We start from the raw sequence: 356,826 nt of genomic DNA on the forward strand, positions 1-356,826 counted from the left end.
CATAAGTAGGTGGAGGGTCCGAATCCGGCATCCAGCGCACCACCTTCACGCTGTCCCCGTCCTGGCTGACCTTGAGATCCGCGTTCATATGCACGCGGGCGTTGCCGCCTATGGTCTTGAGGTGCACATAGCCCAGATGGCTCAGGTCCAACAGGTTGTCGTGAATCAGCTGATACGGAGCGTCGTAGTGATAGACGCCGCCGCCAAAACGATATTGCGGGTCGCTGTGCACGGCATAGGCCGGCGGCTCCGTGCCCGGCGCGGAATCCGGTGTCGCGCCCATCCAGATCCAGAGAATCTGGTCGCGCTCGCGCAGCTCGAAGGACTTCACGCAGGCCTTGGCCGGAATCCGTTCCTGGCCCGGTATTTCGAGGCACTGCCCCTCATGGCTGAAGAGCAGGCCATGGTAGCCGCAGCGCAGACCCGCAGCTTCCACCGTGCCGCAGGACAGCGGCAGCTCGCGGTGGCAGCAGCGATCCTCCAGCGCCGCGACCCGGCCATCTTCCGTGCGGAACAGGACCACCGGCTGGCCCAGCAAGGTACGCGCCACCGGCTGGTCCTTCAGCTCCCAGGCAAAGCCCGCTACATACCATTGATCCAGCGGAAAGGCCGGCAGGGCCGCGCTCATGGGTTGAGAAATCTGGTTCATCGAAGTCTCCCTGGTCAATGAGCGGCAGCCACTGTCTCGGATGCAGCGCGCCTGTCCGCAGCCTGCGGGCCTGCAATACGATGCATGGACACGATGACGGCAGCCAGGACAAACGCCAGGCCATAACCCAGGTACAGCTGATCGGGCGACCAGGCCGCATCCAGCAGGCCACCGGCCACCAGCGGCGACACAATCGCCCCGATGCGACCGATGCCTATGCCCCAGCCCACACCGGTGGCGCGCACATCGCTGCCGTAGACCACCGGCGCAATCGCATAGAGGCCAGCCACGCAGGCATTCACAAACACGCCGATCAGGAAGGCCAGCGTGTATGACATCCACAGCGCACCGGAGCTACCCACCAGAAAGCACAGCAGCACTGCCGTCACCAGCATGAAGACCGCCAGCGCACGGTGAATCGCGAAACGCGCCGCCAGCAGGCCCAGCAAGGTCGCGCCCAGAATGCCGCCCAGGCTCAGCAGCACGCCCGTGGTCACGCCCTGCTCGGGCGTCAGCCCCGAGGCCGCCAGCAGTTTGGGAGTCCAGCTCATCACGAAATAGAAACCGAACATCACCGAGAAGAAGGACAGCCAGACCAGCAAAGTGGGGCGCAGCAGCTTGGGAGACAGCAGCTGCAAAGGGCCCATGCGCTTGCCTTCACCGCTGCCTGCCGCCACGGCCTGAGGCAGGGAATCCAGTGCCGGCAGGCCCATCTTGCGGATCAGTCCATTGAGACGCTGCAGCGCATTGGCGGGTCGCTTGACCAGCAGAAAGTCCAGGGACTCGGGCAAGGCAAACCAGGCCAGAACCAGCACCGCCAGCGTAGAGCAACCGCCGAACAGGAAGACGGAACGCCAGCCATGGTGCGCGAGCAGCCAGACCGCGATACTGCCGCCAATGGTCGCGCCCAGCGCATAGCCGGTCGATTGCAGCGTGACCGCCAGACTGCGCCAGCGCAGCGAGGCATATTCGCTGGCAATCACATTGCTGCACGCCAGAATGCCGCCCACGCCCAGGCCCGTGATCACGCGCAGCACGGCCAGCTGCGTGGGCGTCTGGCTCCAGGCCGAAGCCAGCATGCCCAGCCCGGACACGGCCAGGCACAGCAGGATCAGGGGACGGCGCCCCAGCTTGTCGGCCATGGGCGCCAGCAGCAGCGAACCTGCGGCCATGCCGAAGAGGCCGGCACTGAGCAAAAAGCCCAGCTCCGAGCCGCTGAGCTTCCAGTGCGCCGATACCGCGGAAGCCGTGAAGGCCATCACCAGCACGTCAAAGCCATCGATCATGTTCAGGGCCATGCATACCGCGATGACCGACCATTGGAAGGTCGTCATGGGCCGCTGGTCCAGATGCGCGCGCAAATCCTGTTCCATCGTTGTCTCCTTGTTTTTTATCGTTCATTCAGCATACTGAATCACATTCAGTTTACTGAATGAAATCTTGATCCAGCACAAGTGAATTCCCTAGTCGTGCCGGTTCACAGCCGGCGCTGGCCGGCGTGATCGTGATGAAGCCGCCGCGTCAGGGCGAGCTGCTAGCCGTTGATCGCCGCTTGCTCGCCGGTTTCAGTGCTGTCGTGCAACTGCACGAACTTGCGCAGCAGACGCTTGAACTCCGTCTGCTCCTCGGGCTCCAGCGCCGAGAGCATGCGCTGCTGCAGCTCGTAGACATTGGGCACAAACGCGGCCAGCATGGCTTCGCCCTCGGTGGTCAGACTCAAGCGGCGTTGACGCCTTGGCAGCAGCTCCCGATGAATCCAGCCCTTGCTTTCCAGACGCGCAGCGATATCGGCCGTAGTCGAGTTGTCCAGCGCGACAAGACGCGCCAGCGTCACCTGGTCGATGCCGGGAGACTCTTGCAGCATGCGCAGGATGGCGTACTGAACCGGCGTCACATCGGGGCCCAGCACTTCTCGAAACAGCAGCGCAGCAATCTGCTGGGCTCGTCGAATCAGGTGACCTGGCTGGTCGTAGAGATCCAGGGAAAGCGGGTTGGGTGTGGTGGGCGATTCCATGCAGCAGCGTAGCAAGGGCAGCGTTGCCTATGGGCATCGCTGACTCCGATTCGGGGAGCTGCAAGATTACTCCATCTACAGACATGATCTGCCCCGCCTGCGGCCGTTCAAGCCAGCGCCGCAACGCGCGACTCGCTTTTCTCTTCATCGATCAGGCGCTCGATGATCTTGCGCGACTGCACGCCGCCGGCATCGATATTGAGCTTGAGCAGCTGACGCTGCGGATAGTCCTCGAGGTTGCGCTGCTGCAGCTCCAGCATCTCCAGGTCTTCGCTGAAGATTTTGTGCTGGCCCTGCTTGATGGCTGCCGTCACCGATGCATCGCCGGGATTGAACTTGCGCGCCATGCCCCAGAAGTACCACATGCTGCCGTCGGTCTCCGGAGTGATGAAGTCCACCACCATGCTGTAGACCTTGTGCTCGTCAGCGGCGTCATAGCCGCCCTTGCCGGCATGCGCCACACCGACCTCGATCAGCACATGGCTGGGAGGAGTGAAGCGGCAGACCTGCCAGCGGTCCACAGGCACGTCATCGGCCAGACCATTGCTGCGCAGAGCCATCTTCCAGAACGGAGGTGCCTCGATGTTCTCCATGAAGCGGCTGGTGACCACCTCGCTGTCGCCCATGACCTCGGTCTTGCAGGGCGTCTCGTCGATCTCGGCCTGACCGATGCTGCTGGCATGCACATAGGTCTCATGGGTCAGGTCCATGAGGTTGTCTATCATCAGTCGATAGTCGGCCTTGATGTGGAACAGCCCGCCGTCATAAGCCCACTCGGGGTTGTCATGCCATTGCAGATCCGGGATCAGCGCTGCATCGGCTGCATCCTTGTCACCCGGCCAGACCCAGACAAAGCCGTAGCGCTCTTCCACCGGATAGCTCTTGATGGCAGGAAAGCCGCGCACACGCTGACCGGGCATGGCAACCGTCTTGCCGTCGCAGCCCATCTCCAGCCCGTGATAGCCGCAGACCAGCTTGCCTTCGCAGACGCGGCCCAGCGACAGCGGTGCGCCGCGATGCGGGCAGAAGTCCTCGACGGCGGCCATCTTGCCTTCCAGGGCGCGGTAGAAAACCATGCGCTCACCACAGATCTGGCGCCCCAGCGGCTTGTCCGTGACTTCGGCCGCCGTGGCAGCAACATACCAGGTGTTGCGAGGATAGGTGGGCTGTGCTTGCTTGCTCATCGTGGGTGTCTCCTTGTATTTATCGGTCGGGGTCGGGCGCAGCCTGCTGCGCTACGGGCCGGCCATTAGCGGCTGGCGCGAATCAGTTGCGCACCGGGAACGCGCGTGGTCTCGGGCGAGCGCATGGCTTCGCGCAGATTGCGCCGCGCAATGCGCGAGTGCTCTTTCATCAGCGCCTCGGCACGCGCGCCTTCGCGGTGCTCGATCGCGTCTATCACTTCGCGGTGCTGCTCCTGCGCGAGGATCAGGCTGCGAAGCGCACGTGGAGACTCGGAGTCGGCCACCACAAAGCCCGAGGGGGACGCGAACGGCAGGCGCTTGACCCGGTCCAGCTCGCGCTGCATGAAGCTGCTGCCCGACATCTCCAGCAGGATGTCGTGAAATTCGGAGTTCAGGGCCACGTAGGCGGAAAACGCTTCGTCACCCCAGTTCTGGGCATCCAGCACACGGTCGATGGCATCCAGGCAGCGCGCGGCTCTCGCCAGCAGGGCTTCATCCACCCCGCGCTCTGCCGCCATGCGCGCCGCCAGACCTTCCAGCGTGCCGCGCAGCTCGATGGCGTCCGAGACATCTGCTTCGGACAGCACGCGCACCTTGTAGCCGCGCCCGCCGGACGTGGCCTCCAGCATGCCCTCCTGCTCAAGTCGCATCAGCGCTGCGCGTATGGGAGTGCGGGAGATGCCCAGACGCTCGGCCAGCACCAGCTCGGAGATGCGCTCTCCGGCCGCCATCTCGCCGGCAAGAATCATTTCGCGCAGCTGCAGCTGCGCCTTCACGACCTGGGAATGGTTTTCTTCCGCTGCAGCAGCGGGGGCAATGGAGGGTGGCATGTCTCGCGGGTATTTAGTTTTTGGTAGATGGAAGAAATGTATACATAAAAATCAAAAAACAGCTATTTAATTGGAAAATAAAGGGTAAACACCTAGCAACATGTATACATACAAGCAATGCAGGCGAGAAAAAAGCCACCCTGAGGTGGCCTGTGAGAAGTCTGGCTAAAAGTGGTCGAACTCAGGCGGGGATCTCCGATGACTCCTGCTGATTGAGCTGCATATTCCACATGCTGGAGTAGCGCCCGCCGGCGGCCAGCAGCTCCTCGTGCGTGCCGCGCTCGATGATGCGGCCGCTGTCCATGACCAGGATTTCATGCGCTTCGACCACGGTGGACAGGCGGTGGGCAATGACCAACGATGTCTTGCCCTGCGCCGCGCTGCGCAGCTCGTTCTGGATGGCGCGCTCGTTGGCGCTGTCCAGTGCCGAAGTCGCTTCGTCAAAGATCAGGATCGGCGGGTTCTTGAGCAGGGTGCGCGCAATCGCCACACGTTGCTTTTCACCGCCCGAGAGCTTGAGGCCGCGCTCACCCACCCGCGTGGCATAGCCCTGGGGCGTGCGCTCGATGAAGTCATGGATGCGCGCAGCCTTGGCCGCTGCAACCACCTGCTCCTGCGTGGCGCCCGGTTGCCCATAGGCGATGTTGTAGGCCACTGTGTCGTTGAACAGCACCGTGTCCTGCGGAACAATGCCCACGCAGTGACGTACGCTGCTCTGGGTCACCGTGCGTATGTCCTGCCCGGCAATGCGCACATGGCCGCCCTGCACGTCGTAGAAACGAAACAGCAGACGCGCCAGCGTGCTCTTGCCCGAACCCGAGGGACCGACCACGGCCACGGTCTTGCCCGCAGGAATGGTGAAGCTCACATCATGCAGTATGGGCCGCGCGCTATCGTAGGCGAACTGCACGTTTTCAAAGCGCACTTCAGGCGGCGGATTGTCGATCTGCAAGGGCTGGGCACCGGGCGCATCGGACACTTCGCGCTCCTTGTCCATGAGGGTGAACATGCGGTTCAGGTCGGTCAGGCTCTGCTTGATCTCGCGGTAGATCACGCCCAGAAAGTTCAGCGGGATATAGAGCTGAATCATGAAGGCATTGATCATGACCAGATCGCCCAGCGTCAGCCTGCCGTCGACCACGCCTTGCGTGGCCCGCCACAGAATGGCCACCAGCGCCGCACCGATGATGAGTTGCTGGCCGCAGTTGAGCATGGACAGCGTGGTCTGGCTTTTGAGCCGCACGCGGCGCAGGTTTTCGAGGTTCTCGTCGTAGCGCGCTGACTCGAACTGTTCGTTGTTGAAGTACTTGACGGTCTCGTAATTGAGCAAGGAATCGATGGCCTTGGTATGGGCCGCCGACTCCTGGGCATTGGCCTCTTTTCTGAAGCGGGTGCGCCACTCCGTCACGGTGACCGTGAAGCCGATATAGAACACCAGCGCTGCCAGCGTGATCACGGCAAACCAGATGTCGAAACGCACGGCCAGAATGCCCAGCACCAGCGCCATCTCAATCAGCGTGGGCAAGATGGAGTAGAGCGAATACGAGATCAGCGACTCGGTGCTGCGCACGCCGCGCTCGATGTCGCGCGTCATGCCACCGGTCTGGCGCTCCAGATGAAAACGCAGGCTCAGTGCATGCAGATGCTCGAAGGTCGACAGCGCGATCGAGCGCGATGCCCCTTGCGTGGCCTTGGAAAAGACCAGATCCCGCAGCTCGGTGAACATGGTGGAGGAAAAGCGCAGCAATCCATAGGCCGCCAGCAGACCCACGGGGACCACCAGCACGGCCTGCGCCTGCCCGGGCTTGATATCCAGCGCATCGACCAGATGCTTGAGCAAGATGGGCACGCCCACATTGGCCAGCTTGGCGCAGATCATGAACGCCAGCGCCGCCAGCGCATGCCATTTGTAGCGCCAGATATAGGGAAAAAGGCGACGCAGCGTGGCGCCGTCTGACTGGTTTGCCGCTACTGCGGCTTCTTCTGGGGTTGCAGGTAACTGTGAACGCATTGTGGGGCTGTGTCGCCCTGCAGGCAGTCGGAGCCGCGGTAGAGGGCGTCTATTTCTATGACGGGAATCTGGGTACCCACGAATTCTGCCTGTCCCGTCACTTTTGCGCTCACCCAGACCAGGGTGAAGGGCTGCAGCAACTGTCTGTCATACGGGCCTGCACCGCAGGCCTTGAAGAAGCTTGCCTCGCGCGGCCAGGACAGAAAGCCCTGCTCGCTGAACTCGGCATGCATCAGAACCATGCAATCGCGCTGCTCGCCGACCGCCTCTATGCTGCGCAGCCCGCCAGCCCAGCAGACACGCGCATTCAGCGCACCGGCCTGCAAGGCCTGCCTGGGATTCATTGCAGTGAAAGGTCCGGCCAGCGCTGCCGCGCCGGTCAAGGGTTCCGGATGGCAAGAGGGCTGCACGGCCTGCATAGGCGGCTTGAGCGACCTTGCCGATATCACATCGTCTCTGCCCGATATTGGGGCTTTTACCGGATGGCTGCTGCAGGCCGCCAGCACGACACTCAGGCATCCACAGATCCACCACAAACACCGTCCCATAGTTACCCCCTACTTACTTGCCCGAACCGTCGTTAGTGGCTTTCTCTCGCCAACATGGTAGAAACCCCATGTTGAGGGACAATTCAATCTTTCCATTCGTGTCACAGATTTCCATGCCTCCCCGTTCGCCCGACCTTCCCAGCGTTGCCCTGCCCGCCGACAAGGAACTGGTTCTCAAAGTCGTGCCCATGCCTGCCGATGTCAATGCCAATGGCGACATCTTCGGTGGCTGGGTCATGGCGCAGGTGGACCTGGCCGGCTCGGTGCTGCCTCAGCGCATCAGCCACACCCGCATGGTGACCGTGGCCGTCAACGAGTTCATCTTCAAGCAGCCCGTGCGCGTGGGCGACATTCTGTCCTTTTATGCCGGCGTGCAGCATGTGGGTCGCACCTCGGTCGCCGTGGATGTGGAAGTCTTTGCCGAGCGCTTTTCCGACCAGGGTAAATATGTGAAGGTGACCGAGGCCCGCCTGACCTATGTGGCCATTGATGCCACCGGCAAGCCCCAGTCTCTGCCTGATACCGAGCAGACACGTGCCTGGCGCGAGAAACTCCAGGCTCAGGCGGCCGCCAAGAGCTGATCCACGCGTCGAGCATGAAAAAAGCGACCTCTAGAGGTCGCTTTTTTCATGGGCTGTGCGCAGAGATTCAGGCGACTGCAGCGCTACCCGTCGTTTCATTGCTGCTGGCCACAGCCGCCGCCTGGCTGCTGGTGCTGCCGGCACTGCTCTTGCTCCAGGCGGAAGCGGAAGCATTGCTGGAACTGCTGGTGCCGGAACGGGTTCCCGCTTCGATCTGCCCCGTCAGCTCGCCACCCTCTTCGATCACCACCTTGCCATAGCGGATCGTGCCGCTGACCTTGCCGGAGCCATAGATCACCAGCTTTTCGCGCACCGTGAGAGTGCCGTCGAACTTGCCGTGGATTTCTGCAATATCGATCTCGGCCGTACCGTGAAACGCCCCCTGCTCGGCAATCTTGATGACGCGGGAGTTCATGGTCGCCTCAACCGTTCCCTCCACGACCAAGGTGTCGCAGTCCGTAATTTCCACGCCCTTGAGCTTGATGTTCGGGCCGACGGTCAGCTTGCTGCCGCCGTTTTCCTCCGCAAGAGGCGCGGTGGGAGCGGCAGTCGAAGCCGCACGCATGGTGCTGGATGGTGCCGTGCCAAGACCCGCGTTGCTCAGAGAGCTGGCGCCAGATGTCGCAGCAGTATTCGCTGTCGAAAGCCCGGTGACGGAACTGCGTGAAGGAAAGTTATCGTTATCGCGTTTGCCGAAGAACGGGTTTTGCACAGCCATGGCAGGAATCTCCTAGTCAGAAAGTGCCATCCTATGCAGCATAAGTAGCAACATTTACCGCCATCTCGCAATAACGGTAAGCAAAGCTTTCATAAGTTTCAGTTACTTGCATGCATTGCCTGATCTCACACAATGAAAGATTTGGCAGCATCCGGGCAAGCGTTCACTTGCCCGTCTTTGAGGCACGTTTTGCTGCCCGTCCATATTTCGCTGGCGCTTTATGCTCTCGTTTCAGAGATCGTCAAGAGACGATATAGGCCGCTGTGCCGGTAGAGAGCAGCTCGCCATCCACCGACAGAAACTCCATCTGAGTATTCGCCACCCGCGAGCCCAGGCGCAGCACTCTGGCAGTGAGCAGAAATTCCTTGCCGATGCCGGGGCGCATGTAGTCCACACGCAGATCGATTGTGCCCAGCCGGGAAAAACGATGCAGTCTTTGTGCGGGCGTATCGTCCATATGCTTGGCCGCAATGGCCGCCATCACAGCCAGCCCGCCCATGGAGTCCAGGCCGGCGCTGATCACGCCGCCATGAATGCGCTGGTAGGCCGAATGCCCGACCAGATCAGGTCGCATGGCGATATGCCCCTGCACCAGCGTGGGCGTGATCTCGCCGATCTTGAGCCCTATGGTCTGGTTGAAGGCCACGCGCGTTTCAAAGATCTCGCGCAAGCCGGAGATGAACTCAGGCTCGAACTGCACGGACTCGGCAATTTCCTGCGCTGAATTACGGGACGGTACGGACCTGGATGTCATAGGCAACCCTGAAAAGAGGTCAAAGAAAAATCGCCCGGCAAGGGGCGATTCTCAGATCGGCACTGGTACACGCTGGCGAAGCTGGCCCGGATTCGACACATGCCGAAATCCGGCTGGTGCTTTGGGTAGCACCGCCACCCATCGCTTCGCTCATCTTGCTTCCGCAATGTCTGACTTCAGCACTGGCTGAAGTCGGGGTGGCGTTTTTGGCGAAATCGCCACCCATCGCTTCGCTCATCTTGCTTCCGCAATGTCTGACTTCAGCACTGGCTGAAGTCAGGGTGGCGTTTTTGGCGAAATCGCCCCCCATCGCTGCGCTCATCTTGCTTCCGCAATGTCTGACTTCAGCACTGGCTGAAGTCGGGGTGGCGTTTTTGGCGAAATCGCCACCCATCGCTTCGCTCATCTTGCTGCCGCAATGCCTGACTTCAGCACTGGCTGAAGTCGGGGTGGCGTTTTTCCATGAAGGCCGTCAGTGCTTCCTTGGCCGCTGGCTCGCGCAGCATGCGGGCGAAGACAGCACCCTCTTCCACGATACGCTCGCCCACTGCCTTGGCCTGGCCGCCCTTCATCAGGCGCTTGGTCTCGATCAGCGAGGACAGGGGCTTGCGCGCCAGCTTCCTGGCCTGGGCCTGTGCCACGGCATTGCATTCACTGGGCGGCACCACGCGGTTGATCAGGCCCACCTCCAGCGCGGCTTCTGCCATGAAGGGCTCGCCCAGCAGCAGGGCTTCGGCGGCGCGGTGATAACCCAGCATCTGGGGCAAAAGCAGGCTGGATGCCGCTTCGGGGCATACGCCCAAGTTGATGAAGGGCAGCGAGAATGCAGCGTTATCGCCGGCATAGACCAGATCGCAGTGCAGCAGCAGCGTGGTGCCAATGCCCACGGCCGGACCACAGACGGCAGCAATCAGAGGCTTGGGGAAGGCCGAGACTTCCTGCAGAAAACGCCACACGGGCGCATCGGCCCCCATTGCACCGGGGGTTGAGGCCTGCTTCAGGAAGTCCGCAATATCGTTGCCCGCGCTGAAGATGGCGATGTCGCCCTGAAATACCACCACGCGCACGCCTGCGTCGACCTTGGCGGCGGCCAATGCATCCGCCATCTGGGTATACATGGCCTCGGTGAAGGAGTTCTTCTTCGCCGCACGGTTGAAGGTGATGGTGCACACGCCCTCTTCGGTGTGCACCAGGATGTCCTGGCTATCCTGGGTATTGCTCATGGTCTTGCCTTGTAAATGATGTGAACAGCTCGCTGGTTTCGGCGCGCTATTCCTTGTAGTAAACAATCTGGTGGCTGGTCGCCAGCATCTGACCGGACTGGCTCCACAACTGAGCCGTCTGGTCAAAAAAGCCGTTGCGGAACTCCTGCCCTCGCGCCTGCGCCAGCAGCAATCCGTCACCTGCTTCAGCCAGCTCCTCGCGTCCGGCATGGAAGTAGACAGTGATGGACACCGTACCCGCCGGCACGCGCTTGGCGCGGCGCAACCACGCCCGTGGAAAGAACACATCGGAGACCGCAGCCAGCGACGCGAAATCCAGCGGACGCGGCGGATTGTCCCTCACCCAGAGTCGCGTCAGACTGTCGCGCTCGGCCCCGTCCTCATCACGCGGCAGGATGCCGTCCACAAATCGCATCTCGTAGCGGGTCAGCCACTCGGAGGCCTTGAACAACGGCGGCACGCGCTCCACCTCCGCTGCAGCCCGGACCTCGGGCATGGGCATATCGCTGACGCTCCAGGTCTGGCGACGCACCGCCGTCACGGCCGTGGCCGTGGTCACGATCTGCGGCTGGCCTTCGGCATCGGGCTGGGTGATGGTCAGCAGCCAGTGCTGGGTGGAGCGGTTGGTACGCACCGGCCTGGCCTCGATCTCGAAAGCGCCCGGCCCCACGGCTGCCGCATAGTTGACGGTGATGGACAGCGGATCGCCCAGGCACTGCGGGTGCTGCTGAATGGCCTGCACCAGGCTGGCCGCCGTGATGCCGCCATAAGGGCCGACCATATTCCAGTAATCGGGCGAAGCCGTTCCCTGGTACTGATTGGGCACGCCCGTAGCGCTCAGCGCCACGGCACGATCAAAGGGGTGGAGGTCTGTGCTCATGATTGGCAGTGTTGCCCAAGGGCGGGAATGAAAGCCGTCAAACAGGTGACTCAAGCGGCCCGAACAAGGGTTTGCCTGGGCCACGGTCACCGTCGCGCCAGCTCTGCAGCAAGGGCAACAGGGGCTGCCACAGTAGCTCACGCATCTCTTCCTTGAAATACCCCAGATGGCCTATGCGTCCGGACGGAGCCAGGCCCGGATCGACACGCTCCAGCGTGCTGGGCGCACTTTTGTACCAGTCCACCAAAGATTGCACGCTGGCCAGCGACATCATTTCGTCGTCCTCGAAATACAGCGCATGCAAGGGATAGTGGGCTGCCGCATAGGCCTCGGCCGCCCAGCGGCCTTCCGCGCCCATGGCGTACAGAGGATTCAGGCACCAGCGACGCCATTGCCAGATCACGCCTGCCGGCAGATCGCCCACAATGCCCAGCTTGCGCCCCGGAAACGCGCCGTACAACGCAGTGACCAACGGAGCGACGCCCCACCAGAACAGCCTGACCATGCGCCTGGTTGGCGCAGCGTTATCGCGCCAGTAGCCGCTGCCGCTGCCAACAGACAGCAAGCCGTTGATGGGCAGGGGAATGGAGGCCAGGCCCGGCAATTGCGAGCCCACGCTATGACCGATCCAGATCAGCGGCTGCTGCGGAAACTGCTGCTTGAGATGCGCTGCCACCAGCTCGCAGTCCTTGGCCCAGTCCAGTAGGTCGGCCCTGGCGTCACGCAGCGGCACTTGCAGCGACAGGCCATGGCCACGATAGTCGAAGGTGGTGACGCCATAGCCCTGCTCCGCCAGCCAGCGGGCAAAGGCCTGGTAATAGCTTTGCTGCACGCCCATGGCGCCAGCCACCACCACCTGCGCCAGCGGCGCTGCCGCTCTGGGCTGACACTGGCGCAGCACCAGATGGGCCGAACCCACGGAGATGGGCAAGGCCATCTCCGTCCATTGCACGGCAGCTTGCACCGGAACTTGCACGGAGGCTTGCGACTGGGCGGTCTGCATGGCGGCTGCGGCGCTCAGACGCGCTCGAAGATGCCAGCCGCGCCCTGACCCATGCCCACGCACATGGTCACCATGCCGTACTTGAGCTGCTTGCGTTGCAGCGCATGGACCACGGTGGCGGCACGGATGGCACCGGTCGCACCCAGGGGATGGCCCAATGCAATCGCACCGCCCATGGGGTTGACCTTGCTCTGGTCCAGCCCCAGGGTGTTGATGACAGCCAGGGACTGGGCTGCAAAGGCCTCGTTGAGCTCGTACCAGTCGATATCGTCCTGCTTGAGACCCGCATAGCGCAGCGCGGCGGGAATGGCCTCGATAGGGCCAATGCCCATGATGGCGGGCGGCACGCCCTTGCTGGCATAGCTGACGAAGCGCGCCAGCGGCGTCAGACCAAAGCGCTTGACGGCATCGCCGCTGGCAATGATCAGCGCGCCCGCACCGTCGCTGGTCTGCGAGCTATTGCCCGCCGTGACCGTGCCGCGCGCCGCAAAAACGGTGCGCAGCTTGGCCAGGCCTTCGATGCTGGTATCGGGGCGCGGGCCTTCGTCCAGACTCACGGTGCGCGTGCTGGCCACGGTCTCGCCGGTGGCGATGTTCAGCGTGCGGTCGGTGACTTCGATCGGCGTGATCTCGGCAGCGAAATCGCCGGCCTGCTGCGCGGCAATCGCGCGGCGGTGCGATTCGAGTGCAAACGCATCCTGCGCCTCGCGCGAGACCTTCCACTGCTGGGCCACCTTCTCCGCCGTCAGGCCCATGCCATAGGCAATTCCCACATCACCATCGCGCTCGAAGATGCTGGGCGAGAGGCTGGGCGCATTGCCCATCATGGGCACCATGCTCATGCTCTCCACGCCGGCAGCAACCATCACATCGGCTTCACCGACGCGGATACGGTCCGCCGCCATGGCCACGGCCGACAGACCGGAGGCGCAAAAACGGTTGACGGTGATGCCGCCGATGCTGGTGGGCAGTCCCGCCAGCACGGCACCGATACGCGCCACGTTCAGGCCCTGCTGGGCTTCGGGAATCGCGCAGCCGCAGACGATGTCCTCGATCGCCTTGGGGTCCAGGCCAGGCACCTGGGCCAGCGCCGCCTTGAGCGTGGTGGCCAGCAGATCGTCGGGACGGTAGTTGCGAAAAAAACCCTTGTGCGAGCGACCGATGGGTGTGCGCGTGGCAGCAACGATATAGGCGTCTTGTACTTGCTTCATTTTTGTTTCTCCTCGCTTCGCCTTAGTTGCGAACCGGCTTGCCGGTGTTCAACATGCCCAGGATTCGCTCATGGGTCTTGGGGTGGGCAATCAGATGACAGAAAGCCTTGCGCTCCAGGCTCATCAGATAGGCCTCATCCACCAGCGTGCCGGCATCGACATCGCCGCCGCAGACCACATTGGCGATCAGGCCCGCAATATGCTGGTCGAACTCGCTGATGAAGCCGCCGTCGCGCATATTGACCAGCGAACCCTTGATCGTGGCCTGGCCGCTACGGCCCGCCACGGGGAAGCTGCGCTTGTGCGGCGCACGCCAGCCGCCGGCCGCCATGGCCTTGGCCTCGTTGATGGCGACAAACAGCACCTCGTCCTTGTGGGCCACGACGATGTCGCTGTCCAGCAAATAGCCGAGCTTGCGCGACTCCAGCGCGCTGGTGCCCACCTTGGCCATGGCGGCAGCCGTGAAGCCTTCGGTCAGGAAGGGCAGCAAATCCTTGCCGGTGCTGGTGGCTGCATTTTCGGCAGCGCGACGCGCGATATAAGTCAGGCCGCCGGCACCGGGCACCAGGCCCACGCCGACTTCCACCAGACCGATATAGCTTTCCATATGGGCCACGCGGCGCGCCGAATACACCGCCATCTCGCAGCCGCCGCCCAGCGCCAGCCCGTGAATGGCAGACACCACGGGCACCTGTGCATAACGCAGGCGCAGCATCAGGTTCTGCAGCTCCTGCTCGATGCTCTCGATGGCGTCGGCACCACCGATCACAAAGGCAGGCATGGTGGCCTCCAGGTCGGCGCCCACGCTGAAGGGCGCATCGCCGGACCAGATGACCATGGCGTCGAAGTCGCTCTCTGCCGTATCCACCGCCTCCATCAGGCCTTCCATGACTTCGGGGCTGATGGCATGCATCTTGTTCTTGATGCTGGCAATCAAGACCCGCTTACCGGAGGAGCTTTCATCCTCGTCCAGCGTCCAGGTACGCAGAGCCCTGGTTTCGGCAATCGTCGTGCCAGCCGTCTGCCAGTCGGGCAGATCGGTTTCACCCAGCAGTTTCTCGGGGAACAGCTGACGCTCGTACACGGGCAGCACACGGCGCGGCACGAACTTATTCTGCGCGGGGCTCCACGAACCATTGCCCGTATGCACGCCGCCGGCCTCGGCCACCGGACCTTCGAAAACCCATTGAGGCAGCGCTGCCTTGCACAGCGCCTTGCCGGCATCGATGTCCTCCTGGACCATCTTGGCCACCTCCAGCCAGCCGGCTTCCTGCCACAGCTCGAACGGGCCCTGCTTCATGCCGAAGCCCCAGCGCATGGCCTGGTCCACATCGCGTGCGCAATCGGCAATGGATTGCAGGTGCACGGCGGCATAGTGAAAGCTGTTGCGCAAAATGGCCCAGAGGAACTGGCCCTCCTTGCCCTCGGCATTGCGCAGCAGCTTGAGGCGCTCTGCAGCGGGCTTTTTGAGCATGCGGCCGTAGACCTCGTCGGCCTTGCCGCCTGCGGGAATGTAGTCCTCGCTGTCGAGCTCGAACTGGAAGATGTCACGGCCGACCTTTTTGTAGAAGCCCTTCTTGGTCTTCTGGCCCAGGTTGCCCAGCTCGATCAGCTTGGCCAGCACGGGCGGCGTGCCGAAGCTGCCGTAGAAGGGGTCGGTCTCCAGGCTCAGATTGTCCTGCAGGGTCTTGACGACATGGGCCATGGTGTCCAGGCCCACCACGTCGGCAGTGCGGAAGGTGCCCGAGGAGGCTCGGCCCAGCTTCTTGCCCGTGAGGTCGTCCACCACGTCAAAGGACAGACCGAAGTTCTCGACCTCCTTCATCGTGGACAGCATGCCGGCGATGCCGATACGGTTGGCGATGAAGTTGGGCGTGTCGTGCGCGCGCACCACACCCTTGCCCAGCGTGCTGGTGACAAAGGCTTCGAGCTGATCCAGCACCTCGGCCTGCGTGGTGGGCGTGTTGATCAGCTCCACCAGCTGCATATAGCGCGGCGGGTTGAAAAAGTGGATGCCGCAAAAGCGCGGCTTGATGGCGTCGGGCAAGGCCTCGGACAGCTTGGTGATCGACAGGCCCGAGGTATTGGACGCCAGCAGCGCGTGCTTGGCGACGAAGGGAGCGATCTTGTGATACAGATCCAGCTTCCAGTCCATGCGCTCGGCAATGGCCTCGATCACCAGATCGCAGCCCTTGAGCAGCTTCATATGCTCTTCGTAGTTGGCCGCCTGGATCAGCTCCACATCATCGGCCACGCCGATAGGCGAAGGCTTGAGCTTCTTCAGATTGGCAATGGCACGCTCTGCAATGCCGCTCTTGGGGCCTTCCTTGGCCGGCAGGTCGAACAAAATGACCGGCACCTTGACGTTGACCAGATGAGCCGCAATCTGCGCACCCATCACGCCCGCGCCCAGCACGGCGACTTTTTTCACATTGAATCGGGACATGAGCTATGTTCCATTAAGGGCCAGCGGCCTTGCCACGGACAAAGCATGGGACTGAGGCGCTGGCTGTTTTCTGTCTTGAGATTTACTGAACGCGGATCCAGGTCTGGGTACGCCAGAAAGGACCGATGGAGCCGCGCACTTCCAGCTTCTGGCCTGCGTCTACGGGCGTCAGGCGTACGGTATAGGTCTTGCCGTTTTCGGGATCGAGAATCTTGCCGCCCTCCCAGACCTCCTTGCCCTCGACCTTTTTGACGCCGCTGATCAGCGTCATGCCCACCACGGGCTTGTCCTTGAGCTCGTCCTTGCACTCGGTGCACAGCGCATTCGGGTCCGCGCCCTTGCGCAGCAGGGCCTCGACCTTGCCCGTGACCACGCCGCCGGCCTCGGTGATCTTCACCTGCGCCTTGGGCGTGTTTTCCTTTTCATCCATGCTGCGCCAGGTGCCCACGGGCGACATCTGCGCCCAGGCGGCGGACATGCTGCCCGATATCAATACCAGAGCTGCTACCGCTTTGATTTTCTTCATTTCCAAGTCCTTTATATTCAAAACAAGGGATGAATAGGCGCATACAGCTACTCTTTAAATAGCATCGCAGCATGTGCCTGCGGAACATCAGGCCAGGGCCGCGTCGCTGTCCATCAGCGACTGGCTGCCGGCGCGCGCGGTGCGCATCAGCGTCGCCGTCTCGGGGAACAGCTTGGCGAAGTAAAAGCGCGCGGTCTGCAGCTTGCCTTGATAGAAAGGATCGGCATTGCCGGCTGCGATCTCGCGCAGCGCCACCTGGGCCATGCGGGCAAACAGGTAGCCGAAGACCAGATGACCGGCCACACGCAAATAGTCCACGGCGGCTGCGCCGACTTCGTCGGGGTTCTGCATGCCCTTGAAGCCGACCTCGGTGGTGAACTTGGTCATTTGCTCGCCCAGCATGGCAATGGGCGTGATGAACTCACTCATCTTCTCGTTGACGCCTTCTTCCTCCACCAACTGGGCGATCAGCTTGCCGAACTTCTTGAGCGTCGCGCCCTGGTTGCCCAGGATCTTGCGGCCCAGCAGATCCAGCGCCTGGATGCCGTTCGTGCCTTCATAGATCATGTTGATGCGCGCATCGCGCACAAACTGCTCCATGCCCCATTCCTTGATGAAGCCGTGGCCGCCGAAGACCTGCTGGCTCAGGGTTGTCGCCGTCCAGCCGTTGTCGGTGATGAAGGCCTTGACGATGGGCGTCAGCAGCGCCACCAACTCGCCGCTGTCCTTGCGCACCTTCTCGTCGGGATGGTGCAACTCCTTGTCCAGCAGCAGGCCGCAGAAGGTGGACAGCGCGCGGCCGCCTTCTGCATAGGCCTTGGCCGTGAGCAGCATGCGGCGCACATCGGGATGGACGATGATGGGGTCGGCCGGCTTGTCCTTGGCCTTCACGCCCGACAGGCTGCGCATCTGCAGGCGGTCCTTGGCATAGGCCAGCGCATTCTGGTAGGCCACTTCGGTCAGCCCCAGCGACTGGTTGCCCACGCCCAGACGGGCCGCGTTCATCATCACGAACATGGCCTGCAGACCCTTGTTGGGCTCGCCCACCAGGGTGCCGATGGCACCGTCGATATTGATCTGGGCCGTGGCATTGCCGTGAATGCCCATCTTGTGCTCCAGCGCACCGCAGAAAATCGGGTTGCGCTCGCCCAGCGTTCCATCGGCCTTCACCTTGAACTTGGGCACGACGAACAGGCTGATGCCCTTGGAGCCGGCAGGCGCATCGGGCAGACGCGCCAGCACCAGGTGCACGATGTTGCTGGTGAAGTCATGCTCGCCGGCCGAGATGAAGATCTTGTTGCCGGTGACACGATAGCTGCCGTCCGCCAGCGGCTCGGCCTTGGTGCGCAGCAGGCCCAGGTCAGTGCCGCAGTGCGGCTCGGTCAGGCACATGGTGCCGGTCCACTCGCCGCTGGTCAGCTTGCCCAGATAGGTCTTCTTCTGCTCCGGCGTGCCGTAGGCATGCAGGGCCTCATAGGCTCCATGCGACAGACCGGGATACATGGTCCAGGCCTGATTGGCGCTGTTGAGCATTTCATAAAGCGCCGAATTGAGCACGAACGGCAAACCCTGGCCGCCATACTCCGGATCGCAGGACAGTGCCGGCCAGCCGCCCTCGATGAACTGCGCATACGCCTGTTTGAAGCCCTTGGGCGTGGTGACCTCGTGGGTCTCCTTGTTCAGCGTGCAGCCCTCTTCGTCGCCGGAGATATTCAAGGGAAAGGTGACATTGGCCGCAAATTTGCCCGCCTCTTCGACCACCGCGTTGATGGTGTCGGTATCGACCTCCGCGTACTTGGGAATCTGCTGATAGGTCTCGGTGACCTTGAAGACCTCGTGCATGAGGAATTGCATGTCACGCAGTGGCGGGTTGTAGCTGGGCATTTGTCGTCTCCTGTGATGGTTGCGCGTTGAACGGTTTGCTTTTTTGGGGTTGGAACTGACGCGAGTTGTGAATGGCGTCAGGCGGCTGGCGGCTCGCTGGCATAGCGCGCCAGAATGTTGTTGAAGCCTGCATGAGCCCGCTCTATCGAGCCCTCGCTATGCAGAAAGCGCGCCTCGTAATGCAGGGCAAGAATCAGGCCGTGAATTTCAAACAGCAACTGGCTGGCATCGGCATCGGCACGCAGATCGCCGCATTCCTGGCTTTGCACAATGGTGCGGCGCATGGCAGCCAGCCAGGTGCCGACGGACTCGGCCAGCGCATCGCGCACCGGACCCGTGCGATCGTCGAACTCCACTGCTCCGCTGATATAGATGCAGCCGGAGTCGATCTCTATGGAGGTGCGCTTCATCCAGTTGCCAAACAGCGCTCGCAGACGCGGAATGCCGCGCGGCGCCTCGATGGCGGGGTAGAAGACTTCCTGCTCGAAACGGTCGTGGTACTCGTGCACCACGGAAATCTGCAATTCCTCACGCGAGCCGAAATGGGCAAACACCCCTGATTTGCTCATGCCCGTGAGTTCGGCAATCGCGCCAATGGACAGCCCTTCCAGCCCGATATGGGTGGCCAGATTGAGCGCAGCCTCGACAATCGTGGCCTTGGTTTGCTGACCTTTTGCGAGCGATCGGCCCGCAGACTTGGTGGCAGCCCCCTCCACGGCCTTACTGGGGCTAACCGCAGCTTGCGCCTCGGCGTGCAGCTTGCGAGACTTTGCGCTGATCTTCCTGCTCGCAGCCCCCCCGCGGCCAGCCGGGTGCGCCACATCCCGACCTGCGGGCGAAGTTGAAGAACGGGAAGCGGAGGACGAGGCCATGAAACTCTCAATAAAACGAACGTTCGTTCTATTTTGCACAATTTCCGGCCGATTTTGAATCCATCCAGGGTAAATACTTAGCCTTTCCCCGCCAGGACTTTTGCCGACTCAGCTGCCTCGATGCGCAATAAAAAACGCCGCCAGTCCTGAGACTGCGGCGTTCCTGAAAGAGTGCCCGACGAGCGACTCAGACCACGACCATCATGGCCAGGCTGGCATCCAGGTGTTCGGTGGGCAGGCGGCGAAAGCCCGAGCGGGCATAGCGCTGCAGACGTCCCAGCGCAAACGAGGTCAGCACACTGGCAGCAACCGATGCTTCGGCCGTCGGTGCAGCAGAGCCCATGGCGCCGGCGGCAGGGCGCAGGCATTGGCGCAAGGTGGACTCGATGCGGTCAAAGAACTGGTTCATGCGGGTCTGCAGACGCTCGTGCTCGAAAACGATGGCATCGCCGACCATCACGCGCACCATGCCGGGGTTTTTTTCGCCAAACTGCAGCAGCAATGCCACCACGCGGTTGGCATTGCGCACGCTAGTGACCGGATCATGCGCGGCCTCGGGCACATCGCGGCCCACAATCTGCTGCACCAGCGTGAAGACGGACTGCTCGATGAACTCGATCAGTCCCTCGAACATCTGGGCCTTGCTGGCAAAGTGGCGGTACAGGGCCGCCTCGCTCACGCTCAGATGGGCAGCCAGAGCTGCCGTGGTGATACGGTCGGCACCCGGCTTTTCCAGCATGGAGGCCAATGCCTGCAGGATTTGCTCGCGGCGTTCGCCGGGCTTGGGGCGCTTGCGCGCAGGAGCCATGGCAGGAGCGGCAGGACTGTCCTCCGCGGGATTTTCAATATTGGAAACAGGCGACAGGACTTCAGACTCAGACATAGGCGACTCAGTATTTATTAGCAATTTTCTCACAGCCAGTTGCACTGTTAAGCACACGACTATCCTTACCGGTAGGTGTCAGGTGCGTCAAACCAACCTTAATACACAGCAGGCTTGCGGTCTCCACCCCGAACTTTCACCCCCGCTCTCACCAACACGCAAGCGTAACCGAGAAATTAACCTTTGAGAGCTTCAGATACCTCATGACTGCCTTCTGAAACTGATTGAACCGGAATTTCAAGTCTTACTAATAGGCCTTTACCGAAACTTCCATCTGAAAAACTCAGTACACCTTGATGCAATTGCGTTATTTCATCGGCAATTGCCAGGCCCAGACCGGTTCCCTCTTCAATCACTCCCTGGGCGCGATAGAAACGCTGGGTAATCTGGCTGCGCTCTTCTTCGGGCACGCCGGGCCCGTCATCGTCAACCTCGACAAAAGCCCATTGCTGCACACCCGCCATCTGCAGCAGGGTTGCATCGTCCGTGCCCACGGGCCGGGGGCGCAGACCGCAGCGCAAGGTGACACTGCCGCCTCTGGGCGTGTACTTGATGGCGTTTTCCACCAGGTTGGAAACCAGTTCGCGCAGCAACCAGCTATGGCCCCAGACCGATGCAGGCTCGACCTCGAGGCCAAAGTCCAGATGCTTGATCGAGGCACGATCGATAAAGGTCTCGAGCATGCTCTCGCAAAGTTCCTTGAGGTCCACCTCCTGCAGCGGCTGCACCTCGGCATTGCGCGCATCGGCACGCGACAGGGCCAGCAACTGACGCGCCAGCTGGGAGGTGCGCCGGGTTGCATCGCGCAACTGCTCGATCTGCTCCACCGTAAGCACGACCTGCGCCTGCTCCCCTGTCCGCTTGGCCAGGCGCCTGGCCTCCTGCCCGCTCAGGGCCCAGGCCTCCACCTGGGTCTGCAAGGCCGCCAGCGGCGTGCGCAGCTGATGGGCTGCATCGGCGACGAAACGGCGCTGGCCTTCGGCCTGGGCATTGACCAGGGAGAACAGGCGATTGAGCGAGCGCACCAGCGGGCGGACCTCGGCTGGCGAGGTCTGCTCGTCGATCGGGCTCAGATCGCGCGGCGAGCGGCGCTCCACCGCCTGAGTCAGCTTGTGCAGCGGCTTGAAGGCCCGGCTCACCGACCAGTAAATGGCCACGGCCGCGCCCGCAATCAGCAGCAGATTGGGCAGCAGCACATGCATCAGCAACTGGCGCACCCATTGCTGACGCACATCGCTGCTGTCGGCCAGCATGACGACCATCTCGCCGGCGCCATAGGTTTCGGCCTTGAGCACGGCAACGCGATAGGTCACACCGTCGTGCTCCTGGCTGTGGAATTCCGCCGTGCCGGTCGCCGGCACATCGAAGTTGATCCAGGTATCGCCTGCCACCACATTGCCCTGCAGATCGCCCACGGCATAGCCTGCTTCATCGCCCTGATTGCGCAAAAAGTCTTCGACGCTTGGCGTCAGCGACACCAGCGGCGGCGTGCCGTCCGCAATCGAGGGCGCGAGCACCGAATCGGCCAGGGCCGGCAGCAAGCGCAGCAAACGCTGGTCATGCTGGGTGGAGGCCTCATCGGCGGCGCTGTAGCTGAACCAGCCACCCATGGCCGCCAACAGCATCAGCGGCACCAAAAGCAGAACCAGCAGCCGAAAACGCAGATTGGCGGTCATTAATGTTTATTTAATAAGAACTCGGAGTATTCAATTTTCATAGCTGCAAGCGCTTCATTAATAACCGATTCAGATATATAAATAACTGAATTCCATATCAATCAATCGCTGACAGCTATCAAATAGAGAATCAAACAGATTCAGGCATCAACTCCAGCCGATAACCGAAACCGCGAATGGAGCGCAGGGCCACGCCATGCGGCTCCAGTTTGCTGCGCAGGCGAGACACATAAACTTCCACGGCATTTGGCGTGATTTCACGGTCCCAACCGGTCAGGGCCTGCAGCAGCTTTTCCTTGCTGGCGGGCTTGGGGGCATTGAGCAAAAGATACTCCAGCACCGTCCATTCACGTGGCCCCAGATCGATGGGCAGCAGCTTGCCTTCAGTTTCGCCCTCCTGCGGCAGCTGGCGTGCGCCGGCGCGGCGGCCCGCCGTATCCAGTTCGATACAGCCAAAGTTCAGGACAGCAGAAGTTGCTGCCTGGGAGCGGCGCATCAGCGCCCGCAGGCGCGCCAGCAACTCGGGCAGCTCGAAAGGCTTGACCATATAGTCGTCGGCGCCCCAGTCCAGGCCTTGCACCCGGTCCTGCAGCGCATCGCGCGCCGTGAGGATCAACACCGGCATGGCCTTGCTTTCCACATCGCTGCTGCGCAGGCGACGCGTCAGCTCCAGGCCGTTGATGCCCGGCAGGCCGATATCGATCACCGCCACATCGAACGCTTCCTGGGCCAGCACTTCCAGTGCACGCTCGGCACTGCCCACCCAGTCCACGGCATAACCAGCATCGGAAAGACCCAGCTTGATACCGCTGGCCACCATCACATCATCTTCCACCAGAAGCAAACGCATAAAGTCCTACCTCGCTCAAAAACAAAAGCCGCCCAAAGGCGGCTTGCAGCGGAGTCCTGAGCGCGACTCCACCCGGGAAAGCCCTGCGGCGATGTTAACGCCATATGTGAAAAGTCACTCGAGAAGAGCAACCACATGTCAGGGCCAGACAGGCTCATCAATGGCTGCGAATCATCGTGCCATACGCCTGGTCCGTCAAAATTTCCAGCAGCATGGAATGCGGCACGCGTCCATCGATGATGTGCACCGCATTCACACCCGCCTTGGCAGCGTCCAGAGCGCCCGAAATCTTGGGCAGCATGCCGCCGGAAATCGTACCGTCGGCAAACAGCGCATCAATCTCGCGTGCCGTCAGATCCGTCAGCAGATTACCGGCCTTGTCCAGAACGCCTGGAGTGTTGGTTAAAAGCACCAGCTTTTCAGCTTGCAACACTGTTGCGAGTTTGCTTGCAACCACGTCGGCGTTGATGTTGTAACTTTCGTTCTCCTCACCAAAACCGATAGGGCTGATCACTGGAATGAAAGCATCGTCCTGCAGCGCCTTCACCACACTGGGATCGATGGCAACGATATCGCCCACCTGACCCACATCGTGCTCGATGCTCGGATCCTTGTTATCCAGCATCTTGAGCTTCTTGGCACGAATCAAGCCACCATCTCGCCCCGTCAGGCCCACGGCCTTGCCGCCGGCCTGATGGATCAGACCCACGATGTCCTGCTGCACCTCGCCGGCCAGCACCCACTCCACCACTTCCATGGTCTCTTCATCCGTGACACGCATGCCCTGAATGAATTCACCCTTCTTGCCTAGACGACCCAGCGCCGCTTCAATCTGAGGCCCACCACCATGAACCACCACAGGGTTAATCCCCACCAGCTTGAGCAACACCACATCTTCCGCAAAGTCCGCCTGCAGGGCAGGATCGGTCATGGCATTGCCGCCATACTTGATGACCATGGTCTTGCCATGGAACTTGCGGATGTAGGGCAGCGCTTGCGCGAGGATTTCGGCTTTGTCGCGGGGGGCGATCTGGGTGGTGGGGTCAATGGTGGTCATAGATCAAGGCTCTGTCCCATGGGACAATGTTCAAGTCAGATGGGCTGCATTGTGCCGCAAATGCTCTTGGAGACGAGCAAGATGCCAACTTCCCCGAGTCAGCCTCCCACGATATAAAACAATTCCACGTCCACTCACTCCATGAATTCGATTATTTTCTCTGTTCAAGAGTTATTCAGGTACGACGCGTTCCTTGCAGGTTTTGCCTCCTTTATCACCTGCGTGTTGCTGGTTACCACCAAGAAATGGCATGGCAGTCTATCCATGGATACAACAGACGGCTTGCAAAAATTCCATACCAATCCCACACCTCGAATCGGCGGTATTGCGATTGCCATTGGAGTATTCGTAGGCTATGCAGTATCCAGCCACGGCATCGCTGCAGCAGAAAAACGCGCCATTCTCAGTGCCATACTGCTTGCAGGCATACCAGCCTTTGTTTTCGGCCTCATGGAAGACATCACAAAAAAAGTCTCCGTCAAGGTGCGCCTGCTCGCCACCATGGCTTCCGGTGTGCTGGGCTGGGGTATTACAGGCACATCACTGACACATGTGGATATCTGGGGGATAGACTGGCTTTTGAGCTTTACTCTGATTTCCGTCATATTCACCGCCTTTGCTGTCGGCGGCGTTGCCAACGCCATCAATATCATCGATGGCTTCAATGGCCTAACGGCGGGTACAGCCATTATCATGCTTGCTGCCTTTGGATTTATCGCACGCCAAGTGGGAGATATCCCACTGGCCTTCACCTGCCTCATTATTGCAGGTGCCGTCATGGGATTTTTTTTAGTGAATTGGCCGGCAGGAAAAATATTCCTGGGTGACGGCGGCGCCTATTTTCTGGGTTTCATGCTGGCATGGATTTCAGTTCTCCTACCCGAGCGCAACACCTCTGTTTCACCCTGGACCAGTCTGTTGATCTGCTCCTACCCGATTATTGAGGTCGGATTCAGTTTTGTCAGAAAGACGATTCGAGAAGGCTACCACCCCAGCCAGCCCGATGGCGTGCATCTGCATATGCTGGCCAACAAGCGCTGGGCCAAGAAAGCATTCTCCAGCTTTTCCAAACCTATCCAGAATGGCTTGACTTCACCCTTCCTCTGGATGTATGCGGCCGTGCCCTGCCTGATGGCGGTATTAACCTACCAAAACAAATGGCTGACGGCCAGTTGCTTTTTCATTAGCGTTATTTGCTATCTGGCGTTCTACAGCAAGCTGGCCTATTTCCGCTGGATTCCGCCTCGTCGCAATTAATCAAGCAACATCTGGATAAGCCGGGCATTGACCTTTTCGGCGTCGAACCGCTGCTCTGCAAGACGCCGACTTTCCTCACCCATTCTTGCGACCAGAGCAGGATCGCGGACAAGGCAAAGCATTTTCTGCGCCAGAGCCTCGGCATCCCAACGCGGAACCAGATAGCCGTTGACACCATCGACAACGGTTTCGCGGCAGCCCGGCACATCGGTGGTAATTACTGCACGCCCAACAGCCATGGCCTCCTGAGTGCTGCAGGGAACGCCTTCACGATAGGAGGGCAGTACAAAAATGCTGGCATCTGTCAGCCACTGTATTACGCTGCTCACATGGCCCGGATATTCGACGACGCCGGATGCAATCAAATCGTCCAGCTCCAGGCGTGAAAGCCCACCCGGATTTTCCTCGTCCAGACCGCCCAGCACCACAAAGCGGGCCTCTGGATGCAGGTTCTTCACCTTTTTGGCGGCAGCCACATATTCGTTGATACCCTTTTCCGCCAAAAGCCTGCCTACAAAGATGAAGCTTGGCGATTTTTGGGAGTCCAACGGTATATATGGATACTTTTCCAGATCCACTCCGATACCGCCCAAAATGCTGACATTCTTTGCCTTTAGGCCGTTGCGACTCAACAGGTCTGCTGAGTCATCTGGATTCAGGAAAATCAGGCGGTCCAGTCCGGGGAGAGCCAGGCGATAAAGAAATACCTGTACCCAGCGCAGGATTCTCTGCTTGCGCTTCAGCCCGGTCGGTAGATCGGTGAATACATATCCCAGACCCTCAAGCATGCCGATATTGCGAGGAACCGCAGCCATTCGGGCAGCAATGGAGCCGAAGATCACCGGCTTGACAAAATAGGACAGCACCACATCGGGGGCGATCTTCTTCAGTTGCCTAAACAGCTTCCAGGTATCAACGAGATCCCTGATCGGATTGAGTCCTGCTCTGTTGAGAGAGTAGTCCACAGGTATGGCTCCAAGAGCCACAATTTTTTCTCGGGAGACATCGTCATAGTCCACACAGAGCACATATACCGTGTGATTTCTCGCCACCAACTCCTTGATCAGGGATGTGCGGAAGTTGAAAACACTGGCAGAAACCGTACCAAGCAAGACCAATTTCACACGCGTCCTTCCCATGCATCCCGATAGGATGCCAGCATACGATCCAGACCAAAGCTGTTTGATACATGGGCTCTGGCGGCAGCCTGTCTTAGAAGCCAGGCTTCAGCCTGCGCCATGGCCGACACAGCGTCCTGAATGCCTGCAGCCAGAGCCTGCGGATTGCCCGGCGGCACCACCCAGCCCGTATCGCCTACCATCAAAGCGGCATCGCCAACATCTGTGGTCACACAAGGAGTCTCGCATGCCATGGCTTCGGCAATCACATTAGGGAAAGCCTCGGCTGAGCTGGAAAGCACATGCAGATCCAGCGCGCTCATCACGGCAGGAATATCGCTTCGCTGGCCCAGCAGGTGCACATGCTCTTGCAAGCCATTGAGCAGAAGCTTGCTTGTGACCTCCTGATTGGCGGCATCCATGCCGCGCCCCACCAGCACACACCGGAACTCTAGGCCCTGACTCCTCAAAAGAGCCAATGCCTTGATCAGATTCTCATGATCCTTTTGTGGGTCAAAGCGGCCCACCATCCCCAGCAAAGGCATGTTTTCAGGAATACCCCACTCCTGCCTCAAAAGCTTGGCGTCTACAGACTTCGGTGAGAATTTCTGAAGATCGTAGCCATTGGGTATGACCTTCATCTTTCTCGAAGAAAATCCTATTTTCTCGTGAATGACCCGTGATTTTTCTGCGCAACAAACAATGACTTCTGGAACCCAATAGGACAACAGGGCATTGATTTTAGCAATCAATCTTGTCGATGCCTTGGTCTTTCCCTTTTCCAGAATGCTGTGATGAATCCCCCAGACTATGTTCTTGATGCCTGAAGTCTTTGCGACTACTCCACCCACCAGATCGGCATGGTACATCCAGGTCTGAACAGCCAAATCAGTTCCGGCATGCACCTTCTTTTCATTTCGTAAAAGTTTCCACAGAAGCTTCACCCCCCCCGGAGTCAAACTTCCGGCTGGCATATTCAAGCACTCTACCTCGACACCAGCTTCCTTTAGCAGAACCCCATATTTACCCCCATCCATTAAAGAAATTACCTTGTGGCAGTTTCCTTTATCAGAGGTGCATAGGCGATAAAGAACAGCTTCTGCCCCGCCATCTCCAAGACCAGTAATTATGTGAATAATTAGCATTCTATAGAACTCTTAACCAAAAAAGCCACTGAAGAGTTATATAAATAACAAAAATCGAGACCATGCATATCTTCCACCAGCGCTCAAAATCAAATATTGTCAAAATAAAAATAGGCAACGTGGCTGCAAGAAATCTGGTGGAGTATCCACCGTGCAAAACGTTGAATGTAACTATAGACAGAACAACATAGCTGTACTTACCAAAGAAAGACTTCATCATTTCTTTATAATTGAATATCATTGCAAAAAGCATCAACATCCCAAAAAGCGAGTATTGAAATGAGCTTCGCATATCAGGATATTCAGCTCTTCTATCACCCAAAAGGATGAGTATCCACTCCCTCAAAGGCCCTAATGCAATGGAAATCATTGCGCCAAACATTAATATAAAAATCAAATATATCGATTTCCCCAATCTGAATTTTTGGGAAAATCCATCCATAAAAACTATAAATATATAAATAGATAGAAAAATAACGGATGCAGTATGAATCAGCATGGCCACAAGTACCACTCCGATCGCAATATATTTATACCTATCCTTCAAAATAAATGCCAAAATCAGAATAGCTACAGCTAAAGCAGATCTCAGTTGCGAAAATGAAAAATCAACGACTAATGGATTAATGAGAAATATCAGCATCCATGGCTTCCCATATTTCAAAACCAGCATAGCCGGCATGAGCAATGAAAAGAAAGAAACACAAAAGAAAATTATTTCAAGACCAACCCCATGCTTCATCAACGAAATAACAGAATAATGCCATAAAAATTCATTGATGAAATAATCCTTGACTCCTGAAAACTTTACATAACTCAAAACGCTTTCTTCAAACAGAAAGTAATGTGAATAAACACTTCTATCCTCATACGGGAATTGATATATTGATTCATATATCGACACCCATGGAACAGCACACATGAATAGCATGAATAAAGCCAGCGCCAGGAAACCGCCAAAACTCTTCCTAGTATCATTCATATTCATATGTAAAAGGTCCATCAGGATGATAATATTTTGATGAATTGCATGTACTTCAGCACAGACTTCTTGACACTAAAATCCTGCGCCCTTGCAAGACCGGGGTGACGATCAGCGTCCAGAATCGATGCATCCATGGCTTCAGCCAAGGCAGCGCCATCGCCCACAGCAACCAGCCGCCCCCATTTTCCATTTTCAAGGATCTCTGCTGGCCCACTGGGACAGTCCGTGCTGACAATAGGAGCACCGCATGCCATGGCTTCAATCAATACCGTCGGAAGCCCCTCCCAGCGCGAGGACATCACGAAAAGATCTGCCGACGCCATCCACGCATAAGGATTACTCACGAATCCAGGTAGAGCCACATCCTCCCCCAACTCATACTGAGCGATCTTTTGCTCAAGCATGCCACGCTCTTCACCCTCTCCCAAAATAAGCAGCTTGGCCGACCTTTTCTTTCTCAGAATGGAGAATGCCTTCAGCAAAGTGGAAAAATCCTTAGCTGCAGCCAAACGGCCTGTTGCCAAGATAAAAGGGATTCCCTCAACCCGGGGCCATGGCCACTGCACTTCTTGTGCCGCCAGCATGCTCAATTGCTCGGTCACAACAGGGTTATATGCCACAGCAATCTTGGAACGTTTGATATTCAGCTTGTTCGCCAGATCATCGGCCACACCTTGGGATACCGCCAATATCTGGTCTGCCCAAGGATAGGTCAGCTGCATCAGCGTAGGCAACAGCCTGCCTCTGCCGCGAAAATCTTTTTCGCTTGCGATGGACAAAGTACTGTGCTCAGTAATTATCAGCTTGGTCGACACACAAGCCAAACGTGTCGCCAGCAATGCAACCACATTGGCGTAGTCCAGCGCAGAAATCATGACACGTGGCTTCTCGCGGCGCAAATAAGCTATCAAGCCGGGCATTGCTGCAAGCACCCTAGGTTTATGAAGATCCATCAGCCGCACTTGTGCCGACAATGCATCGCGATGGCTGCCATGGGCATTGACCACGACTAGGTCCACCTCATAGCCAGCATCAGCCAGACCATTGGCGAGGAGAACCATGACCCGCTCAGCCCCTCCGCCTCCCAAGGAAGGGACAAAAAGCGCTACTTTTTCAGATGTTTTTTGCATACCCCATCCTCTTGAGCAGAAAGGTTCTAGCATCCATAAAATTCATTCCGATCAAAGCCAAGAGATAGATGACTCCACTTGATATAACTGCAACCCAGAAAAAATAACCAGAGAATTTACTTGCTCCAAACAGCACAATTAAAAAAAGAGCATTAGCGCATAACACCTGAAATGACTCCTTGTTCAGGATAGGAATTTTCAGAATATTTCTCCCCAGATAGAAGCTCAAAACAAAGGAGAACATATAAGCGATCAAGGTAGCATAGGCAGAACCCAGAACTCCGAAGGCGGGAATCCACCAGAAATTCAGGCCTATATTCAATAGCGCCGTCATCCCAACAATCACCACCTGATATTTGGTACGCGCCTTGATCTGAAAAGCCAGATCAAAATGGTATGCACGTATCCCAGCCAAAACAGCGGCAGCGGCAATCCATGGAGCGATCGCGCGCCCCACATCCCTGAAGGAGCTGCCCAGCACCAACTCGCTCCATTGAGGCGCAAGCATGCCTAGCGCACACGCCAATGGCAAGGAAACCGCCAGCAACAGCGGACCATTGCGAGCCAACTGAGTCTGGGCTCCGGCATCGCCCTGCTTTGCATACGCATTGAGCGTGAGGGGATAGACAGCCAGATTGATGACCACCATCGCCAAAGTAATCAGTTGCCAGATGAAATCAAAGCCAGCTGCATAGCTACCCGCATCCGACTCGCTCAGCAGACTGCCAATCATCAATCTGTCAGTGCCGGCAATCACCATGGCCAAGGCAAATGTCAAAGTGAGCGGAAGCCCGTAATGAAGATAAGAAGCCACATCCAGGCGCGAGCCCGCATGAATATTCATCTTGCCGCGCATGGACTGCATTCCAAAGGCCAAGGCTGCAGCGCAGGATCCCAGAGCAAGCCCGGTCAAGGGGCCGTAATAAACACCCCCCATCATGACCATCGCCACACCCACACCCAGGCTGAGCATGGAACGTGTGAAAGCCATTGCACCATAGCGCAGGGGTTCCAGCTTCACGCGCGCTATTTCCGCCGCAAGGTCGAACCAAGCCTGCGCCACCGCCAAGGCGACCACCAAAGCCAGAACCGGCCATGACTTCAGTGAAGGAAGGAATACGTAGATTACCGGAGCCGCGACAATCAAAGGCAGGGCCGAAATGAAAAAGCAGTAGAAAATCGTTCTAAGGAACTTATCTTCCTGATGAATATTTTCTGCATAGAATCTCAAAAGAGATAGCTGCACCCATTGAAAACAGACCAATGCCAGAAAGGTGGATGTAATCAGCGCAATGGAGTAGACGCCATAATCATGAGGCGAAAGGATTCGCGTGTAGATGGCAATTGCGGAAAAGTTGATTATTCCCGGAACTGCCTTCGAGAGAAAATACTGAAATATTTGTTTTGCTATCAATTTCAGCCTTTATATCCAATTCAGCCTGTGAAGACCTTATTGCTCCTGCCATTTTTCAATGAATCTATTATTTTTCGCAGCACTCGCTAACAACAACCTTATGAACTTTCATTTCATAAAATAAAAAGGAGATGCCCCATTATCGGCATCTCCTCGTTGATAGCTCAAAAAGCCACGTTCAAACAGCTAGCCTCGCCAAATCCGCCACCCGATTCATGGCCTCATGGAGCAAAGCCAGCAAGCCCAGTCTGTTTGCCTTGAGAGCCGGGTCTTCGGCATTGACCATGACTTGCTCAAAGAATGCATCGACCGAGGCACGCAATGCTGCCAGGGTTTGCAGGCTGGCGGTGTAATCACCTGCTGCAAACTGTTGCTGGGCTTTGGGTGCCACTTGCTGCAGCACCGCATACAGGTCTTTTTCGGCTTGCTCTGCCAGCAGACCCTCATTCACATGGGGCTGAACGTCGGTCTCGGCCTTCTTCAGGATATTGCCCACACGCTTGTTGGCCGCGGCCAGGGCCGCTGCTTCGGGCAGAGTCGCAAAGGCTCGCACGGCTTCCAGGCGCTTTTGCACGTCGGACAGGCGCTGGGGCTGCAGGGCCAGCACGGCTTCCACTTCCTGGGCGCTGTAGCCTTGTTCGCGGAACATATTGGCCAGGCGGTCGTAGATGAATTCGACCAGCTGGGGCGTGGCGTCCTGGATCTTGTCGCCAAAGGCCGGCAGCGTGCTGACCAGCAGGGTTTCCAGATCCAGCTCCAGATCCTTTTCGACCAGCATGCGGATCACGCCCAGCGCATGACGGCGCAGGGCGAAGGGATCGCGGTCGCCGGTGGGCAGGTTGCCGATACCGAACATGCCGACCAGGGTTTCGAGCTTGTCGGCCAGGGCCACGATCACGCCTACATCGCCGCGCGGCAGTTCGTCGCCGGCAAAGCGGGGCTTGTAGTGGTCTTCGATGGCATCGGCCACAGCCACATCCAGGCCGTCGTTCTGGGCGTAGTAGCGGCCCATGATGCCTTGCAGCTCGGGGAACTCTCCCACCATGTCGGTGACCAGATCGGTCTTGGCCAGCATGGCGGCCTGATCGGCCAGACGGCCCAGTTCGGAGTTGCCCAACTGCTGGGCAATGCTCTTGGCGATGGCGCGTACGCGGGCAATGCGCTCGCCCTGGGTGCCCAGCTTGTTGTGATAGACCACCTTGTCCAGTTGCTCTACGCGGCTGGCCAGGGTCTTCTTGCGGTCCTGGTCGAAGAAGAACTTGGCGTCCGCCAGGCGGGGGCGCACCACACGTTCGTTGCCTCCGACCACGGCCGACGCGTCCTGGGGCTGGATGTTGCTGACGATCAGGAATTGATGAGTCAGCTTGCCATTGGCGTCCAGCAGCGGGAAGTACTTCTGGTTGGCCTTCATGGTCAGGATCAGGCATTCCTGGGGCACGGCCAGGAATTCCTTCTCGAATTCGCAGACCAGCACATTGGGGCGCTCGACCAGGGCCGTCACCTCGTCCAGCAGGGCCGGGTCGTCGATGGGGCGCACGTCGCCGCCAATGCGTTCGGCAGCCGCCTGCAGTTGGCGGGCGATATCGGCACGGCGCTCGGTAAAGCTGGCGATCACGGCGCCTTCTTCACGCAGTTGCTCGGCATAGCTGTCAGCGTTCTGGATGACCACGGGGTCCACAGCGGCTTCAAAGCGGTGACCATGCGTGGCAGCGCCGGCGGTCAGGCCCAGGGCCTTCACGCCGATCAGCACCTGGGTGCCATGCATCACGACCAGGCCGTGGGCCGGGCGCACAAAGTGCACGCTGGTCCAGCCGTCCTGCAACTGGTAGCGCATGACCTTGGGGATGGGCAGCTTGGCCAGCGCTTCGTCCAGCGCCTTTTGCACGCCGTCGGTCAGCAGCACGCCCTTGGCTGTGGATTCGTAGAACAGGGCTTCGGCCTTGCCTTCGCCCTGGCGCTTCAGAGCGGCCACAGCGGATTCGTCGGCCCCCAGGGCCGCCAGTTTCTTGAGCAGTGCCGCCGTGGGCTTGCCCTCGGCATCCAGCGCCACGGAGACAGGCATCAGCTTTTGCGAGACAGCCTTGTCTTCGGCTTGGGGCAGCACTTCGGTGATGTGCGCGGCCAGACGGCGGGGAGAGGCGTAGGCGGTCAGGCGCGACTCGGTCGATGCCAACAGTCCCTGGGCCTTGAGCTGCTCGAAGATGACAGCGGCAAAAGCATCGCCGAGCTTTTGCAGTGCCTTGGGCGGCAGCTCTTCGACAAACAGTTCAACCAGTAGATTCGATGCGTTCATGATGATCTTGATAGCCGCCAGCGCTTGCTAGATCCAGGCTGGCCGCTGAAATTTTGGGATATGGGTCGGAATGAGGCCTGAAGCCGCTTATGCGGCTTTCTTGGCTGCCTGCTCTGCGGCCTTGGCCAGCTCGGCCAGCACCTCGTCGGCATGGGCCTTGGGCGCCATGGGGAAGCCTAGGCGCGCGCGGCTGTCCAGATAGCTCTTGCCCACGGCGCGGGCCAGGTTGCGGATGCGGCCGATATAGGCAGCGCGCTCGGTCACCGAGATGGCGCCACGGGCGTCCAGCAGGTTGAAGGTGTGGGCGGCCTTGAGCACCTGCTCATAGGCGGGCAACGCCAGCTGGGCGTCAATCAGCTGATTGGCAGTGCCTTCATGAGCTGCAAAGGCGCTGAACAGGAACTCGGCATTCGAATGCTCGAAGTTGTAAGTGGACTGCTCCACCTCATTCTGGTGGAACACGTCGCCATAGGACAGGCCGTCGGTATAGACCAGGTCGTACACCGATTCCTTGCCCTGCAGATACATGGCCAGACGTTCCAAGCCGTAGGTGATTTCGCCGGTGGCAGGCTTGCAGTCGATGCCGGCGACCTGCTGGAAATAGGTGAACTGGGTCACTTCCATGCCGTTGAGCCAGACTTCCCAGCCCAGGCCCCAGGCGCCCAGCGTGGGGTTTTCCCAGTCGTCCTCGACAAAGCGGATGTCGTTCTTCTTCAGATCGAAGCCCAGGGCTTCAAGCGAGCCGAGGTACAGCTCGAGAATATTGTCGGGTGCGGGCTTGAGCACAACCTGGAACTGGTAGTAGTGCTGCAGGCGGTTGGGGTTCTCGCCATAGCGGCCGTCCTTGGGACGACGGCTGGGCTGCACATAGGCGGCCTTCCAGGGCTCGGGGCCGATGGCGCGCAGAAAGGTCGCGGTGTGCGAGGTGCCGGCGCCGACTTCCATGTCATAGGGCTGGAGCAATGCACAGCCCTGTTCGGCCCAGTAGGACTGCAGTTTCAGAATGATTTGTTGGAAGGTCAGCATGACTTGTATACGTTCGCACGTCAGCAATCACTGGCGATTGCGGGCGGCATCTTCATTAAGAGGTGTTCTGGGCGGTATCGACCGCATAAGCGGTAGATTCTAAGTCTGTGCCACTGATCACGGGCGTAGTCTGTCTGCGCGGCCCCACAGCGGGCATATTCACGAAAGGGCTCCAGCCGGTGATTTCAAAATGTGGAAAAGCAAAACGCTAGCACTTACCAACCGTGAATAGACAGTTTCAGCATCAATTGACCCTGAAACCATTGGATAGCGAGTGCAGTGCGCTCACTTTTTAACAATTTCCGCGCAACTGCCATGCATCCCGGAACCGGCTGCTGCGGTTTGCCTCCTAGAATGATTCCTTTCCCGTCATCCTCATTCGGAGCACGTCATGGATTTCATGAAAATCATCACCAAGCAACTGATCGAAATCATCGAATGGAGCGATGATTCGCGCGACACGCTGTCGTATCGCTGGCCCGATGAAGACAAGGAAATCAAGAACGGCGCCCAGCTCATCGTGCGTGAGTCGCAGCAGGTGCAGTTCGTCTCCGAAGGCCAGTTCGCAGACCTGTTCAATCCGGGCCGCTATCTGCTGACCACGCAGAACATCCCGGTTCTGTCCACGCTGCGCGGCTGGAAGTACGGCTTCAACTCGCCCTTCAAGTGCGATGTCTACTACATCAACACGCGCCTGTTCACGGGCAACAAATGGGGCACCTCCAACCCCATCATGATGCGCGACAAGGACTTTGGCGTGATCCGTCTGCGCGCCTTCGGTACCTATGACTTCCGCATCACCAACGCCGCCCTGTTCCTCAAGGAAGTGGCGGGCACGGACCAGAACTTCCGCATCGACGAGTTTGCCGACACCATGCGCTCGCGCATCGTCAGCATCTTCTCCGAGGCCCTGGCCAAGGCCCAGGTGCCGGCACTCGATGTGGCCCAGCGCTACAGCGAGCTGGGCGACGCGCTGCTGCAGCTCATCAACCCGGCCGTCAGCGAGAAATACGGCCTGGAAATCACCAGCTTCCTGCTGGAGAACGTTTCCGTGCCGCCCGAGGTGGAGCAGGCCATCGACAAGCGCTCCAGCATGGGCGCCATCGGCAACCTCAACGACTATGTGAAGTACCAGATGGGCCAGGCCATGGCCAATGGCGGCGAAGGCGCTGCCGCAGCCACTATTCCTGCCACCATGGCCATGGGCTTCGGCATGGCCCAGGAAATGATGAAGGGCATGCAAGGCGGTGGCGCTGCAGGCGCCCCGGCCGCTGCTGTGGCAGACCCCTTCTCGCCGGCCGCGGCGCAAGCCGCACAGACGCCTGCCGCCCCGGCCGCCGCCGGTCTGCAGGTGCTGACTCCCGCCCAGGCGGCCCAGGTGCTGGGCGTGGCCGAGGCCGACGTACTGGCCGAAATCCAGGCCGGCAACCTCAAGGCCCGCCAGATCGGCAGCCAGTGGCGCATCGCCCAGGCTGCGCTGGACGAGTTCCTGCGCGGCTGATCCGCAATCCATGACATCGGGGTGCACGTCATGAATGAACACAAACCGGTTTTCATCAGCACCACTCCGGTGCTGGCATCGCTGGACATGGCGCGCACCGTGGCTTTCTACGCCCGCGTGCTGGGCGCCAGAACCGTCCACGCCCAGCCCGGCGAGTACGCCATCGTCTCGCTGGGCGGGCTGGAGCTGCACTTCTGGGCCTGCCAGGACCCGGAGATTCCCAGGCAGACCAGCTGCCGCATCCAGGTGGCGGGAATTGCCGCCCTTCATGCGCAGTGCCTGGCCGAGAATGCGGTTCACCCCAATGGCGGTCTGCGCCAGCAGCCCTGGGGCACCCAGGAATTCAGTCTTCTCGACGAAGATGGCAACTGCGTGACCTTCTACGAAGCCCATCCCGCCGCCGCTGCCGCCTGAACCCGTTTTTGCCGTGGCCACACCCGCTTCCTCTTCCCGCTCTTCCGGTTCTGCATTCACCCCTGTCTCCGAGACGGCGCCTCCCTCCATGGTGGGCCGACATGTCTGCCCCGAATGCGGCGGCAATCTGGAGTGGAATGCCAAGGCCCAATCGCTCAGATGTCCATACTGCGGCACCGTCGTTCCCTGGAGCGAGCAGACGCAGCCCGAGCCGGGGCGCTCCGTGGTGGAGCAGGATCTGGCCGATGCCTTGCGCAACCCGGCCAGCGGTCGCGGCTGGGGCTCGGACGAGCGCTACGAGGTGCAATGCCAGAACTGCCGCGCCATCTCTGTGTTTCTCGGCAAGAACGTGGCCCAGCGCTGCGACTTCTGCGGCTCGCCGGCCATCGTCGCCCATGAGGAGCGCAGCGACGCCATCACGCCGCAGAGCATCCTGCCGTTCAAGATCAGCGACGGACAGATTCGCGACAAGATCCGCCAGTGGTATGGCAGCCGCTGGTTTGCGCCCAGCAAGCTCAAGAGCGCCGCGCTGACGGATACGCTGCACGGCGTCTATCTGCCCTACTGGACCTTTGACGCCCATGCCAGCGCCCAGTGGTGGGCAGAGGCCGGCTATTACTACTACACCACCGAGTCCTATCGCGACGGCAACGGCAATCTGCAGACCCGCCAGGTCCAGCATGTGCGCTGGGAGCCGGCATCGGGCAGCCTGCAGCATTTCTTCGACGATGAGCTGGTGCCGGGCACCGTGGGCGTGCACGCCCATCTGCTGCGCCAGGTGGAGCCCTTCCCGACCACCACCGATCTCAAGCCCTACAGCCCGGAGTTCGTGCGCGGCTGGACGGTGGAGCGCTACCAGGTGGACCTATCCAAGGCCGCCAGGATCAACGAGGAAGACATGGACAGTCAGCTGCGCAGCATGTGCTCGCGCGAGGTGCCGGGAGACACTCAGCGCAATCTGCAGGTCCAGCGCCAATACTCGGGCCGCAGCTTCAAGCACACGCTGGTGCCGGTCTGGCTGGTCGGCTACACCTATGGCAGCAAGACCTACCAGATCGTGGCCAATGGCTATACCGGTCAGATTGCGGGCGAGCGGCCTTACAGCTGGGTCAAGATCATGTTTGCCGTACTGGCCGCCATCCTGCTCGTCATGCTGATTGCGCCGCTGTTCGTGCAGCAGTGATGCTCATTTTTCGATAGCTATTTGCGCTTGATAGATATAGCTTTTGATTTTATTTTCTTGAAATTCGAGAACCTACAAGCGCCAGCAGCTATTCAATCCGTAGCAGCTACCAGGCCTTCCACACCTCTTCGGCCAGACCAAACGCCGTACTCGCGCCCGAGCCGCTGGTCACAGCCACCACACGTGTCGCTGCATCTGGCGCCTTGACAAAACAAGGGGCTTCGGCACTGGAGGGATAGATGCCCGTCCAGCGCTCCACAACCTGGGCCTTGTCGATATGCAGCGCCTCGTGCATATGCCGCAGCATGAGCTGGTCGACAGCTTCGCTGGCAAAAGGCTGGGGTGCGCTGCCGTAGTGGTGCGAATCGCCGACCACCAGCGAACCATCGGCGCTTTGCACGGCGATCAGGTGGATGCCGTGCTTCAGGCTTTCGGCCTCCTCGCGCTCCAGCTCGGCGCGCAATGCAGTGGCTTCGGGCAGCGCGCTATAGCCTTCGTAGCGCACCAGGCTCAGATCCCCCATGACCGATCCTTCGAGCTTGAAGCCCGCTTGCGGCTTGACGCGCAGCATCTGCAACTGGCACAGCTGCACTTGGTTGTCAGTCCATTCGCCTGCAAACAGTCCACCTGGATCGGCGTTGTTGCAGACCACCACACGTTCGGCGTGATAGCGGCCACGCGAGGTGGTCACGCGCGGCGTTGCCACCTCCGTCACGCTTTCGCTATAGGCGAAATCCACTCCCAGATCCTGCTGCAACCACAGGGCCAGTTGCGGGATGGCTGTGCGCGACTCCACGCGCAGCTCGTGCGGGCTGTAGAGCACGGACTGCAGCCCGTCGGTGCGCAGCGCCGGGTGGCGCGCCGCGGCCTGGGCTGGCGTCAGCAGCTCGCAGTCCGAGCCCATCTCGGTTTGCATGAATGCCTCGAGCACCGCTGCCGCAGCAGGGCGGCGCGCCGTCAGCCACAGGCCGGAATGAAGGACATCGATACCGGCCTTGGGTGCAATCTCTGCCCAGACATCGCGTGAGCGCATGGCGCGCCGCCAATGGGCGCCAGCGCGCTGGCCCGTGATGGTGACAAAACCGAAGTTGCGAATCGATGCCCCTAGGCAGGCGCCGTCGCGCTCTATCACCAGCACGGAGCGGCCGCGCGTGGCAGCGGTATAGGCATGGGCCAGGCCGACAATGCCGGCGCCGACGACGATCAGATCGTAGTTTTTCATAGCGTTACAGAAAAAGCAGACAAGCCAAGTCCTTGCCGCAGCGCCAAGGCGATGCAGCAAGAGACGTTCGGAGAATCAAGTGATGTGGAGAAAGTCCTCAGCGCTGGCGCCAGTGCTGGGTACGCCGCTGCAGCCAGGCATCCAGCAGCGCAATCAGCAGGCGACCGGCGGCTGCAGTCGCAAAGATCAGCGTGGCCATGGCGGCGGCGGGAGCGATATCGCCCGCGTCATCCATGGCCAGCACAGCCACCGAGGCCAATGTGGTTTCGGGCGAGTACAAGAAGACCACGGCCGACACCGTGGTCATGGCATTCACGAAGAAGTAGCCCGCCACCTGCATCACCGCAGGCAGGCACACGGGCAGATGCACGCGCCACAGCAGCGTCCAGAACGGCAGGCCCATGGAATCGGCCACGCGTTCGTATTCGGCATCCAGCTGCTGCAAGGCGGTGAGCTGGGTGATGTGCGCCACCGAGAAAAAATGCGCGACCGTGCACAGCACCAGAATGCCCATGGACCCGTACAGAAAGTGCAGTGGATTGCTGCCCGCATTGAAGAACAAGATATAGCCCAGACCCAGCGCCAGCCCGGGCACCGCCATGGGCAGCGTGGCCACCGCGTGCAGCCACTGGCGCGCGCTGCCCCAGCCTGTGGGCCTGGCCACCAGATAAGCGCTTAGAAAGCTCAGCAACGCGCCTGTCGCCGCCGTGGCCACGGCCATGGTCAGCGAGTTGGCGTAACTGGCCCAGCCGCCGCCATCCATCAGGTCGAACTGGTAGTTCCTGAAGGTCAGCGTCAGGTTATAGGGCCAGAAGCTGACCAGGGATGCCAGCACGGCCACTCCCATCACCGCCAGCAACGCCAAAGCCATCAGGCTGCAATACACCAGCAGCGCACGGTCGAGCGGCGCACAGGGCTGCGGCACCAGAGGCACGGCCCGCACGCTCATGGCAGCGGCCTGCCGGGCACGCAAATGGCGCTCGGCCGCAAAGGCCAGGCCCGCAGGCACCAGCAGCAGCATGGCCACCACGGCACCCATGGACAGGTTTTGCTGGCCAATCACCTGCTTGTAGATATCGGTGGCCAGCATCTGTGTGTTGCCGCCAATCACCTTGGGCACGCCAAAGTCGGTGACCACCAGAACGAACACCACAATCCAGGCGATCATCAGCCCATAGCGGCTGGCTGGCAGCGTGACCTGGCAGAAGCTGCGCCAGCGGCCTGCGCCCAGCGTGGCGGCGGCCTCATACAGGCGCGCATCGCCCGAGGCCAGCGTGGTGCAAAGAATCATCAGCGCATGCGGAAACGTCCACAGCACCGAGCCGAGAATGATGCCGAACGGGCCGTAGGCCGTGCCGCCCAGCAGCCAGCTCTTGAGCAGACCCTGGGCGCCAAACAGATAGATCAGGCTGATGGCCATGAGCAGCGACGGCGCCAGCAGAGGCACCAGGGCAATGGCGCGAAAGAACTTGGCCAGCGGCATGCAACTGCGCATCACGCCATAGGCATAGCCATAGGCCAGGGCCACACACAAGGTGCTGCTGACGGCCGACAGCCACAGGCTGTTGAACAGCGACTGGCCTACGCCCGGCATTTGCGCATAGGCGAGGTACTGTGCCAGGCCCGAGAACCTGCCATCGGCCGACACAAAGCTGTGCCCCAGCAGCGCCCCCACGGGCAGTGCAATGGCCACCAGCAGCGCGCCCAGCAGGCCCAGCACCAGCGCGCCCAGCCACAGCTTTTCCCAATCGAAAAAGCGCGTTTGTCGTGGCGCCACAGGGCCGGTGCCTTGCTGCCGACGTGATTCCGCTGCAGGCGCATAGCTCCCCACGGGCATCGCAGAAGAAGAGGCATTCATGCTTATGCCGCCTTTCGCAAAATCTCTGGCGCTGCCAGCGACTGCAGAGCGGCAGCCGGCAACTCCACCAGCACCTCGCCCTGCAGCCAGTCGGGCAGACGCGCGTCATGGCGCAGCGGCCACTGCACATCGATCTGGCATTGCAGCGTGGGGCTGAACACGCGCACCAGGACCAGCGAGCCCAGGAATGAGGTCTCGACCACCCGCGCGCGAAACAAATTGGGCAGTGCTGCGGGCTGGGCCGGGTGCAGCACCACGCTCTCGGGCCTCACGCCCACCAGCAAGGCTTCACCGGCCTCAAAGCCGGCAGTGCTGCATTCAAGCCGTCCCTCGCCCACGCGCACCGCGTCGCCCGACTCGGCCACGGCGGGCAGCAAATTCATGCGGCCCACAAAACCGGCCGCAAAGTGGCTGACCGGCTTGGCGTAGAGCTGCTCTGGCGAGCCCTGCTGCTCGATACGGCCCTGGTGCATCAGCACCACGCGGTCGGCCATGGAGAGCGCTTCTTCCTGGTCGTGCGTGACCATCACGCAGGCAATGCCCAGCTGACGCTGCAACTGGCGGATTTCGCTGCGCAGTTCGGTGCGCACCTGGGCATCGAGCGCGGACAGCGGCTCGTCCAGCAACAGCAGACGCGGGCGCGGCGCCAGTGCGCGGGCCAGCGCAATGCGCTGCTGCTGGCCGCCCGACAATTGCGCCGGATAGCGCTGCGCCTGCGCGCCCAGGCCCACCAGAGCCAGCATCTCCTGCACCCGGGCCTGCACTTGCGCCGCAGGCTGGCCCTTGAGACCAAACGCCACATTCTGGGCCGCCGTCAGGTTAGGAAACAATGCGTAGCTCTGGAACACCACGCCAAAGCCCCGACGCGCGGCAGGCCAGCGCGTGATGTCCTCGCCCTGAAACAGAATGCGGCCCGCGTCGGCCTGCTCGATGCCGCACAGAATGCGCAGCAGCGTGGTCTTGCCGCAGCCCGAAGGGCCCAGCAGGCTGACGAACTCGCCGCCCTCCACCACCAGGCCAATGTCGCGCAGCACCGGCTGGTCCCTGTACTGCTTGGCGATATGGTCAATGCGCAGCATGTATCTCTTTCAACGTGCAAACAATCCGAAGGTCGTTCCGATCTGTATCGCTCGAAATGCCCACCGCTGCATGTGCAGACCCGTTTCGCCAGTGACAGCGAGCAAGGGCAGCCCCGCAGCGAGGCTGTCGTCCCCCTCCGGCGCTCAGCGCCAGAGAGGGGGAAGGCGCGAAGCGCCTCAGGGGGTGTTATTTCTTCTCCGCCTTGGCTTCGTACCGGCGCGACCATTCGGCCAAGATACGATCGCGGCTAGCCGCTGCCCAGTTGAAGTCGTTCCTGGCCAGGCGCTTTTCCAGATCGGCCGGAATGAACTCGTGCTTTTCCTGGGCCTCGGGAAGGGCCAGCACGGCAAAGTTGGCGGCGTAGAGCTTGTTGGCGTCAGGCGTCACCGCCCAGTCGGCCAGGGCCTTGGCCGCGTCCTGCTTTTTGCTGGTCTTCAGAATGGCCGTGGCTTCCACATCCCAGCCCAGGCCTTCCCTGGGGAAGACGATGGCTATGGGCGCGCCATCCTTCTTGGTCTTGTTGGCCCGGTATTCAAAGCTCAGGCCCACGGGGAACTCGCCCGCGCCGGCCTGGCGGCAGGGCTTGGAGCCGCTGTGCGTGTAGACGCCGATGTTCTGGTGCAGCGCATCCATATAGGCCCAGCCCTTGTCCTCGCCCATCATCTGCAGCCAGGCGGCCACCATCAGATAGCCCGTGCCGCTGGACGCCGGGTGGGGCATGGTGATCGAGCCCTTGAATTCGGGCCTGGTCAGGTCGGCCCAGCTGGCAGGCGTGGGCAGCTTGCGCTTTCCGCCTTCCACGGTGTTGAAGCAGACGGCGGACGACCACAGGTCCATACCCACCCAGGTCGGCGTGGCTGCCGGATCGCGCATGGTGGAGCGCACCTTGGCCAGGTTTCTGGGCGCATAGGGCTGCAGCATGCCTTGCTTGTCCAGCAGCATCAGCGAAGTGGCGGCCACGCCCCAGATCACATCGGCCTGGGGATTGGCCTTTTCGGCCAGCAGACGGGCAGTGATGATGCCCGTGCTGTCGCGCACGAACTTCAGCTCGATCTCGGGATGGGCTTTTTCAAAAGCCGCTTTGTAGGCCTTGATCTGGTCGGCCTCCAGGGCCGAATACACCAGCAGATCGGTCCTGGCGTGGGCCGCGGAGGCCAGGCCCAGCAAAGCCGTGGCAACCGTGGCAAAGGCGATCAAGGTGAAGCGGCGAGTGGCGGGTGCAAAAGCGTGGCGCATGGATAACAGTCCCTTGGATTGATCGTTGCCGCCCGACCAACGCGGCCGTTTGCGACATGAGGGAACTGTAGAAATTCACTGTGAAACGCCTGTGTCACAGAACTGAAATCTGGCAAAGGCGTCATCAGCAAACTTTGTAGTCATCGCGCTACGCCAGCGTCCGCCATCGAAATGCTATTAATTCAAAAGCAACTTACTCCTTATCTGTCTCATATTTCTTTATAAAACCACCTAAAAGACATTGCTTATATGCGCAAGAAGCTATTGAAATCAAAGCTGCTCATCCGCATTACCGGCTGCAGCGTTCATGTTGAAATCCGGGCACCGCTTTCTTGAAGACCTTGTCATGTTTGCCACACAGCTCAAATCCTTTTTCTGGGTTGCCCGCCTCGGCAGCATCACCCAGGCAGCGCGCCAGCTGGGGCTGAGCCAGCCCACGGTCACGGCGCAGATCAAGGCCTTGGAGGAGCAATATGAAGTCGAGCTGTTCACGCGCCAGAGCGGAAGACTGGCCATCACCGATGCGGGCCTGAAGCTGCTGCCGGAAATAGAAAAGCTGCTGCTGCAGTCGGCCCAGATCGAATCGGCGCTGCGCCAGTCGGGCCATGTCAATCAGGGCCAGCTACGCATAGGCGCCACCGCCCCCTACTATGTGCTGGACATCGTCAAGCGCTATCAGCAGCAATATGCGCTGGTGGAGGTGAGCATCGTCAACGGCAATTCGCGCCAGATGATTCAGGCGCTGGCCGAGTACCAAGTGGATCTGGCAACCTCTTCGCACCTGGACACCGATCCGCGCCTGCTGCGCCTGGAGCTGGGGCGCGACCCGTTGGCCCTGGTCGTGCACCGGCAGCATGCGCTGGCCCGGCAGAAGTCCGTAACCATCAAGGATCTGGCAGAAAACACGCTGATCCTGCGCGAGCGCGGCTCCATGACCCGGCAGCTGACCGAGCAGATGCTGGAAGCCGCCCAGGTCAGCCCGCAACGCGTGCTGGAAATTGCCAGCCGCGAGTCCATACGTGAAGCCGTGATCCGTCAGATGGGCATCAGCATTTTTGCGCGGCACGAAGCATCGGCCCATCCGGACCTCGTCGTTCTCGACCTGCAAGGCGAGGTTCCCTGTCTTCCCGAATACCTGTACTGCCTGCGCGAGCGGCGCGATGCACAGCTGATTCAGCCGTTTCTGCAGATGGCCGAATCAGACCAGACTTAATCGAACAGTTCGGCCTGCTTGAATGCAGGCTGATGCTGATCTTTTTCGGACAAGGAAAAGTCGATATCGAGCTGTGGCCACGCAATAGCTATGTCGGGGTCATTCCAGAGCAGGCCCCGATCCGACTCGGGCGCGTAATAGGCTGTGGCCTTGTATACAAGGTCCGCCGTATCGCTGAGCACCACAAAGCCATGGGCAAAGCCCGGCGGAATCCAGAGCTGGTGGTGATTCTCGGCACTCAGCTCGGCTCCCACCCATTGGCCAAAGCTGGGCGAGCTGCGGCGAATATCCACTGCCACATCAAACACCGCACCGGAGATCACACGTACCAGCTTGCCCTGGGCATGGGGCGGCAGCTGGTAGTGCAGCCCACGCAGCACGCCCTTGCTGCTGCGACTGTGGTTGTCTTGAATGAACTCGTGGTTCGTGCCCGTGGCCTGGTTGAAGATATCCTGGCGAAAGCTTTCCACGAAAAGCCCTCGCCCATCCCGATGAATCGTGGGTTTGAACAGCTTGATCTCGGGGATCGCAGTCGGAACGACCTTCATCGCACTCCAGCCTCCAGACATTGCATCAGATACCGCCCGTAGCCGTTCTTGAGCAACGGCTTTGCCAGTTCGGCGAGCTGAGCGGCGTCAATCCAGCCGGCACGAAATGCGATTTCTTCCGGGCACGCCACCTTCAACCCCTGACGCTGCTCGAGGGTGGCAATGAATTGACCTGCCTCCAGCAGACTGTCATGGGTGCCAGTGTCGAGCCAGGCATAGCCTCGCCCCATCAGTTTCACATTGAGCTGACCTCTTTCCAGATAAATACGATTGATGTCTGTGATTTCCAACTCGCCTCTGCCAGAGGGCTTGAGAGTCTTTGCAATCTCGACCACTTGCGAATCGTAGAAATACAGCCCCGTCACTGCGTAATTGGATTTTGGCTCGACCGGCTTTTCCTCTATCGAGAGCACCTGCCCTTGCTGGTCAAACTCCACCACCCCGTAGCGGCTGGGCTCCTGCACATGATAGGCAAACACCGTCGCTCCACCCTGGGTCTGATTGGCAACTTTGACCAAGGTCTGCAAATCATGGCCGTGGAAAATATTGTCTCCAAGCACCAGCGCGCAGGAGCCCCCTCCCAGAAAAGACTCGGCAATCAAAAAAGCCTGGGCCAAACCATCAGGGCTGGGCTGCACCTCATACTGAAGGTTCAGGCCCCACTGGCTGCCATCGCCCAGCAGTTGCTGGAAGCGCGGCGTGTCCTGCGGGGTACTGATGATCAGAATGTCCCGTATGCCCGCCAGCATCAGCGTGCTCAGCGGGTAGTAGATCATGGGCTTGTCGTAGATCGGCAGCAGCTGTTTGCTGATGGCCAGGGTGGCGGGGTGCAGACGGGTGCCGGAGCCGCCAGCCAGAATGATGCCTTTGCGCTGTGTCGTCATGATGAATCAATGGATGGCTTCCAACGCCTTGCAGATAAGCGCTTGAAGCGAGTTATTTGAAAATTACAGAATTTCGCGCAGCATGCGCTCCACGCCTTGCTGCCATGCGGGCAGATGCAGTTGCATGGCCGCTTGCAGCTTTTGCGTATCCAGACGCGAGTTCAAGGGCCGCACCGCCGCTGTCGGGAAGGCCGTGGTCGGCACGGCGGCAATGCTTTGCACCTTCCAGCCCAGATCAGGACGCAGGCTTTTAGCGCGCTCAATCACATGGCTGGCATAGGCATGCCAGTTGGTCTCCCCTGCCGCAACCAGATGGTAGAGACCTCCATCGCCTTCGTGGGCGCTCACATGGCGCACTGCATGGGCCGTGACATCGGCGATCAGATCGGCGCCGGTGGGGGCACCCCATTGATCGTTGATCACGCTGAGCGCTTCGCGCTCCTGCGCCAGGCGCAACATGGTCTTGGCAAAGTTGCCGCCACGCGCTGCATAGACCCAGCTGGTGCGAAAAATCAGATGACGGCAATGCGTGGCCGCAATCCGCTGCTCGCCCTCCAGCTTGGTGCGGCCGTAGACCGATAGCGGCCCGGTCGCATCACCCTCCTTGCGTGCCGCACTGCCGGAGCCGTCGAAGACATAGTCGGTGCTGTAGTGCACCAGCAGGGCTCCCAGGCTTTTGGCTTCCAGCGCCATGGCTTCAGGGGCTTCGGCGTTCAGGCGCCAAGCCAGATCCGGCTCGCTCTCGGCCTTGTCCACTGCCGTATGCGCTGCGGCATTGACGATCACATCCGGGCGTACGCTGCGAATGGTCTGCGTCAGTGTCTGCAGATCGCCGACATCGCCGCACAGGCCATTTCCATCCACATTCACGTTCTGGCGATCCAGCGCAATCACCTCACCCAAAGGGGCGAGACTGCGCTGCAGCTCCCAACCGACCTGACCGTTCTTGCCCAGCAGCAGCAGCTTCATGTTTAAGTCTCGCCGGTGTACTGCTTCTGCACCCAGTCACGGTAGGCGCCCGACTGCACATTGGCCACCCACTCGGGGTTGGCCAGATACCACTGCACGGTCTTGCGAATGCCGGTCTCGAAGGTCTCGGCAGGCTTCCAGCCCAGCTCGCGTTCCAGCTTGCGCGCATCGATCGCATAGCGGCGATCATGGCCAGGACGGTCGGTCACATAGGTGATCTGCTCGGCATAGGCCTTGCCATCGGCGCGCGGGCGCAACTCGTCGAGCAAGCTGCACACGGTCTTGACGATATCGATATTGGCCTTCTCGTTCCAGCCGCCCACGTTATAGGTCTCGCCCAGTTGGCCGGCCTCCAGCACACGGCGGATGGCGCTGCAATGGTCGCGCACATACAGCCAGTCACGCACCTGCATGCCGTCGCCGTAGATGGGCAGCGGCTTGCCGGCCAGCGCATTGACAATGACCAGCGGGATCAGCTTTTCGGGGAAATGCAACGGGCCGTAGTTGTTGCTGCAGTTCGTCATCAGCACCGGCAGGCCGTAGGTGTGATGCCAGGCTCGCACCAGGTGGTCAGAAGCCGCCTTGCTGGCCGAGTACGGGCTGTTGGGCTCGTAATTGTGCTCTTCGGTAAATGCAGGATCGGTCGGCGCAAGCGTGCCATAGACCTCGTCGGTGGAGACATGCAAAAAGCGAAAACCGGACTTGGCCTCGCCTTCCAGGCCATTCCAATAGGCACGCACCGCCTCCAGCAGGCGGAAAGTGCCCACCACATTGGTCTGGATGAAATCCTCGGGGCCATGAATGGAGCGGTCCACATGCGACTCTGCCGCAAAGTTCACCACGGCGCGAGGCTGGTGCTGCGCCAGCAATTGCGCCAGTTGTGCACTGTCGCCGATATCGGCCTGCACAAACACATGACGGGCATCACCCTTCAAGCTGGCCAGATTCTCCAGATTGCCCGCATAGGTCAGCTTGTCGATATTGATCACGGGCTCATTCACATGCGCCAGCCAATCGAGAACAAAGTTGGCGCCGATAAAGCCTGCACCGCCGGTTACGAAAATCATAGAGAACTGCCTCTAAATTTCAGTGATAGCGATAGAAGAGCCCAACCCACGGCCATCAAGCCAGCACACTCAACCCCAGCGCTTTTCAGCCATCACCAGCAGGCCATCAAAGATCAGGTTGTTGATCAGCTCAAAAGGCCTGGTCATGCTGGGAGACATTTTCCAGCCGGCGCCGCCCGCCATGATGCACATCGGCTCTGCACCGCAGTGTTCTGCCAGATGCTGGTACATGCGCTCCACCGCACCTGCGATGGCATAGGTACCGCCGCTGGTCAGCGCATCGCTGGTGTTCTTGGGAAAGCACCTGACTTCACCCGTAGGCACGTGCAGGCCCGCAGTGCCGCCTTCCAGGGCCCTGAGCATGATGCCATGCCCGGGAATGATCAGGCCGCCCAGAAATCGGCCTTGCGCATCCATGGCATCGACCGTCACTGCCGTACCCACCATAACCGTGATCAAGGGCCGGGCATCGCCCAATTGCAACATGTGGTGACGTGCACCAATCATGGCCACCCATCGGTCCGCACCCAGCCTGGAAGGATGGTCATAGCCATTGGTCACCCCTGCTTCTGCGATGGAGGGGACTACCCATTGAGGCTCGAGATTCCATCCCAGCATGAGTTCGATCTGCTCGTGCACCCTGCGCCTTGCCGTCTCACCGGCAACCACGCAGCCCAGCATGCGCTCGGGAGCTGGCAGCCCGGCCCAGGCACCTTCTGCCAGGCGCTCTATATGCTCCAGGAACTCCGCTCCATGGGCCAGCAAGGCAGCACCAGGGCGATGATCTTCATACATGGCCCACTTCAAACGGGTGTTGCCAATGTCTATGGCCAAAAATGTCATGCGGCGGATTATCAGCACTTTTCTCTGTGACAGACAGCCGCTTGTCACATTCATTACAAGTGCGCAGGAAATTGTCAAAGAAAGCGCTCAGTCCATCTCCTGCAAGAAATCATTTCGATTTCCCGTTAAAGTGAACTGCTTTCTTCCACTACTTTTGAGGAGTCGAAACCATGGGTCTGTTCAGTTTCATCAAGGAAGCCGGAGAAAAACTGTTTGGCGGCAGCGACGCACATGCAGCCGCACCGGCCGAAGACTTGAATGCCAAGGCGGCTCAGGCGATCGCCAGCTATATCAACACCCAGAATCTGGGCGTATCCGATCTGCAGGTTCAATTCGATGCTTCTCAAGGCAAGGTAACAGTCAATGGCACGGCTCCCACTCAGGCTGTCAAGGAAAAAGTGACGCTGTGCTGCGGTAATGTGGCCAATGTCCAGTCCGTGGACAACCTGATGGCGGTCACCAACCCCGAGCCAGAAGCCCAGTACCACGATGTGGTACGCGGTGACACCCTGTCGGCCATCTCCAAGAAGTACTATGGTGATGCCAACAAGTACAACGTGATTTTTGAAGCCAACAAGCCCATGCTCAGCAACCCGGACAGGATCTATCCTGGCCAGAAACTGCGCATTCCGGCGCTCTGAATCAGGCTCTGTAAATACAGCCGCAAAAAGCGCTCGCATGAGCGCTTTTCTCATTTGACTCGAAGTTAGACTGCAGCTTATGAAAACTCTGCTCACAGGCGGTGCCGGCTATATCGGCAGCCATACAGCCATCGAACTGATCAGCCACGGTCATGAAGTCGTGATTTTCGACAACTTCAGCAACAGCCATCCTGAAGCAATCCGCCGCGTGGAGCAAATCACTGGACGCACCATTGCCGTGATCAATGGCGATGTCCGCGATCAAGCTGCGCTTGAGCAGGCCTTGCAGGAGCATGGCATTGACAGTGTCGTGCACTTTGCCGGCAAAAAAGCAGTGGGCGAGTCCGTTGCCCAGCCTGTGGACTACTACGACAACAACGTCAACGGCACCCTGGTGCTGCTGCGCGCCATGAAAAAGCACAATGTGCGCAATCTGGTGTTCAGCTCTTCGGCAACAGTCTATGGCTCGCCACAATATTTGCCTCTCAATGAGGTGCACCCTACTTCGGTCACCAATCCCTACGGCCGCAGCAAACTGATGGTGGAAGAGATTCTGTCGGACCTCTACCACTCCGACGCCCAATGGTCGCTGGCCGTGCTGCGCTACTTCAATCCCATTGGTGCCCATGCCAGCGGCCTGATTGGTGAAGACCCTTCGGACATTCCCAACAACCTGCTGCCTTTTGTGGCACAGGTCGCCGTGGGCCGTCGTGAAAAGCTGCAGATCTTTGGCGGCGACTACGACACCGTGGACGGCACCGGCGTACGTGACTACATCCATGTCGTCGACCTGGCCCGAGGTCATGTCAAGGCACTCGAGAAGCTGGCCGGCCTGGCCAAGCCCGAGTTGCTGACCATCAACCTGGGCACGGGCAATGGCTACAGCGTGCTCGAAGTGCTGCATGCCTTCGAAAAAGCCTGCGGCAAGACCCTGCCCTATACGATTACAGACCGCCGTCCAGGGGATGTGGCCAGTTGCTATGCAGACCCCGACCACGCCCTGAAAACCCTTGGCTGGCAAGCCGAGCATGATCTGGACACCATGTGCGCCGACACATGGCGCTGGCAAAGCCAGAACCCCAACGGCTATCGCTCGGTCTAGAAGCTGCAGGCCAAGCCCTGCGCATTACTGATGCCAGGGCAGGCCGCGCTTGCGCCAGCCACCCAACTGGCCTCGCTGGCCGTTGGCGTCAACGTCGCCTTCGAAACCTTCAAGAATGTTGTAGGCCTCGATTCCCAGGCCCGCGGCACGCTGGGCAGCCGCAACAGAGCGCACACCGCTGCGGCATAGCAGCACCACTTTCTTGCCCTCGGGTACCGCTGCTCGCAGCTCGGCGTCAAAGTTCTGGTTGGCTGCCATGCCGGGCCACTGCTTCCAGGCCACGGCAACAGCGCCTGGCACCTTGCCCACCCACTCGCGCTCGGCATCGGTGCGCACATCGACCAGAACCGCTTCACCAGCCTGCAGCCATTGCCAGGCCAGCTCCGCCGGCACATCGCCGGCATAGCCGGCAGCGGGTTGGATTTGGGTTGTATTGCTCATTTCATTCCTCGTCTCGATCATTGCCACTATTCCCAAGCGGGCAGAGGCCTGTCTCTCAATGCTCTGCGCAAATGCTTCCAGTCGGGCAGCACCTGAGCCACCACGGCCCAGAACTGCGGGCTGTGATCCATATGATGCAGATGGGCGAGCTCATGCACCACCACATAGTCGATGATTTGCGGGCTGTGCTGCATCAACCGCCAGTTCAGACGAATGATCCCGCTGCTGTTGGCACTGCCCCAGCGCGTGCTGGCACTTGTCAGGCGCAGCGCATTCCAGCGCACGCCCATGAGTGCGGCATAGTGCAGCATGCGGGCCGTGAAATAGCTGCGCGCCTCCCGCAGTATCCAGGCCTGAACGGCCGCGCGCACCTGGGCAGGCGGTGCCCCTGTCGGCAAGGGCAGATGCAGGCTTTGCGAGCCATCGACCCCCTGCTCTCTATGCGTCTGGCGCGTACGCAGCAGTTGTGACGCATCCCCGGTCAGCCGCAAACTCATGGGCTGGCCCAGATAGTCCAGCACGCCTCCATCCTGCCAGAGAATGCGCGCTTCCTGCTTGATCTGCTGTCGCTGTCCGGCTTCCTGCAGCTTGCGCACAATCCAGCCGGCCTTGGTCTGCAGCGCTGATTCGATCTCGCGCATGGCAACCCATTGCGGAGCGGTGACTTCAAGCCCTTGCAGCCCTACGCTGAAGCCTATGCTGCGGCGCGCCGAACGGCGCAGCAGATAAGCCACCTCACGCCCTTGCAAGCGGGCGCTGTGGCTAGCTTCCGGATGCACCAGAAGTGTGGGCTCTGCAGGCAGCTCATTCTCTTCAGAATCAATAGCACCCACTGAAATATTGACGGGTGCTACAAGCTGACTATTCTCAAATTCCAGCTCGGACTGATCCAAACGCTGCTCAATGGCTTCAGGGCCGCTGCGCCGGCGCTTGCGCGGCATCAACCCGCCCCGCCCATCCCCCACCACAGGCGGCACCAGCCATTGCCAAGCTTGCTGCAAGCTATCGCCTGTGGACATGGGCAGTTTTGCCTTATCTGCGATAAGCCTCTGGGTCCAGGCGCTGCATTTCGGACTCGATCCATGCCTCGACCTCGACCATCAGCTCGTCATGCTTGCGGCCCACCGAAGAAATGGGCTTGCCAATGGAAACATCCACCACGCCGGGCTTTTTGATGAAGGCCTTGCGCGGCCAGCACTTGGCCGAGGTAACAGCGATGGGTACCACGGGCGCACCCGTCATGATGGCCAGACGGGTGGCGCCGGTCTTGTACTCGCCCACCTCTCCACGATTCACACGTGTACCTTCGGGAAACATGATGACCCAGATGCCTTGATCGAGCAGGCGCTTGCCTTGCTCCACCACCTTGTGAAAGGCGCGCGAGCGCTGGGCCCGGTCGATGTGGATCATGTCCAGTGCACCGATGGACCAACCGAAGAATGGCACCTTCAGCAGCTCCTTCTTGAACACATAGGCCAGCGGGCGCGGCATGATGGCAGGCATGAGAAAGGTCTCGTAAGTGGACTGGTGCTTGACCAGCAGCACCACCCCCTGATTCGGGTCCGCAGGCAGGTTCTCCATGCCCTGCACCTGATACCGGACCCCCATGATCACGCGGGCGCTGTCCACCGAGAGCTTGAGCCAGGCGCGGGCAGCGCTGTATGCCTTGGCCGATGAGCCGCTGGTCCACTTGGCCAGCAGCACCGCGAAAGTGTAGGGAATGACGGTAATAGCCATCCACAACATGTGGAGGACGGAGCGAATCAGGGACATGACAGCAATCGAATGACGTGAGCACAGACCTGAAGTCTGGCCCATTGATTTGGCACGGTTATCAACAAGAAACATAGCAGCTTGCGCTGCTCTTTCAAGCAGTTGAGTCTATTTTGACCTGAAACCCAGGCTCAATGCGGGGCAGGCGCCGAATCCAGGGGCTGAGCATCCTCATCCCCTCCCAGCGGCAACAGCATATTCACCACAGCCTCCAGATCTGGATAGCGCTCGCTGCCTTCAGGCAGGTCGGCATCGCTGCTGCACTCGGGCCTGGCGGTGGACTCCACAAACACCAGATGGGCGCCCAGAGCCTTGCCCGCCTGCAAATGCTCGACACCGCTGCCAATGGCCCAGATTTCATGGCCTTCCGCGCCGTAGCGATCGGCAATCTGCTCGAACAGCGCTACGCCTGGTTTACGGCACTGGCAGTCTTCATCGGGAGCGTGCGGACAAAAAAACACTGCCTCCACCCGCGCCCCGACGGCTGCCATCTCCCGGTGCATCTTGGCGTGCACGGCGTTGAGCTCGATCACATCGAACAGCCCGCGACCCAGCCCAGGTTGATTGGTGGCGACCACCACATGCCAGCCGGCACGGTTCAGGCGCGAAACCGCCTCCAGCGCACTGGGGACTGCAATCCACTCATCGGGCCGGCCAATGAAACCTTGAGCTCCCCACTGGTTCAGGGTGCCATCACGGTCAAGAATTGCGATCTTCATGGGGGAGACAGTAGTCGACGACAGAAAAAAGCCCGCTTACCTCAAGGCCAAGCGGGCTCGCGATCCAAGACTCCGGCGCTTACTGCCCTTCCCAGCGCTTGAGCACCAGGGAGGCATTGGTGCCGCCAAAGCCAAAGCTGTTGGACAGCACGGTCTTGAGTTCGGCATCGCGGGTCTGGGTGACCAGAGGCATATCGCCCAGCAGCGGATCGGGCGTCTCCACGTTCACGGACCCTGCGATGAAGCCCTTGTTTAGCATGATCAGGCAGTAAATCGCCTCCTGCACACCGGTCGCGCCCAGCGAGTGGCCGGTCAGCGACTTGGTGGACGAGAACGGAGGCACCTGGTCACCGAACAGCTCGCGCATGGCACGCACTTCCTGCATATCGCCCACAGGGGTCGATGTGCCGTGGGTGTTGATGTAGTCGATGGGCGCATCCACGGTTTCCATGGCCTGCTTCATGCAGGCGATGGCGCCGTCGCCCGAAGGAGCGACCATGTCCTCACCGTCGCTGGTGGCACCAAAGCCCACCACTTCGGCCAGGATGTTGGCACCGCGGGCCAGCGCATGGTCCAGGCTTTCCAGCACCACGGCACCGCCGCCGCCAGCGATCACGAAGCCGTCACGGTTGGCATCGTAGGCACGCGAGGCCTTATCAGGCGTCTCGTTGTACTTGCTGGACATGGCACCCATGCCGTCGAACAGCAGCGACATGCCCCAGGACAGCTCTTCGCCGCCGCCGGCAAACATCACATCCTGCATGCCCCAGGCGATCTGCTGGGCCGCAGCTCCGATGCAGTGGGCCGAGGTGGAGCAGGCCGAGGTGATGGAGTAGTTGATGCCCTTGACCTTGAAGTTGGTTGCCAGGCAGGCCGACACCGTGGAGCTCATGCATCGTGTGACCTGGTAAGGGCCGACGCGGCGGATGCCTTTTTCGCGCAGCGTATCGGCTGCCTCGATCTGGTTGGCGGGTGATCCGCCGCCAGAGCCCATGATCAGACCGGTGCGCGGGCTGCTCACCTGCTCGGGCGTGAGGCCCGCTTGCTTGATCGCGTCTTCGAGGGCGATCTGCGAATAAGCAGCAGCATCGCCCATGAAGCGTAACTGCTTGCGGTCGATGCGCGCCTCGATATCGATCTCGGGAATGCCTGCCACCTGCGAGCGCATGCCCAGCTCCGTGAACTGGGGCATGGCCTTGATGCCGCTCTTGCCCTCGCGCAGCGAGGCCTCCACGGTTGTCAGGTCATTGCCGATGCACGAGACAATGCCCGCGCCGGTGATCACTACCCGCTTCTTGCTCATGCTGCCGTTCCCTTGGCATCACCTTCACGCAGGAACAGACCCACGCGCAGGTCATTGGCCACGTAAATTTCCTTGCCGTCGGCCAGCAGGCGTGCGTCGCCAATGGCCATGTTCAGCTTGCGCTTGATTACTCGCTTGATATCAATTTCATATGTCACGAGTTTGACATCAGGACCTACTTCACCTGTAAACTTGACTTCGCCTGCACCCAGGGCACGACCGCGACCCGGCAAACGCAGCCAGGTCAGGTAAAAGCCGATCAGCTGCCACATGGCGTCCAGGCCCAGGCAACCGGGCATGACGGGATCGCCCTGGAAGTGGCAATCAAAGAACCACAGGTCGGGCTTGACGTCCAGTTCCGCAACAATCTTGCCCAGACCGTGGGCACCGCCGTCCTCGGAGATATGTGTGATGCGATCGAACATCAACATGGGAGGCAGGGGCAGACGTCCGCTATCGGCACCAAACAGCTTGCCTTCGCCGGACGCGATCAGTTGTTCGTAGGAAAAAGATTCAGCCATTCTCTCAATTGCTCCGCGGCAGCCTGTGCAAGCTACCTGTTACTCTGTATTTTGGGTGACGGGACCCGCGCCCGCTGCGCGCGCCCACTGCGGGCGGTACAACCAGGGATTATCAAGGCTCACGCCCCTACCCAGGACACAATACCCGTTTTCAGGCCCAAGACTCTGCCACAAATGCCACAGCCGCTGATGCCGAGGTGGCTTATTCCGTGCGGGACACTACGCCTTCCTCGGTCTTTCTCAAGGAGATCCAGGCCAGCGCGCAGAACACGAGGCACAACAGGGTCAGAGGCAACAGACCCAGAGCATGCACCCAGCGCGCATAAGGCGTCAGCCCGTCGCGCCCCTGAACCCGGCCCTGCAGCACCGCGCGCTCGAAAGGCGCCAGTGCTTTCACCACTTGCCCTTTGTGATCGATCACCACCGTGGCTCCGGTGTTCGTTGCGCGCAACATGGGGCGCTCGAACTCCAGCGCGCGCATGCGGCTGATGGACAGATGCTGATCAATGGCCACGGAGTCGCCAAACCAGCCGATATTACTCAGATTGACCAGCACCGTGGGTGCCGTCGCCGCATTGCCGAAATGGGCCGCAAGCTCTTCGCCAAACAGGTCTTCGTAGCAGATATTGGGCGACAGGCGCTCACCCGCCCAGCTCATGGAGGGCTGGCCCAGTGCGCCACGATTGAAGTCGCCCAGCGGAATATTCATGAGTTCGGTGAACCAGCGGAACATGGGCGGAATGAACTCACCAAACGGCACCAGATGGTGCTTGTCGTATTGATAGGCCCGGGTCTGCCCCGGCAGCCAGCCTTCGACCGTATTGGTGAAGCCCTTGTCCCAGTTGCCCAGCGGAAGGCCCACCAGAGCCGCGCGGCTGGATTCCTTGGCGACAAAAGGTGCGCGCACAAAGTCCAGATAGCCTTCAGGAAGCTGCTGAGGCAGCAGTGGAATGGCTGTCTCGGGTGCCACGACCAACTGGGCCCTGGCGTCATGCAACTGCTGGGCATACCAGCGCAGTGCCACCACCACGCCCGAACCCATTTCAAACTTTTCATCCTGCGGAATATTGCCCTGCAGCAGCTCTACGCTCATGCCGGGCAGCTGACCAGGTGCTTCAATGGCGGCATCACGCGACCACCACAGCCCGCCCCAGACCAGACCCAGGGCCACAGCAGATGCCAGGGCCGGCTTGAATTTCAGCAACGCCGACCTGGTCTGCATACGCCAGACCAGCAGCGCCAGCCAGGCTGCAGCCCAGGCCGCCACAAACCCCGTGCCGTAGACGCCAATCCAGCGCGGCAGCACGGCCAGCGGGCCTTCCACATGGGCATAGCCGCCTGCGCCCCAGGGAAAACCGGTCCAGAGCCAGCCACGCGCCAGCTCGGCCAGCGTCCAGAGTGCAGCAAAGACCAGCGCTGACAATGCATCCGGCGCCTTTGCCAAACGCTTAAAGCACCATGCAGCCACGGCGTAATAGCCACCCAGAAAGCCCGCCAGTGCCAACACGGCTGCCACCGCCAATGGCGCCGCCAATCCGCCATAGGTGTGCATGGAGATGAAGAGCCACCAGAAGGTGGCCGCCAGCCAGGCCGTGCCGAACAGCCAGGCTCGGCCTGCCGCCTGAGCGGCGGTACGGGCAGCCAGCAGCGCATGAACCAGCACCGCCAGCGACAGAATCTGCAGCCACCACAGCGGACGGCCATAGCCTCCGGCCAAGCTCAGCCAGCCGTCGCCCTGGCCGCGAGCCCAGGGCCAGGCCAGAGAGAAGGCCTGCAGCCCGCCTGCAATCAGCATCAAAAGCCAGCTCATCCAGCATTTGGGCCTGGCAGCAGCGGTCTGAACGGTAGAGGCAGTGGTGGTCATAGGAATCAGCAGGCACTAACAAAACACCCAACCGGGCGGTTGGGTGAATTCAAGCATACGAGGTATCGCCAAGATTTGTGCAAACCAAGAGGCACAACCAGTATTTCCACCGGCATCACACCAGGCCTGACCCGGATTTGCGCAAGTCGCGATCAGTTGCGAACCAAGCTGTCTGGGGAAGGATCGCGCACCACCTTGAACCAGCGCACCGCGCCGCCCTTGGTGTGGAGCACCGTGAACTCCAGCCCGCCCAGATGAATCTGCTCGCCGCGCTTGGGCACATGGCCGATTTCATGGGCAATCAATCCACCGATGGTATCGAACTCGGCATCGGGGTCGCTGGCATGCAGCGAAGTCTCGAACTCCTCGCTCACATGCTCGATGCTGGCATCGCCCGCCACGCGGTAGCTGTTGTCGGCCAGAGCAAAGATATCGCCCTCGTCCTCGGGGATGTCAAACTCGTCCTCGATCTCGCCGACGATTTCTTCCAGCACATCTTCAATCGTCACCAGGCCGGCCACACGGCCGAACTCGTCGATGACGACGGCCAGATGATTGCGATTGGCGCGAAACTCACGCAGCAGGTCGTTCAGGCCCTTGCTCTCGGGCACAAAGACGGCCGGGCGCACCAGAGCACGAATGTTCAGGGTGGGAGAGCGCTGCAGCTTGAGCAAATCCTTGGCCATGAGAATGCCAATGATGTTCTCGCGCTCGCCCTGGTAGACCGGAAAGCGCGAATGCGCCGTGGTCAGAACCTGGTGCAGGATTTCTTCATACGGAGCATCGATATTGATGAGATCCATGCGTGGCGCGGCCACCATGACTTCTCCGGCGCTCATGTCGGCCATGCGAATCACGCGCTCCAGCATGACACGCGACTCGGTGCCGATGACCTGATTGTCTTCGGCTTCGGCCAGGGTTTCGATCAGTTCATCGGGAGACTCCGGTGCCGGATGGATGAACTCAGCCACCTTTTGCAGGAAGCTTCGCTTGTCTTCCTTCTCGGGAAGTCGCGCAGGATGGGGGTCAGACACTGTCTTGGAGTGCAGGACGTGCGGTAGTCGAACAAGTCCCCAAGAATAACGGATTGTGTTGACAGACGGCTTGCTAGCTCACAAAAGCCATGAGCGGCGGTCTCCGAGCGCACTCAGCCAAAGCTATTTTGATATCTGCTTGCGCCTGTCTTTATTGGGCTGCAGCCTTGCTGGCTTCACAAGACGATTTACTCGCCTGATTTATGGCGGCCTTCCTGCACACCCTTGCGCACTTCCTGCACGCCGGCCAGGAAAGCCCAGAAATTGACGGCCTGCTTCTTGAGCTGATAGTCCATCTCGCCCAGATGCTCCGTCACCAGCTCGCTGACATGGGTCTCGAAGTCGGCAGGCGGCAACTCCAGATAGGCTTCGGATTCCGAGCCCTCTCGCTTGACCGTGGCACCCGCGTTGCGCGCAATCTTGAGCATGGCCGTGTTCTCGGACAGCGCATGGATGAACATCATGCTCACGTTCTTGCTGCGCGCATGCAGCACTGCACGTGCAAACAGACGTGCCCCCAGCCCCTTGCCACGTGCACTCTTGAGCACGGAGACGCCGAATTCCGCGCATTTCTCATGCTCGGGATGGCCGGCAAAGGCCAGATGCGCCATGGAGATCAATTCCAGGCGGCGGTTGAAGATGCCGAAGATATCGTCGCGCTCGAAATCGAGCTGCTCGACATAGCGGCGCACCTGCTCGTCGTTGGCCGCATAGCCAAAGCGCAGATAGCGATCACGCGCATCCAGCTTGAGCAGATGCTTGATGATGCGGTCGCGATGGCGCGGGCTCAGCGAACGAATGGGGACCAAGGACGGCGAGCGACGCTCGGCGCCATGGGACTTGCCCATGTCTCGCAGCCAGCCGGAGCCAGCCTGCCAGGGCGATGTCAACCAGTCTTTGGGGAGGTTCATAGCCTGAAATATAGGTAAAAACCCGAGGTTTCACAAGCCACATGTTGCATTGCAACAATCCTGTAAGGATTTTCCGCTAATTCAACACCTTAGCTTCTGTTTCCGGCTAGGTCATGGTCCGTATGAAGGACCTCTACGAAGGCTTAGAGCGGCACGGCCGTCGTGACCTTGACCCGGTCCATGACAAAGCTGGTTTTGCAATCCTGCACACTGGGGTGTTTGAGCAGCGTGTCCATGATGAAACGACTGTAATGCTGCATGTCTGCCACCACCACCCGCAGCAGATAGTCCATCTCGCCAGTGAGGGAGACGCACTCCACCACCTCGGGCCAGGTCTGCACGCTGGCGCGGAACACATCCATGGGATTGCGCTTGCTGGTTTCGGTGTATTTTTCCAGACGCACATTGATATAGGCGGTCAGCCCCAGACCCACGGTCTCGGGCTGCACCAAAGCCACATAGCGGTCGATGACACCGTTTTCCTCCAGCCGCTTGACACGGCGCAGCACGGCGCTGGGCGACAGGCCGACCTGCTCCCCGATGACGTCATAAGTTTCTCGGCCATTGGCCTGCAATCGGCGCAAAATTGCCTTATCCAGTTTGTCGATGGTGTGCATGGAACTCATGGCGGCAGATTATAAAAAAAGCGCAGTTTTTATTAATGGTTAACCCTTGATAACCATTTAAATTGCATGAAATCAATTTTTTATGCAATTTTCATGCATTGAGCTGTTTGCAGCCAAGGCATTTTTGCATGAAGCTTGTCCGCGCCCTGTCCTACAGTGCATCCATCGTCGACACCTGTTCTTCATGTGTTGCGCCCCTACCCGATGGAGACCTCTGCCATGAACGCCCCACTGACTCAAAGCAACGCCAGCCAGTTCCAGACCTGGGACAACCCCATGGGCACGGACGGCTTCGAGTTCGTCGAGTACGCGGCCCCCGATCCCGTGGCCATGGGTCAGCTGTTCGAGCGCATGGGCTTTCAGGCCATCGCCAAGCACCGCCGCAAGAACGTGACCCTGTATCGCCAGGGCGAGATCAACTTCATCATCAATGCAGAGCCCGACAGCTTTGCCCAGCGCTTCGCGCGTCTGCACGGCCCCAGCGTCTGCGCCATCGCCATCCGCGTCAACGACGCCAAGTACGCCTATGAGCGCGCCACCTCGCTGGGTGCCTGGGGCTATGCCCAGCAGGCCGCCCCCGGCGAACTGAGCATTCCCGCCATCAAGGGCATTGGCGACTCGCTGATCTATTTCATCGACAAATGGCGCGGCAAGAATGGTGCCAAGGACGGTGACCTGGGCAATATCAGCTTCTTCGACGTGGACTTCGAACCTCTGCCCGGTGCCGATCTGCACCCCGAGGGCCTGGGCCTGACCTATATCGACCACCTGACCAACAACGTCTACCGCGGCCGCATGGCCGAGCTGGCCGAGTTCTACGAGCGCATCTTCAACTTCCGCGAGATCCGCTACTTCGACATCGAAGGTCAGGCCACAGGCGTCAAGAGCAAGGCCATGACCAGCCCCTGCGGCAAGATCCGCATTCCCATCAACGAGGAAGGCAACGACAAGGCCGGCCAGATTCAGGAATATCTGGACATGTACCACGGCGAAGGCATACAGCACATCGCGCTGGGCTCGACCAATCTCTACGACACCGTGGACGGTCTGCAGATGAACGGCATCAAGCTGCTGAACACCAGCGAGACCTATTACGAGCTGCTGCCCAAGCGCATCCCGGACCTGCAGGAACCCATTCCCGAGCTGCTGGCGCGCAACATCCTGGTGGACGGCCAGCCCGGCGAGCTGCTGCTGCAGATCTTCAGCGAAAACCAGCTGGGTCCCATCTTCTTCGAGTTCATCCAGCGCAAGGGCAATAGCGGCTTTGGCGAGGGCAATTTCAAGGCCTTGTTCGAGACCATGGAACTCGACCAGATGCGCCGCGGCGTGCTCAAGACCTGAGCCAGATCAACGGAGCCTGCCATGCGCCACCTCGGCCTTCACCCGCCTCGTCTGCTCGCTTGCAGCATGGCCGGCGTGGGCTCCGGCGCTACGCAATACATCAAAAAGATACCAATGGTTACCACTCCATCAAACGGACCATGTGGCGACCGATTTCCGTCCCTATACTTCCCGCCATGCTGCACTGCCGCATCCACGCCTGACGTGAGTCGGCGCAGCCAGCTTCAACGCCCGGAAGGATCCAGTGTCGCGCCCCCATCAGCCCCCCGCTACAGCCCCCGAGGACTGCAGAGCACCGAGGCTGGACGCGCCTGCCGACACCTGGCGCCTTTCCCGCCGCCAGGCCATGACCCTGGCGGTGGCTTCGGCGACCTCCCTGATCGCGGACAGCGCGCATGCTGCCCGGGATGCGAGCGCCCTGCCGTCGAATTCCAGCCGCAGCCGCAACGAACTCTCGCTGGTCGTTCCCTATGCGGCGGGCGGGCCGCTGGATCGGGCAGCGCGCAAGCTGACGCAGGAAACCACGGCCCTGGGCAATATCAATGTGCTCAATGTCGCAGGCGACGGTGGCGCCACGGGTGCAGCCATGGTGGCCAGAGCAGGAGCGCGCGAGCCCATGCTGCTGATGGGTGCCGTGGCCACACATGCCATCCTTCCCTGGCTCAACCCCCAGTTGCCCTACGATCCGCTGCGCGACTTTCAGCCGCTGACACTCGTGGCCCGCATGCCTCATGTGCTGGTCATGCGCAGCGAACTGGCCATGCAGTGGCGCATCTACACGCCCGAGGATTTGCTGCGCTTCATGTCCAAGCACCGGCAGCCCCTGCGCTATGCCTCGGCGGGCAACGGCAGCATCGGCCATATAGCGGGCCAGTGGTTCCAGTCGCTGACCCAGGTTCCGCTCCAGCACCTGCCGTTTGGCGGGGCCAGACCGGCTCTGTCGGCCTTGCTCGAGGGCACGGCCGATCTGATGTTCGACAACATTGCCTCGGCTCTGCCTCATCTGCGGGCCGGCAGGCTCAAGGCCATTGGCGTGACCTGGCGCTCGCCGCTGCCGGCTCTGCCGGAAGTGCCCAGCCTGGACGACAGCATCAAGGGCATGAATCTGACTACCTGGTTCGGCATCTTTGCCACTGCCGGCATCACGGACAGCCAGGCCAAGCGCTGGTCGGAGACTTTTGCCCAGACGCTGCAAAGGCCCGATATACAGCAGTACTTCGACGCCATGGGCGTGGTGCGCGACGACCTGCGTCTGCAGGACTTTGCCCGCCTGGTGCAGGCCGAGCATGCGCGCTACGGACAGCTCGTCAAGCGCGCCCAGATACAGATGCACTGAGCCAGCTTTCGGCTCGCTTCTCCTTTTCCCTGCTGCGCCCCGGCCACGAGCTCTGGCCGCAGCCTTCGCGACCCCTCATCTCAGGGAGTACCTTATGAACAGCATCCAGAACAGCACCGCCATGACCGGCGGCATCGGCGCGGCCCCCGTCGTCTATGGCCAGTCCGATCGCCCTCCACGCGGCGACTACACGCGTGCCCATGCGGACTACACCTGCACGCAAGACTATGCCGCCTATACCGAGGCCGAGCATGACACCTACCACCGCCTCTACGAGCGCCAATCCGCGCTGCTGCCGGGCCGCGCCAGCCAGCATTTCATCGACGCCCTGCCGTCGCTGGGCGCCAAGGAGCGCATTCCGCGCTTCGAGGAAATCAACGAGCGACTATTCAAGGCCACGGGCTGGGAGATCGTCGGCGTTCCAGGTCTGATTCCCGAGGTACCGTTCTTCTCGCTGCTGGCCCAGCGCAAATTCCCGGTCACGGACTGGATACGCAAGCCCGAGGAGTTCGAATACATCGTCGAGCCCGACGTCTTTCACGACCTCTTTGGCCATGTGCCGCTGCTGTTCAACCCCGTCATGGCCGATTTCATCCAGGCCTACGGACAGGGCGGCCTCAAGGCCGCCGAGCTCGGCGCCTGCGAGATGCTGTCGCGCCTGTACTGGTACACGGTGGAATTCGGTCTGATCCGTGAGAGCGGCGGCGTGCGCGCCTATGGCGCAGGCATTCTCAGCTCTGTGGGCGAGCTGGAGTACAGCGTCAACAGCCCGCAGCCGCACCGTTTGCCGCTGCAGCTGGAGCGCACCATGCGCACGCTCTACAAGATCGACACCTATCAGCAGACCTATTTCGTGATTGACGACATGCCCCACCTGCTGAACCTGGCCGATACCGACTTTGCGCCGCTGTATGAGCAGCTGCGTCAGTTGCCCACCATTGGCGCCAAGGAGTTGCTGCCCGGCGAGCAGCTGATTTAGTCAGCGGATGTATACCGGCACGCGCCTTGGCAAGCGCGAGGTCAAGAGCCGAATTGTCAGATGAGAATTCGGCTCTATTCCTTTCCAGAAAAGCGCATAAAGCTCCATTTTCAATAGCATCCGACGCCGAATATCCAGGCTGCAAGCCCTGTATGACTTGGCTGCGCCCTGAAACCCTGACCGCAGCATTGCACCTATAGTGAGCGCCAGAGGCAAACTGCCGCCCACTCACTTCTTCACAATGCATTACCGCTGCAACCAACTGCTGCGCTGGCTTTTAGCGCTCCAACTTTGCATAGGTCTGGCCGTCGCGGCCGAGCTGCCTGCCAATGGCGATATCCAGACCACGTCCATCGCCCAGATTCAACAAGCATCGAACACCCTGGACAAGGTACGCCAGTCGCTCGATGACGCCGACACCTCCGAAACGCTGCAGGCACTGTCCGAAAAAGCCCTGCAGTCCAAACGCGATGCCGACAATGCCGTCACGGCGCTGGAGCCGCTGCTCAAGCAAATCGACGCTCGCATTGCCCAGCTGGGTCCGGTGGCCGAAGGCAGCGAGGAATCCCCCGAACTGAGCCTGCAGCGCAAGGATCTGGCGCAGCAGCACAGCGAGCTGGACTCCGCGCTCAAGCGCGGCAAGCTGTTGTCCATGGAGGCCAAACAGACCACGGACAGCATCGAGAAAATCCGCACCCAGCAGTTCAACGCACAGATCGCCCGCAAAGTGGCATCGCCGCTGTCGCCCTCGCTGTGGAAGCAGTTTGCCGAACATCTGCCAACCGACCTGCAGCGCATTGCGGCCCTGACACGCCAGGGCCAGGCCAGCTTTGCGACAGCCATTGCCGAACATGGCTGGTCGGCCACGCTGACCGGCATTGCCCTGGCGCTGTTTGTGATGTTTCCGCTGCGCATCGGCCTGCGCTATGCAGGCCGCAAATTTGCGGCCTCCGAACGCGCACCCAACGGACGGCTACGCCGCACAGGTCTGGCTGTCTGGATGCTGGTAGTGGGTACGGCCCTGCCCGGCCTGGCCAGTCTGATATTCATCGAGAGCCTGCGCTCCATAGACGCGATTGCACCGCGCCTGCAGACCGTGGCCGATGCCTGGATTCAATCCTCATTTGTCGCCGCCTTCTTCCTCTCCGTCAGCGCCTGCCTGCTGGTGCCCAAGCGTCCGACCTGGCGACTGCTCAACATCGACGACATCGCCGCCCCTGCGCTCACACGCTTTGCCTGGGGAGCCGCCGGTCTGACCTGGTTCTCCATGATGCTCAACGCGGTAGACATTGCCGCACGCACCAGTGCCGTCAGCAGCGTGGCCCTGGACGGACTGATTGCGCTCGTCTATGCCTTGCTCATCATGTCGGTGCTGATGGTCATCAACAAGCAACGCAAGCGCCAGCAACTGGCCGAGCGCGAGAAGGCCGCTCATCATGGTGACGATTACCGGCCTGCGGCAACCAGTCGCTGGCTGATGCTGGCCTGGCTGGGCGGGCATCTGACGGTGCTGGCCGCGCTGATCGCAGCGCTGATCGGTTATCTGAACTTTTCGGTATTCGCAGCCACGCAAATGGTCTGGATCACTGTGGTGGTTCTGGCCACCTCGCTGCTGATGAAGTTTGCCGACGACCTCTTTACCTGGCTGTGCTCCAGCGAGAGCCGTATCGGCCAGGGCTTCGCTGCCGGTACGGGGCTCAAGCCCTCGCGCCTGGAGCAGGTCGGCGTGCTGTTGTCGGCTCTCACGCGTGTCTGTCTGTTGCTGCTGGGGCTGATGGCGCTGATCGCGCCCTTTGGCAACTCCAGCAGCCTGATCGTGCTGGCCGATACGCTGACTAATGGCCTGCCCGTGGGCGACTCCTTCCTGCGCCCCATGACGATCTTGCGCGGCCTGCTGGTGCTGGTTGCAGGCCTGACCGTGTTTGGCGCCTTGCAGCACTGGCTGGTGGAAACCTATCTGCCCAAGACCGAGCTGGATATAGGCGCACGCAACTCCATCAGCACCGTGGCCCGCTATATGGGCATTTTGCTGTCCGGCCTGTGGACGCTGGCGGCCCTGGGCATAGGCTTTGAAAAAGTGGCTCTGCTGGCCAGCGCCTTGTCCGTCGGCATCGGCTTCGGTCTGCAGGCCATCACGCAGAACTTTGTCTCGGGCCTGATTCTGCTGGCCGAGCGCCCCGTGAAGTTGGGCGACCGCGTGCGTATCGGCGATCAGGTCGGCGACATCCGCCGCATCAGCGTGCGCGCCACCGAGATTCAGACCGATGACAAATCCACCGTCATCGTGCCCAACTCGGAGTTCATCACCAAGTCCGTGCAGAACCTGACCATGGATGGCGCGCTAGGCCGCATCTCGATCGCGTTCTCGGTGCCGCTGAACACCGATATCGTCAAGCTGCGCGAGGTGCTGCTGGGCCTTTATGCCGAGCATGAGGCCGTGCTGAGCACCCCTGCTCCTTCAATGTATGTGGACTCCATCAATGGCAGCGTGGTCAACATCACCAGCTTCGGCCATGTCTCCAGTTCGCGCACTGTCTATAGCACGCGCAGCGACCTGCTGTTCGGCCTGCTGCAGCGCTGCGCCGAGCAGCAGATCGCCCTGGTTTCCGCCACCGACATCCACCTGATTCAGGACCCGCAGGCCCGTGCCCCGGCGTCGGCTGCGGAGGCGCCCACCTCGGCTGCCTGATGCCCGCTCTGCAATTGCGCCTGCAACTGCAGGCAGTGCTGCCAGACCCGAGGATCGAACAGCAGCTGCATATGCGCTGCATCGTCGACCTGATGACACTGCGCATTCGGCAAGATCGCAAGACCAGGGGGGAAGACGATGTTGTCGCTGCTGCTGCACCAGCAGCTGAATGACACATCCTGGGGCGGCGGCCCCAGCCGCTGCAGCCAGTCGCTGCCTTCGCGCATATCCACGGCCGGCAGGCGCTGCGCAAACCGCGCCAGCCAGGCTCCGCCATGCGGCGTGGCCACGGTGACCACATGGGCCGCATGGCGCGCACGCTCATCAGCATCGAGCCGATTGAGCCAGGCCCGCACCACCAGACCGCCCATGCTGTGCGCAACCAGAAGAGGGGCACGGCCGGTTTGCTGGACCATGGCTTTCACGCATCTGTCGAGATCGTCCACCATGGCATCGGCTGGACTGCCATGAGCCGGCTCCAGCGTCACGGCCATGCAGGGAATACCGCGTGCCTTGAGCCTGCGCAGCCACACGGTCCACACGCCACGGTTGCAGAAATAGCCATGCACCAGTACCACGCCCACTTGCCCTTGCAGCTGCTTGCCCTCGCGATCCACAGGCACTCCATCGGGCTCTGCATGCTCGCCAAAAGGAATCTGCCAGCCGAACAGCCGCCAGGCCCAGCGCCACTCGGCAAACCAGGCCCGCAGCGCGACCATGGCAGGCGGCAGCGGCAATCCACGACCGCGCAGCACCGCACGCATCATCAGCATCTGCGTGCCCAGCTGCAGCCCGGCTCCGCTCGCAATCAGCCCCGCGCCCAGCAGTGCCACAGCCACTGAGCGCGGCCACCAATAGCTGCACCAGAGCAACAGCGCCAGCCAGCTTCCCATCACCACACAGCGCCAGAACCAGGTATTCAAAGCTGCTCCTCCTCAGAACGTGTTTGCGTTCTCGGACCCAGCGTAGCAAGCATGCCGCTCCACGCCTAGGACAAGCCCCCGTAGACCCTGACAGACCGCATCCGCAGAATCAGCCGCAGCGCAGGTTTTGCACGCTGGCCTTCTTTGTTCAACCCGCCGCCCTCTTCCCTGGACGACGAGCGGCTTCTGCAAGGTACCTCTTCTATGGACGCTGCCGCTCCCTGGTTCAAGAACTATCCGCCCAATGTGCCGCACGATGTGCAGCCCGAACAGTACCGCTCGCTGGTGCACCTGCTCGAAGAAGCCTTCAGCCAGCATGCAGAGCGGCCGTTTTCGGTCTGCATGGACCGCTGGATGAGCTATGCCGAGCTGGACCGGCTATCCGCACAGATGGGGGCCTGGCTGCAGAGTCTGGGTCTGGAGCCAGGAGCGCGCGTGGCCATCATGCTGCCCAATGTGCCGCAGTTCGCCGTCAGCATGGCCGGCGTGCTGCGTGCAGGCTTTACCTGCGTCAACGTCAACCCGCTCTACACCGCGCGCGAGCTCGAGCATCAGCTCAAGGACTCGGGCGCCACGGCCATCATCATCCTGGAGAACTTTGCCCACACCCTGGCCCAGGTGCTGGAGCGCAGCCATATCCGCCATATCTGCCTGACCAGCATGGGCGATCTGCTCGGCGGCCTGTACGGCAGCTGGATCACCTTTGCCGTGCGCCATCTGGCCAAGATGGTGCCGGCCTTCGACCTGCCCCTTGGCTCGGATTCAGGCGCCGGCAGCCAGCAGCGCCAGGTCACCCAGTTCAGCAAGGCGCTGACCGAGGGCGCTGGACGCAAGCTCATCCCCAGCACGGCCACGCTGGACTCGATTGCCTTTCTGCAATACACGGGCGGCACCACAGGCCTGTCCAAGGGGGCTGTACTGACCCATCGCAATATCGTCGCCGCCACGCTGCAGGCCCATACCTGGTTCACCCCAGCGCTGGAAGGCAGGGTCAAGGCCAATGAAACCCATATCGTGGCGGCCTTGCCGCTCTATCACATCTTCGCGCTCACCGTGAGCCTGTTCGCCATGCGACTGGGCGGCAGCCTGAGTCTGATTCCCAACCCACGCGATATCCCGAAATTTGTGAAGGTGCTCAAGAAGCGGCCCTTCCATGTGCTGCCAGCCGTGAACACCTTGTTCAATGCGCTGCTCAACAACCCGGAGTTCCGCCAGCTCGATTTCTCGCAGTTGTTCATCTCCCAGGCCGGCGGCATGGCGGCGTCCGAAGGCACGGCGCGTCAGTGGCAGCAGACCACGGGCTGCGCCATGATCGAAGGCTGGGGCATGAGCGAGACCTGCGCCATAGGCACGAACAATCCCGTGACCAACAAGGAGTTCACCGGCACCATAGGCCTGCCGCTGCCCAGCATCTCGGTCGCCATCAAGGACGATGAAGGCCACAACCTGCCCAACGGCCAGGCGGGAGAGCTCTGCATCAAGGGCCCCAACGTCATGCACAGTTACTACAACCAGCCTGCAGAGACCGCCAAGGCCTTCACGGCCGACGGCTATATGCGCACCGGCGATATCGGTGTGCTGGACGACGAGGGATACACCCGCATCATCGACCGCAAAAAGGACATGATGGTGGTCAGCGGCTTCAACGTCTATCCGAACGAGCTGGAGAACGTCATCTCCATGTGCCCCGGCGTGCTCGAATGCGCAGCCGTGGGCGTCAAGGACGATCAGCAGGGCGAATCGATCAAGGTCTATGTGGTGCGCAGCGACCCCTCGCTGACGGAAGACCGGGTCATGCGCTACTGCCAGGAGCAGTTGACGGGCTACAAACGGCCACGCTATATCGAGTTCCGCGACGAACTGCCCAAGACCAATGTGGGCAAGATCCTGCGGCGCGAGCTGCGCTCGAACTGAGTTTTTTCAGAAAATTTACGAGTTTTCCCGAAGACTTCCAAAGTTGCTGCTAGAATTGCGGTCTTCGGGTGATTAGCTCAGCGGTAGAGCACTGCCTTCACACGGCAGGGGTCACATGTTCGATCCATGTATCACCCACCAGTTAAAGCGCGATTAGCTCAGCGGTAGAGCACTGCCTTCACACGGCAGGGGTCACATGTTCGATCCATGTATCGCGCACCAGACAAAGCCTCTTGAATTTCGGTTCAAGAGGCTTTTTCTTTTGCCCGCACGGCAGACCGCCCCCCCTCTTTTGGAGGATGCCTGCCCACCGATACGGCTTGCATAATGGTCTTCAGAGACAAGCTGCGCGCACTCCGAAGCATTCACAAGAAGACATTGCCATGAGCCACACCGCCACCCTGGTCTGGGGAGACCATCTGCTCATGGGCCACGGGCCCATGGACGAATTGCACGAGGAATTCGTCGAGCTGATTGCCCTGCTGCAAACCGCCGAAGACAGCGAGCTGCCCAGTCTGCTGCAAGCCATGCAGACCCATCTGCAGCACCACTTTGCCGAAGAGGACCAGTGGATGCTGAGCACCGGCTTCCCACCACGCGACTGCCATATCGACGAACATGCGGCCGTGCTCAGGTCGGTGGCAGAGGTCCGCGTCAAGCTCGCCGAAGGCAATGTCGCCCTTTGCCGCGATCTGACCAAGGCCCTGGTGGACTGGTTTCCCGGCCACGCCACGCATCTCGACTCGGCCCTGGCGCACTGGCTGTCCAAGCAGCGCTTTGGCGGCAAGCCCGTGGTGATTCGCCGCAACATCCTGCCTTCGGCCGAATCGCACTGAGCAGCACTGAGCAGCTCGCCCGCGCGACAGCTGCGTAATGAGCGGTCTGCTAGGCTTGTGCAAACAAAGCACCGCACAGGAGACCAGTCCGATGAATGCATCCCCGGCAATGCATGTCCCACTGCCGCCCGGCATGACCGTGCTGGAGCGCGGCTGGCTGTCAGCCAACAATATCGTCTTTGCCGCACAGGCCGGCGATGCCGAAGGTGCTGCCGTCATCGACACCGGCTATGTCACGCACTCCGCACAAACACTGGCACTGATCGAAAGCACGCTGGAAGGTCAGCCGCTGGCGCGCATTCTCAACACCCATCTGCACAGCGACCATTGCGGAGGCAATGCTGCACTACAGCAGGCTTATCCACAGGTTCAGACCTTTATCGCACCAGGTCAGGCCGAGCAGGTGCGCAACTGGGACGACGCCGCCCTCAGCTACGCCCCCACGGGCCAGGAATGCCCGCGCTTTGCCATCACGGGCTTGCTGCAGCCAGGCAGCACGGTAGGCCTGTCGGGCCGCGACTGGCAGATCCATGCAGCCCCCGGCCATGATCCGCATTCTGTGATTCTGTTCGAGCCTGACAGTCGCATCCTGATCTCTGCCGATGCGCTATGGGAAAACGGCTTTGGCGTGGTCTTCCCCGAGATCGAAGGCATTGCCGCCTTCGACGAGGTCGCCGCGACACTGGACGTCATCGAACGCCTGGAGCCCCGCCTCGTCATTCCCGGACACGGCGGCTTGTTTGGCGATGTGCGGGCGGCTCTGGGCATTGCCCGAAAGCGGCTGGCAGGCTTTGTCCAGACTCCGGAACGCCATGCCAGCTATGCCGCCAAGGTACTGCTCAAATACAAGCTGCTGGAGTGGCAAAGCATCAGAGTGCAGGATCTGCAGGACTGGGTTCATGCCACTCCTTATTTCGGCATCCTGCACCAGAGATACTTTGGCGCACAGACCGCACAGCAATGGCTGGAAAGCCTGATCGAGAGTCTGCTTGCCAGCGGCGCGGCCGAGCTGCGGCGCGATGCAACCGGCGCCCCCGTCCTGCTCAATCAGTGAGGAACGCTCAGTGCTGCACGGTGGCGGCAACCAGCCGCATGACCAGCGGACGCACCAACACCACGCAAGCAAAGGCCGAAGGCATGGCCAGCGCATAGGCCTTGAGCACTCGCCATCCATAGCCCTCCCCCAGGCCGCCGTTGGCCGCCACGATGATGCAGCACATGAAGAACGCCATGATCAGCGCCATGTAGAAGGCAAACACCAGGGATGTGTAGCGCTTGTGCAGCTTGCGACGCAGTATTGCAGTGAGTCGTGAAGGCGGACTTGTCTCTTCAGTCATTCGCGCTCAGTTCCTCGTGGTGAGCGGCCTCGCCCTGCTTCCAGTAGGACGCAATCCGCATACGCCTGGGATGGGCACCGGGCTTGGCCAGGATGCGCTTGCGCAGATCGGCCATAGCACGATTCTCGCCTGCAGCCCAGACAAAGCCCTCGCCTTCGGGCAGTTCCAGCGCATCCACCGCATCGGCCAGCGAACTCACCCACTGCAGGTCCAGCGCTGCGGCGCTGCGCCAGTGGCGTTGATCGACCTGATTGCCGATCTGCACCCGCACGATGGCGCGGCTGCCGGCCGGCAGTTCCGCCAGGCGGCGCTCCATGGCGGGCATGGCGCTTTCATCGCCCAGCAGCACATGCCAGTCCAGATCGGCGGGCACGACCAGGCTCCCGCGCGGGCCGGCCAGGCCCAGCCATTGGCCGATAGGTGCTGCGCGCGCCCATTCCACGGCCGGGCCCGAGCCATGCTCGGCGAACTCCAGCTGCAGCGTGTTGCGGGCGGCGTCGTAGTTCAGCGGCGTGTAGTCGCGCATGGTGGGGCGCTCGCCGGCTATATGCGGGCGACCGTCGACCATCTGCGGCAGATTGGGCCTGTCCATCCCGACCTGGGGCAGGATGAGCTTGGTATGGTCGTCAAAGCCCGCGCTGACAAAGCCTGCCAGTTCGGGGCCGCCCACGGTCAGGCGGATAAAGCCGGGGCTGAGCTGCTCGCGCGCCAGCAACTGCACATGGCGCGAGCGGAATTCGTGGCGTACACGCTGCATGATGGACACTGTCTCGGTGTTGGACATGATTTTCATTAAGTTGATAAAGTCCACGAAATATCCATTAATAAGTTGACTAAGTCAACAAACAACCTTTCCCACCATGAGTTCATCCATCGCTGCCGAAGTGTTCGAGGTGCTGCACGATCTGCTGCACCTGTTTCGCGCGCGCCTGCTTGAGTCGCTTGAAGCGGTGCAACCGGGGCTGACCTTCAACGAATTCCGCATCCTCATGCACACCGGTCGCCACCCCGGCATCACGCAAAAGGAACTGGTCGAGCACAGTCACACCGACAAGGCCCAGATGGCGCGCACCCTGGCCCAGTTGCAGGACAAGGGCTGGCTGGAGCGCTCTGCCAGCGAAGCCGACAAGCGCGTACGCTGCCTGCAGCTCAGCACCAGGGGACAGCAGTTGTTCGACCAGCTCAGAAGCCGGCGCGAGCAGATAGCCACCGAGCTGCTCAGCGACTTTCCTGCGGCCCAGCAGGCCTTGTTGCATGATTTGCTGCTGCAGGCCAGGGACAGCGCCCAGGCTACGCGACCGTAAATACTCTAAAAAAGAAGCAGCCAACGCATGCTGCTCGATGATTTCAATGCTCTATCACCTTGAAATACAGATAGAAAAGGCGGTAGTAGCTCTCATATTGGAAGTGAAGCGAGCGCCCGCCTATCCCAACCATGTTGCTATGCAACAACGCCGTGCATGATTCTCCGTAAACTTTCGCAAAGTTATATTAAGAATCATTATCATTCGCTGCATTCGTACCCGAGTACGCTTTAGCCAGCCAGGACTTCGCCCGGACGCCACCCGCGTCTGCGCTCGCATCACAAGTGCAGACAGCCAGTACCAGCCAGCCAACTGTCTTCACTTCCAGTCCTTTCAACATGGCTCAATCCAACATCTATATCCAAAGCCGCAAGCATTCCGCGGGCCGCTTGCCTTCCTCCGCCGGCCTGGTCGCCTGCGCCACCGTGCTGGCCGGCGCCACGCTGGCACTGCCAGCGCAGGCCCAGTCCACAGAAACCACGCTCAAGGAAGTCAAGGTGGAAGGCAAGGCCGACACCGGCTACACGCCCGGCCAGCTGTCCTCGCCCAAGTTCACCCAACCGCTGGTCAACACCACGCAGACCGTCAACGTCATCAAGGAGCAACTGCTGCAGGAGCAAGGCGCCACCACGCTGACCGAGGCACTGCGCAATGTGCCCGGCGCCGGCACCTTCTACGCGGGCGAGAACGGCAACACCAGCACCGGCGACGCCGTCTATATGCGCGGCTTCGACAGCTCCAGCAGCATCTATGTGGACGGCGTACGCGACATAGGCTCGATCTCGCGCGATATGTTCAACATCGACCAGGTCGAAGTCACCAAGGGCCCGGCCGGCACGGACTACGGTCGCAGCGCCCCCACGGGTGCCATCAATCTGGTGAGCAAGCAGGCCAATCTGAACAACAGCTTCGGCGGCTCCCTGGGCCTGGGCTCGGCCAGCTACAAACGCGCCAGCATCGACCTGAACCGCGTCATCAATGCCGAGACCGGCACGGCCGTGCGCCTGAACGCCATGGCGCAGGACGCCAATGTGGCGGGCCGCAACGGCATCGAGAACAACCGCTGGGGCATTGCGCCCTCGTTCGCCTTCGGCCTGAACTCGCCCACCCGCGTGTTCGTGAACCTGTTGCACATCAAGCAGAGCAATGTGCCCGACGGCGGCGTTGCCACCATCGGCCTGCCTGGCTACACCTCTCCCGACGCTGCGGGCTATGCGGGCCGCCGCGCCTTTCTGGATTCTGCAGCACGCGTCAACAGCAAGAACTTCTACGGCACGGCCTCCGACCACGACGATGTGACGGCCAATATGGCGACGCTGAAGGTAGAGCATGACTTCTCGTCCACCACCAAGCTGCGCAACACCACGCGCTGGGGCGAGACCAAGCAGGACTATCTGCTCTCGGCCATCATGGGCCAGGGCTATTCTGCGGGCGGCGTGCTTGGCAGCAATGGTCTGCAGACTCCCAACCCCGCCGATCCATCCACATGGTCGATGGCGCGCCTCATCAACACCAAGGATCAGGTCAACCGCATCCTGACCAACCAGACCAATCTGAGCACCAGCCTTGCCACCGGCAGCGTGCAGCATGATCTGAGCCTGGGCCTGGAGCTGACGCGCGAGGAACAGACCAATTACGGCCTGGCCACCTCGGGCTCGGTACCCAGCCGGGTCAGCGTGTACAACCCCGACGCCAGCGTCACGCTGCCTGCCTATGTACGCAACGGCGCCGACAGCAAGGGCAAGACCGACACCGTGGCGCTGTATGCCTTCGACACGCTGAAGTTCAACGACCAGTGGCAGGCCAATCTGGGCCTGCGCCTGGACCGCTACAAGACCTCGTACAACGCCATGGCGGTCTGCACGGCCACCTCGACCACCCAGCCCTGCGGCAGCAACCCTGCGGGCACCGTGGTGCCCACCACCTCGGATGGCCTGAGCAAGTCCGGCACCTTGCTGAGCTGGAAGGCCGGCCTGCTCTACAAGCCCGCGCCCAATGGCAGCGTGTACATGAACTACGCTCTCTCGCAGCAGCCACCGGGCGGCAGCAACTTTGCGCTGTCGGCCGCCGTGAACAATGCCGCCAACCCCAATATGGACCCGCAGAAGGCCAAGACGCTGGAGCTGGGCAGCAAATGGGAGCTGGCGGAAAAGAACCTGATGCTCAGCGGCGCGCTGTTCCGCACTGAAGTGACCAACGAGATCGTCACCAACTCCGACGGCACCGTGGGCCAGACCGGCAAGAAGATCGTGCAGGGCCTGGAGCTGGGCGTGATCGGCCAGATCAACAAGGCCTGGGGCGTGAGCGCGGGCTACACCGTGCAGAACACCAAGGTCGACACCGGTGCCCTGGTGGCAGCCGACGCCAGCAACGGTCTGACCTATACGCCCAAGAATGCCTTCAGCCTCTGGAGCACCTATCAGCTGCCCTTCGGCCTGACGATTGGCGGCGGCGCGCGCTATGCGGGCGGCCTCAAGCGCGGCACCGACGGTGCCGTGGGCACGCCCAGCCACACGGACTCCTACTGGGTGTTTGACGCCATGGCCAGCTACCGCGTGAACAAGAATCTGGACATCCAGCTCAATGTCTTCAATCTGTTCGACAAGGACTATGTGGCAGCCATCAACAAGAGCGGCTACCGCTACTTCCCCGGCATTGCACGCTCGGCCCGTCTGACGGCAAACTTCAAGTTCTGATTGGAAGTTCTCCCCCTGAGGCGCTGACGCGCCTTCCCCCTCTCTGGCGCTGAGCGCCGGAGGGGGGCGACATCTTCGCTGCGGGGCGGCCCTTGCTTGATGTCTCTTACCTGGGTCGCGCCGTCTTCAGCGACAGCGATCCACTTTCCGACTTGCAGCCTCGCCCAAGCGGGGCTTCTCCATTTCAAAAGATTCTCACCATGATGCTGCACATCCCCAATGTCCTGAGCCGCGAGCAGGTCGCCAGCATGCGTGCCGCCATTGATGCTGCCGACTGGGTCGACGGCCGCGCCACCGTGGGCAGCCAGGGCGCCCAGGTCAAGCGCAACCGGCAGCTGCCCGAGCACTCGCCCGTGGCCCAGGAGCAGGGCCGCATCATCTTGCAGGCGCTGGCCGCCAGCCCGCTGTTCTTCAGCGCCGCCCTGCCCGCACGCACCATGCCGCCGCTGTTCAACTGCTACAGCGACAGCGAAACCTACGGCCTGCATGTGGACGGCGCGGCTCGCCGCGTCGCGGGCTCCGAGCAGTGGCTGCGCACCGATGTGTCCTGCACGCTGTTTCTCTGCGAGCCCGAGGACTACGAGGGCGGCGAGCTGGTCGTGGTCGACACCTACGGCACGCACGAGGTCAAGCTGCCCGCAGGCGACCTCATTCTCTACCCGTCAACCAGCCTGCACCGGGTCGAGCCAGTGACACGCGGCGAGCGGATCTGCTCCTTCTTCTGGGCCCAGAGCATGGTGCGCGACGATGCACGCCGGGCCATGCTGTTCGAGATGGATCAGGCCATCACGGGCCTGCGCGGAAAGTTCGGTGAAACCGAGGAAACCGTCAGCCTGACCGGCCACTATCACAACCTGCTGCGCATGTGGGCCGAGACCTGAGAAGTGTTCTGAAACCGGCCGAGCTGCTCAGGGCCTGTGCTTTTCGGCGCAGCCAACCAGATGGTTGTGCATGCTGGTCATGCACTGGTACATATCGCGCGAGCGGCCCGTGGCGGCCTTGCAGTCGCTGACCGTGGCCTGGGAGCGCAGCTTCACGAAGTTACCCGCCGAGCTGTCGTACTGGGCCTGGGTGATATAGCCGCCCCTGAGGTTTTTCTGGCCGTTTTCCAGCATGGTCTCGATCTGGCTGCGGATGTTGTCCACCGCCAGCGCGCAGTTCAGCGCCACTTCCTTGCCATCGACCTTTCTCAGGCCCTGGGCCAGACCGTCGGCCATTTCCTGAGCGCCCTTGGGCAGCTTCCTGGTGCCGTCGGGATTGCGTGTCTCCGGTCCTTCGCCAAAGCGCCCCGCGCCCGCCCCCGAGCTACCGTTGGGAGAGACCTTGACCTGCGATGCATCCGCCTGCTGCGGCGGCAGCTGCGAGCCGTAATGCGTCTGCCCTTGCGCATCCACCCATTTGTAGACGGGCTGTGCCACCAGGGTACCGGCCCAGACCAGTCCCAGCGTGGCGATGAGCACGCGGCTTCTTGCTGTTGACATTGCGACTTCCCCCTCACTCGGTGCTGGTCTGCCATGCACAGAACCAGTATTTGTAAAGAAGTGTAAGCAATAATCAGCAATATGAAAACAGGAGCTGCCTGCGCTTTTTCATCAATGGTTTCAGACATAAAACAGTTTGAAACCTATGAGTGAACTACGCTGACAGCTCCTGATTCAGAAGCTCATGCCGCTTATAAAGCGCTCAGCCTCAGAACTTCATGTTCGCCGTGATCCAGAAGGTACGACCGGCCTGGGTCACGCCCGACACACTCTGGCCGCCCTGGAAATAGCTGTTCACCCAGGTCGGCGTGCCGTTGACGCTCACCTGCTGGTACTTGCGGAAGTCCTTGTCGAACAGATTGAAGATGCTGGCGTTGATGCTCAGGCTCTTGTTGACCTGATAGCTGCCGCCCAGATGGAACAGCGCATAGCCCTTGATATCGCCCACGGCGTCATACACGTCCCTGTTGGCCTTGCTCAGATTGTCGTAGGAGCCGCTGAAGCGCGGGCTCTTGCCGCGGTACTCGCCGCGCGCCCACAGGCGCCACTGGCCGGTTGGCGTCCAGTCCAGCTGCACATTGGCAATGTGCTTGGCGGTGTTGGCGAGCTGGCCGTTCTTGACGCCACTCTCGATCACCTCGCTATTGGTCCAGGTGTAGCCGGCCTTGACAGCCCAGTCCTTGGCCAGCTGGGCGCGGCTGCTCAGCTCCAGACCCCAGGTCTTGGCCTTGTCCACATTGATGGAGTAATCGGCCGTGGGGTTGTATGCGCAGCTGGAGATGTAGACCGAGCCAGGCTTGTTAGGATCACAAGAGCCGCCCGAGGCGATCTTGTCCTTGACATCGTTATGGAAGAAGGTGGCCGCGCTGGTCCAGCCCGCCTTGTTGTCGAACAGGGCCGACAGCTCCACATTGGTGCTGGTCTCGGGCTTGAGATTGGGGTTGCCGATGCTGATGGTCTGGCCCTGGCCGGTCACGCCGCTGACACCGTCGATCAGCTGATTCAGGCGCGGCGCCTTGAAGCCCTGGCTCACGCCGCCCTTGAAGGTCCAGTTCGTCGTTGCATCCCAGACCAGATAGGCTCGCGGGCTGAACTGGCCGCCAAAGGCATCATGGTGGTCATAGCGGCCGCCCAGCGTGGCGGTCAGGCCCTCGCGCAGACGCCATTCGTCTTCCACAAACAGCGCCCACATGGTCTGCTTGTGGCTTTGCGGCAGCAGTCCGTCCTTGAGCTTGGCATCCCAGAACTGGCCGCCCACGGTCAGCATATGGGCATCGCCCACGGGGGCCACCAGCTTGCTGTCCAGCACCAGATTGGTGGTCTTCAGCTCGCGATCGGCGCCAGCACGCGGGTCGCCCTTGGGCACCGATGCGCCGGGAATGGTGCGGCCAATGGTCTCGGTTTCCGTATGCATCAGGCTGCTTTCCAGCGTGCCGAAGCCCAGGCGGCCGGTATGACCGATGCTGACCTGATCGCGGTTGAAGCGCAGGGCGTCGCGGTAGCCGGGCAGCTTGGTGGGGTCGGTGATGACCGCATCACGGCTGCCCAGACGGCCATCTTCGTTGTTGTACCAGGTGCGGGCCTGGTCCACGTCCAGCCAGATGTCGTGATAACGGCTGGGCGTCAGTGTCAGCTTGGCACCAAGGCTGTGCTGGCGGCTTTGCGCAGGCGCGGGGTTGCGCGCCTGTGCAGGCTGGGCGGCGCCAGGAGCCAGCACCCAGTCGGCGGCATCGCGGTTGAAGGTGCTGCCGCGCACGGCCAGGCCCAGCAGATCCTGCTTGATGGGGCCGTTGATGTAGAAGCTGCTCTTGTACTGGTTGCCCCATTCGCTGTCTTGCGGAATGCCGGCGCCCACGCTGACTTCGCCGCCCCACTCCTTGCTGACCTTGCGCGTGATGATGTTGATCACGCCGCCCATGGCGTCCGAGCCATAGAGCGTGGACATGGGGCCGCGAATGACCTCGATACGCTCGATGGCCGACATGGGCGGCATGAAGCTGGTCAGTGCGGCGCCGAAGCCGTTGGGCGTGACGTCGCCCGCCACGTTCTGGCGGCGCCCGTCGATCAGGATCAGCGTGTAGTCGCTGGGCATGCCACGGATGCTGATGTCGAGACCGCCGGTCTTGCCGGTGCCGCCCATCACATCAATGCCTTCCACGCCCTGCAGGGCTTCGGCCAGATCGCGGAAGTTCTTGGTCTCAAGCTCCTGGCGCGTCACGACGGAGATGGAGGCCGGGGCATTTTTCAGCTCCTGCTCGAAGCCGGAGGCCGAGACCACCACCTCCTCCATGGTGGACTCCCTGGCTTGTGCAAAAGCATTGCCGACGCATGCGGCGGCAGCGGCCAGGGCCAGTAAACGGGGTTGCCAGCGAATGTGGCGGGCACGGCTGAGAGCTGCGTTGGACATGATGACTCCTCGGCCTGCCTCGGGCAGGTCGTTCACAGATACGGGTAGGAAGCGGCGGCCCGATGGGCCTTCTGGACAGCTGGCTGGCAGCTAAAGGGAGACAAAGCCGAGGTTGTATGTGACGTTATGGGCTCTGACGGTTGCAATTATGTACTTTTGTAAACGCAAACCAGTCTCATTCGCCATCTGTTTGTAGGTTATTCACCTACACGGGACTTTGCATGCTATTTCACGCGCGCCTCGGCGCGGGTCTTGTTTGAGCACTTGAAGCGCTCAATAAAAAAGCGCTCCACACCTTTCGGGCAGAGCGCTTTTCACTATCATTAAATGAGCATCAGCTCATCAAAACACCCGCTTATGGCAAGTCCTTCATGGTTTCGGGATCATTGGCCGGGCGCGGGCCTACGGTGCCCAGTCGGCTTTTGAGCGACTGAGGCTGGCCGGTGATCAGCGCCGCATAGTTGGTGGTGTTGGAGAGCACCTTCTTCACATAGTCGCGGGTCTCGCTGAAGGGCACGTTTTCGGCCCAGATGGCGGCATCCAGCGTGGGGCCGTTGCGCCAGTTGCGCGGGCGTCCCGGGCCGGCGTTGTAACCCGCGGCAGCCAGCGCCATCGAACCTTCGAAGTCATCCAGCGCCAGCTTCAGATAGGAGGTGCCGATGGTGATATTGGTGTCGCGGTCGTTGATCATGTCGGGAGTGAAGCCCGTCATGCCGATCTTCCTGGCCGTCCAGCGCGCCGTGGCCGGCATCACCTGCATCAACCCCGAGGCGCCCACACCCGAGCGTGCATCCATGATGAAGCGGCTCTCCTGGCGGATCAGGCCATAGACATAGGCCGGGTCCAGCCCGATATTGCGCGACTTGGCCAGCACCGTGTCGTGATAGGGCATGGGAAAGCGCTGCTTCCAGTCGGCAAAGGTCTTGGTGCGCTCGCTGGTGTTGATGCAGCGATCCCAGACCTGGCGCTCGCAGGCCAGATCGGCGGCCGCATACAGTTCGCGATCTTCCATGCCTCCCGGCTGGTGCAGATTGGTGGAGTAGTTCCACTCGCGCACGCCTTCGCTGCGCAGCCCCATGCCAATCGCATACAGGCTGCGGCTCAGGCCGGGGTTGCTGCGCGCCGCAGCTTTTTCCTGCGCCGTCAACGGTGCGGGCGCGGGCGGCACGGTGATGCGCTGGCCGATTTCCTCCAGCGCCAGCTGCTCGTAGAAACTGCTGCTGCCGGCCGTGTCCTCCAGCAACTGGCGGGCTTCGGCCTTTTCCTCGGCATTGGGGCGGCCCGCCAGCATGGCCTTGGCCTTCCAGTAGGCCCAGGTCGGGTCGGTGCGCTCCGGCCCCATGGCGTCGATGGCACGGCGAACGGCCTTCCAATCGCCGGCACGCAAGGCGGCGCGGGCCTTCCAGCCCAGCAGATCGTCGCTCAGGTCTTCGTTGCGGCGCACCTTGCCAAAGTAGTTGTTGGCATCGGGCGAGAGCTTGAAGGCGGCCTGCTTGCCGGCCACGGCCCAGGCCCAGTTGCGCTCCTCGCCGTTGAGCTGGGCGCCCCAGCCGCCGTCGATCTGGGTGGCAGCCGCATCGGGATCGCTGGCCGCCATGCGGATCAGGGCCAGCAGGGCCAGTTCCTTGCGCTCGCGGCCGCGCGCCTTGCTCTGGCCTGCCAGGTATTTGGCGGGCGAGGCAAACACCTGCGCCACCTGGTCGGCGGCCTCGGGGGCGACGATGGCCACCGCATCACGGGCCGCCTTCTGGCGATTGTTTTCGGTGGCCACACGGGCACGGCGCCAGACATCAGCGTCGGTGATCAGCTTGTTCGCATACAGCTGGCCGGCGGCAGTGGTGCAGCCGTCATCGGCATCTTTTTGCGCCATCCACAGATCGCGCACCTGCTGGCCCACATTGGGCGCGCCCCGGCCTTGCAAGGCGTCGGCCAGCAGGGCGTAGCAGGTGACGGACTTGTCGTCGCGCATGCGGAACTTGGGATAGACCTGGCCGAAGGTACTCCAGTCACGCTGCTTGCCCAGCAGCAGCAGCCAGTCGTTGCGCAAGCGGTCTTCGTGGTAGGTGCCGGCATAGCGGTTCAGAAAGCCCTGGATTTCATCGGGCGACGCGGTTTCCAGGCGGTTCTTGAGTTCCCAGTAAGCGGCCCAAGGTTCGAGGGGGTGACCGGCAGCCTGTGGCAGGAGCTGGGTAAGCGCCGTCTGATTGCGGCTGCGGAATGCTTTTTGCATATCCAGCAACACGGCGTCGCCCGGGTTTTGTGCCTGCGCAAACGGAGCAGCTACAGTCAACAGGGAAGCCGCACAAAGCGGTGTCAAAATCTTCAGCCAGTGCATGGAGGAAATTATCCGATGGACAAAGCAGCGTTACGCCGCAAGTTGATTGAACTGCGCCTCAACCTTCCAGATCGCCTGCAACGCGCCGATGCGCTGCAGCAGGTGATGCGCTTTTGGCTGATGGAGCGGCCCGATACCGTGATTGGTGCCTACTGGCCCATCAAGGGTGAATTCGATCCGCTGCCAGCCCTGCATCGCTGGAAGGAAGATGGCGAGCTACAGGGTACTCCACAAAGGCGCAGGATCGGGCTGCCGGTGATAGACAAACAGCGCAAGACGCTGAGTTTTCACGCCTGGTACCCCGGTTGCCCGATGGAGGAGGACGCCTATGGCATTCCCAAGCCCAAGGATACCGAACTGCTGGTGCCCACGCTGCTGTTTGTCCCCTGCGTAGGCTATGCGGCCGGCGGCTACCGCCTCGGCTATGGTGGCGGCTTCTATGACCGCACGCTGGCCGAGCTGAGCCCGCGCCCCTTCACTGTGGGCCTGGGCTATACCAATGGCTATGTCGATGACTTCCAGCCCGAGGTCCATGACCAGCCGCTGGACGCCATCCTCAACGACAACGGCGTGGTCTGGCCCGTCTAACCCTTGAATCGCTTTGCCATGAGTCGTCCCCGCAAGAACATTCCCCAGCGCCGCTACCGCCAGCGCCCGCCACTGACCGTGATGCAGCTGCCGCTCACGCACCCCGAGGTGCTGCGGCTGCAAGCACATATGCGCCGCCATGGCGCGCTCGGCCTGACGCCGCGCCAGCACGATGCCATCTGGGACTTTCTGTTCGAGCGCCCCGAGAGCCAGGCCTGGCTCAGCCAGATGACGGCGCAGATTCAGGCCGGGCAGATCGCCACGCGGCCCAGCGCCTGAGTCGGATCCATAGCGCAGATGCTCCTCATTAAGTAGCATCTACCGCATTTATCAAAAGGACTTCAAAGCAAAAATGCCTTGAAGTCCTTTTTCATCAATCGCAAGAAGCTATCAATTTCAAGCTGACTGGCTGGCGCGCCAGTTGTGCCAGCCCGATGCACGCAGCTCGCAAGCCGGGCAGCTGCCACAGCCATAGCCCCACTCGTGCAGCGCATCGCGCGTGCCCTGATAGCAGGTATGGGTCTCGGTGCGGATCAGCTCCACCAGTTCGCTGCCGCCCAGGTCCTGGGCCAGTTGCCAGGTCTGGGCCTTGTCCAGCCACATCAGCGGCGTATCGATGCGCAGCCGGCGCTCCAGGCCCAGGTTCAGCGCCAGCTGCTGGGCCTTCATGGTGTCGTCGCGGCAATCGGGGTAGCCCGAGTAATCGGTCTCGCAGACGCCGGTGACGATCACCGTCAGCCCGCGGCGATAGGCCAGCGCGCCGGCCAGCGTCAGAAACAGCAGATTGCGGCCCGGCACAAAGGTGTTGGGCAGGCCGTCGGCCTGCATGGCAAAAGCCACATCCTCGGTCAGGGACGAGCCGCCGATCTGCTTGAGCACGTCGAGCGACAGCACATGGTCCTCGCCCAGACGAGGCGCCCACAGGGGAAAGCGCTCAGCCAGTTGCTCGCGCACGCCGGCGCGCACCTGCATCTCCACGCTGTGGCGCTGGCCGTAGTCAAAGCCCAGCGTCTCCACGCGCTCGAACATGGCCAGGGCCTGGGCCAGGCAGGTGGTCGAGTCCTGGCCGCCCGAGAACAGCACCAGCGCGCCCTTGTGGTGACCGGCCCCGGCCACCTGAGCGGCCGGGCTTGCAGAAGAAGTCGAAGTATTTGCCATAGTGCTGCAATTACATCATCCGCCGCGCCGCCGAGACATGACTGTGGAATCAAAACACACAGACCGCCAGGCCCAAGCTTGATAAGCTGCTCGACAAACCACACAGGAGTCCGCCATGAAGCTCTATATCGGCAACAAGAATTACTCGTCCTGGTCCATGCGCCCCTGGGTGCTGATGCGCCAAAGCGGCATCAGCTTCGAAGAGCTCACACTGCGCTTTGACAGCTTTGCGCCCGACTCCAGCTTCAAGCTGCAGGCGCTGGCACTCGCACCGACCGGCAAGGTGCCGCTGCTGGTCGACGAGGGACTGATCATCTGGGACAGCCTGGCCATCTGCGAATACCTGGCCGAGCGTTTTCCCGACAAGCATCTGTGGCCGCAAACCGTGGCCCAGCGCGCCCGCGCGCGCAGCCTGGTGGCGCAGATGCACAGCGGCTTCGGCGCGCTGCGCAGCTTCTGCCCCATGAATATCGAAGCCCAGTTGCAGGAAACCGGAGCCCGGCTCTGGGCCGAGCATGCCGATCTGCGCAGCGATGTCCAGCAACTCGAAGAGCTCTGGACCCCGCTGCTGAGCGCTGCCAGCGGCCCCATGCTGTTTGGCCAGTTCAGCATTGCCGATGCGTTTTTTGCGCCGGTGTGCATGCGCATCAACAGCTACGGCCTGCCGACCTCGGCCCCCGTGCGCGCCTATGTGCAGCGCGTCACCCAGTTGCCAGCCACCCAGGAATGGATTCAGGCCGCGCTGGCCGAGCAGGACTTTCTGCAGTTTGAAGAGCCCTATCGTCAGCAGCGCTGAGGCCTGGCTCCCGCGATTGCGGTATCTGCAGGCCCGCTCGCAGCCACTACCATTGCAGCATGAGTGAATTCAAGGTTTTCAAGGTAGGCGGTGCGGTGCGCGATGCATTGCTCGGCCTGCCCGTCAACGATACGGACTGGGTGGTGGTTGGCGCCACGCCGGAGCAGATGAGCGCGCGCGGCTTCGTACCCGTGGGGCGCGACTTTCCGGTGTTTCTGCACCCCCGGACCCATGAGGAATATGCGCTGGCACGCACCGAGCGCAAGAACGGCATGGGCTATCGCGGCTTTGTGGTCCACACCGCCGCCGATGTGACGCTGGAAGAAGACCTGGCGCGGCGCGATCTCACCATCAACTCCATCGCTGCTCCCGCAGACTGGACAGGCAACGGCAACCTCGAAGACCTGGTGGACCCCTACCACGGCCAGCAGGATCTCAAGGATCGCGTGCTGCGCCATGTGACCGATGCCTTCCGCGAAGACCCGGTACGCATTCTGCGTCTGGCCCGCTTTGCGGCGCGCTTCACCGATTTTTCCGTCGCGCCCGAGACCATGGAACTCATGCGCGAGATGGTGGCGGCCGGAGAGGTCGATGCCCTGGTGCCCGAGCGCGTGTGGCAGGAAATCAGCCGCGGCCTGATGGAGGCCCGGCCCTCGCGCATGTTCGAGATCCTGCGCGAATGCGGAGCGCTGGTCCGGCTGCTGCCCGAACTCGACAAGCTCTGGGGCGTGCCCCAGCGCGCCGAATACCACCCCGAGATCGATTGCGGCGTGCATGCCATGATGGTGCTGGACATGTCGGCCCGCTTGCAGGCACCGCTGTCCGTGCGCTTTGCCTGCCTGTGCCATGACTTCGGCAAGGGCACCACTCCGGCCGATGTGCTGCCCCGCCATATCGGCCATGAGCAGCGCAGCGCCCGCCTGCTGCTGCAGGTCTGCGAGCGCTGGCGCGTGCCCAACGACTGCAAGGAGCTGGCCGAGGTCGTGGCGCGCGAGCATGGCAACATCCACCGCAGTCACGAACTCAATGCCGCCGCCCTGCTGCGCCTGCTCGAGCGCTGCGATGCCATACGCAAGCCCCAGCGCTTCGAGGAAGCCCTGCAGGCCTGCGAATGCGACGCGCGCGGACGTCTGGGCTTTGAAGATGTGGCCTATCCGCAGCGCCAGCGCCTGGGCAATGCCCTGAAAGCGGCGCTTGCCGTGGAAACCGGCCCGGTCGCCCAGACCGCAGCGCAGCGCGGCCTCAAGGGCAAGGCCATCGGCGACGCAGTGAGCAAGGCGCGCGAGCAGGCGATTGCCGCCTATCTGGAGGACGGCGCCTAGCCGTCCGCGCGCCAAGGCCCAGAAGGCAGGGATGGGCGCGGCTTGAGTTAAGTCAAAGAAGCTATGCTGCAGCCATTGCACAGTACGAGACGGCTGCGGCGGTTCGCTCCGCCCGGGCCATGCAGCAGGTCACGAAGCCCGCTGCAACACCCATTCCATACCGTTATGGTTCTTTGACGGGCAAGTGTCCGGCCCACAGGCCGCGGCCTTGCCCTCTTGCTTCAAGGAGGTGCTCTGATGTCCTTACCCCAGACCATGAAAGCCGCCGTGGTGCGTTCCTTCGGGAAGCCGCTCACGATCGAAGAAATGCCGGTACCCCGACCGACAGACGATCAGATCCTGGTCAAGATCGCTGCTTCCGGCGTCTGCCATACCGATCTGCATGCGGCCGAAGGCGACTGGCCCGTCAAGCCTCATCCACCCTTCATTCCCGGCCACGAGGGCGTGGGCTACGTGGCTGCGGTGGGCAAGAACGTCAAGCATGTCAAGGAAGGCGATCGCGTGGGCGTGCCCTGGCTGCACAGCGCCTGCGGCTTCTGCCGCCACTGCATAGGCGGCTGGGAAACCTTGTGCGAATCTCAGACCAATACCGGCTATTCGGTCAACGGCGGCTTTGCCGATTACGCACTGGCCGATCCCAACTATGTGGGCCATCTGCCGTCCAACGTGAGCTTTATCGACGTCGCCCCCGTGCTCTGCGCCGGAGTCACTGTGTACAAGGGCCTGAAGGTCACCGACGCCAAGCCCGGCGACTGGGTGGTGATTTCCGGCATCGGCGGCCTGGGCCATATGGCTGTGCAATATGCCAAGGCCATGGGCTTCAACGTCGCGGCGGTCGACATCGACGACAGCAAGCTCGCGCTGGCGCGCCAGCTGGGCGCAACCGTCACCGTCAACGCCATGAACACCGACCCGGCGGCCTATCTGCAAAGAGAGATCGAGGGCGCCCATGGCGTGCTGGTCACGGCCGTGTCGCCCAAGGCTTTCGAGCAGGCTCTGGGCATGGTGCGTCGCGGCGGCACGATTTCGCTCAACGGCCTGCCACCTGGCGATTTTCCGCTGCCGATTTTCTCCATGGTGCTCAAGGGCATCACGGTGCGCGGCTCCATCGTCGGCACGCGCCTGGACCTGCAGGAGTCGCTGGACTTTGCTGCTCAGGGCAAGGTCAAGGCCACCGTATCCACCGACAAGCTGGAAAACATCAACGACATCTTTGCCCGCATGCACGAAGGCAAGATCGAAGGCCGCGTGGTGCTGGACATCGCCGCCTGAGCCAGGCTAACCGGCCCCGAACCGGGGCCGGGTGAGCGGGCCGACTCGCGCGAAGCCGCCGCTCAGATCACCGAGCGCACCCAGCGCACGATCTCCGAGGCAGGCAGTGCCCCGGAGATGCGTGCCAGTTCCTTGCCTTCCTTGAAGACCACCATGGTCGGAATGCTGCGAATGCCCAGCGGTGCTGCAGCCTGTGGATAAGCCTCGGTATCGAGCTTGGCCAGTTGCGCCTGCCCCGCCAGTTGCTGGGCCGCCTGGGCAAAGGCTGGCGCCATCATGCGGCAGGGGCCGCACCAGGGGGCCCAGAAATCCACGACCACGGGCAACTGGCTGCGGCCGGTGTGCCGGGCAAAGCTGTCGTTGTCCAGGGCCACGGGCTCGCCCGTCACCAGCGGCTGGTGGCAGCTGCCGCAGTCAGGCTGATTGCTCAGCTGCTCTTTGGCGATGCGATTGGTGGTGTGGCAGTGAGGGCAGACGTAGTGCAGGGATTCGGACACAGGGGCAACCTTTCTAGGATTTACGCAAAAAAGAATGCGACAACGGCCTGCCTCCTGGGACAGTCGCCTTGCCTGAACCCGCTTTGCGTAAGTCGTACTTTCTTTGGCAATACCTGACGGTGCCAGCAGGCACTGCTCGGGCTCAGGTTCGTATGTGCAGCCAAAGCCTGCAGATTCAAGTCGGCCCGCCTCAGAACGTGTTCACGCTCTCAGAGCTTCACAAAGCGGGCAATCAGCGCCGCCACCACGCTGAGCAGCACGGTGCTGGCCACCGGCAGGAAGAACTCCTTGCCGAACAGCCGGAAACGGAAGTCGCCGGGCAGACGCCCCAGCCCTATGCGCTGCAGCCAGCCGTGCAGCCCGTTGACGAGCAACAGGGCCAGAAAAATGACGATCAACCAGCGAATCATGAGACCGCAAGTATAGGGGCGCACTGTCCTGACGGCCTGCGCGCCCATGCTGTCAGGCAGCCATTCCGTTTATGCATGACATGCTTCCCAAAGATTGATTGACCTCAATTCCCCCCTCTGCCCATGATGTCCAAGCCCTGCGCCATGCAGGGCCCGGGCCCATGCGTCTGCCGTCACGGCCCGCCAACAACAAACAACGAGACATACCGTGCCCCAGACCTTTTCACGCAAACAGTTTCTTCTGACCGCAGCGCTGCTGGGCGCCAGCCTAGCCCTGCCGGCGGCTGCCGACAGCTTCCCCAATCGCCCGCTCAAGCTAGTCGTGCCTTTCTCGCCCGGCGGCAATACCGATGTCGTGGCGCGCCTGGTCGGCCAGGGTCTGGCCGAGGCCCTGGGCCAGCCGGTCGTGGTGGAGAACGTCCCCGGAGCCAACGGTGCCATCGGTGCCAGCCGCGTCGCGGCTGCCGCCAATGACGGCTACACGCTGCTGTTCGGCACGGCAGGCACGCAAGCCATCAATCCCAGCCTGTACCGCAATCTCAGCGAGAAAAGCCTGGACGACTTCGAGTACGTAGCTCTGGTGACCTCGATTCCCAACGTGCTGGTGGTCAACGAATCGAAAACACCGGTCAAATCGGTGGCCGAGCTGGTGAGCTACGCGCGCGAGCGCCGCACCGGCATGAGCTATGGCTCGCCGGGCATGGGCTCCACCGTGCATCTGTCGGGTGAGCTGCTCAAGAGCGCCGCCAAGCTGGACCTGGTTCACGCGCCTTACAAGGGCAGCGCTCCGGCCCTGACCGATCTGATCGGCGGCCAGATCGATTTCATCTTCGAGAACATCACGCCGGCACTGCCCTTCATCCAGGGCGGCAAGCTCAAGGCGCTGGCCGTGACCTCGGCCGAGCGCCTGCCGCAGCTGCCCCAGGTCCCGACCATGAAGGAAAGCGGCTTTCCGTCCTTTGTCACCGCCACCTGGAACGGCGTGCTGGCCCCCAAGGGAACACCACGCGCCGTGGTTCAGCGACTTGAAGCCGCCACGCTCAAGGTGGCCAACAGCCCCGAGTTCAAGGCCAGGGTCGCGGCCCTGGGCGGCGAACCTCGTCTGCTCGGCTCAAGCGCGTTCCGCGACTTCACGCGCACCGAGTACAAGCACTGGGGCAGCATCATCCAGGCCGCCAAGCTCGAAAAGCAGTGAGCTCGGCGGGCGCGCAGACGCTACAGCCGATGCGTGCGGTCGCCCTGCACAAAGCCCAGCGGCATCCAGGGCTCCACGCCCTTGGACAGGGCAACAACCTTGAACAGCTCACCCATCTCGTGCTCCATGACCAGCTTGGAGGCCATGGAGCGGGCCTTGATACCGACCGCATCGAGCTTGGGCGCAAGCCCACAGTTGATGAGAAAGTGCGCCTGATTGGTATAGCCCAGCACGTCGAAGCCCGCATCCTGGGCCGCCACGGCGGTGCCCGTGAAATTGACGTGGGCGGTGATGTCCTTGAGGCCGACCAGCACCAGAGGGTCGTTGTCCACCTGATGCTGGTAGTGGCAGACCAGGGTCCCCATATGGCGCTGCTCGTGGTAGTACTCGCTCTCGCCAAAGCCGTAATCGATAAAGAAGGCGGCACCGCGAACCAGACGCTCGCCCAGGGTGTGGATAAATGCCTCGCCCTGGCGGTGGATTTCGGTCAGAAAATCATGCGGACCACCGATATCCACAGGCGGGCGCAGTTCGGTGGGACGGTCTTCCCAGGCAAAAACCGCCTCATCGCCGCCTGCGCCGAGCACCACGCCGCGCTCATGCCATTGGCCTGCGGTGCGCTGCAGCAGCTGCACCGGCATGGCATCCAGCACCTCGTTGCCGATGATCACGCCCTCCATGGCGTCCGGCAGCGCATCCACCCAGCGCACCAGATGTTCGTACTTGGCCAGCGCCAGCTTCTGGCGCGCGCGCAGCGTTCCCGAGAGATCGACAATGGTGTAGCGCTCGGGCAACGCACCCTGAGCCGCCAGCTCGTCGAGGATCTGCAGCGCCAGCGCGCCGGTTCCCGCGCCGAACTCCCAGATCTCGCGGGTATTCGTTTTTTGTAGCGCTTCCCGTAACTGGGACGCCACCAACTGGCCAAAAATAGGCGAAATCTCCGGAGCCGTCACAAAGTCGCTGCCCGACTCCGGCATGGCGCCGAACTTGGCCGTCTCATTGGCGTAATAGCCCAGGCCCGGTGCATAGAGCGCCAGCTCCATGAAACGGTCGAAAGGCAGCCAGCCGCCCACGGCGGCAATCTCCTTGGCAATGCGGGATTGCAAGGCGCTCGTTAAACTTGAGGGTTCTGTCGTCACAACCCGCATTTTCCACGAATGTCCTCACCCGCCCGACCACGCACAGTATTGGTGACCGGTTCCGCCCGTCGCCTTGGACGTGACATGGCCCTGGCCCTGGCCCGCGCGGGCTGGCAAGTGGCTGTGCACTATCGCGACTCCCGCGAGCAAGCCATGCAGACCGTGGCTTCCTGCGCGCAGCTGTCGGGCGACAGCGCGGCTTTTGACGCGGACTTCTTTGACGAGGAATCGGTGCGCTCGCTGGTGCCGCGTGTGGTGGAGCGCTTTGGCCGCATCGACGCCGTGGTCAATAACGCCTCGCTGTTCGAGCATGACGATGCCCAGAGCTTCAGCTATGTGGCGCTGGAAGCGCATATGCGCAGCAACACGGGGGCGCCCATATTGCTGTCCCAGGCTCTGCACGCCCATGTGCAGGAGCGTGCGGCGGCGGGCGAAGAGTCGGCCCAGGGCGCCGTGGTCAATGTGCTGGACCAGAAGCTCTGGAACCAGAACCCCGATTTCCTGAGCTACACCCTCTCCAAGGCGGCTCTGGAAGCCGCCAACACCATGCTGGCCCTGGCGCTGGCGCCAAGCGTGCGCGTGGTGGGCGTGGCGCCGGGCCTGACGCTGACCAGCCATATGCTGAGCCAGGAAAAGTTCGAGACCCTGCACGCCATGAGCCCGCTGGGACGCTCCTCCTCGCCCGAGGACATTGCCGCCGCCGTGTGCTTTGCACTGGAAAACCGATCCATGACGGGCACCACCATGCTGGTCGATGGCGGCCAACATTTACAGCGCTTCGAGCGCGATTTTTCGATGATGTGAGCCCGTCGAGGCCGCACCCTTTTCCATGACTTCCACTTCCGGACAACAGATTCTCACGCTCACCGGGCTGCGCTTTGATGCCAGCCTCGGGATTCTTGCGCATGAGAAACAAGAGCCCCAGCCGATCCAGGTCGATGCCGAACTCAATCTCGGCCCCCAACCCCTGGCTCCGCGCGATGACGACATCCTTCATGTGCTGGACTACCGCAAGGTGCGCCAGATCATCATCGACGAATGCACCTCCGAGCATGTGAACCTGCTCGAGAGCCTGATCGGCAAGCTGGCCCAGCGCCTGCTGCAGCTGCCCGGCGTGCGCGGCGTGCGTGTGAAAATTGCGAAGCTGGAAATTTTTGACGACTGCGAAGTAGCCATTCGCATCGAAACCGGACAATGGTGAACCCCATGAATGCAGTAAACGACAACCCCTGGATTGCCGAAGAGGCAGAAGCCGCCGATGCTGCGGCCGCAGAGAGCGCCAACGGCGAAGAAGCCGCCAAGCCCGGCAAGATCAAGATCGAGCGCGAACAGATCAAGCTCGAAAAGCGCCTGTGCCGCGAAGTGGGCAAGGCCATCCTCGACTACAACATGATCGAGGAAGGCGACAAGGTCATGGTCTGCATGTCCGGCGGCAAGGACAGCTACACCCTGCTCGACATTCTGCGCAAGCTGCAAAAGCGCGCGCCCGTGAAGTTCGACATCGTGGCCGTGAACCTGGACCAGAAGCAGCCCGGCTTCCCCGAGCATGTGCTGCCCGAGTACTTCCAGAGCATCGGTGTGGACTATCACATCGAGAACCAGGACACCTACAGCGTCGTCAAGCGCGTCGTGCCCGAAGGCAAGACCACCTGCGGTCTGTGCTCGCGCCTGCGCCGCGCCATCCTGTACAAGGTGGCCGACCAGTTGGGCTGCACCAAGGTGGCCCTGGGCCATCACCGCGACGACATCGTGCAGACCATGATGCTCAACATGTTCTACGGCGGCCGCATGAAGGGCATGCCGCCCAAGCTGGTCAGCGACGACGGCAAGCATGTGGTGATCCGCCCCCTGTGCTATGTGCCCGAGAAGGACACGACGCGCTGGGCCCAGTACCAGAACTTCCCCATCATTCCCTGCAACCTCTGCGGCAGCCAGGACGGCCTGCAGCGCGTGGCCGTGGGCAATATGCTGCGCGAGTGGGACAAGAAGTTCCCCGGCCGCATCGAGAGCATGTTCCGCGCCATGGGCAACATTGTCACCACGCACATGATGGACCCCCAGTTGCACGACTTCAGGAACGCCAAGGCCACGGGCATTGCCGATCCCAACGGCGACATGGCCTTTGACCATGAAGAGCTGCCAACCATGGCCGCCCTGCCCGGCGGGGTACAAGTGGTACAACTGTCCTGAGCGGACTTTTGAACTAAAACCGGACCCTGCTGTCCAATCAAAGGCCCATCCCATGGGCCTTTGTCGTTTTCAGAGAAATCATCATGAACCTGCGCAAAACATCCTTACACTGGATCGGCCTTGCGGCCCTGACTGCGACGGCCCTGCTGGCCGGCTGCAGCACGGTGCGCGAGGTCAACAGCACGGTGCAGAGCTTTTCCGCACTGAACACCATCCCCGTGCCGGCCACCTACCGGCTGGAGACCCTGCCCTCGCAGCAGGGCCAGGTGAACTTCGCGGCCGTGGAAGCCCAGGCCCAGCATGCGCTGGCCCGCGTCGGCCTGACGCGCGATGACTCGCGCGCCAGCCTGGTGGTGCAGATCAGCGCCATGGCCCGCTATGCGCGCGACTGGGCCAGCTGGCCCTATTACGACCCCTACTGGGGCCCGCGCTGGGGCTGGGGCATGAGCTACGGCCGCGGCTTCGGCTGGGGCTTTGGCGGCGGCATGATGTTCAACGAGCCGCCGCTGGAGTATTACCGCGCCGTGAGCATCGTCATGCGCGATATCAAGACCCAGCAGATCGTCTACGAAACCTCGGCCCAGCGCCAGGATGTGTGGACCGACGACCCGGCCATCTTCGGCATTCTGTTTGATGCTGCGCTGACGGGCTTCCCCAAGCCGCCGCAGGGCCAGCGCAATGTGCGCACCGTCATCCAGCCGCCGGCAGCGCAGCCTGCCAGCGGCGCGCCTGCAGCCCCCGCGCAGCCCGCCGCATCGGTCACGCCAGCCGCCCCGGCCACCGTGGCTCCGGCACGTTGATTTGCAATCTTCAACAGTTGCCGGGCCTGCCGCGTGCTAACGTGCAGCTCGCTTTGAACCAGGGCCTCCTGCCTGGGCCCTCGCCATGAAAAGGATGAAGTCATGAAGAAATTTGCTCTCTCCAGCCTGCTTTGCGCCACAGTGGCCGCGGGTGCCTTCAGCGCCCATGCCAGCGGCCTCGGCGACGCCTTGCGCGGTCAGCTGGGCGGCGGCGCGGCCGAGAGCAGCTCCAGCGCTTCTGGTCTGGGCGGCATGCTCGGCGGCTCCGGAGGCTCTTCGGCACTGTCGGCCCTGGGCCTGGGCAACCTGAGCTCCGGCACGGCCAGCAATGCCGCCGGTGTCCTCACCTACTGCATGAAGAACAACTACCTCAACGCCGACAAGGCCGCCCAGGTCAAGAATCAGCTGCTGGGCAAGCTTGGCCTGGGCCAGAAGGAAGAACCCAAGGATCAGGGCTACCAGAACGGGCTGATGGGCATGGTCACGGGCGCCGACGGCAAGAGCTTCAGCCTGGACAAGGTCAAGAGCAACCTCAAGGAAAAGGCCTGCGACTTTGTGCTGGACAATGCCAAATCGCTGATCTGACACCAAAAGACATGGCAGCCGGTGCTTGAAGCGCAAGCGCTGTAATGCCCAAAAGGCCTGCAATCGTGGTTGCAGGCCTTTTTTCTTGCCGGCTGCGCCACGATGCAGGCCGAGCGTCGAAAAGTCCGTAACAACAGACCGGGGTACAGGCACACTTTGTTTGCAAGACAATGACTGTTCAATAAAACAACCTACGCTGAACGAGCCAAGACATGCACGCCACGCGCATCATTGCCATCCGGCACGGAGAGACAACCTGGAATGTCGATGGACGTATCCAGGGGCATCTGGATATCCCCTTGAACGACACCGGCCTGTGGCAGGCCGAGCAGGCGGCCCAGGCACTGGCCGACGAGAGCATTGCCGCCATCTACAGCAGCGACCTGCAGCGTGCCCATGTCACTGCGCAGGCGATTGCCCAGAGATCCGGTGCGCCTCTGCACACCACCGCCGGCCTGCGCGAGCGCTGCTTCGGCGATTTCCAGGGCCGCACCTTCAAGGATGTGGAAGCCACCCAGCCCGAGGACGCCCAGCTCTGGCGCACGCGCAACCCGGCCTATGCCCCGCCCGGAGGTGGCGACTCGCTGCAGGCCTTGCGCGAACGCATCTTTGCCACCGTGGACCGGATTGCACGCAAGCACGAGGGCGAGCAGATCGTGCTGGTCGCCCATGGCGGCGTGATGGATGTGCTCTACCGCCTGGCCACGCGCCAGGATTTCCAGACGCCACGCACCTGGGAGCTGAGCAACTGCGCCATCAATCGCCTGCTCTGGACGCCTGACGGCCTGTCTTTGGTAGGCTGGGCAGATACCGCACACCTTCAGCAAGGCAGCCGAGATGAAGCACATTCCTGAGCATTTGCAGACCCTGGTCGGCCAGGCCGTCAAACGCATAGATACGCCCGCCCTGGTCATCGACCTGGACGCCATGGACCGCAATATCGAGCGCATGGCCCGCTTTGCCCAGCAGCATGGCGTGCTCTGGCGTCCGCATGCCAAGCTGCACAAGAGCGCGCATATCGCCCATCTGCTCGAACATGCCGGCGCCTGCGGCCACTGCGTGCAGAAGGTCAGCGAGGCCGAGGCACTGGCCCAGGGCGGCATCACCAATATCTTCATCAGCAACGAAGTCATCTCCCAGACCAAGCTGGCGCGCGTGGCGGCTCTGGCCAGGGCACTGAATGCCCAGGGCGGCCGGCTGGCCCTGGCCGTGGATTGCGAGGAAGGCATCACCCGGCTGGCGCGGGCCCTGCAGGATGCGCAGGCCGGCGATGCAGCCATGGATGTGCTGGTGGAAATCAATGTCGGCCAGAACCGCTGCGGCGCAGAGCCCGGCGAAGCCGCCCTGGGCCTGGCACAGGCGATTGCAGCGCAGCCCGTGCTGCGCTTTGCGGGTCTGCAGGCTTATCACGGCGGCGCCCAGCATCTGCGCAGCGCCGAGGAGCGCAAGACCGCCATCGAGCAGGTGCTCAAGCTCGTCAACCGCACGCGCCATGAGTTCGACCGCGCCGGCCTGGCCATTCCGCTGATCACGGGTGCCGGCACGGGCACCATGGTCAACGAGGCCGCCAGCGGCATCTATGGCGAAATCCAGCCCGGCTCCTTCCTCTTCATGGACGCCGACTACGCGGCCAACCAGCGCGACCCGGCCCAGCCCCTGTTCGAGCATGCGCTCTACGTCAAGACCCAGGTCATGTCGCTCAGCGGCGACCATGCCGTCTGCGACGCCGGCCACAAGGCCCATGCCATAGACTCCGGCCTGCCGAAGCTGCATGCGCTGGCGCCCGAAAATGCGCTGCGCTTTGCCAATGGCGGCGACGAGCATGGCGTGCTGCACCCCGATGCCGACGCGGGCAACCACAGCGGCTGGCTGCCCGCGCTGGGCGAGAGCCTGTGGCTGATTCCCGGCCACTGCGACCCCACGGTCAATCTGCACGACCATCTGATCGGCGTGCGCGGTGGCCGGCTCAAGGGCGTGGTCGAGCGCATCTTCACGGTCGACGGGCGCGGTGCGCTGACCTGATTTGCTCCTGCTCCGGGCCTTGACTGCTATACAAACAAGAGCTTATAACGCATTTCATACAATGATTTCAAGGCATAAACAGCCTAAACTTCATGCATGAAAGACGCCAGTAGCTCTCTTTTTATGAGCCTTCAGGCCACCAGCCGTCGGCGCGGCGCTCCATGCGCGGACAGTCGTAGGCCGCGACCACGGGGATGGCGCTGCCATCTGCACGCACCAGCTTTTGCTGCCACTGCGTGCCCTGGCGCATGGCCACGGCAATGGCGGCCACTTCGGCGCCGCAACGCTCCAGCAGCTTGAGGCCGGACACCATGGTCGTGCCCGAACTCACGGCATCGTCCACCACCAGCACGCGCTTGCCGGCAATCAGGCCCAGCTGATTCGGGTCGATATAGAGCAGCTTGCCCTTGCCCGGCGTGGTGATGGAGCTGACGGGCTCGGAGAGCTCGTCGCGATACCAGTATTTGCGCGAATAACCCAGGGGCACATAGCGGCTGTGGCCCAGTTGCTTGGCCACCAGCGGTGCAAAAGCCAGGCCCAGCGTGGGCAGGCCTATGACCACGTCGAAGTCGTGCGCACCGGCGCCTTGCGCCATGTGCAGCGCCAGCTGCTCAACCACCTCCATCGAGGCCTGGTTGGCAATCAGGGAGGCCACGCAGCGGTCCGGCGCCGAGCCATCGGCTGTCGGCATGCCGCGCAGCGGCAGCAGCAGATAGCGGCCGTCGGGCAGTCTGGCCGGATAGCTCTTCGCATAGGGCGGCAGCGGCGACTGGCTCAGCTCGGCCTCGGTGACGGTGGCTTGCCAATAGTCGGTCGTGGCATCGAAGCCGGGCAGGTTCTGGCCGGAGAGGTTGATTTCACTCATACAAAACTCAGTCGCGACCCAGATAGCTCTCGGCCAGCTTCACCCAATACGAGGCAGTCACGGGCAGCAGGTTGTCGTTGAAGTCATAGGCTGCGTTGTGCACCATGCAGCCGCCCTCGCCCATGCCATTGCCGACAATGAAGTAGTTGCCGGGGACCTGGTTGAGCATGATGGCGAAGTCATCGCTGGCCTGCAGCGGCTGCAGATCGGGAATCAACCATGCTTCGCCGAGGAATTCGCGGGCCACACCGACTGCGAAATCGGTAGCCGCCTTGTCGTTCATGACGGGCGGATAACGCCATTTGTAGTCCACCTCGGCCGTGGCGCGGTGGACTGCGGCCTGGGCATGGGCCATGGCCGTGATGCGCTCGCGCAGCTGCTGGCGCACCTCGGGGCAGCGCGCGCGGATGGTCACGCGCAGCTCGCAGGTTTCGGGAATCACATTGGGCGCATCGCCCGCATGGATGGCACCGATGGTGACCACGGCCATGTCGTTGGGGTCGATCTCGCGCGAGCGTATGGTCTGCAAAGCCAGCACCAGATGCGAGGCCACGACGATGGGGTCCACGGCCACATGAGGCATGGCGCCATGGCCGCCCTTGCCGCGGATGGTGATGATGGCCGTGTCCGAGCTGGAATACATCACGCCCGAGCGAAAGCCGAACTGCCCCGCCGGGTAGCCGGGCTCGTTGTGAAAGGCGTAGAGCGCATCGCAGGGAAACAGCTCGAACAGCCCCTGTTCCACCATCTTCTGCGCGCCGCCATGGCCTTCCTCGGCGGGCTGGAAAATCAGATTGAGCGTGCCCTGGAGCTGGTTCTTGTGCCCGGCCAGCACCCTGGCCGCGGCCAGCAGCGTGGCCGTGTGCCCGTCGTGGCCGCAGGCATGCATCTTGCCGTCGTGACGGCTGGCATAGGGCAGGCCCGTGGTTTCACGGATGGGCAGCGCGTCCATGTCGGCGCGCAGGCCAAGACGTTTGCCGATGTGCTTGCCATTGGCATGGTCGCCGCAGCGCAGCGTCCCCACCACGCCGGTGTCGCCCAGGCCGCGATGGACCTCGTAGCCCCATTCGGCCAGCCTGGCGGCCACGATATCGCCGGTGCGGTGCTCTTCGTAGGCCAGCTCGGGATGGGCATGCAGATCATGGCGCAGGGCCAGCATCTCGTCCGCGACGGCGGCCACTTCGGGCAGTACGGGCGGATGGATCTCGGCATGCACGGGATTCAGAGGCGCGGCCATGGCTTATTCCGCCTGGATGTTGGCCGACTTCACGATCTGGGCATAGCCGGCTTTTTCCTTCTTCAGGAACTGGACAAAGCTGGCCTGGGTGCCGGAGCCGGGCGTGGCGCCGCCATCTTCCAGGCGCTTGCGCACATCGGGCATCTTGAGCACGGCATCGAGCTCGGTAGCCAGACGCGTGACCACGGCCTGAGGCGTCTTGGCGGGCACGAACAGCCCCGTCCAGGTGTTGAGGTCAAAGCCCTTGAGTTCGGCCGTCTCGCCAAAGGTGGGCACGGCGTGGATGGCATCGATGCGCTTGGCCGATGTCACGCCCAGACCTTCGAGCTTTTTCTGCTGGATCATAGGCACGGCGCTCACGGTGGTGAGCATGCCCACATCGACCTGAGCGCCCATCACGTCGCTGGTGATCTGAGCACCGCCGCGGTAGGGCACATGCACCAGCTTGATCTTGGCGCGCTCCTGCAGCATTTCCATGGCCAGATGCAGCATGGTGCCCACGCCCGAAGTGGCATAGGTCAACGATCCGGGCTTGGAACGCGCCAGGGCAATCAGCTCGTTCAGATTGTGCGCCGGCAGGCCGGGTCGGGCCACGGCGACCACGGGTGCGATGGTGGTCAGCCCCACAGGGGTCAGATCCTTTTCGGCGTCGTACTTGACGGCGGAATTCACCAGCTGGGCAATGCTGATGGGGCCGTCAAAGCCCATGAGCAAGGTGTAGCCGTCGGCCGGTGCCTTGACGGCCTTGCTCACCCCGAGCACACCGCCGGCGCCAGGCACGTTGTCCACCACGATGGACTGGTGCAGACGTTCACCCAGCTTCTGGCCGATCAGGCGCGCCGTGGTGTCCACATTGCCACCGGCACTGAACGGCACGATCAGCGTTATGGGCTTGGCGGCGGGCCAGGCATCGGCGGCGGCAAGAACGGGAGCGGAAAAACTGGCCGCAGCCATCAGGGCGGCGGTCGCGACAAGAGAGCGGCGTGGTATGGACATGTACAGGCAGCAGTGGGTCACGGGCACCTTGCCGCAGCATGCGGACGGCGGAGTGCCCGTGCAGGCCGGCAGGTCAAGACAACTGGCCGACCGGGGAGATGGGCGAAATTATCGACTCGCTTCTCGCGAAATCTCATAAATAAAACTACTTAGCAATCGATGCTTACCCCTGGAAGCCTCTGATCCACGACCTCAAAGCACTGCCTGTCGGGCCATCAATGCGCCAGCGGTCTCGGCTACCAGGGCCGCCACCGCCTTGCCTGCCATAGTGAAAGGGCGCTGACTGCTGGTGGCCAGCACCACATGCTGACGAAATACCCGCTCCGCCAGCGCAATGGCTGCGAGGCTGCCACAGGCCAGCTCCTCGCTGACGGCATGGCGCGGCAGCAGCGTGGCGCAGTCGTGCCGAGCCAGCATGCTCTTGAGGATCACCGAGGAGCTACCCTCCAGGATCACGTTCAGCCGCAGCCCCTGCCGGCCTGTCTGCTCATCGAGCAGGTTGCGGATGGCGTTGGGTGGCACCGGCAGCACCAGCGGCAGGCGCTCGAGCGTCTGCAGGCCCATGCTGACCGGCAGAGCAGTGTCCGCCGGCGCCAGCATGCGCTGCAGCACACTCTGGCGGCCCACCACGCAGATCTGCGCATCGGCCAGCTTGCGGTAGCTGTTGCTGCCTCTGGCCCGGTAGCGGTTCAGGATCGCCATGTCGATGCGGCCCTGGCTCAGCGCCACCTCCATGTCTCCGCTATAGCCCTCTATGACGCGCAGCCGGATCTCGGGAAAGCGCTGCGCCACCTCGCCATACAGCGCCGCGGCCATGAAGCCGGCCACACCCGGCACCAGGCCCAGCGTAACCAGGCCGCTGGGCACACCGGTCAGCTCCTTGCCCAGGCGCACCAGCGCCTCGGCCTCGGACAGCAAAGCCGAAACGCGCGGCAGCATCTGCTCGGCCAGTGCCGTGGGCTTGACGCCGCGTCCCGTGCGATAGAAGAGCGCGCCGCCCAGTGCGCGCTCCAGTTCGGCGATCTGCCGGCTCACGGCCGACTGCGCCAGTCCACGCTCGACGGCCGCGCGTGTCAGGCTACCGCCCTGGATCGCAGCGGCCAGCGTCCTCAGCGACTTCAGTGTCAGCAACTCCAGGGCTTCGGTGGCGTGGGTCATGGCAGCTTCTGCATCCATCTGAAAGCGAGATATCTGATTCTCATATTTCTGGTTGGCTCGCGGCTAGCTGTTTTCTACATTGACCTCCAGGAGACATGCACACCATGAACGGACCTCTCACCGGACTGCGCGTCCTGGACATCGCCACCATCATTGCCGCGCCCTCGGCCGCGGCCCTCCTTGCCGACTACGGCGCCAGCGTCGTCAAGGCCGAACTGCCCGGTGCAGGCGACGGCATGCGCGACTTCCCACCGCACAAAGACGGCAAGCCTCTGTGGTGGAAAGTAACCAACCGCGGCAAACGCCTGGTCACGCTCGACCTGCGCAAGCCCGAGGGCGCCGCGCTGCTGCTGCGCATGCTGCCTCAGTTCGATGTGCTGATCGAGAACTTCCGCCCCGGCACGCTGGACCGCTGGGGCCTGACCAAAGAGGCCTTGTGGCAGGCCCAGCCCAGCCTGGTGATACTGCGAACCACGGGCTTCGGCCAGAGCGGCCCCTACCGCGACCGGCCGGGCTTTGCACGCTTGTTCGAAGCCATGGGCGGCCTGACCTACATCAGCGGCGAAGCCCAGGGAGCGCCCATGCACTCAGGCTACCCACTGGCCGACAACGTCGGCGGACTGTTCGGCGCGGTAGGCGTGCTGGCTGCGCTGTGGCGCCGCGCCCGCAACCCGCAGGCCCCGGGCGAGGAAATCGATCTATCGCTGACCGAGGCCACGCTCAAGCTGCTCGAGTTCCTGCCCATCCAGCACGAGCAGCTAGGCACCGTGTATCAGCGCTCGGGCAATGCCAACCAGTACTCTGCACCGGCCGCGGTCTACCGCACTGCCGACGGGCAATGGGTATCGCTGTCGGGCAGCACCAATGCCATGTTTGCCAACAACTGCCGCGCCATAGGCCGGCCCGAACTGATAGACGAGCCATGCTTCGCCAACAACCGTGACCGCGTGCAGCATGCCCAGGAGCTGAACGGCATCTTCGCGGCCTGGTGCGCAGCACATCCGCTGGCGGCGGTGCTGGCCGCCTTCGAAGCGGCGCAGGGCACCATCGCCCCGGTCTACGGCATTGACCAGATCGAGGCCGACCCGCACATGCGCGCTCGCCAGGCCCTTTGCGACGTGCCCGACCGGGACTTCGGCAGCGTGCGCATGGCCAATGTCGTGCCGCGGTTCGCCCGATCGCCCGGCAGCATCCGCCACGCCGGCGGTTCACTGGGGCAGGACAACGAAGCGTTCTACCAGGGCGAGCTGGCAATGCCTGCCACCGAACTGGCCCGCCTGCGCGAGGCAGGCGTCATCTGAGGCAGATCTGAAACAAAGGAGACCCCATGTCGATTCCCGAACCTCACCACCCGCTTGTACGCCTGTCCCCCGATGAAGCCTCACTGCTTGAGCGCGTGAAAACTCTGGTGGCCGAGCGCATCGGGCCGGACGCCGACCGCGTGGCGCAGCAGGACGTCTTCGCCTGGGATACCTTCCGGCTGCTATGTCGCGAAGGCATCGTCGCCACCGCGTTCCCGCGCGCGCACGGCGGCAGCGAGGCGTCGATGATGCTGCGCGTGCGCATCATCGAGGAAGTAGCGTCTGTGTGTTCGACGGCCGCTTCGTTGGTCACTGGCACCGACCTGTCCTCGCGCCCCATCGTGGCCGGTGGCAGCGAGGCGCTGCGCTGCGCGCTGATCCCCGACCTGGCCAGCGGGGCACGCCAGTCGGCCTTCGCACTGACCGAGCCTGGCGCAGGCAGCGACGTGGCGCGGCTGGGGGCGCACTATGCGCCGGCACCGCAGGGCGGCTGGACGCTCAATGGCCAGAAGAAGTTCATCACGCGCGCCAACGTAGCCGACATGTTCGTGGTGGTGGCGCGCCAGGCCGACGGACCCGGCGGCGGCCGCGGACTGAGCGCCTTCGTCGTGCCACGCGACACGCCCGGCATCACGGTATCGCCGGTGATTCCCAAGCTTGGCTGGTACGGCGTGCCGATCGCGCTGGTCAGCTTCGACAACGTGCACATCGCGCCGGAGCACCTGCTCGGCAAGGAAGGCGAAGGCATGGCGCTGGCACAGGACACATTGCTGCGCGCACGCATCGGCCACGCTGCGATTGCGTTGGGCCGCGCCGCAGGCGCGCTGCAGATTGCCGCCCAGTACGCCAACCAGCGCCAGGTCTTCGGGCAGCCGGTGGGTGCGCACCAAGGCATCCAGTGGATGGTGGCCGAGATGGCGGCCCAGATCGAGGCCGCACGCTGTCTGGTCTACAGCACCGCGCAGCGCTACGACGCGGGCGATGCCGACGTGGCCATCCATGCATCGATCGCCAAGCTGCATGCCACCGACCTGTGCATGCGCATCGTGGTCGACTGCCTGCAACTGCTGGGCGGCAACGGCTACCTCAAGGCCTTCCCGCTGGAGCGCTTCCTGCGTGACGCCAAGATGAACCAGATCGGCGAGGGTACCAGCGAGATTCACAAGACGCTGATCGGCCGCCATGTGCTGCGCCGTGCCGCAGCGCTGCCGCAGCACCCTTGCCTGGACATGGAGCCGGAGCTGTGGACATGAGCAATGCACTGACCAACGACCTCTGCCGCCGACTGGGCATACGCCTGCCCATCTTTGGTCTGGCCCACCGCATCGAAGTGGCCGCCGCGATCTCACGGGCCGGCGGGCTGGGCGTCTATGCCGCCGCGCGTGACGGCCCGCACGAGCTGCAGAAGAAGCTGCGCCAGCTGCGCGAACTGTGCCCCGAACACCCGGTGGGCGTGGACCTGCTGCTGCCCTCCGGCCTGCCCGAACACGACGACCGCGCAGCCGTGGCTGCCGCACTGCCGCAGGGGCACAGGGATTTCGTGCAGGGCCTGTTCAAGCAATACGACGTGCCGCCGGCCACCGAAGGCAACTTCTTCTCGCAGTACGTGCGCTCGCAGAGCCTGTTCGAGGAGCAGGTGGACGCCATTGCGGACAGCGATATCGAGGTCTTTGCCGCCGGCGTCGGCACGCCGGTGGAGGCGCTGGCACGCATCAAGGCGCGCGGCCTGCACACCATCGCCCTGGTCGGCAGCGTGCGCCATGCTCAAAAGGCGATCGCAGCCGGGGCCGACATCCTGGTGGCCCAGGGCTATGACGCGGGCGGCCACACAGGGCCCATCGGCACCTTCACGCTGGTGCCTCAGATAGTGGCGGCAGCCGAGGGACGGCCAGTAATCGCGGCCGGTGGCATCGGCACCGGGGCGCAGGTGGCGGCCTCGCTGGCCCTGGGCGCGCAGGGTGCCTGGCTGGGCACGCTATGGTTGGGCACGCGCGAGCACGAAATGCCGCAGGCGCTGGCAAAGAAGCTGATCGCTGCCGACAGCGAAGACACGGTGATCACGCGCGCCCACAGCGGCAAGCCCTGCCGCGTGCTGCGCAGCGCGTTCAGCAACGCCTGGGCACAGCCCGGCGCACCCGAGCCACTGTCTATGCCCTACCAGCAGGCTCTCACCGGCGATCTGCTGGCAGCGGTGGAACAGCACCAGATCGGGCCGCTGATGTACGAGGCTGCGGGGCAGAGCGTGCACTGGCTGCGCGGAATCGAGCCCGTGGCTGCCGTGATGGGCCGCCTGGTGACCGAGACACGCCAGGCCCTGCAATCAATGGCGGGTTACATCGCCTAGAACCGGAGAGACAAGCATGGACCGTCGGCAATTCCACCTTCAACTGTTGCTGGCCGGCCTGGTGCCCGGCATGGCCCGCGCAGGCATCGCGCCGAGCCCGGACGGCTACCCCGATCGACCGATCCGCATCGTGGTGCCCTACCCCGCAGGCGGCGTCGTCGACGTGGTGCTGCGCGCCGTCTGCGACCCGCTGTCCAACGCACTGCCGCAACGCATCGTGATCGAGAACCGTCCCGGTGCCGATGGCCGCATCGGCCTGGATGCGGTGGCCAAGGCCCCGGCCGATGGCTACACGCTGCTGGGCGTAGCGCCGATCCTCGCGGTGGGCGAGCACCTGATGCCCGAGATGAAGGCGCGCAGCAAGGACTTCGTGGGAGTGTGCGGCGTGGCCGCGCCGCCGACGGTGTTCGTGGTGCACGACACGGTTCCTGCCAGGACGCTGAAGGAGTTCGTCGCGCTGGCTGCCGCCAGACCGGGCGAGTTCAACGCAGCCAACCCCGGCACCGGCAGCTCCATCCACCTGGCACAGGAGCTGTTCTTCGAGCGCACCGGCATCCGCTTGACCAACGTGAGCTACAAGGGCCAGCCGCCAGCGCTGCTGGACCTGGGCTCCGGCCTGCTGCAGTTCGCGCTGATCTCACAGAACCTGGTGCTGCCGCTGATCCAGTCCGGCAAGGTCCGGGCTCTGGCTGTCAACGCCGCAGCGCGCACGCGCTCGCTGCCCGAGGTGCCCACCATCGCGCAGGCCGGCTATCCCGATATCCTGGTGCAGTCCTGGTACGGCATTGCCGCACCGGCGAAGACTCCCGCGCCGGTGGTCGAGTGGCTGAGCCAACAGTTCCAGCGCGCGCTGGCGATGCCTGAAGTGCGCGCGCGGCTGGCAGCCACCGATGCGGAAATCCTGGCGCTGGATGCGGCACGCTTCACCGAGCTTATCGCCGTGGAGACCAGGCGCTGGGGCGCGTTGATCCACAAGCGCGGCATACGGTTGTGAGAGCCAGCGCCAAGAGCCGCAACTAGGGAAGATGCGAGGCGCTGCGCGCCGCGCCCTGCCCACAATCGATGGCCATGCTCTCCCCCAGCCAAGTCATCGTTCTGGCCACGCCGGTCTTTTTCGCACTGATTGCCGTGGAATGGGCCATCAGCCTAAAACGCGGGCGCAATGCCTATGCGCTGGCCGATGCCATCAGCTCGCTGAACCTGGGCATACTGAGCCAGACCAGCGCCGTCTTCACCAAGCTGCTGACGCTGGGCATCTACACCGTCGTGGCCAGCCATGTGGCTCTGATCGAGGCCGATGCCTTCTGGCTCAGCCTGCCGGGCTGGCTGCTGGCCCTGCTGTTCTACGACCTCTGCTACTACTGGCTGCACCGCATGGGCCATGAAGTGGGCGTGCTCTGGGCCGCCCATGCCGTGCACCACCAAAGCCAGGCCTACAACCTCTCCACCGCGCTGCGCCAGACCAGCTCCGGCGCGCTGCTGGGCTGGATCTTCTATCTACCCATGGCCCTGGCCGGCGTGCCGCCGCTGGTGTTTGCCGTGGTCGGGCTGATCGACCTGCTCTACCAGTTCTGGGTGCATACCGAGCAGGTCAAGAAGCTGGGCTGGTTCGACCGCTGGTTCTGCGCGCCCAGCAATCACCGCGTGCACCATGCCGTCAACGAGCGCTATCTGGACCGCAACTACGGCGGCATTCTCATCGTCTGGGACCGGCTCTTCGGCACTTACAAGACCGAGGATGATGAGGAGCCCTGCGTCTACGGCACGCGCGGCCTGCTCAAGAGCTGGGACCCGCTCTGGGCCAACTTCAGCGTCTACCGCCAGCTGGCGCATGACAGCTGGCATGCACGCAGCTGGCTGGACAAGCTTCGCGTCTGGTTCAAGCCGCCGGGCTGGCGGCCAGCCGATGTGGCGCAGCACTTTCCCAAGCCCGCCTTCGATCTGGACGAGCACCGCATCATCTATGCGCCTCCGATGGGCACTGCGCTGCGCTGGTTTGCCGGCCTGCAGTTTGCAGCACTGGTTGCGGGCACTTCGGTCTTTCTCTGGCATGCCGATCAGTCACCGCTGGCCACCAATCTGATCTGGTTCGGCGTGCTGCTCACCGGGCAATGGGCTCTGGGCGCGGCCATGCAGGGACGCATCAGTCTGTGGCTGGCGCTGATGCTGCAAAGCGGCGCACTGGCCACGGCCACGGCAGCGCTCGGTCTGCAGCAATGGCATTGGCTGTTCAAGCCTGCCACCATGGTTTTTGCTCTCATATGCATAGCTTCTTGCGCAAAGCAGAACTCAAAAACTATACAAAACCTGCCTCAAAAGCATGTTCATCTGCTGCTGGCAGCTATTGTTTTTTCCATGGCTGGCGATGTATTCCTGATGCTGGACGGACAGCTGCCCACCAGTCTGTTCATTCCCGGCCTGGTCAGCTTTTTGCTGGCCCATGTCTGCTACGTTGCGCTATTCAAGCTTGATGTTGCCTGGTTTGCCGACCGCCGCGCACTGCTGCTGGTGGCTGCGATCGGCGCCGCCATGTATGTCTTTCTCTGGACCCATGGCCTGCCCGCCGCCCTGCGTCTGCCCGTGGCCGCCTATGTCGGTGTCATCGCCTTGATGGCGGCCCAGGCCTGGGGACGCTATCGTCAGTTGCGCAGCCGCGCCGCACTACTGACCGCACTGGGCGCCAGCTTTTTCATGCTCAGCGACTCCATCCTGGCCATCAACCGTTTTGTGCAGCCGCTGCCCTGGTCCGCAGTGAGCGTGCTCGGCAGCTATTACGCCGCACAGGCCCTGATCGTCTGGGGCTGCGTGCGCCAATGGGCCGAGCCTGCAAGCCGCCAGGCCCCGGCGCAATTGCAACTGAAAACCACCTAGGGTTGACCCTGAACCCGGTCTCGACCGATAATCGACAGATCGCAATTTCAGGAGTCCCCACGTGGACAGTGCCAGTTCAACCAGTGATTTATCGCACGCCGCAATGGCTGCGAAGCTGGCCGACTGACAGACTCCCCCGGATCGGGAGTCGTCATCGACCGCCCCGCATCCCTCGCCCTCGCGATCCTCGCAACTTGCTGTTTGGCTTCCCGACCTTCGGGCCGCCCTGCCGTGCGCAGCACGGCTAGAGGCTTCAAGCTCGCAAGCTCTGCTCCTCACTGAGTTTTCGCGCCGCCATTCGCTCTGGTTTACCCCGGCTCGTGGCTGCGCCAAAACGTTTGTGCCGCGCTGCCGCCTGGCCCGCTCCCTCAACCGATGAGGAGAACGCCATGAGCAACCGCCTGACCCGCTCTCTGCACCAGCTGCGCCCCCTGCTGCTGCGCGCCCGCGCTATGCCCCGCCAGGCAGCGCCCGCCGCACCGGCAGCCTTGCCGCAAGCGCTGGAGCAGACGCTGGAGCTCGATGCACTGACCAGTTGGCCCACGCATCGCATCCGCAGCTTTCTGAGCAGCCGCAGCGTACGCTGAGCAGCCTCGTCGCGGACCGGCTCCGGCCCGCTTTTCACTCACTCTTAACCAAGGAACACGTATGGATCCCGACCCTAGTCGATCTTGCAGCGCGCCCCGTGCGGCGCACTGCCAGCCCATTGCCGTGCGTGTGACCCTCTTGGCTGCGCGCACGAACTGGAACCCCGTCCCGGGGTCGCGCGCCTGATGCCCTAGCAGCGGCGGGCAGCTCCCGGGTCACCCCCAAGGAGTATGCCCATGCAACGCCTCGCCTGGCTGCGCGTGCTGCAACGCAGCCGCCCCGCATCCCGCTTCAATGACTCTACCCGCCACCATGGCCTGACCCATGCCGTGATCTCGGCACTGAGCGAGCGCCGCACCGATGTGCTGCGCCACCTGGTCGACCGCCATGCCGCGCCCCTCATGGCCAGCGCCATGGCCAATCTGAGCATCCGCCAGCGCGCCGATGCGCTGTCGCTGCTGACCCGTGAGCAGCGCAACCGCATCGACAACCAGCTGCGCGCCAGCCAGGCGCAGCAGCCCTGGACGCGATTCGGCACCTCCGGCAAGACGCTGCACTGACCGGAGGCCGTGATGCAAACCCTCAAAAATCTGTTCCGGGCCTTTTTGCACAGCCACCGCATGGCCGGCCTCTTCGGCCGCCAGCCCATGCCCGCTGGCGGCTCGTCCACAGCCGTCACAGTGCCTGCGACACAGGTACAGGCCCTGCAATCCGCCGCCTGCAGCCCCGTGGCTGCGCTGCTGCAGCAGCTGGACACATCTAGCCGGGGCCTGAGCCCCGAGCAGGCCCGGCAGCGCCAGCTACGCCATGGGCCCAACGAGGTGGCGCATGAAAGGCCGCTGCCCGCATGGCAACACCTGTGGCATTGCTACCGCAACCCCTTCAACCTGCTGCTGACGCTGCTGGCCGTGGTCTCCTATGTCACCGAGGACGAAAAAGCCACCATCGTCATCGCCAGCATGGTGCTGCTGTCCACGCTGCTGCGCTTTGTCCAGGAAGGGCGGTCCCGGCGCGCCGCAGCACGCCTGCAGGCCCTGGTCAGCAACCGCGTCACCGTGCGCCGCAAGACCGATGCACCGGCCGCAGACTTTCGCGACAGCGGCGGAGGCCATGACACCTCGCTGTCCGAGTTGCCCATGCGCGAGCTGGTGCCCGGAGACATCGTGGCCCTGTCGGCCGGCGACATGATCCCGGCCGACTGCCGCCTACTGTCCGCCAAGGACCTGTTCGTGAGCCAGGCAGCCATGACGGGCGAATCGCTGCCCGTGGAAAAGGATGCGCGCACCCTCGCCTCCCTGCAGGCCGGCCAGTTGCTGGAAGCCGGCAACCTGCTCTTCATGGGCACCAATGTGGTCTCGGGATCGGCCATGGCCGTGGTCGTCGCCACCGGCAACCAGACCTATTTCGGCACGCTGGCAGCGCGCATCACCCACCAGGACCGCACGGCCACGGCCTTCGAGCAGGGCGTGAACAGCGTCAGCTGGCTGCTGATCCGCTTCGCGGCCGTGATGGTGCCCGTGGTGCTGTTCATCAACGGCTACACCAAGGGCAACTGGGGCGAGGCCTTTTTGTTCGCGCTGTCGGTGGCCGTGGGCCTGACACCCGAGATGCTGCCCATGATCGTCACCTCCACGCTGGCCAAGGGCGCCGTGGTGCTGTCGCGCCAGAAGGTGATGGTCAAGCGCCTGGATGCGATCCAGAACTTCGGCGCCATGGATGTGCTGTGCACCGACAAGACCGGCACGCTGACGCAGGACCGCATCGCGCTGGAGCGCCACACCGATGTGCAGGGCCGTCCCAGCGACGAGGTGCTGCAGTTCGCCTACCTCAACAGCTACTACCAGACCGGGCTCAAGAACCTGCTGGACCGTGCCGTACTCGAGCATGTGGAGCTGCACACGCGGCTGCATGTCAACGATGACTACCGCAAGGTCGACGAAATTCCGTTCGACTTCCAGCGCCGGCGTATGTCCGTGGTGGTGGCCGAGCGCAATCACCACCACGAGCTGATCTGCAAAGGGGCGGTCGAGGAAATCCTGGAGGTCTGCACACATATTCGAGACAGCGGGCGCGACGGAGACACGCGGCTGCCGCTCACGCCCGAGCGCCGCGAGCAGGTGCGCGCCGTCACCGAGGGCCTGAACAGCGAGGGGCTGCGCGTGGTGGCCGTGGCCATGAAGGAAGTGCCGCCCGACAAGAACACCTACGGCATTGCCGACGAGGCCGAACTGACCCTGATCGGCTACGTGGCCTTTCTCGATCCGCCCAAGGAATCCACCCTGGCCGCCATTGCTGCGCTGCTGCAGCATGGGGTGACCGTCAAGGTACTCACGGGCGACAACGAGCTGGTGGCACGCAAGGTCTGCCGCGACGTGGGCCTGCAGGTGGACGAGGCGATTGTCGGCAACGACATCGAAGCCATGGACGAGGCGCAACTGCGCCGCACCGTGGAGTCGCACCTGCTGTTCGCCCGCCTGACGCCGCTGCACAAGGAGCGCATCGTGCATGCGCTGCGCGCCAACGGTCATGTCACGGGCTTTATGGGCGACGGCATCAACGACGCGCCCGCGCTGCGCGCCGCCGATATCGGCATCAGCGTCGACAGCGGCGTGGACATCGCCCGCGAGGCGGCCGACATCATCCTGCTGGAGAAAAGCCTGATGGTGCTGGAGCAGGGCGTGCTCGAAGGACGTCGCACCTTCAGCAATATGCTCAAGTACATCCGCATGACGGCCAGCTCCAACTTCGGCAATGTATTTTCGGTGCTGATCGCTTCGGCCTTCATCCCGTTCCTGCCCATGCTGCCCATGCAGCTGCTGATGCAGAACCTGCTCTACGACCTGTCGCAGATCGCCATTCCCTTCGACAACGTGGACGAGGAAATGGTCGCGCGGCCGCTGCGCTGGAACCCTCAGGACCTGGGCCGCTTCATGCTCTTCTTCGGCCCCATCAGCTCGCTGTTCGACGTGCTCACCTTCGCGCTGATGTGGTTCGTCTTCCATGCCAGCACGGCCGCAGAGCAAAGCCTGTTCCAGTCGGGCTGGTTCGTGGTGGGGCTGCTCACGCAGACGCTGATCGTGCACATGATCCGCACGCCGAAGATCCCGTTTGTTCAAAGCCGGGCCTCCTGGCCCTTGCTGGCCGCCACGGCGACCATCATGGCCATAGGCATCTTCCTGCCCATGGGCCCGCTGGCCGGACATTTCAAGCTGCAGGCCCTGCCGCTCGGCTATTTCCCCTGGCTCATCGTCATATTGCTGGCCTATGCTGTGCTGACCACGCTGCTCAAGCGCGTCTATATCCGCAAGTACGGCTGGTGAGCTCCGGGCCGCATATTTCATGAACCCAAGCACCTGTCCATAACCAATAACAATCAGAACTTCATGCAATCCCTACAGAACTTCAATCTGCTCGCCACGCTGAACACGGTGCTGTGTCTTCTCGTGGCCTTTGTCTGCGGCAGCATCATCGGCCTTGAGCGCCAGATACGCCAGCGCACGGCGGGCCTGCGCACCAATACCCTGGTCGCCGTGGGCGCGGCCGTGTTCGTCGACCTGGCCATGCGCGTCTCAGGCGCGGACGGCGCCACGCGCGTCATCTCCTATGTGGTTTCGGGCGTGGGCTTTCTGGGTGCCGGCGCCATCATGAAGGAAGGAGCCAACATCACGGGGCTGAACACCGCCGCCACGCTATGGGGCTCGGCCGCCGTGGGCGCCTGCGCGGGCGCGGGCCTGCTGCCCGAGGCCGGCCTTGCCACCCTGTTCGTGCTGGCCAGCAACACCTTGCTGCGCCCCGTGGTCAACTACATCAACCGCCATCCCGTGGCCGAGCATGCCAGCGAGGCCACCTACTATGTCTATGTGATCTGCGGCCAGCAAGCCCAGGCCGATGTGCGCGAGGGCATGCAGGAGCTGCTGGAGGCGGCCAACTACCCGGTGCGCGCAGTCGAAAAGCACGAGATTCCGCCGCACAACACCGAAATCGAGGCCGAGCTGTTCGCCACGGCCGTGCATGCCGAGGAGCTGGACCAGGTGGTCACGCAGATCGAAGCCCTGCCCGGCGTGCTGCAGGCCTTCTGGAACGCCGGACCGCAGAGCAATTGATCCCCCCTGAGCCGCTGCGCGGCTTCCCCCAGGGGGACGACATCTTCACTGCGGGGCGGCCCTTGCTCGATGTCTCTGGTTTGGGTTGCGCCAGTTTTATGCTGCATTGTCTCCGGGGGGCTGCAGGCCCAGGTGCCGGTAGGCGGCCTGCGTGGCCATGCGCCCGCGCGGCGTGCGCTGCAAAAAGCCCTGCTGGATCAGATAGGGCTCAATCACATCCTCGATGGTGCCCGACTCCTCGCCGATACTCGCCGCGATATTGTCCAGACCTACCGGGCCGCCGTCGAAACGATGCACCACGGCTTCGAGCAGCTTGCGGTCCATGATGTCAAAGCCCTGGGGGTCCACATCGAGCATGGCCAGCGCCTTGTCGGCAATCTCGCGCGTGATGCGGCCGTCGCCCTTGACATCGGCATAGTCGCGCACGCGGCGCAGCAGGCGGTTGGCAATGCGCGGCGTGCCGCGCGAGCGGCGCGCGATCTCGAAGCAGCCTTCCGCGTCAATCGGCGCATTGAGCAGTCCGGCGCTGCGCCTGACAATGCGCGAGAGCTCCTCCGAGGTATAAAACTCCAGCCGCGCCACGATGCCGAAGCGATCGCGCAGCGGGTTGGTGAGCATGCCGGCGCGCGTGGTCGCGCCCACCAGCGTGAATGGCTGGAGATCGAGCTTGATGGAGCGTGCAGCCGGGCCTTCGCCGATCATGATGTCTATCTGATAGTCCTCCAGCGCCGGGTAGAGGATTTCCTCGACCACCGGGCTCAGGCGGTGAATCTCGTCGATGAACAGCACATCGTTGGGCTCGAGATTGGTGAGCAGTGCCGCCAGATCCTTGGGTTTTTCCAGCACCGGGCCGCTGGTCTGGCGCAGGTTCACGCCCAGCTCGGCTGCGATGATGTGGGACAGCGTGGTCTTGCCCAGGCCCGGCGGGCCGAACAACAGCACATGATCGAGCGCCTCGCTGCGCTTCTTGGCAGCGCCGATGAAGATCTCGAGCTGCTCTCGCGCCTTGGCCTGGCCCACATATTCGTCGAGCTGCTTGGGGCGCAGGGCACGCTCCAGCGCCTCTTCGCCCTGGGACGAATGCCCGGCCGAAACCATGCGCGGCGCAGCCGCCTCGGGGTCGGCGGCCGCGCTTCTGGCCTTGCGTGCAGGTGCGGGACTGGCCGCAAATTCGTCCACATGAATCGTCATGGCAGCAATTGTGCCCCAAGCATGACAGGGACACTGATTAAAAATACAGGGGAAAACAAAATCCCACAGTTGCTGTGCCCCACATTGACGGCCGGCCCCTGGCTTTGCGCACAATGACGGCAAAGATCCGAGGAGCTTTTTCATGCGTATTCACACCCTGGCCTGTACGGCCGCCCTGCTTTGCCTGTCCGTCGCTGCCCAGGCTGCGCTCAAGGCCGGCGATGCAGCACCTGGCTTCAAGACGCCCGCGGCCGTTGCCGGCAAGGCTTTTGACTTCGATATGGCCGAGGCGCTCAAGAAAGGGCCGGTGGTGCTGTATTTCTTCCCCAAGGCCTTCACCCAGGGCTGCACGCTGGAAGCCCATGCCTTTGCCGAAGCCACGCCCCAGTTCGCGGCCATGAAAGCCACGGTGGTGGGCATGTCACATGACGATATCGACACCCTCAAGCGCTTTTCCACCGAGGCCTGCCGCGACCAGTTTGCCGTGGCATCGGACCCTCGGGCCGTCACCATCAAGGCCTATGACGCGGGTGCTGCCGCCAACCCTGCCAGGGCCGACCGCATCTCCTATGTGGTGGGCCAGGACGGCAAAGTGAAGTTCGCCCTTGTCAGCAGCGACCCGCTGGCCCATGTGGAGCAGACCAAGGCGGCCGTCAGGCAGTTGCAGGGGAAATAGGCCCGGCCCTCGGTCACTGCGCCAGCCAGTTCCCGATCTGGCTGCTGAAGGTCCGGTCGAAGCGGCTGTAGACATCGGAGCCGCCGCTGACCGTACACGAGCTGCTGCCGCCGGACAGCGTGCCCACGACGCGTCCGCCCGCAAACATGGCCGAGCCACTGCTGCCGCCTTCGGTCACCCCCTTGCTCCAGCCGACGTTCACAAAATCGCTCTGGGCATTGCCCGGGCTGCAGGTGATGCTGCCGGCGCCCAGACTGCAATTTCTGTAGCTTTGCACCTGGCCTTCGCTGTATTTGAGCAAATCGCCCTGCGGGTGATGCAGGCCGTAGATGGCCGTCCCCGTCACCGCCGTTCCTCTCGCATCCCAGCCGGCCAGCGTCGCACCGGCAGGAGGCACCTCATTGAGTCGCATCAGCGTGGCATCGGTCACAGCGGTCGAATACAGCAGCGTGGCACCGCGCTGCAGCGCCAAGGTGCTTGCATTCGGCTCGAAGCTGTTGCAGCTTGCCGATCGGAAAAACCAGTCTGTGCGCAGCGAAGTGGCGGCTGCCTGCGTCGAGATGCAGTGATTGGCCGATAGAAAGTACGGCGTGTAGTCCCGCTTGGTATTGTTCAGCAGGGAGCCCGTGCAGTAGTAGTAGCGGTTGTCGGGGCCCACATACGTCATGCGCGCCACGGCATTGCGCTCGACCGCGTACTGATCGGCGCAGCTGGCATCGAGCTCGCAACCCGCGGCATCGCCCACATTTCTGGGCACAAGGCTATCGCGCAGCTCCAGCTCCAGCTCCACGGGCAGGGCCAGGTTGACATAGGCATGGGTGAGTGTGGGAATGGCAATGCGCAGCTGCGATGTCGACAGTCCCGCAGGCAGTGCAATCTCCAGCGTGACCTCATCGGCGCCCAGGTCGGGGGTCCACCAGATGCCAGCCGCCCGGGTATCGCCGTCGACACGACGGTTGCGCGCAATGGCCTCGTTGATGGCCTTGCCCGTGGTCTCGAACCCGGTCTTGCTGCGATCCTTGCGGTACAGCCTGAGCTCGGCGGCATCGGGTATGGCATCGACCACCAGCCCCAGCCGCAGGCCATGGGCGCCGGTCGATGTGATGCTTATCGCCGCCACCTGTCCGCCATCCGGTGCCCCGGCCCATCGCAACGTACGTGCCATGTCGCCAGTGGACTGCAGCGAAGACAGCGCCCGCGGCGCCCCTATTTGCATGGGCACACCAGGCATGGGCATGACCGGCAAAGGCGCGTCGTTCCACTGCGGCAATGCCAGATCGACGGCCTTGGGTCGCACGGCCACGGATGCCACAGCCACGCCTCTGGCCGAAGCCGCAGTCTGGGCGACAGGCACTATCAGCGAATCCAGCACATAGGCCGTGGGCGGACCCGGCGGAGGACTGGTCTCTGCGACGCCCGCACCATTGCCGCCGTTACCGACACCTGCGCCGCCAGGGCCCGGGTCCGGAACACTGCCTCCGCCCCCTCCGCCGCCGCAAGCGGTCTGCACCACCAGCATCAGGCTTGCGCATAGAGAGGGAATGCGCCTGCCCTGTATCCACCAATGCATATCGTGTTCTCCTGCAGTTCACGATCGGACTGGCACAGGGCCAGCGAAGCTATTTGGTCAAAGCCTTGAGCGCGAGCTTAATGCCCTCGCTCACCCCTACATCGGGTGGGAGTTTCTTGAGGGCGGCCGATGCTTCCTTGTCCGAGTAGCCCAGCGCCATCAGTGCCTGCTGAATATCGTTCTGGTCGTTGTTATTGGCAAACAGCGACTGCGCACCGGTATCCGCGCCAATCTTGCCCTTGAGCTCCAGCAGCAGACGCTCGGCGGTCTTCTTGCCGATGCCGGGCACCTTGACCAATCGCCCTGCTTGCTGCTGCGATACCGCGTCCGCGAGATCATCGATGCTCATGCCGCTGAGCACGGCCAGTGCCATGCGCGGTCCTATGCCGGTGATCTTGATGAGTTCGCGGAAGGTCTGGCGCTCGCGGGCCGTACCGAAGCCGAACAGCAGCTGGGCGTCTTCCCGCACCACGAAATGGGTCAGCAAGGCTACCTTGGCACCATTGGCCGGCAGGTTGTAGAAGGTGCTCATGGGCACCTGCACCTCATAGCCCACACCGGCACAGTCCACCAGGACTTCGGGCGGGTTTTTTTCCAGCAGCGTTCCAGTCAATTTGCCTATCATTGAAATCCTTTGCCGCACCGTGCGGCGATTCTTTTGAGAAATTATCCGCGTGATCCTGCGCCATACCTTCACACCCCATAACAATACGCGCCTGACCCATCTCTGCGGCCCGGCAGATGCGCATCTGCGCACCATCGAAATCGCGCTGGGCGTCAAGATCGCTCACCGCCACGAGCAGTTCAAGATCGACGGCCCCAAGGCCAAGGCCAATGAGGCGCTGGAGCTGCTTCAGGCTCTCTATGAGATCGCCGACTACGTGATTGCAGAAGATACGCTGCAGCTCATGCTGGCCGGCGATGTCGAGATGCTGGAGGCCGACCTGACGGCTCCGCAATTGACTACGCGCCGTGCCGATCTGCGCGCCCGCACGCCCAACCAGGCGCTGTATCTGGAAAACATCGCCAATCACGACATCAGCTTCGGCATCGGCCCGGCCGGCACGGGCAAGACCTATCTGGCCGTGGCCTGCGCCGTGGACGCGCTGGAGCGCAGCGCCGTGCAGCGCATCGTGCTGACCCGGCCCGCCGTGGAAGCCGGCGAACGCCTGGGCTTTCTGCCCGGCGACCTGACGCAGAAGGTGGACCCCTATCTGCGCCCGCTGTATGACGCGCTCTACGATCTGATGGGTTACGAGAAGGTACAGAAGGCTTTCGAGCGCAATGCGCTGGAGATCGCGCCGCTGGCCTTCATGCGCGGACGCACGCTGAACAACGCCTTCGTGATCCTGGACGAGGCGCAGAACACTACGCCCGAGCAGATGAAGATGTTTCTGACCCGCATCGGCTTTGGCGCCAAGGCCGTGGTCACGGGCGACGTGAGCCAGGTCGACCTGCCCAAAGGAGCACCCAGCGGACTTGTCGATGCCGAGCGCGTCCTCAAACGGGTCAAGGGCATCTCCATCAACCACTTCACCAGCGCCGACGTGGTGCGCCACCCGCTGGTGGCCCGCATTGTGGACGCCTATGACGCACGCGGCCGCGTGTCCGAAGGCACTTCGGCGCCCAAGCACCGCAGCAGCCCCCGAACGGCCCGCCCGCTGCCAACGGCAGACGAACTTTAATCAAAATCAATAGCTACTAGCACTTACCCTATAAGGGCTAAAAGCCAAAATGACCTTAAATCAACTGCAACTATCGCTGCAATTCGGTCCCAGCGCCGAGGCCGCCGCCCATCGCGAACTGCTGAGCCGCAGCCGCGTCACGCGCTGGATCCGCCATGCGCTGGCCGTGGATGCCGAGATCACGGTGCGCATCGTGGATACAGAGGAAGGCCGCAAGCTCAATCGCGAGTACCGCAAAAAGGACTACGCGACCAATGTGCTGACCTTCGACTATCAGCAGGAGCCGACCGTGATGGCCGATCTGGTGCTCTGCGCCCCCGTGGTGGAGCGCGAGGCCCAGGAGCAGAACAAGAGCCTGGAAGAGCATTACGCCCATCTGCTGGTGCATGGCACGCTGCATGCCCAGGGCTGGGACCACGAGACCAGCGAGGAAGACGCCGAAGAGATGGAGGCTTACGAGACCGACATCATGAAGGAGATGGGTTACGAAGACCCTTACGCCAAATAATCCGCGACAACACCGGCCATGATCATCCCCCACTGGCGCCGCCCCCTGGCCTGGCTGATGGCCTGGGCCCTGGTGGCCATTGCAGGCGCAGGCTGGCTCGTGCATGCGCGGTTGCAGGCCCTGGAGGATGCATTCGTGACGGATGCGCGCATCGTGCACCGGCTGCTGAGCCAGCGTGCCGTGCAGCACGATGCGGTAATGGCCATGCTGCCCCTGCTGCAGCCACCGGCGCAAGGCCGCAGTGCCAAGGTAGCCTTGCCACTGCCGCGCCTGCCCGCCGCCTATCCGCAGATCATCGAGGTACTGCGCCGCCTGCCGGACAGCAGTTGGCCGGCTGACTGGCCCCATGACCTGGGTGCCGCGCTGGATATGGCAGAGGCCCGCTCGCTGCAAAGCGGCCATGCCGAACTGGCCTGGGCCGACCTGCCCAAAGGCCGGGTATGGCTGGCACTTGCCGGCCCAGCCGCCGACCACGCCCTGCTGCTGGATCTGCATGCCACCATTCCCTGGGACGAGTGGCCCATGGATGCCCGGACCAGTCCAGTGCGCGTGCGGCTTCAGTATCAGAGCCAAGCCTTTACCGTGCAGGCCGGACGGCAACTGGAGCGCGGCTGGAATTACGAATTTCACAAGCTGCTTGCCTCGCAGAGCCAGCCCTTCGATGTGGTGCTGGAGCGCGACGTGGGCTGGAGCGAGTTGCCCTGGGCCATCATGCTGGCCTGGGCGGCTGCCAGCGCTGCAGCACTGGCCGTACTGCGCACCCTGCTGCGCCAGCGCGTGGCCGCACGCAGGGCAGAAGAACTGTTGCGTCTGGGCCAGGTCGCCCGTCTCAACCAGCTCGGCGAACTGGCCGCGGGCATGGCGCATGAAGTCAACCAGCCGCTGACCGCGCTGCTGGCCAATACCCAGGCGGCGCAGCGCCTGCTGGGCGATGAGGAGCCAGATCTGGATATGGCGCGCCATGCCATGAATCAGGCCGTGGCCCAGGCAAGGCGCGCCAGCACCGTCGTGGGACGCCTGCGCCGCGTGGTCGAGCGGCCCGACCTGTCACGTCAGGTCCAGACTCTGCCCCTGTCCACCGCCGTGCATGATGCACTGCACCTGCTGGAGCCCGAGCTGCGCCGCCGCAGCATTGCCGTGCAGGTGGATGCTCCCGCAGACCTGCCGGCCGTGCGCGCCGAGCCTGTGGCCTTGCAGCAGATCATCCACAACTTGGTGATGAACGCGCTGCAGGCCATGGAGCAGACCGAGCCCGGCCGGCGCCGTTTGCGCCTCACCCTTAGCCCCCAGGGCGCGCGAGTCCTGCTGAGCGTGCGCGACACCGGCCCCGGCGTGGCGCCCGAGGCGCGAGCGCGCCTGTTCACGCCGTTCTACACCACACGCTCCGGCGGCCTGGGATTAGGCCTTTCGCTGTCGGAAAGCCTGGCGCAGGCGATGGGAGGCGAGCTCACTTTGGCGCCATCCTCTCCTTCGCCTGCCGATGGGCCTGGGGCCGAATTCCATCTGCAGCTCCCGCTGGCACACCAGCCTTGAACGCGACATGACCTCTTCCCTCTCGCCCCTGATTCACCTTGTGGACGACGATGCCGCCGTGCGCGACAGCCTGGCACTGCTCATAGGCACGGTAGGCCTGCGCGTCCAAACCTGGTCCGACCCGCATGTCTTTCTCGCCGAGTTCGACCGCAGCGACGTGGGCGCCATCGTGCTCGACGTGCGCATGCCTGGCATCAGCGGGCTGGCGGTGCTGGACAGGCTGGTGGCGCAAGGGGTGGATCAGCCTGTGATCATGCTTACGGGCCATGGAACCGTGGAGATGTGCCGCCGCGCCTTCAAGGCCGGTGCTGCGGAATTCCTTGAGAAGCCGGTCGATGACGAGCTGCTCATCGAGGCGCTGCAGGCCTCCGTGCGCCAGCATGTGCGCTCGCGCGAGCGCCACCAGGCCGACCGGCAGGCGCGCGAGCGTTATGCACAGCTCTCGAGCCGCGAATGCGAGGTGCTGGGCCTGATCGTGGAGGGGCTCACCAACAAGGAGATCGGTCGCGCGCTGTCGCTCTCGCCGCGCACGGTGGAGACCCACCGCGCCAACCTGTTCGCTAAGCTGGAGACCGACTCGCTGGCCATGCTCATCCGGCGCTACGCGGCCCTGGTCGAGGACGCCGCTCCGTAGTTCTACGGAGGTAGGCGCGTAGCCTGCCGCATGGACGCCCGGGTGGCGTTTTTCTACAGTTGCGTTCATACCCATCCACCCGGAAAAACGTATGAAACGCACTCTGACACTCGCCGCCCTGACTCTGGCCACCCTGACCGCCGGCACCGCCAACGCCCAGGCCGTGCGCACGGAAAAGAATATGTCGCTAGAGCTGGCCAACCAGATCGCCGCCCAGTCCGTCTCGGCCTGCACCGCCAACAGCTATGCCGTGACCGCCACCGTGGTCGATCGCGCCGGCGGCGTGCGCGCCGTGCAGCGTGCCGACAACGCCGGCCCACACACCGTGGAAGCCAGCCGCGAAAAGGCCTTCACCTCGGCATCGGCCAAGGCGCCAACGCTTGCCATCATGGAGAACTCCCAGAAGAACGCCGGCGCAGCCAACCTCAAGGACATCCCCGGCTTCCTGCTGCTGGGCGGCGGCGTGCCCGTGAAGGTGGGCAATGAGGTGATCGGTGCCGTGGGCGTGGCCGGTGCGCCCGGCGGCCATCTGGACGACCAATGCGCACAGGCCGCCCTGGCCAAGGTGCAGGACCTGCTGAAGTAATCGGATCTAGGATTTTTCGTGAAATTTCAACGCCTTGCCTCCCTGCTGATCCTGGCTGCCGCAGGCAGCGCTTTTGCCGACGATAGCTACTACGGCGCACTGCGGATCAATTCCGCACGCTACCAAGCCCACGACATGGACTCCAGCGCCCGCCCCGGCCTGGGCCAGTTCGTGCCTGGCGACGAGTCGAATACCGCCACAGGGGGCTCGCTGGCCCTTGGTTATCAACTCCCGTCGAACTGGCGCGTGGAAGCCGAGTACACCCTGCCCAAGAACAACGAGTTCACCAGCGGCTCCACCCGCTTCCCCACCAGCTTCAACCACCACCAGATCCGCTCGCAGCGCCTGATGGTCAATGTATACAAGGATTTCCCCCTGAACGCCCGGTTCTCGCTGTACGGAATGGCCGGCCTGGGGCTGGCCCGTCTGGAGTCCAGCGGCTGGCAGGGCAATCCGGGCCGTCAGTACATCAGCGACACCCAGAGCAATCTGGCGTATTCCGTGGGTTTTGGCGTCAGCTATTCGCCTATCCAGAAGCTCAGCATCGACCTGGGCTGGCGCTATGTCGACATGGGCAAGGCCAAGAGCGGTGCCAACAACTTCGCCAACGTCCGCGGCCTGCAGGACGAGCAGATGCGTGCCAAGCTGACGGCCAGCGAAATCTCGATCGGCCTGCGTTACAACTTCTGACCCACTTCCCTAGAGCAAAGGAAAAGCGGCCCTCGGCCGCTTTTTCTGCTGGTGCGTAAAGCCGTTTACTCGACGCTCAGGCCAATGCTGCGCACCAGTTGGGCAACGCGCACATCTTCGGTCTTGATCTGCTTGGCAAACACTTGTTGGCCCTCCCCCACGGGGGTGATGCCCTGCTGCAGCAGACTCTTGCGCAGCTCGGGGTCCTTGAGCGCCTTGTCCGTGTCCTGGGCGATGGCCTGGACCACGGCAGCGGGCGTGCCCTTGGGTGCGAACAAACCGAACCAGGCACCAGCCTCAAAGCCCTTGTAACTCTCGGCCAGGGTCTGCACCTGGGGCAGCAGTGCATGGCGCTGCAGACCGGACACGGCCAGCGCCGTGAGCTTGCCGCTCTGGATCTGGGTAAGCGCCGGAGCAATCGCAATCAGCATCAAATCGACCTGGCCGGCCAACACATCCTGCAGGCCCTGAGGGCCGCCGCGATAGGGAATATGCGTGGCGAAAAAGCCTGCGCGCTGCTTGAACTGCTCCATGGCCAGATGCTGGGCGCCGCCCGTGCCCGAGGAGGCATAGTTGATCTTGCCCGGGTGGGTCTTGGCATAAGCCACAAAGTCCTGCAAGGTCTTGAAGCCCTTGCGGGGATTGGCCACCAGCACGAAGTCGGACTGGCCCAGCTTGGTCACCGGCACCAGGTCGTTCTTGACGTCATAGGGAAGGTTGCGCTGCACATTGGGCATGATGGTGATGGCGCTGTCGCCGCCCACCAGAAGGGTGTAGCCATCGGGCTGGGCCTTGACCACGGCATCCACAGCCGAGACACCGCCAGCCGCGCCCTTGTTTTCCACCACGATGGCCTGCTTCCAGTCCCTGCCCACCAAATTGCCCACCTGACGGGCCAGCAGATCCGGGACGCTGCCGGGGCCGTTGGCCACCACCAGCCTGACGGAGCGCGCAGGAAACTCCGGCTGCTGAGCCATGGCTGCGCCCGATACACAGCTTGCAGCCAGCATGGCCCAGGCGGTGCGGGAAAGTAAACGGGGCAGATTCACGGCAAAACTCCTTAACTAAGGAGTTGATTGTCAAAACAATCACTTATTCCTCAAAATACTGTTTTCATATTCTTTTATTTCCAAAAATAATTAACCACACAAGAAAAAGAAAAGAGGCGACGCGGGCCAGCGCCTAAGATCGACCCCAACCACAAGGCGCAAAGCCGATAGAGAAAATCAGGAGACAAGAACATGGAGAACCTGGGCCACCTCGCCCTTTTGCTGGCCGCAGCTTTCACGGCCGGCGCGCTCAACGCCGTCGCCGGTGGCGGCAGCTTTCTGACCCTTCCCGCGCTGGTCTTCACCGGCGTGCCACCCGTGATTGCCAATGCCACCGGCACCGTGGCCCTGCTGCCAGGCTATATGGCGGGCGCCTGGGGCTTCAAAGACGATATGCAGTCCCCGCCGGGCCTGTCCATGAAACAGGTGGTGGCGCTGTCCCTGATCGGCGGCTCCGCCGGTGCGGCGCTGCTGCTGTTCACGCCCGACGCCACCTTCCGCAAGGTCGTTCCCTGGCTGCTGCTGGCCGCCACCGCCATGTTCGCCTTCGGGCCGCAGTTGCGCGCCTGGGCCTCGGGCAAGAATGCCGCCCATGCCACCCCATCGGCGGCCAAGGCCGCTGCTGGCATGCTGATCGTGGCCATCTATGGCGGCTACTTCAACGGCGGCCTGGGAATTTTGCTGCTGGCCTTGTTCGGCCTGCTGGGCCAGACCTCGCTCAACGCCATGAACGGCATGAAGAACCTGGTCTCTGCCCTGCTGACGGCGATTGCCGTGGTGATCTACGCCGTGGGCGGCATTGTGGAATGGAAGCAGGCCATCGTCATGATGGTGGCCGCCACCCTGGGCGGCTATCTGGGAGCCCGCGTGGCGCGCAAGATTGCACCCCATGTCCTGCGCTGGGGCATTGTGGCCACGGGGCTCGTGATGGCAGGGCTGTTCTTCGCCAAAGGCTGAAGCGCCGCCCAAAGCAAAAAGCCTTCTCGGTCCGAGAAGGCTTTTTTGTGAGCAAGCAGCGCTTGATAGATAAGCGTCAGAGGCCAATTTGACGATATTTTCAGAGCAGACGAGCCTTGACCGTCTTGCCCTTGACCTTGCCTGCATTGAGCTTGGCGCAGGCCGCCGAGGCAATCTTGCGATCCACGGCCACATAGGTGGAAAAGTCGTTGACGCTGATCTTGCCGATCTGCTCGCGGCTATAGCCGAAGTCGGCGCACATGGCGCCCATCACATCGCCGGCGCGAATCTTTTCCTTGCGCCCGCCAATGATCTGGATGGTCATCATGGGTGGCAGCAGCTCGCCACCGGCGGCAGGCGTGAGTTCGTCAACGGGGAAGAATTGTGAAGCACGGCCTTGCAGCTGCTCGATCTTGCCCACGCTGCCCATCTCGTCCATGCTTACCAGATTCAGCGCCAGGCCTTCGGCATCGCCACGGCCCGTGCGGCCGATACGGTGGATATGCACCTCGGGGTCGGGGGTGACATCCACATTGATGACTGCAGACAGGTCGGCGATGTCCAGACCGCGCGCCGCCACATCGGTGGCGACCAGCACGCTGCAGCTCTTGTTGGCAAACTGCACCAGCACCTCGTCGCGCTCGCGCTGCTCCAGCTCGCCGAACAGGGCCAGAGCGCTGAAGCCCTGGGCCTGCAGCTCGCTCACCACGTCGCGGCATTGCTGCTTGGTATTGCAAAAGGCAATGCTTGATTCAGGACGGAAGTGTGCCAGCAGCTTGGCCACCGCGCTCACTTTTTCTCTGCTACCCACTTCGTACCAGCGCTGCGCGATCTTGCCCGCGCTGTGCTGGGTCGCGACCTTGACGGTCTGCGGATCGCGCATGAAGCGGCTGGCCAGCGAGGCAATGCCATCGGGGTAGGTGGCCGAGAACAGCAAGGTCTGACGGTCCGCCGGGCATTGGCGCACCACGGTTTCGATGTCGCCGAGAAAGCCCATGTCCAGCATGCGATCGGCCTCGTCCAGCACCAGGGTCTTGAGGTTGCCGATGTCGAGCTTGCCGCGCTCCATCAGATCCATCACGCGTCCGGGCGTGCCGACGACGATGTGCGCGCCGTTTTCCAGCGAGGCGATCTGGTTGCGCGAGGGCACGCCGCCATAGACTGTGACGACCTTGATATTGTCCTGCGCGCGCGCCAGGCGGCGGATTTCGGTGGCGACCTGGTCGGCCAGCTCGCGTGTGGGGCACAGCACCAGGGCCTGGACGGCAAACCAGCGCGGGTTCAGGCGGTCGACCATGGGCAGGCCGAAGGCAGCCGTCTTGCCGCTGCCGGTGCTGGCCTGGGCGATCAGGTCCTTGCCCTGCAGGGTCATCGGCAGACTGGCGGCCTGGATGGGCGTCATCTGCGTATAGCCGAGTTGCTGGAGGTTGGCCAGCATTTCGGGGGACAGGGGCAGCGCCGAGAAAGCGGTGGAATCAGAGGCCTGGGCGGCGCTGGTGGAGGTGTTCATGGGAGCGGATTATCCCGGGCCTGCGCCGCAAAAGCCTTGAGCCATCGCTATTCACGGTGCCATTTGCGGGTTGCCCCTCTTCAATCCGGTCCGGCCATGCTCCTAGTCTGAAAGCGCACTCTCCATGAGCCGCTTCTGTTTGACGCCAACCACAGACCCAATATGCACCCAAGCCTCACTCGCAAGTTCTGCATCGCCGCCGCGCTGGCCGCCAGTCTGACCTCGACCCAGGCCGCAGAGCTGGATCCCCAGCCGCTCAAGCCCCAGCTGCAGCAGCTGATCGCCAAGATGTATCCGCAGCTGCGCGGCGTCTACGAAGACCTGCATGCCAACCCCGAGCTGGGTTTTCAGGAAACGCGTACCGCCGCCAAGCTGGCTGCCGAAATGCGCAAGCTGGGCTTCGAGGTCACCGAGGGCATTGGCAAGACCGGCCTGGTCGCCATCTATCGCAATGGCGCAGGTCCCACCGTCATGGTGCGCACCGAGCTGGACGCCCTGCCCATGGAGGAAAAAACCGGCCTGCCCTATGCAAGCAAGGCCAAGGCCCAGTACAACGGCAAGGAGAGCTTTGTCGCCCATAGCTGCGGCCACGACATGCATATGACCAGCTGGCTGGGAACGGCCCAGGCACTGCTGGGCCTGAAGAATCAATGGAAGGGCACGCTGATGTTCGTCGCCCAGCCTTCCGAGGAAACCGTGACCGGCGCCAAGGCCATGCTGGCCGACGGCCTGTTCAAGAAGTTCGGCAAACCCGATTACGCCTTTGCGCTGCATACCGGCTCCATGCCTTATGGCATGGTGGGCTATGTGGCCGGGCCGGCGACCTCCAATTCGGACTCTCTGGACATCACTTTCCATGGCCGTGGCAGCCACGGCTCCATGCCGGACAAAGGCATTGACCCGGTGCTCATGGCCTCGCGCTTTGTGGTCGACGTGCAGGGCGTGATCAGCCGCGAAAAAGACCCCATGGAGTTCGGCGTGGTCACCGTGGGCGCCTTCAATTCGGGCAGCGCGGGCAATATCATTCCCGACCAGGCGCGGCTGCTGGGCACCATCCGCAGCTACAAAAGCGAGGTGCGCACCAGAATGCACGAAGGCATAGAGCGCACAGCCAAGGCCGAAGCCGCCATGTCGGGCGCTCCTGCCCCCGAGATCAAACTGACCAAGGGCTCGGATGCCGTGGTCAACGACGCGGCGCTGGTAGGCAGCACGGTCAGGCTGTTCAAGGCCGCGCTCGGCGACCGCAATGTGATCCCCATCCCGCCCATCACGGCCAGCGAAGATTTCTCGGACTTCATCAACCAGGGCGTTCCATCCATGTTCTACACCCTGGGCGTGTTCGATCCCCAGAAGGTGGCGCAGGCCAGCCAGCCCGGCGGCAAGCCGCTGCCCTTCAACCACTCGCCCTTCTTCGCTCCCGAGCCAGAACCCACGCTCAAGACAGGTGTGGAAACCATGACGCTGGCGGTCATGAACGTGATGCAGTAAGCGCAAGCCAGCCCCGCCATCGGGGCTGCGCCTTGCCTTCAGCGCGTCACTGCATCTGCTGCAGATTGCCGATGCGCACCAGCATCTCGGTGAACATCTGCATGTCCGTGCGCAGATCCGGCAGCTCCTGGTACTCCAGCGCATTGTGGGCCGTGTACTTCTTGCCTGGCATCGCCGGACCGAAGTTGATGGCGTTAGGCATGAGCTTGGCCGTCGTGCTGCCTGCGGTAGGCACGGGCCTGGCATCCAGCCCCGTGGTGTCGCCAAAGATATTGAGCAAGGTGCTCAGCCACGCGCCCTTGGGATCGCGGGCCATCCAGTTGCCCTGTGTGTACTGCACGCTGACCGGTACCTTTGCCGCATCGCTCCAGCGGGCAATACCCTGCTCCACCTCGGCGCGCAACTGCTCCGGCGTCTTGCCCCGCGGCATGCGCGCATTGGCCGTCACCTCCAGCTTGCCGTCCGCGGATTTGATGAGATTGGGCGACAGCGTGAGCGGCCCCATGAAATCATCGGCATAGGCGATGCCCAACTGCCGGCCCAGATAGTCCAGGCCAAACACGCCATTGATATAGCGCACGGCCTGGCTGTACTGATTGGGCTGCAGCAGCGCCACGCCCTGCTCCGGCATCAGGCTCTGCTGCAGGAACAGCGCCAGGCGCGGCACGGGATTCACCCCTTCCTCGGGGCGCGAGCCGTGAGCGGAAGCGCCGCTGACCTTGACCGTGACCTGGCCCTCGGCGCGCTGCACATCGATGGAGAACTTGCCCTGGGCCTCGTGCCTGCGCACAAACTCGTCCTTTTCCTTGGACAGCCGCTGCGCAATCTGATCCAGCGCAGCTGCATCGGTGGCGGAGACGGTAGCGGAAGCCGTCTGCGCAATGGAGTTGGCCGAGGCGGCGCCGCTCATGGCGGTGATGGCAGGCTTGGCTGCATCCACGGTGACATCCGCAAACAAGGCCTTGAGCGCGCCCGTGCCCTTTTCAGCGACCACGGCCGGGTACTTGCTGTCCAGCACGATGTTGTACTGCGGCAGCGCGGTCTTGCTCTGGTAGTACTTCATGGCATCGCCGCCGGTTTCCTCGGTGGTCTCTATCATCAGGCGAATGCTGCGCGACAGCGGCAGACCGCTGTCCTTGACCGCCTTCATCGCATACAGCACGGTGGCGATGGAGCCCTTGTCGTCAATCGTGCCGCGCCCATAAAGCCGATCGCCCACGCGGGTGACCTGAAAAGGGTTGATCTGCTTGCCGTCCAGCACCCACTCGGCAGCCACCACCGGCACCACATCGGCATGGGTCAGGATGCCGAACTCGGTGGCCTCGCTGGCGCGGCTCGCCGCATTGGCTGGCAGCGTCACTTCAAAAATGCGGTTGTCCACATTGCGAAAGCGCAGCCCGAATTCGGTGGCCATGGATGCAACGAGCTTGCCGAAGTCCAGGATGGCCGGACTCTCATGTGGGGGCACCTTGGGATCGCGCACCGTGGGCAGCGCCACCATGCGCTGCAGGCTCTCCAGCACCGCTGTCTCCTGCGTCAGACGGTTGTACACACCCAGCAATCGCGCGATATCCGCGAGCTCGCCATCCGACAGCGTCTGGCCGCGCATGTATCGCTGCACGGCTGGCGCCACACCCGGCTCGGCCCTGGCAGCCTGCTGCGCAAAGGCCTTGAAGGATTCGGGCGGGGTCGGGGCGGACGATGCGATCAGTGCGTCGAGCGCGGGTTTCTTCAAGGTCTGCGCCTGGATTGGCAGACTGGCGCCTGCCAGACCCAGAATCAGGCCGGCGGCTATGAGGGACAGAGAGGAATTGCAGGATTGCTTCATGAACAGCTCTTGTAGGAATCGTGGTGACGGATGGGGTCGCAGGCCCGGCCCTGCCTAGGTCTGCGGCTCCATGCGCATGGGAATGGTGACGGGCCCGTCATTGACCAGGTGCACCTGCATATCGGCGGCGAACTCGCCGGTCTGCACCTGAGCGTGGGCAAGCCTGGCCTGGTCCACAAAGTATTCGTAGAGGCGTCGGCCTTCGTCTGGCGCGGCGGCGGCGGTAAAACTGGGGCGATTGCCGCCTCTGGTGTCGGCCGCCAGCGTGAACTGGCTGACCACCAGCAGCCCCCCGCCAACGTCCTGCAGGCTTTTGTTCATCTTGCCGGCCTCATCGCTGAAGATGCGCAGCTTCAGCATCTTGGCCAGCAGCTTGTCGGCCTCGGCCTCGGTATCGCCGCGCTCGGCACAGACCAGCGCCAGCAAGCCCTGGTCGATCTGGCCCGTAATACGGCCGTCGACCTCCACGCGCGCCTGCTTGACGCGCTGAATCACACTCATCATGTACTCAAACCTTCCTTGGCCGCGCCCTGTGCTTCGCCGCCCTGCTCTCCATCGGCCACTTCACTGACCGTGTTCATACCCATGGGCAGCAGCTCGATGCGGGCATACAGGCCTGGAATGGCCTGCAGCAGCGCGGCTTCAATCTCCGAGCGCAATTGTGCCGCTCGCTGCACGCTCCACTGGCCGGGAACATGCATGTGGAAGTCCACAAAGCTGCGCTCCCCCGCCTGACGGCTGGAGATATTGTCAAAGCTCACCCCCTCGTTGCGCTTGGCATAGCCGTCCAGCAAAGTGTCAATCTTGAGACGCTGCGGCGCGTCCAGCGCCTGATCCATCAGTCCTTGCGAGGACTGCCAGACCAGTTGCACCCCCTGCACGCAGATATGCACAGCCACTGCCAGAGCCACCAGTGCATCCATCCACAGCCAGCCTGTCAAGGCGGCGGCCAGCAGACCCACCACCACGCCCACCGAAGTCCAGACATCGGTCAGCAGATGCCGCGCATCGCCCTCCAGCGCCATGGAGCGGTATTTGCGTGAAGAGCGCAGCATGACCCAGGCCAGCAGCCCGTTGAAGACGGTGCTGAGCAGCGACAGCATCAGGCCCCAGCTCAATTGCTCCAGTGGTTGCGGGTTCCACAGCCGCGACAGCGCCGCCCAGGCAATCGCCAGGCTCGCGCCTATGACCAGCACGCCTTCGAAACCGGCCGAGAAGTACTCCGCCTTGTAATGTCCATAGGGGTGCTCGGTATCCGCCGGTCGCTTGGCCACGGTCACCATGGTCAGTGCAAACATGGCTCCGGCCAGATTCACAAAGGACTCCAGCGCATCGGACAGCAGGCCTACCGAACCGGTCAGCCACCAGGCCAGGGTCTTGAGCACAATGGTGAGCAGCGCCACCACCACGGACAGGCGCAGCAAATTATGCGGCTGCAGCCATTGTGAATATGTTGAGACGTCAGATTTGGACATGTTCAGGTTCTACAGCCTCTATATCACCAAGTGCTTTGATGCATCAATAGTCTTTGCAAGTTGTCTATAAAGCAACCCAGAATCCCTTATCGTGATGGACATGTCATGGTCGAGGCTGACCTGATTCCTATATAAATACTCCCAGAAAAAAGGGAGGCGCATGCCTGATACGTTGATAGCACAGCAACCGAGGGATGAGGACGCCATTCTTCGACTGGTGGCCGATACAGCGCCCGCTATGCTGGCCTATTTTGATGCCGACACACGCGCCTGTCGCTTTGCCAACGCGCGCTATGCAGAGCACTTTGGCCACACCATGCAAACCATAGTGGGCATGGATGTGCGTGACATTGTGGGCGAGCTGGTCTGGACACAGATCGAACCTTATCTGGACTCCGTGGCCGTCGACAACACTCAGACGCTGCGCTACACCCGCCAGGTCGAAAACGAGACTGGTCGGCTGCAGCACATCGAGGCAGTGCTGCGCCCTCATGAGGAAAAAGGCGTACTCAAGGGCGTTGTGGCGCTGATGACCGATGTCAGCCACCACCATCTGGCGACACAGCAGATACGCGACAGCGAAGAGCGCATGCGCAAGTTCGCTGCCATCACCACCGAGGCCATCGTGCTGCATCGTGACGGCATCATCACGGACGGCAATGACGCACTGGCCCGGCTGGTTGGCTACTCGCTTGGCGAACTGCGCGGCACGCCGGTTCTCGATTACGTGGCACCTGAAGCGCGCCTGCGGGCGCTGCAGAACATGCGCAGCGAGCGAGAGGATCGCCTCGAGTCCGTGATCATTCACAAGAACGGCCAGCTAATCCCCGTAGAGATCGAGGCCTGCACCATGCCTGGAGAAAAGGACAGGCATCGCATCGTCCTGCTGCGCGACCTGACAGCAAGCCTTCAGACCCGGCAGCACATGGACTATCTGACCCAGCATGACCTGCTGACACATCTGCCCAACCGAGCGCGTCTCAACCATCTGCTGGCCGATGCCATCGCCAGGGCTGCCGGCGAGCAATCACGATTGGCGGTGCTGTCACTGGACCTGGACCAGTTCAAGGCGGTGAACGATTCGCTCAGTCATCAGGCAGGGGATCTGCTGCTGTGCGAGCTTGCGAAGCGGCTCCGAAGCACTGTGGGTGCTCAGGACATCGTGGCCCGCACCGGCAGCGACGACTTTGTGGTCGTGCTGCCCGACAACCCCGGCCTGCTCGAGACCGAGGCCCTGCTGACGCGACTTCGGGCCACAGCTGAGGCGCCCTATCTGATCGAGGGTACCCAACTGGTGATTTCCGTGAGTGTCGGCATCGCCATGTATCCCAAGGACGGGAAATGTCCGGCGTCCCTGCTGAGCAATGCCGAGGCCGCCATGCAGATGGCCAAGAGTCGCGGCCGCAGCTTCTCCCAGTTCTACACTCCTGCGCTCGAAAGCCGGGCCACACGCATGCTGATGCAGGAGCAAATGCTGCGCAACGCCGTGGAACGCGGTGAGTTCGAGCTGCATTACCAGCCGCAGACCCTCATGCAGACGGGCGAGCTTTCAGGCTTCGAAGCCCTGGTGCGCTGGAAGCACCCGCACCGCGGCCTGGTCTCGCCCGACGAGTTCATCGGCTTTGCCGAAAACCGGGGGCTGATCGCAGCCGTGGACCGCTGGGTGCTCTATCAGGCCTGCCGTCAAGCCCGTGCCTGGCAGCAACAAGGCTTTCCCGCCATCCCCGTGGCCGTCAACCTGTCGGCACAGGAATTCCGCCAGCGCGATGTAGTCAAGGAAGTGGCGCAGGCACTGGCCGACACGGGGCTGGACGCCTGCTATCTGCACATCGAGGTCACAGAAACCACGCTGATGCTCTCGGGCAACCAGATGCAGCAGACTCTGCATGCACTCAAGGCACTGGGCGTGGGACTGGCGATCGACGATTTCGGTACCGGCTATTCGTCTCTTGCCTACCTGCGCAAGCACCCCATAGACCGGCTCAAGATCGACCGCTCATTCGTGACCGATCTGCCCCACAACCCGGATGCGGCCGCCATTGTCAATGCCATCGTGCAGATGGGCCGTAGCCTGCATCTGGAGATTCTGGCCGAAGGTGTGGAAAGCACTGAACAGCTGCAACTTCTGAGAGAGATGGGCTGTGCCATGATGCAAGGGTTTCTCGTGTCAGCGCCATTATCTGCCGAGCAAGCCTCGGCATGGATGTCGCAACACTGTCAACTGCTACAAAGACAATAGTGCATGGCCTCGAATACACCGACACCCTCTCATAAAAGCAGCAGCATGTTTCATACGGATGCCCCTCAGGCATTGGCCCATGTGCAGCAGCTGTACCGCGAGCAAATCGACCATCTGCGAGCTGCCATGCAGCGTTTCGTGGCAGGTGAAACTCCGGCCGCGCCCATTCATGCCTACTACCCGTTTGTACGCATCAAGACCACCACGGTGGCGCAAGCCGATACCAAGCTGACCTACGGCTTTGTGGAAGGCCCAGGCACCTACGAGGCCACGCTGACCCGGCCCGACCTGTTTGCCAGCTACTTCGGCGAGCAACTGCGCCTGCTGATCCTGCACCACCAGGTCCCCATCGAAGTAGGCCTCAGCGACAAGCCCATCCCGATTCATTTCTCGTTCGCCGACAACGACCATATCGAAGGTTCGCTCTCGCCAGAACGCCGCATGCTGATGCGTGATGTGTTCGATCTGCCCGACCTGGAATCCATGGACGACGGCATCGCCAACGGCACCTGGCGCGCGGCGGCCGGCGAGGCCCTGCCTCTGTCGCTGTTCACCGCCCCGCGCGTGGATTACTCGCTGCATCGCCTGCGCCACTACACAGGCACGGCCCCCGACTGGTTTCAGAACTTCGTGCTGTTCACCAACTACCAGTTCTATATCGACGAATTCATCCGCCTGGGCCACGCCGAAATGGCCAAGGAGGACAGCGAATACATTGCCTTTGTCGAACCCGGCAATGTGGTGACCCGCCGTGCCGGCCTGCCCGCGGAAGCCGTCGACGAACTCGGCACGGCGCCGCCGCGCCTGCCGCAGATGCCAGGATACCACCTGGTGCGCGCAGACAATAGCGGCATCACCATGGTCAATATCGGAGTGGGCCCGGCCAATGCCAAGACCATCACCGACCACATCGCCGTACTGCGCCCTCATGCCTGGATGATGCTGGGCCACTGCGCGGGTCTGCGCAACAGCCAGCAGCTGGGCGACTATGTGCTGGCCCACGCCTATGTGCGTGAAGACCATGTGCTGGACGAAGAGCTTCCTCTATGGGTGCCGATTCCTGCGCTGGCCGAGATCCAGGTCGCGCTGCAGCAGGCCGTGGCCGATGTCACGCAGATGGAGCGTGCCGATCTCAAGCGCATCATGCGCACCGGCACCGTGGCCAGCACCGACAACCGCAACTGGGAACTGCTGCCTGACAACCTGCCCCAGCGCCGCTTCAGTCAGAGCCGAGCCGTGGCGCTGGATATGGAGTCGGCCACCATTGCCGCTAACGGCTTCCGCTTCCGCGTGCCCTATGGCACCTTGCTGTGCGTGAGCGACAAGCCGCTGCACGGCGAGATCAAGCTGCCTGGCATGGCCAACCATTTCTATCGAGAGCGTGTGGACCAGCACCTGCGCATCGGCATGCGTGCCGTCGACATACTGCGCGAAGGCGGCTCCGACCGCCTGCACAGCCGCAAGCTGCGCAGCTTTGACGAAGTGGCCTTCCAGTAAAGCCCAGCCATGCCGGAAACCGACCAGTTTTCCATGACATTGATGGTGGCCGTCAATTTGATGACGGTCGCTTTTGCACTGCCATGGTTTATGGGTCAGCAAATGAGCCGGGCGACCAGAAATGCTCAGCAATTCCTGCTTTTGCAGGGGCTGGCCTGGTTGCTCGTCTTCTGCGCCGGGCATGTACTCCCCTTCACATGGAATGCGCTGCTGTCGATATCCAGTGCCGCGGCTGCAACCGGCGCACTGTGGCAGCTGCATAAAGCACTCAAGGGTTGGCTTGGACCTCGCAACAAGATACTCACCCGCTCCCTGGCCTTGCTGTGCCTGCTGACACTTGGGGGCGTGCTGGTTCTGATCGAAAGCAAGCCCTACCGGTTGGCTTGGTTCAATATCAGCTACGGCTTGAGCCTTGTCACTCTGGTCTACCTGACCTTATCGCCGCAAACCAACTCGGCCACGGCCTGGCGTTATCTGCTATTGGGTGCTGGCCTTTGCATCGCAAGCATTCTGCTCATACGCGGCTACTTCACCTTGAACGCTCCTTGGCTGCGCAGCTTTGCAGAGGAACCCAGCCCACATATGCTGCTTTCGTGGCTGATCCCCATAGGTTCCGCCATTTTTTTCGTATCGATCCTGATGGCCTGCCGTGACGAAGAAGTCCGCCAGCGATCCGCAAACGCACCAGAAGACAGTCTGACCGGCCTGCCGCTGCGCCAGGCCATCAAGAACCAGGCCCGCTTCATGCTGAACAGAGCTCGACGCGAAGGCCTGCCGCTGGCCTTGATTCTGATCGACATGGATCACTTTTCGCGGGTCAACAGCCGCCATGGCTATCAGGCCGGAGACGCGGCGCTGCAGCTCATGTCACGCACTCTGCGAAAGCAGATGCGCGGCGACGAGGTCGTGGCCAGATGGCAGGGTGAATCCTTTTGCCTGCTGATTCACGCCGATCAATTGGGTGTCAGGTCGCTGCTGACTCGCATCCAGTCCGCATTCCAGATCGGCGCGCAGTACGAACTGCAGATGGACCTGGACTTCAGCGCGGGTTGCGCCCTGGTCCCCTCGGCCTGGAAGAGCCTGAGCCTCAACGAGCTGGCCAGCCATGCCGACACCGCCCTGCAACAAGCCAAGAATCAGGGCCGGGGAAGGGTCGAATGCACCACTCTGACGCCTCCGCCCGGCGAGGATCATGCCCCCTCCGACCTGGCTCCGCTGACCTGAGTCAGCACTCGGCCTTGATCAGATCTGCCGCCTTCTCGGCAATCATGATGGTCGGCGCATTCATATTGCCGCTCACGATGCGCGGCATGACCGATGCGTCGACCACGCGCAGCCCTTGCACGCCATGCACCCGCAAGCGTGCATCGACCACATCCTTCACGCCAGGCCCCATGCGACAGCTTCCCACAGGGTGATAGATGGTGTCGGCGTAATTGCGGATGAACTGCTCGATCTCCGCATCGCTGCGCGCCTGTGCCGAATACTCCAGCTCCCGTCCCTCGAAACGAGCCAGCGCAGGTTGCCCGAGAATTTCGCGCATGCGGCGTACGCCGCGCACCAGGCGCTGCATATCGTCGGCCTCGGCAAAGAAGGCAGGGTCTATGAGCGGCATGGCTCTGGCATCGGCAGAGGCCAGCTTCACGCTGCCCCGACTCCTTGGCTGCAGCAGACAGACATGGCAGGAGTAACCGTGGCCCAGCATCGTCTTGCGACCGTGGTCGACCAGCTTGCCCACCACAAAATGCAGCTGCAGATCGGGCGCACGCTCCTGCGGCCCGCTGCGGATAAAGCCGCCGGCCTCGGCAAAGTTGCTGGTCAGCATGCCCCGGCGCTCACGGCGCCAGCGGCCCATGCCCTGCCAGACATTCCTGAGGCCGGCAAACGACAGGCCAAAGCTGTCCATCATCTGCGGGCCGTCCACCACCTGCACCACATCGGGGTGGTCATGCAAATGCTCGCCCACACCGGGGAGGTGATGCACGACATCAACGCCTGTTTGCTGCAGATGCTCGCCCGGCCCTATGCCCGAGAGCATCAGCAGCTGCGGCGACTGCAGCGCCCCGGCACAAAGCAAGACCTCGCGCCGGCAGCGTAGCTGCCGGGTCTGACCACCCTGCACATACTCCACTCCGACAGCTCGGCGACCTTCCATCAGTACCCGCAGCACCTGCACACCGGTCAGGATTTCCAGATTGGGCCTGCTGCCGCGCACCGGCTTCAGATAAGCCTTGGCCGCACTGCAGCGCTCGCCCTTGTGATGCGTGACCTGATACAGACCCACGCCCTCCTGAGCGGTGCCGTTGAAGTCGAGGTTGTGCGCATGACCGGCCTGCACGCCTGCGCGCACAAAGGCCTGGGCCAGCGGGTTCGGATCGCAGAGATCGGAGACATGCAAAGGGCCGCTGGCACCATGCAGCGCATCCGCGCCGCGCGTATTGCATTCGGCCTTCAGAAAATAGGGCAGAACATCGCTCCAGCCCCAGCCTGGATTACCCTGGGCGCTCCAATATTCGTAATCCGCAGGCTGGCCGCGCAGATAGATCATGGCATTGATGGAGCTGGAGCCGCCCAGCACCTTGCCGCGCGGCTGGTAGCCCCGCCGGCCATTGAGGCCGGTCTGCGGCACCGTGCTCATGGCCCAGTTGAAGTTTTTCTGCTTGGCCATCAGCGCCAGCCCTGCCGGGCAGTGGATCAGCACGCTTTTGTCTTCGCCACCCGCCTCCAGCAAGGTCACGGTGACCTGCGGGTTCTCGCTGAGCCTGGCTGCCAGAACCGCACCAGCGGAGCCGCCTCCCACCACCAGATAGTCACGCATCTCCGCCCTCCTTTTGCCGCAAATTCTGACCAGAGGTCTGCAGCAGCGAAACGAGGAAAAACACGGTCGTGCAGAAAAAACTGTCATCGTGATGACTCCTAACACGCCAACCATGCCCGACTAGGGTCAAACCCGGTCAGAACCGGGATAACATTTTCCTGTTCAACCGCACTCAACTGAATGGAGACAAAAAGATGGCAATCCAAACCGTAGGCATCATCGGCGCCGGCACCATGGGCAACGGCATCGCGCAGGCTTGCGCCGTGTCGGGCATCGACGTGGTGATGGTGGATATCTCCGAGGCCGCCGTGCAAAAAGGCCTGGCCACCGTGGCCGGCAGCCTGGACCGCCTGATCAAGAAGGAAAAGATCAGCGAAGCCGACAAGAACGCAGCGCTGGCACGCATCAAGACCTCGACCAGTTACGACGATCTGAAGTCGGCCCAGCTGGTGATCGAAGCCGCCACCGAGAACTACGAGCTCAAGGTCAAGATCCTCAAGCAGCTCGATACCCTGCTGGCACAGGACGTGATCGTTGCAACCAACACCTCGTCCATTTCCATCACCCAGCTGGCAGCTGCCACGCAGCGTGCCGATAAGTTCATCGGCATGCATTTCTTCAACCCCGTGCCCATGATGGCCCTGGTGGAGATCATCCGCGGCCTGCAGACCAGCGACGCCACCCACGATGCCGTCAAGGCCCTGTCGGAAAAACTGGGCAAGTCGCCCATCACCGTCAAGAACGCTCCCGGCTTTGTGGTCAACCGCATTCTGGTGCCCATGATCAACGAGGCCTTCCAGGTGCTCAGCGAAGGCACGGCCTCGGCCGAGGACATCGACGCCGGCATGAAGCTGGGCTGCAACCAGCCGATTGGCCCGCTGGCCCTGGCCGACATGATTGGTCTGGACGTCTGCCTGGCCGTGATGGAGGTCTACCTCAAGGAATTCGGCGACAGCAAGTACCGCCCCTGCTTCCTGCTGCGCGAAATGGTGGCCGCCGGCCGTCTGGGCCGCAAGACCGGCCAGGGTGTTTACACCTACTAAATCGCCGGCCTTCAGGTCTTGTGCGCGACTGCGGCGGCTGCGACAGCCGTCTAAGGTTGCAGCAGGAGACCTGCCATGCAAATCGACCATCCCAGCCCTCCGCCCGAGGGCTGCATTTCTTGTGAAGTCCGCGGCCATGTGCTGCTGATAGGCATCAACCGCCCGGCCAAGCGCAATGGCTGGACGCCGGCCATGTTCCAGCAACTGGCAGATGCCTATACCCGGCTCGACGACGAGCCAGAGTTGCGCGTGGGCCTGCTCCATGCGTTCGGTGAACATTTCACGGCGGGACTGGATCTGCCTGTCATCGCCGAGTTCATGAAAAGCGGCCAGAAGGTCATCCCTGCAGGTCTCGTGGAGCCTCACGACTATGGCCTGCCCGGCTACCGCCGCCGCACCAAGCCCATGGTCGCCGCCGTCAAGGGCATCTGCTTTACCGTCGGCATAGAGCTGATGCTGGGCGCCGATATCGTCGTCGCTGCCGACAGCAGCCGCTTTGCACAGATGGAAGTACAGCGCTGCATCATGCCCACGGGCGGCGCCACGCTGCGCATGCCCGAGCGCGCCGGCGTGGGCAATGCCATGCTGCATCTGCTGACCGGCGACGCCTTCGATGCAGCCGAAGCCTTGCGCTGCCACTTTGTGCAAAAAGTCGTGCCTGCAGGCCAGGAACTGGAAGAGGCTTTTCGCATTGCCGAGCGCATTGCCGCCCAGGCGCCGCAGGCCGTGGTGGCCACACGCCTCAATGTCCTCAAGGCCATAGAGCTGGGCCAGGCCGCCGCCGTGGCCGATTTCATCCCCGTGCAGCAGCGCCTGGCCAGCAGCGAGGACGCTGCCGAAGGGGTGTGTTCCTTTATCGAGAAACGCCCAGCACGTTTTACCGGTCGTTAATCCCAAGTCCAAGAGGTGATGATGAGTTTGAAGTCTTTTACGCGCAAAACGCTTGTGCCACTTGCGCTAACAGCTATGATTTCTGCAGTCCATGCACAGGCTGCCGCTCCCGCATTGCCCGACCCGGCCAGCACCAGCGTGCAGGCCATGGGCTGGATGCAGGGCTTTCCGCCCGCAGCCGACAAGCTCATCACCTTCGACAACCCCCTGGGCAATACCTTTCCACGCAATCGCTGGACCTTCTCGCATATCCGCGAAATCACGCCCACGGCCAATGTCTGGCGTGGCCCTGGCTCGCCCAGCGCCCTGCGCTCGACTCCGGTCGACATCGAGCAGGTGCGCTTCAAGGTCATGGGCACCGGCGAGGAACTGAGCTTTGTCCAGGCACTGGATCGCAACTACACCGATGGCATTCTGGTCATGCACAAGGGCCGCGTGATCTATGAGAAATATCTGGGCGCGCTGGAGCCGCAGCGCCCGCACCTGGCCATGTCGGTCACCAAGTCCTTTGTCGGCACCCTGGCCGCCCTGCTGGCCCATGAAGGCCTCATCAAGCCCGAGGCACCGGTGACCGACTATCTGCCCGAGATGAAGAACACCGCCTATGGCGACGCCACGGTGCGCCAGGTGATGGACATGACGATTGGCGTGAAGTACTCCGAGAACTACGCCGATCCCAAGGCCGAAGTCTGGGACTACGCCCGCGCCGGCGGCATGATGCCCCAGGGCAAGGACTATGCAGGGCCCAGGAGCTTCTATGAATTTCTGCAGACCCTGCAGAAAGAGGGCGAGCATGACCAGGGATTTGCCTACAAGACAGTCAACGCCGAAGTCCTGGCCTGGATCGTGCGCCGCGCCAGCGGCAAGCCTCTGGCCCAGTTGCTGTCCGAGCGCATCTGGAGCCGCATCGGTGCCGAGCAGGACGCCTACTTCATGGTGGATCGCATAGGCACGGAATCGGGCGGCGGCGGGCTCAACACCACGCTGCGCGACCTGGCCCGCTTCGGCGAGCTGATGCGCAACGAAGGCCGCGCCACCAGCGGCCAGCAGGTGCTACCCAGGGCCGTGGTTCAGGACATTCGCCGCGGCGCCGACCCCGCCAAGTTTGTGAAGGCCGGTTATGCCACGCTGCCCGGCTGGTCGTATCGCAATATGTGGTGGGTCTCGCACAATCCCAACGGGGCCTATATGGCGCGCGGCATTCACGGTCAGGCCATCTACATCGACCCCAAGGCCCAGATGGTGGTGGTGCGCTACGCCTCCCACCCGATTGCAGGCAACGCAGGCATAGACCCGACCAGCCTGCCCATGTACCAGGCTCTGGCCGATGCACTGACCACCCGTTAGGCTCGAGACAGCTTCAGCCGCGACAGGCTCCGTGAGCGGAGCCTGTTTGCATTGCTCCGGACCTCTGCACTGCCTCCTTTGGCTTGGTTGCTTGCAAATTAAATTGCACACAATTTAATTGCCTGCAATAATTCAACACATGCGATCCGATGACAACCTTCTCCCCGACAGCTCCGAGCTGCTGCGCCTGGACAATCAGGTCTGCTTTGCGCTGTACTCGGCATCGCTGGCCATGACCAAGCTCTACAAACCCTTGCTGGATGCCATAGGCCTGACTTACCCTCAGTACCTGGTCATGTTGGTGCTCTGGGAAGGCGACCAGCTCACGGTCTCGGAACTGGGTGAACGTCTTTACCTGGATTCAGGCACGCTGACGCCCTTGCTCAAGCGACTGGAGAGCGCAGGCCTGCTGGCACGCCAGCGCGATGCACAGGACGAGCGCCGCGTGCGCATCGCCCTCACGGATACCGGCCGGGCACTACGCGCCGAAGCCGAAAAAATACCTGCCTGCGTGCTTCAGAGCACGCAGTGCACCCTGCCCGAACTGCAGGCCCTCACGGGCCAGCTCGGCACACTGCGCGCACGGCTTGCGCCGCGCCGCAGCCACTCCTGACGATTTCCTCCACCCGCCCGCATTGCCGGGCAATCTCGCAAAGGAAGACACCATGGCCCAACTCGACAAGGTTCTCTACACCGCCCACGCCCACACCACCGGCGGCCGCGAAGGCGCTTCGCGCACCGATGATGGCCGCCTGGACATCCAGCTGAGCTCGCCCGGCGGCGCCGGCAAGGGCACCAACCCTGAGCAGCTGTTTGCTGCCGGTTACTCCGCGTGCTTTATCGGCGCCATGAAGGCCGTGGCCGCTCGCCAGAAGCTGACCCTGCCTGCCGACCTGTCGGTAGACGCAGAAGTCGATCTGGGCCCCGTGGGCGAAGTGTTCGGCATCGCCGTGCGCATGAAGATCAGCCTGCCCGGCATGGACAAGGCTGCGGCCCAGCAACTGGTGGACGCCGCTCACAAGGTCTGCCCCTACTCCAACGCCACGCGCGGCAATATCGGCGTGACGCTGACCATCGCCTAAAGCGGCTCAGGCCACAGGGCACCGGGCGCTGCAACATAGCGCCCGGTGTCCAGTTCGAAGACGCCTTCAAGCGTCAGCGGCCCGGCAATATCGGCCGCCGCATAGCGGGCCAGCGCCAACTCCCTTACCTCGAAGACCGGCAAGTCCTGGATCAGTGCCAGCAACTTGTCCACAGCCTCTCGCAGTGGCAGCCGTCTCGCATAGTGGCCCAGGGTCACATGGGGTACATAGCGCCAGCCCGGCGCGGGCTCCATGGGCACCAGCGCCTTATGCAGGCGCTGCAAGCATTCCTGCCCCCGGCCGACGCCCAGATAAGGCACGGTGGTGAAGCTGCCAGCCCCCGCGACTTGCACGGCAAAAGGGCGCAGCCGCAGGCTTTGCAGCATGGCGACATCGGCGCGCAGCGCCAGCCGGTCATATTCCCGCGCCACATGCTCGTCCCCTCCCCCACACAGCCCCCTATAGGCCAGCGTGATATGCGGCTGGCGCGCATGGCGCGGCAACAGGGCATCACCGAGTCTGGATCTGGCGTGCTGCAGCAAGGACTCCAGGTCAGGGCCTTGCAGCATCACCACCCAGACGGCGCACCAGGGGCAGCCTTTGTGCCACTCGGCAAAATCCCGGTCCTCACAGGGCTGTGAAAGTTCTTCGCTCTCTTGCATGCGGGCAGTGTGCCAGCTTCGGCCACATGCACGGCACCAGGACAGTTTTCCCATTTTTCAGACCACCAAGCCTGGCCTGTCAAATGGATACCGCTATCAAATCAAAAGCAATCTTGTCGGCGTATGCGCAACCCCGTCCGACCCGGACTGGCCTGTTTGGGCCTGACAATGCAGGGATGAGCGATACACAAGACCCCTCTCACCCCTATGCGGACCTCACGCCGGACTGCGTGATCGATGCGCTGTGCAGCACGGGCCTTGTGCCGGACGGACGGCTGACGGCGCTGAGCTCCTATGAAAACCGCGTCTATCTGGCCCATCAGGACGAGGGCGACAAGGTCGTCGCCAAGTTCTACCGCCCCGGCCGCTGGAGCCGCATCCAGATCGAGGAAGAGCACGCCTTCTCCCAGGAGTTGGCGGACGGGGAAGTTCCCGTGGTTGCGCCGCTGTTGCTGCAAGGGCAAACCGTGCATGAGCATGCGGGCTTTCTGTTCAGCATCAGTCCCTGGCGCGGCGGGCGCCGCCCCGAGCTGGACGACTGGGAGGTGCTGGAATGGACAGGCCGCTTTCTGGCCCGCATCCACACCGTGGGTGCCGCTCGGCCCTTTGAGCATCGTCCGGCGCTGAACCTGAAAAGCTTCGGCTACGAATCCATGCACTATCTGCTCGAACATGAGGTCGTGGCGCTCGAAGTGCGCAGCCGCTGGCAGCAGGCTTGCGACAAAGCTCTCTCATTAATAGCACCATCCGCTGACGGATTAAGCGCTGCAGGCCATTTTGGCCTGCATTCTGCAACGCAGATTCGCCTGCATGGCGACTGCCACCCGGGAAACATTCTCTGGACGCCACTGGACGACGAAGGCCATGGCGGCCCGCATTTCGTCGATCTGGACGATGCGCGCAGCGGTCCAGCCGTGCAGGATCTGTGGATGCTGCTCTCGGGCGACCGGGGCCAGCAGACGCAGCAGCTGTCGGCCCTGCTCGAAGGCTATGAGCAGTTCCGTAGCTTCGACCGGCGCGAGCTGGCGCTGATCGAGCCGCTGCGCACCTTGCGCCTGCTGCATTACAGCGCCTGGCTGGCGCGCCGCTGGCAGGATCCGATCTTTGCCATCAACTTCCCATGGTTTGGCAGCACCGACTACTGGCAGGGTCAGGTGGACATGCTGAACGAACAGATCGAAGCCATGCAGCAGGAGCCGCTCTACGCCTAAGGCGGTCCATGCCTGCAAAGAGCTAGCAGCGCCCCTGCAAACGGCATTCGGGCACGAGCTGCCCACGTGCATCGCGCCATTGCACGGCATCGCCGCTCTGTGCGGGGGCCGGCGGCGGCGCGGGCTGCGCCTCTGGTGTCTGCGGGCGATTGGGGTCATGCAGCACGGTGGAGGACCCCACCCCGACACCCACGCTGGCACCGCCCACACCGGTGGAAGCGCCGACACCGGCACTCCCCAGCACCTGCCCGCGCTGATTGACGCCTACGCCCACACCGACAGGCCCGACGCCCGTGCCGACGCCTGCGCTGAGACCGCCGCTGCCAAGGCCCACGCCCACGGAAAACGGCCCCACCGGAATCCCGACGCCCACGCCAGCTCCTACGGAGCCGCAGGCGGGCAAGGCCAGCACCAGAGCAGCGGCACAGACCGTGCTCAGGATTCTGTGATGACCGGGTTTTATGATGACTGGCATGGAATTCATCTCACTGACTCTCACTGACGTTTGACAGCCGCATTGTCACCCGCCGTGACCGCAAAAAGGTTATCAATCAGTAGCTCGACCAGTGGCTTGAGTGCCAGCTTCTGCGAGCCCTCGGAAGCCAGCAGGTTGTTGTGCACCAGCGCCATCCAGAACGGGCTGGCCAGCAACTGGGCACTGCGGCTGACCGAGCGGGTCTTGAGCTCCCCCTCTTTCACGGCCAGTGCCAGCAAGTCCTGCACATAGTTCTGCCAGGCATCAAAAGCCAGCTCTTTGTACAGTCTGGCCAGCTCGGGCGCATGCCGTGCCTCGCTGAGCACCAGACGTGCCAGCATGCCGCGCTCGCTGCTCTCGACCGCCTCCAGCGTCGGCAGCAGACTGCGGCGCAGAAAGGCACGCACCGTCTCGCTTTTTCGACGCTTGAGCGGCCGGTAGACGGCCGAATGCCGCAGCGCATGCTCCACCACGCCCCGCAGCAGCTCATCCTTGGATGGGTAGTAGAGATACAGCGTGCCCTTGGCCACCTGCGCGCGGCAGGCGATGCGCTCCATGGTGCTACGGGCCACGCCGCACTCCACGAACTCGGCCAGCGCGGCCTCCGCGATCTGCTGACGGGTCTGCGCTGTCTTGTCGAGACTCGGGCCACGCGTGCGCCGCTGACGCTTTGCCACTGTGCCGATATCCGGGTCTGCACAAGGGGCTGCCGTCGCAACATCCGCCATGCTCTGAAATCCTTTTCTAGAATTCATAAAATTGACCAATTAGTCATTTTTAATAATTTTAGGCCAAGCCGACTTGCCCGCACCGGGCATGCGGATGACTGCTCCACCAAAGCCTTCCCAATGCAATCCCGTCTGAGTCCCTATGCCTGGGTCTGCTTTTCCATGTGCGTCGGCGTCATGGGAACGGCGCTTGCCAGCCCGCTCTACCCGCTCTACCAGCAGGCCTGGGGGCTGCAGCCCAGCCATATCACACAGATTTTCGTGACCTATATGCTGGGCGCCTTGATCAGCCTGCTGTTTCTGGGCCGTCTGACCAACCTCTTCGGTTTTCTCAAAGTGCTGCGCCTGGGACTGATGGTGATGACCGTGGGCGTCATCGGCTCGGCCCTGTCCTGGAATGCCTGGAGTCTGGGCGCCTCCCGCTTCATCATCGGCCTGGCCTCGGGCCTGATCACCACCTCGGCCTCCATAGGCATGACCCAGCTCAACAACAAGGGCGACCTGCAGCGTGCGGCTGCGACCACCAGCCTGACGATTGCCTTCGGCTTCGGCCTGGGGCCCGTGGTTGGCGGCCTGATGGCGCAATGGGTGCCCCACCCGCTGGTCAGCAGCTATCTGCCGCCCATCGCACTGAGCTTTCTGGGCATCCATGCGCTGTTCAAGGTCCAGCTACCGGCGGCCAGTGCGCCCGTCCACAACGCTCCCGGCCTGACACTGAAAGATGTTCTGCCCAGCATTTCCCAGCCGCGCAAGCCTTTTCTCTACCACTATGCGCTGGGCTGCATGGCGGCGTTTTCTGCCTTCGGCATGTTCAGCCTGTTTGCCGCCATGGCCCCCAGCTTCATGGCCCAGATGCTGCCCTGGCACGGACCGGCAGTCTCGGGTCTGTCCATCGGCGTCATCCTGTTTCTGTCGGCCGGCATTCAGCTCATCGCCCGACCCTACCCCACCAAGCGACTGATCATCATCGGCTTCTTCGCCCTGGCGACGACCAATGCCCTGCTGGTTCTCAATCTGTTTGCCGGCTCGCCATGGCTGTTCGCTCTGAGTGTGCTGAGCATGTCCTGCGGTCATGCACTGTGCAATCTGTCGGGCATGGCCGTGGTCAACAAGGTCTCCAAACCCGCCAACCGCACGGGCCTGCTTTCCACCTATCTGGTCGTGGGCTATGTGGGCACCATCGTTCCCATCCTGGGCATGGGCTGGCTGTCCGACCACATCGGGCTGACAGGCGCACTGATAGCCTTCTGTGCCTGCCTGGGCCTGCTGTCGGCACTGCTTGGCATCATCAGCGCAAGGGCACGCGTGCTGCCCGTGCCGCGCCAGTAGGCACGACTATCTGAAATGCGGGCCGGCTCCCTGCGCCGCAAGACAGTCATGGTCGTTGCGCAGCGGGCATGCCTGCAGAGACAGGCAACCGCAGCCTATGCAGGAATCGAGCTGATCCCTGAGCTGGGTCAGCATGGCAATGCGTGCATCGAGCTGTGCCTGCCAATGCAAGGACAGGCGACTCCAGTCGGCCTTGCCGGGTACGCGGTTGGCCGGCAGATGGGCCAGTGCCTGCGCGATCTCGGCCAGGGGTACGCCCATGCGCTGGGCCACCTTGATCACGGCCACCCGCCTCAGCACCGCTCGTGCATAGCGACGCTGATTGCCTGCGGTGCGCGCACTCTCGATCAGGCCCTGCTTCTCATAGAAATGCAGGGCCGATACCGCCACCCCGCTGCGGCTGGCGACCTCTCCCACACTGAGATCCGGCATTCCCTCAGCCTCGGCCACCGGGCCGCTGCCGCATCCATTCATATCGCCAGCCTCTTCACACTGCACAGTCATCTCCCGTTGCTTCCCTTTGTCCCTGCCTGGCCGCCATAACCGCAATCCTGTGTGGTCATACAAACCTCTTGACCTCAAGCTTAGTTGAGGTTGAACAATTCCAGCGGCTTCCGGAACAAAGGCCTGCTGCTGGCGGGCCCTGCCGGACCAGCCTTGCCTGAAAGACTTCATGGACGCCAAGCCCAGTTTCATTGCCCCTGCCCCGCAACCGTGCTATTTGCAGCCCGCCGGTCTTTATGACAGCCTGCCCAATGGCTACACCCATGTGGTCACCGTCCAGGAGCCGCTGCGCTGGCTCTTCGTCTCGGGCCAGGGCGGAGAAAACGCCCTGGCCGAGCTGCCAGACAGCTTTGCCCTGCAAGCTGCGCAGGCTCTGGCCAATATCAAGACCGCCCTGGACGCCGGTGGCGCGGACATGGGCCATGTGCTCAAGCTCACCGTGCTCATCGTCGATCATTCGCTGGAGCGCTTCGAGCACTGGCAAAGCGCCGTGAGACAGCATTGGGGCAGCGGCGAACCCGGCGACAAGCGGCCGCGCTTTCCGGCCTGCACGCTGATTCCCGTGCCCAAGCTGGCCCTGCCCGGCATGCTGATCGAGGTGGAGGCCACGGCGGCCCTGCCCATGGCGGTGGGCGCCAAAGCCGCCACTCCCGCCTGACACCCTGCACACCTGAACGCCTCATGAAAACCACAACACCAGCGGCCACTACCGTCCTCTCCAGAACCACCTTGCTGCTCATGGCCACGGCCTGCGGTCTGTGCGCCGGAGCCAATTACTTCAACCAGCCCTTGCTCAACTCCATGGTCCAGCATCTGCACATCAGCGATGCCCAGGCCTCCAGCACCGTGACCATGGCCCAGGTCTCCTACGGCCTGGGCCTGCTGTTTCTGGTGCCGCTGGGCGATATGCTGGAGCGCCGCCGCCTGGTTCTGACGCTGATGCTGCTAGCCGCCTGCGGCATGCTGCTCTCGGGTATCAGCGGCCTGGCAGGCAGTTTTGCGCTGCTGGCTGCCGGCACGCTGATGGCCGGTGTCTTCTCGGTGGCCGCCCAGGTACTGGTGCCCATGGCGGCCACCTTCGCCGCCCCCGGCACCAGCGGCCGCGCCGTAGGGCTGGTCATGAGCGGCCTGCTGATCGGCATTCTGGCCTCGCGCAGCGTGGCGGGGATTCTGTCCGATCTGGGCGGCTGGAGCACCGTCTACTGGGCAGGTGCCATCGCTACGGCCTTCATGGCTCTGCTGCTGGCACGTGCCTTGCCCAAGGCGGCTCCCGCCGCTCCCGTCAGCTATGGTGAAGTCATGAAGTCCCTGGGGGACTTGTTGCGCCGACATCCGCGCCTGCGCAGCCGCGCGCTGATTGGCGGCACCGGCTTTGCCACCGTGAGCGTGCTGTTCTCCACCATGGCGCTGCTGCTGGCCGGGCCGGGCTTTGAACTCTCGGATCTCATGATCGGCCTGATCGGCATCGTGGGCATTGCCGGCGCACTGATGGCCAATGTGGCAGGCCGCATGGCCGACAAAGGGCTGGAGCAGTCCACCACGCTGGCCGGCGCCATTCTGGTGCTGCTGGGCTGGCTGTGCCTGTGGCTGGGCGGCAGCAGCCTCTGGTGGTTCATGCTGGGCCTGCTGGTGGTTGACGGTGCCTTGCAGGCCCTGCACATCAGCAACCAGAACGTGGTCTATGCATTGGCACCCGAGGCCCGCTCGCGCATCAATGCCGTCTATATGACCACGTACTTTCTCGGCGCCTCCCTCGGCTCGGCACTGGGCTCGTGGGCCTGGCTGGCACATGGCTGGGCCGGCACCAGTCTCATGGGCGGCCTGCTGGGCCTGTTCACCCTGGCCATGGTGCTCTGGGATCGCAGCCTGCTTGCACGTTCACGCAGCTAATCAATTTTGATAGCTGGTTGCCACCTACCCATAAGCGATATAGCCAGAAATCATGAGAAAAAATCCCCGCAGAGCCACCACTCTGCGGGGATTTTTATCGGGGTAACCGAACCGCTCAGGCCAGCAGCGCGTTCACACGCTTGACATAAGCAGCAGGATCTTCGGGCATGCCGCCTTCGGCCAGCACGGCCTGATCGAACAGAATCTGGGCCAGATCGTTGAAGTGGACCGAGCCGTCGAGCTTCTTGACCAGGGCGTGATCGGGGTTCACTTCCAGCACGGGCTTGGACTCGGGCGCGGCCTGGCCGGCCTGCTTGAGCAGTCGGGCCAGTTGCAGGCTCATGCCGCCGTCGCTGACCACCAGACAGGCGGGCGAGTCGACCAGGCGGCTGGTGGCGCGCACGTCTTCGGCACGGTCCTTGAGTGCTTCCTTGAGCTTGGCCAGCACGGGCTTGAAGGCTTCGGCAGCTTCCTCGGCGGCCTTCTTCTCTTCCTCGTTCTGCAGCTTGCCCAGATCCACGGCGCCCTTGGCCACGGACTGCAGCGGCGTGCCGTCAAAGTCGTGCAGATAATTGAGCGCCCACTCGTCCACGCGATCGGTCATCAACAGGACTTCGATGCCCTTCTTCTTGAACACTTCGAGCTGAGGGCTGTTCTTGGCCGCAGCCAGGGTGTCGGCCGTGATGTAGTAGATCGCGTCCTGACCTTCCTTCATGCGTGCCTTGTAGTCGGCAAACGAGGTGTTCAGGCCCTCATGCGTGGTGGTGGCGAAGCGCAGCAGCTTGGCAATGCGTTCCTTGTTGCCGAAGTCCTCGCCCAGGCCTTCCTTGAGCACGGCGCCGAACTCGTTGTAGAACTGCGTGAACTTGCCTTCCTTGGCCTTGTCCTCTTCGCTGACGACATCCTGCACGCCATCGGCAGCCTCGGCCGCAGCTTCGTGCCTGTCGTGCCGTGCCAGGTCTTCCAGCATCGACAGCACGCGCTTGGCCGAGCCGTCGCGGATCAGGCGTACATCGCGGCTTTCCTGCAGCAGCTCGCGGCTCACGTTCAGCGGCAGGTCGGCAGAGTCGATCACGCCCTTCACAAAGCGCAGGTACTGGGGCATCAGCGCCTCGGCGTCGTCCATGATGAAGACGCGCTTCACATAGAGCTTGATGCCGGCATGCTTGTCACGCTGGTACAGGTCGAACGGGGCCTTGGCGGGGATATAGAGCAGCTGCGTGTACTCGGTATTGCCTTCGACGCGGTTGTGGCTCCAGGTCAGCGGGTCCTCGAAGTCATGGCTGATGGCCTTGTAGAACTCCTTGTACTGCTCTTCCGTGATGTCCTTCTTGGCGCGGGTCCACAGGGCGCTGGCCTTGTTCACGGTTTCCCATTCGCCGGTCTTGACCATCTCGCCGGGCTGATCGTTCTCGCCGTCCTTCCACTCTTCCTTTTCCATCAGGATGGGCAGGCTGATGTGGTCGGAGTATTTGGAGATGACCTGCTTGAGCTTGTAGCCGTTGAGAAACTCCTCGGCGTCCTCACGCAGGTGCAGGATGATGCTGGTGCCGCGCTGGGCGCGTTCGATCTGCTCGATCTCGAAGTCGCCCGTGCCGCCGCTGATCCAGCGCACGCCGGCCGATGCCGGAGCACCGGCGCGGCGGGTTTCCACGGTGATCTTGTCGGCCACGATGAAGCCTGAATAAAAGCCCACGCCGAACTGGCCGATCAGTTGCGAATCGGCCTTCTGGTCGCCGCTGAGCTTTTCCATGAAGGCCTTGGTGCCGCTCTTGGCAATCGTGCCCAGATTGTCGATGGCCTCCTGCTCGCTCATGCCGATGCCGGTATCGGTGATGGTCAGCGTCTTGGCAGCCTTGTCGAAGGAAACGCGCACTTCCAGCTCGGGCTGATCGCCGTAGAGGCTGGCGTCGCCCAGCGCTTCAAAGCGCAGCTTGTCGCAGGCATCCGAAGCATTGGAGATCAGCTCGCGCAGGAAGATTTCCTGGTTGGAATACAGCGAATGCGTGACCAGGTGCAGCAGCTGGGCCACTTCGGCCTGGAAGGAATGGGTTTGCTTTGTCATGTCTTTGTGAGCGAAAAACTGAAATCAAAAGCCGCCCGGAGAACCTCTCAAGGCGATTCGCAGTCATAGCTAGGGCCTGCCCCTGATATTTCAAGGGCTATTCGAGCAAGAAAAAAGCGCAAGCACTTATTCAAAAAGAATAGCTACTTGCGCTTATCAATAAAGAGCCAGAGGCCAATTTCACTCAAAATTCGACACACCCCACAACCGGAGACAGCGAGCAAGGGCCTGGGCGGCCCCGCCGCCCCGCAGCGAGGCTGTCGCCCCCCTCCCGAAGAGAGAGGGGGAAGGCGCGAAGCGCCTCAGGGGGTGTCAGAAGTTTTCATGCGCAGCCAGATAGCGCCATTGGCCGGTGGGCAGATTGCCCAGGGTCACGCCGCCGATGCGGATGCGCTTGAGGCCCACGACCTTGAGGCCGACCTGCTCGCACATGCGGCGAATCTGGCGCTTCTTGCCTTCGGTCAGCACAAAGCGCAGCTGCTCGGGGTTCTGCCAGTCCACCTGGGCCGGCTTGAGCGGCTGCTCGTCCAGCGACAGGCCGTGACGCAGCAGAGCCAGCTTTTCCTCTGGGAAGACGGACTGCACATCCACGTCGCGATCACCGAAGGTCACTCGCACCAGGTATTCCTTGTCGACTTCCGAGTCCTCGCCAATGATCTGGCGCGCCACGCGGCCGTCCTGCGTCAGCACCAGCAGACCCACGGAGTCGATGTCCAGACGACCGCAGGGAGCCAGGCCCTTGAGCTGGCTGAAGTTGAAGCGCGTCTTGCTGCGGTCTTCGTTCCAGCGGTTCTCGTTGGTGATCAGCACCACGGCGGGCTCATGGCCGTCCTCGGCCTGACCGCTGACATAGCCCATGGGCTTGTTCAGCAGGATGGTGACCTGCTGGTCCTGGCGTTCCTGAGCCTTCTGGTCGATCTCGATCCTGTCGCCGGGCACCACGTTCTGACCCATGGTTGCGACTTCGCCATTGACCGTGACCCAGCCGTTTTCCACCCACTCATCGGCTTCGCGACGCGAGCACATGCCCATGTCGGCAATTCGCTTGTTGATGCGAATGGCACCGGGACGGTCGTCCTGGCGCGCCTCCACTTCGGGAGCACGCTTGACGGGAATCGCACGGTCCGAGCCATCGGCTGCGGGGCGATAGGTGCGAATACCGGTGGTGGGGCGACGGGTCGCCTCCGACACAAACGAGCCGGGGATATGGCGCTTTTCAGGCTCGCTACCGCGCTCGTCGCGGCGTTCACCACGGCGCTCGTCGTTGCGGCGGTCATCACCGCGACGGGCATCCCCGCGGCGGTCGTCACGATCAAAGGAGCGGCCTTCGGGACGGTCACCGTAGCCACGGTTCTGCGGACGATCACCAAAGTCGCGGCCTTGCGGGCGATCGCCACCACGGCGCTCGCCATCACGGGGCTGGTATTCACGGCGTTCGCCACCTTCGGAGCGGTCTGGGCGACCATAACCACGGCTTTGCGGACGGTCACCAAAGTCACGACCTTGAGGACGCTCATCGCGGCGGCCTTCAAAGCGATCACCGCCACGACGTTCGCCGTCGCGTGGACGGAATTCACGGCGCTCGCCACCTTCGGAACGCTCGAAGCGGCCCTGGTCGGGGCGACCAAAACCGGACGAACGTGGACGGTCACCAAAGTCACGGCCGCCTTGAGGGCGGTCATCACGGCGGTCGTCACGGGGACGGAACTCGCGGCGCTCGCCACCGCGATCACCATCACGCGACTCGCCATAGGGGCGGAAACCACGGTCACCGCCGCCAAAGCGGCGCTCGCCGCCTTCATCGCGATCGGTGCGGGGGCGGCGCTCATCGCGCTGCGAGAAGCCGCCGCGACGTTCACCGTCGTCACGAGCAGGGCGGCCGCCATCGGGACGACCAAAGCCTGAAGCGCGGGGGCGCTCGTCGCGCTCACGCTGAGGGCGGGCGCCACGTTCGCCACGCGGGCCTTCACCACGCGGGCCGCGATCGGTACCGCCAGCGGGCCTGGAGCCACGGGCTGCCGCAGGCTTTTCGGCCTTGGCTGGCTTGGCCGGTGCACGCAAAACAGGGCGCGCCGACGAGGAATCAGAGGGCGCGGAGGATTTGCCAGCACCAGGGGCGCCGGACTCTTTAGGAGGTTTGACTGACATTTGGGCGTAATTGTCTCGCGACGCGCGGGCGCGAGGCGAGAGTTATCCACAATTCCAGCGCGGAGCTAGGTTATAGGACGTCCCTCAGGCAAGCGCCTTGCGCGACGCACAGAACTCACCATGCCGCAGCGCTTCCAGGTCCAGTACGCGCAGGCCGCCATACTCGATCTGGATCACGCGCTCGCGCTGCAGCACAGACAAGGCCTCGTTCACACGCTGACGTGACAGGCCGACCAGATTGGCCAGCTCCTGCTGGGTGATGCGCAGAATCTGCCCCACGCCGGGATAGAGCAAGGGGTTGAACAAGGCTGCCAGAGTACGCGCCACGCGCAGATCGGGGTTGCTCATGCGGTCGATCTCGCGCGCCGCGATGAACTGGCCCAGGCGCTCGTTGAGCTGGTTCATCACAAAACGATTGAAGCCTATGGAGTGATCAAGCAGCCAGTGGAACATGTCTATGGGCAGGCCACCCACAACCGTCTTGCGGATGGCCTGCACGTTGTAGCGATAGGGCTCGCGCTTGATGACCGTTCCCTCCCCAAACCAGCCGCCGGGAGGCAGGCCGGCCAGCGTCATGCTGACTCCGTCGGCGCTTTCGGTGTTCATCTTGAGCAGGCCGTCGACCACGCCAAACCAGTAGGTAGGCGGGCGACCGGTGCGGCAGACATAGTCGCCCGGCTCGGCATCGCCGACGAGCAGCACACGTGCCACGTTTTCACGCTCCATGGGCAACAGAACGGGCCACCAGGGAATGCCATCGAGTTCTGAGCTCAAAGGCTTGCGCCGCCTTTGATGCAGGGACAGTTCTTGACTCATGCCCAGAAGCATTGCCAAAGCCGCGCTGGCGCAACAGCGGGATTTCCACGAGGCAGCAAATGCGCCATTTTCAGCAGCATTTGTTACAGCGGATTTTCACTATGCAGGCTTTCCCTCAAATTGTCGTCAAACAGACATCCTGACGTCAAAGTCACTCATAGCATGTCTGCAAGACTTTCGTGAAGGGTAGCCGCGGCGGCTCCAACCCCAACCAAGAGGATCAGGCATGACAACCACGTTCCCGCAACTGCTGCTCAAGCACGCGACAGAACGCCCCGATGCGCCCGCCCTGCGCGAAAAGGAGTATGGCATCTGGCAAACCTGGAGCTGGCGCGAAGCCGCACAGACCGTGCGCCACATGGCCTGCGGCCTGCGCGCGCTGGGGCTTGAAAGTGGCCAGAACCTGGCGTTCATCAGCGATAACCGGCCTCATGTCTACATGGGCTTTCTGGCCGTTCAGGCCTGTGGCGCAGTGCCCATTCCGCTGTACCAGGATGCCGTGGCCGCCGAGATGCGCTTTGTGATGGAGGACGCGGAGATCGCGTTCGCCTTTGCCGAGAACCAGGAACAGGTGGATAAGCTGCTGGAAGTACGCGAGAGCGTGCCAAGCATTCGCCACATCATCTATGACGACCCGCGCGGCCTGCGCAAATATGACCAACCCGGACTCATCAGCACCGATGAACTGCTGGCCAAGGGCAAGGAATGGGATGCACGGCACGCAGGAGCCTATGAGGCCATGGTCCAGGCCGTCTCGCCCGACGATGTCTCGGTCATCCTCTACACCTCGGGCACCACGGGCAAGCCCAAGGGGGTGTGCCAGACCCACGCCAGCTTTGGCGAATCTGCCCGCGGCGGCGTGCAGACCGATGGCCTGAATGCTTCGGACAATGTGATCTGCTATCTGCCGCCGGCCTGGGTGGGAGACCATCTGTTCTCGTTTGCGCAATGGCTGGTGGCGGGCTTCACCATCAACTGCCCGGAATCCGCCTCGACCATCGCCATCGACCTGCGCGAGATCGGACCCAGCTACTACTTTGCTCCGCCGCGCATATTTGAGGGCATGCTGACCTCGGTTTCCATTCGCATGGAAGATGCCTCGCCGCTCAAGCAATGGATGTATGCCAAGGCCATGGAGGTGGCACGTCGCGTAGGCTCGGACATTCTGGACGGCAAGAACGTCAGTGCCATGGATCGCCTCAAATACCAGTTGGGCAGCTTGTTCATCTACGGACCTCTGCGCAATGCTCTGGGCCTTTCGCGCATCCGCGTGGCCTATACGGCAGGCGCTGCCATCGGCCCCGAGCTGTTTCGCTTCTTCCGCTCCATCGGAATCAACCTCAAGCAGCTCTACGGTCAAACCGAAACCTGTGCCTATGTCTGCCTGCAGCGCGACCGCCAGGTGGAACTCTCCAGCGTGGGCCAGGCGGCTCCGGGCATCGAGCTCAAGATTGCCGACAACGGCGAGGTGCTGGTCAAGGGTGTGTCCGTGCTCAAGGAGTACTACAAGCGCCCCGACGCCACGGCAGAGGTGATCGACGCCAGCGGCTACTTCCATACCGGCGATGCCGGCGTGATCGATGCCAACGGTCAGCTGCGCATCATCGACCGCGCCAAGGATGTGGGCAAGACCAGCCGCGGCGCCATGTTCGCGCCCAACTACATAGAGAACAAGCTCAAGTTCTTCCCGCATATCAAGGAAGCCGTTTGCTTCGGCCATGGCAAGGACGAGGTCTGCGCCTTCATCAACATCGACTACGAGGCCGTGGGCAACTGGGCCGAGCGCCAGGGTCTGCCCTACGGCGGCTATGTAGACCTGGCCAGCAAGGCCAAGGTGCTGGAGCTGGTGGCCGACTGCATAGACAAGGTCAACGCCGACCTGGCCAGCGAGCCCGGCATGGCCGACACCCAGGTGGCGCGCTTTCTGGTGCTGCACAAGGAGCTGGACCCCGATGACGACGAGCTGACCCGCACCCGCAAGGTGCGCCGCAACTTCATCGCCGACAAGTACGGCGTGCTGGTGGAGGCGCTCTACACCGGCAAGCAGCAGCAGTTCATCGAGACCCTGGTGAAGTTCGAGGACGGCCGCACGGGCAGCGTCAGCGCCACGCTGACCATCGTCGAAGCCAAGCTCCACCCGGCTTCGGCCAAGGCTGCTGCCTGAGAGGAATTTTCATGAATACAAGAACCAGCGGCGAAGTGATTCTGGACATCAAGAACATCAGTCTGCGTTTCGGCGGCGTCAAGGCCTTGACCGATATCTCGTTCAATGTCAAAGAGCACGAAATCCGCTCCATCATCGGCCCCAACGGCGCCGGCAAGAGCTCCATGCTCAACTGCATCAACGGCGTCTATACACCGTCCGAAGGCTCCATCACCTTTCGCGGCCAGACCTTCAGTCATATGAACAGCCGCCAGGTGGCCGAGATGGGTGTCGCACGCACCTTCCAGAACCTGGCGCTATTCAAGGGCATGAGCGTGATCGACAACATCATGACCGGCCGCAACCTCAAGATCAGGAGCAACATCCTCATGCAGGCCCTGCGCATCGGCCCCGCGCAACGCGAGGAAATGCAGCACCGCGAGTTCGTCGAGCACATCATCGACTTTCTCGAAATCCAGGCCTATCGCAAGACTCCCGTGGGTCAGCTTCCCTATGGCCTGCAAAAGCGCGTGGACCTGGGCCGAGCCCTGGCCATGGAGCCTCAGGTTCTGCTGCTGGACGAGCCCATGGCCGGCATGAACGTGGAAGAAAAGCAGGACATGTGCCGCTTCATCCTCGATGTGAACGAGGAGTTCGGCACCACCATCGTGCTCATCGAACACGATATGGGCGTGGTCATGGACATTTCGGACCGTGTCGTGGTGCTGGACTATGGCAAGAAGATCGGCGACGGCGCTCCCGATGAAGTACGCAACAACGAAGACGTGATCCGCGCCTATCTGGGCGCAGGCCACTGAAGGAGCAGTCATGGGATTTTTCTTAGAGACATTGTTCGGCGGCCTCATGGTGGGCACGCTGTATGCACTGATCGCCATCGGCTTCGTGCTGATCTTCAAGGCCTCCGGCGTCTTCAACTTTGCGCAAGGCGCCATGGTGCTGTTTTCAGCCCTGGCCATGGCGCGTTTTTCGCAATGGATTCCCGGCTGGCTGGGCGTGGAGCCGGGGCTGGTCGGCAACCTGCTGGCCATCGCCGTCACCCTGGCGCTGATGGTGGGCGTGGCCTGGGTGATCGAACGTCTGGCCCTGCGCCATCTGGTCAATCAGGAGCCCATCACCTTGCTGATGGCCACGCTGGGCATTGCCTATTTGCTCGATGGCCTCGGCCCCATGGTCTTTGGCAGCGAGGTCTACAAGATTGACGTGGGCATGCCCAAGGATCCTGTCTTCATCATGGACAGCCTGTTTCAGGGCGGCGTGATGATCAGCCTGGAAGACCTGTATGCGGCCTGCATCGCTGCCATCCTGGTGATCTGCCTGAGCCTTTTCTTTCAGAAGACCAAAACCGGACGCGCGCTGCGTGCCGTGGCCGACGACCACCAGGCCGCCCAGTCCATCGGCATTCCGCTGTCGCGCATCTGGGTCATCGTCTGGTCGGTGGCCGGCGGCGTGGCTCTGGTCGTCGGCATCATCTGGGGCAGCAAGCTGGGCGTTCAGTATTCGCTGTCGCTGGTGGCCCTGAAGGCCCTGCCCGTGGTGATTCTGGGCGGCCTGACATCACTGCCCGGCGCCATCATCGGCGGCCTGATCATCGGCGTGGGAGAGAAGCTCTCCGAGGTCTACATCGGCCCCATGGTGGGCGGCGGCATCGAGACCTGGTTTGCCTATGGTCTGGCCCTTTGCTTCCTGCTGGTACGACCCCAAGGTCTGTTCGGCGACAAGATCATTGACCGCGTCTGAACAGGGAGAACAAGAATATGTTTTATCGTGAAAACGGCCAGTTCAAGACCAGCTACGCGGCAGACCAGCAGATCTTCGGCGTCGCGCAGGACCGCTGGGTCATCCTGCTGGTGCTGGCCTTTGCCTTCCTGGCCATTCCCTTCATTGCCAGCGACTACACCTTTCAGGCGATTCTGATTCCTTTCGTCATCATGTCGCTGGCGGCGCTGGGACTCAATATCCTCGTCGGCTACTGCGGCCAGATTTCGCTGGGTACCGCCGCCTTCATGGCCGTGGGTGCCTATGCGGCCTACAACCTGCAGGCCCGCATTGAAGGCATGCCTTTGCTGGTGGCACTTCTGGGCGGTGGCGTGGTGGCCATGGCGTTCGGCGTGGTGTTCGGTCTGCCCAGCCTGCGCATTCGCGGCCTGTATCTGGCCGTGGCCACGCTGGCCGCCCAGTTCTTTGTGGACTGGCTGGCGACCCGCGCGGCCTGGGTGACGAACAACTCCTCATCCGGCTCCGTCAGCGCCAAGCCACTGGCCATTCTGGGCTGGGCCATCGACACGCCCATGGAGAAATACCTGCTCTGCCTGGCGATTCTTTGTCTGCTCGGACTGGCCGCCAAGAATCTGGTGCGCAGCTCGGTAGGTCGTGAATGGATGGCCATGCGCGACATGGACGTGGCGGCTGCCGTGATCGGCATCCGCCCCACCTACGCCAAGCTGTCGGCCTTTGCCGTGAGCAGCTTCATCGTCGGCGTGGCCGGTGCGCTCTGGGGCTTTGTCCACCTGGGCGCCTGGGAACCCGCAGCCTTCAGCCTGGACCGCTCTCTGCAGTTGCTGTTCATGATCATCATCGGCGGCCTGGGCTCGGTCGTGGGCAGCATCTTCGGCGCCGCCTTCTTCGTGCTGCTGCCGCTGCTGCTCAACCAGGTGCCCCACTGGCTGGGCCTGCCGCTGTCCACAGCCACGGCGACCTATCTCGAGCACATGATTTTTGGTGCGCTCATCGTGTTCTTCCTGATTGTGGAACCCCACGGATTGGCCAAGCTCTGGGCCACGGCCCGTCAGAAGCTGCGCGTCTGGCCGTTTCCGCATTGATGACTCCCCTTGTGCCGCTGACGCGGCTTCTCCCAAGGGGGACGGCACCTTCGCCGGGGTGGCCCTGCCGCGAGGCGGCTCTTGCTCGGTGCCCCTGAATTGCTGAGTGCTTGATTGAGAGATAGCTGATTTATTTACAAGACACCGCAGAGTGCCTGCAACCGGGACAGCGTCCCATACAACCCAAGGAGACAGTCGATGATGTTCAAGAAAGTTGCGATTGCTGCCGCTGCTGTTGCTGCAGGCATGGGAGCCTTGATGGCCTCGCCTGCGGCTCAGGCCCAGGAGCAGTTCGTGCCTCTGCTGGTGTATCGCACGGGCCAGTTCGCGCCCCTGGGTATTCCATGGGCGGACGGCAAGCAGGATTACCTCAAGCTGGTCAATGCCAAGGGTGGCGTCAACGGTGTGAAGATCAAATTCGAGGAATGCGAAACCGCCTATGACACGGCCAAGGGTGTGGAATGCTACGAGCGCCTCAAGAACAAGGACGGCGGCGCCTCGGGCTTTGACACCCAGTCCACCGGCATCACCTTTGCCGTGACCGACAAGGCTCCCGGTGACAAGGTGCCGGTGGTCACTCCGGGCTATGGTCTGTCCCAGTCCGTGGACGGCAAGGTCTTCGAGTGGAACTTCCCGCTGCTGGGCAACTACTGGACAGCCGCCGACTCCATCGTGCAGGACATTCTGAAGAAGGAAAAAGGCAACCTCAAGGGCAAGAAGATCGCACTGGTCTATCACGACTCGCCTTATGGCAAGGAGCCGATTCCGCTGCTGGAAAAGCGCGCCGCCAAGGATGGCTTTGAGCTGATCAAGCTGCCCGTGACTGCCCCCGGCGTGGAGCAAAAATCCACCTGGCTGCAGATTCGCCAGAACCGCCCCGACTATGTGCTGCTGTGGTCGGCCGGCGTGATGACTCCTACGGCCGTGCGTGAGGCGCAGGCCACGGGCTACCCGCGCGAGAAGATGTATGCCGTCTGGTGGGGCGGCTCCGACCATGACGTCAAGGACATCGGTGCCGGCGCCAAGGGCTACAACACGGTGACCATCCACAACACTGCCGAGAGCGACAAGGTGCATGGCGACATCAAGTCCATGCTCTACGACAAGGGTCAGGGCACGGCCAAGGACGCCAAGGAACTGGGCCAGCTGGCACATACTCGCGGCATTGTGATCTCCATGCTGCAGGTCGAGGCCATCCGCACCGCTCAGGAAAAGTTCGGCAAAGGCAAGGTCATGACACCCGAGCAGGTGCGCTGGGGCCTGGAGAACCTGAATATGACGCAGGAACGCCTGAACGAGCTGGGCTTCGGCAAGATCATCCGCCCCTTCAAGACCAGCTGCGACAACCATCTGGGCGCCGACTGGGCCCGTATTGCCACCTGGGACGGCGCCAAGTTCAAGGTGACTTCCGACTGGTACCAGGCCGACAAGTCCATGGTCGATCCGCTCTACAAGGAATTCGCGGAAAAGTACGCCAAGGAAAAGAACGTCAAGGTAAGAACCTGCACCCCCTGAGGCGCGTCGCGCCTTCCCCCTCACTGGCGCCTGGCGCCTGAGGGGGGACGACATCCTCGCTGCGGCGCGGCCAGCCCCGGTCCTTGCTTGATGTCTCTGACCAAGGCTCGCCTCGTCGCAACCGGATTTATAAAAATCAGCCTCAAGCGCTTATCCATGAAGTGCAGACAGCTATCTATTTTGAGTTATCAGGTGACCGCATGACCGATATCGCGCACACAGTTTCCACTTCCGCCCAGACCGCACCGCTGGTGGAAGTCAATGGCATCGAGGTCATCTACAACCATGTGATCCTGGTGCTCAAGGGCGTCTCGCTACAAGTCCCCCACCAAAGCATCGTGGCCCTGCTGGGCGGCAATGGCGCGGGCAAGACCACCACGCTGCGCGCCATCTCCAATCTGCTCAAGGGCGAGCGCGGCGAAGTCACCAAAGGCGGCATCACACTGGAAGGCGAGCAGATCGCCAACCTCTCGCCCGCCGAACTTGTCAAGCGCGGAGTGGTCCAGGTCATGGAAGGACGCCACTGCTTCGCCCACCTGACGATCGAAGAAAACCTCCTCACCGGCAGCTACACACGCACGGACAAGGGCGAGATTGCAGCCAATCTCGAGAAGGTCTACAACTACTTCCCGCGCCTCAAGACCCGGCGCACCAGCCAGGCGGCCTACACCTCGGGCGGCGAGCAGCAGATGTGCGCCATCGGCCGTGCGCTGATGAGCAACCCGCGTATGGTTTTGCTAGACGAGCCCTCCATGGGCCTGGCACCGCAGATCGTGGACGAGGTCTTTCACATCGTCAAAGACCTCAACAGCAAGGAAAAAGTCACCTTCCTGCTGGCCGAACAGAACACCAACATGGCGCTCAAATACGCCGACTACGGCTACATCATGGAAAGCGGGCGCATCGTCATGGACGGCTCCGCCAAGGATCTGGCCAGCAACGAGGACGTCAAGGAGTTCTATCTGGGCGTGGGCGGCGGCGAACGCAAGAGCTTCAAGGATGTGAAGAGCTACAAACGCAGAAAACGCTGGTTGGCTTGATGACTGCCCCCTGAGGCGCTTCGCGCCTTCCCCCTAGGGGGACGACGGCCTCGCTGCGCGGCGGCGCTTGCTCGCTGTCTCTGGCTTGGTGCGCGCCAGTTTTTAGGTTGCGCCCATTGACTTCAGTTTTGCTTGCAGATTTTCTCTACAGGATTTGCCATGAGTGATTTCTACGATGCCCTGGAAACCCGCAGCCCCGAACAGCGCGAAGCCGACTGCATGGCCAGCCTGCCGCTGCAGATTGCCCATGCACAGCAGCGCTCCAGCGCTTTTGCCGAAATTCTCAAAGGTGTGGATGCGTCCCGTATCACCAGTCGCGCAGCGCTGGCCACCTTGCCTGTGACGCGCAAGAGCGAGCTGCTGGAGCGCCAGGCTGCACAGCGTCCGCAGCAGATTTTTGGCGGCTTCAATGCCATTGGCCTTGGCCACGACATGCCCAGGCTGTTTTCCAGCCCCGGCCCCATCTACGAGCCCGAAAGCCGCCGCCCCGACTACTGGCGCATGGCCCGCTCCATGTACGCCGCGGGCTTCAGGTCTGGGGAGCTGGTGCACAACTGCTTCAGCTATCACTTCGTGCCCGCCGGGTCGATGATGGAAACCGGTGCTCAGGCCCTGGGCTGCACGGTGTTCGCGGGCGGCACGGGCCAGACCGAGCAGCAGGTGCAGGCCATGGCCGATCTGCGGCCCGCGGCCTATGTGGGTACGCCCAGTTTTCTGAAAATCATTGTGGAAAAGGCCCAGGAGATGGGAATGAAGCTGCCCAGCCTGACCAAGGCCATGGTCAGCGGTGAAGCCTTCCCCCCCTCGCTCAGCCAATGGATGCGCGATCATGGCATAGACGCCTACCAGAGCTATGGCACGGCCGATCTGGGCCTGATTGCCTATGAGACCAGCGCCCGTGAAGGTCTGGTGCTGGACGAGGGCGTGATCGTGGAGATCGTGCGCCCCGGAACCGGCGACCCTGTGGCCGAGGGCGAGGTGGGCGAGCTGGTCATCACCACGCTCAACCCCGACTATCCGCTGATCCGCTTTGGCACGGGTGACCTCTCGGCCTATCTTGCGGGAACCTGCCCCACAGGTCGCACCAATGCCCGCATCAAGGGCTGGATGGGCCGCGCCGACCAGACCACCAAGGTGCGCGGCATGTTCGTGCATGCCAAACAGGTGGCCGAGGTCGTCAAGCGCTTTCCGCAGATCGTCAGGGCCAGGCTGGTAGTGACGGGTGAGATGGCCAACGACCAGATGCAGTTGCTGGTTGAAACCACGGAAACCGCACCGGGCTTTGCCCTGCAGGTGATCGACGCCTTGCGCGAAGTCACCAAGCTGCGTGGCGAAGTGCAGATGGTGTCTCCCGGAAGCCTGCCCAATGACGGCAAGGTGATCGAGGACGCGCGCTCCTATCAGTGAAGCTCTGAAGAGCTGCCGGCATTCGGCTGGCTCTGCGACCTAAAGGTTTTGTACTGAGACTTGAGCTTGGCCAAGCCCCTGCACATGTGTCGCCAATACGCTACAGGCAATCGGTTTGCTTTAACGCAAATGCAATGTGATCGCCCGCTCCATCAAGGGATAACACTTAGAAAATAACAAAAACCCCACAGATTAGCGCTACCTAGAATCCGGCTTTACGTCACGACAAGTCAACCGTCCTGGTCTGCTTGCACATTATTTTTAGGGAGACACTGTGAAAACTATTTTCAAGATCGCCACCATCGCTCTGGCCGCTACCGCAGCCATCAGCAGCCATGCCGACAGCTACCCAGCCGCTGGCAAGACGATCACGATCATCGTGCCTTTCACGGCAGGCGGCCCCACCGACAAGGTGGCTCGCGACCTGGCCGAATCCATGCGCAAGCAGCTGAACAACGCCACCATCGTCATCGACAACGCAGACGGTGCCGGCAGCACGATTGGCACAGCCAAGGCCGCACGTGCACGCAATGACGGCTACACGCTGCTGCTGACGCATATCGGCATGTCCACCATCCCGACGCTGTACCGCAAGCTGTCCTTCAACGTGCTCAACGACTTCGAGTACGCCGGCATCATCAACGATGTGCCCATGACGCTGATCGGCCGCCCCACCCTGCCCGCCAAGAACTTCGCCGAAGTCAAGGACTGGGTCAGCAAGAACCAGGGCAAGGTGAATCTGGCCAACGCCGGCGTGGGCTCGGCCTCGCACCTGTGCGGCCTGATGTTCCAGGCCTCGCTGCAGCAGGACATGACGCCCGTGCCCTACAAGGGTGCAGCTCCTGCGATTGCCGATCTGATGGGCAACCAGGTGGACCTGCTGTGCGACCAGACCACCAATACCACTTCGCAGATTGCCGCCAAGAAGGTTCAGGCCTATGCCGTGACCACTGCCAAGCCTCTGACCACGCCTGCACTCAAGGACCTGCCCACGCTGCAGTCCCTGGGCCTGAAGGACTTCAACGTGACCATCTGGCACGGTCTGTACGCCCCCAAGGGCACGCCTGCCGATGTGGTGCAAAAGATCAACGAAGCCATGAAGGCTTCGCTCAAGGACCCCGAGTTCATCAAGCGCCAGGAAGCCTTGGGGGCCGTGATTGCCAGCGACGACCGTACCAACCCTGCGGGTCACAAGAAGTTTGTGGAAGCCGAAATCGCCAAGTGGGGCAAGGTCATCAAGGCCGCCGGCATCTACGCCGACTGAGAACGCACAATCCGTTCAACGCAAAAAAGCCTGCATCTGCAGGCTTTTTTGCATGAGGCGACCGAAGAAGGCCGCTTACCAGGTCACTTCCTTGCCATCGGCGGCGCTGCGCCTGAGCATGTCTACAAAAGGCACGATGCGCTGGCCCAGGGCCACGCCGTCCTGATTTGCAGGCACGGCATCCTCCTCCTGCGCTTCGTCTTGCGGCTGCGCACGTCTGGTCGCATCTTCGGCGGCAGCAGCCTCCAGCGCGATGATGGCGGCCGGAATCTGCTCCACGGTGATGATGCCATGCACCTCATCGGGAGACTTGCCGATGATTTCCAGCAGCTTGCGGCCGTTGGCGTCCAGCATGATGAGGTCTGCCGTGGCACGCGATTTGAATTTGTAGGGCATGGAGCGATTCCTTCAACGGTAGATGTATTCGCGGTTGAAAGGATAGCCGCTCTGCGCACCCGCCATTGCACCGCTGCGCAGATCGCCATCGGGTTTGCTACACAGCATCTGATGCAACGCAATCCAGCCATGCTCGAAGCCCATGGCCGAACCCGCCAAATAAAGACGATAGGCACGCAAAGCCTTGGCGGCCTTTTCCTCGTCGTACTGGGCTTGCAAAATGATTTGAGCTTCGCCCAGCCTGGCCTCCAACCCATCCGACCAGGCCCAAAGCGTGCGCGCGTAGTGCGGGCGCAAGTTCTCGGTATCCACCATTTCCAGTCCGCTGGCCGCCAGATCATGCAGCACGCGGCTGACATGCATGAGCTCTCCGCCGGGAAAGATGTAGCGGTTGATGAACTCGCCCATGCCGGCCCCCAGCTCCACATTGCTGACACCGCCCGCCGTGATGCCATGGACCAGGGCCAGTCCGCCGGGCCTGAGCATGGAATAAATGGTTTCGAAGTATTCCTGCAGATTGGCGCTGCCCACATGCTCGAACATGCCGACCGAGCCGATCTTGTCGAATGGCTCCACATCGACCATTTGCCGATAGTCGCGTAGCTCGACATGAACCTTGCCCTGCAGGCCCTTCTCGGCAATCAGACGCTGCACATGATCGAACTGGTTGCGCGACAGTGTGATGCCATGGGCCTGCACGCCGTAATGCTCGGCTGCCCAGAAGACCAGTCCGCCCCAGCCAGAGCCTATGTCCCAGAAGCGCTCTCCGGGCTGGAGCTTGAGCTTTTTGCAGATGTGATCGAGCTTGGCCTCCTGCGCCTGCGCCAGGCTCATGCCCTGCTCTTTGTAGTAAGCGCAGGAATAGACGCGGCGCGGGTCCAGCCACAGCGCGTAGAAATCGTCGGAGAGATCGTAATGAAACTGAATCTGCTCGGCATCGCGGGTCAGCGTGTGCATGGCCAGCGACCTGGCCTTGGAGACCGTCTGCCCCAGCCAGGAGGGCGTATGACTGACCGGATCACCGCGCAGCAGCCCGGCCGCTGCCGCCATGATGTCGCGGGAGCTGCCCTTGACCTCCACCCAGCCTTCGACGATGGCCGAACCAATCGAGCCGATCTGGCCGTCCAGCAGCGCCGCAACAGCCTTGGGAGAGCGAAAAATGAGTTGAACCGCGCTGTGTTCAGGCCCGATACGCTCGCCCGAGGGAAGCTGTATCGATGCAGTCACAGGAAGTCTTGCTAGCAGCGGCTCCAATGTGCTCAACAGGTTTTTCATGAAAACCATTGTTCACATCGACTATGGCAGGGTCAAGACGGAAAACATCCCTGCCTAAAACTGCCTCCAGGTCTGGCAGAGGATCAGTTGCTGGCTTTCACCAGCCTGTCGTAGGCCTTGAGGGTGGCGGGGGCCACAGCCTGCAGCACTTGTTCATAAGCCGTCTTGTGACGCGCCAGCAAGCGCATGGAAGCAACGGTGCGGCTGCGGCAGAACCAGTGGCAGGTGTGTTGCATCAGCATCAGCTCGGCCGTCATGGTGAAGGCTCGGCGCTTGCGCTCTTCCTCGTCGGCCGCATCCCCCACACGGGCAGCCGCCAGCGCCTGGGCATGAAGCTTCATGGTCTCGCGCACATCCATGGTGGCCGAAGGCAGAACCCTGGTCATATAGGGCAGCGCCAGCGGCAGGGTGCTGGCACGCGTCTGCTCGGCCGGCAAGGTGGCGAATTCATCCGCAAAACGCTGAAACTGGCTCACCAGGCTGCTCTCGGTATTGGCCAGCACGGGCCAGATCTGTTCACGCCTCTGCGCATCCTTCTCGCCGATGACACGCAGATATCCCTCCATCAGATTGGCCATGAGCTTCTCGATCTGAAAGCGTGCCAGATGCTGGGCCAGAAGCTGGGTGTGCTGACGCTGCTCCTGCTTCTTGAGCACGTAGAGCACGGTGGTGACAATGATGGCGAGCGTTAGAAAATCCATGAAGTGAAACCAGACAGGCGGACAAGCGCAATGAGAAAAAGGATGAGTGTAGTCAGCCTGAGGGCTTTGCTGGGAATTAGTGCCGCAATCGCAGGCCTGACGGGCTGCAGCAGCGCCGGCTATTACTGGCAAGGTTTCAAGGGACAGATGCAGATTCTTCAGGCCGCACGGCCTATTGATGACTGGCTGGCAGAAGACAGTACCTCCGCAGCACTGCGTCAGCGCCTGCAGACCGCGCAACAGATGCGCCGCTTCGCCAGCCGAGAGCTGGCTCTGCCCGACAACGCCAGCTACACCCGCTACGCCCAGCTGCAGCGTCCGTTTGCGGTCTGGAACGTGGTGGCAGCCCCGGCCTACAGCCTGGAGATGCACCAATGGTGCTTTCCCGTCACCGGCTGCATTGCCTACCGAGGCTACTTCAGCAAGAGCGACGCACAGGCGCAGGCACTAACGCTTCAGTCACAGGGGTTGGAAACCAGCGTCTATGGCGTGCCTGCCTACTCCACGCTGGGCTATCTGAACTGGCTGGGCGGCGACCCCTTGCTCAGCACCTTCACCTCCTGGCAGGAGGGCGACTTTGCCGGCCTGCTGTTCCACGAACTGGCCCACCAGCTGCTGTATGTGAAGAACGACACGGCCTTCAACGAATCCTTTGCCACCACGGTGGAGCGCATGGCCACACCCTTGTGGCTGCACAGCCATGCCAGCGCCGCCACGCAGCAGCGCTGGCAGCAGAGCCTGCAGCGACGCGAGCTATGGCAGCAGCTGACGCGCGAGACCCGTCAGCGCCTGCAACAGATTTATGAACAGAAAAATACTGAAGCCCTTGATGCCAAAGCGCTGGAAGCCATCAAAAGCAAAGTATTTGACGAATTCCGCGCCACTTATGCGCAGCTCAGAGCGCAATGGATTGCCACTGACGAGCCCCTGCTGAGCAGCCTCGCCCTGCGCGAGCAATATTACCGGCGCCTGACCCAGACCGACGAATGGGTGGCCCAGTCCAATAACGCCAGTTTCGGCGCCCTGGCCGCCTATGACGACTGGGTGCCTGCCATGACTCGCTGGTGGCTGCAACTGCGCGGCGAAGGCCCGGCCACTCCCGAGACCTGGCGCAGCTTCTATGCGCAGATGCGCGAGCTGGCAGCCTTGTCCGCTGAAGAGCGCAAGTTGCGGCTATGCACCCAATGGGGAGAAGCTGCAAAAACAGCGACTCAGTGCCAATAAATACTTCAAATTGACATAAAACAATTTTTTACAAGGGTTTGCCACATAGGAGGCTTCAGCGGTTTTTAAGAAAGTCCCGCCAGACTTCTCCGATACCTATTTTTTGCCGTCTGCCGTGGCTACCCAAGACTCCGCTTCTGCCCCATTTTTCAAGGGGCTTTTTCAACCTCGCACGCCTCAGTTCATCGCTCTGGCCCTGGCCATCTGGCTGACGCTGACAGCCAACTGGGCCCTGTGGCTGCGCCTGCCTTCCCTGGATGGCTATCACGGCAGTCTGGCTCTGCTGGCCCTGCGGGTTATGCCGCTGGTGCTGGGCGCCAGCCTTCTGCTGACCTCTTTGTTTGCCTGGCCGCGCTTTACCAAGCCGTTCTGGGTTGCACTGCTGCTGGTGGCGGCCAGCTCCCAGTACTTCATGGTCAGCTACGGCACCGTGATGGACAAGGGCATGATTCACAACATCCTGCAGACCGATGCACGCGAAAGCTCGGACTTGTTCAACATCAAGCTGCTGGCCGAGGTGTTGATCATCGCCATACTGCCAGCCATTTGGCTTTGGAAAACGCCGCTCAAACGCGCCAACAGCGCCTGGCACAATATGCTGCGCACCGCCTGGCTGCTACTGGGCGGCATTGCCCTGATAGCCGCATCGCTGGCCGTTTCCTACCGCGATCTGGCCCCCGTGGTGCGCAACAATCTTTGGCTGCGCTACATGATCAACCCGATCAACCCCGTGTTGTCCTCCGCCTCGGTGGCCCTGGATCCTCTACTCAACAAGCCCAGGCCCTTTGACAGCATCACGGGTGGCGCAGCTCTGGGTGCCAGCTATGCCGCAGCCCAGAAACCGCCGCTGCTGGTGCTGGTGGTTGGCGAGACGGCACGCTCAAAGAACTTCAGCCTCAACGGCTATGAGCGCGATACCAACCCCGAGCTGGCCAAGCGCGATGTGCTGAGCTGGCGCAATGCCCACTCCTGCGGCACCAGCACCCGCGAATCGGTGCCCTGCATGTTCTCCAACCTGGGCCGCGAAGGCTTTTACGCCTCCAAGGTCGAGCATGACAACCTGCTCGACGTTCTGCAGGCCGCCGGCCTGGCCGTACTTTGGGTGGACAACCAGGCAGGCTGCAAAGGCGTGTGCAAGCGTATCCCCATGGCCGATACCGCCGACAGCGTGAATACGCCGACCGGCAAGGCCCTGTGCGCCCAGGATGGCGAATGCCTGGACGCTCTGCTGCTCAGCGGCCTGGACGAGCGCATCGCCAAGCTGGATCCCGCACGCCGCGCCAAGGGCCTGGTACTGGTCATGCACCAGATGGGCAGTCACGGCCCCGATTACTTCAAACGCTCCACTGCAGACCTCAAGGCTTTCAAGCCCGAGTGCGCGACCAATGAGCTGTCCAGCTGTTCTCAGCAAAGCGTGGTCAATGTCTACGACAACTCCATTCGCTATACCGACCACTTCCTGGCCCAGACCATAGACTGGCTCAAGGCCCAGCAAAACCAGTTTGAAACCGGCATGTTCTACATGTCCGACCATGGCGAATCGCTGGGCGAGCTCGGTGTCTATCTGCACGGCATGCCTTACGCCATGGCGCCCGATGATCAAAAACATGTGCCCATGATTGCCTGGCTGGGAACGCTGGGTGCTCGCACCGGCCTGAATCAGGCCTGTCTGAGCAAGACGCTGGATCAGCCGCTCTCGCATGACAACCTGTTCCATACGGTGATGGGATTGATGGATGTCACTTCTCCAACCTACAAGCAGCCTCTGGATGCATTTGCCAGCTGCCGCACGGCCAGCTAGACATTGACTGCGAAGCACAAAAAAGGTCAGCCGGATTAACGATCCGGCTGGCCTTTCTCGTTTTCAGGTGCTACGTTGACAGCGCTTAGAAACAATGCATCACTCGCCCTGGGAGCCGCGACGCGCCCAGCCCGTGGTGTGCTTTTCCAGCAGGTTGAACAGCTCATACATAACCATGGCCATGGCCCCCACCACGATCAGCCCCGCAAAGGCCAGACCCATCTGCATGGAAGATCCGGCGGAGACCAGCAGATAGCCGATACCCTCGTTGGCAGCCGTCATCTCGCTGACCGTGGTGCCGACGAAGGCCAGCGTGATCGCGACCTTGAGCGAGCCGTAGAAATACGGCAGGGAACGCGGCAGGCCGACCTTGATCAGCACGTCCCAGCGCTTGGCCCCCAGCACGCGCAACACATCCTCCAGTTCGGGCTCCAGCGTGGCCAGACCCGTGGCGATATTGACCATGATGGGGAAGAAGCTGATCAGAAAGGCCGTGAGAATGGCCGGGCCCGCGCCGATGCCGAACCAGACCACCAGAATCGGCACGAACGCTGCCTTGGGCAAGGCATTGAAGGCCGTCATCAGCGGATAGAAGGCCGCATAGGCCAGGCGCGAGGAGCCGATCAGAAACCCCAGCAGCACACCCACCACGATCGCCAGGGCAAAGCCTGCCATCGTCACCCAGTAGGTGCGCCAGGCATGCATGGCAATCGTGCCCGCAAACTCATAGAGCTGATGGCCTATGGCCCAGGGGCTGGGGAAGATGAACTCCGAGACGCCTAAGCCCGAGCAGATGATCTGCCAGAGCAGGACGATCAGCAGCAACAGCAGCCAGGGAGCCCAGCGCTCGGCGGTTTTTTGATGTTTCATGATGCGCCTTATTGAGGAATGGCGGCAGCGGTTTCGGGGCCGCTCTTGCGCAGGGCGCCGATATGGCCGCGCAGCTCGTAGACAATGTCCGAGAACTCGGGGGTGTAAGTGACCTCCAGATCACGCGGGCGCGGCAGGTCGATGTCGCGGCGCACCACGAAGCGGCCCGGGCTTTTGCTCATCACATAGACGGTATCGGCCAGGAACACGCTCTCGCGCAGATCATGCGTGACCAAAATCACATTGAACTTCTGTTCGGCCTGCAGGTCGCGCAAGATGCACCACAGCTCCTCGCGGGTGAAGGCATCGAGCGCGCCAAAGGGCTCGTCTAGCAGCAGCATCTGCGGCTCGTGAATCAGGGCGCGGCAGATGCTGGCGCGCTGCTGCATGCCGCCGGACAGCTGCCAGGGGAATTTTCGCTCATAACCCGACAGGCCCACCTTGCCCAGCAGCGCGATGGCACGTGCTTCGTATTCCTTGCGCTTTTGCTTGAACTGCGAACGGTGCGGCTCCACGATCTCCAGCGGCAGCAGCACATTGTCCAGCGTGGTGCGCCAGGGCAGCAGCGAGGAGGACTGGAAGGCCATGCCCGAGATCTTGAGCGGCCCTGTCACGCGCTGGCCATCTACCGTGATACGGCCCATGGAGGGCATCTTCAGGCCCGTGGTGAGCTTCATGAAAGTGGACTTGCCGCAGCCCGAAGGACCGACGATGGCGATGAACTCGCCGCGCTGCACCGTGAGGTCGATGGCTTCCACCGCAAAGTGGTTGGCCTGCAACAGCTCTTCGTTATAGGCCAGCCAGACGTCCTTGAATTCGACGAAGGGCCGGGCAGCTTCTGTATCTGATGATTTCATAAAAACAGGCTGCAGCTCCTGTCACACAAGCGCATACAGCTATCAATCAATGAGCAATTACTTTTTGGGAAAGACGTCGAGATCCGCGACTGGCGGCAGAAAGCGGCCGTTCCAGAGCGTCTCGGGGTTCACGCGCGTCTTGGTCGCATAGACGTCCGAGATCTGGGAAGCCATCAGCGCCATGCGTGTCGGGCTGACCTGGCCAAAGCCCTCGCCGCGCGCATCGGCGGTGTTGATCACCGTGTCGATCGCCAGTTGCAGGCGGCGGATTTCCAGAGCAGAGTTGACGATGCCGTCGCGCTCCTTCACATAGGCGATGGCACTACCGGGATTGGCCATGACTTCCTTGGCGCCCTTGCTGAAGGCCTTGAGGAAGGCGCGCACGGCTTCGGGGTTCTCGCGCACCAGCTTGGCACTGGCGATGATGGCGTTGCCATAGAGCTTGACACCGTTGTCGGCAAACGGCATGACCGCCACATCGGCAGCCTTCACGCCACGCGCCTCCAGGTTCAGCAGCGAAGTAAAGGTAAAGCCCGTGATGGCATCGACATCGCCGCGCATCAGCATGGTCTCGCGCAGCGGCGGATCCATGGTGGTCCATTGCACATCTCCGACCTTGTTGGCCTTGGCAAACAGCGGGAAGCCGCGCCGGCCGGCATCAAAGACCGGCGCTCCCAGCTTCTTGCCCGTCAGGTCCGCCGGCTTGGCGATGGCGCTCTTCTTGAGCGCCATGACCGAGGCTGGCGTGTTGTTGTAGACCATCATCACGGCCACGGGCTTGTCTTTGACATCGGGGTTGTTGGCATGAAACTCCATGAGTGCGGCCAGATCGGCAAAGCCCATGTCGTAAGAGCCCGATGCCACGCGCTGAATCGCGCCGCCCGAGCCGCTGCCGGCATCAACCGTCACATTCAGGCCCGCTGCCTGAAAATAGCCCTTGGCGGCGGGCTGCAGAAACAGCGCGGCAGGTCCTTCGAAACGCCAGTCGAGCTGGAATTTGATGGGCGTGGCGGCAAAGGCCGCCGTGGCGCTGGCAAAGCTGCCCAGGGCCAGAACGGATTGCAGGAACAGGCGCTTGGTTTGCATGGTGGCTTCCCTCTCTCTATGTCAATGAATTGCTGTTGGGTTCGTGTCGGCGCTCAGACCTTCCAGGCACCCTGGTGCGAACTGCTGGCCTCTTCGATCAAGGCCGGCCCGATACATTCGATGGCGTGCGAAGCGGCCTGAAACACATCGCGGCAGGACAGCTCGGCATCCTTTTGATCGAGCCGCTCGCCACGGAACACGCGCAGCCGCTCCGCATCGATGCCATAGACCACTCGGCCGATGGCGGACCAGAAGATCGCGCCGGCGCACATCACGCAGGGCTCGGCAGACGAGTACAGCGTGGCAACGGCCAGCTCATCGCGTGAATGCAAAGGACTGGCCAGGCGGATGGCGGACAACTCGGCATGGGCCGTGCAATCGCCGCTCTCGCCGTTGGCATTGCTGGCCTCGGCCAGCACGCGCCCATCTGCAGCCACGATCAGCGCGCCAAACGGACGGTTGCCGCGCACGCGCGCCACATCCGCGAGCGCAATGGCCTGGCGCAGATAGCGACCATCGCTGTCATTCAAGGTCTGGACTTGAGGCAGGGCCATGGTGGCTTCCTCCTCAGGCCTTGAGCATGCGCGCCGACCTGGCGGGCAGCATGCTGCTGTTGAACAGTGCATCGGCAGATGGCGTGGTCTTGAGCGCAAAGGTCTGCACCACGCTGTCCAGCTGCTGCTCCAGCAAACGCTTGCTGAAGTCGCCCAGTCCATGGCTTTTCGTATCTGCCGCGGCCACATACTGTGCAGTGATGGACCAGCGCTCCAGCTCCAGCTTCTCATCGAGAATCGGCTCGCGCTGGCGCACTGCGGCAATGCCTGCAGCGGGGTTGGCAAGGCATTCCACAATCGCACGGTTGGTGGCGCGCAGGAAAGCGGCCACGACCTGCGGCTTCTCTGCGATCAGCTGGCTGGACGCCAGGATCGCATTGCCATACAGATGAACGCCGGCATCGCTGTAGCACAGTATGGAGAGTTCCTCGGGCTTGAGGCGCGCAAACAGCGAAACCGCCGAATCATGGAAATAGGTGGCGGCATCCACATCGCCACGTACCATGACGTTGTCGCGTGCCGAGAACTCCGTCGTCGACCAGGCAAACAGATCGGCGGGCAGATTCCTTCGCCGCGCCACCATGGGCCAGGCACGGCGCGTGGACTCCACTGCCGCTGCAGCCACCTTCTTGCCCTTGAGACTTGCGAAATCCGAAGTGATGCCTCTGTCCTTGCGCCCGATGATCACAAAAGGCGCGCGGTTGTAGTACTGGTAGACGGCCTGCACGCGAGGTGTGCCGGCGTTTTGCGCATTGAACTCGATCAGCGAACTGACATCGCCCAGTCCGAGCTGGTAGGCACCGCTGGCGATACGAGTAATCGAAGCCACCGAGCCCGACCCTACGTCCAGACTCACATCCAGCCCTTCATCGCGGTAGTAGCCGTTTTGCTGTGCCAGAAAGAACGGCGCCGTCTGGCCGTTGACGCGAAAATCCAGCGTGAATTTCAGCGGAGTCAGCGACTTGCCCTGGGCATGAACCCAGGGTGCGCCGCAAAGAGGCAGGGCAGCAAGGAAATGGCGACGTAGCATGGTGGAACTCTCAGGTCTCTGGCGACAGGAACGCCAGCAGCTGCCGCTGCTGACAGGACTTGAGCAATTTCCGGGCACTGCACGCGGATGCAGGCTGAACGCTTCTACTCGTTCAACCTTCTAGCAATTGGCGTGCCTGCTTTGGGTTGCGCCTTGCCAGGTATCAACAAAGTGCATGCAAAAGAGATGGATGCATGGATTCATGCACGGCAATGCACCAGATTGAAGCCATGCACCAAAACCAAGAGTGCCCGCGCCCTGGCAAATGGCTGGCACGCTGTTTGCTGCACTCAAATCAAGAGTAGAAGCGTTCAGCACGGTGCTCTGACCTTTCCTCGGTCAGCAGCTTCGCGGGTCATTGCTCTTGAAGTGGGTGCGGCAGCCGGCCGTGCCTGGTATCCACACTTCAGATGCCCGCAGCCCCAAGCCTCACTGGCAACGCCGGTGTCTGAAGTCATCGCAAGAGAGATTCTTATGCAGACCATGACCAGCCGCTCTTACAGCCTTGGCGAACTGAACAAGGAAGCCCGCATGGGCGGGCAAGGCGCAGAAACCTCGGCGCGCGAAGTTCGCGTCATAGACATCAGCGACTTCGAGCAGCGCCAGCAGGAGATTGCCGAGCAGATCTGGAGCGCATCGGTGGAAATCGGCTTCTTCCAGGTTTCCGGCCACGGCATTGCCCAGGCCGATATCGACGCCGCGTTCTGCAGAGCCGAGCAGCTATTCGCCTTGCCGCCCGAAACCAAGGCTCAATGGCCGCTATCGCGCAATGCAGGTTGGGAGCACAAGGCACAGATTCGCCCTTCCACGCGCACTCCCGACCAGAAAGAGTCCTATCAGGTCACACGCCCGCGCATGCAAGGCTTGTGGCCCAGCGAGCAGGAGTTGCCCGGCTTCAAGCAGGCTACTCTGGCCTTTGAGCATCAATGCTGGCAGGTTGGCATGCAACTGCTGTCCTGCTTTGCCTACAAGCTGGGCTTTGACGATGAATTCTTCACCCGCGCACATGACCCCGTCGTGCCCAGCTACCAGAGCACGCTGCGCATGCTGCATTACTTTGCCGTGGACCCGGCACTCAAGGACGAAATCGGTCTGTGGCGGGCTGGCGCACATACGGACTTCGACTGCCTGACGTTGCTGTTCCAGCGCGCCGGTCAAGGCGGTCTGCAGGTGCTGCCCGGCAAGGAGGCCGATGCCCAGCAATGGACACCCGTGCAGCCTGTGGATGGCGTCATCACCTGCAATATCGGCGACATGCTGATGCGCTGGAGCGACGACCAGTTGCCCAGCAACTTCCACCGCGTGCGCAACCCTTTGCCCCATGAGTACCAGGGGGCCCGCTATAGCCTGGCCTTCTTCTGCCAGGCCAATGAGGATGCGGTGATAGAAGGGCCGGCCAAAAAATATCCGCCCATCACAGGGGCGGAATATTTGCGTCAGCGCATCAGCGCCAATTTCTCGAACAGGTACTGACCCCCTGAGCAGCCCTGCCGCTACCCCCAAGGGGACGACACCCTCGGGGCGGCCCTTCCTCGGTGTCCCTGGCTTGGGGGTGCGCCAGGTTCCAGCCCTCCGTCTTTGGTGCAGTGTGATCTGGTCTGAATTGAAACGACAAAGCCCCGGATCCCGGGGCCTTGTCGGCGATCAGGGGTGGCGCGGATCAGCGCAGCGACTCGATGAGATCGATGTACTGCTGCTTGGCCTCATCCGGCGTCGTGCCTTCCAGCTTGGCCCAGGCATCCCACTTGGCGCGGGCCACCATGTCGGTGAAGCTGGGCTTCTTGGCTTCGTTGTCACCCTCGGTCGCCTGCTTGTACAAGGCATAAATCTTGAGCAAGGTGGCGTTGTCGGGACGCTCGCCGAGCGAGGTGGAATTCTTGACGGTCTCTTCAAACCGGGCGTTCAGATCGAACATGAAAGGTCTCCTGGGCTTTAATAGTCGAGGCCAGTGTAGCCAAAAATCCGGAAAATTAGAACGACCGTTCTTTTTATTTCACAAAGTACTGCAACGCCGGCAAGCAGCCCTTTGCGACACGCACTCCCTCAAATCCGCCTCTTCGTGATTCGCCTCGCAGCAGCAACGGACTGCCTTCAGAACATCATGCGCAGACCCGCATCAAAGCCCAATGCGCTGCGTGGCTGCATGCCGGGGCTGTTGCTGTAGGCCGGTTGCGGCATGATGACCGGGCTGCTGACGGCCAGCGGCGTCACACCCATCACCGCAGGATTGTTGTGTCCATTGCTCACGCTGATACGTGACACCGTGGTGTAGAGCGCCGTGCGTTTGGAGAGGTTATGCACATAACCCAAGGCCAGCTTGTTCACCGATGCGTCGCCGGTTCCCTGCCCATTTTTGAATTGCACCCTGGCCACCGACGCCCTGAGCTGATGCAGTCCGACAGGGATTTGCACACCAGCCAGAAACCCGTCATAGCGGTCTGTGGCCCGCACATCGCTGCGCGCATTGCGCACCTGCGACCACTCGCCCAACACACGGACCGGACCGAAGTTGTACGAGCCTCCCAGGTTCAGGGACTTGATGGTTTCCTTGCGGCCGTTGAAAGTGCCCAGCATGCTTTCGCCATAGCCCAGCGCAATATCGGTGGGGCCGCTGGCCCAGCCAATGCGCCCACCGGCATAGCGGCCGCGCCTGGCATCATTTTCCGGGAAAGCATACATCAGCTGACCATAAATTCCGCCCAGCCCTGTAGGCAGGTGGTAGCCGATGGAGTTGTTGGCGCGCAGATAATTGTCCGTGCCTGCCGACAAACCGTTTCCTAGCAAGCGCTCGGGCAGCGTGCCGCTGGTCTGCGTACTCAGCGCACGGTTGATGGCCAGGTTGCTGCTGACCACCGCCAGCAAATTGACGCCCACGCCGTTGACGGAATAGGGATCAAAGGCCCAGTCATTCAGAAACGACGGCGTGTGATCACGCCCAAGGCGCAGCTCGCCCCAATTGCCCGCCAGGCTGACGGTGGAGCGTCGCCCAAAGTTCAGCGCACCGCCACCCGTGTCGTTGGTCACAGGCGCTTCCAGCCACATGCTGGCAGACATTCCGGCCCCCAGATCTTCAACGGCACGAACACCCAGACGGCTGGCCAAATTACCCGAGGGTGACAGCGCCCAGATACCTTGGCTGGCCGTGCGGCCGGAGCCATCCCAGGAATTGCTGCGCACCATGTAGCGGCTGACGCCCGCATCCATGACACCGAACAGCGTCACGGATGACTGAGCGCTGGCCAGGCTGCTGGCGGACAATGCAAATAGACTCCAGATATAGCGTGAAATACGTGGCATTTCATGTCTCCTTTTCGTTATGAATTCGCGGTATTGATCCGCGAAATCACTCTAGAAAAGGAAGGCTGCAGCTATTGTGCAGTTGATGCCATTCATTGCTTATTTGGTGCCATGTTCCCAAGGTGAAATCCCTAGGAATGTCGCCCTGCCGCATGGCCAATGTCAGACAGAAAAAAGCCGGCGCCTTGGAAAAGGCACCGGCACGGATTTTCGCAATAGCTTTACCCGCCCAACATTTGCGCCCAGCAGTTTATGGCACGAGTACCGTGGCCCCCACAGTCTTGCGCGCTTCCAATGCGCGATGGGCTTGTTCTGCCTCGGCCAAGGCAAACTCCTGCTGCGGCTCGCTCACGATGCGCCCCGCCAGCACGTGCTCGAACAGCTCTGCAGCCATCTCCAGCATATGTGAGCGGGGCTGGATGTAATGCATCATGGCCGGCCGGGTCATCCAGATCGAGCCTTTGGCGGCCAGCAGCGATGAGTCCACCACCACGGAGCCGGAAGAGGTTCCGTTGCTGACCAGCGAGCCACGTGGCTGCAGGCAATCGAGCGAGTCCATCAGTGTGTCCTTGCCTACCGAGTCGTAAACCACGGGAACGCCCTTGCCTGCCGTGATTTCCTTCACTCGCTCGACGATGTTTTCACGCGAAGTCACGATGGTGTGCGCGCATCCGTTCGCCCTGGCCAGTTCGGCCTTCTCATCCGTGCTGACCGTACCAATCATGTTGACCCCCATGGCGCGGGCCCACTGACAGGCAATCAGGCCTACGCCTCCGGCAGCTGCGTGATAGAGAATGGTTTCACCGCCCTGCAGCGGATAGACCTGACGGAACAGATACTGGGCCGTCATGCCTTTCATCATGAGTGTGGCTGCCGTACGGTCTGAAATTCCGTCGGGCAACGGAATCAGCACTTCTGCAGGCATCACACGCGCCTGTGCATAAGCGCCTTGCGGACCGATCAGATAGCCAACGCGGTCACCCACCCGGATATCCGTCACACCCGTTCCGACGGCCTCGACCACACCGACGGCATCCGAGCCCAGCCCGTTGGGCAAGGCCAACGGATAACGCCCGGAGCGGAAGTACACATCGATGAAGTTGAGCGCGATATAGCTATGCCGCACGCGCGCCTGGCCTGGGCCGGGGTCTCCCACGGCAACGTTTTCCAGTCGCAGGACTTCTGGACCGCCAGTCTCGTAAAAGCGAATGGCCTGAGTCATGAAATGCTCCTGTATCTATTGAGGTGCAGCAAGCGCTGCAAAGCAAAAGTCCGGGCATCCTCAGTCGCAGACATGCCCGGACCGATTGACGAGCCGATTTAGTTCAGCTTGATGCCGAAATTCCTGACGATCTCGCCATTGCGCTGGTATTCGGCCTGCAGATCGGTAGACAGTTGCTCCAGAGTGCGCTCCTGGCGAATCGGCTCAAAGCCTGTGGCCGCATAACGTGCCTGCACCGCCTGGCTGGCGTTGACTTTTTGCAGCGTGGCATTGATCTTCTCCAGCAACGGCTGCGGCGTCTTTGCCGAAGCAAACACACCGGCCCAGTTGCTGAAATCAAGCTCCGGATAACCGACCTCGGCCATCGTCGGCACATTGGGAAAATCGGACAAGCGGCTCTTGTAAGCAACGGCCAGCAGCTTGACCTTGCCGCTGGGAACCAGCGGCTTGGTGGTCACGGAGCCGTCGAACATCAGCGGAATCTGATTGCCCATGATTTGTGCCAGTGCCGGTGCCGAGCCTGGAAACGGCACATGCTGCATGTCCAGCCCCGCCTTCTGATTCAGGATCGCCCCTGCGTACTGCGATGCCGTCCCCTGGCTGTAGGAGGCAAAGGACAGCTGACCCGGATGGGCCTTGATATAGGCAATAGCCTCCTTAGCATCCTTGGCAGGGAACTGAGGCGAAGCAATGAAGACCATGACGGAGCGAGCCATCTGCGAGACGGGTCTGACATCCTTCATAGCATCAAAGCCCCCCTTGAGCACATGCGGAACCTCGGTCAGGATATTGGTCACCGTCACCAGCAGGGTATTGCCGTCTGAGGGCTGGGACAGCATGTATTTCACCGCCATGGCACCGCCGGCACCTGGGCGGTTTTCCACAATCACAGGCTGTTTGAGCTCATGCGCCAACTGATCGCTGATGATGCGAGCAAACACATCGATCGTGCCGCCGGGCGGGGCAGGAACAATGAGCTTGACGGGCTTGTCGGTGAAAGCGAAGGCGCTGCCAGCTGGCAAAGCTGCAGCCAGAGCAATGGACAGCAAGACTGGAATGCGTTGCATCGTGCGCTCCTTTGGACTCAGGCGACTTTGCGCAGAAAACCCTGCTGAGCACCGTTGCGATTCGGAGCAAATCCGTTCCTTGCCAGGCTCTCCTCCACCGTGTCGTAGAACACGCCGATCTGGCAGATCTCGCGCGCCTGGGCAGGAGTGGCGATGGGGCGGCTGCATTCCTTGGCAATGCGCACCAACTGCTCTATCTGCTCCACCGTGCCCATTTTTCGGGTTCGGGTCTGATTCCACAGATTGTCTTCGGTGCCGCAGCGCACATGCAGGCCCATGGCAATGCCCATGAGATTGATGGGCAGCACGTTCAGCACCGAGGCTTCTACCGTGAGCACCGCACCGTCGGGCACGGCTCGCACAAAATTGGCCAGGCTGTAGACGCTGGGCTGGTCCATGCCGCCGCCGATGGCCACCCAGTTCAGCACCAGCGGACCTTTGTAGATGCCGCGACGCATCAGCCGCTCCACCGACTCGAAGCTGTTGATGTTGTAGCACTGGAAGGCACTCTGAATGCCGGCCGCACTCAGGCGACGTATATGTTCTTCGGCCCAGCCCGGCTGTGCTGGCACGGTCATTTCCTTGTAGGCATTGAACACCGCAGGGTCCTCCATCGAAGTGCCCTCGATATCCCGCGCATCGAACTGCTCCAGAATGTTCATCTGCGAGGTATTGATGGTCACCGTCACCTGATCGGGCTTGGGGTCCAGCTCGGCCAGCATGTGGCGGGTATCGTCAGACAGCCATTTGGCGGCCGCGCCATCGGTTTCGGGTGCAAAGCTGATCGACCCGCCCACCTGGATGATCATGTCCGGGACGCGGGCACGCACGCCGGCAATCAGCTCGTTGAACTTGGAAAGCCGCTTGCTGCCGCGGCCGTCGAGCTCGCGTACATGCAAGTGCAGCACCTGGGCGCCGGCGTTGTAGCAGTCCACGGCTTTTTGAATCTGCTCCTCCATCGTGACGGGAATTTCGCCGGGGAAGTCCTCCGGCAGCCACGAAGGTGCATAAGGAGCTGCAGTGATGATGAGAGGCTGCTGATTTTCGGCAACCAGGTGACCGTCGAGGAAATTCATGATGGTGTCTCCGTTGTTATATGAATGCCATGCCCGCGCTCAGAGCCTTGCGTACAACTGTGCCTGCATCGCACCGCCCGGCCAGGTTCTGCGCCTTGCCACGGGCGTCTTTCGATGCTCAAAAAGTCGGTGTGCCAATGATTCCGGCGCGCTCCATCTTTCGATGGCTGGGCGGGTAGTCCATCACCGCGTAATGCTGTGTCGCGCGGTTGTCCCAGATGGCGATGCTGTCGGGCTCCCAGCGCCAGCGGACCTGGTACTCGGGGATCGCGGCCTGGCTGATCAAGAACTGCAGCAGACTGGATGAGCCCTGGGTGAAGTCCTGACCCACACGCACATTGGTGGGCGTGTGGAAGTTCGTGAAATGAGTGGTGAAGCCGCTGACAAACAGCACTTTTTCACCGGTTTCCGGATGTGTACGAACCACCGGGTGCTCCGCATCCGGAAACTGCGCCTTGAGAGCCAGACGCTTCTGCGCAGGCATGGCGGCGCCAAAGGTGCACTCGATGCTGTGGCGTGCCCGTAGCGAGGCTATCACGTCCTTGATATGCGATGGAAGCATCTCGTAAGCCAGCGCCATATTGGCCCACATGGTGTCGCCGCCGACCGGCGGACATTCGACGCAGCGCAGCACGCAGCCCATGGGCGGCACCTCGCGCCAGGTGGCATCGCAATGCCAGGAGTTTTCATACCGGTCCAGCGGCTTGTCCGGCGTCTTGTAGATCTGCACCAGCCCGGGATGCTCGGGGTCGCTACCGACCACCGGGTGGTCCTCCAGCTCGCCAAAACGTCGGGCAAAACCGACATGCTCGGCGCGACTGATACTCTGGCGGCGCAAGAACAGCACCTTGTGCTTGAGCAAGGCCGTCTTGATCTCTGCGAAAAGCCCATCATCGCGCAGCGCATCCGCCAGTTGCACATCGACCAACTCCGCGCCTATGGCACAGGTCAGAGGGTTTATCTGCATCACTGTCTCCTACACTTTTTTGAACCCAGGCTTGTTGCTAGTCTCTGCCGCCCGGTAAGTCCACTGTAGAAAACCTGTGTCACATAGGTTGTGCATTTCATGCCGCACGCTATGCATCTCATGCCAGAATTTCTCCGACTTTTTGCGTGGAGCAGTCATGGTCACTTTTGTGCGCGCGGCATCTCTGACGAATTTCTCGGAACTATTCAGCGAACTGGGAGGAGACCCTGATGCGGCATTGCGTCGTGCCGGCCTGCGCCCAGCCGTGGTGCGCGAGCAGGATCAGCTGATCGATGCGCTGACGGCCGGGCGCCTGCTGGAAGAAGCTGCAAGCATCACGGGTTGCGAAAACTTCGGGCTGCGCATGGCGCAATCGCGGCAGGTTTCAAACTTCGGTGTCGTCAGCCTTTTGTTGCTGCACCAGCCCACATTGCGCAAGGTGCTGAGCACGCTGATCGAGCATGTGCACATGCTCAATGAGTCGCTGGTGATTCATATGGACGACGCCAATGGCGTCGTGGTGCTGCGCGAAGAGCTCACCCTGCCGGATGCATTGCCGCAATCCATGGAGCTGGCAATCGGCGTGCTGTTTCGCACCTGCAACCTGCTGCTGCATGAGCAATGGCGCCCGCTGCGGGTCTGCTTCAGCCACCCCGCGCCCGGCGACACCGGCCTGCACAAGCAGATGTTTCGTTGCCGCGTGGAGTTTGATGCGGACTTCAACGGCATTGTGTTTCGCACCGAGGACCTGGATGCTCCCAACCCCTTGGCCGACCCGGTTCTGGTGCGCTATGCCAAGACCATGGTGGACACCACGCAGCAGGGCCGTCAGGCCTCCATCGGCCAGCAGGTGCGCAAGGCCATCTATCTCATGCTGCCCTCGGGCAATGCCACCTGCATCTGCGTGGCCCAAGGCCTGGGGCGCAGCGTACGGACCCTGCAGCGCGAGCTTGACGGTGAAGGCCTGAGCTTTACCGACCTGCTGCAGGGAGTTCGCGCGGATCTTGCCCAGCGCTATGTGCGCAACCCTGACTACCCTGTAGGCCAGATCGCCTCCATGCTGGGCTACAACAGCCACAGTGCCTTCACACGCTGGTTCAGCACGCTCTTTGGCTGCCCGCCTGAGGTCTGGCGTGAAAGAAATCTTCCACCCAACGCGCAACGGCGGGCGCCAGCCTTCAGCCGCGCGTAGGCTGGTCCAGCCAGCGCTGGGCCAGCTTGACCCAGAAGGTCGCACCCAGCGGAATCAGCGCATCGTTGAAGTCGTAGCTGGGGTTGTGCAAGGTACAGGGGCCACCGCCATGCCCGAGGGCGCGATGATCACCATCGCCGTTGGCGATAAAGCAGTAGGCACCGGGCTTTTCCAGCAGCATGAAGGCGAAGTCCTCGGCCCCCATGGATGGCTCTTGCGGCACCACACCGGCATCGCCCAGAATCTCGCGCATCACGGCCTGGGCAAACTCGGCCTCGGGGGCGGTGTTGATGGTGGGCGGGTAGTTGCGCACGAACTCGAACGTACATTGCGTGCCATGCGCCGCACAGACGGCCTCGCTGATCTGCTGCATGCGCTGCTCGATGAGGTCCAGCACCTCCAGCGTGAAGGTACGCACCGTGCCCTGCAGCTCCACGCTGTCCGGCACGACGTTGGTAGCCTCGCCGGCATGAACCATGGTGACCGACACCACGCCCGCCTCAATGGGCTTGACGTTACGGCTGACGATGGTCTGGAAAGCCATGATGAGCTGTGCCGCCACGGGTACCGGGTCCACCACCATATGCGGCATGGCCGCGTGGCCGCCCTTGCCGCGCACCACGATCCTGAATTCGTTGCTGGATGCCATGGCGGGCCCCGCACCCACGGCCATGGTGCCAGCCTTCATGCCCGGCCAGTTGTGCATGCCAAACACAGCCTGCATGGGGAACTGCTCGAACAGTCCGTCGTTGACCATCTCGCGGGCACCGCCACCGCCTTCCTCGGCAGGCTGGAAGATGGTGTAGACCGTGCCCTCGAAGCTGTCGCGATGTGCGGCCAGATATTGCGCCGCCGCCAGCAACATGGCCGTGTGGCCGTCGTGACCGCAGGCATGCATCTTGCCCGCATGGCGGCTGGCATGGTCAAAGGTGTTGAACTCCTGCATGGGCAGGGCATCCATATCGGCGCGCAGGCCGATGGCTCGGCCGCTACTGCCGCCGTCACGACCGTGGATGATGCCCACCACACCGGTCTTGCCCAGACCGCGATGGATTGCTATGCCCCATTGCTCCAGCTTCGCCGCGACCAGATCCGAGGTCCGTATTTCCTCGAAACACAGCTCGGGGTGGGCGTGGATATCGCGACGCAGCGCGGCAATGTCAGGGGCGCTTGCTTGAAGTTCGGGCAGCAGGGCCATGCGCTCTCTCCTTGGGGTCATCAATGGCAAAGATGCCATGATGACCCAAAGCGGGAGAGCTTGCGCCCTGCGCGCCTCAAAGCCTCACACCCGGACCTTTCCGTCGCCCGTGAGCATGGACAGCTCCACAAAACGCGGCTTGCCCGCCTGCGCACGGAAAGCGATGGGAAAGCCCGCAACCTGCTGGCCATTCATCGCCTCCAGTGCCGCCACCAGGCCATCGCGCTGCAGGCGACCTGCGGCAGAGGCAGATTTCAGCGCTTCGCTCACGACACGGGCAGCCAGATAGCCTTCCATGCTGGAGTAATCGGGCTGCAGCGAAGCGCCTCCTTTCTGCAGCGCGGCCTGAAACTCACGCGCCAGTGGATGCGAGGTCTTGAAGGGCGAGGGCACGACCTGGGTGACCACCACGCCCTCGGCCTCCTTGCCAAGGGCCTGCGCCAGTGCAGAAGTTCCCACGAACGACACGTTGTAGAACTGACCGCCATAGCCTGCCTGGCGTGCCGCTCGTACAAAGGCAGCGCTGGCCGCATAGGTGCCGACCTGCACGATGACATCGGCACCCAGCGGCACCAGAGTCTTGACGGCCTTGGCCACATCCTGGGAGTTGCGCTCCACCGTCGCGGCCCCCACGGGTTTGAGGCCATGGCCTTGCAGCGCCTGCATCACCCCCTCGAGACCTGACTGACCATAGGCGTCGTTCTGATGAAACACCGCGATCTTCTTGAGGCCCAAAGAAACCAGCTGTCTGACCATGAGCGCGGTTTCATCGGCATAGGAGGCGCGCAGATTGAAGACCGTCTGGGCCAGCTTGGGATCGCGCAGGCCGGCACCCCCCGTCAGTGGAGCAATCAGCGGCAGCTTGGCCTTCTGCAGCAAAGGCAGTGACGCCATGCTGGTGGGCGTGCCCAGATAGCCAAACAAGGCCATCACATCATCGGCAATGAATTTCTGGGTATTGGCCACGCAGCGCTCTGGCTCATAGCCATCGTCCAGCGTGCGCAGCTCCACCTGGCGGCGGCCGATGCCGCCCTGGGCATTGAGCTGATCGAAATACAGCTTGGCGCCCTGCACAAACTGCATACCCAGCTGCGCTGAAGGACCGCTCAGCGCACAGGACTGCCCAAGCACAATGGGCCCGCTCGAATCCTGGGCATGACTTGCGCCGATCCAGCTCCCGGCTGCCACAGCTGCGCCAGCAGTCATGAATTGACGACGATTCCACTCCACTCGCTTGTACTGCATTGCTCTTGATCTCTCTACGGGCTACTCATTGCTACGGGCTGGATCGGCCCGTTTCTGGGGTCTTGCATCTCAGGTTTCTTGACATGGATGCGCGCCGCATAATAGGCCCACAAAACGGTCTTCAGCCGCAAACCGGTCCAGATTTTTCGAGCCCACGACATGCCTCATATCGTTCAAGTACGCGGCGCCTGCCCGCATGACTGCCCGGACACCTGCGCTCTGGTCACCACGGTGATCGATGGCACGGCCACCAAGGTGCAAGGCAATGCAGAGCACGCTCACACGGGCGGCGTGCTCTGCGCCAAGGTCAGCAAGTACACCGAGCGCACCTACCACGCCGGGCGAGTACTGCAGCCGCTCAAGCGCAGCGGCCCCAAAGGCAGCGGCCAGTTCACCCCCGTGAGCTGGGAAGAAGCCCTGAGCGATATTGCCCAGCGCCTGCACGGGATTGCCCGGCGCGCGCCCGAAGCCATACTGCCCTACAGCTATGCCGGCACCATGGGACTGGTGCAGAGCGAGAGCATGGACCGACGTTTTTTTCACCAGTTGGGCTCTAGCCTGCTGGATCGCACCATCTGCGCCAGTGCCGGCAGCGAGGCGCTGACCGCTACCTATGGCGGCAAGCTGGGCATGCGTGTGGAGTTCTTTGCCGAAAGCAAGCTGATCCTGATCTGGGGCAGCAACAGCATTGCCAGCAATCTTCATTTCTGGCGCTATGCACAGGAAGCCAAGCGCCAGGGCGCCAAGCTGATCTGCATAGACCCGCGCAAGAGCGAGACCGCCGACAAATGCCAGGAACACCTGCAACTGCTGCCCGGCACCGATGCGGCACTGGCATTGGCGCTGATGCACGAGCTGATCGTGCACGACTGGCTGGACCACGACTACATCGCCCAACACACCCTCGGCTGGGAGGCACTCAGGGCCAGAGCATTGCAATGGCCACCCGAACGCGCGGCCAGTGTCTGTGGCCTGAGCGTGGAACAGATTCAGTCCCTGGCACGTGATTACGGCACGACCAGACCAGCGGCCATTCGCCTCAATTACGGTATGCAGCGGGCGCGCGGCGGCGGCAATGCCGTGCGCGCCGTGGCCTGTTTGCCGGCTCTTGTCGGCGCCTGGCGCCACCGTGCTGGCGGGCTGCTGCTGTCCGCCTCGGGGGTCTCGCCGTTCAAGCGCGCAGATCTGCAAATGCCCCAGCTGCTGGGCGAGCGTCGCCCACGCACGCTGAACATGAGCCAGATTGGCGATGTGCTGCTGCATGGGGGCGATGCCGGCTTCGGCCCCAAGGTGGAAGCCGTCGTGGTCTATAACAGCAATCCCGTGGCGGTGGCGCCAGAGTCGGCCAAGGTGGCTGCGGGCTTTGCGCGCGAAGATCTGTTCACCGTGGTGCTTGAGCATTTCTTGACCGACACCGCAGACCATGCCGATTATGTGCTGCCCGCCACCACGCAGCTAGAGCATTGGGACGTCCACGGCAGCTACGGCCATACCGATGTGCTGCTGAATCGCCCCGCGATCGAGCCCCAGGGCCAGGCACGCAGCAACGCGCAGATCTTTCGCGATCTGGCCATGCATATGGCCCGGCTGGACCCCGCTTTTGCTGCGGCATGTTTCTCGGAGTCCGACGAAGCTCTATGCCGTGCAGCAGTTACACATACTGCGATTGATTTCGACGACCTTCTGCAACGGGGCTTTGCCCATATTCCGCTGCCCGATGCGCCATTTGCCGAAGGTGGCTTTGCCACGCCTTCGGGCAAATGCGAATTCGACAACCCAGCCCTGGCGCGGCTGGGCATCAACACCCTGCCCGACTACCTGCCCAATTACGAGCCGCCCACGGCCGCCTACCCGCTGGCCATGATCTCGCCGCCGGCACGCAACTTCCTCAACAGCAGCTTTGCCAATGTAGCCAGCCTGTCCCGCATGGAAGAGCGCCCGCTGCTGGAGATGCACCCCGATGACGCAGCTGCGCGCGGCATTGCCGACGGTGACCGGTTACGCGTCTTCAACCAGCGCGGCGAGCATGTCTGCCACGCCGCCGTCAACGGCCGCGCTCGCGCCGGCGTGGTGGTGGGCCTGGGCATCTGGTGGCGCAAGCAGGGAGCCAACGGAACGAATGTGAACGAGCTGACGCATCAGCAGCTCACCGATATTGGCCGAGCGCCTTGCTTCTACGACTGCGCGGTACAGGTGGAAAAGTTCAAGGAGTTGTCAGCCTGACGCGGCTGCATTGTGGTTGACCATGAGCAGGGCCACGGCGCGAGCAACCATAATGCAGACACTCAATGAATATGCGGCCGGGGTCTGAGCCTGTCAGAGCACACAGGTACAGCGCAGAGCCGCCCTGCTCTCGCGACATCATCTGTGAAGAAATCTCTCCCCTGGCACCGCCGGCTTGCGCCTAACCGGCTTGATTTGCGTCGACTGATCCTGGTCCTGACCATCTGCAGCGCGCTGATCCCGTTTCTCAACACCTTCTATGCCGGCTATCTGGTGCAGCGCCAGCAGCTGATAGACAACACGCTCGAAGGTCACCATGCCTATGCGACCAAGCTGGCGCAGAGCACGGATGATTTTCTGCAGTCCGCCCTGCAGCAGCTGGAATACAGCGCCAATCTGATGGGCGCGCACATGGATGACGTGGACTATCTGGCCAAGGAGGCCACACGTCTGCGCCTGCAAACCAAGAGCTTCAACTCCGTCACCATCATCGACCCAACGGGCTATGTGCTGGCGACATCGCCCGAAACCCTGCAGATCAAGGGCAAGACGCTGCAAAGCGCCGGAGTGACACAGACATTGAGCACTCGCGGGCCCGTCATCAGCCAGCCCTATATGTCCACGGCCGGCAACTACATCGTCTTTGTCTCGCAGCCCATTTTCGACCCTCAGGGCGAATTCCTGGGAGCGGTAGGCGGCAGCATCTACCTCAAGGAAGACAGCATCCTCGACACCCTGCTGGGCTCGCACTTCTACCAGGATGGCACCTATGTCTATGTGGTGGACCAGAACAAGCACATCATCTATCACCCCGACAACCACCGTATCGGCGATCAGGTGATCAACAACGATGTCATCAACGCCGTGATCCGAGGCGAGTCGGGTACGGCGCCAGTCGTCAACAGCAAGGGAGTGGAAATGCTGGCCGGCTATGCCGTCATCCATGCCTCGGGATGGGGCATTGTGGCCCAGCGCCCCAAGGCGGCCACGCTGGCCCCGCTCAACAAGCTGATGCGCTCCGTGCTCTACAAGACCCTGCCCATCGCCCTGCTGATGCTGGTGGTCATCTGGTGGAGCGCGCGCCGCATTGCCAGCCCGCTGCGCCAGCTCGCCAATGGCGCTCACGATATGGACAAGCCCGAGACGGCGCAGAACATCCAGGCCGTCAAGTCCTGGTACTTCGAGTCCTACGAACTCAAGAAAGCCATGCTCAAGGGCCTGGGCCTGCTGCAACGCAATATCACCAAGCTGCGCGAGGACGTGAACACCGATCCGTTGACCGGGCTGGGCAATCGCCGCCATCTGGAGGCAGCCATCAGCGCCTTTCAGACGCAAGCGCTGCCGTTCTCGGTGATTGCCATCGACATCGACCACTTCAAGCATATCAACGACGGTTTTGGCCACGACACAGGCGACGAGGTACTCAGACAGCTCGCACGCACCATGCGCGAGGTCTCGCGTGTCGATGACCTGCCCTGCCGCGTGGGTGGCGAGGAGTTTCTGCTGCTGCTGCCCGGCACGGGGCTGGAGGCCGCCGCCCATGCCGCCGAGCGCCTGCGTCAGCTGGTCGAGAAAATGGAGATACCGCCAGTGGGCCATATCACCATCTCGCTGGGCGTGGCCCACTGGCCCGACAGCGATCCCGATATCAAGGCCGTCTTCCAGCAGGCCGATGCCATGCTCTATGCCGCCAAGCGGGGTGGACGCAATCGTGTCATGGTCAGTAAGGCCTGCGAGCCTCCCAGCGAGCTCTGAGCCCGGCAGCACCGTAGTTCCGCTCCCACACTCAAGGCGTATCCGCTGTCACAGCCGATACGCTTTTTTTGCAGCTTATTGTGTGACTCCGTTGCACCAATTTGGCCACTGACGCTTCAAATTAGTGAGCATGCACCACAAGCGTTAAAAGGATTGAGTGCAAATTGATCTGAATTCCATAACAAGTAACTGATTTCATTGAACTAATGCCTTGAGCCCTCTGACCTGGCACAGCTCTTGCTGAAAACCCTTGCCCCGCAACCCCGGATGGACAGCGGAATACACAACAGCAAAGGAATTTCAGATGCCAGAGCCAAGCAAGCATGTCAGTCGCAGACAACTGCTCTCGATGATCGGAAAGGTCGCGGGCGGCAGTGCCATGTACCAAGCCATGAGTTCACTGGGCTACGCCGCCGAGTCGCATTACAGCGGTCCGGTCAAGCTCGGCAACGCCAGACCTGGCGCGTCGGTGCTGGTGCTGGGCGCGGGCCTGGCAGGCATGGTGGCAGCCCACGAGTTGCGCGCGGCGGGCTACAAGGTGCAGTTGCTTGAATACCAGAGTCGCGCCGGCGGCCGATGCTGGACGCTGCGCGGCGGCGATGAGTTCAGCGAACTCGACGGTACACGCCAGAAAGTGGGCTTTGCCAAGGGCAACTACTTCAACCCCGGCCCCTGGCGCGTGCCCTACCACCACCATGCGATGCTGGACTACTACAAGCGCTTCGGCATCAAGCTCGAAGCCTTCAACCAGGTCAACTACAACGCCTATCTGCACAACAGCAAGGCCCTGGCTGGCAAGCCCCAGCGCTTTCGCCATGTGCAGACCGATGTCTACGGTCATGTGGCCGAGCTGCTGTCCAAGGCTACCAATCAGGGGGCGCTGGACCAGAGCGTCAGCCGGGAAGACAAGGAACGCCTGCTGGAGAGCCTCAAGGCCTGGGGCGTGCTGGACAAGGAGTACCGCTACCGCGCCAGCAATGCGGTCAGCGATTTCCGTGGCTACGACATCGACCCCGGCGGTGGCCTGATGGCGCAGGCCAAACCGTCGACGCCCATGGGCCTGCACGAGCTGCTCGAATCCAATTTGTGGCGCCAGATGGGCGTGGGTAATATCTACGAATTCCACAGCGCCATCTTCCAGCCCGAAGGCGGCATGGACATGCTGGCCCAGGCCATGGCGCGCGATCTGGGCTCGGCCATACGCTACAACGCCAAGGTCACCAAGATCGCCCAGAACGACAAGGGCGTGACCGTGGACTATGTGGACGCCCTCAAGCCCGGCGCCACACTGCAGGCCCGCGCCGACTGGTGCGTGTGCACGATTCCGCTGTCCATCCTGAGCCAGATCGAAGTGCAGGCCAGCAGCGCCATGCAAAACGCGATTGCTGCCGTGCCCTATGGCAGCTCCATGAAGGTCGGTCTGGAGTTCAAGCGCCGCTTCTGGGAAGAGGACGAGCGCATCTACGGCGGCATCAGCTACACCGATCTGCCGATTCAGCAGATCTCCTACCCCTCCACCGGTTATATGGGCAACGGCCCCGCCGTGCTGCTGGGCGCCTATGCCTTCGAGAACTCCAACAGCTACCGCTTCTCCTCGCTCAAGCCGGCCGAGCGCATTCGTCTGGCGCTGGAGTACGGCGCGCAGATTCATCCGCAGTACAAGCAGGAGTTCCTCAACGGTGTGTCGGTAGCCTGGCATCGCATGCCCTGGATCAACGGCTGCTTCGGCAACTGGACCGATGCGCTGCGCGAGCAGCACTACAAGGATCTGGCCCAGATCGACGGTCGCCTGGTGCTCGCGGGCGAGCATGTCTCGTACATCCCCGCCTGGCAGGAAGGTGCCGTGCTGTCTTCGCTGGACGCCATCCAGCGTCTGCACGCCAAGGCCTCCAGCCTCTGATCGCCCATGTCTGCAACAAGGAACTTCACCATGCACACATTGCACCGTCTTTGCTCCGCTTTCGCCCTGGCCCTGGGTCTCTCCGGCGCCGTCCTGGCCCAATCACAGGGCATGAAAACCCAGGATGTGAAAAACCTGCAAACGCTGCAGTCTGCCGCCGTTCTTTCCATCTCGCCCGCCGATACCCAGGCGCTGATGCAGAACTTCTCTGCGGTCCGTCCACGCTTCAGCCAGAGCGGCGGAGAGACCCTGTACCAGGCCATCTGCCAGGGATGCCACATGGTCAAGGGCGAAGGCGCCAAGGGTGCCGGCTTCTACCCCGCGCTGGCCTCCAACCCCAAGCTGGCAGCCGCCGCCTACCCGGCCTCGGTCGTCATGAACGGCCTGCACGGCATGCCGTCCTTTGCCAGCAAGCTGTCCGACGAGCAGATTGCCGACGTCGTGAACTATGTGCGCAGCAACTTCGGCAATCAGTACCCGGACAAGCTGTCTGCCGCCGACGTCAAACCCTTTCGCGTCACCCCATAAATCCATTCAGGAGATCACATGAACGTTCCATCCATCTTCAAGACCGCCACCACCGCCGCCCTGCTGGGCGCTGCAGTCCTGCTCACCGGCTGCGCAGCCACCACCTCCGGCGGTGGCGATGTCCTGCGTTACAAGACACCGGGCTCTACCTTCCCCATCGCCGCAGCCGTGGAAATTCCCACCGATGCCCGCACCGTCTACCTCTCGGGCAAGGTGCCGCCCATGGTGGACAAATCCAAGCCCGCCACTGATCCTGCTGCCTATGGCGGCGACACCGAAGGCCAGACCGTGGCCATCCTCAAGGGCCTGGAAGAGCAGCTCAAGAGCATGAATCTCGGCATGAGCGATGTGGTGAAGATGCAGGTCTTCCTGGTGGCCGACCCCGCCAAGGGCAACAAGATGGACTTTGCCGGCTTCATGCGTGGCTACACCCAGTTCTTTGGCACGGCTGCCCAGCCCAACCTGCCCGCACGCTCGGCCTTCCAGATTGCAGCCCTGGCCAACCCAGCCTGGTATGTGGAAATCGAGGTCGTGGCAGTGCGTGCCGCCAAGCCCGCCAAGTAAGTGATGCACCGACCTCTGCTCCAGCCCCTGGGAAAATAAACTGGGTCGCATTCATCGCCTGCCCCGTCAGCGATGAATGCCGATTCCAGCGCCGCTCAGTGGGCGGGAGAACCCGTTCCCTGCTGGGCGCTGCGCGCATCCAGGGCCAGGAAATGGTGAACCACGGGCCTGTCCGGCCCCTGGTGGTAGCGCAAAGCGGCGGCCTGCAGATCGGCATCGGCCTTGGACACACGACCATGCTGGCGCAGGTGCTCAGCCCAGGATTCAACCAGGAACCACTCAATCACTCGACCGGGCTCGCCGGTGTGTTCGGCCACGCCCCAGGCATAAGCCCCATCGCGACGGCGCTCCTGGGCCACTTGCTGCATGGCCTGGAAAAAAGCGGCCAAATCTTCGTGGGCAATGCGGTATTCGATCTGAATCATGACCGGGCCACGATCATGAGCCACGGGTTCTGCCAGCAGGGGCTCGGGCCAGTGGTTGGACGGTTGCAGATCCGCCTCACCAGCTGGCAGCTTGACGCGGTGAAAGACCAGGGACACCAGCACCAGACCCAGGGCTCCGATCAGCAGCGTGACCGGCAGGCCCAGCTGGCCGGCAATCAGGCCCCAGCCTAGGCTGCCCAGGGCCATGGCACCGTTGAATATCATCAGGTAGATGGCAAGACCCCGGCCGCGCACCCAGTTGGGCAGCACCGCCTGGGCCACACCGTTGAGTGTGGTCAGCGCAACAATCCAGCCCAGGCCCAGCACCAGCATCAGCGCCACGGCAGCCCACTGGGGCGGCGCAAGGGTCAGCATGCCCATGACCAAGGCCGTAACCACAGAAGCCAGCAACACCAGACCGTCGGTATCGAGACGCTTGCGCAGCTTGGGCAGCAGCACGGCGCCCAGGATGGCTCCGGCGCCCACAGCGCCCAGCATCACGCCATAAAAGCCGGCCGTGCCGCCCAGCATGCGCCGCGCCACCAGGGGCAGCAGGGCCCAGACCGAGCTGGCGAACAGGAAAAACACAGCGGCGCGCAGCAACACCACATGCAGCTCGCGGCTGGCACGGGCATAGCGCACACCGGCCCGGAAGGCGCCGAAGAACTGCTCGTTGAGTGCCGAAGCCTCGGCCTTGGGACGCTTCCACCAGATGAGGGCGGCGATCACGAACACATAGCTCAGCACATCAAGGCCGTAGGCCGCCGCGGCGCCGAAGCTGGCCAGCAGCAGGCCGCCGGCAGCCGGGCCGATGGCACGGGCGATGTTGATGCCCAGGGAGTTCAGGGCCACGGCGCTCTTGAGTTCGCTGCGCGGCACCAGCTCGGGCACGATGGACTGCCAGGTCGGTCCCATGAGGGCGGCGCCAATGCCACCCACAAAGGTCAGAGCCACCAGGTATTCCACCGTGAGGGTGTTGGTCTGGGCAAGCACCAGCAACGTGCCGCTGACGGCGCCCAGCAACACCTGCACGCCGATGAGGAAACGACGGCGGTCCAGGATGTCGGACAGCACGCCGGCCGGGATGGCCAGCAGAAAGACTGGCAGCGTGGCCGCCGTCTGGATCAGGGCCACGGCCGTGGGGCTGGACGAGAGCTCGGTCACCATCCAGGCGCTGGCCACATCGCGCATGAAGCTGCCGATATTGCCCAGCACCGTGGCGGCCCACAGCACTGCAAAGACGGGAATGGCCAGGGGCGCGAAGCTGCCCGAGGCGGTTTTTTGGTTATCCGGCATGGGAGTCTCCTAGATCGTGCCAGGCGACGAGCAACATGCCGCCGACCAGGCCCCAGTGTTCAAAAAATGCGTTGGCAGCACGCTGGCGCCCGGCCTGCTGCGCTGCCCGGAAGCGGTCGGTCAGCAAGGCCGCCAGCACCGTGAAACCGGCGAGGGCCAGCGGCTGCACCCAGGGGACGGTGGCTGCGGCATGCAGCGTCTCGCCCATCTCACACCGCCCAGCAGGCGCAGCCCAGGGCGCCCCAGAAGCCCTTGAGATCGGCCACGGGCAGCTTGCTGCTCCAGGCCGTGGCGTGGGCATGGCCATGCATGTTGCAGCTACTGGCGCAGCCGCAGTTTGCTGCCGCGTTGCGCATCACGGACTGCAGCGGCGTGCCTTCCTGCATACCCCAGGCACCATAGCCCTTGAAGGTGCGCACGGGCGACCAGTCGGGCATGGCCAGCGGCGGGGCCGACTCATCGAGGTCGGCGAAGGCACCAGCGCCGTAGACCACCTTGCCGTCCACCACGGTGAGCAGGGCCGAGGTGCCGGCGATGTCGGACTCGGGGCAGGCGAAGAAATCGCGATCAGGAACGATGAGGTCGGCCAGCTGGCCCACCTGGATGCGGCCCTTCTTGCCCTGTTCGTTGCTGAACCAGGTGACGTTTTCGGTCCACATGCGCAAGGCCTGGTCGCGGGTGAGGCAATTGCGCTGAGGCGTGAGCTGCAGGCCACCCACGGTCTTGCCCGTGACGAGCCATGACAGCGAGACCCAGGGGTTGTAGCTGGCGACGCGGGTGGCGTCGGTGCCGGCAGACACGTTCACGCCTTTTTCCAGCATGCGCTTGACAGGCGGTGTGGCTTCGGCCGCAGCCGCGCCATAGCGCTCGACGAAGTATTCGCCCTGGTAGGCCATGCGGTGCTGCACGGCCACGCCTCCGCCCAGGGCCGCGATGCGGTCGATGGACTTCTCGGAGATGGTTTCGGCGTGGTCGAAGAACCAGTTCAGACCGGCCAGGGGAATGTCTTCATTGACCTTCTCGAACACATCGAGCGCGCGATCGATGGTCTCGTCGTAGGTGGCGTGCATGCGCCAGGGCCAGCGGTTCTGTGCCAGGATGCGCACCACTTCTTCGAGCTCGCCCTCCATGCTTGGCGCCAGCTCGGGCTGGGGCTGGCGGAAGTCCTCGAAGTCGGCGGCCGAGAACACCAGCATTTCGCCTGCTCCGTTGTGGCGGAAGTAGTCTGTGCCCTGCTTGTACTGCGAGGTGGAGGTCCAGCGCAGAAAGTCGTCCTTCTCTTCCTTGGGCTTTTGCGTGAACAGGTTGTAGGCCAGGCGGATGGTGAGCTGGTCGGCATCGGCCAGCTCCTGGATCACGTCGTAGTCGTCGGGGTAGTTCTGCATGCCTCCGCCAGCGTCGATGGCACCGGTCACGCCCAGCCGGTTGAGTTCGCGCATGAAGTGGCGTGTCGAGTTGAGCTGGTAGTCGCGCGGCAGCTTGGGGCCCTTGGCCAGCGTGGCGTAGAGGATGGACGCATTGGGCTTGGCCAGCAGCAGGCCCGTGGGGTTGCCGGCGCTGTCGCGCAGGATCTGGCCACCGGGCGGCTCGGGCGTGTCCTTGGTGTAGCCCACGGCGCGCAGGGCCGCGGCGTTGAGCAGGGCACGGTCGTACAGGTGCAGGATGAAGACCGGGGTGTCGGGCGCCACGGCGTTCAGCTCGGCCAGCGTGGGCAGGCGCTTTTCCACGAACTGGTGCTCGGTGAAGCCGCCCACCACTCGCACCCACTGGGGCGCAGGGGTCACGTCCACCTGGGCCTTGAGCATGGCCATGGCATCGGCCAGGCTCTTCACTCCGTTCCAGCGCAACTCCATGTTGAAGTTCAGGCCACCGCGGATCAGATGCAGGTGGTTGTCGATGAGCCCGGGCAGCGCACTGCGCCCGCCCAGATCGATGCGCCTGGTCTGTGGGCCGGCCAGGGGCAGGACCTCGCGGTCGCTGCCGACGGCGCTGAAGCGGCCCCTGCTCACGGCCACGGCCGTGGCCATGGGGTTGCTGCGGTCCAGGGTGGTGAAGCGGCCGTTGAACAGGATCAGGTCGGGGGTGGAGGGCTGGGTCATGGAGGTCTCCGGTCGTTCAGCGGCGCGAAGAGTGCGCCAGATTTCTTGGCGAGCAGACCAAGGTCGCATTGAGGACCGCATCCGTACATGCGTACGGCGAGAACCGCGGGTGCGAGATCGGTCTGCGCAGTAGAAAGATGATGTGCTCTTTTTAGCCTTCGTGGGCGCCGAACATGGTCTTGGCGTAGGTGATGCCGATGCCGTAGCCGCCACCCAGCTTCTTGGCGATGCCCGTGGTCATGTCATAGGTCTCGGTACGGGCCCAGTCACGCTGCATTTCCAGCAGGTATTGCAAGGACGTGATGGGCTGGGCTCCAGCCTGCACCATGCGCTCCATGGCACGGTTATGGGCTTCGGTGGAAATGTCGCCGCAGGCATCGGCGATCACGAAGACCTCAAAACCCTGATCCAGCGCCGACAGGGCCGGTCCGACGATGCACACGCTGGTCCACAGGCCGGCCAGCACGATGCGAGGCTTGCCGATCTCGTTGACCTTCCGGATCACAGCCTCGTCTTCCCAGGTATTCATCGAGGTGCGGTCCAGCAGGGTCTGGCCGGGAAAAGGCGCGGTCACTTCCTCGAACATGGGCCCGGAGAAGCTTTTTTCGGCCACTGTGGTCAGGATGGTGGAGGCACCGAAGCCGGCTGCGGCCGAAGCAACCAGGGCCGCGTTGGAGCGCAGTTGCACGGGATCGATGGAGTGCGTGGCAAAAGCCATCTGCGACTGGAAGTCGATCATGATCAGCGTGTGGTCATGGGGGTTGAGCAGCTTGGCACCGGGCTTGGCGACGGCGACAGGACGGGCGATGGAGGCATTGGCGTTGGTCATGGTGAAACTCCTGGGTAAAAGGTGAGAGAGAGGCTGCGGGAAAAACAGGAAAGCCGAATGGAAACTGGCACTTACAAGCTAGGCAGTTCACGGGGGCGCAGGTCAAAGACCAGCACCTCGGCCTGCTCGCCCTGATCGAAGCGCAGAGCCCCGGCGTTGCGGATGCGGGCTCCGTCGCCTTCGGACAGGCGCTCTCCGTTCACGCTGAGGCTGCCGCGGGCCACATGCACATAGACATGGCGGTCGGTGCCCACATCGAGTTCGGCGGATTCAGCGCCATCGAACAGGCCGGCATAGACCCGGGCGTCCTGGCGCACGGCCAACGTGCCGTCCCGGCCTTCGGGGGCGATGATCAGGCGCAGGCGGCCGCGCTTGTCGGCATCGTCCACATGGACCTGCTGATAGCGTGGAGCGGCGCCGCGTTCGGCGGGCACGATCCAGATCTGCAGAAAGTGCACCGGGTCCTGGGCCGAGTGGTTGAATTCGCTATGCTCCACGCCGGTGCCGGCGCTCATCATCTGCACGTCGCCGGGACGGATCACCGAGCCCGTGCCCATGGAGTCCTTGTGCTCCAGGGCGCCGTCGAGCACATAGGAGAAGATTTCCATGTCGCGGTGGCCGTGGGTGCCAAAGCCCTGACCAGGGGACACATTGTCGTCATTGATAACCAGCAGATCCGAAAAGCCTTGCTGATTGGCATCGCGGTAATGGCCGAAGGAGAAGGTGTGGCGCGATTGCAGCCAGCCATGGTTGGCACGGCCGCGGTGGTTGGATTGGCGAACTTCAAGCATTGATATCTCCTTAACAATCGATGACGTTCACACTTGCTGCAGCAGGCCCGTCTGCCTTGTTTCTCTGCGTTCCGTGTGGCGATGCATGAAGTATCGGCGGCCTTATCGGCGCCTATGCTGAAAGAAAATCCTCTGAATCATCGATAATTTCGATGATTGTTCTTTACGCACTCAAAGCATGCTCAAACTCTCTCTGGAAGCCATCGAACTGGTGGACACCATTGCCCGCCATGGCTCGTTCGCCGGTGCGGCGGAGCGCCTGCACAAAGTACCTTCGACCATCTCCTATGCCGTGTCCAAGCTCGAGGAACAGCTGGGCCTGAACCTGTTTGTGCGCAACGGCCCGCGCGTCAGTCTCACGCCAGCAGGCGAGGAACTGCTCAAGGAAGGGCGCTGGCTGCTGGCAGCCGCGCGTCAGCTCGAGTCTCGGCTACGCCAGATCGCCACAGGATTCGAGACCGAGGTGCGCCTGGTGCACGACTCGCTGATCCCCACGAGCGCCTTCGGCGCCGACATCCAGGCCTTCGAGGCACTGAACAGCGGCACGCGGCTGCGCATCGGCAGCGAGACCCTGACGGGCACCTGGGAAGCCTTGCGCGAAGGCCGGGCCGACCTGATCGTGGCGGCGGGCGAGGGTCCGGCCGGTGGTGGCCACAAGGCCGTGGCCGTGGGCCAGCTCGATTTCGTGTTCTGCGTGACTGCCAGCCACCCGCTGGCGCGTCTTGGCCATCCGCTGGCGCGCGCCGACCTGCTGGAGCACACCGCCGTGGTGGTGGGCGACGGCGCCCGTTCGCTGACCGACCGCACCGTGGGCCTGCTCACCGGTCAGCGGCGCATCACCGTGCCCGATATGCAGGCCAAGATAGCCTGCCAGGCCGCCGGCCTGGGCCACGGCTTTGTGCCGCGCGCATGCGTGCGTGTGGAGCTGGAGACCGGGGTACTGGTAGAACTGGCGGTGGAAGAACCGCGACCGCCCGAAACCTTCTGGCTGGCCTGGCGCAGCGATGCCCCCGGCCGGGCCCAGCAATGGTGGCGCGAGCGCCTGAGCCGCCCACTGCTGCCCGGCATACTTCCCTACTGAAAACGGCCCTGCAACTCAAGGTGGCAGGGCCGCTACGATGCAAGCCGACGAGGTCTGCGGCAACGGCTCAAGCCATGCCCAGAACCTCGCGAAGCTCAGGAAGGAGGCGATCAGTCCAGCTTCACGCCGGCCGCCTTGATGACCTCACCCCAGCGCTTGGCTTCGGTGCGCGCCAGCTGGTGGAACTGCTCGGGCGTGCCAGGCAGGGCTTCCATGCCGAAGTCGGCCATGCGCTTGACCACGTCAGGGTCCTTGAGGGCTTTTTGCAGGTCTGCGTTGAGGCGCTGCACGATGGCTGGCGGCAAGCCCTTGGGACCCAGAATGCCTTGGAAGGCATAGACCTCGGAATCCTTGAGGCCCAGTTCGGCCAGCGTGGGCACATTGGGCAGATTGGGCACGCGCTTGGCCGTGCCTATGGCCAGGGCCCGCACCTTGCCGGACTGGATCACGGGCAGGCCCGATGCCAGATCCAGGAACATGCAAGGCACCTGGCCGCCCATCACATCGGCCAGCGCGGGCGCGGCACCCTTGTAGGGGATATGGGTCAGACTGGTGCCGGTGCGGTTCTTGAACAGCTCCATGGCCAGATGGTGGGGCGAGCCATTGCCGGGCGAGGCGTAGTTGAGCTTGCCGGGGTTGGCCTTGGCATAGGCCAGGAATTCCTTGAAATCCTTGGCTTCGAACGCAGGGTTGACCACCAGCGCCATGGGGAAGCGGCTGATGCCGCCCACATAGGTGAAATCCTTGTCGGGGCTGAAGGGCAGTTTGCTGAACAGGTGCTCGTTGAACGCCAGGATGGCGTTGTCGGCCGACATGATGGTGTAGCCATCGGGCTTGGCCGCGGCAACGAGCTGGCCGCCGATATTCGTCGAGGCACCGGGACGGTTGTCCACCACGATGGTCTGGTTCAGCGTCTTGCGCATGGATTCGGCCACCGTGCGGGCCAGTACATCGGTACCGCCTCCGGGTGGGTAGGGCACGACCCAGCGCACAGGGTTGGCGGGCCAGTCCTGCGCCATGGCGAAGGGGGATGCGGCAGCAGCCGAGCTGGCTGCCATGGCAGCCAGGAATTGACGACGATCCATCGTTTGTCTCCTTGAGGGTGATGTAGGGGGTTGTGGAATGATTTTTAGACCCCGCCAGGCGGCCTTTTCTATTAATTGATAGCTGCCTGCGCTTGTCTCTATTCGGTTTGAATCGGTTTTGACTCCGATTTCTGTATGGGTTGCAGTTTGAAGCTCACGCGCTCGACCTGATAGCCTTTCTGACGCAGCAGCTCGGGCAGGCCCTTGGGCCCGACCATGTGCAGCGCTCCCACGGCGGCAAACACGGTCTTGCCCTGCTGGAGCTGACGCACAATGCCGTCTGCCATACCCGGATTGCGTCCATCCATGAGGCGCGCGTACTTGAGCCGGTCACGCTCGGTCTTGATGCAGTCGCACCAGTCGGCATAGTTCTCCAGCTGTTTTTCGTTGCCGCTTGCCCAGATGTTCGCCAACTGTTGCAGGATTTCCGGGGACTTGGGATCTTCGAGCTGCTCCAGCCCGTCGCGCACGCTTTCCTGTACCTCCAAGGGATCGTCGGCAAGCAGCTCCTCGAGCTGGGTCTGGGCCGACTCCAGCCCCAGCACAGGCTTGCGCACGGCACCGGCCAGGCTCGCCAGCTGCAGATCGGCGCCAAATTCGACCATCAGCCCATGCTTGCGGCCCAGCTGGCTGACCAGTCCCAGCAGTTGGGCGTCCGGACGTTGCGTGCTCAGATGCTCGGCACAGGCTCGCTTGCGCTGCTGCGCCAGCCGGGCGTCCAGATCTGCGGGTAGCGCAGGGGCGTCGACACGGGCCTGGAAGCCGTCGATCAACTGCTGCATGACCTGCGGATTCAGCACATCCAGCTCCAGCGCCAGCAAATCCGTCGCAACCATGGCACGCAAGATGGTGCGGCCGGGCAAGATCCACTCCCGCTTGCCCACATGCAAAGTGCCGTAAAGCCAGCTGGTGCGCTCGCCGTCCTGCACGCGCCAGAGCAGGCCTCTGTCCAGCATCTGTGGGGCCATGGCCTGCATTTCGGCCGGCGTTGGCGGACTGAACGGCGGCGGGCAACTGACTGCAGGTTCGGCGGCAGGCTCTGCCGCCATGGACAGGCCCGTCAACAAAGCGAACGCTATGGCCGACACGACCTTCAGAGGCGAAATCCAGCGCGAGAGATTCAGACTTGACATGGGCATGGCGGCAGCAACGAGGGCTTAGTCTTCAGAGCTATCCAGAGGCTGAGCTTCGGGCAAGTCATCCTTGCTGCCGCCGGGCGGCGCAATGTTCTGGTCGATGGCGCCGAAGATGCTCTGGCCGTCCTTGCCCTTCATCTCGATGCGGATGGTGTCGCCGAACTGCATGAACTCGGTCTTGGGTGCGCCGTCCTGAATGGTCTCTATGCAGCGCTTTTCGGCGATGCAGCTATAGCCCTTGGGCCATTCCACGCGCTTGTTCTTGCCGCTGCCGGTCTCCACGCCCTTGTTGCTCACCGTGCCGCTGCCCACGATGGAGCCGGCGCGCACATTGCGGGTCTTGGCGATATGAGCGATCAGCTGGCCGAAGTGAAAAGTCATCTCCTCGCCCGCATCACACATGCCGACCTTGCGGCCGTTCCAGGTGCTCTGCAACGTCAGATGCAGACGGCCGCCCTTCCAGGCATCGCCCAGCTCGTCAAGTGTCACGGCCACAGGGCTGAAGGCCGTGGCGGGCTTGCTCTGGAAAAAGCCGAAACCCTTGGCCAGTTCGCCAGGTATCAGATTGCGCAGGCTCACGTCATTGGCCAGCATGACGAGACGAACGCCGTCCAGCGCATCCTTGGCATCCGTGCCCATGGGCACATCGCCGGTGACGACGGCAATCTCTGCCTCGAAGTCTATGCCCATGGCCGCGCTGGGCACGATCACATCATCGCAGGGGCCGATGAAATCATCGCTGCCGCCCTGGTACATCAACGGGTCGGTGTAGAAGTTGGCCGGCACCTCGGCATTGCGTGCCTTGCGCACCAACTCCACATGGTTGATATAGGCCGAGCCATCGGCCCACTGATAAGCTCGTGGCAGCGGTGCCATGCAGCGCTGGGGATCGAAGGGAAACGCGTGGCGGGCCTTGCCGTGATTGAGTTCGTGCGACAGATCCTGCAGCTGGGGGGCCATATAGCTCCAGTCGTCCAGCACCTGCTGCATGCGGCTGGCAATACCGGTGGCATAGCAGGCCTGGCTCAGGTCACGAGAGACCACGACCAGTTGCCCGTCGCGCGAGCCATCCTTGTAGGTTGCCAGTTTCATTCTCTGTCCCTCTGCTCACGGCAGCGGTGCTGGCACAATGCCTGACAACGCTAGCCAAAATTACGATTGGTTAAATTGATTTAACTAAACAAAACACGATTCTATTGCAATGGAAAAGGAACGCGCAGGGATTCAGTCGGTCGAAGTGGGTTTCTCCCTCATCGAAGCGCTGGCGCAGGCCAGCGGCCCGCTGATGCTCAAGGATGTCGCCGCCGCCGCCGGCATGAGTGCCGCCAAGGCGCACCGCTATCTGGTGAGCTTTCAGCGCATCGGCCTGGTGGCGCAGGACGAGCGCAATTCGCGCTACGACCTAGGCCCTGCGGCGCTCAAGATCGGCCTAGCCTCGCTGGCCCGCCTCGACCCGGTGCGTCTGGCGCGGGAGCGCATTCCGGCGCTGCTCGAGACTCTCAACCACACGCTGGCCATTGCCGTCTGGGGCAACCATGGCCCGACCATCGTGCATTGGGAGGAATCGGCGCAGTCCGTCACTGCCAATCTGCGCCTGGGCGACGTCATGCCCATGCTGGCCTCGGCCACAGGGCGCTGCTTCGGTGCCTGGCTGCCGCGCGAGGCGACGGCCGCGTTGCTGGAGCCCGAGATCGAACGTGCGCGCAAGGCCAGGCGCCAGGACCTGCCCCAGACCGAAGAGGCCGTTGCGGACATGCTGGCCGAAGTCCGTGCGCGCGGCACGGCCCGCGTGGTCGACACCGTGCTGCCGGGCATCGTGGCCTTTTGCGTGCCGGTCTTCGATGCATCCGGCCATATCGTGCTGGGGCTGATGACCCTGGGCTCGCTGGCGACTTTCGACCCGGACTATGGTGGAGCCATAGATGCGCCACTGCAGGCGGCCGCCCGCCAGCTTTCCAGCGATCTGGGCTGGCGCGCCGATCCCAACCACTGAAACCTGCAATCTCAGAATCACGCTCATGGGCCGCTCCCCTCAGGCAAGCCAGGCACGCAAGACACTGCTGCCCATCACCGGCTTGGTGCTGGCAGCCCATGGGCTGTTGCTCTGGGGCCTGCCCGAACTAAGCCCGCCGGACAAAGCGGCGGTCGACCAGATCGTGATGGAGACGCGCATGCTGCAGGCGCTCCCTCCTCCGCCGCCTGCACCCGCAGCGCCCAAACCGGCTCCAGCCCCGGCGCCCAAACCCCAGGCCTCACCCCGGGCGCCGGCTCCTGCTCCCGTGCCTGCCCCCGTCCCGGACGAACAGGAATCAGAGCCCAATCCGCCTCCAGTCCAGGAACCACAAACGCAAGAAACTCCTGGAACAGAAGCACCCGCCAATACAGAGCTGCCCGCTGCTGCAGCAGAGCCGGCTCCCGAGCCCATGGCCGAGCCTCCCGAAGCCAATGGTGCCGACACGGCCCGCCCCATCCAGGTCACGCCCGCAGGCAGCGCGCCGCTGCCACCTGACTCTGTGCTGCCCGTCACCCTGCCAAACTCCGCCACGCTGGAGTTCAATGCCTCGGGTCAGGTCAAGGGTTTTCAATACTCGGCCGGCGCCCAGCTGCAATGGCAGCATGACGGCCAGTATTACCAGGCCAGGCAGTCGATCAGCATGTTCTTGCTCGGCGAGCGCGCCCAGACCAGCGAGGGGCTGATCACACCCAAGGGCCTGCAACCGCTCAACTTCAGCGACAAGGGGCGAAAAACCCAGTCCGCCGCCTTTGATGTGGCCAGTGGCAAGGCACACTACAGCGGCGGCCAGACCGATGCGGCCATCGGCGATGGCGTGCAGGACCGCCTCAGCGTGTTTCTACAGCTCTCGGCCCTGATGGCTGCCGCCCCCGATAAATACCCGCCAGGCACGCTGATAGAGCTGACCACCAGCAGCGCACGCTCGGCCGTGCGCTGGCAGTTCCGCGTGGGTGCCAGCGAGGCGCTGGAGCTGCCATTTGGCGGCGTCATGGCGCTGCGCCTGGACAAGCTACCCGGCAAAAGCAGCAGCGACCAGCGCGGATCGGTCTGGCTGGCTCCGTCCATGCAATACCTGCCCGTGCGCATCAAGCTCACTCAGGGACAGGACGACTTTGTCGACCTGCAGCTCAGGAAATATCTGTCCGCGCCGCAATAGCCTCCATGTCGCCCCCTGGCGTAAACCCCGGGAGCACCGCGCCCAAAGCGCTCACTCACCTCCCAGCCAAGGCCTGCAACCTGCATCGGCTCGGGCTGAACGCTGTCGCGCCATTCAAGGACTTGCCTACTACAGATCGGGAAAGCCAGTTGCCCACAACCATGCCAAATCCATGGAATACTGTGCCCAAGTGCCAAGAGCAGGCATTTCCACCTTGAAATGCGGCACCCTGTCGCCATATCCATGGCAGGCATGCTCATAACGGAAGTGAAAGGAGGAACACCATGCAAATGCTTTACGACTCTGAATCCTTTGCGGTGCTCCATCTGCGTCCCGATATGGAGGCAGACGCTCCGGCAGGCAAAGCCAAGGCCGAGACCGAGCAAGCCCATCAACTGCCGCGCCACGGCTTCGAAATCGTGGACAAGCGTTCGGGCAAGGAGGTGTATCTGGATGGCTCCTGGGCCGAAATGTTCCAGAAGCAGATCCTCGCCTGGCAGCAGGATGCCCCCACCGAGGAGGAGGTGGAGGAAATTCTCGACACCTACACGGGCCTGGCCCAGCAGCCGGTAATCATTCACTGAACACCTTGCAAAAAGCCACTCTCTCGAGTGGCTTTTTGATATCTGAAAACACCCTCTAGTGCTTGCTGGAAAAGCGCGAGCCGCTATGACTTTCTGCACAACAGCATCAACACGCAGGCACTCAGCATGCAGCCAAAAAAGCCCAGCAGCCCCCCTGCCGCACCCAGCGCCAGCCAGTAGCCCCAGTCAATGCCTTGCTCTGCGCAGTGAATCTCGCACTGGGGGTTGTGCTCCCAGGCCATCCACATCAGAAGCCCGGCCATCACAAAGCCGGCGCATGCGCTGAGGATCAAGACCGACTTCCAGGGATTTCGCCTACCGCGGATCATGGCCTCGCTCCTGGCAGTGCTCTGTTCAGCCATCGGTACAGCGGCGCTACCAGCAGCAGCACGGCAATCAGCCGGCAGACCTGAAAGGCCGTGACCACGGGCACGCCCAGTTGCAGGACCTTGGCGGTGATGGCCATCTCGGTAATGCCACCCGGCGATGTGCCCAGCAGCAAGGTCACCCAGGGCAGGCCGGTGGCCCAGTACAGCAGCCAGGCAAAACCGGCGCAGACTGCCATCAAGCCCACGGTACCCAGCGCCACCATGCCCAGCCAGCGCGGCGCCGTGTGCAGGAAATCACGTCGAAAGCGCACCCCCAGGCTGACGCCGATCACCAGTTGGGCGGCATTCATCAGCCATTGCGGCACGGCGGACAGCTCCAGGCCTGCCATGGTCAAGCCCATGGATACGGCCAGCGCACCCAGAAACCAGGGATTGGCACGCCTGAGCCTGAGCATCAGCAATGCCCCGGCGCCGGTGGCCAGCACCAGCCAGGCAAAGCCCGGCCATTGCACGGTGCGCACGCTGGGCAGCGTCAGGCCTGGGTCGCCCTGCAATCCCGACCATTGCAGTGCAAAGGGAATGCTCACCGTGACTATCACCAGCCGCAGGCTGTGTGCCGCGGCCACCAGATCAGTGCGCGCCTGCTCGCGCTCGGCCAGCAGCGTCATCTCCGAGGCCGCACCTATCGCGCCCGAGAAATAGGTCGTGGCGCGCAAGCGCTCTTCGTCCATGCCCGGTTGCGCCAGCATGGAGCCTGCCTGCACGCGATACAGCCAGCGCCCAAAGGCCCAGCCCAGCAACAGGGCCCAGGCAATGGCCAGCGCAATCGCCCACCACAGACCAGCGACCAGCTCGGTCACCGCAGGCGTGAAATACAGGCCCAGAGCGCAGCCTATCGTCCACTGCCCCAGATCGCGCAGCCTGGCCCAGCTTTGGGTGGGCGCCCCGCCAATCGATAGCAGGGAGACGGAAATCAGCGGACCCAGCATCCAGGGCAGCGGCGTATGCAACACCAGACAGAGCTGTGCGGCCAGCCAGGCCAGCAGCAGGGTGGCGGCCACACGGGCCAGAAACGCGGGGGGAAGCAATACGGACATGTGCACGGGAATCCGGCAAGGCACGACAATGGACGCGCGACAGGGGCAATGCCCCGCAGTATCGCGGCAAAACTCGGTGGGCAAAGCCGGTACGAAATCTACAGCTACGAAGCCATGCCCCGTCTCAGACGAACGCAATCAGCTCATATGTGGACTTTCCTTTCTGCGGCGCAGCCGCGCCAGCGTTTCAATCCTTTGGCCCTGACAGCTCTAGCCAGCGCCCTGCTGCTGGGCGGCTGCGCCCATCAAAGCGCTCAGTTGACCTCCGACACCGAATGGCAGCAGACACTGGGGCAGTGGGCCGGAACACCGGTCATTCTGCTCGGCGAGCAGCATGACCAGATCGCCCATCATCAGTGGGAAGCCGCTACCGTGCGCCACCTGGCAGCGCAAGGCAGGCTCGCAGCCCTGGTGGTCGAGATGGCCCCCGCAGGCGGCAGCACCCGGAGTCTGCCGGCATCGGCCAGCGACGAGGAGGTGAAAACTGCTCTGCAATGGACTCAGGGCGGCGGCCCGGGCGGCTGGCCCTGGCAGGACTATGGCCCGGCGGTGATGGCTGCCGTGAAAGCCGGCGTGCCCGTGCTCGGCGGCAATCTGCCGCGTACCCGGATGAAGCAGGCCATGGGCGAGTCCCGCTACGACGCACACCTGCCGGCTGCGGGCTGGCAGCTGCAGCTCGACGCCATCAAGGACGGCCACTGCGGCCTGCTGCCCGAATCGCAGTTCGCGCCCATGGCCCGCATTCAGCTGGCCCGCGACGAATCTATGGCCAGAGTGACTGAAACAGCGGTGCGCGAGCTGGGCCAGACCGGCAAAAGCGTGCTGCTGGTGGCGGGCCGCGGCCATGTGCGCAGCGATATCGGCGTGCCGACCTGGCTGCCCGGCGATTTCAAGCAAAAGGTGGCGATAGCCCAATCAGACAAGGCGCAGACTGCTATCGCCATGAAGGCAGACAAGCTGCTGACGCTGGAGGGCAACGCCTCCGAAGACCAATGCAGCCAACTGCGCGAACAGTGGAAGAGCAGACCTGCGCCCAAGTCTTGACGGGCTGCTGCAGCGCTGGTGATCCTCAGCCCGCGGTCGCGACAGCCACCAGCGGCTGCCCCTCACGCGTCTTTTCCAGCAGGCGCGTGAAGTCCTCGGCCGGCAAGGGCCGGCTGCAGAAATAGCCCTGAAAGTAGTCACAGCCTTTTTGCTGCAGGAAGGTCAGCTGCTCCTGGGTTTCCACGCCTTCGGCCAGGACCTTCAGACCCATGGCATGACCCAGGGCAATGACCGAGCTGCTGATGGTCATATCGTCCGCGCTGTGCGGAATGTCGCGGATAAAGCCCTGGTCGATCTTGAGCAGATCGAGCGGAAAACGCTTGAGGTGCGCCAGCGAGGAATAGCCGGTGCCAAAGTCATCGATGGCCAGGCGCAGGCCCAGCTCGCGCAGGCGGTTGAGCACGGCCAACGCCTCTTCAGGCTTTTCAGCCAGTGCGCTTTCGGTGATTTCCAGCTCCAGCAGGCTGGCCGGAAAACCCGACTTGTTGAGCGCATCGGCCGTAGCCCCGGCAATATCGGTCAGCAAAAACTGGTGCAGCGAGACATTGACCGCAATCGTCAGATCGGGCAGACCGGCAGCGCGCCATTGCTGGCCCTGACGACAGGCCTCACCAAGCACCCACAAGCCCAGCGGGCCGATGACGCCCGAATTTTCCGCCACGGGAATGAAACGGGCCGGCGAGATCAGGCCTTCCTCAGGGTCCAGCCAGCGCAACAAGGCTTCAGCCCCCACCAGTCGCCCCGTCGCCAGTTCAATCTGTGGCTGGTAATACAGACGCATATGGCCCAGCTCCAGCGCACGGCGCAAGCGCGCCTCCAGCGCCAGACGCTCGCGGGCGGCCTGGGTCATGTTCTCATGGAAGAAGCACCAGGCATTGGAGCCTCTGGCCTTGGCTCCATACACCGCTGCATGGGCCCCCTGCAGCAGATCGTCGGCTGTCAATGCATGGTCGGGATACAGACAGATGCCTGCGCTGACGCTGACCACCACCGACAGGCCATCTGGCGTGGTCCAGGGCTGGCCGGCTGCTGCCATCAGGCGCTCGGCCACGTCCACCGCGCTGTCGCGACCGCAAATGGATTGCGCCACCACGCAGATTTCATCGCCCGCCAGGCGGCCAATGATATCGCCGTGCCGCAAAGCACCCTGCATCTGCACAGACACATGCCTGAGCACCTCGTCGCCAATGGAGTGGCCATAGCTGTCGTTCACGTCCTTGAAGCGGTCGATATTGAACAGCAGCACAGCCATGCGACGGTTGGTGCTCTGACTCAGCTCCACCGCCTCGCCCAGCATGCGCGTGAATTGAGAGCGGTTGGGCAGACCGGTCAAGGTGTCGCGATGGGCCAGAAACTCCAGCTGCTGCTCGCGCGCCTTCTCGGCCGAGATATCGGTGAACATGCAGACGTAATGCGTCACCTTGTCGTTGGCATCCTTGACCGCGCTCAGCGACATGCGCTCGGGAAAGACCTCTCCATTCTTGCGTCGATTCCAGATTTCGCCCTGCCAGTGCCCTGTGGCATGCATGCTGGCCCACATGGCGTCATAAAAGGCCTTGTCATGCCGGCCGGACTTGAACATGCGCGGCGTCTTGCCCAGCATTTCCGCTTCGCTGAAGCCCAGCAGCTTCGTGAACGCGTGGTTGACCGAGAGAATTCGGCTGTGTGCATCGGTCACCACCACGCCCTCGATGGTGTTGTCCACCACCGTGGAAGCCAGGCGGCTGCGCTCATCGGCCTCGCGACTCGCAGTCTGGTCGGAGAGCAGGCCCGAGACCCGTATCAGGCGTCCGCTCTCGTCGTTGTAGGCCTGGCCGCGTGCGCGGAACCAGCGATACAGGCCGTCAAAGCACAGCAGACGTGCCGTCAGCACCAGCATGCTGCCCTGCTCCAGTGCTTGCTCGGCCTGGGCACGCGCACCTGCGGCATCTTCGGGGTGCAGGCGCTGATGGAAATCGAACTCGCGGGCCAGATCCTGGCCCTGATAGCGCAGCAAGGCACTCATGCCCGTGGAGAAGTTCAGCCGCTGCTCGAGCGCGTCCCACTCCCACACGCCATTGCCGCTGCCCTCCAGCGCCAGGCGCAGCATGGTCTCGCTGCGCATCATGGCGTTGCGCGCACTCACCATCTCGCTGAGATCCTGCAGCACGCAGACCAGGGCCACCGGCCCTCCCACACCCGAAGCCGCCACGCGGCTGGTGGTGCACAGCACGGGCGTAACCTTGCCGGTGCAGGCATTCACGCATTGGCGCAGCACCTGGAAGTAATCGGTGCTGCCGTCCAGCAGGCGCTGCAGTTGCAGAGCAACTTCGTCCTGGTCATTCACAGGCACCAGAACACGAAAATCCTGACCGCGCAGCGACTCGACGCTACAGCCCAGCCAACCCGCCAGCTTTGCATTGGCCCAGACAATCTCTGCACCGCCCACATGCACGCGAGCCATGCCGGCCGGTGCGTGGCGCACCACCAGCTCCAGCTCCTGCGCCGTCTCCCGGCCACGCTGGTCGGCGCGCGCCTTGCGCTGCATGAACCAAAGTGCAACCAGCGCTGTCGCCAGCAACCAAACAATGAACAGGCCTATCTGCCAACGCAGCGACTGTCGATTCAGCGATACATCAAAATAGCCGAGCACGCCCGCCTGCGCCCCCAACCAAAGCATCCCCACGCACAAATAGAGAGTGACAATCACCCAGGGTGTGAGCGGGAAATGCCCCTCCTCGCTTTTCATGAATTTCCTTTGTCCGCAGGGTCCTCGCCTTGCTGCGACAATTGCCGAGCTATGACCCAAGCCTATATTTTGACTTTATCCTGCCCAGACCGACTGGGCCTGGTGCATGCCGTTTCCGGATTCTTGCTTGAGCAAGGCGGCAATATTGAAGAAGCAGCGCAGTACAACGACCCGGTAACCGGTCTGTTCTTCATGCGCGTGCAGTTTGCCTGCGATGGCAAAGACGCCGCCTCTTTAAAGGCATCCGTTGCCGAATTAGCTGATCAATATCAAATGCAGTGGAGTTTGCACTCCAAGGCCGAGCGCATCAAGACCGTCATCATGGTCAGCAAGGAAGGCCACTGCCTCAACGACCTGCTGTTCCGCTGGAAGTCGGGCCTGCTGCCCATCGAGATCAAGGCCATCATCAGCAACCACCGCGAGTTCTATCAGCTGGCGGCCAGCTACAACATCCCCTTCCATCACATTCCCGTGACTGCCGCGACCAAGGCCCAGGCCGAAGAGCGCCAGTACGAGATCATCGAGGAAGAAGGCGCCGAGCTGGTGGTGTTGGCGCGCTACATGCAGGTGCTGTCCAACGATTTGTGCAAAAAGCTGTCCGGCCGCGCCATCAATATCCACCACAGCTTTCTGCCCAGCTTCAAGGGCGCCAAGCCCTACTACCAGGCGCATGACCGCGGCGTGAAGCTGATCGGCGCCACCGCCCACTATGTGACGGCCGACCTCGACGAAGGCCCGATCATCGAGCAGGACGTGGCACGCGCCGACCACACCGACACCGTGGAGGACCTGACGGCCCGCGGCCGCGACACCGAGAGCCAGGTTCTGGCCCGTGCCGTGAAGTGGCATAGCGAGCGCCGCGTCATTCTCAACGGTCACAAGACCGTTGTGTTCCGCTAAATCCCTGGGCTTGGGATTGATTGTATGACCCGCAGCCCCGGCGCCTTGAACAGCATTACGGCCAGGCGGATTCCGCCGATACAGTGCCTGCTCACCTTCGAGGCTCTGGCGCGGCTGCGCTCGGTCACCTTGACGGCGGAGGAGCTGTGCGTAACGCCCAGTGCCGTCAGCCACAGGGTCAAGCAGCTGGAGCAGATTCTGGGGGCTCGCCTGTTCGGCCGAACGGATTTCTCGCTGACCACGGACGGCAGCTCCTATCTGGCCCATGTGCGTGAAGGCCTGGGCGCCTTGCAACGCTTTCCAGGAGCGTCAGCCTCGCCTGGGCGCAGACGCCTGAAGCTGGCCGTCACCCCCACCTTTGCGCGCGTGATCCTGATCCCGCGCCTGCGCCAGTTCACCGAGGCCTATCCCGAGATAGACATTGCGCTGCAGGTGTCGATTCCGCTGCTGGATGTGATCGGCGAGGATGCCGACCTGATGGTGCGCTTCGGCGCCGGCCACTATGCCGATGTGGAGCACATCGAACTGGCCCGCGACACGGTCACGCCGCTGGCCTCGCCCAGCTTCATCCGCGAACATGGCCCGTTCGAGCGCCCGGACGACCTGGAAGGCATGCCGCTGCTGCGCAGCCCTCTGGAGCCCTGGCGCACCTGGTTCGCCGCGACCGGCCTCGACATGGCCGAGCCCAACGAAGGCTCGCAGTTCAACGACATCGGTCTGATGTGCGACGCCGCATCGGCCAGCATGGGGATTGCCCTGGTGCGCCACAAGCTCGGTGCGCCCTGGCTGGAAAACGGTACGCTGGTGCGCCTGTTCGATGTCGATGCTCCCAGCCCCCACGCACACTATCTATGCTGGAAGACCGGCATCATGGACCGCTGGGAATGTGCGGCCTTCGCAGAGTGGCTGCGCAAGGCCATGGGCTGAGCGGCAACCCGGCGGCTTCGCGGCTGCGCAGTTCTTGCTCGCCATCCCTGGACCGGCGAACAGCCGTTGCACGGATAGCTCGATGGATAACGAAGATGGAGCACCCACTGCATGAACCTGCAGCCCAGGCTGTACCCCGGCCTTGACCAGAACCAGGCGCTCAACAGCGAAGCGTCTTCGCTGCTCATCCGTGCCCTGGCCGGCACAGGCAAGACGACTACGCTGGCCATCAAGGCCGTCGATCTGATCCGCACCCAGGGCGCGCGCAACGTGCTGATGCTGGCCTACTCGGAGGCCGGCATCAAGGCCATTCAGGCGCGCCTGGACCGGATCTCCGCCGTGCGCCTCGAAGGCCTGCATCTGCTCACTCTGGAGCATTTTTGCGCCCGCCTACTCGAAGAGCAGGGAGACCCTGTCCCCATGCTCTCCTCCAGCCTGGAAAAGAACCTGCTCATCCAGCAGGCGCACGAAGCGCTGTCGCAAGAGGCCGAACGGCATGCCGAGCTCGACATACCCGAGCTGGCGGACTACTTCGCACGGCCTCTGGACATCAGCGCCTTCCTCGCTTTCGAGGCCCAGGCCAAGCAGTGCATGCTGGAACTCGACATCGACGACAGCGGCCTCAGCGCGCTGGCATATTGCCGCGACAACGCTCTGGACTACGGCCTGTACCGGCTGCTGCGCAGCTATGAGCGGCTGCGCGCAGGCCCCACCCAGGAGCCGCTGTTCTATGCGTCCGGCGACTGCACCTACGCGCTGGCCTGCCAGCTGGCAGCACTGGACTTCGATGCCGGCTTCCCGCTGCTGCAGGGTCGCTTCGAAGCCGTGCTGTTCGACGAGCTGCAGGACCTTGACGAAGCCGCGCTGCTGGTGCTGCGCCACCTGGCGCGCGGCAACGGGCGTTTCATCGGTGTCGGCGACTTCAACCAGCACATACTGCCGGGCGCCTCCTCCATCTTTGGCGACAGCGCCCAGCGCATCCTGCAGGAGCTGCCTGCGGGCACCGGCCAGGCCACGCTCAACACGACCTATCGCTTCGGCCCCGTCATCTGCCAGGAACTGAACCAGCTCTTCGGCGTGGAGTTCGACGCCCATTACCGCAACGCCTCGGCCTGGTTCGAACATCGCCATGGCGATGACGAGGACTGCGCCCGGCAATTGCTGGATATTCATGCCGCAGTGGCCCGCCAGCCCCGCAAACCGCAGGACCCGCCGGCCGTGCTGCGTGTCATCCTGCATTCGCCCGAAGATTCGGTACTGCTCGAATGGCTGTTCGCCCACGAGGGCGTGCACTATGCCTGCAAAGGCATGCAGCGCTTCTACCAGCGCCGCGAAATCGCCCTGGTGCTGGCCATGCTGTGGGCCATGCAGGGCTGCAGCGGCGGTGCGCTGCTCTCGCAAGGCATTCTGAGCAGCGCTGCCGAAGGTCTGATGCGCTATGTGCGCCATGCCAGCCCACCCGACCGGGATCTGCTGGCCAACGGCCTGTTCGACATGACTGCACTGGGCGACGCCCCGCCGGAGTCCGACACGCTGCGCATTGCCGCCGAACTCATGGGACAGCAAGCCGCCATGCGCCGCTTCCTCGCCGCCTACATCGCACCAGACTCCCCCTGTGCCCGGTTGCTGGCCTTGCCCGCAGACCAGTGCGCCGATGCGGGGCAGCTGCTTCTGCACCCTCTGTTGCGACAGTTCTTCGCCCAAGCCCCCATCAGCCAGGACGAACTGCGCCAGTGCCTGGCCAGCCTGCAAGCGCTGTCGCGCATCTGCGCCGGGCTTTCCGTCGATGAATTCCTGGGCCGCCTCAGCCTCATGGTCCAGTCGAGCATCGCGCAGCATCAGCGCCATGAAAAACCCAGCTTGCAACTGCTCACGGTAGAACGCAGCAAAGGCCATGAATACGAGTATGTGGCCGTGCCCTTTGTCAATTCCAGACACTTCTCGCCCAATGCGAGCGACCCACAGCGCAACATGCTCTACGTCGCCATGACCCGCGCCAGCAAGCGCCTGTGGATACTGGAGAGCAGATGACGACGCAAGGCCATGGGGCGATGCAGATCAAGCCCGTATCTCACAAGCGGGTCAAAACACCATAACGTCGCCCCCAGCCGACATGGCCACAGTTGCCCTCTCCCACCCTTGTTGCAGTCCTCCCAACATGGGCTCACAACAACGAGGAGGAGACCCATGCAAACCCCATCGCGCTGCGCCTGGCTACTGGCCGCCAGCATCACCATCAGCCTGACCCTGCATGCGCAGGAGAACAAGCTCACCATAGGCGCCAGCTTGCCACTGTCAGGCTCGCAGGCCGAGGCCGGCAAGGAAGGGATGAGCATCATGCAGGCGCAGGTGGAGGCATTCAACAAGCAGGGAGGCCTGGGCGGCAAAGCTTTGACACTCAAGGTGCTGGACGATGGCTACGAGCCACAGCGCGCCGCCAGCAATGCACGCCAACTGATCCAGGAAGGAGCCCTGGCCCTGCTCAACTGCTGGGGAACGGCCAGTTGCACAGCCATGCAACCCGAGGTACAGCAAGGCCAGACGGCCCTGGTGGGCGTGATTGCCGGAGCCGGCAGCATGCGCCAGCAGCCGGGCCGTTTCATCTATCCGCTGCGCGCCAGCACCCAGGCAGAAGTCGCGGCCATGCTGCAGCAGATGCAGACCATAGGTCTGCGGCGGATCGCCATCGTTCACCAGAACGACGGCTTCGGCAAAAACAGCCTGCAGATCGCCCTGAACGCCTTTGCAGCCAATGATCTCAAGGCCGCGGCAACTCTGGCCGTGGAGGCATCGGGCAGCAACACCCCGGACCTGGCCAGACAGCTGGCCGCCCTGCCCGATCTCCAAGGTGTCATCGTGCTGGCGGGCGCCCCTGCCACCATAGGTCTGATCACCATGGCCAGACAGGCTCATGTCACGGCGCCTTTCTACAACCTGGCCGCCCAGGCCAACCGTGCGGTGGTGCAAGGGCTGGGCCCTTATACACGCGGCATTGCCTTCACCACCCTGGTACCCAGCCCCTGGAAGGGCGCGGTTCCGGCCATCAAGGACTACCAGCAGCTCCTCGACCACGGCGGCATGCCGCCTGCCTCCTATCTGGGCCTGGAAGTCTTTCTCAACACCCGAACCCTGCTGGACGCGCTGCGTAAAGCTGCACCCACAAGCAATCGAGCGGGCTTGCTGGCCGCCCTCGACGCCATGGGCGAGATTCGCTACGGCGCCATGCATCTGCGCTTCACACCGCCGCGCAACGGCTCCAGCTATGTGGGGCTGACCATGATTGATGCGAGCGGCCACTTCAGGGAATAAATCAATTCCCAGTCTTATTCATCAATCATCAATAGCTATCATTTAAAGAGCAAATATCATCATCGTCGCAAAGCATTTCAAGCAGCTTTGCAATAAAGCTCACACCAATGCGCGGGCGCATCCCCTACATTTGCAGGCATGACGTTCGCCAGCACCTTTACCGATCTCGTCGCCACCTCCAGCGCAGCGGCCAACGCCGCGCACCACCCGCCCGAGCAGTCCGAGCAGTCCGAGCGTGCCCGGCGCCAGGCCGAGGTGGTGGAGGCACTGCGCCCCCATGTGCCGGCGCATGCCCTGCTCTATCAGAGCGAAGACACCACGCCCTATGAGTGCGACGGACTGACGGCCTACCGCCAGCGCCCTCTGCTGGTCTGCCTGCCCGAGACTTATGCTCAGGTGCAGGCCGTGCTCAAGGCCTGCTACGCCATAGGAGCACCCGTCATTGCACGTGGCGCGGGGACGGGGCTTTCGGGCGGCGCCATGCCTCACCCCATGGGCGTGACGCTGTCGCTGGCCAAATTCAACAAAATCCTCAAGGTCGATGCCTACAGCCGTACAGCCCTGGTGCAGTGCGGCGTGCGCAACCTCGCCATCAGCGAAGCCGCTGCCCCCTACGGCCTGTACTATGCGCCCGACCCCAGCAGCCAGATCGCCTGCACCATCGGCGGCAATGTGGCCGAGAACTCGGGCGGCGTGCACTGCCTCAAGTATGGGCTCACGGTGCACAACGTGCTCAAGGTCAAAGGCTTCAGCATCGAAGGTGAGCCCGTCGAGTTCGGCTCGGATGCACTCGACACCCCCGGTCTGGACCTGCTGGCCGTCATGATAGGCAGCGAAGGCATGCTGGCCGTGGTGACCGAGGTCACGGTCAAACTCGTGCCCAAGCCCCAGCTGGCGCGCTGCATCATGGCCAGCTTCGACGATGTGCGCAAAGCGGGCGACGCAGTGGCTGCGGTGATCGCGGCCGGCATCATTCCCGCCGGACTGGAAATGATGGACAAGCCCATGACGGCCGCCGTGGAGGACTTTGTGCGCGCCGGATACGATCTTACGGCGGAAGCCATCTTGCTTTGCGAGAGTGACGGCACGCCCGAGGAGGTGGAAGAAGAGATCGCCCGCATGAGCGAAGTTCTGCGCCACGCCGGCGCCACGGCCATCACCGTCAGCGAAAGCGAGGAAGAACGTCTGCGCTTCTGGAGCGGGCGCAAGAACGCCTTCCCCGCCAGCGGCCGCATCAGCCCCGATTACATGTGCATGGACTCCACCATTCCGCGCAAGCGTCTGGCCGACATCCTGCTGGCGATTCAGGAGATGGAGAAGAAATACCAGCTGCGCTGCGCCAACGTGTTCCATGCAGGAGACGGCAATCTGCACCCCTTGATCCTGTTCGATGCCAACAACCCCGATGAACTGCACCGCTGCGAGCTGTTCGGCGCCGACATTCTGGAAACCAGCGTCGCCATGGGCGGCACGGTGACGGGCGAGCATGGTGTGGGCGTGGAAAAGCTCAACAGCATGTGCACCCAGTTCACAACGGCCGAGAACGCCCAGATGTTCGCGCTCAAGGCGGCGTTTGATCCGCAATCGCTGCTCAACCCCGGCAAGGTGATTCCCACGCTCAACCGCTGCGCCGAGTACGGCAAGATGCTGGTGCGCGGCGGACAGATTGCCCATCCCGATCTGCCGCGCTTTTAACCGCCAGGAGAGCCATGCAGCGCAAATACCGGTTGATTCTGAGTCTGTCTGCGCTGCTGCTCATGGCTGCCAGCCCAGGTGCGCATGCACGCGGCTATGCCTCCACCGGCAAATGCGGTATCTATCCACGCTTGGCCATCACCAGTCCCTCGGGCACCTGCGTAGGGCTGATAGCCGACGATGCCCATGGTCTGCGCTTTCCGCGCCGCGTATTGGAGATTGAGCCGGGCCGTATCTGGGTGCTGGACATGGGCAACTGGATGCCCCAGGTGGGCCAGCTGATCGAGCTGCGCCTGCCGCCAGACGCGGCGACTCCCGCCAATGCCAACACCACGGCCAGGGCCGTTGAAGCCAGAGTGTTGCTGAGCAAGCTCAACTACCCTTCGGGCATGGCGCGCGGTCCGGACGGAAAAATCTATATCGGCGAGGCCGACAAGATATGGCGCGCTGCAGTGCCTTCACTCAGACAGACACCTCAGCCCGAGTTGCTGGCCAGCGGCCTGCCGGCCGACGGTGCGCACCTGCTCAAGGAGCTGGCGTTTGCGCCGGACGGCAGCCTCTACGTCAATATGGGATCGGCCACCGATGCCTGCCGGGGTGAAGACCAGAAGCAAGCCGTGCCCTGCCCCGAGCGCAGCGCGGCCATGCCGCGCGCTGCCGTCTGGCGCATGGTGCTTCAGGCCGGCAAGCAGCCCGTCAAGGAATTCAAACCCTTTGCCAGCGGCCTGCGCAACTCCATGGCGCTGGCCGTGATGCCCGACGGCCCTGCGGCAGGCACCGTCTGGCAAGGCGAAAACAATATCGACTACCGTGACCCCAGGCAACCGCCGGAGGAGCTCAACCTGCTGCGCGCGGGTGCCGACTACGGTTGGCCTTACTGCATAGGCGCACGCCAGAACGCACAGGGTTATGAAAAGCGCTTTGACTGCAGCAAGACCGAGGCACCGCATATGCTCTGGCCCGCCCACGTGGCTCCACTGCAAATGCTGGCCACGCCTGTGGGCAGCGCGTTTGGCGGGCAATTGCTGGTGGCCTGGCACGGCCAACGCGCAGACGGTCAACGCCTCGTGGGCTTTGCGCGCGACGACAAGGGCCGGCCCTCTGGCAAACCCATTCAATGGCTGAGCAACTGGGACGCCAGGCCCGGTCTGCGTCCCGGCGGCCGCCCCACGGGCATGGGCCTCGATCATGCGGGCCGCCTGCTGGTGGTGGAGGACTTCAACCGCAGCCTGCTGATGCTGATGAGTGAAGCGGGCACGGCGCCAAGACCCAGGTAACCAGGTAAGGTGCTCAGTTCAGCAGATCGCGTCCACGCGCCAGAAACCTCGCGTACTCCTCGTCGGGGACAAACAGGCCGCCCGTGGTCCAGACAATATGTGTGGCGTTTGCCATGTGCGGCAACAGCTTCTGGCGCTGCAGATAATCCTGACCTGCAACACTCTCCAAAAGGGCGCGCGGACCGCCAAATCCCGCGGCCGCCGATGGCTCGATCTGCAGCCCCTCTCTATCCTTCAACAGGCACAGATGGCGAAACAGGGTTTCGTCCTCCACTGTGAAAACTCCGCCGAGAAAACCACGCACCACGTCGGCAGCCAGCTCCGATGCACGCGGCACTGCCAGGCCATCGGCCTCGGTCTGGTTGTTCAGGCCCAGCTCATAGACCGAAGGATGGGCTTCCAGACCAGGCAGCGCTGCAGCACCGGCGAGCATCTCCACCATGAAGCAGGGCGACTGCACGGGCTCGGCAAAAAAACAATGCACATGCTGCCCGAATGCCTGCTGCAGACCCAGCGCCACGCCGCCGGGTGCACCCCCAACGCCGCAGGGAATATAGACAAACAAAGGATGCGTCTCATCCACGGCAATCCCGTTCTCTGCAAGTTGCGCGACCAGGTGCGGAGCCGCCGCCGCATAGCCAAGCAGCAGCGAAAGCGAATGCTCGTCATCCACAAAGTGACAGTGCGTATCCTGGTCGGCCAGCGCGCGGCCTGCGGCCACGGCCTGGGCATAGTCGCCGGCATGCTCCACCACCTGCACACCACGGGCTCGCAGGCGCTGCTTTTTCCACTCCTTGGCATCGGCAGACATATGGACCGTTGCCTTGAAGCCAAGGCCCGAAGCCATGACGCCAATCGACAGGCCCAGATTGCCCGTGGAGCCTACCGCCACCTGGTAGCTGGCGAACACCGCACGCGCAGCATCGGAGGCCAGTTGCAGATAGTCGCCATCGGCCAGCAGGCCATGCTGCAAGGCGATCTGCTCCGCATACTCCAGCACCTCATGCACGCCACCGCGTGCCTTGATGGAGCCCGCTACTGGCAGGCTGTGATCGGCCTTGAGCCAGAGCCGACCCAGTTGCTCGGGCAGCTGCAAAGCCTGCTGCATCTGCGGCACGTGCAGCAGCGCCGACTCAATACGTCCGCCAGACACCTGCAACTCTGGAAACAGCTGCGCCAGCAAGGGTGCAAAACGTTCAAAACGCTGTACAGCCTGCTGAACCTGAGCTGCGTCTATAGAGTGCGTGGACCGAGCCCCTTCGCTGCGCCCGGCCCATAGCGCGGGCCGGGCATGACGCAGGTCTTCAACAAGGTCGCGCAGTGCGGGGAAAGTCATGGCAGGCATCCATCGTCATACAAGACCGCCATATTAGGGCCAATGGTGCATGCCAGACAGGTCAGCAAAGGCTCCGCATGGTCGCTATACCTCGCCCATGGCCGGGTCGCTGATCGTGTGCTGACCGGTTTCCACGCGGCCGGCAAAGCGCCGGTAGTACGCCGGATCGCTGTTGCAGGTTACGGCAAAGTCATACCATTGGCCGCTGGCCTTCAGCTCCCAATGCCTCTCGGCGCTGGCGGCAGCGGCAACGCTAACCGTCCATGGACCGTCGCTCAGGTAGGCCATGGGTGTGATGGTGAACACCGCAGCCTGAGCGCCCTTGTTCATCAGATCCACGTAGACATTGCCATTGGCAATGTCGTAGCAGACACGCACCTCGGGGGCAGCCTGTGTACTGCCCAGGCGATTCAGGTCGCCCTTGAAGTGGCGGTGAAAACCGTTGGGGCCCAGCACCCAGAGGTCGTACTTGCCGAAATTGTCGCGCACGGCATCCCAGGTATCGGCCAGCGTCTTGCCCGCTTCCACCATATAGCGGCGCGGCGTGCGATCCAGCTTGTAGCGGTCATAGACATGGAAGACGGCCGCCTGTGTACCGGTGTTGGCAAACACCAGCTCCACCTGGCTGTTGGCCTGACAGCGCGCACTGGTGTGCAGCTCGTAGGGCAAGGCCCGCGAGGGACGCGTACCGACCGCCTGCAAAGGCAGTTGCATATCGCGCGGCACCGGCACGGCGGGCAGCTTTTGCTGATCGGCACGCAGTTGGTCGGCGACATCGCGTGTGGATCGTCCAGCCAGCACGGGCAGGGTCTCGTTGTTCGGCGTCTTGAAGTTGAAGGTGCTCAGAAGATCTCCACATACCGCACGACGGAACGGGCTGATATTGGGTTCCTTCACGCCAAAGCGTGCCTCCAGAAAACGCAGCACCGACGTATGGTCGAATACCTGCGAGTTGACCCAGCCGCCACGACTCCAGGGCGAGATCACATACAGCGGAACGCGCGGCCCGGGACCGTAGACACGGCCATCGGGGGCGGGCTGGCTGCGGCTGCCGACCGGCGCGCCATGCGTGAAGTACTCGGCCTGCAGATCAGCCTCCGGCAGCGTGGTCTTGCCTGCATAGGTCTTGTCGGCGTTCTGCGATGGCGCCGAGGGCGAAGGCATATGGTCGAAGTAGCCGTCGTTCTCGTCGAAGTTGACCAGCAGCACGGTCTTGCTCCAGACCTCGGGATTGGCCGTCAGCGCGTCCAGCACCTCCTGCAGAAACCAGGCGCCCTGCACCGGGCTGGATGGGCCGGGGTGTTCGCAATAGATGGACGGTGCATTGACCCAGGACACCTGGGGCAGCTTGCCTTCGCGAATATCGCGCTTGAAGGCGTCCAGGTATTCCTCGGGCTTGTTGCCAGGCAAGGTGTTGGCCACGCCTTTGTACAGCGGGTTGGCAGCGTTGTCGCCGGCAGCATCATAGGCGTGGTAGGGCAAGGCCTGGCCGGTGTTGGTATACGGCGCATTGGGCGCACCGCCGCTGGAGACCGGAAAGCCGGAGGCCAGATTCGCTCTGCGGAAGTTCTGGAACGCCCCCAGCATGTTGTCGCCCCACTCGTCGGGCATGTTCTGGTAGCTGATCCAGCTCACCCCGGCTTCCTGCAGCCGCTCGGCATAAGTCTTCCATGTGTAGCCGGTGTTGGCGTCGCTGGGCACGCCGTTGATGGCATCCCACTCGTTATTCACGAAGGCCACGTTCTGCGGTATGGCACCGTTGGTGCCTGTCATGTGGAATGACCGGTTGGCGTCGGTGCCAGTGTGCATGGCGCAGTGGTAGGCATCGCAGATCGTGAAGGCATTGGCCAGCGCGAACTGGTAGGGCAGCTCCTGCTCCTTGAAATAGCCCATGGAGGTGTCCGTCTTGGCCACGGGCCAGCGCGACATGCGGCCGTTGTCCCAGGCCTGCTGACTGTCCAGCCAGGAATGAGGGGTGCCGGAAACGCGCTGCGCGTTGTTGGCCGTTCCGTCCAGATGGTAGGGCGTGATGACCGTACCGTTGGCACGCTCCTGCTGCCAGACCTTGCGGCCGTTGGGCACGGGAATCGTCATCCGGTCGCCAAAGCCGCGCACCCCCTTGAGTGTGCCGAAGTACTGATCGAAGGAGCGGTTTTCCTGCATCAGGATCACCACATGCTGTACGTCCATGACCGTGCCCGTGACATTGTTGGCCGGAATGGCCAGCGCACGGCGGATGCTGGGCGGAAAGGCCGCCAGTGCGGCAGCGGAAAAGGCGGCGTTCTTGCCGGCCTGCAGAAGGTTGCGTCGCGAAATCATGGTGAAGCCTTGTCTGTCACCGCGCTCAGGGAGCACAGCGCATCTCCGGCTTGGCCGGCTCGGTGGGGTTCGTGGGGGTCGTGGGATTGGTCGGGTTTGTGGGAGCAGGCGGGCTGTCATCGCTGCCACCACAGGCGGCCAGCGTGGCGGCCGTCAGACAGGCGAGCGCCAGCGCCTTGATCAAACGCTTGTTTTGCATGGAGTCTTTCGCTTTGATGTCGACAGGTTTCGACCGGCAAGAATCTAGGAAAAGCTCGTGTCATCCCGATGACGTCCGTGTTTCAGTACGTTTCTTCGCATCGGGCCAGCGCTCAAGATTCGCAAGCCTTTCCCGGCACGAAGCGCCATGCAAAAAGGGCCGATGCATTCGCATCGGCCCTGTGCAGAGAACATCGAAACGCCAGTCAGAACGCTGGCGCTTGCACGGCTACTGGCGCTTCTGATAACCAAGTCTGTACAGCAGCGGCAGCACCAACAGCGTCAGCACCGTGGACGAGAGAATGCCGCCAATCACCACCGTGGCCAGCGGCCTTTGCACCTCGGCCCCCGTTCCCGTGGCAATCGCCATGGGCACAAAGCCCAGCGATGCCACCAGGGCCGTCATCAACACGGGACGCAGACGCGTGAGCGCCCCTTCGGTGACGGCCTGTTCAACACCCATGCCCTGCTCACGCAGCGAACGGATATAGGCAATCATCACCAGGCCGTTGAGCACGGCCACGCCGCAGAGTGCGATAAAGCCGATGGCCGCCGAAATGGACAGCGGAATTCCGCGCAGCCACAGCGCCGCAATCCCGCCGGTCAACGCAAACGGAATGCCAGTGAAGACAATGAGACCGTCGCGTACATTGCCGAACATGGCAAACAACAGCGTGAACACCAGCGCCAGCGACACGGGCACCACGACCATCAGGCGCTGGCGGGCCGACTCCAGGTTCTCGAAGGTTCCGCCCCAGCGTGTCCAGTACCCTGCAGGCAACGCAACACCTTCGAGTTCCTGCTGAGCCTGTGCCACAAAGGAGCCGATGTCTCGCCCGCGCACATTGGCGCTGACAACGATACGGCGCTTGCCATCCTCGCGGCTGACCTGATTGGGCCCCGGTGCCAGCTCCACCGTCGCCACCGATGACAACGGCACAAAGCCCAGACGCCCGTCGCCGCCGCGCGGCAGCGCAATCGGCAGACGGCCTATGCTGTCCACATCGCTGCGCATGGCCTCGGGCAGGCGAACCTGGATGGCAAAACGTCGATCTCCCTCGAACACCGTGCCGGCTTCACGCCCGCCGAATGCCGTGCTGATGGCATCTTGCACATCGCCCATGTTCAGACCATAACGCGAGGCTTTTTCGCGGTCGATCTGCACCGTGAGCATGGGCAGGCCAGTGGTCTGCTCGACCTTGACCTCGGAGGCGCCAGGAATCTTCTGCAGCATGGCGGCCACGGCCTGCGCGGACTTTTCCAGCTGAGCCATGTCGTCGCCGAAGATCTTGACGGCCACATCGCTGCGCACGCCCGAGATCAGCTCATTGAAGCGCAGCTGAATCGGCTGCGAGAACTCGTAGTTGCTGCCCGGAATCCTTTCCACAGCCTCTTGTACGGCAGCCAGCAGATCATCACGCGAGCGCGCCGGATCGGGCCATTGCTCACGCGGCTTGAGCATGATGTAGCCGTCCGAGATATTGGGCGGCATCGGGTCCGACGCGATCTCGGCCGTTCCGGTGCGCGCAAACACACGCTCGATTTCAGGGAACTGCTTTTTGAGCTCGCTCTCGATCTGCATCTGCATCTGCACCGACTGCGTAAGGCTGGTGCCCGGTATACGCAAGGCCTGAATCGCAAAGTCGCCCTCATTGAGATTGGGTGCAAACTCGCTGCCCATGCGCGTGGCCAGCAGCAGGCTCAAGGCGACGATGACGCTGGCCGCCGTCAACACCACTGCTGGTGCATGCATGACCTTGTCCAGCACCGGCGCATAGGCACGGCGCGCCCACTCCATCAAACGGTTTTCCTTCTCTGCCACCTTGTCGCCCATGAACAGCGCAATCGCGGCAGGGATGAAGGTGATAGACAGCAGCATGGCACCCAGCAGCGCGATCACCACCGTCAGCGCCATGGGGTGGAACATCTTTCCTTCCACACCGGTGAGCGCAAAAATGGGCAGATAGACCACCATGATGATGAGCTGACCGAACAACAACGGACGCCTTGCCTCCCTGGCTGCCGCAAACACTTCCTCGAAACGTTCGCTGCGGGTCAACGATCGGCCGGCTGCTGCCTGGGCATGGGCCAGACGGCGCACGCAGTTCTCCACGATCACCACCGCGCCGTCAATGATGATGCCGAAGTCCAGCGCCCCAAGGCTCATCAGATTGGCGCTGACGCGCATCTGCACCATGCCCGTGAAGGTGAACAGCATGGACAGCGGAATGATGAGCGCCGTGATCAGCGCTGCCCGCAGATTGCCCAGAAACAGGAACAGGATCGCCACGACCAGCGCCGCCCCTTCGATCAGGTTCTTCTTGACCGTGGCAATGGCCTTATCCACCAGATTGGTGCGGTCGTACACCGTCACGGCCTTCACGCCGGGCGGCAGGCTTTTGTTGATCACCTGCATGCGCTCATGCACCGCCTGCGCCACGGCACGGCTGTTCTCGCCAATCAGCATGAACACCGTACCCAGCACCACTTCGCGACCGTTGTCCGTAGCAGCCCCCGTACGCAGCTCGCGACCCAGGCACACATCGGCCAGATCGCGCACGCGAATCGGCTGGCCTTGTGCCGACCCCACGATGACTTCGCGAATATCGGCAATACCCCCCACCTGTCCCGGTGCGCGGATCAGATACTGCTCGCCCTGGCGTTCGATATAGCCGGCACCCACATTGGCGTTGTTGCGCTCCAGCGCTGCGACGATATCGGCCAGCGTGAAGCCATAGGCCGCCAGCTTTTGCGGCTGGGGCGCCACCAGATATTCCTTGGCGAAGCCGCCGATGGAATTGATCTCAGTCACTCCCGCCACATTGCGCAGCTGGGGCTTGATGACCCAGTCCTGGATCTCGCGCAGATCCATGGGTGTATAGGGTGAGCCGTCTGGTCTGGTGGCGCCCTCATCGGCCTCCACGGTCCACAGATAGATCTCGCCCAGCCCCGTGGAGATAGGCCCCAGCGCAGGCGCGACGCCCGCCGGCAGGGCATCGCGCGCCTGTTGCATTCGCTCGTTAACCAACTGGCGTGCAAAGTAGATGTCCGTGCCGTCCTTGAATACCACCGTCACCTGGGACAGGCCGTAGCGCGACAGCGAGCGGGTCTGCTCCAGCCCCGGCAGGCCGGCCATCACGGTCTCTATGGGGAAGGTGACGCGCTGCTCGGTCTCCAGCGGCGAATAGCCGGGAGCGGAGGTATTGATCTGCACCTGCACATTGGTGATGTCGGGCACGGCATCGATGGGCAGACGCTGGTAGTTGTAGATACCCAGGCCCACCAGGGCAAGCGTGGCCAGCATGACCAGCCAGCGCTGGGCAATCGCAAAGCGGATGATGCGCTCAAACATTCAAACTCCAAATATCTTCATCTGCCCTGTCACACTGGCGCAATCCAAACCAGAGACACCGAGCAAGAGCCGCCTCGCGGCGGGGCCGCCCAGGCGAGGGTGTCGTCCCCCTTGGGGGCGCCGTGCAACGGGAAGGCGCGCCGCGCCTCAGGGGGTGGCTAATCAGTGCACATGCTCGGCCGTTGCCTTGCCAAGCTCGGACTTCAGGACGAAGCTGCCGTCCTTCACATAGCGCTGGCCTGTACTCAGGCCCTGCAGCACTTCGGTGTTCTGGCCATCGGTCTTGCCCAGCTTCAGGGCCTGCGCCCTGAAGCCGCCGTCCACCGGAACAAACACCACGGGCTTGTCGCCGTCGATCTTCTGGATGGCCACACTGGCCACCGTCACCGCCGCCTTCTGGCTGGATGCCGTCAGATCCACATTCACGAAGAGGCCCGGACGCCAGATGCCATCCGGGTTGTCCAAGGTGATGCGTGCTGGTGCCGTGCGGGTTTCCTGCCCTATCAAGGCGCCCACATAGGCCACCGTCCCCGTGGCTTTCGATTCAAAGGCCGTCGCATGCACAGTGGCCTTTTCGCCCACGCGCACAAAGGGCAGATCGCTGGCGGCCACCTTCATTTCGGCCCAGACCGAACGCAGATCGGAGATGGTGAACACGGCCGTGCTGTCCTGCACGGCCTCGCCCACGGAAAGATGCTTTTCCACCACCACCCCATCGAAGGGCGCGCGCAGCTCGAATCGGTTCAGCGCCCCGGCAGAGCCTGAGCCGGCACCGATCGCAGCCAGCTTTTGCTGCGCATTGGCGGACGCGATCTCGGCCTCGCGCAGTGCCTGCTGGGCCTGCAGATAGTCCTGCTCGGCAGAGATCTTTTCCTGCCACAGCTGCTTTTCGCGCTGATAGGTGGTGCGCGCCAGTGCGAGACGCTTTTGCGCGGCCATCAGCTCGCTGCGCTGCTCGGATACCGCAGGGCTGGTCAGGGTGGCCAGCAACTGGCCCTTATTTACCACCTGCCCCAGATTGGCCGCTACGCTCTCCGCCACGCCCGCCACCCGCGGCACCACATGAGCCGTCCTGTCCTCGTTGAAGCGAATCTCGCCCGGCAACTGCAGCATGCTGGCGATCAACGCAGGGCCGGCCTCGGCCAGCGCCACGCCCGCAGCCTTGGCGCGCTCGGCATCGAGTTTGAGCAGACCTTCATCCTCATCATCGGCATGAGCGGATTCAGGCTTGGCTGCGGGTTTTCCGGTGCTTGCTGCCTGTTCATGCCCAGGCTCGCTGCCATGGTCATGCCCCTCTTTTTCGTCATGCTCATGCCCGTTCTTTTCTTCATGGGCATGACTCTTCTCTGCAGCACCGTGACCGTGGCCTTCGGCGCTTACAGCCGCCGGCTGCGTACCGTAGACAATGGCTGCAGCAGCGGCCGCACCGAGCGCCAGAATGATTGCGATGGCAATCGCCGTGCGGCGGGGCTTAGGGGATGTGGAATTCATGATACGTGCTTGTTCTTACTCAAGACCGGGCACATCGCCCAGTTGGCGGGTGATGTCCGCAGCCGCCTGATGGGTTGCCACCAGTTGCTCCAGATAGAGGCTGCGTGCCTCGGCCAGCGTGCGCTGGGCATCCAGCACTTCCAGATAGCTGAACTTGCCCAGGGCAAAGCCCTTGGCTGCGACTTCGTAAGCGGACTCGGCCGCCGGCAGGACCTGCTGCGCCAGTTGCTCGGCCTGGGCCCGGCTGGTCTGCAGCTGCTCGCGTTGCTGCTGCAACTGTGCGTACATTTGCTGGCGCGTGGCCAGCAGCTCGTCCTCGGCCTTGTCGGCCAGACGCAGCGCCTGCAGCTGATTGCCGCGGTTGCTGTCCAGGATCGGCAGCGGCACCGAGACACCCACCACCAGCTGATTGCGTCCCACTTCCTGCGCACGCTTCATGCCCAGACTCACGCTGGGGTCAGGCAGGCGCTTGGCACGCTCGAGCTCGGCGACGGACCTGGCTTGAAAAACGGCCTGCTGCGCGCGCAGCATCTGCGGTGAATGCTCCAGCTTTTCCAGCATCAGGCCTTCATCGGACAGCACAGGCAGTTGCGCCAGCTCCCCCACCGCGCTGCCAAATGCCGCTGGCTGCGCTCCCCACAGCGCCGCCAGCTGCTGACGTGCCACACGCAGACCGGAGCGCGCTTGCGCCAGCGCCAGCTCGGCACTGCTCTCGGCCACGCGGGCCTTGGTTTCCTCCAGCGGAGCCACCTTGCCTGCCAGCACGCGCTTGGCCGCGGCATCGCGGGCACTGCTGGCAATCTCCAGCGTCCTCTGGTGAAGTTGCACGCGTTGCTGGCCGGCCAGCACATTGGCAAATGCCGTGCGCACATCGGCACGCAGACTAGCCTGCGCGGCCTCCAGCTCGGCCCTGGCCAGTTCGCGACCATGCCCGGCCGCCTTCATGCGAGCCTCGCGCTTGCCGCCGATCTCTATGGACTGGTTCCATTGCAGAGTCATGGACCTGGTTTCGCGGCGCGTGTCTTCCTGCGAATAGGCCAGCTCGGGGTTGGGTCTGGCGCGACTCTGGATCAGCGCCCCCTCGCTGGCCGCCAGGGCCTGCGCCGCCGCTCGCAGACCGGGGTTGTGCTCCATGGCCAGCGCCAGTGCGGCCTGCAGGCTGATGGGGGCGGCTGCCGCTGCTGTTGCGGGCGCAGTTTGTTGCGCCCAGGCACAAGGCACGAAAAGGCCCAAACCGCTGCCCAGCAACACAGCGGCCGCCTTGGTGATGAATGTCATGGTGATGCTCCGCCGGCATGCCTGCCCTTCCATTGGCAGTCTTGTGCAAGCGGAGCAAATCTAGCCTCGCGGCCCCCACAGGGTTCTGACCTCAAGATGACAAATTTGTCATCTTCGCAAACGACCGACTTGCTCGACAATCTGCGCATGAAGCTTCTAGTCATCGAGGACGAAACCAAACTCGCCGAATACCTGCAAAAAGGCCTGGGCGAGGAAGGCTTTGTGGTCGATGCCGCGCACAACGGCATTGACGGCCTGCATCTGGCCACCGAGCAGCCCTACGACCTCATCATTCTGGACGGCATGCTGCCCGGCATAGACGGCCTGGCCGTGCTGGCGGCTCTGCGCCAGTCCCGCCAGACGCCAGTGCTCATGCTCACGGCCCGCGCCCAGGTGGAGGACCGCGTCAAAGGACTGCAGGCCGGCGCCGATGACTATCTGGTCAAGCCTTTTGCATTTTCAGAACTGGTGGCCCGCATTCATGCACTGCTGCGCCGTGGCCTGCAGGCCCAGGCCACGCCCGAAGCCACTGTGCTGCGCATGGCCGATCTGGAGCTGGATCTGCTGCGTCACCGCGCCACGCGTGCCGGCCAGCGACTGGACCTGACGGCCAAGGAGTTCAATCTGCTGAGTCTGCTGCTGCGGCGCCAGGGCGAAGTGCTGTCGCGCACCGAGCTGGCCTCCCAGGTCTGGGACATGAACTTCGACAGCGAAACCAATGTCGTCGAGGTCGCCGTGCGCCGCCTGCGCCTCAAGCTCGACGCACCGTTCGAGTTGCCCCTGCTGCACACGGTGCGCGGCATGGGCTATGTGCTGGAGCTTCGCCTTGATGCCTGATAGCCGGTGCTTACCATTCGCGTAGAGCGATCAGTTCCTCCACATCCGCCTCTTCAAAACCATAAGCCTTGGCAATGGCCTCGAAGTCAGCCGCAATGCATTCACGTGCCGCCGTTTCTAGCTCGCTGCCCTGCTCTTCGAACTCCTGCTGAAGATCGTTGAAACGCTCGGTCGCAGCGTGGGTCAATCGATACAGCTGCTCCAGATTCTGCGGCTTTTGCTGCTCTATCTGCAGGCAGAGTTCTCTCAGAATATCCTCGCCCTTGCGAACCAGTTCTTCAGGGAAATAGCTGTCCTCGTACATCTCCAGCAAGAAGGCGTAGTTGTTCATGATGGCGTTACCAAGACTCATGGTCCGTTCCTTTTTCCAGCAAACCGCAAACAATGAATCTTCCAGCATAGCAGCCACTCATGACCGCTGATCACGTCTCTCCTAGCACTCCTCAGATCCCGAACCTGAGCCGCCGGCTGTCGCGCTCGCTGGCCCTGCAGACCATGCTGGGCCTGGGCCTGGTCTGCGTGGCCGTGTACTGGGGTAGTTGGCTGGCACTGGCCCAGCGCCAGCAGGAAAGCCTGGAGCAAAAGCAGGTCACGGTGACGCATCTTCTGCAACAGGCCCGTGCCAACCGCTCCGCGTCCAGCATGCAGCACATGCTGTCCGACTTTCTCACGGGCCACGAGGATATGTCGATCCGCGTCAGCTATGCCAGCGGCGCGCTGCTGTTCGAGAAACTGCACCAGCCCCTGGACGATGTTCACAGCGCACGGCGCAGCTTCAGCGTCGTGCTGCCAGCCCATGTGGATCCGCAGGAGCAGCAGCTCGTACAGGTGCTGCTGATGCTGGACCGCCGCCCCGACGATGCCCTGCTGCGCCAGCTGGCCTGGATTCTGGGCCTTGCTGCCGTCAGCGGTGCGCTGCTGGTGTCGCTGTTCAGCGCCTGGCTGGTGCGCCGCGGGCTGGCGCCTTTGCATTCGCTGGTGGAGCAGACCCGGCAACTGGGCGCCAAGGATCTCACGCACGACTGGCAGACCAGGCTTGACGACAGCAACCAGCCCCAGGAGCTGCGTCCGCTGATTGCCCAGTTCAACGCGCTGCTGGAGCGGCTGGCCGTGGCCTACCGCCAGATGGAGGCCTTCAACGCCGATGTGGCCCATGAGCTCAACACCCCGCTGACCACGCTCATCAGCAGCTGCGAGCTGGCTCTGCGCAAGCCCCGCGATGCGGGCGAGCTGCGCGACATCCTGGCTTCCAATCTGGAGGATCTGCAGCGCATGGCCGGCATCGTGGCGGACATGCTTTTTCTCTCTCACGCTGATCGCGGCGAAAGCGCGCACCGCATTCAGGTGGCCAGCCTGGCCAGCCTAGCGGACGAAGTGGTGGAGTATCACGAGGCCGCGCTGCAGGAGGCTAATCTGCAGGTGCGGGTGCAGGGCGATGCGCAGGCCCAGGTCGATGCGCGATTGCTGCGCCGGGCGCTGTCCAATCTGCTGGGCAATGCCACCCGCTATGCCACGCCGGGAAGCTGCATAGAGATACAGATCAGCACGCCGCAGGCCGGCCAGGTCACGCTGGCGGTGCAGAACCAGGGTCAGGCCATTGCCGCAGAACATCTGCCCAGGCTGTTTGACCGCTTCTACCGCTCGGACGCAGCGCGCAGCCAGGCCGATCGCAACCACGGCCTGGGCCTGTCCATCGTGGCCGCGATCGCGCGCATGCATGGCGGACAGGCGTTTGCACGCTCCGAGCTGTCTGTCACCAGCATCGGGCTGAGTCTGCCTGCGGGCCAGGATGCACAAGCACGGGCGCCTGTTTCATCCGGCAACCGGGCGTAAAAGCCGATGAGGCCCACACGCAGCACCGAGCAGGGATGACATGGAGCTGCGCGGTCAGGCCGCAAGATGGCCGGCCGTGCATCGCTGAAAGGAAACACCATGCATTGCTTGAGAAACGCTGCCTGCCTGGTTCTGGCCGCCAGTGCCGGTCTCGGCCTGCCCGCTCTGGCTCAGGGCCGGATTCCCGATATGCAGCAGGCCGGCGCGCTGCGCTACAGCTGCGGCGGCATAGGCGAGGACGAGTCCACGCTCATGCGCGCCGCGATGAAGGACTACCCGCTGTCGCTGCTGTTTGCGCAAAAGGACGGCGCCTATCTGGCCAATGTGGCGGTCGAGGTCAGCTCCGGCAAGGACAGCAGCCGCTTCACGGCCAACGGCCCGGTCTGCCTGATCCAGCTGCCTGCCGGCAGCTACAAGATCACCGCCACCACCAGGGAGGGCGTAAGCAAGACCCAAACGGCAGAGATCGGCAAGGGCCCGCATCAGCTGGACTTCCGCTACTAGCGGCAAGCCTACCCGCAGGCGCCGGTAATGCCCCGGGGCCGTCCAGGGGAGATGCACGCGGTCGCGCTCCGCGAGGCCAGGCAATGAGGACAATAAGCGCCATGTCCCAAGATCAAGACGCATCCACCTATCAGGCCCATCTGCAGGCCGGCAACGCGCTGGTGCAGCAGGCCCAGAAGATTGCCACGCAGGACTTCGAGCAGGCCCGCGCCTTCTGGCAGGCAGCCGGCAAGGAGTTCTATCTGGCGCACAAGGCCGATATGAGCGAACCGGAAGCCGCCTTTCGTTTGGCACAGGCCTGGATGGCCGAGGCCCACGCCTTGCAGAAGGAGGAGAACCGGAACGCGCTGGTCATGTGGGCCAACGCCGCTGCGCAATGCGAGCTGGCCTTCGACCTGGAGCCCGAGAACGGCCGCATCGCAATGACTGCCGCCAGTTGCCATCTGTTCGCCGGCCAGGCCGATGCCGCCAAGGCCTGGCAGCTGATTGGCAAGCAGTTGCTGCCGCCCGAGCCTTCCGCACCCGATGCCTGATACTTTTAGATAGCTTGCTGCGCATGAAAATAAAGGGTTTCAATGCTTTTATGCATTGAAACCCTTTATTCATTGGCGAAAGCAGCTATTAACTTTGCTATCTTTCGCGGAGCCTAGCGCTCGAGTGCAGCGCGAATCTGCTGCGCATTGGCCCGCATGGCCTGGGGGCCGCTGCTGCCCAGCAAATACCAGAGCTGCGGATCGACGAACACCAGTTGCTGCGCGCGGCCCGCACGCGTGTTCTTGATGATGTCGTTGTTGAACAGCTCACGCGACGGCACGACCGGCTTGCCGTCCTTGTCCTTGGTGCTGCCCGTGCCCGCGTTGCGGTCGATCACGAACAGCCACTCGGGGTCAATCCTGGCGATATCGTCCATCTTCAGCGCAATGCCGCGCGCCTGCGCCGGATCTGCGGGCAGGGCGGGCTTGATGCCCAGCACGTCATGCAGCAGACCGAAGCGCGAGCCCGGCGTCTGGGCGCTCATGTTTTTGTTGACGGCCAGCACCAGCAGGCCTGGCGCGGCCTTGGCCGCGGCAGCGCGGGTGGCTTCCACGTCGCTGCGCACCTGCTGCATGAGCTGCGCGCCCTGCGCCTGCTTGTCCCACAGGCTGGACAGCGCGGTCACATTGCGCTGCATATCGCCGAGCAAGTCCTTGCCCGAAGTGCTCAGGTCCAGTGTCGGTGCGATACGGCTCAGCGCTTCGTACTTGCTGGCCGAGCGGCCGGCCACCACAATCAGATCAGGGCGGATGCGGCTCAGCGCCTCGTAGTCGGGCTCGAACAGCGAGCCCGCCACCTGGTAGCGGGCATCGGCGTAGCCCGTCAGATAGGCGGGGAAATGAACCTTGGGCACTCCCGTCACCGACAGCTTGAGCGCCTGCATGGTGTCCAGCGAAGCCAGGTCGTAGACCACCACGCGCTGCGGCGCCAAAGGCAGCTCGGTCACGCCCCTGGCATGCTCGACCTGGATGCGGGCGGGTTGGGCCGCAGATGACAGGGACTGCGGCGTTTGCGCCCAGGCGGAGCCGGCCATCATCAGCAGTGCCACAGCGGCGGCGCGACGACTGATCAGTTGTTGCATGAAGAACCTTGAAAAGCAAAACAGAAGAAAAGTCGGCAGCCCTTGCCGGGCATTGCGGCAACGGCTGCGATGGCGAGGATCAGAACTTGACGTTCATGCCCAGCCAGTAGCGGCGGCCGTCGAGCACGGTGTCGTAATTGACGCCGTCATAGATGACCTGCTTGTCCAGCAGGTTGTAGATGCCCGCGTACAGCGTGACGGTCTTGTTGAGCTTGTAGGAGCCGCCCAGATCCAGCATGGTGTAGCTCTTCTGGGTGAAGCTGCCCGAGGACGCTCCGCCCGTGGGTGCGCTTTCCTTGCCGCGATAGGACGCCTTGAGCCAGCTGTTGAGCTGGGCCGTGGGGCTCCAGTCCAGCGAGACATTGAACAGATGGCGCGGCAGCTGGTTCAGCGGCTGGCCGGCAAACTCACCGCTCTTTTGCTCGGACTTGGTGAAGGTGTAGTTGGTCTTCAGGCGCAGCGTCTTGCTCAACTGGGTGCCCAGCGAAGCCTCCAGGCCACGCGTGATGGCGTTATCCACATTGATGTTCGTGGTGGGCACGCGGCCCGAGCTGTTGAGCGGGCCGCAGCTGGGGCAGGCCACGCGGGTGATCTTGTCCTCGAACTCGTTGTCGAACACCGTCAGCCCTGCCGTGGTGCCGGCGCCGCTGTCGTAGAGCACGCCGATTTCCTTGGTCAGCGAGGTTTCGGGCTTCAGATCGGGGTTGCCGTAGATATTGCCGCCACGGCTGCTCTGGCCCCAGTCACCCACGGTCTGGCGCAGCGACGGCGCACGAAAGCCCGTGGAGACGCCGCCCTTGACCGTCCACTGCGGGGCCAGATTCCACACGCCATACAGGCGCGGGCTGACCTGGCCGCCGGCCTGGCTGTCATGGTCGTAGCGCAGGCCACCGGTCAGTGCAAAGTCCTTGTGCAGACGCCATTCGTCCTCGGCAAACACGGCCCACTGGCTGCGGTTGATGCTGGTGCGGCTGGCATTGGGCAAGGTGTTGGTGGTGGTGTCGTTCAGGTCCTGCTCGTTGTAGCTCACGCCCGTGGTCAGCAGATGGCTGGCCCCCAGCGGCGCCACCCAGCTGCTGTTGAACACCGTGTTCTTGATGGTCATGTCGCGCGACAGATTGCGCGTCTTCTCCTGCTGCAGATATGTGTCCGAAGATGCCCAGCCCCAGCGTCCCTTGTGCTGCAGCGAGAAGTTGTCGCGCTCGAACTTGCGGTCGCTGAGTGCAGCCGTGGCCGCCAGCGTCTTGCCCGGCGTCGAGGTGTAGTGCTGCTTGCCCGTGCCCAGCTCGGCAATGATGTCGTGGTCCTTGTTGGGCGTCAGCGCCAGCTTGACGTTGAGCGCGCGGTTGTCGTAGTCGTTGTAGCCGTTGAGAATGTTGTCCTCGCCGCGCTTGTTGTAGTTGCCGTAGATGCTCAGGCCCAGCAGATCGGTCTGTATGGGGCCGGACAGATAGAAATTGCTCTGGTAGATATTGCCCGAGGAAGAGCGCTCCTGCAGCGTGGCTTCGGTGCGGATGGAGCCCATCCACTCCTTGGCCACCTTGCGCGTGATGATGTTGATCACGCCCCCCATGGCGTCAGAGCCGTAGAGCGAGGACATGGGACCGCGCACCACTTCGATGCGCTCTATCGCCTCCAGCGGCGGCACCCAGCTCTGGTCGGTACCCGTGGAGCCGTTGGCCTGAGTTTCGCGGGTATTGGTGCGCTTGCCGTCCACCAGGATCAGGGTGTAGTTCACGCCCATGCCGCGCAGGCTGATGTCGTTGGAATTGTTGTCCGAAGGCACCAGATTCACGCCTGGCACGTCGCGCAGCGCATCATGCAGATTGTTGTAGCTGCCTTTTTCCAGCTCTTCGCGTGTGATGACGGAAATCGATGCCGGCGCATCCTTGATCTCCTGCTCGAAGCCCGAGGCCGTGACCACCACGGTCTCCAGAGATTTCTCCTGTGCCGCCGTCAGCCCGTGGGTCAGCAGGCCTGCTGCAGCCAGCGCCATGCCCAGCACAGGACGCAGCGACCGGCGGGTGGTGAACAGAGGACGGAAAGACGAAGACGCGCAGGCCATGGCCAGGCCTGCAGCAGCGGCTGCATGAATTTGCATGATGAGTTTGGAAGAAGATGCACATCGACCAGACACGGCTGCGCCTCATGGCCAAAGCCACGAACAGCAGGTGCAGGTCAGCGAAGCATTCGCGCTGTTGGAGTGATGAAGAAGGCAATCACGATCTGCGCAGAGATCGTCCTGGCTAAACCATGCAGCTGGGCATGGCGGCATGCAGTCATTCAATGTGCATGCCTGGCTGAGTCAAAGATTACCGCAAGGTCTTCTTGTTGCGAATAATTCTCATTGTAACCACAACCAACAGGTCTTCCAAAGAATTTTTACTGTTAAGTACTTTGACAAGAACGCTAACCAGCGCCAACTGGCACCGGCTGCGGCTCATAGAGCTTTATCCCAGCCAGGCCAGCAGGCTGCGCCACAGGGCCGCGGCATGCGAGATGAGAAACAGCAGCAAACCGATGGCACCGCCCACCAGCGTGCCGTTGATGCGTATGTACTGAAGATCCTTGCCGATATGCGCCTCGATCAGCGTGGCCAGTTGCTCGGCATCCCAGCGCTGCACCGTGTCGGCAATATGTCTGGCGATGAACTGCGAGACATCGGGAGCCAGCGTGGTCGCCCAGCGCTTGAGGCGCTCGTTCATGGAGTTGCGCAGCGCCTCATCATGCGCCAGTGCCTGGCCCAGCCAGCGCCCCATCACGGCTGCACGCCGCGCCATGGCCGAGTTTTCGTCGGCCAGATCGCGCTCCAGCTTGGTGCGCCAGCCTGCCCATAGCTCGCGCAGATAGACGGCCAGCTTCTCGTCATGCAGCAGATAGTTGCGCAGTTTTTCTACCCTCTCGGCGTAGACCGGGTCGTTCTGCAGACCGTCGATCAGGCGCTGTATGGAGCTGTCGAAGGCCTCGCGCAGACGGTGGCCGGGGTTCTGGGCCACGTCCTGCAGCAGGCTGTCCAGAGCGCTGGCAATCAGACTGGCACCCTTGTCGCTGAGCCAGTCCGTAGGCAGCATTTTTTCCTTGATCGGGTGCTCGCGCTTGAGCCAGACCACGATGGTCTGCGCGATCAGCACATGGGTCTGCTCCTGGCGCAGCACGCGGCTGATGCGCGCCAGCACATCGTCGAGCACCTCCTGATGGCGCCCGCCCGCCGTCAGCCCCGACAGCAGCGATGCCGCCGCGCGCGACAGATCCACATGCTGCATCACGGCCTTGAGCGACTGGGTCAGAAATTTCTCTACCTGCTTGTCCTGCACCATCTCCAGCGCGGCCAGCGCCAGCCGCGCCACCTGCCTGCCCAGCAGCTGGCTGTTGGCGGGAACCGTCAGCCAGTCCGCCAGCGCCTGGGCGGGGTTGTTGCGCTCGATCAGAGCCACCAGCGAAGGCGCGTCGAGAAACTTGTCGCGCACGAAAGTGGCCAGGTTGCGGCCTATGCGATCCTTGTTGCGCGAGATGATGGCCGTGTGCCGCCCCACCAGCGGCAGCGGAATATGACGAAACAGGGCCGTCACGGCAAACCAGTCGGCCAGCGCCCCGACCATCGCCGCCTCGCAAATGCCGCGCAGACAGACCAGCCATAGAGGCACGGCCTGCCCCTCTATGGCCCAGCGCGAGCCGGCCAGCGCAGTGGCAATGAAACCTGCGGCCACCAGCAGCAGCAGAACCAGCGGCATGCGCTTGGCCTGCTGCAGCGAGCGACGTTGTTCAGACGTGAGCATGCGCTAGAGCATACGGCCTCTCGGCCCGCTCGTCTGCAGCCCAGGGCTGCCGCCAGCATCGGACGGGTCAGCCGACCTTGACGTTTGCCGTGAAATCAGCAAGCCGAGGGTCCTGGCTCCAGGGCCACCAGCTTCTCTCAAAGCGCACATCAATGGGCAGGCGGTTGACGCGGTGCTCGGCAGGCAGGGCCTGCAGCGGACGCAGCTTGACCACCACCGCGGCGCTTTGCGACTCCATCGGGCCCACGCGCTCGGCCGGGACACGCTGGGTTTCCGAGAAGACCTCATCGACCTCGGCCGGCACCTTCTGCCCGTCCAGGAAGACCAGCGTGGCCTTCTGGCCCTTGCGCGCGTACCTCAGGTGCTGGGGCGTCAGATAGGCCTGGACCCAGGGCGCCTTGCGCGTCTGCAGCACCATCAGCTCGTCTCCGGCCACCACCCATTCGCCGGCCTTGACGAAGCTGCGCACCACCTGCGAGGGCACGGGCGCCATCAGATCCGCAACCGGCGTGATGTTGCCGGCCTGTGCCAGACCGACAGCCTGACGCGTGGCCGCAGCATCCTTGGCCGCCTGCAGATACAGGGCGCTCTGCTGCTGGCTGGCGACCAGGATTTCGCGCTGGGCGCGGCCAACCTCGGCCTGTGCCTGCAGCATCTGCAGGCGTGCTGCGTCCACTTCCTGGCGCGTGGCCGCGCCCTGGCGGAACAGCTCATCAATCTGCCGCACGCGATCCTGCATCAGAGACATGCGGCCCTGCACGGCCTGCAGACTGGACTGCAAGGCCTTTTGCTGGCCCTGCAGATCCTGGCGCTGCATCGCATAGGTATGGTCCGCGGAACTGGCCACCACGTCGGCAGCCTGCACCGTACCGGCCGCTGGCGTGGGCACCTGCTTTTGCACCACACGCAGCACGCGCTCGCCCTGCTCAGTGGCCTGCCCCTCCGGGGCGACTTGCTCCACCTGGCCCGTGATCGGTGCACGCACCACGACCTGGTCGATGACCACCATGCCGGGCGAAGCCCGCAGCACCGTACTGCTCACGGTTTTGTAGACAAAGTACAAGGGTATCAGCAGCACAATGCCCAGCACCAGATACCAGCGCCAGCGCGGCACCTTGCGCTTGACGTTGTCGTACTTGACGGGAATGCCATTGCTGACTTCCGCCGAAGCCGGCGGAGCATTGAATTGGATCTTCACGGTTGAGCCTCCATATAGTCTTCCCAGGACTGCACGACGACGCCTTTGAAACCGGGCACCGTCCGCAGCGCTTGTGCCACGCCCTGCCAATGAACCAGTGCCTGGCGCCTGCCTATACGAAACAAGCTCTCTTCCGAGGGCAATTCCTTTTCAATGCTTTGCGCCACGGCCAGGTCCAGCCCCTGAGGCATGGGCGGCAGCTGCTTGATCGCGTTCACCGTGCTCTGCGCATTGGCGCTGTAGATCATGGGCACGACTTCCTTGACACCGGCCTTCTGCAGGGCCTGTAGAAAGCCGGGTTCGCGCAGTTCGCGGTGGTGGGTCGTCAGCGAGACCGGCAGGCGGCTTTGGGCCACCGCCTCCTGCAGGCTGTCGAGCACATTGCGGCCCCAGTCCTTTTGCTGTACATCGGGCAATTGGCTGCGCTCCAGATCCAGGTGGACCATGCCGAACGGCATGGATTGCACCTTCTGCAGCAGCGCCAGCATGTTGCCGCGCCCCTTGGGCAGCACCCAGGTCGGCTCGCCCAGCAGCAGCTCCAGCCGGATGCCGCGCTGGCGCGCACGCTGCGCCAGCTGCTCCAGTCCCTGGCGAGCCTGCTCGTCGGCCGCCAGGCGCTGCAACTGCTCTTCGGTGAACGACACCAGAAGGCGCTGCGTGCCTTGCGGCAGCTGGTCGATGCGGGCCGGCTGCTGCACCCATTGCCAGCCTTTCCATGCATACCAGCCGGTTCCCGCAGGTGCGGCTGCTGCAGCGGCTGCAGCGGGTTTGGCAACGCCCGCTTCCTCGCTGAGCCTGGTCTGCTGCGCCACTGCTACCAGTCCGTCAGCACCCACTGCGGAAGCTGCGGCACCAGTACGCTGCAGCACCGCAGCCTGCAGCGGGTCGTCGCTACGCACCTGCAAGCTGCAACCACGCGTGTAATACAGCATGTCCATGGCCGCCAGATCCTCTTCTTCGGCGGCGCTGATATAGCGCACCGCCGCCTCGTAGCGGCCGTTGTCTGCCTTGATGGTCTGCACCATGCCGTCACCGCCGAGGCTGGGCGCGCGCAGCTGCGCCACACGCAGCCCTTCGGTGGCCGCTGCATAGCGCTGGGCCCTGCTCTTGAGTTCGCTCTGGCTCAACCTGTACTGCTCCAGCACGGTCTGCTGCTCCAGCTGCAGCTTGCCCTGGGTCTGCGCGTATTGCTCGGCCGCCTCGTCATACTGGCCCTGCAGTTTGGCCGCCATCGCATCCTTCTGACTGCGCCATTGCAGGGGGATGGACACATCCACCGCCACGGCCGTCGCATGGCCGGGGCTGCCGCCGAAATCCTTGCTCAGGCTCTGGCTCAGTTGCACGCCGCCCGTCACTCCGCCATAGCGCGTGTGCCGGGCCTGCTCCCGCAATCCTTCCATCGCATAGCGTGCAGATTCCAGCGCGGGATGCGTGTTGAGCGCATCCTGCAGCATGGCCGGATTCATGCAGGTCTGCGGCAGGGCCAGAGCCGGCACCGACTGGGCGCGCAGACGGCGGCCGGTCAAAAAGCCCATTTGCTGCAAGGCTGCGCGCTGCACTTCCTTCTCCTTGGCCACGCGGTTCTGCGCGGTTTCGTAGTAGCCCTGCAGGTCCAGCCCTTCAGAGCGCAGCATGTGGCCGCCAGCCACGCGCTCCTGCAGCCTGCCCTCGATCTGGGAGCGCGTGGACAGATAGGCCCGTGCTACCTGCTCGCGCTGCTGGCTGCGCAGATAGCGCACATACAGCCGTCCCAGCTCCGTCACGGCCTGGGCCTGCAGAAGCTGGGTCTGCGCGGTACTGCTCAGTTGCTCGGTCCTGGCCTCCTGCACATTGCGCCGGCGTGCTTCCTCGGCGCCCAGAAAACTCCAGCGCAGACCAGCCTGCCCCGACAGGCGGCTGTAGTTGCGGTTCAGGGTATCCGTCACCGGCTCCTTGGCGCGTGCCAGGCCGGCAGCCGCGATAAGCCGTGCACCGTTGTCCGACTCGACCAGCTTGAGGTTGCTGCCGGCCACATGCTCCTTGAGGCGCGCCAGCCGCACGGCTGGCCCCTGCTCCGCGCTCCAGGCCTGCAGGTCGGCCCAGCTCCAGGGCTGGCCCGTGTCGGCGGAAGCGACAGGAGCACGCGCCTCAGACGCTGCGGATACGGCAGTGGCAGTCTGCGCGCTCGCGCTTGTTCCCAGCATGGAAGCCAGCAGGCTGACGCCTATCAGGCCGCTCAGGGCACGGACGCGGTGCGGCCCACCCGGCAGGTAGTGAAGGGAAAATGGTTTCATGCGTGGGTTTTTAGAATTTGTTCTTGCGCAGCACCCAATTGGGCGCCATGGACGAGTCCAGGTGCGAATGGGTCAGCGCTTCCACCAGGATGGCGTAGCCGCTGTGCACCCGGGTCACGAAGGCAAAGAGAGGAAACAGCGGCAGGTACGGCAGATAGGACAGGTCCAACCGGATACGCTCCGACACCGTGGCCAGATAGACCAGGTAGTAGGCCAATAGCAACAGCAGATAGCCCAGGTAGACGAAAGCCAGCGTGCCCAGCACGATGCCCAGCGGCTGGATGAACAGCAGCATTGCCAGCGATCCCACGATCAGATAGGGCAGCACCAGTTGCATGAGCAGGCCGTTGATAAGGGTGAAAAGGAAGTTCGGCCACCCCAGCAACGAAGGCCGCAGGTTGAAACGGTACTTGCGCACGAACAGGTAGTACATGTCCCCGTCCCAGCGCAAGCGCTGCTTGAAGAACACGCGCCAGGATTCCGGTGCGTCGGTATGCCCCATGGCATGCGGCTCGAACTTGATGCGCATGCCGCTGTAGCGGCCGAAGTACTGCTTGATGCGCAGCGTCATGTCCAGGTCCTCCGCCGTCCCCGCGTCCCAACCGCCAAGGTGCCGGACCAGCGAAGTCCGGAACACTCCAAAGGCACCCGAGATGTTGTTGACGATGTTGAACTCGGACAGGCCCGTTTTGCCACCGCTGATGGAGAGCATGTATTCCAGCCCCTGCATCTTGGTCACCAGGTTTCTGCCCTGGTTGCGCACACGTAGATTGCCCGCAACCCCCGCCACCAGTGGATCGTCGAAGTGGCGTGTGGCGTTCTCCACCATGTCGTTGTCGAACGAGGTATCGCCGTCCAGTGCCATCACCACGTCGCCCGTGGCCAGCGTCAGCCCCGCATTCAGCGAAGACACCCGGCCGCCGCGCTGCCACTTGGGCAGCACGGTGACTTCGCGCCGCCCCTCGGTACCTTCCCAGCGTTTGGCCTCGGACAGTGCCGCATGCAGCGTGTCGCTGTTCTTGATAGCTCCGTCGATGATCGGAATGATCTGGATGCGCCCCGCATAGCGCTGATTCACCAAGGAGCTGATGGTCTTGCGCACATCATCGCCTTCGGAATAACAGGTGATCAGGCAGGACACGGACGGGTATTGCAGGCGCCGGACCGGAACACGCCAATGGCGCAACCCGTAGCGCAGCATCCCGCCGACGACCAGCACATAGAACGGCAGCTCCAGCAGGACGATGAACGGGAACAGGTTGAATGCCTGATCCCATGCGCCCCGCGTGCTGAAGCTGTGCGCCAGCAGCAAGAAAGATTCCACAAACTGCTGCCACATGGTCAGGCCTCTTGCAGCGTGTCGGCCTGCATCTTCCGCATCAGATTGCTCGCGGACGGTGCTTCGCTGCCGTCGTTCATGGCCTTGACTTCCATGCTACGCAGGTGCACCGACAGGGCCAGGCGCTTGGCTTCACCCTCTTCCTCGGCCAGCTTTTCCATGGTTTTCTCGATGCGGCTTTGCAGGCCCTGCGGCATCGTGTATGGCAGGATCACCCACAGGCTGTGCTCATCCACGCGGGTAATCAGGTCGGACTCGCGCAGCTGGGCATTCAGGCGCACGGCGAGTTCGTCCAGCAGCTCGGTGATCTGCCAGGGGCTGAGTTGCTGCGCCGGTAGCCCCTTATGCTCGAGCTCCATGCGCATCAGGTGGAAGCTGAACTGCGGGTTGCGCGCCTGGATGTCGCTGGCCCAGCCCAACATGCGCTTGAACCCCTGCGGGTCCACATAGTTGCGCGCCTTCAGCGGCGGGTAGGCCTCGCCCACTCCGCCATTGCGCACAGCCTGACGCCCACTGGCGCTCAGCATTAGCGTGGCGACTTCACGCACCTCCAGCTCGTCGGGCGTGCTCGTGCGCGCACAGTCCAGGCAGCGCGCCTGGACCATGGAATCGACCGATGAGCGCTGGCAGCTGCGGCAGTGGTACTGGGCCAGCGGCTTGTCGTAGTCCACGCCGATGTGACGCAAATGCACATGGCATTTGGGGCAGTCCAGCGCACCGCCTTCAACGAACTGCGATTCGGCGCCGACATGGCCGCAGGCAAAGCAGTGCAGCATTGACTCGCGTCGGATGTCCAGGCTCTGGCAATGCGGGCATACGTCCACGAAATGGATGTGCGCCGAGCCGCAACCCGAGCACAGCCGGGTGCGGTCCACCAGCCCCTCGGAGCGCAGCAGCCCGCGGCGGCGCAGCTCCTCCAGCGCCTGGGACACGCTCTCCTGTGCGCAGGCCAGTTGCTCCGCGACCGGATAGCGGTAGAGCTGGTCGCTGTCGCGGTCGAGCAGCGGCCGAAAGCCCGTCTGCGGCCCGCGTTCGTAGAGGAAGTACAGCAGACGCTCCTCCAGCCCCAGCACATCGCCAGGATCGGGAAGCATCTGGCGGCGCAAGGCCATGCCCTCGGTGATTTCGTGTGCCCGCTCCACGCTGCACAGCGCATCCACGTACGGCTGCGCGTCGCGCAGCGCCGGTTCCGCAAAGACCGGCAGGCTCCACCAGTCGCTCTGGCGGGTGCGATTGAGCCATTTGCGCCAGACCTGGTGCGGCACGGCACGCAGATAAATGCCCTGCGGCTGTACACCGGAGTGCATCAGCGCATCCAGATCCTGATAGGAGACCGATCGCTCTGACTCAGGGACGGCTGTGGTGAGTGGCCCCAGAAAAACCAAGCCTGCCTTGGTGCGGATGGCTGTATCCATCAGACTCTCCTTTGTTGCGCGCGCCGGGCTGCACAAGCTCGGGGCGCTGTTTCGGAGAGCTCATTTTTCGGTTTGGAAGTGAAGCTTCGACTACCGTTTTCATAGCTTTTAAACTTTGAAAACCAAGTTGCCTTTGGCAAACAAACAGGCTGTACAGCCGTTACGCTACATCCACATACAGAGTTGGACATTCACGCTGTTCCTGCCTTATCAACTCGGGTTTTCATCAGCCCGAACTTCCCTTGGGCCTCTCGGGGTGACAACGCAAACCGACACAAAAAGTCACCATCGACACACATGAGCAGCGACTCAGCGGAAACTGCATGCAGACATGTAAAACCGAACCGGCCATCTGGCGCACGCACAGGTAACATTTGCGGCAGTCAATAACCCCAGGAATTGCCAAAAGTAGTCCAACAGCTTGTTTTCACGAAGGAAGAAAAGCAGGGACTCATGGCATGAGCTCACCTGACTAGCCAGCAAAGCAGAGGACAATAGGCGTTTTTGGATCCGCACGATATGACCGACATACAACGTCCCGAACTACCCGACCACCTGTCCATCGACCCTCGCAGCCCTCACCATGTGGCCGCCGTGTTCGAGCACGACATCGGCATCCGCTTCAACGGCAAGGACCGCTTTGACGTCGAGGAATACTGCGTGAGCGAGGGCTGGGTCAAGGTGCCCGCCGGCAAGACCCTGGACCGCAAGGGCAAGCCACTGCTTATCAAGATCAAGGGTACGGTCGAGGCGTATTACCGCTAAACCCAGTCCCCGTGGCCGCACAACGCCTGAACAAGCGCCAGCTCAAGCGTGAGCTGAATGCCGTGCGGCCATACTCTCGCAGCCAGATCGCCGATGGACAAAGGCAAGAGGCCGGGCTGCGACACAGAATCACGGAGGGCGAGCTGGGATGGTTGATGCCCGGGCTTCCGCTGCCTTGGCAAACCTGGGTGCAGCAGGTGCTGCGACCCGAAGCCATCGCTGTACAGCCCGCGCTTTGCAGCAGCTTCGTTTTAGGGATGGACATCCCGCTGCTGCAACGCTTTGCCGCAGAAGTGCCAGAGTCCAACAGACTCTATGTACACAGCCTGAGCGATGCTCAAGCGCTGGTCTTCGGCGATGCAGGGCACTGCGTCAAGGCCACCTTGCAGCAGGGGCAAATCAGCGACTGGCAAACCAGTCCCGCGGAAGCCTCCGAGTCTGAAACACGATTGCGCGCAGCAGACGCCACGGCTTTGCATGCTGCATGGCAGTGCTTTGCTCAAGAGATGGATTGCCCCGCCAACCTGAGCCAGTTCCGCGCACAAGTGTTTGATGCTGGTCTGCAGAGCCAGCGTCTGGTCTGCATTTCACCCATCACGCTGGATTGGATGGATCACTACGCCAACATCCACACCGACTGCCGCTGGTTCAATGGTGTCAGCCGCATCCTGGATGGCAGGGAAATCATTCACACCATAGTGCATGGAAGAGACTGAAGACTTGAGTTCAAGCCTTTTCAGCCTCTACCCCTTTCACACCAAGCGCATAAAGCTATTTATTCAATAGCATTCAGCTCGCTCAAGCCAGCGCTTCCGCAGGACCGAAGAACTCATAGTGCACCTGGGCCTCGGGCACGCCCAACTCGCGCAGCGACTGCTTGACGCTGCGCATGAAGCCGCGCGGGCCCAGGAAGTAGACATCGGCATCGCGTGACTCAGGCAGCCACTGGGCCAGTCGGTCGGTGCTCAGCAGGCCCTGGGCATCGACCTCGTCGCCCGCGTCCGCCTGGTCGTAACAATAGCGGCGTGTGAGCTGCTCGTGGCTGTTAGCCAGCGCATCGATCTTCTCGCGGAAGGCATGCACGCCGCGATCACGCGCGCAGTGGATGAAGGTGATCTCGCGCCCCGTGGGCAGCGCGGCCTGCAGCATGGGCAGCGTGGGCGTGATGCCCACACCGCCGCTGATCAGCACCAGGGGCTTGGCATTGGCCTGCAAGGTGAAATGGCCGGCAGGCGGGAACAGCTCCAGCGTATCGCCCACGTGCAGCTGGTCGTGCAAATGGTTGGAGACCTTGCCGCCGGCCTCGCGCTTGACGCTGATGCGATAGCTCTTGCCGTTGGCAGGCGCCGACAGCGAGTAGTTGCGGCGCTGCTCCAGGCCGTCGACTACCACGCGCAGGCCGATGTACTGGCCTGGCTGATGGGCAATCACCGCGCCGCCGTCCACGGGTTCCAGATAGAAGGACGTGATCTCGGCGCTTTCGGCCTCTTTGCGCACCAGCTTGAAGGCACGCACACCACGCCAGCCGCCTTCGGCTGCCGCAGTCTGCTCGTACACCGCGCGCTCCGCACCGATCAGGATATCGGCCAGCTGCTGATAGGCGGCGGCCCAGGCGGCGATCACCTCATCCGTGGCGATCTCTGCCCCCAGCACCTCGCGAATGGCGCGCAGCAGGCAGGCACCGACGATGGGGTAATGCTCGGCCTGTACCTGCAGCGCCACATGCTTGTTGATGATTTGCGCAGGCAGATTGCCCAGGTTTTCCAGTCGGTCGATGTTCTTGGCATACATCAGCACGCTATGTGCCAATGCTCGCGGCTGAGCACCGCTTTGCTGATGCGCCTGGTTGAACAGCGGGCGCACCTCGGGATACTCACCCAGCATGGTCTGGTAGAAATGCGTGATCAGGGCCTCGCCGCCGGTTTCCAGCAGCGGTACGGTGGCCTTGACGATCTCGCGTTGACGTTCGGTAAGCATGCAAATCTCCTGGTTGCTGCCTTGCCAGCTGCAAGGCTTGAGCGGATAAATGCAAACGGCGTGCCAGCAACAAGACCATTGCAGAACAATGGCTTGCAAAAACATGCGTCAATATGACATCCATCAATTGCTGTCTCATTGACACCATCCGATGTCGTTATGACAACATCTCACATTCTCAACGCCGTCAGCCCGCTGATCGCCGATCTGGCCCAGGACCTGTCCGAGCGCGAACGTCTGCGCCGTCTGCTGGCCGCACTGCGCAATCTGTTGCCCGCCGATGCCGTAGCCCTGCTGAAGCTCGAAGGCGAATGGCTGCGCCCCATGGCAATCGACGGCCTGATGCCGGACACGCTGGGCCGGCGCTTTCGCCTGGGCGAGCATCCGCGCTTTGCCCAGTTGCTGGCGGCCGGCCAGGCCATGCGCTTTGAACCCGACAGTCCCCTGCCCGATCCCTATGACGGGCTGGTGGCGCACAAAGGCCAGGCCATCAGCGAGCTGCATGTGCATGACTGCATGGGCTGCGTGCTGCAGCTGGGCGGCCTGCCCTGGGGACTGCTGACGCTGGACGCACTGGAGCCGGGCCGGTTCGCCGACCCCGCGGCGCTGGCCATGCTGCAGGCCTTCAGCAATCTGGCCGCAGCCACCGTGGCCACGGCCGAGCGCGTGCACCAGCTTTCCCAGCTCGCGCGCGGCGCCACCGGCTCTGCCAGTCCCGTCGCGCCACAGGAGCGCGGACTGCAGGGCGCAAGCCCCGTCATGCGCCAGCTTCAGAAAGACATTGCCCTGGTCGCAGTCAGCGATCTTTGCGTGCTCGTCACCGGCGAAACCGGCACCGGCAAGGAGCTGGTGGCCCAGGCCGTGCATGCGCAGTCGGGCCGTGCCGACAAGCCCATGATCAGCATCAACTGCGCGGCCCTGCCCGACAACCTGGTCGAGAGCGAGCTGTTCGGCCATGTGCGCGGGGCCTTCACGGGTGCACTGAGCGAGCGCAGCGGCAAGTTCGAGCAGGCGCATCAGGGCACGCTGTTCCTGGACGAGGTCGGCGAACTGTCGCTGCCCGTGCAGGCCAAGCTGCTGCGCGTGCTGCAAAGCGGCCAGCTGCAGCGCCTGGGCTCGGACCGGGAGCACCATGTGGATGTGCGCGTGATCGCCGCCACCAACCGTGACCTGGCTGCGGAAGTCCACGCCGGGCGCATGCGCGCGGACTTCTATCACCGCCTCAATGTCTATCCGCTCGCCGTGCCGCCGCTGCGAGAGCGCGACAGCGACGTGCTGCAGTTGGCGGGCTATTTCCTCGAGGAGAACCGCTCCAGGCTCAGGCTGGGCGGCCTGCGCCTGGATGCGGCCGCACAGGCAGCCTTGCTCAATCGCAGCTGGCCCGGCAACGTGCGCGAGCTCGAGCACTGCATCAGCCGCGCCGTGCTCAGGGCCCTGAGCCGCAATGACGGCAGCGCCAGCCGCGCGGGAACCAGGCTGCGCATCGTGACCCTGGGACTTGCCGATCTCTGGGAGCGGACCGAGGCGCCTGCCGCCGCACAGGCCACAGCCCCCATGGACCCGGCCACCGCAGCGGCTGCGCCCGAGGCCGGTCTGCGCGCCGCCGTCAGCGCCTATGAACGCCAGCTGGTCAGCTCCAGCCTGGCCCGTCACCGGGGCAGCTGGGCCGCCGCAGCGCGCGAGTTGCAGCTCGATCGAGCCAATCTGCAGCGCCTGGCCAAGCGGCTTGAGATCGACAGGCCTTGATCAGCGGCCCTGGATGCCCAGCAGCTCCACATCGAAGTTCAGCGTGGCATTGGGGGGAACGGCACGGCCTGCACCACGGCTGCCATAGGCTATGCCGGGAGGGCATGTCAGCTTGGCCTTGCCGCCCACTTTCATCTTCTGCACGCCCTCGGTCCAGCAGGGAATCACGCCAGTGAGCGGGAACTCGATGGGCTGCTTGCGTGCATAGGAGCTGTCGAACTCCTTGCCGGTATCGGGAAAGTAGCCGCGGTAGTGCACCTTGACGGTGTCCGTCGCCTTGGGACTGGGCCCGCTGCCTTCGACCTGGCTTTCATAGATCAGCCCGCTGGCGGTAGTGACTGGCGCAGCATGAACCACTGCGCCAGCGCCCAGAGCAAATACAAACCCGATCACGGAGACTGCTTTTTTCATATCGGATGCGCTGAATAAACAAAACCCGACTTTATTACGAAGTCGGGTCGAAAAAATGTCATGGCAGCAATGCCGCCGGCCGCATCTTCTCAGGTCCGGGCAATGCCGATATCGTCCAGTGCCTTGGACAGATGCGCCACGGAGCGATCCGAGTCATGCCATTTGTCCAGGCCGAACAGGCCGATGCGGAAGGTTTTGAAGTCCGGGCCTTCATCGCATTGCAGCGGAACGCCCGAGGCGGTCTGCAAGCCCACCTTGAGGAAGGCACGGCCGCTCTGGATTTCCGCGTCAGTGGTGTAGCTCACGACCACGCCAGGCGCCTTGTAGCCCTCGGCCGCGACGCTGGGGAAGCCGCGCGACTGCAGCAGCTCGCGCACCTTGCGACCCAGTTCCATCTGTTCTTCGCGCACCTTGGAAAAGCCGTATTTGCGCGTCTCCAGCATCACGTCGCGCAAGCGCAGCAGCGCGTCCGTGGGCATGGTGGTGTGATAGGCGTGCTGGCCTTTTTCGTAGCCCTCGGCAATCTGCATCCACTTCTTCAGGTCGCAGGAGAAGCTGGAGCTCTGCGTGTGCTCTATGGCCTCGCGGGCGCGCGCCGAGAGCATGACCATGGCGCAGCAAGGCGAGCTGCTCCAGCCCTTTTGCGGCGCCGAGATCAGCACGTCCACGCCGGTTTTTTCCATATCGACCCACATGGCGCCGGATGCCACGCAATCCAGCACGAACAGCGCGCCAACCTCGTGCGCGGCATCGGCGACGGTACGCAGGTATTCATCGGGCAGCATGATGCCGCTGGCCGTCTCCACATGCGGGGCAAACACCACTTTGGGACGCTCCACGCGAATGGTCTCGGCCACATCGGCGGCCGGGCATGGCGCCCAGGGGTCCTGGCTGCCCTCGCCCTGCTTGCGCGCCTTGCAGACCACGGAGCCGCCGCCCAGGCCCGCATCGGCATCGAAGATCTGCGTCCAGCGATAGCTGAACCAGCCATTGCGCACGATCAGCACCCGCTCGCGATTGGCGAACTGGCGCGCCACGGCTTCCATGCCAAAAGTGCCGCTGCCGGGAATCAGCACGGCCGTGTTGGCGTGATAGACGTCCTTGAGCATGCCCAGGATGTCCTGCATCACACCCACGAACTTCTTGGACATGTGGTTGAGCGCTCTATCGGTGTAGACCACCGAGAATTCGAGCAGGCCATCGGGATCGATATCGGGCAAAAGTCCGGGCATGGGATATCTCCAATCGCAAATACTGGGCAGTCAAAAACACCCCGGAGCAGACGTTGGGCCGCCGGGGCGCTGGTGCAAGACATTCAGCTTAGCATGAGCCGGAATATGGTTTTGCGTATGCAGTTCATATCAAAAACATGAGCTGCAAGCGCTTTGCACATCGGAGATTTCAACCGATTAAACGCTGAAATCTCGATGCCCCCATCAGCGTTTACCATGTGTCCACAAAGCGGCCGCCTTCCTCGCGCAGTCGCGCACCGGCCAGGCCGCGCACCAGCCAGGCGCGGGTCTCCGCAGGGTCGATGACGGCATCGACTTCCAGCGTGGCCGCCATGTGCATGGCCTCGCCATGTGCGTATTGCTGGGCCAGCAGCTTCTGGAACAACGCCTCGCGCTGCGCGCCCTCGGGCAGGGCTTCGAGCTCCTTGCGAAAGCCCAGCCGCACAGCCCCTTCCAGGCCCATGGCGCCGAACTCGCCCGTGGGCCAGGCCACATTGAAGATGGGCGCATGAAAGCTGCCCGCCGTCATGCCCATGGCGCCCAGGCCATAGCCCTTGCGCAGCACCACGCTGAAGTATGGGACGCGCAGCTTGGCCGCCATGACGAACAGCCGGCTGACATGGCGCACCTGGGCGGTTTTCTCGATCTCCGGCCCGACCATGAAGCCGGGCGTATCGACCAGGCTGACGATGGCGATGCCGTGGGCATTGCACAACTGCATGAAACGCGCCGCCTTGTCGGCCGCATCGGCATCGATGGCGCCGCCCAGATGGCCCGGGTTGTTGGCTATCAGTCCCACGGGCCGCCCCTCGATGCGCGCCAGCGCCGTGTGGATGCCGGCGCCGAAGCCGGTTCTCAGCATCAGCAGGCTGCCCTCGTCCACCAACCCGGCCATGGCTGCGCGCGTATCGTAGGCACGCAGGCGGTTCTCGGGCACGACCTGGCGCAGCAGACGCTGATCGGGCTCGGACCATTGCTCGACCCGCCCCTGGAAGAAGGACAGATAGTGCCTGGCCGCGGCCACGGCCTGGGCCTCGTCGTCGACCAGGATATCGATCACGCCATTCGCATGCTGCACGCTGGCGGGGCCGACTTCCTCCGGACGGAAGACACCCAGGCCGCCGCCCTCGATCATGGCCGGTCCGCCCATGCCGATATTGCTGCTGCGCGTGGCGATGATCACATCGCTGCAACCCAGCAGCGCCGCATTGCCCGCAAAGCAGCGGCCATGGGTGATACCCACCACGGGCACCTGACCCGAGAGCGCCGCATAGGCCGCGAAGGTATGCACATGCAGGCCCGCGACCACGGGTGTGTCGGTATCGCCGGGCCTGCCCCCGCCGCCTTCGGCAAACAGCACCACGGGCAGTTTCTGCTGCAGCGCGATGCCCAGCATGCGGTCGGTCTTGGCGTGATTGCGCGCCCCCTGGGTGCCCGCCAGCACCGTGGCGTCATAGGACATGACCACGGCGCGCGACCGCTCCGCGCCGAACTGCGCGGCATTGATGGAGCCCATGCCCGTGACCATGCCGTCGGCCGGCGTGTTAGCTACCAGATCGTCGAGGCTGCGCCTGCGTGTCTGCGCGGCAATCGCCAGCGCGCCGTACTCGATGAAGCTGCCTTCATCGCAGAGATCGGCAATGTTCTCGCGCGCGCTGCGGCTGCCCTGGGCATGGCGCCTGGCCATGGCCTCGGGCCGCGCTGCATCGAGCGTGAAGCCATGGCGATCCCTGACGCGCTGCAGATCGGCCCGGATGTGGCCCGGGTCCTGCCGCCGCGGCACCACCTCGGCATGCGCTGCATCGCCCTGAACGGGCGCGAGCACCAGCAGGGCCTGGTCCTGCGCCACATAGCTGCCGGCCTCCGCCAGCAACGCCTGGACCCGGCCCGCAGCCTGCGCGAACAACACATGCTGCATCTTCATGGCTTCGAGAATGCCCAGCTCGGCGCCCTTGGCCACCGTCTCACCCACCGCAACAGACCACTGCACGACCCTGGCCGGCATGGGAGCCAGCACTGCATTTTCAGGAGCTTTCTGCTCTTGCAATACATTGCTTTCAGACTTAAAAGCATCTGAATTCATTGAATGACTTGCGCTTGAAGCTATCTTTTCTGCAGCTTCTACCAGCTGCGGCAGGACCTCTTCGAGCCAGCGCGTGTGCACGGTCTGCTCCAGCATCTCGGGCCGCTGGGCCAGGGCCTTCAGCAGCGGCAGATCGGTGGCCAGGCCCACGATGCGGCAGTCGGCCAGCGCGCGCCGGGAGCGGCGCAGCACATCCTCAAAACGCGGCGCGTTGCTGTGCACGACGAGCTTGGCCAGCAAGGTGTCGTAATGCGGCGACGGGCTGGCACCCTGCTGCGCATGGCTGTCCAGGCGTATGCCGGGGCCTTGCGGCCAGTGCAGCTCGGCAATGCGGCCGCTGCCGGGGCGGGAGTTGCCCTGGGCATCGAGGGTTTCGGCATTGATGCGCCACTGCATGGCATAGCCGCGCGGCCGGGGCGGTGCATTCACATTCAGGCCCAGGTCGGCAAAATGCTCGCCCGCCGCAATGCGGATCTGGGCCTGCACCAGATCGACGCCAAAGACTTCTTCGGTAATCGTGTGCTCCACCTGCAGGCGCGGGTTGGCCTCGATGAACACATAGGGCAGGGACTCGGAATGCAGATCGACCAGGAACTCGAATGTGCCCAGGCTTTCGTAGCGCAGCCTGGCTGCCATGCGCAGCGCATCCTCGGTGATGCGCTCGCGCAGCGGCTGCGTCAGGCTCGGGCTGGGCGCAATCTCCACCAGCTTCTGAAAGCGCCGCTGCAGCGTGCATTCGCGCTCGCCCAGCGCCATCGGCCATTCGCTGCCGTCACCCAGCAGCTGGATCTCGATATGGCGCGCGCCGCTCATCAGCCGCTCGACATAGACGCCGTCCACGCCAAAGGCTGCCTGGGCCTCGCTGCGGCAGCGCTGGTAGGCGGCCGCCACCTCGCCAGCCTCGGTGACCGCACGCATGCCGCGCCCGCCGCCGCCGCCAATGGCCTTGATCATGATGCCGCTGGCCCCATCGGCCTGCTGCCGCGCAAAGAACTGCTGTGCCTGCTCCAGCGTCACGGCCTCGGTGCTGCCGGGCATCAGGGGCACGCCGCATTGCTGCGCCAGCGCGCGGGCCCTGGCCTTGTCGCCAAGCAGCGCCAGTTGCTCGGGCGTCGGGCCGATGAAGCGCAGCCCCGCTGCCGCACAGGCGCGCGCAAAGTCCGCGTTTTCGCTGAGAAAGCCATAGCCCGGGTGCAGCGCATCGCAACCGTGCTGCTGCGCGATCCGAAGCAGCTGCGCGCCATCGAGATAGGCAGCCGGGCCGCTGGCGCCCAGTGCCAGCGCCTCGTCTGCGGCCTGCACATGTGGGGCCTCCGCATCGTCGGCGGCGTACACCGCCAGGCTGGCAATGCCCAGCTCCTGCAGCGCACGGATGATGCGCAGCGCGATTTCACCGCGGTTGGCGATCAGGACTTTCTTGAACATAGGACTCTCGTTTTAATAGCTTTTAGCGCTCACCAATCAATGATCACAATCACTTTTGATGCAAAAAATCAGGGAATATCTCGCAGCAAACGGCGCAGCACCTTTCCTGCGCCCGTGGCCGGTAGCGCATCGATGAAGCGCACCTCGCGCGGCGCCTTGTAGCTGGCCATGTTTTCCTTGCTCCAGGCCAGCAGCCCGTCCGCTTCCAGGCTCTGCCCCGGCTTGCGCACGATGAAGGCGCGCACGACCTCGCCTTTCTGAGCATCGGCAACACCGATCACGGCCGCCTGGGCGATGGCCGGATGCTTGATCAGAATTGTCTCCACCTCCTCGGGGAACACGCTGTAGCCCGAAACCTTGATCATTTCCTTGAAGCGGCCGATGAAGGTCAGATAGCCGTCGGCATCGAACCTGCCCATGTCGCCGGTATGCACCCAGCCGTTCTTGAGCGTCTTGGCCGTGGCCTCGGGCTTGTTCCAGTAGCCCTTGAAGTTGCCCGGGCCGCGAATGATGATCTCGCCCACCTCGCCTGCGGCCAGCGGCGCGCCGGTCTCCGGATCTATCACCCGGATTTCGTTGCCCGGCGCGGGCTTGCCATGCGTGCCCCAACGAATGGCATCGCCGGGCATAAAGGTATCCATGGTGTGGGTTTCTGACAGGCCGTAGGCCGCCTCGCTGGAGATGGCATTGGGTGCGAACCTGCGCCATTGCTTCGCCAGTTCCTCGGTATAGGTGATGCCGAAGCTGGTGACGGTGTTGCGGCGCAGCGCGCTGAAATCCATCTTCTCCACGCCGGGCACCTGCATCAGCGCCACATTCATGGGCGCGATGCTGTACCACCAGCTGACGCGATAGCGCTCCAGCGCCTGCGCCACGGCCAGTGGATCGAAGCGATGCAGCAGCACGCAGGGTGCCCCCGAATGCACGGGCATGTTCACCCCCATGGACATGCCGGCGATGTGATAGAGCGGCGCTACGGCCAGCAATACGTCCTCGGCGCTGACCCCGGTCACCCGGGACGCGCCGGCCGTCTTGTATGCGGCCGCGCCGAAGCTCAGCATGGCGCCCTTGGGCAGGCCGGTGGTGCCCGAGGTATAGGTCATCAGGGCCACCTCGTCCATGTCCACCTCGACATGTGAAGGCCTGGCGCCGCTGTGCATGAGATCCCAGAACGACATCACATTGCCGGGCAGCGGCTGCACGGGGGCCTGCAGTTCGGCGGGCAGGGGCAGCGTGGCTCTGGCGGGCAGCCAGTCGCCGTAGCGCACGGCCAGCACATGCTGCAGCGCCGTGCCTCCGCGCACCTTGTCGACCACGGGCAGCAGCACATCGGCCGCAATGATGACCCTGGCCTGCAGATCATTGAGCTGATATTCGAGTTCATGCTCCTTGTTCAGCGGCCCGCAGGGGCAGACTATGGCGCCGATCTTCTGCACCGCGTAGTGGGCAACGATGTACTGCGGGCAGTTGTTCATGAACAGGGCGACGGGTTCGCCCGGCTTCACGCCCAGTTGCTGCAGATGGGCGGCCACGGCATCGCTGGCCTCATCCACCTGGCGCCAGCTGATGTGCTGTCCGTACCAGATATAGGCATCGCGCTCGGGATGCTGGCGCGCATTGCGGCGCAAGGCCTCATGCAAGGGAATGAGGATTTCGGATTCAGCCATGGTTGTCTCCTGGGTGTCTCGTGTAGACCGGGCAGCTGCGCCACTTGCGAGCTTTCTCAGGGATTGCCTTAGGGCAATCTGCTGCTCGGAGTCTTGTCAATGTATACCTGCCGGTAGAACAATGCTACCCATTGGTATAACGAATGCGACACACGCAAACCCTCATGCCCGCCACGTCCAGAAAGACCGAAAAAAAGCCGGCTGCGCCCGTGGCGCCGCGCGGCCGCCAGCGCCTGCCCACCGCCGGCTCCGACGAGAAACGCGAGCGCATTCTCAAGGCCGCCGAAGCCCTGTTCGACCGCTATGGCTATGCCAACACCACCATCGAGCAGATCGTGCAGGCGCTGGGCGTGACCAAGCCATTTGTCTACTACTACTTCCGCAACAAGCAGGAGATCTTCGAAACCCTGTGCTGGGCACCGACCGAGGCCTGCTTCACGGTGCTGGACTTTGCAGCCGACGACCCGCGCCCCGCGCATGAAAAAGCCATTGACGGCCTGCAGCGTCTGATTGCTGCCACCATTGCGCACTACCCTGCGGGCTTCTTCCCCTACCGCGAGCCACAGGCCTTCAGCCCCGCCTATCTCAAGGCATCGCGCAATGTGGCCCAGCAGTTCTACAAGCAGTTCTGCGCCCTGCTCGACGAAGGCCGCGCCAGCGGGCATTTCGATTTCCGCGACACCCGCATTACCGCCCAGGCGGCCTGCAGTCTGCCCGGCTTTCTCTACAACTGGTATCAGCCTGACGGCAAGCTGGGCCCGGCCGAGATGGTGGTCGAGCTCACCGATCTGGCCTCGCGCGTACTGGGCCTGCGCACTGCTGCGGCCCCTGCGCGCAAACGCGCGGCCAGAGCCGCACCGGCGCCGGCAGCGCAGAACCCTTCGCCCCCCAGGCGCCGCAAGAGCGCTTCATCCACCACCAACAGCGCCAGCTGAGAGCCTCGAAGGCCAAGGCGCCATTCCAACTCCTGGAGACAAAACCATGTCAGTTCGCTTCTCAGCCCTTGCGCTGGCTGCCAGCCTGTGTGCCGGCACCGTATCCGCCCAGACGGCAGAGCCGTTCAAGATTGCATTCATCGACCCGCTCTCCGGCCCGTTTGCCAATGTGGGGGAAGTCATGCGCAACCATGTGCTCTACGCTGTCGATGACGTGAATGCCAAGGGCGGCCTCTACAACGGCGCCAAGTTCCAGCTGCTGCAGTTCGACAGCAAGCTCTCGGCCCAGGAGAGCCAGAGCGCGCTGCAGGCCGCCATTGATCAGGGCGCACGCGTGGTGGTGACGGGGGGCTCGGGCTCATCGGTGGTCACGGCCCTGGTGCAGGCGGCATCGCGCTACAACCAGCGCAACCCGGGCAAGGAGGTGCTGATACTCAACCACAGCTCCATCGATCCCGAGCTGACCGGCAAGTCCTGCAGCTTCTGGCATTTCATGTTCGATGCCAACACTGCCATGCGCATGCAGGCCATTGCCAACTACATCAAGACCCAGCCCGAGATCCGCAAAGTCTTTCTGCTCAACCAGGACTATGCCCATGGCAAGCAATGGGCCAGCTTCGGGCGCAGCATGGTCGGCAAGGCAAGCCCGGATATCCAGTTTGTCGGCGAGACCCTGCACCCCATGGGCCGCATCAAGGACTTTGCACCCTATGTGGCCAAGATCAAGGAAGTCGGCACCGATTCCGTCATCACCGGCAACTGGGGCCAGGACCTGGCTCTGCTGCTCAAGTCCGCCGGCGACTCGGGCTACAACCTGCGCTACTTCAACCACAGCGCTGGCGGCTTTCCGGGCACCGTGACCTCGATTTCCCAGGCAAAGATAGGCCAGGTGACCTGGGTCGCGGAATGGCATCCCGGCATGGCCGACCGTGCTCAGGCCGATGTCCGGGCCAAGGAGTACAAGGCCAGGATGAACCAGGACTTTCTGGCCCCGCGCATGGATCTTGTGCCGCGCATGCTGGCCGCTGCCATGGCCAAGGCCCAGTCCACCGAGCCCGTGAAAATTGCCAAGGCCATGGAGGACATGTCCATGGACACCGTCTTCGGCCCCGTCAAGATGCGCGGCAAGGACCACCAGTTGCTGCTGCCCCAGGTCGTCAACACCATCGCCCCCGTGGACGGCAAGCTGGTCAAGACCGGCTGGGAAGGCACGAACTACGGCTTCAGAACCGATGCCGTCTATTCCGCCCAGCAGCTTGATCTACCCACGGAGTGCCAGATGAAGCGACCTTGAGCACAATCTCCTGTGCGGTATGGCATGGCCTAAGCGGTCTGATACCAGCGCGGACCAACGCAGAGACACCAGGGAAGGGCCGCCCCGCACCGAGGGTGTCGTCCCCCTCCCCTAGCGCGCAGCGCGTAGAGAGAGGGGGAAGCGGCGCAGCCGCTCAGGGGGTGTAGCTCCGCTTCCCAAACACTCCGCTGCCCACGCGCACCATGGTGCTGCCTGCTGCCACGGCGGCTTCCAGATCGCCGGTCATGCCCATGGACAGCGTGTCGAAATGCTCCAGCCCCGCGAGACCGCTGGCCTTGATGGACTCAAAAACAGCTCTGGCCTTTTTGTGAACTGCGCATTGCGCCTCGAAATCAGGGGCATCGTCAGGAATGCTCATGATGCCGCGCAGCTGCAGATTGGGCAGTTTCACCATGGCTTGGGCCAGCTCCAGGGCTTGCTCGGCCATGACGCCGGACTTGGTGGTGCCGCCATCCACATTGACCTGGATGCAGACATTGAGCCGTGCCATGCCATGCGGACGCTGGGCCGAAAGGCGCTCGGCGATCTTGAGCCGGTCCACGGTCTGAGCCCAGTCGAAATTCTCGGCCACCAGCCGCGTCTTGTTGCTCTGAATGGGGCCTATGCAATGCCACTGCAGCGCTTCGCCGCCCGCCAGCTGCATGGCGCGCACCGCGGCAATTTTCTCCACGGCCTCCTGGATATAGTTCTCGCCAAAGCTGCGCTGGCCGGCCAGCACCGCCTCGCGCACCGCATCCGCCCCAAAGGTCTTGGAAACGGCCAGCAGCTGCACCGATGTCACGGGCCGGCTTGCACTGGCGCAAGCGGCTGCCATGCGGGCATGAATCTGCCCCAGATTGTTTTCAATCGTCGTCATAATTGGCGCCAGAGTATCAAACCAGAGAGGGATCTCCGTGGATATCACGCAATTGCTGGCATTCAGTGTCAAGAACAAGGCTTCGGACTTGCATTTGTCGGCAGGCCTGCCCCCCATGATTCGCGTCCACGGCGATGTGCGCCGCATCAACATCGATCCGCTGGACCACAAGACCGTGCACGCCATGGTCTACGACATCATGAGCGATGCCCAGCGCAAGCAGTACGAAGAGTTTCTGGAAGTGGACTTTTCGTTCGAGATTGAAGGCCTGGCCCGGTTTCGTGTCAATGCCTTCAACCAGAACCGCGGCGCGGCGGCCGTGTTCCGTACCATTCCCAGCAAGATCCTGACACTGGAGCAGCTCAACGCTCCCAAGATCTTCGCCGACCTGGCCCTGAAGCCACGTGGTCTGGTGCTGGTGACCGGTCCCACGGGTTCGGGCAAGTCCACCACGCTGGCCGCCATGGTCAACTATCTCAACGAGACCGAGTACGGCCACATCCTGACGGTGGAAGACCCCATCGAATTCGTGCACGAGTCCAAGAAATGCCTAATCAACCAGCGCGAAGTCGGCCCCATGACGCTGTCGTTTGCGGCAGCGCTGAAGTCCGCGCTGCGTGAAGACCCGGACGCGATCCTGGTCGGCGAAATGCGGGACCTGGAAACCATCCGTCTGGCCATGACGGCGGCCGAAACCGGTCACCTGGTGTTCGGCACGCTGCACACCTCGTCGGCCGCCAAGACCATCGACCGTATCATCGACGTCTTCCCGGCCGAGGAAAAGGAAATGGTGCGCGCCATGCTGTCCGAGTCGCTGCAGGCCGTGATCTCGCAGACGCTGTGCAAGACCAAGGACGGCCAGGGCCGTGTGGCCGCACACGAGATCATGCTGGGCACGCCCGCCATCCGAAACCTGATCCGAGAAGCCAAGGTGGCACAGATGTACTCCACCATTCAGACCAGCCAGAACATGGGCATGCAGACTCTGGACCAGAACCTGACCGATCTGGTGCGCCGCAACCTCATCAGTCCTGCCGAAGCGCGCAGCAAGGCGAAGATTCCCGAGAATTTTCCTGGATGATGCCTCCCCCCTGAGCGGCTTTGCCGCTTCCCCCCAGGGGGACGACGCCCTCGCCGCGAGGCGGCTCTTGCTCGGCGTCTCTCACTTGGGCTCTGCCAATTTTGACGCTGCCTCAAGGAACGATCATGGAACGCGATCAGGCCAGTAAATTCATCAACGATCTGCTCAAGCTCATGGTCAGCCGCAACGGCAGCGACCTGTTCATCACTGCAGAGTTTCCGCCCGCCATCAAGATTGACGGCAAAGTCACCAAGGTCTCGCCCCAGCCGCTGAACCAGTTGCATACGCTGGCCCTGGCGCGTTCCATCATGAACGACAGGCAGGTGGCAGACTTCGAACACACCAAGGAGTGCAACTTCGCCATCTCGCCTGCCGGTGTGGGGCGCTTCCGTGTCAACGCCTTCATGCAGCAGGGCAAGGTCGGCATGGTGCTGCGTACCATTCCCAGCACCCTGCCCACGATTGACGGCCTGGGCGTGCCGCAGGTGCTCAAGGAAGTGACCATGACCAAGCGCGGCCTGTGCATCCTGGTCGGCGCGACAGGTTCGGGCAAGTCCACCACGCTGGCCGCCATGGTGGACTGGCGCAATGAAAACTCCTTCGGCCACATCATCACCGTGGAAGATCCCGTGGAGTTCGTGCATCCGCACAAGAACTGCGTGGTCACGCAACGCGAGGTGGGACTGGACACTGAAAGCTGGGAAGCCGCGCTCAAGAACACGCTGCGCCAGGCGCCCGATGTGATTCTGATGGGCGAAATCCGTGACCGCGAAACCATGGAGCACGCGATTGCGTTCTCTGAAACCGGGCATCTATGTCTGGCCACGCTGCACGCCAACAGTGCCAACCAGGCGCTGGACCGTATCGTCAACTTCTTCCCTGAAGAGCGCCGTCCGCAACTGCTGATGGACGTGTCGCTGAATCTGCGGGCCATCATTTCCCAGCGCCTGATCCCCAAGCAGGACAGCAAGGGCCGTGTCGCCGCCATCGAGGTGATGCTCAACTCGCCGCTGATCGCCGACCTGATCTTCAAGGGCGAAGTCGTCGAGATCAAGGAGATCATGAAGAAAAGCCGCAACATCGGCATGCAGACCTTTGACCAGGCGCTGTTCGACCTGTTCGAGTCCAATCTCATCACCTATGAAGACGCGCTGCGCAATGCAGACTCGGTCAACGACCTGCGTCTGCAGATCAAGCTCAACAGCCAGCGTGCCCGGACTCTGGACCTGGCGGCCGGCACCGAACACCTGACCATCGTCTAAGCCCAAGGCGCTGGCATCTCTTCCCACAGGAGGAGCGCGCGGGTTTTGCTGCGTGGCGGGCCGCCCAGGCCCCTGCTGTCAGCCACGGCCATGCACTCCGGCGCTACCATGATCGAACTGTTTCGCACCAAGTCTTAGAGGATTTCATGAGCACAGCCACCATCGCCTCCCGCAGCTACGCTGCTTGCGCTTCCACTCCCGTGGCCTTTCTGGGCCTGGGTGTCATGGGCTATCCCATGGCCGGGCACCTGGCTGCGGCTGGCCATCAGGTCACGGTCTACAACCGCACGGCTGCCAAGGCCGAAGCCTGGACCGAGGAATTCCCCGGCGGCAGCCATGCGGCCACGCCCCGCGAAGCCGTCAAGGGCGCACGCATGGTCTTCTCCTGCGTGGGCAACGACGACGACCTGCGCTCCATTGTGCTGGGCGACGACGGCGCCTTTGCAGGCATGGAGCCTGGCGCCATCTTTGTCGATCACACCACGGCCTCGGCCCAGGTGGCACGCGAGTTGTATGCAGAAGCACGCAAACGCGGCCTGCACTTTATCGATGCCCCTGTATCGGGCGGTCAGGCCGGGGCGGTCAACGGCCAGCTCACCGTCATGTGCGGCGGCGATCAGGATGTGTTCGACCAGGTGGCCCCGGTGGCCGACGCCTTCTCGCGCGCCTTCACCTATATGGGCGCCTGCGGCAACGGTCAGCTGACCAAGATGGTCAATCAGATCTGCGTGGCCAGTGTGGTGCAGGGCCTGTCCGAAGCCATTGCCTTTGGCCTTCGTGCCGACCTGGACGTTGAGAAAGTCCTCGATGTGATCGGCAAGGGAGCCGCCCAGAGCTGGCAAATGGACAATCGCGGCAAGACCATGGCCGTGGGAAAGTTCGACTTCGGCTTTGCCGTGGACTGGATGCGCAAGGATCTGGGGCTGGTGCTGGCCGAGGCCCAGCGCAATGGCGCACGCCTGCCCGTCACCGCGCTGGTGGACCAGTTCTATGCCGATGTACAGGCCATGGGTGGCAATCGCTGGGATACCTCCAGCCTGATCCAGCGCCTGCGCTGAGCCGCTGCGCCATGAAAAAAGCCGGACTCGAGTCCGGCTTTTTTGTGACCGTCGCTCACCTCAGTTCATGCTGGAGCGATCCTCGACCACAGGGGCGGCCTTGGATGTTGCTGCAGCCAGCTCATCTTCGGAGATGACCTCAAACAGGCGCACAACCTTGCTCACATCGTTGACGCCACGAGCGATCTCGGCAGCCCGCTTGGATTCACGCGGCGTAACTATGCCCATCAGATAGACCACGTTGTTCTCGGTCACGACCTTGATGGCCGAGGATGAAATGTCCTTGGCGTTGACCAGACTGGCCTTGACCTTGGTCGTGATCAGAGAATCCTGGGAGCGCTGACCCAGAGTGGCCGTGAAAGGCGCGACCTCGATCTCGTTATAGACCTGACGCACGGTGGATTGTTCGCGCACCAGCTTCTCGATGGTCGCCTTGTCCGTCGCATTGCCTGCCTGGCCGGTCAGCAACACCACACGGTTGTAGCTGGTGGCGCTGACGCGAGCCTTGTCGCCCATCACCTCGCTGATGCGATTGCCGGCACGCAGCTCTATGCCCTGGTCCTCAACCTGTGTGCCGGTGGTACGCCTGTCCACTGCCGACATGCCCGCCACGGCAGCACCGCCGCCCACCAGAGCCACGCAACCGCTCAAGGCACCGCCCAGAGCGGCAACAGTCAGGGCCGCACATGCAACACGGGTCCACTTCAACTTCATAAAGGCATCTCCTGGTCACCAAGCAGTTGAGAGTCCACACCATCGGCCAGACAGTGCAGGATCAAGGTATGGGTTTCGCGCACGCGCGCCGCACGGTCGTGGGGCACGCAGATCAGTACATCGGTCTCGCGCACGGCGGTGGCCAGATTGCCGCCGGTGCGGCCTGTCAGCACCACGGCCATCATGTCGCGCTCGTGGGCGGCTTCAAGAGCCTCCAGCACAGCCGTGTCGTTGCCGGTCACCGACATGAGCAGCAGCAGATCGCCGGGCTGCCCCAGCGCCCGCACCTGACGCGCCAGATACTGGCTGGCATTGCCGCCCGAGCCCGTAGCTCCCACGCTGCCCAGCAGGCCGCCATCGGAAGTCAGGGCCACGGCCGCCAGCTCGGGACGATCGCGCTCGAACCCTGTCACGCACAGGGAGGCAAATAACTGGGCATCGCTGGCCGAAACGCCCGTACCGCAGGCCAGCACCTTGCCGCCGCCCGTCACACAGGCCAGCATGGCCTGTACGGCAGAAGCAATAGGTTGGCTCAGCGCCTGGGCGGCCTGGTACTTCAGGTCGGCACTGTCGATGAAATGCTGTTGAATTCGTTGCTCTAGCATGGAGGCCCGATGATACCCGCCACCTGTTATCTCTTTGGTAGCAAACCGTTATTTGCGCATCAGTGTTGCGCACAACTATGACGCGGCGACTAAAGCGCCTCGAATGCCGCTTGGAGCCACTCGATGCGCATCGGGTTCCCGGAGCTGTCGACCAGCACCACATCAAAGCGGCATGGCGGCGCTGCCGCAAGCCTCATCAGATAGTATCTGGCGGCCAGCACGATGCGCTGCTGCTTGAGGCGGCCGATGCTGCCGCCGGCACCGCCGAAGCGCTCGGTGTTGCGGCTGCGGACTTCGACGAACACCAAAGACCCGTCGCGGTCACGCAGGATCAAATCGATTTCGCCGCCACCACGGCCCGGCGTCCGATAATTGCGCTCGACAAGCTTCAGGCCCCGCGTCTGCAAATGGGCCAACGCGGCATCCTCGGCCTGTTGCCCGCGTGCGGTTGTGCTTTGCGCCGGCTTGGGCCGCTTTCCAAGGAAATCCATTGACTACCTCTTTCGCCTCTGCACTGACTGCCGCACATGACGCGGCCGCTTCCCAGCATTATCCGCAGGGAGCCCTGTATGTGGTGGCGACGCCGATTGGCAATCTGGCCGATATCAGCCTGCGCTCGCTGCATGTACTGCAGATCGTGGACTGCATCGCCTGCGAAGACACGCGCCACACCCAGGGCCTGCTGCGCAGCTACGGGCTGGACCGACCCGGCAACCAGTTGCTGGCCGTGCACCAGCACAACGAGGCAGAAGCCGCCCAGCAGGTGATCGAGCGCCTGCAGCAAGGCCAGCGCATCGCCTATGTCAGCGATGCCGGCACTCCCGGCGTCAGCGACCCGGGCGCGCGCCTGTGCGCGGCGCTGCAGACCGTGGGTCTGCGCAGCATTCCGCTGCCCGGCGCCAGCAGCGTGACATCGGCCATCAGCGTGGCCGGCGCCGTCACGCCGGCACAGGGCGAAGGCGGCTTTCTGTTTGCCGGCTTCCTGCCCACCAAGAATGCCGAACGACTGGCCGCCGTGCAGAAGCTGGCCGACCAGCCGCGTTGCACCGTGCTGCTGGAAGCACCGCACCGCATCATCGAGCTGGCCCAGGCTCTGGCCCTGCTGGGCGAGCGTCGCGTCACGCTGGCGCGCGAGATCACCAAGCAGTTTGAAGACATCGCGAGCATGCCGGCCCACGAGCTGGCAGCCTGGCTGCAGGCCTCGCCGCAGCGCATCAAGGGCGAGTTCGCCATCGTGCTGCACCCCGTGGCAGTGCAGCAGGAATCGGGCGAGGCCGAGCGTGTGCTCAAGCTGCTGCTGGCCGAGTTGCCGACCAAGACGGCCGTGAAACTGGCCGCCGAAATCACTGGGGCCAGTCGCAACACGCTCTACGACCGGGCGCTGGAACTCAAGCGGGCCGCCGAAGAGGAATAACTACGTCAACCGGGCGCGGTACAAACCAGAGACGCCTGGCAAGGGCTGCCCCGCAGCCCCCGTTTGGGGAAGCCTGGTTGCGACTCAAGCGTAGGCCAGACCGGTTGCCACGCCACCAAACAGGTCACCTTCGACCTGCGGCACATCGGGGAAAGCGACGCGCAGCGCATCGCGCAGGGTACGCAGGGCCGACGAGCCGCCGGTGAGATAGATGGCGTCTGGCGCCGCGACGCCGGCCTGGCGCACACAGTCCTGCGCACATTCAACGACCTGCAGCAGCAAGGCCTGCAACTGCTCCTGCAGAACCTCCGGGGAGATGGCCGCCGGCAGGTCTTGCTCCAGCCAGTCCAGCGCTATGGCCGAGGCCGCATGGCTTTGCGAAGCTGCAATCTTGGCCTGCTCCACCGCATCGGCCAGCCTATGGCCTTCGCGCCAATCCAGCACCTTCATCAGGCGCTGGTGCAGCTGCGGATCGCTGTAATCGCTCTTGAGACCGCGCGCCGAAGCCAGGGCTTTGGCCGTGTACAGCCACTGGATCAGATGCCAGGTGGAGAGATCGAAGAACACGCTGCTGGGCACCTCGCGCCCGCTGGGGCCGATGTGCTTGTAGCCCAGCAGGGGCATGACCTGGGCCACGTTGAGGCGATGGTCGAAATCCGTGCCTCCGATATGCACGCCGGTGGTGGCCAGAATGTCCTCGGTGCGGTCGGCATGCCCGGCCTGTTGCGGACCCAGACGCACCACCGTGAAGTCCGAGGTGCCACCGCCGATATCGACCACCAGCACCAGTTGCTCCTCGCTCAGGCGCTGCTCGTAATCCAGCGCCGCCGCAATCGGCTCCAGCTGAAAGCTGACTTCGCCCAGGCCAGCGGCGCGCGCCGCAGCGGCCAGGGCATCCTGAGCCTGGCGGTCTCGCTCCGGGTGTTCGTCGACAAAATGCACGGGACGCCCCAGCACCACACGCTCGGGCAGACGACCGTCCAGCGCCTGGCGTGCCTGATCGGCCACACGCTTGAGAAAGATCGCGATGATGTCCTGGTAGCTGACGAGCTGCTCGTGCACCGCGGTCTTTTCCAGCAACAGGCTGCTGCCCAGCAGACTTTTGAGCGAACGCATCAGGCGCCCTTCCTCGCCCGCCAGATACTGCTGCATGGCATCGCGGCCGAAATGCGTGCTGTGCTCTTCGGTATTGAAGAACAGCGCCGTTGGCATGCCGGTGGCAGCCCCTTCCAGAGGCAGCAAAGTTGCGGTCTTGCCAGGCAGACGATAGGCAGCAGCAGAGTTGGAGGTTCCGAAATCGATGCCCAGAGTGGCAGGCGTGAGAGCTGTGGTCATGAAAGGCGGCGCTGCACCGCGCCGGCCCGCAAAGGCTGACGCGGCCGCAACGAAAACGCCCACCGAAGTGGGCATGGGTGTCAGCGGGGGCGCTATTCTAGCGCCCCTGTTATTGGGCCTAGGCGGCGGCGGTTTCCAGCTCGCTGCCGGAATGCAGTGTCAGTTCAATGCGCACCCCGTGGGTGGCAACTTCGTCCAGTTCCCCTGCTACCGCCTGCTGCGGCACCGACAGCACGACCGCATAAGGTCCTTCGCCGCGAGTGGCCAGTCTTTGGGCCAGGAGGCCTGCAGCCTGTACGGGTGCCGCCAGCACCAGCTCGGTGGTGCCCAGACCCAGCGATACCTGCTGCGTGCTGCCGTCGGCCGAGACCCGCAGCGCGCTGACATCCACGCCTTCGCCGAGCAATGCCCGCCAGCGCGCCAGGCTGGCCTGCAGGTCCTTCACCGCCACTTCCAGGCGCGCCACGCCGGTCACGCCATTGGGATGCACCCGGGCCTGACCTTCGGGCACGCGCAAGGCACGCGGCGTCAGGTCGCCGCACAGAAACGGCAGATCCTGGCTGTGGGCGCGTGCATTGCGCCAGCGCAGCTGCTCTCCATCGGGACGCAGACGTCCGCCCTCATAAGGCGCTTCATAGTTCAGGCCGCGCGCCTGGGCCGCCGCCACCACGGCGCCGGTCTCGGAGGGCAGCAGCGCGAAGTCGACCAGCCCCTCGCCGTGCTGCTGCAGCTGCTGCCACCAGCGCTCCTCGGGCGCTGGCGCACGCCAGGCAATGAGTTCGAAATAGGCGCCGTCGGCAAAGACCACCAGGGCGTTGTGCGTGGAGCGGCCCGGGTGCTCGCCGCCGCGCAGCACGTTGAAACCCAGGGACTGGTAGTCGGCAATCGTGTGCTCCAGGTCCCGGACCGCGATGACGATATGGTCGAGTGGCAGGCTCATGCAAAAGTCTTTCTAGAGGTTCTCAGGCCGCCAGGCGCTCGGGCGCGCTGGAGTCGGTATGGCGCACCTCGGCGCGGATGGACTGGGGGTTGCGCAGCAGGTTGAGGATGGGGCAGCTTCGCTCCACGGCCTCGAACAGCGCATCGATCTCGGTGCGGCTGGCTGGCGAATCGATATGCACGGTATAGCCGATATCGTGCGGCCAGATCGGCGTCGCCTCATGGCCGGGCTTGCCGCCGCGCGGGTCTATGACGCCCGTGACCTCGACTTCGAGGCTCTCCAGCGGCACCTGGCGCTCGGCCGCCTGGATCAGAAAGATATGGGTCACGCAGGTGCCCAGCACGCCCAGTTGCAGCTCGGGCGAGCTCGGACCGAGGTTGTAGCCCGCGAAGTCGGGCGGGCTGTCGCTGATGACCTGGTGTTCGCGGATGCGCAGACGACGCACGCCGCTGCGCCCCTCGGCACGCACGCTGGCCTTGAGTCTGGCGGCCTGGGCCGTACCCGCCTCGATGGCGGCGCTGCGTGCCAGCACGGCCGCGCGTTTTTCGGAAAGATATTCGTTGAGATGACTCATGAGCGGGCTTTCGATAGAGGAATGCCAGGCCATTGTTGTGAGATCGGCGCGCCGGGCCAACAAAGGAATTCGTCTGCGCTTATGCGCTTTGCAAATATGCGACCTCGCACCTCTTAGTTGTTTTTCGCATAACGATGCTACTCAATATATGAACACGAATATTTGGTGTCGATAGCATGAGAACCATGAATCCGGTCGGTCGCTGCGGCGATGCGTCCGGCGCCTGAGTTTTCAACGCCATGCGGCGACGAGGTATGAACGTGTTTTTCCCTTCGCAGACGGATCCATCGATAAAACAGCCGGTGAACAAGCCGGCCCGACGCCGCGCCCTATGGGCCGCAGTGGCGGTACTGACGGGCAGCATGCTGCTGGCCGGCTGCTCCAGGCAATCAGGCACGGCCCAGGCCGGCGCCTCGGCGGAACCGGTCCAGGGCGGCACCCTGGTCTATCTCGAACAGCAGGCACACACCAACCTCTATCCGCCTGCCGGCGGCTTTTATCCCAACGGCGGCGTGCTCAACCAGATCACGGACAAGCTGACCTACCAGGACCCCGAGACGCTGGAGATCCAGCCCTGGATCGCCGAATCCTGGACCGTGAACGCCGATGCCACCGAGTACAGCTTCAAGCTGCGCTCCGGCGTGAGCTTCTCGGACGGATCACCGCTGGACGCGGCCGCCGTGGCGCGCAACTTCGATACCTACGGTCTGGGCAACAAGGCGCTCAAGCAGCCGGTTTCCGAGGTCATCAACAATTACGAACGCAGCGAAGTCGTCGATCCGCTGACCGTGAAGTTCTTCTTCAAAAAGCCCTCGCCGGGCTTTCTCCAGGGCACTTCGGTGATCGGCTCGGGCCTGGTCTCGCCGGCCACGCTGGATCGTCCGTTCGAGGAGCTTGGCGATGCCACGCGCATCATAGGTTCGGGCCCCTTCGTGGTGGCCAGCGAGACCCTGGGCAAGGAGCTGGTGCTCAAGGCACGCCAGGACTACGCCTGGGGCCCCGCCAGGCTGGCCCACCAGGGCCGCGCACGCCTGGATGAAGTCAAGTTCATCGTCACACCCGAGGACAGCGTGCGCATAGGCGCACTGCTGGCCGGCCAGGCCGGCTTCATCCGCCAGGTCCAGGCCTATGACGAAAAGCGCGTGGAGCAACAGAAGTTCAGCATCTACGCGCCGTCCACGCGCGGCGTGAACAACAGCATCGCCATCCGTCCCGACAACGCCCTGGTGGCCGACCTCAAGGTGCGCCAGGCCCTGTTGCATGGCACCAATACCAAGGAGATCGTCGAAACCCTGTTCTCGCCGCGCTACCCGCAGGCACGTTCGGTGATCGCCTCCACGGCAGCCGGCTATGTGGACCTGTCGGCCAAGCTGGTCTTTGACGAGGCCAGGGCCAGACAATTGCTCGACGAGGCCGGCTGGAGCCTGGGCGCCAACGGCCTGCGCCAGAAGAACGGTCAGGACTTCGTGCTCTCGACCTACGAATCCCTGCCTCAGCCACAGAACAAGGAAACCCTGCAGCTCGTGGCCCAGCAATGGGCCAGGCTGGGCATCAAGCTCAATGTGCTGGCCGGAGACTCGGGCAGCCGCACGGTGGACACACTGGACCCCGACAAGACCGGCGTGCTGCCGGGCATGGTGGGCCGCGCCGATCCCGACGTGATCAAGAGCAATTACTACCCGAGCAACCGCAATGTGTTGCTGCAAAAAGGCGGCGTGAGCCAGAAGGTCAAATCCTTCGAGGACGGCAAGCTCAACCGCCTGTTCGATGCCATCGCGGCCGAGACCGATGCCAACCGGCGTCTCGCGCTGACCGGCGAGGTGCAGAACTATCTGATCGATCAGGCCTATGTGATCCCGATCTTCGAGGAGCCCCAGGCCTTCGCGGGTGCGACCTGGGTGCGTGAGGTGGGCTTCGAGGCCGTGGGCCGCCCCAGCTTCTACAGCACCTGGCTGGCCAAGCGCTGAGAGCGCACCGACTAAGGAGGCGCACCCATGCCACGCCGCTATCTGCTTGGCCGCATCGCACAGGCCGCCCTGGTGCTGTGGGCGGCTTTCACGGCCTCTTTCATCCTGCTGCAGCTGCTGCCGGGCGATGCCGTACTGATCAAGTTCCTGAACCCCGAGCTGGGCCTGGGCCCGCAGGAAATCGCCGACATCCGCGCCGCCTATGGCGCCGACCAGCCCGTCTGGCAGCAATACCTGCACACGCTGGCTCAGTTCCTCACGGGCCATTTCGGCTACTCGCTGCAGGCCGGCGTGCCCGTGAGCCAGGGCCTGGCCACCAGTCTGCCGCCCACGCTGCGCCTGGCGGCCCTGGGCTTTTCCACGGCGGCGCTGCTGGCCATCGCTCTGGCGGCCGCGGCCAGCCTCGCGCCGCTGGCCTGGCTGCGCAATGCCCTGCAAGCCCTGCCCTCGGTCTTCGTCTCCGTGCCCGTTTTCTGGCTGGGCATCATGCTGATCCAGGTGCTGTCCTTCCGTCTGGGCTGGATTCCCGTCATCAATCCCGGCCCCTGGGAAGGCCTGGTCCTGCCCACGCTGACGCTGGCCGTCCCGATTTCGGCGCCGCTGGCCCAGATCCTGCTGCGCAATATCGACACCGTGCTGGCCCAGCCCTTCGTGGCCGTGGCGCGCGCCAAGGGCGCTTCTCGCGCCTGGGTACTGCTGCACCATGTGGCGCGCAATGCCTTGCTGCCGACCTTGACGATTGCCGGCGTGCTGTTCGGCGAGCTGCTGGCCGGCGCCGTGGTCACCGAGGCCGTGTTCGGCCTCAACGGCCTGGGCACGCTGACCCAGCAGGCCGTGGGCAACCAGGACACGGCCGTGCTCCAGGCCGTGGTCGTGGTCTCGGCCGCCGCCTTCGTGCTCATCAACCTCGCCGTGGACCTGCTCTACCCGCTGCTCGATCCTCGTTTGCGTCATTCTGTGGAGAACCGGGCATGAACACCGCCGTCTCGACCGCCATTCCCAAGCAACTGGCATCCGGCGTCGCCTCCACCGCAGCGCCCAGGCTGGCGCCCCCGCCGGCACCGGCACAGGCCGCAAAAAGCCTTCGCCACGTCCTGATCGATCTGCAAAGGTTCAGGCGCCTGCCGCCCACGCTGGCCCTGGCCTGGCTGGTGATTGCCACGGCCGCGCTGTGGGCCCTGGTTCCGGGCTGGTTTGCCCATCAGAACCCCGTCGTCGGCCAGGCCGGCCAGCAACTGCTGGAGCCCGGCCTCGCGCACTGGCTGGGCACGGATGCGCTGGGGCGTGATCTCTGGGCCCGCGTAGTGCATGGCTCCGTGCACTCCTTGTCGGGCGCTTTCCTGGCCGTGGCCGTGGGCCTGATGGCGGGCACGCTGATCGGCCTGCTGGCCGGTGCAGCGGGCGGCCGCGTCGATGACGCGCTGATGCGCCTCGTCGACGTGCTTCTGGCCGTGCCCTCGCTGCTGCTGTCGCTGACCATCATCATCTTGCTGGGCTTTGGCACCATCAATGCAGCCATCGCCGTGGGGGTGGCATCCGTCGCCGGCTTCGCGCGCCTGGTGCGCTCCGAGGTGGTACGCGTGCGCCGCTCGGACTATGTGGAGGCGGCCTTCGGCAGCGGCGGACGCTTTGCGGCCGTGCTGTGGCGCCATGTGCTGCCCAATTCGCTGACCTCGGTGGTGGCCCTGGCCGCGCTACAGTTCGGCTCGGCCATCCTGTCGATTTCCACACTGGGCTTTCTGGGCTACGGCGCACCGCCGCCCACGCCCGAATGGGGCCTGCTGATCGCCGAAGGGCGCAACTACATCGCCACCGCCTGGTGGCTGACCACGGCGCCGGGCCTGGTCGTGGTGGCCGTGGTTCTGGCCGCCAACCGCATCGGCGCCTCCTTCGCGCGGAGGCCGGCATGAGCACCCTGCTGCAAGACCGCCCCGCCACTGCAATCCCTGCCGCCGCCCCGCTGCTCGAAGTCCAGGACCTGGTCATCGCCTACCGCGACCACAGCGGCCGGGAACAGCGCGTGGTCCACGGCCTGTCGTTTTCCGTGGCCCCCGGCGAGGTCGTGGCCCTGGTCGGTGAATCGGGCTCTGGCAAGACCACCACGGCCCAGGCCGTGATCGGGCTGCTCGCCGACAACGGGCGCCGCGAGCAAGGCAGCATCCGGCTGCAAGGCACCGAGGTCTCGGACTGGAGTGCTGCGCGCTGGAACAACATTCGCGGCCGCGTGATCAGCCTGGTGCCCCAGGATCCGACCACCTCGCTCAACCCCGTGCGCACCGTGGGCGACCAGGTCGGCGAAATCCTGCGCATTCACGGCCTGCGCGACCGCTCTGCCATCGAGGCGCGCGTGATCGACCTGCTGACCCGCGTGGGCCTGTCCCAGCCCGCCCTGCGCGCGCGCCAGTATCCGCACGAGCTGTCGGGCGGCATGCGCCAACGCGTGCTGATCGCCATCGCCATCGCGCTGCGGCCTGCGCTGATCATCGCCGACGAGCCCACCAGCGCGCTGGATGTCACGGTACAGCGGCGCATCCTGGATCTGATCGACGAGCTGCGCCGCGAAACCGGCACCGCCGTGCTGCTGGTCACCCACGACCTGGGCGTAGCGGCCGACCGCGCGCATCGCCTCATCGTCATGCAGGGCGGTCGCATCCAGGAACAAGGCCCGACACTGGAGCTTCTGCGCCATCCGCAAAGCGCCTATACACGCCGCTTGCTGTCGGACGCACCTTCGCTCACGCCCGCCCCCCGTCGCACACCGCCTGAGACGGCGGTTGCCACCGAGGACTGGGCCATCGAGGTCGAGAACCTTGTTCACGACTTCCAAGCCCCCAGCCAGGGGCGCGGCATTTTCCGCGCCGTGGACGGCGTGTCGCTGCGCCTGCGCCGAGGCTCCACGCATGCCATCGTCGGCGAATCGGGCTCGGGCAAGACCACGACCATACGCGACATCGTGGGCCTGGCACGCCCTACATCGGGTCGCATCCGCATCGCCGGCGCCGAACTCACGGGCCTGCGCGGCGAGGCCCTGCGCCAGCTGCGGCGCAAGGTTCAGCTGGTCTACCAGAACCCGTTCAGCTCGCTGGACCCGCGCCAGCGTGTCTTCGACATCATCGAGGAGCCGCTGCTCAACTTCGAGCCGCTGCCGCCCCAGGAGCGCCGCCAGCGCGTGCTTGACATGCTCGAGCGCGTGGGCCTGCCGGCCGCCGTGCTCGAACGGCGCCCGCATGCGCTCTCGGGCGGCCAGCGCCAGCGCGTGGCGATTGCACGCGCCCTGGTGCTGCAACCGGAGGTGGTGGTGCTGGACGAGGCCGTCTCGGCCCTGGACGTGACCGTGCAGGCCCAGATCCTCGCCCTGCTCGCGCAGCTGCAGCAGGACCTGGGTCTGAGCTATCTCTTCATCTCGCACGACCTTGCCGTGGTGCGCCAGATCGCCGACACGGTGTCGGTGCTGCGCGCAGGCAAGGTGGTGGACGCGGGCAGCGTCGAGGACGTGTTCCTGCGCCCCACCAGCGACTACACGCGCGAACTCATGGACGCCATTCCCGGCAAAAGGAGCATTGATTTTGTCCCCCACCCCGCCTGACACTCTTGCTCGCGCGCGCCCGACCCCGCGCCTGGGCTTCTTCAGCCGCCTGCTCGATGAGGTACCGGCCGGCGAACGCTACCGCCTGGTCACCGAGCAGATTGCCCATGCCGAAGCCCAGGGCTTCGACTCGGCCTGGATCGCCCAGCATCATTTCCACGAAAGCGAGGGCGGCCTGCCCTCACCCTTTGTCTTTCTCTCGCATGTGGCGGCCCGCACGCGGCGCATCCGCCTGGGCACGGGCGTGGTCACGCTGCCGCTGGAAAACGCGCTGCGCGTGGCCGAGGATGCGGCCGTGCTGGACCTGCTCTCGAACGGCCGCCTCGAGGTGGGCCTGGGCACAGGCGGCACGGCGGAGTCCTTCGAGGCCTTCGGCGTCACAGGCAGCGAGCGCGGCGCAGTCTTTGCGCGCAATTTCGCCGTGCTGAGGGATGCCTGGGCCGGGCGCGAGCTGGCAGGCGGCGTGCGCCTGTACCCCGCAGCCCCGCAGTTGCTGGAGCGCGTCTGGCAGGCCACGTTCTCGGTCGAGGGCGGTGCACGCGCCGGTGCCAACGGGGACGGCTTGATGCTCTCGCGCACACAGCCCCGACCCGAAGGCCGCCCCCGCGCCACGCTGTCCGAGATACAGAACCCCATCATCGAAGCCTATCTCGCGGCCCTGCCCGCAGGACGCGCACCGCGCATCCTGGCTTCGCGCACCCTGCTGGTTTCCGACCAGCGCGCCCAGGCACTGCAATGGGCCAAGGCTGGTCTGCGCCGCGCGGCCCAGCGTCATGCGGCCCTGGCTTCATCCGCGTCCACGCAATGGGCAACGCGCGTCGATCCGCAGGCGCCGCTGCAGCAGCTCATTGAAGCCTACGACGTGCATGTGGGAACACCCGAGGAGGTGATCGCCTCGCTGCGCGCCGACACGGCGCTGACGCAAGCCACCGACATCGTGTTCCAGGTTCACTCCATCGACCCGCCGCACCAGGCCATTCTGCGCTCCATCGAGTTGACGGCAGCCGTCGTGGCACCAGCTCTGGGCTGGCGCCGCAACGAGGCCCTCACCGGCGCTTCCCACCCCCTAGTCCGGACCGAACTGCTTCAAGCTGCATGACCATGAGCAACACCGCACAGACCCGCTTTCCCGAAGATGTAATCGACCATCTCGCCGATATCGCTGCCGGCAGCACGCTGGATCAGGTGCGCCGCCATCGCAGCGAGGCACGCACCCAGGCCCAGCAGAGTTTTGCCGCCCTATTCACCCCCGCCGAGCCGGTTGCAGGAACCGTCTCGCTGCGCGAGCGCCTGACACTGGCCGCCTTCACGGCAGGCCTGCACGGCGAGCCACGCAGCACGGCCTTCTACACACGCGCCCTGGCGGCCGAGGATGCCGATCTGGCCGATGCCGTGAGCTCGGAAGTGGTGCGCGGGCGCGCTGCCAGCCTGCAGCCCGGCAGCGGTCCGCACGGCCCCTACGGGATCTATCCGGCCGGCCCCTTAAGCCGCGAGGACCAGAGCGGCCCCAGCTACGCCGTGGACCCGGCTCATGCGGCTTTGCTGGGCCCCCGCCTGAGCGCCGCGCTGGCCCATGTCCATCTGCTGGCCTACCACCCACGCGATGCGAGTGCCCAGGCCTTGCTGGCTCTGCAGCAGGCCGGCTGGAGCGAGACCGATATCGTCATCCTGTCCCAGCTCGCCTCTTTTCTGTCCTTCCAGATCCGCCTCGTGGCGGGGCTGCGCGTGCTTGGCGCAAGAGCAGCAGTCACCACGGCATCTTCCACCCTCGCCCTGCAAGCCCAGCCATGACCACCACGCACAACACCTCCCCTCAGGTCTTCACCCAGGAACAGCTCGACTGGCAGCCATGGATAGCTCCGCTGCAGGAGAGCGAGCTGAGCGAGCGCCACCATGCGGGCCTGGTGGACGCAGCGCGCGCGCGTTCACCCTATTTCCGGCTGCTGGCGCGCGACCCCGACACGCTGGGAGCACGCACTCGTACCGACAAGGACATCTTCTACAACCCCGACGCCGGCCTGCCGCGCGCCGAGCGCGAACTGGCAGCAGCTGCAACCTCACGCACCAACGGCTGCATCTACTGCGCTTCAGTACATGCGCGCTTTGCCACGCATTTCTCGCACCGCGCCGCCGATGTGCAGCGCCTGCTCGATGAAGGTCCGGGCACCGACCTGGGCTCGCGCTGGAATGCCATCGTTGCCGCCGCCGTGGCCTTGACGCAGACGCCGCCCGCACTGGAGTCCAGTCATATCGATGCGCTGCGCGCCGCCGGTCTCGACGATGCAGCCATCTCCGATGCGCTTCACGGCACGGCCTTCTTCAACTGGGCCAACCGGCTCATGCTGTCGCTGGGCGAGCCCCTGCGCACGAGCAGCTGACAGCGCAGCTCACCACAGCCCCAGCAGCTTCCACCAGACGCTGCCGACGACAGCAAAGATCAGCAACTCCAGCACGCACATCGCGGCCCCCACGCGCCACCAGACACCCAGAGTCACATAGCCGCTGCCGAAGATGATGGGCGATGTTCCGGTCGCGTAGTGCGTCAGCGTCATCATGATGGCCGAACCGGCCGTCATCATCAGCATGAAGGGGACGACGTAGTCAGCCGGGATCAACTGCGCGCCCACAGTCAGAAAGGCCAGCATCATGGCGCTGATATGGGCCGTGGTGCTGGCAAACAGATAGTGCGAGAAGACGAAGACGCCCACCAGAATGGCAGCCACGGGCAGCCAGTCCAGGCCACTGGCGACGATGGCGCTCTTCAAGCCCTCGGCAAACCAGGCGACCACACCGAGCTTGTTGAGCTGCTCGGCCAGCATGACCAGGGCACCGAACCAGATCAAGGTGTCCCAGGCGCTTTTCTCGGACAGCACATCATCCCAATCGATGGTCCCCGTGATGATCAGGGCGAACAAACCGAGAAAAGCCACCACGGTCGGGTCCAGCGTGAACGCCGGGCCGAACAGCATCTGCGGCACATTCGCCCATAGCAGCAGCATCACGCCGAAAGTGCCGAGCATCACGCGCTCCTTGCCTGACAGCGGGCCCATGCCTGCCATCTCGGCGCGCGCGTACTCCACGGCATTGGGCGTGGCCTTGAGTTCGGGTGGCGACAGCAGATAGATCGCCAGCGGCATCAACAGCAGACACAGCAGCCCTGGCAGCAGCATGTACAGAGCCCAACTTGTCCAGCTCAGGTGCAGGGACTGACCCGTAGCCTTGGCCACCAGGTCCACAACAAGAGGATTGGGCGCCGTAGCGGTCAGGAACATGGCCGAGGTGATCGGGTTGGAGTGGTAGTTGACCAGTGCCAGATAGGTCCCGACCTTGCCTTGCGTTCCCTTGGCCGGGTCCGATTCAAAGGCGTTGGCGATGGACTTCATGATCGGGTGCACGATGCCGCCACCGCGTGCCGTGTTGCTGGGTGTGAACGGGGCCAGTACCAGCTCACAGATCGCGAGTCCGTAACCTATGCCTATGGTGCGCTTGCCCATCAGCGCAATGAACAGCAATCCGATGCGGTTGCCGAGCCCCGTCTTCTTGAGACCGCGCGAGATCAGAACCGCCACCACGATCAGCCAGATCAGGGGATTCGCAAAGCTGCTCAGCGCATCCGTGATCGCACCTTTGGACGAACTGGAGGTCACCTGAGACAGCGACACGATGACAATCGCCATCAATGCCATCACGCCTATGGGCATGACCTTGAGGATGATCGCCACGATGGTCGTCAGAAAGATGGCCACCAGTTGCCAGGCCTTGCTGTCCAGTCCCGCAGGCACCGGCGTCAGCAGCAGACCGGTCAGAACCAGGGTGGAAATCAGTGCAGGCACGACCCGAAATGGAACGACCGATTTGAAGTAACGGAACATCGAGACGATCTTCTCGAACATAGAAGTCCTTTTCTTTACCTGCAGCGCATCGAGACACCATACCTCAGCTCAGCAAAAGCCAGGAGTCCCCGACGGACATTGGCGCTCGGGTCACAGACTGGCATCATGATGCAGTGCCGCATGGCTTCGACTCCAGGCCGACTTTTACGTTGCCAAAGTTTGATCGACGGCAAGACTTGCAGAAGCAAAACCGATGGCAAGACCTCGTACATGCCAGTATTCAAGCATTGGGCACATGCCCATGGATTCAGCAGGAGAGACACTCTAAATGCCAGCGAACCGATTCCTGCCCGATGAATGGGAAAGCCGCCTTGAAGAAATAGATCTAGCGATACTGCATCAGGCTGCTATCTGCAAGATCCGGCTGCTCGACCCCGGTGCCGTCGAACGCGTGCTGGCCAACGATGCCGGCATCTGCGGTGCCGAACATGAGACGGCATTCAGGACCTTGCGCGGCCTGCTCTATCTGCACTACACCGAGGTACTGCATATCAGCGAGGTGCTGAGCCCGGAAATCGCCCAGGTGATCGCCAGCCGGGTGCGCGAGCATTTGAGCCGGCGCTCGGGCACAGCGCCGGGAGGGATGACGGGCTGATACCAGCGCTGCCGCCCTTCAATGGAAAATGGACAAAAAAAAGGTCACGACATTGTCGTGACCTTTTCAATTTGGTTGCGCGAGAAGGATTTGAACCTCCGACCTTTGGGTTATGAGCCCAACGAGCTACCAGACTGCTCCATCGCGCGGTATTTCCAAATTATAGCAGGCTTTGCAGCCTGCCCTGGCTTATTCAGCTGCTGCAGCGGCTTCTTCAGCGCGCTCGACCAGCTCCACATAGGCCATGGGAGCGTTGTCGCCCACGCGGAAGCCCATCTTCAGGATACGTGTGTAGCCACCGGGACGCTGAGCGTTGCGGGGACCCAGCACGTTGAACAGCTTGGTCACGCTGTCGCGGTCGCGCAGACGGTCGAAAGCCAGACGGCGGTTAGCCACGGTATCAACCTTGGCCAGAGTGATCATGGGCTCGATGACGCGACGCAGTTCCTTGGCCTTGGGGACCGTGGTCTTGATTGCTTCGTGCTCGATCAGCGAGTTCATCATGTTCTGCAGCATTGCCTTGCGGTGTGCAGAAGTGCGGTTCAGTTTGCGGAGGCCGTTGCCGTGACGCATGGTGCTTTTCCTTTGCTCCCCGTTTTTATCCGGAGATCTTTTCTAAATTAAATCAGGCAGCCGTATCAGGTACTGCCCGAGGCACTTGGACTTTGCCGGATCAACTCCAGCAAAGTCTTCTATTGTAGCAATTAACGCTTTTCCAGGCCAGCGGGTGGCCAGTTTTCAAGCTTCATGCCCAGAGTCAGACCGCGGGAAGCCAGAACTTCCTTGATCTCGTTGAGCGACTTGCGACCCAGGTTGGGAGTCTTGAGCAGCTCGTTTTCGGTACGCTGGATGAGGTCACCGATGTAGTAGATGTTCTCTGCCTTGAGGCAGTTGGCAGAACGCACGGTGAGCTCGAGCTCGTCCACAGGACGCAGCAGGATGGGATCGAACGACGTGGCAGCGCCGCGGCCACCGGCAGGAGCGTCGAACACGCTGGCGATATCGCCACCGTCGAGCTGGGCAAACACTGCCAGCTGCTCCACCAGGATCTTGGCGGATGCACGCACTGCGTCTTCAGCGGTGATGGCACCGTTGGTTTCGATTTCCAGAACCAGCTTGTCCAGATCGGTACGCTGTTCCACACGTGCGGATTCGACAGCGTAGCTCACGCGCTTGACGGGCGAGAACGAAGCGTCGAGCACGATACGGCCGATCGACTTGGTCGATTCGTCACCGTAGCGGCGCACGTTGCCGGGCACATAGCCGCGGCCCTTTTCCACCTTGATCTGCATGTCCAGCTTGCCGCCTTGCGACAGATGGGCGATCACATGATCAGGGTTGACGATTTCTACGTCGTGGGGGGTCTGAATGTCACGGGCAGTGACAACACCTTCGCCATCCTTGCGCAGGCTCAGGGTGACTTCGTCACGATTGTGCAGCTTGAACACCACACCCTTGAGGTTCAGCAGGATGTTGGTCACATCTTCCTGGACACCGTCGATGGAGGAGTACTCATGCAGCACCCCAGCAATCGTCACTTCCGTCGCTGCGTAACCCACCATGGAGGAGAGCAGAACACGGCGCAGGGCATTGCCCAGCGTATGACCGTAGCCACGCTCAAACGGCTCCAGAACAACCTTGGCACGGTTGTGACCAAGTTGCTCGACATTGATTGTCTTGGGCTTCAGCAAATTCGTTTGCATGCAGACTTCCTCTCAATACCCTCGGCTCGTTACACCGGTAAGGCTGGTGAAGCACCCACGGCGCGATGCCTCGCGCCGTGGGGACGGTTTACAGAAATGTCGCTGCTAAAGATTAACGCGAGTACAACTCAACGATCAGGGATTCGTTGATGTCAGCTGCGAATTCATCGCGGTCAGGAGACTTCTTGAAAGTACCTTCTGCCTTGTCAGCAGACACTTCAACCCATGCGGGGAAGCCCACTTGAGCAGCCAGTTGCAGAGCCTCGACCACGCGAGCTTGCTTCTTGGACTTTTCACGCAGGGCAACCACGTCGCCTTCCTTCACGGAGAAAGAAGGAATGTTCACGGACTGGCCGTTCACAGTGATAGCCTTGTGCGACACCAGCTGACGTGCTTCAGCGCGAGTGGAGCCGAAGCCCATGCGGTACACGACGTTGTCCAGACGCGATTCCAGCAGCGACAGCAGGTTGGCACCAGTGTTGCCACGCTTGCGGTCAGCAGCTTCGAAGTAGCGGCGGAATTGCTTCTCCAGCACGCCGTACATGCGCTTGACCTTCTGCTTTTCGCGCAGTTGCAGACCGTAGTCGGAAGTGCGCTGACCGGAAGTGCGGCCATGCTGACCAGGCTTGGTGTCGAACTTTGCCTTGTCTGCGATGGAGCGACGTGCGCTCTTCAGGAACAGATCGGTGCCTTCGCGGCGGGAGAGTTTTGCCTTAGGGCCAATATAGCGTGCCACTTGATTTCCTTTGTGTCATCTACCGTGCGCAAACACGGGAGCCGCCCGCGATGCAAATGCACCTGGGCGGCGGTGGGCTTGATAAAAAATTAGATACGACGACGCTTTTGAGGGCGGCAGCCGTTGTGGGGAACCGGAGTCACGTCCGAGATGGAAGTGATACGGATACCCAGAGCACCCAGGGCGCGAACCGAGGATTCACGGCCAGGACCGGGACCCTTGATTTCGACTTCCAGGTTCTTGATGCCCTGTTCGATAGCAGCACGACCGGCCACTTCCGAAGCAACCTGAGCAGCAAAGGGAGTCGACTTACGCGAACCCTTGAAGCCCTGGCCACCCGACGAAGCCCACGACAGAGCGTTGCCTTGACGGTCGGTGATGGTGATGATCGTGTTGTTGAACGAAGCGTGCACGTGCGCGATGCCGTCAGAAATATTCTTACGGACCTTCTTGCGAACGCGAGCAGCTGCGTTGTTTGCGGGAGACTTAGCCATAATGATCTTTCAATCTCTTATTTCTTCAGAGCCGCAGCACCCTTGCGCGGACCCTTGCGAGTACGGGCGTTTGTGCGGGTACGTTGACCGCGCATGGGCAGGCCGCGACGATGACGGAAACCGCGGTAGCAACCGATGTCCATCAAGCGCTTGATGTTCATCGTGGTTTCGCGACGCAGATCACCTTCCAGAGTCATGGGATTCAGGAAGTCACGGATCTTTTCCAGATCAGCGTCCGTCAGGTCCTTGACCTTCTTGGAATACTCGATACCGCATGCTTCGCAGATCTTGCGAGCTGTAGTGCGACCGATGCCATAGATGGCAGTCAGGCCGATTTCAGCATGCTTGTGCGGCGGGATGTTAATGCCAGCAATACGTGCCATATTAGTCCTCTAATGCTTTCAATCAACCTTGGCGCTGCTTGTGGCGCTGGTCAGTGCAGATCACGCGCACAACACCTTTGCGGCGGATGATCTTGCAGTTACGGCAGATTTTCTTGACCGAAGCCGAAACTCTCATTCTTTTCTCCTAAAACTTTCCATCCACTATCGGCCTATCGACCGGGAAACATTGCCCGCGATAGATCGATGGGCGTCTACTAACTTTTGGCAGGCTGCCCCCTTGGGCAGCCTTGTCATCAAATACCAGCCTTAAAGTTCGCTTTTTTCAGGAGCGACTCGTATTGCTGCGACATCACGTAGTTCTGCACTTGCGCCATGAAGTCCATTGTCACGACCACAATGATCAGCAACGATGTACCACCGAAGTAGAACGGAACGTTGTACTTCAGGATCAGGAATTCGGGCAACAAGCACACGAAGGTAATGTAGATCGCGCCAGCCAGGGTCAGGCGAACCAGAATCTTGTCAATGTAGCGGGCTGTCTGTTCGCCAGGACGAATCCCGGGGATGAAAGCGCCACTCTTCTTCAGGTTGTCGGCAGTTTCCCGGCTGTTGAAAACCAGGGCCGTATAGAAGAAGCAGAAGAAAATGATCGCGGCAGCATAAAGGATGACATAGATTGGCTGACCAGGGGTCAACGTGCTCGCAATATCCTTCAGCCAGCGCATGGATTCTCCTGCACTGAACCAATTCACCACCGTAGCGGGCAGCAAGATGATCGACGAAGCGAAGATGGGAGGAATCACACCTGCCATGTTCAGCTTCAGTGGCAAGTGCGAAGACTGACCACCGTACACCTTGTTGCCGACTTGTCGGCGTGCGTAATTCACCAAGATCTTGCGTTGACCTCGTTCGACATACACGACGAAATACGTCACGGCTGCCACAACGAGAACAATGAAGATTGCCGCCAGAATGCTCATGGCACCGGTGCGCACCAGTTCCAGCAGACCGCCGATGGAGCTCGGCAGGCCTGCGGCGATACCGCCAAAGATCAGTATCGAGATACCGTTGCCCAGACCACGTTCAGTGATCTGTTCACCGAGCCACATCAGGAACAGGGTACCGGCCGTGAGACTGACCACCGCAGTCATGCGGAAGCCAAAACCAGGGTTCAGAACCAAGCCTGCGGAGCTTTCCAGGGCAACAGCAATTCCCAAGGACTGAAACAGCGCCAGGCCCAGAGTGCCGTAGCGGGTGTACTGGGTAATCTTGCGACGACCCGCTTCACCTTCCTTTTTCATCTGCTCGAATGTCGGGACCACATAGGTCATGAGCTGCATGATGATCGATGCCGAGATGTACGGCATGATCCCCAGTGCGAACACTGTGAAGCGCGAGAGCGCTCCACCCGAGAACATGTTGAACAGATTGAGAATGCCGCCCTGCTGGCCAGAGAACAGCTGCTGCAGCTGCGCTGGGTCGATGCCCGGAACGGGGATATGCGCCCCGATGCGGTATACGACCAGCGCAAGCAACAGAAAAACCAGACGACGACGCAGGTCGCCGAATTTTCCAGTCTTTGCAATTTGAGCTGCGCTAGTAGCCACGGATGTCTTCTTTCAGAACTTTAATCAGGCGATGCTGCCACCGGCAGCTTCGATGGCAGCCTTGGCACCGGCGGTAGCGCCGATACCATTGAGCTTGACAGCCTTAGTCAGTTCACCGCTCTTGATGATCTTCACGACCTTAGCGATAGAGCCAACCAGACCGGCTTGCTTCAGAGCAGCCAGATCGACTTCGGCCAGGCCGAGCTTATCCAGCTCGGACAGGGTCACTTCTGCATTGAACTTCAGCAGATGCGACTTGAAGCCACGCTTGGGCAGGCGACGCTGCAGAGGCATTTGACCGCCTTCGAAGCCCACCTTGTGGTAGCCACCCGAACGCGACTTCTGACCCTTGTGACCGCGACCGGCAGTCTTACCCAGACCAGAACCGATACCGCGACCCACGCGACGCTTGGCGTGCTTGGCGCCGTCTGCAGGCTTGATGCTATTGAGTTCCATCATCAATCCTTTCAGAGAACCTTCACCAAGTAGGCGATCTTGTTAATCATGCCGCGCACTTCAGGAGTGTCCTGCAGTTCGCTGACGCTGTTCAGCTTGCGCAGACCCAGGCCACGCACAGTCGCACGGTGCGACTCTTTGGTGCCGATGGGGCTACGAACCAGCTGAATCTTGACAGTTTGTTGTGTTGTCATGTGCTGGACTCCGATCAGGCGGTGAAGATGTCTTCGACCGACTTGCCGCGCTTTGCTGCCACGTTCGCAGGGGTCGTGGAGTTCTTCAAAGCGTCGAAAGTTGCGCGAACCATGTTGTAGGGGTTCGACGAACCATGGCTCTTGGCCACGATGTCGGTGATACCCACCACTTCAAAAACAGCGCGCATAGGGCCGCCAGCAATGATGCCGGTACCCTTGGGAGCTGGGTGCAGCTCGACCTTGGCAGCGCCGTGATGGCCCTTCACCGAGTGGTGAATGGTGCCGCTCTTGAGTGCAACCTTCATCAGGTTGCGACGGCATTCTTCCATCGCTTTTTGCACGGCAGCAGGCACTTCCTTGGACTTGCCCTTACCCATGCCAACGCGACCGTCACCGTCGCCAACCACGGTCAGTGCAGCGAAGCCGAGAATACGACCACCCTTCACAACCTTGGTGACGCGGTTGACCGCGATCATTTTTTCGCGCAGACCGTCGTCACGACCTTCGTCTTGCACTTTGGGGGAAAATTTAGCCATTTGTATCCGCTCCGCTTAGAACTGCAGGCCCGCTTCGCGAGCGGCTTCTGCCAAAGCCTTCACGCGGCCGTGGTATGCAAAACCGGCGCGGTCGAAAGCCACTTTCTCAACGCCAGCAGCCTTAGCCTTCTCAGCAATGCGCTTGCCGATCAGCGTGGCGGCGGCCACATTGCCACCCTTGCCAGCGGCGCCGAGTTGCGAACGCACTTCGACTTCTGCAGTGGAGGCCGAAGCCAGCACAGTAGTGCCGTCTTCCGAAACCACGGAGGCGTAGATATGGAGATTGGTGCGGTTCACGCTCAGACGTGCAACGCCTTGCTGGGCAATGCGGATGCGAGTCTGACGGGCACGGCGCAGACGCTGCTCTTTCTTGTTCAACATCATGCAGCTCCTTACTTCTTCTTGGTCTCTTTGATCACGACCTTCTCATTCGCATAGCGAATGCCCTTGCCCTTGTAAGGCTCGGGAGGACGAACGGCACGGATCTCAGCAGCCAATTGACCGACCACTTGACGGTCAGCACCCTTGATCACGATTTCAGTCGGAGTGGGGGTAGCGACAGTGATGCCGGCAGGCATCTCGAAGTTGACGGGGTGCGAGAAGCCCACAGCCAGGTTCAGCTTGGAACCTTGTGCAGCGGCCTTGTAGCCCACGCCAATCAGCGTCAGCTTCTTCTCGAAGCCTTCAGTCACGCCCTTGACCATGTTGTTGACCAGCTGGCGGATGGTACCGGCCAGAGCGTCAGCTTCACGGGAATCGTTGGCGGGAGCAAAGGACAGCTTGCCGTCGTTGTTGCCGATGGTCACCAGGCCGTTCAGAGCCAGCGACAGATCGCCGCCCTTGCCCTTGACCTTGATGGTTTCAGCGTTGATGGACACATCCACACCTGCGGGGATGGTCACAATAGCTTTTGCTACGCGAGACATTTCAGTATTTCTCCTTAATGTCCGTTAGGCCACATAGCACAGCACTTCACCGCCGATACCGGCAGCACGTGCTTTGCGATCAGTCATCACGCCCTTGGGAGTAGTGACGATGGCCACACCCAGGCCGTTCTGGACCTGAGGAATTGCGTGACGACCCTTGTACACGCGCAGGCCGGGACGGCTCACACGTTCGATACGCTCGATCACAGGGCGACCGGCGTAGTACTTCAGGGTAATTTCGAGTTCGGACTTGCCACCTTCGGACTTCACTTCGAAGCCGTCGATATAGCCTTCTTCCTTCAGCACTTGTGCGATGGCAACCTTCACCTTGGAGGAAGGAGCCGACACAATGGCCTTGGAGACCAGTTGTGCATTGCGGATGCGGGTCAGCAAGTCAGCGATGGGATCACTCATGCTCATGTTTAATCTCTCCTGCTTGCTTACCAGCTGGCCTTGGTGACACCGGGGATGTCGCCAGCAAAGGCCAATTCACGCACCTTGGCACGACCCAGACCGAATTGGCGGAAGGTACCGCGAGGACGGCCAGTGATCTCGCAACGGTTACGCTGGCGAGTGGGGTTCGAGTTACGGGGCAGCTTCTGCAGACCCAGGCGAGCGGCGTCGCGCTCTTCGTCGGAACGCTTCACGTCGCCGGCGATTGCCTTCAGTTCTGCATACTTGGCAGCATACTTGGCTGCCAGCTTTTCGCGCTTCAGTTCGCGCTGAATCATTGCTACTTTAGCCATGCGCCACCTCAGTTCTTGAAGGGGAATTTGAAAGCGGCGAGCAGTGCCTTGCACTCTTCGTCGTTCTTCGCTGTTGTCGTGATGCTGATGTTCAGACCACGCAGAGCGTCCACCTTGTCGTACTCGATTTCGGGGAAGATGATTTGTTCTTTGACGCCAACGTTGTAGTTGCCGCGACCGTCGAACGAACGACCCGAGATACCACGGAAGTCACGCACGCGGGGCAGAGCCACGGTCACGAAACGGTCCAGGAATTCGTACATCTGAACGCCACGCAGGGTCACCATGCAGCCGATAGCTTGGCCTTCGCGGATCTTGAAACCAGCGATAGCCTTCTTGGCCTTGGTCACCACAGGCTTCTGACCAGCAATCTTGGTCAGGTCAGCCACGGCGTTGTCCATCACCTTCTTGTCGGCCACGGCTTCGCTCACACCCATGTTCAGAGTGATCTTGGTCAGACGGGGCACTTCCATAGCGGAGGTGTAGCCGAACTTTTCTTTCAGTTCAGCCGCGATCTTTTCGCGATAGAGTTTTTGCAGTCGTGCCATGTGTTACTCCTTAGGCGGCGATTTCAGCGCCATTGGACTTGAACACGCGAACACGTGTGCCGTCGGCGTTCACCTTGATGCCCACGCGATCGGCCTTGCCGGTCGCTGCATTGAAGATAGCCACGTTGGATTGGTGGATAGGCATGGCCTTTTCCACGATACCGCCGGTGGTGCCCTTCATGGGGTTAGGCTTGGTGTGCTTCTTGACCAGGTTGACACCGTCCACGATCACGTGGGAGTCATCCTTGCGCAGAGAAACCACGCCACGCTTGCCCTTGTCACGGCCGGTCAACACGATAACTTCGTCGCCCTTGCGAATCTTGTTCATGGTGCTATTCCTTTAGAGAACTTCAGGGGCCAGCGACACGATCTTCATGAACTTTTCGGTACGCAGTTCACGAGTCACGGGGCCAAAGATGCGGGTGCCGATAGGCTCCAGCTTGGCGTTCAGCAGCACGGCGGCATTGCCGTCGAACTTCACGAGCGAACCGTCTGCACGACGGATGCCCTTGGCGGTGCGCACCACCACAGCACTGTAGATCTCGCCTTTTTTGACGCGACCACGAGGAGCTGCTTCCTTGACGCTCACCTTGATGATGTCGCCAACACTTGCGTAGCGACGATGAGAACCGCCCAGCACCTTAATGCACTGAACAGACTTCGCGCCGGTGTTGTCGGCAACCTCTAACCGAGATTCTGTTTGGATCATTTCAATATTCCCAACTTGCTCCAGCAACGCTCGACAGCCCCAGAGTCTTCTCAAGGGCTGATCAAGCAGCCGGTCAGTCTTGGGCCCGTCGTCCACCTTCCGGACCATTCCGGAGGGCTTCCCGCTGGGCAGAAAGTTCCACGCTTTTAAACGTGAAGCAGGAGATTGTCGCAGGAAATCCTTTGTGCGTCAAGCGTTTAGCCTGCAATACCCGCACTGATTTCACTGGCGCAAAGCCCGGCAGACAGGCCTTTCGCACTTGCAACTAAAACAATAGCATGCCGCGCCATTAGCTCATTGATTTCAAACAATAAATTAGCCGAAATCAACAGCTATCAAGCGCTGAAAGCTCACATTTTCACGAGGCCTGCGGATCGCAGCCTGTTGCCCGCACGCCACGCCCCACAGGGCGGCCGCACAGATCAGCCTTGGGCGGGTAGATATTGACGGGTCAGGGCCAGAAAGTCGTTGAGCTGCACATCCTGGGCCAGCTCCTCGGTCAGGATAGCCGCCACGCGGGGCGCGATCTCGGCAGCCTTGCGGGCATCGAGGAAAAGCAGGCGACTGCGGCGCGCCAGCATGTCCTCGACGGTGCGCGCGTACTCGAAGCGGGCGGCAAAGCGCACCATGGCCTCGGAAAGACCGTCCATCAGCCAGTTCTGAGCACCCGGCAACGCCGCCACGGCGGCAGCATCCGTTCCGTAGGAGTGCAGACCCTGACTCTGGTTCATGCTGTGCGTGACTGCGGCCTCCGCCGGCGCACCAACCAGGGGCAGGTTCACGGTCACCCCGGCAGGGCGACTGGGCAGACGACCGATCTGGAAGCATTCGGCCAGCACATCCTCGGACATGGCTCGGTAAGTCGTCCATTTGCCGCCGGTGACGGTCACCAGGCCGGTCTTGCTGGCCATCACCGTGTGCTCGCGGCTGATTTTCTTGGTGTTCTCGCCATCATCGTCCTGCGGCTTGACCAGGGGGCGCAGGCCCACCCACATGCTGCGCACATCGGCCAGCGTGGGCCGACGATTCAGATACTTGCCGGCCTCGCCGAGAATGAAATCCAGCTCTTCGGGGAAAGGCAGGGGTTCGCGCGCCAGATCGTGACGCGGCGTGTCGGTGGTTCCCAGAATCACCTTGCCCAGCCATGGCACGGCAAACAGCACGCGACCATCGGCCGTCTTGGGGATCAGCAGCGCATGATCCGTGGGCAGGAACTCGCGGTCCACCACCACGTGCACGCCCTGGCTGGGCGCCACCATGGGCTTGACGGGCTTACCCTGGGCCTCGGCATCCTGCTGGCGGAACAGATCCACCCAGGGCCCCGTGGCATTGACCACGCACTTGGCGCGCACGGTGAAGTTGCGGCCCGATTCCGCATCGCGGCAGATCAGGCCGGCAATCTGCTGCCCCTCGTAGATCAGCTTTTCCGCCGGGCAGTAATTGATCAGCAAAGCGCCCTTGGCCGCTGCGGTACGCGCCAGCGCCAGCGCCAGTCGCGCATCGTCAAACTGGCCATCCCAGTACTTGACCCCGCCCTTGAGACCTTTTTGCTGCACGGTCGGCAGGTATTTCACGGTCTTGGCGCTGGAGAGGAATTCGGTAGCCCCCAGGCCAGCCTTGCCGGCCAGCGCGTCGTACATCTTGAGGCCGATGCCGTAGAACGGCGTATCCAGCAGCTTGTACGAGGGCATCACAAAGGCCAGAGGCTGGGCCAGATGCGGTGCGTTGTGCAGCAGGGTCGTGCGCTCATGCAGTGCTTCGCGCACCAGGGAGATATTGCCCTGCGCCAGATAGCGCACGCCGCCATGCACCAGCTTGGTGGCACGCGAGGAAGTACCCTTGGCGAAGTCCAGCGACTCCAGCAGCACGACCTTGAAGCCGCGCGCCGCCGCATCCACCGCCACACCCAGCCCCGTGGCACCGCCGCCCACGATGGCCAGATCGAAGCTTTCGGTCTGCGCCAGGCGCTCCAGCAGTTGAGCACGCGTTGTAGCCAAGGGTTGAGTGGACTGGTTCATGGAACGACTTCTGCGGTGATCGCCGCGCCGCCATCATCCAGCGATGAGACGCGCACAGCAAAGAACAAATTTCAGATCGAATATTTTCGCTCTTTTTCGCTTTTAGTGCATTGCAAATCCCAAATATCGATTCGTTTTAGCGCGATTCGAGCCCAAACTGCTGGCCCGGTGCCACTCCGGCCAAGCCGCAACATCGGCAATCGGCGCGCTTGCACACTCTCAATGCATGAACTGCATTCTTCTTGCAGCGCCAATTGTTACTGCTGCAACAACTCGCCACGATGACATATAACCGCAGCTTGTTGTCAGACTTCAGACTCGGCGTGGATTCATTTTTGTTTTTTACCGGGCAATTCCATAGAAAATCACCCTATTAGAGGTTCGTTTGGATTCGCTCACAATCCCTGCACTGCCGCTGCGGCTGACGCTCTCCCCTTTAGAGCTCTTCGCCTGCAGCGCGTCCATGCACCAATAGCACCTATATAACCAGTCACCAGTCATGAACAGCAATCCCCGCCAGTTGCAGCTTGTCGAAGAAGTCCGCGCCCGCCAGTCCACCTCGGTGGAGCAACTGGCAGAAATCCTCGGGGTCACGCTGCAGACCGTGCGCCGCGACATCCAGAAGCTGGCCGATGCAGGATTGCTGGTGCGCTTTCATGGCGGCGTGCGCGTGCCCAGCGCCACCGTGGAGAACCTGGCCCATACCCAGCGCCAGGTGCTGCACGCCGAAGGCAAGATGCGCATCGCACGCGCCATTGCCGAAGCCATTCCCAACGGCTGCTCGCTGATTCTCAATATCGGCACCACCACCGAAGCGGTGGCCCAGGCCCTGCTGCAGCACAAGGGGCTGCGCGTCATCACCAACAATCTCAATGTCGCCGCCATCCTCAGCAGCAACGCCGATTGCGAGGTCATCGTCGCCGGCGGCGTGGTGCGCACACGCGACCGCGGCATTGTCGGCGAGGCGGCCGTGGACTTCATGCGGCAGTTCAAGGTTGACATTGCCGTGATCGGCATCTCGGCCATCGAGTCGGACGGCAGCCTGCGCGACTTCGACCTGCGCGAGGTCAAGGTGGCCCAGACCATCATCGGCCAGTCGCGTGAAGTCTGGCTGGCAGCCGACCACAGCAAGTTCAGCCGCCAGGCCATGGTGGAGCTGGCACGACTGAATCAGATCGACCGCCTGTTCACCGACGTTGCGCCCTCCGCGCCATTCGATGCCCTGTTGCGCGATGCCGAGGTGCAATGCACCATCGCCCAATGAATGCTGCGCCCCCCTATCTGATTCGCCCTGCGCTACCCGAAGATGCCGCAGGCATTGCCGGGCTGCTGCATGACATCGGCTGGTTCAAGGCCTACGAAAGTCACTCCACATCCCAGAACACCGCGGCCGTGAAGGCGCTGCTGGACGAGCTGCAGGCCGGGCCGGAGCGCTCTCTGATGCTGGTGGCGCTAGACAGTCAGCAGCATATTCACGGCTACTGCGCCGTGCACTGGCTGCCGGTCGCCGTGCTGCAAGGCTGGGAAGCCTATGTGAGCGAGCTGTTTGTCGCCGAGGCAGCGCGCGGTGCAGGCCTGGGCCAGCAGTTGCTGGACGCGGCCACACAGGCTGCGCGCGAGCGCCATTGCATACGCATCTGGCTGGTCAACAACCGCGAACGTCCTTCCTATGTGCGCGGCTTTTATTCCCGGCAGGGCTGGAGCGAGCAGACCGAAATGGCGCGCTTTGTGCTCCCCCTCTGAATCACGGACAACCCATGACAACCTATCTGCTCGCCCTGGACCAGGGCACCTCCAGCTCCCGCTCCATCGTCTTCGACACGCAAGGCCGCATCGTGGCATCGGCCCAGCTGGAGCTGCCGCAGATCTACCCACAGCCGGGCTGGGTGGAGCATGACCCGCGCGAGATCTGGCGCACCCAGCTGAGCACCGCCAAGGAGGCGCTGGCCAAGGCGGGCCTCAAGGCTGGCGATATCCGCTCGGTGGGCATTACCAATCAGCGCGAGACCACCATCGTCTGGAACCGCAAGACCGGCGCGCCCATCCACCACGGCATCGTCTGGCAGGACCGCCGCGCCGAACCCACCTGCGTGCAGCTGCGCGAAGCCGGCCACAGCGACACCATTCTGCGCAAGACCGGTTTGCGCATCGATGCCTATTTTTCAGGTACCAAGCTCAAGTGGCTGCTGGACAACGTGCCCGGCGCACGCGCCGCAGCGCAGGCCGGCGAGCTGGCCTTCGGCACAGTGGATTGCTGGCTGATCTGGCAGCTGACGGGCGGCAAGCGCCATGTCACCGATGTGAGCAACGCCAGCCGCACCATGCTCTTCAATGTGCACAGCAACCAGTGGGATGCCGATCTGCTGGCCCTGCTCGACATTCCTGCGGGCCTGATGCCCGAAGTCCTGCCCTCGGCCGCCGATTTCGGCCAAACGGCCGACGAGGTGCTGGGCGGCTCCATCAAGATCGGCGGCGTGGCCGGCGACCAGCAAAGTGCGCTGTTCGGCCAGGCCTGCTTCGACGCAGGCATGGCCAAGAACACCTATGGCACGGGCTGCTTCATGCTCATGCATACGGGTAGCAGCTTTCAGACCTCGAGCAACGGCCTGCTGACCACATCGGCCGCCCAGGCGGGCAGCCAGCCCCAGTTTGCGCTAGAAGGCAGCGTCTTCGTCGGCGGTGCCGTGGTGCAGTGGCTGCGCGACGGCCTGCAGGCCATCGAGCACAGCGGCCAGGTGCAGCAACTGGCCGAAAGCGTGCCCGACAGCGGCGGCGTGATGCTGGTGCCGGCCTTTACCGGCCTGGGCGCCCCCTACTGGAAGCCCGATGCGCGCGGCACCATCACCGGGCTGACGCGCGGCACGACGATGGCCCATATCGCTCGCGCGGCCCTGGAATCCATTGCCTACCAGAGTGCGGCCCTGCTCGGCGCCATGAGCCGCGACGCCGTGGCCACGGGCGGTACGCCGGTCAGCGAGCTGCGCGTGGACGGCGGCGCCTGCGTGAACAATCTGCTGATGCAGTTCCAGGCCGATCTGCTGGGCATTCCCGTGGTGCGCCCGGCCTGCGTGGAAACCACGGCCCTGGGTGCAGCCTATCTGGCCGGCCTGTCCAGCGGCGTCTATCAGAGCACCGAGGAGCTGTCGGCATTGTGGAAGGCCGAGCGCCGCTTCCTGCCCACGCAGGGCAAGGACCGCGCCGACGAGCTGATGCAGCGCTGGGAACAGGCCGTGCGCCAGACCACGGCGCAGTAAAGCCGCTGCACTAGGCGCTGGCCAGGCAAGCGCTCAAGCCCTCAGAAAAGCCATCAAAAAAGGGATGCCAAGGCATCCCTTTTTGCTTGGACAGCGGCCGCGTTGAACGCTCAGTCTTCGTCACCCAGCAGCGCCTTGTGGATCACGGCGCCGATGATGGCGCCCACGATGGGAGCCAGCCAGAACAGCCACAGTTGCTCCAGCGCGATGGCCGGCCCGAACAATGCCGGGCCGGTGCTGCGGGCAGGGTTGACCGAGGTGTTGGTCACGGGAATGGAGATCAGGTGGATCAGCGTCAGGCACAGGCCGATGCTCATGCCCGCAAAGCCCACGGCAGCCTTCTTGGTGGTGGAGCCCAGGATCACCAGCAGAAACACTGCGGTCAGCACCACTTCGGTCACCAGCGCCGCAGCCATATTGAACTTGCCCGGCGAGTGATCCCCGTAGCCGTTGGTGGCCAGATCGGCCACCTGGGCGCCAGCCTTGCCACTGGCAATGAAATACAGCGCGGCGGCCGCCACAATGGCACCCAGCACCTGGGCAATGATGTAACCGGGCAGCTCGGCAAAGCGAAAACGCCCCGCAACTGCCAGACCGACGGAGACCGCTGGATTGAAGTGACCGCCGGAGACTGGACCGAAGGCGTAAGCGCCCGTCAGCACCGTCAGGCCGAAGGCAAAGGACACGCCCAGCAGGCCGATGCCCACTTCGGGAAAGGCCGCTGCCAGCACCGCGCTGCCACAACCGCCAAACGTCAGCCAGAAAGTACCCAGAAACTCCGCCGACCATTTTTTGACATTGGATGCCATGATTGCTCCCTATTTCCGATGGCGTTGTCCGTGCAGCCCCGCGCGGCACAGAAATGCTGGCATCTTAGAAAGCGATCAGCGAAAAGTACAAGGCACAAATGTGAACAATCCACGACAGCTCTGCCTTTGGGTCCTCTCGTTGATCTGCGCCAGTCTCGCTGCCTGCACGACGGCGTCGCTCGCACCCCACCGCATCTGCAGCACATCCGAGGCCCGGCCCTGGTCCCTGCTTGGGGAAATCCGCTGGCAGCACGACAAGCTGTTTGCCGACACGCCAGTGGGCGGCCTGTCCTCGATCGACTACGACGCGGGCAGCAATCTGTACTACCTGGTCAGCGACGACCGCTCCGCCCATGGGCCGGCGCGCTTTTACACGGCGCGTATCGAATACGACGCCAGCGGTCTGCATCAGGTCAGACTGCAAAATGCCCGACCGCTGCTCAGCCCCGCCCAGGCCCCCTACCCCAGCCACCGCCAGCCCGTGCCCGGCATCGCGACACCCGACGCGGAAGCCCTGCGCGTGCTGCCAGGAGGTCAGTCCCTGCTGTGGAGCAGCGAGGGCGACTTCTCACGCGGATTCGGCCCGCAATTGCTGCAATCAGGCAAGGATGGACACTGGCTGCGCGAATGGCCGCTGCCGCCCGAGCTGCACCTGCCGAGCAGCAAGACCCAAGGGCCACGCAGCAACTTCACGCTCGAAGGTCTGGCGCTGAGCCAGGATGGCCGAACGCTCTGGCTGGCCATGGAGGCAGCGCTCAGACAGGACGGGGCCCTGCCCGCAGCTGAGCACTCGGGCGGCCCGGTGCGCATTACCGCCTATGACATGGGCACGCAGCAGCCCGCGCGCCAGCTTGCCTATCTGCCCGATGCCCTGCCTGCCGACCTGTGGCTGCAACACGGTGCCATCAACGGCATCAGCGCCGTGCTGGCCGACGGCCCTGAACACCTGCTGGTGCTGGAGCGCTCCTTTGCGCCACCGCTGCGATTCGGCGCCCGCATCTACCGCATCAGCACCCGTGCCGGCGCAAGCAGCGATACGCTGGGCCAAACCCGGCTCGTGCCGGGCAGCTACCGCCCTGCAGACAAGGAATTGCTGCTGGACCTGGCCGATGCCGGCCTGCGGTCCGTGGACAACCTGGAGGGCATGAGCTGGGGACCGCTGCTGCCCGATGGCCGACGCGTGCTGCTGCTGGTCAGCGACAACAACTTCAATCCCGCCGAAGTCACCCAGTTCGTCGCATTGAGCGAGGAACGCGGCCGCTGCGGCGCAGGTTTATAGTGCCGTTCTGCGCCTGGAATCCGAATACAGGCTTGCCCACTTGCTGCATCGCAGAGCGAATCGAACCATCATGAGCCAGACCGACCACTCGACCTCCGTTTTCCCTCCCATCGCCTTTATCGGCGGCGGCAACATGGCCAGCGCCATCATCGGCGGCCTGATCCGCCAGGGCGTTCCGGCCAGCAGCATCACCGTGGTCGAGCCTTTTGAAGCCACGCGCGCTGCGATCAAGACCAGCTTCGGCATCGACGCCCTGCCCGCCGCCACCGAGACCCTGCAAAGCGCCCAACTGGTGGTCTGGGCCGTCAAGCCCCAGAGCTTCAAGGAAGCGGCCGCTCCCGTTGCCGCCCACACCCGCCACGCCCTGCACCTGAGCGTGGCGGCCGGCATCACCACCGACAGCATTGCGGCCTGGACCGGCACCCACCGCATCGTGCGCGCCATGCCCAATACACCGGCCCTGGTGGGCAAGGGCATGACGGGCCTGTTCGCCCGCCCCGAGGTCGATGCCCAGGGCAAGGCCCTGATCGAGACCGTGATCGGCAGCACCGGCGAACTCACCTGGGTAGACAAGGAAGCCCATCTGGATGCCGTGACGGCCATCTCCGGCTCCGGCCCCGCCTATGTATTCCTGTTCCTCGAAGCCATGACCCAGGCAGGCGTCGACATGGGCCTCAGCGCCGAGCAAAGCTACAAGCTGGCCGTGGCCACTTTTGCGGGCGGCTCGGAACTGGCGGCACGCTCCAGCGAAAGCGCCGAAGTGCTGCGCCAGCGCGTGACCAGCAAGGGCGGTACCACCTACGCTGCCATCACTCATATGCAGGAGCAGAAGCTGCCCGAGCATTTCATCGAAGCCATGCGCAAGGCCCAGATCCGCGCACAGGAGTTGGCTGCCGAGTTCGGCAAATAAAAAAACCGGCCTCGGCCGGTTTCTTTTTTAGTCTTTCAAGAATCTATCGCTTATCAGTCAAGCGCTTTGAGCTATTAAAACAGGACTATTTCAACGCAAACCCTAGCGCCACGCCTGCAAAGATCGCGGCACCAATCCAGTGACTCTTGCTGAAGGCGACAAAACAGCCTTCGCGCGTGCGGTCCTTGATCAGGCTGAAATGCCAGACGATCTGTGCCGCTGCCACGCCCATGCCCAGCCAGAAGGGCCAGCCCAGCTGATAAGGAGCCAGCACCCAGGCGATCAGCCCCCAGCACAGGGCAAAGAACAGCATGATCGCCGTGACATCGAAACGGCCCAGGGTGATGGCCGAGGTCTTCATGCCGATCTTGAGATCGTCATCGCGGTCCACCATGGCGTATTCGGTGTCATAGGCCAGCACCAGAAACATATTCGCCAGCCACAGCGTCCAGGCCGTGGCGCTGACCTCACCGGTCACCGCCGCAAACGCAATCACGATGCCGAAATTGAAGGCAATGCCCAGAAAGGCCTGAGGCATGGCAAAAAAGCGCTTCGTAAAGGGATAGAGAATCGTGAACAGCACGGCGGGCACCGACCAGGCCACGGCCTCCCAGCGGGTGGACAACACCAGGCCGAAGGCCACCAGCGTGAGCACCAAGCCGACCATGGCCGCCTCCCTGACCGAGATCTGGCCACTGGTGATGGGGCGCTGGGTGGTGCGCTTCACATGCCTGTCGAAGTCGCGGTCGGCAATATCGTTGATGGTGCAGCCCGCGCTGCGCATCAACACCGTGCCCAGCACAAAGACCACGAGCAGATGCCAGCCCGGAAAGCCCTGGCCTGCCACCCACAGCGCCACCAGCGTGGGCCAGACCAGCACCAGCCAGCCTGCGGGGCGGTTGAAGCGGATCAGATCAAGATACAGCGACAGCTTGGAGCGCGGCGAAGCAGGGATGGAGGCGGACATGAGACGGTTTCCGAAAGGCAGGAGATCATGACCGGGCCCCAGGCCACGGTCAGCGCAGCGGCAATTGTGCCTCGGCCTGCGGCGGCCCGATGGCGCCGCCCCCATGCTCGACACGGTCTGTCAACCAGAGCACCAGGGCCGTCCAGCCCAGGCCCAGACACAGGCCCGCCAGCACATCGCTAGCATGGTGCACGGACAGCAGCACACGGCTCAAGCCCGTGCTCAGGGCCAGCAGCGCCGCCGCCGCAAAGACCCAAGCCCGCCAGCGCCGCGGCAGGCGACGAGCGGCCAGCCAGGCCAGCATGCCGAAAATCGCTGCCGTGCCCGCGCTATGGCCGCTGGGAAAGCTGAAGCCGGCCTCATGCACCAGCCCGTCCAGCGGACGCGCGCGCTGCATGGTCCCCTTGATGAAACGCACCCACAGTCCGGTGCCGGCCACCGCCACCACCCAGCTCAGCAACTGCAGACCCTGGCGCCGCCACAGCAGCCACAGGCCCACGACCAGACTTAGCAACCCCATGACGCGCAAATCCCCGAGCTGGGTCCATGTCCGCACCAGAGGCTGCAGCATGGGCGGCAGGGCCGCGCTCACCGCGCGCTGCAGCTTCAGGTCCAGGGCCATCAGCCCCTGAGGCGGCTGCACCGACTGGGACTGGTGCACGCCGACGCTCAGCAGGGCCAGAAGCACAGCGGCCAGTGCCGCCACCGCCAGCAAGCGACCGCTATCCGGCCTGAAGTCCGCGCTGCAGTCCTGCCACAGCCACTCGGCCCGGCCCTGCGCACGGCAACGCAGCATGTAGGCCCCAACCAGCAATAGCAGCAGCAACACCCAGATGACATGGCTGTCCACCCATTGCGCCAGCAGGACCACGGGAGTCGCTGCAGAAAACACAGGCATTCCTTTCAAAGCAAAAGCGAAAAAGCCCTGACGGGCCTCTGGAGGCCAGCCCGTCAGGGCTTGGGGAGACCGGGACGAGCGGCTGCCGCGGCGCGGCTCACTCCTCGAGCAGGGAGCGCAGCATCCAGGCGGTCTGCTCGTGCACGGCCAGACGCTGGGTCAGCAGATCGGCCGTGGGCTCATCGCCTGCCTTGTCGGCACGTGGGAACAGCTGGCGTGCCGTGCGCGCCACGGCCTCATGACCCTGTACCAGAATGCGCACCATCTCCAGGGCCTTGGGCGGCTGGGCCGGGGCATCGGGCAGGCTGGTGAGCTTGCCGAACTGGGCATAGGAGCCAGGTGCATGGTGGCCCAGTGCGCGGATGCGCTCGGCCACGGGATCGACGGCATTCCACAGCTCGGTGTACTGCGCCATGAACATGGTGTGCAGCGTGTTGAACATGGGCCCCGTGACGTTCCAATGGAAGTTGTGCGTGGTCAGGTACAGCGTATAGGTGTCGGCCAGCAGCACCGACAGCCCCTTGGCGATGGCGGCGCGGTCCTCGTCGCTGATGCCGATGTGGATGCCTGCGGGCACCTGCGGCGTGGCATCCGGCTTGTGTTTCTGCGATTTGTCCTTGCCTTGCTTGGTCATGCACTCACCTTTCAGGTTTAACGGATCCAGACTCCCCCCCTCTTCGAGCCACTGCAGCAGCGCTTATTGCGACAGGCGCTGTACTCCTGGCAGCGGGCAGGCGTAGACTGCATTGCGCAGTGCGGCAATCGCCTCATAGCGCGTGAAACTGCGCCGCCAGGCCAGCACCACACGGCGGGTGGGCGGTGCAATGCCGTCTTCCTCATGAATCGGAAGATAGCGGATATGAGGCTCATCGGCGCGGCGACGGCGTTCAATGGGAGCCAGCGCATCCTCGGGCACGGACAATCGCGGCACCAGGGTCACGCCCATGCCGGCGGCCACCATGTACTTGATGGTTTCCAGCGAGGAGCCTTCGAACGTGCGGCGAATGCCTTCGGAGTTGCTGGCATAGCGCGCGAACTCCGGGCAGACCTCCAGCACATGGTCGCGGAAGCAGTGACCCGCGCCCAGCAGCAGCATGGTCTCGTTCTTGAGATCCGTGGTGGACAGGCTCTTCTTCTGCGCCAGCGGGTGGGTGCTGGGCACGGCGGCCATGAAGGGCTCGTCGTACAGCGGCGCCAGTGCCAGACCGGTATCGGGGAAGGGCTCGGCCATGATGGCGCAGTCTATCTCGCCCGTGCGCAGCATCTCCAGCAGCTTGACGGTGAAGTTCTCCTGCAGCATCAGCGGCATCTGCGGCGTCATATTGATGGAGTTGCGCACCAGATCAGGGAGCAGATAGGGGCCTATGGTGTAGATCACGCCCAGGGTCAGAACGCCGGACAGCGGGTCCTTGCCGCGCTTGGCGATTTCCTTGATCTCGTTGGCCTGCTCCAGCACGCTTTGCGCCTGGCGCACGATCTCCTCGCCCAGCGAGGTCACCGAGACTTCGCCGGCACTGCGCTCGAAAATCTTGACATCCAGCTCTTCCTCCAGCTTCTTGATCGCCACGGACAGCGTAGGCTGGGACACATAGCAGGCTTCGGCTGCGCGGCCAAAGTGCTTCTCCCGCGCAACGGCCACGATGTACTTCAATTCGGTAAGAGTCATAGAGAGTGGATCTTTCGGATCATCAATAACGGCATTGATTCATCCTGTTTTTGCATTCAATCACATATTACCAAGGCAAAAGATTACATATATTCCTGCAAAAACGTAACTATTTACGTCTACAGACGCAATTTTCGGTACTTCAGGCCTTCAGATACTCGGCCTTGCCACCCAGCCAGCGGCTGACATGGCGTGCCGCCAGCGCAGGAAATTGCTCAAGCATAAGCGGTGCCAGCTCGCGCGCCCAGTCCAGCAGGAGCACGTCCTGCTCGAGATCGGCAAAGCGCAGCATGGGTGCGCCCGACTGCCGGGCGCCAAGAAACTCGCCCGGGCCGCGAATCTCCAGATCCCGCCTCGCGATCTCGAAACCGTCATTGGTCTCGGCCATGGCACGCAGGCGCTCCTTGCCGGTATCGGACAGTCGCCCGTTGTCATTGACCGAATACAGCAGCACACAGGCCGAGGCTGCAGCGCCGCGCCCCACACGGCCGCGCAACTGGTGCAGCTGCGAGAGACCGAAGCGCTCCGAGTGTTCGATGACCATCAACGAGGCATTGGGCACGTCCACACCCACCTCGATCACCGTGGTGGATACCAGCACCCCCATGACGCCGGCAGAAAACAGCTCCATCACGGCCTTTTTCTCGGCCGTGGGCATGCGCGAGTGCAGCAGCCCCACCATGACACCGGGCAGCATTTCGCTCAAATATTCATGGGTGGCCGTGGCATTCGACAGATCCAGCGCTTCGCTCTCCTCGATCAACGGGCAGACCCAGTAGACCTGACGCCCGCTGGCGACCTGGGCACCGATACGCTCGATCACCTCGTCCTTGCGGCTGTCCGAGATCAGCTTGGTGACGATGGGCGTGCGCCCTGGCGGCAGCTCGTCGATGGTGGAGACATCGAGGTCGGCGTAATAGCTCATGGCAAGCGTGCGCGGAATCGGTGTGGCGCTCATCATCAACAAATGCGGCTCCATACCCGTGGCCGCGAGCTTTTGCCGCAGTGCGAGGCGCTGGGCCACGCCAAAGCGGTGCTGCTCGTCGATCACGGCCAGGGCCAGGTTCTTGAACTGCACCTGCTCCTGAATCACGGCATGCGTGCCCACGACCAGCGCCGCCTCGCCGCTTTCCACCAGCGCCAGCATCGCGGCGCGCTCCTTCTTCTTCTGGGCGCCAGCCAGCCAGGCGACCTTTTTACCCAGCGGCGCCAGAATCGGCTCCAGCCAGCCGACCAGCTTGCCGAAATGCTGCTCGGCCAGGATTTCGGTCGGAGCCATCAACGCGCATTGCCAGCCGGCCTCGATACAGGCCACGGCAGACAGTGCTGCCACCACCGTCTTGCCCGAGCCCACATCGCCCTGCAGCAAACGATGCATGGGAATACGGCGCTCCATATCGGCCCGAATCTCTCCCACCACTCGCTGCTGCGCCCCCGTCAGGCCAAATGGCAGTTGCGCCAGAAACTGCTGCGTCAAATCCGCCATGCCGGCCTGCGGCCTGAGCACGGGCGCGCGCAAGCGGGCGCGCTCGCGCTTGGCCTCGTACTGGGACAGCTGCTGGGCCAGCAACTCTTCCGCCTTGAGTCTTTGCCAGGTCGGGTGCGAATGGTCCTCCAGCGTGACCAAGGCCACGTCAGGGGTTGGATGGTGCAGAAAAATGAGCGCATTGCGCAAGTCATATGCCGGCTGCAGTCCATTTTGACCATAGGACTGCGCGATAGGAGGCGACTGCCCCGGTGGCAAAGTCTCGGACAGATCGGCACGCAACAGCGCCGAGGCGATGGCCCGGCGCAGATACGCCTGGGGCAGACTGGCAGTGGCGGGATAGACCGGTGTCAGCGCCGTGGGCAGCTCGCCGCCCGCCACCCGAAATGCGGGGTGCATCATCTGCCGCCCCCAGAAACCGCCCTTGACCTCGCCGCGAATGCGCAGACGCGCCCCGGGAGCCATGGTCTTTTGCTGCGAGGGGTAGAAGCTGAAGAAAGTCAGCAGACAAGTGCTGCTGCCATCATCCACGGTGACCTTGAGCATACGCCGCGGGCGCAGTTGCACCTCGCTGTGCGTGACCGTGGCTTCGATCTGCACCGTCTCGCCATCACGCGCGTTCTTCAGCGGCACGATGCGGGTTTCGTCCTCATAGCGCAGCGGCAGATGCAAAGCCAGATCGATATCGCGCGTCAATCCCATCTTCTGCAAGGCCTGCTGCGCAGGGCTGACGGTCTTCTTGGGAGCGGCATCCTGGTCCATGCCCGCCTTTTTCTCACGAGCGGCAGCGCGCTTGACAGCAGACTTCGGCTCGGTAACAGGCTTTTTTGACACAGACAACTGAGACTCCTTGACTACACTCCCCGCGACAGGGAAAGCAATGTATGTATATACAGCATATTCAGGTTCGCAAACAACTGCCGCCAGCGCAATAACGTCAAAATCGCTACCATTCTCAAATTGTTACTATGTGTTTCCTCGTAAATCCATGTTGAAACGAGTTGATGTCGAGCACCTGCGCCCGGGGATGTTTGTGCACGAGTTCTGCGGCTCGTGGATGGAGCACCCCTTTTTGCGTACCCGCCTCCTGCTCGATCAGCCCAGGGACCTGGAACGCCTGCTTGCCACCACCATCCGCCAGGTGTGGATAGACACCGGCAAGGGGGCCGACATCGCCCCCGACATCACGCCCGCAGAAGTCTTGGAGTCGCCAGGCGACGAAGCTGTGCCCAGCTCGCCGGCACGGCCCACCAGAACCAGCGTGGAGTTGCAACAGGCCCATCAGATCATTGGGCAGGCACGTGATGTGCTCAAGACCATGTTCAAGGACGTTCGCCTGGGCCGTCCGCTGGACCTGCCTGCCTCAGGCCAGCTGGTCGACGAGATGGCCGAGTCGATCAAGCGCAACCCCCATGCACTGATCAGCCTGGCGCGTCTGAAGACTGCGGACAACTATTCCTATATGCACAGCATTGCGGTGTGCGCGCTGATGATTGGTCTGGCACGCCGCATGGGCCTGGACGAGCACCAGGTACATCAGGCCGGTATCGCAGGCCTGCTGCACGATATCGGTAAAAGCAGAGTGCCGCCGGATGTTCTCAACAAGCCTGGGCCGCTGGATGCCGAGGAATGGGTCATCATGAAGTCCCACCCTCGCTGGGGCTACGAAATCCTGTTGCCTCAGGGGCTGGACGACGCCGTTACCGACGCCTGCCTGCATCACCACGAAAAAGTCGACGGCACGGGCTATCCCGACGGACTGAAGCAGGACGAGATCAGTCTGATGGCGCGCATGACGGCAGTCTGCGATGTCTATGACGCAATCACCTCGGATCGCCCCTACAAGCAGGGCTGGCACCCGGCCATCGCGCTGCAGCGCATGGCGCAATGGGCGCCCCATCATTTCGACAAGGCCATCTTCGAGCAGTTTGTCCAGACGGTGGGCATCTACCCGCTGGGCTCGCTGGTGCGGCTGCAGTCGCAGCATCTTGCAGTGGTGCTGGATGTCTCGCCGACCTGTTTGCTGACCCCGAAAGTGCGGCGCTTTTACTGCCTCAGCCAGCAGCGCCGCATCACGCCCGAGATTCTCGACCTGGCCTGCCCACATGCCAACGACAGCATAGTCGGGCGCGAAGACCCTGCCGACTGGCCCTTCAGGAATCTCAACGAGCTCTGGACCCCAGCTGCTGCTCAGCCCTGAAGCCGGCAGCCCTAATGGCGATTTGCGACAATCGCCCACTTGTTTGATTGAACTTGGAACGGGCCTCGTACGGCCCTCAAGCACCGCATGTCTTCCTGCACCCGTGAATTCACACTCAGCGATTTCGACTTCGACCTGCCCGAATCCCTGATTGCCCAGCATCCCACCGCCGTTCGCAGCGCCTCGCGCCTGCTTGACGGCCGCAGCCTCCCTGCCACCGACCGCATCTTCCGCGAACTGCCCGATCTGCTGCAGCCCGGCGATCTGCTGGTCTTCAACGACACCAAGGTCATCAAGGCGCGCGTCTTCGGCGAAAAGGCCAGCGGCGGCAAGATCGAGCTGCTGGTCGAGCGCGTGCTGCAGAACAACGAGGTCGTGGCCCATATGCGCGTGAGCAAAAAGCCCTTGCCTGGTGCCAAGATCCATCTTTGCGGCGGCCTCAAGAACGGCGGTTTCGAAGCCACCCTGCTGGGCCGCTGGCCGGATGAGAACGGACCGCTGTTCCATCTTTCCTTCAAAGGCAACCAGGGCGAATCGCCCTATGAATTGCTGGAGCAGTTCGGCCACCTGCCGCTGCCGCCCTATATCGAGCGCCAGCAGAACGCCGAGCATGATCCCGATGAGAAAGAAGACAGCGAGCGCTACCAGACCGTGTTCGCAGCCCACCCTGGTGCCGTAGCCGCACCGACCGCCGCCCTGCATTTCGACGAGACCGTTCTGGCCGCCCTGCAAGCCAAGGGCGTGGAACGCGCCAGCGTCACCCTGCATGTGGGAGCCGGCACCTTCCAGCCCGTCAAGACCGAAAACCTTGCCGACCACACCATGCACAGCGAGTGGTACGACATTCCCCTGCCCACATTGGCTGCCATGGAGCGCTGCCGCCAGCGCGGTGGCCGCATCATTGCCGTGGGCACCACCACGGTGCGTACGCTGGAGTCCTGGGCCAAGTACGGCAATATCAGCGGCGACACCAGCATCTTCATCACACCGGGCTTTCAGTACCAGGTGGTGGACATGCTGATCACCAACTTCCATCTGCCCAAAAGCACGCTGATGATGCTGGTCAGCGCTTTTGCGGGCTATGAGCACATCATGGGCATGTATCAGCATGCGATTGCCCAGCATTACCGCTTCTTCAGCTATGGAGACTCCATGCTGCTGGAGCGCCAGCGCTGATCTGCAACACATTGGAGCCGCCGTGCCGGCTCCTGGCATAAGGAGTTACAGAAACACTGGGTCCAATCTTTTCTTAGTGGTAGATTTCATCGTTTTGTCAAAGTGCTTATTCATTTAGAAAAAATCAATGGAAGTTCAAACCCCACAAGATGAAGAGTTGGATCTGCTGGATCTATTGGTCACACTCGCAGAAAACTGGAAAATTCTGATTTTCGGCCCGCTATTGGCTGGCATTGCGGCTTACGGAATCGGCTTGGTGATCCCCAAGACCTACGAGAGCAGCGCATCGGTTCAGGTGGAGCGTGCCGGCTCCAGCTTTACCGCCCCCATGGCCGCCAGCCTGGTCATGTCTGCTGACGTGCTGCATCAGCTTGCCCCCGTTGCAGGCCTGGACGATGGCCTGACCAAGGAAGAAATCTATAAAAAACTCAGCAAGCGCATCACCGTCAATGTCGGCAAGCAGGACAAGCTGCTGAATATTTCAACCCAGGCCAAATCGCCCGAAGCGGCTCAAAAGCTCAACCAGGCACTGCTGGACACCTTATTTCCTCTGAGCAAGCCACGCGGTCTGGAAAAAAAGCAGCTGGAGGTGCAACTGGCCTCCGAGAAGACACGCCTGGAGGAATCGCTCAAGCTGGAGCATGACACTTCTGCCAATCTCTCTTCTGGAAAAAGTGTCACCGAAGCCACCAGCCGCCTCTATGGTGAACTGCTGACCGCCAACAGCAATCGCCAGAAGGGGATTCTGGACATGGAGCGTCGCCTCGGCGGCCTGGACAACGACGATGTGATCCAGATGCCGACCCTGCCCGAGCTCTCCATCAAGCCCAAGAAGCCCATGCTGGCCATTGGTGCGGCCGTGGGTACCGGTTTCCTGCTGCTGCTGTTTGTCTTCATCCGACAGGCGCTGCGCACCGCCAAGGAGTCTTCGACCGCGCAGGCCGAAAAAATTGCGCGTATTCGTAACGCCATGCCCTGGTAATCCTTCTTCACCCCATCCAGTGCCCGCACCTAACAGTGCGGGCATTTTTATGGGCGTCACAACCAGAGCCGACAACTTCATCCCCCTAGAATTCCTCGCTTCTCTTGTCGCAAATCGCTACGGACATGCTCCCCAGCTGGCTCTCTCCCACACTTTCCCCGTCAGCGCAATCTGCCATCCGCGGTGTTCTGCTCACCATATTCGCCTGTGCGCTGTTTGCCGTTCTGGATAGCGCCACCAAGTTCACGGGAACGCTGCTTCCGGTTCTCATGGTTCTGTGGCTGCGCTTCACGGCCCAGGCTCTGGTCACCAGCGTGCTGGTTTTGCCTCGGCACGGCCTTTCGGCACTGAAAACCCGGAACCTGAGGTTTCAGCTGCTGCGCGCGATCTCGGGGCTGTTGACCACGGTCTGCGCCTTCTTCTGCATAAAGAACATGCCTTTGGCCAATTTCACGGCCATCTGGTCAGCAGCGCCGCTCTTTATCGTGGTGGCCTCGGCGCTATTTTTCAAAGAGCAGGTCAGTCCTGCCCGTTGGTCGCTGCTGGTGATCGGTCTGCTGGCAGTGATTGCCATCGTCCGACCGGAAAACGATGGACAGCCCTTGGGCCTGGCCGCTCTGTGGCCGGTTGGTCTGCTGGTATCGGGCACCACCTACCAGGTCCTCGGAAGTCGCCTGTCGCGCCTGGATTCACCTCCAACCACCCAGCTTTACTCGACCTGGCTGCCCTTGCTGCTGACCACGCCTCTCATAGGCTTTGTATGGCAGCCCATCGATGACTGGCAGATCTACGCAGCAGCAGCTGTGATGGGCCTTTGCAGCGGCATTGGCCACCTGATGCTGCTGCAGGCATACACCCACGCCACGCCCGCAACCGTGGCACCTTTCCTCTACAGCCAGATCGGCTTTGCCATGCTGATGGGCTGGCTGTTTTTCGGGCAGCTTCCCGACAGCACATCGCTGCTCGGAATGACGGTGGTGACGCTCAGCGGCCTGACGGGCGTCTGGCTTGGAATCAGGGAAAAGCGCTGAGACAGCCCAATCTGGCCATCTCAATAGCCGTGTCTGAGCTTGAACTCCCTGGCCTTGCCGAAGTGTCCGTTACCGATAAAAGGCACGGGAGGCCTCAGGGCCGATAGCGGTGAAGGGTGATTGCTCATCAGCACCAGATGGCCACGATCCTGAGGAATGAACACACGCTTGGACTGGGCGTGCGAGCCCCAGAGCATGAAGACCGTGGGCCGCCCCTGCTCGGCGACATGTCGGATGATGGCATCGGTCAGCTCTTCCCAGCCTTTTTTGGCATGGCTTGCGGCCTGCCCTTCTTCCACCGTCAGGCTGGTGTTGAGCAGCAGTACACCACGCTGAGCCCAGCTCACCAGGCTGCCGCCTGGCTGGGGAAACGCCGGAAACGGCGTGCCCAGTTCGCGCTGCATTTCCTTGAAGATGTTCTGCAACGATGGCGGAACGCGCACCCCGGGTGCTACAGAAAATGCCAGGCCCTCGGCCTGCCCACGACCATGATAGGGGTCCTGCCCCAGGATCACGACACGCACCTCCTCGGCGGGTGTCAATTCCAGGACCCGCAGAGGTTTGGGCGGGAAAATCACGGCCCCTGCACCCAGTCTTTGCTGCAAAAACTGCAGCAAGCCCTGGCCTGTGCTCCCTGCAAAGAAAGAGTCGACAACGGCTTGCCAGTCTGGCGAGACAGGCCAGTCCTGCGGATCTGCACTCATCAACTGGGTAGGCGCAGCGGTGTTGGCACTCATGCTCTGGCTAGTGAAGTTCATGCGTGGATTCTCTCAACTTCCAGAGTCACCTCGAATGATTTCCTCAAGGGTTCCTACCTATTTTGAGGCTCAAAATACCTGATTTCAGTGAGTGACACATTCTGACAATTTGCAAAGAATCGATTCCAACATAGCTGACCACTTGGCGGCTCAGGCTCACAAGGAGTTATTCATGCACACATCTTCTGCCAGTCACTCACAAGCCTCTGCCGCGCAGGCCTTCTTTTCCTGCGCCCGCCCTGCGTTCACCTTGAGTCCCCAGGGCTTCAAGTTTGCCGACTGGGAGTTGAGGCTGCGCTCGCGCAGCCTCATCAGCGCTGCCGGGCATGAGGTGGGACTGACCAAGAGCGAGTTCGCGCTGCTGCTGGCCCTGCTCAAACGTCCCAGGCAAATCATGAGCCGTGAGCAGATCATGGATCTGACGCAGGCCGAAGACGATGTCTTTGACCGTGCCATTGATGTGCAGATGCTGCGCTTGCGCCGCAAGGTCGAAACATCGAGCCGCGCGCCCACGCTGCTCAAGACCAAGCGTGGTGCCGGCTATTTTCTGGATGCCGATGTGCAGGTTCTGCGCTGAACCTGCACAGCAGCCAATCGCTCACTGAAACAACTGGGCCAGGGCCTCGCCCGGCTCGCGGGCACGCATAAAGGCCTCGCCCACCAGGAAGGCGTCAATGCCGGCGTCACGCATGGTCTTCACATCGTCGCGGCTCAGGATACCGGACTCGGTCACCAGCAGGCGATCGGCGGGCACATCCTTCTTTAGGGCAATCGTGGTCTGAATATCGACCTCGAATGTGCGCAGATTGCGGTTGTTGATGCCCACCAGCGGCGTCTTGAGCTTGAGAGCGCGCTGCAACTCCTCGCCGTCATGCACTTCCACCAGCACATCCATGTCCAGGCTGTGCGCAATCTGCTCCATCTCCGCCATCTGCGCATCGTCCAGGCAGGCAGCGATCAACAACACGCAGTCGGCGCCCATCACCCGCGATTCGTAGATCTGATAGGGGTCGACCATGAAGTCCTTGCGCAGCACCGGCAGCAGCGTGCTCGCGCGGGCCTGCTTGAGATAGTCGGGTTGCCCCTGGAAGAACTGGCGATCAGTCAGCACCGACAGGCAGGCCGCACTGATCTTGCCGTCGCCCACCATATAGCTCTGGGCGATATCGGCAGGATCGAAGTCGGGACGGATCACGCCCTTGCTGGGGCTGGCCTTCTTGACTTCGGCAATCACGCCAGCCTGTCCCTTGGCAATCTTGGCACGGATGGCGCCCACGAAATCGCGCGTGGAGACACGGCTTTCCGCATCGCGGCGCATCTCGGCAAACGGCACGGCCTTCTTGGCGGCAGCAACTTCCTGGACCTTGACGTCGCAGATTTTCTTGAGAATGTCAGACATGGTTTTCCTTGTTGGTGGCGGCATCCGCTGGGCCGCGCAAGACCTTCACGATGACGCGGTGCATGCCTATGCCCACCACGATGAACAGCAGGGAGATGCCAAGCACGATCCAGGTGCCGGCATCACTCCAGATGGGCGCATCCAGCAGGCTCATGCCGCTGCCTGGCCGAGCTTTTGCGAATAGGCCACCAGCTCCTTGAGCTTGGCCAGTGCCGCGCCGCTGTCGATGGCCTTCTGTGCACGCTCCAGGCCCTCTTCGATCGAGCCTGCCACATTGGCGGCATAGAGGGCGGCGCCGGAGTTGAGACAGACGATATCGCGCGCCGGGCCTTGGTCCCCCTGCAACACGCCCATCAGCATGGCCTTGGACTCATCGGGATTCTCGACCTTGAGCGAGCGCGTACCCGCCATGCGCAGACCAAAGTCCTCGGGATGGACTTCATACTCGCGCACCACGCCGTCCTTGAGCTCGCCGACCAGCGTGCCCGCGCCCAGACTGATTTCATCCAGGCCGTCGCGGCCATAGACGACCAGCGCATGCTCGGCTCCCAGGCGCTGCAGGGCACGCACCTGAATGCCGACCAGGTCTTCGTGGAACACGCCCATCAGGATATTGGGCGCGGATGCCGGGTTGGTGAGCGGACCCAGGATGTTGAAGATGGTGCGCACGCCCAGTTCCTTGCGCACGGGGGCCACGTTCTTCATGGCCGGATGATGGTTGGGCGCAAACATGAAGCCTATGCCCACATCGCGTATGCAATCGGCGATCTGCGCGGCGTTGAGGTTGATGTTGACGCCCAGCGCCTCCATGGCATCGGCGCTGCCCGACTTGCTGCTGACGCTGCGCCCGCCATGCTTGCTCACCTTGCCGCCCGCCGCCGCAATCACAAAGGTCGAGCAGGTGGAGATGTTGAAGGTGTTGGCGCCGTCGCCGCCGGTGCCAACGATATCGACCAGATTCCTCTTGTCGTGCACGTTCACCTTGTTGGAGAACTCGCGCATCACCTCGGCCGCAGCCGAGATCTCGCCAATGGTTTCCTTCTTCACGCGCAGGCCGGTGATGATGGAAGCCGTCATCACGGGCGAGAGCTCTCCGCGCATGATCATGCGCATCAGATGCAGCATTTCGTCATGGAAGATTTCACGATGCTCGATGGTCCGCTGCAGCGCTTCCTGGGGAGTGATCATTGCAATATCTCTCTATATTTTTGAGAGCTGCTTGCGCTTGCTTTCACTTGAATTCCTATTGTTTTCAATCTGAAATCAAGCAATGACATGCGCTGGCAGCTATCAATAAATCGGCTGTTATTTCTGATCGAGAAAGTTCTTCAGCATGGCATGACCATGCTCGGTCAGAATGCTCTCGGGGTGGAACTGCACGCCCTCGATGGCCAGCTCGCGGTGGCGCACCCCCTGGATTTCACCATCTTCGCTGGTCGCCGTGATTTCAAGGCACTCGGGCAGCGTGCTGCGGTCTATGACCAGAGAGTGATAGCGGTTGACCGTGAACTGCCTTGGCAGGTCGGCAAACACGCCCTTCTGGTCGGTGCTGATCACGCTGGTCTTGCCATGCATCTGCTGGCCCGCCCGGATGATGTCGCCGCCAAAGGCTGCGCCAATGCTCTGGTGACCCAGGCAGACACCCAGAATCGGCAGCTTGCCCGCGAAATGCTTGATCGCCGCCACCGAGATGCCCGCCTCGTTGGGCGAGCAGGGGCCGGGCGAGATCACCAACCGCTCGATGCCTTCGCGCGCGATAAGCGCCTCGACTTCGGCCACCGTGGTTTCGTCGTTGCGCACCACGGTCACCTCCGCGCCCAGCTCGCCAAAGTACTGGACGATGTTGTAGGTAAAGCTGTCGTAGTTATCGACCATCAGCAGTTTCATGGTCTTACTCCCCTGATTTCCTGGGTTCACGCAGACGCGCAAATTCCTGGTGTTCGTAGTCGATGCAGGCTTCCATCAGTGCGCGATAGACGGTCTCCATCACATCGGGCTGGCCGCCCTCCTGCACCGTGCGCTCACGCACGCGGCTGACGATGGCTTCGATGCGCGCCTCATCGCGCACCTGGCTCGCATCACCCTTGATGCGCGCTGCCTGCTGCATATAGCCGATGCGGGTGACCAGCAGCGGTACCAGCACATCGTCGAGCGCATTCACATTGCGGCGCACATCTTCCATGGTGGTGCAGTGCTGCACCAGATCAATGGCTTGGCTCATTCCAGACCTTCCTCAACCAGTTCTGCGGCGCGCAGCAGGGCGCGGGCCTTGTGCTCGGTCTCTCTCCACTCCAGCTCGGGCACGGAGTCGGCCACCACGCCGGCAGCGGCCTGCACATAGAGCACGTTGTCCTTGATGACGCCGGTACGGATCGCAATCGCCAGATCCATGTCGCCGGCAAAGCTCAGATAGCCGCAGGCGCCGCCGTAGATGCCGCGCTTGCTGGGTTCGAGCCGGTCGATGATTTCCATGGCATGCACCTTGGGAGCGCCCGTCAGCGTGCCTGCGGGGAAGGTGGCCTTGAAGACATCCATATTGTCCATGCCGTCCTGCAAGATGCCTTCCACATTGCTCACGATATGCATGACATGGCTGTAGCGCTCCACGGCAAAGGCTTCGGTCACCTTGACGCTGCCGGTCCTGGCAATGCGGCCGATATCGTTGCGCGCCAGGTCGATCAGCATCACATGCTCGGCACGCTCCTTGGGATCGGCAATCAGCTCCTGCTCGGTGGCCTTGTCGGCCTCCACCGTATTGCCGCGCGGACGGGTGCCGGCCAGGGGGCGAATCGTGACCTTCTGCCCGTCGGGCGTGCGCTCCTGGCGCACCAGAATCTCCGGGCTGGCCCCCACCACATGGAAATCTCCGAAATGGTAGAAGTACATATACGGGCTGGGGTTGAGCGAGCGCAGCGCGCGGTACAGCGACAGCGGCGAGGCCGTGAAACGCTTGTGGATGCGCTGGCCCACCTGCACCTGCATGAAGTCGCCCGCCGCAATCAGCTCCTTGGCCTTTTGCACGGCGTCCAGATAGTCCTGCTTGTCGAAGCTGCGCTCTGCGGGATAGCTCTCGCCGGCACGAATCTGCGGCGCGCTGACGGAATAGCGCAGCTGGTCCTTGAGCTGGCGCAGTCGCTTCTTGGCGCGGGTATAGGCTTCGGCCTCGCCGGGATTGGCGTAGACGATGAGGTAGAGCTTGCCCGAGAGGTTGTCGATGACGGCCACCTCTTCGCACTGCAGCAGCATGATGTCGGGCGTGCCCAGGCTGTCGGGCGGACAGCTGTTCTCCAGCTTTTTCTCGATGTAGCGCACGGCGTCATAGCCGAAATAGCCGGCCAGACCACCGCAAAAACGCGGCATGCCGGGCGTGACGGCAACCTTGAAGCGCTGCTGATAGGCCGCGATGAAGTCCAGCGGATTGCCGCCTGCTGTCTCCACCACCTTGCCATCGGTCACGACTTCGGTCTTGGCTTCAGTGCCAAAGCCCGAGGCACGCACAAAGCTGCGTGCCGGCAGGCCGATGAAGCTGTAGCGGCCGAAGCGCTCGCCGCCGACGACGGATTCCAGCAAGAAGCTGTACTTGCCGTCGCCATTGGCATGGGCCAGCTTGAGATAGAGGGACAACGGGGTTTCGAGGTCGGCAAAGGCCTCGATCAGCAGGGGGATGCGGTTATAGCCTTGGGCCGCAAGCGATTTGAATTCCAGTTCCGTGATCACGGGAGAAGCTCCGGTAGTCATGGCGCATGGTGCATCTGCACGGATTGATTACGGGCAGATGACGCGTTTGAAGAGAGGATGCGCCGGTTCATTCCAATTGGCCCGAAGTATGCAACGCATGGGGCCGCGGGGTGCACGCCGGGCTCGTGCCGGGTGCTTCAGCAGTTCGGATGTGCAGGCTTACGCCAGGGCCAGGCTCCCCGGTCTCCACAACCTGCATTGAACGTGCGATGAATGAACATGATGCGGACAGTGTAGCGCATAGCGCCGCCGCGCAAACAATAGCGCTCCGATGCCGTGCAACTCCCCCTTTGCTGGGGACAGACCTGATTGCAGCCATCGCGGACAAAAACAAACATACCGTTTTTACCGGAACGCTCGCCCACGGCGTGCAAGCGAAGCGGTCACCAGAACTGCTCGACCGGAAATCACGAGGAGACCGCCATGCCCAGTGCCCGTTTGATGCCAGCCTTGCTGCTGGCAGCCGCTCTTGCCTGCCCGGCTGCTCAGGCACAAGGCATGCCCTCCGAGCCCGTGAAACTTCACGGTGTCATCTATGCCCCCAGCTTGCAGTCCCAGGGCAGGACGCTGGAACTCAATGGCGCAGGAACCCGCTACAAGGCTGTTTTCAAGGTCTATACCGCCGGCCTGTACCTGGAAAAGCCGGCGCGCAGCCTGCAGGAAATCGCCGCCCTGCCCGGCCCCAAGCGTATCAGCGTGACCATGCTGCGCGATATCGACTCGGCCGAGCTGGGCAAGCTGTTCTCGCGTGGCATGGAAGACAATATGGAGCGCGCCGCCTTCTCCAAGCTGATTCCGGGGGTGATGCGCATGAGCGAGATCTTCACCCAGCACAAAAAACTGCTTGCGGGCGAGAGCTTCATGGTGGACTGGCTGCCCGGCCAGGGCGCCATCGTGACCGTCAAGGGCCAGCCTCAGGGCGAGGCTTTCAAAGAGCCCGAGTTCTTCAACGCCCTGCTGGGCATCTGGCTGGGTCCCAAGCCCGCCGATCAGCAGCTCAAGAAAGCGCTGCTGGGCGAGGCTGGCTGACTCACTTGAGCAGCTCGCGGTAATAGTTGGGCAGCGCAAACAGCGCGCCGTGCACGTGTTCGTTGTAGTACTGCAGATCCCGCACCCTGCGCTGCCTGAGGCGCTCGGCCACTTGCTGCGCCTTCAGCTCCAGCGGATCCAGCTCATCGGAGGCCACGGCCAGCCCCCAGTAAGCGCCGTAAAGCGGAATATAGAGGCCATAGCAGCGCACCACGGCAAACTGCTGACGCAGGATGCGCACCAGTTCGGCCACCTGCGGGCCGTGGAAGACAGGGCTGCCCAGATGCAGCACCAGCGCGCCGCCCGGCGCCAGCACGCGCTTCATGCGTGCCAGCGAGTCCGGCGCATACAGGGCGCTGGCCGGGGTATCGGGATCGGTCAAATCCATCAGTGCCAGATCAAAGCGCTCATCCGTTGCCTCCATCAGTGCCAGACCGTCGCCTATGCAGACCTCGACACGGGCATCATCGAGCGCGCCGCGATGCACGGACCGCAGATGCTGGCGCGAGAACTGCACCACGGCCTCGTCCAACTCGGCCAGCACCACACGCTCGATGCTCGGATGCTTGAGCAGCTCCTCCGCGGCCCCGCCATCGCCGCCTCCCAGAATCAAGGCCTTGCGCGGCGCGGGGTGGGCCATGGCGGCCGGGTGCACCAGGGCCTCGTGATAGAAGAACTCCTCGCCCTCGGAGGTCATGAAGCAATCATCGAGACGCAGCACCTTGCCGAACTGCGGCGTCTGCAGCAACTCCAGCTTCTGGTATGGGGTCTGCAGCGTCTGCAACGTCGTGGCGCGATAGCCAAAGCGTGCATGGGGCGCGAGCTGCTCCAGGGCCCAGCCGGATTCGGGCTCGGGTGCAAGGTCCACGGCATGGTCTGCCGGCTGCGCCATGCCGATGTCTCCGCGCATCAATTGCTGGCGCAGCACCTTTTTGGGCGCGAAAGCGTCGATCACGCCTTCCATCAGACTGCGGGCCTTGCCCGAGTTGTCGGCGGAAAAATTGCACACATAGACGTCGATGGTGACACTGCCCGTCTCGGGCCAGGTATGTATGGCCAGATGGGACTCCGCCAACAGCACCGTACCCGTCACCCCACCGGGCTGGCCTTCATAGGGCGGGAACTTCACCCAGGTGTCATCCACCAGGGTCAGCCCCGAGGCCGCAGTCTGTTCGCGGCAAAGCCCGGCGATGGCGTCGGCATCGAGCATGTAGCGCTCGGAGCCTGCGCATTGATAAAGGTCGGCAGTCAGGTGCAGTCCGTGCATGTGGCGTGAGTCCCCCTTCGTTCTCTGCCGGCTGCAAGGCGATGCATGAGCCGACATTGGTTCAAACAAAGCAAATGACTCTAGCAAATATGCTTATCCGCACTCTTTCCTGCCAGATATGCGGACCAACAGACGGCATCACACCACAAGCTGTTCCAACGAATCCAGATGAGCCCTGGCCTCGACAGCCGTGATGGGCTGGCCGTGGTTGTAGCCGTAGGTCATCAGCACCACGGGGCAGCCGGCGGCATGGGCAGCCTGGGCATCGTTGCTGGAGTCGCCCACCATCAGCGTGCGCGCGGGTTCGCTGCCCAGAGCCTTGCAGGTCTCTACCAGCGGCATGGGGTCGGGCTTTTTGCGCGGGAAGGAGTCGCCACCGAACACGCAGTCGAAGAAGCCGTCCAGCCCCTTGGCGGCCAGCAGGGGCTGAGCAAAGGACAAAGGCTTGTTGGTCAGGCAGGCCATGCGCAGCCCCAGGGAGCGCAGAGCCTGCAGACCCTGGGCCACGCCCGGATAGACATCGGCAAACTGGCCGTTGATGGCCAGGTAATGGTGTTCGTAACGCTGCCAAGCCCGAGGATACAGGGCATCGATATCCATGGCCTCCACATGCGCCAGCACGGAACGGATCAGATGCTCGCTGCCCTTGCCCACCATGTTTTCGATGATCTGCGGTTTGATGGCCGGCAGTTGCAGATCGGCCAGCATGCGGTTGAGCGCTTCGGCAAAGTCGCCCAGCGTATTCACCATGGTGCCATCGAGGTCGACCATGACGGCATCCAGTTCCAGGGCGGCGGCGGGAGCAGGCAGATTCAGCTTCATACAACTATCAATTCAATAGCTGCATGCGCTTTTCAATACTGGGCTTGCAGCCAAAAACACTAAAACTTCCATGCCCCGACTCCAAAAGCCGCGCTCTTGCATCGAGCGCAGCCGAAGCCAGGACATCGAGCCAGACCTGGGCGGCTTCGCCGCCTCAATGCAAAGGAGCTGCGGGGCGCAGCGCCTTAAGCGGGAGTCAAGCAAGATTCTTGCGCATGGTGTCGATGACAGCCTTGTAATCCGGCTTGCCGAAGATGGCGCTGCCAGCCACAAAGGTGTCGGCACCGGCATCGGCCACGGCGCGGATATTGGCTTCCTTGATGCCGCCGTCCACTTCCAGGCGAATGTCTTTGCCAGAAGCATCGATCAACTTGCGGGCCTTTTCGATCTTGCGCAGCGTGCTATCAATAAAGCTTTGACCGCCGAAGCCAGGGTTCACGCTCATCAAGAGGATCAGGTCGATGTCTTCGATCATCCAGTCCAGCACCTCCAGCGACGCGGCGGGATTGAACACCAGACCGGCCTTGCAGCCGTGGGCCTTGATGTTCTGAACGCTGCGGTGCACATGCGGCGATGCATCGGGGTGGAAGCTGATGTAGTCCGCTCCTGCCTTGGCAAAGGCCGTGGCGAGATCGTCCACGGGCTGCACCATCAGATGCACGTCGATGGGCACGGGCTTGCCATCGGGTGTGACCGAATGGGGCTTCAAAGCCTGACAGATCATGGGGCCGAAGGTCAGATTCGGTACGTAATGGTTGTCCATCACGTCAAAGTGGATCCAGTCGGCGCCGGCCGCAATGACATTACGCACTTCTTCACCCAGACGGGCGAAGTCGGCTGACAGGATGGAGGGGGCAATACGGTAGGTGGGGCTCATGGATTGCAATTGTCGCAGTTACCATTAGCTCATGCCGATGAATGAGTTTCTGGTCCAAGTCCAGCCCGCCTACCTGCCTGAGCAATCTGCCCCGGCCGCCGGCGTCTATGTGTTTTCCTACACCATTACCGTCACCAACACGGGTGAGGTGCCGGCGCAGCTGATTGCGCGGCACTGGATCATCACCAACGAGCTGGGCCATGTCGAAGAGGTCAAAGGCTTGGGCGTGGTGGGCCGACAGCCGCTGCTGCAGCCTGGTGAATCCTTTGAATACAGCAGCGGCTGCCAACTGCGCACGCCCACGGGCACCATGCGCGGCAGCTATCTCTGCGTGAACCACGAGGGCGAGACCTTCGAGTGCGAGATTCCGCTCTTCGTATTGCAGATGAATGAGTCCGGCGGCCCCATGCCCATGCCTGAGAAGCGCGTTCTGCACTGAGGCAAGCACCCACATTTGCATGAAGAAAAGCACTCTTGACCTGCCCGGCCTGCTGGCGTCCCTGGACCCCGATGCAGGCCTTGCGCAACGCCATCTGTGGCTGATCCATCTGGCCGAATGGATACGCGCAGCCGAACCCTCTGTCGAAGGCGCCGTGCAGCGCGTGAAACAGATCGTCGAGGCCTTCGAGGCCGATCCCGAAGCCCTGGCCCGGCTGCGTCGCTGGAGCCAGACGCTGATGGAGACGGTGGACATCACCGCCCTGCTGGCCGATTTCGGCTTTGCCCCGCGCACCGCCATGGCCAGCGAAGTGGCCGAACGCCTGCGCTACAAGCTGCTGCCCAGCACGCCCGAGACCGAGGATGCCTCCGAGCTGTTCATGCTGGTCTTTCCCGACCGTTTCGACGCCCGCTGGCTGCATGCGCTGGACAGCCAACTCATGGCCCGCATCACCACCTTGCTGACCCCGCAACAGCTCGAAGAAGGCGTGAGCTTCTGGGAGCGCAACCTGCTGGATGCCATCACCTATTGCGCGGGCCAGATTCTCTCCACGGGGTTTGCCCCAGAGCTGCGTCTGCGCATGAGTGAGCAGGCACGCGAGGAAAAACCGTTTCATGCGCTGATCCACGATGTGGAGAACCTGCGTGTGGAGGTCATGCTGCCGCTGCGCACCACCGACAGGCGCGACGCCGCAGCCGCCCAGCTGCGCGAACGGCTCGAGGCCTGCCGCGCCGCCGTATCGTCGGTGTACTCCTATGTCGAGGCCGAAGGCATTTCCGTCGGCCTGATCTTCCGCCTGCGCCAGGTGCGTGCGCGCATTCTGCGCATTCGCCGCCTGCTCGATTGCCTGCTGGCAGAAGACCGCGCCTACGAGACGTCAGAGCTGCTCTCCAACCTCGTGGCCGTGGGCATAGAGCGGCGCAGCGTGCGCGCGCTGATGTCCACCAACTCATCGCTGCTGGCAGCCAAGGTGGCCGAGCGCAGTGCCGAAACCGGCGAGCACTACATCACCCGCGACGGCAGCGAATACCGCAAGATGGTTGCCAAGGCCGCGGGTGGCGGCTTTGTGATGGCCTTCACCACGCTGGCCAAGTTTGCACTGTATGCGCTGGGCCTGTCCGTCTTCTGGTCGGGACTGGCTGCGGGCTTCAACTACGCCATCAGCTTTGTGCTGATCCAGATGCTGCACTTCACGGTGGCCACCAAGCAGCCGGCCATGACGGCGCCGGCCATGGCGGCCAAGCTCAAGGACATCCAAAGTGATGGCTCCATCCAGGAGTTCGTCGACGAAGTCGCCCATCTGGTGCGCTCCCAGGTGGCTGCCATTCTGGGCAACGTGCTCATCGTCTTCCCCGGGGCGCTGCTGCTGTCGCTGGGCTATGCCTATCTGGTCGGTCATCAGGCGCTCAGCACCCCGCATGCGCGCCAGGTGCTGGACTCGCTGAGTCTGCTGGGGCCGTCCGTGCTCTTCGCCGCCTTTACCGGCGTGCTGCTGTTTGTCAGCAGCCTGATTGCCGGTGGTGCGGAAAACTGGTTTGTGCTGCGCAACATCGATTCGGTGATTCGCTACAACCCGCGCATCACTCGCTTTCTGGGCACGGGCCGCGCGGATCGCTGGGCAAGCTTCTTGCGCAAGAATGTCTCCAGCCTGGCATCCAATATCTCGCTGGGTTTCATGCTGGGCCTGGTGCCTGCATTTGCGGCCTTCTTCGGCCTGGGACTGGAAGTGCGCCACGTCACCCTGTCCACCGGCCAGATCGGCGTCGCCGTGGCATCGCTGGGCTGGGATGTACTGCATGACGATCTGCTGTGGTGGGCCGTGGCCATGCTGCCCTTCAATGCGGCGCTGAATGTGGGGGTGAGCTTCTATCTGGCTTTCCGCGTCGCCCTGCGTGCCCACAACGTCAGCGGCGTGGACCGCTCGCGCATCTACAAGGCGATACGCCAGCGCTTCTGGCGCAGGCCGCTGAGCTTTTTCTGGCCTTGACCTTTAACCGCCGCCGACCAGCGGCCACCAGGCCGCAGCATCGCGGGCGGCCAGAGACTTCATGGGTGAATTCGATCTGATCCGCCGCTACTTCCAGCGCCCCGTACGTCGCGCCGCCCTGGGCGTGGGCGACGATTGCGCGCTGCTGGCCCCGGCCCCCGGCATGCAGCTGGCCATCTCCAGCGACATGCTGGTCGAGGGCCGCCACTTCTTTTCCGACGTGAACCCGCGCCTGCTGGGCCACAAGGCTCTGGCCGTCAATCTCAGCGATCTGGCCGCCAGCGGCGCCAGGCCTCTGGCATTCACGCTGGCCCTGTCCCTGCCCGGTGCCGACGAGGCCTGGATCAGCGAATTTGCGGCCGGCCTGCTGGCTCTGGCCGACGCCCATGAATGCGAGCTGATCGGCGGCGACACCACGGGCGGCCCGCTCAATATCTGCATCACCGTATTTGGCGAAGTCCCTGCCGGCCAGGCCTTGCTGCGCAGCGGCGCCAGGGCCGGCGATGAGATCTGGGTCAGCGGCAATCTGGGCGATGCACGACTGGCGCTGGAGGCCATGCTGGGCCATGTGCAATTGCCTGCCGAGTTGCTGCAGCAGGCCCGCCAGCGGCTGGAAGCGCCCACGCCGCGCGTGGCCCTGGGCCTGGCGCTGCGCGGCATTGCCAGCAGCGCGCTGGATGTCAGCGACGGTCTGCTCGGCGATCTCGGCCATATTCTGGAGCTGTCCAGCGTCGGCGCCACGGTAGACAGCCGCTGCACCACGCCCTTGATGGCCGCAGCCGCCTATCCGCAAAGCGATGCATGGCAATTCGATTCAAAGCTGCAGCAGCAATGCACACTGGCCGGCGGCGATGACTACGAGCTGTGTTTTACCGCCCCCGCAGCCCGGCATGCCGACGTGCTGGCTGCAGGCGCTGCCAGCGGCACGACTGTGCATCGCATAGGCCGCATCGATGCCGAGCCGGGCCTGCGCGTGATCGACGCAGACGGAGCCCTGCTGCAAAACCGCTGGAAATCCTTCGACCACTTCGGCAGCTGAACGCCGAGCACGCGGGCAGGAGGCGGCCGGCACCTGACAAGCGGCGCGCCAAGAGCCCTGGGTTAAGCTCAAGCCCTCGCTATCCACAAGAGCTGCCCAATGCGTTCAAGCTGTCTTCTGCCCGTATTCATGGTCTGTGTCGCAGCTGCTTTGCCCAGGCTCGCCCTGGCCGACGCCAGCAGCCTCAGTGTCTCTGGCAATCGCGCGCCCATCACAGAAGTCACGCTCTATCCCGGCATCGCCGCCGTACAGCGCGAGGCACGCATCGACGCCCAGACACGCCTGCTCAGCTTTGAATGCCTGCCCGCCAGCGTGGATACGCAAAGCCTGCAGATTAACGGAGACGAAGGCGTGCGCGTGGGTGAGATCAAGACCCTGATGCAGTCCAGGCAGATGGCTGCCAAGGAATGCACCAGCCCGCTGGACCAGCAGATTCGCAGCCTTGAAGATCAGCTCGCGAACATCGAGGCCGAAGAAGGAGCAGCCAGGCTGGTGGGCGATTTTCTGCAGAGCATGAGCAAGCCCGGCGACGAAGCCAGAATCAGCCCTGCTCAGATTGCCGGCACAAGCCAGGCCCTGCGCCAGACCAGCCGCGACAACAGCCTGCGTGCTCACCAGATTCAGCGCCAGAAGCAGGATCTGCTGGCGCAGTTGCAGCCTCTGCGCCAGGAGCGCGATCGCACGGGCTCCGAGCAGTCTCAGGTCATGAAAGTCAGCGTGCAACTGGCCAGCGCACGCGCTGCCAATGTGCGCCTGAGCTATCAGGTGCGCGGCCCCAGCTGGCAGCCCAGCTACCGCGCTCAGTTGAACACCGCCAGACAGCAGGTGCAGCTGGAGCGCCAGGCCCTGGTCGTGCAGGCCAGTGGCGAGGACTGGAGCAATGTGCGCCTGCGCCTGTCCACCGGCCAACCCGGCCGCAGCACCCAGGGTGTCATGCCGCGCCCCTGGACGGTGGATATCGCGCAACCAATGCCCCCCGCCGCTCCGGCACCAGCCCCCGTCGCCATGATGGCGCGCAGCGGAGCCCGGGCAATGCGCGAAGAGGCAGCAGCACCGGACTTGCCTGTGCTCGATGTCTCCAGCATCAACACGGCCTACAGCACGCAATTCATCGTGCCGTACAAGATCAGCGTACCCTCCAGCGCCGAGCGCATCACGCTGTCGCTAGGCCAGGAAAATCTGGCCACCAGCTTGCTGACCCGCACCGCGCCGGCCATGGAAGAGGCGGCCTATCTGATTGCCACGTTGCAGGCTCCGCCAGGCATCTGGCCGGCGGGCCCGGTAGCACTGTTCCGTGACGAGGCACTGGTTGGCAATGGCAGGCTGGACTTTGGCAACGCCCAGGCACTGGCGCAAGGACTGTCTTTTGGCCGCGATGACAACGTCGTGGTGCGCCGCCTGCCTGCGCAAAGTCATACCGGCAGCGGCGGCTGGGTCAGCAGCAAGACCGAGCGCAGCATCGTGCGCAGCTACGCCGTCGAAAACCGTCACAACCAGCCCATCGCGCTGCAGGTGCTGGACTCGGCCCCTGTTTCGCGCAATGAGCAGATCAAGGTCCAGTCGCAATACAGCCCGCAGCCAGCCACCACCAGCTGGAATGCGCAAAACGGCATGGTTGCCTGGGAGCAGAATCTGGCCGCCCGCAGCACGGCGCAGTTCCAGGCCACGCACCAGATCCGCTTTCCCGAAAACCAGCCCATTACCGGCCTGCAATAAGCCTGCGCTTATCATCACGCCATGACGGATGACTCATCAAACAGCGCTGCAGCACCTGCCGATATTGCGCAAGCAGCTATCAATAACAAAGCACGCCCCGGAATGAATGCGGCGGGAATCGCCCACCCCAACGTGAAGTTCATGCTGCAACACCCGGCCCATCTGATTGCTCTGGGCTTTGGCTCCGGCCTGCCCCGCGTCGCCCCCGGCACGGTGGGCAGCCTGTGGGCCTGGCTGGCCTATCTGGTGCTGGCACTGTGGCTGAGCCCGGCACAGATCGGCTGGCTGATTGCCGCCAGCATTCCCGTAGGCTGGTGGGCCTGCACCGTCACCGCAAAGCATATGCGCGTGGCCGACCCTGGCCATATCGTCTGGGACGAAGTGGTCGCCATGTGGATTGTTCTGTGGCTGTGCATGCCCATGGGCTTCTGGGGCCAGCTCACCTGCTTTGCGCTGTTCCGCTTTTTTGATGCCGTCAAGCCCCAACCCGTCAAATGGGCAGACCGCCTGTTCAAAGGCTTCGGCCCGCGCGGCGGCTGGGGAATCATGTGGGATGACCTGGTGGCCGCTTTCTGCACCCTGCTGGTCGTGGCCCTCTGGCGACATTTCTTCTGACGGTGCAAGCCATGGAGGAGACGATGAGCACACAAGCAAGCAGCATCGAAGAACTGGTGCGACAACTGGCCGCCAGGCTGACCGAAAAAGGCTGGATGCTGGCCACCGCCGAAAGCTGCACCGGCGGCATGATCGCCGCGGCCTGCACCGATCTGGCAGGCTCCAGCCAGTGGTTCGAACGTGGTTTCGTGACCTACTCCAACGAGGCCAAGACCGAGATGCTGGGCGTGCCCGCCGAGCTGATCGCAAAGCACGGCGCCGTCAGCGAGGAAGTCGTGCGCGCCATGGCTGAAGGCGCCATCCGTCACTCACGCGCCCAGGTCAGCATTGCCGTGACGGGGATTGCGGGCCCTAGCGGAGGCTCTGCTGAAAAGCCAGTGGGGACGGTGTGGGTGGGATTGACATTAGCAGATCGCTGTTACAGTGAGCGATTAATACTTAACGGCGGTCGCTGCCAAATCCGAAGAGACAGCGCGTATTACGCATTGAGGAAAATAATTCACATATTGAATGATTTTCAGTAAACCAGATCGACCATTCCGCAATCCATACGGCCTTCAACTTCAGCTTGCGCCAAGTCAATCCCCAACAACGCTAGAAGCTGGTCTATAACAGGATCCAACAGCGGAGCTAATATTTTCCCCACAATAGTAGAAATTAATTTCAAAACCTCACCCACAATATTATTTACCAGATTCAGAAGACCGGCAATCAACCCATTACCTTTTGGTGGTTCTATTACTTCAATTGCACCTGCATCAAAAAGGCCCTGCAAACTACCAATTAAACCACTCATGCTGAAGCTCTGAAATTCTTCGTTCTCGCTTTTAAACGACAGCAAACTATCCGGCGCAGCGAGATTAAATATTTTCTCTTTTTTAATAGCTTTGGAAGTATCTATCTTTAATCCAACCCCACCATAATATCCTGCCTCTCTTGCACCAAGCAGCCCCCCCAATAGAATTGGTTGACGCCCAATATCAATTATTCTAAATGGCTCCAAGTAATATGATGGATTACTACTATATGCATTTGCAAAAGCCTCCTCGGCTGAATTACCTAATCTTCCAAACCTGATTTTTGCAATCGATGTCTCCGCGTGGACTCTCATCTTTTTTTCCGGAGTACATTGACCATTCTCCACCCAAGCCTGCGCCCCAACACCCTCAACATGTACGTCAAATCTTGCAGGGACTTCAATAATCCTAGGCGACACTGTTGTTAGAGCACCGACCAGATTAAATATGATATTAGTCAAGCCACCTAGGCCGTCGAGCGCAGTCAGGTCTACAGAAATTAACGATTGAACTTGTGCCGTTTTTACAGTTACTGCCGCAGTTTCAAAAGATGACGAACTCACGGAAGGCAGGGCTGCAATCACCGATGATTGTGGAGGCTCAACAACTTTTAAGCTAATCTTGACTGTTCCAATCCCTGGAAGGTTAAGCACGCTACCTTTTACAACAAGCCCATTCTTATTACCTGAAACCTGGGCCAATAATTGAACAATATTCAATGGATTCAATTGAGCTTGTAGCGCAGATTCCGGAAGACCAGATTTCACATCTAACAGCGACCTTAGCGTAATTTGAAATTTCGATATATTTGCAGCAATGATTGCATTCAAAGCCGTTATCGCGGCGCTCACTGCCTGAGGATCATTATTAGAAGATGTTGTTCTCTGAAAAAGAGAAAGCATGACATCAATCACATCCAATGCCGAAATTGGAGCATCCAATATTTTCTCGTAGTCAATGACCGTTGCATCAACATTTATCAAACCTCTTTTTACCCCAATTTCTTTAAAAAAATCGAGCAATGACAAATGTGTCTTAGCCAAACCATTCCACCCAACAGCTTGGATATTTAAACTCCCTCCAAGTAGCCCTCCAATTATTGGGTTCAATATGGCAGACTTCTTATCATCTATTTCAATTAGCTTGCTTCTAATACGCAACTGTACCAATGGCCTGCTTCGCGCCGCGGTCGCAACGGCTTCAACTTGACGCCCACCACCGGCAGTCACTGAAAACAGGAACAAATACGGCACCCTTCGCGCAACGGTCACACGGGAAGCATTCAGGGGGCTGGCCCCATTCACAAAATAGGTCCTGGAATCGGCCCCCCCGGGACTTGGGGTCCAGTTTCCACATTCAACCTGCGGTACACCCGTCATCCCGTTCAAGGTCGCGATACGAGTCGCATTCGCCTGACAGGCTGCTGGGGTCTCGCTCTGGGCCCCCGCCAGCGCCGCCAGATCGGCAATCTTCTGCAACTCACGCTTCTGCCAGAACACATTGCCGATATCGATGGTTGCCAGGCAGATCACGGCAATCATCAGCCACAACGCCCCCAGCGTCGCCACAGAGCCCGATTGGCGACGAATGCGAACACGGTTCAGGCCTTTGGCAAAAGACTGCATGCAGAGAACCTCTCTGACCGCTTAGCGGCTACCACCTGTCTTGCTGCCCACCTGTGTTTCCGCGCTTTCCGGGATCTTGTGGGTAAAGCTCTCCAGATAGCGCTGATAGCTACGCTGGGCCACATCGCTTGTCACGGGATAGGCATTGCGCGATGCGTACTGCCCACTGGCCTGCAGCGCCAGCAGATAGCTGGTGGCATCGCCCACACGATTGCTTGCGGGTGGTGTCAGGGAAGCGTTGCCGGGAGCCGGTGTCTGGGTTACCGCAGCCTGTGCAGTTGCTGCAGGCATCGCTGCCGCACTTCGTGGGGCGCTCATATTGCTCACGCCCGTGCCGATGCCGGTATTGCTGCTGGCCTGCGCCAAGACGGCCGAGGCCATGCCCAGTGCCATCAACGTCAGGGTGAATGCGCGGGCCCGTTGGGTGAATGCTGTCTGCATATTCATGGGGACTCCTTGAAGGTTCAGGGCCAGGCACGCTCGGGTGCACTCTTCTTGGCAGAAGCTGCAGGCTTGCTGCCGACATCTTCATCGGGTGTCTCGAAAAACAAGCCACCCGCCGCTGCGCGCTGGGGCAGCAGGGCTTGCACGGCCTGTTTGCTACCGGATTCACCAGCTTGGCGAACGGCGGCAGGATGTGCAGCAGCCATCACCACCGCAGCGTCCGGCACTGATCTTGTCGGGCGCACGGGCTGGCGCGAGATCACGGGCTGCGGTGCAGACTCGGCGCGTGTAGCCTGCGCTGGTTGCGCCTGCTGCAGTTTGGCGGGCATCGCCTCGTTAAACAGAGGCTGTGCAGCTTTGCTCGCCTCCTGCCTGACGGACTGAGAAGCCGTCGCCACGGTGGCCTCCAGCGGCGGCGCAGTTTTTGCTATCGAAGCAGGAACTAGTTGCGCTTTATTTACAGCCATTTCAGACTGCTTTGGCGCTAAAGTCCTTTCCAATGAAGCGGCAGCTGCTACATCGACAGAAGCGTCAATTGTCTGCACAGGCACAGGCGGCGCGTAGGCATAGGTTTGCGGAGCTGCAGGCATCAATTGGCTCGCCCCCTGACCAGGGTGACGTGGTCGCCCTGCATCGAAGCTGCCGCCAGAGACCATCCACTGACCACCACTGGGCCCCCGCACCACATTCCGCGCCATCATGGACGCAGCTGCGGGCAGCGGCAACGGGGACTGGGACATTTGAGCAGGAGGCTGCACAGACTCCGCTGCCTTGACTACCACTACCGGAGCCTTTGCGGCTTCAGGCTCCGGTGCGGGCTTTTTTGCGGCGGGCACCTCCTGCGCTGCAGCAGGCTCCGGCACTTCGGCGGATTTCCCGGAACTGGCCACGGCCTCGGGCGCGGTCTTCACTTCCGGACGGGAGAGGTTGACGACCTTGCCGGTCGCAGCTGCGGCAGGCTTTGCCGCGGCCAGGCTTGCAGTTCTCAACCACTCCCCAGCCTGCTCCTTGACCAGTTGCTGGGTCTGTGCGTCCAGCTTGCGCTGGCGCATGAATTCCTCGGCCTGTGCGCTCTGGCCGCTGACCATCATGAACAGGCTCAGATTGACATTGGCCTGAGCGTCCTCGGGGTTGAGCTGCGCCGCCTGCATCAAGGGGATGCGCGCTGCATTCAGATCACGCGCACGCAGATAGGCATAGCCCAGATCGGTCAACAGGCGCGAGTCCACGGGATTGCTCAAGCGCGCCTGCTCCATCTGCAGAGCGGCACTGCGAAAGTCGCCCTGCTCTGCGGCCACACGGCCCAGGCCGTAGCGTGCGGCTCCGTCCTTGGCGCTGCCCAGCAGGCCCTGGTAAATGGGGATGGCCGCACTGAGCTGCCCCACCTGACGCAATGCATCGGCGCGCAACAGCCGCGAATCGCTGGAAGCGCCCCACTGCTTGTCCAGCGCATCCAGGTGCGCAATGGAGGCATACCAGAGCGACTTGGACTGCATCTGCTTGACCAGAGCGAGGTAAGTGTCCTGCGTGTCGACCACCGCCTCCTTCTCCAGCGGTCTATCTGCTGCGGCCTTGGCTGCGGGCGACAACACGGGCTGGCTCTGCCCCAGCAGATTACCCATGCTGGAGCAGCCCGACAGCAGGGCCATGGTTGCAGCGGCCAATGGCAGCATCAGATATCGGCTTTCTTTTTTCATTTTGTTATCCCTCCCAGTGCCCGGATCACGGCAAGGAATCCCGGTCCAGCTGTAATGATGATCAGGGCCGGAAGCAGCGTCACCACCATGACGCCAGTCATCTTGACCGAGATCTTTCCTATCAACTCCTTCATCTTGGCCTTGCGCTGCTCGCGCAGACGTTCGCCAAAAATACGCAGCGGCTCCTGCACGGCACCGCCGTATCTGTCGATCTGAATCATCAGCGATGTCAGATTGGCCAGGTTGTCGTTCTGATAGACCTCGCTCATGCGAGCAAAGGAACGCTCACGCGTGCTGCCCCGGCTGTACTGCTGGCTGGCCAGCTGTATCTCTCGTGAAAGCACAGGCATGACATTGCCGAAATCGGTGCCAATCACCTGCAGGGTCTGGTCCAGACTCATGCCCGTGCCTTGCAACAAGCCCAGCAAATCGACAAACAAAGGCAGCTCGCGGGCGACGCTGGCCCTGCGACGGCGAGCCACGCTGCGCAGCACCCATTTGGGAAGCAGAAAACCTATGGTGAACGCAGCAAACAGGTAAAGCAGAAATAGCTTGCTGCCCGAGAAAACAAAGGCAGCAAGCAGTACAAGCAATACAGAGACTACGCAACGCGCTATCAGGTATTGCAGCTGCGCGCGAGTTGATCCCCAACCGCATTTGCTCAGCAAAATGCGGTCTTCCTCGGCAACCAATGCCTTGCCAAGCGAGGTATTGAGCCAGTGCGCAGGCAGGTCGCCATCGCCATTGAGCGAGCGCAGCAGATCTGCGGGCCTGGCAGGCGCCGTCGTCGCATTCGCCGCCGTTGAACCGCTGCGGCTCAGCGCATCCCGCACAACCTGACTGCTGCGTTCACGGCGCTGATGCGCATAGGCAATCAACGCCGCACTGATCAGCGCCGCCAAGGCCAGAAATGCCACGCTCAGCATCAGCAAAAGACGGGATGTCTCCATCAATCTGCTCCCTCATCCAGCTTGGCCATGCGGTAGAGCAGCACCACACCAAGGATTTGTAGGACCGCCGCCGCCCAGATAAAGTTGCGCCCATTAGCGTCGTTCCACATGCGCAGAAAGTAGCTCGCGTTGAAGGAAATGATCAGACAGCACACAGCCACCGGCAGCAGGCTCAGTACCCAGGCAGACAATCGCGTTTCGGCCGTCATGGCAGAGAGATCCTGCTCGGCCTGTTCGCGGTCGCGCATGAAATTGGCCACACGCTCCAGCAGCAGATCGACCCGGCCGCCATAACGCACGCTGATGCGCAGAATAGCTGCCAGCAAGTGCAGCTCGTCCAGTCTTGTCTGCCTCGCTACATGGGCGACCGCATTCTCCAGATCCATACCCGCACGAGCCAGACTGGCGGCCTTTTCCATGACCGACTGCAACGGGTCTTTGGTGCTGGCTGCAGCCATCTGGAAGGCCGCCTGAACGGAGTTGCCAATGGTCACCAGGCGCACCGTGTTATCAAGAAAGCCGGGCAATTGCTGCGTGAGCCTGGCGCGGTACTTCTGAGCCCGCGCATAAAGCAAAAAGAAGAAGCCAATCCCCAGCACCACCAGCGCCGCACTACCGGCCAGCCAGCCAACAGCAAAGCCAACGATCAGAAACGCCACAGCAATCAAGACCAGCCCGCCATAGAAAAGTCCGGCACCGACCGTCCCCAACAAAATGGCGGGAACCGGCCAGCCTGTTCTTTTCTCGTTGCCCAGTAAGGCATCCGCCACTGAACCATCAAAAGCCGATGCCCCATTCTTGGCGACAAACCCGGCCGCAGCGGCCGCGCTTTTTTCCAGGCTCTGCTCCAGATGCCTGGTCATACGGTGCGTCCTCTGCTGCCGGCTGGCAAGCATCCACAGCGCAATCGCGGCAGCCGCAATCAGCAGCGCCAGACTCAGGAGCAAAAACGCATTGCTAGCCATGGCGCAGTCCCGCATGGTTGGCGCCGTTGCCTCCGGCGTGCTGCAGCACCGCGCGATAGCGCGCTAGCTTGGGCGTATGCGGTACCATGCCCAGCGTGGTCCAACGCTCCAGATCCTCGCCGTCGGGTTGCGGCAGCAGCTCGTGACGATAGAGCTCCTGCGTGGCAATCACGCTATCGATGATGCCCGTGACTTCGGTAATTGATGTGATGCGCCGCTTGCCATTGGGCAGGCGGCTGATCTGCACGATGAAGTCGAGCGCATTGGCAATCTGGCGGCGCAGGCTGACCTCGCTGCCCTGAAAGCCCGCAAAGCCGGCAAGCATCTCCATGCGGTGCAAACACTCGCGCGGAGAGCTGGCATGGATGGTGGCCATGGAGCCATCGTGACCGGTGTTCATGGCCTGCAGCATCTCCAGTACTTCCGCGCCGCGCACCTCGCCCACCACAATGCGATCCGGGCGCATGCGCAAGCTGTTGCGCAGCAGATCCCGAATGGAAACCACTCCCGCGCCTTCAAAGCCACCGGGACGGCTTTCCATGCGCACCACATGAGGGTGGGGCAGCGTCAGCTCGGCCGTATCCTCAATCGTCACCACCCGCTCATTGGCGGGGATAAAGCCCGCAATCGCATTGAGCATGGAGGTCTTGCCGCAACTGGTGCCGCCGCTGATAAGAATATTGCAGCGCTCGCGCACCGCCAGCTCGAGTAAGCGGGCCATGCCTTCGTCCATGGTGCCGAAATCGACCAGATCCTGAACCCGCAGCGGATCATTGCGAAACTTGCGTATCGACACCGCAGGCCCGTCCAGCGACAACGGCTCTATCACCACATTGATACGCCCTCCATCCGGCAAGCGCGCATCGACCATGGGCGTGGATTCATCGAGGCGGCGCCCCAGCGGTGAGATGATGCGGCGCACGATGCGCAGCACATGGGCGTTGTCGGTGAAATGCAAGGCCTCCTGCTGCAAAATTCCCTTGCGCGAAACGAATACGCGCTGATAACCGTTGATCAGAATGTCCTCGACCTCCGGGTCGGCCATCAGGTCGTCAAGCGGCCCCAGCCCCGACAGCTCCTTGTTCAGAGCCTGCGCAATCCATTGCACCTCCTCGTCATTGACGGGAAACCGCTGCTGACGCACAAACTGCTCCAGCTCCTGGTGTACAAACTGGCGCACACGACTGGTTGACCATTTGGCAAACACCGCGCCCAGCTCCTCCACACGCGTCAGCAAATGCTCGTGTGCGACGTTCTTGATCAGCAGCAGTTGCTTCGAGTCCGAAAAATGACTACCTTTTTCGGCGAAAACAATGTCCATGCTCATTCGCCTCTCCTCAATCGCTTGGCCCATTGCCCCAGAACGCCCGACGCTGGCGCCGCGACCTTGTCGGCCGCAACCGCTCCGCTGAGCAATGCTCTGGCCATGCTTCTGACACAGGTCACATAGGGATCACCGCGCAGCGACTGCGACAACAACTGTCCACAGCTGGCGGCATTCAGCAAAACCGTGGATCGATCCGGAACCACATGCAGCAATTCCAGACCAAGGCGCTGCGCGACCTCTTTGGCTGGCAGGCCGGCCTGCACATTGAAGCGGTTGAGCACCAGTTTGAGCGTGCTGCGATTCACACCCTTGGCATCAAGCTCCTTGAGCATCTGTGCCGTAGACACAATGCCTCCCAGCGACTGGTCACAAACCACCCAGCCCTGTCCGCTCTCGCGTAGCAAAGGCGCCAGAAAATCAGCCTGCACCATGCCGCCCAGATCAATCACCTGCACCCCAAGCAAGCTCTTGAGCGTGTTGACCACGCCCGCTGCAGCTGCAGGGCTGACTTCGCGCAGCATGCCCAGATCGGAAGGCCAGGCCAGAGTCACAGTGCCCGTGGAGTGCTTGGCAAAGGCCGATTCGATCAATGTCGCGTCCAGGCGGCGCGTATTCTGAACCGCATCCACAAAACTGAAGTCACCCGCGATGCCCAGATACAGCAAGCCATCGCGTGCAGGCAAGCCCAGATCCAGCAATACCGCATGTGCGGACTCATCCAGCGGCAGCTGACTTGCTCCAAAGGGCCGAGCAAGCTGTTTCTTGTTCTTGGCGCCTCTCACGTCATAGGCATGCATCTCCTGGAACATCACGGCAAGATGCGTTGCCAGCGTAGTCACTCCCATCCCTACACGTGCCCCCAGCAAAGGCAGGGAGAAACCTTTTGTTTCCTGCTCCAGAGCTACAGCCGCAGGCAGCTGACTGCGTACATGCATCTGATGCCTGATGGCGACGCTGGCCTCACTTTCGGACGCATCCCAGTCAATGAATTCAGCCACACCACAGCGCAGGGCTGCGCGCATGGACATTGGTTCTACGGCGGATCCAGCCCCCATGATCACCACCCCAGGGAATATGACACGCAGATCGCTGACCAGGGCGATGGCAGCCTCCGTCATGGGATCCGAGAAATCCACCACCACCACGCCAAGCCCTGGCGCCGAAATCGCAGTGTGAAGCGCAGCCAGATCGCCTGCCACCGGTATCACTTCCGCATCGCTACCCAGAGCACTCGCCAGCCAGAAAGCGTGCGATGGCGACTGGGTGACCAGCACCACTCGTGCATTGCCTCTCGCCGCCCCTGGCTGTGCGGTATTGAGTTGGGATGAGTCCATGCGCATATTCATGCCTCTACCCGGACACTCAGCGCGAGAAGCCTGGCGCCACGCTGGACGCCAGACCACCCGCCATCCATGGACCCCACACCGCAGGATCACGCTGCTCGGTGCGCCCAGGCAGCAGCGGCTCCACATTCACATCGCGCGCCAGCGGCTTGACAAGGCGCGGCGTCACCACAATCGCCAGCTCGCTCTCCTTTTGCTGAAACTCCTGACGCTTGAACAGCACACCCAGAATCGGGATATCGCCCAGCAAAGGAACCTTGTCGGTACCTGATGTGGTGTTGCGGCTGACCAGTCCGCCAATCACAAAGCTTTCGCCGTCGCCCAGCTCCACCGTGGTATCGGCACGGCGGGTGGTGATAGATGGAATGGTCGCGCTGTTCAGAACTATGGTGTTGGCGTAGTCCAGTTCGCTGGCCTCAGGCGCCACCTTGAGCACAATGCGATCGTTGGACAGCACCGTGGGAGAGACCGTCAAGCCAATGCCGTAAGGCTTGTACTGAATGGCCACCATGCCCGTGCCCGCTGGCACGGGAACCGGCACTTCCCCGCCCGACAAGAAATTGGCACTCTGACCCGACAGAGCCACCAGCGTTGGAGCGGCCAGTACTCGCGCCAAATTGTTGCCTTCAAGCATGCCGATGTTGACGCCAATTCCGGCCTTATCGAACTGCATCAGCAAGTTGAAGGCCTGAGTCAAAGGATTCGCTGCCGCACCCGTCGTGGAACTTCCGCCGCCAGTTCCATAGGACCCGCGTCCAAAAATGCCAAAGCTGAAGCCCGAGCTGTTGGGCGCCGTGCTGAACAGGTTGAGACCCACCTTCTTCATCTGGGTCTTGTTGAACTCGACCACCTTGACATCGACCTGCACCACATTGCTTTTGAGCTGGACACTGGAGAGATCGACGGTCTTGGCCTTGTCGGCCAACTGCGCGTTCGCCAGCTCGCCGGCAAATTGCTGCTCTATCAGGCTGGAAGCCTTGGCCGTGCGCAATTCCACTCGCTGCTGCACATTGAGCATATAGGTCTGCGCCTGCGCTTCGCCGCGCGGCCATACCATGAACGATGTACTGCCGGGCTTGAGCGGGCTCAGCAGGATCTTGGCGGCAGCCCCCTTGCCTGCACGCTTGATATGCACCGCCGCAATCGTGTCGTCACCGATTGCAATGCGCTCCACTCCGCCGGGCAGGTTCAACTCATGCTGAGCGCCCATGACCAGCTTGATTTCCCTGGCTGCTGTGGCTTGCTGCGCTCTGCTTTCGCCCGCATTGGGCACTTGCTGCGCAAGGGCCGGGACAGTGACAACACTCAAGGACAGGCCGCAGAGCAGATACAGCGGCTTCAGCGAAAAGGTGCGGGATGCGATTGAAACAGTCTTGTTGTTCATAGATCAGTACCGCACGGTTTGGGAGTTGGCGCCACGCACGAATTCAACGGGCAGGGAAGAGTCTGCGGAAGCGGTACGTGTGCGCGGCACTGCTGGCTTGGCAACCCCGGCTGTCATGGGCTTGGCCGCATTCATGCGCGCTGCCGAAGTGCCTGCAGACCCTGCCAGGCTGCTCATGGCCACACCGGCCTGCGCTGCGTCAGCACCTTCCAGCGGCGCTGCAACAGCTCCTTTGGACATGGCCACAGTCAGCACGCCGGGCAGCGGCGCAAACTTTTCCATATCCGGCTCTGTCATATCCGTCGGATTGCGCAGTGCGAGTACCAAGCTGCCGTTAGAGCCTCCCAAGGCCAGTTGACTCACCTCTGCCACAGGTACTGCAAGCACTGCAGTGCGGGCGTTGTCGGGGCCATTGGCCTGCTTGCCTTCTGCTTTCTCAGCCGTAGTCAGTGCATCGACTGACGCCGCGCCATAGGCCAGCACACGCTTGCGCGAGAGCAGCAAGCGCGCCTGGCTCTGGTCGATTTCATTGCCATCGCGGCGCAGTACAAAGAAGACGTCGACAAAGTCCCCGGGGCGTATGCGATTGCCGGCGCCAATGCTTTCATCGACCTTGACGGCGACGGCACGCTCACCTTCTGCAACCTTGAGGGCAAGGCCCGTCACCATCTGCCCTTGGAGTACAGGCGCGCCCTTGGGAATGTCCACCGCCGGCACAGAGCCAATAGCAGCCTGAATCTCGCCAAAAGCACCATCGGGCTTGACGGGCAACTGCGTGAGCTGCAGATCCTCGGCCTTGAGTGTCTGACCTGCCGGAACGGCCTGTGCAGCCACCACCACGCTCATGCCGGCATTGGGTTTGCTGTCACTGGCGGAAGCTGGAGCCTGAGGCTGAGGAGCCCTGGCGAGCATCCATCCATAAACGCCCAGAGCCAATGCCACTGCCAGCAAAACCCCGACCGCGATCTTTGCGACATTCACCATAACATTCCCTCTTATTACTTGGCTTCAAAGAGCAAGGCTTTATCGTTCTCAGTCAATCAAGCTAATTTGAGCGACCGCTTTTCCCCGCAAAAGATTGGGAGTGGGCAGACTCAACAAAGGCCCCAGTAACCTTGGAATCAGCGGTGCAGAGGCGTAGTTGTAGTTCACCTGCATGGTCACGCAGTTCACCAGGCTGGCATCGTTGGAGGCAGTGAACGATGCAGACCCCGTACCACATAGACCAGAAGTGGCGTACAGCCCCGCAGCATCGCTTACACCTGCGCTACATCCTGTAGAGCCAAAGCCAGCACCAATTTTGGAAAGCCAATCCGTCGCCAAAGCCGCAGTGGCACAGGCTGCAGTCAAGCGAGCCTGTAACTGGGCCGACTTGGTCATCGTGCCGCCCGTGGGAACCGAGGGATATCGCACTGCAGCTCTTGCCCCTTCGGCGGCTGCCAAAGTCAGAGTCTGCTGTGCAGCAAAGATCAGGCCATAAGTGATGATGGCGTAGAAGATCAAAAAGAAGATGGGAAAGAGAATGGCAAATTCAACTGCCGCCGCACCTTGCTGTTTTTTGAATTGCACGATTCCCTCCTTCCCTCTGTATTTACTTGCCTAGCATTAAAACTGTCACCGTTGCCATTGAGATATGAGCAACATAGGGCATAAATCTCTTTCTAACGAATACCAATTCATCTCTTCTCAACAAAAATACTCTTCTAGCTACCAAATGAATTATAGAAATAAAAACACTGACAACCCATATAGGAATCAATATCTTCCAGCCCAGCCACAAAGACAGCACAATAAAGAATTTTATGTCTCCGGCTCCCATCACCTTGGCTATCCAAAACGGCAGCAAAACAGCGATGACCAAGAGGATTCCAATCAAACTATCTACCCATGTAACCCTCAATGGGGAGAGAGATAAAATATCCGCATGGGAAAATATGCCAAGAATACCTGCAATCAGAATCAGCCAATTAGGAATTCTGCGATAGCGAATATCCCATGCAGATGCCAGAATCAAGATCAATAAAAATATCAATTATTTTGGTACTTTGGTTATGATGAAGTCTGACAGATCAGTAAAGAACGTTTTCAGTCCCCCAGTCAAAAATCCCAGGGCAGCGACAAGTCCCACTGCCATAAGGCCTGCAATCAACGCATACTCAATCGCCGTTGCACCTTCTTCATCACGCCAGAATTTGATGATTTGGTCTTTCATGATTAGCTCCTTCAACAATCAGGTTGGTAGATCGCTGTGGCTGTTTTCGACCACCGCGGAACCAATCTTACGAAGCCAGAAACATCTTGAAATATTTGAAATAGCTATCAACAACTATGCAGCATAGTTCTCGGCAATTTAAATCAATGTGCAAGCGAGTACTCCCACAGAAAAACCCCAATAAAAACAAAGACTTCAAAAAACACCGAGACGCATCTGCAATTTTCTTGACTCTTCCCTCACATATGTCTTCCGGTTCAATCTACGCAATCTTCATTTATTTCCTACAGATTAATAGATTTCGTCCTACATTCAATAATCGGGTTAACCCTTGTTTTTAAATGAAAAAACAAAAAGGCCTGCAGATAGCAGGCCTTTCTGAAACAAAAGAGATTGCTCAATAAAGTGATTCGGAAATCACTGCAGAGCTTTAATCAATTTGAGAGCAATGTCCTGCAGCGGTGGCTGCAGTTTTCTATAGGAGTCGAGCAAGCGCTGCTCATCGCTGGGTAGCGATGCGGTCTCGGAATGCAGGCCTGCCATCAATTCCAGCGCCGTGGTCTGCAGCGCGACGGCCAGTCTTGCCAGCGTGTCATTCTTGAGAGTCCGAATGGCTCCCGACTCGATCTGCGAGATGGCGGATGCAGTGACATCCGCCATCTGCGCCAGGCGTCCCTGACTCAAACCCAGCGCCTGTCGCCGGGCGCGTATGCGTTCACCTAAATGCGTCATCTATCCCACTAACTCACACTGCACGCAAATGCCTGCGCAAATATCGCGCGACTTTTTGAGCACCCCAACAACCGAGACGCTTTTATAGAAGGCCTTTGCAACCCTAACTCGGTGGCAGCAAGCAAAGACCGCCCTGCGCCCCTTGGGGGAAAGCGCAAAGCGCCTCAGGCGATGGCTCTGGTCAGGCTCCGTGGCATTTCTTGAACTTCTTGCCGCTACCGCAGGGGCAAGGGTCGTTACGGCCGGGCTGCTCGCCCTTGACGATGGTTTCCTGGCGTGGGCCCATGCTCTTCCACAGACGGTACAGGTCATACACGGCCCAGATGGCTTCGCCAAAGGCATCCACACGTTCCTGGCTGGTCGAGGCAGGACCGGCTTCGTCGTACAGATTCAGAGCCGGCTCGTCCGTGTCGTCCTCGGTCAGGTTGACGATGAACTCCATGGCCGCGTCCAGCAACTGGGCTGCTTCCTTGTCGCGTGGCGCGGCCCATTCGTCGGCCCAGTTCTCCACCACGAACATGAAACCCAGCGCCCAGACCTGAGAGAACGACGGCACTTCTTCGCCAGCCAGCTCGGCCTGTTCGGCTTCGGGCAGGATGGCGATGGCACCACGCGTGTCCAGCGCCTCGGGCTGGAACGCCGCGTCGTCGGCCAGGGACTTGATGTCGGCATCCAGCTGCTCGCGCACTTCGGCCAGGCGCAGCTCGAACAGCTCCATGAAACGTGCCTGCTGGGCCTCGTCCTTGAAGACTTCCAGCTTGGGCAGAGGCTGGCCTTCGGCCACTTGCAGGGCTTCGCCATCGCCCAGCAGCATGGGCATGTATTCGGCAGCGGCGATGGGGCGGCGCGTGCAGGCCAGAGCGGTCAGGAAACCGTCACAGAATTCCCACTGGGGAATTTCGTCGCCGCGGGTGCGCAACTCGTCGAGCAGCGCGTCCAGCTCTTCGAGCTGATCATTGCTCAGTGCGCCCTCGGGCATGTCGGCGAGAGCCGCGTCTTCTGCGGCGGAGTTAGGTGCTTGTTCTTGCATAGGGAAAGGCTTTTATGATGGCCCGAACCATTTCATCACTATCGAAGTGCAGGGCCGGGCGATGGATCAAGGGGATAAAGCATCCAGGACGGATGCCCCCCGTACAGGCTGAATTTTAGCGGGCCGCCATCAACACACCCTGCCATGGGAGTATCTGCAGTGCATCGCTTCTTCAATAGTCTGCCTCTGCGCTATGGCGCCCTCTTCATTTCCGCGCTCGTGCTGGGCACTTCGCTCTACACGCTGACCACGGCAGGCAAGGGGCTTGGGTGGTTGATTGCGTCTTTGCTGCTGGTGCTGCTCGGCATCTGGGATCTGCTGCAAAAGCAGCACGCCATACTGCGCAACTATCCCGTCATGGGACATATGCGCTTCATCTTCGAATTCATACGCCCCGAGATTCGCCAGTACTTCATCGAAGGCGATACCGAGGCCCAGCCGTTCTCGCGCGCCCAGCGCTCTCTGGTCTATCAGCGTGCCAAGGGTCAGGTCGACAACCGGCCGTTCGGCACCCAGCTCGACGTGAGTCAGCAGGGCTATGAGTGGGTCAACCACTCCCTGCAACCCACCAAGCTCAGCTCGCATGACTTCCGCCTCTGGATTGGCGGCACGCAGGAGCAGCCAGCTGAAGGAGTGGATCCCTGCACCCGCCCCTATCACGCCAGCGTCTTCAATATCTCGGCCATGAGCTTTGGCGCGCTGTCGGGCAACGCCATCCAGGCGCTGAACCAGGGCGCGAAGATGGGCGGCTTCATCCACGATACGGGCGAAGGCTCGATCAGCCAGTACCACCGCATGCATGGCGGCGATCTGATCTGGGAAGTGGCTTCGGGCTATTTCGGCTGCCGCAATGCGGACGGCACGTTCAGCGAAGAAAGATTCGTCGCCAACGCCACCGATCCGCAGGTCAAGATGATCGAGATCAAGCTAAGCCAGGGCGCCAAGCCCGGCCATGGCGGCATGCTTCCCGGCGCCAAGGTCACTCCCGAAATTGCAGCAGCACGCGGCATACCGATTGGCGTGGACTGCATTTCGCCCTCCAGTCACAGCGCTTTCTCCACCCCTGTGGAGCTGATGCAGTTCATTGCCAGGCTGCGCCGTCTTTCAGGCGGCAAGCCCACGGGCTTCAAGTTCTGCGTCGGTCACCCCTGGGAATGGTTTGCCATGGTCAAGGCCATGCTGGAAACCGATATCACGCCCGACTTCATCGTCGTCGACGGTGCCGAGGGCGGCACGGGCGCAGCGCCTGTGGAATTCGTCGACCATGTGGGCGTGCCGCTGCAGGAAGGCCTGCTGCTGGTGCACAACACCTTGCTGGGCGTGAACCTGCGCCAGCGCATCAAGATCGGTGCGGCAGGCAAGGTCATCACGGCCTTTGACATTGCCCGCATGATGGCCCTGGGTGCCGACTGGTGCAATTCGGGGCGTGGCTTCATGATGGCGCTGGGCTGCATTCAGGCCCAGAGCTGCCACACCGGCACCTGCCCCACGGGCGTCACGACGCAAGACACCGTGCGCCAGCAGGCGCTGGTCGTGCCCGACAAGGCCACGCGCGTCGCCAACTTCCACCGCAACACCCTGCATGCGCTGCAGGAGCTGGTTCAAGCCGCCGGCCTCAGGCATCCCAACGAGATCACAGCCCACCATATCGTGCGCCGGCTGGACGACACCCAGGTCAGTCTGCTGTCCAACCTGATACTGCGCGTGGAGCCAGGCTGCCTGCTCAAGAACCTGGAGCGCCAGCACAAGGTCTTCCAGAACTACTGGCCGCTGGCCACGGCACAGAGCTTTCAGCCCCTGCATGAGCCTGTGTTGCGCCCATCAGCTGCGGGCGGCACCGACAACACGGCACAATCGCAAGCTTTTCCCCAACGCAACGGTATCTGGACCTGAGAAGCCAGAGCCTCGCGCCCGACAGATCCCACGCCGTGCCATCTCAGGATATTTCCGCCCAAGAGCAGATGCCCTCTGCGCAGAACGCCATCGATTACCAGGCATTTCTGCGCGAGCATCTGGACCAGCCTCACAGCATCATGCGCTATGAACTGGCGCATGAAACCCTTTGGGTCAAGCGCGCCAACAAAGGCAACCCGGCCCTCAACTACTGGCTGCTGAGCACGCTGGCCAAACTGTTCAGGGCCGCCGTGCTGCAGCCCGTGCCCAACCCCGGAGGGACCGAGTCCCTGCAAACCGAGGTGCGCCGCCTGCGCAGTTTCAAGGCCAAGGGGCTGCGCGTGCCGCAAGTGCTGGCCACGGACGACCAGGCCTTTGTGATGCGCCATCTGGGCCGCCCGGGCGAAGAAGCTCCATCGCTGAGCAATGCCATCGAAGAAGCGATTGCCCGGGGCGCGCAGCCCACGCTGGAGCTCTGGCGAAAAGGCCTGGAGGCCATCCAGCAGGCTCATGCCCGCGGCGAGGTGCTGAGTCAGGCCGTGGCGCGCAATATGGTGGTCTGCGCCGACGGGGTCATAGGCTTCATCGACTTTGAAGACGACCCTGCAGCCCATTTACCGCAAGCTGTCTGCATGGCGCGCGATGCGCTCAACTACGCCCAGTCCACAGCGCTGTTTCTGCAGCAGGCAGATGCGCTGGAGCAGGCCCGGGAGACCTGGCAGCAATTTGTGCAGCAGCTTCCCGCCGAGGCCCGGCAGGTGCTGGAGCGCACCGTCAACAAACTGAGCTGGGTGCGCTTTCTGCCCCGCAGCAAGAGCCTGGGGCGCGACACCCTGCGCGTGCTGGCTGCCCATGACTTGCTGACAGCGTCCCCGCTCTCTGCCTGAATGCAATCAAATCAATAGCTACCAGCACTCTCCCCGATTGGGCTTGAAGCCTGAAACCCATGAAAAAAGCCCCGACCATCAGGTCGGGGCTTTTTGGATTGAGACCTGTGCTCACTCAGGCGTGAGCGGACACCGCCTCGTTTTCTTCCTTGCCTGCCAGAGCAGCATCCAGCTTTTCGTAGTCCAGCGCGTTTTCCCACTTGGAGACCACCACGGTGGCGACGGCGTTACCGATGAAGTTGGTCAGCGAACGGCATTCGGACATGAAGCGGTCCACACCCAGAATCAGTGCCATGCCGGCCACGGGCACCTCGGGCACCACAGCCAGGGTCGCTGCCAGGGTGATGAAGCCAGCCCCCGTCACGCCCGCCGCGCCCTTGGACGACAGCATGGCAACCAGCAGCAGCGCGATCTGGTGGCCCAGGGTCAGATGCGTGTCGGTCGCCTGGGCAATGAACAGCGCAGCCAGCGTCATGTAGATATTGGTGCCGTCCAGGTTGAAGGAGTAGCCGGTAGGCACGACCAGACCGACGACGGACTTGCTGCAGCCGGCCTTTTCCATCTTGTGCATCAGCGAAGGCAGGGCCGATTCGGAAGACGATGTGCCCAGCACCAGCAGCAGCTCGTCCTTGAGGTACTTGATCAGCTTGATCACGGAGAAGCCGCAAAAGCGCGCCACGGCACCCAGGATCACCAGCACGAACAGGGCCGAGGTGATGTAGAAGGTCAGCACCAGCTCGGCCAGGTTGACCAGCGAACCCAGACCGAACTTGCCGATGGTGAAGGCCATGGCACCAAAGGCACCGATAGGAGCGAACTTCATCACGATGTTGACCAGCTTGAACACGGGTTTGGTCAGGGCTTCAAAGAAGTTCAGCACGGGCTTGCCGGCCTCGCCGACCATGGCCAGGGACACGCCGAACAGCACGGCCACCAGCAGCACCTGCAGGATGTTGTCGCCCACGAACGGACTGATCAGCGTCTTGGGGATGATGTCCATCACAAAGCCGGTCAGCGTCATCTCGTGCGACTTGGCCACATAGCCCTTGACGGCCGTCTGATCCAGATCGGCAGGGTTGATATGCATGCCGGCACCGGGCTGCATGACATTGGCCACGATCAGGCCCACGACCAGCGCCAGCGTGGAGAAGGTCAGGAAATACGCCATGGCCTTGCCGAACACACGCCCCACGGCGCTCAGGTGCGTCATGCTGGCGATGCCGGTGACGATGGTTAGGAAGATCACCGGCGCGATGATCATCTTGATGAGCTTGATGAAGGCATCGCCAAAGGGCTTCATGGCCTCGCCGTAGGCGGGCTCGAAATGCCCCAGCAGCACGCCCACGATGATGGCGAACACCACCTGGAAGTAGAGCTGACGGTAGAACGGCAAGTGCTCGCGCGGAGCAGATTCTGTGGGCAGAGTGTGCACGCTGCATCTCCAAAATTGCGGGCGCACCACCGTGGTGCGCCGAATTGCTGCCGTTTGTACTCCCGCGCCCTTTTTGTGCCGATAACCCATTGGTATTAGGTCCGTACGCGCTCCCTGGGAGAGCATGCACCAACTCAGGGAAATCCCTAGGCCTCAGAATCCGTACTGAACCTGCTCCAGAGCCACACTGGGCACCTTGATCACCCACTCTCGTCATGCGTCTTGCGCGAAACCTTGCCCGAAACCGACTGTTTCTGACCCTTGTCATCGTGCTCAGCGGCATGCTGCTGAGCATGTGGGCCGCCAGTCGCGTCGCGCTGCAAACCTCTTTGCACGATGAAAGCGAAAGCGTGCAACGCCAGCTCACGCTCTATGCCCAGGCCATGGTGCAGCGCGTGGACCGCTACCGCACCCTGCCCGAGGTGCTGGCGCTCGATGCCGAACTCAAGAACGCGCTCAGCCACCCGCTCAGCGCCACCGAGGTGGACAGGCTCAACCACAAGCTGGAGCAGGCCAACGGCGCCAGCCGAGCTTCCACGCTGACCCTCATCGACAAAAGCGGCAAGGCCCTGGCCGCCAGCAACTGGCGCGACTCGCACAGCAATGTGGGCGAGGACTACAGCTTTCGCCCCTATGTGACCCAGGCGCTGAGCCAGGGCAGTGGCCGCTTCTACGGCATCGGCATGACCACGGGACTGCCCGGCTACTTTCTCTCCCAGGCCATTCATGATGATGACGGCTCGGTGCTTGGGCTTATCGCCATCAAGATCCTGTTTCAGGAGCTCGAAGGCGAGTGGAGCCAGTCGCCCGACATCGTCTTCGCCTCGGACGAGCATGGCGTGGTCTTTCTCTCCAACCGCGACGAATGGCGCTACCGCCTGCTGGAGCCGCTGTCCAGCAGCGACCAGCAGGAGGTGCGGGACACCCATCAATACGCGGGCCAGGCCCTGATTCCGCTCGGCTACCGCACCAGCCGCCAGCCTGCTGGCATCGGAATGCTGGCCCATTTCAGCCAGCCTCCGCTGGTCGACCCCATGCTCTGGCTGCGCATGGAACTCCCCGAAAGCCAATGGCAGCTGCACCTGCTGCACGACATCGTCCACAGCCAGACGGCCAGCCACTGGGCGGCAGTGGCCGCCGGCGGCCTGTGGCTGGCCGCATCGCTGCTGGTGCTCTACATCCGCCAGCGCCAGCGCCTGGCGGCCCTGCGCCAGCGCAGTCGCAAGGAGCTGGAGACCGTGCTGCACCAGCATGCGCAGGAGCTGCGCACGGCCCAGGACGGCATTGTCCAGGCCGCCAAGCAGGCCGACACCGGACTTTCGCGCAGCCTGCAGCATCTGCCGCAAGGCGTGGTGGTGGTGGACCCGCAGCTACGGCTGGTGGCCTGGAACTCGCGCTATGTGGAGCTGTTCCGCTACCCGCCCGAGCTGATGCATGTGGGCCAGCCCATCGAGGCTCTGATACGCCACAACGCCAGGCGCGGCCTGCTGGGCAAGGGCGATGTGGAGCCTGCGATCCAGCGTCGGCTCCAGCATCTGCGCAGCGGCAGCCCCCATCTGCACGAGAGCGCCAAGGGCGACGGCACGGTGCTGGAGATTCGCGGCAACCCCCTGCCCGATGGCGGCTTTGTCACCAGCTATGCCGACATCACCAGCTACAAGAACACGGCGCGCGAGCTGCGCAATCTGGCCGATACCCTGGAAAAGCGCATTGCCGATCGCACCCGGGACCTGGCCCAGGCCAAACAGGAGGCCGAGCGCGCCAACCGCTACAAGACCCGCTTTGTCGCCTCGGCCGTGCATGACCTGCTGCAGCCGCTGAATGCAGCGCGCATTTTCACCAGCCTGCTGCCCACCTATCTGCACGATGAGGCCGGCCGCCAACTGGCCCAGCGGGTGGACAAGGCACTGGCCTCTCAGGACGCCATCCTCACCAGCCTGCTCGACATCTCGCGCATGGAATCGGGCCAGCTCGAAGTCCGCGTGCGTGACTTCGCGCTCAACTCCTTGCTGGAAGTGGTGCACAACAATTTTGCGCTGCAGGCCGAGAACGAGGGCCTGAGCCTGCACTGCATGCCCAGCCGGCTGATCGTGCGCAGCGACGAAGCCCTGCTGCGTCGCATACTGCAGAACTTTGTCTCCAACGCCATCCGCTACACGCGCAAGGGCCGTATCGTCGTGGGCTGTCGCCGCCAGGGCGACCAGGTGCGCATCGAGGTGCATGACCAGGGACCGGGCATTCCCCAGAGCCTGCAAAAAGAGATCTTCGAAGAGTTCCGCCGCCTCGACGAAGGCCATGCCGACGACCGCGGCACCGGCCTGGGCCTGGCCATCGTGGAACGCCTGGGCAGATTGCTGGACCATGAGATCGGCCTGCGCTCGACCCTGGGCAAGGGCAGCGTCTTCTGGGTCAAGGTTCCACTGGGCCAGGCCGCTGCATTGACGCCGGTATCGCAGCAGCCTTCTCCCAGCGCCCGCGTGGACAGTCCGCTGCAGGGTGGCACCGTCTGGTATGTGGAGGACGATCCCGCCACCCGCGACGCCACCTGCGCCCTGCTCGAGCGCTGGGGCTGCGATGTGCCGTTGGCCGCCAACGCCCCCGAAGCCCTGGCCTATGCAGCGCCCGGCAATGCACCGCAACTGGTGCTGCTCGATGTGCATCTGGGCCAGCTCTACGGCCCCGATATCTATGCCCAGCTCTGCGAGCGCTGGGGCCGGCAGCCTCCAGTCATCCTGCTGACTGCCGAAGGCGATAGCACCCTGCGCCGCCAGGCTGCTGAACGCGGTTGGGGCTTTCTGGCCAAGCCGGTCAGGCCGCCGGCGCTGCGGGCGCTGATGAGCCAGACCTTTTTGCGCGGACGAGAAGGCGGGAGCGCCTGAAAGCCAAAGTCACTTCCAGCTGCGGCGCTTTCAGTGCATTGCGCCATAGCTATGAATTCAGGAGCTAAATTGGTCTGCACGCCATGACTGTACAAGCCGAGTGGCGGATTCTTCGATATGCTGCATCAGCCTCTGCGGCTTTCAGGCACGCGGGCCGTTCAACCCTGACAGAGACAGCATGCACCATCATCCCGTTGAATCCGCCGTTCCGCCCGGCAGCCGCATCGCACAGCGATTGGCCGGGGCCAGCTTTCACGACTCCTGGAGCATCGTCTCGGACGCCACAGGCCTGTCTGCACTGGAGCACTTCATTCTTGCCGCGCGGAAAACGCCGCGCTGGATTGAAATCTGCATGCGTGCGCGCAATCTGGTCGGCGGTCTGGTGGGGCTCAAGAACCTGGGCACCTTGTCGGCCCTGAAGCCCGGAAAACCAGCAGCCAGCTACGGCCCCGGCGATAGGGTCGGCATCTTCACAGTGTTCGAGAACACCTTTGATGAAGCCCTGATCGGCGACGACGACAAGCATCTGAAGGTCGTGCTCAGCATTCACCGCAAGAGCGACATCAGCTCCCTGGACACCGTCATCACCGTCACAACCGTCGTGCATGTCAAGAACGCACTGGGGCACCTCTACATGCTGCCCGTCAAACCCATGCACAGGCTGATCGCTCCTGCCGTGCTGTCCTCCCTGGGAGGACGAACCCATGCTGCCTAAGGAGACACACCTCTTCATGCCTGCTCTTCCTTAGACGGTTGCCAAAGACATGCGCAACTACGACAGCCTGGCTCATCGACACAGCAGCAAAGACATGTGTGTGGAAAAGCCCATGTCACTCATTGCCAATCTGATCGGCTTTGCACCCGCAGAGGAAGACTTGCACTATGCGCTGGGCTTTTATGCCGGAGGCAGTGGCATTGACGACCGCCTGGCTGTGCGCTGCCGGATCGATCTCGCTCATTGGCCCGATGTGGTCAGCAGGCTGCGTCTGAAATCCGTGCATGAAGTACCGTGCGACGCCGACTGGCAAGAGGATTTCCTCTGGCTGATCGATGCGCAAGATGCCCAAGGCCCGCTCCAAGCCCATTGTCATCGCTTCATCAATGCGGCGAGACAGGTTTTTCAGGACCAGGTCGATCATCGCTGGGAGATCTTTTTCTCCCACGGCAGCGATATCAATGCATGGTGTGCGGTCTGGCGTAGCCAGGAGCATCTGAACTATCTAAGCTTCGATCAAGGCTGACATCCCGATGGCAGCCCGTCTCAACACAGGGGGTCGCCAGATGCTGAAATCCTATCGTGCCAGCTGCCATTGCAGCCGGGTTCAGGTTGAAGTCGGCCTGGACCTGAGCCAGCCCAGCTATCGCTGCAACTGCTCCATCTGCAGGCGCAGCCGGTTCTGGCCCGCCATCGCCAGCCCCGAAAATTTCCGCCTTATTACGGGTGAGAAGGAACTCACCCTCTATGTGTTTGGCTCGCAAAAGAACCAGCATTTCTTCTGCAGGCGCTGCGGCATCCGCGTCTTTGGCGTGGGCCACGACACGCCGATAGGCCAGATGTACGGCATCAATATCGGTTGCCTGGAAGAACTGTCGGAAGAGGAGCTTTCGCGAATTCCCGTCACGTATGTCGATGGCATGCACGATCGCTGGGATGCAACGCCGGAGTTTTTCGCGCACCTGTAGCCATCGAACTGCGACGACAGTTTGCAGCGGCAAGCTGCGCAGAAATGAGGTCAGAAAGGCCTCAATCCATGACCAACAAAGCGCAGCAAGCTATAGAAACAGAGAGCTCTTGAGGCACCAGGGCAATCAAACCTCGTGATCGTTTTCCAGGCTCTTGACCAGCACTGCCGCCTGGGTGCGTGAATAGCATTCGAGCTTCTTGAGAATCGCCGTCACATGGACCTTGACGGTGTTCTCGGCCAGGCCCAGTTCGTGCGCGATCTGCTTGTTGAGCAATCCGTCGGCAATGCACAGCAGCACACGAAACTGCTGGGGGGTGAGCTGGGCCAGGCGAGCGGCCAGGGCCGCATCGGCCTCCGAGCGCTCGGCAACCATGGAGGGAAAGCTGATATCCCCGCTCAGCACATCGTCAATGGCGGCACTCATATCGTCTGCCGCCGCAGACTTGGAGATAAAGCCTGCCGCCCCGAACTGCTGGGCGCGGCGGATGATGCGAGGGTCGTCATTGGACGAGATGATGATCACCGGAACCTGCGCATATTCGCCGCGCAGATGCAGCAGGGACGAGAAGCCGCGCGCTCCGGGCATGGCCAGGTCCAGCAGCACCAGCTCGATTTCAGGATTCTCCTGCATCGCTGCGCCCAAGGTCTGGGCGCTGGCCGCCTCCACAATGCGAAATTGCGGAAAGCGGTCGTGCAGCACCTGGATCAACGCTGCGCGAAACAGCGGGTGATCGTCGGCAACGAGAAGAGTGGGCTCGGACATGGCCCGGAGTCTGCCACGGCTGGCACGGCGCTGCATCTGCAAAAACGCATATCCCGCAGCGCCCGTGCCTGTCCGTCACCCAGGCTGCGGCCCACTGAGTCCGGTTCTCAATCGAGCTTTATGTTGTTGGCCGTGATCACACGCCCCCATTTGCTGCGTTCGTTGCTGACGAATCTCTCCATCTGCTCGGAGCTGCCGGGCATGGGCTCGACCCCCATGGCTGCCAGACGGGCCTTGGTGCGCGTGTCGGCCAACGCAAACTGCAGCGACTGGCTGAACTTCTTGACCACCTCGGCCGAGCTGCCCTTGGGCACGACGATGCCCTGCCAGGCATAGCCTTCGAAGCCCTTGAGGCCCTGCTCCTGCAAGGTGGCGACCTTGGGCAGCACATCGATGCGGGCCGGGCTGGCCACGCCTATGGCCTTGAGCTTTTTCTCGCCGAGGAAGGGAATAATGGTGGCGCTATCGGCCCACATGGCAGGTATCTGGCCGCCGATCACATCCTGCACTGCGGGCGCAGCACCGCGATAAGGAACATGGATCATATTGCCCAGACCGGCTTCTTCGCGGAACAGCTCGCCAACCAGATGATGAGGGCTGCCCAGGCCGGCCGAGCCCCAGCTCACGCCGGTCTTCTGCTGCTTGGCCCAGGCGACAAACTCGCTCAGATTGCTGACCGGCACATCGTTGTTGACCACCAGCAACATGGGAAAGCGCACCAGCATGCCCACGGGCTTGAAGTCCTTTTCGGCGTTGTAGTTGAGCTTGCGGAACAGAAACGGATTGGCAGCCAGCGTGGCGAAGTCGGCCGTGAACATCAGGTTGCCGTAGTCATGCGAGCGCGCGCTGTACTCGGCCGCGATATTGGTTCCCGCACCGGGCTTGTTGTTGATGACGATGGGGCGCTCCAGATTGCGGCCCATGGTTTCGGCAATCACGCGGGCCACCACGTCGGAGCCCCCGCCTGCGGCGTAGCCTATGACCCATTCCAGGGGCTTTTCCTGCGCCATGGCGGCCGGCCCTGCAGCCCATGCCAGCGTCGAGCAGGCCAGCGCGGCCAGAAATTTTTTGCGTTGCATCATCCTTGTCTCCTTGATTCATGGCCCCTTGAATAGATTTTGGTGACGGGGCCTTTAGGGGATGGCGCAGCTGCCGCCAGGCCGGCGGCTTGCTGCATCTCAAGCGGCAGCGTGTACCGGGGCAACCGGTGTCACGGCACCGCGCTCGGCCGGGTCCGCACCGGCAGGAGCGAATCCTGCGCTGGCGCGGGCCAGTTCGAGCGCATGCAGCAAGGTCTCTTGATGGCCGATGTGATTGGCCAGCAGCAGCACCAGGCGGGCATTGAGGGCGTGGCTTTGCGCGGTTTCCAGGCCCTGATGCGTGGCGATCAGGGCTTCATAGAAATCGTCGCAGGCTTGCAGATTCGGGTGAGTGGACAGCAGCATGGCAGTCTCCTAAAAAAGGGGGAGGAATCCTCAGAGGGTGTTGAACTCCACCAGGGACAGCAAGCAAAGGCCTGGGCCGACCGCACCGCCCCGCAGCGAAGCTGTCGTCGGTTGCCCGCATGCCCCCTCCCGCGTAGCAAGAGAGGACGCCTCAGGGGGAGCCTTCATTTCAACCGCCGGCGCGCTGCAGCGCGGCACGCACGGCAGCCTCGTCGGGACAGCGCCAGCGCGCGCAGACATGCTGATCGGGGCGCAGCAGGTAACTGGTGCCGGGGCGCGCATCCAGGCGCTGCGCGGCCAGACCCTGGGCATCCAGCAGATCGGCTTGCGCGGCCCCGGCATCGCCCTCGGCAGCAATGGAGAGATTGAGCACACCGGTCAGCTCGCGCGCCCAGGCCGGCGTGGGGCCGAAATGCAGCAGCGTGAAGTCCGGGCCCAGGGCGCGCAGCAGCCAGGTGGTCTGGCTGTCGCCGGGACGGCGCATGGGCGCATCGCTGAGCACGGCGCCGGGCAGTTGCAAGCCTGCGAAGACCTCGCTGTCCGGCGTGTTGAGCGAGGAATGATGCAGCGTGGCCGGCACCGACAGACGACCGCTGTTGACGATGCGACGCGCAAACTCATGCTCGCGCGCCAGCTCCAGCGCCGCATCGCGAAACAGGCGGCTGATCTCGCTCTTGGGCGTGATGAAGTCGGTGGCGCGCGTGGAGTTGCGGATGTTCTCGTCGGCCGCGTATTCGCGCTCGGCGCCGTAGGTCGCGATCAGCGCAGCATCGGCCTGGCCGCGCAGCACGCGGTCGAGCTTCCAGGCCAGGTTTTCGGCATCCTGCACGCCGCTGTTGGCGCCGCGTGCGCCGAAGGGCGAGACGCCATGCGCGCTGTCGCCCGCGAAGACCACGCGGCCGTGGACGAAGCGGTCCATGCGCAGGCAGGCAAAGGTGTAGACGCTGGCCCATTCGAGCTCGAAGTGCGCGTCCTTGCCCAGCAATGCGCGGATGCGCGGCAGGATGTTCTCGGGCTTTTTCTCCTCCTCGGGATCGGCCTCCCAGCCCAGCTGGAAGTCGATGCGCCAGACATCGTCAGGCTGACGGTGCAGCAGCACGCTCTGGCCCGGATGGAACGGCGGATCGAACCAGAACCAGCGCTCGGTCGGGAAGTCCGCATGCATCTTCACATCGGCAATCAGAAAGCGGTCGCGGAAGATGCGGCCATGGCTTTCCTGGCCCAGCAGACCGCGCAAGGGCGAGCGCGAGCCGTCGCAGGCCAGCACCCACTGGGCATCGATCCGGTAATCGCCCTCGGGCGTTTCCACTGTCAGTTCCGCCCCATCCTCGCGCGGCGCCAGCGCCGTGACCTTGTTGTGCCAGCGCAGGTCGATCAGCGGCAGCTGCAGGGCGCGCTCGACCAGATAGGCTTCGGCGTAATACTGCTGCAGATTGATGAAGGCCGGGCGCTCGTGACCGGCTTCGGGCAGCAGATCGAACTGGTAGAGCGACTGATCCCTGGCAAACACCTTGCCCAAATTCCAGGAGACGCCCTTGTCCACCATGGGCTGACCCACGCCCAGGCGGTCCCAGATCTCCAGCGTGCGCTTGGAAAAGCAGATGGCGCGCGAGCCCGTGGACAGCTTGCAGTCGTTGTCGAGCACCACCACCGGCTGGCCGCGCTGCGCCAGATCGATGGCCAGAGACAGGCCCACGGGCCCGGCGCCGACCACCACCACGGGGTGGCGAGCCGGCGCATCGGCATCCTGGTCCGCATGACGCCGATAAGGAATCTGGATGGACTGGATGTCGGCGGCGCTGCCGCGCAGGGCGTCAAGAGAAATGGCGGTGGTGGACATGGCGTTCATCGGTGCGCAAACCTTGAAAAGCGTGGATCTGTTTCTTGGGGCAAAAGCCGCCCCTCCGGCTCTTTGCGGCCGGATTCAAACTCTGTTTTTTTGATAGCTGTTACCGCTTGTCATTCAATGAATTCAACGCTGTTTCTATTTGAATTCGTTGAAATCAAAGCGCAAGCAGCTCCTGTTTTAGATAGCTTTGCAGTAGACCGCCGCGCCTGCGCAAGAGACTGCCGGCTGGGCGGCCCAGGAGGCGATCAGCCTTCCAGCGCCAGCCACATCTCGCGGTCGCGCTCGGCAGTCCAGATGCGCGGGTCGGCGTGGCCCGATGCCTCGTCATAGGCACGTGTCACGTCAAACGGCATGCAGTGGTTGAAGATCACCCAATGGCCGTATTTGGGCTGCAGCTTGGCAAAGGCTGCCTCGTAGACCTTGCGCAGGTCCTGGCGCGCATCGGCGCCGGCCTTGACCTCGGCCCACAGGTCGCTGATGAAATTGCGCGTGCCCGCCAGGCCGGCCTGCACTTCGGCGGCGTTCTGCAACGCCGCACCGCGGCCGGGCACCAGCTTTTCGGGCTTGAGGGCGGCAATCGCATCCAGCGTCTGCGGCCAGTCCTGGAAATAGGCGTCGCCGGCATAGGGCGTGGCATCGAACTCGACCAGATCGCCGCTGAACAGCACCTTCTCCTGTGGCAGCCAGACCACGGTATCGCCCTTGGTGTGGCCGCGGCCCAGCTGCAGGATCTGAACCTCGAGCTTGCCCAGCCACAGCGTCATCTTGCCGGTGAAGGTCATGGTCGGCCAGGTCATGCCATCGGGCACGCTCTCGACGTTCTGGAACAGGCGCGGAAAGCGGCCGATCTCGCTGGCCTTGTCCTGCTCGCCACGCTCGACGATGAGGTCGTAGGTGTCCTGGCTGGCAATGATGTGCTCGGCGCCATAGGCCGAGGCACCCAGCACGCGCACCGCGTGGTAATGCGACAGCGTGACGTATTTGATGGGCTTGTCCGTGACCTCGCGAATGCGGCGGATCACGTCCTCGGCCATGACGGGCGTGGCCTGGGTGTCGATGACCATCACGGCGTCGTCGCCAATGATGATGCCGGTGTTGGGGTCGCCTTCGGCCGTGTAGGCATAGGCATGTTCGGAGAGCTTGTCGAAGCTCACCTTCTTGACTTCAAGGTCGGCGGCGGAGGCAAAGGTCTTGGTGCTCATCGTTGCAATCTCTTTGTTTTAAACAAATGCATTCAGCTTTATCGAATTTCTGAATGCTAGATGTAAATTCAACATTGCACAATCGATTTGTCATAGTGAAAAACCCTTGAGACTTTCCAGCCGCTTTTCCACCGTCACAATGCCGTCATGCCTCATGCCAACTCTTCTTCGACCGACGCCCGTTTGATGCTTGAATCCAGTGACGACGAACCCGCGCGCGCACCGCGCGGCATACAGAGCGTGGAAGTCGGCGGCCAGTTGCTCAAGGTGCTGGCGCGCACGGGCAGGCGCATGGCGCTCAAGGATCTGGCACGCGAGGCGGAGATGACGGCAGCCAAGGCCCACCCCTATCTGGTGAGTTTTTGCAAGCTGGGCCTGATGGAGCAGGATCGCGCCAGCGGCCACTACGGCCTGGGGCCGCTGGCCATTCAGATGGGACTCATCAGCCTGCAGCAGGCAGATCCCGTGCGCATGGCGATTGCCGAGCTGCCCGCCCTGGCGCAAGAGGTGGGCTACACCGTGTCGGTTTCCATGTGGAGCGGCCAGGGGCCGACCATCATCCGCGTCGAGGAAGGCCCGACCCATGTCTATGTGGCCATGCGCCACGGCACGCCGGCCTCCTTGCGCCATACCGCCACGGGCAAGATTTTTGCGGCCTTTGGCGACCCGGCCCGTATCGCACCGCTGCTGCAGGCAGAAGGCCACAGCCTGGACGAACCGGCGTTTGCCAAGGAGCTGGACACCATTCGCCGCAACCACCTGAGCGTGGTCGAGAACCAGTTGCTGTCGGGCGTAAGCGCGCTGGCGGTGCCGGTGTTCGACGGCTTCGGCCAACTGGTGCTGGCGATTGCCGCCATCGGCCCTTCGGTCACGCTGACGCTGGACCCCGCTGGTCTGCCGGCCCAGAAACTGCAGGCCCAGGCCCGTCAGCTATCCCTGCGCCTCGGAGCCCCGGCTGTGCTGACCGGTGCCTGAGACCTAGGCCCGGTAGCCCAGCGAAGCGCTGATACTGCGCGCCTCTTCGCATACAGCCTGGGCAATGCGGCCCTGCGGATCGGGGTCGAAGCCGCCGCTGGCCCCGAGCGCGCAGAGCACGGCCACCACATGACCGTTGTAGTCGAGCAAGGGCGCCGCAACGGCGCTGATGCCAGGCAGATTCAGGTCCCGGATCGCCGCACAGCCGGCTGCGCGAATCTCGCTGCGCAGCTGCTCCAGAGGCTTGCTCGCATGCAGCAGACGGCGATGCTCGGGGCTGGCTGCCTCCAGCTCACGCGCCAGCAGCGCCTCGACCTCGGGCTGCGGCTCCATGAAGGCAAAGAATGCCCGCCCCGTGGCCGACCACAGCATGGACATGACCGAACCCACACGCACATTGACGGTAATGGGCAGGCTGGGCTCTTCAAAGCGCACGATGGTGGGGCCCATATTGCCCATGACCGCGACAAAACTCGTGACCTGCAAGGACTCGCGCAGATGCTGTAGGGCCGGCTCGGACATGCGCACAGGATCGTTCTGGCGCATCGCAGCCAGTCCAATATGGATGGCCTCGCGTCCCAGCGCGTACTGGGTGCCGCCACGATCCTGCTCCACCAGGCCCTCGGCCATGAGGCTGGCCAGATAGCGATGCACCTTGGCCGGACTTTCATCGACGGCAGCTCCGATGGCCGTGAGGCTGGCACGACCGCCCAGCCCGGCCAGTGCCTTGAGCACGGCGAGACAGGTCTCCGCTGCCTGCACACGCTGGCGACGTTGATCCGGCTCTTGCCGGGCATTCTGCGACGCCACTCTTGCTGCGGGGCTGGCTGCTTGCCGCTTCGCCATCGCCAAAGTCTTCTTCTCGATTTTCATAGCTGGTTGCGCCTGTCTCGTAAGCCGTTGAAGACATTTTCACGCATGTCTCGTGCTGGCTCTCGGGTAATCCCTTGAAGCATATTTACGCTATGCGTATAAAAATTACGCAAAACAATTTCCGTATTAAAGCGGAACCGCAGGCGGAGTGAAGCTTGGTTAACCCGCAGGCAAACAACACCACAGCCCAGGAGACACCCTCAATGAAAAAACGCCTATTCACCGCCTCGGTTCTGGCCACCAGCATGCTCTGGCTGGCTGCAGCCCCTGGCACCGCCGTGGCCCAGGACAAGTACCCGAGCAAGAGCATGCGCTGGATCGTTCCCTACGCCGCCGGCGGTGGCTCGGACTTCCTGGCCCGCACCATAGGCCAGGCCTGGGGCGCCCACGCCCATCAGCCCATCGTCGTGGACAACCGCCCGGGCGGCAACACAGCCATAGGCGCATCGGAGACCGCGCGCGCACCGGCCGACGGCTATACCGTGCTGTCGGCCGACAACGGCACGCTGATCTTCAACCCCGTGCTCTACAAGAGCCTGAGCTACAACCCCGGCAAGGACCTCACTCCCGTCACGCTCATGGGCCGCTTTCCCATGATTCTGGTGGCCGGCCCCGCCGAGAAGGCCAAGACCGCCAAGGAGTTCATTGCCGCCGCCAAGGCCAGTGCCGAGGGCGTGAACTACGGCTCCGCCGGCGCGGGCAGCCCCCATCACCTGGCCATGGAACTGCTGAAGTCCGAGGCCGGCCTCAAGCTCGCCCATGCGCCCTATCGCGGTGCGGCTCCGGCGCTAGCCGATGTGGCGGGCGGTCAGATTCCCGTGATGATGGTGGACCTGGCCGCCGGCGCCGGCTTCATCAAGGGTGGCAAGGTGCGTCCGCTGGCCGTGGCCAATGCCACGCGACTGCCCCAATTGCCCGATGTGCCCACTTTCGGCGAACTGGGCCTGCCTGGCGTGCAGGCTGCGGCCCTGGTCGGCATGGTGGCTCCGGCCAAGACACCGGCCAACGTCGTCACGGCGCTGAACAAGCAGGTGGTCGCCGCCATCAACGAGCCTGCCGTCAAGCAAAAGCTCATCGACTTTGGCGTTGAGCCCGTGGGCAACACGCCCGAGCAGTTCCAGGCGCTGATCCACAGCGAAAGCACACGCTGGCAGAAGCTGATCAAGGATCTGAACATCACGCTGGACTGATTGCCCCGCTGATCCATGCCGCAGAGGCTGGCGGCAGGCCGCCTCTGCACTCTCGTCCGATGGCGCAAGCCATCTCCTGCCTCTTTGCGTTTGCGAGCGAGCCATGACCGTTTCCCCCCCCAGCCGTTGCCCCATCGATCACAGCCAGTTCGGCAAGCCCAGCGGCCAGAGCGGCCCTACGGGCTGCCCCATCAGCCACGGTGCCGCCGGCTTCGATCCCTTTGCCGACGGCTACCAGCAGGACCCGCCCGAGTATGTGCGCTGGGCACGCGAACAGGAGCCCGTGTTCTACAGCCCGCAGCTGGGCTACTGGGTGGTCACGCGCTTCGACGACATAAAGGCCATCTTCCGCGACAACCTGACCTTCAGCCCCTCGATTGCGCTGGAGAAGATCACGCCCACAGGCGATGAAGCCAATGCCGTGCTCGCCAGCTATGGCTTTGCGCTGAACCGCACCCTGGTCAACGAGGATGAGCCCGCCCACATGCCGCGCCGCCGCGCGCTGATGCAGCCCTTCACGCCCGAAGAGCTCAAGCACCACGAGCCCATGGTGCGCCGGCTGGCCCGCGAATATGTGGACCGTTTCATCGACGACGGCCGCGCCGATCTCGTCGACCAGATGCTGTGGGAAGTGCCGCTCACCGTGGCCATGCATTTCCTGGGCGTGCCCGCAGACGATATGGACACGCTGCGCCAGTACAGCATTGCCCACACCGTCAACACCTGGGGGCGCCCCCGGGCCGAGGAGCAGGTGGCCGTGGCCCATGCCGTGGGCAATTTCTGGCAGCACGCAGGCCGGATTCTCGACAAGATGCGTGCCGACCCCGATGCCGAAGGCTGGATGCAATACGGCATTCGCAAGCAGAAAGAACTGCCCGATGTCGTCACCGACTCCTATCTGCACTCCATGATGATGGCCGGCCTCGTCGCCGCCCACGAGACCACGGCCAACGCCACGGCCAATGCGGTCAAGCTGCTGCTGCAGCACCCCAAGGTCTGGCAGGAGATCTGCGCCGATCCCTCGCTGATCCCCAATGCCGTGGAGGAATGCCTGCGCCACAACGGCTCGGTAGCCGCCTGGCGGCGCCTGGCCACCAAGGATGTGGTGATCGGCGGCCAGGCCATTCCGGCCGGCAGCAAGCTGCTCATCGTCACCTCTTCGGCCAACCACGACGAGCAGCATTTTGTCGATGCCGACCTGTTCGACATCCACCGCGACAATGCCAGCGATCACCTGACCTTCGGCTACGGCTCCCACCAGTGCATGGGCAAGAATCTGGCCCGCATGGAAATGCAGATCTTCCTTGAAGAGTTCACGCGCCGCCTGCCTCATATGCAGCTGGCCGAGCAACGCTTCACCTATGTGCCCAACACCTCGTTCCGCGGCCCCGAACACCTGTGGGTGCAATGGGATGTGAGCCGCAACCCCGAGCGCGCCAACCCCGCCGTGCTGGCCGAACAACAGCCGGTGCGCATCGGCGAATCCTCGCAGGGCGGCGTCAGCCGCAGCATGCTGGTGGACAACACCGAGCTGATTGCGCAGGACGTGCTGCGCGTGCGCCTCAAGGCGCCCGACGGACGCGAGCTGCCACGCTGGACCCCGGGCTCGCATATCGACCTGCACTGCGGCGACACCGGCATCTCGCGCCAGTACTCGCTATGCGGTGATCCGCAGCAAGCCGATACCTACGAGATCGCCGTGCTGCGCGAGGAGCACAGCCGTGGCGGTTCGGCCTGGATACATGGGGCACTGCAGGCCGGCATGAAGGTGCAGATGCGCGGCCCGCGCAACCACTTCAGGCTCGACGAAGGCGCGCAGCAGCTGATTCTCGTCGCAGGCGGCATAGGTATCACGCCGGTTGCGGCCATGGCGGCTCGCGCCCAGGCCTTGGGCATCCCCTATGAAATCCACTACAGCTGCAGCCAGCGCGAGCGCATGGCGCTCCTGGATGCCTTGCAGGCAATGCATGGCGAGCGTCTGCAGATCTATGTGGGCGCGGAAGGCCGGCGCGCCGATTACGCGTCACTGCTGGCCGAGGTCAGGCCCGGCGCACAGATCTATGCCTGCGGTCCGCAGCGCATGCTCGACGGGCTGGCCGAGGCCAGTCGCCACTGGCCCGAGGACAGTCTGCGCGTGGAGCATTTCTCCAGCACCCTGGGAGCGCTGGACCCGGACAAGGAGCACGGCTTTGAAGTCGAGCTGCGCGAATCCGGCATCACGCTGCAGGTGCGCAATGACGAGACCCTGCTCGATGCACTGCGCAGCGCCAATATCGATATCGAGAGCGACTGCCGCGAAGGCCTGTGCGGCTCCTGCGAGGTGCCGGTGCTGGAAGGCGATATCGATCATCGCGACATGGTGCTGACCCGTGCCGAGCGCACGGCCTGCACCAAGATGATGAGCTGCTGCTCGCGCGCCAGGATGCAGGAGTCCAGAATCGTTCTGGCGCTGTAACCACGGCGGACTGCTCCCGCCAGGCCATGCATGGCCTCTGCCTAGAATCACCGCCCATATGGGCCTGTTGCAAATACTGCTGATTCTTGTGTGGGCGCCGACTGCAGCGCTCATCGCCTTCATGGCCACCACCTGGCTGAGCCATGGCGCGCAAGCCATCTGGAGCGCCATGACTGGCACTCGCGCTGACGAGCGTTCGACCTGGCCGCTGGTGCTGGGCGGCGTCGCGGCCCTGGCGGGCATGGTGGGGGCAGTCATCACTTTTCCGAATCAGGCCGTCATGCGCCATGCGTTCGACAAGCTGCGGGGCTATGGCTCGACACGCGTAGAGATCACACTGCGCCAGGACGATGCCGCCACACGCCAGGCCCTGCTGGAGACGCTGCACCCCTTCATGGAAATGGGCAGACGCGAGATCCGCTACCGCGTCTCCACCCGTCACGGCAGCTATACCGAGACCGACGAAGTGCCCAGCTACTACCGCTTTGCGGACGGGCGCCTGGAGATCGCCACAGGCGGCGTGGTCGGCAATGACAGACTGTCCGTGATGCAGCCCGGCTTCAAGGCACTGGCACAATTTCCCACGGTCGACTTCATCGACGCCAGCGTGGCGGCCACCGTAAACCTGGACAAGGCACGGATAGCCGTGGAGATGCTGCCGCGCACGGCCATGCTGGTCCACCGCGACGCTGCCAAGGACTGGTCAAGTGTGCTGCGTCCGGCCCCGCCTGCCCGTTGCCATCTGGAGGTGCAGGCGCTGTTCTCCACGGATGCCTTCAGGCTGCTCATGTTCGCAGGCCGGGCCTCGGGCGAGGTCGAGATCCACACCGGCCCCGATACCACCCTGCGCGACACGCAGTACCAACTGGTCGGCATGGGACTGGTGCCGGGCAGCAACGGGCGCAGCGTCAAGGAACTGGAAACCGATGCCACTCGCATCTACGGCGTGCTGAGGCTGCTGCCGCCGGGCCTGAATCCCGATGTCATGGACTGCGATACCGCCCTGGGACGCATGAGCGACCCGGCCCTGGTGGCAGCCGCCATGCTGTCCACATTTCCCGGCCTGGAAGGACGCGTGAGCGGCATAGAGATCACGCCTTCAGCCTCCTTCTCGCCCTGGCACAACCGGGGCTGGACGGCCGTGCCGCCCGGCACACGCTCGCAAGGCGGAACACGAGCCGAAGCAGGTACGCGCGCCTGCAGCCTGGAGCAGAACCGCCACACGCGCACCCTGATAGCCATGGTCGAGGAGCACTGCACGGAACGCGAGCCGCAAAACGCCGGTGCCGCCTGCCCCCAACTGCGCGAACGCCTGAACTGGACCCAGGCCGAGCTGGCCCGATGCAGAAAACAGCTGGTGCGTTGAAACGGGGCCTGGGCCCGTGCAACAGCGATCACATGGACCAGATTCTCGGCGTGCCGCCCTGCAAGCCCCAGAGTTCTTTTCTCCAAAAACTCCACACGGTTTTCCACAACATCATCACAGGCTCCACCACAGGTGATGCACAGCGCAGAACCAGCATGTTTTCATTGGGAGCGGTGACACCGCTCAACACCGCAGGAGCAGCCTTGGCAAGCAGCTCCTGCGTGCCTTCCAGCAAGGCTTCGCGCTGATGGCGCGCCATGGCTGAGCCGCTTGCAAAGATCAGACTGCCCAGGCAGCGATGCCCGGCCAGCCCCAGATCGCCGTTGAGCAGCAGCTCGTCCTGTGCATCGATCACGCCGCGCTCCAGAAAACGGCCCGGCCATTCGATGTGCTGTTCGAACCTGCCGCAGGCATAGGGCTGGGCGGCCAGCGGCAGGCCCAGTGCCGTCACATCCCAGGTCAGCAGTTGCGCGTCTTCGGCGAGGTCGAACTCCAGCTGGTTGACGGCATCGCAGGCGTTGTAGGCAATCGCCTCCAGCGGCAGCCACTCCAGCCTCGCACCGGGGTCCAGACGCAGCCGGGTGCGCTGCATGGCCTGCTTCCCGTTGCTTTTGTAAAAGCGCGTGGCACCGGGCGTGGTGACCAGCGCATGCGCACCTTCTGCGACATGGACATCAATGTCCAGCACATCCCCACCCACCAGCCCGCCAGGCGGATGCACCAGCACGTTGTGGCAGATGGCAGGACCTTCGGGATAAAGACTTTTGAGGATGCGCAGCGGACCATCGTGCGTGAAATGCACCGAGGTCTTGCCGGCCTGCAGGGAATAGTTCAGCGCCAGTTGCGCATGCCAGGTCATTGTCTTTCTCGCCTCTTCAAGCAGGCCTGCCGTTCAGGCCGGGATAGCTCAGCTCTTTTGCTTACTAACTCATGAAAATTCATTCGTTGTTGTATCGCAGCAGCGCTTCTACAGTCTCTCGCACGCCAGCTTGTCAAGCATATGGCGATTGATTTCAGGAGCTTTCATGTCGGTCGCTACCGTAACGCATTCACGCCTGCATCGCACTCTGGCCCCGTGGCTTACATCGATGGCGGTGCTGTGCTGCACGCTGGCAACTGGCCCTGCTGCCGCGCAAGCCGGCGGCGCAGCGGCACAGGCCTGGAAGCCCAGCAAGTCCACGGAATTCATTGTCCCCAGCGGAGCCGGCGCAGCGCTGGATCTGGCGGCACGCAAGCTCACCGAGTTGCTGGCACGCGATGGCCATGCACCGCAGTTCGTGGTCAGCAACAAGTCCGGCGCACATGCGATCGCCGCGCTGGAGAGCCTGCACCGCCACCCTGGCGACGCCCACACGCTGATGACGCTGAGCACCAGCTACGGCAACAGCCTGGCACAGAACGCCCTGCCCGCGCACCTGCAGAAAGGCACGCCGCTGGTGACCTTGCTGCGCGAGTTCACCACCGTGGTCGTGCGTGCGGATTCGCCGCTGCGCAATGCCCAGGATCTGATCGCCCAGCTGCGCAAGGACCCCGAGAAATACTCCATAGGCATTGCCACCACACTGGGCAATCACATCCATCTGGGCGTGGCCCAGCCCTTGCAGCAAGGCGGCGTGAATATCCAGAAGCTGCGCATCGTGCCCTACAAGTCCTCCGCCGAATCCATGGTGGCGCTGGCAGGCGGGCATCTCGATGTGGTTTCGGCCACCACGCCGAACCTGCTGCCTTATCTGCAGTCGGGCCGCGTGCGCGTGCTGGCGATTGCCGCCGACAAGCGGCTTGAAGGCGTGTTCGCCCAGTCGCCCACCTGGAAGGAGCAGGGCATCGACTATGTCAGCGATTCGTTTCAGGGCGTGATGACGGCACCCGGTGCCAGCACCGCGCAACAGGCGTATTGGGTGAATGCGCTGCGCAAGGTTTCCGAAACCCGGGAATGGAAGGAGTTTGTGGCGCTCAACCAGTGGGAGCCCATCTTCCTCGGCCCGCAGGACACGGCTCGCGCCCTGCATGCTCAGGTCGAACGCAGCCATGCACTTCTCACCGAACTCGGCCTGCTGCCGGCCAGCGCCTCCCGTATTGCCCAGGCCCGTTGAAGCCCCGCTCTCATCAGGAAAAATCCCATGAACATGCCCCTGCCCCACACTCCGCTGCAGCATCTGGACCAGCTTCTGAGCTCTGCCAACCACATCACTCCACACATCCGCATCGCGCCGCAATCGGCGCATATCGGCGCTCTGATCAGCGGCGTCAATCTGAAGCAGGCCTTGAGTGCCGCCGAGGTGCACACCATCCGCTCGGCATTGCTGCGCTGGAAGGTGGTCTTCTTTCGCGACCAGCACCTCAGCCACGAGCAGCAGATCGCTTTTTCGCGCCAGTTTGGCGAGCTCACGCCCGGCCACCCCGTCTTCGGTCATGTCGAAGGCTTTCCCGAGCTGTATTCGATTGCCAAGCACCGCAAGGCCAACCGCCACAGCGGCCAGGCCGAACAGCGCCCCTGGACCGGCTGGCATGCTGATGTGACGGCCGCCCACAACCCGCCGGCCGCATCGATTCTGCGCGGCGTGACGATTCCGCCCTATGGCGGCGACACGCAATGGACCAATCTGGCAGCTGCCTACGAAGCGCTCTCCAAACCGCTGCAAGCCTTTTTGCAGGGCCTGCGTGGCGAGCACCGCTTCAGCGCACCGCAGGGAGCCACGGCATCGCAGGAATATCTGGATCTGGTGCGCGACAACACCCTGATCAGCGAACACCCGCTGGTCACCATTCATCCCGAGACCGGCGAGAAGGTGCTCTACATCAGCCCCGGCTTTCTCAAGTCCATCGTGGAACTCAATACTCGCGAATCGCGCGTGCTGCTGGAGCTGCTCTGGGAGCACGCCGTCAGCAGCGAGTTCACCGTGCGCTTCAAGTGGGAACCCGGTTCGCTGGCCTTCTGGGACAACCGCTCCACGGCCCATGTGGCACCACAGGATATCTTTGCGCTGGAGTTCGATCGCCAGCTCTACCGCACCACGCTGGTGGGGGAAGTGCCCCTGGGCGCGGACGGCCGCGCCAGCACTGCCATACAGGGCAATCCGGTGCTGGCCGCGCACGGCGCAGCGTATTGACGAAATGAGTTGTCCTCCGGGCATGGCCTGAGGCTTTGAGGTGCCGCTTGCGGCACCTTTTTTTCTTCGTCCGATATTCAAATCGCCACCAGCGAGCGCACATTCTTCTCCTGCATCTCGCTGCCCGGGCCCGATGCGATCACCTCGCCGCGCTCCATCACCACATAGTGGTCGGCCAGCTCCTCGGCAAAGTCGTAGTACTGCTCGCACAGCAGGATGGCCATGTCGCCGCGATTGGCCAGCATGCGGATCACGCGGCCGATGTCCTTGATGATGCTGGGCTGTATGCCCTCGGTGGGCTCATCCAGGATCAGGATCTTGGGCTGCGGCGCCAGCGCGCGCGCAATGGCCAGCTGCTGCTGCTGCCCGCCCGAGAGATCGCCGCCACGGCGGTGCAGCATCTGCCCCAGCACGGGGAACAGCTCGTACAGCTCGCCCGGAATCCGGGTGCCTGCCGAGCAATAGGACAGGCCCATACGCAGATTGTCTTCCACCGACAGGCGCGAGAAGATTTCGCGCCCCTGGGGCACATAGCCGATGCCGCTGCGCGCGCGCTCATAGGGCGTCCTGCGCGCGATATCGCGGCCCTGCCATTCAATGCCGCCGCTTCTGATGGGAACCAGCCCCATAAGGCTTTTGAGCAAGGTGGTCTTGCCCACGCCGTTGCGGCCCAGCAGCACCGTTACCTTGCCGATCTCGGCCGTGAAATTCACGTCCCGCAGGATGTGCGAGCCGCCGTAATACTGATGCAGGTTCTGAACTTTAAGCATTTTCGACCTCTAGCGCTTACACAGCAAGCGCAAGCAGCTATCTAATTTGACTATCTGCGGAGCGCATGACGTTTGAAACTGGCGCTGCCCAATCAAAGAGACAGCGAGGAAGCGCCGCCGCGCACCGAAGCTGTCGTCCCCCTCCCTTAGCGCGAAGCGCGTAGAGAGAGGGGGGAAGGCGCGGGGCCGCCCAGGCAAAGTGCCTCAGGGGGTTACCTCCCAAGATACACCTCGATCACGCGCTCGTCGGCCTGCACCTCGGCCAGCGTTCCCTCGGCCAGTACCGAGCCATCGCAAAGCACTGTGACCTTCTCGCTGATGGTGTCGATAAAGCTCATGTCGTGCTCCACCACCATCAGCGAATGCTTGCCCTTGAGCGTGAGAAACAGCTCGGCCGTGCGCACGGTTTCCTCGTCGGTCATGCCGGCCACGGGCTCGTCGAGCAGCAGCAGCTTGGGCTCCTGCACCAGCAGCATGCCGATCTCCAGCCACTGCTTCTGACCGTGACTGAGCAGGCCCGCCTGGCGCGTGACACTGGCCGCCAGATGGATGGTGTGCAGCACCTCGGCAATACGGTCCTTCTGCGCGCCGCTGAGCTTGAACAGCATGGAGGAGGCAATGCCCTTGTGGGTCTTGAGCGCCAGCTCCAGGTTCTCGAACACGCTGAGCTGCTCGAACACCGTGGGCTTCTGGAATTTGCGGCCTATGCCCATGGCGGCGATCTCGGGCTCCTTATAGCGCAGCAGATCGATGGTGGAGCCGAAGAACACCGTGCCGCTGTCTGGCCGTGTCTTGCCGGTGATGATGTCCATCATCGTGGTCTTGCCTGCGCCATTGGGACCGATGATGCAGCGCAGCTCGCCGGGCGCGATATCGAGACTCAGACCGTTGATGGCCTTGAAGCCGTCGAAGCTCACATGCACGTCTTCGAGATAGAGAATTCGGCCGTGGGTCACATCCACTTCGCCGGCCACCACCGGGCGCGCCAGACTGGCGTTGCGACCACCGGATTCGGTGCGCAGCGCGGCTTCGCGCTGCTGGTAGGAGGCCAGGCGCTGCTCGCCTTCCTGCATCAGATCGGGGGTCATGCGCGCACTCCTTCGAGGGCATCGGCAGAAGCCGGCTCGGCAGTCGTTTTGGCACCTGCGGCGGCAGCCTGGTTCAACGGCGCCTTGACCTGGGCCTTGCGCTTCTCACGCCACTGGCGAAGCTGCTGCGGCAGGCGAATCAGTCCTCCCGGCATGAACAGCGTCACGACAATGAACAGCGCACCCAGCACGTACAGCCAGTACTCGGGGGCAGCCACGGTGAGCCAGCTCTTGCCGCCATTGACGGCGAACGCGCCGATGATGGGGCCGACCAGCGAGGCACGTCCGCCCACGGCCGTCCACACCGCCATTTCGATGGAATTGCCCACGCTCATTTCGCTGGGGTTGATGATGCCCACCTGGGGCACATAGAGCGCGCCCGCCAGGCCGCACATCATGGCCGAGATGACCCAGATCGACAGCTTGTAGGGCAGCGGGTTGTAGCCGCAGAACATGGTGCGCGATTCGGCATCGCGCACGGCCTGCAGCACACGGCCGTACTTGCTGCGCACCAGCCAGCGCGAGAACAGAAAGCAGCCCAGCAGCGCCAGGCCCGACAGCGCAAACAGCAACACATGCATGGCTTGCGAGTTGACC

At 62.5% G+C, this 356,826-nt stretch carries 329 protein-coding genes, 3 tRNA genes and 1 pseudogene; 141 read left to right on the plus strand and 192 right to left on the minus strand.

All coding sequences use genetic code 11. The annotated features are described in order from the left end of the window. From AAIL66_RS02245 to AAIL66_RS02275, 7 genes are all read right to left on the minus strand, one after another. A partial coding sequence (locus tag AAIL66_RS02245) for a Rieske 2Fe-2S domain-containing protein (RefSeq protein WP_343495903.1) occupies positions 1-649 on the minus strand: 649 nt, incomplete at its 3' end. A gap of 14 nt (positions 650-663) precedes the next feature. Beyond that, positions 664-2,022 carry an MFS transporter gene (locus tag AAIL66_RS02250; RefSeq protein WP_343495904.1) on the minus strand — a complete coding sequence of 453 codons (1,359 nt, stop codon included), beginning with the start codon at positions 2,020-2,022 and terminating at the stop codon, positions 664-666. A 161-nt stretch (positions 2,023-2,183) separates the two neighbouring features. Beyond that, positions 2,184-2,663 carry a MarR family transcriptional regulator gene (locus AAIL66_RS02255; RefSeq protein ID WP_034354480.1) on the minus strand — a complete coding sequence of 160 codons (480 nt, stop codon included), beginning with the start codon at positions 2,661-2,663 and terminating at the stop codon, positions 2,184-2,186. A 107-nt stretch (positions 2,664-2,770) separates the two neighbouring features. After that, a complete protein-coding gene (locus AAIL66_RS02260) occupies positions 2,771-3,847 on the minus strand; it encodes an aromatic ring-hydroxylating dioxygenase subunit alpha (protein WP_034354483.1) in 1,077 nt (358 codons plus the stop codon). Between the two features lie 65 nt (positions 3,848-3,912). Then, positions 3,913-4,677 carry a GntR family transcriptional regulator gene (locus AAIL66_RS02265; RefSeq protein WP_034391050.1) on the minus strand — a complete coding sequence of 255 codons (765 nt, stop codon included), beginning with the start codon at positions 4,675-4,677 and terminating at the stop codon, positions 3,913-3,915. Positions 4,678-4,858: 181 nt separating this feature from the next. Beyond that, positions 4,859-6,688: an ABC transporter ATP-binding protein/permease gene (locus AAIL66_RS02270; RefSeq protein WP_045838724.1), complete on the minus strand. Its 1,830-nt coding sequence runs from the start codon at positions 6,686-6,688 to the stop codon at positions 4,859-4,861. After that, complete coding sequence (locus AAIL66_RS02275; RefSeq protein ID WP_241781188.1) at positions 6,646-7,032, minus strand: hypothetical protein; 387 nt, start codon at positions 7,030-7,032, stop codon at positions 6,646-6,648. Before AAIL66_RS02275 ends, AAIL66_RS02270 begins: the two co-directional genes overlap by 43 nt. 317 nt (positions 7,033-7,349) lie before the next feature. Here AAIL66_RS02275 and AAIL66_RS02280 point away from each other — a divergent pair, with 317 nt between their 5' ends. Continuing rightward, positions 7,350-7,817 carry an acyl-CoA thioesterase gene (locus AAIL66_RS02280; RefSeq protein WP_003068067.1) on the plus strand — a complete coding sequence of 156 codons (468 nt, stop codon included), beginning with the start codon at positions 7,350-7,352 and terminating at the stop codon, positions 7,815-7,817. A gap of 67 nt (positions 7,818-7,884) precedes the next feature. Here AAIL66_RS02280 and AAIL66_RS02285 read toward each other — a convergent pair whose 3' ends face one another. From AAIL66_RS02285 to argB, 15 genes are all read right to left on the minus strand, one after another. Further along, positions 7,885-8,535: a polymer-forming cytoskeletal protein gene (locus tag AAIL66_RS02285; protein ID WP_343495905.1), complete on the minus strand. Its 651-nt coding sequence runs from the start codon at positions 8,533-8,535 to the stop codon at positions 7,885-7,887. 241 nt (positions 8,536-8,776) lie between these two features. Then, positions 8,777-9,289, minus strand: a complete 513-nt coding sequence (locus AAIL66_RS02290) for a thioesterase family protein (protein WP_034354492.1) — start codon at positions 9,287-9,289, stop codon at positions 8,777-8,779. 19 nt (positions 9,290-9,308) lie between these two features. Continuing rightward, on the minus strand, positions 9,309-9,695 hold the full coding sequence (locus AAIL66_RS02295) for a hypothetical protein (protein WP_343495906.1): 387 nt from the start codon (positions 9,693-9,695) through the stop codon (positions 9,309-9,311). Between the two features lie 22 nt (positions 9,696-9,717). Further along, positions 9,718-10,512, minus strand: a complete 795-nt coding sequence (locus AAIL66_RS02300; protein ID WP_003068064.1) for an enoyl-CoA hydratase — start codon at positions 10,510-10,512, stop codon at positions 9,718-9,720. A 46-nt stretch (positions 10,513-10,558) separates the two neighbouring features. After that, positions 10,559-11,392 (minus strand): thioesterase family protein, encoded by an 834-nt coding sequence (locus tag AAIL66_RS02305; RefSeq protein ID WP_034354498.1) that lies wholly within the window; start codon positions 11,390-11,392, stop codon positions 10,559-10,561. Positions 11,393-11,429: 37 nt separating this feature from the next. Beyond that, positions 11,430-12,395, minus strand: a complete 966-nt coding sequence (locus AAIL66_RS02310; RefSeq protein WP_224648962.1) for an alpha/beta fold hydrolase — start codon at positions 12,393-12,395, stop codon at positions 11,430-11,432. A gap of 14 nt (positions 12,396-12,409) precedes the next feature. Beyond that, a complete protein-coding gene (locus AAIL66_RS02315; protein WP_034354504.1) occupies positions 12,410-13,606 on the minus strand; it encodes an acetyl-CoA C-acyltransferase in 1,197 nt (398 codons plus the stop codon). Positions 13,607-13,628: 22 nt separating this feature from the next. Beyond that, a complete protein-coding gene (locus AAIL66_RS02320; RefSeq protein WP_343495907.1) occupies positions 13,629-16,052 on the minus strand; it encodes a 3-hydroxyacyl-CoA dehydrogenase NAD-binding domain-containing protein in 2,424 nt (807 codons plus the stop codon). Positions 16,053-16,134: 82 nt separating this feature from the next. Next, entirely contained in the window at positions 16,135-16,578 is a 444-nt protein-coding gene (locus tag AAIL66_RS02325; RefSeq protein WP_343495908.1) for a DUF2147 domain-containing protein, read from the minus strand. A gap of 87 nt (positions 16,579-16,665) precedes the next feature. Beyond that, positions 16,666-18,462: an acyl-CoA dehydrogenase C-terminal domain-containing protein gene (locus AAIL66_RS02330; protein WP_343495909.1), complete on the minus strand. Its 1,797-nt coding sequence runs from the start codon at positions 18,460-18,462 to the stop codon at positions 16,666-16,668. Positions 18,463-18,539: 77 nt separating this feature from the next. Further along, a complete protein-coding gene (locus AAIL66_RS02335) occupies positions 18,540-19,334 on the minus strand; it encodes a TetR/AcrR family transcriptional regulator (protein WP_343495910.1) in 795 nt (264 codons plus the stop codon). 187 nt (positions 19,335-19,521) lie between these two features. Beyond that, a complete protein-coding gene (gene slmA / locus AAIL66_RS02340) occupies positions 19,522-20,217 on the minus strand; it encodes a nucleoid occlusion factor SlmA (RefSeq protein ID WP_003081301.1) in 696 nt (231 codons plus the stop codon). Between the two features lie 176 nt (positions 20,218-20,393). Beyond that, on the minus strand, positions 20,394-21,893 hold the full coding sequence (locus AAIL66_RS02345) for a sensor histidine kinase (RefSeq protein ID WP_034354523.1): 1,500 nt from the start codon (positions 21,891-21,893) through the stop codon (positions 20,394-20,396). Positions 21,894-22,023: 130 nt separating this feature from the next. Then, positions 22,024-22,743: a response regulator transcription factor gene (locus tag AAIL66_RS02350; protein WP_003068054.1), complete on the minus strand. Its 720-nt coding sequence runs from the start codon at positions 22,741-22,743 to the stop codon at positions 22,024-22,026. A gap of 157 nt (positions 22,744-22,900) precedes the next feature. Next, positions 22,901-23,800 (minus strand): acetylglutamate kinase, encoded by a 900-nt coding sequence (gene argB / locus AAIL66_RS02355; RefSeq protein WP_003068053.1) that lies wholly within the window; start codon positions 23,798-23,800, stop codon positions 22,901-22,903. 141 nt (positions 23,801-23,941) lie between these two features. Here argB and AAIL66_RS02360 point away from each other — a divergent pair, with 141 nt between their 5' ends. Then, positions 23,942-25,057 carry a glycosyltransferase gene (locus AAIL66_RS02360; RefSeq protein WP_034404267.1) on the plus strand — a complete coding sequence of 372 codons (1,116 nt, stop codon included), beginning with the start codon at positions 23,942-23,944 and terminating at the stop codon, positions 25,055-25,057. Here the strand turns inward: AAIL66_RS02360 and AAIL66_RS02365 are convergent. The 7 genes from AAIL66_RS02365 to glyQ all read right to left on the minus strand — a co-directional run bounded on the left by AAIL66_RS02365 (position 25,054) and on the right by glyQ (position 34,168). Further along, entirely contained in the window at positions 25,054-26,181 is a 1,128-nt protein-coding gene (locus tag AAIL66_RS02365) for a glycosyltransferase family 4 protein (protein ID WP_343495911.1), read from the minus strand. The genes AAIL66_RS02360 and AAIL66_RS02365 overlap by 4 nt on opposite strands. Further along, a complete protein-coding gene (locus AAIL66_RS02370; RefSeq protein ID WP_343495912.1) occupies positions 26,178-27,320 on the minus strand; it encodes a glycosyltransferase in 1,143 nt (380 codons plus the stop codon). The genes AAIL66_RS02365 and AAIL66_RS02370 overlap by 4 nt, the downstream gene beginning before the upstream one ends. 1 nt (position 27,321) lies before the next feature. Beyond that, the gene (locus tag AAIL66_RS02375; RefSeq protein WP_343495913.1) at positions 27,322-28,308 is read right to left on the minus strand and encodes a hypothetical protein; all 987 of its coding nucleotides are present in this window, start codon (positions 28,306-28,308) and stop codon (positions 27,322-27,324) included. Between the two features lie 14 nt (positions 28,309-28,322). Further along, positions 28,323-29,435: a glycosyltransferase gene (locus AAIL66_RS02380; RefSeq protein WP_343495914.1), complete on the minus strand. Its 1,113-nt coding sequence runs from the start codon at positions 29,433-29,435 to the stop codon at positions 28,323-28,325. Beyond that, a complete protein-coding gene (locus tag AAIL66_RS02385) occupies positions 29,419-30,849 on the minus strand; it encodes an oligosaccharide flippase family protein (protein ID WP_343495915.1) in 1,431 nt (476 codons plus the stop codon). Before AAIL66_RS02385 ends, AAIL66_RS02380 begins: the two co-directional genes overlap by 17 nt. A gap of 178 nt (positions 30,850-31,027) precedes the next feature. Then, positions 31,028-33,142 (minus strand): glycine--tRNA ligase subunit beta, encoded by a 2,115-nt coding sequence (gene glyS / locus AAIL66_RS02390; protein WP_343495916.1) that lies wholly within the window; start codon positions 33,140-33,142, stop codon positions 31,028-31,030. A gap of 87 nt (positions 33,143-33,229) precedes the next feature. After that, positions 33,230-34,168 (minus strand): glycine--tRNA ligase subunit alpha, encoded by a 939-nt coding sequence (glyQ, locus tag AAIL66_RS02395; RefSeq protein WP_003068041.1) that lies wholly within the window; start codon positions 34,166-34,168, stop codon positions 33,230-33,232. Positions 34,169-34,559: 391 nt separating this feature from the next. Between glyQ and AAIL66_RS02400 the strand changes: the two genes are divergently transcribed. From AAIL66_RS02400 to AAIL66_RS02410, 3 genes are all read left to right on the plus strand, one after another. Beyond that, on the plus strand, positions 34,560-35,669 hold the full coding sequence (locus AAIL66_RS02400; RefSeq protein WP_343495917.1) for an SPFH and helix-turn-helix domain-containing protein: 1,110 nt from the start codon (positions 34,560-34,562) through the stop codon (positions 35,667-35,669). Positions 35,670-35,699: 30 nt separating this feature from the next. After that, complete coding sequence (locus AAIL66_RS02405) at positions 35,700-36,083, plus strand: VOC family protein (protein ID WP_343495918.1); 384 nt, start codon at positions 35,700-35,702, stop codon at positions 36,081-36,083. An 88-nt stretch (positions 36,084-36,171) separates the two neighbouring features. Further along, positions 36,172-37,266 carry a TFIIB-type zinc ribbon-containing protein gene (locus AAIL66_RS02410; RefSeq protein WP_034354551.1) on the plus strand — a complete coding sequence of 365 codons (1,095 nt, stop codon included), beginning with the start codon at positions 36,172-36,174 and terminating at the stop codon, positions 37,264-37,266. Between the two features lie 106 nt (positions 37,267-37,372). Here AAIL66_RS02410 and AAIL66_RS02415 read toward each other — a convergent pair whose 3' ends face one another. The 4 genes from AAIL66_RS02415 to AAIL66_RS02430 all read right to left on the minus strand — a co-directional run bounded on the left by AAIL66_RS02415 (position 37,373) and on the right by AAIL66_RS02430 (position 42,662). After that, entirely contained in the window at positions 37,373-38,488 is a 1,116-nt protein-coding gene (locus tag AAIL66_RS02415; protein ID WP_343495919.1) for a TIGR03364 family FAD-dependent oxidoreductase, read from the minus strand. Positions 38,489-38,585: 97 nt separating this feature from the next. Beyond that, positions 38,586-40,346, minus strand: a complete 1,761-nt coding sequence (locus AAIL66_RS02420) for a putative 2-aminoethylphosphonate ABC transporter permease subunit (RefSeq protein ID WP_343495920.1) — start codon at positions 40,344-40,346, stop codon at positions 38,586-38,588. 2 nt (positions 40,347-40,348) lie between these two features. Further along, complete coding sequence (locus AAIL66_RS02425; protein WP_343495921.1) at positions 40,349-41,425, minus strand: ATP-binding cassette domain-containing protein; 1,077 nt, start codon at positions 41,423-41,425, stop codon at positions 40,349-40,351. A 187-nt stretch (positions 41,426-41,612) separates the two neighbouring features. Continuing rightward, positions 41,613-42,662, minus strand: coding sequence for a putative 2-aminoethylphosphonate ABC transporter substrate-binding protein (locus AAIL66_RS02430; protein WP_343495922.1), 1,050 nt, complete (start codon positions 42,660-42,662; stop codon positions 41,613-41,615). A 346-nt stretch (positions 42,663-43,008) separates the two neighbouring features. Between AAIL66_RS02430 and AAIL66_RS02435 the strand changes: the two genes are divergently transcribed. Then, positions 43,009-43,875, plus strand: coding sequence for a LysR substrate-binding domain-containing protein (locus tag AAIL66_RS02435; protein ID WP_343495923.1), 867 nt, complete (start codon positions 43,009-43,011; stop codon positions 43,873-43,875). On the opposite strand, the gene rfbC is transcribed toward AAIL66_RS02435, so the two are convergent. The 5 genes from rfbC to AAIL66_RS02460 all read right to left on the minus strand — a co-directional run bounded on the left by rfbC (position 43,872) and on the right by AAIL66_RS02460 (position 48,186). Further along, positions 43,872-44,423: a dTDP-4-dehydrorhamnose 3,5-epimerase gene (rfbC, locus tag AAIL66_RS02440; RefSeq protein WP_039050062.1), complete on the minus strand. Its 552-nt coding sequence runs from the start codon at positions 44,421-44,423 to the stop codon at positions 43,872-43,874. The two genes, AAIL66_RS02435 and rfbC, sit on opposite strands and share 4 nt — an antisense overlap. Continuing rightward, complete coding sequence (gene rfbA, locus AAIL66_RS02445; RefSeq protein ID WP_045838745.1) at positions 44,420-45,307, minus strand: glucose-1-phosphate thymidylyltransferase RfbA; 888 nt, start codon at positions 45,305-45,307, stop codon at positions 44,420-44,422. Before rfbA ends, rfbC begins: the two co-directional genes overlap by 4 nt. Positions 45,308-45,370: 63 nt before the next feature. Continuing rightward, positions 45,371-46,276, minus strand: a complete 906-nt coding sequence (gene rfbD, locus AAIL66_RS02450; protein ID WP_343495924.1) for a dTDP-4-dehydrorhamnose reductase — start codon at positions 46,274-46,276, stop codon at positions 45,371-45,373. 2 nt (positions 46,277-46,278) lie between these two features. Next, positions 46,279-47,343: a dTDP-glucose 4,6-dehydratase gene (gene rfbB / locus AAIL66_RS02455; RefSeq protein ID WP_343495925.1), complete on the minus strand. Its 1,065-nt coding sequence runs from the start codon at positions 47,341-47,343 to the stop codon at positions 46,279-46,281. Positions 47,344-47,412: 69 nt separating this feature from the next. Continuing rightward, on the minus strand, positions 47,413-48,186 hold the full coding sequence (locus AAIL66_RS02460; protein WP_034354584.1) for a type III pantothenate kinase: 774 nt from the start codon (positions 48,184-48,186) through the stop codon (positions 47,413-47,415). 170 nt (positions 48,187-48,356) lie between these two features. Here AAIL66_RS02460 and lysM point away from each other — a divergent pair, with 170 nt between their 5' ends. Both lysM and galE read left to right on the plus strand, forming a co-directional pair. After that, on the plus strand, positions 48,357-48,827 hold the full coding sequence (gene lysM, locus AAIL66_RS02465; RefSeq protein WP_034354587.1) for a peptidoglycan-binding protein LysM: 471 nt from the start codon (positions 48,357-48,359) through the stop codon (positions 48,825-48,827). Between the two features lie 79 nt (positions 48,828-48,906). Next, positions 48,907-49,929 (plus strand): UDP-glucose 4-epimerase GalE, encoded by a 1,023-nt coding sequence (gene galE, locus AAIL66_RS02470; RefSeq protein ID WP_045838747.1) that lies wholly within the window; start codon positions 48,907-48,909, stop codon positions 49,927-49,929. A gap of 24 nt (positions 49,930-49,953) precedes the next feature. Here the strand turns inward: galE and AAIL66_RS02475 are convergent, their stop codons facing one another. The 10 genes from AAIL66_RS02475 to AAIL66_RS02520 form a co-directional block, all read right to left on the minus strand. After that, positions 49,954-50,370 (minus strand): rhodanese-like domain-containing protein, encoded by a 417-nt coding sequence (locus AAIL66_RS02475; RefSeq protein ID WP_003068022.1) that lies wholly within the window; start codon positions 50,368-50,370, stop codon positions 49,954-49,956. Positions 50,371-50,396: 26 nt separating this feature from the next. Next, on the minus strand, positions 50,397-51,389 hold the full coding sequence (locus tag AAIL66_RS02480; protein ID WP_343495926.1) for a SprT family zinc-dependent metalloprotease: 993 nt from the start codon (positions 51,387-51,389) through the stop codon (positions 50,397-50,399). 13 nt (positions 51,390-51,402) lie between these two features. After that, the gene (locus AAIL66_RS02485; RefSeq protein ID WP_034354597.1) at positions 51,403-52,143 is read right to left on the minus strand and encodes a lysophospholipid acyltransferase family protein; all 741 of its coding nucleotides are present in this window, start codon (positions 52,141-52,143) and stop codon (positions 51,403-51,405) included. Between the two features lie 131 nt (positions 52,144-52,274). After that, positions 52,275-52,862 (minus strand): HAD-IIIA family hydrolase, encoded by a 588-nt coding sequence (locus tag AAIL66_RS02490; protein WP_343495927.1) that lies wholly within the window; start codon positions 52,860-52,862, stop codon positions 52,275-52,277. Positions 52,863-52,941: 79 nt separating this feature from the next. Further along, a complete protein-coding gene (gene fabB / locus AAIL66_RS02495) occupies positions 52,942-54,165 on the minus strand; it encodes a beta-ketoacyl-ACP synthase I (RefSeq protein WP_034354603.1) in 1,224 nt (407 codons plus the stop codon). After that, positions 54,162-54,686: a bifunctional 3-hydroxydecanoyl-ACP dehydratase/trans-2-decenoyl-ACP isomerase gene (gene fabA / locus AAIL66_RS02500; protein ID WP_003068017.1), complete on the minus strand. Its 525-nt coding sequence runs from the start codon at positions 54,684-54,686 to the stop codon at positions 54,162-54,164. Before fabA ends, fabB begins: the two co-directional genes overlap by 4 nt. A gap of 202 nt (positions 54,687-54,888) precedes the next feature. Next, on the minus strand, positions 54,889-56,550 hold the full coding sequence (gene lnt / locus AAIL66_RS02505; protein ID WP_343495928.1) for an apolipoprotein N-acyltransferase: 1,662 nt from the start codon (positions 56,548-56,550) through the stop codon (positions 54,889-54,891). Between the two features lie 152 nt (positions 56,551-56,702). Beyond that, positions 56,703-57,584: a transporter associated domain-containing protein gene (locus tag AAIL66_RS02510; RefSeq protein WP_003068015.1), complete on the minus strand. Its 882-nt coding sequence runs from the start codon at positions 57,582-57,584 to the stop codon at positions 56,703-56,705. Between the two features lie 188 nt (positions 57,585-57,772). Continuing rightward, positions 57,773-58,495: a GNAT family N-acetyltransferase gene (locus AAIL66_RS02515; RefSeq protein ID WP_034354611.1), complete on the minus strand. Its 723-nt coding sequence runs from the start codon at positions 58,493-58,495 to the stop codon at positions 57,773-57,775. Between the two features lie 143 nt (positions 58,496-58,638). After that, positions 58,639-59,121: an Lrp/AsnC family transcriptional regulator gene (locus AAIL66_RS02520; protein ID WP_034354614.1), complete on the minus strand. Its 483-nt coding sequence runs from the start codon at positions 59,119-59,121 to the stop codon at positions 58,639-58,641. Between the two features lie 219 nt (positions 59,122-59,340). Here AAIL66_RS02520 and hppD point away from each other — a divergent pair, with 219 nt between their 5' ends. The 4 genes from hppD to AAIL66_RS02540 all read left to right on the plus strand — a co-directional run bounded on the left by hppD (position 59,341) and on the right by AAIL66_RS02540 (position 65,466). After that, positions 59,341-60,462: a 4-hydroxyphenylpyruvate dioxygenase gene (gene hppD, locus AAIL66_RS02525; RefSeq protein ID WP_012839929.1), complete on the plus strand. Its 1,122-nt coding sequence runs from the start codon at positions 59,341-59,343 to the stop codon at positions 60,460-60,462. 244 nt (positions 60,463-60,706) lie between these two features. Then, on the plus strand, positions 60,707-61,798 hold the full coding sequence (locus tag AAIL66_RS02530) for a tripartite tricarboxylate transporter substrate binding protein (RefSeq protein WP_224648996.1): 1,092 nt from the start codon (positions 60,707-60,709) through the stop codon (positions 61,796-61,798). 94 nt (positions 61,799-61,892) lie between these two features. Continuing rightward, entirely contained in the window at positions 61,893-62,777 is an 885-nt protein-coding gene (gene phhA / locus AAIL66_RS02535) for a phenylalanine 4-monooxygenase (RefSeq protein ID WP_059441249.1), read from the plus strand. A gap of 241 nt (positions 62,778-63,018) precedes the next feature. Further along, positions 63,019-65,466, plus strand: a complete 2,448-nt coding sequence (locus AAIL66_RS02540; RefSeq protein WP_343495929.1) for a DUF3772 domain-containing protein — start codon at positions 63,019-63,021, stop codon at positions 65,464-65,466. Here the strand turns inward: AAIL66_RS02540 and AAIL66_RS02545 are convergent. Then, on the minus strand, positions 65,406-66,389 hold the full coding sequence (locus AAIL66_RS02545) for an alpha/beta fold hydrolase (RefSeq protein WP_343495930.1): 984 nt from the start codon (positions 66,387-66,389) through the stop codon (positions 65,406-65,408). The two genes, AAIL66_RS02540 and AAIL66_RS02545, sit on opposite strands and share 61 nt — an antisense overlap. Positions 66,390-66,593: 204 nt before the next feature. On the opposite strand from AAIL66_RS02545, the gene AAIL66_RS02550 reads away from it, so the two are divergent. From AAIL66_RS02550 to AAIL66_RS02570, 5 genes are all read left to right on the plus strand, one after another. Further along, a complete protein-coding gene (locus AAIL66_RS02550) occupies positions 66,594-68,303 on the plus strand; it encodes an AMP-binding protein (protein ID WP_343495931.1) in 1,710 nt (569 codons plus the stop codon). A gap of 66 nt (positions 68,304-68,369) precedes the next feature. Continuing rightward, positions 68,370-68,444 (plus strand) — tRNA-Val (locus tag AAIL66_RS02555). A 6-nt stretch (positions 68,445-68,450) separates the two neighbouring features. Further along, positions 68,451-68,525, plus strand: a tRNA-Val gene (locus tag AAIL66_RS02560). A 161-nt stretch (positions 68,526-68,686) separates the two neighbouring features. Continuing rightward, a complete protein-coding gene (locus AAIL66_RS02565; protein ID WP_343495932.1) occupies positions 68,687-69,139 on the plus strand; it encodes a hemerythrin domain-containing protein in 453 nt (150 codons plus the stop codon). A gap of 91 nt (positions 69,140-69,230) precedes the next feature. Next, positions 69,231-70,193 carry an MBL fold metallo-hydrolase gene (locus tag AAIL66_RS02570; RefSeq protein WP_343495933.1) on the plus strand — a complete coding sequence of 321 codons (963 nt, stop codon included), beginning with the start codon at positions 69,231-69,233 and terminating at the stop codon, positions 70,191-70,193. A 7-nt stretch (positions 70,194-70,200) separates the two neighbouring features. Here the strand turns inward: AAIL66_RS02570 and AAIL66_RS02575 are convergent, their stop codons facing one another. Continuing rightward, positions 70,201-70,476, minus strand: coding sequence for a DUF2798 domain-containing protein (locus AAIL66_RS02575; RefSeq protein WP_034377209.1), 276 nt, complete (start codon positions 70,474-70,476; stop codon positions 70,201-70,203). Then, entirely contained in the window at positions 70,469-71,269 is an 801-nt protein-coding gene (locus AAIL66_RS02580; RefSeq protein ID WP_343495934.1) for a siderophore-interacting protein, read from the minus strand. The genes AAIL66_RS02575 and AAIL66_RS02580 overlap by 8 nt, the downstream gene beginning before the upstream one ends. A 67-nt stretch (positions 71,270-71,336) precedes the next feature. Between AAIL66_RS02580 and AAIL66_RS02585 the strand changes: the two genes are divergently transcribed. The 3 genes from AAIL66_RS02585 to AAIL66_RS02595 all read left to right on the plus strand — a co-directional run bounded on the left by AAIL66_RS02585 (position 71,337) and on the right by AAIL66_RS02595 (position 75,357). Beyond that, a complete protein-coding gene (locus tag AAIL66_RS02585) occupies positions 71,337-71,780 on the plus strand; it encodes a MarR family transcriptional regulator (RefSeq protein ID WP_034354637.1) in 444 nt (147 codons plus the stop codon). Positions 71,781-72,118: 338 nt separating this feature from the next. Then, positions 72,119-74,476, plus strand: coding sequence for a catecholate siderophore receptor Fiu (locus tag AAIL66_RS02590; RefSeq protein WP_343495935.1), 2,358 nt, complete (start codon positions 72,119-72,121; stop codon positions 74,474-74,476). Between the two features lie 200 nt (positions 74,477-74,676). Further along, positions 74,677-75,357, plus strand: coding sequence for a Fe2+-dependent dioxygenase (locus AAIL66_RS02595; RefSeq protein WP_343495936.1), 681 nt, complete (start codon positions 74,677-74,679; stop codon positions 75,355-75,357). Between the two features lie 27 nt (positions 75,358-75,384). Here the strand turns inward: AAIL66_RS02595 and AAIL66_RS02600 are convergent, their stop codons facing one another. From AAIL66_RS02600 to AAIL66_RS02610, 3 genes are all read right to left on the minus strand, one after another. Continuing rightward, the gene (locus AAIL66_RS02600) at positions 75,385-75,957 is read right to left on the minus strand and encodes a DUF4124 domain-containing protein (RefSeq protein ID WP_343495937.1); all 573 of its coding nucleotides are present in this window, start codon (positions 75,955-75,957) and stop codon (positions 75,385-75,387) included. Positions 75,958-76,165: 208 nt separating this feature from the next. Beyond that, the gene (locus tag AAIL66_RS02605) at positions 76,166-78,364 is read right to left on the minus strand and encodes a TonB-dependent receptor (protein ID WP_034404698.1); all 2,199 of its coding nucleotides are present in this window, start codon (positions 78,362-78,364) and stop codon (positions 76,166-76,168) included. A gap of 355 nt (positions 78,365-78,719) precedes the next feature. After that, positions 78,720-80,699 (minus strand): transglycosylase SLT domain-containing protein, encoded by a 1,980-nt coding sequence (locus tag AAIL66_RS02610; RefSeq protein WP_343495938.1) that lies wholly within the window; start codon positions 80,697-80,699, stop codon positions 78,720-78,722. A 15-nt stretch (positions 80,700-80,714) separates the two neighbouring features. On the opposite strand from AAIL66_RS02610, the gene AAIL66_RS02615 reads away from it, so the two are divergent. Both AAIL66_RS02615 and AAIL66_RS02620 read left to right on the plus strand, forming a co-directional pair. Then, positions 80,715-81,287, plus strand: coding sequence for a 5-formyltetrahydrofolate cyclo-ligase (locus AAIL66_RS02615; RefSeq protein WP_034377217.1), 573 nt, complete (start codon positions 80,715-80,717; stop codon positions 81,285-81,287). An 18-nt stretch (positions 81,288-81,305) separates the two neighbouring features. Further along, positions 81,306-81,566, plus strand: a complete 261-nt coding sequence (locus tag AAIL66_RS02620; protein ID WP_012839944.1) for a hypothetical protein — start codon at positions 81,306-81,308, stop codon at positions 81,564-81,566. Between the two features lie 117 nt (positions 81,567-81,683). On the opposite strand, the gene queC is transcribed toward AAIL66_RS02620, so the two are convergent. Next, the gene (queC, locus tag AAIL66_RS02625) at positions 81,684-82,445 is read right to left on the minus strand and encodes a 7-cyano-7-deazaguanine synthase QueC (RefSeq protein WP_003067983.1); all 762 of its coding nucleotides are present in this window, start codon (positions 82,443-82,445) and stop codon (positions 81,684-81,686) included. Between the two features lie 115 nt (positions 82,446-82,560). Here queC and AAIL66_RS02630 point away from each other — a divergent pair, with 115 nt between their 5' ends. The 3 genes from AAIL66_RS02630 to adhP all read left to right on the plus strand — a co-directional run bounded on the left by AAIL66_RS02630 (position 82,561) and on the right by adhP (position 85,835). After that, complete coding sequence (locus tag AAIL66_RS02630) at positions 82,561-83,241, plus strand: glutathione S-transferase family protein (protein WP_343495939.1); 681 nt, start codon at positions 82,561-82,563, stop codon at positions 83,239-83,241. A 59-nt stretch (positions 83,242-83,300) separates the two neighbouring features. Next, positions 83,301-84,563 carry a multifunctional CCA addition/repair protein gene (locus AAIL66_RS02635; RefSeq protein ID WP_343495940.1) on the plus strand — a complete coding sequence of 421 codons (1,263 nt, stop codon included), beginning with the start codon at positions 83,301-83,303 and terminating at the stop codon, positions 84,561-84,563. Between the two features lie 237 nt (positions 84,564-84,800). Continuing rightward, positions 84,801-85,835, plus strand: a complete 1,035-nt coding sequence (adhP, locus tag AAIL66_RS02640; protein WP_034377221.1) for an alcohol dehydrogenase AdhP — start codon at positions 84,801-84,803, stop codon at positions 85,833-85,835. Positions 85,836-85,897: 62 nt separating this feature from the next. Here adhP and trxC read toward each other — a convergent pair whose 3' ends face one another. Continuing rightward, positions 85,898-86,332 (minus strand): thioredoxin TrxC, encoded by a 435-nt coding sequence (gene trxC / locus AAIL66_RS02645; RefSeq protein WP_034354663.1) that lies wholly within the window; start codon positions 86,330-86,332, stop codon positions 85,898-85,900. A 209-nt stretch (positions 86,333-86,541) separates the two neighbouring features. Further along, entirely contained in the window at positions 86,542-86,742 is a 201-nt protein-coding gene (locus AAIL66_RS02650; RefSeq protein WP_012839950.1) for a DUF2905 domain-containing protein, read from the minus strand. 208 nt (positions 86,743-86,950) lie between these two features. On the opposite strand from AAIL66_RS02650, the gene AAIL66_RS02655 reads away from it, so the two are divergent. Further along, a complete protein-coding gene (locus AAIL66_RS02655; RefSeq protein ID WP_343495941.1) occupies positions 86,951-87,937 on the plus strand; it encodes a tripartite tricarboxylate transporter substrate binding protein in 987 nt (328 codons plus the stop codon). A 20-nt stretch (positions 87,938-87,957) separates the two neighbouring features. Here AAIL66_RS02655 and AAIL66_RS02660 read toward each other — a convergent pair whose 3' ends face one another. After that, positions 87,958-89,085 carry an SAM-dependent methyltransferase gene (locus AAIL66_RS02660; protein WP_343495942.1) on the minus strand — a complete coding sequence of 376 codons (1,128 nt, stop codon included), beginning with the start codon at positions 89,083-89,085 and terminating at the stop codon, positions 87,958-87,960. A 9-nt stretch (positions 89,086-89,094) separates the two neighbouring features. Here AAIL66_RS02660 and AAIL66_RS02665 point away from each other — a divergent pair, with 9 nt between their 5' ends. The 7 genes from AAIL66_RS02665 (at position 89,095) to AAIL66_RS02695 (ending at position 94,673) form a co-directional block, all read left to right on the plus strand. Beyond that, positions 89,095-89,880, plus strand: a complete 786-nt coding sequence (locus tag AAIL66_RS02665; protein ID WP_343495943.1) for an SDR family oxidoreductase — start codon at positions 89,095-89,097, stop codon at positions 89,878-89,880. Positions 89,881-89,905: 25 nt separating this feature from the next. Next, positions 89,906-90,277: a dihydroneopterin aldolase gene (locus AAIL66_RS02670; RefSeq protein ID WP_003050921.1), complete on the plus strand. Its 372-nt coding sequence runs from the start codon at positions 89,906-89,908 to the stop codon at positions 90,275-90,277. Continuing rightward, a complete protein-coding gene (ttcA, locus tag AAIL66_RS02675; RefSeq protein WP_343495944.1) occupies positions 90,271-91,266 on the plus strand; it encodes a tRNA 2-thiocytidine(32) synthetase TtcA in 996 nt (331 codons plus the stop codon). Before AAIL66_RS02670 ends, ttcA begins: the two co-directional genes overlap by 7 nt. An 83-nt stretch (positions 91,267-91,349) precedes the next feature. Further along, positions 91,350-92,066, plus strand: a complete 717-nt coding sequence (locus AAIL66_RS02680) for a DUF4136 domain-containing protein (RefSeq protein ID WP_343495945.1) — start codon at positions 91,350-91,352, stop codon at positions 92,064-92,066. A 102-nt stretch (positions 92,067-92,168) separates the two neighbouring features. Further along, positions 92,169-92,651 carry a DUF2501 domain-containing protein gene (locus AAIL66_RS02685; protein ID WP_003068777.1) on the plus strand — a complete coding sequence of 161 codons (483 nt, stop codon included), beginning with the start codon at positions 92,169-92,171 and terminating at the stop codon, positions 92,649-92,651. Positions 92,652-92,863: 212 nt separating this feature from the next. Further along, on the plus strand, positions 92,864-93,505 hold the full coding sequence (locus tag AAIL66_RS02690) for a histidine phosphatase family protein (protein WP_034354687.1): 642 nt from the start codon (positions 92,864-92,866) through the stop codon (positions 93,503-93,505). Continuing rightward, positions 93,489-94,673 carry a DSD1 family PLP-dependent enzyme gene (locus tag AAIL66_RS02695; RefSeq protein WP_034354690.1) on the plus strand — a complete coding sequence of 395 codons (1,185 nt, stop codon included), beginning with the start codon at positions 93,489-93,491 and terminating at the stop codon, positions 94,671-94,673. Before AAIL66_RS02690 ends, AAIL66_RS02695 begins: the two co-directional genes overlap by 17 nt. A gap of 121 nt (positions 94,674-94,794) precedes the next feature. Here AAIL66_RS02695 and AAIL66_RS02700 read toward each other — a convergent pair whose 3' ends face one another. The 4 genes from AAIL66_RS02700 to AAIL66_RS02715 all read right to left on the minus strand — a co-directional run bounded on the left by AAIL66_RS02700 (position 94,795) and on the right by AAIL66_RS02715 (position 98,929). Then, entirely contained in the window at positions 94,795-95,538 is a 744-nt protein-coding gene (locus tag AAIL66_RS02700; RefSeq protein ID WP_343495946.1) for a phosphoribosyltransferase, read from the minus strand. 7 nt (positions 95,539-95,545) lie between these two features. Next, on the minus strand, positions 95,546-96,775 hold the full coding sequence (locus tag AAIL66_RS02705; protein ID WP_343495947.1) for a M20 aminoacylase family protein: 1,230 nt from the start codon (positions 96,773-96,775) through the stop codon (positions 95,546-95,548). A gap of 3 nt (positions 96,776-96,778) precedes the next feature. After that, the gene (locus AAIL66_RS02710; RefSeq protein WP_034391167.1) at positions 96,779-97,771 is read right to left on the minus strand and encodes a tripartite tricarboxylate transporter substrate binding protein; all 993 of its coding nucleotides are present in this window, start codon (positions 97,769-97,771) and stop codon (positions 96,779-96,781) included. Positions 97,772-97,963: 192 nt separating this feature from the next. Next, entirely contained in the window at positions 97,964-98,929 is a 966-nt protein-coding gene (locus AAIL66_RS02715) for a LysR family transcriptional regulator (RefSeq protein ID WP_343495948.1), read from the minus strand. A 104-nt stretch (positions 98,930-99,033) separates the two neighbouring features. Here AAIL66_RS02715 and AAIL66_RS02720 point away from each other — a divergent pair, with 104 nt between their 5' ends. The 9 genes from AAIL66_RS02720 (at position 99,034) to AAIL66_RS02760 (ending at position 110,136) form a co-directional block, all read left to right on the plus strand. Then, positions 99,034-100,230, plus strand: a complete 1,197-nt coding sequence (locus tag AAIL66_RS02720; RefSeq protein ID WP_034391348.1) for a CaiB/BaiF CoA-transferase family protein — start codon at positions 99,034-99,036, stop codon at positions 100,228-100,230. Between the two features lie 26 nt (positions 100,231-100,256). Beyond that, positions 100,257-101,483, plus strand: a complete 1,227-nt coding sequence (locus AAIL66_RS02725; RefSeq protein WP_063663723.1) for an acyl-CoA dehydrogenase family protein — start codon at positions 100,257-100,259, stop codon at positions 101,481-101,483. Continuing rightward, the gene (locus AAIL66_RS02730; protein WP_343495949.1) at positions 101,480-102,574 is read left to right on the plus strand and encodes a nitronate monooxygenase; all 1,095 of its coding nucleotides are present in this window, start codon (positions 101,480-101,482) and stop codon (positions 102,572-102,574) included. Before AAIL66_RS02725 ends, AAIL66_RS02730 begins: the two co-directional genes overlap by 4 nt. 16 nt (positions 102,575-102,590) lie before the next feature. Beyond that, positions 102,591-103,568 carry a tripartite tricarboxylate transporter substrate binding protein gene (locus AAIL66_RS02735; RefSeq protein WP_343495950.1) on the plus strand — a complete coding sequence of 326 codons (978 nt, stop codon included), beginning with the start codon at positions 102,591-102,593 and terminating at the stop codon, positions 103,566-103,568. A 74-nt stretch (positions 103,569-103,642) separates the two neighbouring features. Continuing rightward, positions 103,643-105,445, plus strand: a complete 1,803-nt coding sequence (locus AAIL66_RS02740; protein ID WP_343495951.1) for a lysoplasmalogenase family protein — start codon at positions 103,643-103,645, stop codon at positions 105,443-105,445. A gap of 389 nt (positions 105,446-105,834) precedes the next feature. Beyond that, a complete protein-coding gene (locus tag AAIL66_RS02745) occupies positions 105,835-106,032 on the plus strand; it encodes a hypothetical protein (protein WP_034354705.1) in 198 nt (65 codons plus the stop codon). A 237-nt stretch (positions 106,033-106,269) separates the two neighbouring features. Continuing rightward, complete coding sequence (locus tag AAIL66_RS02750) at positions 106,270-106,593, plus strand: hypothetical protein (protein WP_343495952.1); 324 nt, start codon at positions 106,270-106,272, stop codon at positions 106,591-106,593. A gap of 12 nt (positions 106,594-106,605) precedes the next feature. Then, entirely contained in the window at positions 106,606-109,353 is a 2,748-nt protein-coding gene (gene mgtA / locus AAIL66_RS02755) for a magnesium-translocating P-type ATPase (RefSeq protein ID WP_343495953.1), read from the plus strand. A 63-nt stretch (positions 109,354-109,416) separates the two neighbouring features. Beyond that, positions 109,417-110,136, plus strand: a complete 720-nt coding sequence (locus tag AAIL66_RS02760; protein ID WP_034354715.1) for an MgtC/SapB family protein — start codon at positions 109,417-109,419, stop codon at positions 110,134-110,136. Positions 110,137-110,232: 96 nt separating this feature from the next. On the opposite strand, the gene ruvB is transcribed toward AAIL66_RS02760, so the two are convergent. After that, positions 110,233-111,327, minus strand: coding sequence for a Holliday junction branch migration DNA helicase RuvB (gene ruvB / locus AAIL66_RS02765; RefSeq protein ID WP_012839966.1), 1,095 nt, complete (start codon positions 111,325-111,327; stop codon positions 110,233-110,235). A gap of 142 nt (positions 111,328-111,469) precedes the next feature. Here ruvB and AAIL66_RS02770 point away from each other — a divergent pair, with 142 nt between their 5' ends. After that, positions 111,470-112,003 carry a peroxiredoxin gene (locus AAIL66_RS02770; RefSeq protein WP_003068738.1) on the plus strand — a complete coding sequence of 178 codons (534 nt, stop codon included), beginning with the start codon at positions 111,470-111,472 and terminating at the stop codon, positions 112,001-112,003. A 13-nt stretch (positions 112,004-112,016) separates the two neighbouring features. Here the strand turns inward: AAIL66_RS02770 and AAIL66_RS02775 are convergent, their stop codons facing one another. Then, positions 112,017-113,573, minus strand: coding sequence for a peptidase S1 (locus AAIL66_RS02775; RefSeq protein ID WP_343495954.1), 1,557 nt, complete (start codon positions 113,571-113,573; stop codon positions 112,017-112,019). Between the two features lie 49 nt (positions 113,574-113,622). Further along, the gene (ruvA, locus tag AAIL66_RS02780; protein ID WP_012839968.1) at positions 113,623-114,198 is read right to left on the minus strand and encodes a Holliday junction branch migration protein RuvA; all 576 of its coding nucleotides are present in this window, start codon (positions 114,196-114,198) and stop codon (positions 113,623-113,625) included. A 49-nt stretch (positions 114,199-114,247) separates the two neighbouring features. On the opposite strand from ruvA, the gene AAIL66_RS02785 reads away from it, so the two are divergent. The 6 genes from AAIL66_RS02785 to AAIL66_RS02810 all read left to right on the plus strand — a co-directional run bounded on the left by AAIL66_RS02785 (position 114,248) and on the right by AAIL66_RS02810 (position 119,209). Next, positions 114,248-115,258 (plus strand): PhoH family protein, encoded by a 1,011-nt coding sequence (locus AAIL66_RS02785; RefSeq protein ID WP_034354721.1) that lies wholly within the window; start codon positions 114,248-114,250, stop codon positions 115,256-115,258. Between the two features lie 49 nt (positions 115,259-115,307). Beyond that, positions 115,308-115,766 carry an rRNA maturation RNase YbeY gene (gene ybeY / locus AAIL66_RS02790; protein ID WP_046460526.1) on the plus strand — a complete coding sequence of 153 codons (459 nt, stop codon included), beginning with the start codon at positions 115,308-115,310 and terminating at the stop codon, positions 115,764-115,766. An 18-nt stretch (positions 115,767-115,784) separates the two neighbouring features. Then, on the plus strand, positions 115,785-117,299 hold the full coding sequence (locus AAIL66_RS02795) for an ATP-binding protein (RefSeq protein ID WP_343495955.1): 1,515 nt from the start codon (positions 115,785-115,787) through the stop codon (positions 117,297-117,299). A gap of 7 nt (positions 117,300-117,306) precedes the next feature. After that, a complete protein-coding gene (locus tag AAIL66_RS02800) occupies positions 117,307-117,933 on the plus strand; it encodes a response regulator (RefSeq protein ID WP_034354728.1) in 627 nt (208 codons plus the stop codon). Positions 117,934-118,024: 91 nt separating this feature from the next. Beyond that, complete coding sequence (locus tag AAIL66_RS02805; protein WP_034391195.1) at positions 118,025-118,519, plus strand: heme-binding protein; 495 nt, start codon at positions 118,025-118,027, stop codon at positions 118,517-118,519. An 18-nt stretch (positions 118,520-118,537) separates the two neighbouring features. Further along, positions 118,538-119,209: an outer membrane beta-barrel protein gene (locus AAIL66_RS02810; protein ID WP_343495956.1), complete on the plus strand. Its 672-nt coding sequence runs from the start codon at positions 118,538-118,540 to the stop codon at positions 119,207-119,209. 65 nt (positions 119,210-119,274) lie between these two features. On the opposite strand, the gene AAIL66_RS02815 is transcribed toward AAIL66_RS02810, so the two are convergent. Then, the gene (locus AAIL66_RS02815) at positions 119,275-120,258 is read right to left on the minus strand and encodes a tripartite tricarboxylate transporter substrate binding protein (protein WP_343495957.1); all 984 of its coding nucleotides are present in this window, start codon (positions 120,256-120,258) and stop codon (positions 119,275-119,277) included. A 192-nt stretch (positions 120,259-120,450) separates the two neighbouring features. On the opposite strand from AAIL66_RS02815, the gene AAIL66_RS02820 reads away from it, so the two are divergent. Continuing rightward, positions 120,451-121,215 (plus strand): sulfite exporter TauE/SafE family protein, encoded by a 765-nt coding sequence (locus tag AAIL66_RS02820; protein ID WP_034377246.1) that lies wholly within the window; start codon positions 120,451-120,453, stop codon positions 121,213-121,215. A 100-nt stretch (positions 121,216-121,315) separates the two neighbouring features. Here the strand turns inward: AAIL66_RS02820 and dbpA are convergent, their stop codons facing one another. After that, a complete protein-coding gene (gene dbpA, locus AAIL66_RS02825) occupies positions 121,316-122,725 on the minus strand; it encodes an ATP-dependent RNA helicase DbpA (protein ID WP_343495958.1) in 1,410 nt (469 codons plus the stop codon). A 162-nt stretch (positions 122,726-122,887) separates the two neighbouring features. Between dbpA and AAIL66_RS02830 the strand changes: the two genes are divergently transcribed. After that, positions 122,888-124,213, plus strand: a complete 1,326-nt coding sequence (locus AAIL66_RS02830) for an amidohydrolase (protein ID WP_343495959.1) — start codon at positions 122,888-122,890, stop codon at positions 124,211-124,213. Positions 124,214-124,259: 46 nt separating this feature from the next. Here AAIL66_RS02830 and AAIL66_RS02835 read toward each other — a convergent pair whose 3' ends face one another. Genes AAIL66_RS02835 through AAIL66_RS02845 form a run of 3 tightly spaced genes read right to left on the minus strand, consistent with a single transcriptional unit; the run spans position 124,260 to position 127,516 of the window. Beyond that, entirely contained in the window at positions 124,260-126,041 is a 1,782-nt protein-coding gene (locus AAIL66_RS02835; RefSeq protein WP_343495960.1) for a dipeptidase, read from the minus strand. Between the two features lie 54 nt (positions 126,042-126,095). Continuing rightward, positions 126,096-126,545 carry a D-aminoacyl-tRNA deacylase gene (gene dtd, locus AAIL66_RS02840; RefSeq protein WP_034354751.1) on the minus strand — a complete coding sequence of 150 codons (450 nt, stop codon included), beginning with the start codon at positions 126,543-126,545 and terminating at the stop codon, positions 126,096-126,098. After that, entirely contained in the window at positions 126,542-127,516 is a 975-nt protein-coding gene (locus tag AAIL66_RS02845; protein ID WP_034354754.1) for a cation diffusion facilitator family transporter, read from the minus strand. Before AAIL66_RS02845 ends, dtd begins: the two co-directional genes overlap by 4 nt. Positions 127,517-127,676: 160 nt before the next feature. Here AAIL66_RS02845 and AAIL66_RS02850 point away from each other — a divergent pair, with 160 nt between their 5' ends. From AAIL66_RS02850 to AAIL66_RS02860, 3 genes are read left to right on the plus strand one after another with little or no spacing between them, the layout of a single operon-like run. Next, complete coding sequence (locus AAIL66_RS02850) at positions 127,677-129,755, plus strand: EAL domain-containing protein (protein ID WP_034354757.1); 2,079 nt, start codon at positions 127,677-127,679, stop codon at positions 129,753-129,755. Positions 129,756-129,800: 45 nt separating this feature from the next. Next, positions 129,801-131,252: an AMP nucleosidase gene (locus AAIL66_RS02855; protein WP_034354761.1), complete on the plus strand. Its 1,452-nt coding sequence runs from the start codon at positions 129,801-129,803 to the stop codon at positions 131,250-131,252. Between the two features lie 9 nt (positions 131,253-131,261). Beyond that, on the plus strand, positions 131,262-132,476 hold the full coding sequence (locus AAIL66_RS02860) for a GGDEF domain-containing protein (protein WP_343495961.1): 1,215 nt from the start codon (positions 131,262-131,264) through the stop codon (positions 132,474-132,476). Between the two features lies 1 nt (position 132,477). Here AAIL66_RS02860 and AAIL66_RS02865 read toward each other — a convergent pair whose 3' ends face one another. Next, positions 132,478-134,070 (minus strand): choline dehydrogenase, encoded by a 1,593-nt coding sequence (locus AAIL66_RS02865; RefSeq protein ID WP_343495962.1) that lies wholly within the window; start codon positions 134,068-134,070, stop codon positions 132,478-132,480. Positions 134,071-134,264: 194 nt separating this feature from the next. Between AAIL66_RS02865 and AAIL66_RS02870 the strand changes: the two genes are divergently transcribed. The 5 genes from AAIL66_RS02870 to AAIL66_RS02890 all read left to right on the plus strand — a co-directional run bounded on the left by AAIL66_RS02870 (position 134,265) and on the right by AAIL66_RS02890 (position 138,433). Next, a complete protein-coding gene (locus AAIL66_RS02870; protein ID WP_003068696.1) occupies positions 134,265-135,113 on the plus strand; it encodes a 3-hydroxybutyryl-CoA dehydrogenase in 849 nt (282 codons plus the stop codon). A gap of 75 nt (positions 135,114-135,188) precedes the next feature. Beyond that, complete coding sequence (locus tag AAIL66_RS02875; RefSeq protein ID WP_343495963.1) at positions 135,189-136,004, plus strand: crotonase/enoyl-CoA hydratase family protein; 816 nt, start codon at positions 135,189-135,191, stop codon at positions 136,002-136,004. 21 nt (positions 136,005-136,025) lie between these two features. Continuing rightward, positions 136,026-137,351 carry a serine hydrolase gene (locus AAIL66_RS02880; RefSeq protein ID WP_343495964.1) on the plus strand — a complete coding sequence of 442 codons (1,326 nt, stop codon included), beginning with the start codon at positions 136,026-136,028 and terminating at the stop codon, positions 137,349-137,351. A 139-nt stretch (positions 137,352-137,490) separates the two neighbouring features. Continuing rightward, entirely contained in the window at positions 137,491-137,964 is a 474-nt protein-coding gene (locus AAIL66_RS02885) for a MarR family transcriptional regulator (RefSeq protein WP_003050815.1), read from the plus strand. Between the two features lie 52 nt (positions 137,965-138,016). Beyond that, positions 138,017-138,433 carry an organic hydroperoxide resistance protein gene (locus AAIL66_RS02890; RefSeq protein WP_034354779.1) on the plus strand — a complete coding sequence of 139 codons (417 nt, stop codon included), beginning with the start codon at positions 138,017-138,019 and terminating at the stop codon, positions 138,431-138,433. Here the strand turns inward: AAIL66_RS02890 and AAIL66_RS02895 are convergent. Continuing rightward, positions 138,430-139,095: a 2'-5' RNA ligase family protein gene (locus AAIL66_RS02895; protein WP_034354782.1), complete on the minus strand. Its 666-nt coding sequence runs from the start codon at positions 139,093-139,095 to the stop codon at positions 138,430-138,432. The genes AAIL66_RS02890 and AAIL66_RS02895 overlap by 4 nt on opposite strands. A gap of 176 nt (positions 139,096-139,271) precedes the next feature. Between AAIL66_RS02895 and AAIL66_RS02900 the strand changes: the two genes are divergently transcribed. Continuing rightward, the gene (locus tag AAIL66_RS02900) at positions 139,272-140,306 is read left to right on the plus strand and encodes a serine/threonine protein kinase (RefSeq protein WP_343495965.1); all 1,035 of its coding nucleotides are present in this window, start codon (positions 139,272-139,274) and stop codon (positions 140,304-140,306) included. A 22-nt stretch (positions 140,307-140,328) separates the two neighbouring features. Here AAIL66_RS02900 and AAIL66_RS02905 read toward each other — a convergent pair whose 3' ends face one another. Both AAIL66_RS02905 and AAIL66_RS02910 read right to left on the minus strand, forming a co-directional pair. Then, complete coding sequence (locus AAIL66_RS02905) at positions 140,329-140,790, minus strand: hypothetical protein (protein ID WP_343495966.1); 462 nt, start codon at positions 140,788-140,790, stop codon at positions 140,329-140,331. A gap of 11 nt (positions 140,791-140,801) precedes the next feature. Further along, on the minus strand, positions 140,802-141,509 hold the full coding sequence (locus tag AAIL66_RS02910; protein ID WP_034354790.1) for a TetR/AcrR family transcriptional regulator: 708 nt from the start codon (positions 141,507-141,509) through the stop codon (positions 140,802-140,804). A gap of 120 nt (positions 141,510-141,629) precedes the next feature. On the opposite strand from AAIL66_RS02910, the gene AAIL66_RS02915 reads away from it, so the two are divergent. Continuing rightward, positions 141,630-142,838 (plus strand): MFS transporter, encoded by a 1,209-nt coding sequence (locus AAIL66_RS02915; protein ID WP_080746901.1) that lies wholly within the window; start codon positions 141,630-141,632, stop codon positions 142,836-142,838. Between the two features lie 6 nt (positions 142,839-142,844). Here AAIL66_RS02915 and soxR read toward each other — a convergent pair whose 3' ends face one another. Continuing rightward, complete coding sequence (gene soxR / locus AAIL66_RS02920) at positions 142,845-143,312, minus strand: redox-sensitive transcriptional activator SoxR (protein ID WP_034377412.1); 468 nt, start codon at positions 143,310-143,312, stop codon at positions 142,845-142,847. Between the two features lie 199 nt (positions 143,313-143,511). On the opposite strand from soxR, the gene AAIL66_RS02925 reads away from it, so the two are divergent. Further along, complete coding sequence (locus tag AAIL66_RS02925; RefSeq protein ID WP_034377263.1) at positions 143,512-144,000, plus strand: RidA family protein; 489 nt, start codon at positions 143,512-143,514, stop codon at positions 143,998-144,000. Between the two features lie 23 nt (positions 144,001-144,023). Continuing rightward, positions 144,024-145,232 (plus strand): MFS transporter, encoded by a 1,209-nt coding sequence (locus tag AAIL66_RS02930; RefSeq protein WP_343495967.1) that lies wholly within the window; start codon positions 144,024-144,026, stop codon positions 145,230-145,232. 115 nt (positions 145,233-145,347) lie between these two features. Here AAIL66_RS02930 and htpG read toward each other — a convergent pair whose 3' ends face one another. From htpG to AAIL66_RS02945, 3 genes are all read right to left on the minus strand, one after another. Continuing rightward, the gene (gene htpG, locus AAIL66_RS02935; protein ID WP_343495968.1) at positions 145,348-147,297 is read right to left on the minus strand and encodes a molecular chaperone HtpG; all 1,950 of its coding nucleotides are present in this window, start codon (positions 147,295-147,297) and stop codon (positions 145,348-145,350) included. A gap of 312 nt (positions 147,298-147,609) precedes the next feature. Then, positions 147,610-149,445 carry a pseudouridine synthase gene (locus AAIL66_RS02940; RefSeq protein WP_343495969.1) on the minus strand — a complete coding sequence of 612 codons (1,836 nt, stop codon included), beginning with the start codon at positions 149,443-149,445 and terminating at the stop codon, positions 147,610-147,612. A gap of 84 nt (positions 149,446-149,529) precedes the next feature. After that, complete coding sequence (locus tag AAIL66_RS02945; RefSeq protein WP_034355313.1) at positions 149,530-150,261, minus strand: Crp/Fnr family transcriptional regulator; 732 nt, start codon at positions 150,259-150,261, stop codon at positions 149,530-149,532. A gap of 226 nt (positions 150,262-150,487) precedes the next feature. On the opposite strand from AAIL66_RS02945, the gene AAIL66_RS02950 reads away from it, so the two are divergent. The 8 genes from AAIL66_RS02950 to AAIL66_RS02985 all read left to right on the plus strand — a co-directional run bounded on the left by AAIL66_RS02950 (position 150,488) and on the right by AAIL66_RS02985 (position 160,470). Next, complete coding sequence (locus AAIL66_RS02950; protein WP_034391224.1) at positions 150,488-152,425, plus strand: AMP-binding protein; 1,938 nt, start codon at positions 150,488-150,490, stop codon at positions 152,423-152,425. 11 nt (positions 152,426-152,436) lie between these two features. After that, positions 152,437-153,222 (plus strand): ABC transporter ATP-binding protein, encoded by a 786-nt coding sequence (locus tag AAIL66_RS02955; protein ID WP_003068658.1) that lies wholly within the window; start codon positions 152,437-152,439, stop codon positions 153,220-153,222. 10 nt (positions 153,223-153,232) lie between these two features. Then, positions 153,233-154,162 carry a branched-chain amino acid ABC transporter permease gene (locus AAIL66_RS02960; protein WP_034404418.1) on the plus strand — a complete coding sequence of 310 codons (930 nt, stop codon included), beginning with the start codon at positions 153,233-153,235 and terminating at the stop codon, positions 154,160-154,162. A 17-nt stretch (positions 154,163-154,179) separates the two neighbouring features. Beyond that, on the plus strand, positions 154,180-155,244 hold the full coding sequence (locus tag AAIL66_RS02965; RefSeq protein WP_003068654.1) for a branched-chain amino acid ABC transporter permease: 1,065 nt from the start codon (positions 154,180-154,182) through the stop codon (positions 155,242-155,244). A 198-nt stretch (positions 155,245-155,442) separates the two neighbouring features. Next, positions 155,443-156,759: an ABC transporter substrate-binding protein gene (locus tag AAIL66_RS02970; RefSeq protein ID WP_034354805.1), complete on the plus strand. Its 1,317-nt coding sequence runs from the start codon at positions 155,443-155,445 to the stop codon at positions 156,757-156,759. A gap of 200 nt (positions 156,760-156,959) precedes the next feature. Further along, positions 156,960-157,799, plus strand: a complete 840-nt coding sequence (locus AAIL66_RS02975) for an ABC transporter ATP-binding protein (RefSeq protein ID WP_012840001.1) — start codon at positions 156,960-156,962, stop codon at positions 157,797-157,799. A gap of 159 nt (positions 157,800-157,958) precedes the next feature. Beyond that, complete coding sequence (locus AAIL66_RS02980; RefSeq protein ID WP_034377273.1) at positions 157,959-159,206, plus strand: AMP-binding protein; 1,248 nt, start codon at positions 157,959-157,961, stop codon at positions 159,204-159,206. A gap of 274 nt (positions 159,207-159,480) precedes the next feature. After that, positions 159,481-160,470 carry a tripartite tricarboxylate transporter substrate-binding protein gene (locus tag AAIL66_RS02985; RefSeq protein ID WP_034377274.1) on the plus strand — a complete coding sequence of 330 codons (990 nt, stop codon included), beginning with the start codon at positions 159,481-159,483 and terminating at the stop codon, positions 160,468-160,470. Between the two features lie 75 nt (positions 160,471-160,545). Here the strand turns inward: AAIL66_RS02985 and AAIL66_RS02990 are convergent, their stop codons facing one another. The 3 genes from AAIL66_RS02990 to AAIL66_RS03000 all read right to left on the minus strand — a co-directional run bounded on the left by AAIL66_RS02990 (position 160,546) and on the right by AAIL66_RS03000 (position 162,842). Then, positions 160,546-160,866, minus strand: a complete 321-nt coding sequence (locus AAIL66_RS02990; protein WP_343495970.1) for a DUF1840 domain-containing protein — start codon at positions 160,864-160,866, stop codon at positions 160,546-160,548. Between the two features lie 12 nt (positions 160,867-160,878). After that, entirely contained in the window at positions 160,879-162,150 is a 1,272-nt protein-coding gene (locus AAIL66_RS02995; RefSeq protein ID WP_045838776.1) for a cyclopropane-fatty-acyl-phospholipid synthase family protein, read from the minus strand. A 74-nt stretch (positions 162,151-162,224) separates the two neighbouring features. After that, the gene (locus AAIL66_RS03000) at positions 162,225-162,842 is read right to left on the minus strand and encodes a hypothetical protein (RefSeq protein ID WP_034354821.1); all 618 of its coding nucleotides are present in this window, start codon (positions 162,840-162,842) and stop codon (positions 162,225-162,227) included. Positions 162,843-162,884: 42 nt separating this feature from the next. Between AAIL66_RS03000 and AAIL66_RS03005 the strand changes: the two genes are divergently transcribed. Next, on the plus strand, positions 162,885-164,066 hold the full coding sequence (locus tag AAIL66_RS03005) for an aminopeptidase (RefSeq protein ID WP_034354824.1): 1,182 nt from the start codon (positions 162,885-162,887) through the stop codon (positions 164,064-164,066). 115 nt (positions 164,067-164,181) lie between these two features. Then, complete coding sequence (locus AAIL66_RS03010; RefSeq protein ID WP_343495971.1) at positions 164,182-165,867, plus strand: phosphoethanolamine--lipid A transferase; 1,686 nt, start codon at positions 164,182-164,184, stop codon at positions 165,865-165,867. Between the two features lie 99 nt (positions 165,868-165,966). Here the strand turns inward: AAIL66_RS03010 and AAIL66_RS03015 are convergent, their stop codons facing one another. The 5 genes from AAIL66_RS03015 to AAIL66_RS03035 are packed head-to-tail and all read right to left on the minus strand — an operon-like array spanning position 165,967 to position 170,264. Next, positions 165,967-166,737, minus strand: coding sequence for an ABC transporter permease (locus AAIL66_RS03015; protein ID WP_003068629.1), 771 nt, complete (start codon positions 166,735-166,737; stop codon positions 165,967-165,969). Between the two features lie 8 nt (positions 166,738-166,745). Beyond that, entirely contained in the window at positions 166,746-167,594 is an 849-nt protein-coding gene (locus AAIL66_RS03020; protein ID WP_034404428.1) for an ABC transporter ATP-binding protein, read from the minus strand. A gap of 57 nt (positions 167,595-167,651) precedes the next feature. After that, positions 167,652-168,680, minus strand: a complete 1,029-nt coding sequence (locus tag AAIL66_RS03025; RefSeq protein WP_343495972.1) for an ABC transporter substrate-binding protein — start codon at positions 168,678-168,680, stop codon at positions 167,652-167,654. Between the two features lie 53 nt (positions 168,681-168,733). Further along, positions 168,734-169,234: a nucleoside deaminase gene (locus AAIL66_RS03030; RefSeq protein ID WP_343495973.1), complete on the minus strand. Its 501-nt coding sequence runs from the start codon at positions 169,232-169,234 to the stop codon at positions 168,734-168,736. A gap of 13 nt (positions 169,235-169,247) precedes the next feature. Further along, the gene (locus AAIL66_RS03035) at positions 169,248-170,264 is read right to left on the minus strand and encodes an ABC transporter substrate-binding protein (protein WP_343495974.1); all 1,017 of its coding nucleotides are present in this window, start codon (positions 170,262-170,264) and stop codon (positions 169,248-169,250) included. A gap of 474 nt (positions 170,265-170,738) precedes the next feature. On the opposite strand from AAIL66_RS03035, the gene AAIL66_RS03040 reads away from it, so the two are divergent. Beyond that, positions 170,739-171,737, plus strand: coding sequence for a 2OG-Fe(II) oxygenase family protein (locus AAIL66_RS03040; protein ID WP_343495975.1), 999 nt, complete (start codon positions 170,739-170,741; stop codon positions 171,735-171,737). 187 nt (positions 171,738-171,924) lie between these two features. Here AAIL66_RS03040 and AAIL66_RS03045 read toward each other — a convergent pair whose 3' ends face one another. From AAIL66_RS03045 to AAIL66_RS03070, 6 genes are all read right to left on the minus strand, one after another. Further along, positions 171,925-172,179 (minus strand): acyl-CoA-binding protein, encoded by a 255-nt coding sequence (locus tag AAIL66_RS03045; RefSeq protein ID WP_343495976.1) that lies wholly within the window; start codon positions 172,177-172,179, stop codon positions 171,925-171,927. Between the two features lie 176 nt (positions 172,180-172,355). Beyond that, on the minus strand, positions 172,356-173,561 hold the full coding sequence (locus tag AAIL66_RS03050; RefSeq protein WP_034391256.1) for a porin: 1,206 nt from the start codon (positions 173,559-173,561) through the stop codon (positions 172,356-172,358). Positions 173,562-173,811: 250 nt separating this feature from the next. Continuing rightward, a complete protein-coding gene (locus tag AAIL66_RS03055; RefSeq protein ID WP_343495977.1) occupies positions 173,812-174,783 on the minus strand; it encodes a quinone oxidoreductase in 972 nt (323 codons plus the stop codon). A 98-nt stretch (positions 174,784-174,881) separates the two neighbouring features. Next, entirely contained in the window at positions 174,882-175,850 is a 969-nt protein-coding gene (locus AAIL66_RS03060; protein WP_343495978.1) for a tripartite tricarboxylate transporter substrate binding protein, read from the minus strand. Positions 175,851-175,867: 17 nt separating this feature from the next. Then, positions 175,868-176,926, minus strand: a complete 1,059-nt coding sequence (locus tag AAIL66_RS03065) for a 3-keto-5-aminohexanoate cleavage protein (protein WP_012840017.1) — start codon at positions 176,924-176,926, stop codon at positions 175,868-175,870. Between the two features lie 118 nt (positions 176,927-177,044). Next, positions 177,045-177,893, minus strand: a complete 849-nt coding sequence (locus tag AAIL66_RS03070) for a TauD/TfdA family dioxygenase (RefSeq protein ID WP_343495979.1) — start codon at positions 177,891-177,893, stop codon at positions 177,045-177,047. A 157-nt stretch (positions 177,894-178,050) separates the two neighbouring features. Between AAIL66_RS03070 and AAIL66_RS03075 the strand changes: the two genes are divergently transcribed. Beyond that, on the plus strand, positions 178,051-179,085 hold the full coding sequence (locus AAIL66_RS03075; protein WP_343495980.1) for an AraC family transcriptional regulator: 1,035 nt from the start codon (positions 178,051-178,053) through the stop codon (positions 179,083-179,085). Here the strand turns inward: AAIL66_RS03075 and AAIL66_RS03080 are convergent. Both AAIL66_RS03080 and AAIL66_RS03085 read right to left on the minus strand, forming a co-directional pair. Further along, entirely contained in the window at positions 179,072-180,283 is a 1,212-nt protein-coding gene (locus AAIL66_RS03080) for a M20 aminoacylase family protein (RefSeq protein ID WP_034391262.1), read from the minus strand. The two genes, AAIL66_RS03075 and AAIL66_RS03080, sit on opposite strands and share 14 nt — an antisense overlap. Positions 180,284-180,367: 84 nt before the next feature. After that, a complete protein-coding gene (locus AAIL66_RS03085) occupies positions 180,368-181,528 on the minus strand; it encodes an ABC transporter substrate-binding protein (RefSeq protein WP_343495981.1) in 1,161 nt (386 codons plus the stop codon). A gap of 159 nt (positions 181,529-181,687) precedes the next feature. Here AAIL66_RS03085 and AAIL66_RS03090 point away from each other — a divergent pair, with 159 nt between their 5' ends. The 5 genes from AAIL66_RS03090 to AAIL66_RS03110 all read left to right on the plus strand — a co-directional run bounded on the left by AAIL66_RS03090 (position 181,688) and on the right by AAIL66_RS03110 (position 188,498). Further along, positions 181,688-183,751, plus strand: coding sequence for a molybdopterin oxidoreductase family protein (locus tag AAIL66_RS03090; RefSeq protein WP_343495982.1), 2,064 nt, complete (start codon positions 181,688-181,690; stop codon positions 183,749-183,751). Positions 183,752-183,946: 195 nt separating this feature from the next. Then, positions 183,947-185,506 (plus strand): sensor domain-containing diguanylate cyclase, encoded by a 1,560-nt coding sequence (locus AAIL66_RS03095; protein ID WP_003068601.1) that lies wholly within the window; start codon positions 183,947-183,949, stop codon positions 185,504-185,506. A gap of 304 nt (positions 185,507-185,810) precedes the next feature. Next, the gene (locus AAIL66_RS03100; protein WP_034354871.1) at positions 185,811-187,406 is read left to right on the plus strand and encodes a flavin monoamine oxidase family protein; all 1,596 of its coding nucleotides are present in this window, start codon (positions 185,811-185,813) and stop codon (positions 187,404-187,406) included. A gap of 30 nt (positions 187,407-187,436) precedes the next feature. Further along, positions 187,437-187,934 (plus strand): c-type cytochrome, encoded by a 498-nt coding sequence (locus tag AAIL66_RS03105; protein WP_034354874.1) that lies wholly within the window; start codon positions 187,437-187,439, stop codon positions 187,932-187,934. An 18-nt stretch (positions 187,935-187,952) separates the two neighbouring features. Further along, positions 187,953-188,498, plus strand: coding sequence for a RidA family protein (locus AAIL66_RS03110; RefSeq protein ID WP_343495983.1), 546 nt, complete (start codon positions 187,953-187,955; stop codon positions 188,496-188,498). 95 nt (positions 188,499-188,593) lie between these two features. Here the strand turns inward: AAIL66_RS03110 and AAIL66_RS03115 are convergent, their stop codons facing one another. From AAIL66_RS03115 to AAIL66_RS03135, 5 genes are all read right to left on the minus strand, one after another. Further along, positions 188,594-190,219, minus strand: a complete 1,626-nt coding sequence (locus AAIL66_RS03115) for an MFS transporter (protein ID WP_343495984.1) — start codon at positions 190,217-190,219, stop codon at positions 188,594-188,596. Then, complete coding sequence (locus tag AAIL66_RS03120) at positions 190,209-190,427, minus strand: hypothetical protein (RefSeq protein WP_034404448.1); 219 nt, start codon at positions 190,425-190,427, stop codon at positions 190,209-190,211. The genes AAIL66_RS03115 and AAIL66_RS03120 overlap by 11 nt, the downstream gene beginning before the upstream one ends. A 1-nt stretch (position 190,428) precedes the next feature. Further along, a complete protein-coding gene (locus AAIL66_RS03125; RefSeq protein ID WP_343495985.1) occupies positions 190,429-192,318 on the minus strand; it encodes an amidohydrolase in 1,890 nt (629 codons plus the stop codon). A gap of 151 nt (positions 192,319-192,469) precedes the next feature. Then, entirely contained in the window at positions 192,470-193,147 is a 678-nt protein-coding gene (locus AAIL66_RS03130) for an isochorismatase family protein (RefSeq protein WP_003068587.1), read from the minus strand. Positions 193,148-193,218: 71 nt separating this feature from the next. After that, entirely contained in the window at positions 193,219-193,938 is a 720-nt protein-coding gene (locus AAIL66_RS03135) for a pirin family protein (RefSeq protein ID WP_034404453.1), read from the minus strand. A 178-nt stretch (positions 193,939-194,116) separates the two neighbouring features. Between AAIL66_RS03135 and AAIL66_RS03140 the strand changes: the two genes are divergently transcribed. Beyond that, entirely contained in the window at positions 194,117-195,019 is a 903-nt protein-coding gene (locus AAIL66_RS03140; protein WP_034404455.1) for a LysR family transcriptional regulator, read from the plus strand. A 110-nt stretch (positions 195,020-195,129) separates the two neighbouring features. Here the strand turns inward: AAIL66_RS03140 and AAIL66_RS03145 are convergent, their stop codons facing one another. The 3 genes from AAIL66_RS03145 to AAIL66_RS03155 all read right to left on the minus strand — a co-directional run bounded on the left by AAIL66_RS03145 (position 195,130) and on the right by AAIL66_RS03155 (position 198,332). Beyond that, positions 195,130-196,104 (minus strand): tripartite tricarboxylate transporter substrate binding protein, encoded by a 975-nt coding sequence (locus tag AAIL66_RS03145; RefSeq protein WP_034391286.1) that lies wholly within the window; start codon positions 196,102-196,104, stop codon positions 195,130-195,132. A 98-nt stretch (positions 196,105-196,202) separates the two neighbouring features. After that, complete coding sequence (locus AAIL66_RS03150) at positions 196,203-197,237, minus strand: TraB/GumN family protein (protein ID WP_343495986.1); 1,035 nt, start codon at positions 197,235-197,237, stop codon at positions 196,203-196,205. A gap of 24 nt (positions 197,238-197,261) precedes the next feature. Next, positions 197,262-198,332, minus strand: coding sequence for a fumarylacetoacetate hydrolase family protein (locus tag AAIL66_RS03155; RefSeq protein WP_045838792.1), 1,071 nt, complete (start codon positions 198,330-198,332; stop codon positions 197,262-197,264). 109 nt (positions 198,333-198,441) lie between these two features. On the opposite strand from AAIL66_RS03155, the gene AAIL66_RS03160 reads away from it, so the two are divergent. From AAIL66_RS03160 to AAIL66_RS03170, 3 genes are all read left to right on the plus strand, one after another. Then, positions 198,442-199,233, plus strand: coding sequence for an IclR family transcriptional regulator (locus AAIL66_RS03160; RefSeq protein WP_034354893.1), 792 nt, complete (start codon positions 198,442-198,444; stop codon positions 199,231-199,233). A 25-nt stretch (positions 199,234-199,258) separates the two neighbouring features. After that, positions 199,259-200,410 carry a DUF3108 domain-containing protein gene (locus AAIL66_RS03165; RefSeq protein ID WP_343495987.1) on the plus strand — a complete coding sequence of 384 codons (1,152 nt, stop codon included), beginning with the start codon at positions 199,259-199,261 and terminating at the stop codon, positions 200,408-200,410. A gap of 284 nt (positions 200,411-200,694) precedes the next feature. Next, a complete protein-coding gene (locus AAIL66_RS03170; RefSeq protein ID WP_003073714.1) occupies positions 200,695-200,994 on the plus strand; it encodes a DUF3567 domain-containing protein in 300 nt (99 codons plus the stop codon). 83 nt (positions 200,995-201,077) lie between these two features. On the opposite strand, the gene AAIL66_RS03175 is transcribed toward AAIL66_RS03170, so the two are convergent. Both AAIL66_RS03175 and AAIL66_RS03180 read right to left on the minus strand, forming a co-directional pair. Then, positions 201,078-201,287, minus strand: a complete 210-nt coding sequence (locus tag AAIL66_RS03175; protein WP_231905886.1) for a hypothetical protein — start codon at positions 201,285-201,287, stop codon at positions 201,078-201,080. Between the two features lie 32 nt (positions 201,288-201,319). Continuing rightward, the gene (locus AAIL66_RS03180; protein ID WP_343495988.1) at positions 201,320-202,420 is read right to left on the minus strand and encodes an AbrB family transcriptional regulator; all 1,101 of its coding nucleotides are present in this window, start codon (positions 202,418-202,420) and stop codon (positions 201,320-201,322) included. Between the two features lie 147 nt (positions 202,421-202,567). On the opposite strand from AAIL66_RS03180, the gene AAIL66_RS03185 reads away from it, so the two are divergent. Next, positions 202,568-203,464: a ChaN family lipoprotein gene (locus tag AAIL66_RS03185; RefSeq protein WP_343495989.1), complete on the plus strand. Its 897-nt coding sequence runs from the start codon at positions 202,568-202,570 to the stop codon at positions 203,462-203,464. A gap of 25 nt (positions 203,465-203,489) precedes the next feature. Here the strand turns inward: AAIL66_RS03185 and AAIL66_RS03190 are convergent, their stop codons facing one another. Further along, positions 203,490-206,192, minus strand: coding sequence for an EAL domain-containing protein (locus AAIL66_RS03190; protein WP_343495990.1), 2,703 nt, complete (start codon positions 206,190-206,192; stop codon positions 203,490-203,492). A gap of 51 nt (positions 206,193-206,243) precedes the next feature. Between AAIL66_RS03190 and purU the strand changes: the two genes are divergently transcribed. The 6 genes from purU (at position 206,244) to AAIL66_RS03220 (ending at position 214,300) form a co-directional block, all read left to right on the plus strand. After that, positions 206,244-207,092 carry a formyltetrahydrofolate deformylase gene (purU, locus tag AAIL66_RS03195; protein WP_003068559.1) on the plus strand — a complete coding sequence of 283 codons (849 nt, stop codon included), beginning with the start codon at positions 206,244-206,246 and terminating at the stop codon, positions 207,090-207,092. 24 nt (positions 207,093-207,116) lie between these two features. Beyond that, positions 207,117-208,019, plus strand: a complete 903-nt coding sequence (locus AAIL66_RS03200; protein WP_012840040.1) for a LysR substrate-binding domain-containing protein — start codon at positions 207,117-207,119, stop codon at positions 208,017-208,019. A gap of 111 nt (positions 208,020-208,130) precedes the next feature. After that, complete coding sequence (locus AAIL66_RS03205) at positions 208,131-210,050, plus strand: UvrD-helicase domain-containing protein (RefSeq protein WP_343495991.1); 1,920 nt, start codon at positions 208,131-208,133, stop codon at positions 210,048-210,050. Positions 210,051-210,206: 156 nt separating this feature from the next. Then, positions 210,207-211,328: an ABC transporter substrate-binding protein gene (locus AAIL66_RS03210; protein ID WP_343495992.1), complete on the plus strand. Its 1,122-nt coding sequence runs from the start codon at positions 210,207-210,209 to the stop codon at positions 211,326-211,328. A 138-nt stretch (positions 211,329-211,466) separates the two neighbouring features. Next, complete coding sequence (locus AAIL66_RS03215) at positions 211,467-213,023, plus strand: FAD-linked oxidase C-terminal domain-containing protein (RefSeq protein ID WP_343495993.1); 1,557 nt, start codon at positions 211,467-211,469, stop codon at positions 213,021-213,023. 14 nt (positions 213,024-213,037) lie between these two features. Then, positions 213,038-214,300, plus strand: a complete 1,263-nt coding sequence (locus AAIL66_RS03220) for a PQQ-dependent sugar dehydrogenase (protein WP_343495994.1) — start codon at positions 213,038-213,040, stop codon at positions 214,298-214,300. Positions 214,301-214,313: 13 nt separating this feature from the next. Here AAIL66_RS03220 and AAIL66_RS03225 read toward each other — a convergent pair whose 3' ends face one another. The 6 genes from AAIL66_RS03225 to AAIL66_RS03250 all read right to left on the minus strand — a co-directional run bounded on the left by AAIL66_RS03225 (position 214,314) and on the right by AAIL66_RS03250 (position 224,274). Further along, complete coding sequence (locus AAIL66_RS03225) at positions 214,314-215,645, minus strand: D-serine ammonia-lyase (protein WP_343495995.1); 1,332 nt, start codon at positions 215,643-215,645, stop codon at positions 214,314-214,316. Between the two features lie 75 nt (positions 215,646-215,720). Further along, complete coding sequence (locus tag AAIL66_RS03230) at positions 215,721-217,955, minus strand: phospholipase C, phosphocholine-specific (protein ID WP_193751118.1); 2,235 nt, start codon at positions 217,953-217,955, stop codon at positions 215,721-215,723. A gap of 25 nt (positions 217,956-217,980) precedes the next feature. Further along, the gene (locus AAIL66_RS03235; RefSeq protein WP_165570867.1) at positions 217,981-218,154 is read right to left on the minus strand and encodes a hypothetical protein; all 174 of its coding nucleotides are present in this window, start codon (positions 218,152-218,154) and stop codon (positions 217,981-217,983) included. Positions 218,155-218,382: 228 nt separating this feature from the next. Then, complete coding sequence (locus AAIL66_RS03240) at positions 218,383-221,505, minus strand: CusA/CzcA family heavy metal efflux RND transporter (RefSeq protein WP_343495996.1); 3,123 nt, start codon at positions 221,503-221,505, stop codon at positions 218,383-218,385. A gap of 162 nt (positions 221,506-221,667) precedes the next feature. Further along, the gene (locus tag AAIL66_RS03245; RefSeq protein WP_343495997.1) at positions 221,668-222,996 is read right to left on the minus strand and encodes an efflux RND transporter periplasmic adaptor subunit; all 1,329 of its coding nucleotides are present in this window, start codon (positions 222,994-222,996) and stop codon (positions 221,668-221,670) included. A gap of 15 nt (positions 222,997-223,011) precedes the next feature. After that, positions 223,012-224,274, minus strand: coding sequence for a TolC family protein (locus AAIL66_RS03250; RefSeq protein ID WP_343495998.1), 1,263 nt, complete (start codon positions 224,272-224,274; stop codon positions 223,012-223,014). A 147-nt stretch (positions 224,275-224,421) separates the two neighbouring features. Between AAIL66_RS03250 and AAIL66_RS03255 the strand changes: the two genes are divergently transcribed. Further along, complete coding sequence (locus AAIL66_RS03255; protein ID WP_003068520.1) at positions 224,422-225,111, plus strand: heavy metal response regulator transcription factor; 690 nt, start codon at positions 224,422-224,424, stop codon at positions 225,109-225,111. 10 nt (positions 225,112-225,121) lie between these two features. Here the strand turns inward: AAIL66_RS03255 and AAIL66_RS03260 are convergent, their stop codons facing one another. Next, positions 225,122-225,463, minus strand: coding sequence for a DUF5713 family protein (locus tag AAIL66_RS03260; protein WP_034354934.1), 342 nt, complete (start codon positions 225,461-225,463; stop codon positions 225,122-225,124). Between the two features lie 59 nt (positions 225,464-225,522). Here AAIL66_RS03260 and AAIL66_RS03265 point away from each other — a divergent pair, with 59 nt between their 5' ends. The 3 genes from AAIL66_RS03265 (at position 225,523) to AAIL66_RS03275 (ending at position 227,981) form a co-directional block, all read left to right on the plus strand. Further along, positions 225,523-226,944: a heavy metal sensor histidine kinase gene (locus tag AAIL66_RS03265; RefSeq protein ID WP_343495999.1), complete on the plus strand. Its 1,422-nt coding sequence runs from the start codon at positions 225,523-225,525 to the stop codon at positions 226,942-226,944. A 99-nt stretch (positions 226,945-227,043) separates the two neighbouring features. After that, positions 227,044-227,448, plus strand: coding sequence for a hypothetical protein (locus tag AAIL66_RS03270; RefSeq protein ID WP_224649088.1), 405 nt, complete (start codon positions 227,044-227,046; stop codon positions 227,446-227,448). Between the two features lie 101 nt (positions 227,449-227,549). After that, a complete protein-coding gene (locus AAIL66_RS03275) occupies positions 227,550-227,981 on the plus strand; it encodes a hypothetical protein (protein WP_034391328.1) in 432 nt (143 codons plus the stop codon). 113 nt (positions 227,982-228,094) lie between these two features. On the opposite strand, the gene AAIL66_RS03280 is transcribed toward AAIL66_RS03275, so the two are convergent. From AAIL66_RS03280 to AAIL66_RS03310, 7 genes are all read right to left on the minus strand, one after another. Then, positions 228,095-229,063: a siderophore ABC transporter substrate-binding protein gene (locus AAIL66_RS03280; protein WP_343496000.1), complete on the minus strand. Its 969-nt coding sequence runs from the start codon at positions 229,061-229,063 to the stop codon at positions 228,095-228,097. Between the two features lie 79 nt (positions 229,064-229,142). Then, a complete protein-coding gene (locus tag AAIL66_RS03285) occupies positions 229,143-231,164 on the minus strand; it encodes a ligand-gated channel protein (RefSeq protein ID WP_034354947.1) in 2,022 nt (673 codons plus the stop codon). A gap of 349 nt (positions 231,165-231,513) precedes the next feature. Next, the gene (locus AAIL66_RS03290; RefSeq protein ID WP_343496001.1) at positions 231,514-232,839 is read right to left on the minus strand and encodes a DUF445 domain-containing protein; all 1,326 of its coding nucleotides are present in this window, start codon (positions 232,837-232,839) and stop codon (positions 231,514-231,516) included. Positions 232,840-232,906: 67 nt separating this feature from the next. After that, positions 232,907-234,037 (minus strand): HlyD family efflux transporter periplasmic adaptor subunit, encoded by a 1,131-nt coding sequence (locus AAIL66_RS03295; protein WP_034377321.1) that lies wholly within the window; start codon positions 234,035-234,037, stop codon positions 232,907-232,909. Beyond that, entirely contained in the window at positions 234,034-236,310 is a 2,277-nt protein-coding gene (locus tag AAIL66_RS03300) for a TolC family protein (RefSeq protein ID WP_343496002.1), read from the minus strand. The genes AAIL66_RS03295 and AAIL66_RS03300 overlap by 4 nt, the downstream gene beginning before the upstream one ends. 10 nt (positions 236,311-236,320) lie before the next feature. Then, the gene (locus AAIL66_RS03305) at positions 236,321-237,649 is read right to left on the minus strand and encodes a glycosyltransferase (RefSeq protein WP_034377322.1); all 1,329 of its coding nucleotides are present in this window, start codon (positions 237,647-237,649) and stop codon (positions 236,321-236,323) included. 2 nt (positions 237,650-237,651) lie between these two features. Beyond that, on the minus strand, positions 237,652-239,064 hold the full coding sequence (locus AAIL66_RS03310; RefSeq protein ID WP_034354963.1) for a hypothetical protein: 1,413 nt from the start codon (positions 239,062-239,064) through the stop codon (positions 237,652-237,654). A 519-nt stretch (positions 239,065-239,583) separates the two neighbouring features. Here AAIL66_RS03310 and AAIL66_RS03315 point away from each other — a divergent pair. Both AAIL66_RS03315 and AAIL66_RS03320 read left to right on the plus strand, forming a co-directional pair. Next, positions 239,584-239,829, plus strand: coding sequence for a DUF3297 family protein (locus AAIL66_RS03315; RefSeq protein ID WP_034354964.1), 246 nt, complete (start codon positions 239,584-239,586; stop codon positions 239,827-239,829). An 11-nt stretch (positions 239,830-239,840) separates the two neighbouring features. Next, positions 239,841-240,545, plus strand: coding sequence for a hypothetical protein (locus AAIL66_RS03320; protein ID WP_034395800.1), 705 nt, complete (start codon positions 239,841-239,843; stop codon positions 240,543-240,545). A gap of 82 nt (positions 240,546-240,627) precedes the next feature. Here AAIL66_RS03320 and hmpA read toward each other — a convergent pair whose 3' ends face one another. Beyond that, on the minus strand, positions 240,628-241,806 hold the full coding sequence (gene hmpA, locus AAIL66_RS03325) for an NO-inducible flavohemoprotein (RefSeq protein ID WP_343496003.1): 1,179 nt from the start codon (positions 241,804-241,806) through the stop codon (positions 240,628-240,630). Positions 241,807-241,965: 159 nt separating this feature from the next. On the opposite strand from hmpA, the gene norR reads away from it, so the two are divergent. Next, positions 241,966-243,552, plus strand: a complete 1,587-nt coding sequence (gene norR / locus AAIL66_RS03330; protein ID WP_343496004.1) for a nitric oxide reductase transcriptional regulator NorR — start codon at positions 241,966-241,968, stop codon at positions 243,550-243,552. Here norR and AAIL66_RS03335 read toward each other — a convergent pair whose 3' ends face one another. The 4 genes from AAIL66_RS03335 to AAIL66_RS03350 form a co-directional block, all read right to left on the minus strand. Then, positions 243,553-243,963 carry an FKBP-type peptidyl-prolyl cis-trans isomerase gene (locus tag AAIL66_RS03335; protein ID WP_034354972.1) on the minus strand — a complete coding sequence of 137 codons (411 nt, stop codon included), beginning with the start codon at positions 243,961-243,963 and terminating at the stop codon, positions 243,553-243,555. 89 nt (positions 243,964-244,052) lie between these two features. Further along, entirely contained in the window at positions 244,053-245,195 is a 1,143-nt protein-coding gene (locus AAIL66_RS03340; RefSeq protein ID WP_343496005.1) for an aminotransferase class V-fold PLP-dependent enzyme, read from the minus strand. A gap of 211 nt (positions 245,196-245,406) precedes the next feature. After that, positions 245,407-248,703 (minus strand): carboxyl transferase domain-containing protein, encoded by a 3,297-nt coding sequence (locus AAIL66_RS03345; protein WP_343496006.1) that lies wholly within the window; start codon positions 248,701-248,703, stop codon positions 245,407-245,409. Positions 248,704-248,771: 68 nt separating this feature from the next. Continuing rightward, complete coding sequence (locus AAIL66_RS03350; RefSeq protein WP_343496007.1) at positions 248,772-250,370, minus strand: AMP-binding protein; 1,599 nt, start codon at positions 250,368-250,370, stop codon at positions 248,772-248,774. 164 nt (positions 250,371-250,534) lie between these two features. Between AAIL66_RS03350 and AAIL66_RS03355 the strand changes: the two genes are divergently transcribed. Continuing rightward, complete coding sequence (locus tag AAIL66_RS03355; protein ID WP_052057603.1) at positions 250,535-251,305, plus strand: TetR/AcrR family transcriptional regulator; 771 nt, start codon at positions 250,535-250,537, stop codon at positions 251,303-251,305. 46 nt (positions 251,306-251,351) lie between these two features. Beyond that, positions 251,352-252,599 carry a branched-chain amino acid ABC transporter substrate-binding protein gene (locus AAIL66_RS03360; protein ID WP_343484077.1) on the plus strand — a complete coding sequence of 416 codons (1,248 nt, stop codon included), beginning with the start codon at positions 251,352-251,354 and terminating at the stop codon, positions 252,597-252,599. A gap of 154 nt (positions 252,600-252,753) precedes the next feature. Here AAIL66_RS03360 and AAIL66_RS03365 read toward each other — a convergent pair whose 3' ends face one another. Further along, positions 252,754-253,476 carry a YggS family pyridoxal phosphate-dependent enzyme gene (locus AAIL66_RS03365; protein WP_343496008.1) on the minus strand — a complete coding sequence of 241 codons (723 nt, stop codon included), beginning with the start codon at positions 253,474-253,476 and terminating at the stop codon, positions 252,754-252,756. Positions 253,477-253,513: 37 nt separating this feature from the next. Here AAIL66_RS03365 and AAIL66_RS03370 point away from each other — a divergent pair, with 37 nt between their 5' ends. The 3 genes from AAIL66_RS03370 (at position 253,514) to AAIL66_RS03380 (ending at position 256,877) form a co-directional block, all read left to right on the plus strand. Continuing rightward, positions 253,514-254,557 (plus strand): type IV pilus twitching motility protein PilT, encoded by a 1,044-nt coding sequence (locus AAIL66_RS03370; protein WP_003068464.1) that lies wholly within the window; start codon positions 253,514-253,516, stop codon positions 254,555-254,557. A 125-nt stretch (positions 254,558-254,682) separates the two neighbouring features. Then, positions 254,683-255,819 (plus strand): PilT/PilU family type 4a pilus ATPase, encoded by a 1,137-nt coding sequence (locus AAIL66_RS03375; protein ID WP_003068462.1) that lies wholly within the window; start codon positions 254,683-254,685, stop codon positions 255,817-255,819. Between the two features lie 146 nt (positions 255,820-255,965). Beyond that, on the plus strand, positions 255,966-256,877 hold the full coding sequence (locus tag AAIL66_RS03380; RefSeq protein WP_034354990.1) for an NAD(P)-dependent oxidoreductase: 912 nt from the start codon (positions 255,966-255,968) through the stop codon (positions 256,875-256,877). Between the two features lie 60 nt (positions 256,878-256,937). On the opposite strand, the gene AAIL66_RS03385 is transcribed toward AAIL66_RS03380, so the two are convergent. The 3 genes from AAIL66_RS03385 to AAIL66_RS03395 form a co-directional block, all read right to left on the minus strand. Continuing rightward, positions 256,938-257,591 carry a BON domain-containing protein gene (locus tag AAIL66_RS03385; protein WP_003068458.1) on the minus strand — a complete coding sequence of 218 codons (654 nt, stop codon included), beginning with the start codon at positions 257,589-257,591 and terminating at the stop codon, positions 256,938-256,940. After that, positions 257,588-258,196, minus strand: a complete 609-nt coding sequence (locus AAIL66_RS03390; protein WP_003068456.1) for an SIS domain-containing protein — start codon at positions 258,194-258,196, stop codon at positions 257,588-257,590. The genes AAIL66_RS03385 and AAIL66_RS03390 overlap by 4 nt, the downstream gene beginning before the upstream one ends. 89 nt (positions 258,197-258,285) lie before the next feature. Then, a complete protein-coding gene (locus AAIL66_RS03395) occupies positions 258,286-258,687 on the minus strand; it encodes a YraN family protein (protein ID WP_034354994.1) in 402 nt (133 codons plus the stop codon). On the opposite strand from AAIL66_RS03395, the gene rsmI reads away from it, so the two are divergent. After that, complete coding sequence (rsmI, locus tag AAIL66_RS03400; protein WP_343496009.1) at positions 258,687-259,610, plus strand: 16S rRNA (cytidine(1402)-2'-O)-methyltransferase; 924 nt, start codon at positions 258,687-258,689, stop codon at positions 259,608-259,610. The genes AAIL66_RS03395 and rsmI overlap by 1 nt on opposite strands. 84 nt (positions 259,611-259,694) lie before the next feature. Here rsmI and AAIL66_RS03405 read toward each other — a convergent pair whose 3' ends face one another. The 3 genes from AAIL66_RS03405 to AAIL66_RS03415 all read right to left on the minus strand — a co-directional run bounded on the left by AAIL66_RS03405 (position 259,695) and on the right by AAIL66_RS03415 (position 262,492). After that, positions 259,695-260,945 carry an Hsp70 family protein gene (locus AAIL66_RS03405; RefSeq protein ID WP_343496010.1) on the minus strand — a complete coding sequence of 417 codons (1,251 nt, stop codon included), beginning with the start codon at positions 260,943-260,945 and terminating at the stop codon, positions 259,695-259,697. Positions 260,946-261,063: 118 nt separating this feature from the next. Beyond that, the gene (locus tag AAIL66_RS03410; RefSeq protein WP_343496011.1) at positions 261,064-261,885 is read right to left on the minus strand and encodes a VOC family protein; all 822 of its coding nucleotides are present in this window, start codon (positions 261,883-261,885) and stop codon (positions 261,064-261,066) included. A 22-nt stretch (positions 261,886-261,907) separates the two neighbouring features. Continuing rightward, positions 261,908-262,492 (minus strand): OsmC family protein, encoded by a 585-nt coding sequence (locus AAIL66_RS03415; protein ID WP_187771833.1) that lies wholly within the window; start codon positions 262,490-262,492, stop codon positions 261,908-261,910. 221 nt (positions 262,493-262,713) lie between these two features. On the opposite strand from AAIL66_RS03415, the gene AAIL66_RS03420 reads away from it, so the two are divergent. From AAIL66_RS03420 to AAIL66_RS03450, 7 genes are read left to right on the plus strand one after another with little or no spacing between them, the layout of a single operon-like run. After that, complete coding sequence (locus AAIL66_RS03420) at positions 262,714-264,426, plus strand: TIGR04028 family ABC transporter substrate-binding protein (RefSeq protein WP_187771834.1); 1,713 nt, start codon at positions 262,714-262,716, stop codon at positions 264,424-264,426. 27 nt (positions 264,427-264,453) lie between these two features. Then, positions 264,454-265,401 carry an ABC transporter permease gene (locus AAIL66_RS03425; RefSeq protein WP_003050560.1) on the plus strand — a complete coding sequence of 316 codons (948 nt, stop codon included), beginning with the start codon at positions 264,454-264,456 and terminating at the stop codon, positions 265,399-265,401. Continuing rightward, positions 265,398-266,336 carry an ABC transporter permease gene (locus tag AAIL66_RS03430; RefSeq protein WP_343496012.1) on the plus strand — a complete coding sequence of 313 codons (939 nt, stop codon included), beginning with the start codon at positions 265,398-265,400 and terminating at the stop codon, positions 266,334-266,336. Before AAIL66_RS03425 ends, AAIL66_RS03430 begins: the two co-directional genes overlap by 4 nt. Beyond that, positions 266,333-268,012: an ABC transporter ATP-binding protein gene (locus AAIL66_RS03435; protein ID WP_343496013.1), complete on the plus strand. Its 1,680-nt coding sequence runs from the start codon at positions 266,333-266,335 to the stop codon at positions 268,010-268,012. The genes AAIL66_RS03430 and AAIL66_RS03435 overlap by 4 nt, the downstream gene beginning before the upstream one ends. Next, on the plus strand, positions 267,993-269,111 hold the full coding sequence (locus AAIL66_RS03440; protein ID WP_343496014.1) for a putative FMN-dependent luciferase-like monooxygenase: 1,119 nt from the start codon (positions 267,993-267,995) through the stop codon (positions 269,109-269,111). The genes AAIL66_RS03435 and AAIL66_RS03440 overlap by 20 nt, the downstream gene beginning before the upstream one ends. Beyond that, positions 269,108-269,803: a CMD domain protein gene (locus tag AAIL66_RS03445; RefSeq protein WP_034355015.1), complete on the plus strand. Its 696-nt coding sequence runs from the start codon at positions 269,108-269,110 to the stop codon at positions 269,801-269,803. The genes AAIL66_RS03440 and AAIL66_RS03445 overlap by 4 nt, the downstream gene beginning before the upstream one ends. Beyond that, positions 269,800-270,390 carry an alkylhydroperoxidase domain protein gene (locus tag AAIL66_RS03450; protein WP_034395849.1) on the plus strand — a complete coding sequence of 197 codons (591 nt, stop codon included), beginning with the start codon at positions 269,800-269,802 and terminating at the stop codon, positions 270,388-270,390. Before AAIL66_RS03445 ends, AAIL66_RS03450 begins: the two co-directional genes overlap by 4 nt. 9 nt (positions 270,391-270,399) lie before the next feature. Here the strand turns inward: AAIL66_RS03450 and AAIL66_RS03455 are convergent, their stop codons facing one another. Then, positions 270,400-271,905 carry a DASS family sodium-coupled anion symporter gene (locus AAIL66_RS03455; protein ID WP_034377341.1) on the minus strand — a complete coding sequence of 502 codons (1,506 nt, stop codon included), beginning with the start codon at positions 271,903-271,905 and terminating at the stop codon, positions 270,400-270,402. Positions 271,906-272,173: 268 nt separating this feature from the next. Here AAIL66_RS03455 and AAIL66_RS03460 point away from each other — a divergent pair, with 268 nt between their 5' ends. After that, positions 272,174-272,500 carry a hypothetical protein gene (locus AAIL66_RS03460; RefSeq protein WP_034355023.1) on the plus strand — a complete coding sequence of 109 codons (327 nt, stop codon included), beginning with the start codon at positions 272,174-272,176 and terminating at the stop codon, positions 272,498-272,500. Positions 272,501-272,572: 72 nt separating this feature from the next. On the opposite strand, the gene AAIL66_RS03465 is transcribed toward AAIL66_RS03460, so the two are convergent. From AAIL66_RS03465 to AAIL66_RS03555, 19 genes are all read right to left on the minus strand, one after another. Next, positions 272,573-272,649 (minus strand) — tRNA-Met (locus AAIL66_RS03465). A 40-nt stretch (positions 272,650-272,689) separates the two neighbouring features. Beyond that, the gene (gene rplQ, locus AAIL66_RS03470) at positions 272,690-273,073 is read right to left on the minus strand and encodes a 50S ribosomal protein L17 (RefSeq protein ID WP_003050544.1); all 384 of its coding nucleotides are present in this window, start codon (positions 273,071-273,073) and stop codon (positions 272,690-272,692) included. Between the two features lie 131 nt (positions 273,074-273,204). Beyond that, entirely contained in the window at positions 273,205-274,203 is a 999-nt protein-coding gene (rpoA, locus tag AAIL66_RS03475; RefSeq protein ID WP_003050542.1) for a DNA-directed RNA polymerase subunit alpha, read from the minus strand. Positions 274,204-274,315: 112 nt separating this feature from the next. Beyond that, positions 274,316-274,939, minus strand: coding sequence for a 30S ribosomal protein S4 (gene rpsD / locus AAIL66_RS03480; protein WP_003068426.1), 624 nt, complete (start codon positions 274,937-274,939; stop codon positions 274,316-274,318). 89 nt (positions 274,940-275,028) lie between these two features. Continuing rightward, positions 275,029-275,433: a 30S ribosomal protein S11 gene (rpsK, locus tag AAIL66_RS03485; protein ID WP_003050538.1), complete on the minus strand. Its 405-nt coding sequence runs from the start codon at positions 275,431-275,433 to the stop codon at positions 275,029-275,031. Positions 275,434-275,450: 17 nt separating this feature from the next. After that, a complete protein-coding gene (gene rpsM / locus AAIL66_RS03490; protein WP_003068424.1) occupies positions 275,451-275,816 on the minus strand; it encodes a 30S ribosomal protein S13 in 366 nt (121 codons plus the stop codon). 22 nt (positions 275,817-275,838) lie between these two features. Continuing rightward, entirely contained in the window at positions 275,839-275,952 is a 114-nt protein-coding gene (rpmJ, locus tag AAIL66_RS03495) for a 50S ribosomal protein L36 (RefSeq protein ID WP_003050535.1), read from the minus strand. Between the two features lie 118 nt (positions 275,953-276,070). Further along, on the minus strand, positions 276,071-277,384 hold the full coding sequence (gene secY / locus AAIL66_RS03500) for a preprotein translocase subunit SecY (protein WP_003050520.1): 1,314 nt from the start codon (positions 277,382-277,384) through the stop codon (positions 276,071-276,073). 24 nt (positions 277,385-277,408) lie between these two features. Next, positions 277,409-277,840 carry a 50S ribosomal protein L15 gene (rplO, locus tag AAIL66_RS03505; protein WP_003050519.1) on the minus strand — a complete coding sequence of 144 codons (432 nt, stop codon included), beginning with the start codon at positions 277,838-277,840 and terminating at the stop codon, positions 277,409-277,411. A gap of 11 nt (positions 277,841-277,851) precedes the next feature. Continuing rightward, the gene (rpmD, locus tag AAIL66_RS03510; protein WP_003050517.1) at positions 277,852-278,034 is read right to left on the minus strand and encodes a 50S ribosomal protein L30; all 183 of its coding nucleotides are present in this window, start codon (positions 278,032-278,034) and stop codon (positions 277,852-277,854) included. A 14-nt stretch (positions 278,035-278,048) separates the two neighbouring features. Further along, positions 278,049-278,570, minus strand: a complete 522-nt coding sequence (rpsE, locus tag AAIL66_RS03515; RefSeq protein WP_003050515.1) for a 30S ribosomal protein S5 — start codon at positions 278,568-278,570, stop codon at positions 278,049-278,051. A gap of 15 nt (positions 278,571-278,585) precedes the next feature. Next, positions 278,586-278,951: a 50S ribosomal protein L18 gene (rplR, locus tag AAIL66_RS03520; RefSeq protein ID WP_003050513.1), complete on the minus strand. Its 366-nt coding sequence runs from the start codon at positions 278,949-278,951 to the stop codon at positions 278,586-278,588. A gap of 11 nt (positions 278,952-278,962) precedes the next feature. Beyond that, positions 278,963-279,496, minus strand: a complete 534-nt coding sequence (gene rplF, locus AAIL66_RS03525) for a 50S ribosomal protein L6 (RefSeq protein WP_003068417.1) — start codon at positions 279,494-279,496, stop codon at positions 278,963-278,965. Positions 279,497-279,520: 24 nt separating this feature from the next. Further along, positions 279,521-279,916 carry a 30S ribosomal protein S8 gene (rpsH, locus tag AAIL66_RS03530; protein ID WP_343496015.1) on the minus strand — a complete coding sequence of 132 codons (396 nt, stop codon included), beginning with the start codon at positions 279,914-279,916 and terminating at the stop codon, positions 279,521-279,523. Between the two features lie 20 nt (positions 279,917-279,936). Beyond that, positions 279,937-280,242 (minus strand): 30S ribosomal protein S14, encoded by a 306-nt coding sequence (rpsN, locus tag AAIL66_RS03535; RefSeq protein WP_003050509.1) that lies wholly within the window; start codon positions 280,240-280,242, stop codon positions 279,937-279,939. A gap of 8 nt (positions 280,243-280,250) precedes the next feature. Further along, entirely contained in the window at positions 280,251-280,790 is a 540-nt protein-coding gene (gene rplE / locus AAIL66_RS03540; RefSeq protein WP_003050507.1) for a 50S ribosomal protein L5, read from the minus strand. A 10-nt stretch (positions 280,791-280,800) separates the two neighbouring features. Then, a complete protein-coding gene (rplX, locus tag AAIL66_RS03545) occupies positions 280,801-281,118 on the minus strand; it encodes a 50S ribosomal protein L24 (RefSeq protein WP_003068411.1) in 318 nt (105 codons plus the stop codon). A 12-nt stretch (positions 281,119-281,130) separates the two neighbouring features. Then, entirely contained in the window at positions 281,131-281,499 is a 369-nt protein-coding gene (gene rplN, locus AAIL66_RS03550; protein WP_003050500.1) for a 50S ribosomal protein L14, read from the minus strand. Between the two features lie 422 nt (positions 281,500-281,921). Further along, positions 281,922-283,517, minus strand: coding sequence for a glycerol-3-phosphate dehydrogenase/oxidase (locus AAIL66_RS03555; RefSeq protein WP_034395855.1), 1,596 nt, complete (start codon positions 283,515-283,517; stop codon positions 281,922-281,924). Between the two features lie 499 nt (positions 283,518-284,016). Between AAIL66_RS03555 and AAIL66_RS03560 the strand changes: the two genes are divergently transcribed. Genes AAIL66_RS03560 through glpK form a run of 3 tightly spaced genes read left to right on the plus strand, consistent with a single transcriptional unit; the run spans position 284,017 to position 286,771 of the window. Then, entirely contained in the window at positions 284,017-284,781 is a 765-nt protein-coding gene (locus AAIL66_RS03560; protein ID WP_003068405.1) for a DeoR/GlpR family DNA-binding transcription regulator, read from the plus strand. Continuing rightward, the gene (locus AAIL66_RS03565) at positions 284,778-285,260 is read left to right on the plus strand and encodes a GNAT family N-acetyltransferase (protein WP_343496016.1); all 483 of its coding nucleotides are present in this window, start codon (positions 284,778-284,780) and stop codon (positions 285,258-285,260) included. Before AAIL66_RS03560 ends, AAIL66_RS03565 begins: the two co-directional genes overlap by 4 nt. A 14-nt stretch (positions 285,261-285,274) precedes the next feature. Further along, positions 285,275-286,771 carry a glycerol kinase GlpK gene (gene glpK / locus AAIL66_RS03570; RefSeq protein ID WP_343496017.1) on the plus strand — a complete coding sequence of 499 codons (1,497 nt, stop codon included), beginning with the start codon at positions 285,275-285,277 and terminating at the stop codon, positions 286,769-286,771. A gap of 110 nt (positions 286,772-286,881) precedes the next feature. On the opposite strand, the gene aqpZ is transcribed toward glpK, so the two are convergent. Next, positions 286,882-287,580: an aquaporin Z gene (gene aqpZ, locus AAIL66_RS03575; protein WP_003068393.1), complete on the minus strand. Its 699-nt coding sequence runs from the start codon at positions 287,578-287,580 to the stop codon at positions 286,882-286,884. A gap of 100 nt (positions 287,581-287,680) precedes the next feature. Between aqpZ and AAIL66_RS03580 the strand changes: the two genes are divergently transcribed. Together AAIL66_RS03580 and proC are read left to right on the plus strand one after the other, a co-directional pair. Then, positions 287,681-288,859 (plus strand): esterase-like activity of phytase family protein, encoded by a 1,179-nt coding sequence (locus AAIL66_RS03580; RefSeq protein ID WP_343496018.1) that lies wholly within the window; start codon positions 287,681-287,683, stop codon positions 288,857-288,859. Positions 288,860-288,929: 70 nt separating this feature from the next. Beyond that, positions 288,930-289,769, plus strand: a complete 840-nt coding sequence (proC, locus tag AAIL66_RS03585; protein ID WP_343496019.1) for a pyrroline-5-carboxylate reductase — start codon at positions 288,930-288,932, stop codon at positions 289,767-289,769. Positions 289,770-289,854: 85 nt separating this feature from the next. Here the strand turns inward: proC and ubiA are convergent, their stop codons facing one another. From ubiA to recG, 5 genes are all read right to left on the minus strand, one after another. Beyond that, a complete protein-coding gene (ubiA, locus tag AAIL66_RS03590; protein ID WP_034377347.1) occupies positions 289,855-290,736 on the minus strand; it encodes a 4-hydroxybenzoate octaprenyltransferase in 882 nt (293 codons plus the stop codon). Positions 290,737-290,785: 49 nt separating this feature from the next. After that, positions 290,786-291,634, minus strand: coding sequence for a phosphatase PAP2 family protein (locus tag AAIL66_RS03595; RefSeq protein WP_343496020.1), 849 nt, complete (start codon positions 291,632-291,634; stop codon positions 290,786-290,788). 97 nt (positions 291,635-291,731) lie between these two features. After that, positions 291,732-292,268 carry a Dps family protein gene (locus AAIL66_RS03600; protein WP_034377349.1) on the minus strand — a complete coding sequence of 179 codons (537 nt, stop codon included), beginning with the start codon at positions 292,266-292,268 and terminating at the stop codon, positions 291,732-291,734. A gap of 63 nt (positions 292,269-292,331) precedes the next feature. Next, entirely contained in the window at positions 292,332-293,300 is a 969-nt protein-coding gene (locus AAIL66_RS03605) for a LysR substrate-binding domain-containing protein (RefSeq protein WP_003050465.1), read from the minus strand. 142 nt (positions 293,301-293,442) lie between these two features. Next, positions 293,443-295,626, minus strand: coding sequence for an ATP-dependent DNA helicase RecG (gene recG, locus AAIL66_RS03610; protein ID WP_034377350.1), 2,184 nt, complete (start codon positions 295,624-295,626; stop codon positions 293,443-293,445). A gap of 148 nt (positions 295,627-295,774) precedes the next feature. Between recG and AAIL66_RS03615 the strand changes: the two genes are divergently transcribed. From AAIL66_RS03615 to AAIL66_RS03630, 4 genes are all read left to right on the plus strand, one after another. Next, positions 295,775-296,986 carry an HD-GYP domain-containing protein gene (locus tag AAIL66_RS03615; RefSeq protein ID WP_343496021.1) on the plus strand — a complete coding sequence of 404 codons (1,212 nt, stop codon included), beginning with the start codon at positions 295,775-295,777 and terminating at the stop codon, positions 296,984-296,986. 87 nt (positions 296,987-297,073) lie between these two features. Continuing rightward, positions 297,074-298,162: a tRNA preQ1(34) S-adenosylmethionine ribosyltransferase-isomerase QueA gene (queA, locus tag AAIL66_RS03620; protein ID WP_034377352.1), complete on the plus strand. Its 1,089-nt coding sequence runs from the start codon at positions 297,074-297,076 to the stop codon at positions 298,160-298,162. A gap of 127 nt (positions 298,163-298,289) precedes the next feature. After that, positions 298,290-299,144, plus strand: a complete 855-nt coding sequence (locus AAIL66_RS03625) for a Wzz/FepE/Etk N-terminal domain-containing protein (protein ID WP_343496022.1) — start codon at positions 298,290-298,292, stop codon at positions 299,142-299,144. Between the two features lie 104 nt (positions 299,145-299,248). Further along, positions 299,249-300,175 (plus strand): DMT family transporter, encoded by a 927-nt coding sequence (locus tag AAIL66_RS03630; RefSeq protein ID WP_238585684.1) that lies wholly within the window; start codon positions 299,249-299,251, stop codon positions 300,173-300,175. Between the two features lie 20 nt (positions 300,176-300,195). Here AAIL66_RS03630 and AAIL66_RS03635 read toward each other — a convergent pair whose 3' ends face one another. Beyond that, the gene (locus AAIL66_RS03635; RefSeq protein ID WP_343496023.1) at positions 300,196-300,933 is read right to left on the minus strand and encodes a uracil-DNA glycosylase; all 738 of its coding nucleotides are present in this window, start codon (positions 300,931-300,933) and stop codon (positions 300,196-300,198) included. A 172-nt stretch (positions 300,934-301,105) separates the two neighbouring features. Between AAIL66_RS03635 and AAIL66_RS03640 the strand changes: the two genes are divergently transcribed. Next, a complete protein-coding gene (locus tag AAIL66_RS03640; RefSeq protein WP_053283142.1) occupies positions 301,106-301,510 on the plus strand; it encodes a winged helix-turn-helix domain-containing protein in 405 nt (134 codons plus the stop codon). A 21-nt stretch (positions 301,511-301,531) separates the two neighbouring features. On the opposite strand, the gene trpC is transcribed toward AAIL66_RS03640, so the two are convergent. The 6 genes from trpC to trpE form a co-directional block, all read right to left on the minus strand. Then, positions 301,532-302,332, minus strand: a complete 801-nt coding sequence (gene trpC / locus AAIL66_RS03645) for an indole-3-glycerol phosphate synthase TrpC (protein WP_034355065.1) — start codon at positions 302,330-302,332, stop codon at positions 301,532-301,534. Continuing rightward, positions 302,325-302,486 carry a hypothetical protein gene (locus AAIL66_RS03650; protein ID WP_197483949.1) on the minus strand — a complete coding sequence of 54 codons (162 nt, stop codon included), beginning with the start codon at positions 302,484-302,486 and terminating at the stop codon, positions 302,325-302,327. Before AAIL66_RS03650 ends, trpC begins: the two co-directional genes overlap by 8 nt. Then, positions 302,483-303,526, minus strand: a complete 1,044-nt coding sequence (trpD, locus tag AAIL66_RS03655) for an anthranilate phosphoribosyltransferase (RefSeq protein ID WP_343496051.1) — start codon at positions 303,524-303,526, stop codon at positions 302,483-302,485. The genes AAIL66_RS03650 and trpD overlap by 4 nt, the downstream gene beginning before the upstream one ends. Positions 303,527-303,637: 111 nt before the next feature. Continuing rightward, positions 303,638-304,219 (minus strand): aminodeoxychorismate/anthranilate synthase component II, encoded by a 582-nt coding sequence (locus AAIL66_RS03660; RefSeq protein ID WP_034355070.1) that lies wholly within the window; start codon positions 304,217-304,219, stop codon positions 303,638-303,640. A 4-nt stretch (positions 304,220-304,223) separates the two neighbouring features. Then, entirely contained in the window at positions 304,224-304,553 is a 330-nt protein-coding gene (locus AAIL66_RS03665; RefSeq protein WP_034355072.1) for a chorismate mutase, read from the minus strand. Next, entirely contained in the window at positions 304,550-306,049 is a 1,500-nt protein-coding gene (gene trpE / locus AAIL66_RS03670; protein ID WP_034377358.1) for an anthranilate synthase component I, read from the minus strand. The genes AAIL66_RS03665 and trpE overlap by 4 nt, the downstream gene beginning before the upstream one ends. Before the next feature lie 444 nt (positions 306,050-306,493). On the opposite strand from trpE, the gene AAIL66_RS03675 reads away from it, so the two are divergent. Then, positions 306,494-307,099 (plus strand): chalcone isomerase family protein, encoded by a 606-nt coding sequence (locus tag AAIL66_RS03675; RefSeq protein ID WP_034355074.1) that lies wholly within the window; start codon positions 306,494-306,496, stop codon positions 307,097-307,099. A gap of 1 nt (position 307,100) precedes the next feature. On the opposite strand, the gene speE is transcribed toward AAIL66_RS03675, so the two are convergent. The 3 genes from speE to rpe all read right to left on the minus strand — a co-directional run bounded on the left by speE (position 307,101) and on the right by rpe (position 310,065). Further along, entirely contained in the window at positions 307,101-308,366 is a 1,266-nt protein-coding gene (speE, locus tag AAIL66_RS03680) for a polyamine aminopropyltransferase (protein ID WP_343496024.1), read from the minus strand. Between the two features lie 138 nt (positions 308,367-308,504). After that, positions 308,505-309,188: a phosphoglycolate phosphatase gene (locus AAIL66_RS03685; protein WP_343496025.1), complete on the minus strand. Its 684-nt coding sequence runs from the start codon at positions 309,186-309,188 to the stop codon at positions 308,505-308,507. A 196-nt stretch (positions 309,189-309,384) separates the two neighbouring features. Beyond that, positions 309,385-310,065 (minus strand): ribulose-phosphate 3-epimerase, encoded by a 681-nt coding sequence (gene rpe, locus AAIL66_RS03690; protein ID WP_034355083.1) that lies wholly within the window; start codon positions 310,063-310,065, stop codon positions 309,385-309,387. Positions 310,066-310,096: 31 nt separating this feature from the next. Between rpe and apaG the strand changes: the two genes are divergently transcribed. From apaG to AAIL66_RS03720, 6 genes are all read left to right on the plus strand, one after another. Continuing rightward, on the plus strand, positions 310,097-310,504 hold the full coding sequence (gene apaG, locus AAIL66_RS03695) for a Co2+/Mg2+ efflux protein ApaG (RefSeq protein ID WP_063663542.1): 408 nt from the start codon (positions 310,097-310,099) through the stop codon (positions 310,502-310,504). A 19-nt stretch (positions 310,505-310,523) separates the two neighbouring features. Further along, positions 310,524-312,491 carry a site-specific recombinase gene (locus AAIL66_RS03700; RefSeq protein ID WP_343496026.1) on the plus strand — a complete coding sequence of 656 codons (1,968 nt, stop codon included), beginning with the start codon at positions 310,524-310,526 and terminating at the stop codon, positions 312,489-312,491. Between the two features lie 61 nt (positions 312,492-312,552). Then, entirely contained in the window at positions 312,553-313,530 is a 978-nt protein-coding gene (gene thiL, locus AAIL66_RS03705; protein WP_343496027.1) for a thiamine-phosphate kinase, read from the plus strand. A gap of 99 nt (positions 313,531-313,629) precedes the next feature. Next, on the plus strand, positions 313,630-315,246 hold the full coding sequence (locus AAIL66_RS03710; RefSeq protein ID WP_343496028.1) for a DUF4139 domain-containing protein: 1,617 nt from the start codon (positions 313,630-313,632) through the stop codon (positions 315,244-315,246). 21 nt (positions 315,247-315,267) lie between these two features. After that, positions 315,268-315,861: a phosphatidylglycerophosphatase A gene (locus AAIL66_RS03715; RefSeq protein ID WP_343496029.1), complete on the plus strand. Its 594-nt coding sequence runs from the start codon at positions 315,268-315,270 to the stop codon at positions 315,859-315,861. Positions 315,862-315,884: 23 nt separating this feature from the next. Beyond that, positions 315,885-316,385, plus strand: a complete 501-nt coding sequence (locus tag AAIL66_RS03720) for a CinA family protein (protein ID WP_343496030.1) — start codon at positions 315,885-315,887, stop codon at positions 316,383-316,385. Here the strand turns inward: AAIL66_RS03720 and AAIL66_RS03725 are convergent. From AAIL66_RS03725 to AAIL66_RS03790, 14 genes are all read right to left on the minus strand, one after another. Continuing rightward, complete coding sequence (locus AAIL66_RS03725; protein WP_343496031.1) at positions 316,379-318,283, minus strand: TadG family pilus assembly protein; 1,905 nt, start codon at positions 318,281-318,283, stop codon at positions 316,379-316,381. The two genes, AAIL66_RS03720 and AAIL66_RS03725, sit on opposite strands and share 7 nt — an antisense overlap. Positions 318,284-318,304: 21 nt before the next feature. Further along, positions 318,305-318,730 carry a DUF3613 domain-containing protein gene (locus AAIL66_RS03730; protein WP_343496032.1) on the minus strand — a complete coding sequence of 142 codons (426 nt, stop codon included), beginning with the start codon at positions 318,728-318,730 and terminating at the stop codon, positions 318,305-318,307. 17 nt (positions 318,731-318,747) lie between these two features. After that, complete coding sequence (locus AAIL66_RS03735) at positions 318,748-320,424, minus strand: hypothetical protein (RefSeq protein WP_343496033.1); 1,677 nt, start codon at positions 320,422-320,424, stop codon at positions 318,748-318,750. Then, positions 320,421-321,374 (minus strand): type II secretion system F family protein, encoded by a 954-nt coding sequence (locus AAIL66_RS03740; protein ID WP_343496034.1) that lies wholly within the window; start codon positions 321,372-321,374, stop codon positions 320,421-320,423. Before AAIL66_RS03740 ends, AAIL66_RS03735 begins: the two co-directional genes overlap by 4 nt. After that, a complete protein-coding gene (locus AAIL66_RS03745; protein WP_343496035.1) occupies positions 321,374-322,339 on the minus strand; it encodes a type II secretion system F family protein in 966 nt (321 codons plus the stop codon). Before AAIL66_RS03745 ends, AAIL66_RS03740 begins: the two co-directional genes overlap by 1 nt. Next, the gene (locus AAIL66_RS03750) at positions 322,332-323,666 is read right to left on the minus strand and encodes a CpaF family protein (protein ID WP_034404589.1); all 1,335 of its coding nucleotides are present in this window, start codon (positions 323,664-323,666) and stop codon (positions 322,332-322,334) included. The genes AAIL66_RS03745 and AAIL66_RS03750 overlap by 8 nt, the downstream gene beginning before the upstream one ends. After that, a complete protein-coding gene (locus AAIL66_RS03755; protein WP_343496036.1) occupies positions 323,663-325,000 on the minus strand; it encodes a histidine kinase in 1,338 nt (445 codons plus the stop codon). The genes AAIL66_RS03750 and AAIL66_RS03755 overlap by 4 nt, the downstream gene beginning before the upstream one ends. Positions 325,001-325,028: 28 nt before the next feature. Next, entirely contained in the window at positions 325,029-326,393 is a 1,365-nt protein-coding gene (locus AAIL66_RS03760) for a pilus assembly protein N-terminal domain-containing protein (RefSeq protein WP_343496037.1), read from the minus strand. Positions 326,394-326,396: 3 nt separating this feature from the next. Beyond that, a complete protein-coding gene (cpaB, locus tag AAIL66_RS03765; RefSeq protein WP_343496038.1) occupies positions 326,397-327,377 on the minus strand; it encodes a Flp pilus assembly protein CpaB in 981 nt (326 codons plus the stop codon). Positions 327,378-327,425: 48 nt separating this feature from the next. Next, the gene (locus AAIL66_RS03770; RefSeq protein ID WP_046461605.1) at positions 327,426-327,962 is read right to left on the minus strand and encodes a TadE/TadG family type IV pilus assembly protein; all 537 of its coding nucleotides are present in this window, start codon (positions 327,960-327,962) and stop codon (positions 327,426-327,428) included. 22 nt (positions 327,963-327,984) lie between these two features. Then, on the minus strand, positions 327,985-328,413 hold the full coding sequence (locus AAIL66_RS03775; RefSeq protein WP_343496039.1) for an A24 family peptidase: 429 nt from the start codon (positions 328,411-328,413) through the stop codon (positions 327,985-327,987). Between the two features lie 12 nt (positions 328,414-328,425). After that, positions 328,426-328,605 carry a Flp family type IVb pilin gene (locus AAIL66_RS03780; protein WP_343496040.1) on the minus strand — a complete coding sequence of 60 codons (180 nt, stop codon included), beginning with the start codon at positions 328,603-328,605 and terminating at the stop codon, positions 328,426-328,428. 417 nt (positions 328,606-329,022) lie between these two features. Next, entirely contained in the window at positions 329,023-329,337 is a 315-nt protein-coding gene (locus AAIL66_RS03785; protein WP_034355129.1) for a helix-turn-helix transcriptional regulator, read from the minus strand. A 181-nt stretch (positions 329,338-329,518) separates the two neighbouring features. Then, positions 329,519-330,316, minus strand: coding sequence for a UPF0149 family protein (locus AAIL66_RS03790; RefSeq protein ID WP_280040516.1), 798 nt, complete (start codon positions 330,314-330,316; stop codon positions 329,519-329,521). Between the two features lie 195 nt (positions 330,317-330,511). Between AAIL66_RS03790 and AAIL66_RS03795 the strand changes: the two genes are divergently transcribed. Further along, on the plus strand, positions 330,512-332,260 hold the full coding sequence (locus AAIL66_RS03795; protein ID WP_343496041.1) for an FMN-binding glutamate synthase family protein: 1,749 nt from the start codon (positions 330,512-330,514) through the stop codon (positions 332,258-332,260). Positions 332,261-332,328: 68 nt separating this feature from the next. Then, positions 332,329-333,147 carry an RIO1 family regulatory kinase/ATPase gene (locus AAIL66_RS03800; protein WP_343496042.1) on the plus strand — a complete coding sequence of 273 codons (819 nt, stop codon included), beginning with the start codon at positions 332,329-332,331 and terminating at the stop codon, positions 333,145-333,147. A 115-nt stretch (positions 333,148-333,262) separates the two neighbouring features. Here AAIL66_RS03800 and AAIL66_RS03805 read toward each other — a convergent pair whose 3' ends face one another. Further along, positions 333,263-334,579, minus strand: a complete 1,317-nt coding sequence (locus AAIL66_RS03805) for a dicarboxylate/amino acid:cation symporter (RefSeq protein WP_003068289.1) — start codon at positions 334,577-334,579, stop codon at positions 333,263-333,265. 215 nt (positions 334,580-334,794) lie between these two features. Between AAIL66_RS03805 and AAIL66_RS03810 the strand changes: the two genes are divergently transcribed. The 4 genes from AAIL66_RS03810 to AAIL66_RS03825 all read left to right on the plus strand — a co-directional run bounded on the left by AAIL66_RS03810 (position 334,795) and on the right by AAIL66_RS03825 (position 339,141). After that, complete coding sequence (locus tag AAIL66_RS03810; protein WP_343496043.1) at positions 334,795-337,458, plus strand: PAS-domain containing protein; 2,664 nt, start codon at positions 334,795-334,797, stop codon at positions 337,456-337,458. A gap of 178 nt (positions 337,459-337,636) precedes the next feature. Further along, positions 337,637-338,173, plus strand: coding sequence for a DUF2867 domain-containing protein (locus tag AAIL66_RS03815; RefSeq protein WP_063663517.1), 537 nt, complete (start codon positions 337,637-337,639; stop codon positions 338,171-338,173). A 112-nt stretch (positions 338,174-338,285) separates the two neighbouring features. Further along, positions 338,286-338,699: a hypothetical protein gene (locus AAIL66_RS03820; protein ID WP_242607070.1), complete on the plus strand. Its 414-nt coding sequence runs from the start codon at positions 338,286-338,288 to the stop codon at positions 338,697-338,699. A 40-nt stretch (positions 338,700-338,739) separates the two neighbouring features. Beyond that, positions 338,740-339,141, plus strand: a complete 402-nt coding sequence (locus AAIL66_RS03825; RefSeq protein ID WP_003068282.1) for a GFA family protein — start codon at positions 338,740-338,742, stop codon at positions 339,139-339,141. Between the two features lie 126 nt (positions 339,142-339,267). Here AAIL66_RS03825 and AAIL66_RS03830 read toward each other — a convergent pair whose 3' ends face one another. From AAIL66_RS03830 to AAIL66_RS03850, 5 genes are all read right to left on the minus strand, one after another. Further along, positions 339,268-339,906, minus strand: coding sequence for a response regulator transcription factor (locus AAIL66_RS03830; RefSeq protein ID WP_003068280.1), 639 nt, complete (start codon positions 339,904-339,906; stop codon positions 339,268-339,270). Between the two features lie 107 nt (positions 339,907-340,013). Next, on the minus strand, positions 340,014-340,988 hold the full coding sequence (locus tag AAIL66_RS03835) for a tripartite tricarboxylate transporter substrate-binding protein (RefSeq protein WP_343496044.1): 975 nt from the start codon (positions 340,986-340,988) through the stop codon (positions 340,014-340,016). Positions 340,989-341,084: 96 nt separating this feature from the next. Next, the gene (locus AAIL66_RS03840; RefSeq protein WP_003068276.1) at positions 341,085-341,351 is read right to left on the minus strand and encodes a DUF2783 domain-containing protein; all 267 of its coding nucleotides are present in this window, start codon (positions 341,349-341,351) and stop codon (positions 341,085-341,087) included. 169 nt (positions 341,352-341,520) lie between these two features. Further along, complete coding sequence (locus AAIL66_RS03845) at positions 341,521-343,191, minus strand: FAD-dependent oxidoreductase (protein WP_343496045.1); 1,671 nt, start codon at positions 343,189-343,191, stop codon at positions 341,521-341,523. A gap of 254 nt (positions 343,192-343,445) precedes the next feature. Then, the gene (locus AAIL66_RS03850) at positions 343,446-344,402 is read right to left on the minus strand and encodes an MBL fold metallo-hydrolase (RefSeq protein WP_003068272.1); all 957 of its coding nucleotides are present in this window, start codon (positions 344,400-344,402) and stop codon (positions 343,446-343,448) included. 147 nt (positions 344,403-344,549) lie between these two features. On the opposite strand from AAIL66_RS03850, the gene AAIL66_RS03855 reads away from it, so the two are divergent. Next, complete coding sequence (locus AAIL66_RS03855; RefSeq protein WP_059440597.1) at positions 344,550-345,377, plus strand: IclR family transcriptional regulator; 828 nt, start codon at positions 344,550-344,552, stop codon at positions 345,375-345,377. A 3-nt stretch (positions 345,378-345,380) separates the two neighbouring features. Here AAIL66_RS03855 and AAIL66_RS03860 read toward each other — a convergent pair whose 3' ends face one another. After that, positions 345,381-346,223 carry an IclR family transcriptional regulator gene (locus tag AAIL66_RS03860; protein WP_034355361.1) on the minus strand — a complete coding sequence of 281 codons (843 nt, stop codon included), beginning with the start codon at positions 346,221-346,223 and terminating at the stop codon, positions 345,381-345,383. A gap of 230 nt (positions 346,224-346,453) precedes the next feature. On the opposite strand from AAIL66_RS03860, the gene AAIL66_RS03865 reads away from it, so the two are divergent. The 3 genes from AAIL66_RS03865 to AAIL66_RS03875 all read left to right on the plus strand — a co-directional run bounded on the left by AAIL66_RS03865 (position 346,454) and on the right by AAIL66_RS03875 (position 351,261). Then, entirely contained in the window at positions 346,454-347,440 is a 987-nt protein-coding gene (locus AAIL66_RS03865; protein ID WP_343496046.1) for a tripartite tricarboxylate transporter substrate binding protein, read from the plus strand. Positions 347,441-347,543: 103 nt separating this feature from the next. Beyond that, positions 347,544-349,895: a cytochrome P450/oxidoreductase gene (locus tag AAIL66_RS03870; RefSeq protein ID WP_343496047.1), complete on the plus strand. Its 2,352-nt coding sequence runs from the start codon at positions 347,544-347,546 to the stop codon at positions 349,893-349,895. Positions 349,896-349,953: 58 nt separating this feature from the next. After that, the gene (locus AAIL66_RS03875; RefSeq protein ID WP_343496048.1) at positions 349,954-351,261 is read left to right on the plus strand and encodes a hypothetical protein; all 1,308 of its coding nucleotides are present in this window, start codon (positions 349,954-349,956) and stop codon (positions 351,259-351,261) included. Between the two features lie 28 nt (positions 351,262-351,289). Here AAIL66_RS03875 and AAIL66_RS03880 read toward each other — a convergent pair whose 3' ends face one another. Further along, positions 351,290-352,120, minus strand: a complete 831-nt coding sequence (locus tag AAIL66_RS03880) for an urease accessory protein UreD (protein ID WP_343496049.1) — start codon at positions 352,118-352,120, stop codon at positions 351,290-351,292. A gap of 166 nt (positions 352,121-352,286) precedes the next feature. On the opposite strand from AAIL66_RS03880, the gene AAIL66_RS03885 reads away from it, so the two are divergent. Beyond that, a complete protein-coding gene (locus AAIL66_RS03885; protein WP_238585687.1) occupies positions 352,287-353,354 on the plus strand; it encodes a tripartite tricarboxylate transporter substrate binding protein in 1,068 nt (355 codons plus the stop codon). A gap of 27 nt (positions 353,355-353,381) precedes the next feature. Further along, the gene (locus tag AAIL66_RS03890; RefSeq protein ID WP_343496050.1) at positions 353,382-354,371 is read left to right on the plus strand and encodes a TauD/TfdA family dioxygenase; all 990 of its coding nucleotides are present in this window, start codon (positions 353,382-353,384) and stop codon (positions 354,369-354,371) included. Positions 354,372-354,448: 77 nt separating this feature from the next. Here AAIL66_RS03890 and urtE read toward each other — a convergent pair whose 3' ends face one another. From urtE to AAIL66_RS03905, 3 genes and pseudogenes are all read right to left on the minus strand, one after another. Next, on the minus strand, positions 354,449-355,141 hold the full coding sequence (gene urtE, locus AAIL66_RS03895) for an urea ABC transporter ATP-binding subunit UrtE (protein WP_003060654.1): 693 nt from the start codon (positions 355,139-355,141) through the stop codon (positions 354,449-354,451). 212 nt (positions 355,142-355,353) lie between these two features. Next, positions 355,354-356,229 (minus strand): urea ABC transporter ATP-binding protein UrtD, encoded by an 876-nt coding sequence (gene urtD, locus AAIL66_RS03900; protein WP_034404622.1) that lies wholly within the window; start codon positions 356,227-356,229, stop codon positions 355,354-355,356. Further along, positions 356,226-356,826 (minus strand): annotated as a pseudogene (locus tag AAIL66_RS03905) (urea ABC transporter permease subunit UrtC); the annotation flags it as partial. The pseudogene AAIL66_RS03905 and the gene urtD, both read right to left, overlap by 4 nt.

It is taken from the genome of Comamonas sp. F1-6 (assembly GCF_039581415.1).
GTDB classification, from domain to species: domain Bacteria; phylum Pseudomonadota; class Gammaproteobacteria; order Burkholderiales; family Burkholderiaceae_C; genus Comamonas; species Comamonas thiooxydans.

Excerpts from the sequence above, each read along its gene's own strand:
- AAIL66_RS03450 (WP_034395849.1), top strand. The coding sequence starts at position 269,800 with ATGACCACCACGCACAACACCTCCCCTCAGGTCTTCACCCAGGAACAG.
- AAIL66_RS03225 (WP_343495995.1), bottom strand. The coding sequence starts at position 215,645 with ATGCCTGCCATGACTTTCCCCGCACTGCGCGACCTTGTTGAAGACCTG.
- AAIL66_RS03460 (WP_034355023.1), top strand. The coding sequence starts at position 272,174 with ATGCCAGCGAACCGATTCCTGCCCGATGAATGGGAAAGCCGCCTTGAA.
- AAIL66_RS03795 (WP_343496041.1), top strand. The coding sequence starts at position 330,512 with ATGGGAGTATCTGCAGTGCATCGCTTCTTCAATAGTCTGCCTCTGCGC.
- AAIL66_RS03050 (WP_034391256.1), bottom strand. The coding sequence starts at position 173,561 with ATGCCACGTATTTCACGCTATATCTGGAGTCTATTTGCATTGTCCGCC.
- AAIL66_RS02460 (WP_034354584.1), bottom strand. The coding sequence starts at position 48,186 with ATGACATTTTTGGCCATAGACATTGGCAACACCCGTTTGAAGTGGGCC.
- AAIL66_RS03710 (WP_343496028.1), top strand. The coding sequence starts at position 313,630 with ATGCGTTCAAGCTGTCTTCTGCCCGTATTCATGGTCTGTGTCGCAGCT.
- glpK (WP_343496017.1), top strand. The coding sequence starts at position 285,275 with ATGACAACCTATCTGCTCGCCCTGGACCAGGGCACCTCCAGCTCCCGC.
- ttcA (WP_343495944.1), top strand. The coding sequence starts at position 90,271 with ATGGTGAACCCCATGAATGCAGTAAACGACAACCCCTGGATTGCCGAA.
- argB (WP_003068053.1), bottom strand. The coding sequence starts at position 23,800 with ATGACCACCATTGACCCCACCACCCAGATCGCCCCCCGCGACAAAGCC.
- AAIL66_RS03345 (WP_343496006.1), bottom strand. The coding sequence starts at position 248,703 with ATGTTCAAGAAAGTCCTGATCGCCAACCGCGGTGAAATCGCGCTGCGC.
- AAIL66_RS03245 (WP_343495997.1), bottom strand. The coding sequence starts at position 222,996 with ATGAATTCCACATCCCCTAAGCCCCGCCGCACGGCGATTGCCATCGCA.
- ruvA (WP_012839968.1), bottom strand. The coding sequence starts at position 114,198 with ATGATAGGCAAATTGACTGGAACGCTGCTGGAAAAAAACCCGCCCGAA.
- AAIL66_RS02710 (WP_034391167.1), bottom strand. The coding sequence starts at position 97,771 with ATGTCCATACCACGCCGCTCTCTTGTCGCGACCGCCGCCCTGATGGCT.
- AAIL66_RS03270 (WP_224649088.1), top strand. The coding sequence starts at position 227,044 with ATGCATTGCTTGAGAAACGCTGCCTGCCTGGTTCTGGCCGCCAGTGCC.
- AAIL66_RS03635 (WP_343496023.1), bottom strand. The coding sequence starts at position 300,933 with ATGAACTTCACTAGCCAGAGCATGAGTGCCAACACCGCTGCGCCTACC.
- AAIL66_RS03595 (WP_343496020.1), bottom strand. The coding sequence starts at position 291,634 with ATGCCTGTGTTTTCTGCAGCGACTCCCGTGGTCCTGCTGGCGCAATGG.
- rpe (WP_034355083.1), bottom strand. The coding sequence starts at position 310,065 with ATGAGCCCCACCTACCGTATTGCCCCCTCCATCCTGTCAGCCGACTTC.
- AAIL66_RS03005 (WP_034354824.1), top strand. The coding sequence starts at position 162,885 with ATGAGTGTAGTCAGCCTGAGGGCTTTGCTGGGAATTAGTGCCGCAATC.
- AAIL66_RS02540 (WP_343495929.1), top strand. The coding sequence starts at position 63,019 with ATGCATTACCGCTGCAACCAACTGCTGCGCTGGCTTTTAGCGCTCCAA.
- AAIL66_RS02630 (WP_343495939.1), top strand. The coding sequence starts at position 82,561 with ATGAAGCTCTATATCGGCAACAAGAATTACTCGTCCTGGTCCATGCGC.
- AAIL66_RS02410 (WP_034354551.1), top strand. The coding sequence starts at position 36,172 with ATGGTGGGCCGACATGTCTGCCCCGAATGCGGCGGCAATCTGGAGTGG.
- AAIL66_RS03305 (WP_034377322.1), bottom strand. The coding sequence starts at position 237,649 with ATGTGGCAGCAGTTTGTGGAATCTTTCTTGCTGCTGGCGCACAGCTTC.
- rplX (WP_003068411.1), bottom strand. The coding sequence starts at position 281,118 with ATGAACAAGATTCGCAAGGGCGACGAAGTTATCGTGTTGACCGGCCGT.
- rfbB (WP_343495925.1), bottom strand. The coding sequence starts at position 47,343 with ATGATTTTCGTAACCGGCGGTGCAGGCTTTATCGGCGCCAACTTTGTT.
- AAIL66_RS03560 (WP_003068405.1), top strand. The coding sequence starts at position 284,017 with ATGAACAGCAATCCCCGCCAGTTGCAGCTTGTCGAAGAAGTCCGCGCC.
- AAIL66_RS03215 (WP_343495993.1), top strand. The coding sequence starts at position 211,467 with ATGACGTTCGCCAGCACCTTTACCGATCTCGTCGCCACCTCCAGCGCA.
- AAIL66_RS03030 (WP_343495973.1), bottom strand. The coding sequence starts at position 169,234 with ATGGCCCTGCCTCAAGTCCAGACCTTGAATGACAGCGATGGTCGCTAT.
- AAIL66_RS03790 (WP_280040516.1), bottom strand. The coding sequence starts at position 330,316 with ATGCCCGAGGGCGCACTGAGCAATGATCAGCTCGAAGAGCTGGACGCG.
- purU (WP_003068559.1), top strand. The coding sequence starts at position 206,244 with ATGACCCAAGCCTATATTTTGACTTTATCCTGCCCAGACCGACTGGGC.
- AAIL66_RS03055 (WP_343495977.1), bottom strand. The coding sequence starts at position 174,783 with ATGACTCAGGCCATTCGCTTTTACGAGACTGGCGGTCCAGAAGTCCTG.
- AAIL66_RS03890 (WP_343496050.1), top strand. The coding sequence starts at position 353,382 with ATGAACATGCCCCTGCCCCACACTCCGCTGCAGCATCTGGACCAGCTT.
- AAIL66_RS03130 (WP_003068587.1), bottom strand. The coding sequence starts at position 193,147 with ATGACCAACGCCAATGCCTCCATCGCCCGTCCTGTCGCCGTCGCCAAG.
- AAIL66_RS03755 (WP_343496036.1), bottom strand. The coding sequence starts at position 325,000 with ATGGACTCATCCCAACTCAATACCGCACAGCCAGGGGCGGCGAGAGGC.
- htpG (WP_343495968.1), bottom strand. The coding sequence starts at position 147,297 with ATGACAAAGCAAACCCATTCCTTCCAGGCCGAAGTGGCCCAGCTGCTG.
- AAIL66_RS02400 (WP_343495917.1), top strand. The coding sequence starts at position 34,560 with ATGGATTTCATGAAAATCATCACCAAGCAACTGATCGAAATCATCGAA.
- slmA (WP_003081301.1), bottom strand. The coding sequence starts at position 20,217 with ATGTCTGAGTCTGAAGTCCTGTCGCCTGTTTCCAATATTGAAAATCCC.
- AAIL66_RS02615 (WP_034377217.1), top strand. The coding sequence starts at position 80,715 with ATGGACAAAGCAGCGTTACGCCGCAAGTTGATTGAACTGCGCCTCAAC.
- AAIL66_RS03335 (WP_034354972.1), bottom strand. The coding sequence starts at position 243,963 with ATGAAAAAAGCAGTCTCCGTGATCGGGTTTGTATTTGCTCTGGGCGCT.
- AAIL66_RS03080 (WP_034391262.1), bottom strand. The coding sequence starts at position 180,283 with ATGGCCCTGCTGCCCGAACTTCAAGCAAGCGCCCCTGACATTGCCGCG.
- fabA (WP_003068017.1), bottom strand. The coding sequence starts at position 54,686 with ATGGCTGAATCTTTTTCCTACGAACAACTGATCGCGTCCGGCGAAGGC.
- AAIL66_RS02880 (WP_343495964.1), top strand. The coding sequence starts at position 136,026 with ATGAGTTTGAAGTCTTTTACGCGCAAAACGCTTGTGCCACTTGCGCTA.
- AAIL66_RS02900 (WP_343495965.1), top strand. The coding sequence starts at position 139,272 with ATGAGCGATACACAAGACCCCTCTCACCCCTATGCGGACCTCACGCCG.
- AAIL66_RS03880 (WP_343496049.1), bottom strand. The coding sequence starts at position 352,120 with ATGACCTGGCATGCGCAACTGGCGCTGAACTATTCCCTGCAGGCCGGC.
- dtd (WP_034354751.1), bottom strand. The coding sequence starts at position 126,545 with ATGATGAGTGTGATTCAGCGCGTCAAGCAGGCGCGCGTGGAGGTCGAC.
- hmpA (WP_343496003.1), bottom strand. The coding sequence starts at position 241,806 with ATGCTTACCGAACGTCAACGCGAGATCGTCAAGGCCACCGTACCGCTG.
- AAIL66_RS03090 (WP_343495982.1), top strand. The coding sequence starts at position 181,688 with ATGCCTCATATCGTTCAAGTACGCGGCGCCTGCCCGCATGACTGCCCG.
- AAIL66_RS03000 (WP_034354821.1), bottom strand. The coding sequence starts at position 162,842 with ATGGATTTTCTAACGCTCGCCATCATTGTCACCACCGTGCTCTACGTG.
- AAIL66_RS02320 (WP_343495907.1), bottom strand. The coding sequence starts at position 16,052 with ATGTCCCGATTCAATGTGAAAAAAGTCGCCGTGCTGGGCGCGGGCGTG.
- trpC (WP_034355065.1), bottom strand. The coding sequence starts at position 302,332 with ATGTCTGACATTCTCAAGAAAATCTGCGACGTCAAGGTCCAGGAAGTT.
- AAIL66_RS02735 (WP_343495950.1), top strand. The coding sequence starts at position 102,591 with ATGGACCGTCGGCAATTCCACCTTCAACTGTTGCTGGCCGGCCTGGTG.
- glyS (WP_343495916.1), bottom strand. The coding sequence starts at position 33,142 with ATGAACGCATCGAATCTACTGGTTGAACTGTTTGTCGAAGAGCTGCCG.
- AAIL66_RS02940 (WP_343495969.1), bottom strand. The coding sequence starts at position 149,445 with ATGTCAGTCAAACCTCCTAAAGAGTCCGGCGCCCCTGGTGCTGGCAAA.
- rpsM (WP_003068424.1), bottom strand. The coding sequence starts at position 275,816 with ATGGCACGTATTGCTGGCATTAACATCCCGCCGCACAAGCATGCTGAA.
- AAIL66_RS02255 (WP_034354480.1), bottom strand. The coding sequence starts at position 2,663 with ATGGAATCGCCCACCACACCCAACCCGCTTTCCCTGGATCTCTACGAC.
- AAIL66_RS02750 (WP_343495952.1), top strand. The coding sequence starts at position 106,270 with ATGCAACGCCTCGCCTGGCTGCGCGTGCTGCAACGCAGCCGCCCCGCA.
- rpsN (WP_003050509.1), bottom strand. The coding sequence starts at position 280,242 with ATGGCTAAAGTAGCAATGATTCAGCGCGAACTGAAGCGCGAAAAGCTG.
- AAIL66_RS03365 (WP_343496008.1), bottom strand. The coding sequence starts at position 253,476 with ATGACGACGATTGAAAACAATCTGGGGCAGATTCATGCCCGCATGGCA.
- AAIL66_RS02870 (WP_003068696.1), top strand. The coding sequence starts at position 134,265 with ATGGCAATCCAAACCGTAGGCATCATCGGCGCCGGCACCATGGGCAAC.
- AAIL66_RS02665 (WP_343495943.1), top strand. The coding sequence starts at position 89,095 with ATGTCCTCACCCGCCCGACCACGCACAGTATTGGTGACCGGTTCCGCC.
- AAIL66_RS03100 (WP_034354871.1), top strand. The coding sequence starts at position 185,811 with ATGCCAGAGCCAAGCAAGCATGTCAGTCGCAGACAACTGCTCTCGATG.
- cpaB (WP_343496038.1), bottom strand. The coding sequence starts at position 327,377 with ATGGTGAATGTCGCAAAGATCGCGGTCGGGGTTTTGCTGGCAGTGGCA.
- rplR (WP_003050513.1), bottom strand. The coding sequence starts at position 278,951 with ATGTTGAACAAGAAAGAGCAGCGTCTGCGCCGTGCCCGTCAGACTCGC.
- AAIL66_RS02270 (WP_045838724.1), bottom strand. The coding sequence starts at position 6,688 with ATGCGTTCACAGTTACCTGCAACCCCAGAAGAAGCCGCAGTAGCGGCA.
- AAIL66_RS02350 (WP_003068054.1), bottom strand. The coding sequence starts at position 22,743 with ATGCGTTTGCTTCTGGTGGAAGATGATGTGATGGTGGCCAGCGGTATC.
- AAIL66_RS02600 (WP_343495937.1), bottom strand. The coding sequence starts at position 75,957 with ATGTCAACAGCAAGAAGCCGCGTGCTCATCGCCACGCTGGGACTGGTC.
- AAIL66_RS02970 (WP_034354805.1), top strand. The coding sequence starts at position 155,443 with ATGATGTTCAAGAAAGTTGCGATTGCTGCCGCTGCTGTTGCTGCAGGC.
- AAIL66_RS02405 (WP_343495918.1), top strand. The coding sequence starts at position 35,700 with ATGAATGAACACAAACCGGTTTTCATCAGCACCACTCCGGTGCTGGCA.
- AAIL66_RS02480 (WP_343495926.1), bottom strand. The coding sequence starts at position 51,389 with ATGTCCACAGGCGATAGCTTGCAGCAAGCTTGGCAATGGCTGGTGCCG.
- AAIL66_RS03425 (WP_003050560.1), top strand. The coding sequence starts at position 264,454 with ATGCCACGCCGCTATCTGCTTGGCCGCATCGCACAGGCCGCCCTGGTG.
- AAIL66_RS03555 (WP_034395855.1), bottom strand. The coding sequence starts at position 283,517 with ATGAACCAGTCCACTCAACCCTTGGCTACAACGCGTGCTCAACTGCTG.
- AAIL66_RS03735 (WP_343496033.1), bottom strand. The coding sequence starts at position 320,424 with ATGAAAAAAGAAAGCCGATATCTGATGCTGCCATTGGCCGCTGCAACC.
- AAIL66_RS02570 (WP_343495933.1), top strand. The coding sequence starts at position 69,231 with ATGAATGCATCCCCGGCAATGCATGTCCCACTGCCGCCCGGCATGACC.
- AAIL66_RS03820 (WP_242607070.1), top strand. The coding sequence starts at position 338,286 with ATGTCACTCATTGCCAATCTGATCGGCTTTGCACCCGCAGAGGAAGAC.
- AAIL66_RS03300 (WP_343496002.1), bottom strand. The coding sequence starts at position 236,310 with ATGAAACCATTTTCCCTTCACTACCTGCCGGGTGGGCCGCACCGCGTC.
- AAIL66_RS02685 (WP_003068777.1), top strand. The coding sequence starts at position 92,169 with ATGAAGAAATTTGCTCTCTCCAGCCTGCTTTGCGCCACAGTGGCCGCG.
- AAIL66_RS03750 (WP_034404589.1), bottom strand. The coding sequence starts at position 323,666 with ATGAGCATGGACATTGTTTTCGCCGAAAAAGGTAGTCATTTTTCGGAC.
- AAIL66_RS03730 (WP_343496032.1), bottom strand. The coding sequence starts at position 318,730 with ATGAATATGCAGACAGCATTCACCCAACGGGCCCGCGCATTCACCCTG.
- AAIL66_RS03435 (WP_343496013.1), top strand. The coding sequence starts at position 266,333 with ATGAGCACCCTGCTGCAAGACCGCCCCGCCACTGCAATCCCTGCCGCC.
- AAIL66_RS03115 (WP_343495984.1), bottom strand. The coding sequence starts at position 190,219 with ATGCCGGATAACCAAAAAACCGCCTCGGGCAGCTTCGCGCCCCTGGCC.
- AAIL66_RS03145 (WP_034391286.1), bottom strand. The coding sequence starts at position 196,104 with ATGGATCGTCGTCAATTCCTGGCTGCCATGGCAGCCAGCTCGGCTGCT.
- AAIL66_RS02835 (WP_343495960.1), bottom strand. The coding sequence starts at position 126,041 with ATGAAGCAATCCTGCAATTCCTCTCTGTCCCTCATAGCCGCCGGCCTG.
- AAIL66_RS02620 (WP_012839944.1), top strand. The coding sequence starts at position 81,306 with ATGAGTCGTCCCCGCAAGAACATTCCCCAGCGCCGCTACCGCCAGCGC.
- rfbD (WP_343495924.1), bottom strand. The coding sequence starts at position 46,276 with ATGAAGCTGCTGCTGCTGGGCAAGAACGGTCAGGTCGGTTGGGAGCTG.
- AAIL66_RS03870 (WP_343496047.1), top strand. The coding sequence starts at position 347,544 with ATGACCGTTTCCCCCCCCAGCCGTTGCCCCATCGATCACAGCCAGTTC.
- rfbA (WP_045838745.1), bottom strand. The coding sequence starts at position 45,307 with ATGACGACACAGCGCAAAGGCATCATTCTGGCTGGCGGCTCCGGCACC.
- AAIL66_RS03455 (WP_034377341.1), bottom strand. The coding sequence starts at position 271,905 with ATGTTCGAGAAGATCGTCTCGATGTTCCGTTACTTCAAATCGGTCGTT.
- fabB (WP_034354603.1), bottom strand. The coding sequence starts at position 54,165 with ATGAGCAAGAAGCGGGTAGTGATCACCGGCGCGGGCATTGTCTCGTGC.
- AAIL66_RS02360 (WP_034404267.1), top strand. The coding sequence starts at position 23,942 with ATGAATTCGATTATTTTCTCTGTTCAAGAGTTATTCAGGTACGACGCG.
- rfbC (WP_039050062.1), bottom strand. The coding sequence starts at position 44,423 with ATGAAGGTCGTTCCGACTGCGATCCCCGAGATCAAGCTGTTCAAACCC.
- AAIL66_RS02295 (WP_343495906.1), bottom strand. The coding sequence starts at position 9,695 with ATGAGCGAAGCGATGGGTGGCGATTTCGCCAAAAACGCCACCCCGACT.
- AAIL66_RS02775 (WP_343495954.1), bottom strand. The coding sequence starts at position 113,573 with ATGCATTGGTGGATACAGGGCAGGCGCATTCCCTCTCTATGCGCAAGC.
- AAIL66_RS03885 (WP_238585687.1), top strand. The coding sequence starts at position 352,287 with ATGTCGGTCGCTACCGTAACGCATTCACGCCTGCATCGCACTCTGGCC.
- AAIL66_RS03380 (WP_034354990.1), top strand. The coding sequence starts at position 255,966 with ATGAGCACAGCCACCATCGCCTCCCGCAGCTACGCTGCTTGCGCTTCC.
- urtD (WP_034404622.1), bottom strand. The coding sequence starts at position 356,229 with ATGACCCCCGATCTGATGCAGGAAGGCGAGCAGCGCCTGGCCTCCTAC.
- AAIL66_RS03290 (WP_343496001.1), bottom strand. The coding sequence starts at position 232,839 with ATGCTCACGTCTGAACAACGTCGCTCGCTGCAGCAGGCCAAGCGCATG.
- AAIL66_RS03390 (WP_003068456.1), bottom strand. The coding sequence starts at position 258,196 with ATGCTAGAGCAACGAATTCAACAGCATTTCATCGACAGTGCCGACCTG.
- lnt (WP_343495928.1), bottom strand. The coding sequence starts at position 56,550 with ATGACCACCACTGCCTCTACCGTTCAGACCGCTGCTGCCAGGCCCAAA.
- AAIL66_RS03255 (WP_003068520.1), top strand. The coding sequence starts at position 224,422 with ATGAAGCTTCTAGTCATCGAGGACGAAACCAAACTCGCCGAATACCTG.
- ybeY (WP_046460526.1), top strand. The coding sequence starts at position 115,308 with ATGACCTTAAATCAACTGCAACTATCGCTGCAATTCGGTCCCAGCGCC.
- mgtA (WP_343495953.1), top strand. The coding sequence starts at position 106,606 with ATGCAAACCCTCAAAAATCTGTTCCGGGCCTTTTTGCACAGCCACCGC.
- AAIL66_RS03675 (WP_034355074.1), top strand. The coding sequence starts at position 306,494 with ATGCCCAGTGCCCGTTTGATGCCAGCCTTGCTGCTGGCAGCCGCTCTT.
- AAIL66_RS02820 (WP_034377246.1), top strand. The coding sequence starts at position 120,451 with ATGGAGAACCTGGGCCACCTCGCCCTTTTGCTGGCCGCAGCTTTCACG.
- AAIL66_RS03160 (WP_034354893.1), top strand. The coding sequence starts at position 198,442 with ATGGAAAAGGAACGCGCAGGGATTCAGTCGGTCGAAGTGGGTTTCTCC.
- rpsK (WP_003050538.1), bottom strand. The coding sequence starts at position 275,433 with ATGGCTAAGTCTCCCGCAAACAACGCAGCTGCTCGCGTTCGCAAGAAG.
- AAIL66_RS02725 (WP_063663723.1), top strand. The coding sequence starts at position 100,257 with ATGTCGATTCCCGAACCTCACCACCCGCTTGTACGCCTGTCCCCCGAT.
- AAIL66_RS03720 (WP_343496030.1), top strand. The coding sequence starts at position 315,885 with ATGAGCACACAAGCAAGCAGCATCGAAGAACTGGTGCGACAACTGGCC.
- AAIL66_RS02855 (WP_034354761.1), top strand. The coding sequence starts at position 129,801 with ATGTTTCATACGGATGCCCCTCAGGCATTGGCCCATGTGCAGCAGCTG.
- AAIL66_RS03845 (WP_343496045.1), bottom strand. The coding sequence starts at position 343,191 with ATGTCCACCACCGCCATTTCTCTTGACGCCCTGCGCGGCAGCGCCGCC.
- AAIL66_RS02720 (WP_034391348.1), top strand. The coding sequence starts at position 99,034 with ATGAACGGACCTCTCACCGGACTGCGCGTCCTGGACATCGCCACCATC.
- rpsH (WP_343496015.1), bottom strand. The coding sequence starts at position 279,916 with ATGAGCATGAGTGATCCCATCGCTGACTTGCTGACCCGCATCCGCAAT.
- ubiA (WP_034377347.1), bottom strand. The coding sequence starts at position 290,736 with ATGTCCGCCTCCATCCCTGCTTCGCCGCGCTCCAAGCTGTCGCTGTAT.
- AAIL66_RS02850 (WP_034354757.1), top strand. The coding sequence starts at position 127,677 with ATGCCTGATACGTTGATAGCACAGCAACCGAGGGATGAGGACGCCATT.
- AAIL66_RS02875 (WP_343495963.1), top strand. The coding sequence starts at position 135,189 with ATGCAAATCGACCATCCCAGCCCTCCGCCCGAGGGCTGCATTTCTTGT.
- AAIL66_RS03685 (WP_343496025.1), bottom strand. The coding sequence starts at position 309,188 with ATGAAGCTGAATCTGCCTGCTCCCGCCGCCGCCCTGGAACTGGATGCC.
- AAIL66_RS02585 (WP_034354637.1), top strand. The coding sequence starts at position 71,337 with ATGAGTTCATCCATCGCTGCCGAAGTGTTCGAGGTGCTGCACGATCTG.
- AAIL66_RS03205 (WP_343495991.1), top strand. The coding sequence starts at position 208,131 with ATGAACCTGCAGCCCAGGCTGTACCCCGGCCTTGACCAGAACCAGGCG.
- AAIL66_RS02485 (WP_034354597.1), bottom strand. The coding sequence starts at position 52,143 with ATGTCCCTGATTCGCTCCGTCCTCCACATGTTGTGGATGGCTATTACC.
- rplN (WP_003050500.1), bottom strand. The coding sequence starts at position 281,499 with ATGATCCAAACAGAATCTCGGTTAGAGGTTGCCGACAACACCGGCGCG.
- AAIL66_RS02890 (WP_034354779.1), top strand. The coding sequence starts at position 138,017 with ATGGCCCAACTCGACAAGGTTCTCTACACCGCCCACGCCCACACCACC.
- AAIL66_RS02595 (WP_343495936.1), top strand. The coding sequence starts at position 74,677 with ATGATGCTGCACATCCCCAATGTCCTGAGCCGCGAGCAGGTCGCCAGC.
- AAIL66_RS02375 (WP_343495913.1), bottom strand. The coding sequence starts at position 28,308 with ATGAATATGAATGATACTAGGAAGAGTTTTGGCGGTTTCCTGGCGCTG.
- AAIL66_RS03150 (WP_343495986.1), bottom strand. The coding sequence starts at position 197,237 with ATGTCAAGTCTGAATCTCTCGCGCTGGATTTCGCCTCTGAAGGTCGTG.
- AAIL66_RS03640 (WP_053283142.1), top strand. The coding sequence starts at position 301,106 with ATGCACACATCTTCTGCCAGTCACTCACAAGCCTCTGCCGCGCAGGCC.
- AAIL66_RS03285 (WP_034354947.1), bottom strand. The coding sequence starts at position 231,164 with ATGCAAATTCATGCAGCCGCTGCTGCAGGCCTGGCCATGGCCTGCGCG.
- AAIL66_RS03840 (WP_003068276.1), bottom strand. The coding sequence starts at position 341,351 with ATGCTGCTGTCCACTCACCCGAATCTGCAAGCCTGCGACGATTTCTAT.
- AAIL66_RS02990 (WP_343495970.1), bottom strand. The coding sequence starts at position 160,866 with ATGCCCTACAAATTCAAATCGCGTGCCACGGCAGACCTCATCATGCTG.
- AAIL66_RS03780 (WP_343496040.1), bottom strand. The coding sequence starts at position 328,605 with ATGAAAGACCAAATCATCAAATTCTGGCGTGATGAAGAAGGTGCAACG.
- AAIL66_RS03180 (WP_343495988.1), bottom strand. The coding sequence starts at position 202,420 with ATGTCCGTATTGCTTCCCCCCGCGTTTCTGGCCCGTGTGGCCGCCACC.
- AAIL66_RS02905 (WP_343495966.1), bottom strand. The coding sequence starts at position 140,790 with ATGAATTCCATGCCAGTCATCATAAAACCCGGTCATCACAGAATCCTG.
- AAIL66_RS03835 (WP_343496044.1), bottom strand. The coding sequence starts at position 340,988 with ATGATGCAACGCAAAAAATTTCTGGCCGCGCTGGCCTGCTCGACGCTG.
- AAIL66_RS03600 (WP_034377349.1), bottom strand. The coding sequence starts at position 292,268 with ATGACCAAGCAAGGCAAGGACAAATCGCAGAAACACAAGCCGGATGCC.
- AAIL66_RS02580 (WP_343495934.1), bottom strand. The coding sequence starts at position 71,269 with ATGAAAATCATGTCCAACACCGAGACAGTGTCCATCATGCAGCGTGTA.
- AAIL66_RS02965 (WP_003068654.1), top strand. The coding sequence starts at position 154,180 with ATGTTTTATCGTGAAAACGGCCAGTTCAAGACCAGCTACGCGGCAGAC.
- AAIL66_RS02950 (WP_034391224.1), top strand. The coding sequence starts at position 150,488 with ATGACAACCACGTTCCCGCAACTGCTGCTCAAGCACGCGACAGAACGC.
- AAIL66_RS03800 (WP_343496042.1), top strand. The coding sequence starts at position 332,329 with ATGCCCTCTGCGCAGAACGCCATCGATTACCAGGCATTTCTGCGCGAG.
- AAIL66_RS02955 (WP_003068658.1), top strand. The coding sequence starts at position 152,437 with ATGAATACAAGAACCAGCGGCGAAGTGATTCTGGACATCAAGAACATC.
- AAIL66_RS02280 (WP_003068067.1), top strand. The coding sequence starts at position 7,350 with ATGCCTCCCCGTTCGCCCGACCTTCCCAGCGTTGCCCTGCCCGCCGAC.
- AAIL66_RS02305 (WP_034354498.1), bottom strand. The coding sequence starts at position 11,392 with ATGAGCACAGACCTCCACCCCTTTGATCGTGCCGTGGCGCTGAGCGCT.
- AAIL66_RS03310 (WP_034354963.1), bottom strand. The coding sequence starts at position 239,064 with ATGGATACAGCCATCCGCACCAAGGCAGGCTTGGTTTTTCTGGGGCCA.
- AAIL66_RS03565 (WP_343496016.1), top strand. The coding sequence starts at position 284,778 with ATGAATGCTGCGCCCCCCTATCTGATTCGCCCTGCGCTACCCGAAGAT.
- AAIL66_RS03065 (WP_012840017.1), bottom strand. The coding sequence starts at position 176,926 with ATGAATTTCCTCGACGGTCACCTGGTTGCCGAAAATCAGCAGCCTCTC.
- AAIL66_RS03210 (WP_343495992.1), top strand. The coding sequence starts at position 210,207 with ATGCAAACCCCATCGCGCTGCGCCTGGCTACTGGCCGCCAGCATCACC.
- aqpZ (WP_003068393.1), bottom strand. The coding sequence starts at position 287,580 with ATGGCATCCAATGTCAAAAAATGGTCGGCGGAGTTTCTGGGTACTTTC.
- AAIL66_RS02910 (WP_034354790.1), bottom strand. The coding sequence starts at position 141,509 with ATGGCGGATGTTGCGACGGCAGCCCCTTGTGCAGACCCGGATATCGGC.
- AAIL66_RS03200 (WP_012840040.1), top strand. The coding sequence starts at position 207,117 with ATGACCCGCAGCCCCGGCGCCTTGAACAGCATTACGGCCAGGCGGATT.
- AAIL66_RS03340 (WP_343496005.1), bottom strand. The coding sequence starts at position 245,195 with ATGCCCGGACTTTTGCCCGATATCGATCCCGATGGCCTGCTCGAATTC.
- AAIL66_RS02475 (WP_003068022.1), bottom strand. The coding sequence starts at position 50,370 with ATGAGCAATACAACCCAAATCCAACCCGCTGCCGGCTATGCCGGCGAT.
- galE (WP_045838747.1), top strand. The coding sequence starts at position 48,907 with ATGAAAACTCTGCTCACAGGCGGTGCCGGCTATATCGGCAGCCATACA.
- AAIL66_RS02740 (WP_343495951.1), top strand. The coding sequence starts at position 103,643 with ATGCTCTCCCCCAGCCAAGTCATCGTTCTGGCCACGCCGGTCTTTTTC.
- AAIL66_RS03715 (WP_343496029.1), top strand. The coding sequence starts at position 315,268 with ATGACGGATGACTCATCAAACAGCGCTGCAGCACCTGCCGATATTGCG.
- rplO (WP_003050519.1), bottom strand. The coding sequence starts at position 277,840 with ATGGAACTCAATAGCATCAAGCCTGCAGACGGCGCCAAGCACGCCAAG.
- AAIL66_RS02565 (WP_343495932.1), top strand. The coding sequence starts at position 68,687 with ATGAGCCACACCGCCACCCTGGTCTGGGGAGACCATCTGCTCATGGGC.
- AAIL66_RS02715 (WP_343495948.1), bottom strand. The coding sequence starts at position 98,929 with ATGACCCACGCCACCGAAGCCCTGGAGTTGCTGACACTGAAGTCGCTG.
- AAIL66_RS03280 (WP_343496000.1), bottom strand. The coding sequence starts at position 229,063 with ATGCAACAACTGATCAGTCGTCGCGCCGCCGCTGTGGCACTGCTGATG.
- AAIL66_RS02915 (WP_080746901.1), top strand. The coding sequence starts at position 141,630 with ATGCAATCCCGTCTGAGTCCCTATGCCTGGGTCTGCTTTTCCATGTGC.
- AAIL66_RS02310 (WP_224648962.1), bottom strand. The coding sequence starts at position 12,395 with ATGCAGACCGCCCAGTCGCAAGCCTCCGTGCAAGTTCCGGTGCAAGCT.
- AAIL66_RS03375 (WP_003068462.1), top strand. The coding sequence starts at position 254,683 with ATGGAACGCGATCAGGCCAGTAAATTCATCAACGATCTGCTCAAGCTC.
- AAIL66_RS03155 (WP_045838792.1), bottom strand. The coding sequence starts at position 198,332 with ATGAAACTGGCAACCTACAAGGATGGCTCGCGCGACGGGCAACTGGTC.
- AAIL66_RS03015 (WP_003068629.1), bottom strand. The coding sequence starts at position 166,737 with ATGAAACATCAAAAAACCGCCGAGCGCTGGGCTCCCTGGCTGCTGTTG.
- AAIL66_RS02925 (WP_034377263.1), top strand. The coding sequence starts at position 143,512 with ATGGACGCCAAGCCCAGTTTCATTGCCCCTGCCCCGCAACCGTGCTAT.
- AAIL66_RS03220 (WP_343495994.1), top strand. The coding sequence starts at position 213,038 with ATGCAGCGCAAATACCGGTTGATTCTGAGTCTGTCTGCGCTGCTGCTC.
- AAIL66_RS02695 (WP_034354690.1), top strand. The coding sequence starts at position 93,489 with ATGAAGCACATTCCTGAGCATTTGCAGACCCTGGTCGGCCAGGCCGTC.
- AAIL66_RS02550 (WP_343495931.1), top strand. The coding sequence starts at position 66,594 with ATGGACGCTGCCGCTCCCTGGTTCAAGAACTATCCGCCCAATGTGCCG.
- AAIL66_RS03265 (WP_343495999.1), top strand. The coding sequence starts at position 225,523 with ATGACCGCTGATCACGTCTCTCCTAGCACTCCTCAGATCCCGAACCTG.
- AAIL66_RS03740 (WP_343496034.1), bottom strand. The coding sequence starts at position 321,374 with ATGGAGACATCCCGTCTTTTGCTGATGCTGAGCGTGGCATTTCTGGCC.
- AAIL66_RS03855 (WP_059440597.1), top strand. The coding sequence starts at position 344,550 with ATGCCTCATGCCAACTCTTCTTCGACCGACGCCCGTTTGATGCTTGAA.
- AAIL66_RS02250 (WP_343495904.1), bottom strand. The coding sequence starts at position 2,022 with ATGGAACAGGATTTGCGCGCGCATCTGGACCAGCGGCCCATGACGACC.
- AAIL66_RS03035 (WP_343495974.1), bottom strand. The coding sequence starts at position 170,264 with ATGCTACGTCGCCATTTCCTTGCTGCCCTGCCTCTTTGCGGCGCACCC.
- AAIL66_RS02520 (WP_034354614.1), bottom strand. The coding sequence starts at position 59,121 with ATGAGTTCCATGCACACCATCGACAAACTGGATAAGGCAATTTTGCGC.
- AAIL66_RS03665 (WP_034355072.1), bottom strand. The coding sequence starts at position 304,553 with ATGAGCCAAGCCATTGATCTGGTGCAGCACTGCACCACCATGGAAGAT.
- AAIL66_RS02895 (WP_034354782.1), bottom strand. The coding sequence starts at position 139,095 with ATGCAAGAGAGCGAAGAACTTTCACAGCCCTGTGAGGACCGGGATTTT.
- AAIL66_RS02980 (WP_034377273.1), top strand. The coding sequence starts at position 157,959 with ATGAGTGATTTCTACGATGCCCTGGAAACCCGCAGCCCCGAACAGCGC.
- AAIL66_RS02420 (WP_343495920.1), bottom strand. The coding sequence starts at position 40,346 with ATGAATGCCTCTTCTTCTGCGATGCCCGTGGGGAGCTATGCGCCTGCA.
- AAIL66_RS02845 (WP_034354754.1), bottom strand. The coding sequence starts at position 127,516 with ATGTCCAAATCTGACGTCTCAACATATTCACAATGGCTGCAGCCGCAT.
- rplQ (WP_003050544.1), bottom strand. The coding sequence starts at position 273,073 with ATGCGTCACGGCAACGGCCTCCGCAAACTGAACCGCACTTCTGCACAC.
- AAIL66_RS03385 (WP_003068458.1), bottom strand. The coding sequence starts at position 257,591 with ATGAAGTTGAAGTGGACCCGTGTTGCATGTGCGGCCCTGACTGTTGCC.
- AAIL66_RS02610 (WP_343495938.1), bottom strand. The coding sequence starts at position 80,699 with ATGCACTGGCTGAAGATTTTGACACCGCTTTGTGCGGCTTCCCTGTTG.
- AAIL66_RS02380 (WP_343495914.1), bottom strand. The coding sequence starts at position 29,435 with ATGCAAAAAACATCTGAAAAAGTAGCGCTTTTTGTCCCTTCCTTGGGA.
- rplF (WP_003068417.1), bottom strand. The coding sequence starts at position 279,496 with ATGTCTCGCGTAGCAAAAGCTATTGTGACCATCCCCGCAGGTGTGGAT.
- AAIL66_RS03230 (WP_193751118.1), bottom strand. The coding sequence starts at position 217,955 with ATGATTTCGCGACGCAACCTTCTGCAGGCCGGCAAGAACGCCGCCTTT.
- urtE (WP_003060654.1), bottom strand. The coding sequence starts at position 355,141 with ATGCTTAAAGTTCAGAACCTGCATCAGTATTACGGCGGCTCGCACATC.
- AAIL66_RS02290 (WP_034354492.1), bottom strand. The coding sequence starts at position 9,289 with ATGACATCCAGGTCCGTACCGTCCCGTAATTCAGCGCAGGAAATTGCC.
- AAIL66_RS03420 (WP_187771834.1), top strand. The coding sequence starts at position 262,714 with ATGAACGTGTTTTTCCCTTCGCAGACGGATCCATCGATAAAACAGCCG.
- AAIL66_RS03075 (WP_343495980.1), top strand. The coding sequence starts at position 178,051 with ATGGTCACTTTTGTGCGCGCGGCATCTCTGACGAATTTCTCGGAACTA.
- AAIL66_RS02860 (WP_343495961.1), top strand. The coding sequence starts at position 131,262 with ATGCCGGAAACCGACCAGTTTTCCATGACATTGATGGTGGCCGTCAAT.
- AAIL66_RS03250 (WP_343495998.1), bottom strand. The coding sequence starts at position 224,274 with ATGACATTCATCACCAAGGCGGCCGCTGTGTTGCTGGGCAGCGGTTTG.
- AAIL66_RS03745 (WP_343496035.1), bottom strand. The coding sequence starts at position 322,339 with ATGGCTAGCAATGCGTTTTTGCTCCTGAGTCTGGCGCTGCTGATTGCG.
- AAIL66_RS02260 (WP_034354483.1), bottom strand. The coding sequence starts at position 3,847 with ATGAGCAAGCAAGCACAGCCCACCTATCCTCGCAACACCTGGTATGTT.
- AAIL66_RS03025 (WP_343495972.1), bottom strand. The coding sequence starts at position 168,680 with ATGCAAACCAAGCGCCTGTTCCTGCAATCCGTTCTGGCCCTGGGCAGC.
- AAIL66_RS03785 (WP_034355129.1), bottom strand. The coding sequence starts at position 329,337 with ATGACGCATTTAGGTGAACGCATACGCGCCCGGCGACAGGCGCTGGGT.
- AAIL66_RS03825 (WP_003068282.1), top strand. The coding sequence starts at position 338,740 with ATGCTGAAATCCTATCGTGCCAGCTGCCATTGCAGCCGGGTTCAGGTT.
- AAIL66_RS02330 (WP_343495909.1), bottom strand. The coding sequence starts at position 18,462 with ATGCCCAGCTACAACCCGCCACTGCGTGACATGCAATTCCTCATGCAC.
- AAIL66_RS02325 (WP_343495908.1), bottom strand. The coding sequence starts at position 16,578 with ATGAAGAAAATCAAAGCGGTAGCAGCTCTGGTATTGATATCGGGCAGC.
- AAIL66_RS02490 (WP_343495927.1), bottom strand. The coding sequence starts at position 52,862 with ATGAAGATCGCAATTCTTGACCGTGATGGCACCCTGAACCAGTGGGGA.
- AAIL66_RS02275 (WP_241781188.1), bottom strand. The coding sequence starts at position 7,032 with ATGAATCCCAGGCAGGCCTTGCAGGCCGGTGCGCTGAATGCGCGTGTC.
- AAIL66_RS03185 (WP_343495989.1), top strand. The coding sequence starts at position 202,568 with ATGTGGACTTTCCTTTCTGCGGCGCAGCCGCGCCAGCGTTTCAATCCT.
- AAIL66_RS02285 (WP_343495905.1), bottom strand. The coding sequence starts at position 8,535 with ATGGCTGTGCAAAACCCGTTCTTCGGCAAACGCGATAACGATAACTTT.
- AAIL66_RS03395 (WP_034354994.1), bottom strand. The coding sequence starts at position 258,687 with ATGGATTTCCTTGGAAAGCGGCCCAAGCCGGCGCAAAGCACAACCGCA.
- AAIL66_RS02730 (WP_343495949.1), top strand. The coding sequence starts at position 101,480 with ATGAGCAATGCACTGACCAACGACCTCTGCCGCCGACTGGGCATACGC.
- AAIL66_RS02945 (WP_034355313.1), bottom strand. The coding sequence starts at position 150,261 with ATGAGTCAAGAACTGTCCCTGCATCAAAGGCGGCGCAAGCCTTTGAGC.
- AAIL66_RS03700 (WP_343496026.1), top strand. The coding sequence starts at position 310,524 with ATGAAGAAAAGCACTCTTGACCTGCCCGGCCTGCTGGCGTCCCTGGAC.
- AAIL66_RS03875 (WP_343496048.1), top strand. The coding sequence starts at position 349,954 with ATGGGCCTGTTGCAAATACTGCTGATTCTTGTGTGGGCGCCGACTGCA.
- AAIL66_RS03355 (WP_052057603.1), top strand. The coding sequence starts at position 250,535 with ATGCCCGCCACGTCCAGAAAGACCGAAAAAAAGCCGGCTGCGCCCGTG.
- norR (WP_343496004.1), top strand. The coding sequence starts at position 241,966 with ATGACAACATCTCACATTCTCAACGCCGTCAGCCCGCTGATCGCCGAT.
- AAIL66_RS02635 (WP_343495940.1), top strand. The coding sequence starts at position 83,301 with ATGAGTGAATTCAAGGTTTTCAAGGTAGGCGGTGCGGTGCGCGATGCA.
- lysM (WP_034354587.1), top strand. The coding sequence starts at position 48,357 with ATGGGTCTGTTCAGTTTCATCAAGGAAGCCGGAGAAAAACTGTTTGGC.
- speE (WP_343496024.1), bottom strand. The coding sequence starts at position 308,366 with ATGCACGGACTGCACCTGACTGCCGACCTTTATCAATGCGCAGGCTCC.
- AAIL66_RS02705 (WP_343495947.1), bottom strand. The coding sequence starts at position 96,775 with ATGGCCGCGCCTCTGAATCCCGTGCATGCCGAGATCCATCCGCCCGTA.
- AAIL66_RS02700 (WP_343495946.1), bottom strand. The coding sequence starts at position 95,538 with ATGAGTGAAATCAACCTCTCCGGCCAGAACCTGCCCGGCTTCGATGCC.
- AAIL66_RS03815 (WP_063663517.1), top strand. The coding sequence starts at position 337,637 with ATGCACCATCATCCCGTTGAATCCGCCGTTCCGCCCGGCAGCCGCATC.
- AAIL66_RS03830 (WP_003068280.1), bottom strand. The coding sequence starts at position 339,906 with ATGTCCGAGCCCACTCTTCTCGTTGCCGACGATCACCCGCTGTTTCGC.
- AAIL66_RS03020 (WP_034404428.1), bottom strand. The coding sequence starts at position 167,594 with ATGAAATCATCAGATACAGAAGCTGCCCGGCCCTTCGTCGAATTCAAG.
- AAIL66_RS03165 (WP_343495987.1), top strand. The coding sequence starts at position 199,259 with ATGGGCCGCTCCCCTCAGGCAAGCCAGGCACGCAAGACACTGCTGCCC.
- AAIL66_RS02265 (WP_034391050.1), bottom strand. The coding sequence starts at position 4,677 with ATGCCACCCTCCATTGCCCCCGCTGCTGCAGCGGAAGAAAACCATTCC.
- AAIL66_RS02650 (WP_012839950.1), bottom strand. The coding sequence starts at position 86,742 with ATGATTCGCTGGTTGATCGTCATTTTTCTGGCCCTGTTGCTCGTCAAC.
- AAIL66_RS02865 (WP_343495962.1), bottom strand. The coding sequence starts at position 134,070 with ATGCGTGACTATCTGGTGGTGGGAGGCGGCTCCGCTGGTGCGGTTCTG.
- AAIL66_RS03140 (WP_034404455.1), top strand. The coding sequence starts at position 194,117 with ATGCTCAAACTCTCTCTGGAAGCCATCGAACTGGTGGACACCATTGCC.
- AAIL66_RS02690 (WP_034354687.1), top strand. The coding sequence starts at position 92,864 with ATGCACGCCACGCGCATCATTGCCATCCGGCACGGAGAGACAACCTGG.
- AAIL66_RS02315 (WP_034354504.1), bottom strand. The coding sequence starts at position 13,606 with ATGAAGCAAGTACAAGACGCCTATATCGTTGCTGCCACGCGCACACCC.
- AAIL66_RS03190 (WP_343495990.1), bottom strand. The coding sequence starts at position 206,192 with ATGAAAAGCGAGGAGGGGCATTTCCCGCTCACACCCTGGGTGATTGTC.
- AAIL66_RS02670 (WP_003050921.1), top strand. The coding sequence starts at position 89,906 with ATGACTTCCACTTCCGGACAACAGATTCTCACGCTCACCGGGCTGCGC.
- AAIL66_RS03405 (WP_343496010.1), bottom strand. The coding sequence starts at position 260,945 with ATGACCACAGCTCTCACGCCTGCCACTCTGGGCATCGATTTCGGAACC.
- AAIL66_RS02960 (WP_034404418.1), top strand. The coding sequence starts at position 153,233 with ATGGGATTTTTCTTAGAGACATTGTTCGGCGGCCTCATGGTGGGCACG.
- AAIL66_RS02335 (WP_343495910.1), bottom strand. The coding sequence starts at position 19,334 with ATGGCCTCGTCCTCCGCTTCCCGTTCTTCAACTTCGCCCGCAGGTCGG.
- AAIL66_RS02345 (WP_034354523.1), bottom strand. The coding sequence starts at position 21,893 with ATGACCGCCAATCTGCGTTTTCGGCTGCTGGTTCTGCTTTTGGTGCCG.
- AAIL66_RS02800 (WP_034354728.1), top strand. The coding sequence starts at position 117,307 with ATGACCTCTTCCCTCTCGCCCCTGATTCACCTTGTGGACGACGATGCC.
- AAIL66_RS03430 (WP_343496012.1), top strand. The coding sequence starts at position 265,398 with ATGAACACCGCCGTCTCGACCGCCATTCCCAAGCAACTGGCATCCGGC.
- AAIL66_RS02590 (WP_343495935.1), top strand. The coding sequence starts at position 72,119 with ATGGCTCAATCCAACATCTATATCCAAAGCCGCAAGCATTCCGCGGGC.
- ruvB (WP_012839966.1), bottom strand. The coding sequence starts at position 111,327 with ATGACGATTCATGTGGACGAATTTGCGGCCAGTCCCGCACCTGCACGC.
- AAIL66_RS03850 (WP_003068272.1), bottom strand. The coding sequence starts at position 344,402 with ATGAGCACCAAGACCTTTGCCTCCGCCGCCGACCTTGAAGTCAAGAAG.
- dbpA (WP_343495958.1), bottom strand. The coding sequence starts at position 122,725 with ATGAACACCTCCACCAGCGCCGCCCAGGCCTCTGATTCCACCGCTTTC.
- AAIL66_RS03070 (WP_343495979.1), bottom strand. The coding sequence starts at position 177,893 with ATGCAGATAAACCCTCTGACCTGTGCCATAGGCGCGGAGTTGGTCGAT.
- AAIL66_RS02415 (WP_343495919.1), bottom strand. The coding sequence starts at position 38,488 with ATGAAAAACTACGATCTGATCGTCGTCGGCGCCGGCATTGTCGGCCTG.
- AAIL66_RS03810 (WP_343496043.1), top strand. The coding sequence starts at position 334,795 with ATGCGTCTTGCGCGAAACCTTGCCCGAAACCGACTGTTTCTGACCCTT.
- AAIL66_RS02795 (WP_343495955.1), top strand. The coding sequence starts at position 115,785 with ATGATCATCCCCCACTGGCGCCGCCCCCTGGCCTGGCTGATGGCCTGG.
- glyQ (WP_003068041.1), bottom strand. The coding sequence starts at position 34,168 with ATGCTGACCTTCCAACAAATCATTCTGAAACTGCAGTCCTACTGGGCC.
- AAIL66_RS03085 (WP_343495981.1), bottom strand. The coding sequence starts at position 181,528 with ATGCAGTACAAGCGAGTGGAGTGGAATCGTCGTCAATTCATGACTGCT.
- AAIL66_RS03135 (WP_034404453.1), bottom strand. The coding sequence starts at position 193,938 with ATGCTTGAAGTTCGCCAATCCAACCACCGCGGCCGTGCCAACCATGGC.
- rpoA (WP_003050542.1), bottom strand. The coding sequence starts at position 274,203 with ATGCAAACGAATTTGCTGAAGCCCAAGACAATCAATGTCGAGCAACTT.
- AAIL66_RS03105 (WP_034354874.1), top strand. The coding sequence starts at position 187,437 with ATGCACACATTGCACCGTCTTTGCTCCGCTTTCGCCCTGGCCCTGGGT.
- AAIL66_RS02975 (WP_012840001.1), top strand. The coding sequence starts at position 156,960 with ATGACCGATATCGCGCACACAGTTTCCACTTCCGCCCAGACCGCACCG.
- AAIL66_RS03650 (WP_197483949.1), bottom strand. The coding sequence starts at position 302,486 with ATGAGCCTGCTGGATGCGCCCATCTGGAGTGATGCCGGCACCTGGATC.
- AAIL66_RS03060 (WP_343495978.1), bottom strand. The coding sequence starts at position 175,850 with ATGCAACGCATTCCAGTCTTGCTGTCCATTGCTCTGGCTGCAGCTTTG.
- AAIL66_RS03350 (WP_343496007.1), bottom strand. The coding sequence starts at position 250,370 with ATGGCTGAATCCGAAATCCTCATTCCCTTGCATGAGGCCTTGCGCCGC.
- AAIL66_RS02995 (WP_045838776.1), bottom strand. The coding sequence starts at position 162,150 with ATGGTTTTCATGAAAAACCTGTTGAGCACATTGGAGCCGCTGCTAGCA.
- AAIL66_RS02830 (WP_343495959.1), top strand. The coding sequence starts at position 122,888 with ATGCACCCAAGCCTCACTCGCAAGTTCTGCATCGCCGCCGCGCTGGCC.
- AAIL66_RS02575 (WP_034377209.1), bottom strand. The coding sequence starts at position 70,476 with ATGACTGAAGAGACAAGTCCGCCTTCACGACTCACTGCAATACTGCGT.
- AAIL66_RS02885 (WP_003050815.1), top strand. The coding sequence starts at position 137,491 with ATGCGATCCGATGACAACCTTCTCCCCGACAGCTCCGAGCTGCTGCGC.
- AAIL66_RS03860 (WP_034355361.1), bottom strand. The coding sequence starts at position 346,223 with ATGGCGAAGCGGCAAGCAGCCAGCCCCGCAGCAAGAGTGGCGTCGCAG.
- AAIL66_RS02370 (WP_343495912.1), bottom strand. The coding sequence starts at position 27,320 with ATGCTAATTATTCACATAATTACTGGTCTTGGAGATGGCGGGGCAGAA.
- AAIL66_RS02770 (WP_003068738.1), top strand. The coding sequence starts at position 111,470 with ATGCGTATTCACACCCTGGCCTGTACGGCCGCCCTGCTTTGCCTGTCC.
- AAIL66_RS02760 (WP_034354715.1), top strand. The coding sequence starts at position 109,417 with ATGCAATCCCTACAGAACTTCAATCTGCTCGCCACGCTGAACACGGTG.
- phhA (WP_059441249.1), top strand. The coding sequence starts at position 61,893 with ATGAACAGCATCCAGAACAGCACCGCCATGACCGGCGGCATCGGCGCG.
- AAIL66_RS03125 (WP_343495985.1), bottom strand. The coding sequence starts at position 192,318 with ATGACCCAGCCCTCCACCCCCGACCTGATCCTGTTCAACGGCCGCTTC.
- AAIL66_RS02300 (WP_003068064.1), bottom strand. The coding sequence starts at position 10,512 with ATGAGCAATACCCAGGATAGCCAGGACATCCTGGTGCACACCGAAGAG.
- apaG (WP_063663542.1), top strand. The coding sequence starts at position 310,097 with ATGCCGATGAATGAGTTTCTGGTCCAAGTCCAGCCCGCCTACCTGCCT.
- AAIL66_RS03760 (WP_343496037.1), bottom strand. The coding sequence starts at position 326,393 with ATGAACAACAAGACTGTTTCAATCGCATCCCGCACCTTTTCGCTGAAG.
- AAIL66_RS03660 (WP_034355070.1), bottom strand. The coding sequence starts at position 304,219 with ATGAAACTGCTGATGGTCGATAACTACGACAGCTTTACCTACAACATC.
- AAIL66_RS03315 (WP_034354964.1), top strand. The coding sequence starts at position 239,584 with ATGACCGACATACAACGTCCCGAACTACCCGACCACCTGTCCATCGAC.
- AAIL66_RS03260 (WP_034354934.1), bottom strand. The coding sequence starts at position 225,463 with ATGAGTCTTGGTAACGCCATCATGAACAACTACGCCTTCTTGCTGGAG.
- AAIL66_RS03045 (WP_343495976.1), bottom strand. The coding sequence starts at position 172,179 with ATGTTCGATCTGAACGCCCGGTTTGAAGAGACCGTCAAGAATTCCACC.
- AAIL66_RS03360 (WP_343484077.1), top strand. The coding sequence starts at position 251,352 with ATGTCAGTTCGCTTCTCAGCCCTTGCGCTGGCTGCCAGCCTGTGTGCC.
- AAIL66_RS02425 (WP_343495921.1), bottom strand. The coding sequence starts at position 41,425 with ATGCTGCGCATTGACCATATCGCCAAGCAGTACAGGGACCAGCCGGTG.
- AAIL66_RS03725 (WP_343496031.1), bottom strand. The coding sequence starts at position 318,283 with ATGCAGTCTTTTGCCAAAGGCCTGAACCGTGTTCGCATTCGTCGCCAA.
- AAIL66_RS03120 (WP_034404448.1), bottom strand. The coding sequence starts at position 190,427 with ATGGGCGAGACGCTGCATGCCGCAGCCACCGTCCCCTGGGTGCAGCCG.
- AAIL66_RS03235 (WP_165570867.1), bottom strand. The coding sequence starts at position 218,154 with ATGCAAAACAAGCGTTTGATCAAGGCGCTGGCGCTCGCCTGTCTGACG.
- AAIL66_RS03605 (WP_003050465.1), bottom strand. The coding sequence starts at position 293,300 with ATGACTCTTACCGAATTGAAGTACATCGTGGCCGTTGCGCGGGAGAAG.
- AAIL66_RS03615 (WP_343496021.1), top strand. The coding sequence starts at position 295,775 with ATGTTGAAACGAGTTGATGTCGAGCACCTGCGCCCGGGGATGTTTGTG.
- AAIL66_RS03865 (WP_343496046.1), top strand. The coding sequence starts at position 346,454 with ATGAAAAAACGCCTATTCACCGCCTCGGTTCTGGCCACCAGCATGCTC.
- queC (WP_003067983.1), bottom strand. The coding sequence starts at position 82,445 with ATGGCAAATACTTCGACTTCTTCTGCAAGCCCGGCCGCTCAGGTGGCC.
- thiL (WP_343496027.1), top strand. The coding sequence starts at position 312,553 with ATGGGTGAATTCGATCTGATCCGCCGCTACTTCCAGCGCCCCGTACGT.
- AAIL66_RS03625 (WP_343496022.1), top strand. The coding sequence starts at position 298,290 with ATGGAAGTTCAAACCCCACAAGATGAAGAGTTGGATCTGCTGGATCTA.
- AAIL66_RS03275 (WP_034391328.1), top strand. The coding sequence starts at position 227,550 with ATGTCCCAAGATCAAGACGCATCCACCTATCAGGCCCATCTGCAGGCC.
- proC (WP_343496019.1), top strand. The coding sequence starts at position 288,930 with ATGAGCCAGACCGACCACTCGACCTCCGTTTTCCCTCCCATCGCCTTT.
- AAIL66_RS02605 (WP_034404698.1), bottom strand. The coding sequence starts at position 78,364 with ATGTCCAACGCAGCTCTCAGCCGTGCCCGCCACATTCGCTGGCAACCC.
- queA (WP_034377352.1), top strand. The coding sequence starts at position 297,074 with ATGTCTTCCTGCACCCGTGAATTCACACTCAGCGATTTCGACTTCGAC.
- AAIL66_RS03240 (WP_343495996.1), bottom strand. The coding sequence starts at position 221,505 with ATGTTTGAGCGCATCATCCGCTTTGCGATTGCCCAGCGCTGGCTGGTC.
- AAIL66_RS02745 (WP_034354705.1), top strand. The coding sequence starts at position 105,835 with ATGAGCAACCGCCTGACCCGCTCTCTGCACCAGCTGCGCCCCCTGCTG.
- AAIL66_RS02930 (WP_343495967.1), top strand. The coding sequence starts at position 144,024 with ATGAAAACCACAACACCAGCGGCCACTACCGTCCTCTCCAGAACCACC.
- AAIL66_RS03410 (WP_343496011.1), bottom strand. The coding sequence starts at position 261,885 with ATGAGCCTGCCACTCGACCATATCGTCATCGCGGTCCGGGACCTGGAG.
- rpsE (WP_003050515.1), bottom strand. The coding sequence starts at position 278,570 with ATGGCTAAATTTTCCCCCAAAGTGCAAGACGAAGGTCGTGACGACGGT.
- AAIL66_RS02515 (WP_034354611.1), bottom strand. The coding sequence starts at position 58,495 with ATGAACCTCCCCAAAGACTGGTTGACATCGCCCTGGCAGGCTGGCTCC.
- AAIL66_RS02805 (WP_034391195.1), top strand. The coding sequence starts at position 118,025 with ATGAAACGCACTCTGACACTCGCCGCCCTGACTCTGGCCACCCTGACC.
- AAIL66_RS02430 (WP_343495922.1), bottom strand. The coding sequence starts at position 42,662 with ATGCGCCACGCTTTTGCACCCGCCACTCGCCGCTTCACCTTGATCGCC.
- AAIL66_RS03415 (WP_187771833.1), bottom strand. The coding sequence starts at position 262,492 with ATGGCCTGGCATTCCTCTATCGAAAGCCCGCTCATGAGTCATCTCAAC.
- soxR (WP_034377412.1), bottom strand. The coding sequence starts at position 143,312 with ATGAATGGATGCGGCAGCGGCCCGGTGGCCGAGGCTGAGGGAATGCCG.
- AAIL66_RS03040 (WP_343495975.1), top strand. The coding sequence starts at position 170,739 with ATGCAGACCATGACCAGCCGCTCTTACAGCCTTGGCGAACTGAACAAG.
- AAIL66_RS03445 (WP_034355015.1), top strand. The coding sequence starts at position 269,108 with ATGACCATGAGCAACACCGCACAGACCCGCTTTCCCGAAGATGTAATC.
- rplE (WP_003050507.1), bottom strand. The coding sequence starts at position 280,790 with ATGGCACGACTGCAAAAACTCTATCGCGAAAAGATCGCGGCTGAACTG.
- AAIL66_RS03170 (WP_003073714.1), top strand. The coding sequence starts at position 200,695 with ATGCAAATGCTTTACGACTCTGAATCCTTTGCGGTGCTCCATCTGCGT.
- AAIL66_RS02660 (WP_343495942.1), bottom strand. The coding sequence starts at position 89,085 with ATGCGGGTTGTGACGACAGAACCCTCAAGTTTAACGAGCGCCTTGCAA.
- AAIL66_RS02680 (WP_343495945.1), top strand. The coding sequence starts at position 91,350 with ATGAACCTGCGCAAAACATCCTTACACTGGATCGGCCTTGCGGCCCTG.
- hppD (WP_012839929.1), top strand. The coding sequence starts at position 59,341 with ATGAACGCCCCACTGACTCAAAGCAACGCCAGCCAGTTCCAGACCTGG.
- adhP (WP_034377221.1), top strand. The coding sequence starts at position 84,801 with ATGTCCTTACCCCAGACCATGAAAGCCGCCGTGGTGCGTTCCTTCGGG.
- rpmD (WP_003050517.1), bottom strand. The coding sequence starts at position 278,034 with ATGACAACACAACAAACTGTCAAGATTCAGCTGGTTCGTAGCCCCATC.
- AAIL66_RS02435 (WP_343495923.1), top strand. The coding sequence starts at position 43,009 with ATGTTTGCCACACAGCTCAAATCCTTTTTCTGGGTTGCCCGCCTCGGC.
- rpmJ (WP_003050535.1), bottom strand. The coding sequence starts at position 275,952 with ATGAGAGTTTCGGCTTCGGTCAAGAAAATCTGCCGTAACTGCAAGATC.
- AAIL66_RS03110 (WP_343495983.1), top strand. The coding sequence starts at position 187,953 with ATGAACGTTCCATCCATCTTCAAGACCGCCACCACCGCCGCCCTGCTG.